This is a genomic window from Polaribacter huanghezhanensis, from assembly GCF_030444335.1.
Classification (GTDB): Bacteria; Bacteroidota; Bacteroidia; order Flavobacteriales; family Flavobacteriaceae; genus Polaribacter; species Polaribacter huanghezhanensis.
Genome location: NZ_CP128595.1, coordinates 748,651 through 1,210,023 on the forward strand (window position 1 = coordinate 748,651; position 461,373 = coordinate 1,210,023).

A 461,373-nucleotide genomic window follows, 5' to 3' on the forward strand; every position below is an offset into this window, starting at 1 on the left:
TTAAAGGCTATGAAACGCAAAATTTCCCGATTCACCTTGAAGAAAAAACAATTGATTTAGGTACTATTTTATTGTACGAAGATCTTTCTGTAGAGCAAGATTTAAGTACCATTACACTTACAGATGACGAGTTAAATGAAGACGGTAATACTGCAGATAATATTTCCGGACTACTACAATCTTCAAAAGATTTGTATCTACGAACTGCTGCTTTTGAATTTAGTTCCTCCTTTTTTAAAGTTAGGGGTTTAGATTCTGAAAATGCTTTATTGTTGATAAACGGAATTGAAATGAATAAAATTTATTCCGGAAGACCACAATGGAGTAATTGGGGCGGATTAAATGATGCAACTCGGAATCAAGAATTTAGTGCTGGTTTAGCTCCGTCAAACTTCTCTTTTGGTGGCGTTTTGGGAGCTACAAACATCAATGTCAGAGCTTCTGAAGCAAGACCTGGAGGAAGAATTTCCTACGCCTCTTCTAACAGAAGTTACCAACACAGAATTATGGTAACCTATTCTTCTGGGATTATAAAAAATGGTTGGTCTTATACCGTTTCTGCCAGTAGAAGAGCGGGAAACGAAGGTTTTAATGAGGGCACTTTTTATGACGCAAATTCATTTTTTATGTCTGTTGAGAAAAAAACAAATGCTGCTCATAGCATCAATTTTACAGCGATTTACACACCAAATAAAAGAGGAAAATCGTCTGCAAATACACAAGAAGTGTATGACTTAAAAGGCATTCAATACAATTCGTATTGGGGAAATCAAAACGGACGAATGCGGAATTATCGTCAAAAAAGAATTGTAGAACCCATTGTGATGTTGAATCATTATTGGACAATGAATAAATCCACAACGTTAAACACCAATGTTGCGTATCAATTTGGAGAAGTTGCAAATAGCAGAATAGATTATAACGGAAGTAAAATTGATGGTGCTATAAATGGTGTTCCAACAATTGTGAGTTTGGGTGGCGCTAATCCAGACCCAACCTATTATCAAAAATTACCTAGTTATGGGTTAAAAAAAGGCTATCCCAATGTCTACGGAATGGAAAAAACCTTCCTCAAAAATGGTCAGTTAGGTTGGAAAAACCTATATGAAGGGAACTCCAATCCGTTTAACCAAGGATTTTCTACTTACGTTTTATATGATGATAGAAATGATGACAAACAGCTTTCTGTAAATTCTATTTTTGAAACTGAAATAAATGAAAATAGCACGTTAAATGCTTCAATCCAATACAGACGTTTTAGTTCACATAACTTTGCTAAAGTACTTGATTTATTAGGCGGAAACAACTATTTAGATATTGATAATTTTGCTGCTACAAATGATTTAAAACAAAACGATGTACAACATCCGAATAGAGAAGTTACCGTTGGCGACACCTTTAAATACAACTATAATTTAACCTCCAATATTTTAAACGGATTTGTACAAACACAATTCAAATACAATAAAATAGATTTTTATGCTGCTGCAAGTATTTCTAAAACGACGCATCAAAGAGAAGGATATTATCAAAACGGAAAATTTGCCACAGCAAATGCTTCTTTAGGGAAATCTGAAAAACCTTCTTTTATAAATTACGGATTTAAAAGTGGCGCAACTTATAAAATAACAGGACGCCATTTAGTCGATATTAATGCCGGTTATGTAACAAAAGCACCAACATTAAGAAACACCTTTTCTAACTCAAGAGTTAACAACAATATTGTTACAAACTTAACAAGCGAACAAATCTTTTCTGCGGATGCAAGTTATATTTTAAGAAGTCCAATTGTACAAGCAAAAGCAACTGCTTATTATGCAAAAATAAAAGACGCAACAGAAGTTTCCTTTTATTATGCAGACGGAGTTGGAGGAAGCGGTTCTGAATACACTGCTTTTGTACAAGAAATTTTAACCGGAATTGATAAAAAATATGTTGGTACAGAATTAGGAATTGAAGCGCAAGTTACCGCAACATTCAAGTTAAAAGGAGCTGCAAATATTGGTCAATATACGTATGATAACAATCCAACATTAACGTTAAAATCTGAAATTGATGGATTTCAATTTGCACCAAGAGCGTCCAACTTAAAAAATTACAAATTAGCCGCTGGACCACAACAAGCATATTCGGTTGGATTTGAATATAGAGATCCAGATTATTGGTGGATTGGAGCAACGATGAATTTTTTTGCGAATGCTTGTGTAGATGTTGCACCATTAACAAGAACAAGCAATTTTAATGATAATGGCGGAATTCCGTTTAACGATTACAATCCTGAATTAGCAAAACAATTACTACAACAAGAAAAATTTGACAGCTATAATGTTGTCAATCTTGTTGGTGGAAAATCTTGGAAAATTAACAATTATTATGTGAGTCTTTTTGCAAGTATTAGCAATCTACAAAACACCAAATATAAAACGGGCGGATTTGAACAAGGCAGAAATGCAAACTACAGAGAATTAAGAGATGATAAAGCACTTTCCTCTCCAATTTTTGGAGCAAAATATTGGTACGGAAGAGGTGCGACTTACTTTTTAAACGTCAACTTTAGATTTTAAAAAAATTAAAAAAAAGAATTATGAAAACATTAAAACAATACAAAACAGCTATTCTATTTTCACTTTTTATTGTTATTTCTTGCGTGCAAGACAACGCGTTTGAAGTGCCAGATATTACGATTACAGATCCAACTATTACAGCAAATTCAGATTTAGGGAAAGTAAAAACGGCTTTACAACAAGCGTTTTTTTCTAACCAAAAGTTGGTGTTTACTTTTCCTGTAAACGAAAATAATCCAACATATATTGAAGCCTACGTAATTTCAACAGATGCTACTGGAAATTTTTATAACAAACTCATTGTGCAAGACAAAGCAGAAAATCCGACAGCAGGAATTGAAATTTTAATCAACAAATCTGCCCTAAGTGATTTGTTTTCTGTCGGACAAAAAATATTTATCAAATTAGATGGTTTGTCGGTTTCCTATGATGACGGACAAAGTACAGTGAACCCTATAAATTTAGCACCAGGAAAATATTCGTTAGGTTTTTTAGAGGGTGATAGAGCGGGTAAAATTCCTTCAACCGCAATAAAGAATCATCTTTTTAGAACGTCAACAATTGTTCCAATCATTCCTCAAAAAATTACGATAGAAAACATCACAGGTGCAACCATAAATACGTTTGTTCAGTTAGAAAAGGCTCAATTTGACATTTCAGAAAAAGGAAGAACTTTTGCAGGAGAAAGATATGATGAATACGACGGATTTCGATATGTATTTGAATGCGGATCAGAACACGAATTAAGATTACAAACCAGTACTTTTTCTAGTTTTAAATCGACCTTGATTCCTAATGGACAAGGAAAAATTGACTTTATTTTAAGCAAAGATTTCAAATCAGAATTTTTAGTTGCCATTGTAAATTCTCCTTCAACAATTGATTTTACAAACACTACAAGATGCGATCCTGTCTTTTTAAATTGCCCTGAAAACACAAGTGTTGGAAACGTTATTTTAATCGATGAAAATTTTGAAAACCTTAAAACAAATTCGCAATTACTCAACGCAGGTTGGTCGAATATCAATGCAAATGGTGGTAAAAATGTCTTTAAATCAAAAACAAAAAACGGAAATAGAGTGATAGAAATGTCTGCATATAACACCTCAGAAAATCCATTAGAAACCTGGCTAATTTCTCCAGCAATTAATTTAGACACTACCACAAATGAAACCTTAACTTTTGAAACCAATAACGGATATGACAATGGAAAAGCTTTAAAAGTTTTTATTTCCTCTGATTTTTCTGTAGATGTAAAAGCAGCAACTTGGACTCTAATTAATGCCACCGTATCTGTAGGTCCAAGTAGTGATTATTCAAACTTTTTTACCAAATCTGGCAACATCAGTTTGTCTTGTTTATCAGGAAACGTACACATTGCTTTTCAATATTTTGGTGGCGATGGAGGCGTTTCTACAACGGTACAAATAGACAATGTAAAAATTACTGGAAACTAATTTAGATTACAGGTCTTATAGAAAAACCTCTTCATTTATTTTACAAAATGATGAGGTTTTTATTAATTTAAATTTCGTTTTTCTATAAAAAAGCGTTTTAAAATTTGCGAACATTCGTTTTCTAAAATTCCGCCAACAACTTTTGTTTTGGGATGAATGGTTGTTTTTAGTTTTAAAAATCCACGTTCAAGTTCAGAAGCACCATAAACGATTTTTCCTAATTGCGCCCAATAACTTGCGCCAGCACACATTTGGCACGGTTCTAAAGTAACATACAAGCTGCACTCTTTTAAATATTTTCCTCCTAAATAATCTGCTGCTGCCGTAAATGCTTGCATTTCAGCATGCGCAGTTACATCATTTAAAGTTTCTGTTAAGTTGTGTGCTCTTGCAATAATTTGTTCTTTAAAAACGATGATTGCTCCCACAGGAACTTCGCCTTTATCAAAAGCAATTGCGGCTTCATCTAAAGCTTTTTTCATAAAATAAACATCGTCAAAAGGGTTCAACATCATAAAAAATATTTTTTCAATAATACAAAAAGCAAATCAGATGTAAAACTCGTACTTTTGTTGCATGTCAACAAAACTTTTAGATACAATTTACAATCCTAAAGATGTACGAAAACTAAAACCAGCACAATTACCGGTTTTAGCAAAAGAATTGCGTGATTTTATTATTGATATTGTGGCGACTAAAGAAGGGCATTTAGGCGCAAGTTTAGGTGTTGTAGAACTCACAATTGCTTTGCATTATTTGTTTGATACGCCAACTGATTTATTGATTTGGGATGTTGGGCATCAAGCCTATGGACACAAAATTCTTACCGAAAGAAAAAACGTTTTTGACACCAACAGAAGACTCAACGGAATATCAGGTTTTCCAAAAAGAAGCGAAAGTGTGTATGATGCTTTTGGTGTTGGACATTCTTCAACATCAATTTCTGCAATTTTAGGAATGGCAATTGCATCAAAATTAAAAGGAGATACCGAAAAACAACATATTGCGGTTATTGGAGATGCTTCTATTGCAAGCGGAATGGCCTTTGAAGCGTTGAATCACGCCGGAGTTACAGACGCAAATGTATTGGTTATTTTAAACGACAATGCCATCGGGATTGATCCGTCTGTTGGTGCGTTAAAAGAATATTTGACCAAAGTAAAAACGGACAAAAGACTTGCCGCTCAGAACAATATTATAAAAGCCTTAAACTTTAAGTATTCTGGTCCAATTGATGGTCATAATTTAGAAGAATTGCTAGCAGAATTAACTCGATTAAAAAAAGTAAAAGGGCCTAAATTCTTACACATAATAACTACCAAAGGAAAAGGTTTACGACAGGCAGAAGAAAATCAGGTGCAGTATCACGCACCAGGAAAGTTTGATAAAATTACCGGAGAAATCACTCCGACAGCACAAAAAATTGAGCCTCAAAAATACCAAGATATCTTTGGAAAAACCTTGGTTGAATTGGCTGATAAAAATGATAAAATTGCCGGCATCACTCCTGCAATGATTACCGGAAGTTCTTTAAAATTTTTATTAGAAAAATATCCTGAAAGAACATTTGATGTAGGAATTGCAGAGCAACACGCAGTAACTTTGGCTGCAGGAATGGCAACGCAAGGAATAGTTCCTTTTTGTAATATTTATTCTACTTTTTTACAACGCGCTTACGATCAAATTATACACGATGTTGCCTTGCAAAATTTACCGGTAATTTTCTGTTTAGACAGAGCAGGTTTGGTTGGCGAAGACGGCGCAACACATCACGGAGTTTTTGATTTGGCCTATTTACGATGTATTCCTAATCTAATTCTTTTTGCGCCAAGAAATGAAGTTGAACTTCGCAATATCATGTACACTGCTCAATTAGGTTTAAAGAATCCGATTGCAATTCGGTATCCAAGAGGAAAAGGGGTTTTGATTGATTGGAAACAACCTTTTTCCAACATAGAAATTGGTACAGGAATTTGTCTAAAAGAAGGAAAAGATATTGCCGTTTTATCAATTGGGAGCATTGCAAAAAATGTAACTCTTGCCATTGAAAAATTAGAAGAAAAGAGTTCTATTGCTCATTACGATATGCGTTTTGTAAAACCTGTGGATGAAAAATTACTGCATACAATTTTCAACTCTTTTGAAAATATAATTACTGTTGAAGACGGAACCATTTCTGGTGGATTTGGATCTGCAATCGCAGAGTTTGCAATAAAAAATAAGTATAAAAACAACATTACAGCACTTGGAGTTCCAGATACATTTATCCATCAAGGAACTGTTGAAGAACTACATAAAATTGCAAAAATAGATACTGAATCTATCTTTAACACACTAAAAAAGCAGCATTAATTACTTAATACTGCTTTTGTCTGTTCGAACGGAGTCGAGAACTCATGAAAAATAAACTTTTATTTATATCTCGACACCACTCAATATGAGTTTTAAAAATTTTATTATTTAATAATTACTTTTCCTGTTGCTTTTTTATTATTCGCATCTATCAAATGAACAATATAAACTCCCGAAGTTAAATTTACAGAAACGGGTTGTTTCTCGTTTTGTGTAAAATCTACTTGTTTAGAAAATACTTGTTTTCCGGTGATATCAAATAGTAATAAATTCGCTTTTCCTAAGGTGTTTTTTGCAAAAATGGTAAACTCACCATTAGAAACTGTTGGGTACATGGTAAATACTTTGTTGTTTTTTACAACATCTTCTATAGAAGCTGTTGCTGTAGAAAACTGACCTGAAAAAACACCTCTTCCGTATGTGGAAGCAAAAACGTTGTTGTCATCTCTTACATCTAAATCCGTAACTTTTACATTAGACATACCATTAAATGATTGAATCCATTTTGGTGAAGCATCTTTAAAGTTACCTGTTCTCCAAACCCCTAATTGTGTTCCAATAATTACTTCATTTGGATTTAAAGGATTCATTAAAACAGCTTTTACTGGAACATCTGGAAAATCACCCTCTTTATTTGCCCATGTTGTACCACCATCAGCTGTGTACCAAATGCTTACAACACCATAATTATGAAATGTTACTAAAATTTCATTTTCGTTTGTTCCGAATTCAATATCAGAAATACTACCAGTAAAATTTGCTCCTGTTATTTTAGTCCAAGTATTTGTGCCTAAATTTGCTTGAGTTACTCTTAATAATTCTCCATTTTTTAACCCAACATATAAATTAGATTGAGTAGTTATATACGGAGATATTTTCAAAGCACTTGGTGCTGCATTCATCAACGCATCTGTTAAGCTTGTTGTTGCAACAGCAGAACCTCCTGGTTTTATGTTATCATATCTTCTTATGCTATAATTACTTCCACTCGAATAATTTGAATATAAAAGATCTTTATTAGAATCTAACTCTTCTGTATTTATAAAATCACCATTACTTCCATCCTCTTTATTTATTGTTCTATAAGCCTTGGTAATAAAGTCATATAAAGTTATTTTGCCATTATAAGGTACATTTGTTATGAAGTATGCATCTGTACCATCTTGATCAAAAGCACTATAAGCTCCGTCTCCTCCAGTAACCTCTTGACTTGAATTAATAGTAGTGTTTGTATCGGTAAAATACTGTGTGCCATTATCTTGTGCTCCTGCTAAAAAAACATCAATATTCGAGCCAAATACAGTGGTAGGAGCTACGCCAACTGTATAAAACTGCGTTACATTATAATTTTTATTTCTAGCTTCTATTGCAGTAGTGGTTGCTTCTGCACCCAACAATGAAGTTGCATAAAAAACACCGCCATCATTACCAATAATTGCTTTATTTGCATCTGTTGGGTGAAATGCCCAGCCATGCTGATCTGAATGAGCATATGGAATATTTAATCCCGCTAAATTATTATTGTTAGACCATTTAGAAATTTGTTTCCATGCTCCTCCAGCATTAGTGCTTCTAAATAAATCGATACCGCCTGCATAAATAATATTGTCATCTGTAGGGTCTACTTCTAGTACTAAATTATAAGATCCTTGTCCTCTTGCAAAATCATTATTTGGAATTCCAGTATCTGCATCCGCTGGCGTTGTAATATTTGTTGTTGTTGTAAAACCATCTGTAGTTACTTCCATTTTAGGAACACCACTGATAAGGGACAAAGCATACATTTTATTTTTATCTTTTTTAGAAACTGCTATTTCTGTTCTTGCTCCACCTGTTAATGTATGAGCAACAGTAAAATTACTTCCATTTGTAGATTTTAAAATAGTTCCACCACTTTTATTATTTGAAAAAATTGTTGATTTCGTTGCTACCCAAAGTGTGTTGTCTGCTCCGATTTCAAAATCATTTGGTTCATATAGTGCATCGTATGTGTTTGGGGTAGACCCTGGAACGTCTGGCATTGTAACTCGATTCCAAACATCTTGATTATCTACTGATTTAAACAACCCTAATGAATACACAGAAGGAAATTCGTTTCCTGTAGATGCTCCTGCGGCAGCATAATAGGCACCCCCAAGCCCTATAAAAACCTCTGTTTTATTTGTAACTGGATTGTTCCATGCAATAATATCATTTATAAAAAAAGTACGATTTTGATAATCAGGGTCATTCGTATTATTAAACACATTCACCCAACTATTTCCTCCATCTGTAGATTTCCAAATACCATTTCCAGTAACTTTAGCGTTGGTATATACTTCTCCTGTACCCACATACATAATTTGTGAGTTGTTCGGGTCAACGGTCATACAACTTACCGATAAGTTTTCATCAATACCCACTCGTATCCAAGAAGAATTTGCGTCTGTAATATCATTATTTACCCACAAACCTCCAGAAACGCCACCCGCAAAAACACGTTTGTATGTTGCGTCATTTGGATCAAATAGCACAACTCTAGTTCTACCTCCAACATTATTTGGTCCTCTTTCTACCCATTTATTATCAGCAGCATCTCCAGGTACTCTTTGTAATTTTCTTTGAGATTTTAATTCTTGTTGAACTTTAAATACATTCTCAGGATATGTTCTCCCTGTATTTGGATTCATTTCTAATAAATATTCTTGTTCAAAATATTTATTTGGAGGTAATCCTTGTGCTTTTCTTTCTTTTTTTGTTAGCTGTAACGTTTTATTATATGGGTGATTCTTTATAAAATTTGCGTATTTTTCTCTTGCTTTTTCTTTATCTGTATCATTATTTAGAACTAAATACATAGCAAAAATTGCAATGAAAATTGTAAATGCGAATAGTATTTTTTTCCTCATAATTTATTTAATTTCAAGTTTAATTTTGCCAAAAACAACAAATTAGTTTTAGATAAGATTTCCGTTTAATTTTTTATGTAATCGAATTGCATAGCTATCAGACATTTTAGAAACATAACTACAAATTTTCATAATTCTATTGTATAAATTGTCTGTTGTGTTTTTGTATTCGTTTGGTAATAAATTTAAAACCAACCTATCATAATTAGACGCTGTTCCTAAAAAATTATTGTTTAATGCATTTACAAACACGTCTAGTACGTCAGCAATAATCTTATAACCAGCAACTTCTTTTTCTACAACATCGTTGCTTTTGTAAATTTTATCTACACTAATTTTTAATATGTCGTTTATTTGTGCCTCATACTTACATCTATCTAACAAACCTTTGTCAAATTCTCCTTTTAAAATAACTTCTTCATTTGCTAAAAAGATCTCCACTGTTTCATTTACCAATACGCCAATTGCCAATGCACGTAAATAACTAACTCTGTCTTTTTTATGTTGTAAAGAATGGTATTTCTTTGTGTCAATCGTATCTTTTACCAGCTTAATCATGAATTCTAACGCAAAATCTTCGTCGATTAAACCTAAGTTGATTCCGTCTTCAAAATCGATAATTGTATAACAAATATCATCAGCAGCTTCTACTAAATACGCTAACGGATGTCTGTAAAAAGAAACATCTTTTGTGGTAGATTTACGCAACAAACCCAATTCGTTTGCTACATCTAAAAAAGCCTCTTTTTCTGATTGAAAAAAGCCATATTTTTTATCTACAATATGTTTTGTAGGTTTTTTTGGCAACGACTCTTTCGGATATTTTAAAAACGTACCCAACGTTGCATACGACAAACGCAATCCGCCAGAAATTCCTTTTCTTGTTTCTGTTAATATTTTAAATCCATTTGCATTTCCTTCAAAATCTATTAAGTCTTGATATTCTTTTTCGGTAAGTTCCGCTTTATATTTTGCGCCATTTCCTGTTTTAAAATATTCGCCAATGGCTTTTTCTCCAGAATGTCCAAAAGGCGGATTTCCAATATCATGAGTAACAGAAGCGGCAGCTACAATGGCACCAAAATCATTAAAGGTATAACCTAATGTTGCTAAATTTGGATGACGTTCTAACAACACTTTTCCAACGCGTCTTCCAATACTTCTACCAACCACAGAAACTTCTAAACTGTGCGTTAAACGCGTGTGTACAAAATCGGTTTCTGACAACGGAATTACTTGTGTTTTGTCTTGTAAACTTCTAAATGCTGATGAAAATATAATTCTATCAAAATCTACATCAAAACCCAAACGTGTTTCGTCTTGTTGTGCTCTGTGGCGTTTTTCTGTGTCGCCAAATCGTTTTAGTGAAAGTAATTGTTCCCAGTTCATTGTTGAATTATTAATTGATTTGTAAATCTACAAAATAGATTTCTCGACTCCGCTCGAAATGACAAAAAAAAGAGAAGCATTGCTGCTTCTCTATTTCCCTTTTAATTTAGTATGAAAAACTATTTTCATAGTGTTTCACAAATTTTGGGTTCAGTTAAGAACCACACATTAAGCAATCGTCTGGTCCGGCATTTTTAGATGCATCTACCATTGCTTTAAATTCTTCTGGAGACATTGGTTTCTCCTCTTCTTTTTTCTCTTTTGATAACGTAAACTGAATAGCGTTTACTGCTGATTTTGTTCTTAAATAATACATTCCTGTTTTTAAACCAGATTTCCATCCGTAGAAATGCATCGATGTTAATTTTCCAAAATCTGGATCTTGCATAAACAAGTTTAACGATTGTGATTGGTCTATAAAGTACCCTCTGTGGCGCGCCATATCGATGATGTCTTTCATACTCATTTCCCAAACTGTTTTGTACAATTCTCTTAATTCTGCAGGAATTTTTTCGATATGTTGTATCGATCCGTTTGCACGCATAATATCTTCTTTCATATCATTGTCCCACAAGCCTAACTCAACTAAATCTTCTAATAAGTGTTTGTTTACAACAATAAACTCACCAGATAAAACTCTACGCGTATAAATGTTAGAAGTATATGGTTCAAATGCTTCGTTGTTTCCTAAGATTTGAGAAGTTGACGCTGTTGGCATCGGCGCAACTAATAACGAGTTTCTAACTCCGTGTTTCATTACTTGCTTGCGCAATTTTGCCCAATCCCAATTTCCGCTTAATTCGTCATCTTTAATTCCCCACATGTTAAATTGGAATTCTCCTTCAGACATTGGCGAACCTTTAAATGTTGAATACGGTTCTTTTGCTTTTGCCATTTCCATTGATGATGTAACTGCTGCAAAATACATGGTTTCAAAAATCTCTTGATTCAGTTTTTTTGCTTCTTCAGATGTAAATGGCATGCGTAAATTGATAAATGTATCTGCCAAACCTTGAATTCCTAATCCAACGGGTCTGTGACGGAAATTTGAATTCTCTGCTTCTTTAACCGGATAATAATTCATATCAATCACCGTATCTAAATTACGAGTTACCTTTTTGGTTACTTCAAATAATTTTTTATGATTGAAGAATTTTTCTCCGTTTTCTTTTTCTGTCACAAACATTGGCAATGCAATGGATGCTAAATTACACACAGCAACTTCATCATTTGCAGTATATTCCATAATTTCGGTACATAAGTTTGAAGAACGAATAGTTCCTAAATTCTTATGATTCGTTTTACGGTTTACAGCATCTTTATACAACATGTACGGCGTACCTGTTTCAATTTGAGATTCTAGAATTTTCTCCCAAAGTTCTCTCGCTTTAATTGTTTTTCTTCCTTTTTCTGCTGCTTCGTACCCTTCGTACAAACGCTCAAATTCATCACCATAAGAATCAAATAAATGCGGACATTCATTTGGACACATCAACGTCCAAGTTCCGTCTTCTTGCACACGTTTCATAAATAAATCTGGAATCCACATAGCATAGAATAAATCTCTTGCACGATTTTCTTCTTTCCCGTGATTTTTCTTCAAATCTAAAAAGTCGAAAATATCTGCATGCCAAGGTTCTAAATACATGGCGAAAGAACCTTTACGTTTTCCTCCTCCTTGATCTACATAACGAGCTGTATCATTAAATACTTTTAACATTGGTACAATTCCGTTACTTGTACCATTTGTTCCTCTAATATAAGAACCTGTTGCTCTTACATTGTGAATTGACAAACCAATTCCGCCAGCAGATTGAGAAATCTTTGCTGTTTGTTTTAACGTATCATAAATTCCGCCAATACTATCATCTTGCATTTGTAATAAAAAACAAGAAGACATCTGTGGTTTTGGAGTTCCTGCATTAAATAATGTTGGTGTTGCATGTGTAAAATATTTTTTACTCATCAACTCATAAGTAGCAATTGCTTCGTCAATATCATTTTTATGAATCCCAATAGAAACACGCATTAACATGTGTTGTGGACGTTCAGCAATTTGACCGTTTAATTTTAATAAATACGAACGCTCTAATGTTTTAAAACCAAAATAATCGTAATTAAAATCTCTGTTATAAATGATTGTAGAATCTAATTTTTCTGCATTGTCTTTGATGATTTGATACACATCATCTGCCAACAATGGCGCTTTTTTATCTGTACGTGGATTGACATAATAATACAAATCGTCCATGGTTTCTGAGAACGATTTTTTAGTGTTTTTATGTAAGTTAGAAACGGCGATTCTTGCAGCTAATTTTGCATAATCTGGATGTGCAGTTGTCATTGTAGCAGCAGTTTCTGCCGCTAAATTGTCTAATTCTGAAGTGGTAACTCCATCATATAAACCTTCAATAACACGCATCGCAACTTTTACAGGATCAACAATTTTGTTTAATCCATAGCACATTTTTTTTACTCTAGCAGTAATTTTATCAAACATTACTGGCTCTTTTTTGCCATCTCTTTTTAGTACGAACATATATATTTACGATTTAATGATTTATGATTTACGATTTTTGGCGAATCGTTCTTATTTTTAATTTTTTACTTAGTTCTCTTCGTTTTAATTGAAGCGACTAAAATTGACAATACTTGATTTATTTACGATATATGCAATTACAAATCGTGTATTGTTAAAAGTCTGAATCGAAACTAATACTTCCTGTTCCTCCAGATTTTACACCTGCTTTTTGATATTCTGATACTCTTTTTTCAAAGAAATTTGTTTTTCCTTCTAAAGAAATCATTTCCATAAAGTCAAACGGATTTGCTGCATTGTATTCTTTTTCACAATTAAATTCTTCAAGCAATCTGTCTGCAACAAATTCTAAATATTCTGTCATTAACTTGGCGTTCATTCCAATTAAACTTACAGGTAAAGATTCTGTGATAAATTCGCGCTCAATATTTAGTGCATCAACAATAATTTCTCTAATACGCTCTTTTGGAACTTTGTTTATAATATGATGATTGTGTAAGTGTACAGCAAAATCACAATGCATTCCTTCGTCTCTAGAAATTAGCTCGTTAGAAAAGGTTAATCCTGGCATTAACCCTCTTTTCTTTAACCAGAAAATTGAACAAAAAGCACCTGAGAAGAAAATTCCTTCAACTGCAGCAAATGCAATTAAACGTTCTGCAAAAGAATCAGATTCTATCCATTTTAACGCCCAATCTGCTTTCTTTTTTATGGCAGGAAAGTTTTCTATTGCATTAAATAACTTTCCTTTTTCTACTTCGTCTTTAACGTAGGTATCTATCAATAAAGAATAGGTTTCAGAATGGATATTTTCCATCATTATTTGAAATCCGTAGAAAAATTTTGCTTCAGAAAATTGTACCTCATTCACAAAATTTTCTGCTAAATTTTCGTTTACAATTCCGTCTGATGCAGCAAAAAAAGCTAAAATATGTTTGATAAAATAACGCTCGTCATCTGTTAATTTAGTATTCCAATCTACAGTATCTGCATGCAAATCAATTTCTTCTGCAGTCCAAAAACAAGCTTGTTGTTTTTTGTACCAATCCCATAAATCATCATGTTGAATTGGAAATATTACAAATCGGTTATCATTTGGTTGTAAAATTGGTTCTATAGCAGACATTCGTTGAGAGAAAGTTTAAATTGTTTAAAATCGTGTTATTTTGTCGAAAAAGACGTTAACAAAGATTGGAAAATTTGACTGAAATATGAAGTTATACTTATTCACAAAAAGTTGAAGTTTTTAACAAAACCTTCACATTTGTCTTTTTTTTGTTTTTAAAAAACACTTTGTAATTACTTGATAATCAAGAAATTATTTTTTTAATTTTTTACAACACCCTAATTTTATTGACTTTCTAAAAAAACACCCCTTTTAAATTTCAAAAATTTAACAACTCTTTTTTTGTTTTTTTGAGATCGCTTTTTTGCAAAAAAAATGACTCCTATCTATAGGAATCATTTTAATAAAAAAGTTGGTTTTTTTATTGTTTTATTGTTGCTGTTAAATTGATATGAACTTCAATTTTAAAATCCATTGGCCCTGCATCTGAAAGTCCATTTCCTGCTAAAGTAATTACCGTTGAACTATTATTTACAAACGCATCTTCTAATTGACTTATCACTGTACCATCTGAAATAGAAAAAACAGTTCCTGCACTTGCCGCTTGAGAAATATTTAAGTTTGTAATGGTGCCTATTTCAGTAGAATCAAATTTTAAGGTTCCAGATTGTATTACTCCATCTGTATTTCCTGTAAAATCTTTATATATATAAGTAAATGAATTTATTTTTACTGCAGTTATTTTATCTACATATTTGGCAAAATCTCCTGAACGAAGATCTAATGTTTTTGTCAAGTTAAATGCCCCTGAAGTTCCTACGGTTTTTGGGATACTAACAGCTACACTTTCAGTTAAATTATTATCTATTTTTAATTCTAAGAGTTCAAAGAAATTGCCACAAGAAATTATAAGTGTTGCTAAGAATACGAATGCTATTCTGTTTTTCATGATTCTTTATTTTACCTAAAACACAAATTATTTTTTTAAATTGGTTTCTGCTACTTTTTCTAATTCTGCATACCAATCTTCTCCAAATTTACGAATTAATGCTTGTTTAACAAACTTATATACGGGCACTTGCAGTTCTTTTCCTAAAGAACAAGCATCGTCACAAATTTCCCATTTGTGATAATTTACAGCAGAAAACTCAGCATAATCTCTAACTCTAATCGGGTATAAATGACAAGAAACTGGTTTTTTCCAATCGATAACACCTTGATTATACGCTTCTTCTATTGCACATAAAGCGGTTTTATTTTCATCAAAAATTACATACGCGCAATCTGCGTTATTAATTAATGGTGTTTCTAATTCTCCAAAATCGCTTGTAACCCAAGTTCCTTGACTCTCAATAACGTCAATTCCTTCTTGTCGTAAAAAAGGTTTTACCTTCGGATAAATTTCTTCTAAAATTTTGGTTTCTTCTTTTTCTAAAGGCGCGCCAGCATCACCATCAATACAACAAGCACCTTTACATGCTGATAAGTTACACACAAAATCTTTATGAATAACGTCTTCTGAAACGATTGTTTTTCCTAATTGAAACATATCGCAAAAATACATTTATTTTACAATTATTCACTTTAAATCAAACTAACTTACCTAATTTTGCCATTTATAAAATCAACCCAAATGAATTTTAATTTTACAGAAATAATTACCGCCTTTATGGTGTTATTTGCCGTTATTGACATTATTGGAAACATTCCTATTGTAATTGATTTACGTAAAAAATCAGGGCATATTCAATCTGGAAAAGCATCATTAATTGCAGGGTTTATTATGATAATTTTTCTTTTTTTAGGAAAAAGTTTATTAAATTTTATTGGAGTTGATGTCAACTCTTTTGCCGTTGCAGGTTCGTTTATTTTGTTTTTTATCGCCTTAGAAATGACCTTAGGAATTACGCTATACAAAGACGATGGCAGTGCGATGACTGCTACTGTTTTTCCTTTGGCTTTTCCTTTAATTGCTGGCCCAGGAAGTTTAACAACCTTGCTTTCGTTACGGGCAGAATTTAGTATAGAAAATATTATTGTTGCGGTTTTATGCAACGTGGTTGTCATTTATATTGTTTTAAAAACCTCGTCAAAAATTGAACGTTTAATAGGTCCAAACGGAATTACAATTATTCGAAAAATATTTGGTGTAATTTTATTAGCAATTGCCGTCAAATTATTTACACAAAATATTAAAGCTTTATTTATTTAAAATGATTTTTGATTCGCTTATTATTGGTGGTGGAGTGGCAGGAATGCAATGCGCTTTGGTATTGGGATCGGCTAAAGAAAAAGCCTTTGCTTCTGATAAAAAGATTGGCATTATCATCAATCAAAAAGCATCACATTTACAAAGTGCTTTATTTAATAATGTCTTAGGCTTGCATCCAAAAACATTAGGAAAAGATGTTTTAGAAAATGGTAAAAAGCAACTTTCTGAATTGTATTCTGATGTGCACCAAATAGAAAATGAAAAAGTAATTGCTGTTGAAGATTTTAAAGGCACGTATAAAGTGGTTACAAATAAAGGCGTTTACGAATCTAGAATAGTTGTAATTGCTTTAAATTATTCAAACCCTTTTTCAATAAAGGGGTTAGAAAATTATGTGATTCCGCATAAAAAAGCAACTCCAAAAAAAGATAGAATTCAGTTACAAAACAACGATTCTTTAATAAAAGATGGATTGTATGTTTGTGGTACCATTGCAGGAATTAGAAGTCAGTTTGCAATTGCTGCCGGAAGTGGCGCTTCTGTTGCCACAGATATTTTAACGCTGTGGAATGATGGAAATCACACCAAAATTCATGACAAAGCAGAATAAAACAGTTGCTCTGCAGTAATAAAATCGATAGAATTAGCGCTTTTTTTGACTATATATAAAAAATAAGAAAACTACCTATTAAATGGTTTTATGTTGTTGTATATATTTGTAATGTTAGGTTTAATACACAATAAAGCAACAAATCAATCGAACAGCAAATTATTACATATACTTCCCCCCTCCAAATAATTTATCCCCCAAGATTTTTAAAAAAAAAAGCTAAACCATAAACATAGTTTAGCTTTTTTTGTACTATAAAAATTAAAAAAGGGTAAAGGGGTGTTAAAAAGTTATCAATGCAGCAAATCTCTTTTTAGTAGGCTTTTTTTACAGCCTCAATTAATTTATCAAAATCTTTAGATTTATCAAAAAAGGTAGATGCTCCATATTTTAAGCAATTTTTTTTTAGCTCTATGCTAATAGAAAAAACAAAAACTTTTGTTTCTATTTGTTTTTCTTTAAAAAATTTTAATATTTCAATGCCATTTCCGTCTGGCAATTTTAAATCGAGTATTATTAATTTAAAATTCGTTTCATTCAAAAAAGAAATTGCTTCTTGTAAAGATTCTGCTAGACGAATGCTTCCTATACCGCTAATGTTTTTAACAGCATTAAAAAGGTTATTTCTAATAAAAGAGTTATCTTCTACTATTAATAAATTGCTTAATATGGATTTCAAAATATGGTTAGATACCTTAATTAAAGGCGGGTGTAATTTAGGCTAGTTTTATATATAATTATATAAGCAAAATGCTTATCCTTTTATTTTTTATTAAACAAAGCAACCATATAACAATTGTTAAATATTCTTGGCTGTTAATCCTTTTTTAAATCGCCTATTTTGTCAATTCAGAAACCATGTATAATTCTATTTTTTTCATAAGATTCCTTCTATAAACATCAACGAATCTTATTTTAATTTCATTTGTATAGGCTATTTAGATAAAGGTATAAATATATCTACAGATGTTCCTGCATTTATTTTTGATGTTATCAAAAATTCTCCTTGAATATTTCGAATACGCTCTTGCACAGCAAACAAACCAAAACCAGACCCTGTATGGTTTTTATAATTATTTAATTTAGAGGTATCAAACCCAACCCCGTTATCGGTGAAAAGTATATGAAAGCCATCTTCCTTTTTATCAAAATCTATCGCTAATAAAGTTGCATTGGCATATTTTAAAGCATTTTTAATCAATTCTTGTATAGACCTATACAGTAAAATCGCTTTTACATCACTCATTTTAAAACTACTTACATTACAAGTAACTCGACATTTAATTTTGTGAGTAGCTTCTATATTTTCAAATAACCAATTTAATGCATCAATAATACCTAATTGATATAATATTGGAGGTGAAAGTTCATAGGTAATTTTACGACTATTTTCTAAAGCTTCAGAAATATGTTTTTCAAGAAACCTCAAATCTTCATCAATCTCTTTTAACTGTGAGTTTCCTTTCAATTCATTAATTTTCATCTTAGAAATAACTAAAGATTGACTTAGATGATCATGTATGTTTGATGCGATTTCTTTTCTCTGTTTTTCTTCTATCAAGGTCATTTCAGTAGACATCTTTTGAAGAACGGTTTGATATTCTTGAATCTCTTCCTTTGCTTTCACCCATTGCGTAATATCTCTTGCAGAGGTCACAAAATAACTAACCTCTTTCTCTTTATAAACAGGTGATGATAAAAATTCTAACCAAACAAAATGCCCTTCTTTATGACGAATTCTAATAGAAAGAGCTTCGGAAACTGAGCTGCTAAAAACCTTTTGCCCCATTGCTCTTTTTAGAAGCGGAATGTCATCCCTATGAACCAAACTAAATACTTTTTTACCCATAAACTGTGATTGCTCATAACCCAATAAGTTTTTTATAGAAGGACTGATGTATTTAAATGTGCTATCTGGTTCTTGCAAACAAATTAAGTCATTAGAATTATCCGTCAATACACGATACATCTCATCTGCCTTTTTAATTTTGTGCATGGCTGTTTTTTGCTCAGTAATGTCTTGGATAGTCCCTGTTAAATTAACCACCTCTCCATCATCTCCAAAAATAGGTTTACAAATGGATCTGATCCATTTTTCACCTCCTTTAAACAGGGTAATTCTATGTTCAATGTCAAAAGGTTTCTCTAAACGAATAGCCTCAATAACAAGTTCTTTATCATCTGAATGGATTACTTTAAGCTGAGTTTCAAAATCTGGAACGCCTTTCTTTGGGTCGAAACCAAAGATATAAAACGTCTCTTCAGACCATTCTACTTCTTGCGTTGAAGGGGTTAATACCCAGCTTCCAATTTTTGCTAACTTTTGGGCTTCATTTAATTTATTTAAGGACTCTTTTTTTACGGATTCAGCCTCTTTTATACTTTGAATACTTTGACTACTAACCGGCACTGTTTTTTGTTCTATTGCTGTTTGAGGAATCGGAATTGAAAGTACTGCAGCAAACTCTTCTCCTTTAAGGGTTTTATAATTTATTTCTGACGTAAATGATTTTTCATTATTCCATATTGATTCTATAAACTTTGCAAATACCTTACTGGATCCAGATCCAAATGAATATTGAAGATTCTCAAAAAACTCTTGATGGCTACTTGCTTTAAATAGTTTTAAAGTAACATCATTTACTTTATTTACTTTTATTTTTTCAAGAAGTGAAAATAACACCTTAGGGTGCTGTTCTAGATAAACTCTAATATTTGGTATTTTAAGTTTTCTAAGTTCGTCTATTTGCGCTATTAGCATGCTTAAATCTTCATTCCAAATAGAAGCCGTAGAATTATCAAATAGTTTTCTATACTGCTCTGTTATCATTAAGTTTTCCTCTTCAATTTTTTTTTGCTCAGTAATGTCCTTCGTAACCCCGAAAATACTTTCTTCAGAATTTTTTTCAAGAGCCATAATATATACGTTTCTTATCTCGCCAGATGGCCGCCTTATTCTAAAATCAAAAGGAACAAACATTTTATCAACTAAGAGAGAACTAATACCTTGCTCTATCTTATACAGATCTTCGGGCAATACGGTTTTAGAAACATTCTCGTTTGAAGGATAAAAGTTCTCTTTAGAAACTCCGTAGATATTATACATTTCATCAGACCATTCGGCTTCATCTGTTGTTATATTCCATTTCCAACTACCAACGTGGCTTAGTTTCTGCGCCTCGTTTAAAGCATTGTGTAATTCAGATAATTTTTCATGCTGATAATCTAACGTTTGTTGTTTTATTTTTTTCTCTGTAATATCTTGAGATACGCCTCTTCTACCAATAATTTCATTTTTATCATTGTATATGGGCTCACCCATATTTCGTATCCAGCGTTTTTCGTTTTTAAAATTGGTCATTTCTAACTCAATATCAAAAGAGACGCCCTCACTAGCAAGAGTTACTGTTGCGTCTATCAGTTTTTTTCTAGATTCTTCAGTAAAAGCACCTAGAATTATTTCAATTCCTGGCACACCTTTCTCAATATCATTACCATATATTTGATGAATTGCCTCAGACCAAATAATTGTATCGTTTATTGTATCGTATTTCCAATAACCAATTTTTGCCATTCTACCGGCTTCTTTTAACGAGTACTCATTTTCTTTAACCGACTCTAAAATAGTTTCAAGATTTTGTTTTGAGAGTTCTAACTGTAATTGGGTGTTTTTAGATTCTGTAATGTTCTGTAAAAGACCTCTTCTTCCAATAATTTCATTTTGACTGTTATATACCGGTTGTACTACATTTCGTACCCAAAGTTCTTGTTTTTTTTGATTGATTAATCGCAACTCAATATCATAATTTTTTCCTGTTATAGCTAAATCTTCACTAGCTTTTTTTATCTTATTCCGAGAATTTTCATCAAAAAAAGCTGTAGATTTTTCTCGAGACGGAATTCCGTCTTTTGGATCTAATCCAAAAATATTATAAAGATAATCAGACCAAAGAACAGTAACAGCTTCATTTGTATATTCCCAATGCCCAATTTTACCAATCTTAGTGATGTCATACAAGTCTTTTCCCCTCTTTTCAAGCAACTCTAAAGTAGTTTGAAGTTTTTGTTTAGAAAACTCTAATTCTTCTATTCTCTTTTCTTTCTCTTTATTAGAAGTAATCAACTCAGCTTCCCGTTTTTCTTCTGCCTTTTTAATAACGTGTACTGCAGATTCAAATTTTTGTTTATAGCTTAGTGGTTTAAAGACGTCTTTTATTTTAATGTAAACCAGTTCTTTGTCTGTTAAATCAAAATATCTTAAATACACATAAAAAAGAACGCTGTAAAAAAGAGCAAAAACTCCTTTAGATATTAAGGCTGATATTACAATTGTATGAAGTTTCTCAGAACCCCAAAAAGCTACTATTGAAAAAAACAGTGTGTCAAAACTCAGAACAATCAACATTGTTATACAAATCTGCAAGAATAAAAAGCGTATTTTTCTGGATATAAATTCAAAGATGATGATGATGAGTAACGAATCTAAAAATAATGCTATTGTACCAACTAATAAAACCCTAGCACTAGTGTTAAAAACAATAGTTGAAGGCTTTAAAAAGTTAAATATTGGTGTTTGATGAAAAGGCAAGTCAAATATATTTAAAAAAAATGCCATTATTATGTTTACAATAAACAAAGCGTAGATTATTTTTTTTGTTTCACTTGCATCTTCTTTTATATATATAATTAGTAAGGTAAAAAGAGTTCCGGTAAAAAAAACAGAAGAACCAGGTGAAACAAGAAAATTATTAGTTATTTCAACATAAACAGTACTCGATAGAAATACCTGTATAAATTGAAATAACCCTAAGCAGGCTAATAAAGCTCCAAGACCTAACTTTTTTCGAAGACGAAATAATAAAAGTATTAAAAAGGCAACTAAAAACCCCTGTAAAAATAATATGGCTATTTGATTATAATTCATAATTTAAGAGTAGGTCTTAAAATTAGTTTCTAATGATAATTTTAAAGCCTAAGATAAGAATATTTTTTATTTGTATTTTCAAAACAAAATCTTCTGTTTTGATAATACCGAATAATAAAAAATCCAGCTAATAATTAGTTGGATTTTTTTATTGAAATTATATATGATTATTTTTCTTATTCTACGGTAACCGATTTTGCTAAGTTTCTAGGTTGATCAACGTTTCTTCCTAATAGTACCGCAATATGGTACGATAATAATTGTAACGGAATTGTTGTTAGCAAAGGTGTAAATGCCTCTTCAGTATCAGGAATTTCAATTACATGATCTGCAATTTCTTTTACCGTAGTATCTCCTTGAGTTACCACCGCAATAATTTTTCCTGCTCTAGCTTTTATTTCTTGAATATTACTGACAACTTTTTCGTAATGTGTTGTGTTTGTAGCAATGACAAAAATTGGCATGTTTTCATCAATCAATGCAATTGGTCCGTGTTTCATTTCTGCTGCCGGATATCCTTCTGCATGAATATAAGAGATTTCTTTTAGTTTTAAAGCACCTTCTAATGCAACAGGAAAGTTGAATCCTCTTCCTAAATACAAACAGTTTTTTGCATCTTTATAAACAGAAGCAATCTGTTTTACTTGATTATCAATTTTTAATAATTCTTCTATTTTACTAGGTATTAACTGTAGTTCTCTTAAATATGAATGAAATACAGGTTTTAAAATTGTTCCTTTTAGTTTTCCAAGTTTAAGAGCAATTAATGTTAACACTGTAATTTGTGTTGTAAATGCTTTTGTTGATGCCACACCAATTTCTGGACCTGCGTGTGTATAAGCTCCTGCATGCGTTTCTCTTGCAATTGATGAACCTACAACATTACAAACACCAAAAACAAAAGCTCCTTTTTCTTTTGCCAATTTAATAGCGGCTAAAGTATCTGCTGTTTCTCCAGATTGAGAAATTGCAATCACCACATCTTTTTCTGTAATAATCGGATTTCTGTATCTAAATTCAGAAGCATATTCTACCTCAACAGGTATTCTTGCTAAATCTTCAAACAAGTATTCTGCAACTAAACCTGCGTGCCAAGATGTACCACAGGCAACAATAATAATTCTATTTGCGTTTAAAAACTTTTCTAAATTATCATCAACGCCAGCCATTCTAATAATGCCTTCATCAGAAAGCATTCTACCACGATACGTATCTATTATGGCTTTTGGTTGCTCATGAATTTCTTTCAGCATAAAGTGTTCGTAACCTCCTTTTTCTATTTGCTCTAAACTCATTTGTAATTCATGAATTTTAGCAACTACTAAAGAATCATCATAAATTTTACGAACTTTAATTTTTTTATCAAGTTTTATAATTGCCATTTGTTCGTCTTCTAAATAAATGGCATCTTTTGTATATTCTAAAAAAGGTGAAGCATCTGATGCCACAAAAAATTCCGTATTGTCTTTTCCAACTCCAATTGCAATTGGACTTCCTAAGCGGGCTACAACAATTTCGTTGGTTTTTGATTTATCAAATACAGCTATTGCGTAGGCACCAATTACCTGAGTTAACGCTAATTGAACTGCTTTTCCTAATTTACAACCTTCTTGTTTTTTTACTTCTTCTATTAAATTTACTAAGACTTCTGTATCTGTATCACTTTTAAAAGTATACCCTCTTGTGATTAATTCTTTTTTTAAGGTATCATAATTTTCTATAATCCCGTTATGAACAATTACAAGTTCACCAGACATTGACGTGTGTGGGTGAGAATTTACATCGTTAGGAACACCGTGAGTTGCCCATCTGGTATGGCCAATTCCTATATTTCCTTTTTTGGTTTGTGGGTTTTGATTCGTAATCTCTTTTAAGTCAGAAACTTTTCCTTTTGTTTTAGAAACATGAATATTTTCTCCATCAAACATCATAATACCGGCACTATCGTAGCCACGGTATTCTAATCTTTGTAAACCATTTACAACAATTGGATAGGCTTCTCTATAGCCAATGTAACCTGTTATTCCACACATAGCCGTGTTTTTATTTTCTCTTTGAGTATGTTATTTTTAATCGCGCTTTTCTGGTGCCATTTGATGTTGAATGATTTAACAAAGTAACTACCTTTGGATTCCAACTATAATTTGCAACCAAAGTATCTGTAGCAGAATTTGGAAAATCTGATGAGTTTATTACTTTAAGCCCTAAAATTGGATTATAACTCGTTTTTCCACTAACTAAATCAGAGATATAATCTGTAATTTTAAACGTATAATAATCTGGTTTCTTGCTGGTTGTAACTAGGCTCCCTCCAAAAGATGTAGGCCCCTCAAAAACAACATCTTTTATTTGGGCTTTTGAATTTCCATCTTTATACAAAAACAACCTATGTGGCGTTGAAATTGTATCCGTTCCAACAACGTTTTGGTTTACATAAAAAGTTAAATCAGCATCATTCACCAACCAATTTTTACTTATTATTGATGCTAGTTCATTAGCTGCAAATAATTGTACTTGAGCCATATTTCCTGCCGTTCCTTGTAAAACAATGTTTCCATTATTTGGATATGCTTTTTCATCCATCTTATAAACACTTGTGCTAAAATTAGAAAGTAAAAATGAATTTGTTTTCTCAATTGTATCTAATACTGTTGTTCCTCCTTTTAAAACCGTTTTGGTGTATCTAATCTCAATTGATGGTCTTAAGGCTAAAGATAAATTATTAATGTTAAATGATATTAACGAGCCTTCATTCCCTGAAGCTTGCATATAAAGTCCTTTAAAATATTGTTCTATTGCGTCTTGCGATTCAAAATTAGAGGTCTCAAATTGATCTACAAAAATTTGTTTTATCTTGGTTTCATCTAAGGTAACTCTCGCAAAAGGATTGTTATTTGACAGCCTAATTGTATCTGTTTTATATACAGTTCCATTGCTTAGCCTTCTTTTAAACACCATCATTGTATCCGTTGCTTTTGGCATAAAAGGATAGTTTATTTGAGCATTTAATTCTCCTGGAAGAATTTGATAGGTTTTGTTTGATGGAAAATTACTTGCTTTTGATGGGTCTGCAGGGTTTAACCTACTCATATACGTATCTGTTCTGTACAAATTAAGCGTAAATGCTTTTGTCTGATCTCCAATAATTGAATCTAATGTATATCCTGAAGTGGTTCCTGTTTTTAAAGTTGCTTGGTATGGTAATTTTAAAAACACCGTGTCTATAGTTGTTACAACTGTCGTATCATTTCCATAAATTCTTTCCCCTTTATCTTTCGTCTTTAATGTTTGATCTAACACCAGTTGGGAAACGGTTGATGCTTCAACTTTTTCGTAATTAGTGTTATTATAAACCCCCAAAAGATATTGCCCTAGAGACCCTCCAATAGTTAAACCATCTGCTCTAACACTTGTAATTTGTTTGTTTGTTACTACAACATCTATAATTGTATCTTTTGTCTCAAACTTGGTGTTACTTACTACTGAAGTTGCAATATCTGTAAAGTCTTTTTCACAAGAAACTACCATTGTTATCAACAATATAAACACGCTAATGTATGCACTCTTTTTAATCATTCTTCCTTTAAAATAATTGGTTATTTTGCTAAAACTTCGTTAGCATAAAAATTTAAATAAGCTTCGGTTAGGTTTTCTTCTGTTTGATACTCTAAAACAGGTTTATTGTTACTTTCAATAAAGCTATTTAAGTCGTCAGAAATACTTTCGCTTCCTTTAATTACTGCATCAGAATTTTCTATTGCACTCTTAAGGATATTTGTGTGGTTAGGTGTTTTTAATACAGCTATTTTGTTTGCATCAATTTTATCAAATTTAATTTTATCTGCTAATGAAGTGTTTAACGTTCCTTCAAAATCATTATTGTAAATAGAGGTTACAATTTTACTTTCTGTAAACAGAGGTTCTTCTTTGTAAAATTCTTTTAAATACAAAGGCAATAAAGAAGCCATCCAGCCATGAATATGGATAATATCTGGTGCCCAATTTAATTTTTTTACCGTTTCTATAACGCCTTTTGCAAAAAAGATGGCTCTTTCGTCATTGTCCTCAAATAACTTGTCATCTTCATCTGTAAAAATCGCTTTACGCTTAAAATATTCTTCGTTATCAATAAAATAAACTTGCATTCTTTCTTTCGGAATTGATGCTACTTTAATAATTAACGGCATGTCCATGTCATTAATAATCAAATTCATTCCAGATAACCTAATTACTTCGTGTAATTGATGTCTTCTTTCGTTAATTACACCAAATCTTGGCATAAATATTCGTGTCTGAACTCCATTAGAATGTGCATTTCTAGCAGCATTAAATGCTGTTGATGCCATTTCTGTTTCTGGTAAATATGGTACTACTTCAGATGAAACGTATAATATTCTCTTATCTTTCATTAAATCTATCCCTTTTGTAAGAAGTGCAAAAATACACTTTTTTATGCTAATTTCATGTTAAAATGCTAAGTTTGCACACATTTTACAAGTACAGTTTATGCAAATTTTTAAAAAAAAGAACGCTTTAATTCATTGTTTGTCTTTACTTAAAGAAAAAAACAAGCTAATTGGATTTGTCCCAACAATGGGCGCATTGCATAAAGGGCATCAATCTTTGGTAAAAAACTCCATAGAAAATAACGATGTTACTGTGGTAAGTATTTTTGTAAATCCCACACAGTTTAACAATCCTGACGATTTAAAAAAATATCCAAAAACATTAAAAGAAGACTTAGAATTGCTTGAAAATATTGGTTGTGATTTTGTTTTTATTCCTACAGTAGAAGAAATTTATGCACAAGCTGTTGTTTCTAAATCCTATTCTTTTGACGGAATTGAAAATCAAATGGAAGGAAAGTTTAGAAAAGGTCATTTTGATGGTGTGGCAACGATTGTACAAGCGTTTTTTGAAATCATAAAACCCGATACTTCTTATTTTGGCGAAAAAGACTTTCAACAATTACAGGTTGTAAAAAAATTAACAGAAAAAGAAAACATCCCAGTAAAAGTTATTGGTTGTCCAATTTATAGAGAAAATGATGGTTTGGCAATGAGTTCTAGAAACATTCGCCTTTCTAAAGAACAAAGAAGTGAAGCTCCTTTTATCTATCAAACTTTAAAAAAGGTCGTCGGTTTTGCCAAAACCAAATCAGTAAAAGACATGTATGAGTTTGTAAAAAACGAATTCGCTACTACTTCGTTAGAGTTAGAATATTTTACAATTGCAGAAGAAAATACATTGGCAGAAGTATCAGAAATTAATTTTGATAAAAAAAACAGAGCTTTTATTGCTGTAAATATTGGCGGAATTCGATTAATAGATAATATCTCTTTATAAAAACTAGCTCCCTTTCCTTTTTATTTTTTTTACGTTACAAATACATTTAAAAGTTTTATTTTTGCCGCATGTTAGTACAAGTAGTAAAATCTAAGATTCACCGAGTTAAAGTAACGGGTGCAGATTTAAATTATATCGGAAGTATTACCATTGATTTAGACTTAATGGAAGCTGCCAATATAATTGAAGGAGAAAAAGTGCAAATTGTTAACAACAATAATGGCGAGCGGTTAGAAACTTACGTAATTCCTGGTAAAAGAGGAAGCGGAGAAATTACGCTAAACGGAGCTGCAGCGAGAAGAGTTGCCGTTGGCGATGTGCTTATTTTAATTGCATACGCATTTATGGATTTTGATGAAGCTAAAGAATTTAAACCTTCTTTGGTTTTTCCGAACGAAAAAACAAACACACTTAACTAAGTTTGAACATACAACTAAAGAACATACTAAAAATTATCTTACCTCTTGTTTTAGGAGGTTTTTTAGTGTGGTATTCTTTATCAAATATTTCTATTGCAACGCTAGTTTCTTATTTTAAAAACGCCAATTATTGGTGGATTGGTTTAGGATTGTTCTTCGGAATTCTAAGTCATTTATCTAGAGCATATCGTTGGAGATTTATGCTAGAACCAATTGGATACAGCCCTAAATTAGGAAATAGCATTTTGGCTGTTTTGGTTGGATATTTAGTGAATTTAGCAATTCCAAGAGCTGGCGAAGTTTCTAGAGCAGCTGTATTGGCAAATTACGAAAACGTTCCGTTTGAAAAAGGGTTTGGAACCATTGTAGCAGAACGAATTGCTGATTTAATTATGCTACTGATTATCATTTTAATCACCCTTTTTCTACAATTCGATTTTATTTACAATCTGCTTACCAAAAATTTTGACCCAACAAAAATCATCCTTTTAATTATTCTTTTAATTATTGGATTTTTCGTTTTTACATCCTTTGTAAAAAAAGCAAAAAAAGGATTTCTACTAAAGATTAAAACTTTTGTTTCTGGCTTAATTGAAGGTGTTACTAGCATCTTTAAAATGAAAAAGAAATGGGCTTTTATATTTCATACGATATTTATTTGGGCAATGTATGTTGCTATGTTTTGGGCAACAATTCCTGCAATTGAAAGTTTACACGTTCCTATTGGCGGCGTTTTAATTGGCTTTATCGCTGGTGCGTTTAGTATTGCTGCAACTAATGGCGGAGTTGGGTTATATCCTGTCGCGGTAGCTGGAGCTTTGGCTTTATTTGGAGTTTCAGAAGAACCTGCAACTGCTTTTGGTTGGATTATGTGGACTGCACAAACAGGAATGATTATCATTTTTGGTGGATTGTCTTTTTTAGTGCTTCCTATTTACAATAAGAACAAGTAATTTTTGGGCGTTCCTTTACCCTGAAAGCGTTCAGGACCAAGGTCGCGCTTTCATTACTCGCTTACCGCAAAAAAGCGATAGAGCTCAAACACACCATTCAATCGCTAACGCAACTTTTTATCAACTTTAAGAAAATCTTATTTTTAAAAGTTATCAGCTTATAAACTTTGTAACTTTGTTACTTTCAAACTTTGAAACTCATTTTAAATGGCTAAAGTAAAAACCTCTTTTTTTTGTCAAAACTGTGGAGCGCAAACTCCAAAATGGACAGGACAATGTGCTACTTGTAACGAATGGAATACTATTGTTGAAGAAGTCATTCAGAGAGAAGAAAAAAGAAGTTGGAAACAAACTACTTCTTTAAAACAGAAAGCGAAACCATTACGAATTGATGAAATTCAACTGAATCCAGAAGAGCGAATTAAAACCAACAACAACGAATTAGATACGGTTTTGGGCGGCGGTTTGGTAAAAGGCTCTGTGACGCTTTTAGGCGGTGAACCTGGAATTGGAAAATCAACCTTATTATTACAAGTTGCGCTATCCATTTCACAAAAAGTATTGTACGTTTCTGGCGAAGAAAGTCAATCTCAAATAAAAATGAGAGCAGAAAGAATTGACGCTTCAACATCTAACTGTTTAATCTTAACCGAAACAAATACACAACAAATTTTTAAAAATATAGAAGAAGTTCAGCCAGAGTTTTTAATCATAGATTCCATTCAAACATTACACACAGAATCTATTGATGCAACTCCTGGAAGCATTTCTCAGATTAGAGAAACCACAGCAGAATTGATCAAATTTGCCAAAGAAACGGCAACTCCGGTTTTGTTAATTGGTCATATCAACAAAGAAGGGCAAATTGCTGGACCAAAAATTTTAGAACATATGGTTGATGTTGTCTTGCAATTTGAAGGCGATAGAAACCATACGTACAGAATTTTAAGAGCACAAAAAAATCGCTTTGGATCTACAGCAGAATTAGGAATTTACGAAATGCTTTCTGATGGTTTACGCGAAATTTCAAATCCGTCTGAAATCTTAATTTCTAAAAAAGATGATGACTTAAGCGGAACAGCAATTGCATCAACTTTAGAGGGCATTCGCCCCTTAATGATAGAAATTCAAGCATTAGTTTCTACAGCCGTTTACGGAACTCCACAACGCTCAACAACGGGATATAATTTAAAAAGACTGCACATGATTTTGGCCGTTTTAGAAAAAAGAGCAGGATTTAAATTAGGTGCAAAAGATGTATTTTTAAATATTACTGGCGGAATACATGTGGATGATCCAGCAATAGATTTGGCAGTTGTTGCAGCAATTTTATCCTCTAATGAAGACATTGCAATTTCGCCACAAGTTTGTTTTGCCGCAGAAGTTGGTTTGGCAGGAGAAATTAGACCAGTTTCTAAAATAGATCAACGCATTAGCGAAGCAGAAAAATTGGGTTATACCAAATTTGTAGCATCAAAATACAATAAAATAACAACCAAAAACCGCAAGATTCAATTGATTCTTGTTGGAAAAGTTGAAGAAGCTTTCGCGACCTTGTTTGCATAAAAAAACCGAACATTGCTGCTCGGTTTTCATCAACTTAATAATATATGCTCTATCTAAATTTTGTCAGGTTTAGCGTAGTCGAAACCTATTTTTTATTTGCTTCTTTAATATATTTTTCTAACGCCATGGTCATTGATGGCGTTTCTGCTGCTGGCGCCATAATATTACAGACTAATCCTGCATCCGTTACAGCTTTAATTGTGGTGTTTCCAAAAGCGGCAATGCGTGTTTTATTTTGTTTAAAGTCTGGGAAATTTTGAAATAAAGAGTCAATTCCAGATGGACTGAAAAACACTAAGATGTCATAAAAAACATCTTCTAAATCAGACAAATCACTAACCACTGTTCTATACAAAGTAGCTGGTTTCCAATCAACACCCAAAGCATTTAATTCTTCAGGAATTAAATCTTTTAATTTATCAGAAGCGGGTAATAAGAATTTTTCGTCTTTGTGTTTTTTGATCAACTTACATAATTCCGGAAAAGTTCTGTTTCCTACATAAATTTTACGTTTTCTATACACAACGTATTTTTGCAAGTAATACGCAACAGCTTCAGACTGGCAGAAATACTTCATCGAGTCTGGCACTTTAAAACGCATTTCTTCTGCAACTCTAAAAAAATTATCTACTGCATTTCTACTTGTTAATATAATTGCAGTATGCTGATTTAAGTCGATTTTTTGAGCTCTAACATCTTTTACTTCAACACCTTCTACATGAATAAAAGATCTAAAATCAACCTTTACTTTCTGTTTTTCAGACAAGTCAAAATAAGGTGAAGTTTCCGTTTTTGGAGCTGGTTGCGACACCAATATTGTTTTCACTTTCATATATCTCCTTTTTTATTAAACAGTTATTTTATAAATAATTAATAACGGTGCTATTTCAAGTGCGCAAAGGTACAAAATAAAATAAAACAACTTGTTAATAATCAAGTTTTTGTTATTAATAAAGGTTAATACACCTCTTAAAGTAAACAACACAACAAAGACCGTTATTAACACGTAAATAGTTAAAAAACTATAGGCTTTAAGTATTAAAAAAGGGAAAAGAAGCAAAGCAATAGTATAAGAATATCCCAATTTTGCAGCAATAAAATGTGCTAATTCTGTTTTTATTTCTAATAAATGACACAACACTAAATCTAAAATTGAAAAAATTGAAAAATATCCTAAAACCAGGATTAAGATTTTTAAAAAAATTTGAAAATTTGATTCCGTTTCAGGTAAAAAAAACACTACTAAATTGGTAAAAAATAATGCATACACTAAAACAAAGAACAGAAATAAAACAACGTTAAAAGCATTAAAAAAGGCTGTTCTTTCTTCTACTTTTTTTTCAATAAACCCTTTTAAAAAGAATGCTCTAGAATACTCAAAAAGCTTCTGATGATTTAGCATTTTTAGAACAACAAGTAAAAGTAGGCCAACCATAAAAACAAGCGTTAACCAATTATTAGAGAATTCTATACGTTCTAAAGCCTGCATTTAATCGTTTTATGAAAAATATAACACAAAATTAGTGATAAAATAGCGTATATTTGTTACTCTTATTTTTTATTAGTAAAAAAATGTCAGACGCTTTAGTAATCATTCCTACATATAACGAAAAAGAAAATATCGAAGCGATAATTAGAGCTGTATTTAAACAAAAAAAAGCATTTGATATTTTAGTGGTTGATGACAATTCTCCTGACGGAACTTCAGCAATTGTTACGCATCTTATCAACGAATTTCCAGAAAAATTATTTATCGAAAACAGAACTGAAAAAAACGGAATAGGAACTGCATATATTCACGGATTTAAATGGGCAATCGAAAAAAAGTACGCCTATATTATAGAAATGGATGCCGATTTTTCTCACGATCCAAAAGATTTAATTAAACTCTATAATGCGTGCGCAAAAAACGATGCAGATTTGTCAATTGGTTCTCGATATTCTAAAGGAGTAAACGTGGTAAATTGGCCAATGAAACGCGTATTGCTTTCGTATTTTGCTTCTAAATATGTACGTTTTATCACCAGAATTCCTGTTCACGACACCACCGCAGGTTTTGTATGTTATAAACGAAAAGTGCTTGAAACTATAAAGCTCGACAAAATTAGATTTGTTGGTTATGCCTTTCAAATAGAAATGAAATTTAAAGCGTGGAAACACAAATTTAACATTCAAGAAGTTTCCGTTATTTTTACTGATAGAACATTAGGAGAATCTAAAATGAGTGGATCAATTGTGTATGAAGCCTTGTTTGGTGTATTAAAATTAAGACTCAAAGGAATTCCGAAATAACATGAATAGAACGGTAATAAAAAATGCGCAAATAGTAAACGAAAACATTGTTTTTAAAGGCGATTTGCTGATCGAAAACAACATTATAAAAGAAATTTCTAAACATATTTCTGCTTCAGAAAACACCAATATTATTGATGCAAATGGCAGTTTTTTATTGCCTGGTTTTATAGATGATCAAGTGCATTTTCGTGAACCAGGATTAACACATAAAGCAAACATCGCCACAGAAAGTAAAGCGGCAATTGCTGGCGGAATTACTTCTTTTATAGAAATGCCAAACACCGTTCCGCAGGCTACAACACAAGAATTGTTAGAGGATAAATTTAAAATTGCTGCAAAAGATTCGTACGCAAATTATTCATTTATGTTTGGCGGCACCAACGATAATTTAGAAGAATTGCTAAAAACAAATCCTAAAAAGGTCGCCGGAATAAAATTATTCTTAGGTTCATCAACAGGAAATATGTTGGTGGATAATGAAGAAGTGTTAGAAAAAATATTTTCATCTACAAAGATGTTAATTTCGGTTCATTGCGAAGACGAAGCTACCATCAGAAAAAATACCGAACACTATAAGGCTATTTATGGCGATGATATTCCGTTAAAATTTCATCCAATTATACGAAGCGAAGAAGCCTGTTATTTGTCATCATCAAGAGCAATTGAATTGGCTAAAAAAACCGGAGCAAGATTGCATATTTTTCATCTTTCAACAGAAAAGGAAACACATCTTTTTAGAAATGACATTCCGTTAGAAGAAAAACAAATTACCGCCGAAGTTTGTATACATCATTTATGGTTTTCTGATAAAGATTACGATGAAAAAGGAACTTTGATAAAATGGAATCCAGCAGTAAAAACGGCAAATGATAGAGCGGGTTTATGGAAAGCATTATTGGACGATAGAATTGATGTAATTGCAACCGATCATGCGCCACACACAATTGAAGAAAAAAACAATGTGTATACAAAAGCTCCGAGTGGTGGACCTTTAGTGCAACATGCATTAAATGCAATTTTAGAAAAAGTAAAAGAAGGAACAATTTCTATTGAAAAAGCGGTAGAAAAAATGAGTCATAATCCGGCTAAAATCTTTAAAATAGAAAAACGCGGTTTTATAAAAGAAGGGTTTTATGCCGATTTAGTGTTGGTAAATTCCTCTCTTTCAAACACCGTTTCTAAAGAAAATATTTTATACAAATGCGGTTGGTCTCCGTTTGAAGGCACCACCTTTTCATCAACAATTACACATACTTTTGTCAACGGAAATTTGATGTACGAAAACGGAAAATTTAACGAAGAAATAAAAGGAGAACGCTTAGTTTTTAATCGATAATTATGAAAAAAATACTGTTCTTTTTAATTGTAATTGTCTTGACTTCTTGTACAAGCAACACCATTTTAAAAAAACCAAAAGATTTAATTCCGAAGGATACAATGGTGCTTTTATTGACCGATTTATTTATTGCAAAAAGCGCTTTTCCTGAAAAAAACACACTAAATCAACGTAAAATAAACTACATCCCTTTGGTATATAATAAATACAAAATTGACAGTACACGCTTTAGTAAAAGCAATTTTTATTACACGTCTAAACTTGAAGAGTATGAGTTAATTTACACTGCTGTAAACACCAAGTTGCTTGCTAAAAAAGCTGAACTAGAAGAGCTTTTAAAAGACAAATCAGAATAAGCTTCTCTAAATGTTCTTTTCTTTTTTATAAATCGCGCAAACTTCTTCAATTACTTGTTTTGTTGATTCAAAAGTAAACCCAATTGTATCTGTAAATTTTTCTGAAGAATACTGTGTTTTTCCGTGTAAAGAGTTCACCGAATCCTTAGTAATCAATCGTTTTTTTCTAGTGATAAAAGTAACAACCGCATCCATTCTTCTTAAGATTTTTGAAAGCATTCTTGAAATCCGAATTGTTGGTGGTTTTTTACCAAATTGATTCGCGATGAATGTAAAAATTTCTCGAAAGGAATTGTTTTCTGAGACTAAAATAAATTGCTCATTTTTTACCGAACTTTCTGTCAATTGAATCATTGCTTTTGCAACATCTTCTACACCAACAAAACCGGTAACTCCTTCTGTAAAATACTTAAATCCTTTTGCAGCTTTAGAAAAAAATTGCCCAGTATTTATATCCCAAAATCCAGCGCCAAGAATGACACCAGGATTTACAATTACAACATCAATTCCTTCTTGACTTCCGCGCCAAACTTCCATTTCTGCACCGTGTTTCGTAATTGCATATCCGTTATTGTTTGCCTCTGTATTCCATTCGTTTTCTTCAGTAACAATTTCGTTATTTATAGCATCCCCAATAGCGGCAATAGAACTAACATAACAGAGTTTTTTTACAGAATTGGCAATACATTGGTTGACAATATTTGCGGTTCCTTCAATATTTATTTGACGCATTTTTCGATACTCTTTTTCATCAAAAGAAACCAAAGCAGCAGCATGGTACACAATTGTAATCTCTTTAAAAACTGCTGTTAACGAAGGAACATCTGTAATATCCGCTTGTACCCAATCAATTTTAGAAAAATGCGAATCTACATCATCCGTAAAATAAGAAAAGACTCTTTTTAAAGCTTCAAAACTTTTTTCGGTTCTGTAAATTGCTTTAATCTTTTCGTTTTTTGCCGTTAATTGATATAATAAATGCGAACCAACTAAACCTGTGCCTCCTGTTACTAAAATCATATAACGAAAATAGAATTTTTTAAACGATAAATGTATCTTTGCTCACTGATTAATTTATGACGATGAAAAATTTTATTGAAGAATTACAATGGAGAGGAATGTTACACGATAGCATGCCTGGAACAGAAGAACACTTATTAGAAGAAATGCGTAGCGCGTATGTTGGCTTTGATCCAACGGCAGATTCGCTACACATTGGTAATTTAGTTCCTATTATGTTATTGGCACATTATCAAAGATGTGGACATAGACCAATTGCTTTGGTTGGAGGTGCAACGGGTATGATTGGTGATCCTTCAGGAAAATCTTCTGAACGTAATCTATTGGATGAAAAAACCTTACGTCATAATCAAGAATGTGTAAAAGCGCAATTAGGACATTTTTTAGATTTTGATTCTGATGCAAAAAATGCAGCACTTTTGGTCAATAATTACGATTGGATGAAAGAAATTTCTTTCCTAGAATTTATCAGAGATGTTGGTAAACACATTACTGTAAATTATATGATGGCAAAAGATTCTGTAAAAAACAGAATTAGCTCAGAATCTAAAGAAGGAATGTCTTTTACGGAATTTACCTATCAAATGGTTCAAGGATATGATTTCTTGCATTTGTACAGAGAAAAATCAGCAACTTTACAAATGGGTGGTTCTGATCAATGGGGAAATATTACAACCGGAACAGAATTAATTAGAAGAATTGGTGGCGGAAAAGGATACGCAATTACCTGTCCGTTAATCACAAAATCTGATGGTTCTAAATTCGGAAAGTCTGAAGGGGGAAATGTTTGGCTAGATGCCAAGAGAACTTCTGCGTATAAATTTTACCAATATTGGTTAAATACTTCTGATGAGGATGCAGAAAAATATATAAAAATATTTACTTTTTTAGACAAAGAAACAATTGATTCTTTGGTTAAAGAACACAAAGAAGCTCCACACGTTAGAGTTTTACAAAAACGTTTAGGAGAAGAAGTTACCGTTTTAGTTCACGGAAAAGAGGAGTATCAAAATGCTATAAAAGCCTCTAATATTTTGTTTGGAAAATCTACTTCTGACGATATTAAATCGTTAGACGAACAAACCTTTTTAGATGTTTTTGAAGGTGTTCCGCAAGCTTCCGTTACAAAAGAAGAGATTGAAAACGGTTTAGATATGATTGGTGCTTTGGCAGCAAAAACGAACTTTTTAGCTTCAAATTCTGATGCACGTAGAGCATTAAAAGAAAATGCTGTTTCTGTAAATAAAGAAAAAGTAAAAGAAGAATATACCATTACTTCTGATGATTTAATTGCAAATAAATATGTGTTATTACAACGCGGAAAGAAAAGTTATTTTTTATTAAACGTTGAGTAAATTTATAGAAATTCTGTCATTCCTGCGCAGGCAGGAATCTAAAACAACATTTCGATGGATTCCTGTTTCCACAGGAATGACAAACGTTAATTCTTTTTTAATTTCTCCCAATTTTTATCTGCGGATGTTTTTAATTCTTCTGCGCCTTCTTTGGTCCAAAGTTTTAAGGTATTTGTTCCCCAAGAGTTGTAAAACAAATATAATTTTCCGTCTCTAATTTCAAATGTTTTTGGATTTATAGCAACTTTTTCTCCGTTTTTACCTATTGCGTAGGCGCAATATCCGCCGTATTGAGGCATGTATTTTTTTGGTACTTTTTTAAATGTTTCTAAATTTTCTTTATTAGAAAATAGAAATTTTACGCCATCAAAAGTGGTTTGAAATTTCTTATTTCCTTTTTCTGCGTTGTTGTTAAAATATTCAACAACATCATAGCCTTCGGCGATAAAATCTTTTTTTGTATTATAATCTTGTTGTGCAAAAAAAGTGGTTGAAATACTTATAAATAGAAGTGTAATGAATTGTTTCATCTAAAATAGTTTTAAGTATAGTCGATGAACAATTTAAAAAATTACAAAAAGAATTTATTGTGGTTTACTCTTTAGATTTAAAAATCAGAATGTCCAACTCTAAATACTTTTCTTTTAGAAGACTCAAAGCAAAAGCTCCGGCAGAAGCTGTAAAAACAGAAAAGTCAAAAGCTCCTTTTATTCCAGTAGAAAAAGTCATAGATACAGCAAAAATCAACAATAAAAATCCGCTTAATTTTGCGAAAAACTCTGTTTTAAATCCAATTATTAAGAAAATTGCAAAAAGAATTTCTGCTGCGGTTGCTATAATTCCAATTGTTGAAATAAACGAAATAGGAATCCAAGGGTTTATGAGTTGAGTGTAGTTTAAAAAGTTTTCCCAATTTCCCCATGCAGAAACATCTTTGTTCCATATTCCAAATCTGTCAGCTACGGCTGATAAAAACCCCAATGATATTGCAAATCGCAAAAAGAGTTTGATTATTTTATTGCTCATATTTTCTTTATTTTCCTTAAACCTACTACAACACCATTAAATTACAACCTCTAATATCAGAATTATCAAAGCGTCCAATAATTTCGAAACTTCCGTTTTGGTGTACTTTCCCTAAATCTTGCGTAGCAATAAACGAACACGAATTGTAATTGGCTAAATCGATGACGTTAATTCCGCCTGTTTTATTTGGTTGTTGAATTGTTAATGCGTCTTCTGTGTCGCGTGTTAAGATTTTCATCCAAGGCGGGCAATCAAAAACTCCATTTCCTTTAGAATACGCTTGACTTAACAATTCTGTCATTCCGTATTCTGAGTGAATTTGAGAAACGCCAAATCCGTTTTTAAGAATTGTGTGTAATTCTTCACGAATCAATTCTTTTCTGCGCCCTTTCATTCCGCCAGTTTCCATAACGATGGTGTTTTTTAAATCGAATTGATACTCGTCTATCAAATCTAATAAAGCAAAAGAAACACCAATTAGTAAGACTTTTTTGTCTGATTGATTTAATCGAATTAACGTCTCTGACAATTCCTTTAAATTGTTTAGATAAAATCCGCTTTCTGGTTGATTAGATTTTTCAATCAAATCATTGACCATATACACCAAAGACGAACCTTTTCGTTCTAAATAATTTGGCAACAAAGCTAAAACTGTATATTCTTTTATGTCGCCATAAAAATGATGAAATCCTTTTAAATAACTTTCTTCGTACAAAGAAATATCGATTACAAAATGTTTACTAGTTACGCTTCCTGTAGTTCCAGAACTCGAAAAAGTTTCTTGGATTTCATCCAAAGAAGAAAGGATTTTTCGAGATTTAAAAAACTGAATTGGTAAAAACGGAATGTCTTTAATTTTGGTAACATCAGAAGGATGAATGTATAATAAATCACAAAAAGAACGATATACTTTATTGTTTTTAAACTGATGTTTAAATATTGCTAAAGCAACTTCTTTAAAGTTTTGGTTAGATGTACTATTAAAAATGGCGTTCTTCATGTATTGCAAAAATAGTTGATAAAAATAGCTTTAAATATAAAATGTTAAGATTGTTTATTTTTAAACAATCATTTAGATTTTGTTTAATTTATTATCTGTTAAATTATTTGTAGTTTTGATGTTCAGTTTTAACAACTAAATAAGAACAACAAAATGAGCGAATTTGGCATAAAAGAAGCACTACTACAATTAGGTGTAAAAGATATAAATAACGGAAGTTCTACAGGTTCAAACAATTTTTCTAATGGAGAAATTATTGAAAGTTACTCTCCAGTTGACGGAAAGTTAATTGGCAAAGTAAAAACCACTACTAAAGAAGATTACGAAAAAGTAATGCAAACGGCAACTGAAGCATTTTTATCTTTTAGAAATATGCCAGCTCCTCAAAGAGGAGAAATTGTTCGTCAATTTGGAAATAAATTAAGAGATTTAAAAGAACCTTTAGGAAAATTGGTTTCCTATGAAATGGGAAAATCTTTGCAAGAAGGGTATGGTGAAGTTCAAGAAATGATTGACATCTGTGATTTTGCTGTTGGATTATCAAGACAATTAAACGGACAAACAATTCCGTCTGAAAGACCAGGACACGTAATGAGAGAGCAATGGCATCCAATTGGTGTTGTCGGAATTATCTCTGCATTTAATTTTCCTGTTGCTGTTTGGGCTTGGAACACAGCATTAGCTTGGATTTGTGGTGATGTTTGTGTATGGAAAGGTTCTGAAAAAGCGCCTTTATGTACCATTGCTTGTCAAAATATTATTGCTGCAATTTTAAAAGAAAATAATTTACCAGAAGGAATTTCTTCTATTATCAATGGAGATTATAAAGTTGGTGAAATGATGACAACAGATACTAGAGTTCCTTTAGTTTCTGCAACTGGATCAACAAGAATGGGAAGAATCGTTGGTGCAACCGTTGCGCAACGTTTCGGAAAATCTTTATTAGAATTAGGTGGAAACAATGCTATTATTATTACACCAACTGCAGATTTAAAAGTAGTGGTTCCTGGTGCTGTATTTGGTGCTGTTGGAACTTGTGGACAACGTTGTACGTCTACAAGAAGATTAATTATTCACGAATCTGTGTATGATAAAGTAAGAGATGCTATTGTTGGTGCTTACGGTCAAATAAAAATTGGAAACCCTTTAGATGAGACGAAACATGTTGGTCCGTTAATTGACAGAGATGCGGTAAACAACTATTTATCCGCAATTGAAAAAGCAAAAGCTGAAGGAGGAAATGTATTGGTTCAAGGAGGCGTTTTAGAAGGAGAAGGATACGAAAGTGGTTGTTATGTTAACCCTTGTATTATTGAAGCTGAAAATCATTTTGAAATTGTACAACACGAAACTTTTGCTCCAATTTTATATTTGATGAAATATGCTGGAGACATAGAAAATGCCATCGACAAACAAAATGGTGTTGTTCAAGGATTGTCATCAGCAATTATGACTAATGAATTAAAAGAAGCTGAAAAATTCTTGTCTTATGTGGGTTCTGATTGTGGAATTGCAAATGTAAACATCGGAACTTCTGGTGCGGAAATTGGTGGCGCTTTTGGTGGAGAAAAAGAAACTGGTGGCGGACGCGAATCTGGTTCTGACGCTTGGAAAGTATACATGAGAAGACAAACAAATACAATCAATTATTCTGACGAATTGCCGTTAGCGCAAGGAATTAAATTCGATTTATAGAGATCGAATATTAAATTTATATTTAAAACCCCAACTCAATTGAGTTGGGTTTTTTGTTTTGAGAATCTAATTAAACTATTATGTCTATTTTTATCTAAACAAAAAGAAAAAAATCATGAAAAAAATTATTTATTTCTGTATTGTTATTGGTATGATTTCATGCAAATCAGAAAAAACATACAATGTTGGACAAATTATAACCTCTAAAGGTGAAATCTTAATTTGGCTACATGAAGAAACACCAAAACACAAAGCAAGTTTTACACAATTAGCAAATGATGGTTATTGGGATACTTATACCTTTAATCGTGTAATACCAAATTTTGTTGCTCAAGCTGGTTGCCCAGATACACCAGAAGGTTTTAACGATCCAGAATATTTATTAGAACCCGAGTTTAATAAAAAGTTGCGTCATGTATATGGTGCTGTTGGTGCTGGTCGTGATGATAACCCAAAAATGCTTTCTGCTAGATGCCAATTTTATATTGTTCAAAATAAAAATGGTTTAAGTAGATTAGATGACAAATACACCATTTTTGGAAAAGTTATTAAAGGTATGGATGTTGTAAATACAATAACAAATATAGAACGCGATTCTACCAATAAACCACTTACAGATATTTCGCTAGATGTAAATATGATTAAAATAAAAGCATCTGAGTTAGAAAAAATATATCCAGAAGGCGTACAAATAAAATAATTATGAAGATTAAACCAAGTTAAAAAAAAATAGTCTAAGCGTAGATGTTCCAGGTAAAAAAATAATTTATTCGTATAACTGGTAGTCAAAAAAAAATTAAAAACTAAAAACAAGTATAAAATGAAAGCAAAACACTTCGTAATTACAATCCTATTTTTTATTGGAGCATTAACAACAGTTCAGGCTCAAAGAGGTGAGCGCCCAGATCCAAAAGTACAAGCAAAAACAAATGCAGATACTTGGCAAAAAGAATTTGGTTTGTCTGATGACCAAAGAACAAAAGTGTATGATCTTCTTATAAAGTCTGCAGAAGACAGAACTAAGAAAATGACTGAATTAAGATCGAGTGGGGATAGAGAAGGAATGCGTGAAGCTTTTACAAAACTTCAAGCAGAAACAGACAAAGGATTGAAAGCAATATTTACTGACGCTCAATGGATAAAGTATGAAAATTGGAAAAAAGAAAACCCTCCAAGAAGAAGAAGTAGAGGAGGAAATTAACAACCTCAGCAAATAGCAAAAAACCAACTCAAATGAGTTGGTTTTTTTATTTTGTTAAACTTGACTTTCTTAAAAAAACCGCTAACTTCGTTTAACGTCTGATAAAATGAATTAAAACTCACGTTATCATTATAGTTGTGCCTAATTAAACAAACACCTGAAATTTGGACGAAATAATTATAGATTGGAATTTGATTTTTGATGTTTTGCAAAATATAGCAATAATAATTGCTTCTTCTGTTGCTATATATGGAATCAACTCTTGGAGACGAGAAGCAAAATGGAAAAGAAAATATGAATTAGCAGAAGAAGTTTTGGCTAGCTTATATGAATCACATCACGCCATAAAAGTGATTAGAAGTCCTATTGGATTTGGAAATGAAGGTTCATCTAGAGAGAAAAACGAAAATGAAACACCACAAGAAACTGAGATATACAACCAGGCATATGTTTCCAGAGAGAGATTTGAAAGAAATAGAAAACCTTTAGAAAAGTTACATACTTTAAAATATAGATTCATAGCTCTTCACGGAAAGGAATTTGAAGAACATTTTGACAAATTTAGTCAGACAATGAATAAAATATTCTTTGCATCGGACCAAATTGCAATGGTAAAACTTGGTCAATACGGAGAGGATAAAAAATTAATTGGAGAAATTTTAAAAGAAAGCAGAGCTAATTTATATGCTCGAATTCAAGGAGACGATGAAATTGAAAAGGAATTACAAGAAGCAATGAAAGTTATAGAAAATAAATGTCGTTCAATCATAGGAAAAAATAACTAGGCACAACAATGTATAACTAAAATTGCTTAATTCAATAAAATATAATGTTACTTAATCAAAAAAATATTAATTTTAAACATCGAAAAATCTCCGATTTTTAAGTCGCACAAATCTTTTAAAATCCCGTTAAACGAACCTTACTAATTATACTTCACCTTTCTTAAAACACGCATCGCTTCTTTGTATTTAATATACGTAGTTTTATCTGCAATATTTTTAATGTATTCTTTTGCTTTTCGTAATTGAGTTGGCGCGTCTAAATATCCGTGTAAATAGCAAATTAAATAATTGGTTGGCAATCTAAAAACATCTTCGTGCTCGGTAACAGAAAGTGCTTGTTTTGCAATTATCTTTTTTACAATTGCATTGTTGTTTTGATAAATATGATTAATAATTGTTGTATCAAAAGCTGGTGGTTTAAACAATAGTTCGTTTACAAGATCGTGTTTGCCGTTCTCTTTAAAATGAATAATCGTTTTTTCTAACGGATAATGAATTTCTTTTTTATCGATTCCTAATAAAATATATTCTGTAATAATAAATGAGTGCGAATTGTAACTAATTTGAACTTCGTCTAAGGCAGAAAAAAACAACTGAACTTGTTCGTTTATCAATTCGATATCAACTCTAGAAAAAAATTCCTCTCCGTTTATAATCGATTTTTTTCCAGCCCAACACAACACAAACTGCTCGTTAAAAACTTTGTACTGCGGATTGTATTCCTTTTTATGATTATTGATGAAATCAAAAACTCCGTTTAGTGTTAACTCAATATTATTGCTGGCGTTTTTCTCAATTGCCTCAACAATTTCTTGATTGGTGTTTTTAAGTTCAAAACCTCCTTTTGATGACATCGAATTACTTCCGCGTCTAAAAAAAACGGAACCTTGTTTGTATTTCCAAGCATTTTTTGAGAGTGATGTAATGTTATTATTTGGCAAAACAGTAACCAATCCAATTACTTTATGACGCGGTAATGTTGGAAACGGAACATTTTCGTACTGTATTTTTGGCGGGTTTGTTAAATAGGCATTCGCAAGGTTTTGGATTTTGCTGTCATCAAAAAAATCAACACCAATAATTTTATTTTCTTCGTCTTCTATGCCAATAACAATATAAGAATTGTTTGTTGGATTTGAATTTGACAAGGCACAAATGTGTTTTATAAATTTTGCTTTTCCTTCTTTATTATGCAATGATAATTTTTGCTTTTTATCATAAAAACTATTCTCATCATTATGAGAAAGTAAGTTTTTAATTAAAAGGCGTTTGTTTATCATTTAAAAAATATAAAAACATGCATTAAAAAATCCCAATTCTAATAAGGTTTGGCATACAGTTTGACTAATTTATATCGAAACACTAAAAATGTAATTAATTATGAAAATTAAGAATTTTATTTTAAGTTTAGTAATAATAGTGGCTTTTAACTTTACAAGTTGCTCTAAAAGTGGTGAAAGTACCTCTACCGTTAAAATAAATTTAGTAGATGCTCCTGGAAAGTATGAAAAAGTATTAGTTAATATCATTGATCTACAGTATAACAGAAGTGATGATAATGCTGGTTGGATAAGTTTTAATGGATTTATTCCTCCCACAACAAATGATCCTTTTAACCGTATAGATCTTACCGAACTAATTGCTGGCACTTCTTTAGTGTTAACAAATGAAGATGTTGAGTCTGGAGCACTAAAACACATTAGATTGGTTTTAGGCGATAATAATGCTTTAGTGTTTGAAGGAGGAACTCAAGAAGTAGCTCTTTCAACACCTAGTGCGCAACAATCTGGTTTAAAAATTAATGTTAATACTAATTTAGAGCCTGGTTTTTCTTATAACTTTATTTTAGATTGGGATGTGCAAAAATCTATTGTAGAAGCAGGTGGTTCTGGAACATATAATCTAAAACCTGTAATTAGAATGATTGCTGAGGTCAATTCTGGAACAATTGAAGGTAGAATAGCAGATACAGACGAAACAACAACTAATCTTATGCCAATTGCAAATGCAGTTGTAACAGTATATAATGATTCTGACACTTCTTTTGTAACAGCAATAAGCTCTACGTATACAAATAAAGATGGGAACTTTAGTTTAAAAGGATTAGCTAAAGGAAGCTATAAATTAAAAGTTGAAAAAGACGGATATACTACATATACATCTACTAGTTCTATATCTGTGGTAGTGGGCGAAAAGACAAATTTAGAAACTATTTCAATGTCTAAATCATCTTAGATTTTTTGGCTTATTAACACTTACTAAAAGGAGGTTCTTATCGAACCTCTTTTTTTATTGTTGTTGCACTTGCTTGTGCTGTTGGATACACAATTAAATCTTCAATATTCACATGATAAGGTCTTGTAATTACAAAGTGAATTATGTCTGCAATATCTTCTGATTGTAACGCCTTATAGCCAGCATACACTGATTTTGCCTTCTCTGTATCGCCTTTAAAGCGAACTTCAGAAAATTCTGTTTCAACAGCTCCTGGGTGAATTGCACAAACACGAATGTTGTGTTTGTTTAAATCGATTCGCATTCCTTTATTTAACGCATTTACAGCGTGTTTAGAAGCGCAATACACATTTCCGTTTGGATAGACTTCTTTTCCTGCAATAGAGCCAATATTTACAATAAATCCGCTGTTTTTTGCAGTCATTTTAGGAATGATCGCTTTAGAAACATATAATAACCCTTTTACATTAATGTCTAACATGGCATCCCAATCATCCGTATCGCCATCTTGAATGCTACTTAATCCGTGAGCGTTACCAGCGTTATTGATTAAAATATCAACATCACTAAAGTTTTCTGGCAAAGAATTGATTGCCAAAAAAACGTCTTCTTTATTTCTAACATCAAATTGCAATGTTGTTACATCAGTTAGTATTCCTAATTCTTTTTGAAGTTCTTCTAATCGTTCTTTTCTTCTTCCACAAAGAATTAAACGGATTTGATTCTTAGCAAACAGTTCTGCGGTAGCTTTTCCGATTCCGGATGTTGCTCCTGTAATAAATGCAGTTAAACTCATTGATTTTATTTTTATTAAAGATATAAAGATACTTGAGTTGAATTGAAAATCAAAAATAAAAGACATGAAAAAACCGCTCTACCTCTAGAGCGGTTTCCTTTAGTTGGTTGTTTAACCAACCAACTAAAAATCAACTAACCAAACTTTATTTTAAATGTCTTCTAACTTTCGTTTCTCTTTGTATCTTAGTTCGTTTTCTACCGTTGTTCCTTACATTTGATTTTGCTTTTCCTCCTTTTAAGAATTGTATAAAACCTCTTCCCTTAAATTTATAAGTTGTTTGCGAACTTACATGGTATAAACGTATCTTATTATCATTAATAACGCTTAATTCGAATTCTTCATTATCTCCGCTGTCATAATTAAGTGTTAAAATCTTTAGGTCGTTATAATTCTGTACATCGTATATATTATAACTCCCTACAAAACTCCAATTAATAATATCAATATTTGTGCCAAAAGGATCTTTTGACGAATAGAATGTTGTGTTATTTTCTGGTGTAAATTGTAAGAATGTTTCTTCATCAAAAGGGTTTATTGCTCCTGAATTACTTGTGCTTGTTTTTTCCCAAGCAACATATTCTTGCAGAAAATATTCGATGTTTTCATAAAACAACCTATCATAATCAAAATTATTTCTTTGATAACCAACCAAATAATAGGAAACATTATTATATGTATCTTCTATTCTGATTTCATTTGCAGAAATTTGAAATACATCAAAATCGTACGCTCCGTCTAAAGAATGATCTATTTCTAAATATCCATTATAGGTGTTATAATTTCCAACTTTAATTCCCAAACCATCTCCTGTAAGTCCAATATCTACAATATTGTTGTTTGCATAAAATTGTCCGTTAAAAAACGAAACTGTAAATGCTTTTGATAAAAAAGGAACATCTCCAGTTCCTGTAGTTTTATGATAATCTACATACCATAAATCGTATTCTGACAATACTTCTTCTAGCGGAATTTCGTAGCTATATTCATCATTTAAAAATTTACATGATGTAAATACAAACCCAGTAATAAAAAATATCAAAAGTAGTTTTGCTGATTTCATAAGCATCAATTTTATGGTTATGTTATGGTAATTTCAAATTACGTGCCAAAAAGAAAAGGCAACCATTTTGGTTGCCTTTTCTTTTTAAATTGAGTCTTCTTATTGGTAAAAAGCGCTTTCTGTTTTTTTTATTTTTGACACTTTATAATAGTAGCTTTTTTTACCAACCATATATTTTATTACAGCTTCGTTTGGCTCTAATTTAAATGGAATTGTTGGTGATGTTATTCTTGGGGGTTTCATTCTAGGTGGTATTTCTCCTTCTCTAACAGATACAGTTCGGGTGACATATATTACCTTCCTAGAAGTACTTACATTTACAACTAAGTATTCTTTTCCGTTTCTGTTTTCTATCCTAGGATTGTTTTTTCTATTTCTAAAATATATGCTTCTAATGGTTATCGCTGAATTAGTTTCAATTCCAATAATCAAATTGGTTCCGCTAACATCTGGCTGGCCTCCAACCCAGTCGTGGTAATTTGCTCCCATTATTTTAAATGGTGCATTTTCTGTTAATTTTATTGTGCTACAATTAGAAAAACTAACAATTACACATATTAGAAAAAGTAATTTTATTGATTTCATATTATCTTTTTTATATCTTAATTCAATTGTTATGCCAATTTACACAAAAAAAGAGCTTATCAATTTTGATTAGCTCTTTATAGATACTAATATATATTTCTCTTAATTATTTAGAGCTTCAGCCCCTCCAACAATTTCAAGAATTTCGTTTGTAATTGCAGCTTGACGAGCTTTATTATATGTCAATAATAAATCATCACGTAAATCTGTAGCATTGTCTGTTGCTTTATGCATTGCGGTCATACGAGCGCCATGTTCTGCAGCAAAACTATCTCTAATAGATTTATACAATTGTGTTTTTAAAGATTTCGGAATCAATTCTAAAACAATTTCTTCTTTAGATGGTTCAAAAATGTAATCTAAATTAGCATTAACATTTTCTCCTTCTACAGGTTTTATTGGTAAAAATTGTTCTACTGTTGGAATTTGTGTTGCAGCATTTTTAAATCTATTGTAAACAACCTCTATTTTATCATAGCTCCCATCAACAAATAAACTCATTAACTTCTCTGCAATTACAGCAACATTATCAAAAGTTAAATCATCAAAAATATCGTTGTTATTTTCGATAACGTTATATGTTTTTGATAAAATTCCATGTCCTTTTTTACCAATAGTAAGTAAATCTACAGTACAATTATTATAATTCTGCTCAATCGTCTTAAGTGTTTCTTTAACTACGTAAGAATTAAATCCGCCACATAATCCTCTATTAGAGGTAATTACAACGATTAACACTTTAGAAACTTCTTTCTGATTAGAATATGCACCACCAGCATCACTCTCTAAAGTAGCGCTTAAGCTTTGTAATAATTCGGTTAACTTAGATGAATATGGACGCATTGCAGTAATTGCATCTTGCGCTTTTTTCAACTTAGCAGCAGATACCATTTTCATGGCACTAGTAATCTGCATGGTAGAACCAATCGATGTTATCCTATTACGTATTTCTTTTAAGTTTGCCATTCTATATTATTTGAATGATGAAGTTTTTACTTTCATAAAAACAACAACTATATTAAGCTTAATATTTGCTTGAAATCTCTTTTGCAGCGTTTTCTAACGTAGCAATAACTTCGTCAGTTAATTTTCCTGCTTTTATCGTATCTAAAACATCTCTATGCTTAGCGTTTAGATAAGAAATATAATCTGCTTCAAACTCTTTCACCTTATTTACAGGGACTTTACTTAACAAGTTTTTAGAACCTGCATAAATAATTGCAACCTGATCTTCTACTGAATAAGGATCATTTTGTGCTTGTTTTAAAATTTCAACATTACGTTGTCCTTTAGAAATCACACTCATTGTTGCTGCATCTAAATCAGAACCAAACTTTGCAAACGCTTCTAATTCACGATATGCTGCTTGATCTAATTTTAATGTTCCAGATACTTTTTTCATTGATTTAATCTGTGCGTTACCACCAACACGAGATACAGAAATACCTACGTTAATTGCTGGACGAACACCAGAGTTAAATAAGTCTCCATCTAAGAAAATTTGTCCATCTGTAATCGAAATTACGTTTGTTGGAATATATGCTGAAACGTCACCTGCTTGTGTTTCAATAATTGGCAATGCAGTTAAAGAACCTCCACCTTTTACAATTCCTTTTAAAGAATCTGGTAAATCGTTCATTTCACTTGCAATTTTGTCGTCATTAATCACTTTTGCAGCACGTTCTAATAATCTTGAGTGTAAGTAAAATACATCTCCAGGGTACGCCTCACGTCCCGGAGGTCTTCTTAATAATAAAGAAATCTCACGGTATGCAACAGCCTGTTTAGATAAATCATCATAAATAATTAAAGCTGGTCTTCCAGAATCTCTAAAATATTCTCCAATTGCTGCTCCAGCAAACGGTGCATACACTTGCATTGCTGCAGGATCTGATGCATTTGCTGCTACAATTGTTGTATAAGACATCGCCCCTTTTTCTTCTAACATATTTGCAATTGCTGCAACTGTAGAAGCTTTTTGACCGATAGCAACATAAATACAATATACTGGCTCTCCAGCATCAAAAAATTCTTTTTGATTTAAAATAGTATCTAAAGCAACAGTAGATTTTCCTGTTTGACGGTCTCCAATGATTAACTCACGTTGTCCACGTCCAACTGGAATCATTGCGTCAATAGATTTAATTCCTGTTTGTAATGGTTCAGTTACAGGTTCTCTATAAATAACTCCAGGAGCTCTACGCTCTAAAGGCATTTCATAGGTTTTACCTTCAATGGGTCCTTTACCATCAATAGGGTTTCCTAAAGTATCAACTACACGTCCAACAACGCCTTCTCCCGCTTTTAAAGAAGCAATTCTTTCTGTTCTTTTTACTACAGAACCTTCTACAACTGATGTTGGATCTCCTAATAATACAACTCCAACATTGTCTTCTTCAAGGTTTAATACAATTCCTTCTAATCCACTTTCGAATTCTACTAATTCTCCGTATTGAACATTAGATAATCCATAAACACGAGCAATACCATCACCTACTTGTAATACAGTACCTACTTCGTTTAACGAAGCTTTTGCTTCGAAATTTGTTAATTGTTGCTTTAATATTGCTGAAACTTCAGCTGGTTTAATTGTCGCCATCTTTTTTAATTTGATGTATAATTAAATTTTTGGAATATAATGACTGTTGTCAAATTCCTTTCTTAATTCACTAAAATTGTTTGAGAGACTTGCGTCATATTGCATATCTCCAACACGTAAAATAAATCCTCCAATAATTTTTGGATCTACTCTGTTTTCTATACTTGTTTTATTCCCAGTAAGTTCAATTACTTTCTTTAAAATTTGTGCTTCTAAATCGGTTGTTAAAGGAACAGCAGTTGTAACAATAGCTGTATCTTTCAATTTTAAGAAGTTATAAATAATGGTATATTGTTGTGCTATTTGCCCTAACATTACCATCCGTTTATTATCATCTAGTAAATGAAATAACCCTAAAGAAAGAGCATTTATTTTTCCAGTAAAAAGAGCTTCTAAAACGTTCCTTTTATTTGATGATTTGATAATAGGACTTTTTAACATTGTTTGTAAATCATCGCTATGATCAATGGTTTCGTAAATAAGTAACATGTCATTATTTACTTCACCTTCTAGGTTTGACTCCTTTGCTAAGTTTAAAATAGCTCTTGCGTAACGTAATGCTGCTCTTGCTCCTTTCATACTATTATTAGGTTAAGGTAACGTCTTTAAGCATTCCTTCTACCAATTTAATTTGATCCTCTTGAGAAGCTAATTCTTTTTTAAGTATAACTTCTGCAATAACCATTGATAAATCTCCTACTTCTTTTTTCAAATGTGCTAAAGCTGCTTGTTTTTCTTGTTCTATAGCAACTACCGCACTATCAATCATCTTAGCTGCTTGTTCTTTTGCATTTTCTTTCGCTTCTGAAATCATTTTTTCTCTAATTTCACGAGCTTCTTTTAACATTGCATCTCTTTCTGCTCTTGCTTCTTTAACAAGAACTTCATTATCTGCAGTTAAGTTTTGCATTTCTTTTTTTGCGTTTTCTGCAGACTCTAAGGCTTTTTTAATTCCTTCTTCTCTATCATTAACAGCATTTAAAATAGGTTTCCATGCAAACTTTTTTAACAAAAGAACCAATGCAACAAACAGTATTGTTTGCCAGAAGAATAACCCTAAAGAAAATTCACTTAATAACTTATCCATAATATATCTTAATTAAAAATTTTGTTTAATTATTAAAAGCAGCTACAACCAACCGTTGTAGCTGCTTTATTTAGTTTTAGCTTACTGCGAATAACGCAGCAAATCCAATACCTTCAATTAAAGCTGCAGCAATAAGCATTGCAGTCTGAATTTTACCTGTCGCTTCTGGTTGACGAGCAATAGCTTCCATTGCTTTTCCACCAATTTGACCGATACCAATACCAGCTCCAATAACTACTAATCCTGCACCTACGATGTTTGGAATTACCATAATATATTTATTTTAAAATTAAACATTCAAACTAAAAATTAACTTCTACTAATGCTCATCATGTTCTTCTACCGCTGAGCCAAAATACAAGGCCGATAACATTGTAAAAATATAGGCTTGTAAAGCTGCTACTAACAACTCTAAAATCCCTAATACAAATGCTAACATAAACGAAAGTGAACTTCCTAGCCAATTATTAAAAATAAACATCATTCCAATGATACTCATTAATACAATATGTCCTGCAGTTATATTTGCATACAAACGTATCATTAATGAAAAAGGTTTAATGATTGTTCCTAATAACTCAATAGGAGCTAATATTATTTTCATTGGAATTGGCACTCCTGGCATCCAGAAAATGTGCTTCCAATAATCTTTTTTGGCTGTAAAAGTTGTAATAATGTATGTAAATATCGCCAAACAAAAAGTTACAGCTATGTTATTTGTGATATTAACTCCAATTGGAGTTAGTCCAAATAAATTTACAATCCACACAAAGAAAAAGATGGTTAAAAGATAGCTCATGTATCTCTTATAATTCTTTTCTCCAATATTTGGTTTCGCAATATCATCACGAATATACAAAACAATAGGCTCTAATAATCTTCCCATTCCTGTTGGCATTCCGTTATTTTTTTGATATGATTTTGCCATTCTTTTAAACATGAAAAACATGATTAAAAACACCACAAAAATCATGACCACATTTTTAGTGATCGAAAAATCTAAGGGTTTTGTATTTGTTGGATGATGTTCTGCATCATAAGTGATGGTTCCTTCAGCATCCGTTTTATAAATTTTATTGTGCTCAATTTTGTAGTAATTTCCATCAACTTCAGCTAAAGTTTCTCCGTGATGAAATTTAGAAGATAAAAAGACTTTTAATCCATTGTCCCATAAAATAATAGGTAAAGGAGCTCCAATATGGACTTTTTCATTATGATCATTGGTGTAAGAATACAATCCAAAATCATATGAGTCTAAAATGTGGTGATTAATATATTCTTTAATCGTAGTTTTTAAATCCTTTTCTTGTTTAGGTGCATTTATTACGTCTGTGCTTTCATTGTGTTGAGCCACAGAAACAAACGAAACTAAAAAAAGCAAAAACGCAATCTTTTTTATTGAAAATTTTCTTCTCATATCACTCGGATAATAGTGTCTTTAAAATCGGTGCAAATGTAGGTTTTTCTGTTTGTATTTAAAAATTATTTACACTTTTATTTTTGTAGATAAAACAAGTGTGTTTTTAATCTTTTTTTTCAGAGGAATTTAAAAGATGAATGAGCGATTTAATTTCTAGAATTAAACATACTAAATAAGGAACAAAGAAAGTAATAAACTCTTGTTTTGAGCTTCCCGAATTTTTGTTGTAATTCGGGTAAAAAAAGATAAAAAAGACCGTAAATTTAAAAAGGCTTCCGTACATAAAAATATAGCCTAAATAAGCAATTGCTTTTTTACTAAAAAACAACATTGCTATAAAAATTAGTATTGCCAGCAAAAAATTAACACTGTATGTCAGTATTATTTGGTGCTCAAAAAGGGGTTTTTTTATAACAAGTAAAATAGTTAAGTGAATAGCAAGAACAAATGCTAAATACAGCATTGTTTTAGAAACAAAAGCAATAATTAGGTTGTTTGGTTTAAGAATCTTCTTCATTGATTTTTTTCAATTGAACCAAAAGGCTTACCAAAGAGCCTACAAATCCAATAATGATAAATAAAAAGGTGAAATATCTTTTTTCGAATTGATAATGAGCGTCTATTTTTTTTCCAAAATAAGCTGCAACATAAATGGTAATGCCCATTTGCAATCCAACTCCTGTAAGTCTAATAAACTTATTAAGCGGTTTTTTCTTCGGAAGTTGATTTTTGTTCATTTGCGTTTAGCTCTTTTAAAGCTCCTTTCATTGTACAAGATGCGTTAAACGCGGCTCCTGGCTCTACAGATAACTTTCCTAAAATTACTTCTCCTTTAATTGATGCCGTTCCTTTTATCGTTAGCATTTTATTTACTTTTAATTCTCCAGAAAATTTCCCTTCAATATCTGCGTTATCGCAAAAAACTTTTCCCGAAACCGATCCTTCTAAGCCAATAATTACTCGTCCTTTTGTTTCTAATGTTCCCTCTAAAATTCCATCTATTCTAAAATCTCCTTCAGAACTTAAATCGCCAACAATCTTCGTGTTTTTGGCTAAAATATTTCTTTCCATTGTATTTGGTTTCTTCTGGTTACTTTCTTTACTAAACATCGGGGAATGTTTTAATTTAACTGTTTAATGATTTCTTTTGCTCGTTGCCCTTCTTTGGTATTTCCGTAATTAAACGACACATATTCTAATGCTTTTTTATACGTTTCTTTTGATTGATATTTACCAATCGCCATAGCTTTAAGCAATTCAAATTTAGCAATTAAATTTGAATCTTTAATTTCTGGCGCTAATTCTATGATTTGAGAAACCACATCCGCAAATTTATCCTCCTTATAGATATAATACAATTCTTTATAAATTGCCTCTGTTTGATCTATCTTTTTGTCGTCTTGTTTTTGAGGTTTGTTCTGTAATATTTCAGCATATCTAGAAGTTGGATATTCCTTAATTATTAACGCTTTATACTCTTCTGCTTTGCTGCTTTTTACCCCTAAATATAATTGATACAAGTGATATTTTGTTGGCAATAACAACATTTTATCTGGTTTCTCTTTTAGCAACCTTTCTAGTCTAGAAATTGCTAAATCTATATTTTTAAATTGCTCTTTATAAATAATTCCGGTTTGATACAAGGCTTCGTTTCTATTATAAATTAAAGAATCAATGGCTGATTTTGTTTGAGGCAATGCGTCTAAATACGTCTTTAAATTATATTTTTCCAACGAAACTGTTGCTACTTTTTTTATTGAATCTTTTGTAACTTTTACTTGTTGTTGTTTGTCAGAAATTCTCCAATTATCTTCTAAGGGTCTGTTTCCCCAAATTTTTTCAAATTCGCTTTTACCAAAATTTAAAGATTGTGCATTGTAAAAATACCATTTGCCTTTTTTAGTTGATTTTATTGAAGAACCTCCACTAAACGAACTTCCAAAAGAAATGTTTTTCAATTGTTCTTTTGCTGCTTTTTCATCTGCTTTTTTAAGCTTTTCTATATGTTCTTTAAAAAAGGTAATTTGTTCTATTTTAGATAAATCAGCAATCTTTAAAATACTGTCATTGGTTTTTAATGTTGTTTCGAATGCCGTTAAAGCCGCCAAATTTTTATGCTTTCTTCTAATTTGTCTAATTCGTTTCTCTGTGCTGTTTTTTGAAATCTGAATTACACTATCATAATACGCACTTGCCTGCACAAACAAAGAATAATCAAACGAAATATTTCCTAACTTTTCGTAGGTGTAGGTTTTCTGTATAACATCTCCGTTTGGAATTCTAAGCGATGTTTTAAAGTCTTTTAACGCTATGTGTAAGCTGTCTCTTTTTTCTTCTAACAATCCTTTTTGGTAATACAATGCGTCTAAATAGTTTCTATTTTCTCTATCTTCTATAAGTGTTTTAAACTTTGTAATTAACGTAGAAACCAAAGAATCTTTTCTGGTTGCTTTTGCCAAATCTATATTGGCATAAATTTTAAATTTATACGGTGCTTTTTTAAAATTTATTAATTTCTGAAAAACAATTGCGGCAGAATCTTTTTTGTTTTCTGAACTGTAAATTTGCCCCAACACAAACATATTTCTTGCTGCTTGTTCTACATTTACTTGCGTTGCTGTTGCCAATGTTAATTGCATAATTGCACGCTGAATACTATCTGTTTTAACATAGGCCATCGCCAAAGCTGTGTGCGCTTCTTCTTTAATTCTTGGCTCTAATTCTTTGTTTTTTAAAACAATTTTTAATGTTTCTATTGCAAATTTATCATTGTCTAATCTGATATTTGTTTTTGCTCTCCAAATTCTAGTTTCATCAATTAAATCTGCATACGGATAGTTCATAATTACATAATTAAAGGCTTCTATTGCCGGGATAAATCGCTGTGTATAATACCTCGATTTTCCTAATAATAGATACGCATCATCTATTTGATTATTGCGTTCTCGTCCGCCAATATTCATAGAATGTAACTGAATTGCTTTTACCGCTTTTTCTTCTGCTTTATCAAACGTTGTGAGTTCTTTTTCTTCTTTAGTATTAGCATCTGCAAATCCAGGATTTCCACCAAAAGAAGCAATGGCCGTTGATTTTTCTTTAAAGGTAATTGGTTCTATAGAAAGTTGTTTCCAGAAATTATCTTTATGTTGTTGGTTAATTTGATCTAGTCCTTCTTGAAAAGCCAAATTTCCATTATATAAAATATTGTATTTGGTGGTAATAGAATTGTACTTTCTATTTGCAAAAGCATCTTTTTTTGTACTACAAGAAAAAAAAGCCACGCTGGCAATCAAAAAAAGTACTATTGCGTTTTTGTTACTCATAAAATAGATTCAAAATCAAAACTTAAAAAAGCTCCTATTCACAAACATATTTTCTGTAAAAATATTGTGAATAGAAGCTGTAAAAATAAGAATAATTATTGTCAATAAGATTAAATATAATTTCGTCTATTATTTTGAAAAACTAAATGCCTTCTTGTAACCAAATTGTATTGAAGAATAATTATTTTCTCCTTTTATAACTCTTTTAGTGTTTAACCTTAAGAAAAAGGCAGAGTTTTGATCTTTAGGATTATAAAAATATATTTCAGAATTAAACCCCAGCAAATGAAATGAACTTTCTTGTTTTAAAGAGTTAATAATGTGCTTGTTTTTTACTTCACTGTAAGACATTCCTAAATTTAAACCAAAACTTTTAGTTCTTCTTAAATTTAAATTTAATCCTGAGCCCATTTGATAAGTGTTTACTTTTATTTTTTCATTAACTAATCCTACTTCAGTCATGTTAAATTCGTATAAAAAGGGAATTGAAAAAGCAAATGGGAACTCTTTACTAGATTTTATTTGAAGTACATTTAATTCAAACCCAGCCTTTATAAAAGCGTTTCGTATTAAATGAAGTTTGTTCTTTATTTCAAAAGTAGTCGCTGTTATTGTATCTGTTAAAATAGCCCTATCTTGTTTATCAAACCGAGAATAATTAAAATACGGTTTTATCTCTTTAAAAAAGATCCATTCAAAACCAAAAGCAATTGGAGAAGGAGAAATTTTAATTGTTGAAGAAGCCTCAAAGTTTATAATTCCGTTAGATTCTTCATCTAGTAAACCTAATAAATCAGTATAAATTCTAAAATCTAAAATAGATTTTAGATTTCTTTTTAAAAATAATGACTTGGTAGTTTCAGTTTTTCCAATTTCTACCAAAGCGTTTTCGGGAAAATAATTTAATCCTGTTTTTGACGTATAATCTAACACATCTTTAACTCTAACAAAACTACCACTACCGTTTGTTTCAAATAGCTTATGTGATGTGAATTTTCTAAATCTCACAATCGAGATTGAAGTGTTATTTGTGAATTTTCTTACCTCGTTATTATTCTTGTGCTTAAGAGTAACAACTAAATCGATTATTAAACCCTCAAAAACATCTATCGTTATCTTTTCTATGTCCCAGGCATTTTTTTCTTTATCTAATAAAACTTTACTCTTTTTTCTTAATATGCCAAGTTTCTTATTATCAATACTTCCAAAGTCTTTCTTTAACTTCTTAACCTTTCTCTTTATAATTTTTTCCTTTTCTTTATAAAGTGAATCTGTTTTTGTTTGAAACTCTACTAGTGTTAATTTATTCTTATTATAAGTATCAATTATATTTTCAATTTCACCATCAATTTTTTTTATTTCTACTAAAGTTAATGCTTTTGCAACAAGTAAAACTTTTTTAGAATCGTAAACAAAATCTTTTTTTATACTATCAATTACAATCGAATTAAGCAAGATAACTTCTTTTCTAAGAGAATCTAAATGTTCTTTCTTTTTATACTTTTCTCCTTCTTTTTTAGTAAATATCCTAACTTTAGACTGAACCTTTGAAAAGAATCCGATTTCTATAGAATCTTCGTCATCTAAGTTTTTTTTAACCTCGTCTTTAATTAGTCCCTTTAAAGAATCTAGCTTGATGTTTGTCGTAATATTTTTGTTTTCTTGTGAATTGATGAAGTTAGGTAATAATAGAATTATTCCTAAAAGGTAAATTTGATTTTTCATAATAGCTTGTTTTCATCAAATTTAATAAAAAAAGCGCAAACCATTAAGTATGCGCCAATAATTTACTCATTACTAGGTGTTTATATACTCGTTTTACACCGAAAAATAGCTTTCTAATTCTTTTAGTGTTTCTGCAGATGTTTTTATGTCTTTTACCACGTTTCCTTTGTCTAAAACAACGATGCGCTCGCACACTTCTGTAACATGACTTAAATCGTGACTAGAAACCAACACCGTAACTTCATTGTTATCTGTTAGTTCTTTTAACTTCTTTTTTAATCTGATTTGTGTTGTTGGATCTAAATTTGCAAAAGGCTCGTCTAAAATTACCACTTGCGGGTTTCCTAAAAGTGCCGCAACAATTCCTGCTTTTTTCTGATTACCTTTACTTAAATCTCTTAAATATTTCTTTTTCCCTAGAATTTCCCCATTAAAAATTTCTTCAAACTGACTTAAAAAGCTTGCAATATCTGCTTTGTTCATTCCGCGTAAATCGCCAATAAAATCAAAATATTCTTCTGGTGTTAAATAACCAATTAAAAAAGTTTCATCAATAAAAGAACCTGTAAAAGATTTCCAAGCTTCGCTTTTATTTACCACCACTTCGTGATTTATAACTTGGCCTGTTGTTGGTCTAATTAAATCCAATAGAATGTTAAAAAACGTTGTTTTTCCTGCTCCATTATTTCCAACCAATCCAAAACTTTGTCCTTTTGGGATTTCTAATTCTTCTATATTTAATACTTGTTCTGAACCGTATTTTTTGGTGATGTTTTTTGAGTGTATCATAATTTTTTGTGTCTTAATTTTGTTGGTTATGCTTTTTGATCGAATGCGTGAATGGCTGCATATTTTTCTTTAATATACTTTTTGGCAATCAAATTCATAAAATAATTTTTTGTTACCAATCCTAAAATTCCGAATCCTGCGATTGCAGCAATTCCGGCATTAAAGCCAAATGGCAAACTAAATGCGTAAAACAATCCGATAGGAATTATCATTACAGGAATTACAACAATAAATTGTTTTGCACTTGTTCCTTGCGTATTTCCAAATCCGCTTGCGTTTAAATCTATTTGTTTTCTATTAAAAGCTCCTGCAAATATTAAAATCAACGTGTTAATACCCATATTATAAAGCGCTCCAACGGCAATCATTAAATAAATGTTTAAACCAAAATAAATATAAGGTGTTGCTAAAATGAATAATGCAGCAGTAACTACAACCATTAAATACCATTTAGATTCTAAATACTTTCTGTAAGATACGTTTTGAGTCATCAGCATTTTGTAGTATGCACTTTCCCAAGCTGGAATAAATTGTCCGTAGTTTAAAACAAATCCGCCAGTAACAAATAGCGATGCAAAAATTAACATTCCTTCCATCTTTTCTTTATACATTGGATTTGTAAAAAAGATCAATCCATATAAAACAAATAAGAACGACATTAAGAAAACAGTTTTTGTTCTTTTATTTCTCCAAATTAATCTGATTTCGTTTTTAATAAACGGCGCCATTTCTCCAAATCGGTTTGCCCAAGATAAATCTGCCGTGTTTGCTTCTTTTACTTTTACTTTTACGGCATCATCTAAATACAGTTGCTTTCTTAATATTTTTTGATTGACACTGTATAAAATTGCCACCAATGCAACCGGAATAAGCATGTAAATTGGATTTTCATAGATTCCGTTGAAAATTGCCTGACTATGAACAGTGACATCATAAATGTTAAAATACTGAAGCGCAATTGTACCAATTAATAAAGTTCCTAAAACCGTTAAAGCAATAGTGTTTTTATTAATGATAAAGTTTAAAAAATTTGCAGACTGTGTTATCAAAATCATGCTAAATAGCCAACCTAAAACTCCAGAGGTATTGTAATTTTCTTTTATTAATACTACAGAAAACGGAATGTAAAAGAACAACGAAAAAAGGTTAAATGCAGAAAACATAGATTTTCCTAATACATAATGTACCAATTTGTTCTTTTTAATAGGAAGAACGAGTAATGGTTTTACATTCATTACCGGAAGTTTTTGCATTAAATACCTAAAGATTAAATCGCCAATTACGGCAAATAATAAAAAAGAATTTACTACTTGAAATGGATCTTGACCTGGCATTGTTTTTCTAATAATAAAAAAACTACCAACACCTAATGCTAAAAAGGAAACCATCATATACAAGGCAAAAAAGCCCATAATAATTTTTAATGCTATTCCTTTTTGCCAATATGATGAACGGAAATATTGTTTCCATTCTAATTTTAAAAATCGTTTAAACATAATTACTTGGTTAGTTGTTCTTGTTATAAGTGTCTTAAATGTAGTTTTTGTTACAAAAAATTAAATCATAAAATATTCTGGGTAGGTTTCCTTTAATAATTCTTCTGCTTTTGAAGGTATTACAACTAAAGAAATATAACCAATAATAAAAATCGCCGTATAAAATAACGCCAATAATAAACCCCAAATGATAGTTACATTGTTTAAATTACTTGTATGAATAAAAATTTGAAAAGTATATAAAGGAAAAACTGCGGCATTTGCAACTCCTTGACTAAAAATTAAACGCTCTAACATCCATGTTTTTCCATCTACTTTTTTTCGTTTCTTAAACCTTGATTTTAGTTGAATTCTTTTTATCATTCCAAAGACAAAATAGCATAAAATTATGCCTACAAAAATAAATTCTGAAACATTGGATCTAAATAATTGAAAAAGCAAAGAAAAAATAGCGAATGTGGCAACAATTTTTGGAAGCTGAAACCAATCTTTTGCAAACTGTAAAATAATTTTCCAGTATTTTTTTCCCATTGATTTTTGTTTCTGTTCAACAACCTCCATAAAACCAAAAACACCAAACTTTTTAAACGATACATCTCTTGCTTGTTCAAAGGTTAAAAGTGGCTGTGCCTCCCAAATTTGTTCAATATCATTTGCTAAATGATCTACCAATTCGGTTTGTACATCATAATGATATACAAAATGCTCTCTTGTAAATTTATAGAGTTGTTTTATGTGGTTTTCTGTTAATTTCATTTCGCTAACATTTTATGATTCTTAGAAACTTCTGTAAAATGTTTTTTATAAAAATGATGACAAGTGTATGTTATTGCCAAACCAGCACAAGAAAGCCCGACTAAAAGACCATTAATTTTACCCAATTTATCAAAATAATCGGTAACAATCTGAGCGATAATTAAAAATGAAATTCCTAGATATTGTGTTTTTAAAATAAACCGATATGTAGTTTGTTCTTTAGAACGCATTATTTTAAAAATGATAAAAACCATATAAATTAACGCTAATAATGTTGTGATTCTAAAAAAGGTGTTTACAAAAGACATCATGTTATCCGTAAAATCTACAGATATATTTTTAAAAATAATAAACGGTAAAAAATAAGACACAATGTATAATAGATAAAACGGTCTAAACTCTTTCACTGCTTTTCTTAGTACAATTTTTGAAGTAGAATATTGCAATCCTAAAAAAATGCTTGAAGAATTTCTAAAATGTCTGTTCCATTTTTGCTTTGTAAGTTCTAAAGCGCTATCAAAAGAAAAACCTTTGTTTAGTAAACGTTCTACATCTAGAATTATGTGATCTAGCAATTCTATTTTTAAGTCGATATAATCTACCTTATTATCCTTAATGTAGTTTTCGATCTCTTGTAGTTGTTGTTTTGTTAATTCCATATTACTCCAAACTAAGTTTAGGATTTACCAAATGCTGCATGGTTTTTAAAAACTCTTGCATTTCTGCAAGTTTATTGGCGGTCTCTTTGGTTCCGTGTTCGGTAAGTTTGTAATATTTACGCAACCGATTTCCAATTTTTGCAACCTCAACATCTAACAAACCATCGGCTTCTAATTTGTGTAACGCTGGATACAATGCTCCTTCAGTAATTTTTAATTCGCCTTTGGTAAGTTCTTTTACTTTTTGTGTAATTTCATACCCATACATTTTATCGTTCTGTGCCAACAACTTTAAAATGATGGTTTGTAAAGAGCCTTTAAATAGTTTTTGATTTCCCATAACACAAATATACATAATTTTCTTATGTATAAATTTCTTAGGTATTAATTTATAGAAACTCTAACAAGTAAATCGTTTTTTGTTTGTTATTTTTGTACTCTTAAATTTTATACATGTCTACATTTCATAAACTAACAGTACAAAAAATCGTTAAAGAAACAACAAATGCGGTTTCTGTACTTTTTGAAGTTCCTGCAGCGTTAAAGGATGCTTTTTCTTTTGTTGCTGGACAATATATTACCATCAAAAAAACAATAGACGAAAAAGAAATTAGAAGAGCATATTCTATTTGTTCATCGCCAAAAAGTAACGAATTAAAAGTGGCAATAAAAGCAGTTGAACATGGGTTATTTTCTGTTTTTGCAACCTCAAAATTAAAAGAAGGCGATGTGTTAGAAGTTGCAGAACCAGAGGGGAAATTCTTACTAAATCCAACAGCAAATAAAAACTATATTGCATTTGCCGCCGGAAGCGGAATTACACCCGTTTTATCAATGGTGAAAGCAGTTTTAGAAACTGAAAAATCTTCAACTTTTACACTAATTTACGGAAATAAATCTACCGAAAGCACCATTTTTAAAAACGAATTAGAAACACTTCTTGAAAAATACAATCCACAGTTTAACTTACATTATGTGTTTAGCAAAACCTTAAGCGGCGACAGCATTTTTGGAAGAATCGACAAAGGGAATACCAATTATTTTATCAAAAATAAATATAAAAACACTGTTTTTGATGCGGCTTTTATATGTGGTCCAGAAAAAATGATCAACACTGTTTCTGAAACATTACAAGAAAATAATTTTGACAAAGAAAATATCCTTTTTGAATTGTTTACAACGTCTGATGAAGAAAACAATATCAAAATTCCTGATGGAAAATCAGAAATTACCGTGTTGTTAGATGATGAAGAGACAACCTTTACAATGAATAAAACCGATGATATTTTAGCGGCTTCTTTACGCAATAATTTAGATGCGCCGTATTCTTGTCAAGGTGGAGTTTGTAGCAGTTGTTTGTGTAAAGTTACTGAAGGGAAAGCAATAATGACCAAAAACAGTATTTTAACGGATGGTGAAGTTGAAGAAGGATTCGTTTTGGCTTGTCAAGCACATCCAACAACTTCAAAAATTACCATCGATTTTGATGATATTTAAGCAGAAATTGTATCTTTAAAAAATGGATATCTACAACATAAAAAATGCAATAATTCTTGGATTCTTTCTTTCATTTATGATTGGTCCTGTCTTTTTTATGTTGATACAAACTAGTGTTTTAAAAGGTGCAAGAGCTGCAATTATGTTTAACGTTGGTGTAATTTTGGGCGACGTTTCGTTTATAATTATTGCGTATTTAGGAAGCAGGCATTTATTAGAACGAATTAAAGATGATCCGCGTTTGTTTTTTATTGGCGGATTAATTTTAATAATTTATGGATTGATAACCTATTTTGATAAATCGAACAAAAAGGAAGTAGAAAATACGCCCATCATAGAAATTCCTGTTAGTAATAATTACTTAAAATTATTATTTAAAGGGTTCTTTTTAAACTTTATTAATATTGGTGTTTTAGGTTTTTGGCTAGGCTTAATTGTTGTTATTGGCCCAATATTAGACATGAATCCAAATCATATTTTTTGGTACTTTACAACCATTATAATTAGTTATTTTATTACTGATTTAGGAAAAATTTTCTTAGCTAAAAAATTAAAAAAGAGACTAACAGCTAATGTTATCTATAAGATTAAAAAATCTATGGGAATTCTATTAATTATTTTTGGTGTTGGTTTAATGCTCAAAGGATTTATCCCAAAAGAGAAACTAAATTTAGATACCTTTATAGAAAAAGTTGAAAAATAAAAAAGCGAGGTTTTCACCTCGCTTTTTTATACTTTTTTAATCTTTTCTTATTTTAATGCTTCATACACATTATTATCTCTATCAATATCTGCCATTAATTGAGAAGGATCTATCTCTACTTTTTTAATTTCTTTATCCACAGTAAAAGTGTAGGTTGGGTGTGCCCAGCCCCAATCTGTTAATACTGTTGCTGTTGTTGGTTTATGACCCCGCATCATTAATAAAGGAATATTAAAGTTTTGTACAGACCCATCTGTATAAGTAACGGTTACATCTGTTGGCATTGGCATTTTTCCAATTCTTTTTAATGTAATGGTTTTTCCATCAACATTGTCTACCGCATAATCTATTCTATGTGTTGTTTCTGTCCATTCATTTAAATACCAATCTAATTCCAAACCAGAAACACGTTCAACTGTTCTTTTAATATCGTTTGGCGTTGGATGTTTAAAACTAAAATCAACAAAGTATTTCTTTAATGTTTTTGCCGTATTTTCTTCTCCAATAATATAATTTAATTGCGTTAAAAACATACCTCCCATTGTGTAAGACGCAATACTATATGCCATATTTAAATTATAGCGATCAGAATGTGTTGTTAACGGCTCTTGAAAACCACTTTTTACCAAATAAAAATATCCTCGATATCCTCCAGCAGACGGTTTTCCATCACCTCCACGCAATATTTTGTTAGACGCTAATCCAGAAATATATGTCGTAAAACCTTCATCCATCCAAGGATGTTTACTCTCATTACTTGCTAATAATTGTTGAAACCACGTATGTGCCAATTCATGAAAAATAGTTCCAACTGGACTTCTTTTTTCTCCTCCAGCTACAAAAGTACACATCGCATATTCCATTCCTCCGTCACCAGCTTGAATAACAGAATATTGTTTCCATGGATATTTTCCAATATTTTCACTGAAATATTCCATTGCTTTTGCTGTAGGTTCTTCAGCGGCTCTCCAATTCTTTATCACGTCTTCATTATTTTTAAAAAAGAAGTGAATATCTGGTCCATTTTTAACTTTAACAATGTCGTGAATGTAATTATCATCTGCTGCCCAAGCAAAATCATGTACTTTCTTCGCTTTAAAATGCCACGCTAATTTTTTTCCTTTTTGAAGTTTTAATTTTTTAGCCTTGTTTTCATAACCATGTCCAATTTCTTGTGGATTTTCTAAATTACCCGTTCCTGCAACTGTATATTTTTTATCAATATGTAGCGTTACATCAAAATCTCCCCAAACTCCATGAAATTCTCTAGCAATATATGAATCTGCGTGCCAACCTTCAAAATCGTATTCTGCCATTTTAGGATACCATTGCGCCATAGACATCGCTACTCCATCAGGATTATTTCTTCCCGCTCTACGGATATGAACTGGTAATTGTCCTTTAAAAGTCATATCAAAAGTTACTTTAGACCCTGGTTTAATTGGTGTGTTTAATGTCACTTCCAAAATAGTTCCGGCTGTTTCAAAATGAACATTTTTGCCATTTTGTTTTAGAGTAAGTACTTTTAAATACCCTATTTCGTTTGGCTTTAGTTTAGAAATTCTACTTTCATAAATTGGTTTTTCTTTTGTACCACTTTTAGTGGTCATTCTACCGTCTGGGTCAGCTATATCTTGCAACCTTGCATTCATTTCGCTATCTGGCTGAAAGGCGTTGTAAAACAAGTGATAGTATACTTTTGTTAATGCGTCACTAGAATTATTCGTGTACACTAATTTTTGAGTTCCGTTATATTGAAAATTATTTACATCAACATCTACATTCATCGTGTAATTTACATGTTGTTGCCAATAACCTTTCTTTTGGGCATTTGCCGCTACCATTCCTATAAAAAATGATAAAATAATAATTCGTGTTTTTTTCATTGTTTGATTACTTTAAATTAAAATTCTCTTTTTTGAAATTCAAAATGAATTTATTTTCCATTGACCATTCTGTCTGCCATTTTTAAAGCATTGTATGCATTTACAATTCTTCCTGTTACAGATAAATCTGAAAAAGGAACTTTTACTCCTTTTGGATGCTCTTTAGAAAATGAACCTGGTTTTATAACTTCTAAACCTATTTTAGTCCCAGAATTCATAATGATATGTTTTACTTGTTTTGCCGTTAACTTTGGATAATATGAACGAATTAACGCTGCAACTCCAGCAGTTGATGGTGCTGCCATTGATGTTCCGCTAAAATACTCGTATTCATTTTCTGGAATTGTAGAATAAATTTGAACTCCAGGAGCAAAAATATCAACATTATTTTTTCCATAATTAGAAAAAGTTGCTGGTAAATTCTCATTATAATTAGAACTCATCGCTCCAATAGTAATTACATTATCTGCTATTTCTGTTTTTAAATCTTTCGAATCATTTGGATATGTTCTTTCAACATCAATGTTTTTTGCATCGTTCCCTGCTGCATTTACAATTAGCACATCTTTTTCTGCTGCATATTTTATAGCATCGTAAACCCATTCTTTGTTTGGCGAATATGCTTTTCCGAAACTTGTATTGATTACTTTTGCGCCATTATCAACTGCATACCGAATTGCCAACGCAACATCTTTGTCGTATTCATCTCCATCAGGAACTGTTCTAACAGCCATTATTTTTACATGATTTGCAACACCGTTCATTCCGATTCCGTTATTTCTTACTGCTCCGATAATCCCAGAAACATGCGTTCCGTGCGCTTCCTCATTTACGGTAGGATTTGTTTTATTATCACCATAATATTTTGTTGAAAAATCTTGCGCATTGTCTCCTAAAGCTTTTCTATAATCTGTTTTTAAATTAGCTTCACTAATTAAATCATCGGCTTTTTTAAGTTCTTTTTTGATTTCTGTAATTCCTTGTGTCAAAGAACTTAACCCAAAGCCATACATTTGTTTTGCAATATTTATACTTTGCTTTACTTCTGTATCTTCTGATTTTATAGTGTCTAAATCAGCTTCTGTATAGTCTTTCTTTTTTAAATGATCTGCAATTGTTTTATCAGCAAATTGAACTGCTTGTAACATCTGATTAAATCTAAACTTGTTTGTTGATGCCATTTTGATTTTTTTCTCTTGAGCATCTTTAATGATTTTATAGGTAGCTTCATCAACTAATTTTGGATTCTTAAGAATTCTTTCAACTTCAGCGTTTTCTTTATAAATCGGACCTAAAAAATTCCAGCCATTAATATCATCTACATATCCATTATTATCATCGTCTTTTCCGTTATTCGGAATTTCTTTTTTATTAACCCAAGCAACTGCGCTTAAATCTTCGTGTTTAAAATCTATCCCAGAATCTACAACTCCAACAACAACTTCAACTCCTTTTTTACCTTTTAAAAATATGTATGCTTTGTCAACACTCATTCCAGGAATTGTGTCTGTAGCTAAGTCTGCATGACCCCAAGTTTCTTTTTGAATTGTTGTAAGCGGTGCTTTTTTTGTTGATATAACAACAACATTATTTGTGCCTGTTGGAACCGCAATTGTACTTACGGATTTACATCCTACTAATAATGCTATAGCAATTACACTTGTTACATAAAGTTTTTTAAAAACTCTCATACTCTTCATCTCTTTTTATTAATTAAATATATCTGTAAACTTAAATGTTTCTTTTAATCTTACTCCCTTTTCTGTCTGTTTTAAAGTACAAAGTTCTGTTGCTGCATCGTGTTCTAAAAACAAAAAATAGTCCTTGTCTGCAGCTTCATTTAAAAATTGTGCTTTCTCTTTAATGGTTAATAAAGGTCTTGTATCGTAACCCATCACATATGGCAAAGGAATGTGTCCGGTTGTTGGTAATAAATCTGCCATAAAAACAACAGTTTTTCCTTGATATTCTATTTTAGGTAGCATTTGTTTGTCTGTATGGCCGTCCATAAATAAAACATCAAAACCAACATCTTTAATGCCGTTTTTTATAAAATTTAACTGTTCGTTTTCTTGAATAGGTTGAATGTTTTCTGTTAAAAAAGATGCTTTTTCTCTCGGGTTTGGAACTGTTGCCCATTTCCAATGATCTTCATTAGACCAAACTTTTGCGTTTTTAAAAGCAGGCATATATCCCGTTTTGTCTTTATTCCATTGAATAACGCCGCCGCAATGATCAAAATGTAAATGTGTTAAAAAAACGTCGGTAATATCATCTCTGTGAAAACCTAATTTTGCTAATGAAGCATCCAAAGAAAAATCTCCGTACAAGTAATAATATCCAAAAAACTTTTCTGTTTGTTTTGCGCCCAATCCTGTATCAACTAACGTTAATTTTTCTCCGTCTTCAATAAGCATACAGCGCATGCTCATCGAAATTAAGTTGTTAGCATCAGCCGGATTTGTTCTTTGCCAAATAGCTTTTGGAACCACGCCGAACATTGCGCCGCCATCAAGCTTAAAATTTCCGGTTTCTATTGGATAAATTTTCATAGAAACAAAGATGCAGAAAAAACAGGACTTTTTTGTTAAATAAAACAAAAAACGCACTAAAAATTAGTGCGTTTTTTTGAGGTGTCGAGCGGATTCGAACCGCTGTAGATGGTGTTGCAGACCACTGCCTAGCCACTCGGCCACGACACCTTTTGAGTTGGCAAATTTAAGTAAAATTCCCTTTTAGACAAGGTTTTTTTTTGCTTTCCTTTTTTGAGTTAGTATAATTTTTACATCTTCTGCATTACCGCCAATTGGTGGGTTTCTTTTTGCAACACTAATTGTTGCTTTTTTAACCATTGTTAGTTCTCTAAAAATTCTGCCCATAATTCTTTGAGCAGCATGTTCTAATAGTTTAGAGCGTATTGCCATTTCTTCTTTTACAATAAAATTTAAGTGTACATAATCTACCGTGTCAATTAATGCATCTGTTTTTGAAGATTTTTGTAAATTTGCTTTGATTTCAATATCAACTCTGTATTCAGAGCCTATTTTTGCCTCTTCATCTAAACAACCATGAAAGGCATAAATTTTGATATTGTTTACTTGAATAATTCCCATAGAACAAAAGTATTAAAAGTTAAGGAAGATTTTAAGATTAGATAATTAAAAAATGAAAGATAAAAAAAAGATAGCCAAATTAATACTTCTTACAATTGTCTTAGTAAATTTTACTTCTTGTATTATTAATGACGGCATCAAAGACACCTCTATTTTGATTGATTCAGGTACTGACCCTAATTTTAAAATTGTATCCAATACTGATCGTAAATTTAAAAATTTTAATAGAAAAATTGTGGTTTTTGATATCCCAATTTTTGCATTTAAAGACGTCGAAGACTCAAAATTGATTCATGTTGCTAATGTATTAGCACAATATTTAGATAATGATGAAGATGGTGTTGTCGATAATACTACTGTTCATGCTCAATTAAAAACAGGTAAATCTTTTATTTATTTATGGAAAACGACAGTTCAAAGAGATGCTGTTATTCCGCCAAGCGGATATAATGTGTTTGATATTGATGCAGATACTATAAATATTATTTGGCATTCGAATGGACACACAGTTCTTTTTGATGGCGCAATAGAGTCAGTTTGGACATTTATATCAAAAAACGGATATGAAGTTTCGTATCCTGCAATATTTAGTAGTCAGGCTAATTCTGAAATTAGCGATGCAATGAATACTGCTCGGGGCAGTGTTTTTCAAAGCCCACCAGCAACTTATCCTACAGGGGCTTGGTTTACAAATACTGAGACTACTTGTAACTTTTCTTGCCAGGTAACTAAATACAATTTCTGGGTACTTTCTTCTATCTTGGGTGCAAATGAAAATAGATTAACAGATATTCAAAATGAATGGACGCTTAACACAAAAACGAAAGTACAATCTAGTGACCTTAAAGCTTGGGCAATTTTTACAAATACAACCTATAAGTTGCCTTCTAATTTGCCAGATGGAACTTACAGACATTAATGTTATTTTTTTAATTAAAACCCTTTCAAGTAATATAAAAGGGTTTCTTTTTTAATAGAACCAACCTCAACTATTTTGCTTAATTTTGTGGCTTCAATCTTAAGAGAACATGTCAGAAGAAAAAGTATCGCTCAACTTTTTAGAGCAAATTATTGAAAAAGATTTAGCAAGCGGAATGCCAAAAGAAAACTTGCGCTTTCGTTTTCCACCAGAGCCAAATGGATATTTGCATATTGGTCATACCAAAGCTATCGGAATTAGTTTTGGTTTGGGATTAAAATACAAGGCGCCTGTAAATTTGCGTTTTGATGATACAAATCCTGTCAAAGAAGAACAAGAATATGTGGATGCAATCAAGGAAGATATTTCTTGGTTGGGATATCAATGGTCAAATGAGTTGTACTCTTCAGATTATTTTCAGCAATTATATGACTGGGCTGTTTTGTTGATAAAAGACGGAAAAGCATATGTAGATTCACAATCATCTGAAGAAATGCGCGTGCAAAAAGGAACGCCAACTGAAGCTGGAACAAACAGTCCTTTTAGAAGTCGTTCTGTTGAAGAAAACTTGGAGTTATTTCAAGGAATGAAAGACGGTAAGTTTAAAGAAGGAGAACACACATTGCGTGCAAAAATTGATATGGCGAGTCCAAACATGTTGCTTCGCGATCCAATGATGTACAGAATTATGTACAAAGAACATCACAGAACGGGCACAAATTGGTGCATTTATCCAATGTATGATTGGACGCATGGTGAAAGCGATTATATTGAACAAATATCACATTCTTTATGTTCTTTAGAGTTTAAGCCTCACAGAGAATTGTACGATTGGTTTCGTGACCATGTATACGAATACAGCAAATCTGATTATCCAAACCCACCAAAACAACGCGAATTTTCTCGTTTAAACTTAAGTTATACCATTATGAGTAAACGCAAGTTGTTAACTTTGGTAGAAAACGGAATCGTTAATGGCTGGGACGATCCAAGAATGCCAACAATTTCTGGTTTACGAAGACGTGGTTATACACCAAATTCTATCAAAAACTTTATAGAAACAGTAGGTGTTTCTAAACGTGAAAACGTTATTGATGTGGCGCTTTTAGAATTTAAAATTAGAGAAGATTTAAACAAAACAGCTGATAGAGTAATGGCGGTTTTAGATCCTGTAAAAGTAATTATTGATAATTATCCTGAAGGAAAAGAAGAAGTTTTAATTGCAGAAAACAATCAAGAAGACGAAAGTGCTGGCTTTAGAGAGGTTCCTTTCTCTAGAGAAATTTATATAGAACGAGAAGATTTTAGAGAAGAAGCAAATAAAAAATTCTTTAGACTTAAATTAGGAAAAGAAGTTCGTTTAAAGAATGCTTATTTTATCACTGCAACAAGTTGTGAAAAAGATGAAAATGGAGAAATTACTGTGATTCATTGTACCTATGATCCATTAACAAAATCGGGAAGCGGAACAGAAGAAAGCAAACGTAAAGTAAAAGGAACCTTGCATTGGGTCTCTGTAAAACACGCTGTGAAAGCAGAAGTAAGAGCTTATGATCGATTGTTTTTAGATGAAGCTCCAGATGCTCATAAAAACAAAGATTTTATGGAATTTATCAACCCAAATTCTTTAGAAATCATCAATGCTTTTGTAGAGCCAAGTCTGCAATCTGCTAAAATTGGAGAACGTTTTCAATTTCAACGTTTAGGATATTTTAATGTTGATACCGATTCAACTTCAGAAAAACTGGTTTTTAACAAAACCGTTGGTTTACGAGATAGTTGGGCAAATAAAAATTAGTTTAAAAATTTATTTTCAATAAAAAAAGACCGCAATGCTGCGGTCTTTTTTTTATATATATTTTGTTTTTAAAATGCTGTCTGACATAAAATCCCACCCATTAAAGCTATTGTTACTGTCCAATAGCCAGCATTTATCATCACGTATTTAAAGCTTTTTTTTTCAAACAATGCGTTTGTTCCCATAACAGGTAAAACAATTAGTAAACCAATCATTGCACCGTGTAAAGCGCCATGACCGAAAGTTCTAAAACGATCTCCATATTCTGCCATAAAATTTTGAAAATACGTAAATGCTTCTCCTGTTCCCTCTGTAAATCCAGGTTCTCCCATTAGTACAGATTGTGCTCCAAACTGATGAATTACTAAAGTTTGTAATACAAATGCCATTAAAAAACTTAGTACATAACTCAATCCAAAAATTAAAGCCATGTTTCCTCCTTGCATCGATTCTTTTGTAAAGCCCATCTCTTTCATCCAAGCATTTTGAAAGAGTATTGGTCCGTACCAAATAAAGCCCATAATCAAAGGGATTAAGGCTGAAACTGCCGTTGTTAAAAAGTTAAATTCCATAATATATTAGTTTATTGATTCTCTCAAATATAGGAATTAACTTTTTGATTTTTAAATAATTAAAACAAAAAAAAGGCTAAAAAAATTGCTTTAGCCTTTTTTAATTAGATGTTTTTTATTTAATTTTTAACGATTTTCCAATGGCTTCTAAATCAAAAATAAAATCTCTTTTATCAACTGAAGGTGCATACGTAAATCCTTCAAAAACAATTAATCTGTTGTTTTTTTTATCAACTACAGTGTAATTTAAAAAAGGTCCAGCCATAAAATCATTTTTCACTTCCCATTTTCCTCTTGTTTCAAATGCTTTTTTATTATCAATAACGGCATTTAGTGTTTGGGGAGTAAAAGCTGCTTCTGTTATCATGTACATTCCTTCTTTAGAGCCAGGAATGTATTCTTCTCCAATAGCATTTCTGTTTTTAATAATCTCATTATTAACATCAAAATCAAATTCTTCTGTTAAAGGAACTGAATATACTAAGATGTTGCTTGTTCCATCTCCTCTAGCAATTCCGCTCATTATACGTTGTCTTAGCCACAAAAAATCTCCTGTATCTTCTACTGTTCTAAAATCTGTAGGAATAATTAAAGACAACCCTAATTTTTCTAATGTTTTATATTTAGAAACATCCACTTTTTTCGAATAAAATCGTTGTTGAATGTGTTTAATCTCTGAATCTCTAAAAATTTTAACAATTTCTTTTTTATGTTTATCTAACTGTTCGTTTAATCCCTCTTTGTCTTTGGCGGTAACATACACTAAGGTTTGGGGTCTCGCATAAAAATCTTTTTGAACTCTAAAAGACTCATTTTCTGCTATCTGAACAAATAAAATGTTTCTGTATTTATTCATCATACTACCAAATCCTTTTGGAGCTATTTGAGTAACACTGAAAGTTGTTTCTGGTTGAGGTAAACCAACAACCAATTTTCCTAAAAATTCTCTAAGATTATCTCCAACTTTACCAGACCAATCGCTTGCATCTGTTACCACCAAAAGTTGATTAGATTGACCAACTGAACTACTTAATACAAAAGTGTCTTTTGGGTTTTTACATGAAGTAAAAAAAAGCAATAGTGCAATTATTGTGAAACCTTTTTTCATATGTATTTATTTACAGTTTTAGTTATGTTGATATCCCTCTCAAATACTATTCCACTTTTAGAAAAATCAAATTGTTTTTTATTTATAATCTTCTTGGGAAAATAGTTAATCGTTGTCCAATTTTTAAATTGGTGCTTCTAAGTCGGTTCCATTTTTTAATTTGACTCACTCGAACGCCAAATTTTTTAGCTATTTTTCCTAAGTAATCTCCGCTACGAACTTTATATCTTAATCGTTGATTTAACTCTAAATATTTTGGTAGTGGTTTTTCTCTTTTCGCATTATCTTCATCAACCAACGCATACAATTCCTTTTCTTTTTCTAAAAATTTAATCGTTGCATTTCTTGGAATTGTTACCGAATATTTTTTATTTTTTACAAACGGAATGATATCTAATTTGTATTCAGGATTTAAAAATTGCAACATTTCTGTTTCTATTCCGGTAACTTCTGTAATTTGATCAAATGAAACTGTTTTTTTAATCTGAATTGTATCGGTAGCAAAATGATAAATTGGCGGATTTTCTGGTGCTAAACCGTGTTCTTTTGCATATTTAAAAATATACAATGTTGCATAAAAAGCAGGAACATATCCAGCGGTTTCTCTTGGTAAATATTGACGAAGATTCCAGTAATTTTGATAACCTCCAGAACGTTTTATCGCTTTAGAAACATTTCCAGGCCCAGAATTATAAGCGGCCAACGCTAAATCCCAATCGCCAAAAATATCATACAAATCGCTTAAATATTTACACGCTGCAATGGTTGCTTTTATCGGATCTTGACGCTCATCAACATAAGAATTTACATTTAATTTATATTGTTTGCCTGTTAAATACATAAATTGCCACAACCCTTTTGCACCAACTCTAGATCGTGCTCTTGGGTTTAAAGCAGATTCTACAATTGCCAGATACTTCATTTCTAACGGAATATCAAACTGATCTAAATATTTTTCGAACATCGGAAAATAATACTCTGCTTTTGCCATTAAGGCCGGATAGTATTTTTTTCTATATTTTAAATACGAGTTGATTACATTTTCTAAAATTGGATTGTATTCTATAAAAAAAGGAGAAGAATTATCTAACTGTTTTAAGCGTTCTTTTAAAAGGCTTGTAGGGATTTTTTTTGTCGGTTTTTCTTTTGCCTCTAGTCCTTTAATTACGTAATTAATATTGGCTGTTAGAGGAGATTTGTATCGTGTTTCTATAACCAAACTATCTATTAAAGACAAATCTTTATCACTAAAGAATCCTTTTTTAGAAGTGTTTTTTAACGAATCATTTGCAGTACTGTCTTGTTTGATTTGTGCTGATAGAGAAAAAGATAAAAAAAGAAATAAAAATGTAATTTTTTGATAGTTCATATTTTAAAAATCTAATTCAACAACAATCGGGCAATGATCTGAGTGTTTTGCTTCTGGTAAAATATAGGCTCTAGAGATAGCTGATTTTAGGGGTTCTGAAACCATTGCGTAATCTAAGCGCCAACCTTTATTATTTGCTCTAGAATTTGCTCTATAACTCCACCAAGAAAATTCTTGTTTGTCTTTATGTAAATAACGGAAGCTATCTATAAATCCGCTTTTGATAAAACTCCCAATCCATTCTCTTTCTTCTGGCAAAAACCCAGAAACTCCTTTCATTTTCGGATTGTGAATGTCTATTTCTTCATGACAAATATTATAATCTCCACAAATCACCAAATTTGAAATTTCCTTTTTCAATTCATTCATATATTCTTGAATTTCCGCCATATAATTGAACTTAAAATCAAGTCGAGCATCGTTCGTTCCAGAAGGTAAATACATGCTCATTACAGAAACCTCATCAAAATCTACACGTAAATTTCTTCCTTCTAAATCCATCGTCTCAATTCCTGTTCCATATGCAATGTGGTTTGGTTTTTCTTTGCATAAAATCGCCACCGAAGAATAGCCTTTTTTTTCTGCCGAAAACCAATAATGATATGGATACCCAGCATCTTCAAACTCCGATACATCTAATTGTTCTTTATGCGCTTTGGTTTCTTGAATACAAATGACATCTGGACTTGCAGCTTGCAACCAATCTAAAAACCCTTTTTTTAAAGCAGCTCTAATTCCGTTTACGTTGTATGATATTATTTTCATATTCCCCTTTTAATTTCCCCAAAGGGGAAAAACTTGTTTTTTATTTTGCTGTAAAATTAATTTTAAATACTTTTTTTTGAGCGCTCAAAATCCTTTCCTTTCAAAAGAATTTAGGATAGGAATTTCATTTCTGAGATCTCTCCTTCAACAATTAAAGTTCCTTCGGTAGCATTTTTAATTTCTTCTACAGAAACTCCGGGAGCTCTTTCTAACAAATGAAATGCACCATTTTTAATTTCTAAAACAGCCAAATTGGTTACTACTTTTTTAACGCAACCAACTCCAGTAAGCGGAAGAGAACATTGTTTTAAGATTTTCGATTCTCCTTTTTTATTGGTGTGCATCATGGCAACAATAATGTTTTCTGCGGATGCAACTAAATCCATTGCGCCTCCCATTCCTTTTACCATTTTACCTGGAATTTTCCAATTAGCGATGTCTCCGTTTTGTGCAACTTCCATGGCGCCAAGAACTGTTAATTGCACGTGTTGTCCGCGGATCATTCCAAAACTCATTGCAGAGTCAAATAAAGAACCACCTTTTAAAATGGTAACCGTTTGTTTTCCTGCATTGATTAAATCAGCATCTTCTGTTCCTTCAACCGGAAATGGGCCCATTCCGAGCAATCCATTTTCTGATTGAAACTCAACTTCAATATCATTAGGAACATAGTTTGCAACTAAAGTTGGAATTCCAATCCCTAAGTTTACATACCATTTATCTTCTATTTCTTGGGCAATTCTTTGCGCTATTTGTTCTTTTGATAATGCCATTTTGTTACGATTTAAGAGTTACTGTTCGTTGTTCAATTCTTTTTTCGTAAGCTGTTCCTTGAAAAATACGTTGTACAAAAATCCCTGGTGTATGAATTTGATTTGGATCTAATTCTCCTGCTTCAACCAATTCTTCTACCTCAACAACCGTAATTTTTCCTGCCATTGCCATCATCGGATTAAAATTACGCGCTGTTCCTTTAAAAATTAAATTTCCGGCAGTATCTCCTTTCCAAGCCTTTACAAAAGCAAACTGCGGATAAAATGCGTGTTCTAAAACATACATTTTTCCGTTAAATTCTCTTGTTTCTTTTCCTTCGGCAACTTCGGTTCCATAACCTGCTGGCGTATAAAAAGCAGGAATTCCCGCGCCTGTTGCTCTACAGCGTTCGGCTAATGTTCCTTGTGGAATTAAATCTACTTCTAATTCTCCAGATAACATTTGACGCTCAAACTCGTCATTTTCTCCAACATAAGAAGAAATCATTTTTTTAATTTGACGCTTTTGCAATAACAATCCCAATCCAAAATCATCTACACCAGCATTGTTAGAAATGCATGTTAAATCTGTGGTTCCTAACCGTACCAATTCTGAAATGCAGTTTTCTGGAATTCCACACAAACCAAAACCTCCTAACATAAATGTCATTCCGTTTTCAACTCCATGCAAAGCTTCTGCTACATTTTTTACTACTTTATTTATCATCTTTATAAAATTAGAAATCTGTATCTCCTTTTTTAATTACTGGTATTTCTTTTTCATCAACCTTTTTAACATCACCACAATCTAAACGAATAGATATTGGGTTTTCTGGTTTCTCAAAATCTTCTTTGCTGATATTTAACGTTGGATCTTCATAACATTTTCTCATAAAGATTGCCCAAGTTGGTAACGACATTGATGCTCCTTGTCCTTTTCCAATTGTTTCAAAATGAATAGCATTGTCTTCTCCACCAGTCCAAACTCCTGTTGCTAAATTCGGAACAACTCCCATAAACCAACCATCTGTGTGATTTTGTGTAGTTCCTGTTTTTCCGGCAATCGGATTTTGAAATCCGTACGGATAACCTGTTACATAATCTGGTCTTGGGTATGTTGTTCTTAATCGAATTCCAGATCCTGAAATGGTAACTCCTTTTAATAAATCTAAGATTACATACGCAGATTCTTCACTTAAAACTTCTTGTGTTTTTGGAGTAAATTGCGTTAAAACTGTTCCGTTTTTATCTTCTATTCTGGTAATCATCATTGGTTCTACACGCAAACCTTTGTTTGCAAACATTGCATAAGCGCTTACCATTTCATACAAAGACAACTCAACAGTTCCTAATGCTATTGATGGCGTTTCTGGAATTGTTCTTGTAATTCCAAGTGATTGTTTTGCCAATCTTGCAACATTTTTTGGACCAACCATGTCTATTAATCTCGCAGACATTGTGTTTACAGAATTCGCCAATCCTTCTTTTAAACTTAATTCTCCTTTATATCTTAATGGATTTTCTCCAGAATTTCTTGGTGTCCAAGATTCTGGATTTCCATATTTTCCTGCTTTAATTGTATAAGGAGCAATCGGATATCTATCGCAAGGAGATAATTTTAATTGATTAATTGCAGTTGCGTACACAAATGGTTTAAATGTAGAACCAACTTGTCTTCTTCCTTGTTCTACATGATCGTATTTAAAATGTTTGTTGTTAATTCCGCCCACCCAAGCTTTTATATGCCCTGTTTGTGGTTCCATTGACATCAATCCTGAATGTAAAAAATACTTGTAATATTTTATTGAATCTGCTGGTGTCATTATGGTATCTCTATCTCCTTTCCAAGTAAAAATTTTCATTTTTCTCTTTCTAAGAAAAGAAGCTTCTATTTCTTTTTCTGGTGTTTTTAGTCTTTTCATTTCTCGCCAGCGGTCAGAATTTTTCTTTGCTCTGGTTAAAATCATTTCTATTTGCTCTGGTTCTAAATCGTAAAAAGGAGCTGTTTCATTACTTTTTTGCTCTGCATCAAAATAAGATTGTAGATTCGAAATATGTGTCTTTACGGCTTCTTCTGCGTATTTTTGCATGCGAGAATCTATGGTTACATACACTTTTAACCCATCGGCATAAATATTATATTTTTCTCCGTTTGGCTTTGGATTTGTCTTTACCCATTGTTTTAAATATTCTCTTAAATATTCTCTAAAATAAGTTGCATAACCATCACTATGACTTTCTGGAGTGTAATTTATTTCTAAAGGCAATTGTTGTAAAGAATCTTTTTCTTGAAGGGTCAAAAAACCATTCTTTTCCATTTGTTTTAATACTACATTTCTACGGTTATGTACTAATTCTTTTCTCCTTAAAGGGTTGAAATAAGAGGAGTTTTTAAGCATTCCCACCAACATTGCAGATTCTTCAATTTTTAATTCATTGGGTTCTTTCCCAAAATAAATTCTTGAAGCAGAACGAATTCCAACTGCCTGATTTAAAAAATCGTACTTGTTTAAGTACATTGTTAAAATTTCTTGTTTGGTATATTGACGCTCTAAACGAACAGCGATCACATATTCTTGAAATTTTTGAAGTACTCTTTGAACAATGTTTTTAGATCCTTCTCCGTGAACTAATATTTTTGCAAACTGTTGTGTTATTGTGCTTCCACCACCATCTTTTCCTAATTTAGCAATGGCACGTGCTGTGGCTTTAAAATCGACACCAGAATGTTCATAAAACCGTTCGTCTTCTGTAGCGGTTAATGCTTGTACTAAATTTTTCGGTAAATCTTTAAACTGTATTGGAGTTCTGTTTTCGTACGCATAAGTTCCCAGCGTTTTTCCATCAGAAGAAATAATTTCTGTTGCTAAATTATTTTCTGGATTTTCTAATTCTTCAAATGTTGGTAAAGTGCCAAAAACACCCCAAGAAGCCAATAAAAATAAGAGAAAAATAGATGTAAATCCACCAATAACAATCCCCCAGAACCACTTTATATATTTTTTAAAATCTGTTGCTTTTTTCTTAGTCATTTTTACTTCTTTTCAATTCTAAATCCAACTTCGGTAATTCCTTTTAAACTTTCTATTCCGTTTATTGCTCCATTTTTACGCATCGCTTGCGACACTGAAACAGCATATTCGCCAGACATTGGAAAAACGACGTTTTCTTTATAAAACAATTTGTTTTCTTTTATTCCTGTAAATCCTTTTCCTAAAAAATGACCAGAATTATCTGCCATTTCATACTCCAACGTATCTACAATTTTCTTGCCATTCGGAAAACGCAACGTGGTTATTAAAAACAAATTGCTATAACTGTATTTTTGATTGTTTCTAATCGTTAAAAACAAGTCTTTTTTATTGATCGTATCTTTCACTTCAAAATTAAAAGAAACTGCATTCTCACTTTTCCAAGAATTATCAGCAATAGAAGAAATAGCATCATATTCTCTTTTAGAATCACACGAAATGATGCTAAAAGCAACAAAAACAAATACAATAAATTTACTCTTGTTTGTTTTCATTAGAATTGGTTCTATTTTGGTTTTTGTTTCGATTGTTGTTCTTACGAAATGGTTTCTTCTTTTGTTTGTTTTCTACAACATTAGTTGTTGCAGCTGCTTTATTCTGATTTGGATTTCTCTTTGGTTTCGGTTTGTTTGGTTGATTTGTATTTTGAGCTTTTACTGCAGGCTTCTTTTTGTTTCTATTGTTTTTTCTACGGCCTTTTTTCTGTTTAGGAGCATCAAAACGCGTTAAACTATCTTGCCCAACAACATTTTCGAAATCTACTTTAACAATTTCTGCAATGTCTGATTCGTAATCTTCTAACGGAGCAGCTTCTTCGTTATTTTTGTTCAAGTCAATTATTTCATTTACTTGCTCTAAGGTTAACTGAAACCATTTAAAACTATTGTCTTTGTACGTGTACCACAACGCTTTTTTAAAGATGTCCATTTTTACAAAAACAGCATCGCCATTTTCTGTTTTCAATACTTTTTCTTGCTTCGGAAACGCTTTTAACGCATCTAAATACGTGTCTAATTCAAAGTTTAAACAACATTTTAATTTACCACATTGTCCCGCTAATTTTAACGGATTTAACGATAATTGTTGGTATCTCGCCGCCGCGGTATTTACTTTTCTAAAATCTGTTAACCAAGTAGAACAACACAATTCTCTACCACAAGATCCAACACCACCTAAACGCGCTGCTTCTTGACGTAAACCAACTTGTTTCATTTCTACTCTGATAGAAAATGCGCTTGCTAAATCTCTAATTAATTGTCTAAAATCTACACGTTCATCGGCTGTATAATAAAAAGTTGCTTTGTTTCCATCGCCTTGATATTCTACATCAGAAAGTTTCATTTTTAGCCCTAAGCGACCCAAAATTTCTCTTCCTCTGCGTTGTGTTTCTTGTTCTTTTTCTCTGTAAGACTGCCAAATATCAATGTCTTTTTGAGACGCTTTTCGGTAGATTTTTAAAATTTCTTCGCTATCTTCTTTTACATTTTTCTTTTTTAATTGCACCTTCACCAATTCTCCACCTAAAGAAATGGTTCCAATATCGTGTCCTGGAGAACTTTCTACTGCAACAACATCTCCCATAGAAAGTGTTAGGTTTTCTGTGTTTTTAAAGAAGTGTTTCCGTCCGTTTTTAAAACGCACTTCGTAAATATTAAAAGGAGCTTCGCCGTTTGGCAAAGTCATGTTTGATAACCAATCGAAAACGGCTAATTTACTTCCGCTTCCGCAAGACCCACCGGTTCCACAATTTCCGTTACTTTTACAGCCATTTGGAACGCCGCCGTCTTTTGTTGAGCAACTTGTACAGCTCATAGAATGTATATATTTTTTAAAAAACGAAAGTGCTTTTTGTGGCAACTCTTGTTTTTATTGGGTTCTTAAATAATTTGAAAATCAACTTAAAGTTGATGAATCTGTAAATATACGCATTCTCAAAGAATGAAAAAATGGTTTTTTAGCATAAAAAAAGACCTCAAATTTGAGGTCTTTTAAAAATTCTTTTTTATTGTTATTACTTCTTAAAAGTCAACACTTCTGATCTTCCTTTTTTGAAAATTTTATTGCTGTTTCCTTTTCCTTTTCTCAGTTCTTTTTGTTCTTCAAAAGGCAAAGCTGCTATTTCTTTACATTCATCAGAACAACAAGTATTCATTTTTTCTGAACACGATTTACATTGAATAAATAACAAATGACACGCTTCATTATCACAATTTACATGTTCATCGCAAGGTGCTCCACATTGATGACAATTAGAAACCACATCATCAGAAATTTTTTCTGCCCGTCGGTGATCAAACACAAAATTCTTTCCTAAAAATTTATTTTCAATGCCTTCGGATTGTACTTGACGTGTGTATTCTATAATTCCGCCTTCTAACTGGAAAACATTTTTAAACCCTTTGTGTTTATAATAAGCTGATGCTTTTTCACAACGAATTCCGCCCGTGCAATACATCAATAAATTTTTATCTTCTTTGTTGTCCTTTAAATCTTCTTCAATAATATCTAACGAATCTCTAAAGGTATCCACATCTGGAGTTACAGCACCATCAAAATGACCAATTTCACTTTCGTAATGATTTCGCATATCCACACAAACCGTGTTTGGATTTGCCAACATTTCGTTGAACTCCTTTGCGTTTAAATGAATTCCTTTATCAGTAACGTCAAAAGTTTCATCATTTAAACCATCTGCAACTATCTTGTCTCTAACTTTAACTTTTAGTTTTAAAAACGATTTATTATCGTGCTCAACAGCAACATTTAATCGGATGTCTTTTAAAAACGGAATGGCATCTAATTGCTGTTTCAGTGCTAACATTCTATCCGAAGGAACAGACAATTGTGCGTTAATTCCTTCGTAAGAAACGTAAATGCGTCCTAAAACATCCAATGCGTTCCATTCAAGAAATAATTGATCTCTAAAGGTTTGTGGGTCTTCTATCTTGTGATATTGATAGAATGAAATGGTTAAACGATCCTTACCGGCTTCGTCAATTAATGCAGCGCGTTCTTTTGCGCTTAACTTGTTGTACAGTTGCATGCTATACTTTTTTAGTTAGACAAAAAATTTTTGCAAATATAGTTAATAATAAAATTGTTTAATTAGGTTTTTAGCTACCTTTCAAAAAATTAACCAACCCAATTACTATGAAATACTTATTATTTACAATCGCTTTATTTTTATGCGCTAACATTACGGCTCAAGAATTACCAAAAAAATCTAAAATCTTTGTACGAGTGTACAATAACGAAGGTCAAAAAATTGCCAAAGGTAAAATGCTTAAAATTACTGATGATACTCTTTTTTTAAAAAAAGGAAGTAAATCCGTTACTGTTCCTTTGAGTGACATTATGTATATAAAAACCAAAAGAACAAATAAGCATAATGTATTAATAGGTGGACTATTTGGTGTTGGGTATGGTCTTTTTGGGCTAACTCAATCAAACGGGAGTAAATTTGATACAGTAGGTTTTGTTGTGCTCACTCCTCTGTTTGCTGCTTTTGGAAGTGGAATAGGATATCTTACAACACTCTTTAAAAAATCTACTCATTATTCTATTCAAAGTGATGCGATAAAATGGCAGGCATTTAAAGATGCAATGTACGCTCCACAATAAAGCGTTTAATACTTAACAATTTTATTTTTCTTGTAGCTTTTTAAACAACACTACAACTTATTGTCTTTTAAAAATACAAGTAATTGGTTTTTTCGTAATCTTTGCAGTATTAAAAATGATATAAAATGAAGATCGCAATTGTTGGCGCTACTGGAATGGTAGGAAATGTGATGTTAAAAGTATTAGCGGAGCGAAATTTTCCAATTACGGAATTGATTCCTGTTGCCTCAGAAAAATCTGTTGGAAAAATGATTTCATTTAACGGAAAAGAATTTGCTGTTGTAAACTTAGCAACTGCTGTTTCTATGAAACCAGATATTGCATTGTTTTCTGCTGGCGGAGAAACCTCTTTAGGATGGGCTCCAAAATTTGCTGAAGTTGGAACAACTGTTATTGATAATTCTTCTGCTTGGAGAATGGATCCTACAAAAAAGTTGGTAGTACCAGAAATTAATGGTGATGTGTTAACTGTTGATGATAAAATTATTGCAAATCCAAATTGTTCTACAATTCAATTGGTAATGGCATTGGCGCCTTTGCATAAAAAATATACAATGAAACGCGTGGTAATTTCTACGTATCAATCGGTTTCTGGAACGGGCGTAAAAGCAGTACAGCAATTAGATAATGAAGAAGCCGGAATTGATGGAGAAATGGCATATCCGCATAAAATTGGAAGAAATGCGTTGCCGCATTGTGATGTATTTTTAGAAAACGGATATACTAAAGAAGAAATGAAATTGGTAAAAGAACCAAAGAAAATTTTACGTGATAATTCTTTTTCTGTCACTGCAACTGCGGTTAGAATTCCGACTGCTGGCGGACATTCAGAAGCGGTAAATGTACAGTTTGAAAACGATTTTGATGTAAATGAAGTTCGTGAAATTTTAAGAAATACAGCCGGAATTATTGTGCAAGATGATGTAGCAAACAATGTGTATCCGATGCCAATTACCGCGCATGATAAAGACGAAGTTTTTGTGGGGAGAATCCGTAGAGATGAATCGCAAGAAAACACCTTAAACTTATGGATTGTTGCAGACAACTTACGTAAAGGGGCTGCTACAAATACAGTTCAGATTGCAGAATATTTAGTGGCTAATCATTTGGTTTAAACCATCTAGGTTTTGGTCATTGCGAGTAAAACGAAGCAGTCTTTTAATTTAGAGATTGCCACAGCAAATAAATTTGCTTCGCAATGACAGAATATCATAAAAAAACCTGAGTTAATAACTCGGGGTTTTTTTATTTCGTTACGTTTAAAACGTCTGCAATAATGCGTTCTAATTCTGGTTTTGGCAACGCTCCGTTTGCCATTTGTGGATCACCTTCTTTTGGGCAAAATAACATCGACGGAATGCTTCTTATTCCGAATGCCGCAGACAATTCTTGTTCTGCTTCTGTATCAACTTTATAAATGTTGATTTTTTCTCCGTATTCTTCACTTAATTGTTCTAAAATAGGTGCAATCATTTTACAGGGTCCGCACCAATCTGCATAAAAATCTATAATTGCCGGAACGTTTCCTTTAAACGTCCATTCTTTGTTTTCTTCAAAATTAAAAACCTTTTCTAAAAAGGCTGCTTTTGTTAAATTTTCTGTCATTTTTAATGTCTTAATTAGAGCAAATGTAGTCGTTTTTTATCAACATATATTACAGTTTATAAACCAAAACATTGTTGGTTTATTGTTTTTTTGTATCTTTTAAATTGAATAATTAATTATTAACTAACTTTTTTATTATGAAAACAGTGAATACAGTAGCTAGATACGTTTTAGGTCTAGCAATGTTAGTTTTTGGAGCTAACAAATTTTTTCGTTTTATGCCAAATATAGAATTATTTCGAACTGCTGAATCTTTTGTGGACTCATTAGATCGAAGTGGTTATATTTTCCCCCTTTTAGGGATTGCCTACATTATTGCAGGTTTATGCTTGGTGTTAAATAAAGCAGTGCCATTTGCCTTAATTGTTTTAGCCCCTGTATCTATAAATATCGTTGCATTTCATTTGGCTTATGACCCTAAAGGAATTTTAGTTGCAGCAGCGGTTGCAATATTAAACTTATTATTAATTTATACTAATTGGGATCGATTTAAACCTCTTTTTGAATAAGTAAGACTTTATTTTTTTTGCCTTATTTATCAAGTCAAAATCACTATTTTAGCCATAGTTTATCTTCAAATAATCTATGGCTTTTTTATGCTTTCAGTAAATAGTATTTTTTTTCAATATCAATCTAAAAAACCTGTTTTAAAAGACATCTCTTTTCTACTTAAAAAAGGAGAACATTTGTGTGTAATGGGAGAAAGCGGTTGCGGAAAATCAACTTTATTAAAAGCAGTTTACGGATTGTTAGATCTAAATAAAGGAACCATTTTTTGGGACGATACAGAAGTGTTGGGTCCAAAACACCATTTGGTTCCTGGAATGGATTTTATGAAACATGTTGCGCAAGATTTCGATTTGATGCCTTACACTTCTGTTTCAGAAAATATTAAGAAATTCTTGTCGCGTTTTTATCCTGAAGAAGCCCAAAAAAGAACACAAGAGTTATTAGAAGTGATTGAAATGACTGCTTTTGCCAATGTAAAAGTAAAAACCTTAAGCGGCGGACAACAACAACGTGTTGCTATTGCAAGAGCTTTGGCAAAAGAGCCAAAATTAATTTTATTAGACGAGCCTTTTAGTCAGATTGATAATTTTAAGAAAAACTCACTTCGAAGAAATCTTTTTGTGTATTTAAAAGAAAAAAATATTGCGTGTATTGTTGCAACACACGACAAAAATGATGCACTCTCTTTTGCAGATTCTTTATTGATTATCCGTGATCATAAAATATTGGTAAACGACACTCCAAAAGATATTTACAACAATCCAAAAGAAAACTATGTTGCAGCTTTGTTTGATGATGTGAGCGAAATTACCATCAATAACAAAAAACAATTATTCTATCCGCATCAAATAAAAATTGTTAAAAAATCTGAGCTAGAAGCAACCGTTTTACAAAGTTATTACAAAGGCTTTTATTGGTTGATAGCAGCTGATTTTAATGGGCAAAAAGTGTTTGTAAATCATAATTATAATTTAGCCTACAGAAAAATTATTTTTTTTGAGGTTAAAATAATTTAAAAAATTACCATCAAAAAGGTTTGCGTGTAATCTTTTAACGTATATTTGTTTTGTGGTTAAAATTTACACACTTATTAACATCAACTGTTTTTGTTGTTAATAATTTAACATCAAATACATGTATTATGAGTTTAAACATCGATAGAGCTATAAAATATCATTACGATAAATTTCCTCCAAATAATTTAAACTATAGTGCTTTTATTAATGAATTAATAAAAGCAACTGATGCAATTGCGAGATATGATCAAATGCTTAAAAACATGCATAATAGCGAAATATTACTTGCGCCTTTGAGAAATCAAGAAGCAGTAATTTCTTCAAGAATGGAAGGTACAATAAGTACCATGGATGAAATACTAAAATTTGAAGCTGACAACGAAGAAGGTAATTCTAATAAAGAAAATGCAAGATCAGAAGTTATTGAAACTATATTATATCAAAGGGCTTTGCTAAATGCTCAGCACTCGATGAAAGAAGGGTATCCTTTATCTAGTTCATTAATCAGAACTCTTCATCAACAATTACTTTTTTTAGGAAGAGGCGCCACAAAGTCACCAGGTGAATTTAAAAAAGAACAAAATTATTTAGCTGATAGATTAAAAAAAAATATTTTATTTATTCCTATTAGTCCTGAAAAATTAGCAGAAGGAATAGATAATTTATTTAAATACATTGAAGAAAGTAACCATCCTATTCTAATAAAAACAGCGTTAATGCATTTAGAGTTTGAAGCTTTACACCCTTTTCAAGACGGTAATGGTAGAATAGGGAGAATGTTGATTACATTACTTTTATGGTCTTCAGGAACAATTACTGAGCCTCATTTTTATATCAGTGGATATTTAGAAGAACATAAAGATGAATACATTGATTTAATGAGAGAAGTTTCAGAAAAAAATAACTGGGAAGATTGGTGTTTATTTTTTTTAAACGCTATAGAACAACAAGCAATTAAAAATTTAGAAATAGCCGAAAGTATTTATAAATTATATGAAGAAATGAAAGATGTTTTTGCAAATGCTTTATCCTCTAAATGGAGTGTTAATGCACTTGACTTTGTTTTTACAAATCCTATTTTTAGAAATAATAAGTTTACTTCAAAAAGTGGAATACCAACGGAATCTGCAAAAAGATTTACTAGAGTCCTTTCAGAAAAAGGATTAATAACAATAAGAGAGGAAGCTTCAGGGAGAAAACCTGCCTTATATTCATTTGAACCATTAATGGAACTTGTTAGAGTATAGTTTATAAAATTTTCTTTATAAGTGAAGTTTTTCCATTAAAAATTACAATTTCATTTTCTTGTTTACCCAACAATAAGTTACCAATCGGAGACGAAACCGAAACTGCAAAATAATTTTCGTTTTCAACAATAAGTTTTCCTGCGCTAATGCTTAAAAAATAGGTTGCTTCATTGGTTTTCACCAAACTTCCTAGATGTGAAATGGTTGAGTTTTTAGCAACATCCATTTTAGCCAAAGTTTCTTTCATTTGCAAAACACCTTGTAATTGTTGTCCTGCTTTTTCCATTTCCAATTGCAACATGGCGCGTCCGGTTTCGTGTTTGTCGCCAGCAGAACTTTTGGTTTCAGATTGCAATGCTTTTTGATTGGAAGAAATAATATCTTGAATGGTTTGTAGGCGGTTGTTTACAAATTTTTCACATTGATTGTATAATTCTTTCTTTATATTCATAAGATTTCTCGACTCGGATCGAAATGACATTAATCTATTAACTCTGCTAATTCTTTGCCTACCAAACTACCAATTGCAATGCCCATTCCGCCCAAACGAACTCCACAAAAAACATGTGTAGAAATTGATTTTACAATCGCTTTTTTCTGATTTCCAACTCCCATTATTCCGCTCCAAGAATGCTCAATTTCAAAAGCTGTATTTGGTAAAATAGTTTCTTGTAAAATAGTTTTTAACTGATTTTGAATGATTTCTGTTTGTCCAAATTCGGTGGTTTCTTCAGTTTTAAAATCAAGATTTCTTCCGCCGCCAAATAAAATTCGATCATCAATATTTCTAAAATAATAATAGCCTTTATCTAAATGAAATGTTCCTTTAATGTGTAAATTTTTGATTGGTTTTGTAATGATTACTTGCGCTCTTGCGGGTTGCACATTTTCTTGTAATAACTGTTTTGCAAATCCGTTGGTTGCGATAAATAGTTTGTTGGTTGTAAATTCAATTTGATTGGTTTTTACGGAAACGGTATCATTCTGTTCTGAAAAACTTTCAACTGAAATGTTATTTAGAATTTTAATTCCTGCTTTTTGTACTTTTAAAAGTAGTTGTGTCACCATTTTACCAGTATCGATTTGCCCTTCAAACTGATTGACACTATACGTTGGTTCAATATTTTTAAAGTTGAAACTGTTCTCTGATTCTGAAAACACATCTTGCTTAAAAATTGGAAAAATCAGTTTATTTATTTGCTTTTTTTGAGAAGCACATGCTTCAAATAAGTCTTTGTCTTGAAACAGTTCAAATCCTTTGTTTTGTTGAAAACCGATGTTTGTATCTCCTAAGTTTTCTCTTAAAAGTCGCAAACCTTCCCAGCGTTTTTTAACTAAATTAAAAACTTCTTCTTCGGTGTGTGTTTTTAAATCATCTACCAATTCCGACAAACTTCCAAAGCAAGCAAACCCGGCATTTTTAGAACTTGCTCCTTGTGGCAACATGCCTTTCTCTAACACCAAAATTTTTGCTTTTGGATGCTTCTTTTTTAATTCTAAAGCACAATTTAAACCGACAATTCCGCTGCCTACAATCGTAAAATCAACATTGCTAAACCATTCTTTAAGTTCCCAATAACTAAAATTCATTTGCTATATATTTTTCTCAAAACACAAACTTTTTACAACACCTTTGTATTGTCCATAGTTTGTATTCATCCGTTTGTAATTGCATTTTTGATATAATTTTACCGCTTCAACTTGTCGTTCTCCCGTTTCTAAAATACATTTTTTATAGCCTAATTCTTTTGCCCAATTTTCTAATTCGTTCAAAATTTTAGGTGCAATTCCTAAACCTCTCTGCTTAGCACCTACAAACATTCTTTTTACTTCAACCGTATCAGTATCAAAATGTTTGATGGCGCCACAACCAACAGGAATCTTAGCTTTTTCTGAACTTCTTTCAATATCTAAATAAACGACAACAACATATTTAATAACATCAATATGGTTATACTGATTGTAAAAATCATGATCTTCTCCGTCCGTGATTTTTAAATACGCATCTAAGTCTTTTATCAAATTGATAAAATCTGTGTTTTTCGAATTTGTTCTTGTAATTTTTATGTTCATGTTTTATGAATTACTGTTTTCACAGGAATGACATCCTGCTGATTATATTCAAAAGACGCTAAGCGTCTCAAAAATCAAATTTCAATTGCACGAATACTGGTGTGTTTTTTTCGGTGTTTAAATTACCGAAAGATAAACCTAATAATCGAACCGAGTTTTTTAACTTTTCTTGATACAACAACTCTTTTACAACTGGAAAAAACTCCTCTTTTGTTTGCATAAAAAAAGCAACTGTTTTGCTTCTTGTTTGCTGTGTAAAATCGCTGTATTTTATTTTTAAAGTGATGGTTTTTCCTTTGGTATTCGATTTCAACATTCGTCGTTCTAGTTCTTTTGCAATGTGTTCTAATCGCTCTACCATAAAGACTTCTGACGAAATGTTTTCATTAAATGTCCGTTCTGCTGCAATTGATTTTCTGATGCGATTTGCCTTTACTTCGCTGTTGTGAATTCCTCTAACAATATGATAATACTGTCCGCCAGATTTTCCAAACAATGTTATCAATTCTTCTTTGGTTTTTTGTTTTAAATCGCTGCCTTTAAAAATTCCGTGGTTGTGCATTTTTGCTGCAGTAACTTTTCCAATACCATAGAATTTATTGATAGATAATTCTTCTAAAAATAGAATTACCTCTTCTGGATTTACCGTTTTTTGCCCGTTTGGCTTGTTAATGTCCGAAGCTACTTTAGCAATAAATTTATTGATAGAAATTCCTGCGGATGCTCGTAATTCTACTTCGTCCCAAATGCGTTGTCTAATTTCTTTTGCAATTAAACTAGCAGACGGATTTCCTTTTTTGTTTTCGGTAACATCTAAATACGCTTCATCTAAGGAAAGCGGTTCAACCAAATCTGTATAGTCATAAAAAAGGGCTCTAATTTTTGCTGATATTTCTTTGTATCGAGCAAAACGAGGTGGAACAAATAATAAATGCGGACATTTTTGTTTTGCTAAAGCTCCGCTCATTGCAGATCTTACACCAAATTTTCTAGCTTCATAACTTGCCGCAGAAACCACTCCACGAATTTCATTTCCTCCAACCGCTAACGGTTTTCCTCTTAAATCAGGGTTATCTAATTGTTCTACCGACGCATAAAATGCATCCATATCAACATGAATAATCTTTCTAAAAGGTGGTTGCAATTCCATCTTTCGAAAGTACGGAAAAGTTATTATTTGTCATTCCTGCGAAAGCAGGAATCTATACTGAGAAAATTTAAATTCTTATGTTTTCAGAGTATTTTTAAAAAATTTAAAATAATGGATTCCATCAACGCGAAAATGACAAAGAACTGTCATTCCGAACGAAGCATGAGGAGGAATCTTACCATAAGATTTCTCGACTTCGTTACACTACGCTCGAAATGACAACTAGAGTTTTTTTGTCTTTTTTCTAACAACGAAGTGATCTTTAATCTCTACTCTAATTTTACAGATTACTTCAAAAAATCAATACAAAGTTGTGTTGCTTTCTTTAATTCTTTAGATAAAATTTCTTTTTCCCAAGGATGAGAAGTGTTAAAAACATGATTCGCATTTTCAATTATTTCTAATTGACTTTTTGGATTCCAAGAATGTAATTGTTTGGCTTCATCTATAAAAACAGACGTGTCATTATTGCCATGAATGATTAAATACGGGATTTTTAAATTAGCAACTGCCCGCTGAATTGTCAATCGGTTTTCATTTTGTTTAAAGTCTTCATAAAACTGATAAAAATGGGGCATTTGTTGTTTTGTTCTTCTATTTTCAACATATTTTACGCCGTCTTTTTTCCATTGTTCTAAGTCGCCAGAAGTGGCTGTTCTTTTTCCAAAATCACAAACTCCAGCCAAAGAAATTACCTTAGAAATTCTAACGTCTTCTTCAGCTTTTATCGTTACAATTCCACCAGCTCTGCTATGTCCGATTAATGAAATATTCTTTAAATCAACTTCGTTTTTAAAAGCGTTATTATTACAAACCCAATCAATAACCGTTTCTAAATCGTCTAATTCTTTGGTGTAATTATTATTTCCAAAAGCTTCTAAATCTGGAAAATCAATTGGTTGATTTACCGTTCCGCCATTGTGAGAAAAATTGAATTTTACAAAGAAAAAACCAGCTTCTGCAAATGTTTTTGCCATCAAATTCCAAGCTCCCCAATCTTTAAACCCTTTGTAACCATGACAAAAAATTAGTATTGGTTTTGGTTGATTTGACTCTTTGTAAAAAACATCAACCAAAATTGGTTTGTTGTGTTTTCCTTCAAGAATTGTGTTCATTTTTTATCCATTTAAAACAACATTTTTTATCAACATAAAAATAGCAACTAATCCAGTTATAACACTTAATATCAAACTAATATCTTTTGTAAATTTTCCCGTTTTCTTCTGAATCTTCTTTGCGTATTTTACATACAAAAACAGAATACAAAAAGTACCAATTGTAGAGCCAATACTAAAAAACACAATCGAAAAAGTATCAAAACTCATTAAATTAAGCATTTCTAAAGTTGTTGCGGTTCCACAGAAAAAAGGAATCGAAAACATGTTTAATAAAGACAATAAAATTCCTGATAAAAAAGAATTTCCTTTCCGGTCTTTACTTGCTTTGGCTTCTTGTTTTTTACTTTTAGATTGTTTGAAAAAATAAATTGACAATAAAAAGAAAATAACAATACCTCCTTTTTCTAAACTTTCTAAAATTGTTGGGTTTTGAGAAATATATTTTGTTAACAGAATGGCAATATAGGCTTGTATAAAAACAACCAAAGAAACACCTAAGGAATAGTAATTGGCTTCTTTTTTATTTTTCTCTAAACTAATTTTTAATGCCGTCATGTTTAACATACTTGGCGTTATGGAGCCGATAAATGAAAAAACAAACCCAAAAAGAAAGTGTAAAAGAAGACTCATAATTTATAAAGTATGATTGGTCGTTACTATTGCCAAAGATTACGTTTAATTTTGTAAAAACAAAAAACGCATCAAAATTTGATGCGTTTTTTATAAATATAGTGTTAGTTTTTAAACCACTCCTTGATCTAACATTGCATCGGCAACTTTTACGAAACCAGCAACATTTGCTCCTTTTACGTAATCTACATAACCATCTGCTTGGGATCCATATTCAACACAAGAAGCGTGAATATCATTCATAATTTGATGTAATTTTGCGTCAACTTCTTCTCTTGTCCAGTTAAAACGTAAAGAATTTTGACTCATTTCTAAACCAGATGTTGCAACTCCACCAGCATTTGATGCTTTTCCTGGCGCAAATAAAATTTTCTCTTTTTGAAAAACTTCAATCGCTTCTGGAGTAGAAGGCATGTTTGCACCTTCAGAAACACAGATAGATCCATTTGCTACCAATGTTTTTGCTTCATCACCATTTAACTCGTTTTGAGTTGCACAAGGTAAAGCAATATCACATTTTATTCCCCAAGGTCTTTCTCCTCCAAAGAATTTTGCATTTGGATATTTCGTTACATATTCGTTGATTCTTCCTCTACGAATATTTTTAATTTCCATCACAAAAGCTAATTTCTCAGCGTCAATTCCGTCTGCATCATAAATATATCCAGAAGAATCTGACATCGTTACTACTTTTGCGCCTAATTCTGTCGCTTTTTGTGTAGCGTATTGAGCAACATTTCCAGATCCAGAAACTACAACTGTTTTTCCATCAAAAGAATCTCCTTTTGTTTTTAACATGTTTTGTGCAAAATACACATTTCCATATCCTGTTGCTTCTGGTCTAATTAAAGAACCTCCCCAAGCAGAACCTTTTCCTGTTAAAACTCCAACAAATTCGTTGCGTAATTTTTTATATTGACCGAACATAAATCCGATTTCTCTTCCTCCAACACCAATATCTCCAGCAGGTACATCTGTATTTGCTCCAATATGACGGAATAATTCTGACATAAACGCTTGACAAAATGCCATTACTTCTCTGTCTGATTTTCCTTTTGGATTAAAATCTGAACCTCCTTTTCCTCCACCCATTGGTAAAGTTGTTAAAGAGTTTTTAAAGACTTGTTCGAATCCTAAGAATTTTAAAATGGATATATTTACTGATGGATGAAAACGCAAACCACCTTTGTAAGGTCCAATTGCTGAATTAAATTCAACTCTATAACCTCTGTTTACTTGTATTTCTCCGCTATCATCAACCCAAGGAACTCTAAATAAAATTGTCCTTTCTGGCTCAACCATTCTTTCTAACAATTTTTTTCCTTGATATTTAGAATTGTTTTCTATAAACGGAATTACAGTTTCTGCCACTTCGTGTACAGCTTGTAAAAATTCTGGTTCGTTAGAATTACGTTCCTTTACGTAATCCATAAAAGCATTTATTTTAGATTCCATAGGTTTTAAATCTATTTTTATTTGAAATTTGATTAATTTATAAGGGCAAATATAACTCTTTTTCAAATCTTTAAAATTAAAACTGAATTTTATTTTACTTCTAACGAACTCTTTTGCTTTGCTCTATTTTGTTTCGTTTAAAAATCATAAATTTGCAAACTACTTATTTTAAAAAATAAAATGTTAGATAGAGTAAAAGAACTGATTGGTGATGTAAAAGCTTTTAAAGCAACTTCTAAGGAAGAGGTTGAGGCTTTCAGGATAAAATATTTAGGAAGCAAAGGTTTATTAAAAAATTTGTTTGCCGAGTTTAAAAATGTAGATGCTGCCTTACGTAAAGATTTTGGACAAGCATTAAACACCTTGAAAAAATCTGCTGAAGAAAAAGTAGCTGAATTAAACGATAGCCTAGATAATTCTGCTGAAGAAAAAAACATTTATGGCGATTTATCTCGTCCTTCTGAACCAATAGAATTAGGTTCTCGTCATCCAATTTCGTTGGTGAAAAATCAAATTATTGACGTTTTTAACAGAATTGGTTTTACCGTCTCTGAAGGTCCAGAAATTGAAGACGATTGGCATAATTTTACTGCTTTAAACTTACCTGAATATCATCCGGCAAGAGACATGCAGGATACTTTTTTTATTGAACAAAACCCAGATATCTTATTAAGAACGCACACGTCTTCTGTGCAAGTTCGCTATATGGAAAATAATACACCACCAATAAGAACCATTTCTCCGGGAAGAGTTTTTAGAAATGAAGATATTTCTGCCAGAGCGCATTGTATTTTTCATCAAGTAGAGGGTTTGTATATAGATACTGATGTTTCATTTGCTGATTTAAAACAAACGCTTTTATACTTTACCAAAGAAATGTTTGGGAAGTCTAAAATTCGTTTACGTCCGTCTTATTTCCCGTTTACCGAGCCAAGTGCAGAAGTAGATATTTATTGGGGATTAGAAACTGAAACTGATTACAGAATTACCAAAGGAACTGGTTGGTTAGAAATTATGGGTTGCGGAATGGTTGATCCAAACGTGCTTAAAAATGCTAATATTGATCCAACAAAATATTCTGGATATGCATTCGGAATGGGAATTGAGCGTATTGCTATGTTGTTGTATCAAATTCCGGATATTAGAATGTTTTACGAAAACGACAAACGTTTCTTAGAACAGTTTAAGTCGGTAATATAAAAGGTAAAAGCTTAATGGTTAAAAGTACCTTAGCCTTTAACCTAAAACCCTTCGCCTCATAAAATGAAAAAAGACATTACAATTCCAGAAGTTACCGGTATAGAAATTGCTGTTGTTTATGAATACAACGATCTTTATAAAACAGATGATTGGAACATTTACATCATCAACAAAAAAGACATTGGTTTAGAAATGGTTGTCATTGTTTCTCAAGGATTTAACGAAACAAAAACCACGTCTTTATTGCGTAAAAAGATTGATAAACTACCTGCAAATTCTTTTGCAAAAGTGGAGTTTATTCAACCAGAATTATTCAAGTTAAACAATCGTTTTCAAGTTACTTTTTTTGAAGAAAATACTTTGCACGATAAAACTTTTGTCTTTGAAAAAGACACGGTTAAAGAAGGTGCTTTACGCATGATTCCTGAATTGAATAAACGGGGAATTTTAGCTGAGTAGATGATGTTCTCGATACATTTTTATTTCCACTTTGTTTCAATAAAAAACACTCGAACTGACAATACAATAACAATTCGTTTTGATGAACACGTTGTCACTTTAAGTGATTTCTACTTTTTTAAAAAACCTAAATGTCATTCCGAACGAAGAATGAGGAAAAATCTCATTGAAATTATACTTCTTTAGATTTCTCAATCGCTAAAAAAAGCTCGTTTAGAAATGATATTAGTCTGTAGAAATTACCCTAAAAACCCAATAATTAAATACAATAAGGTTGTAATTACACCGCCAATTAACGCATACGGCATTTGTGTTTTTACATGATCTATATGATCACTCGCAGAAGCCATGGATGATATTATGGACGTGTCTGAAATTGGTGAGCAATGGTCTCCAAAAATTCCACCTCCCAATGTTGCTGCAACAATAATTGTAACATCTGCTCCGTGAATGTTTGCCATCGGAATTGAAATTGCCATCATAATTGCAAAAGTTCCCCAAGAAGTTCCTGTAGAAAACGCAATAAACGAACTAATTACAAAAACAACTGCCGGTAATAATTCTGGCGACAGCCATTCTTTGGTTGCATTGGCAACATAAACGCCCGTTTCTAATTCTTTACACGCATCGCCAATTGCAAAAGCCAACAACATTAACAACGCTAATGGCATTAATTCGCTAATTCCTTTTAAAGTTAAATCTACCGCTTCTTTTGGTTTCATAATTCCTTGGATAAAATACATCACTATTGCTACCAACAAAGAAGTAATTACCGCGTACAAAACAGATGAAGAACCAGAACCATTTCCAATTGCTTGTGAAGCGTGATTTAAAAAAGATGTGGATGTTTTTACTGCGCCCCAACCTGTGTATATCAAATTAATTGGCATCATAAAAACCATTACCGCTAACGGAACAATCATATTATATGCTTTTGCTTCGATTCCTTCTTTTGGCGGAAAAGAAGTTACTGCTTCAGAAACCATCGGTGTTGAACCCTCGTTCATCAATAAACCAGTTTCTTTGGTTCTTATTTCGGCTTTTTTCATGGCACCCCAATCTTTCTTTGTAAGAATGACAACGAACACAGTAATAATTGCGATTAACGGATAAAAATTATATTTAATGGAGCTCATCATCAAAGAAAAAGGCTTGTCAATTCCTTGTGTTAATAATAATCCCATAATAAACGCTCCCCAAGCATTAAACGGAATTAAAATGGATGATGGCGCCGAACTAGAATCGGCAATATATGCGAGTTTTTCTCTTGGAATTTTTAATTTATCAAAAATGGGTCTGTATAATGTTCCGACTGTTAATGAGCTAATACTTGTTTCTACAAACAATAATAATCCGGTTACCATTGCTAAAACCTGAACCATAACTCTGCTGTAACCAGCTTGTTTTTTTTCAACTTTTACAATCAATTTATTTAAAATATTGATAAATCCTTCTACACCTCTCGAAAATTGAATAAAAATCAACAATGCGCCAACCAATGCACTAAACATGATGGTTCTTGTGTTTCCTTCGGATTTAAAAACATTGACCAATCCTTCTATCATTGCTAAGGTTCCATCCAAAGGATTCCAGCCTTTTATAATCAACCAAGAAAACCAAATTCCAAATATCAAAGCGATGTACACTTGTTTTGTTCTAAGAGCTAAAATAATTGCAACAATTGGTGGTACAACCGACAAGAAACCATAATCCATAAAAGAAAGTTTTTAATTTTTTTAAAGATACTAATTAAAACAAAATTTGAGTTCTTTTGAAGTTTATTCCTATTTTTATTCTCTAATTATAAACGAACATGTCCAAACTTTATACATCAATTACAAAAAGGCTTCAGCTTTTTATTGAAAAACAAAAAATGTTTTTTGTGGCAACAGCTCCAACAGATGGTAGAATAAATCTATCACCTAAAGGAATGGATTCTTTTAGAGTGGTAAATGAAAATAAAGTTTTGTGGTTAAGTGTTACTGGAAGCGGAAACGAAACTGCTGCGCATTTACTAGAAAACAATAGAATAACAATTGTATTTTGTGCTTTTGACGGCGCGCCAAATATTTTGCGCTTGTACGGAAAAGGGAAAGCAATTCATCCAAAAGATAAAGAGTGGAAAAACCTAGTTTCTTTATTTCCTAAAACTCCTGGAGCGCGTCAAATTTTTGAAATTGATGTTGAAAGCGCACAAACTTCTTGCGGAATGTCGATTCCGTTTTACGAATACAAAGGAGAACGAAACCAATTAAATGATTGGGCAGAAGAAATAGGTGAAGAAGGCATAGAAGACTATTGGAAAGAAAAAAATCAAATTAGTATTGATGGATTTCCTACAAAAATTTTAGATTAACTCTCTTCATTTTCATGCGCTTCTAAATCTTTAGTCAAGTCTAATTTTCTTAACGTAGGATTCACAAAACCTGTTGTTGCCACAGTAATTAAAGTCATTGTTCCCCCAAAAACAACAGCAGTAACGGTTCCCATAATTTTGGCTGTTAATCCACTTTCAAAAGCACCCAATTCATTAGAAGAACCAACAAACATTGAGTTTACAGAAGCCACTCTTCCTCTCATATTATCAGGCGTTTTTAATTGTAAAATTGTTTGACGAATGACCATTGAAATTCCGTCTGTTACACCACTAAAGAACAACGCGACGATTGAAACCCAAAAAATAGAAGACAATCCGAAGACAATAATACAAAGACCAAAACCAAAAATTGCTGCTAATAATTTCATTCCTGCATTTTTACTGATCGGAATATACGCAGTTACCAACATGGTTAAAAAAGCACCAATTGCTGGAGCTGCTCGCAAAGCGCCAAATCCTTCGGGGCCAACTTTTAAAATATCTTGTGCATACACTGGTAATAATGCAATAGCGCCGCCAAAAAGAACCGAAATCATGTCTAAAGTGATGGCTCCTAAAATTGCTTTTGTTTTATATACAAATTGAATTCCTTCTTTTAAACTTTGGAAAATAGGTTCGCCAATTTTTGGGTTTAAGATTGGTTTTCTTTTGATTAAAAACACCAAAAAAAACGAGAGTAAAACTAGCGAAAATACAATGCATAAAGACCAGTGTACACCAATCCAAGCAATTGTAAATCCAGCAAAAGCGGGTCCTAAAACCGACGCCATTTGCCAAGTAGAACTACTCCAAGTTGCAGCGTTTGGATACAATTTTTTAGGAACGATTAACGCGATTAAAGAAAAAATTGTTGGTCCGAAAAAAGAACGTAAAAATCCACCAAAAAACACCAAAGCATAAATGGAAAACAAAATGGTTTGTTGCGACCAACCTTCTACAAAACTTGGTAAGGTTAAGAAAAACAACCCTAAGCTAATCAACGAAAAAGCAGCAGTACAAATTGCTAGTAAATTTCGTTTTTCTTTTTGATCTACAATATGACCTGCAAAAAGTGCCATAGAAACTGCTGGAATTACTTCCATCAATCCAATAATTCCTAAAGACAAAGGGTTTTTTGTTATGCTATACACCTCCCATTCAATAATAATAAATTGCATAGACCACCCAAAGACTAAAGCAAATCGAACCAATAAAAAAATATTGAATTCTTTTATCCGCAAAGCAGCATAAGGATCTTTTTTTGTTTTTTGCACAGCTTTAGTTTAGCTTTAAATCCATTAAAATAGCAAAGGTTTCATTTACATCTTTTTCCTTAACAACAATCGTCATTTCGTGTGTTGTAGAAATAATTTCTTGTAACGGAATGTTTGCCCAAGCCAGTTGCTTTAATATAAAATAATAAACGCCAGATTGATCTAAATTATCTTTTGGTAACTTAATCGTTATAGAAGCTAAGTTTAACACATTATGAATTAAGGTTTCTTTATTAAAAATGTCTTCTACATATTTTTGTAAGTTTTTGCTTATTACAATATTGCTTTCGAAAATTCCTTGAGAAACCGTTAAAAAATAGTCGTTATTATCAGAAGCTTTGCTTAATAATTTTGCAATTTCTTTTAGTAAAGAAGGTGTGTTTTTAAAGGTAAAATCACACAAATCAGAACGAACAATAAAATCTCCTAAATTAGCAGCGAGCTTTTTTATATTCTTTCTAATTCGCAATTCATTTGCTGGAGATAAACGGTTTATCGCCATCATTACAGCGCCAATTTTTATTTCTTTTTTTAATAATTCTGAAACTTCTGGTAAAATAACTCTTGCTAAAGACGAAACATTGATTAATTTTTCGTTCAACGCTTCTTCTATAAAAGGTGTTTTTCGGATGGTGCTTTCTACAGCTTCTTGAATGGTTTTCATTTCTGTTTAATTTTAAACACAGTGTTGTAATATGTAAAAATATTAAATAAAATTGTTACTGATTGTGTTTCGTTGTTTTTTTGTGCAAAAATGAATAAAATGCTTGTTTTAAAATTTGGTGGAACTTCTGTTGGAAATGCAGAAAACATAAAAAAAGTTGTTGAAATTATTACAACGAGTGCGTCTCAAAAAATTGTTGTTTTGTCTGCAGTTTCTGGCACCACAAACTCTTTGTTAGCAATCTCAAAAACAATTCAAAAGAAGCAATTAAAACAAACTTTAGAATTGATACAACTCTTAGAAAACGAATATCAAATTTTAATAAATGAACTATTTGTTACGAATCAATACAAAGACAAAGCGCTTTCGTTTGTATTCGAAAAATTTAATTTTCTTAGAAGTTTAACAGGCACTGATTTAAATTTAGAAAACACAATCGTTGCGCAAGGAGAAATCTTATCTACCCATTTAGTTTCGTTATATTTAAAGGAATCTAACATTTCTTCGACGTTAATTTCTGCGCTCGATTTTATGGAAGTTAAGAAGAATAATGAACCAAACATTTCAAAAATAAAAGAACAATTAACAGCAATACTGAATCAAAAGTCAACAGAAAACCTTTGGATTACTCAAGGTTTTATCTGTAAAAATGACGCAGGAGAAATTTCAAATTTACAACGTGGTGGAAGTGATTATACAGCGTCGTTAATTGGCGCAGCTGTTTATGCGGATGAAATTCAGATTTGGACAGATATTGACGGAATGCACAATAACGATCCGCGATTTGTAGAAAACACCTTTTCTTTAGAAGAAATTTCTTTTGATGAAGCTGCTGAATTGGCTTATTTTGGTGCAAAAATTTTACATCCGCAGAGTTTAATTCCTGCAAAAGAGAACAATATTAATGTGTTGTTAAAAAACACGTTTAGTCCGCTTTCTAAAGGAACCATTATTAAAAATAAAACAGCAAATAACGGGTTTACAGCCATTGCTGCTAAAGACGGAATTACAGCAATTAAAATAAAATCGTACCGCATGTTAATGGCTTATGGTTTCTTAAAAAAAGTTTTTGAGGTTTTTGAAAATAACAAAACACCAATTGACATGATTACAACATCTGAAGTTGCAATTTCTTTAACTGTCGATGATATTTCTTATCTTTCAGGAATAATTTCAGAATTAGAGCCATTTGGTAAAATAAATGTAGATTCTGATTTAAGTATTATTTGTGTTGCTGGTGATTTTTCCCAGAAAAAAGAAGGAATTAGTACGTTGGTTTTTAATGCGTTAAAAAATATTCCTGTTAGAATGATTTCTTACGGAGGAAGTGATTATAACATTTCCCTTTTGGTAAAAACAACTGATAAAATAGCAGCATTAAATTCGTTAAATAACGAATTGTTTAAAGAAAAATATTTGTTGTCGGAAGCAATTGAGACGTTTGAATGCTAAATTAAAAAAGTAAATTTTTTATTCAGTTATTAAATGTAACAAACAACTAATTCAACTTATGCGTTAGTTTTTCAAACTGATCTTTTGCTTCTTTTCCGTTGTATAAAACATTATAAACGGCGTCAATAATTGGTGTTTTTGCGCCATTCTTTTGGTTGATTTCAAAAGCACTTTTTGTCGCGTAATATCCTTCAGCAACCATACTCATTTCCATTTGTGCAGATTTTACGGTATAGCCTTTTCCTATCATGTTTCCAAACATTCTGTTTCTACTAAAAGTAGAATACCCTGTTACTAATAAATCTCCTAAATAAGCAGAGTTATTAATGTTTCGCTTCATTTTATGAACCTTTTTAATAAAGCGTTTCATTTCTCTAATTGCATTGCTCATTAACACGGATTGAAAATTATCTCCATACCCTAAACCATGCGCAATTCCGGCAGCAATCGCATAAATATTTTTTAACATTGCCGCGTATTCAGTTCCGATAATATCATCAGAAATCTTTGTTTTTATATAACTGCTTTCTATAAACTTACTTAACATGATGGCTTTTTCTTGATCTAAACACGCCAATGTTAAGTACGATAAACGTTCCATTGCAACCTCTTCTGCATGACAAGGACCGGTAATTACTCCAATATTTTCTAAAGGAATGTTATAGGTTTTATGAAAGTGTTCACCAATAATTAATCCTGTTTCTGGTACAATTCCTTTAATTGCAGAAAATATCGTTTTCCCCTCTAAAGATGCGGTAATTTTTTCTAGTTCAGATTTTAAAAAAGCAGACGGAATTACAAATATTAAAACATCATAATTACTTACAAAATAATTTATATCGTTAGATATGTCTAATTTCTCTGGTATTAGTTCAGCAGAACTTAGATAATTTGGATTATTATGGAATTTCTTAATGTGTTCAATTGCAGAAACATTGCGCATATACCAACCAACATTTTCTAAATTTTCGGTTAGCATTTTAACAATTGCTGTTGCCCAACTTCCACCGCCAAAAACTGCTATTTTAGGATTTGAATTCATATTTACATTAATTATAGTGGTCAAATGTAATAAAACAAAGTTCTATCGCACAAACCTTGCGTTAATTATTATATTTGTACAAGACTTTTTCTTTTGAGTAATTTAAAACGATTTTTTAAAGACACCATAATTTATGGTATTGCGGCTGTTTTGCCAAGAGCTATAAATATCTTTTTGGTAAAACTACACACTTCAACTTTAGAAGCTGATAAATACGCAGTAAACACAGATTATTACGTCTATGCAGCTTATTTTAACGCGTTACTTACATACGGAATGGAAACGGCCTTTTTTCGTTTTTTTTCGAAAGAAAAAGAGAAAGGGAAAATCGTTTCTACTTCTTTTATTAGTTTATTGGTAACAAGTTTGTTGTTTTTGATTGCAATGTTGTTTTTTAGTGCTACAATTTCAGATTTCTTCGGATTTAAAAATCCGTTGTTTTTTAAATTATTAGTTTGGACCATTACCTTAGATACCTTTGTTGTAGTTCCGTACGCATATTTACGTGTTGCAAACAAACCGATGCGTTTTACCATTTATAAGATCTTAAATATTTTAATTTTTGCACTGTTAAATGTGTTCTTTTTATGGTTTGTTCCGTATGCGATAAAACATCAAATTAGTTTGCCAAGTTTTATCGTAGAATATTACCATTCGTACCCAAAAGTGATGCATATTTTTGTTGCAGGAACCGTTGCCAGTGCCACCACATTTTTACTCTTATTTCCGATTGTTTTTAAGTTTAAAATCGATTTTGATTTTCAGCTTTTAAAGAAAATGTTACGGTACAGTTTACCTATAATGGTAGGAAGTTTGGCTTTTGTGACCAATGAAAATTTAGACAAACTTTTACTGGGAGATTTGATAGGAAAAGAGCAAATGGGAATTTACGCTGCCTGTTATAAGTTAGGCGTTTTTATGACGCTTTATATTATGGCTTTTCGTTTGGGCGCAGAACCCTTTTTCTTTAATCACGCCGATAAAAATAATGCCAAAGAAACCTATGCTAAAATACTTACTTGGTTTACCATTTTAGGTGCATTATTTATGTTAATCGTTGTGGTTTTTATTGATATTTTTGCAGCTGTTTTATTAGGAAAACCAGAGTATTTTGAAGCTTTACAAATTGTACCAATCATCTTATTAGCAAATTTATTTTTAGGAATTTACAACAACTTATCTATTTGGTACAAACTAACTGATAAAACAAAATACGGAATGTATTTTTCGGTTTTAGGAGCAATGATTACCATTGTATTTAACATGTTGATGATTCCTAAAATTGGATTTATGGCTTCTGCTTGGGCAACCTTAATTACTTACGGATGTATGATGATTGTTTCTTATTTTATTGGAAAAAAACATTATCCCGTTCCTTATCAATTAAAAAAAGTTGGATGCTATGTGTTTTTTGCAACCGCATTATGCGGAGTTTCTTTTAGTTTATTTAGAGAAAATAGTTGGTTTTCAATTTCAGCAATTTTTAGTTACTTTGGACTTGTCTTTTTGATGGAAAAACCAACCATAAAACAATTTTTGAAACGCTAAATTATGAACGTACAAATTATCAATACATCAAAACACCAAACTCCAACTTACGAAACCGAAGGTTCTGCAGGAATGGATTTACGTGCAAATATTGAAGAAGCAATCACATTAAAACCGCTAGAAAGAACCATTGTAAAAACAGGGTTGTTTATTGCCTTGCCCATTGGTTTTGAAGCACAAGTAAGACCAAGAAGTGGTTTGGCTGCTAAAAAAGGAATTACAGTGTTAAACTCTCCTGGAACTGTTGATGCAGATTATCGTGGAGAGATTGGTGTCATTTTAGTGAATTTATCGAACAACGATTTTGTAATTAATGATGGCGAACGTATTGCTCAACTTGTCATTGCAAAACACGAACGTGTGAACTGGCAAGAAGTTGAGGTTTTAAACGAAACCGAACGCGGCGCTGGTGGTTTTGGAAGTACAGGAAAATAAAAAATTAGTATAAAGTAAAATAGGTAAAATTATGATTTTAGGAGTATCTGAGTGGTTAAGTGGTAAATTGGGATGGAAAGTACAAAATATTAGAATTGCTTTTGTTGTATGTGTTTTATTTGCTGGTTTTGGTATTGGTTTGTATTTAATTTTATGGGTTGTAAAAATGTTTTCTAAATAGAAAACTACACCTTTTTATATAATTGACTCATTTTACGAACTTCTTCTTGTAATAAATCAAAATTTAAAAACTCGTGAGAGTGATATTGAAATCCTAATTTTTTGTAAAAAGAAAAAGCTTGTGGTTGTTCATTCATCGCGTCTAACCAGATAATTTTATACTTCTTTTCTCTTGCTTTTTCTTCCAACCAAAAAAGTAATTTTTTTCCAATTCCGTTTCCCTGGGTTTTTGGATGGATATAGATACGATGTAATTTAACCTGTTTTTCCGCTGTTAAACCTTCTAGTTTTTGATCCCAAACAATGCGAAAATTTCCAACAACTTCATTCTTAAAAAGGATAAAATAATAATCGCTTTTTGCCTCTAACAAATCTTTTAAAACAGCAGGTTTTGAGTATTGAGAGGCCACATACCAACTTCCATTATCTTTCCAAAAATGCGAATATGCTGGCGGATAAATTTCTTTCATTAAAGAAAACAACAACTCACAATCTGTATTTTTTATGGGTTGTAAAGAAATGTGCTGTGTAACTTGTATCATTATGTAAAAGTAAAAAAGCTATTTCAAATATTGAAATAGCTTTTTAAATTAAGTAGAACTTTTAAAAATACTTAATCTTGATTATTTATTGCATCTTTAATTTTTGTTTCTAATTCTTCGGATAATTCAGGGTTGTCTTTTATCAATTCTTTAACCGCGTCTCTTCCTTGACCTAATTTTGTTTCTCCATAACTAAACCAAGATCCGCTTTTCTTAACAATCCCTAATTCTACTCCAATATCTAAAATCTCACCAACTTTAGAAATTCCTTGTCCGTACATAATATCAAATTCTGCAATTTGAAAAGGCGGAGCAACTTTGTTTTTTACCACCTTTACTTTTGTGCTATTTCCAATAACACGATCGCCATCTTTAATTTGTGTTCTTCTACGAATATCTAAACGAACAGAAGCGTAAAACTTTAATGCATTTCCACCAGTTGTGGTTTCTGGATTACCGAACATTACACCAATTTTTTCTCTTAATTGGTTGATAAAAATTACGGTACATTTTGTTTTAGAAATGGTTCCTGTTAATTTACGTAAAGCTTGCGACATTAAACGCGCGTGTAATCCCATTTTAGAATCACCCATTTCGCCTTCAATTTCTGATTTTGGAGTTAATGCAGCAACAGAATCAATTACAATAATATCAATTGCTCCAGAGCTAATTAAATTATCAGCAATTTCTAGAGCTTGCTCACCATAATCTGGCTGAGAAATAATTAAATTCTCTATATCTACACCTAAATTTTCTGCATAAAAACGATCAAATGCGTGTTCTGCATCAATAAAAGCTGCAATTCCGCCTGCTTTTTGTGCTTCTGCAATCGCATGAAGTGTTAACGTTGTTTTACCAGAAGATTCTGGTCCGTAAATTTCTATCACTCTTCCTCTTGGATAACCACCAACGCCTAGTGCCAAATCTAATCCTAAAGAACCAGAAGAAATAGCGTCTATATCTTCTACTTTACTATCGCCCATTTTCATTACCGCTCCTTTTCCATAGACTTTATCCATTTTGTCTAAAGTAAGTTGTAATGCTTTTAATTTCGCTGTTTTTTCTTTATCTGCTGACATATCTTTTTGCTATAAATTTTTTTAAAAAATAAGAACGACTAAGTTACAAAAAAAGACAATATATAGTTAACAACTATTTTGTATTTTTATAAAAAATAAAAAAACATGAAAAAAGAAATAATAAAAACTTTAGCTCATAATTTTGAAGATCACTCACAAACCACTGAAAACGGGATAGAGTTTTGGTTTGCAAGAGATTTACAACTTCTTTTAGGATATTCTAAATGGGAAAATTTTATAAAAGTAATTAATAAAGCAAAAATAGCTTGTGATGTTACTGGTAATGATATTTTAGACCATTTTCCTGATATCGGGAAAATGGTTGAAATAGGATCTGGAACCAAAAGAGAAATTCAAGATATAATGTTAACAAGATATGCTTGTTATTTAATTGCTCAAAATGGGGATTCAAAGAAAGAAAATATTGCGTTTGCTCAAAATTATTTTGCAATGCAAACAAGAAAGTTTGAGTTAATTGAACAAAGAATTAAAGATTGGGAGAGATTACAGGCTAGACAAAAATTAACGCTATCAGAAAAAGATTTATCAGAATTAATCTATGAAAAAACAGGAAATGATAGAAATTTTGGATTAATACGAAGTAAAGGATATCAAGCTTTGTTTGGTAAATCTACTCAACAAATGAAAACTAAATTAGGTATTCCTAATAATAGAGCTTTAGCGGATTATCTTCCAACTATTACAATAAAAGCAAAAGACTTTGCAACAGAAATTACCGTTTTTAATACAAAGGAAAAAGATTTAAGAAATGAAAGAAGTATTTCTGCAGAACATATAACAAATAATAGATCGGTTAGAAAAATTTTATTAGAAAGAGGTATTACACCTGAAAATTTACCTCCTGAAGAAGATATTAAAAAGCTAGAAAGAAGAGTTAATTCAGAAACAAAAAAGTTAGGTAAAAACCCTGATAAATTAAAATAGTTTTGAAATCTCACCATCATTTTATCCTTCACAAACCTTACGGAACTATTTCTCAGTTTGTAAATCCGCACAAACGGAAGAAAAAATTATTAGGAGAATTGTATAATTTCCCTGAAGGAACCATGGCAATTGGACGATTGGATGTAAACTCAGAAGGCTTGTTGTTATTAACAACAGACGGAAAAATAAGCGAACATATTAGAAGTAAAAAAGTAGAGAAAGAATATTATGTTCAGGTTGATGGAATAATTACTCAAAAAGAAATTGAAGCTTTAAAAATAGGTGTAGAAATTGGTTTTGATGGAAAAAAATACACCACAAAATCGTGTGAAGCTTCTTTGATTTCTCTACCAAATTTTCCAAACAGAACACAGAAAATTAGAGATGAACGTCATGGACCAACAAGTTGGATTTCAATTACAATAAACGAAGGTAAATTTAGACAGGTTCGTAAAATGACTGCGGCAGTTGGTTTTCCGACTTTACGATTAATTAGAGTTAGAATTGGCGATTTAAATCTAGGCGATTTAAAAGCTGGAGACGTTAAAGAAATAGACAATTTAATAAAAAAAGAGAAGTAAAATTACTTCTCTTTTTTATCTACTAGTTTTTAAAACTCAAATCCAATATACACTTGTAAAACTCTATTTTTAGGTTTGTCTTGATCATAAATATCACTTTGACCGATATGATATCTTGCTCCTAAACTTACACCTTCATCACTTTTAAAACCCGCTCCAAGATTAACTCCCCAATCAAAATTATTAGGGACAAACTCTTTTGAAGTATCGTATAAAACAAAACCAGAATCAAAAGTTTCTTTATGTGAAATAGAAAAACCTATTTGTGGCCCAGCTTCTATAAAGAAACTTTTTACAGGATATAACTTTAACATCAAAGGAATGTTTATGTAATCTAACTTTTGGGTATAAGTTCCATTGTTATCCATAATTTTATACCCTTGTTTTGAGTATAAAATTTCTGGTTGAATAGAGAGGTGTTTTCCGATATAAGATTCTACATAAATACCAAGATGATATCCGTGTAATTTTGCTGCTTCTGAAGTTCCGTCAAAACTTACTGACGATAAATTATATCCACCTTTAATTCCTGCTGTTGATGTATTTTTTCTGTCTTGTGCGTTTAATGATATAATACTTGTAATCATTAATACTATTGCTATATATGTTGTTTTCATTTTTATTGATTTTTTAAATTTATTATTTTCCTCCATTTGCTTTTAAATCTGCCAAACATTGTGCGTCTAACGTTGGCACTTGTCCGCCAGAAAACAGATTTCCTATTCCTTGACTAGATTCTGCAGCCCAGTACATTAAACATTTTTTTATATTACAATGTTTTGGGTGATCTGCATCTTCATGATCGCTTTGTAAATTGGTCCCTAAATTTGTTAACCCTAAAAGGTGTCCGAATTCGTGATTAATTACCGATGCTTCTAACAAACTTCTATCGGGTTCAAAAGTACTATCACTTAATCCGTGGATAGTTTCTTCATAAATTACAAAAGAAGTGTTCCAATAAGCAGTCCCTAAAATTGAACTCGAACTAGTATCTTTAGAAGATTTTCCATTGATAAACAATACCCAAACTGCAAGTGTAGTATTCGTATTGTATTTAGTTCTGTGAACTTTTTCTAGTGCTACAACTTCGTCTAAAGTATATACTGTTTTTCCGGTTGATGGAATTTCTTTCGTTACAAATGTTATTCCTTCAGGTTTATAAGTTCTTTTTTCAATAAAACTTTTAAAATTATTTAAAGCCGTTTCGGTAGGTTTAAAACCATTAATATATCCTATTTCAACAACCATCTTTTTAAATATAGTTTCAGAAAGTAAATCGTTCGCAGAAGACCCTGTTGCTTGTCTATTAGCTATAATTGCTGTGCTTCCGTTATTTACCCCTGTTTCTAATGTGCAAGAAAAAAGGATACTACAAATTAAAACTGTTCTTAAAAAAATATTTTTCATTTTGCTTTATTTAAAACTTTACAACAAATTCGTATTGTTGAATTCGTTGTAAAGTTGTCATCAACCAACTATAAACCAATTATTACTTATTTTTTATAGCTTCTTAAAAGTTATTGTTGTAGAAGCATCCGTTTTGCTTTTTAACGTTACCAATGTGTTTGAGTAAGTATCAACGACCCAATCATTAGCCAATGCACTAACCGCCGTATTACTTGCAAAGTTTATATTTAAAAAAACGGCTGTTTCAGAACTTACTGCATAGGTTCCTTCTACTTTTCCAAGTGTAGTATTTACAGTATTTTGAGCCACTAATTTTAAATCGTTTGTAAAATCGATTGACCAGTTTACATAATCACTTGCTTTATTTACGCCCGCTGTTATAAAGCTTTCTACTTTAAACTTTGATTTTGTTAAAATTGCTTCAACTGCTTTTGCTTGTTTTTTTGCTTCTTTTTCTTTTGCATCATACGTTAAACAATCAGAGATGGCATTTTTAAAGTCCGCATCGCTACCAACTTGTGCAGTTGTACCATTACTTAATGTAGCTGTAAAAGGATAATTTACAGCAAAAAGCTCATTGGCATCTAAACCATTCATAAAAGAATACATTTGTTGTTTAGATTGTATTACTACGCTTCCTGTTTGCTCTAAACTAACATTGTAGGTTAAAATAGTAATTGGAAAATCAATATCTACACAAGAAATAGCGTCTTTACCTGTAGCTTCTGTATTTTCACATTCTGCTTTTAAGGCGTTTAATTCTGTTTGATTGTTAATAACAACCTCTGTGTAATTACTTAATTTAGCAGAAATAGGGAAGTCAAAAGTTACCAAGTCGCTATCGTCATTAAATTTTCCCATAATATTTAAAACTGTAGAAAAATCTAAACTACTTAATAATGTGATTCTTTGTCCATTTACTGTTCCTGTTAAAGGGAATAACAACTCTACACATGAATTTCCATCTAAAAAATCGTCTTTAGAGCCGTCATTCATAGCGCTTCGTTTGTAATTTTCTGTTGTTTTAGAAGTAGATGAGTTTGTGTTAGGGTTTGTTCCTACTTGAGAGGTCTCTTCTGTTTGACATGCTGTAAATCCGAATAAGATTACGAAAGCAATTCCTGTAATTAGTTTTAATGTTTTCATTTTAATAAATTTTAATAATTAATGTTTCTTGTTTGTATGAGTAAGACAACTAAACATTAATTTACCCTACCTTTGTTATCAAAATTTTTTATTTTTATTTTTTCAAAACCTATTTATGCCTGATAAATCTCTTTGTGATGAAATTTATTTTAATGAGTTTTATTCTTCTCATATACAGTCTGCTACAAATTTTGCATACTATAAATCTGGCAATAAAAATACCTCTTTAGATTTAGCACAAGAAGCATTTATAAAAATTTGGGAGAACTGTGCAAAAATAGATTTTTCTAAAGCAAAATCATATTTATTTACGTTGGTAAATAACCTTTTTTTAAATAAAGTAAAACACGAAAAAGTAGTTTTTGAATACGCAAAAAGCAGTCCTTACTTAGATGTTAACAATCAAAATCCAGAATATTTACTTGAAGAAGAAGAGTTTAAAGAAAAATTAAAAACAGCTATAGAGGGTTTAACCGAAGCAGAACGAGAGGTTTTTTTAATGAATAGAATTGACGGAAAAAAATACAGAGAAATTGCAGAACTATTAGAAATCTCTCAAAAAGCAGTTGAAAAAAGAATGTCATCTGCTTTAAAAAAATTAAGAAATAAGGTTGATGGCATTTAAGGTAGGGTAAAAACCTTTTTAGTTGTTATATATATAGAGGTATAAAAAATGAAAAACACAAACGACACCCTAAAGTGGCTTAACAGAGACGTTTCTGAAGAGGAATTACTGCGTTTAAAAAAAGCGGAAGATTTTAAAACTTTGGAAAAAATAGCTTTTTATTCTTCTCAAATAAAAACACCAAAAATAAATATTGAAAAATCGCTTGATGATTTAAAAATAAAAACACAAAATAAAACTAAAAAAGGAAAAATTGTTCCTTTTAATTTTAAACACCTTTATAAATACGCTGCAGCGATTGTGATTTTATTTACATCTACTTATTTTTTGTTTTTTAATACTACGTCTACTTATAAAACAAAATTCGCACAAACAAAAAACGTTTATTTACCTGATGATTCTGAAGTAGTTTTAAACGCAAATTCTGAAATTTCTTACGCTAAAAAAAGCTGGGAAGAAAATAGAAATTTAACCTTAAGTGGTGAGGCTTTTTTTAAAGTTAAAAAAGGGGAAAAGTTTACTGTTAATACAGAAATTGGAGAAGTAACTGTGCTTGGAACTCAATTTAATGTTAAAGAAAGAGGTAATTATTTTGAGGTTAAAACATATGAAGGATTGGTTAGTGTTGCGTATAAAGACACGCTTGTAAAATTACCAAGAGGAACTATTTTTAAAGTAATAAATGGTGTTATTGATACAAAAAACACTTTTGATGTAAATGAGAAGTCTTGGTTGCAAAAAGAATCTAACTTTAAAAGTATTCCTTTGCGTTTTGTTTTAGAGGAAATTGAAAATCAGTTTGATTATAAAATAGAAACAAAAAATCTTGATTTAGATATATTATATTCTGGTGGGTTTACTCATACAGATGTAAACATAGCGTTACAATCTGTTACAATTCCGCTACAATTATCTTATAAAATTGACGGTAAAAAAATTACGCTATTTAAATATGCCCAATAAAAAACATGTTGCTTTACTCTTTTGTTTATTAACAATAAGTGTTGCTTTTAGTCAAACTTTAATAAAAAAAGTAGCTCTTTCTTCGTTAATACTAGATCTTGAAAAAGCGTATGCTATTAAATTTTCTTATTCTGATGCTGATGTAAAAAATGTTTTTGTGCAGCAGCCAGATAAAAAAATTTCAATAGACGAGCTTTTGTCTTTTTTAAACGAAAAAACATTTTTACAATTTAAAACTCTTGATAATAGATATATTACCATCTCTTTTTTAAACAAAACTATTGATATTTGTGGAACGGTTTTAGGCACAGCTTCTTTAGAGCCATTAGTGCTCGCATCTGTTAAAATTAATGGATATAAATTAGGTGCCACAACAAATAACGAAGGATACTTTTATTTAAAAAACATTCCTGTTAATTCAACTATAAGCATCTCTTTTATAAGTTATAAAACTAAAAGTATTTCAGCCAAAGAATTATTTTCTATTTCTAATTGTAAACAACTATTTTTAGAAGAAAAAACAGAAGAATTATCAGAAATTACAATTCCTCAGTTTTTAACTTCTGGTTTGCAAAAAAGCATCGATGGAAATACCGTCTTAAACACAGAAAAATTTGGAATTCTTCCTGGTTTGATAGCGCCCGATATTTTAAAAACAATTAAAATTCTTCCAGGAATAGAAAGTGTAAACGAAACGGTTTCTAATATCAATGTTAGAGGTGGAACAAATGATCAGAATTTAATGCTTTGGGATGGAATTAAAATGTATCATTCCGGTCATTTTTTTGGTTTGATTTCTGCTTACAATCCTTATTTAACAAAAAAAGTTACGGTTACTAAAAACGGAACAAGTAGTGCTTTTTCAGACGGAGTTTCATCAACTATTAACATGCAAACTTCAAATAAAATTACCAATCGTTTTTCTGGTGGTGGTGGTTTTAATTTATTAAGTGCCGATGCTTTTGTACAGATTCCAATAAAAGAAAATATAGAACTTCATGTTTCTGCAAGAAGATCGTTTACCGATCTTATACATACTCCAACATATACTAATTATTTTTCGAGAAGTTTTCAAGATAATTCTATCTCATCAAATACTGTAAATAACGGAGAATCAAATTTTTATTTTTATGATTATTCTTTTAAGTTTTTATATGATATCAATTACAAACATGCTATTAGAGCTAATTTTATTCACATCAAAAATAATTTAAAATATCAAGAAAAATACACTTCTAATACTACTACAATAAAAGAAAATAGTGCTTTAAAGCAAGAAAATTTAGGCGCAAAAATTAGTTGGGTTGCAGACTGGAATACTAATTTTTCTACTACTTTTTTTGCTTTTTTTTCTGATTATAAAATAAATTCTTCAGATTATAATAAAGATACAGATCAGTTTCAAACACAATTGAATAATGTGCTAGAAACAGAAATAAAACTAAATGCTAAATATAACTTTTCTGAAGCTTTGCATTTTTTAAATGGATTTGTTTTTAACGAAATTGGTGTTAGAAACAGCACAACTGTAAATGCACCAACGTTTTCTAAAACAGTTAAAAATGTATTGCTAAAAAGTGCTTATTTCTCTGAAATTGAATACAATAAAAAGAACACCTATGTTCGGTTTGGAATGCGTGTAAATTATTTTCATAAGTTTCAAAAATTTGTAATAGAGCCTAGAATTAACATCAGACAAAAATTAAATTCTGATTTCTTTTTAAAACTAGAAGGTGAGTTTAAAAACCAAACTACAGCTCAAAAAATAGATTTTGAAGATAATTTTTTAGGAATTGAAAAAAGAAGATGGATTCTCTCTGATGATAAAAACACACCTATTGTAAAAAGTAAACAAATTTCATTTGGTACTGAATATTCTAAAGATAAATTATATATAGATCTTACTGGGTTTTATAAAAAAGTAAACGGAATTACAACAGCAAATCAAGGATTTTATAACAATACACAAACTTTTAATGCTATTGGTAATTATACCACAAAAGGTGTGGAGTTTTTAATAAATAAAAAAACGAATACCATTAGTACTTGGTTAAGTTATACCTACTCAAAAAACGAGTATACTTTTACTGCTTTTCATCCTGCTACATTTTCTAATAGTTTAGATATAACACATTCTCTTAGTGCTGCTTTTAATTATAATTTTAATAAAAATTTAAACGTTTCTTTTGGTGGAGTTTTACGTTCTGGAAAACCATATACAAAACCGGTAGAAGGAAATGAAACCATACAAAATGGAAATAAAACAATAGTAAATTATGATAATCCTAATACAGAAAGATTAGATAACTTTTTTAGAATTGATGTTTCTGGAAGTTATAAATTTAAATTTTCTGAGGCTATAAAATCTACAATTCGTATTGGTTTTACAAATATAATTGATAGAAAAAACACCATAGATTCTTACTATGTGGTTGATAAAAATAGTGGTAATAATATAAGAAGAGTAAATAATTATTCTTTACCTTTTACTCCGAATTTAAGTTTTAGAGTAACTTTTTAAACTTAGATTCTCAGCATTTCTATATGCGGAATTCCATCTTCTAAATACTCGTCTCCTACTTTTTTAAATCCGTGAGATTCGTAGAATTTTTTTAAATATACTTGAGCGGATATTGTAATTTCTGTAGTGTTAAATTTATCTTGAACTGCTTTTATAGAAGCTTTCATTAAATTATGTCCGTAACTAAATTTGCGTTCTTTAGCATCAACAACAACTCTACCAATACTTGCTTCTTTAAAATAATCTCCAGGTTTAAAAATACGTGTGTATGCAATAATTGAATTCTTTTTCACACCAAAAACATGTAATGATTTTTGATCTTTAAAATCTAAATCTTGATACACACAGTCTTGTTCAACTACAAAAATTTCTGATCGTAATTGTAAAATACGATACAATTCATCTAAAGTTAGTTGATGAAATTCTTTAATAAAAAATTCCATTTTAAGAACAAGATATTTTAGTTACTCTAGTTGCATGACGACCACCTTCAAACTTTGTATTTAAAAATATATCTACAAAACCCAGCGCTTGTTGTAAAGAAACAAAACGAGCTGGAATGGTTAAAATATTTGCATTATTGTGTTGGCGGGTTAAAGTAACTAACTCATTATTCCAACAAAGCGCCGCTCTTATTCCTTGATGTTTATTTGCGGTCATTTGAGCACCATTTCCAGAACCACAAAGTATAATTCCAAATATTGCTTTACCAGTTTCAACTGCTTCTGCTGTTGGATGAATTGCATCAGGATAATCCATAGAATCATTTGTATTAGTTCCAAAATTTAAAACAGTATAACCTGCAGCTTCTAATTTTTTTATAATTTTGAATTTATAATCTGTTCCTGCGTGATCATTACCAATTGCAATTGTCATAATATGTTGTTTTTAATAGGATTAAGTACACAAAAATAAGTATAAAGATGGTTATCAACAGGTATAAATAAATAATTTTTTACAAATCTTAATAACCTTTTAAAAATAAGAGTTTTACGTATATTATCTAAATGTTAAGAAGTATTCTTATTTTTTTAAAACTTTTTTTGATGGTTTCAAAAATTATTACAATACAAGAATGTAAATGAAACTACCAACTTTTTTTTTGATTTTATAATAGCAATTTATCAACATAAAATTAACCTCTTCTTTACAATCTATATTTACTAAACAATTAAGAAAATCTATGTATAACTGTTTATATAAATTGTTAATAAACTAAAAAAAGAATTGATTTTTAAGCTTTTAAAAAATAGATACATTGTTTATTAAATTTAATAAGTGATATAAAAAAATAATTAAGAAAATACTTATTGTATCTGTTAACACTATATCATTAACATCATTTTTTTTAAAATTTAATTAAAGAATATGATTATAATTATATAAAGTGTTAATAACTCAAAAAAAGGAAAAAACAAATTAAATAGTTTTAGTATTTAATTGTTTAAAATGGATTGAGTCTTTTTGAATTTTTACAGATTCTGGAGAAGTGTGAGAATTTAAAGGAGCATTTATATGTATTACAGTAATAAAAATACCTGTGATAAATATAAATATAAATAATGCTATTATTTTATGAAATTGTTTCATTTTTATAAACTTCTTACACTATAAAGACGTGTATTATTAAAAAGTGTTACAAAAATTTTAAGATTTCTTTAACTTTTTTATACTAAACTCATTTCAGTATCTTTTTAAGGAATCACAAATTGAATCGCTGTTTCTATAATTGATACAGAAACAGCACCTGTGTTTATTAATTCTCCATCAGCTTGAATAAAAGGTTTTTCTGATTTTGAAATTGGTATAATTTTTAAAGAATTAGTTTTATAAGTTTCTACTTTTTTATGATATAAAATTTTTCCATTGTATAATTTTGGTAAATTAAAAATCATATCTAATAAAGTTAAATTTTTAGCAATGGTAACATCTAATAAACCATCCGAAGTATCTATATCTTTTGTAAATTGCATTCCGCCTCCAGAAAATTTACAGATTCCAAAAACAACCATTAAACATTTTTCTTGTATTTTTTTTTCGTTAATTTTTATTGTAAAATCAACAGGTTTATATAATAATAATCCATACAATCCACTTAATAAATAAGCAATTCCACCAAAACGTTTTAAGTTTTTTAATTTGTTTACAACATAACCATCATAACCGATTCCTGCTACATTAGTAAAGTATGTTATCATGTTATTTTCTGTTTCTAATTTACCAATATCTTGCAGTATTGTTTTTTCTTTACTGATTATTGCAATAGAATTCTCTATCTTTGCATTAATATTATAAGTTTTTACCCAATCATTTCCAGTACCAATTGGTATTACAGCAAGTTGTATAGTGTTAGTTTCTACTAATTTTTGCTTCATTATTCCGTTCACAACATGATGTAACGTTCCATCTCCACCAACAGAAATTATTTTAGTAAATCCATTTTTAATAGCAGTTTCTACTAATTCTTCTTCATGTTTAGAATAATCAGTAAAAGCAAATGAAAACGAAATGTGTTGTTTTTTTAATTCATCTGAAATTTCTCTCCAAATTTTTTTAGATTTTCCGTTTCCAGATGTAGGATTCATAATTAAAAACCAATCAGTTTTCATAAAAAAATAAATTAATTAAAAAGCAAAATACAAAAATTGAATTCATAATAATAAATTAATAAAGAATACAATTAAAATTGTGTAATTTGCTATCAATAAAAACAATAAAAGACATATGTCTAAAAAGAAGAAAATTTTTAAAAAGAAAGGAAAAATCATTAAAGATTTAACCAGAAATATATTTAAAATATTAAATGAAGATGCTAACTTATCTTATAACTATAAACAAATAGCATCTAAAATGGGTATTTCTGATACCGATGGAAAAACGCAAGTTTTAAAAAAATTAGCTGAACTTACAGCTACTAAAAAAATTAAAGAAACCGATAGAGGAAAATTTAAAATAAATAAAGATAGAAAGTACAGTATTGGAACTTTAGATGTAACATCTAACGGAAATGCATACTTTATTTCTGATGATTTTGAAGAAGATATTTTTATTCCGTCAATCAATTTAAACAAAGGTTTACATAAAGATACCGTTAAAGCATACACGTATAATAAACGTGGAAGTAAAAAACTAGAAGCCGATGTAGTAGAAGTGTTAGAAAGAGCAAAAACTGATTTTGTTGGTGTATTACAACTCAATAAAAATTTTGGTTTTGTTGTAGCTGATGATAATAAAATGTATGTTGATATTTTTATATCGCAAAACAAAATTAACGGTGCAGAAGATGGAGATAAAGTGGTTGCTACTTTAACAGATTGGCCATCAAACTCTAAAAATCCATTTGGAAAAATTACCACAGTTTTAGGTAAACCTGGAGATCATAATACAGAAATGCATTCTATTTTAGTAGAATATGGTTTACCGTACGAATTTCCAAAAGAAGTAGAAGACGAAGCAGATAATCTTCCAATAGAAATTACAAATGCAGAAATTGCAAAACGTAGAGATATGCGAAGCGATTTAACCTTTACTATTGATCCGAAAGATGCAAAAGATTTTGACGATGCTTTATCGTTTACAAAATTAGAAAACGGAAATTATGAAATCGGAATTCACATTGCAGATGTTTCGCATTATTTACAAGAAAAAACACTTTTAGATGATGAAGCTTATGAAAGAGCAACATCAGTGTATTTAGTTGATAGAGTTGTACCAATGTTGCCAGAAATGTTATCAAACGGAGTTTGTTCTTTACGACCAAATGAAGAAAAATTAACTTTTTCTGCTGTGTTTGAAATCAATGAAAAAGCACAAATTATTAATAAATGGTTTGGTAGAACTGTTACATATTCAGATCAACGCTTTGCATATGAAGAAGCACAAGCTGTAATAGAAAATTGTAGTTTATCAACAATAAAAGAATATATAATGCCGGCTGATATCTCTATTATAGATAAAGAATATACGGTAACAAAAGAAATTGTTGAAGCAACGTTAAAACTAGATGAACTTGCTAAAAAAATGCGTAAAAAACGTATGAAAGCTGGTGCAATTTCATTTGATAGAGTAGAAGTAAAATTTAATTTAGATGAAGAGGCAAATCCTACAGGAGTTTTCTTTAAAGAATCTAAAGATGCTAACAAACTAATTGAAGAATTTATGTTATTAGCAAATAGAAAAGTAGCAGAATTTATTGGTCAAGAAAACGGAAGACCAAGTAAAAAAACATTTATTTATCGTGTACACGACGAACCAAATATTGATAAATTAAACGCTTTACAAGGCATTGTAAGTAAGTTTGGTTATTCTTTAAAAACAGATTCAAAAGAAGTTATTTCGCAATCATTAAATAAACTACTTTCAGACGTTCATGGGAAAGCAGAATCGAATATGGTAGAAACCTTAGCGATTAGAACCATGAGTAAAGCAGAATATACAACTGAGAATATTGGTCACTACGGATTAGCTTTTGATTACTACAGTCATTTTACATCACCCATAAGACGTTATCCTGATGTAATGACACATCGATTACTACAACATTATTTAGATGGCGGAAAATCACCTAAAGCAGAAATTTATGAAGAAAAATGTAAACATTCTTCAGAAATGGAATATCTAGCTTCAAAAGCAGAACGCGATTCTATCAAATACATGCAAGTAAAATATATGCAAGAACATCAAGAGCAAGAGTTTGAAGGTGTTATTTCTGGAGTTACAGAATGGGGAATTTATGTAGAAATTAAAGAAAACAAATGCGAAGGAATGGTTCGGATTAGAGATATAAAAAGTGATTATTATATTTTTGATGAAAAACAATATGCAATCGTTGGTCAATCAACGAAACAAATTTATCAGTTAGGAGATGATGTGGTTGTAAAGGTTAAAAAGACCGATTTAGAACGCAAACATTTAGATTTTACTTTAATAGAAAAATAAAAAAGTTTTTAACGGAATAATAGAAGTAAAGAATTAATTAAAAGCTTTTTGTATCTTTGTTTTAAAATTAGAAATGATGAATTTATATAATATGATTTTGTTTATTGGAATGCCACAAGTAGTTATAATTATTGTGGTTGTTTTATTACTTTTTGGAGGTAGAAAAATTCCTGAATTAATGAAAGGTTTAGGTAGCGGAATTAAAGAATTTAAAAACGCAGCCAAAGAAGATGATAAAGATAAAATAGAAGATAAAAAATAAACTTTTATTTTAAGAAAAGATAAAAAAAGCTCAACTGTACAGTTGAGCTTTTTGTTTTTCATCAAATTAAAAACATCCCCCAATGTTTTTAATTTAAAAATTAATGTTGCAAATATATGTTTGAATAAGTTATAATTCTCTATGTTTTTAAATTTTGTTATAAAAAGGAATAAAAATTTTATTTTTGGGATAAAAAGGAAAAGAATTAACTTAATAAACTTTTTAAAGATTGTTTGCTAAAACTTCTAGAAACAGGAACATCAAAAGGAATAACGTCAGATTTTAATAAATAACCTCTAGCGTTTCCATGAATGTCATTAATAAAGTTAACATTTATGATGTATGACTTATGACAGCGTATAATAGAAGTATAATCTTGTAATTCTGTGTCAATTTTAGTTAAGGTAACTCTTAGTATCTTTTCTTTTAAATCGTTATTTTTATTTATAAAAAAATTTGCATAATTTCCTTGTGATGAGATGTATACCAAATCATCAGTTTTGAAAACAATTTTTTCTTTTTTATTATCAGAATAAAGTGTAACCTCTGTTTTAAATTTTTTTTCTACTAATTTTTCTTTGTTATAAGTATTAATTTCTTTTGCCCTCTTTTTCCTCTTTTCTCTTACACTTTTTTCATTTATAAAAACAAAAAAAAGTAACGGAATTATACCAACTAAAAAAACACAGGTTAAAAAAGGAAAATAATGCAAGTTTTTAATACCAAAAACATTTTTATATATACCCCCTAAACACCACAAAACAGATCCAATTAAAACAATCCCAATTAATATTAGAAAAATATTTCTTCCAATAGTCCATTTGTCTTCATCAAAATAACTTTTAAAGAGCAGTGCAGGAATATATAACATAAAAAATACACTAAAAACGGTAGCACCCCCTAGAAGAATAGTGTATTCTAAAACCAAATCGACTAAAGAGCTTAAGTTAAAAGGTTTAAAAAGGTATAAAAAAATAAACACAAAAAACCCAAAAGAAAAACTTATTTTTAATTTAAACTTTACTGATGGATTGAAATAATAAGGAGTAGAAAGCCAAGAAAAAAAGGATTTCATAATACATTTATTTTTAAATTTTTACTGCTGTTCCAGAAGCTGTTACCATTAACATTCCGCCAGAAGCACCCACAGTTTCATAATCTAAATCAACACCAATTACAGCATCTGCATCTAAACGCATTGCTTCATCTTGCATTTCTTTTAATGCAATATCTTTAGCTTCGCGCAGTACTTTTTCATAAGAACCAGATCTACCACCAACAATATCTCTAATTCCAGCAAAAATATCTTTAAATAAATTTGCTCCAATAATAGTTTCACCTGTAACAATACCTAAATATTGTTTTATTTTATGTGTTTCTAAGGTGTTTGTTGTAGATACAATCATTATTCTTCTTTTTTATTAGCTTTATTTTCTTTGATACTTTCTCCTATTTGATTTGTTGCTGCAAAACTAGCAACCATGTCATTTAACATAGAACTTGCTGCGTTTGGATTGTTTGGCAATAAAATTAAATTGCTATTTGTATCTGCGCCAATAGACTGTAATGTATCGTAATGTTGTGTAATTACAATTAAAGCTGATGCTTCTTGTGAGTTGATCCCTGCTCTGTTTAAAACTTCTACAGATTCTTCTAAACCGCGCGCAATTTCTCTTCGTTGATCTGCAATTCCTTTTCCCTGTAGGCGTTTGCTTTCTGCTTCTGCTTTTGCACGTTCTACAATTAAAATACGTTGTGCATCTCCTTCGTATTGCGCAGCAGTTTTTTCTCTATCTGCAGCATTAATTCTGTTCATCGCAGCTTTAACTTGTGCATCAGGATCTATATCTGTAACCAACGTTTTAATAATGTCATATCCGTAATTTGACATGGCATCGTTTAATTCTGTTTTTACAGCGATAGCAATATCGTCTTTCTTCACAAAAACATCGTCTAATTTCATTTTTGGAACTTCTGCTCTTACTACATCAAATACGTAAGATGTAATTTGATCGTGTGGATAATCTAACTTATAAAAAGCATCGTATACTTTTTCTTTTATGACCATAAATTGTACAGAAACTTTTAATTTTACAAAAACATCGTCTAAAGTTTTGGTTTCTATTATGACATCTAATTGTTGAATTTTTAAACTGATTCTTCCGGCAATTCTATCAAAAACAGGAATTTTTAATTGCAAACCAGAATGACGAATACTTTGAAACCTTCCAAAGCGCTCAATAATTGCTGATGTTTGTTGTTTCACAGTAAAAAATGAGGCAAATAATATTAAAAAGCCTAAAACGATAAGGATTATAAGAGTTGGATTCATGATTTTTATTTTACGATTAGAAATTTTTCTTAAAGGTACAAAATAATACCTCTTAATTACGAGACGCAATTTTTAAGAATTGTTACAACAAGATATCTTTTTTTAAAAACTAAAGGTAATTCCGTTTTCTAATTTGTATTGTTCATTAGGAATTCCAAAAACAGGAAAAGTATCAAATTGATAAGAAAAAGTTGTCGTTAAATCTACATTCTTAAAAAGTGATAGTATGAATGAGGTTTCACTAGAAATACGATAATCTTTAAAAACGTCTATTTTTGGTTGATAATAGGTTGTGCTTGTAATTGCAATCGTTTTTTTTGGACGCAAGCTAAACGAAAAATAAAAATCGCCTCGCATATTTTTTTCAATAACATCTCCACTTACACCAACAGAACTCTCTTGTTCATACATTATTAATGTACCCAAATAAAAAGTATTCTTTTTAGATTGATATATTTTATATCGTGTTCCTAAACCAAGTAAAGTTCTGTGGTTGATAAAAGAAACTTGGTCTTTTTGAAATTGGACAAAACTTTCAAAGGAAAATTTTTGATGAAAGCGATAATTATACCTTAAATGTTGTACATTTTTATTGGTTAATCTTTCTCCATTTAGTTCATTAAACTCAAATTTATTAAGAAAAAGAAAAGTGTTTTTTTTAAAAGAATATTGTAGTGTTAAATCACTACTTAAATTAAACTCTTTATTTACATTTTTTGTCAACTCAAGATCTAAACTTGCTTTACCAATAAAACGTATCGAATCAGCAGAATTTCTTACACCTTCTACATTAATTACTTGCGCATTAAGTAAAAAATTGCATCCTAAAAAACCTAAAAAAATTACTTTTTTAAACACGATTTCACTAATTATAATTTTTGAACAGCATTTTCAATTCTTTTTACTGTTTCTTCTTTGCCAATCATTTCTATAATATCAAATAAATGTGGACCTTTTAAAGCCCCAACTAAACTTAAACGTAGCGGTTGCATTACTTTTCCAAAACTAATTTCTTTAGCAGTAATCCATTCTTTAATTACAGTTTCTGTATTTGTTGATGAAAAATCTTGAATGTCTTTTATTATCGGTATAAATTCATTCATTAACGAGCCAGTTTCTGGCTTCCAGTTCTTTTTTGATGCTTTTGCATCATATTCTGTTGGAGATTGAAAAAAGAAATCTGATAGATTCCAAAAATCTGCAACAAAAACAGCGCGTTCTTTGATTAAAGAAACCACTTTTTGAACGTAACTTTTATCTTTAGAAATTCCTTTTTTTGATAAAATTGGTAAAAACAATTCTGTTAATGCTGCATCAGATTTTGTTTGCATGTATTGCTGATTGAACCAGTTTGTTTTTTCTGGACTAAATTTTGCTCCAGATTTACTCACTCTTTTTAAATCAAATGCTTCAACCAATTCTTCTAATGAAAAAATTTCTTGTTCTGTTCCAGGGTTCCAACCTAATAAAGCTAACATATTTATAAATGCATCCGCAAAATATCCATCTTCTTTATATCCACGAGAAACTTCACCAGTTTGTTCGTTGGTGTATGCTAAAGGAAACACCGGAAATCCTAATTTATCGCCATCACGTTTGCTTAATTTTCCTTTTCCGACTGGTTTTAAAATCAGCGGTAAATGCGCAAATTTTGGAGATTCCCAACCAAAAGCTTTGTATAATAAAACGTGTAATGGCATTGACGGCAACCATTCTTCACCACGAATTACGTGACTAATTTCCATCAAATGATCATCTACAATATTTGCCAAATGATAGGTTGGCATTCCGTCTGATTTAAACAATACTTTATCATCTAATGTATTCGTGTCAATTTTAATTGTTCCACGAATTTCATCATTCATAATTAATGATTCGTCTTGTGGTGTTTTAAAACGGATGACATATTTATCGCCAGCATTTAATTTTGCAAGAATTTCATCTTTAGACAAACTTAAAGAGTTGTTTAGTTTTAATCTGTTGTGCCAATTGTAGATAAAAGTTTTCCCTTTTTCTTCGTGATCTTTTCTATGAAAATCTAATTCTTCTGAAGAATCAAAAGCAAAATACGCCCAACCTTTTTCAATTAAAGTATCCGCATATTTTTTATACAAATCTTTACGTTCTGATTGGCGGTAAGGACCAAATTTTTCGTTTTTCTCTGGACCTTCATCAAAAGGAATGTTACACCAATTTAATGCATCAATAATATACTGTTCTGCGTTTGCAACATAACGAGTTTGATCTGTGTCTTCGATACGCAACACAAAAGTTCCGCCGTGTTTTTTAGCAAATAAATAATTAAATAAAGCGGTTCTTACACCACCAATATGTAAAGGTCCAGTTGGACTTGGTGCAAAACGAACGCGAATAGTAGATTCCATTTTTTCTTTTTTGTTGCCACAAAGATACTTTTTATTAGATGAGAAGAGAAAAAAGATAAAAGAAAAAAGAATGGTTTTTATTGAGATTTAACGGTTTCTTTCTAGCAAAACCTTTTAAAAACACTATTTTTATTGGTTAGAGAATGGATTCATATAAAAACATAGAAAAAAAACTACATCAGTTTGTACGTAAATTTTACACAAACGAACTTATAAAAGGAACTATTTTGTTTCTTTCGTTAGGTTTTTTGTACTTTTTTTTCACGCTTTTTATTGAGTATTTTTTATGGTTACAACCAACAGCTAGAACCTTTCTTTTTGTTCTGTTTATTTTGGTTGAATCATATTTACTTTTTCGATTTATTGTAACGCCAATTTTTAAGTTGATTGGTTTAAAAAAAGGAATTTCATTTACCCAATCTTCTAAAATTATTGGAAATCATTTCCCGAACGTTGCAGACAAGTTAATCAATGTTTTACAACTTAAAGAAGCGACTAATCAATCGGATTTATTATTGGCAAGTATCGAGCAAAAAGCAAAAGAATTACAGCCAATTCCGTTTGCAAAAGCAGTTAATTTTAAAACAAATACAACCTATTTAAAATACGCTGCAATTCCAGTTTTAATTTGGATAATCATTACCATTACAGGCAATTTTAATATTTTTGATTCTTCTTTTAAAAGAGTTGTTAATTACAGAACAGCATTTGTTCCGCCAGCGCCGTTTTCGTTTTATGTCGTAAATAAAAATTTAAAGGTAATTCAAGGAAAACCGTTTACTTTAGAAATTGAAACGAAAGGAAAAGTGACACCGTCAGATGTTACTATTTTTTACAACCATCAAAGTTATTTTTTACAACATCAAAACGGCATCTTTTCGTACACATTTACAGACACAAGAAAAAACATTTATTTTTATGTAGAAGCTAACGGAATTGTCTCAGAAAACTACGAACTGAATGTAATAAAAACACCTATAATTCAGCATATTTCTATTGATTTAAAGTATCCAAAATATATTGGTAAAAATAACGAAACCATTAACAATACAGGAACTATTTTAATTCCAGAAGGCACAAAAACCACGTGGAACGTTGCTACAAACCAAACAGATTCTGTTGCTTTTATTTCTTCGAAAAATAAAGTGTTTTTTAACGAATCTAAAAATAATTTTTTCACTTTTTCTAAACGGATCTTAAAACCACTTAGGTATCAAATTGCAACTTCAAATTCTGAATTAAAAGAGTTTGAAAAACTCTATTTTACAATTGATGTTGTAAAGGATGAGTTTCCAGAAATAGAAGTCTTATCAGAGATTGATAGTTTAAATAACACAGCTCAATTTGCTGGTAAAATTTCTGACGATTATGGAATTAAAAAACTAGAAGTTGTTTTTTATGATGAGGAAAATCCGACAGAAAAAAAGACACAAAAAATCGCATTTGATAAAGAACAAAATCAAACCTTCTATTATAACTTTCCAGGAGATTTAGAAATTAATAAAGGAATTAATTACGAAGTTTATTTTCAGGTTTTTGATAATGATGCTGTTAATGGAAGTAAAAAAAGCGAAAGTAAAAAGTTTCGTTTTAGAAATAAAACGGATAACGAAATTGAAGAAGAATCGGTTTTACAGCAACGCAAACAAATTAAATCGATAGAAAATACACTTCAAAAAAAGAAAGATCAAGAAAAAGAATTAGAAGAAATTAAGCAAGATTTACAGAACAATAAAAATGTAAATTGGAATGATAAAAAGAAGATTGACAATTATATAAAACGGCAGGAACAATACAAACAAATGATGCAGCGTCAAACAGACAAACTGCAAGAAAACATCAAAGATTTACCAAAAGATTCTAAAACAATTAAAGAAAAAAAAGAACAACTTAAAAAAAGAATCGAAGAACTAAAGAAGCTAGAAAAAGAGCAAAAACTGTTAGACGAATTAAAAAAGTTAGCAGAGAAATTAAATAAAGACGATTTACTTAAAAAAGTAAAGCAATTAGCAGAACAAAACAAACAGCAAGAACGCAGTTTAGAAAGAATACTAGAACTTACAAAACGGTTTTATGTAGAGCAAAAAACCATGCAAATTGCTACTAAATTAAACGAACTTTCTAAAAAACAAGACAGCCTTTCTAAGTCGCTAAAACCAGAGTTGAATCAACAAAAAGAGATAAAAAAAGAATTTAAAGAAATTGAAAAGGAACTTAAAACTTTAGATAAAGACAATAAAGCGTTGAAAGAACCAATGCAAATTCCTGACACAAAAGCAGCACAAAAAGAGGTTAATAATCAATTAAATAAAGCAGAAGAAAATAATCAGTCGGATAAAAATCAACAACAAAAAAGTCAGAAAAAAGTTTCTCAAAAAATGCAAGAAATGAGTCAGAAAATGCAACAAGCAATGTCTGACATGGAAGGAGAAATGAAAGAGGCAAACGAGAAATCGTTACGAATCATTTTAGAAAACTTATTAAACTTTTCTTTTCAACAAGAAAATTTGATGAATACGTTTTCAAAATTGAGTGTTTCTCATCCAGATTTTGGAAAAGAGTTAAAAAGTCAGAACACGTTAAAAACGTATTTTGAACATATAGATGATAGTTTGTATGTATTGTCTATGCGTTTGCCAGAAATATCGCCAATTGTGCAAAAAGATCTTGTGAGTGCGCATTATAACTTAGATCAATCCTTAGATAATTTTGCAGAAAACAGATTTAATAACGGATTGTCAAATCAACAATATGTAATGACTTCTGTTAATAATTTGGCTGATTTTTTAAGTGATATTCTAGACAATATGCAACAACCAAAAATGTCTAAATCTGGTAAAGGAAAAAAAGGAGGAAAGTCATTTAGTTTACCAGATATTATTCAGAAGCAAGAAGATATTGTTAAAAAAATGCAGGAAGGAAAGAAAAAAGGAGAACAGCAAAACGGACAAAAGAAAGGCAATCAAAAAGGAGAAAGTAAAGGAAATAGAAATAATGAGTTGGATGGAGAATTGTATAAAACCTATCAACAGCAATCTCAGCTTAGACAAGAATTGCAAGATGCGTTAAAAAAGAATGGATTGGGAAATAATCTAGAAGCCAAAAAAGTACTAAAATCGATGGAAGAATTGGAAAACGAAATTCTAGAAAAAGGGTTTAATACGACAACACTTCAAAAAATGCAGCAGCTTAAATACAACCTTTTAAAACTAGACAAAGCAGCTTTTGAACAAGACAAAGACACGAAAAGAAAATCCATTTCTAACCAAAAAAAGTACAACTCAAACAAGGCTAAACTATTGATTAAAAAACTGTTTTACAATCAAACAGAAATATTAAATAGACAATCATTACCTTTGCAAAAAATTTATAAAAAGAAAGTACAAGTGTATTTTAGTAATTTTAAAAGCAAAAAGAAAAGTGATTGAGTTTAATTATGAAGCTGATTTTAAATTAACAAATGAAATAAAAATTGCAAACTGGGTTGAAAGCTGTATTGAAAAGAACGACTTTAAAGTTGGAGAAATTAATTATATTTTCTGTGACGACGCCTATTTGCATAAATTAAATATTGAGTTTTTACAACACGACACGTATACTGATATTATCAGTTTTGATAATACGTTGGGTACAATTATTGGTGGAGATATTTTTATTTCTATAGAAAGAGTGGCTGATAATGCGGCTACTTATAATTCTTCTTTTGACGTTGAATTGCAGCGTGTTATGATTCATGGTGTTTTACACTACATGGGTTATAAGGATAAAACAACTGATGAAAAAATAATAATGAGGGGTAAGGAAGATCAGTGTTTGATGTGTTTAAATAACTGATAATCAAATAAATAAAATAAAAGTTTCACGTGAAACATGTAAAATGAGTCTTTTTTCAACAACATATGATGTAATTGTCGTTGGTGGTGGTCACGCAGGAAGCGAGGCGGCAGCAGCAAGTGCAAATATGGGCGCACACACATTGCTTATAACAATGAGTTTGCAAACGATTGCGCAAATGAGTTGTAATCCTGCTATGGGAGGAATAGCAAAAGGACAGATTGTTCGTGAAATTGATGCGCTTGGCGGATTTAGCGGAATTGTTACTGATAAAACAGCAATTCAGTTTAAAATGCTAAACAAATCTAAAGGTCCGGCGATGTGGAGTCCAAGAGCGCAATCAGATAGAATGCGTTTTTCTGAAGAATGGAGAAAGGTTTTAGAGCAAACTGATAATTTAGATTTTTATCAAGATTCTGTGAACGGATTGTTGTTTGAAGGCAATAAAATTGTTGGTGTAAAAACAGTTTTAGGTTTGGAAATAAAATCAAAAACGGTAATTATAACTGCAGGAACTTTTTTAAATGGATTGATTCATATTGGCGAAAAAACATTTGGCGGAGGAAGAGCGGGTGAAGGAGCTTCAACTGGAATAACAGAAGATTTAGTAAAAAAAGGGTTTGAATCAGGGAGAATGAAAACAGGAACACCGCCGAGAGTTGATGCGCGTTCTTTAGATTTTTCTAAAATGATAGAACAACCAGGGGATGAAAATCCAGAAAAATTCTCCTTTTTACCATCAACAAAACCGTTGACAAAACAACGCTCTTGTTACTTGACGTATACAAACCCAGAAGTACATGAATTGTTGAGAGAAGGTTTTGATCGATCGCCAATGTTTAATGGTAGAATACAATCTACCGGGCCAAGATATTGCCCCTCTGTTGAAGATAAAATTGATCGATTTGCATCAAAAGATAGACATCAAATGTTTATTGAACCAGAAGGTTGGGATACGGTTGAAATCTATGTAAATGGTTTCTCTACTTCTTTACCAGAAGATATTCAAGATAAAGCAATTCGTGCTGTTGCAGGATTTGAAAATGTAAAATTTTTACGTTATGGTTATGCAATTGAATACGATTATTTTCCACCAACACAATTAACTCATTCACTAGAAACAAAGTTGGTAGAAAACTTATTCTTTGCCGGGCAAATTAACGGAACAACTGGTTATGAAGAGGCCGCTTCTCAAGGATTAATGGCGGGAATAAACGCCGCTTTAAAAATACAGAATAAAGAACCTTTTATTCTAAAAAGAAACGAAGCTTATATTGGAGTTTTAATAGATGATTTAATTACTAAAGGAACAGAAGAGCCTTACAGAATGTTTACTTCAAGAGCAGAATATAGAACTTTATTAAGACAAGATAATGCCGATTTAAGGTTAACTCCGAGATCTTATGAGTTAGGTTTGGCTTCTGAGGAGCGTATGAAACGCGTGACAGAGAAGAGAGAAAAAACAGCTTTATTAATTGCTTTTTTAACCAACTTAAGTGTTAAAAAAGAAGAGCTAAATAGTATTTTAGAAAAGAATAATTTAGCCTTGGTTACTCAATCTATGAAGCTTTTTAAAGTTGCTGCTAGACCACAATTGGCGTTTTCAGATTTTGTGCACCTAGACGCATTAAGCAGCTTTATTTCTGAACACAATATTGATGCTGAAGTAATTGAGCAAGTAGAAATATATTTAAAATATTCTGGCTATATAGAAAAAGAAAAGAACAATGCAGATAAGTTAAATAGGTTAGAAAACGTTACAATTCCACAAACTTTTGATTATGCAAAAGTAAAATCTCTTTCTTTTGAAGCTAGAGAAAAGTTAGCTAAAGTTAAACCATCTTCTATTTCACAAGCAAGTAGAATTAGTGGAGTTTCGCCAAGTGATGTCTCTGTTTTATTGGTATACATGGGGAGATAAAAATGCAGGTTCCATGTGGAACATTATAATTATTGCTATATTATGAAAAGAGAAAAAGAACTTTATAAAGGATTAAAGCCTTTTATGAATTGTGTAGATCATACGGTTTCTAAAGAGTCGTATGAACTTTTGTTAAATAAAGATTTTGACATGATGGTTACTTTGCCTGTTCCGTCAGATTTAGAAAATTATTACAAAAGTGAAACGTATATTTCTCATACAAACGCCAACAAAAGTGTTCTTGATAAAATTTATCAAAAAGTAAGAAAACGCACTTTACAAAAAAAGGTAGCAATCCTAAATTCATTCAATTTTACAGAAAAGAAAGTGTTGGATATTGGATCTGGAACAGGTGACTTTTTAGCTACTTGTAAAAATGCGAACTGGAATGTTTTTGGAGTTGAACCCAACGAAGATGCAAGAACTATTTCTAAAAGTAAAGACATAAATGTACGCAGCGATATTTTATTTTTAAAAGAAACTAATTTTGATGTTATTACACTTTGGCATGTCTTAGAACATGTAGAAAATTTATTAGAATATATAGAGATATTAAAAGCTAAATTAAAACCAAATGGAGTTTTATTAATTGCGGTTCCAAACTACAAAAGTTTTGATGCAAATTATTATAAAGAATTTTGGGCAGCTTTTGATGTTCCAAGACATCTTTGGCATTTTTCTCAAACATCAATACAAAAATTATTTACCAACGTTTCTATGAAAGTAGAAAAAACAATTCCGATGAAATATGATTCGTATTATGTTTCTATGTTGAGTGAAAAATATAAATCTGGGAGCACTAATTTTATAAAAGCATTTTACATTGGTTTTCTATCAAATATGAAAGCCAAATCAACTTCTGAGTATTCTTCGCTTATTTATGTGATTAAAAACAGAGAAAACAGCAATTAAAAAGTGTTTAAGGAATCAATAATCGCCCAAGAACAAGTATTGTTATTAAAATCATAAAAACGCCTTAAAAGCAATCTTTTAAGGCGTTTTTAAATAGATTGTATTTATTTAAAATAGCGTTATCAATAAATAAAATTGATTTTATCTATTTACTCAATAAATAAACCCCAAAAATTGTCGTTGCAAAATAAACAGCTAATGTCATCGCTCCGGCATAATCTTTTGCTAATCTCTGACCAATTAATAATAAAATCAAAGTTAAGGCTGCTAATTCTGTTCCTAAAAGCGCGTACGTTTTAATTCCGTTTGTCGCCAATTGATAAATTCCGAAAATCATAAAAAGACTTGCTAAAACTTCTACAATTAAAATTACAGCCAATAATAAAGGAACCATATTTTTTAAAGGCGAATTAGAAAAGTGTCCTTTTATAAAAGATAAATTTCCGTTCCAATCTAAAACTTTATCCATTCCAGATTGTAAAAAAGTGACAATTAAAAAAAGTAGAATTAATATTTCTGTTGGGTAATTTTTTAGTAGTTCCATAAGTAAATTAGTTATTTAACAAAACTACTAAAAAGAAAGATGCGAGCAATACATTATTAACTCGCATCTTATCAAATAACCAAATCAAACCTTTTAATGACCTTAATCTATTTTCAGCAATTTTAAATTAATTATTTACCACACAAGGCATCTAATTCTTCTTGGCTATTGAGCACTATTGTAGTTCCGTCTTTAATTATTGATAAAGGAAATACATAAGTTGGTCTAACGCCTTTTGCTAAACTTTTATGATATGCTTTTAGTTCATCTTCATTCGCAATTTCTTTAGTGGTATTATCATCTAATGTTACAGAAATAGGAAACACAAATTCTGGTCTCTTTCCTTTTTTTGGTTTTTTAACCAAAGCATCAAATTCTTCTTGAGTATTCACCACAATGGTTTCTCCATTTTTTTCAACCGAAAAAGGAAACACAAATACAGGCTTTACTCCATCAGCCAATGTGTCTAAATATGCCTTAAACACCTCTTTATCAGCAATTTCTAGTATGCTTAAATCTTCTAGCACAACAGATAAAGGAAAAATCAAATGTGGTCTTCTCCCTTTTGCTGGTTTTCCCATAAAAACTTTCAATTCATTTTCATCAGAAACTTCAATTGTTTTTCCATTTACTGAAATTGATAAAGGAAAAACAAACACAGGTTTTACATCTTCATCTAAAGCATCTAAATAGGCTCTTAATGCTTCTTTATCAGCAATTTCTTGCGGACTTCCATCTGCTAATTTTACAGAAATAGGAAATATAAATTCAGGTTTTTTTCTCCCTTTAACTCTTTTGATTAGCATTTTTAATTGTCTCATATCATTTACTGTAATTACTTCTCCGTCAATAGTAATTTCAAAAGGAAATGTAAGTTTCGGTCTGTTTGTTTTAGCGGCATAATCCTCTAAATCAAAATCACTACTTATTGTAGTAGTTGTTTCGGTATTTGTGATTGCGCTTACGGGATATGTAATAATCATGGTTTCTACCATACTTAAAACTTCTTCTTTATTAAGTGATGTTTGCGCTTCAAAAATTTCAGCATCTTTTGTTGTTGAATCTTGACAAGCAACCATAGAACTGACGATTATTGTTAGAGCTATTAATTTTTTTACAAATACTTTCATAATTTTTATTTTTTAATGTTCACTAATAAAACAGTTACCTAAAAGAATACCCTACCGAAAAATCAAAAAAAATAAAAAAATCTCCTATTTTTGAGAAATAATAAGGGTTTCATGTCAAAAAAAAAATCGGTTTGTGAGTCTAAAGTGTTTGAAGAATTGTATTCTGAGCATTCGAAATCAATCTATAATTTTGCTTTTTATAAATGTGGAAATACAGCAAAATCAGAAGATTTGGTCCAAGAAGCGTTTATAAAAATGTGGAACAATTGTGCTAAAATCATTTTTGAAAAAGCAAAATCATATCTTTTAACAGTAGTCAATAATTTATTTTTAAATCAAGTTGCACATCAAAAAGTAGTATTAAGCTACAATTTAATTGGTGGGAAAGAAGCAACCAATGAAACTCCAGAGTTTTTAATGGAAGAAAAAGAGTTTATGGACAAGCTCCAAAAAGCCATTTCAGATTTAAAAGAAGGACAAAGAGAAGTGTTTTTATTAAGTAGAATTGATAAAAAAACCTATAAAGAAATTGCAGAAATGCTTTCTATTTCTGTAAAAGCTGTTGAAAAAAGAATGCATATGGCTTTAAAACAATTAAGAGAAAAGGTAGGAAATATTTAATGATCAAAAATAAAAAGTAGGGTGTTTGGTAATCAAACTGTTATACTTACAAAGGAACCTAAAATGAAAAACGAACATACAGACGATACATTTTTATCACGTTGGTTGCATAACGATTTAACGAATGATGAATTGGTTTCTTTTCAAAAAACTACTGAATATAAAGAATATCAAAAAATTATTGATGCAACAGAAAATTTTAATGCGCCTAATTTTGATAAACAGAAGGTATTCGAAAAAATTACTCAAAAAACTACGGATAAAAAAGTAAGAAAGTTAATTCCGAATTGGATATATACAGCTGCAGCTTCTGTTGTATTATTATTAAGTACGGTCTATTATTTAACAGGAAGTAACGAAACTTTTTCAACTTCTTTTGGAGAACAATTAGCGTTGGTTTTACCTGACGGATCAGAAGTTTTATTGAATTCAAAATCTTCAATTACCTATAAAAAAAGCGATTGGTTTGACGGAAAAAGAACTTTAGAATTAAATGGAGAAGGGTATTTTAAAGTCAAAAAAGGAGCTACTTTTAGTGTACATTCAATCAACGGAAGCGTAACTGTTTTAGGAACTCAGTTTAACGTAAAATCAAATCCTTCTTATTTTGAAGTGTTGTGTTATGAAGGAAAAGTGCAAGTTAAAAACAACGAAGAAACCGCTATTTTAACAAAAGGATTGTCCTTTAGGAAAATAGAAAAAAGGAATTCAGAAAAAGGAACTTTCTCAAATTCAAAACCAAATTGGATCGACGGAGAAAGTAGTTTTAACAACACGCCTTTACAATTTGTTTTAAAAGAGTTAGAGAAGCAATATCAAATAAAAATTACATCTACAAACATAGATGTAAATACATTATTTACAGGAGCCTTTACAAATAAAAACTTAAATTTAGCCTTACAAACAATTTGCGCTCCTTTAGCTATTCAATTTACAATCAATGATACTACAGTGGTGCTTTCCAAAAAATAAGGATGCTTAAAAAAACCTTTTTTTCTTGCTATTTTCTATTTGTAATCGGAGTTATTTTTGCGCAAAACCAGTCTCAGAAAATTTCTTTAGTAGAAATTTTATCTTCCATTGAAAAGCAACAGGATGTAAAGTTTTCATACAATTCTAACTTGATAAAAAACGTGTTGTGTTTTCCTTTTAAAAATGAAAAAACACTCACAGAAAAACTAGAAAATTTAAGCAAACAAACCTATTTAAACTTCAATCAAATTGATGCAAGATATATTGTGATTGCAGAAAAAGAAATCACAAAAAACCATACAATTAGCGGAACTTTAATCAATGCTAAAAACAAAGAAGTTGCCTCTTTTTCATCGGTAATAATTAAAGGAACTACACGTGGAACAACAGCAGATGAAAACGGTAAATTTATACTCGATACTGTTTCTTCAAATCAACAAATTGTCATTCAAAGTGTTGGTTTTAATTCGGTTACAATTCCGGCCTATCAATTTATAAATCAACCGAACTTAACGATTGAATTGGTAGAAGACAATATACATTTAGAAGAAGTATTAATAAGCGATTATATTACGCAAGGAATTTCTAAAAAGCAAGATGGCGCCATAGAAGTTTCACCAAAAAAACTAGGTATCTTACCCGGATTGATAGAACCTGATGTGTTACTTAGCTTGCAACTATTACCCGGAATTCAAAGTCCGTCAGAAACCGCTTCTGGTTTGCAAATTAGGGGAAGTTCTCCAGATCAAAACTTGGTGTTGTTCGATGGAATTAAAATGTATCAAAGCGGACACTTTTTTGGATTGATTTCTTCTTTTAATCCATACGTTACTAAAAAAATTACTTTGTATAGAAACGGAACCAATGCAAAATATGGCGATAGAATTGGCGGAGTTTTAGACATTTCTTCTGGCGATGATGTTCCTACTTTCGAAGCTGGTTTTGGTGTCAATTTAACGCACGCAGATGCTTTTGTAAAAACGCCATTGTTTAAGAATAAAGCGGGTTTGGTTTTTTCTGTGAGAAGATCCATTACAGATTTGGTTGAAACGATTACCTATAAAAATTTTTCTGAAAGCGTTTTTCAAAATACGCGGATTTTAGACGGGGCAGTAAACGATCCCAACAAACTATCTAATGTAAAAAACAATTTTTATTTTCAAGATTACAACCTAAAATTTATTGCAGATATTTCAGAAAAAAGCAAGCTCTCAATTAGTAATTTATTTAATAAAAATCAATTAGAATTTTCTTCAGAAAGCTTGCGATTTAGAGAAAAAATAGCAGATAATATTACCTATCAAAATAAAGGAACTAGAATTCTTTTGAGCCACAAATCATCAAATAAATTTTTGCAAAATATCGATTTTCATTCATCAGGATATAAGTTTGATTATTTTGGAAATAGAGAAGAAACGAGAAACAACGCAAACGATAATAGAAAAAGAAATTTTGAAATCGTAAATCATGTCAATGATAATGGAATTAATTACGATTTTACCTATAATTTGAATCCTGATTTTCAATTTAGCGGAGGGTATCAGTTTTCTAAAACCACCATTTTTTATATCTATAAAACCAATTTTAATACGCAAAATAATTTGTTGTTAAGTACCGAAAACAGCTCGAATATTACCAACGCATTATTTTCTGAAATAAAGTACGGAAACGGTTGTTCGTTTATCAGTTTTGGTATTAGAGCAAATCATTTTTCATCTGCAAAAGAGTGGTTTTTTGAACCGAGAATTTTTGCATCCACAAAACTTTCTGAAACGATTACACTTAAAACATCCGCCGAAATAAAAAACCAAGCGGTAAGTCAAATTATTGAATATAGAAACAACGGAATTGGTTTAGATAATGACATTTGGGCCGTGGCAAATAATGCAATTCCGATTTTAAGTAGCAGACAATTAGGGATTGGTTTTTTATATCAAAAAAATGGCTGGAATTTAGATGTAGATTTCTATAAGAAAAAGGTAAAAGGACAAACGTTAATGACCGATGATATTGCAAGTAATACAAAAAGAAGCCAAGTTCCTTTTTATATTTCTGGAGAAAGCGATATTACAGGAATTGAGGTATTATTAAAAAAGAGATTTGATAATTATCGTTCTTGGATTAGCTATTCGTACGCAAACACAAAACAGCAATTTATAGAGTTAAATAATGGAAATAGTTTTAATGGAATCAACGGAATTCCACATTCTTTTACCTGGTCTCATACCTATAAATTAAACCAGTTTGAGTTTTCTTTAGGATGGAAATTACGTTCTGGAATTCCATATACTGAAGCAACAGGAACCTACAAAGATCAAAACAATAATTTAAGAGTTTCTTACGGAAGCGTGAATGAAAAAAGATTGCCAAATTATCAGAAATTCGATTTTTCATCAACCTATAAATTCAATTTTTCTAAAAAGAAAAAAGTTGAAGGAAAAATAGGATTATCGCTAACAAACATTTTTAATAGAAAGAATATTTTAGACAGAAAATACGAGTTAAAAGTTGTGAATTCTCAAGGAAATGTAGAGAAACAAAAATTGGTAAAAACCGATAGATTATCATTAGGTTTTACGCCAAATTTGGTATTTAGGCTTACTTTTTAATTAGCTAATAACAGCTTCTTTTGTGTGTAATAAACGAGTTAGTTTTATAGATAAATCTAACAAAATAATTTTAGCATTTCCATTTCTTTCAATATGATAAATAGCTGAGCTTATTTCATTGCTTATTTCTAAAATATTTCCGCTGTGTACAAAAGGCGCAAACTTTTTTAAGTCAAATCCGGCTGTTTCGGTTTCTAAAAAAACGATTGCTTCAGAGTTGTAATTTAACAAAAGAGCTTGTCTAAAAAAATGTAAACAATACTGTAAAAAACGTTTCTGAGTTTCTCTTCCGCTTTTTGCAATTTCATCGCTCCAAGAAATTAATTGTTGTACAACTGTTGCATTTCCTTTGGCCCTAAAAGCCGTTCTTACCCAAGTAATAAACCATTGTTCAAAAAGAGTAGTACCAGAGTCATGCACTAATAAATGCAACGCTTTATTGTAGTTTCCTTCTGCTTGATGCGCAATTTTATACGCAGCATTTTCAGAAATAGTTTCATTAGTAATTAATGATTGTGCAATTTCTTCTTCTGATAATGCAGGAAAATGAATTGCTTGACAACGAGATTTTATGGTGTTTATAATTTGCTCTTCGTCTTCGGTACACAAAATAAAAAGAGTGTTTTCCGGTGGTTCTTCAATCAGTTTCAACAATTTATTTGCCGCTGACATATTCATTTTTTCTGCCATCCAAATAATCATGACTTTAAAACCACCTTCGTACGATTTTAATTGTAGCGATTTTACAATATTTTCTGCCTCATCAACTCCAATTAAACCTTGTTTGTTTTCTACGCCAATAAATTGCAACCAATTGTATAAACTTCCGTACGATTGTTCTTTTACAAACGTTCTCCAATCTTCTAAAAACAAGTCACTTACAGGATGTTTTTTTACTTTATCACTTGAAGTTACAGGAAACGCAAAATGCAAATCTGGATGCGTTAATTTTTCGCATTTAATTCTACAAGAATCTTTGTTGTTGCTTGTTGCACAAAGTAAATATTGTGCATAAGCAATTGCCATTGGTAACGTACCAAAACCTTCTTTTCCAACAAACAATTGCGCATGCGGAATTCTACCATTTTCTGTAGTAGATTTTAAGTGTTTTTTAATATGATTTTGACCAATTACATCTTTGAAAAACATAGCACAAAGATATAAATTTAAAGTCTCGAAAACAGCATTCGTCATTTTTGATGACTTATTTTTTGAAACCTTCTTAAATAAGTACATTTGTAAAAAAATAAAATAGCATGCCAACAGTAAACGATTTTAATTTCGAAAACAAAAAAGCGCTGATACGAGTTGATTTTAATGTGCCATTAAATGATGAACTTATGGTAACAGATGCAACAAGAATTCATGCTGCAAAATCAACCATAATTAAAGTTTTAGAAGATGGAGGTTCGGCAATATTAATGTCGCATTTAGGAAGACCAAAAGGAAAAGAAGATCAATTTTCTTTGCGTCATATTGTAGAAAAAGTAACTGATATAATAGGCGTACAAGTTACGTTTGTTGATGATTGTGTTGGCGATAAAGTAACACAAGCAGTTTTAGAACTAGAGCCTGGAGAAATTTTATTATTAGAAAATTTACGTTTTTACGATGAAGAAAAAGCAGGAGATAAAAAGTTTGCAGAACAGCTTTCTCAATTGGGAGACATTTATGTAAACGATGCTTTTGGTACAGCGCACAGAGCACATGCATCAACAGCAATTATTGCTGAATTTTTCCCAGAAAAAAAATGTTTTGGAAACTTGTTGGCAAGAGAAATAGAAAGCATCAACAAAGTTTTAAAGGATAATGAAAAACCGGTAACAGCCATTTTAGGAGGCGCAAAAGTGTCTTCAAAAATTGGAGTTATAGAAAATATTTTAGACAAAGTAGATCATATTATTATTGGTGGCGGAATGACTTTTACTTTTGTAAAAGCACTTGGCGGAAAAATAGGAAATTCTTTAGTAGAAGAAGATAAACAAGAATTGGCCTTGGCAATTTTAGAAAAAGCGAAAGCAAAAAATGTAGAAATTCACTTACCTGTTGATGCTATTATTGCCGATGGTTTTTCTAATGATGCAAATACACAAGTAGTTGATACTTTTAAAATACCTGATGGTTGGATGGGATTAGATGCTGGACCAAAAACTACAGAAAAATTTACCGAAGTTATTGCAAAGTCAAAAACCATATTATGGAATGGTCCGTTAGGCGTTTTTGAAATGGAAAAATTTGCGAAAGGAACTATTGAGTTGGGAAACGCTATTGCAGAAGCGACTAAAAACGGAGCATTTTCTTTAGTTGGTGGTGGCGATTCTGTTGCGGCAGTAAAACAATTTGGTTTTGAAGATAAAGTAAGTTATGTTTCAACTGGCGGAGGCGCAATGTTAGAAATGTTAGAAGGAAAAACACTACCAGGAATTGAAGCAATTTTAAATTAGGTTTTAATTAAAAATGTCATTTCGAGCGGAGTCGATAAATCTTCAAAAAAAATATTATTTAGAAAAAAAATGAAATACACAACACTACCAAATTCAGATATAAAGGTTTCTAAAATTTGCTTAGGAACCATGACTTGGGGTCAACAAAACACAGAACAAGAAGGTCACGAACAAATGGATTATGCTTTAGAAAAAGGAATTAATTTCTTTGATGTAGCAGAATTATATCCAATTCCGGCAAGAGCAGAAACGTACGGATCCACTGAAAAAATTATTGGTTCTTGGTTTCAAAAAACAGGCAATAGAGATAAAGTTGTGTTGGCGTCAAAAATTGCTGGTTGGGGTACTTATACTACACATATTAGAAAAGATGGTTTTAGTAAAAGAGGCATTAAAGAAGCGGTTGAAAACAGCTTAAAAAGATTGCAAACAGATTATATTGATTTGTATCAATTGCATTGGCCAGAAAGAGCCGCAAACTGTTTTGGCGTTAGAGATTATCCTTATAAAAATCATACTGAGCGATACGAAAATCATTTAGAAATTTTAGAAACATTACAAGGTCTTATCAAAGAAGGGAAAATTCTTAAAATCGGATTATCAAACGAAACTCCTTGGGGAACAATGCAGTATTTACAAACTGCAAAAGACAACAATTTACCAAGAATGTCTACCATTCAAAATTCATATTCGTTAATCCACAGAGCCTATGAATACGGAATGTCTGAAGTTTCTTTGAGAGAAAATATTGGTTTATTAGTCTATTCTCCACTTGCTTTTGGAGTGCTTTCGGGCAAATATGTTGGAGGAAAAAAACCATCAGACGCTCGTGTAACATTGTTTCCCAATTACAATAGATATTCTTCTCCGCAATCAGAAAAAGCGGTGTTAGAATATCAAAAAATTGCTAATAAAAATGGATTGTCTTTGGTAGAAATGTCGTTGGCTTTTGTAAATCAGTTGCCTTTTGTAACGAGCAATATTATTGGTGCTACAAAAATGAGTCAGTTAAAAGAAAATATCAACAGCATCAATATTGATTTGTCAGAAGAAATTATAAATGAAATAAACGAGGTTCATAAGATAATGCCAAATCCGGCACCATAACAAAAAAAGAGGTTGCTTTTGCAACCTCTTTTTTTTAGTACCCTATTTTAGAACGAACTCTTTTTAAAACTCCAGCGGCAACTTTCCGTGCCTTGTCTGCTCCAATTGCTAAAGCTTCGTCTAGTTCGTGTAAGTTGTTCATATAATGATTGTATTTTTCTCTTTCTGTAGCAAATTTTTCTACAATCAATTCGTACAAGGCTTGTTTCGCATGTCCATAACCATAATTTCCGCCTACATAATTTGCTCTCATTTTTGCAATTTCTTCTTCAGAAGCTAAGAGTTTGTAAAGCGCAAAAACGTTATCCGTTTCAGGGTTTTTAGGTTCTTCAAGCGGAGTGCTATCCGTTTGGATTGCCATAATTTGTTTGCGTAATTTTTTATCATTTAAAAAAATATTGATAAAATTATTGCGCGATTTACTCATTTTTTCTCCGTCTGTTCCGGGAATTAGTTTTGTGTCTTCGCTTATTTTTGCGTCTGGTAAAATCAGCGTTTCACCAACAATATTGTTAAACCTACTTGCAACATCTCTTGTCATTTCTATATGCTGTAACTGATCTTTTCCAACCGGAACTATTTCTGCATCATACAATAAAATATCTGCCGCCATCAACATTGGATAGGTAAATAAACCAGCATTTACATCTTCTAATCGATCTGCTTTATCTTTAAAGCTGTGTGCTAACGTTAACCGTTGAAAAGGGAAAAAACAACTCAAATACCAAGACAATTCTGTTACTTCTGGCACATCACTTTGTCTGTAAAAAACAGTAGAATTTACATCTAATCCGCAAGCAAGCCAAGTAGCCGCAACACTGTATGTATTTTCTTTTAAGGTTTTTGCATCTTTTATTTGTGTTAAAGAATGCATGTCTGCAATAAATAAAAAGGTTTCTTCTTTGGCTTCTTTAGCCATTTGTATTGCAGGTAAAATAGCCCCTAATAAATTTCCTAAATGTGGTGTTCCTGTACTTTGTACGCCAGTTAAAACTCTTGACATTAATTTGTGTTTAAATAATTTTTAAATCTAAAGCAAAAATACAGTTTTAATAAAGAAAACCCAATAAGAATATTAATTACTACATTTGGCGATTATGGAATTCTTTAAAAATAGTTTACGTGCAATTTGGCGCGTTTGGTTTTACGTTTTTTTTGGAGCATCGTTACTTTTAATGATGCCATTTTTATTTATACTAACCTTTAGTGAAAGCCAATATTCTTTTTTATATAAAATTATTAGAGCGTTTTCTAAAACATTAATTTTTGTAATGGGTTTTCGGTTACAAAAACAAATAGAAGAACCGTTAGACTTAACACAGAGTTATATGTTTTGTCCAAACCACACTTCAATGTTAGATCCATTTATTTTAATCAGTATGGTTAAAAAACCGATTGTTTTTGTAGGAAAAGCAGAGCTTAAAAAGATTCCTGTTTTTGGATATTTTTACAAACGTATTTGTATTTTGGTTGATAGAGGCAGTCAAAAAAGTAGAAAAGAAGTTTATTTTAGCGCAAAAAGACGGTTAAAAAACGGTGCAAGCGTTGCAATTTTTCCTGAAGGATTAGTACCAACAGAAGATGTTGTTTTAAGTCCGTTTAAAAACGGCGCGTTTAGCTTAGCAATTGAACATCAAATACCGATTGTACCTGCAACATATTTTGATTGTAAACGTTTATTTTCTTGGACGTATTTTAAAGGAAAACCAGGAACGATTAGAATTAAACAACACAAACCAATACATACGAAAGGTTTAGATAAAAAAAGTTTGAAAGAGATTAAAGAACAAACATTTACTGTTTTGTTTAACGAATTGTCTAATGATGTGGAATATATGAAAGATACAAAAGGATTTTAAAAAAATGATAAAAGAAGCACGGAGATATAGCGACAAAGAAGAAAAAATTAATATTGCTACGCATGCTTTTGGGTTGGTTTTAAGCATCATTGCATTTCCTTTTCTAGTTTTAAAATCATTGTATTTTGATGGTTTTTGGAAACCTTTTAGTGTGCTTATTTTCGGAATGAGTTTAATTATTTTGTACGCCGCATCTACATTATATCATTCAGCAAAAAAACAAAAACTTAGAAATCGGTTAAACATTTTTGATCATTCAGCAATCTATGTTTTAATTGCAGGAACTTATACGCCTTTTACACTAATTACTTTAGAAGGAAAAATAGGCTGGGTTATTTTTGGATTAACTTGGTTATTTGCCTTAATAGGAATTATTTTAAAGCTTTTTTTTATTGGAAGATTCGATAAATTATCAACGATAATGTATGTGTTGATGGGTTGGCAAATTGTTTTTGCTATTTCTCCTTTACTAGAAAAATTATCTTCAGAAGGATTATTTTGGTTGTTTGCTGGCGGTGTGTTTTATACAATTGGCGCACTATTATATTCTATAAAAAAGATTCCTTTTAACCACGCAATTTTCCATTTTTTTGTTCTTGGCGGAAGTTTATCTCATTTTATTTCAATTTATTTTTATATTTAATTCAGTTTTTAGAATATTTTTTTAGCAATAAATTAAAAAAGCTTATAAAAACTAAAAATAAATTCAAAAAAATAAGATTTTTTTTAAAATAAATGGAATAGTTTGTTATTCAGTAAAAAGCAAGTTATATTTGTCGTCTTAAATGACAAAACAATTTTTGTTGTTGTTGCGTTTAAGGTAAATAAATCTTATTTAGGGGGTAGGTTTATTAAATTTCCTCGAACTTTTGTTCGAGGTTTTTTATGCCCAAAAACAAAAAGGAGATTTACTAAGAGAAGAATTATAATACTTTAGTTCTCCTGTAACTTCTTTGCCTAACCAACTAGGTTTTGAAAAAGATTCATCTTCTGTAGTCAATTCAATTTCTGCAATTATTAAACCAGAATTAGCACCAAAAAATTCATCAACTTCAAAAACACGATTGCCTTCTTTGATATAATATCGACATTTTTCTATCGCTGTTTTTTCTGTTAAAAGCATTAACTTTTCTGCTTCTAAAAGCGGAATTTCTTTTTCCCATTCAAACCGAATTGTACCTGCATTATTTGATTTTCCTTTAATCGTTAAAAAGGCTTTGTCTTCTATAATTCTTACTCGAACGGTTCTTTCTTTATCAGAATTTAAAAACCCCTGTTTTATCTGCTTTTTTTGAAAAGCTTTTGATTTAAAAGAATCGTTTTTTACTAAAAATTTTCTTTCTATTTCTAGATTCATTTATTTGCCGTTAATAATTGTACTAATGTATTGTTTTTTATCGTTATTGTTACAATTATTGGATATCTTTGAAATATAAAAACACTTCTTTATGAAGAAATTTTTTTTCTTTTTTTTTCTTTTAATTCCTTTTTTTTCTTTTTCTCAAACAGATTATAGCAATCGTTGGGAGGATTTCTTTTCGTACAATACTGTAAAAGATTTTATTACTGTAAACGATAAAATTTATGCTCTTACAGACAATGCTGTTTTTGTGTATGATACAAACTCTAAAGCCATCGAAAAACGATCTTCAATCAATGGTTTTTCTGGAGAAACTACATCTGCAATTCACTTTAATACATCTAACAGAAGGCTTGTAATTGGTTATAAAAATGGATTGATTGAGATTTTAAACGAAGACGGAACCATTAAAATTTCTGCAGATATTGTTCATTTTAATCAGTCTGGAGAAAAACGAATTAATCATATTTCTGAACTCAATAACAAACTATTTTCTGAACTCAATAACAAACTATACATTTCTACTCCTTTTGCAATTGTGGTTTACGATATTGATAAACTAGAATTTGGAGACACCTATTTTATTGGTGCAAATTCTACTTCTGTAAATATTAATCAAACATTAATTACAAACAATCAAATTTATGCGGCAACAGAAAACGGAATTTACGTTGCCAATTTGTCGAACCCTAATTTGATAGATTTTAATAATTGGGAACTTTTATTTACTGGGAATTATACAAATATTATCCGGTTTAATGCCTTAATTTATGCATCAATTGGTACTGATTTAGTTCAAATAAATGGATCAAACTCAACCGTAGTAAAAACATTTCCGAATACTATTAAAAAACTGAAAAGTAACGGACAAAATTTAATTGTTACCTTTAATCAAGAAGCAACAGTTTTAAATATAAATATGAATGAAGTTTATAAAAGTACACCAACTGTTACTTATAACTTTACTCTTAATAACGCTTCATCACTGGGTACTAATTTATTGTTAGCAACCAACGAATATGGAATTTTACAAATTCCGATTTCTGGAAATCAAACTTTTACAGAAATTCATCCAAAAGGACCTCTTTCTAACAGTGTTTTTTCGATGGATGCTTTAAAAAATAATATTTGGTTTGTGTATGGCGGTTATACATCAGCATATGTGCCAACAGGAAATTTAAAAGGGTTTAGTCATTATAACGGATCAGAATGGAAAAACACCGCGTTTACAAATGCTTTTCCTGTTTTAGATTTAGTAAGTGTCACCATAGATCCGAATCATGATAACAGAGCCTTTTTAAGTTCTTTTGCAGAAACATCTTCAGGAAATATTTTATCTGGTGGCGGATTGTTAGAGGTTATAGATGATCAAATTGTTAATTTTTACAATTCACAAAACAGTCCTTTAGAAGACCTTTATCCAAACGATCCAAATAATATTACAACTAGAGTTAGCGGAACTGTTTTTGATGCTCAGGGAAATCTTTGGATTACAGACGTACTTGCTTCAAAAAAGCTTAAAAAACTTTCTTCTGGCGATACATGGAAAAGTTTTGATTTAAGAAACATACAAACCAATAGCGCCCAAGAATTAAACACGATTAAGATTGATAAATCGAATAGTTTATGGATGGGAACAAGAAGAAATGGAGCTTATGTTTTTAACGAAACGGGAAATAGAAAAAGAGCGTTAACTACGGAGTCGACAAAAGGAAGTTTACCACACGCTAATGTGAGAACAATTGCTGTTGATAGAAACAATAAAATTTGGATTGGAACACAATCTGGGTTGGCGGTTTTTTATAACGCAAACGGCATTTTTGATGCATCCATTTACGATGCAGAACCTGTAATTATTTTAGATGACGGAATTCCGAAAAAACTCTTAGGAAATCAGACAATCAATTCAATTGCTGTTGATGGCGCAGATAATAAATGGTTTGGAACAGACAATGGCGGTGTTTTATATACAAATCCGAGCGGACAAAAAACACTGGCTAGTTTTAACAAAGACAACTCTCCGTTGCCGTCTAATAGAATATTAAATATTAGCGTAGATGTTACTAACGGAAAAGTATATTTTGCTACAGATAAAGGTGTAGTTGCTTACAATAGTAATGTTGCACGTTTTGGAGAAACGTTAGAGCAAGTATATGCGTATCCTAATCCGGCGTTAAAAAAGCATCAAACAATTACCATTGATGGAAAAAATGGAAATCATTTACCAAAAGGAACCAATGTTAAGATTTTAGATGTTGCTGGTAATTTGGTGTATGAAACCAATGTGGTTGAAGGACAAGAAATTCAAGGCGGAAAAGTGGTTTGGAACAAAACCAATTTGGCAGGTAAAAAAGTAGCTTCTGGAATTTACATCGTGTTGCTTTCTAATGATGATGCTTCAGAAACGACTTCTACTAAAATTGCAATCATCAATTAATGACTTTAATAAAAACAAAAGCAATTGTATTCAGTTCGTTAAAATACGGAGATACCAGTTTAATTGTTCGTTGTTTTACTTTAGAAGACGGATTAAGATCTTATTTATTAAAAGGTGTTTTAAGTGCTAAAAAAGGAAAAGTAAAACCCGCCTATTTTCAGCCGTTAACACAATTAAATATTGAGGCAAATCACAACAAGAAAGGAAGCTTAAATAGCATTCGGGAAGTTCATATTATAAATCCGTATAAGAATATCTATACCAATATTTTTAAGCAAACAATTGTGTTGTTTTTGTCCGAAATTTTAAGCAGCACCATACAGGAAGAAGAAGCTAACGAAGCCTTATTTTCTTTTTTAGAAACCTCTTTAATTTGGTTAGATACCAATGATAAAACATCAAATTTTCATTTACTTTTTTTATTAAACCTTACTAAGTTTTTAGGTTTTTATCCAGACACAACGCATAATAATCACACCTATTTTAATCTAATTGATGGCGTTTTTACAGAAACAACAACAGAAAAAGAAGTGGTTTATGGAAGTGATTTAGTTCAGTTTAAAAAGTTGTTGGGAACAAATTTTGATGGTATAGAATCCATCAAATTTAATCAACAAGAAAGGCAACAAGTATTGCAAACAATACTACGTTATTTTGAATTACAGTTAGATGGTTTTAGACAACCAAAATCTTTAAAAATATTAGAAACAGTATTTAATTAACAAAGAAGCTTGTCTGTTATTTTTTAACCTTCAATCTTTTTCCATCAGCATCAAAGTTTTTCGCCAATATTTGTTCTGTTTTAATAACAGAAACGGCCAACGTTAGCAGTAAAAAAACCATTGGTTGCCATGTAATTTCTACAGAAAAGAGAAACACAAAAAGGACCGAAAGCGCAAAAGAAATTGCGGCGTATTTAAGCAATGTTTTGTTAAAAAAAGTATTGGTAAAATGCCAAATTTCTTCATTTTTCATTGATTTGTTTGTTCTATATCCATAAAAGTTATTTATTTTTTTTGGTGGGAAAAAATAAAACACAATGCTAAAGAAAAGCAATAAACCATTGACAGAAATTACATAAATATACGGATTCATAAGTATTATTTTTTGACGGGTCTAATTAAACCTTCTTGTGCAACAGAAGCAATTAAATCTCCTTTTCTAGAATAAATATTTCCTCTTGCAAAACCTCTTGCACCAAAAGCAGTTGGAGATTCTGTTTTGTACAACATCCAATCATCTAAATCAAACTCTCTAAAAAACCACATAGAATGATCTAAACTTGCTATTTGTGTATTCCCATAATTTGCTTTGCTAGCATTTGGGTATAGGGTTGCGTTTAAAATATTATAATCAGAAATGTACGTAAGTATTTGTTGTTTTAATGCAATACTTAAATCGGTTGTTTTTCCTTTTACCCTAAACCAAACATCCAAGAAAGGAGGCAGGTCTTTTAAATCTAAAGGATTTACAATAAAAGTGGGTTTAAATTCTATCGGACGCTCTATTTCTAAAAAAGATTTCATTTTTTTTGGTAAAAAATCACCAAATTGTTCAAGCATATCGCTCCAACTTAACAATTCTTCTGGATGTTTGATGTTGCTTTCTAATGCTTGTTGATGTTCGTATCCGTCTTCTTTTTTATGAAAAGAAGCAGACAGTATAAATATGGTTTTATCTTTTTGTTTAGCGGTAACTCTTCTGGTAGAAAAACTACCACCATTTCTCATGTTATTTACGATGTATGTAATCGGAATTTCTAAATTACCCGCTTCTAAAAAATAAGCGTGTAAAGAGTGTAATACACGGTGATTAGAAACACTGTTATTAGCAGCGCTTAATGCTTGTGCCAAAACCTGTCCGCCAAAAACATTTGGGCTTCCAATGGTTTCGCTAACACCAACATATTGGTTTTCTGCTTTTTTTTCTAGGGTAAGTACTGCAATTAAATCTTCGATAGAGTTCATAAAATGATTTCAATTTATCACAAAGATAAACAGATTTACTGGGTTAAAGTTTTAGATTTAAAAGGATTTTGCTGCTTAAACGGTTTGGTTTCTATATAGCTTAAAAAATGCTTTATAAATTTGTTTGTTATCGATTTTTTATGACGGACATAACAGGTTAAACCTTGCGGAACTGCCCCAATTGATGTTTTAATTTCGCTTGCTGTTCTTCCAAAATTAATTACTTTTAATTGTTGATGTATCGCTATTTGAACATAATCATACAACATGCGTTGGTAAATGGCCAACTCTTTATTTACAGCATAATCGATGCCAACAAAATGCGCATCTAAAGCATCGTTATTTATTAAACCAGACATAAAACCAACAAGTTTATTGTGATACCAATAGGTTTTTAAAATATAATTCTCCCCTAAGTTTTTTTTTAAAGACAGATAGGTTTCTAGATTAAATTCGCCCAAATTAAATTCGGCTTTATCAGAAACAGTTTTGTATAATTTGGTGATTTCTGGCAACAATGTTTTAATGTTTTCTATAGAACTATCTTTTACAACCAAATCGTTACTTAACTTTAACGCTCGTTTTGCTTTTACTCGAAATTTGGTTTTCATTGCGTCTAAATAAGCATCAAAAGTGCTCCAGTTTTTATCTAAATAGAGCGCCATATTTGGTTCTACATTAAACGAATAATAATTTAAATCGTGCAGTTCATCAGTAATAAATAACGATTCTTTTATAAAATCTTTGATTAAATAAATCGAAATATTTGTTGTTGTTATTTGTGAAGAAATGGCTTTTGCGATGTTTTTTATCACCTCTTGTTTGTTCTGATTTTCTTTGATAAAAATACCGTGCTCTCCACTTACAAAAACATTTCCGCAGACTAATAGTTTTATTGGTTTTAACTTCGGAAAAAGCCCCAACCGCCTTCCGAAACACTTTAATTGATAAAAATTTTTGTTTAAAGAACTTTCAATTCTATCTAAAGGAAAATCAATAATTTGAATGCTCGCAAAAGCAATTGATTGCTTCTCTTTATTAATTAATACTAAGTAAGAAAAAGTAACCTGAGGATTGTTTTCTTCTAAAGAAATTAAATAATCTGGATGAAAATACACATTGCTGGTACACTGTAATTCGCGCCAAATATATTGAGGAATCTCTGTTACTGAAGAGAAAAAAATGGCGGTATTCGTTTTTTTGTAAAAATTCAAATTGCTTAGGTAATTTAACATCCGAAAAATACGAAAAGAAAAGCAACCATATAAAACAACAGAACAATCTTTTGTTAATTAAAAAAAGACAGTAATTTAATCGTATTTTTATCCACCTAAATAAAAACAATGCAGTCAGATTTTAATTTTAATTACGGACATCTTTTTGAAGAAGAATTATCAAAAGAAATTCTTTCTGTTGGTGAATATAAAAAAGTAGCTGAAGGAACAGAATTGATTGATATCGGAAGTAAAATAGAATTTATGCCGCTTATTATAAATGGCGCAATTAAAATTTTAAGAGAAGATGAAAAAGGAGATGAATTAGTGTTGTATTTTATTGAACAAGGAGACACTTGCGCCATGACAATTACATGTTGTTTAGGACAATCAAAAAGTAAAATTAGAGCTGTTGCAGAAGTAGAAACGGAATTGATAATGATTCCTGTTCAGAAAATTAGCGAATGGATGAACACGTATCAAACTTGGCAAAATTTTATCTTACAAAGCTATCATGAACGAATGCAAGAATTACTAGAGGCAATTGATACGATTGCTTTTTTAAATATGGACAAACGTCTGCTAAAATATTTAAAAGACAAAGCGATGATAAATAGAAATGAAGTAATTCAGGTTACACATAAAGAAATCGCAAATGACTTGTACACCTCTAGAGTTGTGATTTCTCGTTTGTTAAAATCCTTAGAAATAAAAGGGAAAATACAATTAAACAGAAATCAAATAAAGGTTTTAAGCCTTTAAATTTTATATTAGAACTACACGGACGTTTTAAAAATGAGGAGTAATGAATTTCAATGAAATTTTTTGGGAAAATAAATATAAAGCAAACAAAATTGGTTGGGATTTAGGTGAAATTTCTCCGCCTTTAAAAGCTTATATAGATCAATTAACAAACAAGAATTTAAAAATATTAATTCCCGGTGGAGGAAACTCGCATGAAGCAGTTTACCTTTTTAAAAAAGGGTTTAAAAATGTTTTCGTGGTTGATCTCTCAAAAATTCCGTTAGAAAACATACAAAAAAGAATTCCTGATTTCCCACCAGAACAATTAATTCACGGTAATTTTTTTGATTTAAACAATCATTTTGATTTAATTTTAGAGCAAACATTTTTTTGTGCAATTGATCCGAATTTAAGATCAAACTACGCTGTAAAAATGAAAGAATTACTTCTCGAAAACGGAAAATTAGTAGGCCTGCTTTTTGATGCAAAATTAAATGATGACCATCCACCTTTTGGAGGCTCAAAAGAAGAATATCTTAATTATTTTAAGCCTCATTTCGATATTCTTACGACAGAAAACTGTTATAATTCTATTCAGAGTAGAGTTGGAATGGAACTTTTTTTTATTGTTCAAAAAAAAAATACTTAAAGCTTGTTCCTTTTTTTGTTTATTAATAGAACCGTTTTTTGAAAGTAACCTATGTTACCAAGAAATCTTTAAATAGCGTTTATTTTTGCGTCATCAAATAGAAATAACGATGCGTAAAAGGTTTTATATATTAATAATTGTTTTTGTAGCAGTTCAGTTTCAGATGAACGGACAAGAAACAGTTTCAATTACAAAAAAAGAAGTGCTAAATAGCATTTTAAAAAAGAATTTAACCCTAAAAATTTCTGAACAAAAATTTAACAAATCAAAAGCAGACTACCTTCAAACAAATGCTGTTTTTTTACCAACAATAACTGCAAGTTATACGGGTATTTCTACTACAAACCCTTTAATGGCTTTTGGGTCTAAATTAAATCAAGAAATTTTAACGGCAGCAGATTTTAACCCTGCTTTGTTAAACAATCCATCACAAACTCAAAATTTTGGGACAAAGATTGAAATTAAACAACCTTTAATTAATCTTGATGGATTTTATCAACGAAAAGCAGCAAAATCTAAAATGCAAGCAACTTCTTTACAAACAGAACGAACTGTAGAGTATTTGGCGCTAGAGGTAGAAAAAGCGTACATGCAATTACAGTTAGCATATAAAGCCGTTGAGGTTTTAGAAAAAGCCTTAGAAACTGCAAAAGAGAATGAAAAAATAGCAGAAAATAACTTTAAACAAGGCTATTTACAGCAAGCAGATATATTAACAATAAAAGTACGAGTAACTGAAATAAAAGGTCAGTTACAAACCGCTAAAAGTACTGTGTTAAACGCCTCTAATTACTTGTCTTTTTTAATGGATGACGACACTTCTGTAATTTACAAATCAACAGATGATTTAAGTGTTACTTCAATAAACAATACCAATATAAATGTATCGGAAAACAGAGCAGATATTAAAGCAATGCAACTAGCTTCGGATGCTTATATGGCGATGAATAAAGCAGATAAAATGACTTTTTTACCTCGCTTAAATGCTTTTGGAAGTTATGAGTTATACGACAATAAATTATTTCAAGGAAGTGCAAATGGGTATATGATTGGCGCACAATTAAGTTGGAATATTTTTGAAGGTTCTAAACGTTTTGGGAAAACACAAAAAAGCAAAGCAGCTTTTGAGCAATCTAAATTAGAATACAAACAATATGTTTCTAAAAGTAATTTAGAATTAAACAAAGCCAAGCGTCAGTTAATAGACGCAAAAAACCAATTAGAGTTAACCAATTTGTCTGTGAAACAATCCAAAGAATCTTTGAGAATTAGAAAAAACAGATTTAAAGAAGGTTTAGAAAAAACTACCGATTTATTAATGGCAGAAACGCTATATGCACAAAAACAATTAGCGTATTATCAAACAATATATCAATACAATTATACCCAAGCATATTTAGCATTTCTTACTAAAAAATAGTTTCAGAATTCAGCAATAAAAAAATAAACCAAAGAAAATGAAAAAACAGTTATACTTATTAATCTTTACTACAGCATCATTATTTTTAACAAGTTGTGGTAGTGATGATAAAAAAGAACCAGTAAATAACTCACCAAGCATACAGGTAAAAGTAGCGAAAGTAGCTACGAATGATACCAACCCGTTTTTAACTGTGAGTGGAAAAATTCAAGCAGTAAAAAGTGCAGATCTTGGTACAAGAATGATGGGGAATGTTGATAAGGTGTACGTTAATGTAGGTGATAAAGTTAGTAAAGGACAATTACTAATTTCTATAAACAATGCAGATTTAGAAGCTAAAAAAGCGCAGGTAACGGCCAGTATTACACAAGCAAAAGTTGCTTTTATAAATGCAGAAAAAAACTACAAACGTTTTCAGAATTTATATGAAAGTAAAAGTATCAGCCAAAAAGAAATGGATGATGTGACCGCGAATTATCAGGTTACAAAAGCTGGATTAGAAGCCGCAAATCAAATGAGAAATGAAGTGGATGCACAGTTTGCATACAGCAATATTACAGCTCCTTTTACCGGAGTTATTACTAGTAAAAATATTGAAAACGGTGATATGGCAACACCAGGAAAGCCTCTAATTAGTCTAGAAAATCCTAACGATTTTGAAGTAATGGCAATGGTTCCTGAGACAGAAATTTCTGAAATTAAAAAAGGAATTAAAGTGCGTGTCTTGGTAAAATCTATTAACAGAGCAATTGCAGGAAAAGTTTCAGAGGTTAGTTCTTCAGCAAAAAATACTGGTGGTCAATATTTAGTAAAAATCAATGTACAAAAAACCAATGCTCCTATTTTATCTGGAATGTTTGCTACGGTTGAGTTTCCAACAGAAAGAAAAGCAACTTCTAACATGGTATTGTTGCCTAAAGAAGCAATTATTACAAACGGACAATTATCGGGTGTTTACACAACAAGTCAAAGTAACACTGCTGTTTTACGTTGGTTGCGCTTGGGGAAAACCTATGGAAATCAAGTTGAGGTTTTATCTGGATTAAAACCTGGAGAAACCTATATCATTTCTGCGGAAGGAAGATTGTTTAACGGAGTTAAAATAATCCCATCCTCAATCCTTCCCAAAGGGAAGGAAGCTACTTCGAAAAAAAAATAAACGGAACAGCTTTTAAAAGATAGCAGGGATATAAAAATAATATTAACTAAAAAATAACCCATAACAATTCCCTTTCCTTTGGAAAGGGTTAGGGATAGGAAAATGAAAGAAGGTTTAGCCGGAAAAATAGCAAAAATCTTTATTGGATCAAAACTTACAGTGCTTTTAATGATTGTTTTTATGGTTGTTGGTGTATATGCTTCGTTTTTAATCCCAAGAGAAGAAGAACCACAAATTGATGTGCCCATGGCAGATATTTTTGTGGGTTATCCGGGTGCAAGTCCAAAAGAAGTGGAGTCTAGAGTTGTAAAACCTTTAGAAAAATTGATTTCGAATATTAAAGGAGTTGAGTACGTGTATTCTACTTCTATGGATGAAAAAGCAATGGTAATTGTGCAGTTTTATGTGGGCGAAGATATTGAGCGTTCGTTTGTAAAATTATACAACGAAATTAACAAACATATGGATCAAATGCCAAAAGGAGTTACGTTTCCTTTGGTAAAAACACGCGCTATTGATGATGTACCGATGTTGGGTTTAACGCTGTGGAGCAAAAACTACAGTGATTATCAGTTAAGTCAGATAGCACAAGAATTAGAAAACGAAATCAAAAAAGTAAATGATGTTTCTATCACACATAAAATTGGTGGAAGAAATCGTCAATTACGAGTGGTTTTAGACAAAGATAAATTGGCTGCAAGCGGATTAGATTTCTTGTCGGTTTCTGAAATGATAAAAGCCAATAATACGCAATTAAGTTCTGGGAGTTTTGATAAAAATGATACAGAATTTTTAGTAACAACTGGTACATTTTTGTCTTCTGCAACAGATGTTGAAAACTTAGTGGTAGGTGTACAACAAAAGCGTCCCATTTATTTAAAACAAATTGCCACGATTATTGATGGTCCAGAAATACCACAAAATTATGTGTCTTTAGGTTTTGGAAAAGCGAGTGAGAAATCGCAAACGTACAAATCTGAATATCCTGCGGTTACGATTTCTGTAGCCAAAAGAAAAGGAGCAGATGCTATGAAAATTGCGGAGTTAATTATTGATAAAGTAAATCATTTAAAAACCACTTTAATTCCAAATGATGTTCATGTAGAAATTACAAGAAATTATGGCGAAACAGCATCACATAAAGTGTCAGAATTATTGTGGCATTTAATCGGATCTATTTTTGCAGTTACACTTGTTGTCATGTTGGCAATGGGTTGGCGTGGTGGTTTGGTTGTGTTTTTATCGGTACCAATTACCTTTGCTTTGACCTTGTTGAGTTATTACATGTTAGATTACACATTGAACAGAATTACGCTTTTTGCGTTGGTTTTTGTAACCGGAATTGTGGTAGATGACTCAATTATTATTGCAGAAAATATGCACAGGCATTTTAAAATGAAACGCCTGCCTTTTAAACAAGCAGCTCTTTATGCCATAAACGAAGTTGGGAACCCAACAATTTTAGCAACATTTACCGTAATTGCTTCTGTTTTACCGATGGCCTTTGTTTCTGGATTAATGGGGCCTTATATGGCACCAATGCCAATTGGAGCATCTATTGCGATGATCTTATCATTATTCGTAGCTTTAACAATTACACCTTATTTAGGATATATTTTCTTAAGAGAAAAAGATAAAAAGGGCGCTGTTGAAAAACCAGAAAAACCTTTAGAAGAAACCTTTATTTACAAGTTATACAGTAAATTTGAAAGTCCGTTGTTAGAGAACAAAACAAAAAAATGGGTTTTTCTTGGAGGAACTTTTATGCTTTTAATGGCGACAATGATCTTGTTTTTCACAAAATCTGTAGCGGTAAAAATGTTGCCTTTTGATAATAAAAACGAGTTTCAAATTGTCATAGATATGCCAGAAGGCACAACGTTAGAACGTACTGCTGTTGTTACACAAGAGATTGGTCAGTTTTTATCGACAAGAGCAGAAGTGGTAAATTATCAAAACTATGTTGGTACTTCTGCGCCTATTACTTTTAACGGCTTGGTGCGTCATTACGATTTACGAGGCGGAAGTAATATGGCAGACATTCAAGTAAATTTAATTGATAAAGAAGAACGTAAAATTCAGAGTCACGGAATTGCAAAATTATTTAGACCCGAAATTCAGAAAATAGCAAAGAAATACAATGCCAATGTAAAGCTGGTGGAAGTTCCCCCAGGACCGCCAGTTTTATCAACCATTGTTGCCGAGGTTTATGGACCAGATTATAAAACACAAATTGATATTGCAAATCAAATTCAACATATTCTAAAAAACACGAACGATGTGGTTGATGTAGATTGGATGGTAGAAGGAGATCAAAAAGAGTATCAATTTAACATCAACAAAGAAAAAGCAATGTTGTATGGTATTGCTCCGCAACAAATTGCTTACACGATGAATATGGCGCTATCAAACAAAGCGATTACCACGCTGTATGATGAAAATGCTGTAAGTCAAGTAGGTTTGGTGTTGTCTTTAGACGAAAAAGAAAAATCGACGATTAGTGATATTTCTCAATTAAAAATAAAATCGAAACAAGGAACTCTGATTCCGATTGCAGATTTAGTTGAAATTAAAGAAACGACGGCAGCAAAAAGTATTTTTCGTAAAAATCAAAAACGTGTTGTATATGTTACGGCAGATATGGCAGGAGAATTAGAAAGTCCGGCATATGCAATTTTAGGAATGGGAGAGAAGTTAAAAGAAATTAAACTTCCAGAAGGCTATCAACTAAATGAAATGTATTTAGGTCAGCCAGATTTTGAAGATAATTACACGGTAAAGTGGGATGGAGAATGGCAAATTACTTTAGAAGTTTTTAGAGATTTAGGAATCGCTTTTTTAGGTGCTATTATCTTGATTTATATTTTGATTGTGGGCTGGTTTCAAAACTTTAAAGCACCCATTGTGATGATGGTTGCCATTCCGCTATCCTTAATCGGTATTATTTTAGGTCACTGGATAATGGGCGCATTTTTTACAGCAACATCTTTTATTGGAATGATTGCCTTGGCTGGAATTATGGTTCGAAACTCGGTTTTATTAATTGATTTTATCAACTTAAGATTGGCAGAAGGAATTCCGCTTAAACAAGCCGCATTAGAAGCAGGAGCAGTAAGAACAACGCCAATTTTATTAACAGCAGGAACGGTTGTAATAGGCGCATTTGTGATTTTATTTGATCCTATTTTTCAAGGATTGGCAATCTCTTTAATGGGTGGAACAATTGTTTCAACCGTATTAACATTGTTGGTTGTGCCTTTAGTGTATTACATGATAGAAAATAAAAATTATAAATAATGAAATTAGTAATCGTAACAGCAGTAGAAGAATTTCAAAAAGATGTTTTGAGGCTCTTTCAAAAAGCAAATATTGAAAATTTGAGTACTACTCAGATTAATGGCCTTAAGAATATTCCTACAGAAATAGCCTCTAATTGGTTTTCGGCAGGAAAAACAGCTAATGAGTCAACGTTGTTTTTCTCTTTTACAGATGATGAACAGATTGCTACTTTATTCAATTTAATTGAAGAATTTAATAAGAGTATGGAAACAGATAATCCGCTAAAAGCGGTTGTTGTCCCTATAGAAAAATTTATATAAACTTAAAAAAGAACAAAAATGTTAAACAAATATTTTAGAATTATTGTTGGTGTAATGGTATTGTTAAGCGTTGTGCTAACTGTTTACGTAAGTCAAAACTGGCTTTGGTTTACCGTATTTATTGGGGTTAATTTAATTCAGTCTGCTTTTACAAAATGGTGCTTATTAGAGACTATTCTTGTAAAATTAGGAGTAAAAAAAGAAAGCGAAAGCTGTAATATAGGTTAAGAACCATATTTAAAACAATAAAAAAAGTCGCTTAAAAGCGGCTTTTTTAGCGAATAAACAATTTCGTTTTTAACGAATCTTTAACTAAACACTAAAAAGTTGCAGCAGCAACTAACAGTATTTTTGCGAAAGGAAATCTAAAGAAACCAAAACAATTTTAGATTAACGTTACAGACATTATAACGAATTAGCATGAGAAAAATTATTCTTTCAGTACTGGGTTTATTACTAATTATTTCTGCCTTTTTATTGGCTAAAAACATTGTTGACAACAAACAAAAACCAAAACCTAAGTATAGCAAAACTAAAAAAACCGTTTTTGTAGAAAAAGTAATAAATAAAGAAATTCCAATTGTAATTAAAGCAAGTGGTAATCTAGTTGCTAAAAATAAAATCGAATTATTTTCTGAAGTTCAAGGGGTGTTACATACAACTCAAAAAGAATTTAAGCCTGGAGTTAACTTTTTAAAAGCCGAAACACTTTTAAACATAAATAGTGATGAGTTTTATGCAAGTTTGCAATCCCAAAAAAGCAATTTAATTAATAGCATAACAGCAATAATGCCAGATATTCGATTAGATTTCCCAAAAGAATTTAACAAATGGCAATCCTATTTAAACAAGTTCGATGTAAATAAAACAACGTCAGAACTTCCTGTTTTTTCTTCTGATAAAGAAAAATATTTTGTTTCTGGAAAAGGAATAAGAACCAACTACTTTAATGTAAAAAACTTAGAAGTAAAACTAAAAAAGTATAGTATTAAAGCTCCTTATAGCGGAATCTTAACAGAGGCTTTTGTAACAGACGGAACATTGGTTAGAGCAGGACAGAAATTAGGCGAATTTATAGATCCGTCAATCTTTGAAATGGAGGTTTCTATAAAGGCTGCTTTTGCTGATTTGCTTAAAATAGGCAATACAGTTTCTTTAACAAACTTAACAAGAACTAAGGCATATAAAGGAAGAGTTCTTCGTGTAAATGGAAAAGTTGATTTAGCCTCTCAAACAGTTAAAGTATTTATAGAAGTTGCACATAAAGATTTAAAAGACGGAATGTATTTAGAGGCAAACATTGTCGCAAAATCAGAAAAAAATGCGGTTGAAATTCCTAGAAAACTATTGGTAAATAACAATAGTGTTTACACGGTAAAAGACAGTGTTTTAATCCTTAAAATGGTGAATCCCGTATATTTTAATGCAGAAACGGTAGTGGTTAAAGGCTTACTAAATAACACCTCGGTTTTAATACAATCTGTTCCTGGGGCATTTGATGGAATGGTTGTTAAGGTTCAAAAAAAGCATTAAAAGATGAGAAAAATTATTACTTATTTTATAAAGTTTCCTGTCGCAGTAAACGTATTTATTCTTGCACTCGTTGCTTTTGGTATTATTGGTGTATTAGGAATGAAGTCTTCCTTTTTTCCCTTAGTAGATTCACAATTAATCAGTATTAACCTTACCTACCCAGGTGCTTCTCCTGAAGAAATTGAAGAAGGAGTGGTCTTAAAAATTGAAGATAATTTAAAAGGAATTGTTGGGGTAGAAAGAGTAACCTCTGTCTCTAGAGAGAACTCTGCAACAGTGAATGTAGAGGTTGAAAAAGGGAAAAATATTGATATTGTTTTATCGGATGTGAAAAATGCTGTAGATAGAGTACCGTCTTTTCCATCAGGAATGGAGCCGCCTGTAATTGCAAAAGTAGAAAGCATAAGACCCACCATAAGTTTTACAATTAGTGGAGAAGGGTTGTCTTTAAAATCCTTAAAGGACTATGCAAGAACAGTTGAAAACGACCTAAGAAGTTTAGATGGTATTTCACAAGTTTCATTATCTGGTTTTCCTGCAGAAGAAATAGAAATTTCTGTTAGAGAAAACGATTTAAGAGCGTATAAATTATCTATTGCAGAAGTAACAAATGCGGTTAGAAACACCAACCTTTTAATTACGGGAGGAAACATAAAAACACCTGAAGAGGATTATTTAATTAGAGCAAGAAACAGGTCATATTATGGTGTAGAATTGCAAAATTTAATAGTAAGAACAACCAAAACAGGAAATATTATTCGCTTAAAAGATATCGCAGAAGTTAAAGATTCTTGGTCAGAAAACCCCGATAGACTTTATTATAACGGAAGTGTTGCAATCAATGTGACTGTTAGCAATACCAATAACGAAGATTTATTATCGTCTGCAGAAAAAATCAAAGATTACATCCATAAATTTAATCAACAAAATAGCAATGTAACTTTAAATATATCTAGCGATGCTTCAATTACATTAAACCAAAGAACTCAATTGTTGGTAGAAAATGGAATTTTTGGAATTCTTTTAGTGCTGTTTTTCTTAGCACTATTTTTAAATGTAAGATTGGCCTTTTGGGTAGCATTTGGTTTGCCAATTTCCTTTTTAGGAATGTTTATTTTTGCGGCACAATTAGGAGTAACGATAAATGTATTATCGCTTTTCGGAATGATTATCGTTATCGGTATTTTAGTGGATGATGGAATTGTCATTGGAGAAAACATTTATCATCATTATTACGACAAAGGAAAATCTAAAATTCAAGCTGCAATTGATGGAACGATGGAAGTTATTCCTCCAATTGTATCGGCTATTTTAACAACCCTTATTGCATTTTCAACCTTTTATTTTGTGGATGGAAGAATTGGAAGCTTCTTCGGAGAAGTTTCTACAATTGTTTTATTAACCTTAACGGTATCATTAATTGAGGCTTTAATTATTTTACCTGCTCACGTTGCTCATTCAAAAGCGCTTTCTAGAAAAAACGAAGAATTAGGGATTGTAAAAAAACAAAATAAAATAGAAGCCTTTTTTAGAAATGCAAACAAAAAAGCAGACGGATTATTAGTACATGTTAGAGACAATTATTACTTGCCTTTTTTGCGCTTTTCTTTAAAGCATAAACTGTTTGCATTTGCCATTCCTATCGCATTGTTGATTTTTAGTTTTGGTGCAATTGGAGGAGGAGTCGTAAAAACATCTTTTTTCCCATCAGTTGCAAGTGATCGAATTCAGGTGACATTAAAAATGCCACAAGGAACGAACGATAAAATCACAGATTCTATTATTTCTGTTATAGAAAACAAAGTTTGGTTAGTAAGTGAAGAATTCACAAAAAAACAAACAGGAAATGTTAGCGTTGTAGAAAACGTAATTAAAAGAGTTGGTCCAGGAACAGCAAATGCAACATTAACAATTAATTTGTTGCCAGGAGAATCTAGAGAATTTTCATCTCCAGAAATTACAAATGCAATTAGAGAAAAAGTAGGAAAAGTTTACAGTGCAGAAAGTCTCACTTTTGGCTCAGGCGGAAATTTTGGAGGAAGTCCAGTTGCTGTTTCACTGCTTGGAAATAACATTTCTGAGTTAAAAGCAGCAAAAGAACTGTTAAAAGCTGAACTAGAAAAAAATGCTTTGTTAAAAGATATTTCTGATAATGACCCTGCGGGAATAAAAGAAGTTCGAATCAAACTAAAAGACAATGCATATTTGTTAGGATTAAATTTGCAATCGGTAATGAGTCAAATACGGTTTGCTTTTTTTGGATCGCAAGCACAGCGTTTTCAAAGAGGTCAAGATGAAATAAAAGTTTGGGTTCGTTACAACAAAAAAGATAGGTCTTCTATTAAGAATTTAGACGATATGCGAATAGTAACGCCCACAAACGAGCAAGTTCCTTTTTCTGAAATTGCAACCTATGAAATTGAACGTGGAGATATTGCAATTAATCACTTAAGCGGTAAAAGAGAAATTCAAATCACTGCAGATATGAAAACTCCTGGAGAAAGCGCAACGGATATTTTAGAAGATATTAAAGTGCGAATTATGCCAGAAATTATTTCTAAATATGCTACGGTAACACCATTATATGAAGGGCAAAATAGGGAAGCAAAAAAAACAATAGATTCTGTAAAAATTGTAGGACCAATTATTTTAATCTTAATTTATATTGTTATTGCTTTTACGTTTAGATCTTATAGCCAACCAATTTTATTAATTCTTTTGATTCCTTTTAGTATGATCGGAGTTGTTTGGGGACATTATTTTCACAACTTTTCTATTGGTATTTTATCTTGGTTAGGAATTATTGCTTTAATCGGAATTATGGTCAACGATGGTTTGGTTCTCATCGGTAAATTTAACACCTATCTAAAAGAAGGAATGAAATATGAAGAAGCATTAATTCAGGCAGGAAAATCTCGTTTTAGAGCCATTGTTTTAACTTCTTTAACAACCGTTGCTGGTTTAGCACCATTGTTATTAGAAAAAAGTAGACAAGCACAATTTTTAAAACCAATGGCAATTTCTATTTCTTATGGTATTGCTATTGCAACTATTTTAACACTGGTTTTATTGCCGTTATTATTATCTGTTTCTAACAAGGTAAAAGTATTTATAAAATGGTTAAAAACAGGAGAAAGAGTAACTTCTGAAGAAGTAGAAAGAGCCATTATCGAATCTAAATTTGAGCATGATGAAGAATAATATATATATAATCATTCTAGTTGCTTTGCTTTCTTTTCAAGCAAAAGCACAGCAAATTTTAACCAAAAAAGAAGCGTTAAAAATTACATTAGAAAATAACTACGGAATTAAAATTGCCAACAATAATGTTGCAATTGCCAACAATAATAAAAAGGTTTTAAATTCTAAGTATTTACCAACAGTTTCTGCTTCTTCTGGAGCAAATTATAGAAGAGACAATCAAAAGATTACAAGACAAGATAATACGGTAACAGAAGTTAATGGAGCTGTAACGAAGTCCTACAACGCTTCTTTAAATGTAAATTATACGATTTTTGATGGTTTGGGCAGAAAATACAACTATGACCAATTAAAAGAAACGTATAATTTATCAGAATTACAAGCACGAGAAACAATAGAAAACACTTATTTACACTTATTTACACTGTATTTTCAAATAGCCAGGTTATCAGAAAACAACAACAATCTAAAAGAAACTTTAAATATTTCGAAGCAACGTTTAAAAAGAGCAAAATACAAATATCAATTCGGTCAATCTACAAAGTTAGAATTGTTAAATGCTGAGGTTGATGTAAATAATGATAGCATTGCATTCATCAATTCTAAACAACAATATTTAAATGCAAAAAGAAGTTTAAATATTGTGTTGGGTCAACAAAAAGAAATCAATTATGATGTAGAAACGGAAGTTACTTTTAATCAAATCTTAAATTTTGACGCATTGTTAAACAAAGCAAAATCGAATAATGTTTTATTAAAAAAGACAGAGAAAAATCTTGCAATTAGTGAGTTTAATATCAAAATAAACAAAGCAAGTTATTTACCCAAAGTTGGGTTGTCAACTTCTTACGGATGGAATAACAGTAAGAACCCTGCAACATCTTTTTTAGCCGAATCTAACTCTAACGGATTAAATGCAGGACTAAATCTTACTTGGAATATTTTTGACGGTGGAAGTACAAAAACAAGAGTTGCCAATTCTAAAATTGCATTAGAAAATCAACAAATATTATTGCAACAACAAAACGAAACTTTAGAAAATAATTTAAAAAACACATGGTCTTTATACAACAACAAGCTGTTTGTTTTAAAAGCACAACAACAAAATGTAGTTTCGAGTCAAAATAACTTTGACAGAACTAAAGAACGTTACAACTTAGGACAAGTAACTTCCATCGAATTTAGACAAGCACAAATCAATTTAATTAATAGTAAAACAGCATACAACAACACAACATATGATGCTAAATTGATTGAATTAGAATTATTACAATTAACAGGAGATTTGCTAAATACAGAAATTTAGCAGCAAATTTAAAAGTAAAAAAAAGTAAACGATTAAAAGAATCTGAGACTCTTATTTAAAAGCATTTAACCCTGTAATGTCTAAACCAGTAATTAGTAAGTGAATATCGTGTGTTCCTTCGTAGGTAATAACACTTTCTAAATTCATAGAATGACGCATGATTGAGTATTCTCCGGTAATTCCCATTCCACCTAACATTTGTCTTGCTTCTCTAGCAATGTTAATAGCCATATCTACATTGTTTCGTTTTGCCATAGAAATTTGAGCAGAAGTTGCTTTATCTTCATTACGTAAAACTCCCAAACGCCAAGTTAACAATTGCGCTTTGGTAATTTCTGTAATCATTTCGGCTAATTTTTTTTGTTGCAATTGAAATTGTCCAATTGGTTTTCCGAACTGAATACGTTCCTTAGAGTATCGTAAAGCGGTATCGTAACAATCCATTGCCGCACCAATTGCGCCCCAAGCGATTCCATAACGAGCAGAATCTAAGCAACCTAACGGCGCTCCTAATCCAGATTTGTTTGGTAATAAGTTTTCTTTCGGAACCTTTACATTATCAAAAATCAATTCTCCAGTAGATGATGCTCTTAACGACCATTTATTATGTGTTTCAGGTGTAGAAAAACCGTCCATTCCACGTTCTACAATCAATCCATGAATTCTTCCATTTTCATCTTTTGCCCAAACCACAGCAACTTGTGCAAATGGTGCGTTCGAAATCCACATTTTTGCTCCGTTTAACAGATAATGATCTCCCATATCTTTAAACTTCGTTTCCATTCCACTTGGATTAGAACCGTGATTTGGCTCTGTCAATCCGAAACAACCAATCCATTCTCCAGAAGCTAATTTTGGTAAATATTTTTGACGATGTTCTTCGTTTCCATATTTCCAAATAGGATACATTACTAATGATGATTGAACAGAAGCAGTAGAACGAACACCAGAATCTCCACGTTCAATTTCTTGCATAATCAATCCGTAAGAAATTTGATCTAATCCTGCGCCGCCATATTCTTCTGGAATATAAGGACCAAAAGCACCAATTTCTGCCAAACCGTTGATGATTTGTTTTGGAAATTCTGCTTTTTGAGCGTATTCTTCAATAATTGGAGAAACTTCTCTTTTTACCCATTCTCTTGCTGCGTCTCTAACTAATTTATGCTCTTCGGTTAATAAATCATCTAATTGATAATAATCTGGAGCTTGAAATAAATCTGGTTTCATTATGTGAAATTTAAAAAGTGCCCCAAATTTAAAGAATAGAAGTTGAAAAAAAGACAAATTAATTAATTAAAATAAAGGTAAAATCTTTTTCTTTAAAAGCAACTCTTTTGTGTAAGTTTGTAATAATGAAGAAAACTTTAGGAAAACAAGAGCGCTTAAAAAGCAAAACGCTTATTGGAAAATTATATAAAGAAGGTAAATCTGTAAAGAAATTTCCTTTAAGATTGGTGTATATTCAAGCAGAACACACTTCAAAATATCCAGCGCAGGTTGGCGTTTCTGTTCCTAAGAGAAACTTTAAAAAAGCGGTTGATAGAAATCACTTAAAAAGATTGTTAAGAGAAACCTATCGCAAACAAAAACAACTTATTTACGACTCGATTGACAAACCGTATGTCTATATGATTTCTTATATTGGTAAAGAAAAATCTACATACGCTGAAATCGAAATCAAAATGGAACAGCTCTTAAAGTCGTTTACAGAACAAATTAAAAAGAACTAAAGATGAAAAAAAACATCAAAAATAAAACGATTGTAGGCGTCCTAATTGCAATTGTTTTTGTTTCGTTTTCATTTCAATCAAAATTTTTTGAGGTTGCAAAACAGATCGAAATTTACACCACATTATTCAAAGAATTGAACATGTATTATGTGAATGAAATAAATCCTGCAGAATTTACAACTCGCGCTTTAAAAAATACGTTAAAAGATTTAGATCCGTACACAAATTACTATAACGAACAAGATGTTGAAGCTGTCAAAATACGACGAGAAGGAGAGTATGGCGGCATTGGAGCAGCGATAAATTACGGCGATAAAAACCCTTTAATTGTTCGTGTTTACAAAGGGTATTCGGCAGATAAAGCAGGTTTAAAACCTGGAGATATTATTACAAAAATTGACAATCAGGTTTTAGCAGCATTAGAAAAAGAAGATGCCTCGAGTTTGTTGCTCGGAATTCCGGAGAGTAAAGTTTTTATGGAAATAAATCGACAAGGAAAAACAATTTCAATCCATTTAAAAAGAGAAAAAATAGAAATAAATCCGGTTCCATTTTACAAAAAAATTGATGATGAAACCGGTTATATTGTTTTGACAAGGTTCAATGAAAAAGCAGCATCCGAAGTAAAAAAAGCCTTTGAGAATTTAAAAAAAAAAGGCATCAAAAGCTTGATTTTAGATTTGCGTTCAAATCCTGGAGGATTGCTTGGTGAAGCCGTAAATATTTCTAACTTTTTTTTACCAAAAGGAACTACAATTACCACCACAAAAGCAAAAGTAAAAAAGTGGAGCAATATATACTTATCTAGAAACAATCCGTTAGATTTAGAAATTCCGATGGTGGTATTAATTAACGGAAGTTCTGCATCTGCATCAGAAATTGTAACTGGCGCCTTGCAAGATTACGATAGAGCAGTTGTGATAGGAAAGCGCTCTTTTGGAAAAGGTTTGGTGCAGCGTTTTAGAGCCTTGAGTTATGGAACGCAATTAAAAGTAACCGTTTCTAAATATTATACACCAAGCGGACGGTGTATTCAAGAATTAGATTATGCAAATAGAGATTTAAAAACAGGAAAAGTTCCGAAATTTTCAGATGCTGGAATCAATGAATTTAGAACTCAGAATGGCCGAAAAGTTTTTGATGGCGGCGGAATTCATCCAGATATTATCACCGAAAATGAAACAGTAACAGAAGAAACAAAAATACTGTTAAGTTCTAGAGCCTTATTTAATTTTGCAATCAATTTTAAAAATAAAAACAACACGATTACTTCTGCAAAAGATTTTAGATTTACAGATAATAATTTTAAACAATTTCAATCGTTTTTAAAAGTAGATACAACCTTTATTACAAAAGAAGAAGCATCCTTTAAAGAAGCTTATAGAACGTTGAATACTTCTCAAAACCAGAAAATAAAAACAGCATATTCGCGAATAATAAGCACGTTAAAATCAGAAAAAATAAAAGAGTTAATAAGTAATAAAGAACTTATAAAGAACGAATTAAAAAATATTATTTTAGATCAATATTACTATCAAGAAGGTATTTATCAAAATAAAATAGCATCCGATAAAACTGTTTTAGAAGCGGTAAAATTATTAAAAAATTCAACAAAATACAATCAGATACTATCGGGCAAAAAGTAAGCTATATAAATTAGTATCTTTGAATTACATTAAAAAGTAAAAATTTAAAATGAAAGAAAGAACAAGAGCGCAAGAATCTACAGGAGCAATAGAAAGATTATACATTTCGATGCGTCACTTATTTAGTAGAGGTTTTTACAAACCGATGGGAATTTCTGGTGAAGCATTAAGAAAATCATTATTGCAATTAAGGCCAGAAATTTATGGGTCTATTGCAGAAGAAAAAGTAGAATTAAACGGGTTAATTTATATTATTGAACGGTTACCAGAAGGAATTGAAGAATGTCAGTTTATCAATTTAACGGCTGATGAAGGCTATAAAAACTCACATTTTAAAGCAATTATTCCTCCAAAAAGAAGAAGAAATTGTTACAGAATAGACAAAGATCAAATGGATATTGAGATTACGCGTGGTCGATCTGAAATCTATGATATTTTAACGCATTTAACTTTTTTATTTATAGAATCTCATAAAATTAAAGACAAAGTTTTAATAAACGAAGGATCTGATTGTATTAGAGAATGGAAAACGTTGAGAGAAATTGTGTTGTATGATAAATCGATTACAAAAGACGAAAGAGAAGTTACCATTGCTCATTTAGGAACTATTTTAGGAAGAACCTATGAAGAAGTTTCAAAAATTTACACCACGTTTTCTACAGAGAAAAATCCAGACCGTTTTTTCCAATTAATTTATTGGTTAGGACAATTGGCAATCAACGAAACGGTTGATGATAAAAAACGTGTTGTAACATTTAGCTCGGTTTTAAACGAACAAATTGGGCAACATATTTATGGAGAAGTTTGGGCAGATAACATTAAAAAAATCCTTCAAGAAAAGAACTTATTGGAAAGACCAATTCATATTATTAGTGCAAACATGCACAGTGTTATGAATTCAATTTATGCAAAGGGAGCAATTCCTACAGAAGCTAAAAAGAACAAAGGTTTTAAATTGTTTGAATTATTAAGTAACGAAAACAGCAAAGAGTTTCAAGTAAAAGTTAAAAACTACGCTTCTAAAAACGGATTGATTTATGTAAAAGACACCTCAGGAACAAACATAAACGTTCAAATAATAGACACAGAAAAAATTGCTTTTGCAACTACAGATTACGTAAAAGGAAATTCTACGAATAAAAAACCTGTATTAATTGTGATGGATTACGCGTTTGGAGAACAAGCGTATGAAACTATGGACGAATTACTGAAACCGTATATTACAGAAAAGAATACTACACATTTAGATGTAGAATCTGTTTCAATCATGGGAAAAGCAGGAATTTTAGAAGGAGGAAAAGGAGATATTATGATTCCGTCTTCGCATGTCTTTGAAGGAACAGCAGACAATTATCCGTTTAAAAACGAGTTGTCTAAAGAAGATTTAGAAGGTTTTGGTGTACAATCTTTTGACGGAGCAATGATTTCTGTTTTAGGAACATCGCTTCAAAATAAAGACATTTTAAAATTCTTTCACGATTCTACTTGGAATGTCATTGGATTAGAAATGGAAGGGGCACATTATCAAAAAGCAATTCAAGCTGCATCAAAAATTAGAGGAAATATCTCAGAAAACGTAAAAGTACGTTACGCATATTATGCGTCAGATAACCCTTTAGAAACTGGAGCAACATTGGCTTCTGGCGGATTAGGAATGTCTGGTGTAACGCCAACATATGCAATTACACAAAAAATATTAGAACAAATATTTTAAAAAGGACAACTAACTAAACAAGCAAAAATGGCTAAAGAATCACAACCTAAAGAAGAAATAGAATTAGGGTCGTTATTTATAATTATTGGAAAAGGATTCTCTAATCTATTTAATTTTATAGCAACAATTTTTAGAGAGGTTTATCATTTATTAATTTTGTTATTATTATTTATAAGATCAAACCTAATTAAGCTTGTTTTTGCAGCAGTTGTTGGTGGAGTTATCGGAACGGTTTTTCAACTAAAAAAAGCGTCAACTTTTGGTGCAGATATGCAGGTTCAGCCCAACTTTAAAAGCACAAGACAATTGTATAATAATGTACATTATTATAACGATTTGGTAAAGCAAAAAGACACGGCAGTTTTAGCAGCAACGTTTCACCTTTCAAAAGAAAATGCTGCGACACTTAAAAAATTTGAAATTTATCCTATAAAAAACGGAAATGACCTTTTAACCTCTTATGATGAGTTGATTTTATCTGTAGATACATTAACCGCAAAAAGTTATTCGTTTGATGTGTTTAAAAATACGTTTACAGATTACGATTATAGAATTCATAATATTCACGTTGTTGCAACCAAAAACGATGTTTTTTCTAAGTTAGATGAAGTTATTATTTCATCAGTTGTAAATAATAAGTTTTTTAATAAAGTAAAAAGGCTAACAAACGAAAATCTTAACAGAACAGATTCGCTTTTAAGACAAAACTTAACACAGGTAGATTCTTTAAGAAGAGTTTATATGACTGTTTTAATAGAAAAATCTAAAAAAGAAAATTCTGGAACAACGATAGATTTAGGAGGCACAAAAACCACCAACAAAGAGTTAGAGTTGTTTGAAACTAACAGGAAAATAAACAAAGATTTAAAAGAAATTACCGAAGACAAATCTGAAAAATCCGAAGTTCTAAATGTCATTTCTAATTTTCAGCCAATAGGTTATGAAATTAAAGGAATTGACCATAATTATGGAATTCAAATAGCAGTTTTAGGTATTGTTTTAATGGTGTTATTCTTGCTATTGAAACAGTTAAACACGTATTTAAACAACTATAAAAATAGTTAATGAAAACAATATTAATAACAGGCGGAGCAGGGTTTATTGGCGCAAATTTTATTTCTTTTTTTTTAGATAAAAACAAAAATAGTAAGGTTGTAAATTTAGATGCATTAACCTATGCAGGAGATTTAGAAAACCTAAAAAAATTAAACGAACATTCAAGATATATTTTTGAAAAAGGAAATATTTGTGATCGTAATTTTATTGAAAAAATTTTAAAAAAACATACTATTTCTGGTGTAATACATTTTGCGGCAGAATCTCATGTAGATAATTCAATTAAAAATCCGGATGCGTTTATTCAGACAAATATTAACGGAACATTTAATTTGTTAGATGTTGCAAAAAATTATTGGATGGATGCACCAAATTTGTATAAAAAAGAATTCGAAAATGCTCGTTTTCATCACATTTCTACAGACGAGGTTTTTGGAACTTTAGGAGCAACAGGTTTGTTTACAGAAGAAACCCCGTACGCACCAAACAGTCCATACAGTGCATCAAAATCGGCCTCAGATTTTATCGTAAGAAGTTATTTTCATACGTACGGAATGAACGTAGTAACTACAAATTGTTCTAATAATTACGGACCAAAACAACACGACGAAAAGTTGATTCCGACGATTATTAGAAAAGCGATTTCTGGAGAAAATATTCCTATTTATGGCGATGGAAAAAACATAAGAGATTGGTTGTTTGTTTTAGATCATTGCAAAGGAATTGAGTTGGCTTATCAAAAAGGAAAAGCAGGAGAAACCTATAATATTGGAGGTAAAAACGAACGAAATAATTTGTATATCGCAGATAAAATATGTGAAATTTTAGACGTGATTTCTCCAAAAGGAATTTCTTATAAAGAACAAATTTCTTTTGTAAAAGATAGACCTGGACACGATTTTAGGTATGCAATTGATGCAACAAAAATTGAAACTGAATTGGGTTGGAAAGCAGAAGAAAATTTTGAAACAGGAATACAAAAAACCATTGAATGGTATTTAAACAAATACAATAAGTAATGAAAGGAATTATTTTAGCTGGCGGATCAGGAACACGGTTACATCCAACTACACTTGCAATTAGCAAGCAATTAATGCCTGTTTTTGATAAACCAATGATTTATTACCCATTATCAACATTAATATCCGCAGGAATTAATGAGATTTTAATTATTTCTACACCACAAGATTTACCGCTTTTTGAAAGATTGTTAGGCGATGGAAAAAAATACGGATGTATTTTTGAATATACGGTTCAAGAAAAGCCTAATGGATTAGCAGAAGCATTTATTTTAGGAGCAGATTTTATTGGTGATGATAAAGTAGCATTGATTTTAGGAGACAATATTTTTTACGGAACAGGTTTGGCAAAATTATTAAAAGCCAATAACAATCCAGATGGCGGAATTGTTTATGCATATCATGTTCATGATCCAGAAAGATATGGTGTTGTTGAGTTTGATGAAAACGGAAATGCAATTTCAATAGAAGAAAAACCAATAAAACCGAAATCTAATTATGCGGTTCCAGGAATTTATTTTTACGATAATGAAGTAGTAGAAATTGCAAAAAATATCCAACCAAGTCATAGAGGAGAATTAGAAATAACAGACATTAATAAATCGTATTTAGAAAGAGGAAAATTAAATGTTAGTATTTTAGATAGAGGAACCGCTTGGTTAGATACGGGTACTTTTGATTCTTTAATGCAAGCATCACAATTTGTGCAAGTAATAGAAGAAAGACAAGGGTTAAAGGTCGGATCTATTGAAGAAGCAGCCTATAGAAGTGGTTTTATCACTAAAAAACAATTACATAAATTAGCCGAGCCATTATTAAAAAGTGGTTATGGCAAACATTTAGAAGGAATTTAATGCAGGTTACAGAAACAAAATTAAAAGGCTGTTATATTATAGAACCAACCATTTTTGGAGACGAAAGAGGCTATTTCTTTGAAACTTTTAATAAGGAAAAGTTTAAGGAATTAACAGGTAAAGAAATTGAGTTTGTTCAAGATAACGAAGCATTTTCAAACCGAGGCATTTTAAGAGGATTGCACCTTCAGAAAGGAGAATTTGCACAAGCAAAACTGGTTCGTGTTGTAAAAGGGAAAGTATTAGATGTGGTTGTAGATGTAAGACCAAACTCAAAAACGTATGGAGAATTTTTTTCTTGTGTTTTATCAGAACAAAATAAAAAACAACTATTTGTTCCAAGAGGATTTGCCCATGGATATTCCGTTTTAGAAGATAATACCGTTTTTGTATATAAATGTGATAATTTTTATCAACCAAAATCAGAAGGAGGAATTATATTTAATGATGAAACATTAAATATAGATTGGATGCTTTCAGAGAATGAAATAGCTATTTCAGAAAAAGACAAGGTGCTACAAGCGTTTAATGAATTAGAAATTTAACAAGTGAAAAAAATTGCTTTAATAACAGGGATAACCGGACAAGACGGCTCGTATTTAACAGAACTTTTATTAGAAAAAGGATATGAAGTCCATGGAATAAAACGAAGAGCTTCTAGTTTTAATACACAACGAATTGATCATTTATATCAAGATCCTCACGCAGAAAAAAGAAATTTATTTTTGCATTATGGAGACATGACAGATAGCACAAATTTGATTCGTATTATTCAAGAAGTACAGCCTGATGAAATCTACAATTTAGCAGCAATGAGCCACGTGCATGTTTCGTTTGATACGCCAGAATATACGGCAAATGTAGACGGACTTGGAACCTTACGATTGTTAGAGGCAATTCGGATTTTAAATTTAGAAAAGAAGACTAAAATTTATCAAGCATCAACATCAGAATTATACGGAAAAGTACAAGAAGTTCCACAAACAGAAACCACACCATTTTATCCAAGAAGCCCGTATGGAGTTGCAAAGATATATGCCTATTGGATTACCGTAAATTATAGAGAAGCCTACAATATTTTTGCGTGTAACGGAATTTTATTCAACCATGAATCGCCTGTTAGAGGAGAAACCTTTGTAACTAGAAAAATTACAAGAGCAGTTTCTAAAATAGCCTTGGGATTACAAGACAAATTGTTTTTAGGAAATCTAGACGCAAAAAGAGATTGGGGGCATGCAAAAGATTATGTGCGGATGATGTGGATGATTTTACAAGCAAATGAACCAGAAGATTGGGTAATTGCAACAGGAAAAACCACTTCGGTTAGAGACATGGTAAAAATGGCTTTTTCTGAAGTCGGAATCGAATTAGAATTTGTTGGAAAAGGAAAAGAAGAAAAAGGAATTGTAAAAAATTGTAACAATGCTGATTTTAAAGTAGAAATTGGTAAAGAAATAATTTCAATTGATCCTCATTATTACAGACCAACAGAAGTAGATTTGTTAATTGGTGATGCTACCAAAGCAAAAGAAAAACTTGGTTGGACGCCAGAATGTTCTTTAGAAGAACTTGTAAAAGAAATGATGGAACACGATATAAAAATTATGCAAAGAGAATTGTTTTTAAAGAAAGGCGGACATCAAATAAATAACAACTATGAATAGAGAGGCAAAAATATATGTTGCTGGTCATAGAGGTTTGGTTGGCAGCGCCATTTTAAAAAACCTACAACTAAAAGGCTATACAAATATACTTACTAAAACACATCAAGAAGTAGACTTGACAAATCAGCAAGAAACGGCTGATTTTTTTGCAAAAGAAAAACCCGAATACGTGTTTTTAGCCGCTGCAAAAGTTGGCGGAATTGTAGCAAATAATACTTATAGAGCCGATTTTATTTATGAAAACTTGATGATTCAAAACAATGTAATTCATCAAAGTTATGTAAATGATGTAAAGAAATTATTGTTTTTAGGAAGCACTTGTATTTATCCTAAAAACGCCCATCAACCTATCAAAGAAACGGAGTTATTGACCAATGAATTGGAATATACAAACGAGCCTTATGCCATTGCAAAAACTGCAGGAATAAAAATGTGTGAAAGTTATAATTTGCAATACAACACCGATTTTTTATCGGTAATGCCAACCAATTTGTATGGTCCAAATGATAATTTTGATTTAGAAAAATCACATGTTTTACCTGCATTAATTCGTAAAATTCATTTGGCAAAATTGTTAGAAAATAACCATATAGAAGCCGTTTTAAAAGAGTTAAAAGTTGATCGTTTAGAGAAAGCTGAAGCGATTTTATCAAAATTTGGAGTGACATCAAAAAGTGTAGAAATTTGGGGTTCTGGAAAACCAAAAAGAGAATTTTTATGGTCTGAAGATATGGCAGATGCTTGTGTATATATTATGCAGAATGTGGATTTTAAAAATTTGATTTCTTCTCCCCTTTGGGGAGATGCCGAAGGCAGAGGGGAAGAAATTAGAAACACGCATATAAATATTGGAACAGGGGTTGATATTTCTATCAAAGAATTGGCAGAAAAGATTAAAAACATAGTCGGTTTTAAAGGTGAATTACTTTTCAATACTGAAAAACCAGACGGAACCATGCGGAAAGTTACCGATGTTAAAAAAATACATAGTTTGGGTTGGAAACATACTGTTGAGTTAGATGAAGGAATTAAGAGATTATACAATTGGTATATCTCTAACTAAACTACTTATTCTATGAAAAAACGAATTAAGTTGTTTTACAAAGATGCCTCTAAAGAAAATAAAGCATTTATTTCTAATACTTTTTTTAATATAATTTTTATTGGAATTAAAATAGGAATTGGACTTGTCACAATTTCTATTTTATTAAAATATTTAGGAGAAGAACGCTTTGGGGTTTGGCAAACAATCTTATCGATTTCCACTTTTTTTTCATTGCTAAGTTTTGGATATTCAAATGGTTTAAGAAATTTAATCACAAAGTTGATTATCAAAAATAAAGAGAAAGAAATCTCTAAAGCAATTGGTGCAACCTATCTATTAGTGAGTAAAATTGTTGCAATTTCGGCTCTTATTTTACTTCCAAGTTTGTATTTTTTTTTAAATCCGAATACTTTATTTCTAGGAACAACAATTGCTTCTAATGAAATTAGTATTAGTATACTTATTTTTCTTTCTTTCTTTTTGTTAAATATTATTTTGAGCTTGTCAGAATCTATCGCTTTTGGTATTCAAAAGAGTTATTTAACAAGTTTATTTCAAGCAATAAGCATTTTTTTTAGCTTGATATTGGTGTATGTAATTGGAAAAAACAATGAAATAAACTTAATACAAGTTGCGTTTATTTTTGGGGTAACACAAAGCGCTACATATGTGATTTTTATTCTTTTTCAGAAACTAAAATTAAATATTAATATCAATTTTAAATCTTCATATTCCTTAAAAGAAACCAACAAACTTTCTTTTCATTTTTTTATAGCACATCTTCTTGCTGTAGCCTTTTTATCAATAGATAATTTTATTATTTCTTCTTCTTTAGGCGCAGAAGAAACAGCAGGGTTTTCTATTGTAACAAAGATTTTTTTTACATTAATAACACTTTATTCAATCTTGTTAATTCATTTTTGGAATAGTGTTACTGAAGCATTTGAAAAAGCAAAGTTCTTATGGATACTTCATAAAGTAAAAATGTTAATTAAACTCTCTTTTCTGTTTTTCTTTGCGGGCTTATTGATTTCATTTTTTCAAGAGAATATCCTTTTATTATGGCTAGGAGAAAATAACCTTAATTTTGCATCATCTACATTTTACCTATACACAGTTTATTTATTACTTCATTGTATCAATGCCGTTTTTGTAAACATCCAAAATGGATTGGGCAAATTAAAAATCCAAATTGGAGCCACCATATTAGCATTAATAATATATGTTACAGCCTGTTATTTTATTGATATTGCTTATTATGGATACAATGTAATAATAATAATAAAAATTGCTGTAATGGGAATATCTTTAATGTTAAACTCTTTTATCTTAAAAAAATTACAAAGATGATTACACTCGTAAATTTTGCAGATAAAAGATTTAGAAATAAACAAAAATGGAACACATTTTCCGCAAAATTGTTTGGAAGATTTGACCAAGTTTTAGAGTATAGTTTCTCTAATTTAAATGAAGAAATATTATTGGTAAATAAAGAAAGCCTTAAATACAGAAATAAAGGAGCAGGGAACTATTTTTGGAAACCATATATTGTAGAGAAAGCGTTAAATAAAATTAATGAAGGCGATTATTTAATGTATGCAGATAGCGGTACTTTTTTTCTAAAAAGTGTTTTACCGATTGTAAAATATATGGGGGAAAAAAACAAAGACATACTTTGTTTTAGATTACCATTGATAGAAAAACAATGGACAAAAAGAGATGCTTTTTTATTAATGGATTGTGATTTAGAAAGATACACTGATTCATCACAGACTTTGGCTACCTTTTTTTTAGTAAAAAAAACTAAAAAAGCAATTGATTTTATTTCATCATATAAAAAATATTGTTTTGATAGTAGAATATTAAGTGATAATCTAAATGTATTAGGTAAAGAAAACTATCAAGGTTTTATTGAGCATAGACACGATCAATCAGTTTTAAGCTTGTTGTCTAAAAAAGACAGTAATGTCTTAATAGAAGGCGATATTAGCGACTATGGATATTTTCCAAATAAATATATTAAAGATAAAAATAGGTTATACAACCCAGAAACATTAAACATAAAAAACACTATATTTAAAGGAACTCTAATTTCTAACAGAAGCGAACACCCAATAATTTATTTAGTAAAATATAGTATTAAAAGAATATTGTTGATGATTGGTATTAAAAGTTAAAAATGAAAACAGAAACACCTTTGTTTTCTATTGTAACGGTTTCTTACAATAGTGAGAAAACCATAAGAGACACAATAAAATCTGTTTTAAATCAGGTATTTACGAATTTTGAATATATTCTTGTTGATGGAAAATCAACCGACAAAACTGTTGAAATAATTAAAAGTTTTGAAAATCAATTTAAAGAAAAAAAAATTCCGTATCAATGGATTTCAGAAAAAGATGCAGGAATTTATGACGCCATGAACAAAGGGCTAAAGTTAGCTTCTGGAGAAATTATAGGCATTTTAAATAGCGATGATTGGTATACAAAAACGGCTATTTCAACAGTAGTAGAAAAGAATCAAAACAATACAAATACAATAATATCAGGTAAAAAAAATAAAGTAAATTCTAAAAAAGAGATTTTAAAAACCATTCAAAATAAAAAAGACATTGCTGCTTATATACATAAAATAATGCCAATTAATCACCCAGCTACTTTTGTCCACAAAACAGTTTATGACAAAATAGGTTTGTTTGATACGCAATACAAATTATCTGCAGATTACGATCTAATTTATCGGGCTTTTAATGCAAATGCATCATTTTTATTTGTTGATGAGGTTTTGGTAAATATGCGAAATACTGGAGCAACACATCAATCAAAAAATTTATTTATTACAGCAAAAGAAGATTATCATATTAGAAAAAAAAATAAAGTTACACTTGCTTTTTTTTACTATTTAAAAAGAATAGGATTTAATTATTTAGTAATTATTAGAGGTTATCTTTTTAAAAACCGTTAACATAAAATGATAAAGAAGCTTTTTTACCTTTTTATTTTTTTCGCGCCATTTACTAGTTTTTTTGCGCTATCTGCTTGGTTAAGAGTTCCTGTGGTAATAAACCAATTATTGTTTATTGTATTGTTAGTTAGTATTTTTAAAACAGATAAAGTAAAGACAAAATGGATTGAAAAAGAAGATTTATTTTTACTTGCTTTTTTAGTTCTAGTTTGGGTTAGTTTTGTATTTGGGTTTCGAGAAAAACGAAGTTTAAACCATTCTTTAGCATATACCAATTGTATTTTGTTTTATTTTTTTATGATAAAGTATGTGGTTCAACTTCTTAAGATAAAATCACTACAAATAGCAAAAATTGCTTATTGGTCATTTTGTTTAAGTTCCATAATTATTATAACAGATTTTATAGGTAAAAATTACTTTAATGTAAGCATTAGAATTCTTTTTTCTGAAGCAGATGGCATTATTAGTAATATGGATTATTTTATTAGGTCTGGTTTTAAAAGAGTTGGTGGAGTTGCAGAAGAACCAGGAACGATGTCTGTTTTTTATAATATTTACTTTGGTATATCACTCTATTATCTATACATAAAAAAGAAGGTTAAGCATTATCTTTTTATAGCTGTACTTTTTATAGTATCACATTTTGCTATGCTTTCAAATGCAGGAATTGTATTGCCTATTATAGCTGCAGTTTTAATTTTTGCGATTAATAAATTAAAACAGTTAAAAATTTCTCAAAAACAACTCTTATTACTTTTAAGTATTACTACAATATTACTTATCTCCACAATTGTTATTTTATTATTTGATATTGGTAATACAGCTCAGTTTTTAAAACAATTTTTTAATAAAATATTCTTTAGCGAAACAACAGAATATTCGTCAAGTGGACAACGATTATTACAATGGAAAAGAGCGTTGTCTAATTTTATTAAAAACCCAATTTTTGGAAACGGACCAGGTTTTGGTGTTGATCAAGATGCCGAAGGATATTTAAGTGTCTATTTAACAATATTATCCGATTTAGGTATTTTAGCGCTCCTATTTTTCTTGTCTTTTCAAGAAACAATAATTAAAAAAACCCTAAAATTAAATGCTCCAATACGAAGCTTTTTATTGTTTTCTGTAATTACATCCTTTTTACACCTTATAATAGTTGCTGATTTTTATCATGCGCCTTTATGGATTTTATTTGGCTTTATTCAATTAGTTTATAAAGAACAAAAAGAATTACAGTTATGAAAATAATACATGTAATTACGGCTTTCGGAATTGGTGGAGCAGAAAAACTACTTAAAAATATTGTTAACAAACAAGTTAAAGAGCACGATGTTTATTTGGTGTACTTTAAAGATAAAAATGATTTAGTAGATGAACTTGATAAAAAAATTCATATAAAGCAAATTCCTTTTTCGAGACATATTGTTACAAATCTTAAAAAGTTTTATGAACAAGTACAACCAGATATTATTCATACGCATTTAGGTCATGCAGATTTATTAGGGATTTGGAGCGCAAGAAAAACAAAAGCAGCACTATTTTGTACAATGCATAATATTTATTTTAAGAAAAATTATTTAGATTTTTTCTTCTTTAAATTATATACATTTTTGTTCCTAAATGCAGCAAAAAACACACATGTAATTTCAATTTCAAAAGCTGTTGAAAAACACGTTGTCAAAAAGTTAAAAGTACCTAAAGAAAGATCTCATGTATTAAAAAATGCAATTTCACCAAAAGAGATTGAGAAAAAAAACAAATTAAAAGACACTATAAGATTGCTCTTTGTTGGGCGGTTGGAAAAACAAAAATCGGTAGAAACCTTACTAAAAGCAATAGCAATTTTAAAGAATAAACAACTTAAAAAAGAGTTTAAATTAACAATTGTTGGTGATGGTAGTTTAAGAAAAGAGTTAAAATTACTATCAAAAAAATTAAAAATAAATCACCTTGTAACCTTTAAAGGAGAACAAAAAGATGTAGATGCTTATTATAGCATATCAGATATTTTTATCTTACCATCTATTTTTGAGGGTTTTGGAATTGTAATTATTGAGGCAATTAGAGCAAAAGTAGCGGTAATTGCTTCAAATATTGAAGGGCCAGCTGAGCTAATAGATAATGGTAAAAACGGACTATTGTTTCCGGTAAAAAACGAAAAGATTCTTGCAAATAAAATAGAACTGCTAATTATCAATGATGCAAAAAGAGAAGAACTTATTGATAATGGTTATAAAACTTTTACAAAACACGACCATATTGACACTTCTGTAAAAAAACTAAATAATTTATACCTAAATGTTTACAATCAAAAAAACACTTAAAAACATTCCTTATAATAAGGCAACAATACTTCTTTTTTTGTTGGTATCATTTAGTTTTCCAGCATTAGTTAAAATTGTGGTTCCATTGTTTATTGTGGTTGCTTTTTTTCAGTTTTATCAAGTATTAAGAAACAAGATTACTATAGATTATTTATTAGAAACATATTTTTATCTTCTTGTATATTCACTTATTTTCTTTAGAAGCATTCACACACTTATTTTAGTATTTAATTTAATTTTTTACTTTTACTATACATTAAAATCTAAAGAGAGGTTTAAGATTAGTGCTCTAAAGAATGAGTTTTTAATATTCTTTTTCTTCTGCTTAATAGTAGTAAATCAGCTTACTTTTCAACCTTATTTAAAAACAATTGATACTTATTTATATTTATTGTTTTACCCTTTATTATTTTTCTTAATAAAAAAAAGTAAAATTCTTTTTACCATTGAGAATGCTTTAAAAACATTTATTGTAAGTGTTTTAACGGCAACTCTATTTTTGTTTTTTATTAATTTATTTCAAGATAATTTAACACTTAAAACCAATACTTTTTTTGCAGAACCACTTGGTTTAACACATGTATATTTTGGACTTTCTTTAGGTGTTGCCTTTGGTTTTGTTTTAATTTTGTTAGAAAAGGAAACGTATTTAATTAATAAGATTAGTACTTACTTTTTATTAGCTATTTTTTTAATATTGCTAATTTATATTGGTGCAAGAACATCTTTTGTTGCAACATTTATAATTTTAGGTGTTTTTTTATTTAAGAAAATTCCATTAGTTTTTTATAAAAAAATAACTCTTTTAACAATACTTTCTTTTGTATTTTTAACAATAAGTTTTAAAACGATACCTAGAGTAAAACAAGATTTGTTTTTTATTAAAAAGGTATATATCTCTGTTACAACTAATGACACACAGGATTTGGTTCAAAATTCATGGAGAAATATTTATCAACGTTTTTTAGTAACCAAATACTCAATTAATGAGATTAAAGAAAATCTACTTTTAGGCATTGGAAATCACAACACAAAAAGAATTTTAGGGGGAAAAATTCATAAAGAAGGATATTTATATTTTGAGGCTATAAACCCACACAATCAATATCTTCATGTTTTATTAGGAATGGGTCTTTTTTCTTTTTTATACTTTTTAGTAATGATGGGTAATTTTTTTAAAATGCCATCATCGCACATGTATTTCCTTTTCTTTTTTATATTGATAATGTTCACAGAATCTGTTTTAGTAAGAGTAAAAGGAATTTCTATATTTTTCCTTTTTGTATTAATTTTATCATTAAAAAAGAGCCCTTTACATGATTAAAATCCTACATATTGCAAGACCCGTTGCAGGTCTTGGTGTCTATATTTCTTTACTAACAAAGTATATAAATAAAAACAAGTTTAGCAACGCAATAATTTGTAATACAAATGATGAAATTATTGAACTTTTAGACACAAATAATCATAAAATAAGTACTTATCACGCAAATCTTATAAGAAAAATAAATCTAATAAACGATGTCAAAACTTTTTTTAAAATTGTAAAAATTTTAAAAAAAGAGCGCCCAGATATTATTCATTGTCATAGTGCTAAAGCTGGAATTTTAGGAAGATTAGCTGGAGCATATTTAAAAATAACAACATTTTATACTCCGCATGCTTATTCTTATTTAAGTGCAGAAGGTAAATTTAAAAAGTATTTTTTTAAAAAACTAGAAAAACTACTTGGGTTTTTACCTTCAAAAACAATAGCTTGTTCAGAATCTGAATATATAAGAGCTACAACAGATATTAATATTGCTAAAGATAAAGTTTTGCTTTGGTGCAACTCGGTAGAAGATGTTTTTGTTTCAGAAAAAGCGGCAATTTCTGAAGTGCTTCCAAAAGAATATATTTGTACTATTGGAAGAGTTTCGTATCAAAAAAATATTCAACTTTTAATCGAATCCATAAAAATTGTAAAAAAGAAAAATGCAGCTATTCATCTTGTAATTCTTGGAGCAGGATTATATTCTCCGATGTTAAATCAGGTAAATCAATTAATTAATAAACACTCTTTAAAGGATAACATTACAATAATCCCTTGGCTAAAAAGAACTAAAACGTTAGCTATTTTACAACAAAGTAAATTTTATGTATCTTCATCAAGATATGAAGGTTTGCCATATTCTTTGCTAGAAGCATTAGCACTAAAAAAACCATGTGTAGTAACAAATGTTGATGGAAATAAAGATGTTATAAAAGATAATTTTAATGGATTTGTAACATTGGAAAATCCAGAAGATATTGCATTAAAAATTAATATGCTTATAGAAAATAATGAATTGCTCCAACAATTTTCTATAAACGCAAGAAAAGAATATGAAACACGTTATGATATAGATAAAAATATAATTTTGCTAGAAAACTTATACAATCACTAAGTAAAAAAAATTTTGAAAAAGAGATACACCAAATTTATTATACCATTATACGTATTTATTGATTTAATAATTATTAATACGGTAATTCTTTATATTTCTGATAAAGAATATTTACAGCCTAGTTTTTTAATTTATATCAATCTTTTTTGGATAATTTCTTCTTTTTTTAATGGATTTTACAAAGTCTTTAGGCACACCAATTTTTTTAGAGTTTTAAGCTTATTGGCAATTCAGTTTTCATTTTTTTTCTTGGGCTTTTTCACTTATTTTTCTCTATTTAGAGAAGGAAATGTTGTAAACAATCAAACAGTAATTCTTATCACAATTTTTTTAGGAATTGCTATTGTGAAATACAGCTTTATATATGCCTTAAAAAAGCACAGAGCAAAGGGGAATAATTTCAGAAAAGTAATTGTTCTAGGTTCTGATGAAACAGCAAAAAAAATTACCTCGCTTTTTAAAGAAAAGAAAGAACTTGGATATGAAGTGTCAGGCGTTTTTTCAGATAAAATAACCTCAAATCAAAAACTATATAAAGGGTCAATTGAAAAAAGTTACTTGTTTCTTTTAGAAGAAAATATAGATGAAGTATACTGTTCTTTATCAGAACTACATAAAGAAGAAGTAAAAAAAATTACAACGTTTGCGAACGAAAACAATATTGTAATTAAATTAATTCCCAATGCAAATGAGTTGTATAGCAAAAGATATAAAACAGAATATTATGAAGACTCCCTTTTAGTTCTAAACGTAAATAAATTACCTTTTGAATCTATAGAAAGTAAAATTATTAAAAGAGTATTTGATGTCGTTTTTTCACTTTTCATTTTATTTTTTTTAATGATGTGGTTAACACCAATAATTTGGATTTTAATCAAATTAGAATCTAAAGGGCCTGCTTTTTTCAAACAAAAAAGAGAAGGGTTAAATGGAAAATTATTTGTTTGTTATAAGTTTAGATCAATGAAAGTTAATATAGATGCAAATTACAGACACACTATTAAAAATGATGTAAGAATTACTAAATTTGGTGCTTTTTTACGAAAAACAAGCTTAGATGAATTGCCACAAATTTTTAATGTTTTACAAGGAAACATGAGTGTTGTTGGACCAAGACCACATTTAAAAAGTTTATCTGTAGAATACCAAAAAAATGTCAATAATTATTTAGAAAGACATACGATGAAACCAGGAATTACTGGGCTTGCTCAAGTAAGGGGGTATAGAGGCGAAATTAAAAAAAAATCAGACATCAAAAACAGAATTCGGTTAGATGTTTTTTATATAGAAAATTGGTCCATCCTTTTAGATGTAAAAATTATCGTACAAACGATATTTAATGTGTATAAAGGGGAAGAAAAAGCTTATTAATTTTGAGTGATAACATTGAAATATCAGCAACAATTGTAGTCTATAATGAAGATGTAGAGACGCTTCAAAAAACAGTTGATTGTTTTCTAAAAACACCCCTTCCTAAAAAATTATACTTGGTTGATAATTCGCCAACAGATGTGTTAAAAGAGCACTTTAAACAAGAAGAGATAGTATATCTTTTTACTAGAAAAAATTTGGGTTTTGGAAAAGCACATAACTTGGTGATTTCAAAATTAAAATCAGAATTTCATTTAATTTTAAATCCAGATGTCACTTTTAGCCCGCAAGTTTTACCCAATTTAATACATGAATTGAATCACCAAGGAACGGTTGCTATGATTTCTCCTCAAGTTCTATATCCAAACGGAGAATTGCAATATACGTGTAGAAAAAAGCCAACATTTTTAGAACTTATTTGTCGTAGATTAAGAATTAAAAAAGAGTTTACACAACAGCAAGAATATAGAAACTTAGATTTGTCAAAACCCTTTTATCCAGAGTTTATTCATGGTTGTTTTATGGTTTTTAAAACTCAAGATTTTAAAAATATAAATGGATTTGATGAGCGGTATTTTCTGTATCTAGAAGATGCTGATATTTGTAGAAAAGTGATTTTGAATCAAAAGAAAATTTTATATTTTCCTTCAGAAAAAATTACACATCTCCATCAAAAAGCATCAGCAAAAAGGCTAAAATTATTTTATCATCATATAATTTCTGCAATAAAATATACTAAAAAATGGCAATTTTGATGTTTTCAGAATGTATCTTTGCAGCTTAAAACAACAATACAACGAATGAATATTTTAATATTAGGTTCTGGAGGTAGAGAACATGCTTTTGCATTAAAATTAGCAGAAAGCAACAAAGTAAATCAACTTTTTGTTGCTCCTGGAAATGCAGGAACTTCTCAAATTGCAAGTAACATTAATATCAATCCAACTGATTTTAAAGCGGTAAAAGAAACTGTATTAAAAAACAAAATTAACATGGTTGTTGTTGGGCCAGAAGCTCCTTTGGTTGATGGAGTTCATGATTTTTTCTTAGCGGATAATGAATTGAAAAATATTCCTGTTATCGGACCAAAAAAAGACGGAGCTTTGTTAGAAGGATCTAAAGATTTTTCTAAAATATTTATGGAAAAACACCACATTCCAACTGCACGTTATCAATCATTTACCAAAGAAAATTTATTAGAAGGATTTGCATTTTTAGAAACTTTAAATGCCCCGTATGTTTTAAAAGCGGACGGATTAGCGGCCGGAAAAGGAGTTTTGATTTTAGATTCTTTAGATGAAGCAAAATTAGAATTAGAAGAAATGGTTTCTCATCAAAAATTTGGAGAAGCTTCATCCACCGTTGTTATTGAAGAATTTTTAGACGGAATAGAATTGTCGGTTTTTGTGTTAACAGACGGAAAAAGCTATAAAATTTTACCATCAGCAAAAGATTATAAGCGTATTGGTGAAGGCGATAAAGGATTAAATACTGGCGGAATGGGGGCAATTTCTCCTGTGCCTTTTGCATCCGAAGAATTTTTACAAAAAGTTGAAGAACGCGTTGTAATTCCTACTGTAAAAGGGCTGCAAAAAGATGGAATTGATTATCGTGGATTTGTTTTTATTGGTTTGATGAACGTTGATGGAAATCCGCAAGTAATTGAATACAATGTGAGAATGGGCGACCCAGAAACGGAAGCTGTTTTACCAAGAATTGAGTCTGATTTATTTGATTTATTTGAAGGTGTTGCCAACCAAACATTACACGAAAAAGCGTTTTCTGTAACTTCAAAAGTTGCAACAACCGTAATGTTGGTTTCTGGTGGATATCCAGAAGCATATGAAAAAAACAAAGAAATTTTAGGCGTTGAAAATGTAGAAAATTCTATCGTTTTTCATGCCGGAACAACATCTAAAGATGGAAAAGTTTTCACAAACGGAGGAAGAGTGATGGCTATTACTTCTTTTGGAGAAACGATTGAAGAAGCATTAAGAAAATCGTACAATTCAATTGATAAAATTTCTTTTGAAAACATGAATTATAGAAAAGATATTGGTTTTGATTTAATCTAGAAACAAAGCCTCTCGACTCAGCTAGAGAAGTCAAACTTATTGTAAGGTTGAGCGGAGTCGAAACCTAAAATTAACTTTGTGAAAAAAATAATTGTAGCACCGCTAAATTGGGGATTAGGACATGCTTCTCGGTGTGTGCCAATTATTCATTTTTTATTAGAAAATGACTTTGTTCCGATACTTGCTTCAGACGGAAAAGCATTGACATTTTTACAAAAAGAATTTCCGAATTTAGAAAGTTTAGAATTGCCTTCTTACAACATTTCTTATACCAAAAATTTAAAATTGGGATTACTTTTTCAGCTTCCAAAATTTGTAAAAACGGTACAAAAAGAAGCCAATGTTATTGCCGATTTTATTGCTAAAAAAAAGGATGTTATTGGTATCATTTCAGACAATCGGTTTGGAGCTAGAAATGCGAAAATTCCGTCAGTGTATATCACACATCAATTGACTGTTTTGTCTGGGATTTTTACTTTTTTTTCAACGAGAATTCATCAGAAAATCATTCAAAAATTTGATGAATGTTGGGTGCCAGATTCTAAAGTAAATTCCTTATCGGGAAAGCTTTCTAAAGCAACAAAAACAACAACAACTTTAACATATATTGGTGCTTTAAGTCGCTTTAAAAAAGCAGATTTACCAATTAAAAATTCGATTTTAATTGTGCTATCGGGCATCGAATCGCAAAGAAAATCATTAGAAGAAAAATCATTAGAAGCTTTTAAGAATTATCCTAAAAATATCGTGTTGATTCAAGGAAAAATTGAAGAAAATCAAACAAAAAAAGTTGTAGGAAACTTAACAATTTACAACTATCTGCTTTCAAATGAACTAGAAAGAGAAATCAATCAGTCAGAAATGATTCTTTGTAGATCTGGGTATTCATCCATTATGGATTTGGCTGTTTTAGAAAAGAAAGCTTTTTTTATTCCGACGACAAATCAAACAGAGCAAGAGTATTTAGCAAACTATTTAGAAGCGAAAAAAGTGGCTCCTTTTTGTAAAGAAAAAGATTTTAAATGGAGTTGTTTGGAAGAAGTAAAAAACTACAACGGACTTTCTTATAGTCCAAATAAATTAAACAAAGACTTACTTCGCCTTTTCTAGGGAAAATGAAAATTCAGAACCTTCTTTAAAGGTACTTTTTAAAAGAATGGTTTGGTTGTGAGCTTCAATAATATGTTTTACAATTGCCAAACCTAAACCAGAACCACCTTGGTCTCTTGACCTACTTTGATCAACTCTGTAAAAACGCTCAAACAATCGAGAAATATGCTCTTGCTTCACTCCTTCTCCGTTATCTGAAACTTTTATAATAAATTTATTTTCGTTATAATCATCAACAGCAACTTTAGTTAGACCTCCAATTTTTCCGTATTTAATTGAGTTTACAACTAAGTTAATAAGCACTTGTTCAATTTTTTGAACATCGCCAATTACATAAATAGGGAATTCATAAACTCTATCAAAAACTAGAGAAATGTTCTTTTTTTTTGCTCTCATTTCAAACAAATCAAATACATTTTGAACGAGTTCTAGAATGTTAAATGGTTGTAAATCTATTTTTAACCCTTCGGTTTCTAATTTGGCAATCATGTCTAAATCTTTTACAATTGCCGCCAGTCTTTCTACACCTTTATTAGCTCTTTTTAAGTACTTTTCTAGAATTTCTTTATCTTTTGATGCGCCCTCAATTAAGGTTAATAAATACCCTTGAACAGTAAATAGCGGTGTTTTTAACTCGTGCGCAACATTTCCTAAAAAATCGCGCCTAAAAGAATCTCTTTCTGTTAAATTCTGTATTTCAATACGTTTTCCTTCGGCAAATCTTTGAAGACTTTTAGAAAGTGTTTCCATATCTGTTGTAACAGATTTTCTTTTTAAATCTTCAATTTCTAATAAGGAAACATCTTCATATATTTTACGAACTCGTCTATAAATAAAATATTCTACTCTGTACTGAATGATGAAAAAAGAAATAATTAATAGCGTTATAATAGAAGAAGGTAAAATCCAAAAGCCAAGTTTTTGATATAAAAAATAAGCTAAAACATTGATAACAATCACTAAAATAGCTAAATATACAGCAGTGATAATTGCAAAAGAATATGTTTTTTTTAACTTCACAAGAACGTGTTTTAGTTGTTGTTCTCTTCTAAAACAAATTTATAACCAACACCTTTAATGGTTTTAAAGAAATCGTCGCCAATTTTTTCTCTTAATTTTCTAATGTGTACATCAATGGTTCTTCCGCCAACAATAACTTCGTTACCCCAAACAGAATCTAAAATAATTTCGCGCTTAAAGACTTTGCCTGGTTTAGAAGTTAATAAAGAAAAAAGCTCAAACTCTTTCTTGGGTAATATAATTTTTCTGTCGCCTTTAAAAACGACGTATTCTTCTCTGTTGATTACAATATCGCCAATTCTGGTAGTAGTTTCTTGTTCTTCGTTTTTCTTTAATCGCCTAAGTAAAGATTTAATTTTGCTTACTAAAACTTTGGGCTTAATGGGTTTGGTAATATAATCATCTGCACCCGCATCAAAACCTGCAACTTGAGAATAATCTTCGCCTCTAGCAGTTAAAAAAGAAACAATTACATGCTCTAATTCTTTAATTTTTCTAATTTTTTCACAAGCTTCAATTCCATCCATTTCTGGCATCATAATGTCTAATAAAATTAAATGCGGAATCACTTTTCTTGCAGTTTTTACACCCTCAGCACCGTTTTTTGCGGTAAAAACTTGATATCCTTCATTTTTTAAATTGTATCCAACAATTTCTAAAATATCTGGCTCATCATCAACTAATAAAATCTTAATATCACTTTTTTTCATGATTGTGTATTGTCTTGTTTATTCAAAAGTATGGATAAATATTGTAAATCAAAGATTCCTTAACAATGATTTAATGACTTAACAATGACTTAACCTTGTGTTAATAGAAAAGTAATTTAGGTATAACATTGTCTTTACAAAAGGACAAGACATTTGCACTTAAGTAACAGATGATATATCTAGAATAAAAAAGAATGAAAAAATTAATTATAGTATTTGTATTTTTAAGTCAATTAATTTCTGCTCAGAGCAAAGGAACTGTAAAAGGAATTTTAACTGATGCAGAATCTAATAACGAACCTTTACCATTTGTAAATGTATTTATTAAAGGCTCTACTGTTGGGCAAACAACAGATTTTGACGGAAACTATTCATTAAATATTGCTGCAGGAAAATACACACTAGTTTTTAGTTTTGTTGGATATCAAACGATAGAAAAACAGATTGATGTAAAGGATAAAGAAACCTTGGTAGTCAATCAAAAATTGAGCGCGAAAGCTGGAGTAACTTTAAATGAAGTTAAGATTCAAGGAACTATTAATAGAGCAAAAGTTTCTGCAATTTTATTGGACCAAAAGAAAGCCATTGCTATTAAAACAACTATTGGCGCTCAAGAATTAGAAAGCAAAGGGGTTTCTGATTTGGCAACCGCTGTAACGAAAGCAACCGGAATTTCTAAACAAGAAGGGTCTAATAATATTTTTGTGAGAGGTTTAGGAGATAGGTACAACTCGACTACATTAAATGGCTTGCCAATTCCATCTAATAATCCATCAAGAAAAAATATTACGTTAGATTTATTTTCTACAGATATTGTTCAGAAAATAGACATTAATAAAATATATAATGGAACAATTTATGGGGATTTTGGAGGAGCAAATATAAATATTGTTTCTAAAGAACACGTTGGAAAACCATCTATGGAAATTGGAATTGGTTCTGGAACAAACTCTAATCTTTCGGGAAATTTTTATTTACAAGATGGACCTGGTTTTTCAGGTTTTTACAAGAATAATTATCCAGCAAATGCTTTAACTGGATATAATTTTACAACAAGTTTAGACAATGTTTCTAAAACTCCAATTGCAACACGCATTTCTGTAAAAGGAGGAAAAAAATATCAAATAGGAGAAGAAGGAAATCTTAATTTATTTGGAACAGCATCTTTTTCTAGCGGATATAAATTTAAAGAAGGAATTCAAAGAGGAAGTGTAAACGCACAAGGGTTAGCGTATACGGATTATACTTTTAAAGCATATGATTATAACACCAACACTACAGCGATGCTAAACGCTGCATATAAAGTAAATGCAAATAATACGTATAAATTTAGTTCATTGTTTATCAATTCTTCTAGTCAAAGTTTAGATGAATATAGTGGTGTAATTAATGTTTTTGATAACGCAAGTAATGGCGGAGGCTTTGTAAAAAGAGCAACTTTTGATAAAACAGCATTGTTTGTAAATCAGTTTTTAGGAAATCATAAAATTGGAGATAAAATTACTGTTGATTGGGGAATCTCATACAATCATATTAACAATGTAATTCCAGACAGAAGACAAAACATGTTGGTTCCTAAAGACAATAATGACCCAACAGGAGTAAAAGTAGTTTCTGATTTAACTTCTTCTGATAACCATCGTTTTTTCCAAGAATTGTTTGAAGATGAAGTTTCGGCAAATTTTTCAACGTCTTATCTTTTTGCAAAAGACAAAGAAGAAGTATACAAAGGAAAATTTACAGTAGGTTACAGCGGAAGATTTAAAAAAGTAGATTTTAAAGCAACTCAATTTAATTTTAGAATCAATAGAAACACTGTTCAACCAATTGTTGATCCTTCAAATTTAAACGCGTATTTTAATCAAGCTAATTTAACAAACAAATTTTTTAAAATAGAAACATTTAGAGGCGATGCTTCAACAGCAAACGCTTTAGACCCACAAACCTATTTTGGGAATCAATTTATAAATGGAGGATTTTTAGAAGCACAGTACAAGTTTACACCAAAATTTACAGCAGTTTTAGGAGTAAGGTTAGAGCATTTATATCAAGATATTAGCTGGAAAACTTCTTTAGATCCAGCAGGAAATAAAAGCACCTTTACAAAGTTTGAGTTTTTGCCAAACGCAACATTTAAATATGAAGTAAATGACAAAAATAATTTAAAATTAGCGGCAAGTAAATCGTACACATTACCTCAATATAAAGAAAGAGCTCCATTTCAATTCGAAGAAGTAACTCAAATTAAATTCGGAAATCCAGATTTAAACTTATCTACCAATTATAATGTAGACCTAAGATGGGAGTATTTTCCAAAAAGAGAAGAAGTTATTTCGATAACAGGTTTTGGGAAAATTATTAAAAACCCAATTAACGAAGTCATTGTTGCTTCTGCAACAAATGATATTTCTTATGTAAATACAGGAAAACAAGCAACTGTTTTTGGGGCAGAATTTGAAATCAGAAAGAATATTTTTTCTTTAGAAAATGATAAAGAAACAGCAGTGTTGAAAAACAAACTATCTGCTGGTTTTAATGCATCATACATGTATTCGAAGCAAGATTTTAACAGATTTAAAGTAATCAACGAAACCAACTTAAATGTAAACTTTACAAACAAAGAAGGAAGATTAACAGGGGCATCAGATTTAATTTTAAATGCAGATGTAACCTACAAAAAAGACTTTTCTAAAACAGCCAATTTATTAGCAACAATAAGCTATAATTATTTTTCAGATAGGGTGTATGCAATTGGTTCTGCAGGAAAAGGAGATCTTATCGATAAAGGAACTGGAAGTTTAGACATCATCTTAAAATCAGAACTTTCTAAAAAAATAAAGCTAGGGTTTTCTTTAAAAAACTTATTAAATCCATCAATTAAAAGAGTACAAGAAATTCAAAATGTAGAAGTACTTTCTTTTAAAAACGGAATAAAAGGAAGTTTATCACTTACTTATAAATTAGATTAAAAAAGCACTTAACATAAGCATAACAACAAAACCCTATGCTTAACACACTTTTAAACTTTAGATAAAACACACACTAAACAGAAGCCATTTCTTTGTGGTAGAAAATAACTAAAACACAAAATGAAAAAAACTTTTTTATCGATTTTAGCAATTGCAGCAATTGCTTTTTCAAACTGTACAACTTCTAGTATTGAACCAGTAATGGGTTTTCAAGTAGATGCAACAAACTTTAAAGGGACAATAACACAAGGAACTGTTTCTTTAGACGCAAGTGTAGAATATAATTTAACAGGAGCATTGATAATTGAAAACGGCGCTAAATTAATAATTCCAGCGGGAACTGTTATTAAAGCTTCTGGAGGAACAAGCGCCTATATTGCAGTAGCACAAGGAGGTAAGATTTACGTTGATGGGACTGCAACAAATCCAGTTGTAATGACTTCTTCTAAAGCCAACCCAGCTGCTGGTGATTGGGGAGGATTTGTAATCTGTGGAAAAGCGCCAACAAACAAAGGAGCAACAGCAACTGCAGAGGTTTCTGATTTAACCTATGGAGGAGCAGAACCAAACGACAGTTCTGGTTCAATAAGATATTTAAGAGTAGAATATACTGGAGCAACTTATAACGCTTCTAAAGAGTTTAACGGAGTTTCTTTATTTGCTGTTGGTTCTGGAACAACTTTCGAATATGTTCAATCATATAATGGAGGTGATGATGGTCTTGAGTTTTTTGGAGGATCAGTAAATGCAAAATATATTGTTTCAGTGAATTCTGGGGATGACTCAGTTGATTTTGCTGATGGGTTTACTGGATCCATAGAAAATGTTTACATAAAAGGTGTAAATAAAGCTGGATTTGAAGGGTCAAACAATGGAGATGATGGAAACGCAACCCCAGTTACAACAACTACAATAAAAAATGCTACAATTCTTCTTGGTGGTTTAACTGCAGCAGAAGGAGCTATTTATTACAAAGAAGGCGGAGGTAAAATTACGTATCAAAACATATATGTTGACGGGTTAAGCTTAGGAGTTAAAGTAAAAAGTACAGATACCGCTGCAAATGCAAGAATAAAAGCAGGGGATTTAATTGTAAACCCAATACAGTTTGTGAATAAGCCAGTTGGTTTTGATTATGGGGAAAAAAGTGTGATTACAGAATTAAATAATACAGGAGCAGGTTCTGGAGCAGCAGTGCCATCTTGGGCAGCTGGTTGGACAGTTGGATTGTAAAATATTTTGAATTAATTAGAGTAAAAAAGCAGGCGAAAGCCTGTTTTTTTACTTAAAACCAATAGGTTACATTGTAAAAAATTGTATGTAACGAAGAAAATAAATAATTATTTTATATATTTATAAGATTATTTAAAGATATGAGAAAACGTTACTTTTTAATCTTTGTTTTTTGTACTTGTTTTGTTTTATTGTCTAGAGGGCAATCTAACAACATAAAGACAACTAATATTGTTAAGTTTTCTGCCTTCCCAAACCCAGTAAATCAAGGAGTATTAACTATAAAAACGTTTAATACTAGAGAAAAAGAAGTAACCATTTATAATGTATTAGGGAAAAAAATATTTACTCAAAAGTTTTCTGGAACGATGAAACAATTAAATGTTTCTGAGATAAGTTCTGGAATTTATATAATGAAAGTTGTTGAAGGAGATAAAGTGGCTACTAAAAAACTAGTAATCAAATAACTTTTACAAGAAAATTACATAAAAAAAAGCCTCGAATTTTCGAGGTTTTTTTATTTTTAGTAACTTCACAGTAAAAATTTTCTGCTATGAATTTACATTTAAAACTAGAGAACATCTTATTTATAGACATAGAAACGGTTCCGCAAGAAGCTTCTTGGAACTCAGTTTCTGAAAACACAAAACAGCTTTTTGATCAAAAAACAAAATACCAACGCAAGGAAGAATTTACCGTTGAGGAATTTTACGAACGTGCCGGAATTTGGGCAGAATTTGGAAAAATTATTTGCATTTCGGCGGGTTTTTTTGTGAATCAAAAGAATGAAAAACAACTGCGGGTAAAATCATTTTTTGGTGATGATGAAAAAGAGCTGTTAGTTGACTTTAAAAAGCTGTTAGACACACATTTTAATAAGAATGAGCATGTTTTGTGCGCACATAATGGAAAAGAATTCGACTTTCCGTACATCGCCAGAAGAATGATTGTGCACAGAATTGAATTGCCAAAAAAACTCAATCTGTTTGGTAAAAAACCATGGGAAATTCCGCATTTAGACACCATGGAATTATGGAAGTTTGGAGATTACAAACATTATTCTTCCTTAAAATTATTAACATCTATTTTAGGAATTCCATCACCTAAAGATGATATTGACGGTAGCGAAGTTGCAAACGTGTATTACAAAGAGAAAAATGTAGACAGAATTGTAACCTATTGCGAAAAAGATACAGTTGCTGTTGCTCAATTAGTCTTGCGTTTTAACAATGAAGAATTGCTCGAAGAATATCAAATTGTAAGCGCGTAAGTTATCCTTCTAACTTCATAGAAAGCTCTAACCAACGTTCTTCTTTTTGCCCTAAATCAGCAATAATTTTTTGTAATTCTTGTGATTTTTCATTGATTTCTTCTGATGAAATTTCATTGTTAGCAAACTGATGTTCAATCTGAGTTTTCTTCTTTTCTAACTTAGCAATATCGGTTTCTAGCAAACCAAATTCTCTATTTTCATTAAAACTTAGTTTTCCTTTAGGGCTAGAAGTAGATTTTGTGACTTCTTTTTTTGATGAAAGGATATTCGGTTTTTCTTCTCTAGGTTTAGAATCTTCATAGGCTCTAAAATCTGAATAATTTCCAGGAAAATTTTCTATAACACCATCTCCTCTAAACACAAAAAGAGAATCCATTATTTTGTCCATAAAATACCTGTCGTGAGAAACTACCAATAAGTTTCCAGGAAAATCTAACAAGAAATCTTCTAAGACATTTAAGGTTATAACATCTAAATCGTTTGTGGGTTCATCTAAAATTAAAAAGTTTGGATTCTGAATTAAAACCGCACATAAATACAAGCGTTTTTGTTCCCCTCCACTTAATTTTTCTACAAAATCGTGTTGCTTTTTTCTGTCGAATAAAAAGCGTTCTAATAATTGACCAGCGGTAATTTTTCGTCCTTTGGTTAACGGAATAAATTCTCCAAATTCTCTAATTACCTCAATTACTTTTTGCCCTTCTTTTATAACGATTCCGCTTTGTGTATAATACCCAAATTTTACGGTTTCACCTAACACAACTTTACCGCCATCAACAGGAATTTTTTGTGTAATTAGATTTAAGAAAGTCGATTTTCCTGTTCCGTTTTTACCAATAATCCCGATGCGTTCTCCACGCTTAAAAACGTATTCAAATCCATCTAAAATCAAGGTGTCATCAAATGATTTTTTAATTTTATGAAGCTCTAAAATTTTACTTCCTAAGCGTTCCATATTAATCTCTAACTGAACCTGATGATCTTGTCTTCTCTTGTGTGCTTTTTCTTTGATTTCGTAAAAATCGTCAATTCTAGATTTCGATTTTGTGGTTCTTGCTTTTGGTTGACGACGCATCCAATCTAGTTCTTTATTGTAAAGGTTTTTTGCCTTTTCTACCGTAGTTTGCTCTAGCGCAATTCGCTCTTCTTTTTTCTCTAAATAATACGAATAATTCCCTTTATATCTGTATAATTTTCCGTGATCTAATTCTACAATTTCGTTACAAACACGTTCTAAAAAATAACGATCGTGCGTTACCATAAAAAGAGTTATTTTTTCTTTAGCAAAGTAACTTTCTAACCATTCAATCATTTCTAAATCTAAATGATTTGTTGGTTCGTCTAAAATTAATAAATCGGGTTTATTGATTAAAATAGTTGCTAAAGCCAAGCGTTTTTTTTGTCCACCAGAAAGCTCGGAAACCTTTTGCTGTAAATTCTCGAACTTTAATTTTGATAAAATTTGTTTGTATTGGGTGTCAAAATCCCAGGCGTTGTGTTGTTCCATCAACTCAAAAGCTTTTTGATACGCTTCTGCATTTTCTGGATCTTCTAAAGCTTTGTTGTATTGCTCAATAACTTGTAAGGTTTTGTTTTCTGAAGAAAAAACAACTTCTTTAATGGTAAGTGTTGGATCTAACTCATCATTTTGTGCTAAATACGAAATCTGAATTCCTTTTCTACTAATTACTTGTCCAGTATCTGGAACATCTAAACCAGCAATAATGTTTAAAATGGATGTTTTTCCACTTCCGTTTTTGGCAACAAAGGCAACTTTTTGATCTTTGTTTATGCCAAACGAAAGTTCTTCAAAAAGAATTCTTTCGCCGTAAGATTTTGAGATGTTTTCTACTGATAAGTAATTCACCATAAAAAGTTTTCACAAAGAACCTAAAAACAAATCAAACTATAAGAGGTTTTAGGCAATTTATCTTTTAAGAATTATTATAAATACTATCTTGCAACGTTATTAGTTATAATTCTAATGAAATTAAGCGTTACTTCTTTTTTTTTACTTCTTTTTTTGTGGAATCCAATTGCTGGATTTTCACAAAATAGCATTCCGATTTCATCAAATTTAAAAGAAGAAAACTTTTTAAAATTTCAAAATCATTTTTTTAAAGCTTTGGCGCAAAAAGCGATTTATAATTATAGAGTTGCCATAGAAAATCTAGAAAAATGTAACGAATTGAAGCCAAATGATGTTTCGGTATTGTTTGAACTTTCTAAAAATTACTTAATGATGAAACGCTTTTTAGAAGCAGAACAATACGCTGTTCAAGCTTTAAAAATTGCCTCTGATAATTATTGGGTTTTAGAACACTTAGGAAGAATATATTTAGCATCGAGCAATATTAATAGCGCGATTGTAATTCAAAAAAAAATTATAGAAATCAACCCAAAAGAAAAGGAAAAATTGGTGTTTTTGTATTTTCAAAACAATCAATTAGAACAAGCAAATACCCTTTTGGTTGCTTTAGAAAAAGAAAATCAGTTGACACCAAACTTGGTTCAGTTTAAAAAGCGATTTTTTAAAAAAATGATTCAAAAAACAGCAATTAAAAGCGAAAATTTGCAAGATTTAATCGCCAAATTTGAATCTGATAAAAGTTTTGAAACGCTTCGTAAAATAGTAACCTTGCCAACAATTACGAATAAGCAGTTGCTTTTTTACAGCAACAAAGGTTTAGAATTGTTTCCGGCGCAAGCATTTGTGTATTTAATGAATGCGAAAGCATTAAATAAAAACAATAATTTTGAAAAAGCCATTGAACAATTAACAAACGGAATTGATTTTGTAATTGACGATAATAATTTAGAAGCCTCTTTTTACGAAGAATTAGCCATAAGTTATGGTAAATTAGGCAAGGAAAAAGAAGCAATAAAAAACAAAAATAAAGCGTTAGCATTACGTAAAAAACAAGAATAGAAATGAAATTTTTTAGCGCTTTATTAATATTAATGCTAGCAATTACCTCGTGTAAATCTACCAAAACAGCTCTTGGAACTTCGGCTGAAATAAAATCAATGTCAGTAAGAAAAGTTTCTAAAAAATATCTTCAAAATACATTTCATAAAAACACCGTTGAAGCGAAACTTAAAGTTGCATATCAAGACAACAACAACAAACAAAAATTAAGCGTAAAATTACGAATAGAAAAAGACAGCGTTATTTGGCTAAACGCAACGTATATTGGCGTAATTGTGGCAAGAGTTAAGATAACACCCAATTCGGTTAGTTATTACGAAAAACTAAATAGAACGTATTTTAAAGGCGATTTTAATGCGTTAAAAAACATGTTAGGAACCGATATTAATTTTACACAATTACAAAACTTATTATTGGGTCAAACAATTTTTGATTTAAACGCTCAAAAATACAGAGCAGTTGTTGATACGAATGCACATTTATTAATGCCAGTACAACAAAAAGCATTGTTCGATGTTTTCTTTTGGATCAACCCCGTTCATTTTAAATTAGACAAACAAGAATTGCATAATTCGTTTAAAAATCAAACACTAAAAGTTGCTTATAAAAGATATACAAAAATCGATGGAGAAACTTTTCCGAAGAACATCGAAATTAGAGCAACAGGAAATGATACATTTACAAATATTGATATAGAATTTAGATCGGTTATTTTTGATAAAGTATTTTCAACTCCATTTAAAGTTCCTAGCGGATATAAACAAGTTGTTTTTTAATGAAAGCTTTTAAACTTTTTTTCTGTTTTTTTCTGATCGCATTATTTTCGAATAATGCTGTTTCTCAGGCGCAAACAAAAAAACAATTAGAAGAAAAAAGACAAAAATTAAAACAAGAAATTTCTAAAGTAAACAAGTTGTTGTTTACCGTACAAACGAAAGAAAAAAACGCATTAGATGCTTTAGAAGATCTCAATCAAAAAATTGTAACAAGAGCAGCATATATAGAATCTATCAATAAAGAAGCGGCATTTTTATCATCAGAAATAAAACAAAACGAAAGAAAAATTACCAAATTAACCAAACAACTTACGGCTTTAAAGAAAGATTATGCCGATATGATTTTTAAATCCTATAAAAGCAAATCTAAACAAAGTCAGTTGTTGTTTTTAATGTCTTCTCAGAGTTTTCAGCAAGCATATAAACGTGTGCAGTATATGAAACAATATACGAAATTTAGAAAAAAACAAGGACAAGAAATTGTTTTGCAAACTGATGTCATCAAAAAACTAAACGACTCACTGTTATTTAAAAAGCAAGAAAAAGACACGTTGATAAAAGTAGAAACAGAAGAGAAACAAAAGATAGAAATTGATAAAAAAAATAAAACAAAACTTGTTTCTCAAATCAAAAAGAAAGAAAAGCAGTACATCAAAGAAATAAAAGCGAAGCAAAAAGAAGACCGTAAAATTGCTGCTCAGATAGATAAAATTATTAAAGACGCCATTGCAAAATCAAACGCGAATAAAGCAAATAAAAAATCAACCAGTTTTGCATTAACGCCAGCCGCAAAAGCATTGGCAAAAAAGTTTGAAAGCAATAAAGGAAAATTACCTTGGCCTGTAAAAAGTGGTTTGGTTGTAAGAAAATTCGGAAAACAACCGCATCCAACATTACGTGGAATTACAATTACAAGTTCTGGTTTGCATATAGCTACAGAAAAAGGAGCAACAGCTCAAAGTGTTTTTAACGGAAAAGTTTTGGCAATACAAGTTTTATCTGGCGGAAGAAAAGCCGTTTTAATTCAGCATGGAAATTACATTACCACGTATAATAATTTAGAAACCTTAGCTGTAAATAAAGGCGATAATGTTGTAACTGGACAAGTTTTAGGGAAAATATTTACCAATAAGGTTACCGGAAAAACCACGTTAATATTTGTGTTACACAAAGAAACACAACGACAAAACCCAACAAATTGGTTGTTAAAAAGATAGTTTAGATAAACAAAGCTTTTAATTCAGTCGCTTTGTTTGGCTCCAGTTTTCCAGATAAAATCAAGCTCAATTGTTTTCTTCTTAATGCGCCATCAAAACGTTCTTTTTCTAGTGCTGTTTCTGGTGTAATTTGCGGAACAGGAACTGGACTTCCAGTTTCATCAACAGCAACAAAGGTATAAATTCCTTCGTTTACTCTTGCTCTTTCTCCAGATTCTCTATCTTCAATCCAAACATCTACATAGATTTCCATAGAAGATTTAAAAGCACGAGAAACTTTTGCTTCTACAGTAACCACGCTTCCAACCGGAACTGCCTTTGTAAACGCAACATGATTTACAGATGCAGTTACAACAATTCTTCTAGAATGACGACGAGCAGCAATGCTACAAGCACGATCCATTCTTGCAAGAATTTCTCCACCAAATAAATTATTTAAAGGATTTGTTTCGCCGGGTAAAACCATGTCTGTTAAAACAGTTAATGATTCTTTTGGAGTTTTTGAATGCATCAGAAATAGAATTTTAAATTCTCCGCAAAGATAAGTAATAAGAGATAAATGGTATTGCGGTATTCGTATTAAAAAAAAGTGTTTTTTAATGTAATTTCTTTATAAACATCCAAGCGTCTTCAGAATAATTATCTCTAATTTTTGCTAAGTTTTTATACGCTTGTGCTCTGGTTTCGAAACTAGCATACGTTACTTGCGTTAAGCCCCATTTATTTTTTCCAATAATTTCTGCGTTAAAACCTTTTGCTTTTAATTGGCGCAATTTTTTTTCTGCATTTTCTGGAAATTCAAAAGCTCCAGCAATAATATGGAAGTTTTTAGGCGATTCTTTTGCAACATTTAATTGAATTGTAGGCAACGGATCTCCAATAACAAAAGTTGCAGACTGAATTTTCTTTTCAACATCTAATTGCTGTTTTGCGTACTGTTCTTTTAGTTGATTGTTTTGAAAGCCATTCCAACCAATTGTGCCAACAGTTAAAAATATGGCAGCTGCTGCAGCATATTTTAAAAAGGGTGATGATTTTTTACGAGCAATAACAGGCGTTAATTTTGTTGCTTGTTGTTGATATTCTAAACGTTTTACCGCAGGAGAACTTAAAGCGCTCATCCCAAAAGTTTCAATCAAATAATTTGATTCAGAATTTGGCTCAAAAATTAGCTGATGCTCTTTATTTAAAGACAAACAACCAACTTTACCAATAACAACAGCTTCCGTTTTTAATTGAACATTCCAACTTTTTACAACTGCACTAATTTTTTCTGATGCTTTTTCAAAAGAAATATTTTCTGATGATGCAATATGATTTGCTAATAAACCATCATTATTTTTTAAATGCGAATTGAACGTAATTTGTTTTGTTGGCGGATAAAAGGTGTGTGAAAAATGATTCACTTTTGCCGAAATGGCGTTGGTTACAAATCCTCCAAAATTTGGTATAATTACGCAATCGTATCTGTATAATAAATCGTTGATGTAGCTAGTTAAAGTCATAAAAACAAAGTTAGTATTTTTTTGTAAAAAAAACGAATGCAATTAGAAACTTATCAACAAAAATTTGTTGTATCTTGACTGTCAAATTATTGCGGTTTGAAAAAAGAAAAATTACTAGCCATTTTGCGTCTGCAAAATACAAAATCTGTGGGCGATATTTCAGCAAAAAAGCTCATTGTCGCCACCGGAGATGTTCGTCAGATTTTTAAAGAAAAGCCAACTACTTTATTAAAAATCAACGGAATTGGAACACATGTCGTCAATCAATTATTTGATAATCAGCACAAAATTCTTGCCGAAGAAGAACTCGATTATATTCAGCAGAATAATATTGTAACTTCGTATTTTTTAGATGATGATTATCCAAAAAACCTACAACAATGTATTGATGCACCCATTTTATTTTTTAAAGACGGAAATATCAACCTACAAAACGAGCGAATCATTAGTATTGTTGGCACCAGAAATATGACGCCTTATGGAAGTAGTTTTTGTAAAGAATTGATTAAAGATTTAACAACATACAATCCAATTATTGTAAGTGGTTTTGCGTACGGAGTTGATATTTGTGCGCATAAAGAAGCAGTCAAAAACAAACTACAAACCATTGCCGTTTTAGCACATGGATTTGAACAAATTTACCCAAAAACACATAAAAAGTACATCAATCAAGTGAATGAAAATGGCGGATTTATCACAGAATTTTGGCATGATGAAGATCCGTTAAGAAAACATTTTTTACAGCGAAATAGAATTGTAGCGGGAATTTCTCAGGCAACAATTATCATAGAATCTGCAGAAAAAGGCGGCTCTTTGGTAACTGCGGATATCGCTAATTCATATGATAGAGACGTGTTTGCTGTTCCTGGAAGAACAACAGATTTGTATAGCAAAGGATGTAATCAATTGATAAAAAACCACAAAGCAGCGCTGTTAACATCCGCGGAAGATGTTGCAAAAATGTTGAATTGGGATCTTGATTCAAAACAGAAAAAAACAAAAACCATTCAAAAACAATTGTTTGTTGAGCTGAATACGAACGAACAAAAAGTGTACGATTATTTGCTTAAAAACGGCAAACAATTCTTAGATATTATTGCCATAGAATGCAATATTCCTATTTACAAATTAGCACCTTTATTATTACAATTAGAAATGAAAGGCGTTGTACAACCTTTGCCAGGAAAATTGTTTGAAGTGTAGTTTTTATCCCTATTTTTGATAAAAATCATACGAAATGGCATCCGAAGAAAAATTAATGTCGCAAAAAAAACCTGCTTTTCCAGTCAATCAGTTATTAAATGACTACTTGATTGAGAATAGTAGAAATATAAAAATCCCAATTTTTTATGATGACTTACTTCGCTTTCAAGGTTCTGTAGTTGTGTATGATAAAAATGACGAAGACACACTTTGGGTACGAACGTATTATTCTGAATTTGAACGACAAGAAATTGATTTAAGTTTAAAAAAAGTCTATACAATCTTGCATTCTAACGGAAATGAAGAAACCATTAAATACTTAAATATTGATGCTGTTGATTATTGTACGTTTGGAAACTCGAAACCTTTTCGTGTAAAAGTTCGGAATATTTTAAACGATAATTACACGTATTTTTATGTAAAAAAAACGGATGCTTCTCGTGTGTATGGATTAGAATTAGAACATATTTTATCGCCTTATAATTTAAATTTTTTGGTGTACAAAGACACGCTAATTGAAGAACATATTGCAGGAATTCCTGGAGACGATTTTATTAAAGATTTTTTACCAAAATGTACAGCATCAGAAAAATCACAAATTGCAAAGGAGTTTGTAAAGTTTAACGAACGCTGTATGATTCGACTTTTAGGAGACATGCGTTCTTATAATTATGTGATTGTGCCCACGCACGATTTTGATCATATTGTGTATAAAATTAGAGCCATAGATTTTGATCAGCAAAGCTTTGAAGGAAAGTTTAAAGTCTATTATCCGCAGTTTTTTAAAGAAAACAATAAAATGGTTTCTTTGGTAAGTGAAAAGTTACAAAATTCTTCTATTGAGCAATATAAAATTGAAGAACGATCTATCGTTGCAAAAAGAATTTTAAGTTCTGAAAATAGAATCAATCAGTTGATAAATGCCATGAAACACGACACCATTTCTACAGATAAAAATGTAACGCTGTTAAAAAATCAAATTTTTGATTTTACCTTAGATGTAAACTTTAAGAAAAGCAATAATATGGGAGAAATTATTGAAACGGCTTTAGAGTTTGTAAAACGGAATTATCAAGACGAAAATCCTAAATAAAATATTACTTTTTAGAGCGAATACTTTCAATCACAACGGTAGATAAAATCAACAAACCACCCAAAAAGGTGTTTAAAGTCGGAATTTCATTCAAGAATAAAAACGCTAAAAGAATTCCGAATATGGGTTGAATGCTGCTAATAATACTTGCAGTAGAAACTGAAAAATAAGAGAATTTTTTCACCATCATTGTATGCCCAATTGCTGTAGTTAATAAAGCTAATAATATTACATAAGGATATTGTGTTTCTATTACAGAAGTATCAAAAAAGAACAATAATGGTGCTAATAAAATAGTGATAAAAAGCACTTGGTAAAACATCAACATGGTTCCATTATAAACAGCAACATGTTGTTTTAAAATTAAGATTCTTAACGAATAACACAGGGCTGAAATCACCCCTAAAATAATTCCTTGTACATGATTGCTTTCTAAATCAAATTCGGGGGCTAAAATGTAAATTCCGAGCAATACAATCAATCCTAAAACAATATGAATTGGATTGAATTTTGTTTTGATAAACAAGGGTTCTAACAAAGCAGTAATCACCGGAAATGTATATAAAGACAACATTCCTAAAGCAACATTTGAGAGTTTTAAAGCGTAGAAATACGTGGTCCAATGTGCTGCCATAAAAATGGCTCCAAGTGTAAATGTGAAGAAATCTTTTTTAGAGTAAATTTTAAGATTTATTTTTTTAAATCGACAATACGCATACAAGAAAAGAACCGCTAAAGAAGAACGCCACCAAACCATAATTGAAGGCGGCATTTCTATATATTTTCCTAAAACACCAGAAGTACTTATAAATAAAGTAGCGAGTAAAAGTTCAGAAATGTGTTTTAGATGTTCGTTTTTCATATTGTTTGTCTCCTCGAGCGGAGTCGAGAGGTTAATATTAGTTTTTTAAAATTTAATAGTTCTCGACTCCGCTCGAACGGACATGTTTATTTAATTTTTTCAAGAATAGACAATGCTTTACCTACAGTATCTATATGAATAAAGGTAATTAATAAACGCAAACCATTTTTGGTTTCTTTTTCTTTCATCACACAACTTTTAGGGTTTTGCTGAACGTATTTTAACATGTTTGTAAAATCTTCTGTTTGATAAAAAGGACTTTGTTGATCAGAAACATAATAGCCAATCATGCGTTTTTTCTTCAAGATAATTTTTTCTAATCCCAATTTTTTTGCCAACCATTTGATGCGAACAGAATCTAATAAATCTACAACTTGAATCGGAACTTCTCCAAACCGATCCGTGATTTCTGTTTCAAAATTCACCAATTCTTCTTCTGTTTTTAAGTCGCCCAATTTGTTGTATAAATTCAAACGTTCTGTAATAGAATTTACATAATCATCCGGAAATAAAATTTCGAAATCGGTATCAATCGTTACTTCTTTTACAAACTCTTTTGGTTTCGATTCATCAGCCGGATACAATGCTGCAAACTCGTTTTCTTTCAATTCTTCAATTGCTTCAGACAATATTTTTTGATAGGTGTCAAAACCAATATCATTGATAAATCCACTTTGTTCTCCACCCAATAAATCTCCAGCTCCACGAATTTCCAAATCTTTCATGGCGATATTAATTCCGCTACCCAAATCAGAAAATAATTCTAATGCTGTAATCCGTTTTCTGGCATCATCTGTCATCATATGATAAGGCGGCGTGATAAAATAACAGAATGCTTTTTTGTTTGATCGACCAACTCTTCCACGCATTTGATGTAAATCAGACAGCCCAAAATTATTGGCGTTATTTACAAAAATGGTGTTTGCATTCGGAACATCCAATCCACTTTCTACAATGGTTGTAGAAACCAACACATCAAATTCATTATTCATAAATCGGAGCATCAAATCTTCCAACTTTTTTCCTTCCATTTGACCGTGACCAATTCCGATTTTTGCAGAAGGAATTAAACGCTGTAATAAACCTGCAACTTCTTTAATGTTTTCGATTCTATTATGGATAAAAAACACTTGTCCGCCTCGAGAAATCTCATACGAAACAGCATCTCTAATCGTTTCTTCAGAAAAGCGAATGACATTAGTTTCTATTGGATGACGATTTGGCGGCGGTGTATTTATGACCGATAAATCTCTTGCTGCCATCAAACTAAACTGCAAGGTTCTTGGAATTGGCGTTGCAGTTAATGTTAGCGTGTCAACATTTTCTTTGATGGTTTTTAATTTGTCTTTTACAGCAACACCAAATTTTTGTTCTTCATCAATAATTAACAATCCTAAATCTTTAAACTGAATACTCTTATTGGTTAATTGATGCGTTCCAATAACAATATCAACAGAACCATTTCCAATTCCTTCTATGACGCCACGTTTCTGATTTGCGGTTCTAAATCTGTTTAAATAATCTATGGTAACAGGGAAGTTCTTTAGCCGCTCCGTAAATGTTCTAAAATGTTGATAGGCTAAAATTGTAGTTGGAACTAAAATAGCGACTTGTTTTCCGTTGTCAACGGCTTTAAATGCGGCTCTAATTGCAATTTCTGTTTTTCCAAAACCAACATCACCACAAACCAAACGATCCATTGGTTGTTCGTTTTCCATATCGGCTTTTACATCTTGAGTTGCAGATAATTGATCTGGTGTGTCTTCGTAAATAAAACTCGCCTCCAACTCATGTTGCATAAAGGTATCTGGTCTGTATTGAAATCCTTTTTGCAGCTTTCTTTTTGCGTATAATTGAATTAAATTGAACGCAATATGTTTAACTCTTGCTTTGGTTTTTTGTTTGATTTTTTTCCAAGCACCAGAACCTAATTTGTAAATTTTTGGAGCTTTTCCGTCTTTTCCATTAAATTTTGAAATTTTATGCAACGAATGAATGCTGATGTATAAAATATCGCGATCGCCATAAAATAATTTAATTGCTTCTTGCTTGTTTCCTTCAACATCAATTTTTTGTAAACCACCAAACTTTCCAATTCCATGATCTATATGTGTAACATAATCGCCAATTTCTAAATTATTGATTTCCTTTAACGTAATGGATTGCTTTTTTGCGTATCCATTTTTTAATCTGAATTTATGATAACGTTCAAAGATTTGATGATCTGTATAACAAACTATTTTTTCATCAATATCTATAAATCCCTCATGCAGTGGAAAAACGATGGTTTCGTAACTTACATCTTCTTCTACATCGTTAAAAATATCATGAAAACGTTCAGCTTGTTTGTCGTTTGCACAAAAAATATAATTGGTGTACCCTTGCTTAGAATAGTTGTTTAAATTGGTGATTAACAAGTCGAATTGCTTGTTAAAAGAAGGTTGCGGCAACACATTAAACCGAACATTTGTAGTTGTTTGTGCTTTTTCTGGTTGATTGATTGCAACTGTAGAAAATTGATTGATTTGTTCTTTTATATACGCACCATTGCAAAACAATTCTTCGGGTTTTGCGTGTTTTATTTCTTTGGATAATTCTTTAAAAGCGTCAGTTGCTTTTGCATAAAAAGTGTCTAATTTTCCCGTTAATAAATCAATATTTTGATAAAAAATAATTGTTTTGGGTGAAATGTATTTTAGAAAACTTTCTCGTTTTTCTTGCAGCGTTTTGTTCTCAACATTTGGCATAATGCTGATTTTTTTCAGCTTGTCAATAGAGAGCTGCGTTTCAACATCAAAAGTCCGAATACTTTCTACTTCATCTCCAAAAAATTCAATCCTGTAAGGTTCGTCATTAGAAAAAGAAAAGACATCTATAATTCCGCCACGGACAGAAAATTCGCCGGGTTCGGTAACAAAATCAACTCGCTTAAAATGATATTCAAACAACACTTCGTTTACAAAATCAAGCGAAAGATTTTCTCCAATACTTAATTTTAAAGTGTTTTTTTCAAGTTCTCTTTTGGTAACAACTTTTTCAAACAATGCATCTGGATAGGTAACAATAACCGCTGGTTTTTTTTGCGAATTAATTCTGTTTAAAACTTCTGATCGCAGTAAAATATTTGCATTGTCTATTTCTTCAATTTGATAAGGTCTTCGGTAAGAACCAGGATAAAACAACACTTTTTTATCGCCCAATAATTGTTCAAAATCATTTAGATAATATGCCGCTTCTTCTTTATCATTAAAGATGATAAGAAAAGGTTTTTCTGTTTTTTTAAAAGTTTCGGAAATAACAAAAGACAACGACGAACCCACCAAATTCGTGATTTGAAAAAGGTTTTTTTCGTGTTGAAGTTCCGATAAAATCTGTGTTGTTTTTTCAGATTTCTTATATCGATTGATAATAATCTCTCTACTCAATTCAACTATTTTCAGCAAATGTACTATAACTATTTGTAATAATTTAATCTGTAAACTCGGTTTAAAAAAAATACAATAACTTTAGAAAAAATTAGTTCTTAAAAAGAAATGCAGAAAAAGACATGTTCAAATCTTTAAAAATATTTTTAGTAGTGCTATTTATTGGTTTTCAAACTGTTGCACAGAATAAAGAAAACAGATGGGTGGTTGGTGCAAGTGTTGGCGTTGCCAAATTTGCATCAGAAGATGTTAAGGCTGTTGGAGATCAATTTATTTTCCAAGTTCCATCACTAAATGTATCCAGGTATTTTTTTAACGGGCTAACCTTAGACGCTGGTCTTTCTTTTAGTGTTATTGATAGAATTCCTGGGTTTTATTCAAATAGCGTTTCGTATGTATCTATTGATGGTGCTGTTAAATACGATTTTGGGACTTTGAATGATAATTTAGTTCCCTATGTGATTCTTGGAGGAAGTCTTTTAAAAACAACCTATAAAATGACTACAACAACTAATATCGGTGCTGGCGGAACATTTTGGTTGAATCCTAACTATGGGATAAACACACAATTACAGTATAAATATTCACCAGAAACAGATGAAAGTATGCGTTCGCACACCTATTTTTCAGTTGGCGTAGTTTATAGTCTTCAACCACGAATATTAGTTCCTAGATTGTGGAGTAATAATTGACCGTTCTTTATTTTTTTTCTGAGTAGTAATATTCCAACTAAAACCAGTAGAAAAATAATTCATCTTATAATTTAAGCCTGTTCCGTAAGAAATATCTAATTGTAGATTGTTTTTTAGCAAATAAGTAAGTCCAATATCAAAATTAGCTAAATGATTTTCAAACTCTGCAAATTCGCCATAAGGTTCAATATAAACCCCAACTTTATCAGACAACGAAACACTTAATGCCATAGAATAGGTGAAATTACCAATTCCAGTTCCGAGATAATCATAACCAACATTGTATCCTAAACCAAAATTATTAGAAATAACATGCGAAATTGATAGTTTATTAATTATGCCTAACCTATCATTTGTCAGTTCTCTTTTTGCTGTCGGTAAAATGAAATGTGATAAAAAAGCAATTTCAGTATTCACATTTTTCTTTTTGAGTAATTGAATTTTTGTTCCTATTTGGAGATCGCTAATACCACTTTTTTTTAACGAGTTGCTAATTGTTTTGTTGGTTTCAAATTCTGTTAGTAAACGGAGTTCAAAGTTTTTTGAAATTCCATATCTCCATAAAACAGAAGGATGTGCATTTGCTTGTGCTCTAGCATCTCTTTGAAAGAACACGCCAGCTTCTATTTGTAAGCTTTTTAACGGAATTATTGATGAGCTTTCAGTTTGATCAGGTCTGTCTGTAATTATTTCTTGCGCAGAGATTGTTGTAATTGCAAAAAATAACAAAAGGGCGTGCTTTTTTTTAGATAGATTCATTTTTATTGTGAAGTTTATACAAATATAAAATATTTTTTAGACAAGGCTAAAAAATATTTTTTTATTTTGTAAATAATCATACCTTTGCATTATAAATAGAACCTATGTTTAGTCAGTCAGAAGAAAATTATTTAAAAACAATCTATCATTTAGGAATTACTTCACTCAAAGGAGTAAGTACAAATGCTATTGCAAAAAAATTAAGCACAAAAGCTTCTTCTGTAACAGATATGATTAAAAAACTAGCAGATAAAAAGCTGCTGATTTACAAGAAATATCAAGGAGTTTTATTAACTGAAGAAGGAAAAAAATCAGCAGCATTAATTGTTAGAAATCATCGCTTGTGGGAGGTTTTTTTGGTAGAAAAATTAAATTTTAATTGGGATGAAGTGCACGATGTTGCAGAACAATTAGAACATATAAAGTCGACTAAATTGATAAATGAAATTGATGCTTTGCTCGGTTTTCCAAAATACGATCCGCATGGAGATCCGATTCCAGATATCAACGGAAATCTTCATCAAATGGAAAAGAATTTGTTATCAACGTTAAAAATAAATGATACAGGAATTTGTGTTGGTGTAAAAGACTCTTCAGTTGCTTTTTTACAATTTTTAGACAAACAAAAAATTGCATTAGGACAAGAAGTTGAGGTGTTAGAAAAAGAAGATTTTGATGCTTCTATGACGATAAAAATCAACAATAAAAAGATGACCGTTTCAAATAAAATAGCTACTAATTTATACATTCAGAAGCAATGAATTCAATAGATCCAAAAGTATTGCTACTTGTTTTTTTTGGAACAATCGTTTTGTTGTATTATTTCTTTAGACCCACAAAAGGAATCTATTTTTTATTAAAAAAATCCTATAAATCAAATTCAAAAACGGTGGTTGAGGATATTTTAAAACTATTATACCACAATCAAATTTCTAATAAAAATTTAACCACACACGATTTAACCGACAAGTTAAATTACAACAATTCACTATTGATAGAAAGCATCAGTAAAATGATTGAAAATGAGTTGATTTACATGGATGGAGATTCATACAAATTGTCTGAATTAGGGAATGAACACGCGCTTCAAATTGTAAGAGCACATAGGTTATGGGAAAAATATTTATCAGAAAAAACAGGTTTTGACAAACAGGAGTGGCACGAAAGAGCAGAAAAAAAGGAACACGAATTAAGTATTGAAGAAACCAATAAGTTAGCAGAACTTTTGGGAAACCCTAAATACGATCCTCATGGCGATCCAATCCCAACAAAATCAGGGAAAATAGCTTTAAAGAAAGGAGTTTCATTATCAACTTTACCCGTGAAAAGTGTTGGTAAAATTATTCATATTGAAGACGAACCAGACATTATTTACCGACAAATATTAGCAGAAAAAATCCATTTAGATTCTCTAATTCGCGTTGTCGAAAACAACCCAAATCGCGTTGTATTTCATTCAGAAGGAGAAAAATTTATTTTAGCGCCTGTTGTTGCAGGAAATATTACGGTTCTCGTTTTAGAAAACACTTCAGAATCTGAAGAAAAAACAATGCGTCTTTCTAGTTTAAAACCATTAGAAAAAGCAATAATTATTGGACTTTCTAAAGAATGTAGAGGAGACAATAGACGTAGATTATTAGATCTGGGTTTTGTAAAAGGAGCTACCGTAGCAATCGATTTGTTAAATCCTTTAGGCGACCCAAAATCTTTTACAATAAAAGGGACAGCGATTGCTTTAAGAGAAGATCAAGCATCAAAAATTCTAATTAAAAAAGTATAACCATGGAAAATCATTTAAAAAGTGCCTGTGATTCTTGTGCTCATTTCAATGAAAATGGGTTGAAAAAATTAGGAGTTGATACCCGTGATTTTGATTTTGTTTTAGCGTTGGCCGGAAATCCAAATACAGGAAAAAGTACCGTTTTTAATGCGCTAACAGGATTAAGACAACACACCGGAAATTGGCCAGGAAAAACCGTAACAAGAGCAGAAGGAGCTTTTGAATATGATGCTCAAAAATTTAAATTGATAGATTTACCTGGCACGTATTCTTTACTTTCTACATCAGAAGATGAAGAAGTAGCACGTAATTTTATTCTTTTCGGGAAACCATCTGTAACCGTTATAGTTGCTGATGCTAGCAGATTAGAACGCAACTTAAATTTAGTATTACAAATATTAGAAATTACAGATAAAGCTGTTTTGTGTTTGAATCTAATGGATGAAGCAAAAAGAAATCATATAGAAATTGATACAAGAACGCTGTCAAGAGATTTAGGAATTCCAGTTGTTGCTACAAGCGCCAGATTTAAAGAAGGAATTCCAGATTTAATAAAAACAATTAGTGAAGTGGCAAATGGAAAAATTAAATGCAAGCCGCATAAAATTAAAAGTATTCCTAAAAACATTGAAAAAGCAGTACAAGAATTAAGTAAGTATATAGAAGAAGTGTACCCGAAAATTGAAAATAGTCGATGGTTGGCTTTTCGCCTTTTAGAAGGAGATTCGCAAGTGATAAAAGGACTTGAAGAAGGTAAATTTGTGTAAAATGAAGAATAAATCAATAGAAAATATAATTGCATTATCTAAAGAATTAAGATGGCAAATTGGCGATGATTTTCATGATAATTTAGCCGAAAGTATTTATGCAGATGCTTCTAAAATAGTGGAGAGTTCTGTAAAAAAAGACCAACAAAAGACGAACTTTAGATTAGATTCAAAAATAGATAAAATAGTAACGAGTAAAATTTGGGGGTTTCCAATTATGTTGCTTTTGCTTGCTTTGATTCTTTGGATTACCATAATTGGTGCTAATTATCCGTCTTCAATGTTGGCAAGTTTATTACTAGACACCGTACATCCATTTTTAAAAAATGGCGCAACAGAATTACAAATTCCTTGGTGGTTAACCGGTTTTTTAATTGATGGCGTGTATTTATCTGTGGCTTGGGTAATTGCTGTAATGTTGCCTCCAATGGCAATATTTTTTCCGCTTTTTACACTTTTAGAAGATTTTGGATATTTGCCAAGAGTGGCGTTTAATATGGATTATTTATTTAAAAAATCTGGAGCACACGGCAAACAAGCATTAACCATGAGCATGGGTTTTGGATGTAATGCAGCTGGAGTTGTAGCAACACGAATTATTGACAGTCCACGAGAACGATTAATTGCCATCATTACCAATAATTTTTCGCTTTGTAATGGTCGCTGGCCAACGCAAATTTTATTAGCAACTATTTTTGTTGGAGCAGTTGTGCCAGCATCCTATGCTAGTTTAGCGTCTTTATCAGCGGTGATTGGCATTGCGGTTTTGGGAATCTTTTTTATGTTTTTCTTTTCTTGGGCGTTGTCAAAAACCGTGTTAAAAGGAGAAGTTTCTACCTTTAATTTAGAATTACCACCTTACAGACCGCCCGTTTTTTGGAAAACGATTTATACTTCATTAATAGATAGAACGCTTATTGTTTTGTGGAGAGCAGTTGTATTTGCAGCTCCAGCTGGCGCAGTTATTTGGTTAATTTCTAATATTTTTATTGGTGATGAAAGCATTGCTGTTTGGTTGATACATCATTTAGATGGTTTTGGATTTTTATTAGGATTAAATGGCGTGATATTATTGGCATATATTGTTGCTATTCCTGCGAACGAAATTGTAATTCCAACAATATTAATGTTAACGGTTTTGGTTACAGGTGTTTCTGGTGGTGCAGGTGTTGGAGTATTGTTTGAATTAGATTCAGTTACCGCAACGGGAGATATTTTAAAAGCGGGCGGTTGGACGCTTTTAACAGCAACGAATGTGATGTTGTTTAGTTTGCTTCACAATCCCTGTAGTACAACAATTTATACCATTTATAAAGAAACTAAAAGTGTTAAATGGACAGTAGTAGCTTCTCTTTTACCAGTTGTTGCTGGTTTTATTGTTACTTTTTTAGTTGCTCAAATCTGGAGAATTGTAGCATAAAAAAATGAAATTAAATAGAAAAGCCATTTAAAACTTGAATGGCTTTTTGTATTTTGCACTAAAATAAAATTGTGCAACAACCTTCAAGTTTTCAAGTATATAATGCATCCGCCGGAAGCGGAAAAACGTTTACGCTTGTAAAAGAATATTTAAAAGTAGTGTTGCAATCTGATGATCGTTTTGTTTTTCAGAAAATCCTTGCCATTACGTTTACCAACAAAGCAGCTTCAGAAATGAAAGCACGTGTTTTAGATAATTTACAGTTTTTTTCTGAAGGAAAAGAAAACGATTTATTCTTTAAAATTGTAGAAGAAACAGCACTCGAAAAAAATACAATTCAGAAGCGAAGTTCTATAGTTTTAGAAGCAATATTGCAAAACTACAGTGCTTTTGCAATTACCACGATTGATAGTTTTACACACAAAATCATTAAAAGTTTTGCTTTTGATTTAGGACTGAATTTAAACTTTGAAGTAGAATTAGATTCCGACATATTATTGTCTTTAGCGGTTGATGTTTTGATTTCTAAAATTGGCGTAGAAAACGATATCACAAACACATTGATTGATTATTCTTTAGACAAAGCGAAAGAAGATAAATCTTGGGATATTTCTAGAGATTTAAATGAGTTTTCAAAGATTTTATTGAAAGATGAAGATGCAAAACATTTTAAAAAATTAAGCTCAAAAACGATTAGCGATTTTACTTCTTTAAAAAAGAAATTAACGGGTCATCAAAAAGAGCTTGAAAAACGTTTTGTAGAAATTGGTAAAAATTGCCTGCAATTAATTTCTGAAGCAGATTTAGACGCAAAAGATTTTACGCGTAGTACAGTTCCGAAGTTCTTTAATGATGTAGCAATAAAAAGCTTCTATTTTGATTTTGAAAAACGAAGTAAAACCATTCAAAAAGCAATTGACAATAATCAATATTATAATAAGTCTGCTAGCGATAATGTTGTTGCTGCAATAGAAAGTATTGTGCCAGAAATAATTACTTTTTTTCAACAACTAAAAGAAGTTCATCAGCAATTTACATTGAATTCTTTAGCTTTAAAAAGTATCATTCCGCTTGCCGTTTTAGCCAAAATAAATGCAGAATTAACAAGCATCAAAGAAGAAAATAACATTCGGTTGATTTCTGAATTTAATCAGTTAATTTCTAACAATATCAAAGAAGAACCAGCGCCTTTTATTTACGAAAGAATCGGTCAAAAATTTATGTATTATTTTATTGATGAAATGCAAGATACATCAACATTACAATGGCAAAATTTGATTCCGTTAATAGAAAATGCCTTAGCACAAGAAAAGAGTAATTTGATGTTGGTTGGCGACGGAAAACAAGCTATTTATCGTTGGCGTGGCGGAAAAGCAGAACAATTTATAAAATTGGGTTCTGATGTTCAAAACGAAAGAAACTCAAATCCATTTCAAGTACATAAAGAGGTAAAAGGGTTAGACACAAATTATAGAAGTTATAGCGAAATAATTGCTTTTAATAATTCTTTTTTTCAATATGTTTCTGGACATTTTAAAAACCCCATGTATCAACAACTTTTTGTAGATGGCAACAAGCAAAAGATCACTCAAAAACAAGGCGGATTCGTGTCGATCGATTTTTTAGAAAAATTAGAAGATAAAGAAAAAAACGATTTAAAATACGCCAAAAAAGTACATGAAATTATCATCAATTTAGATGCTGGTTTTTCGAGAAAAGATGTGTGTGTTTTAGTGAGAAGAAAAAAAGAAGGAGTTGCAGTTGCTAATTATTTGTCGGAAAAAGGAATCGAAATTATTTCTTCTGAAACCTTGTTGATTCAGAACAGTAAAAAAGTAAATTTTATTGTCGATTTATTACAAGGAATTCAGCAACCAAAAGATCAAGAAACGTGGTTAAATAGTGTTTATTTTTTATACGATCATCTAAATATCAAAACAGATAAACATCATTTTATTGCTTCTTTTGACATTAAAAATGGTGCCGATTTTTTCAAAACGATTACAGAATACAACATTCAGTTTGATCTAGAAAATTTCACAAAACTGCCATTTTATGAGAAAATTGAAGAAATCATCAGGACTTTTTATTTAGCGGAAGAATCTGATGCGTACATTCAATTCTTTTTGGATGTGGTCTTTGAACAACAGAAAAAAGGAACAGAAATTCAGCAATTTTTAGATTTCTGGAATTTGAAGAAAGACAAATTAAGTATTGTTGCACCAGAAGCAGAAAATGCGGTTCAAATAATGACCATTCATAAATCGAAAGGTTTGGAATTTCCTGTAGTGATTTTCCCGTATAATATTGAAATTTATCGACAAATTAATCCGAAAACATGGTTGACAGAATTACCATCAGAACAATTTGAAAGTTTTGATGAATTGTTGGTGAACTCTACTTCAAGTATTCAATATATTGGAGAAAATGGTGTAGAAATTTATGAACATCAACGACAAGAACTAGAGTTGGATAATTTTAATTTGTTGTATGTTGCTTTCACCAGATCTGTGGAGCAATTGTATATTGTAACAGAGAAAAATATCAGCAAAACAAATGGTGTAAATACAAATTTTACTTCCGGAATTGTAATTAATTTTCTAAAAGAAAACGGCTATTGGTCTGATGATAAATTGAATTACACTTTTGGCAATAAAAAGAAAGTAAGCAACTCTGAAAAAACAATTTCTACATCAATTATTCAAAAAGAATTTATTAGTAATTCTTGGCGTCAGCACCATATTTATATGGTGGCGAATTCGTCAAAACTTTGGGAAACAGCACAAGGAGAGGCAATTAAGTACGGAAACTTAGTGCATGAAATGCTTTCGAAAGTGTTGGTTAAAGAAGATGTAGAAAAAGTAATTCAGCACTATTTGCAGCAAGGTTTTTTGAATTCTGAAAACTCTGAAAAATTAAAGAAATTACTTTTGGAAGTGGTACATCATCCGAAGTTAGAAAACTATTATTCTGAAGAGGTTGTTGTTTTTAACGAGAGAGAAATTGTATCAAAAGAGAATCACATTTTTATTCCAGATAGATTGGTTTTTAATTCAGAAAATGAAGTCATCATCATTGATTATAAAACTGGAAAACCAGCGAAAGAATATCATCAACAACTAATAAGTTACGAAGATGTACTGTTATCCATGGATTTAAAAGTGACAAAAAAAATACTGATATATATAAACGAAGAAATTACAATCGAAGAATTTTAATTTATCTTTGTAAAACAAAAAAAGGAAACATGTACGGAAAAATAAAAGAGCAATTACAGCAAGAATTGAAAGAAATAAAAGACGCAGGATTGTATAAATCAGAACGCATCATTACATCATCACAAGATGCGGTAATTAAGATTTCAACAGGAGAAGAAGTCATTAATTTTTGCGCAAATAATTATTTAGGATTGTCTAATCATCCAGAGGTTATTCAGGCAGCAAAAGACACAATGGATACGCATGGATTTGGAATGTCATCCGTTCGTTTTATTTGCGGAACACAAGATATTCATAAAGAATTGGAAGCGAAAGTTGCAGAATTTTATCAAACTGAAGACACCATTTTATACGCAGCAGCTTTTGATGCAAACGGTGGAGTTTTTGAGCCTTTATTGTCAAAAGAAGATGCCATTATTTCTGATAGTTTAAATCACGCTTCAATTATAGATGGAGTTCGTTTGTGTAAAGCGGCTCGTTATCGTTATGACAATAATGACATGAATTCGTTGGAAGAGCAATTGATTGAAGCGAATAAACAAAATCATCGTTTTAAGATTATTGTAACAGATGGCGTTTTCTCCATGGACGGAATTGTTGCAAAACTTGATAAAATTTGCGATTTAGCAGACAAATATGATGCAATGGTGATGGTGGATGAATGTCATGCTGCTGGGTTTATTGGTAAAACAGGAAGAGGAACTGTTGAGTTAAAGAATGTAATGGGTCGAGTTGATATTGTAACTGGAACTTTTGGAAAAGCTTTAGGTGGTGCAATGGGAGGATATACAACAGGGAAAAAAGAAATTATAGAAATATTACGCCAACGCTCTAGACCTTATCTGTTTTCTAATTCTTTAGCGCCAGCAATTGTTGGAGCATCATTAAAGGTATTTGACTTAATTGAAAATGACACTTCCCTTCGTGATAAATTAGAGTGGAACACAACACACTTTAGAACAAAAATGGAAGAAGCTGGTTTTGATTTGGTTGGTGCAGATGCAGCAATTGTTCCAGTTATGTTGTATGACGCAAAATTATCTCAAACGATGGCAAACAAATTACTGCAAGAAGGGGTGTATGTGATAGGCTTCTTTTTCCCCGTTGTGCCAAAAGAAAAAGCAAGAATAAGAGTACAGCTTTCAGCCGCACACAGCAAAGAACATTTAGATCATGCAATTAATGCGTTTATTAAAGTAGGAAAAGCACTCAGTATTGTATAAACGGAAGTGTTAAGCGAGGTGAAATTTATAAATTTTTTTAAAAAATCTTTGTAAATACGTTTGAACAACTTACATTTGTAATATTAATAAAGAACTTTTAATTTAAAAATTTGATAATGAAACATTTAAAAATAGCTATGATAGCTTTATTTACATTTGTGATGGTCGCAAATGTAAACGCGCAGGATTCTGACAATCCATGGGCAATTACCTTAGGTTTTAACTCTGTAGATATACGAGGAGGGAAATCAATTTCAACTCTTGCAAAAGATTATTTAGGGACTAAAGATTGGAATACGCTTCCATCTGTTTCTAGAATTGCTGCAACGAAGTATTTGCAAGATGGTTTTTCTTTACAATTAGCAGGGTCTTTAAATAAGATTGATAATGTTAATGGAGTAGCCGCTAACATGATGTATTATGCTTTTGATGCTAATGTATTGTATGATGTAAATAAATTAGTTGAATTAACATTTGGTTCTACAACAAAATTATTTGACCCTTATGTTTACTTAGGAGGAGGGTATACTTCAATAGGTGGAAATGGAGAAGGAATGATGAATGCTGGAGCAGGATTTAATGTTTGGTTGAACGAAAATATTGGAATCAACTTACAATCTGGAGCAAAACGTAATTTTTCTGGAGAAGTTGCAGATCACTTTCAACATACTTTTGGTATAATCCTTAAGTTTGGTGGAAAAGATACAGATGGAGATGGAGTATATGATAAAAATGATTCTTGTCCAGATGTTGCAGGATTAGCTGCTTTCAACGGTTGTCCAGATGCTGATGGTGATGGTATTCAAGACTCAAAAGATTCTTGTCCAGATGTTGCAGGATTAGCTGCTTTAAATGGATGTCCAGATGCTGATGGTGATGGTATTGCAGATAAAGATGATATGTGTCCAAACGAAAAAGGATCTGCTGCAAACAGAGGTTGCCCAGACTCAGATGGTGACGGAGTTGTAAATAAAGATGATAAATGTCCAAATGTTGCAGGGCCTGCAGCTAACGGAGGTTGTCCTTGGCCAGACACTGATGGTGATGGTGTATTAGACAAAGATGATAACTGTGTGAATGAAGCAGGACCTGCTTCAAACAATGGGTGTCCAGAGCCGATAATTACTGATGCAGCTGTTCAAACAATTAACATGGGAGCTAAATTTATTTTGTTTAATACAGGAAAACATAGCTTTAAATCAGGAGTAACTAAAAAATTAGATGATATTATTGCTATCATGAACGAATTCCCTAAAGCTACTTTTGTGGTTGAAGGTCATACTGATAGTTCAGGAGGAGCAGCACTTAATTTAAGAATTTCTGAAAAAAGAGCAATGGCTGTTAGAGATTACTTTGTTAAGAAGGGGATTTCTACAGATAGATTAGAAGCCAAAGGATTTGGAGAAGGTTCTCCAATTGCTAATAATAAAACTAGAGCTGGTAGAGCAGAAAACAGAAGAGTAGAAATTAAAGTTGCTAACAATAACTAATAATTTCAAACTATACACTAAAAAGGCCTTATACATTGTATAAGGCCTTTTTAGTGTATTAAATAGTTCCCTTTTTTATTATTTAACAAGACTTTTACGAAGAAAATATCCCATTTCTTTTTCCTTGGAAAAAAACATAAAAACACTTTTAATTTAACGTTAATTAAATTATCTTTGCACCCTGAAAAAGAGGGGTAAAAACCACAAAATAAAATAACTAACATTAATTAGATACTATAATGTCTACAACAACAGGTAAAGTTTCACAGGTTATTGGTCCAGTAATCGATGTAGAGTTTAATACAGAAACTGCTGCACTTCCAAAGATTTACGATTCATTAGAAATTACTAAAACTGACGGTTCACTTTTGGTTTTAGAAGTTCAACAACATATCGGAGAAGATACAGTTCGTACAATCTCAATGGACGCAACAGATGGTTTGCGAAGAGGACAAGAAGTTAGAGCAACTGGAAGTCCAATTCAAATGCCTATTGGTAACGATATCTACGGAAGATTATTCAATGTAACTGGAGATGCTATTGATGGATTAGGAAACTTAGACAAAGAAGGAGCTAATGGTTTGCCAATTCACAGAGCAGCACCAAAATTTGAAGACTTATCTACATCTACTGAAGTTTTATTTACAGGAATAAAAGTAATCGACTTAATTGAGCCTTATGCAAAAGGAGGTAAAATTGGATTATTCGGTGGAGCTGGAGTAGGAAAAACAGTATTGATTCAAGAGTTGATTAACAACATTGCAAAAGGACACGGAGGATTATCTGTATTCGCAGGTGTTGGAGAAAGAACTCGTGAAGGAAATGATTTATTAAGAGAAATGTTAGAGTCAGGAATTATCAAATATGGTGATGACTTTATGCATTCTATGGAAGAAGGCGGATGGGATTTATCTAAAGTTGATAAACCAGGAATGAAAGACTCTAAAGCAACTTTTGTATTTGGACAAATGAATGAGCCACCTGGAGCACGTGCTAGAGTAGCATTATCAGGATTAACAATAGCAGAATATTTCCGTGATGGAGCAGGAGAATCTCAAGGAAAAGATGTTCTTTTCTTCGTAGATAATATTTTCCGTTTTACACAAGCAGGTTCTGAGGTTTCTGCCTTATTAGGACGTATGCCTTCTGCGGTAGGTTACCAACCAACATTGGCAACAGAAATGGGAGCAATGCAAGAGCGTATTACTTCTACAAAGAAAGGATCTATTACTTCTGTACAGGCAGTTTATGTACCTGCAGATGATTTAACAGATCCAGCACCAGCAACAACATTTGCGCATTTAGATGCAACTACAGTATTGTCTCGTAAAATTGCTGAGCTTGGTATTTATCCAGCAGTAGATCCTTTAGATTCTACTTCTAGAATTTTATCAGCAGATATTTTAGGTGATGAGCATTACGATTGTGCAACAAGAGTAAAAGAATTATTACAACGTTATAAAGAATTACAAGATATTATTGCAATTTTAGGTATGGAAGAATTATCTGAAGAAGATAAATTAGCTGTACACAGAGCAAGACGTGTCCAACGTTTCTTATCTCAACCTTTCCACGTAGCTGAACAATTTACTGGTATTCCAGGAGTTTTAGTTGATATTAAAGACACTATTAAAGGGTTTAATATGATTATGGATGGTGAGTTAGATAAATATCCTGAAGCAGCATTTAACTTAAGAGGATCAATTCAAGATGCAATTGATGCTGGAGAAAAAATGTTAGCAGAAGCGTAAAAATCAGCTTGAAGCCAAAAGCTTAAAGCCAAAAGCAGTAAAATTATGTTTTTAGAAATTGTAACACCAGAAGCCGTTTTATTTTCATCAGATGTAGATTCTATTTCTGTACCTGGTAAAGATGGTAATTTTCAAATGTTAAATAATCACGCGCCAATTGTTTCTGTTTTAAAAGAAGGAACGGTGCAAATACATGTACATACTCAAGAGCATTTAGAGATGGATATGTTAAGTGGTCATTTAGAGCCACATATAGATGATGATAAAATTTTAATTTTTAAAATTAACTCTGGAACTATTGAAATGAAAGACAATAAAGTCATTTTATTAGCCGATTAATTTTAATAAAAAAAAGAATACACTAAAAAGTCCTCATTTTAATGAGGACTTTTTTTATGCGTTTATGTTAAATATTAAATAAAAAACTATTTAAAGTTTGATATCTTGTTTGTTTTGAAGAACTTTAGCTTTTATATCTACTAACCAAACAATTAAATTATGAAAAAAAGTGCATTTATATTGCTCTTTGTATTTGTTTCTAGCATTTCATTTGCACAAGAAACACCAAAACCAAATTACAGGCAAGCAGCAAAATATTCTCCGAAAAACTTAGCAAAATTAGTACATTCAACCTCTGTTAGTCCTCATTGGCTAAAAAAAGGAAATCGTTTTTGGTATCAATACAAAACATCTGATGGAGCAAATTATTACTTGGTTGATGCAGACAGAAAAACCAGAACCACACTTTTTGACAATGTTAAAATGGCAAAATGGTTGACAGAAATCACAAAAGATCCTTATGATGGACAACATTTACCTCGTTTTAATTTTAAATTTAATACAGCTGAAACGGCAATTCGTTTTAGAGTAACTTCAACTGAAGAGGTTCCTGTAAAAGAAGAGGATAAAAAATCTGACAAAAAGAAAGATAAAAAAGCGAAAAGCAAAAAACCTAAAATGGAAAAGAAAGTGTATCACCTAGAATATAGATTAGGCGGTAACGGATTAACCATTATAGACAATGAAAAAGAAGAAAAAAAATGGAAAAATTGGGCAAATATTGCTCCTGATAGTTCTATCGTTTTATTCTCAAAAAATTTTAACATCCATTGGATGGATAAAGCCAACTTTTTAAAAGCAGTTAAAGATGAAAAAGATTCTACAATTGTTGAGCATCAATGGACAAAAGATGGTGTAGAAAATTATGGTTACGGCGGTGGATCTAGAGGTGAAAATAACGAAACTAAAATTAAAAATAAAGATAATCGTAAAGGGGTTTGGGGAACCTGGTCTTATGATTCTAAAAAATTCGTTTTTCAAAAGTCAGATTCAAGACACATCAAAGATTTATGGGTTATTAATTCGGTGTCAAGCAAAAGACCAGTTTTAGAAACATATAAATATCATATGCCAGGAGAGCAAGAATACTATAAATCTGAATTATTAATTTTTGATATTCCTTCTAAAAGCGTTATCAATGTAGAATTAGATACGATAAAACAACAAAGTTTATCGGTTTTTAGAGCACCATCAAAACAATCGAGTAGAGATGATGATTTTAGACCCTCTTTATTATTATCAAAAAAAGGAAAACTCTATTATAGTGTCATCAGTAGAGATCGTAAAAAATACGATGTTTGTGTGGCGGATTTAGAAACTGGAAAATCGAAAGTGCTAATTGAAGAGCGTTTTAATACCTATATAGAATCTAGACCCTTAATTTTATTTAACAATGAAACTGAAATGTTGCATTGGGCAGAACGTGATGGTTGGGCACATTTTTATTTATATGATGCGAACGGTAAACTTAAAAAACAGGTTACAAACGGAGATTATCATGTAGCAAATTTTGCAGGATTGGATGAGAAATCAAGAACCTTATATTTTACAGCAAATGGCGTACACAAAAATCAAGATCCTTATTACGCTCACTTATATAAAATAAATTTAAACGGATCAGGAATGCGCACGTTAAACGCCGGAGATTTTACTTCTAGCGCAAGTATGGCAGATTCTAACAAGTATTTTGTGAGTAATTTTTCTAAAGTAAATACCGTTCCAAAATCAGAATTACGTTCTTCGGATGGAAGAGTAGTAATGAAGCTAGAAGAAGCAGATTTATCTCAATTATTTGCCTCTGGTTATAAATTTCCAGAAACATTTAAAGTAAAAGCGGACGATGGAATCACTGATTTATACGGAGTGATGTACAAACCTTTCGATTTTGATTCTACAAAAGTATATCCATTATTAGAATATGTATATCCAGGACCACAAACAGAAGCGGTAAACAAATCGTTTTCTTATAGAATGGATCGTTTAGATAGAATGGCTCAAGTTGGTTTTGTGGTGATAACCTTAGGAAATCGTGGCGGACATCCAGATCGTTCTAAATGGTATCATAATTACGGTTACGGAAACTTAAGAGATTATGGTTTGGCGGATAAAAAATATGTAGCTGAACAATTGGCAAACAAACACAAATATATTGATATTACTAAAGTTGGAATTTACGGTCATTCTGGTGGTGGATTTATGTCAACTGCAGCAATGTTGGTATATCCAGATTTCTTTAAAGCAGCGGTTTCATCTGCAGGAAATCATGATAATAATGTGTATAATAGTTGGTGGAGCGAAACGCATCACGGAGTAAAAGAAGAAATAGATGAAAAAGGAAAGATTTCGTATAAGTATAAAATTGATACCAATCAATCTATAGCAAAAAACTTAAAAGGACACTTAATGTTGATTCACGGGGATGTTGATAATAACGTGCATCCAGCAGGAACCATTAGAATGGCAAACGAATTGATAAAAGCTCACAAGCGTTTTAAATTTATGACAATGCCAGGACAACGTCACGGATTTGGAAGTATGACAGAATATTCTTTTTGGTTACGTGCAGATCATTTTAGCAAATACTTTTTAGGTGTAGAAGCGACAAGTGTAGATATTACAGAAATGAATAGAGATAATCCTAAGAATAAATAGATTCTTTATAAAGTAAAAACGCCGAGCTTAGCTCGGCGTTTTTTATGTTATTTAATTAGAGGTTTTACTTTTTATCTAACCATTCTTTTCTGTTTTTTAACATTTCTGGCGTTACTTCTAATCCCGATTTTTCATACGTCATAATTGTATAGCTTGGATCTTTTATCAATTTTACTTTTACACTTCTTAATTGGTCATATCTGCTAAACTGAATCGTTGCGGTATCTCCAATTTTATAATTGCTTAAAATTGTATTTACAGAATTTCTATCACCAACAACATGATTGTCAATCGCAATAATTTTATCTCCAGAATTGATTCCTACTTTATATGCTGGACTTCCAATTTGAGCATTATTTCTAACAACACCATCAGAAGTTGAAACGCCTAAAAACACTTTTTCACTATTTCGTTTTAAAACAATACCAACTCTTTTAAAAAGAGGCTTGTAATTTGGCATGGCGCTTTTATATACGAAATGAGAAAAGTAATAATTTCCAAACAATTCACCTGCATATTTGTTTAATGCTTGATTTAAATCATCAACCGTGTATGGTTTTTCTTTTTTCCCGTAGGTTTTCCAAACAGATTTCATAAAATCATCTAAATTTAGATTTCCTTTTTCGTTACGTAAAGCCAAATCTAAAGCCAACCCTAAAGCGCTTCCGTAAGAATAATAAGAAATAAAGGTGTTTCCTCTATTTACAGGATCTACAGAAGTTGCAGCATCAACAAAAGGCGCTTGATAACTCATCTCTATTGGATTAAAAAATGATCTTCCCGGAGAATTCCATACATAATTAAAAGTTCCGTTTAAGCTATTGATATAGTTTTCTTGAGACATTAAACCAGCCCTTGTAAGAAACAAATTTGTGTAATAACTTGTAAATCCTTCGGCAAACCATAATTCGCCACTCATATTTGCTTCTTCAAAATTAAAAGGTTCTAAAGATTGTGGTCTAATTCGTTCTACATTCCAAGAATGAAAAAACTCATGAGAAACTGTTCCAAGGTTTCCTTTCATTCCACCATTTGCCAACGTTCTTGTGCTTGTAACAACAGTAGAATTTCTGTGTTCCATTCCGTCTCCGCTTGCATTTGGCACATAACACGCTAAGAAAACATATTCGCCGTAATCAAACTTTGGCAACTCGCCAAAAACAGCCATTTCTTGTAGTACAATTTTTTTAACGCTTTCAAAATATTCATCCGCTTCTGCTTCGGTTCCGATATTGTGCAAGGCTAATTTTACGTTTAATTTTTCTCCGTCAGATTCAACTTCAAAAGAACGAACCAAATGATTGCTCAGTTCTGTTGGACTATCCATAAAATACTGCATGTTTGGCGCATAATATGTATTGTCGAACATTGGTTTTAATTGGGTTGCAATTTTCCAATCTTTTCTTGGATTAAAAGTAACTTGAATCGGCGTTTCTTTTAAAGATGGCGCAAACATAAATGTTGCAGGAATATTTAAATGCGCATGCGTTTCATCAATTTGAGCATAGGTTCCTCCTCCTCTATTTGCAAATAATGTATAGGTAACAATTACGGTTCCGTCATGATTATCAACATCCCATTGATATGGATTTTGGCGTGTAATCTCTAAAGGTTCTCCTTTGCTATTTGTAGCTTTTACATTGTACACATTTTTAGCAAACTCATGTATAGCATATCTTCCTGGCGAAGATCTACTCATTCTAAAAGAAAATGCTCCTTTTTTAATTTTTGTAAATGATACTTTGATTTCTGCTTCGTGCTGTGCTGCATTATCAAAAGAAATATCATAATTAATATAACTTTGAGCGTAACTTATTGAGGTAAAACAAAGAGTTAATAATAAAATTTTGAATTTGTGTAAACGCATTGTTGTAAGATTTATAATAGTTTTTCAAAATTACACAAAATCTATCAATCATTTACATATTCTAAAATATCTGAAGGTTGGTATTTTAGGGATTTATAAATAGCTAGAAATTTTTGCAAGCTCAGTTTAAAATAAGTACAATCAACCAAAGAACTTTTATTTATAAATAGTACATTATTTAGAGCATACTTTCAGCTATTTTTATATTTTTGCTGGTGAAAAACCATAGGCATGAACATTAAAAAACACATTATAGTAGCGGTAGCTTTGTTGTTAACAAGTTATATTTTTTCTCAAGGAAAAACAGTTCAATTAGATACTGTCGTAATTTCTTCAAGTAGAATTGATTTACCATTTAAAGAAAATTCTAGAACAATAAGAATAATTACTTCTCAGCAAATAAAACAAAGTGCTGTTACAAATATTACAGATTTGTTACAACAAGTTGCCGGTGTAGATATGCGTAGAAGAGGTGTTAACGGAATGCAAGCAGATTTATATATTCGTGGTGGAAGTTTTGATCAAACCTTATTGTTAATAGACGGAATTAAAGTGGAAGATCCACAAACAGGACATCATACCATGAACATGGCCTTGCCGCTTGATGTGATTGAAAGAGTAGAAATTATTAAAGGAGCAGCAGCGCGTATTTTTGGTCAGAATGCATTTACTGGAGCGATTAATATTGTTACTAAAAAGGATGCAAGCAGTGTGAATTCTGCAGCAATTCAGGCAGGTTCTTTTGGTCAAAGAAACGCAGCAATTACAGTTGGAAAAAACCTTAAAAATAGTTCTATTATTGCGCATGCATCTTTAAATTCATCGGATGGTTACAGGTACAATACCGATTTTAAAAATCAGAATTATTTTATAAAAAACACGTTTAATAAAAATACTACGCCAATTGATTTTATAGGATATTTTACACAAAGAGATTTTGGTGCTAATGGGTTTTACGCTTCGCCATCAGCAATAAATCAATACGAGGAAACACAAGCTAGTTTGGTGGGTTTATCAACAACAATTACAAGCAATAAACTAACGTTAAAACCACGTTTGTATTGGAAAAGGAATCAAGATATGTATTTGTATACGCGTAGCAATCCGTCAGGGTATAGAAACCTGCATATTTCGAATAAAGTTGGAGCAGAATTAAATGCATCGTACAATTATTCTGCAGGGATTACAGGGTTCGGTATTGATATTGCAAAAGTGTTTTTAACGAGTAATAATTTAGGCTCTAGAGATCGATTTATGGTAAATTTATTTTTAGAACATCGCTTTAAATTATTTAATGATAAAATGGATATTACGCCAGGAATTGCCATTAATTATTTTTCAGATTTTAAGTTTCACGCATTTCCAGGAGTTGATGTTGGTTATACAATAAGCGATCATTTTAAAGTGTATGCAAATGCAGGATATACCTACAGAATTCCGACATACACAGATTTGTTTTATAGCGACCCAACAACTTTAGGAAACCCTAATTTAAATCCAGAAGAAGCAATTTCTGAAGAAGTAGGAATTAAATATACATCGTCAAAATTCGATTTTTCTGCGGCTGTTTTTAACAGAGATTCTAATAATTTAATAGATTATGTCAAAGCAAATGCGAACGATAAATGGCAAGCAACAAATATCCAAAATCTAAACTCATTTGGAGTTGAATTTAACGGATCGTTTCGTTATAAAGTAAAAGATTTCACTCAAAATATTCGTTTTGGGTACTCGTATTTAAATGAAAACTTAGCATCGGTAAACGCTGCATTTTCTAGATATTCTATCAATTCTTTAAAACATCATTTTACAACAACAGTTAGATCTCAATTTTTTAAAAATATAAGTCAGAGTGTTATTTATAAATTTGCAGAAAGATCAACCGGAGAAAGTTATAGCATTGTTGATCTTATGCTAACATTAAACTTAAATCGTTTTGATGTATCGCTTATTGGAAATAATATTTTTGATACTGTGTATACAGAAACTAATTTAGTGCCGATGCCAAAATCAAACTTTTTAATTGCGGTAAATTATAAATTTTAATTTTCTATTTAGACAGTTGGTTTTTTATTAATTGATACTAAAATGCGTATTACCTCGTATTTATATTAAAACAAATATTTGTAATTTTACTTAAAATAGTTGTTTCTCGATTATGAAATTTTGCCCAAACTGTAAGTCTTTTTCAAGACATAGATTAAAACGCTATGGTGTTTATAAATATTTGCCTAATGTAAAATGTTATGAGTGCGATAAATGTGGTCAATATTATATATGGCATTCACTTTTTAACAGACCTTTAAAGGTAAAAGCAAAAAAACGCTCTTGAGTTTTATATTAAGAGCGTTTTTTTGTTTATAATGAATAGGTTTCTATTTAAAAAGCCATCTATAAACATCGTTTCCGTTTGCAAATAATAGCAGTGTAATTAATAATACAAATCCTATAATTTGTGCGTATTCTAAAAACTTATCTCCAGGTTTTTTACCGGTAATCATTTCCCAAAGCGTAAATACCACATGACCACCATCTAAAGCCGGAATAGGCAATAAGTTCATAAATCCTAACATAATAGATAAGAACGCTGTAATGTTCCAAAATGTTTGCCAGCTAAATTCTGATGGAAAAATACTTCCAATAGAAATAAAACCTCCTAAACCTTTATACGCACCCGTATTTGGATTAAATATTTTCTTTAATTGTTTAATATAACCTGTTAAAGTACTCCAAGATTTATTTAACCCGGCAGGAATTGCTTCTGTAAAAGAATACTGAATGTTTTCTAAATTGTAATATCCTAATTTAGAAATATCTGAAACAGATAAATTAGCAAGTTGCACACCTAAAGCTCCTGATGCTGTTGTTTTTACAGAGAGGTTTTTTGTTTCGTTTCCTCTTTTTACTGATACCGTAATTTCTTGATTTTTATAATTTTTAAGAATAGCTTCAGCTTCATCATAATACGTAATTGGTGTTCCGTTTATGCCAACAACAATGTCTTTTACTTTTAATTTTCCGTTCACATTTGGAGAGTCTTTAGAGATTTTCCCAATCATAAAAGGGTACCTTGGTAATAAAAAAGAACCTTCGTTTTTTCCTCTTTCTATTAATTTAGAAATAAAATCAATCGGAATTTCTTTCTTAATAACCTCACCATCTCTTTCGATAGTGTAGTTGTTTCCGTTGATAAATTCTATGGGTAAATTGGTGAATTTTCTAATTTCATTTCCATCAATAGTCAATACTTTGTCACCTGTTTTTAATCCTAAAGAAGTTCCTAAAGAATCTTGTACCCAAACACCGCCTTTTACATTTTTATTTGGTAAAAAGTTTTCGCCGTACGAATACATTAACATGATGTAAATAAAAATACCTAAGATAAAGTTTACAATAACACCACCCAGCATAATTATTAAACGTTGCCAAGCTGGTTTAGATCTAAACTCCCACGGTTGTGGAGGTAAAGCCATTTGTTCAGTATCCATGCTTTCATCAATCATTCCAGATATTTTTACATATCCACCAAGTGGAATCCAACCAATTCCGTAAACAGTTTCTCCAATTTTCTTTTTAACAATTGAAAACTTATAATCAAAAAACAAGTAAAATTTTTCTACTCTTGTTTTAAATATTTTTGCGGGGATAAAGTGACCTAATTCGTGTAAAACTATTAATAACGATAAACTAAGTATAAATTGAGAGGCTTTAATTACTATTTCCATGTAGTATTTTTTCTTTTTTAATCGGACAAATGTACGTTTTTAATAAGAGTTGTAAAATAACAAAAGAGCTCAAATTATTTTTTTAACAAAGATTTAGTTCAAATACTTCTATTTTAAGCTGTTTTAAAAAGATTATCTCGTAATTTTGTTTCTTTAAATATTTCTTAGAATGAGTTTTTTTTCAACTAAAAAGTCGCTTTCATTTATAATTATTGCTTCCGTTTTTTGTGTTATTTCACTAACCGTTTTTTACAATTTATTATCCGTAGAAAAAAAATTGCCAATTTACAATCCGGCAGATGTAAATCCTAGATTGGTTGATGCTTCTATAAAACACATCAAAAAAAATCATAAAATTGCCGATTTTAGTTTGATAAATCAAAACGGAGACACCATTACAAACAACAACTATAAAGACAAAATTTATATTGCCGATTTCTTTTTTACGCGATGCAAAACAATCTGTATTGCCATGGCATATAATATGAGCGAATTGCAAGAGTATTATAAAAATGATGATGATATTATGTTTTTATCTCATTCTGTAACTCCTGTAATTGATAGCGTTTCTGTGTTAAAAGCCTATGCAATACAAAAAGGGGTTATCGACGGGAAATGGAATGTCACAACGGGTTCTAAAAAACATATTTATGAATTGGCTCGAAAAAGTTACTTTGCTGTGCTAGATGAAGGAAATGGAGACGAAGATGATTTTATTCATACAGAACAATTTGTGTTGGTTGATAAAGACAGAAGAATCCGTGGATATTACGACGGAACAGAGAAAAAAGACATGCAAAAAATTATTGCAGATATCGCTTTGTTAAAAGAAGAATATAATCATAAATAATAAACAAGTTTCTTCTTTAGAATGATTCTAAACTCCTATCTTTGTCGTCTTAAAAACAAGGATTCTTGAACACAATTGCAACTTTAGTTAAGGGCGAAAAAGGGATTATTTCTGAGGAATCATTAGATGTTATTCCTCTTAAATTATTGGAAATGGGTTGTTTACCTGGAGTTGAGGTGCAATTATTACAAGTTGCTCCCTTAAAAGATCCATTATATATCTGCGTAAACGGAAGTCATTTAGCAATCAGAAAAGAAATGGCTGCACAAATAAAAATCATTAAAAGTTAACTTAATGGAAAAAATAAAACCCATCAAAGTAGCTTTAATTGGTAATCCAAATACAGGAAAAACTTCGTTGTTCAATCAACTTACAGGATTAACACAAAAAGTAGGAAATTATCCAGGTGTTACCGTCGATAAAAAACTAGGAACCTGTAAATTATCAAACAATAGAACCGCAATAATTACAGATTTACCAGGAACGTATAGTATCAATCCGACTTCAGTCGACGAAAGTATTGTGCTTACTTCACTGTTAAATACAACAGATAAAGATTTTCCAGACATTATTGTTGTGGTTGCTGATATCGAAAATTTAAAGAGAAACCTCTTCTTATTCTCTCAAGTAAAAGACTTAGAAATTCCGATTATTTTGGCAATTAACATGTCAGATCAAATGGATAGAAAAGGGATTTCATTGGATGTTGAAACCTTAAAAAAAGAGCTTCAAACCGAAGTTGTTTTAATTAGTGCAAGAAAAAATATTGGAATTGATACCGTAAAGAAAGCAATTGAAAATTGCGTAAAAGTTTCTACTACACATCCTTTATGTTCTATCAATCACGAGATTGATGAGGATTACTTTATGAAATTAAAAGAGGTGAGTCCAAACCATACTTTGTACGAATTATGGTTGATGATTACTCAAAATAACTTTCCAGATTCAATTACAGACAAAGAAAAAACGACGCTTTTAGGATTTAAACAAGATGTTTCTAGAGTAAAAAGGTATCAACACAAGGAAACCATTCATAGATATAAACAAATCAATGAAATCTTAAAAAGAACGTACCTATTAGATCGTACAAAAGGCAAAGATTTAAGAGGAAGATTAGACAAGGTTTTTACACATAAAATATTTGGTTACGTCATTTTCTTCGGAATTTTATTGCTGATTTTTCAATCTATTTTTGATTGGTCTACCGTTCCGATGGATTTTATTGATGCGCAATTTGCAAACTTAAGCGAGTTTGTTTCTATTCAAATGAATGCGGGTGTTTTAAGAGATTTGATTACAGACGGAATTATCCCTGGAATTGGCGGAGTCATCATTTTTATTCCACAAATTGCTATTTTATTTTTATTTGTCGCCATTTTAGAAGAAACGGGCTATATGAGTCGTGTTGTTTTTCTAATGGATAAAATTATGCGTCGTTACGGAATGAGCGGTAAAAGTGTTATTCCGTTAATTTCAGGAACAGCATGTGCAATTCCGGCAGTTATGGCAACAAGAACAATTTCGGGTTGGAAAGAACGCTTAATTACAATTTTAGTAACACCATTTACAACCTGTTCTGCAAGATTACCTGTGTATGCAATATTAATTTCGTTGGTAATTCCAGATAAAAAACTCTTTGGGTATTTTAGTTTGCAAGGGTTTACTCTGTTGTGTATGTATATTTTAGGGTTTGCAATTGCAATTATTTCTGCCTTTTTGTTAAACAAATTACTAAAAGTAAAAAGCACTTCATTTTTTGTTGCAGAAATGCCGAATTATAAATTACCATCTATAAAAAATGTTGCTTTTGATGTGATTGAAAAAACAAAAGCATTTGTATTTGGAGCCGGAAAAATAATTTTAGCAATTTCTATTGTATTGTGGTTTTTGGCATCAAATGGGCCAGCTTCTTTTAACAATGTAGAAAAAGAAATTACCAATAATATTGAAAACAGCCATTTATCGCAAGTAGAAATCCAGCATAAAATTTCTGCAGAAAAATTAAAAATTTCTTATATCGGAATTATGGGTAAAGCCATAGAACCAGCAATTAAACCTTTAGGGTACGATTGGAAAATAGGAATTGCTTTGATAAGCTCATTTGCAGCAAGAGAAGTGTTTGTAGGAACCTTAGCAACTATTTATAGTGTAGAAAATGACGACGGAAACAACTCGACAATTAAACAGCGAATGCGTGCAGAAATAAACCCTGAAACAGGAGAAAAAAGATTCAATTTAGCGGTTGGTATGTCGTTGTTAATTTTCTATGCATTTGCCATGCAATGTATGGGAACTTTAGCCGTTGTAAAAAGAGAAACAAAATCTTGGAAATGGCCAATGGCACAATTAATTGGCATGGGAATTTTAGCGTATATAGCCTCATTTATAACATTTACAATCTTTAGTTAATGCAACAAATCATCGTATATATCATTCTTGCAGCAGCCATTTATTTTTTAGCTAAAAAATTTATTTTTAAGTCTAAGAAGAATGGTTCTTCTTGTGGTTCTGGTTGTGGAAAATGCTCTTAAAGAAGTAAACTTCATAAAAAAAGAATCTTTTTTTGTATTTAAAACGCCTTTTTTAAAATAAAGGGTGTAATATTCTTAACTTTAAACCACTAACCAATCAAAGAGAAGTTGAGTAACGATTTTTACACAAATTCAATTTTACCACATTCAGGAATAATTATTAAAATCTGTCGTGCTTATACAGACACGCAAGAAGATTTTGAAGATTATTACCAAGAAGTTTGTTTGCAAATTTGGAAAAGTAAAGATCGTTTTAGAGGAGAATCTAAGTGGTCTACTTGGGTGTATAGATTGGCATTGAATTGTTGTTTAACATTGATTAAAAAGAAGAAAAACAACAGACAAAATATAGCTTCAGATTTTGAACCAATAGAAATTGGGGAAGAAAATAAAGTGTTTGAAAATGAATCGTTAAATCTATTATATGCAGCAATTAGAAAGCTTTCAGAAATTGACAGAGCTATTATTTTACTGTATTTAGAAGAAAAACCGTACGAAATAATCGCAGACATTATTGGTACAAGCCACAACAATATTGCAGTGCGCATTATTCGAATTAAAGAACGATTAAAAAAACTATTGGATGGAAAAATCAATTGAATCAATCTGGAAAGAGGGTTTTTTAAAAAAAGACGAATTGGTTGCGCCAAAACTCAACGATTTGTACAATCAAAAATCCATAGACATTGTTGGTAAATTTAAAAGAATGTACAAAATCAATGTAATTGGTATTGTGCTGTTTTCGTTGATACTTTTGCCAATTTCATTTGCCGTAAAAATTCCATATATGGGAATTATGTTGTTTTTTTTATTCAATCTTGTGATAATTGTAAACAGGAAAGTCCGAAAAGCTTTAGATAAAATTGACAATAGTTTAAACAGTTATGAGTATTTAATCTCGTTTGATAAATGGACCAAAGACTTAATTGCTGTTAATATTAAGTTTTCTAGATTTTTATATCCCTATGTTTTTTTAGCAATGTTTGCAGGATTTTGGTTTGGTTCAATTGGCGGAGACGTTCCAGGAGATGCGCTTGTAAACCTCTTTGTTTCAGCATATCCAGAAACAATTTTAGTGTATGGTTTTCCTTTGATATTTATCTTGTTTATACTGATAATACTGCTGTTCTTAGTTTTGGTTGGAGCTAAAATTGGAAAATTGGATTTCAATTTAGGATATGGTCGAATTATGAAAAGATTGGCGACTTTAATTAAAGATATGGAAGAGCTAAAGCATTAATTTTCTGATGTTTTAGCGTTTGGATTTAATATTTTTAGAAACAAGAAACATCTAATTGATTCTTTTTGACTTTGAGATAAGAACAATTAACCTGTTTTCGATATTTTTTCTAAAAAGTGTAATATTTAAAAAGTTGAGCCACTAATTTAGAAAAGAACATTAAAAATGAAAATTACAGAAACCATTGCTTTTATTACACAAGCTGAAAAGAAAGCAGAAAAAAAGTCTCAAAAAAAACACTACACTACTTTTATTGCAATTTTGTCAGATTTGCAAACGAAGGATTTAGAGGAAACTCAATTTTTTTCTATAGAAAAAGAACTAGACAATTTTAAGTTGAACTCTAAGACCACATTTAAAGAGTTAAACCGTAGTTTTTCTAAATTCAAACAGTTTTTAAAAGTGAAATTTTCATTCACTACCGAAGGATATTATACCAGTTTAGGAATTGGTCTGGGTTTGTGTTTTGGAATTGCTTTTGGGAGTTTGATAGATCGGTTTATTGGCTCATCAATTGGAATGACATTTGGAATGCTACTAGGAATTGTTGTCGGGAAAAAATTAGATTCTGATGCCGAAATTCATGGAAGAGCATTAAAAACAAAACTTCAAAACTAGTCGATACCAAAAGGTAAAACAGCAATTATTTTTTATCATATTTCAACTGGCGAAAATATTTCGGCAAGGAAAATAACAACCTAAAATCAACAAAAAAATGAAAATAATTATTACCGTTATTTTAATAATATCAATTTTAATTACAAGGGTATTTTGTAAATATTTTGGATAGAGTAAAATAAAAACCCTTTAACAAAAAAATAATAGGTAACTTTTGAAAGTAATTGTATTTTTGGAGACATAGGTACTAACGAATCAATATAAAAGATTATGAAGAAAAACGTTTTAGTAACTGCATTATTTGCAGTAGCAGTATTATTTTCAAACGAAACCAATGCACAGAGATTTGCACCGTTAGATAAAAGTCCAATGGACGTAGCTTCTTTTCCAACAAGTTATAAAATTTCAGACAAAATTGTAAAAGTTACTTATAGCAGACCACAATTAAAAGATAGAAACATCACCAAATTAGCAATTCCAGAACAAATTTGGAGAACAGGAGCGAATGAAGCAACAGAAATTACTTTTTATAAAGATGTAAAATTTGGAGGAAAATCTGTTGACGCAGGAACCTATTCTTTATTTACAATTCCAGGAGAAAAAGAATGGATCATTATTTTAAGCACCGCAAAAAATGTTTGGGGTTCTTATTTTTATAAAGAAACCGAAGATGTTGTTAGAGTAAAAGCAAAGGTATCTTCAAGCATAGCACCAATCGAAGCTTTTTCTATGACATTTGATGACGATATGAACTTATATATGGGTTGGGGATATACCGTTGTTAAAGTAACTATTAAATAATAAAAAGATGAAAAAAAATATCGTAGTAATTGCATTTTTAGCAATCGCAGTATTGTTTTCTAACGAAACAACTGCACAAAAATTTAATGGATTAGACAAAAGTCCTGCGGATATTGCTTTGTACAAAACAAAAGCTGACGGAGTAATTGCAAAAGTGGTGTATAGCAGACCACAATTAAAAGGAAGAAGTCTTTCAAAATTAGCTCCACAAGGAAAAGTTTGGAGATTAGGCGCTAATGAGGCAACCGAGATTAGATTTTATAAAGATGTCACTTTTGGTGGACAATCTGTAAAAGCGGGAACCTATTCTATGTTTGCCATTCCTGGAGCATCAGCATGGACACTCATTTTAAACAAAGACACAAATGTTTGGGGTGCTTTTTCGTATAAAGAAAGTCAAGATGTTGTAAGAGTAACTGCACAGGTTTCAAAAAATAAAAATTCTGTTGAAGCGTTAGCGATTATGTTTTCTAAATCAGGAGACATGTATATTGGATGGGGAAATACAGTGGTAACTGTTCCTGTAAAATAAGTTATATCACATAAATTTAAGAATCCGTAAATTCCATTTTACGGATTTTTTTATGCTTTTTTATTTGGTTTTTTACTAATTAAATACACGCCAAAAATTACCAAAAAGCAACTTGCAATTTTTACAGAATTTATATCTTGTGCGTATTCTGTTTGTCCAAAAGCATACGCATACACACTTACCATTATAAAACTGATGGCAGGCTGTAAATACACATAGCTTCCGGTTACAGAAGGCGACACAGATTTTAAGGCGTAAATATTAAAAAGATAGGCTAAAAATGTAGTTCCGATAACTACAAATGCAATTGTTGCATAGGTTTCTACTGTAAATGCAGCAAAATTTGTTTGTAGAATATCTGGAATTCCAAACGGAAACATAAAAACAAACCCAAAAAGAAATACCCAACTAATAACGGTAATCGAATTGTACTTTTTCATTAAGGGCTTTACCAAAACCAGGTATAAACCATAAGAACACGCATTTAAAAAAATCAAAACATTACCCAATAATGAACTTGTTCCTGCAGCTTTGTTTCCGTACCAGACCAATAAGATCGCTCCAGTTGCGCCAATTGCAATTCCAATAATTTTATTTGGGGTTATTTTTTCTTTTAAAAGAAGTGCGCTAAAAACCAATACAACAATCGGAATTGCGGTAATAATAATAGAAGCATCAATAGGCGAAGTTAAATTGAGTCCATGAAAAAACAACAATTGATTGGTTGCAACACCCAACAATCCGCATAAAATTAAAAGCGGAAAATCTTTTTTTTCTACTTTTTCTTTGAGAAAAGATTTGATGATCCAAAATAAAATTCCTGCGCCAACAACTCGTAAAAAAATAAAAGCAGACGGCCCAATTTTATTAGGCATGATGCCTTTAGCAATAATATAATTTACTCCGTAGATAAGATTCGCTCCTAATAAAGCCAGATGGGCTTTTGCAATGTTGTTTTTCAAAATAGTAAAAATTTGCACTACAAATAACGAACATTTTAATCGATTTTATTTCACAAGTATTTTACTTTAATCTTTTAGTAATAAGCTGTAACTTTGGCGCTTCTAAAAAGCAGAAAATCACATGCAATACAATCATATTGAGATAGAAAAGAAATGGCAAGAATATTGGGATAAAAACCAAACTTTTAAAGCCAGTAATGAGTCGGAGAAACCTAAATATTATGTATTGGATATGTTTCCTTATCCAAGCGGAGCAGGTTTGCATGTTGGGCATCCGCTAGGATATATTGCAAGTGATATCTATGCACGTTACAAACGTCATAAAGGGTTTAATGTATTACATCCACAAGGATATGATTCTTTTGGTTTGCCAGCAGAACAATATGCAATTCAGACAGGTCAACATCCTGCAAAAACGACAGAGGAAAATATTAAAACATACAGAAGACAGCTAGATAGAATCGGTTTTTCTTTTGATTGGAGCAGAGAAGTAAGAACTTCAAATCCTGAATATTACAAATGGACACAATGGATTTTTATTCAATTGTTCAATTCCTGGTACAATAAAAGTTCAGACAAAGCAGAAGACGTTTCTACGCTGATTAAAATCTTTAAAAAAGATGGAAATGCAACTGTAAACGCAGTTTGTGATGAGGATATCAACATTTTTTCTGCGGATGAATGGAAAGCATTTACAAAAGCCGAACAAGAAGAAATCTTATTACAATATCGATTGACATTTTTGTCGGATACAGAAGTAAATTGGTGTCCAGCTTTGGGAACCGTTTTAGCAAATGATGAAATTGTAAACGGAGTTTCAGAACGTGGAGGTCATCCTGTTGTTAGAAAAAAAATGACGCAATGGTCGATGCGAATTTCTGCATACGCACAACGTTTGTTAGATGGATTAGAAACAATTGATTGGCCACAACCTTTAAAAGATTCTCAAACCAATTGGATTGGAAAATCTGTTGGAGCATTAGTCAACTTTGAAATCCTATCCCCAGCCCTTTCCGAAGGAAAGGGAGCAAAGGCTGACTCTAAAAAAGTACCTGGTTATATGACTGGTGGGAATAATTCTTATTTATTGCTTGAAAAAGCGAAAGAAATGAGAGCAAATCCAACGCCCGCAGAAGCAATTTTATGGAAATCTTTAAAAGGGAAAAAATTAAAATCTAAATTTAGACAGCAACATTTAATTAATGATTTTATTGTTGATTTTGTGTGCTTGTCAAAGAAATTAATTATTGAAGTTGATGGTAAAATCCATGAGTATCAACTAGAAAAAGATGAAGCTAGAACTTTAGAATTAGAACAAAAATCTGGTTTTAAAGTGATCAGATTTAAAAATGAAGAAGTAATTGGTGATATTGATGCAGTTTTATCTAAAATAGATTCAGAATTAAGTAATCAAGCATTTCTGCTTTCAAAACTTGAGCAAGATAATTCGAAAGAAACGGAATCAACTTCTCTTTCCTCTGGAAAGGGACAGAGGGATAGGATTAGTGTTTTTACAACACGTCCTGATACTATTTTCGGTGTTTCATTTATGACATTAGCTCCAGAACACGAGTTGGTGTCACGAATCGTGACAGATGAACAAAAAGAAGAAGTAAATGCTTACATTAAAGCCACAGCAAAACGGTCTGAACGCGATAGAATGGCAGATGTAAAAAGCATTTCTGGTGCGTTTACTGGCGCGTATGCTTTGCATCCGTTTACGGGAAAACAAATTCCGATTTGGATTGGAGATTACGTCTTAGCAAACTACGGAACAGGAGCAGTTATGGCGGTTCCTTGTGGAGATCAACGTGATTATGATTTTGCAAAACATTTTAATATTGCCATTCCGAATATTTTTGAAAACGTAGCTGTTTCTGAAGGGGCGCATACAGATAAAGACGGAACAAAAATTGCAAATTCTGATTTTTTAAATGGTTTATCGTACAAAAAAGCGATGAAATTAGCCATTTACGAACTAGAAAAACAAGGTTTTGGAGAAGGAAAAATAAATTACCGTTTGCGTGATGCTGTGTTTAGCAGACAACGGTATTGGGGAGAACCTTTTCCAGTATATTATAAAGACGGAATGCCGCAAATGATTGATACAAAACACTTGCCAATTGTTTTGCCAGAAGTAGAAAAATACTTGCCAACTGAAGACGGAAAACCGCCTTTAGGAAACGCAACTGAATGGGCTTGGGATTCTCGTGCTAAGAAAGTTGTAAGCAATGATAAGTTAAAAAATAAAACGGTGTATCCGTTAGAATTAAACACCATGCCGGGTTGGGCAGGAAGTTCTTGGTACTTTAACCGGTATATGGATTCGCAAAATTCTGAGGAATTTGCAAGCAAAGAATCGTTGGAGTATTGGAAAGAAGTTGATTTATATATTGGTGGTTCTGAACACGCAACCGGACATTTATTGTACGCGCGTTTTTGGCAAAAATTCTTGTTTGATAAAGGAATTGTTCCGGTAGATGAATTTGCAAAAAAACTAATCAACCAAGGAATGATTTTGGGAACTTCTGCTTTTGCATATAGAATAGATGGGAGGCCAAATGTTTTTGTTTCTAAAGATGTTTATGATATTCTAACGGAACCAATTCCTAAATCATCTAAAGGTAAAGGAGAAAAAATTATTAGAGATTTTTTAGGTTTAAAAGATGAAATATTTGGAATAGATAGAGGAATTCATGTAGATGTTTCTTTTGTTGATTCATCTGATGAATTAGATATAAAACGATTTAAAGAGTGGAGGCCAGAGTTTAAAAACGCAGAATTTATTACAAAAGAAAAAGGTGTTTTTAAAGTAAGAAGAGAGGTCGAAAAAATGTCAAAATCAAAATACAATGTTGTAAATCCTGATGCAATTTGTGAAGAATACGGAGCAGACAGTTTACGTTTGTTCGAAATGTTTTTAGGCCCTTTAGAACAAGCAAAACCTTGGAAAACTTCTGGTATTTCTGGAGTTTCATCGTTCTTAAAGAAATTATGGAGGTTGTATTTTAACGGAGAAACATTTGAAGTTTCTGACGCAGCACCAACAAAAGACGAATTAAAAGTTTTACATAAAACCATTAAAAAAGTAGAAGAAGATATTGAGAATTTCTCTTTCAACACATCAGTTTCTACATTTATGATTGCAGTAAACGAGTTAACAGCATTAAAATGTAACAAGCGTGCAATTTTAGAACCATTGGCAATTTTAGTGTCGCCTTATGCGCCACATATTGCAGAAGAATTGTGGAGTTTATTAGGAAATAAAGAAAGTATTTCTACGGCAGAATTTCCTGTTTTTGATGAAAAACATTTGGTAGAAAGTGCTAAAACATATCCGGTTTCATTCAATGGAAAAATGCGTTTTACTTTAGAGCTTTCTTTAGATTTATCAAAAGAAGAAATTGAAAAAATAGTAATGGCACACGAAAAAACAATCGCACAACTCGCAGGGCGAGAGCCAAAAAAGGTAATTATTGTTCCAGGTAAAATTATAAATATTGTTGGCTAGCACACGCAGTGTGCTTTTGGTATTTTACTTGTTTGTGGTTAAATAGTTGTCATTCCTGCGCAGGCAGAAATCCAAATTAACGTATTATAGATTCCTGTTTTACAGGAATGACAAATCTAATTAAAGGCATTATACAATTTGTAACGCCTTTTTATTTATCTATTTTGTACCTTTAAATCGTCTTATAAAAAAGCATTGATGTTTAAAAACTTATCATTACGGATTCGTATTTTCTTAGCCATGATTTTATTGGTGTTGTTGGCATCCGTTTTAATTTTAGGCGTTACCATTTATCAATATGACAAGCAAACGGAAGATTACAATATTGCGCGTTTTGAAAGAAAAGAAGAATCGGTTTTATCGAGTATAGAATTCGAGCTTAAAAGAGAAACAAGAGAGCCGCTTACCACAGAAAATTTAGCTAGAATATTTCAAAAAAGAATCTACGAAATTTCGAGCACGCATAAATTAAACATTTCTATTTTTGATTTAGAAGGAAATCTATTAATTACATCAAACACCATTAATTCTTTTGATATTACAAAAGAAGAACAAGCGTTATCAGGTCAAATTTTAGAAGATTTAGAATCGTTACCGTCTCAGAGAGTTTTTAGCAATGTGGTTATCAACAGTATCAGTAACGAAACTTCTTACACGTATATTACTGATTTAAAATTCAGACGAATTGGCGTCTTAGAATTAAAGTTTTCTCAAGACAATTCTGAAGAAGAAAAAGAGTTAAGAGAATTTATGATTCGGTTGGCATACGTGTATTTATTTATGTTGATAATAGCTGTTTCTTTGGCTTATTTTATATCGAGTTATATTACAAGATCTATCAAAACTATTTCTGATAAAATCCACGAAACACGGTTGAATAAACGCAACGAAAAAATTGAATTTAATTCTGGAAGCACAGAAATTAGCACTTTGGTAAATGCGTATAACCGAATGATTGATGAATTGCAAGAAAGTGCTGTAAAATTAGCACAAAGCGAACGAGAACAAGCATGGAGAGAAATGGCAAAACAAGTAGCGCACGAAATTAAAAACCCGTTAACTCCAATGCGATTATCGGTACAAAGTTTTGAGCGAAAATTTGATCCAACAGACCCAAATATTAAAGAAAAATTAAAAGAATTTAGCCAAACCTTAATTCAGCAAATCGATGTAATGACTTCTATTGCATCGGCCTTTTCTGATTTTGCTAAAATGCCAACTCAAAAAAGAGAAAAGATAGATGTAATTTCGGTTGTAAAACTAGCTTTAGACATTTTTAATGAAGAGTATATTTCGTATTCTTTCACAGAAAATTCTTTGATAGCAAATCTTGATAAATCGCAGTTAATTAGAGTGGTTACCAACTTAATTACAAATGCCACTCAAGCAGTTAATCAAACAGAAAACCCAAAAATTGAGGTTCATGTTTCATCAGAAAAAGACAACATTAAAATTGCTGTAACCGATAACGGAAAAGGAATAGATGAATCGGTAAAAGATTTGATATTTGAACCTAAATTTACAACCAAATCAAGCGGAATGGGATTGGGTTTAGCAATTATAAAAAAGATTATTGAAGCAAATAACGGAACTATAAATTTTGTTTCTTTTAAAGGAAAAGGAACAACATTTACCGTAACATTTCCAAAAAATTAAAAAGATGAATTTCGAAAACTTACAAATTACTATTGAAAACGGATGTGGAATTATCACCATCAATAGACCAAAAAAATTAAATGCGTTAAACATCGAAACGATAGAAGAATTGCACGATGCTTTTGAAACGTTGGATGCAAATAATGCTGTAAAAACAATTATTATTACCGGTAGCGGAGAAAAAGCTTTTGTTGCTGGCGCAGATATTTCTGAATTTGCTCATTTTTCTGTTGATGAAGGCGAAGATTTAGCTAGAAACGGACAAGAAATTTTGTTTGATTTTGTGGAAAATTTATCCACTCCAGTTATTGCCGCAGTAAATGGTTTTGCGCTTGGCGGCGGATTAGAATTAGCAATGGCAAGTCATTTTAGAATTGCTTCTGACAACGCAAAAATGGGATTGCCAGAAGTTTCTTTAGGTGTAATTCCTGGTTATGGAGGCACACAACGGTTGGCGCAATTAGTCGGAAAAGGAAGAGCGATGGAAATGGTGATGACTGCTGGAATGATTTCTGCTGAAGAAGCAAACAATTTTGGGTTGGTAAATCATGTAACAACTCAAGAAGAATTGTTGCCTTTGGCGCTAAAAATAGCGAGTAAAATTTCTAGAAATTCTACGGTTGCAATTAGTTCAGCAATTAAGGCAATTAACGCTAATTATAAAGATGGCGTAAACGGATTTGAAACAGAAATTTCTGAATTCGGAAACTGTTTTGGAACCGAAGACTTTAAAGAAGGAACTACCGCTTTTTTAGAAAAAAGAAGAGCAGATTTTCCTGGAAAATAGATTTTTAAAAAATTGAATTGGTGTCATTCCTTCGAAGGCAGGAACCTGTTTTTTTAGACAGAGAATGTTAAGTCGATTATTTTAAGAATAACAAATTACTTTCTATGGATTCCTGCCTTCGCAGGAATGACAAAGAATAATTTATTTTTCTCCATTCCATTCAGCATAAAATTGTTGAAGAAATGTTTCCATAAATAGATGACGTTCTTCAGCAATTTTTTTTGCAGTAGAAGTATTCATTTTATCTTTTAATAGCAATAATTTTTCATAAAAGTGATTGATTGTTGGCGAGTTAGAATTTTTATATTCCTCTTTGGTCATGTTTACATTTGGGGCAATTTCTGGATTGTATAAGGCCCTGTTTTTAAATCCACCATAATTAAAACAACGTGCAATTCCGACTGCTCCAATTGCATCTAATCTGTCTGCATCTTGAACGACATCCAGCTCTGGAGATGTAAATTTTTCGCCAGAAGACAATGAAGTTTTAAAAGAAATATAATTAATTATGTTTTCTACATGAACAATCACAATTTCATTTACCTTTTGATTTTCTAAAAACTCTCTTGCCATTTTTGGACCAATAGTTTCATCGCCATTATAAAATTTAGCATCGGCAATATCGTGTAACAAAGCGCCAAGCGCAATTATAAACTCATCAACATTTTCGTCTTTTCCAATCAACAAAGCATTTTTATACACACGTTCTATATGAAACCAATCGTGTCCGCCTTCAGCACCTTTCAAAGTTTCTTTTACAAAAGCAAAGGTGTTTTCTATAATTTGTGGTTTGTTCATCGGATAAAAATAAAAAAACCACGTTAATCAACGTGGTTTTTAGAAAACTTTTTATTTTAAAAAGTCCTTTCCTTTGGAAAGGATTTAGGATAGGAGTTTAACAAAACTCTTCGTACGCTTGTGCTAAATTTTGTGCAATCATTTGTGCAGATCTTCCTTCAATATGATGACGCTCTAACATGTGTACTAAATTACCATCTTTAAACAATGCAATTGCTGGAGAAGACGGAGGAAAAGGAATCATATATTCTCTTGCTTTTTGAGTAGATTCTTTTTCTACACCTGCAAAAACAGTTGTTAAGTTTGTAGGAACTTTATCTGCTCCTAAAGAAGCAATCGCTCCAGGTCTTGCTGTTCCAGCAGCACAACCACAAACTGAGTTTACCATTACTAAAGTGGTTCCTTCTTTTGCCAAAGCATTATCAACATCTTCAGCGGTATATAAAGCGTTAAAACCAGCGTTTACTAATTCATCGCGCATTGGTTTTACTAATTCTTCTGGGTACATATTCTATAAATTTTAAGGTACAAAGATACAGATATTTTGGAGAAAAGGAAAGGATAAAGCCGAAAGTCACAAGTCTAAAGTAAGAACAAACTCATACTTTTATTTTTAGCCACGAATTCACGGGTTTTTAGTTTTATTTGATTAATGAAAAACCGTTGGTTTTTCTATATCCGTAAAATATTTTACAAATAATTAACACAAAATTTGTGAATTCGTGGCTGAAGTTACTGACTGCTAGCTTTTAATAATTGCTACTTCTTGTCAATTGTGAGAAACAACTTGATGAAGCAACTTATTAAGAATAAAAAAATTGGCTATTCCTAAGTCTAATTTTATTATTTGTTCCTAATTCCAAGTAACGGTCTTTCTTTCCCCTTTCGACTTGTGGCTTTTGACTTTAAACTTTGTAAATTAGCAACTTTAAAAAAAGAATTAAATGGGAAATTTTACTAAATGGTTAGGAGCGGGATTAGGGTTTACGTTGGGCGGACCGATTGGAAGTATTATTGGGTTTGCAGTTGGAAGTTTTGTAGATGGATTTTCTAAAGACGATATTTTAAAAGAACTTAAAGAAAGTCAATCTGGAAAAACTTCTGGAAATACACAATCTGGAGATTTTGAAATTAGTTTATTGATTTTAGCTTCTGTGGTTATAAAAGCAGACGGAAAAGTTGATCAACGCGAATTGGATTTTGTAAGAACTCAATTTGTAGGAATGTACGGAAAAGAGCGGGCAAATGGTGCGTTTAAATTATTTAGCGGAATTATAAAAAAGGAAGTTTCTTCGCATCAAGTTTGTGTGCAAATTCGTCAGCATATGCCGCACGCTTCTAGATTACAATTGATTCATTTTTTATTCGGAATTGCAAAAGCTGATCAGTTTGTAACAGGTTCTGAAGTAGAGGAAATTAAAAAAATAGCTGGGTATTTAAACATCAATCAATATGATTATGAATCTATCAAAGCCATGTTTTATGACGAATCTGATAGCGCATATAAAATCTTAAATATGACAAAAGAATCTTCGGATGATGAGGTGAAAAAAGCCTATCGAATAATGGCGAAAAAGTATCACCCAGATAAATTACAAGATTTAGGTCCGGAACACATCAAAGGAGCAGAAGAAAAGTTTTTACAAATTCAGAATGCTTACGAAAAGATTAAAAAAGAACGTGGAATTAAATAAGTAACCATTTTCAGTTTTCAGTTATCAGTAACAGTTTTCAGTAGCAGTTTGCAGTTAGGATGCTTTTATTATTGGCTCAATCATTTTGTAACTTTTGAACCTTTGTAACTCTGCAGCTTTATCTCTTTGAGCCTTTGAAGCAATACAATTTTCAAACTTTCAGACAATCAAACCTATAACAAGTAACTTTTAGTCTTTTCAACTATTAAAAATTAGAGGAAAATCCTTAATTTCGCACTTCGATTAAAGAGCACGAAACAATGAGCGCAAAATTTGCTGAATATAAAGGACTTGACTTACCAAAAGTTGCAGACGAAATTTTAGAATCTTGGGAAAAGAATAACATCTTCGAAAAGAGTATTACATCACGTGAAGGAAACGAACCATTTGTGTTTTTTGAAGGACCACCTTCTGCAAACGGTTTACCAGGAGTTCATCACGTTTTAGCACGTGCTATTAAAGATATTTTTCCGCGTTACAAAACCATGAAAGGTTTTCAAGTAAAGCGTAAAGCTGGTTGGGATACGCACGGTTTACCGGTAGAATTAGGCGTAGAAAAAGAATTGGGAATTACCAAAGAAGATATTGGAACCAAAATTACCGTTGAAGAATACAACGAAGCGTGTAAAAAAGCTGTAATGCGATATACGGATATTTGGAATGATATGACTCGTAAAGTTGGTTATTGGGTAGATATGGAAGATCCATATATTACCTATAAATCAAAATACATGGAATCTGTTTGGTGGTTGTTAAAGGAAATTTACAGCAAGAAATTGATGTACAAAGGCTATACAATTCAGCCCTATTCTCCAAAAGCAGGAACCGGATTAAGTTCTCACGAATTAAATCAACCAGGGACCTATCAAGATGTTACAGATACAACCGTTGTTGCGCAATTTAAAACGATAAAAAACACGTTACCAGCATTTTTACAAGTTGATGGCGATGTACATTTTTTAGCATGGACAACAACTCCTTGGACGTTGCCAAGTAATACAGCACTAACTGTTGGGCCAAAAATTGAGTATGTGTTAGTTGATACTTTTAATCAATATACATTTGAGCCTACAAAAGTGGTGTTGGCTAAAAATTTAGTCGGAAAACAATTTGCAGGGAAAAAGTTTAATCAAGTTAAAGATGCAGCAGCATTAGCAAGTTATTCAAAAGAAGACAAACAAATTCCATATTTAGTTTTAAACGAATTCAAAGGAAAAGATTTAGTCGGAATTAAATACGAGCAATTATTAAAATATGCGTTGCCATACGAAAATCCAGAAAATGCTTTTAGAGTAATTTCAGGAGATTTTGTGACCACAGAAGACGGAACAGGAATTGTACATACAGCACCAACTTTTGGAGCAGATGATGCAATGGTTGCCAAACAAGCAACACCAGAAATTCCGCCTTTATTAGTGTTAGATGACAACGGGAATCCAGTTCCGTTAGTAGATTTACAAGGAAAATTTAGACCAGAGTTGGGTGAGTTTGCTGGTAAATATGTAAAAAACGAATATTACAATGATGGCGAAGCACCAGAGAAGTCTGTTGATGTAGAATTAGCCATCAAATTAAAAACAGAAAACAAAGCCTTTAAGGTTGAAAAATATGTGCACAGTTATCCAAATTGTTGGAGAACAGACAAACCTATTTTATATTATCCGTTAGATTCTTGGTTTATCAAGGTAACAGATGTAAAAGATAGAATGCACGAATTAAATGAAACGATCAACTGGAAACCAGAATCAACAGGAACTGGTCGTTTTGGAAATTGGTTGAAAAATGCGAATGATTGGAATTTATCTCGTTCTCGTTTTTGGGGAATTCCATTGCCAATCTGGAGAACAGAAGATGGTAAAGAAGAAATTATTATTGGTTCTGTAGAAGAATTGAAATCAGAGATGAAACGTGCCGTTGATGCAGGTGTGATGTCTGAGGATATTTTTGCTGAGTTTGAAGTTGGAAATATGTCTGAAGAAAACTATGATAAAATCGATTTGCATAAAAATGTAGTTGATAAAATTACCTTAGTTTCTGCATCAGGAAAACCAATGAACCGCGAAAGTGATCTGATTGATGTTTGGTTCGATTCAGGTTCTATGCCTTATGCACAATGGCATTATCCGTTTGAGAATAAAGAATTAATAGACAATAAAGAGTTTTATCCAGCAGATTTTATTGCAGAAGGAGTAGATCAAACAAGAGGTTGGTTTTACACATTGCATGCCATTGGAACAATGGTTTTTGATTCCGTTGCCTATAAAAATGTAGTTTCTAACGGTTTGGTTTTAGATAAAAACGGACAGAAAATGTCGAAGCGTTTAGGAAATGCAACGGATCCTTTTGAAACCTTGAAAACCTACGGCGCAGATGCAACGCGTTGGTACATGATTAGCAATGCAAATCCGTGGGATAATTTAAAATTTGACTTAGAAGGAATTGCAGAGGTGCGTCGTAAATTCTTCGGAACGCTGTACAACACATATTCGTTTTTTACTTTGTATGCAAATATTGATAAATTCACGTATGCAGAAGCAGATGTTCCGTTAAACGAACGACCAGAAATAGATCGTTGGATTTTATCAGAATTACATTCACTTATAAAAAGAGTTGATGCCTTTTATGCAGATTACGAGCCAACAAAAGCAACACGAGCAATTTCTGATTTTGTGCAAGAATATTTAAGTAATTGGTATGTAAGATTGTGTAGAAGACGTTTTTGGAAAGGCGACTATGAGCAAGATAAAATTTCTGCATATCAAACATTATATACGTGTATGTTAACTGTCGCAAAATTAAGTGCTCCAGTTGCACCATTTTTTATGGATAGATTGTACACAGATTTAATTAATGCAACCAAAAAAGAGACTTTTGAATCTGTACATTTAGCAGATTTTCCAACGTTTGATGCATCATTTATTGATGCTTCTTTAGAACGAAAAATGGAAAATGCGCAAACCATTTCGTCTTTAGTATTATCATTAAGAGCAAAAGAAAAAATAAAAGTGCGTCAGCCATTGCAAAAAATTATGATTCCGGTGTTAGATGCACAACAAAAAGCAGCAATTTTAGCCGTTTCTGATTTGATAAAACACGAAGTAAATGTAAAGGAAATAGAGTTGTTAGATGATGCTTCAGGGATTTTAGTGAAGCAAATTAAACCCAATTTTAAAACATTAGGGCCAAAATTTGGGCGCGATATGAAATTGATTTCTAACGCAATCCAAAATTTTAGTCAAGAAGATATTATCAACATCGAAAAAGATGGACATCTTTCTATCAAAATTGATGAAAAAAGTATACATTTGGAAATCTCAGATGTAGAAATTTCATCTAAAGATATTGAAGGTTGGTTGGTAGCAAATGCACACGGATTAACCGTTGCTTTAGACGTTACAATTTCTGAGGATTTACGCAAAGAAGGAATTGCCAGAGAATTGGTCAACAGAATTCAGAATTTACGTAAAGATTCTGGTTTTGAAGTTACAGATAAGATACAACTTACAGTGTTAAATTATCAAAGTTTACAAGAATCGGTATTGGAAAATAAAGCGTATATTATGAGTGAAACATTAACCAAAGAAATGGTTTTTGTTGATGTATTAAACGATGGAACAGAAATAGAATTCGACAACATCAAAAGTAGAATATTAATTAATAAAATGTAAGAGTTATGTCAGACAAAATCGTTAGATATTCAGATGAAGACTTACAAGAGTTTAAAGAAATTATTGAGAAAAAAATAGCAAGAGCGAAAGAAGATTTAGCCTTGTTAGAAAGTTCATATAAAAACAATGCAGATAATGGGACAAATGATACGTCACCGTCGTTTAAGTCTTTTGATGAAGGTTCAGACACCATGTCTAAAGAAGCAAATGTGCAGTTAGCCATTCGTCAAGAAAAATTTATTAGAGATTTAAAAAATGCATTACAACGTATCGAAAACAAAACATACGGAGTTTGTAGAGTAACTGGGAAATTAATTCAGAAAGAGCGCTTAAAACTAGTTCCGCATGCTACACTTAGCATAGAAGCGAAAAGAAAACAATAAAAAAAAGCTTCCAGATTTGGAGGCTTTTTTTAAGTATAAATTATTTTATCCATGTCCAAAAAAACCATTGCAATTACTACTGTTTTTTTAGCGTTACTTTTAGATCAAGTAAGTAAAATTTACGTAAAAACACATTTCGAAATTCAAGAAAGTGTTCACGTTTTCGATTGGTTTAGAATTCATTTTACAGAAAATAATGGAATGGCCTGGGGGTTTGAATTTGGAGGAAAAGCAGGGAAATTATTTTTAACATTATTTAGAGTAGTTGCCGTTTTTGGAATTATTTATTGGTTGCGAAAGACCATTAAAAGAAACGCTCCAACGATAGTTGTTATAGCAATTGCTTTAGTGCTTTCAGGAGCTTTTGGGAATATTATTGATTCTGTTTTTTACGGAGTTATTTTTGATGCGCCAGCGCACGGAACAGGAACGCTTTTCGCAAAAAACCCGTATGGAGAATTGTTTCATGGAAGAGTGGTAGACATGTTGTATTTTCCTATTTACGAGGGAGAAAGTTTTACATTTTTCAACGCTATTTTTAACGGTGCAGATTCTTTTATAACAATTGGAGTTGTATTATTATTCCTTTATAATAAACAAGCATTTCCGCCAGAAAAAAAGAAAAAGACCATCTTATAATTCTATTGAGAGTTCTATTAATTTCTTTTGAATTCCATAAATAACTAGACCAGCAACATTTTTAGATGCTGTTTTTAACAACAAGTTTTTACGATGTCCTTCGATTGTTCTTGGACTTAGAAATAATTTTTCGGCAATTTCGCCTGTAGTTAATTGTGCACAGATTAATTCTAAAATTTCGCGCTCTCTTTTAGAGAGTAAGTTTTCATCTAAGTCGTTTTTAATCTTTTTACCACTAGAAGAAAGTAAGTTTTCATGAATGGTTTTTAGTACTTTATCATCATAATAAAAACCTTTTTCAAAGACTTCATTTATGGTGTGAATTACAATTTTTGGACTTGTGTTTTTTAATAAATATGAGGATGCTCCTACGTTAATCATATTCGTAATAAACGATTTTCCACTGTAACTTGTAAGGGCAATAATTTTTATTGATGGATATTTTTCGTGAATTATTTTTGTGGTTTCTATACCATTAAGGACAGGCATTTTTAAATCCATTAAAATAATATCGGGAACATTTTTAGAATGAATAGCATCTATTAATTCTTGACCATTTTCGGCTTCAAAAAGGATATCGAAATTGTTTTCTCTTTGTAAGATAAATGAAATGCCTTTTCTAAAAAGCTGTTCATCATCTGCTAGGGCGATTTTTACTTTTTGTTTCATAATTTTAGGGGATTAAATGTGTATTATAAATGTTGCGCCACTTTTCTCTTTGCTGTTAATTTTTAATGTTCCGTTTAATAATTCAACTCTACTTTCTATGTTTTTTAGACCCAAGCCTTTTTTAAGTTGAGCTTGTTTTAAATCAAAACCAATTCCGTCGTCAGAATAGGTTAAAGACAATTTCTCGTTATTTATTTTAAGTACTAAGTTAATGTTTTTTGCTTTGCCGTGTCTAATTGAGTTGTTAATGAGTTCTTGTAAAATTCTAAAAAGATGTAATTCTTTGCTCTTTTTTAAATGGTTTTCGGGATATTTCAATTGATACGTAACTACTACTTTTTTACTTGTATTAAAATCATCAACCAATTCTTCAATGGCAGATTGTAAACCAAATTTATCGAGGATTGGAGGCAGTAAATCATGGGCAATTTTACGAGCACTTTGTAGCGTTCTGTTTGTGATATCTATATTGCTTTTAGTAACTGCTGAATATTCTTCAGCAGTTAAACCTCCATCTAATAACAAATTAGAATTAAGGTGTATGACATTTAATTTAGAGCTAATATCATCATGTAAATCTTGGGATATACGTTTTCTTTCGTTTTCTTGAGTAAGTATGGTTGCGTGAATCATTTCTTTTTGATGCTCAATTTCTGCAGATTTTTTTTCAAGCTCTTTTTCAACAATTTTTTTACGTGAAATGAAGAAAAAGAAAAATAGCGCAACCGCCATTAATAAAAGTAATAACACACCAATAAGGACAATAGAAATTATTTGATTTTTTTGAGAAAACAATTCCTCCATTTTTTAAATCTTTTAGGTTAAAGCAGGTTTTTTTCTAAAATGTTTATACCACTCTACAAAAATTAATATTTGATACAATATGTACAATAATGCATTTGTAATCCAGATTAACATCTTTGTTGAGCCTTTAATATTTCCAGCGGTAAAGAGTAAAAGACTACACAAAAAATATAAAAACATACCAGAAACAATAAAAATAAACCTACTTCCTGAACCTTCAATTTTTTGAATAAAAAATAAAAAACAAAAGATAATTAATGGAATTGAAGTTACAACAATTTCAAAAATATTAAATTTATCATAACTTGTGGTATCTACAATATAATAGACACAAAGAGCAACTAATACGATTATTATAACGACTGAAATTATTTTTTTAAGAATTATTTTCTTTAAAATTTCCCTAAAAAATAAACTTAACAAAATAAATTTTCCAATAAAAAAATAATGGGATAAAAAAAGGTTATTTATTCTATGATTACTAAGGTAACTTGAATATAATTGAAGAACTAAACTGCCAATTAGGTATAGTGTAAATATTTTTATAGGTGTTAACTCTAATCTATAATTCCTTAAGAATAAGACTGTATTTAATGCCAATAAAATATAACCAATATAAACTATTATAATTTGTATACTCATTAAAATGAATTAACCATTTAAAGGGCTATTTGGGTCGCAAAAATCAGGGCAAGGCTGTGTCATATCATAAATGTCATCACCACCTGCACCTAATTCATTTTGCTTAATGGCAGAAATCATGTCTTTATTATTTTTATCAACACCAACAATCATTAGTTTTTCTTCGTAAGTTATATCTTTTGTTTTTGGGTTTACAGTTTCTTTAACTCCTAAATAAGCTCTTACACTAACAACTCCGTCCTCAGCTAAAACTTCTTGTAAGTCAATTTTAGGAATATTAAAAGCTCTACACTCGTGGTATTTGTTATACGAAGATTCTAAATTTCTCCAGTTTTCAGCCCATTTTTTTGCAGTTTGTAAAGTAATTGTGTTCTTTTTTTTCATGATAATATGTATTGGGTTAGTATGAACCCTAAAAGTAGTAATTATTTTAACAATAGTTTAAAAAAGCAACAGTAAAAATGGTATTTTCGTAGTATGTCTAATGCATTAGAAATCCAAATAAAGTCGTTGCCAGATTCTCCCGGTGTGTATCAATATTTTGATATAAATGATATTATTATCTATGTAGGTAAGGCAAAAAACCTTAAAAAAAGAGTTGCTTCTTATTTTACTAAAAACCACGAAAATGGCAAAACTAGAGTTTTAGTAAAGAAGATTGCAAGTATAAAACACATTGTTGTAGATACAGAAACAGATGCGTTGTTGTTAGAAAACAATCTAATTAAAAAGTATCAACCAAAATATAATGTGATGCTTAAAGATGACAAAACTTATCCATGGATTTGCATTAAAAAAGAACGCTTTCCAAGAATCTTTTTAACTCGAAATGTTGTAAAAGACGGTTCGGAGTATTTTGGGCCGTACACCTCTGTAAGAACCGCAAAAGCATTGTTAGATTTAATAAAAGAATTGTATACATTAAGAACTTGCAAATACGATTTAAGCAAAGAAAAAATTGCAGCAAAAAAATATAGAGTGTGTTTAGAATATCACTTAGGAAACTGTAAAGCACCTTGCGAAAACTTGCAAACAGAAGAAAATTACTTGTTAGATATTGCTGCAATTAGAAATATTGTTAAAGGAAATTTTAAAGAATCCTTAGAAAAATTTTCTGAGTTGATGCAAGATTTCGCAGCTAAAATGGAGTTTGAAGAAGCGCAAAAAATAAAAGTAAAGCTAGAACAATTATCTAATTACCAAGCAAAATCTACCGTTGTAAATCCGTCTATTAATAATGTAGATGTATTTTCTGTTATTTCTGATGAAAGCTTCGGATATGTTAACTTTTTTAAAATAGCAAACGGCTCCATCATTCAGTCTCACACCTCAGAGATCAAGAAAAAATTAGACGAAACAGACAAAACATTATTAGAATTATCAATCATAGAAATTCGCCAACGGTTTAACTCTCAATCAAAGGAAATTTACGTTCCGTTTGTTGTTGATGTTGGTGATGATGTAAAAGTGACCGTTCCAAAAACAGGAGATAAAAAACGAATTGTAGAATTGTCAATTAGAAATGCGCGCTATTTTAGACAAGACAGGTTTAAGCAACTAAAAATTGTTGATCCAGACCGACATGCAAATCGAATTATGTCTCAAATGAAAATAGATTTACGCTTAAAAGCATTACCAAGACATATTGAGTGTTTTGACAATTCGAATATTCAAGGAACGCATCCAGTTGCAGCTTGTGTGGTTTTTAGAAACGGAAAACCAAGTAAAAAAGAATACAGACATTACAATATAAAAACAGTTGTTGGTCCAGATGATTTTGCGTCGATGGAAGAAGTAGTTTTTAGACGCTACAAAAGATTGTTGGCAGAGAACGAATCGTTGCCGCAACTTATTATTATTGATGGCGGAAAAGGACAATTATCATCTGCTTTAAAAAGTTTAGATATTTTAGGGCTAAGAGGTAAAATTGCCATTGTTGGAATTGCAAAAAGATTGGAAGAAATTTATTATCCAGGAGATTCTGTTCCATTATATTTAGATAAAAAATCGGAGAGTTTAAAAATCATTCAGTTTTTAAGAAACGAAGCGCATCGATTTGGAATTACCTTTCACAGAAATAAAAGAAGTAAAAGCGCCATTCAATCAGAGTTAGAGCAAATTCCTAGTATTGGTAAGCAAACGATTACAACATTATTGCGTAAATTTAAGTCGGCAAAAAGAGTAAAAGACGCAACATTAGAAGAGTTAACACCTGAAGTTGGTAATTCAAGAGCTAAAATTATATTCGAATATTTTAATAATAAATCAGAATGAAAAAATTGTTTTTTATATTTTTAATGACATCAATAGTTGTTTTTTCACAAAAAAAACAACCAAAAATTGGTTTGGTTTTGAGTGGTGGAGGAGCCAAAGGGTTTGCCCATATTGGTGTTTTAAAAGAAATAGAAAAAGCAGGAATTCAAATAGATTATATTGGCGGTACAAGTATGGGCGCAATTGTTGGCGGTTTGTACGCTGCAGGTTATAGTGCAAGTCAAATAGAAAAAATTGTTATTGATACAGATTTTTATACCCTACTTCGAGATAAAAACACACGAAAAGCAACTCCTTTTTTCGAAAAAGAACACGGAGAAAAATATTCAATTGTTTTGCCAATAAATAAAGGGAAAATAGGATTGCCTCAAGGAGTTTCTAAAGGTCAAAATGTCCTAAGTTTTTTAACACAGTTATTATCCCCTGTAGATTCTATTTCAGATTTTTCTAAATTGCCAATTCCGTTTTTCTGCATTGCAACAGATGTAGAAACCGGAAATCAAATAAAACTTACAAGTGGCTCATTACCATTGGCGTTAAGAGCAAGTGGTTCTTTTCCTACGTTGTTAAATCCGATAGAGGTTGATGATAAATTATTGGTTGACGGCGGAATTGCAAACAATTTTCCGGTTGATGAAATGAAAAAAACAGGCGTCGATATTATTATTGGTGTTGATGTACAATCGGAATTATTTAAAAAAGAAAAGATTAAAACAGTATTAGATGTATTAGGTCAAATTTCTAATTATCAGATTTATAAAAGAAACGCAGAACAGGTTGCTAAAACAGATGTGTATATTCATCCAGATATTTATGATTATTCTGTAGTTTCTTTTGATAAACCTGTAGAAATATTATCTAAAGGAGTACAAATAGGTAAAAAATTTGCTAAAACATTCGACAGCATTGCAAAACTTCAACCTCTAAAAATAAAACGAATTGATTTGGTTAATACAGATCCTGAATTTGTTGTTCATAAAGTAGAAATTAAAGGAAACAATAATTATACAAGAGCTTATATATTAGGAAAATTAAAACTGCAAGAAGGGGATAAAATAAACTATAAGGAGTTGGCAACTAAGATTAGTTATTTATCGGCAACAGATAATTTTAAGATGATCAAATTTCATGTTAAAAATACGCCTGAAGGAAAAAATATTCAATTAAAAATCAAAGAAAAGAAGCTAAATGCAAGTTTAAGGTTAGGAGTACATTACGATTTGGTATACAAATCGGGCGTTTTAATCAACTTAAATAAAAAGAATATTTTATCTAAAAACGATGCTGTTTCTTTAGATTTAGTCGTTGGGGACAAACCAAGGTTTAATTTGCACTACTTTGTAGACAACGGATTTTATTATAGTTATGGCTTTAGTTCTAGGTACAATAGTTTTCAAACCAATGTTATATCAAACTTACCAGGTATCAATTTAATTAATTTACAATACAGAGATTTTACAAATAGAGTTTATGTTCAAACCACCTTCGACAGAAAGTTTGCAATTGGTTTAGGGTTAGAGCAACAAGAGTTGGTGTCGCAAACAGAAACAATTTCTACAACGACAAACGAACCATTTGTTTTTGACGATAGTAATTATTTAAACCTGTATTCTTATCTAAAGCTAGATACGTATGATGATAAATATTATCCTAAAAAAGGGATTTTATTAGACGCCAGATTTAAGTGGTACATGGCTTCTTCAGATTATAATAAAGATTTTATTCAGTTTTCTCAAGTACGAGGAAAAATAGGTTTTGCAAAAACGTTTAAAAAGAACCTTACGTTGCTATTTGAATCTGAAGCAGGATTTACACTTGGAAATGTAAACTCAAAAACCTTCGATTTTTTATTAGGTGGATACAATCAAAACTTTATCAATAATTTTATTCCTTTTTACGGATATGACATCAACGCATTGTCAGAACAGTCGTTTTTAAAATCTACAATTAATGTACGAGTTGGCATTACAGAAAAACAGTTTGTTCATTTTTTAGCAAATTATGCTAGAGTAGAAAACAGCGTTTTAAACAACGGAAATTTATTTAATGACACAAAATCTGGCTACGCTATTGGGTATAGTGTAAACTCTATTATTGGCCCAATTGATTTAAAATATTCTTGGTCTCCAGATACAAATAAATATTCTTGGTATTTTAATTTGGGCTTTTGGTTTTGACCCAATGTTAATTTAATGTTATGTAAATGTTTGTTTATTGTTAAAAATAATGATACTTTTGTTAAAGTAGTTAACATTAAATACAGATACCATGAAAAAAATACTTACCCTAGCGTTCTTTTTTGCTTTTACAATTAGCAACGCTCAAGAAATTGAACCAACATATGAAAAATCTGAAGATATGGTTAAGGCAACTTACTACTATCAAGATGGTTCTATTAAAGAACAAGGTTTTTTTAAAGATAAAAAATTAACAGGTCAGTGGGTTTCTTATAATAAAAAAGGAGAAAAAATAGTAATTGCAAATTATATAGCGGGTAAAAAAGTAGGAAAATGGTTTGCTTGGAGTAACAATGCTTTAAAAGAGATTACCTACACTAACAATACAATTGTTAGTGTTAAAAGTTGGAATCATGATACCACCAAATTAGCATCAAATAAATAATTAAAATAAAAAGCATAAAAAAAACCGCATCATTTTAAAATGATGCGGTTTTTTTGTTGATAAAAGTTATGCCTTACTTACTTTTTTTATAAAATTTATATTGTAAGTACTGGTAAGCATCTCTAGGTAATATATCGATCCACTTTTTGTATTTAATAAACCATTTAAAACGGATAGAAAAAACACCTTGTGTAAGGTACGCGGCTACAAACGGATGCGCATTAAGCGTAATCTTTTTGTAGTTTTTTCCGCTAGATATAATTCTTTCTAACTCAATTTCGATTTTATCAATTAAAACAATTGGAGCTTCAACTTCTCCGTTTATATTCGGATTTGGCTCTCTTGTTTTAATTTCTAATTCTGGTCTTACTCTTTGACGAGTGATTTGTACCAAACCAAATTTACTTGGTGGTAAAATTTTGTGCTTTGTTCTATCAAAAGACATTTCATCTTTCATGTACTGATAGAGTTTTTGTCTATTTTCTGCACTTTGCATATCAATAAAATCAACCACAATAATTCCACCCATATCACGTAACTGTAATTGTCTTGCAATTTCTTTTGCAGCAATCATGTTTACTTCTAAAGCAGTATCTTCTTGAGAATTTGCTTTGTTAGATCTGTTTCCGCTATTTACATCTACAACGTGCAATGCTTCGGTATGTTCAATTACCAAATAGGCACCTTTGCTCATAGATACTGTTTTACCAAAAGAAGTTTTTATTTGACGCTCTACGCCATACTTCTCAAATATTGGAGTTTTTGATTTGTGTAGATTTACAATATTTACCTTTTCGGGATAAATTTCTTGTAAATAATCTTTAATTTCTACAACTAAAGTCTCGTCATTTGTAACAATGTTTGTAAAAGAATCATTCATTACATCTCTTAAAATAGAAGATGCTCTGTTTAACTCGCTCAAAATTTTTGTTGGGGTGTTTGTGTTTGCAATGCTTTTACACATGCCTTTCCAACGTTCTAAAGAGTTTTGTAAATCCCTGTCTAATTCTGCTACTTTTTTATCTTGAGCAACAGTTCTTAGTATCACACCAAACCCTTTTGGTTTTATGCTTTGGGCTAATCTTTTTAAACGTTCTTTTTCTTTTGGATCTGCAATTTTTTGCGATACAGAAACTCTATTAGAAAAAGGAACTAAAACTAAAAATCTACCAGCTATAGATAGCTCAGAACTAATTCGTGGTCCTTTGGTAGAAATAGGTTCTTTTACAATTTGCACTAATGTGTTTTGTCCTGTTTTAAGGACATCGTTAATGCTTCCGTCTTTGTGTATATCTTTCTCAAAGCCGAAATTTTTTAAAGTGTATTCTTTATAATTACCTGTGCTTACTTTCTTAAGGAATTTTGATAAAGAGTTTACTTGTGCGCCTAAATCATGATAATGTAAAAAGCCATCTTTTGGATAACCAACATTTACAAAAGCAGCATTTAAGCCCGATAAAACTTTTCCTATTTTGGCAATAAAAATATCGCCTACAGAAAACTTGTTATCGTTTGTCTCTTTATTTAACTCTATAAGTTTACCATCTCTTAGTAAGGCAAAATCAATATCAGATGAACTTGAACGAATAATTAATTCTGTTTTCATTCTGAATTTGGTTTTATACTACACTTAATTGTGTAGATGGATTAAAATAATGTTACAGGGTTTTTGCCTGTATGAAGTGTTTAAACTTCTTGTCAATGAACGTTGTTCAGCTTTTAATGCAAATGCAGAAAAAGTAAGCGATGCTTACTTTTTCTTATGTCTGTTTGCTCTAGCTCTTTTCTTACGTTTGTGTGTAGAGATTTTTGCTCTCTTTCTTTTTTTACCACTTGGCATAATTAGATTGTTTTTTTAAAACCTAAAAAAGGTTTAGATTAATACTTTTATTATTTTACTAATACGTTCGTTTTTACTCCTTCAGTAAAGGTCTTTGCTGGTTTAAAAGCCGGAATGTTGTGTGCAGGAATTTTAATGGTTGTGTTTTTAGAAATATTTCTTCCCGTTTTTTCTGCTCTAGTTTTAATAATAAAGCTTCCAAAACCTCTTAAATATACATTATCTCCTTGCTCTAATGCGCCTTTAACTTCTGTCATAAATGCTTCAACTGTTGCTAAAACATCTGCCTTTTCAATTCCAGATTTATCCGAAATTTTTGATACGATATCTGCTTTCGTCATGTTAATATATTTGTATGTTTGTTTTTAATTTTAAGGCTGCAAATATATGATAATTAATCTATTCCAAAAACTTAATCCATTAAAATTATGTGAATATTATGATGTAATTTTGCCGCAGCAATTTATAAAATGAAATTTTCTAACCAATTAATTTACTGGTATTTACAAAAAGATAGAGATTTGCCTTGGCGAAAAACCAAAAACTCATATTTTATTTGGTTATCAGAAATAATGCTACAGCAAACCAGAGTTCATCAAGGTTTGTCTTATTATAGTACGTTTACAAAAGAATTTCCTACGGTTTTTGATTTGGCAAATGCAAGCGAATCTAAAGTTTTAAAGCTTTGGCAGGGTTTAGGGTATTATTCTAGAGCCAGAAATTTACATTACTCAGCAAAATATATTGCCAATGAATTAAATGGCGAATTTCCATCAACCTACGAAGAAATAAAAAAACTAAAAGGTGTTGGAGATTATACGGCTTCGGCAATTTCTTCTATTTGTTTTGACGAATCGCAAGCTGTTGTAGACGGAAACGTCTATAGAGTTCTTGCTCGTTATTTCGGAATTAAAACACCCATCAATTCATCCGCAGGAATCAAAGAGTTTAAAGAAGTAGCGCAAACATTAATTGATATAAATCAACCAGGAACACACAATCAGGCAATTATGGATTTTGGCGCGTTGCATTGCAAACCTCAAAATCCGCTCTGCGAAACCTGTCCGTTTAACGATAGTTGTGTTGCTCTAGAAACCAAAACAATTAAAGAGTTACCTGTTAAAGAGAAGAAAATAAAAGTTAGAAAGCGGTATTTTAATTATTTGGTTTTTATTTCTGATGATAATAAGACGATGTTATCAGAAAGAAAAGGAAAAGGAATTTGGCAAGGTTTGTACCAGTTTCCTTTAATAGAATCAGAAAAAAGTATTTCAACAAAAGAATTGTTTGTAGAACTTGAATCAAAAGTAGTATCTTTTGAAGGTGTTGTATTATTTAATGAAAAAGAAATAGTTCACAAACTTTCGCATCAACATTTATACACCAAATTTTGGATTGTCAAGAAAGATAAACTATATGATAATCAAGTAGATTGGAATGCCATAGAAAAATACCCTGTACCAATATTAATCGCTAATTTTTTAGAAAACTTCAATCCTACAAACGGATATTTTTAGTACATTTGATTCTAAATTAGTTTGTTAATTCGAATGGTTTTTCTTGAATTGACAAAAGAAGAAAAAACAGTAAAAATATGGCAGGAACATTAAATAAGGTAATGCTTATTGGGCATTTAGGAGACGAAGTTAAAATGCATTATTTTGAAGGCGGAAACGCTATTGGACGTTTTCCTGTTGCAACAAACGAAACATATACAAATAAGCAAACTGGCGAAAAAGTTACCAATACAGAATGGCACAATATTATTGTTAGAAATAAATTGGCAGAAATTTGCGAAAAATATTTATCTAAAGGAGATAAAATTTATTGCGAAGGAAGGCTTAAAACCCGTCAGTGGGAACAAGATGGCCAAAAAAGATATGCTACAGAAGTTCATGTCGCAGAAATGACTTTTTTAACCACCAAAAAAGAAACGGTAAAACAAGAAACTCCAACAGAGAAAAATCCAGAGACGAATACTCAAGTTGAAGAAAACGACGATTTACCATTTTAGAAAACTAAACTTTTAAAATTTGGACGCAGAACCCACAAGTATCTTTTTATTTTTAGCATTAAAAATCAATGTATTAATTGCAGTTAATAGTTTAGTGCTGCTCTTTTTATTACTTTGCTCTGCATTAATTTCTGGATCAGAAATTGCCTTTTTTTCGCTTTCACAAACACAATTAAACAATCAAAACGAAAAAACGAAAGGAAATAGTCTGGTTGTTAAACTGCTAGAAAGACCCAAAAGATTACTCGCAACAATTTTAATTACGAACAATTTTATAAATATTCTTATTGTATTATTATTTTCCGGGTTGGGCGAATTGGTCTTTGAAAGCAAGGATTTTTCTGTCAACTGGGGAGTTATTTCTATTTCTAGTGATGTTATTAAGTTTACGATAGAGGTAGTTTTAGTTACCTTTTTAATTTTGTTGTTTGGCGAAGTATTGCCAAAAGTGTATGCCTCTAGAAATTCGTTAAAATTTTCTAATACGATGGCAAAACCAGTACATGTTTTAACCATCTTATTGTCTGTTTTTAGTCTGCCTTTAATTCGATTAACAGGCGTAGTAGAAAAACGATTAGGAGGTAAAAATTCTGATTTTTCTGTAGAAAAATTATCACAAGCATTAGAACTTACATCAGAAGGAACAACCACTAAAGAAGAAAAGAAAATTTTACAAGGAATTGTCACTTTTGGAAATACAGAAACGGTTCAGATTATGAAACCTCGAATAGATATTTTTGCTATTTCTGATGAAGAAAATTACAATGATGTCTTAGAGAAAATAGTAAAAAGAGGGTATTCTAGAAATCCGGTATATCATGAATCTATCGATAATATTGTAGGTATTTTATATGCAAAAGACTTGCTGGAACATTTAGATAAAACCAAGTTTAAATGGCAAGATTTATGGCGCGAGCCTTTTTTTGTACCAGAAAATAAAAAGTTAGACGATTTATTAAGTGAGTTTCAAGACAAGAAAAATCATTTGGCAATTGTAGTTGATGAATACGGCGGAACAAGCGGAATTGTAACCTTAGAAGATGTTATTGAAGAAATTGTTGGAGATATAAATGACGAATTTGATGATGAAGATTTAGCCTATTCTAAATTAGATGCTAACAATTATGTATTTGATGGAAAAACCACCATTAAAGACTTTTGTAAAGTTTTAAATGTTGATAATGAAGCTGTTTTTGAAGAAGAAAAAGGAGAGTCTGAAACTTTAGCAGGATTTATTTTAGAGATTTCTGGAAAATTTCCAAGAAAAGGAGAGAAAATAAACTTCCATAACTTTTCGTTTACAGTTGAGGCGCTTGATAAAAGGCGAATTAAACAAGTTAAAGTAACCAGATTACATGCGTAATTTTTATATCCTTTTTTTAATAGGAATTTTTTTTTCTTCTTGTAAAGAAGATGTTTTACCAAAACCAAAAGCCTATTTAAGGTTACAATATCCAACAACAACATATAAAAAAGTTGTGGTTGCAAAACCGTATAGTTTTGAGGTTTCTTCTAATGCAGAAATACTTGAACAACCAAACTTTTGGCGACAAATAAAATATCCGAAGTTAAAAGCAACTATAGATATTACGTACAGACCAGTTAAAAATAATTTAAGAGAATTGTTAACTGAATCTGAAAAACTGGTGTATGAACACGCTGTTAAAGCTGAAGAAATTATCACAACAAATTTTGAAAATTTTGACAGACGAGTTTTTAGCAGCATGCAAGAAATTTCTGGAAATGCAGCTTCGCAAATTCAGTTTCATGTAACTGATAGTACAGATAATTTTATAAGAGGAGCTCTGTATTTTTATGCAAAACCAAATTACGATTCTATTTTACCTGCTGTAGATTATATTAAAAAAGACATTATGCGTTTAATAGAAACGTTTGAGTGGGAGAAGTAAGCCTTTACTTACTTTTCAACTTCATCAAAATTTGCAACTTGTTTAGAGCTTTTTACTGAGTATAAATCTCCGCCTGCAATTCCGCTTATAAACGTATTGATGTCTTCTTCAGAAATGGTATTTGCATCATATTCTACCAAACCTAAACTGTCTTTAAAGATCACTTTTGCAGAGGTAATTCCTGCTTTTTTAGAAAGCTTAGATTGTATGGTTCTTGCACAACCAATTTCGCAAGTCATTCCAGAAATAGAAATTGCTACTTTTTGCAATTTTGGAGTTTTTGCGATGGTTACTTCAGGTGTTTTTTTTGTTTCTGTATTACACGCCGAAAGTGTAAAAACGGCTACCAATACTACTAATATAATTCGTTGAAGTTTCATTATAAATTTAGGTTATTTAATAATACTACAAATTTATTAATTAATTGTTTTATATCATCAGAATTAACCGATTTTTGTGAAAAATAAATGGTTGATACATGGATTCTAAGAATCAAAAATGGATATATTTAAGCATTCTCGCATTCGTTTGGGGAAGTTCTTTTATCCTAATGAAAAAAGCATTGATTGGATTAACACCAATTCAGTTAGGTGCTTTAAGAGTTTTAATTGCGAGTGTTTTTTTATTGCTGATTGGATTTAAAAGTATTAAAAAAATTCAAAGAAAACATTGGAAACACATTGTTTCTACAGCCATTTTAGGAACCTTTATTCCTGTGTTTTTATTTGCCTATGCTGTTAGTAGATTAGATAGTTCTATTGCTTCAATATTAAATTCTTTAACACCTTTTAATACTTTTATTGTTGGTGTTTTGGTATTTGGATTTACGTTTAAAAAGCAACAATTACTCGGAATTTTTATTGGATTAATAGGTACTGTAATCCTTATTTTAAAAGGTGCAGATTTAAATCCAAATCAAAATTATTGGTTTTCTATTTTAATAATTATTGCGTCAATTGGATATGCATTTAATGTAAATATTGTAAAAAAGCATTTAGATGATTTAAGTGCATTAAGTATTGTTGCAGGTAATTTTTTACTGTTGATTATTCCGTCGTTTTTGGTTTTATTAATGACTGATTTCTTTGCCACTTTTGAGTTAAATCAAACAAACATAAATTCTTTAGGATACACAACTATTTTAGCAGTTGTCGGCACCGGTTTTGCAAAAATTTTATACAATAAAATGGTGCATTTGGCAACGCCAATATTTGCATCATCAGTAACCTATTTAATTCCGATTGTCGCTGTTTTTTGGGGAATTTTAGATGGAGAAAAATTAAGTTTAATTCAACTGTTTGCAGCAATTATTATTTTATTTGGCGTGTATTTGGTAAACAAAAAGAAATAATTTAAAATTAACGCTCTGTAAACCTTAAAACTACCGCTAAAATTCGTTTAATTTTGTTGTTGTGCATTTAAGAAAAAAACGTATATTTGCACCCGCATTTTCACTAAGAAGATGTTTAATTTTACGCAAAACTAATAGTATGTACGCAATCGTAGAGATAGCAGGGCAGCAATTTAAAGTAGCAAAAGACCAAAAAGTTTACGTTCATCGTTTACAAGGAGAAGAAGGATCAAAAATTTCTTTTGATAATGTTCTTTTAGTAGAAGAGAAAGGAAATGTAACTATTGGCGCCCCAGCTATAGAAGGAGCCACAGTAACGGCAAAAATCTTAGGTCACTTAAAAGGTGATAAAGTAATCGTTTTCAAAAAGAAAAGAAGAAAAGGATACAAAAAGAAAAATGGACATCGTCAGTTTTTAAGCGAGATTCAAATTGAATCTATCGCTGCATCTGGTGCTAAAAAAACAGCTAAAAAAGAAGCTGCTCCTAAAAAGGAAGCTGCTCCTAAAAAAGCTGAGGTAAAAGAATCAACAGCAACTGTTGATTATAGTTCAATGACAGTAGCAGATTTAAAAGCAGCAGCTAAAGAAGCAGGAATTAAAGGATATACTTCTTTAAAGAAAGCTGAATTAATTGAAGCTTTAACTAAATAAATAACCAATTTTAAAACCATATAATCATGGCACATAAAAAAGGAGTAGGTAGTTCGAAGAATGGTAGAGAATCAGAATCGAAACGTTTAGGAGTTAAAATTTTTGGAGGACAAGCTGCAATTGCAGGAAACATTATCGTTCGTCAAAGAGGAACAACACACAACCCGGGAGAAAATGTATATATGGGAAAAGACCATACATTACATGCTAGAGTTGATGGAGTTGTACAATTCCAAAAGAAAAGAGACAATAAATCTTATGTTTCTGTTGAGCCTTTTGAGGTTTAAGAACATCAAGATAAAGATATAAGCTCCCAAACATACATTTGTTTGGGAGTTTTTTTATGCCTCATTTTTGTACATTTACTGCGTATGAGATTTATTTATAATTTTACTGTTATTCTAACAACTTTTTTGTTGTCGATTGTTGCCTTTTTTAATAAAAAAATAAGGCTTTTTGTCGATGGGAGAAAAGAAAGCTTTGATAAATTATCTATTTTAAAAAATACTGAAAAAGTAATTTGGATCCATGCTGCTTCTTTGGGTGAGTTTGAACAAGGAAGACCCATTATAGAAAAAGTAAAAGAACAATTTCCATCGCACAAAATTGTATTGACTTTTTTCTCTCCTTCGGGATATGAAATTCGTAAAGAGTATAAACATGCTGATGTTGTTTGTTATTTGCCAATGGATTCAAGAAAAAATGTTCGCAAATTTTTAGAAATTGTAAATCCGTCGATGGCAATTTTTATAAAGTATGAATTTTGGCCAAACTATTTATTCGGATTAAAAGAAAGAGATATTCCAACGATTTTAATTTCTGGAATCTTTAGAAAAAATCAAATTTTCTTTAAACCTTTTGGGGGTTTTATGAGAAAATCTTTGAAAGCATTTGATCACTTTTTTGTACAAGACGAAAGCTCACAAGAATTGTTAAAATCAATAAGCTTAAATAACGTAACGATAAGTGGCGATACACGTTTTGATAGAGTGTATGAAATTTTACAACAAGACAATGCTTTAGATTTTATTACGGAGTTTAAAAACAATCAATACACAGTTGTTGCAGGAAGTACTTGGAAAGAAGATGAAGAGTTATTGGTGAATTATATCAATCAATCAGAAGGCGAAAAATTTATCATCGCTCCACACAATATTAATGCAAAAGAAATTGAGTTGTTAAAAAAAACCATCAACAAGAAAGTTGTTTTATATTCAGAGTACATAAAAAATGTCGGGTCGAGCGGAGTCGAGAGGTTTTGTCTTTTAGAGGTCTCGACTCCGCTCGAGGAGACAAAATTATCATTAAAAGAGTATCATGTTTTTATTGTGGATACCATCGGAATTTTAACCAAAATATATGCAACTGCAGATGCTGCTTATGTTGGTGGCGGATTGACAAAAAACGGCGTTCATAATGTGTTAGAACCGGCAACTTTTGGCGTGCCAATTGTCATTGGCCCTACGTATAAAAAATACAAAGAAGTTGTAGATTTGGTTGCATTAAAAGGGTGCAAAGTAATTGCCAATCAAAACGAATTTTCAACTATTTTTACAAAGCTAAATTCTGATAAAGAGTTTAGAGAGAAATTAGGAAAAATAAATCAGAACTTCATAAAAAATAATATTGGAGCAACTGAAAAGGCGATAAAATATATCAATCAAAAAATAACGAATTAATGGAATTTATCACACAGCCTTGGCCTTGGTATGTTGCCGGCCCGATGATCGCAATTGTATTGTTGTTGATGAATTACTTCGGAAGAGGATTCGGAGTATCAACAAATTTAGAAACATTTTGTACTATTGGTGGCGCAGGAAAAGCATCAGATTATTTTAAAAAAGATTGGAAAGAGCAAAAGTGGGGTTTGGTTTTTATTTTGGGAATTATTCTCGGCGGATTTCTTTCTTCACATTATTTAGTAAACACAGAAAATATTGCAATCAATCCTAAAACAGTTTCAGAATTAACAGAATTAGGTTTTATAAATGCCGGACAATCCTATCTTCCTGCTGAAATTTTTAGTACAGAAAACATCTTTTCTTTAAAAGGATTTTCCATATTAATAGGCGCTGGATTTTTAGTAGGGTTTGGAGCACGTTATGCAGGTGGATGTACTTCTGGACATGCAATTACAGGATTAAGTAGTTTGCAATTGCCATCATTATTGGCAGTTATTGGCTTTTTTATTGGGGGTTTAATTATGACTTGGTTTTTAATTCCGTTACTATTTTAGCGAATACAAATGTCAGGTCGAGCGGAGTCGAGACCTAATTGAAAAAACAAATAGAATGAAAAATATCAGATTTTTAGCAATTGGAACACTTTTCGGAATTATCTTAAGTAAATCAGAAGTGGTTTCTTGGTACAGAATTTACGAAATGTTTAAGTTTCAATCGTTTCATATGTTCGGAATTATTGGAAGCGCCGTTGTCATATCAATGGTTTTAATGCAATTGTTTAAAAAGGAAAAAATTAAGAACTTTAAAGGTGAAAAAATCATCACTAAAGAAAAGAAAAAAGGATTGATTAGAACCTTAGTTGGCGGAACCATTTTTGGATTAGGTTGGGCGTTAGCTGGAGCGTGTCCAGGACCAATGTTTGTGTTAATTGGTCACGGAATAACAAGTATATTTATTGTTCTTTTAGGAACAACAATAGGTGCATTTGTGTATGGATTATTAAGTGAAAAGTTGCCAAATTAATTGATAAAATGAGCAAATTAATAGACAGTTTTGGAAGACAAATAAATTACGTTCGGTTAGCAGTAACCGACCGTTGTAATTTGCGGTGCCAATATTGTATGCCTGCTCACGGAATTGAAATTGTGCCAAGAGAAGAATTGTTAACGTACAAAGAAATGTATCGTGTAATTCGTGTGTTAACAGAACTCGGCGTCAATAAAATTCGATTAACAGGTGGAGAACCCTTTGTGCGTAAAGGTTTTGTTGATTTTTTAGAAATGTTATCGTTCAATGATTTGTTAGAAGATATCAATATCACTACAAATGGTGCGTTGATTTATAAGCATATTGAAACGTTGGAAAATCTTAAAAAAGTAAAAAACATCAATTTAAGTATTGATAGTTTACAGGCTGATAAATTCAACGAGATTACACGCAGAAATGCATTTGATGCCGTTTTTAGAACCATGGAAGCGTTAGAAAAAAGCAGCATGAATTTAAAACTAAATGTTGTTGTACAATCTGGGATGAATACCAATGAAATCACTGATTTTGTTCGGTTGACAAAAGACAAAGATATTGCTGTCAGATTTATAGAAGAAATGCCGTTTAACGGAAAAGGACAACGCGAAATGCAAGAAGCGTGGAATTACAACAAGATTTTAAACGAGATAAAATCTGAGTTTGATATTACAGAAATTCAGTCAGAGAAATCATCAACATCACGTAATTTCTCAATCGAAAATCATAAAGGTTCTGTGGGAATTATTCCTGCATTTACAAGAACAATTTGTGGTGATTGTAACCGAATTAGAATTACATCAATCGGAACATTTAAAAACTGTTTGTTTGATGATGGTGTTTTTAATTTAAGAGATTTTATTAGAAACGGTGCATCTAATGACGACTTAAAAGAACTTTTTTTATCGTTGGTGAAAGAAAAACCAGAAAACGGTTTTATCGCAGAAGCAAACCGAACAAAAGGAAATGTTTCTGAAAGTATGAGCACCATTGGAGGGTAATTCAATGTGAAAATGAATTAATAGAATAATGTAACAATGTCTCCTCGAGCGCAGTTGAGAGGTCTTAATTATTATTTCAATAGAGAAAGCTTAAGTAAATGTCATTCCTGCGAAGGCAGGAATCCATAAAAACTAAAAACAGATTCTCAATCAAGTTGGGAATGACAAAAAAAATGATTTCAGTACAAGAAGCTTTACAAACAGTTTTAAACACAGCCCAAGATTTTGGCGTTGAGGAAATTTCGTTTATCAAATCTGTTGGTAGAATTTTAAAAGAAGACATCAAAGCGGATAGAGATTTTCCGCCATTCAACAGAGTTTCTATGGACGGAATTGCGATTGATTTTAAAGAGTTTAGTTCTCGACTCCGCTCGAACAGACATTTGCAATTTAAAATTGAAGGAATTCAAGCTGCAGGAAGCGAACAAATTACATTGCAAAACTCAGAAAACTGTATCGAAGTTATGACCGGCGCTGTGTTGCCAAATAATTGCGATACGGTTATTCGATATGAAGATGTAGAAATAAAAAACGGAATTGCAACAATTATTATTAATGCAATTAATGATGGACAAAACATTCATATTAAAGGAAAAGACGGAAAAGTTGGCGATGTATTAATCAAACAAAACACTATGATTTCTGCTGCAGAAATTGGCGTTTTGGCAACCGTTGGAAAATCAACTGTAAAAGTTGCAAAACAACCCAAAGTGATGATTGTTTCAACGGGCGATGAACTGGTTGGCGTTGATGAAACTCCGTTAGCACATCAAATAAGAAGAAGCAATGTTTTTACGTTGGTTTCACTATTAGAAAGATTACACATTTCGTCAGAAATAGCAAATCTTACGGATGATAAGACGATTTTGAAAGAGAAGATAAAAGCGTTTTTATCAACCTATGATGTATTGTTGTTTAGTGGCGCAGTGAGTAAAGGGAAATTCGATTTTTTACCAGAAGTTTTTGAAGAATTGGGCGTTGAAAAATTATTTCATAAAGTGGCTCAAAGACCAGGAAAACCATTTTGGTTTGGTCGCGCAGCGTCTTTAAGTATTGAGCAAAATGCTGTTGATGGAAATGGGTTAAAACAGACAGATAAACGTACTGAGAATAAATACCAGAAAAAGACAATTGTCTTTGGTTTCCCGGGAAATCCAATTTCTACATTTGTCAATTGTTTGGCGTATTTTTATCCTTGGTATTATAAATCTGTTGGAGTTGATCAGCAAGAAGAAAATGCAATTTTATCAGAAGACGTTTCTTTTAAACCAAATCTAACCTGCTTTTTACAAGTAAAATTGAGCTATAGATTTGGCCATTTAATTGCAACCCCAATTAAAGGAAACGGTTCTGGAGATTTGGTAAGTTTGGTAAACGCAGATGCATTTATACAATTGCCAGCAGATCAAATTGAATTTAAAAAAGGGGAGGTTTTTCCGATAGTAAACTATCGGAGTTTTTAATTTTTAAATGTTTAGTTTTGAGTTAAAAACAAGTTATGAAAGAAAGTATCGTTCAAAAAAAGAGCTTTGAGTTTTCTTTAAAAATAATTACTCTTTATACAAAGCTACAAACAGAAAAAGAATTTATAATTTCAAGACAACTTTTAAGAAGTGGAACTTCAGTAGGAGCAAATGTTGAAGAAGCATTAGCGGGACAAAGCAAGAAAGATTTCACTGTAAAAATGTCAATTTCGTCAAAAGAAGCAAGAGAAACTAAATATTGGTTGTGATTATTAAAACAAAGTGAACTAACATCAATAGATGTAAATTCCTTAATTTTGGATATTGATGAATTGATACGATTATTAACATCCATTGTTAAAACGTCTCAACAGAATCTAACTAAAAACTAAACATTTAAAACTAAAAACTATTTAAATGGATTTTACACATTTAAATTCCAAAAACAATCCTAAAATGGTAAACGTTTCTGATAAGAAAATTACCAAAAGAGCAGCTACAGCAAAAGCAGCAATGTTTTTAGGAACAGCAATTATTTCTCATTTTACAAATGATGAATTGATTACCAAAAAAGGACCCGTTTTTCAAACGGCAATTATTGCGGGAATTCAGGCAGTAAAAAAAACCTCAGAATTGATTCCGATGTGTCACCCGTTATTAATTAATGGAGTAGATATTGATATTGAAATAGTAGATAATGAAAACATCGAAGTTTTTTGTACAGTGACTATTGAAGGAAAAACTGGAGTTGAAATGGAAGCTTTAACGGGCGCAAATATTGCTTGTTTAACCATTTATGATATGTGTAAAAGCATTTCACAAAAAATGATAATTAAAGAAGTGAAACTGCTAGAAAAAACTGGAGGAAAATCGGATATTAAGAATGGCTAAACACACAAAACATACAAGTTTAACACGAAGAGAAAACGGGAATTTTGCACCGAATGAAATTGCTATTTTAGGAACAGCATGTGGCGTAATTGCTGATTTGGTAAATCAAGTTTCTAACCAATTATCAAATTATAAATTGGCGTATTTTGATGCTTCTCATGAAAAAGGTATTGAAAAAAATCAGCTTTCAGAATTTGTTTTTCATCACGAAGGCAATTTACAAATTACAACTTCTGGAAACATCAATAAATTTGAACAACGCTTACAATTTGCACAATACGATTTTGTGTTTATCAACGGAAATCATTACGAAGGATCCAAACAAATTGTGTTTTTAGATCCAGCAAAAGAAGCATCGATTAACAAACGAATTGATCAGGTTTCTGATATTCAATTTTTTGTAAAATCGACAAAAGATATAGCAATTTTTCAATCAATAAAAGACAAGTTTCCGAATTGGGAAGAAATCCCACTATATGAAATCTCTGAGATTGAAAAAATCACAAATCATATTGCAAATATTGTTAAAAAAACAATTCCGAATATAAAAGGTTTGGTGTTGGTTGGCGGAAAAAGTACCCGAATGGGAAAAGACAAATCTCAATTAGATTACTTTGGGAAACCACAAAAGGAAGTTGCGAAAGAGTTGTTAGAAAACAATAAGTTGGAAACGTTTTTTTCGGTAAGACCTTTCGACGAAGTTTATCTTGAGCACAGTCAAAAGGCTCAAGGTGACAAAAAGAATGTCATTTCGAGCGGAGTCGAGAAATCTAAAGAAATTCATGACACATTTTTAAATTTAGGTCCGTTTGGCGGAATTTGTTCTGCGTTTCAAAAAGATCCAAATTCGGCCTGGCTGGTGTTGGCAACCGATCTTCCTTTCTTAAATAATGAGTTGATCCAGCTATTATTAGAAAAAAGAAATCCATCAAAAGTAGCCACAGCAATTAAAGGAAAAGGAAAGGAATTTGTAGAACCATTAATTACCATTTACGAACCAAAATCGTATCCAATTTTACTGCAATATTTAGCACAAGGATATTCGTGTCCGCGTAAAGTGTTGATCAATTCTGATGTAGAAATAGTGGAGGTTTCTGATGCTTTTATCAGAAATGTAAATACGCCAGAAGAGTTTGAAAACGCTAAAAGTGAAATAAAAAACTAAATGTCTCCTCGAGCGCAGTCGAGAGGTTATAAGTAGTTCTCGACTGCGCTCGAACTGACAGTGCGTGATGTCACTTCGAGTGATTTTCGATTTTATGAGAAAATTGTATCGAGAAGTTAACAGTATAAAAATGAACAAAGAAGAGCTTTTTAAACGTCAAATCACGTTGTCAGAAATTGGTAAAGTTGGACAACAAAAATTACAAAACACTTCTGTTTTGGTGGTTGGTTGTGGCGGCCTGGGAAGTCCGATTGCTGTACTTTTGGCAACAAGCGGAATTGGAAAACTTCATTTGGTGGATTTTGACACGATTGATGTTACCAATTTACACAGACAAGTTTTCTTTTCTTTGGATGATGTTGGTAAATCGAAAGCAGCAACCTTAGCAAAATTTATTGAGAAAAGAGCGCCGTTTACAGAAGTAATTTTTACTGAAAAGCCCATTACAAAATCGAATGTTTTTGAATTGATTTCTGAAATTGACATTGTTATTGATGGAACAGATTCTTTACCCACAAAATATTTGCTAAACGATGCTTGTGTCATTAAAAAGAAGCCGCTAGTTTATGGTTCTTTATACAAGTTTGATGGTTATGTTTCGAGTTTTAATGTAGCACAAGAAGACGGAAGTTATTCTGCAAATTTACGAGATGCTTTTCCGAAAATGGCAACAGATATTCCAAATTGTGAAGAAGCAGGAACGTTGAATTCTATTGTAAGTTTAATTGCTGTACAACAAGTAAACGAGGTTTTAAAATTGGTAACAGGAATTGGAAAACCGCTAACAAACGAGTTATTAATTTATAACTCTTTGCAAAATTCTCAATTGAAAATGAAGTTACAAAAGGCAGTTTCAAAACCAGATATTGAAACTATTTTTAAAAATGAAACGTATTTTGATGCCAGTTGTGAAATTCAACATCCAGATTGGTTGATTTCTGCTGAAGATTTAAAAAAGGAAATGTCAGGTCGAGCGGAGTCGAGACCTATTATTATATCGGTATTAGAAAATTTGCAAACACCTTTTAAGGTTGATAAGATACTTCCAATTCAACGATTAAATGCTGCAGAATTTCATCCGCAGGAAAACAAAAAATATGTATTGGTGTGTCAAAAAGGAATTTCGAGTTATGAAGCAACAAAACAATTGAAAGAAAGATTTCCAACGACAACTATTTTAAGTTTAGCTGGCGGTATAAATGGTTATTAAATCAGATATGATTTAAGTGTAGAGAATAATCAATTCCCAGTTTTGATGATTAGATTTATATCTATTTAAAATTTCAAAGCCAACAGCTTTATGTGCATTTAAAGAGCGTGTGTTTTTAACGTCAACTTCTGTAATAATTGCGTTGTATTTTTTAGAGAGAGTTTGTTTCATAAAAGTATAAAGACCTCTAAAAACTCCTTTTTTTCTATAATTTTTGTCAATACAAATTTGTCCCATAACTACATAGTTAATGTTTTTCTTTTGATGACAAATTGTATTTTCAATTTGGTTAAACATAGGAACCAAAATAGGGATATCACTTTTGAATTCTTGCAGCATACATAATGCATAACCAATTACCTTATTATTATAGGTGGCTATAATATGTGGATGAGAATTGTGCATCTTTTCTAAAAAATCAAAAGAATGTTGTACCGTAACAAACCCTTGTGCCTGTTGCTCATCTAAAGAAATATTTTGAGGAAGGTTTTTTTGTTGAAGAGCTATAATTTGTGCTAATTCCTCTTTTGTTGATGTAAGTTGATATTGAATCATAATAATAAATTAAGGATGCGCATTTACCCAAACTTCGCCGTCAGAAAAATGTTCTTTTTTCCAAATAGGAACCGTTTCTTTTAAGGTGTCAATAGCAAACTGACACGCATCAAAAGCCGCTTTTCTATGTTTTGCAGAAGCCGTAATAATCACCGGAATTTCACCAATTTGTAAGATTCCTTCTGCGTGATGAATGGCCATTTTTACAATATCAAATTTTTCTAAAGCCACATCTGCAATTTTTTGCATTTCTTTAACCGCCATTGGTTTGTATGTAGAGAAATCTAATTGCGTTACTTTTTTTCCTTTGGTGTCATTTCTAACAGTTCCAACAAAGACAGAAATTCCGCCACAAGAAGCATCAGTTACAAAATTGTAGCATTCTTGTAAGTCTAGTTTTTCTGAAGTAATTTTTATAGATGTTTTGCACATAACTGTTACAAAAATAGGAAATCAAAATGTATCTTTGCCTAGCTAATTTTAGAAGTTTATAAAATGAAAAATATATTTAGAATTGTTAGTTATTTAGAAGGGATTTCATACTTGCTTCTATTACTTATTGCCACACCAGTAAAATATTTTGGAGACGATGAAAGCTATGTAAAAATGCTTGGAATGCCTCACGGAATGCTTTTTATTGTATATATCATTTTAGCCTTTATGTTAAAAGCTGATGAAAAATGGCACGGAAAAACTTTTAGAATTGTGTTAGTAGCTTCTATTTTACCTTTCGGAACTTTTTATGTTGATAGAAAATATTTGCAGAAAAAATAATTCTTGTCATTTCAAAAGGAGTTTTCTCGATTGAGAAACCTGTCTATTTTTAGATAAGATTCTCTTCCCTTTGAGAAGGTTAGGATGGGATTTTAACCTCCACTAACCGGCGGAATAATTGCTACAACATCATTTTGATGTAAGGGTTTTTCATCAGAAGCATACGTTTCATTTACGGCAATTGCATACGAATTGATCTTTTCTAACTGCGGATATTTTGAAAGAATTTCTTTCTTAAAACCTGCAATTGTACAATTTTCTGAAACTTCAAATTCTAATGAAGAAGTTTGTAGCAAATCTGTGGCGATTCCGAAAAGTAAGACTTGTATTTTCATCATTCAAATCTAATCAAACAAACTCAAACTAAAAACAAAACCTTGTTGCTTTTGGTTGATGCCTCCTTTTGAGATTACATAATCAACGCGTAAAAAACGCCATTTACCAAAACCAATATTATCCAACCCAATGGATGCTTCTGTGTACGGTTTTCTATCGCCAGTAAACAATCCTTTTGCGCCAGCAACAACATGAAAGTTTAGTAAGTTTATCAATGGAATTTTTCCTAAAATAAATCCTTTAAAATTATGTTCGCCATGGAATTCTGCAAATTTATCATTGGTGCTATATGCGTAATAATCTAACAAATTAAAGTAATTTGTTGTACCACCACTTGGAGAAATCGCTAATTTATTTCCGTTAAAATGCGCGTAATCCATAAAGGCAATATTTTTTTGCTCTAGAAAAAATCCTGCTTTTATGCGATATTTTGTGTTTCCTAAATTCCCTAAAGAAAAATCTTGTCGCAACTGTGTAAAGATATAATCAGCATTTAATTGACTACTATCAGCACCAAAAGTTTTTCTGTAACCAACATAAATTGAAGGATAACTATTATTGTACACTGTAAATTTTCTATCTGGATATGATAAGTATTTTGCACCAAAATTAATGGTTGTTCCAAGATTTAATGTCCAAATTTTATGCGATGTAAAAGACGGAGAAAAATTAGCAGAATTCTGCGGATCATTAGAGGTATATTCTCTATTTGCAATATTTTTTGCACTGTAATTGGTGGTGTTTACCAACGGTTTTCTGTCCGCAAATTCTAGAGAACCATTAAATCGAAAACCATTTGTGATTTCTCTCGAAAAAGAAACATTCGCAAATGTTTTTTCGTAAATTTTTAGATAATTTCTTTCAAAATAAACCGAATTTATAGTGTTCCAAAAAGGTGAAATAGGATTTGCTCCATTAAATTGTTTCGTTGTAATTCCGCCAGAAAATCGCAAAACGGGTCGACTTATATTGTTCCATTTATAACCAAAAAATGCTGTTGGTCTTAGTTTTTTATCAGAAAAACCATAATTAAAATTTGCTCCAACATTCATCCATTTTCCAGTTTCATTTAAGGTTTTAAAATAGCTCATTCCTATGGTAGAATTCCAGCCTTGAACGGTGTTAAAATTAAGATCAGCTATAGGAGAATTTATGTTAAAGTCCCATTTTTCGTAGCTATTACTATAAGAATATCCAGACAAAGGAAACGTCCAAGAAAGTTTGTTATTTTTAGCATCAATAGAATCTAAATATTTTTTTGATTTTCGAATCACCTTTATGCTGTCTTTAACCACATAATCTGTTACTTCTTCATTGGTTAACGGAACAGGTCTAAGCGATTTCCAATAGACAGAATCTTTTTTTGTGGCTTCTTTTTCAAAAGATAAAATTTCTTTTCCAAACGTGTTTTCATCAAAAGTTGGATTGAAGTTATAATTGCTATAGGCAGAAGAAAATCGGCCATTTATGTTAATTCCGAACAAGCCAATTTTAAAATCGATGGTTTGAGAAATTACCACCCAAGCATTGTTTTTTACGGATTTATTAAAACTCTGTTTAAAGCGTAGCACATCTACCATTGGCAAATTTACTTGTGTTCCTGTTACAGAAATTTGTGTTCCGTACAACGCCCAATCATCTTCTACAACGTATAAAAATCCATTAAAGACACGATCGTTTTTACGTTTTGGTAAAATTTCAATTTTGTTAATTAATTGTCCATTTTTATCGTAAAATGATCCAACTAATTTATAATCGTAATAGCCAAAAGCATAATTAGAAATGGGCGAAATAATTTCATTTCCAATTTTAACGGTGTTTTCATACAAGTTAAAATTCACATCTTGGGCTCTGTTAAAACTCACGCCGTTATCACTTCCGCTAACCTTAGAAGCAACAATATGTTCTTTAAAATTATTTGGTTTTTGATGTGAAATTTTAGAAATGGTTTCAGATAAATAAATAATTCCGCTTCTTGTAGAATCTAACCCACCGCCTAAATCGCCTAGTTCTTGTCCGAGTATTTTCTTTGGCGCATTTTTAATTTTGTACAAACCTCTTGAGTAAAAAGCGGCAGTAAATTTCTGAATTTTGCTTTCGTTTTTCTTTTTATTAGCGATCACATTTCTAATAATTCTGTTTGCAGGGTTTTCTTTTGTGTCAATATAAACTTCATTTAAAGTTATTTGTTCTTCAGTCAATTTTGTGTTTAATTGAAAAGGAAAAGAAGTAATTTTTACAGCTTTTTTTACAGTTTTAAAGCCTAAAAACTGAAATACAACCGTATAGTTTCCTGGTTTTATTAGCGACAACTCATATTCGCCATCATTATTAGAAGTTGTTCCAGTAATTGTTCCGTCTAAATAAATACTTACAAAAGAAAGAGGGTTATTCTTATTGTCTACAACCTTTCCTGTTATTTGAGAAGAGGCTGAAAATGAGATAAATAAAACAAGTAGTATAAAAGTGTTTTTCATGTTTTTTTAAAGTTGATCTTTGCAAACGTATTAGTTGTAAAATTAAATTGCTCACTATTTTTTGTTAAAGTAGCTACAATTATTTCTTAAAAATAAGTTTTCTTTTTTAATAGACGCGTTCAGTTGCTTTTTTGTTACTGCACCTAGTTCTTTTTTAGTAAAACACGCTTAAAAAAGAGTATATTTGTTAGTTGATAGAAAGAACAAAATTATGAGTGAATCTAGGAAAAGACACGAGGCTTTATTATATCACGCAAAACCAAAGCCAGGAAAAATTGAAGTAATTCCGACTAAAAAGTATGCAACGCAACACGATTTATCGTTAGCATATTCTCCAGGAGTTGCAGAGCCGTGTTTAGAGATAGAAAAAGATCCAAATAACGCCTATAAATATACTGCAAAAGGAAATTTAGTTGCTGTAATAACAAATGGAACAGCAGTTTTAGGCCTTGGAAATATTGGTGCATTGGCTTCAAAACCAGTAATGGAAGGAAAAGCATTGTTGTTTAAAATTTTTGCTGATATTGATGTTTTTGACATCGAAGTTGATGCAACAGATGTAGATAAATTTGTAGAAACGGTAAAAGCAATTGCTCCAACTTTTGGAGGAATTAACTTAGAAGATATTAAAGCTCCAGAAGCTTTTGAAATAGAAAGAAGATTAAAAGAAGAGTTGGATATTCCTGTGATGCATGATGACCAACACGGAACCGCAATTATTTCTGCAGCCGCATTAAAAAATGCCGTAGAAATTTCTGAGAAAAAAATAGCAGAAGTTTATATTGTTGTAAATGGCGCAGGAGCAGCCGCAATTTCTTGTACTCGTTTGTATTTAAAATTGGGGGTGAAAAGAGAAAATGTTGTCATGTGTGATAGTAAAGGCGTCATTAGAAAAGACAGAAAAAATTTAACATCACAAAAAGAAGAATTTGCAACCTCTAAAGATATTCATACGTTAGAAGAAGCCATGCACAATGCAGATGTTTTTATTGGATTATCTAAAGGAAATGTGGTGACGCCAGAGATGTTATTATCGATGGCAAAAAATCCAATTGTGTTTGCAATGGCAAATCCAGTTCCAGAAATAGAGTACGATTTAGCGATAAAAACCAGAGAAGATATTATTATGGCAACAGGAAGATCAGATCATCCTAACCAAGTAAATAATGTTCTTGGATTTCCATTTATTTTTAGAGGAGCTTTAGATGTTAGAGCGACAAAAATTAATGAGGAAATGAAAATGGCAGCTGTTCTTGCGTTGGCAGATTTAGCAAAAAAAAACAGTTCCTGAGCAAGTTAATATAGTCTATGATGAAATAAGTTTGTCTTTTGGGAAAGAATACATCATTCCAAAACCTTTTGACCCACGTTTAATTTATGAGATTCCACCAGCAATTGCAAAAGCAGCAATAGATTCTGGAGTAGCATTAGAACCAATTACAGATTGGGAAAAATACCAAGGAGAATTGATGGAGCGTTCTGGTACAGGAAGTAAAGAAATTAGATTGTTGCACAACAGAGCAAAAAGCAATCCAAAAAGCATTGTTTTTGCAGAAGCAGATCATTTAGATGTTTTAAAAGCTGCGCAAAGAGTGTATGATGAAAAAATTGGAAAACCTATTTTACTAGGAAAAAAAGAAGTCATCTTAGAACTAAAAGAAGAGATCGGATTTACAGCAGAAGTACCAATTATAGATCCAAAAACAGATGAAGAAAGCGAGCGTAGAAATCGTTTTGGAGAAATTTATTGGAAAACGCGTCAACGGAAAGGAATTACCTTATTCCAAGCTCAAAAAATGATGCGAGAACGCAACTATTTTGCAGCAATGATGGTAAATGCTGGCGAAGCAGATTCGTTAATTACGGGATATTCTAGATCATATCCATCTGTTGTAAAACCGATGTTAGAATTGATAGAAAAAGATACCGGAATTACTAGAGTTGCAGCAGCAAATTTAATGTTAACCAAACAAGGACCAATGTTTTTGGCTGATACAACGATTAACATCAACCCAAATGCAAAAGAGTTGGCAAAAATATCGCAATTAACCTATTCTTTGGCTAGAATGTTTGGTATAAAACCGAATATTGCCATGTTGTCATTTTCTAACTTTGGCTCTTCAGAATCTGAAAGTGCGCTAAAAATTAGAGAAGCTGTTTCGTATATTCATCGCCATTTTCCGCAAGTTGTCATCGACGGAGAATTACAAGCAGACTTTGCGTTAAATAGAGAAATGTTGGCAAAAGAATTTCCGTTTTCTAAATTAAATGGAAAAAAAGTGAATGTATTAATTTTTCCTAATTTAGACGCCGCAAACATCACCTATAAATTAATGAAGCAAGTAGATGAAGTTGAATCTATTGGCCCAATAATGATGGGATTAAAAAAACCGGTTCATATTTTACAACTGGGAGCAAGTGTAGATGAAATGGTAAATATGGCTGCGGTTGCGGTTGTTGATGCACAACAAAAAGAAAAAAGAAATTCTTAAAAAACATTAAATGATTTCACAAATTAAAGGAAGATTAGTAGAGAAAAACCCAACGTATGTTGTTATAGATTGTTCTGGAGTTGGTTATTTATTGCACATTTCTTTAAATACATTTTCTTTAATTCCAGACAGCGAAGCAATTACTTTGTTTACACATTTGTCTGTTAAAGAAGATTCTCATACCTTATTTGGTTTTATTGATAAAACTGAACGAGAAATTTTTAGATTGTTAATTTCTGTTTCTGGTGTTGGTCCAAGCATTGCAAGAACCATGTTATCTTCCATGTCATCCGAAGAAATACAACAAGCAATAGCATCAGAAAACATCCCTTTAATTCAGTCTGTAAAAGGGATTGGAGCAAAAACAGCACAACGTGTAATTATAGATTTAAAAGATAAAATTTTAAAAACGTTTGATTTAGATACAATTTCTATCATTAAAAACAATACGAGTAAAGATGAAGCGTTATCTGCATTAGAAGTGTTGGGCTTCAATAGAAAACAATCAGATAAAGTCTTAAATACAATTTTAAAAGAACAACCAGAAGCTTCTGTAGAATTGTTGATTAAAGGTGCATTAAAAAGTTTATAATTACATTGAGGAATCCGTATTTTCATAAATTATTAGTATGTGTAGTTGCTTTATTAGCAACTACAACTGTTTTTTCTCAAACCGTAAAAACCAAGAACGATTCGATTAAAAAAGATTCGATCCCTGTTCTTAAATACAATTTTAAAGCGCATCAAAAAGGGAGTATTTTTTTAAACCCGCCAACGACCTATTCTGTTGTTTTTGATAAAAAATTAAACAAATACATTGTTGTAGAATTTTTAGAGGATTTTAAAGTTGGGAACCCAATTTTTATGTCTCCGGATGAGTATCAGAAATATCGCTTAAAAAAAGACATTAAAGAGTATTTTAAAGAAAAGAATGATGCCTTAAGTAAAAAGAAAGGAAGTAAAGCAGCACAAAAAAATTTACTGCCAACATATTATGTAAACTCTACGTTTTTTGAATCTGTTTTTGGCGGAAACACAGTTGAGGTAATTCCGAGTGGAAGCCTAAATATTAAACTGGGTGGAATTTACCAAAACGTAGAAAATCCGCAGTTATCAGCAAATAATAGAAGTAGTTTTACGTTTGATTTTGATCAGCAAATAAGCGCAAGTATTATTGCAAATGTTGGGAAAAGATTAAAAGTTACGGCAGATTACGACACACAAACTACGTTCGATTTTCAGAATTTAATCAAGCTAGAATATACGCCAACGGAAGACGATATTATCAGAAAAATTGAAGCAGGAAATGTTTCAATGCCAATAAAAAACTCGTTGATAAACGGAGCGCAAAGTTTATTTGGGTTAAAAACCGAATTGCAATTTGGTAAAACAACGGTAACTGCAGTTTTTTCTCAACAAAATTCTGAAAGTAAAATAGTAACCGCAGAAGCTGGAGCATCTATCAATCCTTTTGAATTAAGAGCTACAGATTACGACGATAACAGGCACTTTTTTTTAGCACAATATTTTAGAGAAAATTATAAAAATTCGCTTCAAAACTATCCACTAATTAGCAGTCCAATTAACATTACCAGAATAGAAGTTTGGATTACCAACAGAAACTCGAATACAGAAAACTTTAGAAGTATTGTTGCGCTGGCAGATATTGGAGAACCAAACAAACCAGATTATGTTGGTTCTGGAGTAAATCCAAGTTCGCCATCGCAAGTTCAAGGAAAAAACATTCCCTCCAATAAAGCAAATAATTTATCTGATTTATTAAATGAAACTAGCGGAATTAGAGATATTACTACGGTAGAAAGTACACTTTCTAATTATGGGTTAAGTCAAGGAACTGGGTATTCTACTTTGCAAAATGCTAGAAAATTAGAAGGAAATGAATATACGTTGAATCCACAATTAGGGTTTATTTCTTTAAACAGAAAACTTTCTGACGGAGAAGTTTTAGCAGTTGCTTACGAATATACTGTTGTTGGAAGCTCGGAAACTTCATACAAAGTTGGAGAATTGTCTAACGACGGAATTATAGCACCAAGTAATTTAGCCGTAAAATTATTACGCAGCGAAATTATTACAACAAAAAGAACAGTTGCTGGGAGCGAAGAACAATTTCCTACTTGGAAATTGATGATGAAAAATGTGTATCCTTTAGGCGTTTTTCCGTTAACACAAGATGGTTTTCGATTCGAAATTTTATATAGAGATGATCAAACTGGGATTCCGTCTAACACCTTACAAAATGCTTCAACACCAGGAATTTCAAATAAAACCTTGCTAAATGTTTTAAGTTTAGACAAATTAGATCAGAGTTCTTATGCGGTTCCAAACGGAGACGGTTTTTTTGATTACGTAGAAAATGTTACTGTAAATTCTAACAGAGGATTTATCATTTTTCCAGAAACAGAACCTTTTGGTTCAGATTTATCAAACTCATTAACATCGCCATCAGACAAAACCAATTATGTGTTTAATGAATTGTACATCAACACAAAATCTCAAGCAAAAAACAGCTATCAGAATAAAGATAAATTTATTTTAAAAGGATACGCAAAATCAGAAAATAGCGGTGGAATTCCGTTGAACGCATTTAATGTTCCAAGGGGTTCTGTAAAAGTTACAGCTGGCGGAAGACAACTGGTGGAAGGTGTCGATTTTGTTGTAGATTATCAGTTTGGAAGAGTACAAATTATAGATCCAGGATTGCAATCATCTGGCGTTCCAATAAACGTTTCTACAGAAAATAATTCGGTTTTCAATCAACAGCGAAAAACCTTTATGGGTTTAGAAGTTGAACATCGATTTTCTGATAAATTTATTTTAGGCGGAACACTTTTAAACGTAAACGAAAAACCAATTACTCAAAAAGTGAATTTTGGAAGCGATCCAATAAACAACACCATGTTTGGTTTAAATGTAGATTATACTACAGAAATGCCCATTTTTACAAAATGGGTAAATAAAATTCCGTTTGTAGATACAGATGTTCCATCCAATATTTCTATTAGAGCAGATTTAGCGTATTTACTTCCTGGAACTCCAGGCGGAGTTGATGTTAACGGAGCAGCAACAACATATGTAGATGATTTTGAAGCATCACAAATTCCGATTGATTTATTATTATCATTAAATTGGTTTACAGCAAGCACGCCACAAAGTCAAAATTTAAACGGAACCGCAAACGATTTAAGTTATAATGATAAAAGAGCAAAATTAGCGTGGTATTCTATTGATCAATTGTTCTACGGAAACGGTGCAAAGCCGGCAAATATTGATAATATAGAATTGTCTAGAACAGAAGTTCGTCAAATAGGGTATTCAGAATTATTTCCAAATACACAATTAGATTTAACGCAAAACACTTTAGTTAGAACCTTAGATTTAGCGTATTTTCCATCAGAAAGAGGAACCTATAATTTTGATACAGGCGTTGACGTAAATGTTGATGGAACGTTTTCGAATCCGCAAGATCGTTGGGGTGGAATTATGCGACCATTGATAACGAATAATTTTGATCAGGCAAATGTAGAATACATTCAGTTTTGGATTAAAGATCCGTATCAAGATTATTCAATTACAAATGCAGAAGGTTTGCCAACGGGAATTGATCCAAACAGTACTGCAAATCAAGTTGGAGAGTTGTATTTTAACTTAGGAAATATTTCTGAAGACATCTTAAAAGACAATAGAAAGATGTACGAAAACGGAATGCCGGCTGATGGAACAAATTTAAATACGACGCCATCAACTTGGGGAAATGTTCCTACAAATCAATCTATTTTATACGCTTTTGATGTTGATGATGCCGCCAGAAAAAATCAAGATATTGGTTTAGATGGATTGAAAAATGAAGACGAATTGAGTTTTTATCAACCAAAAGTTTTTGACATCAGTAAGTTAAATTCGAATGATATTTCATCAGACAATTTTCAATATTTTAGAAGCACCAATTTTGATAACACCAACGCATCCGTTATCACCAGGTATAAAAATTTTAACAATACAGAAGGAAATTCGCCAACGGCAAACCAATCTACAGAATCGTATCCAACTTCATCAACTTCATACCCAGATGTAGAAGATATTAATAAAGATCAGACCATGAATACGGTTGAAAGTTACTTTGAATACAAAGTGTCTTTAAACAGAAATGATTTGGTAAAAGGAAGCAATAATATTGTTGATGAAAAAGAAACTTCGGTAACTTTAGCAGACGGAACTTCTAAAAAAACAAAATGGTTTCAATTTAGAATTCCGGTTAGAAGTGGAACGCCCGTAAACGGAATTACAGATTTTAATAGCATCCGATTTATTAGAATGTTTGTGACCAAATTTAAAATGCCCGTTGTGTTGCGTTTTGGCCAGTTAGAATTGGTAAGAGGAGATTACAGACGTTATACAAAAACATTGAATCCAGCCGTAACACCGCCACAAGATTTAACAAATCAAGAATTATCTAACTTTGAAGTTGGTGTTGTTAATATAGAGCAAAATGAAGGAAGATATGTGTTGCCTCCGGGAATTGTTAGAGAACAGTTACAAGGAAGCTCTAGCATACAACAACAAAACGAGCAATCGGTTTCTTTAAAAGTAACAGATTTAATGCAAAACGAAACCAGAGCAATTTATAAAAACTTAAGTGTAGATTTAAGAATGTATAAAAATTTAAAAATGTTTATACATGCAGAACCTATTGTTACCGGAAGTGTTGCTGATAATGATTTGGTTGCTATCATTAGATTAGGAACAGATTTAGACGATAATTTTTATCAAATAGAAGTGCCTTTAAAAATTTCTACAAGTGGAAGTTTAGAACCAACAAATGTGTGGCCAGAGGCAAATAACTTAGATGTAATTTTAGAAGAATTAGGAAGGATAAAATTAAAAAGAGATGGAGAAATTCCAAATTCTGGAGGAACATTATCAATCAATAAAATGTATCCTTTTCCAACAAATTCACCGGTACACGCAATGGTGTTAAGAGTAAAAGGGAATCCGACTTTAGGCGCGATAAGAACCTTAATGCTAGGAATAAAAAACACAAGAGCTACACAAAAAAGTGCAGAAATTTGGTTTAACGAATTGCGGTCATCAGGATTTGATAACAAAGGTGGTTGGGCAGCAGTTGTAAATGCGGATGCAAATTTTGCTGACTTAGCAGATGTTTCTGTGACTGGAAGAATGCAAACCATTGGTTTTGGAAATGTAGAAGATAGAGTAAATCAAAGAAGTATAGAAGAAACGAAACAATACAATATTTCTACAAACATTAATTTAGGGAAAATGATGCCTAAAAACTGGAGCGTTCAGTTGCCAATGAGCTATAGTATTGGTGAAGAATTTAGAGATCCAAAATACGATCCACAATACCAAGATGTAAAATTTGCTGAAGCAAAACAAGTAAATCCAAATAGTGCTAATTCTCAAGATTATACGTTGCGAAAAAGCATCAGTTTTAATAATGTTAAGAAAAATAGAAATCCAGCTTCTACAAAAAAGCCAAAACCCTACGATGTAGAAAATTTTTCTGTAACCTATGCTTTTTCAGAAGAATATCATAAAGATTACAATATAGAAAAGTATTTAAATCAGAATTTAAGAGCAGGAGCGAGTTATAATTTTACATTTCAACCAAAGTTTATTGAACCCTTTAAAAAATCAGAATTTTTTGGGAAAAGTAAACATTGGCAAATCATTAGAGACATCAATATTAATTTATTACCAAAATCTATCGGAGTAAATTCTAGAATTACAAGAAATTTTGTGCAACAAAAATCTAGAAATTTAATAGCAGGATTAAGTCCGCAACCAACATTAACACAGCGTAGATTTATGTTTGATTGGGATTATACAATAGGGTTTGATATTACAAAATCGTTGAGTGTAAACTTTAACGCAAACAATAGTTATTTGTATGATAATTTTGGCAACGGAGAAGAAATCAAAATTTTTGATCAGTTCTTTACAATGGGAAGACCAGATCATTACAATCAAAAGTTGACTGCCAATTATAAATTGCCAATTAATAAAATTCCATATTTAGGTTTTATTACTGCAGATTACGGATATACTGCAAATTTTGATTGGAAAGCAGCGTCTAAAAGTTATGTACATAAAATTGGAAATTTATTACAAAATTCTAACACACATAGTTTAAATACAACATTTAGTTTTTCTAAGTTATATGAAGATTCAAGATTTAAAAAGTTGTTTGTTAAAAATAAAAGAGCATCAAATTTAAAGTCATTTAAAGCACCAGAATTACCAACAGTAAAGAATGTAAAAAGAACAAAGGCAACACTAAAAGATGAAATTTTATTAGGTGTTTATGATTTTGTAACAGCAATAAAAACAGTAAAAATTAGTAATGCCTCAAACAACGGAACATTGTTGCCAGGTTATACAGGTAGTTCTGGTTTTTTAGGAAGAGATCAGGTTAATGGAGGTTTTGCGCCAACGTTAGGTTTTGTTTTTGGAAGTCAGATTGACATCAGAAATAAAGCATTCGAAAGAGGTTGGTTGGTAGATAGAGCTGTAGGTTCAGAATATTATAACAAAACATATAGCAGAACACATTACAATAAGTTAGATTATACCGTTTCTTTAAAACCATTTAAAGATTTTATTATAGAGCTAACGGGAAATAAAATTGAAACAAACAATATTTCACAACAATTAGATGTAGAAGGCGGCGTTTTAAATACAACATCTCCGATTACAGAAACAGGAAACTTTAGTGCAAGTTATTCTATGCTGTCTACAGTATTTAAAAATTCTAACGAATTGTTTACTTCGTTTTTAGCAAACAGAACAGTTCTTTCTCAAAGGTTATCTTCGGAAACAGGATTGCCAAACACAGCAAGTGCAGCTTTTAAAGAAGCGGGACAACAAGTTCTATTACCAGCCTTTATTGCCGCTTATTCTGGTGATAATGCAAATTCTGTTGGATTAGGGTTGTTTAAAAATATTCCAATTCCGAATTGGACATTGCGTTATAACGGATTAATGAAAATAGGGTGGTTTAAAGAAAATTTCACCAGTTTTACATTAACAAACGGATATAAATCTTCGTACACAATTTCTAATTATACAAACAACTTACAGTACGATGAAACTGATGTAACGAAAGTAAATGCAACAGGAAATTATCAGCCAAAATTATTAATAGCTTCGGCGAGTTTAATTGATGAGTTTTCTCCGCTAATTAAGATTGATGTAAAAATGAAAAACTCCTTTTCATTTAAAGGAGAAATTAGAAAAGATAGAACACTTACATTAAACTTTAATAATAGTACGCTAACAGATATTAAAGGAACAGAATATATCTTTGGGGTTGGTTACAGATTAAAAAACGTAGCGTTTAATACTCGTTTTGCAGGCAAGAGTCAAAAACTGAAAGGAGATATTAATATGAGAGCAGACATCTCTTTAAGAGATAATTTAACAATGATTAGATCTGTAGATGTAGAAAATAATCAAATAAGTGGCGGTCAAAAACTTTTATCTATTAAATTTGCAGCAGATTATAAATTAAGTAGAAATATAACAACCTCATTTTATTACAATCATACCATGTCTAAATATGCAATTTCAACCACATTTCCAAGACAGGCTATTAATGCAGGTTTCAATTTAATTTATAATTTAGGCAACTAAAAATTAATCAACAATAAAAAATTAATTACAATGAACATTCCATCAGAATTAAAGTACACAAAAGACCACGAATGGGTTAAAATAGAAGGCGATACAGCTACAATTGGAATCACAGATTTTGCCCAAGGAGAATTGGGTGATATTGTTTACGTAGATGTAGATACTATTGACGATACAGTAGGAAGAGATGAGGTATTTGGATCTGTAGAAGCTGTAAAAACAGTTTCAGATTTATTTATGCCATTAACAGGAGAAGTTACAGCATTTAATGAAAGTTTAGAAGACGAACCAGAATTGGTAAACAAAGATCCTTACGGCAAAGGTTGGATGATTAAAGTAGCAATAGCAGACGTTTCTCAAATAAATGATTTATTAGATGCGCAAGCTTATCAAGATCTTATTAAAGGATAAAATTATTTTTATTGCAATAAGTGTTGTACTAATAATTGGTGTTTTGAGCTTAATAAAAATACCAGAAGCTCCAATTAAATTTTCTTCTTTAGATAAGGTATATCATACAATTGCATATTTTACTTTAGCGCTAACGTGGTTGCTTAGTTTTCCTGTTTCGATGAAAAAAAATACGGTAAAATATGCAATTGCTTTAGGTTGTGTTTTTTATGGCATAATTATTGAAGTTTTGCAAACAACTCTTACAACTTATAGAACAGCAAGTTTACTTGATGTTGTTGCAAATAGTGTTGGAGTTTTTATAGCATTGTTAATTTTTAATTCAATTTATAAAAAAATTGATGCTATTTAACTTTAATACTTGCATAAGTCATAAGAAATTAATTAAATTAGCGAACTATTAAAAAAACATTAGGATGGAAATTAAGAAAAATCCAAAATCAAATTTAGAGAATTACTCAAAGTTGTTTATTCAACTAGGTTTGGTTTTAGCACTTTTTGTTACTTATGTAGCAATGGAAAACAAAACCTACGACAGAAAAATAGATGGATTTGGTGATGCAAACATGCAAAACGTAATGGAAGAAGACATTCCAATTACAGAGCGTATTGAGGAAGTGAAGCCAAAATCACCACCACCACCAGCACCAGAAAAAATCGAAATCGTAGAAGACGAAAAACAAGTTGAAGAAACAGTAATTGAATCTACAGAAACTGATGAAAAGGAAGCTATTGTATTGGATGATATTGTAGAGGTAGATGAAGCTGAAACGATTGTAGAAGATGTTCCTTTTGCGGTTATTGAAGAAGTACCTGTTTTCCCAGGATGTACTGGTACTAGAAAACAAAAAAGTGATTGCTTAAATGATAAAATAAGAAAACAAGTAATTAGAAAGTTTAATGGTGATTTAGCAGGTGAATTAAATTTATCGCCAGGGAAAAAGAAAATTTGGGTTGGATTTAGAATTGATAAAACAGGAACTGTTACAGATATTAAAGTAATTAGATCTCCACACCCAAGATTGTCAAAAGAAGCAGAAAGAGTTGTTAAGACGTTACCTAAAATGATTCCTGGTAGACAAAGAGGAATTGCTGTTGGGATGAAATATACGCTTCCGATTTCATTTAATGTTGAATAACAGATAAATTCATAGAACATAAAAAAGAGCAACCAGATTTGGTTGCTCTTTTTTAATGCGCTTAATATTTACTATTTTTGTTAGATAAATCATGTTAAATGAAGCTAGCACAATATTTAGATTCTACCTATTTAAAAACCCCAACACAAGCGGGCATTTCTGAAGAAGAAACAACAGCAAATGTGATTCAGCTAGTTGAAGAAGCAATCGCTTTTAATTTTAAATTAGTAATGCTAAGAGCGAACTATATTTCTTTAGCAAAAGAAATGATCAACAAAGCTTCATCAGGTATTTTGGTGGGAACAGTAATTGGTTTTCATGAAGGAACGTATTCTGTTGAAAAAAAATTAATTGAAGCGCAAAAAGCAATAGATTTAGGTGCTGATGATTTAGATTTTGTTGTAAACTATGAAGCGTTTAAAAAGGGAGAAATATCTTTGATTAAAGAAGAAGTAGCAAAAGGAACGGCTTTGGGATTGCAAAACAACAAAGTAGTAAAATGGATTATTGAAGTAGCTGCTTTAAATAATAAAGAAATTGCTACTATTTCTATGCTGATAAAGAATGTTGTTATTGATAATTTTGGTAAAGAGAATGCAAAAAACGTATTTGTAAAATCATCAACGGGGTTTTATAAAACAGAAAATGATAAGCCAAACGGAGCAACATTTGAGAGCATAAAAATAATGTCAGAGAATGCAAAACCTTTAAAAATAAAAGCAGCAGGCGGAGTAAAAACAAAGAACGATGCTTTAAAAATGATTACTTTAGGAGTTGAAAGAATTGGAACATCATCAGCAAAAGAAATTATTGAAGAAACAACTATTAATTCAGAGTATTAAAAATGGGTAATTATAAAGCACACGAAACGGCTGTTGTAGATGATGGTTGTGAAATTGGAGAAGGAACAAGCATTTGGCACTTTAGCCATATTATGCCAAATTGTAAGATTGGAAACAATTGTAATATTGGTCAAAATGTTGTGATTTCGCCAGAAGTAATTTTGGGCAACAATGTTAAAGTACAAAATAACGTTTCTATTTATACTGGTGTTATTTGTGAAGAGGATGTTTTTTTAGGGCCATCAATGGTTTTTACAAATGTGATCAATCCAAGAAGCGCTGTAAACAGAAAAAAGCAATATTTAAAAACGGTTGTTAAAAAAGGGGCAAGTATTGGCGCCAACGCAACCATAGTTTGCGGAAATGATATCGGCGAATTTTCCTTTATTGGTGCTGGAGCAGTTGTTGTAAAAGAAATTTTACCGTATGCTTTGGTTGTTGGAAATCCATCAAAACAAATTGGTTGGATTAGCGAGTTTGGGCATCGATTACGTTTTAATGAAGAAGGAATTGCAGAATGTTCAGAAAGTAAAGAAAAATATCAATTAAAAAACAATAGAGTTACTAAACTGTAAGCATCAATAATGAAAAAACATCTTCTTTTATATTTTTTATTCATTCCGTTATTTTTATCTGCTCAAGCCGAAAAATTCCCTGTATTTAAAAGCTGTGAAAATCAACACATAGATAAAATAGAATCTTGCTTTTATAAAACAACAAAAGAATTGTTTTATAAAGAATTTAAATCGCCAATTATATTAGCCCGAGAAAAATTTAAAGGAACTGTAAGTGCTGTTTTTATGGTTACCAATACAGGGAGTTTTGAACTGATTTATATCAATTCCCCTTATCCAGAATTAGAAGAAGAAGTAAAAAGAGTTTTTAAAATATTGCCAAAAATAACGCCAGCAAAATACAATAATAATAATGTAGAAATGCGTTTTGCGTTGCCGATAAACTTTCCGTTACAAATAGAAAATGATACCGCAGAAGAAATTGTTGAGGTAAAACCAAAGGAAATAAAAGTAATTCCTCTTAAAAAGGAGCCTAAAAAAGAGTTATTTATAGAGCATAAAAGTCAGTTAAATATTCCATTTACACATCAACGATACATCAATTACGATTATGCTTTAAATAAAAATAAAAACGCACATACAGCTGTAAAACCGTATGTGTACAGTAGTGTAAATGCAGTTTATGATTTAGATGCAGAAAAAAGTCAGTTTTTAAAGCCTGAGGAAACCACTTGGTTGGGAAGAAAACTTTGGAACGAACATTTGTTAGAAGTGAGAGGCGATGGATATTGGTTTAATCTAGATTTTTTATTAGACGTACAATTAGGTAAAGACAATTCAGATGTGCCTTATACCTTTAATAACTCTAGAACTTTAAGCGTAAACGGAGGATTAGGAAATGATTTTTCGTTCTCTGCTACAGTTTATGAAAGTCAAGGACGATTTGCAGGGTATATAAACGATTTTATTTCAAACCCATCAGACACTTTTAAGCCAGCATTTTCTGAAGGATTGGTTCCGGGAAGAGGAAAAGCAAAAGGGTTTAAAGCCGATGCTTATGATTATCCTGTAGCAGAAGGTTATTTGGCATATACACCAAATAAATTTTTGCAATTTCAGTTCGGAAACGGAAAGAATTTTATTGGAGACGGATATAGATCTCTTTTACTTTCTGATGTTTCTTCTCCAATGCCGTATTTAAAGATGAGTGTAATTTTTTGGAAATTAAATTACACAAATATTTGGCTTTGGGGCACGGATGTTAGACATCCAGTAGTTGTAAATAATGAACACCCAAGAAAGTATGTTGCCATTCATTATTTGAGTCTTAATCTTACAGAAAAATTGAATATTGGTTTTTTTGAAACAGCAATTTCTAAAGGAGATCAAGGTTTTGATATTGGGTTTATGAATCCGTTAATGTTTTATAGGTCTGTAGAGTTTGGTAGAGGAGAAGATGCAGGGAACGCAATGTTAGGGTTAACAGCAAAATATAAATTAAAAGAAAATTTAATTGTATACTCCCAATTAATTGTAGATGAATTTTCTTTCGGAAAAATTGGCAATTTAGGATATTGGGGAAACAAATTTGGAATTCAGTTAGGAGCAAAATATTTTGATGCATTTAATGTGAAAAATTTGTATGTGCAAGGAGAATTAAACATCGTTAGACCTTATACGTTTGCACATAAAGACCCAATGTTAAACTACGGGAACTATAGTCAGCCATTAGGTCATGCTTGGGGAGCAAATTTTTGGGAAGCAGTTTTTATTGCAAATTATAAATTTAATAGATGGACAACAAGCGCAAAATTAGTTTTAGGGCAAAAAGGGTTTGATGAGTTTGCTTCTGTGAGTAATGGTGGAGATATTTATAAATCGTATAATATTAGAAAAGGAGACTATAATAATGAAATAGGTCAAGGAAACAAGGCGGCAATTTTTATTGCAGACCTTCAAGGAAGATATTTATTAAATGCATCAAACAATCTGAGCCTTTTCAGTGGATTGACATTTAGAAATTTTTCTCCAGAAAAAAACCCCACGAATTCTCCAAGTGGATCTTTGTGGTTTTCTGTTGGAATAAAAGCAGATTTATTTAATTGGTATTTTGATTTTTAAAAAAAGAGATATTTTTTTTAAAAAAACTATTGGTGTTTGCTAAAAACTTGTATATTTGTGTAGTGGTGTAAAAACCACTTTCTTTTTCATAGCAATTTTCCCACTCTAATTTAGAGTGGGTTTTTTTATTTCTAATAGTTTTATAAATTTTTTTCATAAAAAAAAGCCTTAACAAATTAATGTTAAGACTTTCTTGTACTCAAGATGGGACTTGAACCCATACGGGCATTACTGCCCACTGGATTTTAAGTCCAGCGTGTCTACCAATTCCACCACTTGAGCATTGGTATTATATTAAAAGAATAGAGCGAAAGACGGGATTTGAACCCGCGACCCCCACCTTGGCAAGGTGATGCTCTACCCCTGAGCTACTTTCGCGCAGTATATTTTAAAGAACTTACATATCTTTCATATGCGGGTGCAAAGTTAAAACAAAAAAGGAATTACCAAAGATTTTTTTAAACTATTTTAAATAGAAATTTAATTCGTTTTTTATAGTGTAAAAAGCAAGAAATTAGTGGAGAATAAAATACCTTTGCAAAAGATTTGAAAATAGGTAAATGAACTCAATTTCTAGAATAGAAAATAAATCAACAATTAAAAATTTTGTGACAGATTTTTTACAACTTACAAAAGTTGGTCTGTCATTAAGTGTGGTTTTTTCTTCTATTGCAGGTTATCTATTAGCCGCAGAAATTGTAGATGTTTTTATCATTTTTCAATTAGCTATTGGAGGTTACTTTATGGTTGGTGCATCAAACGCATTTAATCAAGTTATAGAAAGAGACACAGACTCTTTGATGAAAAGAACGATGAACAGACCTTTGCCAACTGGCAGAATGACTGTTTCTACTGCGTTAACAATAGCGTTTTTATTTACAATTTTAGGAATTGCAATTTTATACAATATCAATGCAAAGTCTGCATTATTCGGAGCAATATCCATTTTTTTATACACCAGTCTATATACTCCATTAAAATCTGTAACTCCATTGACCGTTTTTGTAGGAGCAATTCCAGGTGCAATTCCTTTTATGTTGGGTTGGGTTGCAGCAACAAATCAATTTGGGATCGAAGCAGGATTTTTATTTTTAATTCAATTTTTTTGGCAATTTCCACATTTTTGGGCAATTGGTTGGTTGCAATTTGAAGAATATCAGAAAGCAGGATTTAATATGCTGCCAATGAATAAAAAGGACAAAGGCGCTATTAAGCAAATTATCTTTTATACTTTTATAATGATTTTGGTTTCTGTTGCTCCAGTATTAAAAGTAACAGGGGCTTTTTATATATATCCTGCAACAGCAGTAATTATTGCTTTAGCTGGCTGCTCTATGCTGTATTACGGCATCCAATTATACAAAACAGAATCGAATATTGAAGCAAGAAAATTAATGTTATCAAGTGTTATTTATATAACACTCGTTCAAATAATATACGTAATAGATAAATTTTTACATTAAATAAAATGAGTCAAGAAAGTTTAAATACAGAATTAAGTGTAGCAAAGAAGAAGTCTCTAAAACCGATGTTATGGATTTCTATGATAAGTATGACCATGTTTTTTGCAGGATTAACAAGTGCTTATGTGGTAAGTAGAAAAAGAGAAGATTGGGTTTCATTTGATTTGCCCAAAGCATTTTATATAAGTACAGCATTAATAATCTTTAGTAGTTTAACATTTTTATTAGCTCAGAGATTGCTTAAAAAAGACAATATAAAAGGGAGTTTTTTACTACTTCTTATCACCTTAGTTTTAGGCGTTGGATTTATTTATTATCAATATGAAGGATTTATTCAATTAAGAAATGTAGGGTTGTTTTTTACTGGACCAAATAGTACAGTATCAACTTCTTTTATTATTGGAATAACATTTATGCACGTTTTACACCTAATTGCAGGATTAATTGTGTTATTAGTTGTAATTTATAATCATTTTAAATCTAAGTATAATTCGGCAGAAATGCTTGGTTTTGAGCTTGGTGCAATTTTTTGGCACTTTGTTGGAGTACTTTGGATTTATCTATTTTTCTTTTTCTATTTTATTAGATGATGAAAATTATGTAATTTTGACAAACTATTTTAAAAAATAATTAACATAGCTATTTATGGGAGCAACTATTGCTGTAAATTCTGAAGACAAAACTGCCTGGAACGGTGGCGGGAAAAAACCTTTTGGAGCGAGTTACGGAAAAATGATGATGTGGTTTTTTATCGTATCAGATGCATTAACTTTTTCTGGATTTTTAGCCGCTTACGGTTTAACAAGATTTAAATTTATAGACTCTTGGCCAATTGCCGATGAAGTTTTTACTCACTTTCCGTTTTTACACGGAGTACATGCACCAATGTACTATGTAGCATTAATGACATTTATCTTAATTTTTTCTTCTGTAACAATGGTGTTAGCTGTTGATGCTGGTCATCAAATGAAGAAAAAGAAAGTAGCTTGGTACATGTTGTTTACCATTATTGGTGGTGTAATCTTTTTAGGCTCTCAAGCTTGGGAATGGAAAAACTTTATTGGAGGTACTTACGGCGCAGTTCAAACAACAGATGGTAAAATCTTACAGTTTGTTAAAGATGGGCATCAAGTTGAGTTAGCTACTTTTGTGGTTGAAGGCAAAAGAGAAGAAGTTAATCACACGCGTAAAAATGGGTTATGGTTTGAGCAAGGAGATCCAATATCAACATATTCTTTAAAAGATGTTGTAAGTTCTTATGAAAACAATCCAGATGTATTCATAAGAATTGAAAAAATAGATCTTGCAACCAAACAAAAAACAATTCTTTCTAAAGAAGAAGGATCTCGTTATTTATTAAATGCAAAGCAAGTTGTTGAGGGTGCAAACCTTGAAGCAAATGAATATGGACATCCACTTTTTGCAGATTTCTTTTTCTTTATTACTGGTTTTCACGGTTTCCACGTATTTACAGGAGTACTTATAAATATAATCATATTTTTTAATGTTCTTATTGGTACTTACGAGCGCAGAGGACATTACGAAATGGTAGAAAAAGTAGGATTATATTGGCACTTTGTAGATTTAGTTTGGGTATTTGTATTCACTTTCTTCTACTTAGTTTAATTATATAAAGATTATAAAAGATGGCACACGCACACGAATCTAATACAAAAAGAATATGGATGGTTTTCGGAATACTTTCTGTAATAACAATTGTAGAAGTTATTTTCGGTATTATAAAACCAGCTAGTTTACATTTAACTCATTTTTTAGGCACAAGTCCATTAAACTGGTTATTCATTATATTAACCTTAGTTAAAGCGTATGGAATTACTTGGGTCTTTATGCACATGGAAGGTGAAAAAAAAGGATTAAGGAGAGCTGTCGTTTGGACAGCTGTATTTTTAATTTGTTATTTAGTGACTTTATTGTTAATAGAAGGAGGACATATATTTGATGTATTGTCTCCTTTGACAAAATGGGACTACTAATTGTATTAAAATAAATTAAGGTGGTTTTTACCACCTTTTTTTTTGCAACATGAAGAAAAATAAAATTAAAAAAGGACTTGTATTATCGGTATTATTTTTAGGACCGTTAATTTTTTATATTTTCCTTTCATTAGGGATTTATCATCATGCAAACTTACCAATACTTACAAAAAAGGTAGAAGATGTAAAAGGAGAGGTTACATTTAAAAAACATTTTTCTATAGTTAGTTTTTTAGGAACAGATATTGACAAAAATAAAGGAGGCCTTTTTAATTTAAACGAAGTTATTTATAAAAGATACCATAAAAGCCTTTATTTTCAGTCTGTTTTAATTGCTCCAAAAGGAACAGAAACACAAGTAGAATCTTTAAAAAAGAAACTAAGCTCTTATTCAAATATTGAAAATTGGAAGTTTGTTTTTTTGGACGAAAATGAGATAAAGGCAATTTTTAAAAGTTTTGATTCTCCCTATTCTTTAAACGATCAGTTAGGTTCTGAGTATGTGTTTATTGTTGATAGAGAATTGCGTTTGCGAGGAAGAAAAGATGATGAAGATACCGATAACGGAAGGTTGTACGGTTACGATATGAATTCTGTAAGCGATCTTAAAAATAAAATGAAGAAAGACATAGAAATTATTTATTATCAGCTTAAAAAATCATTAGAAAAAGAGAAACGCTTTAAACGAAAAATATAATTAAAATGAAAAAAAAGTATTCTTATATCGGTATTTCATTTATCATATTAATTTTTGGAATTTACGTTGTTCCTAAAGTGGTAAAGAAATTTCAAAAATCAGATTTGGTTACTTTTAACAAAGTGCCAGATTTTGAGTTTATCAATCAAAAAGGAAATACAATTACCAATAAAAATTTTGAAGGAAAAGTATATGTTGTAGAATTTTTCTTTACAACGTGCCCGTCTATTTGCCCAATTATGAATCAAAAAATGATTGCTGTGCAAAAAGAATTTTATGGAAATCCAAACTTCGGAATTGCTTCTTTTTCTATCACTCCAGATATTGATACTCCAGAAGTTCTAAATCAGTATAGAAAAGAACACAACATTACAAGCAGTAACTGGCAAATGTTAACTGGTAAAAGCCAAGATTCTGTCTTTGATTTATCTAATAAAGGATTTAAATTATACGCAGGTGACGGAGATGAAAAAGATGGCGGATTTGAACATTCTGGGTTGTTTGCTTTAATTGACAAAGAAGGTAATATTCGCTCTAGAAGAGATGCACACGGAAATCCAATTATGTATTATAGAGCCTTAGAAGAAAGTGGTTTTCCAGACCAAATAACAGCATTAAAAGAAGATATTAAAATCTTGTTAAATGAGTAAAGAGATTTCTAATCAAGAAAAAAAATACAATAGAATAATTGTTTTTTTATCAATAATTATTCCTTTAGTTGTTGCTATTTTATTTAGTGTAAATTTAAAAAAATTAGGTTTTAATGTAATGCCTTTGTCTTTTTTACCTCCAATTTATGCAACTATCAACGGAATTACAGCAATGCTTTTAATTTTTGCAGTTATTGCCATTAAAAAAGGAAATAGAAAATTACACGAGCAATTAAATACAACTGCAATATTTTGTTCGGTATTATTTTTGTTGATGTATATTGCATATCACATGACATCAGAATCTACTAGATTTGGTGGAGAAGGTGCAATTAAATATGTGTATTATTTTATTTTGATTACACATATTTTGTTATCAATAGCTGTTATTCCTTTTGTGTTAATTACTTTTGTTAGAGCAAGGTTAGGGAAATTTTCTGAACATAAAAAAATTGCAAAAATTACATTTCCGTTATGGTTGTATGTAGCAATTACTGGTGTTGTAGTTTATTTAATGATTTCTCCATATTATCTGTAATTATGAAAAAAAGTATCGTTTTAATAGTTCTCTTTTTTGCAGTTGATGCAAATGCACAATGTGCAATGTGTAAAGCTGTTGTAGAAAATGGCGGACAAGAAATGGCAGAAGGAATTAACTCTGGTATTACCTATTTAATGGCATTTCCATACCTTTTAGTTGCGCTTTTAGCCTATGTTTTATTCAGGTATAAAAAAAGGATAAAAAATTAACACTTCAATAAGATAAAAAATCTGTAACAAATTCTACTTTCGCTCGTCATATAAGCAGCATAAAAATTGCAGAATAAATCTCCATTGTTACCAATCTTAAAATAAATCTTACATAGTTAAAATATATGAAAACAAAATTTTTAGTAATTATAGCATTAATTGCTTTTTCTTTCTCAGGATTATCGCAAAAAAAATGGGATTTAAAAGAAGCTGTTGAACATGCATTAAAAAATAATATCACTATTAAAAAAGGCGAGTTAACTATAGAAAAATCAAAGCAAAATGTCGTTGGATCAAAAGGTAATTTTTTGCCAAATTTAAATGCTTCGTCTGGAGCTAATTTAAATTTTGGATCTACTATAGACCCTGTTAGTAATGGTAGAATTTCTTCTACAAACTTTAGCTCTTCTTATCGTTTAAGCAGTGGTATTACTGTTTTTAATGGATTTAGATTATTAAATACTTATAAAAGGAACCAATTAACGGTTATTGGAAACCAATTAGATTTACAAAAAATTAAAGATGATATTTCTTTAAATGTTGTAAACTCCTATTTAAACATACTGTTTGCCAAAGAAAATTTAGCAGTAGCAAAAGTACAAGCAAAAATAAGTAAAAAGCAAATTGAAGTAGCAAAAGATCAAGTAGAAGCAGGTTCTAAACCCAAAGGTGAACTGTTAAATGCGCAGTCTGCGTATGCAAATGATTTACAGACAGTTGTTTCTTTAGAAAATACGTTAGATATTGCATTATTAGGTCTTGCTCAATTATTACAAGTAGACCCAAATAATTTTGATGTAGCCAACATAGATGTAGGAGCTCCTTCTGCTTCGTTATTATTTAAAAGCCCTGATGTTGTTTATAAAAAAGCAGTTATAACAAGACCAGAAATATTGAGTGCAAAATTACAAGGAGAATATGGAGAGTTACAAATTGCAATTGCTAAAAGTGGATTTTTACCAACGGTAACTGCTTCTGCAGATGCAGGAACGAATTACAGTCACCGATTTACTATTTTTCAAGGGCAACGAAATGATTATTTTTTTAAACAGTTAAATGACAACTTTGGATATGGAGTTGGAGTATCATTAAGTATTCCAATTTTTAATAGATTTCAAAATAAAGTAAACCTTAACAGAGCGATCATTGATAAAGAAGACTCTGAGTTAAATCTTCAGAGTGCAAAGTTAGGTTTACAACAAGAAATTCAAAGAGCCTTTTTAGACGCAAAAGCAGCATTAAAAAGTTATGAAGCTGCGAAATTATCTTTAGACGCACAGCAAGAAGCATTTAAAAATGCACAACAAAGATATACGTATGAAGCAATTACATCTTTTGAATTTGATCAAGTAAGAAATAGATTGGTAAATGCAGAATCAACTTTAATTAGAGCAAAATTCGATTATGTATTTAAAACAAAAGTGTTAAAGTTTTACTACGGAGAATCGGTAATAGATTAAATTGATTATAAAAAACATAAAAAAATCCCTGAGAATTTTCTCAGGGATTTTTTTATGAAATTATTTTTGTAAAGCTAAGACTCAAAATTTTTCTCAACAATATTTCGAATCTTTTTATTTAAATAATCCATTGATCGATAGCTTGTATGCTCTAAAATAATAACCACCAAATCTTCTTCTAAATACTGAGTAATTCCTGTGCTAAATCCATTCCATTTTCCATAATGATATATTATTTTAGCATCATTTTTGGTGTTAATTCTAAACCCAAAACCATAAGGAAATTTTCGTCCATATTTGGTTTTTCCTTTGGTGTACATAAGATCTAAAGACTCTTTAGAAATAAGTTTTCCACTGTTCAATCCGTTTACCCATTTTAATAAATCTTGAGTTGTGGCATAAATATTTTTATCGCCAACAATTGCATCATTAACGGTGCTTGGTATTGTTCGATGTCTCCATCCTCTATACAATCTATATCCTATCAATTGATTTGATTTAACGGTATCTTTTTCAAAACTAAAAGCAAAAGAGTGGCTCATTTTTAGGGGTTTAAAAATAGCACTTTCTACAAAGTTAGAATAACTCATTTTTGATATTTTCTCAATAATAGAAGCTAAAACAAAGTAACCAGTATTTGAATAATCAAACTTTCTGCCTGGGCTAAAAAATGTAGAAACTTTACTTGTTTCTAAAAATTTCATCATCTCTTTATTGCTTGGCGCTTTTTCTTTTTCCCATTTGTTTTCTGCTACCCAAAAATAATTTGGCAACCCAGAAGTATGGTGTAGTAATTGTAGAATAGTAATATTTTTAAAAGGGAATTTTGGAAAATATTTGGTAACAGTATCTGTTAATTTTAATTGATTTCTTTCTTTTAAGATCATAATTGATGCCGCTGTAAATTGTTTACTTACAGAAGCTAACTGATATACAGATTTTTCGTTTAAACTGCTTTTTTTTCTAAAATCTGCGTATCCAATATGATTTTGATATACTATTTTTCCTTTTTTTGCAATTAGAATTGAGCCGTTAAAGTCATGTCTTTTGTGTATTTTTTTTAGTAGAGAATCTAATTTATGACTTACTTTTTCAGTTTTATTTTTAGAATATCGTTCTAAAATAATAGTTGGTTCTTTAACAATAATAGAATCTATTATTGTTTTTTTAAGCGCAACTTTTGGTGTTGCTTTTACAGTATTTGTACTAAGAAGAAAACTGCTTACTACTATAATAAAGAGACCAATGAAATATTTTAACTTAATTTTCAAACAGATGTTTTATTGTATTTCAGCATAAAAGTAACAATGCTAGACGTACTTTCAAAATTTTATTTCGTTTTAAGGAATAATTAGAAACTCTATGCGTTTTTTTGAAGCTTAATGTATCTTTGTAAAAAACTATTCTATTGGCTTATATTTTAAATTTAGAAACCTCAACAAAAAACTGTTCGGTTAGTGTTTCTAATAACGGAGAATTGGTTGCAATTAAAGAATTAAACAACGGTAATTATTCGCATGCAGAAGTTTTACATCCGTTTATAAATGAGGTATTAAAAGAAGCGAAAATTTCTTTTGAAAAACTTGATGCAATTGCAGTAAGCAAAGGTCCAGGTTCTTATACTGGATTGCGAATTGGCGTTTCTGCGGCAAAAGGATTGAGTTTTGCACTGAACATTCCACTAATTTCTGTGAACACTTTAAAATCGCTTGCTTTAGCTATTTCTATTGATGAAGGCGTTATTGTACCGATGTTAGATGCTCGCAGAATGGAAGTATATTCTGCTATTTTTGATTCAGATTACAATCAAATCAGAGAAATTAAAGCAGAAATTATCAGCGAAAGATCTTTTTTAAATAATTTAGAAGAAGGCAAGGTTTATTTTTTGGGTGATGGAGCAGAGAAATGTAAAACTTTAATCACGCATCCGAATGCCCTATTTGTAGATTCTAAATTTCCATCAGCAAAAGAAATGAGTATTTTGTCGTATGATAAATACAAAAAAAACGACATCGAAGATGTCGCTTATTTTGAACCTTTTTACTTAAAAGACTTTATTGTTGTTCCTCAAAAAAAGAAGATATAATTAGTTTAAGGATGTGTAAAAATTAAATATTTTAATTAGATCTTTTTCTTTTTTAAAATTTAATTTTTCTTTTTTAATAAAATGTTTTACAACATTAGATTTAGAAGCAAATACTTTTAAAAATTTGCTTTTTCTAGTAGGCAATTCAACAATTATATCTTGATTACTTAATTTTATATAATAAGTGTCTTTTTTTCTTTGAAACCTAGCTGGTTTTAAAAGGTCAAAATTGTTTTTTGGTTTTACTTTGGGGTAAAATTTTATAAATTGCTTACCTAATAAAAATGTTTTCTCTTTTTTTGCTAAAATTTTAAAGAAGCCAAACTTTAAGTTCTCATATTCAAATGCTCTGTAGGTAGCGTTGTCATCTGTAAAAACAACATCGTATCGGTGCTCGACAGAAGGGATAAAGAGAATAATTTCTCCATTGTTATCGACTTTAATATAATCTAGGTTGGCATTGTACTTTCCTTTCATTTTAACGCCTTTAATTTTAATATTTTGGTATGTTAAATGAATAAAAGGAGAGCCTTTAACACTGGGGTCATTTTGATTATTATATTTTGCATCTATATCATTTTTTAACGTATAAACATCTCGTAAGTTATTTATTTGATTTACTTGCGAAAAAGCAATCGAAGTAATAAAAAGTAATGTAATTAGAATAGATTTCATCATTTTTAGTTTTAATATTAGTAACAAATTTTTGATTTCAACTTTTTTATCATGATTATATGATTTTTTTGATTTCTACTCGATGTGGATATGGAATTTCGATACCAGCTTTGTCTAATGCTTCTTTTGTTTGCTCTAAAACCTCTGCATAAACCGTCCAATAATCACCTGATTTTACCCAAGATTTTACTGCAAAATTAATAGAACTATCTGCCAATTCTACTAATAAAATTGCTGGAGCAGGATCTTTTAAAATGAGCGGATGCTTGTTTACAATTGATGCAAGAACTTGTTTTGTTTCTTTAATATCAGCATCATAAGAAACCCCAAATTTTAAATCTACTCTACGTTTTTCTTCGGTAGAAAAATTAACAATATTGTTGTTAGATAAAGCTCCATTTGGAATAATAACCTCTTTATTGTCTACCGTGTTTAATTTGGTGGTAAATATTTCAATACTTTTTACAGTACCAGATTCTCCTTGAGCAGAAATAAAATCCCCAATTTTAAAGGGTTTAAAAATCATAATTAATGCACCGCCAGCAAAATTAGCTAAAGAACCTTGCAAAGCTAAACCAACAGCTAAACCAGCTGCACCAATAATTGCCACAAAAGAACTGGTTTCTACTCCAAGTTTAGAAACTACTGTAATAACTAATAATGCCTTTAAAATCCAGCTTAATAAATCGCTTAAAAATTTTTGTAATGTAAGATCTACGTTGCTTTTTGTCATTATTTTTTTAGAGAGCTTTACAAACAGATTTATTACAATTAAACCAATGATTAAAATCAATAATGCAGATAAAATACTTGTTCCGTATTTTAATAAAAAGGTCTCTGCTATTTCTAAGTATTTTTCCATATTAAATTTTTAATTAAATAAGATGATTAAAAGTGTAAAAATAGCAGGAATAGATTGAATATAAAAGAGTCTTACCTTCTTTGTTGAATACGCTCCATAAATACCAGCGATTATTACACAACTTAGAAAAAAGAGGCTCACATGTAGATTTTTTGTTAGTAAAGACCAAATTAAACCCGCACTTAGAAACCCGTTGTATAATCCTTGATTTGCTGCCAATACTTTTGTTTCTTTTGCAAATTCTTTAGATTTTAATCCAAAGGTTTTTATGCCTTTTGGTGTTGTCCACAAAAACATTTCTAAGACTAAAAAACAGAAATGTTCAAAAGCTACAAATGCTATTAGAAATGTAATTAGTGTTGTCATTGTAGTTGTTTTTTAATTTGACGTATTGCTTCGTTGGTATTTTCTGTAGGCAAGTTACAGGTTTTATGTACACAAACATAAATAAGAGTTTTATCTTCTATATATCTGTTTGTTAACAACGGTAAATTACTTTTAATTTCGCTTCCACAAATTAATTTATTCGGAATGTATTCTTGATTTATCTCTAGTGCTTTTTCTTTTGCGTTTATTCCGCTAATCGCTATTTCAAAATACTCATCTGTAAAATTACTATACACATCCAACCAATTAGAATATGCTGAGCCATAGTTCTGAATGGCGTCTGTCATATTACTCAACATTTGTTTGCTCGTTTTTAAATAGTAATCATTTTCGAAATAATGACTCAATTTAAATAAGTTTTTAGCCATCATTGAATTTGAAGACGGCATTACATTGTCTTCTGTTTCGGTTTTTCTGTCTATTAATTCTACATCTTTATTGGATGTAAAGTAAAACATGCTTGTTGCTGTATTAAAGAAATGATCAAAACAAGCATCCGTTAAATTTTTAGAAAGCAGCAACCATTTTTCATCCAAAGTGACTTCGTATAACGAAATAAAAGCATCAATAACAGTTCCATAATCTTCAAGATAACCATTTATCGTTGCTTTTCCATTTTTATAATTTCGAAATAAAGTTCCGTCTTCTTTTAGCATTTTTGCTTCTAAAAAGTGTGCATTTTTTAATGCAATTTCTAAGAAATGTGCATCATTAAAAACGCGATACGCATCAACATAACCTTTTAACATAATGCCATTCCAAGAAGTTAGTATTTTATCATCTAAACGCGGCTCTTTTCTTTTGGACCTTTCTTTTAATAAAATCGATTTCCATGTAGCAACTTTATTTTTGAATGCTGAAATTTCTAGTGTGTGTTTTTTTGCAAAATCTTCATCAGAATGCGTTCTAATTAAATGATAATTCTTGTGCTCCCAAAATCCGTAGGAATTAATATTGTAATAATCAGAAAACAACTCAAAATCTTCTTTTAAAAGATCTTGCAGTTCTGTTTTTGTCCAAACATAATACGCGCCTTCTTCTAATTGATTTTTATCATTTAAACTATCAGCGTCTAAAGCAGCATAAAATCCGCCAGATGCATCTAACAAATCTCTTTCTATAAACTGTAAGGTGTTATAAACCGTTTCTTTATATAATTTGTTTTTTGATATTAAATACGCATCAGCATATAAACTTACCAATTGACCGTTATCATAAAGCATTTTCTCGAAATGCGGAATATGCCATTTTGTATCAACAGAATATCTAGAAAATCCACCACCAATTTGATCAAAAATTCCGCCATACGCCATTTTTGTAAGTGTAGTATTTACATATTTTAATAAATATTTATCGTTGTTTTGATTCGCATGTCTTAGTAAAAAATGATAGTTATTTGGCATCGGAAATTTTGGGGCTTTATTTAACCCGCCTAACTCATCATCAAAATAAATGCTCCATTTCTTTACGGTTTCATTCAAATAATCTTTTGTAAAAAGAGTCTTTTCTTTATTTAAGGTAATCAATCCAGATTGTTGAATTCCTTCTGTCAATTTTTGGGCATATTCAACTACTTTTTCAGGGTCTTTTTGATACAAATTTCCAATCTGACCTAATACGTTCATCCATTCTTCTTTTCTGAAATAGGTTCCGCCCCAAACAGGTCTTCCGTCAGGCAAAGCAATACAATTCAAAGGCCACCCGCCAGCGCCAGTCATTAATTGAACGGCATTCATATATACTTGATCTACATCTGGACGCTCTTCTCTATCGACTTTTACATTGATAAAATGAGCATTCATGATCGCAGCAACTTCTTCTTTTTCAAAACTTTCTTCTTCCATTACATGACACCAATGACACGAAGAATATCCGATAGAAATTAATAATAATTTATTTTCTTTTTTTGCCAATGCTACTGTTTCATCGTTCCAAGCATACCAATTTACAGGATTATGAGCATGTTGTAATAAATAAGGACTGGTTTCTGTAATTAAGTTATTGGTAAATTTATGTGTGGTCATTTGTGGTTGTTTTTTTTCTTTTTTACAGCTTGATAAAGCCAAAGAAAGAATCAGTAAAATTGCAAAACGATGGGTCACTGGTGTTTTTTATCAAAGATAAAAAAAGCAATTTGATAAAAACCAAATCGCTAGCTATTAAAATTATATGATTTTTGATTAAAAATCGATTTGAAAACGGAATTGAAAAATGTTTACTTTTCCTTTATTTTTTACATCAGCAAAAACATTGTTTAGCATAAATCGTGTAGAAGGATTTAAATACCAGTTTAAGCCAAGGACAATATCGGTCTGTTCTCCGCCAAAAATATCTCCATCATTTAAATCAGAATTAGAATATCTTAAAGCTATTTCCCATGCGCCAGAACCGTTTTTTCCGTAGTTGTTTTTTGGATTTACCCGACCAAATCCTTCATAAGAATTTTTAAACCTTCTACTTTCTCCAGTTAAAAAATAACTTACTTCTCCATAATAAGTAGAAAAAGTGTAAGAATCTATTGGAATTAAAATCCCTGTATTAATTTTTGCGGTTAAATATTCTGACTGAAAAGAAAAAGAATTTTTCACAAAAGCAGTTTCAAAATTTAGCATGTTTATATTTTTAACACTACTAATTGGTCCTGTAGAAATATATTTAAGTCTGCTTAAATGACCTTCTGGCCTTGATTCTATTCTATATTCTTTTGATGTAGACTTTCTATTTGTATATGCAAATCCAATATGTAATAATTCTTTTTGTTCTATATTATTGATTAACAAACTTGTTATTCTACCAGTAATTGCATAGCCTTTATTTGCTGCTTTATCGTCAGAAGAATTATCTTCGTTTAAAAAATACCCAGCTTGTATAGATACTTTATGATCAAAATAATCATTAAAAAAAACAATTCCGTTATTTCTTGTTTGCATAAAATCATCTATAAAAGAACGCTCCATAAATGTCATGTATTTGCTACTTGTTAATACATCTAATCTAAAAGGTTCTTTTACATGGCCAATTCTTACATTACCAAAAAAGGAAATGTTTTTTAAGCCGATATAGGCATCTTTTATTGTTGTTTGATTGCCCGCAAAATCTACAGAAAATTTATAATCTACATTGCCATATAAAGTTCCTGAAGTAAATATTCTTGCACGTCTAAGTTCTGTTCCAGAAGTTGTTGTTAATGGATTAAAAGCAATATCTAGATTGTTGTCTTGAGAAAAAAACGCATAATCTATCATCATTCTTCCTCCAAATTTCAGTTTGAATTGTTTGTCTGCACTTTCAATTTTAAAGCCTTTATCCCATTTAAATCCGAATGAATTTTTGCTCTTTTCTTGTGAAAACACAACAAAATGTATTAACAAAAAAATAAAGAAAAGATAATTTTTAGATAACATTAATTTTGATTTTTTATTAAAAATGTAAAGAATATGAATTTAAAGTTAAATTAATATAAATAAATTCATTTAATAACACATTCATAACATTAAAATAACATTATGTAAGAAATCGGTCTCTAATTTTGCCAAATATTAATTAAAGAAAGTAACATGGAGAACCCATATATTTTAATGCTTATTGCATTAACTCTTTTAGCAGTTATTGACCTTGTTGTTGGTGTAAGTAATGACGCAGTAAATTTTTTAAATTCGGCAATTGGCTCTAAGGCTATTTCGGTTAAGAAAATTTTAATTATTGCCAGTTTAGGAGTTTTTGTAGGTTCAGTTACCTCAAGTGGAATGATGGAAGTTGCCCGAAAAGGGATTTTTGTTCCGAGTGAATTTTACTTTAACGAAATTATGTACATCTTTATGGCTGTAATGATTACAGACATTTTATTACTAGATGTTTTTAACTCGTTAGGAATGCCCACTTCTACAACAGTTTCTATTGTTTTTGAATTGTTAGGAGCAGCAGTTGCAATGGCGTTGATAAAAATTTATACTTCGGATAGTGGAGAAACCGCTGCAAATTTGGGTAAATATATCAATACAGAAACAGCAATGTTTATCATATTTGGTATTCTCCTTTCTGTTGTCGTCGCTTTTACTGTCGGAGCAATTGTTCAATTTTTTTCGAGATTGATTTATTCTTTTCATATAGAAAGCAGACCAACTTATATAAGTGCATTATTTGGTGGATTTGCAATTACAGCAATTACCTATTTTATCATTATTAAAGGATTAAAAGGAACACCATTTTACAAAGATATTAAGCCTTTAATAGAAGGAAATTTGATGTGGATATTGACTATTGGATTTGTGTTTTGGTCTTTGATTTCTCAACTATTAATTAAGCTATTTAAAGTAAATGTTTTAAAATTAATTATTGGAATTGGTACGTTTTCATTAGCCTTAGCGTTTTCTGGAAATGATTTAGTTAACTTTATTGGTGTGCCAATTGCTGCTTGGAATTCTTATGAGGCTTGGCAAGCATCTGGAGTAGCAGCAGATGCTTTTTCTATGGGAGTTTTAGCTAAAAAAGTTCCTTCAAATATTTGGATGTTGTTAATTGCTGGAGCAATAATGGTTGTAACAATTTGGACTTCTAAAAAAGCAAAAACAGTAATAGAAACAGGGGTTAATTTATCTCGTCAAGGAGAAGGTCATGAAAAATTTCAGCCAAATTCTATGTCTAGAATTGTTGTTAGAGGAGCGATGGGATTGAACACAGGAATTAGTTATCTTTTTCCAAAGAAAATGCTAACTTTTATTGATTCTAAATTTCAAAAACCTGTAATCGAATTATCAAAAAATAAATCGTACGAAATGCCAGCTTTTGATTTAATTAGAGCTTCAGTTAACTTAATTGTTGCAGGAATATTAATTTCTATAGGTACTTCTTTAAAACTACCATTATCTACAACATATGTAACTTTTATGGTTGCAATGGGAGCTTCTTTAGCGGATAGAGCATGGGGAAGAGAAAGCGCTGTGTACAGAGTTGCTGGTGTATTAAATGTAATTGGTGGTTGGTTTATGACCGCGATAGTTGCTTTTGTTGCTTCGGCTACTGTAGCATATTTAATCAATTTAGGCGGTATTGTAATGGTTGGTGTATTGCTATTATTGGTTTTCGGAATTATTGCAAGAAGCTATATTAAACTTGCAAAGAAATCTCAAGAAGAAAAGAAACAGGTATACATAGAAAGAGCTGAGTTAATTACTATTAATGGCGTAATTGAAGAAAGCTCAGATCATATTTCAGAAGTTGCTTCTCGTGTAAACAAATTATACACCAATGTTGTTGATGATTTGGCAAAACACGATTTGAATAAATTGCGTAAAACCGATAAACATGTTGGTAAATTAAACGATGAAATAGATGACTTAAAAGACGGAGTATTTTATTTTATTAAATCGTTAGATGAAACATCTGTACAAGCAAGTAGGTTTTATATTTTAGTATTAGGATATTTGCAAGATGTTGCACAATCTATTAGTTATATTTCTAGAGCAAGTTTTAAACATGTAAATAACAACCATAAAAATCTTAAAAAAGGACAGTTAAAGGATTTAAAAGAAATTGACAATCAATTAACAGACTTATTAGATAAAGTAAGTGATGTTTTTGAAAACAGAACTTTTGATCGTTTAGATGGTATTTTAATTGAAAAACAAGAATTATTAAACGATGTTTCTGAATCCATTGAAAAACAAGTAGCTAGAATTAGAACAGATGAAACAAGTCCTAAAAATACTACATTGTATTTTAGTATTTTATTAGAAACTAAAGATTTGGTTGGTGCATTATTAAACTTATTGCAAACCTATCAAGAGTTTCATTTATCTACAAAAGAGATAGAAGAGCTTTAAGAAAGGCTAAATTAGTTAAAAAAACCGAGTAGATACTCGGTTTTTTTATGCGATAAACTTAAGATTCTAAAGACAACAAAACCATTCTCAACTCCATAAAAGTAAAACTTTTATGTACTTTTTCTTTAAGCTCTGTTAAGTTTTTAAACTCAGTTTCTTCAATAGCTTTTATAATTTTTTTATAGCGTTTTAGTGCAATCAATTCTAAAATATCAATTTCTCCAGACGGAATATAACTTGCCAAATGACTTTCAACGGTTCCAGAAGTTAAACTACGTTCTTTGGCAATTTCTTTTACAGACAATCCGCTTTTAAACAATTCAAAAGAAATTTGCTTTGTTGGTTTTTTATCTTCTCTTTTTTGTTGATTTAAATGATTGATTCCGTTTTCTTTACAATAGTTTGTAATTAATTCTAAAATTTCTTCGCCATATTTTTGAACACGAATTTTCCCCATTCCGTTTATTTTCAACAATTCTTTTTCAGTTCTAGGAAGTTCATCACAGAGCAAGTATAAGGTTTCTTGGGTGAAAATCTGAAAATGCGGAATGTTTTCTGCTTTGGCAATAGCATCTCTCAATTCTCGTAATTTTAACGCAATAATTGGGTCTCTTTTAGAAGCAACTTTTTTCTTTTTTGGTTTTTCAACATTTTGTAAAACTGCGTTTGCTCTAACTTGTAAATACGCTTTCGTTTTAAAACCCTCTGTCATTTTTTTAAGAGCGAATACTTTTTCGGTGAGTACTTCTTGTAGCGAATCAAACTGTTTTTCAAAATCTTTTTTTACTGCTTTGTTATCAGAAGAAAAAGAAATTTTTGACAACGGTTGCACAATATTTTTAATGGTTTGTGTTAAAAAGTAATCAACTGCTTTTGTAAATCGTTCTTGAATTAAAGAACTGTTTTCTGGTAAAATTGCTTCTTCTGAAACGGTTTTTAACTGAATTTTAAACCCGTTTGCAATTTTCATCAACGATACAATTCCATTGTCTTTTATCATTTGTAGATGCTCAATTACTTCACCTTTTATGCTGGTTCTATTTTTATAAAAAATGTCAATCAATCGAGTAGTTGGATATAAAAATCGTTGATAATCAAAAAGTTCTGAAATCAAATTGAGCTGAAATTGTTTTTCAGAGGCGATTAATATTTTTTCATCAGGATGATTTTCTTCCACGCTTTTATTAAACGAACCTACTTTTTCATCATTGATAATTGCGTTGCTGCTAATTTTTGTTTTCAGCACAATTCCTTCCAACGAAGTACATCTACTTAGCGCAACATAGGTTTGTCCGTGTGCAAAAGAGGCTTCAGCGTCAATAATTGCTTTTTCAAATGTTAAACCTTGACTTTTATGGATGGTTATTGCCCAAGCCAAACGCAACGGAATTTGAGAAAACGAACCTGTAATGTCTTCTTTTATTTCTTTGGTTTCTTCGTTGATGGCATAATTGATGTTTTCCCAAGTTTCTTTTTCGGTAACAATTTCATCTGTTTCGTTGGCGCATTGCACCGTAACGGTTTCTTTAGAAATGTCTGTAACAATTCCAATTTTTCCGTTGTAATATCTTTTTTCTTGCGAGGAATCGTTTTTGATAAACATTACTTGTGCACCAACTTTTAATGCTAGTTTTTCATCATTCGGAAAAGAATTTTCGTTGAATTTTCCAGAAACATCGGCTTTAAAAAAAAAAGTTTTTGTTTTCAACTTTTCAAGTTCTAAATTGTTGATGGCATTTGCTCTGTTATTATGCGTTGTTAAGGTGATAAATCCAGCGTCTTTTTTCGGAGAAAAAGTTGGATTGTAACGTTCGTTTAATGTCTGTGCTGATTCATCAGACAATACATCATTTCTGATTTCATTTAAAATTTTGATGAAATCTTCGTTTTTTTGACGGTAAATATGTTTCAATTCTATAGAAACCACATTGGCTTCTTGATAGGCTTTTGAGCTAAAAAAATAAACTGTTTTATAATGCTGTTGTAGCAAACTCCATTCGTTTGGTTTTACAACTGGCGCCAATTGTTGTAAGTCTCCAATCATTAAAACTTGCGCGCCACCAAACACTTTATTTCGGTTTTTATAGCGACGCATTACTTGGTCAATTCCGTCTAACAAATCGGCTCTAACCATACTTATTTCATCAATAATTATTAAATCTAACGATTTGATAATATCAATTTTTGTTCTAGAAAATTTACGCTGTTGATTAGACGTATTTGCAATTTGATTTGGTAAAATTGGACCAAAAGGCATTTGAAAAAACGAATGAATAGTAACGCCTTTTGCATTGATTGCTGCAACACCCGTTGGTGCAACCACCACCATTCTTTTTAAAGATTCGTTTTTAATTTGATGTAAAAAAGTAGTTTTCCCTGTTCCTGCTTTTCCAGTGATAAATAAATTTCGATCTGTCTTTTCTATAAAATCTAAAGCAAGTTCTAATTCTTGATTTTTTGACATGATAGCGTTTTTGTTGCAAGATAAACAATCAAAAAAAGAGTTTATAAAAAACTCAAGAGTTTTTTATAAACTTATACTCTTATTTTGTGAGATTTTCAGCAATAAGTTTAGGTGTTATTGTGTACCGTTTTTTTCTGGATATATTTTCTTTTGGTCTTTATTAGTTTGTATCTAAGATCATCATAAAATAAACTGATTAGTAAAATAAAAGCACCAAAAATTAAGGTGTTTAATTTAAAATCTAGTTTAGAATATAAAAAACCACCAAATAATCCACCGGCAAAAAAGAAAGAAATAATATAAATCCGTAGCTTGATGTTTGCTTTAAGTTTCTCTCTATTTGGATGCAATTTCGGAAAAAACAATTGAGAAAGATCAATCCCTAAATCAGTAAATAGTCCAGTTAAATGTGTTGTTCTTACAACAGCATTTGAAATTTTGGTAACAAAAGAGTTTTGAATTCCCATTGCAAAAAGCAGGAAGCAGATGATTAAATTTGGATATTTTACCTGGGTGATATTGCTTAAGATACCAATTGAAATTAAAATTAGACTTTCAATTATTGTTGGTAAAAGAAAAATATTAAATCGTTTGTTTTTTCTAAATTTTTCAATTAGAAAACTAGATGAAAATGAACCAAAAAGAAATGAAAAAATATAAAGGAAATAGATAGTTCCTTTCCAAAAATTAAAATCGGCAACATCATATATAAATAAAGCGAAATGACCTGTTACATTTGTAGTTAATTGACTAAAAGCTAAAAACCCTGTGACATTTACAATTCCAGCCACAAAAGACAGCACAACAGCAATTTGCAAATTTTGTTTTAAAGTTCTGTTTTTGCCTTGATGTCTAAACATGCTTTTTCCATTTAAGTTGGTTGTTTAAATTGTACATGATGTAATTCCTACTAAATGTAGCTATAAATAGATTTAGAAGCAAACAAAACCAAACAAGAATTCATAAAAAATCCCAAGCAATTTGCTCAGGATTATTTATATCTAAAAAATATAAATTTCTAACAATCTATTATTACATTTCCAGTGCTTTCTTAATATCATTATCCATCAATAATTCTACCGGGTTTTCTAATGCTTCTTTTACAGCGACTAAAAATCCAACAGATTCACGTCCGTCAATAATTCTGTGATCGTAAGACAACGCCACATACATTATTGGCTGAATCACCACTTGTCCATTAACAGCCATTGGTCTGTTTACAATGTTGTGCATTCCTAAAATTCCACTTTGTGGAGGATTGATAATTGGTGTAGATAACATAGAACCAAAAATTCCACCATTTGTAACGGTAAACGTTCCGCCTGTCATTTCATCAATCGTTATTTGTCCGTCTCTAGCTCTTAAAGCCAAGCGTTTTACTTCAGATTCTACACCTCTAAAAGATAAGTTTTCTGCATTTCTAATCACAGGAACCATCAATCCTTTTGGTCCAGAAACAGCAATAGAAATATCTTGAAAATCGTGTTTGATTTGAAAATCTCCATCAATCATAGAATTGACATCAGGATACATTTTTAACGCTCTTACAATCGCTAAGGTAAAGAAAGACATAAAACCTAAGCCAACGCCGTGTTTTGCTTTAAAATCTTCTTTGTACTGAGAACGTAAATCAAAAATTGGTTGCATGTTTACTTCGTTAAACGTAGTTAACATTGCAGTTTCACTTTTTACAGCAACCAAACGTTCAGCAACTTTTCTACGTAACATAGACATTTTTTTACGTTCTGTTCCTCTAGAGCCGTTTGAAGGTTGAGTTCCCATTGAGGGTACTGCATTTACAGCATCATCTTTGGTAATTCTACCCGCTTTTCCAGTTCCGCTTACAGAAGCTGCATCGATTCCTTTTTCGGCCAATACTTTTTTAGCCGCAGGAGAAGCTGTTCCGGTTGCATACGTTGTTGCTTTTGGTACTTCTTTTACTTCAGCTTTCTTTTCTACTTTTGGCGCTTCGCTGCTTACTGAAGATTGCTCACTGCCAACTGGTTTCTCTGCACTTGTATCGATTAAGCAAACCACTTCGCCAACAGCAACGGCATCGCCTTCTTCTGCTTTTAACGTAATAATTCCGCTTTCTTCCGCAGGCAATTCTAAAGTTGCTTTGTCAGAATCTACTTCTGCAATTGGTTGGTCTTTTTCAACATAATCACCATCTTCAACTAACCAAGTTGCTATTTCTACTTCTGTAATTGATTCTCCCGGAGAAGGAACTTTCATTTCTAAAATCATGTCTATAATTTTATTTTTTATCTAAATTTCTTTATTTTTTAATCAAAAACTTTGTCTAAAACTTTTTGCTGTCTCTTTTTAAAACGTGCGCTAGAACCAGCGGCAGGAACTGCATGGTATTCTCTAGAAGCAACTTCTAATTGTAACTTCGGAAAACGCTCTAGCATATAACTCCAAGCGCCCATATTCTTTGGTTCTTCTTGCGCCCAAACAAAACGTTCTGCGGTTGGATAAGTTGCGATTACATTTCCTAATTGTTCTTCATGCAACGGAAATAATTGTTCTATTCTTACCAGTGCAATGTCGTTTCTTTCTAATTTTTCTCTTTCTGCAAGTAAATCATAATAAAATTTACCCATACAAAATACTACTTTTTTTATTTTTGATTTATCAACCAAATGATCGTCAATAACTTCTTGAAAAGTTCCGTTTGCAAAATCCTCAAGAGGATTCATGGCTTTTGGGTGACGCAATAAACTTTTTGGTGTAAAAACAATTAATGGTTTTCTGTAATTCCGTTTCATTTGTCTGCGTAAAATATGATACATATTTGCAGGCGTTGTGCAATTTGCAACAGTCATATTATCAATTGCGCATAATTGTAAATAACGTTCTATTCTTGCAGATGAATGTTCAGAACCTTGCCCCTCATATCCGTGAGGTAATAAAATAACGATTCCGTTTTGTAATTTCCATTTGTCTTCAGAAGCAGAAATATATTGATCAAAAATAATTTGTGCTCCGTTAGAGAAATCTCCAAACTGTGCTTCCCAAATTGTTAAACAATTTGGAAATGCCATTGAGTAACCATAATCAAATCCCAACACACCGTATTCTGATAAGTGAGAATTGTAAATGGTCATATTTCCTTTATTTTCAGGATTGGTATTTAGTAGATTGATTCTTTCTTCAGTAACTTCATCACGTAAAATGGCGTGTCTGTGCGAAAAAGTTCCACGTTCTACATCTTGACCAGAAATACGGACGTTAAATCCTTCTTCTAGCAAAGAGCCATAGGCTAGCGTTTCTGCCATTCCCCAATCTAATTCATTAGATTCGAAAACCATTTTCTCTCTTCCTTTTAAAATACGTTCAGCTTTTCTAACAAATTTTACGTTTTCTGGAACTGTAGAAACAATTTTAGCAATGTTTTTTAATTTTTCTGTAGCATAAGTAGTATCAACAGAGGCTAACATTGCTTCTTTTCCATGACGTAGAAAACCTTTCCACGTAGTTTTCATAAACTCTCTTACTTTAGAGGTTGTGTCTTGTTTTGCTTTGTCAAACTCAACTTCTAACATTGATTTAAACTCGTCTGTAATTTGAGTTAAATATTCATTTGTGATAGTTCCTTCTGTTAACAATTGATTTGCATAAAGATCTTTTAAATTTTTATGTTTTGCAATTGCTTTGTATAATTTTGGTTGTGTAAAACGAGGTTCGTCACCTTCGTTATGACCGTATTTTCTATATCCTAAAAGGTCAATAAAAACATCCTTATTGAATTTCATTCTATATTCAATAGCAATTTCCATTGCATGACAAACTGCTTCTACATCATCTGCATTTACATGTAAAACTGGAGATAATGTTACTTTTGCAACATCGGTACAATAGGTGCTTGATCTTGCATCTAAATAATTTGTTGTAAAACCAACTTGATTGTTGACTACCACATGAACAGTTCCGCCAGTTTTATAACCGTTTAACTGTGCCATTTGTGTTACTTCGTATACAATTCCTTGTCCAGCAATCGCAGCATCACCGTGAATAATGATTGGTAATATTTTAGAATTATCTCCTTTATATTTTTTATCAATTTTAGCGCGGGTAATTCCTTCAGCAACAGCACCAACAGTCTCTAAATGCGATGGATTTGGTACTAAGTTCATTTTAATACTTTGTCCGTTTTTATATGTTTTACTTAGGGTTAATCCTAAATGATACTTGACATCGCCATCTAAATCCTCATCTTCAAAATCTTTTCCTTCAAACTCGTTAAATAATTCTCTAACTGGTTTTTTAAAAATATTTACCAAGGTGTTTAAACGGCCACGATGTGCCATTCCAAGAACACATTCTTTAACACCGTAGTTTTCTGCTGCAGATCTAAGTAGTACACTTAATCCTGGAATCAAAGCTTCTCCTCCTTCTAAAGAAAAACGTTTTTGCCCTACATATTTGGTTTGTAAAAAGGTTTCGAAACCAACAGCTTGATTTACTTTTTGTAAAATGTATTTTTTAGAATCGACAGAATACGTTGGTAAATTACTGTTTTTGTTTAATCGGTCTTGCCACCATTTTAACTCTTCGGGGTTTCTTAAATACATAAATTCAACACCAATAGAATTGCAGTACACATTTTCTAAGTGTTCAATAATTTCAGTTAGAGTTCTAGGACCAATACCTAAAACATCACTTGCATTAAAAACAGTGTTTAAGTCGTTTTGTGATAAACCAAAATTTTCAAGCGCTAAAGTAGGAGTGTATTTTCTTCTTTCTCTAACCGGATTTGTTTTTGTAAACAAGTGCCCACGCGTTCTATACCCATTTATTAAATCGATGACTAAAAACTCTTTTCGAACTTCTTCAGGGATTTCTGAAGAAATCTCTACTTTATCTGTAAAAGAGTACTTCTCATTTGCTAAATCATAACCTTGAAAAAAACTTCTCCAACTCGGTTCAACTACATCTGGATTTTTTAAATACTGTTCATATAAATCTCCAATAAAACCTGTATGTGCCGCATTTAAGAACGAAAACTTGTCCATATATTTATTTAATACTTTGGGTATAATAATATAACTAATACAAAAATACAACTTTTGCTAAAAATGAGCTTTCTTTTTTTAATTTATTGAATGAATATTTCTTTGTTTTTTCTTGAAAAAAATTTGGCGGTTTTTTAAAAAGATTTATATTTGCACTCGCAAAACTTTTAGTCTTGCAAACTCCTCCTTAGCTCAGTTGGTTAGAGCATCTGACTGTTAATCAGAGGGTCCTAGGTTCGAGCCCTAGAGGAGGAGCAAAAAAGCCTTAACATATAGTTAAGGCTTTTTTATTTTTGTACGCTAAAAATCAAATAGTTATCTGTCTATCTATTTGTTGATCTAATGAAATAAAGGTTTCTGTTCTTGCAACACCCTTTATTTTTTGAATATCTTGATTTAATAAATGCATTAAATCCTCATTATTTTTACACAATATTTTAATAAAAATGGCGTAATTACCAGTAGTATAATGGCTTTCTACTATTTCAGGTATTTCCTCCAGTTTTTTAATTGCTGAAGTATACATACTGGCGGAATCTAAAAACACCCCCACAAAGGCTGTTGTTGAGTAGCCCAACGCTTTTGGGTTTAAGATCATTTTTGAACCAACTATCAGCTTAGATGCTTCAAGTTTTTTTAATCTTTGATGGATTGCGGCCCCAGAAATACCAACTTCTTTTGCAATGGTTAGAATGGGTGTACGAGCATCTTTAACTAAATTTTTGATAATGATTTTATCAATACCATCAATTTTGATTTTTGTTGACATTAATTAGTTGTTTTAAATGAGTTTGGTGGGGAAATGTAAATATAAAAAAATTAGGATATATAACTTATATCCTAATTTTTATTTAATTATTAAACTGTATGTGTTGTTTATGGTTTCATTTCAAAATCTTCCATAAATTTTGTTGTGTAGTTGCCCGAAAGATAATCAGGGTGTTCCATTAATTGTCTGTGAAACGGAATGGTTGTTTTTACACCTTCAATTACAAACTCATCTAAGGCTCTTTTCATTTTGTTAATTGCTTCTTCTCTAGTTTGAGCAGTTACAATTAATTTGGCAATCATAGAATCGTAGTTTGGCGGAATAGAATATCCAGCATATACATGTGTATCTATTCTAACTCCGTGCCCACCTGGCGCATGAAAGGTTGTTATTTTACCCGGCGCAGGTCTAAAGTTGTTGTAAGGATCTTCAGCATTTATTCTACATTCAATTGAGTGCATTTTTGGTAAATAGTTTTTACCTGAAACTGGAACACCAGCAGCAACCAAAATTTGTTCACGAATTAAATCGAAATCAATAACCTGTTCTGTGATTGGGTGCTCTACTTGAATCCGCGTATTCATTTCCATAAAATAGAAATTACGATGCTTATCAACCAAAAACTCAACGGTACCAGCGCCTTCATATTTTATATATTCAGCAGCTTTTACTGCAGCATCTCCCATTGCTAAACGCAATTCATCCGTCATAAAAGGAGAAGGAGTTTCTTCAGTTAATTTTTGATGACGACGTTGTACAGAACAATCTCTTTCTGATAAATGACACGCTTTACCAAACGAATCTCCAACAATTTGGATTTCGATATGTCTTGGCTCTTCAATTAATTTTTCTAAATACATTCCGTCATTTCCAAAAGCAGCTTTTGCTTCTTGTCTTGCAGAATCCCAAGCATCTTGTAAATCTTCTTCTTTCCAAACAGCACGCATTCCTTTTCCACCACCTCCAGCGGTAGCTTTTAGCATTACCGGAATACCAAACTCAAGCGCTAATTTTTTACACTCTTCAAAATCTTTTATGATTCCCTTTGATCCAGGAATACATGGAACACCAGCTGCAAGCATGGTTGCTTTTGCAGAGGCTTTATCTCCCATTTTATCAATCATATCACCAGTTGCGCCAATGAATTTAATTCCATGTTCTGCGCATAAGTTTGAAAACTTAGCATTTTCAGCTAAAAAACCATATCCAGGATGAATGGCATCTGCATTTGTAATTTCTGCAGCTGCAATTATATTTGACATTTTTAAGTAAGATTCATTACTTGGTGGAGGGCCAATACAAACTGCTTCGTCTGCAAATTTAACATGTAAACTTTCTGCGTCTGCAGTAGAATAAACCGCTACAGTTTTGATGCCCATCTCTTTACAAGTTCTAATTACACGTAATGCAATTTCACCTCTATTTGCTATTAATACTTTTTTAAACATACCTTTTGTATTAGTAATGTTCAATTGAACAGAATTGCTGAAACAAAACCTTCAATCGATATTAAATTATGATGGATCTACTAAAAATAATGGTTGATCAAATTCTACCGGCGTAGAATCATCAACTAATACTTTAACTATTTTTCCTGAAATTTCAGATTCAATTTCGTTAAATAATTTCATGGCTTCAATTACACAAACGGTGTCGCCAGAATGAATAGAATCTCCAACTTCTGCAAAATTTGGTTTGTCTGGAGAGGGTTTTCTGTAAAAAGTTCCGATAATTGGAGACTTAATTGTTACATAATTAGAATTTTCATCTGCACTTGCAGCGGGTGTAGCTTGCGCAGTAGCTTCAGTAATTACTGGAGCAGTAGCCTGCATTGGCATTTGTCCAACAGGATTCGCTTGCACAATCGTTGTTTCTGTTTTTTCAGAACCAGTTTTTATGGTGATTTTTATATCTTCCATTTCTAACTTTACTTCACTTGCACCAGATTTTGCTACAAATTTAATAAGATTTTGAATCTCTTTAATATCCATAATTCTTAAATTTTTAGTTGTTTGATTTTTATGAGTTATAAGCCCATTTTAAGTAGATAGCTCCCCATGTGAAACCACCACCAAATGCGGCAAAAATTATATTATCTCCTTTTTTTAATTGCTTTTCGTAATCGGCTAGTAATAATGGTAGAGTTCCAGAAGTTGTGTTTCCGTATTTATGAATATTCACCATTACTTTATCACTTTCTAAGCCAACTCTATTTGCAGTAGCTTCAATAATTCTATTGTTTGCTTGATGCGGTGCTAGCCACTGAATGTCGTCTTTTACTAAATTATTTCTAGTCAACATTTTTTCTGCAACATCTGCCATGTTAGAAACTGCAAATTTAAACACAGTTCTTCCTTCTTGATGTACCGTGTGTTGTTTGTTTTTTAAAGTTTCTTCTGATGCTGGTAATAGTGAGCCACCTGCATCAATTTTTAAAAATTCTCTACCATTTCCATCGCTTCTAAGATATTCATCTTGCAAACCAAGTCCTTCGTTATTTGGTTCAAATAAAACAGCTCCGGCACCATCACCAAAAATGATACATGTTGCTCTGTCTGTATAATCTATAATTGAAGACATTTTATCACCACCAATAAGCAAAACATTTTTATATCGACCAGATTCTATATAGCTAGAAGCGGTAGACATACCATATAAAAAACTTGAACAAGCGGCTTGCAAATCAAAAGAAAAGGCATTCGTTGCGCCAATTTTTGTTGCTACAAAAGCAGCTGTTGATGCTACTGGTAAATCTGGAGTAGCTGTTGCTACAATAACCAAATCTATGTCTAAAGGATTTTTATTGGATTTTTTTAGTAGGTTTTCTGCGGCTTTAATAGCCATATAAGAGGTTCCTTTTCCTTCTCCTTTTAGTATTCTTCTTTCTTTAATACCAGTTCTTGATGTTATCCATTCATCGTTGGTATCTACCATTGTTTCTAACTCTTTATTGGTTAGAATATAGTCAGGAACATATTTTCCTACTGCTGTAATCGCTGCAGTTATTTTTGTCATATTTTACCTTAATTATTAGAAGGAAACTTTAAAAGTATTATTCAAAGGAATGAAAATTATTTTACATTTTTGAGTAAAAAAGCTCAAAAAGCATTTGAATTTAGTTAAAAAACAAAAAAAACTCTCAAAAATAGAGAGTTTTGTGTGTTTTATAATAAGTCTATTATGCTTCTGCAGCTGCAGATTCTAATACAACTTGACCTCTGTAGTATAATTTACCTTCGTGCCAATGTGCTCTGTGATATAAATGAGACTCACCAGTTGTAGAATCTACGGCAATTTGAGGAACGCTAGCTTTGTAATGAGTTCTTCTCTTATCTCTTCTAGTTTTCGATATTTTTCTCTTTGGATGTGCCATTTTATGTCTTTTTTTCTGTTATTAAACTTTTTAATTTATCCCATCTTGGGTCTACATTTTCTGTAGTTTTTACTTCTTTTACTCTTAATTTCTCTAACTTCTTTAATGCTTCTGATTCCATTGAGCCATCTAAAACTTTTGGATGAACTCTTTTTGTTGGCACTGATAATACAATCATTTCATAAATGTATTGCGCAACATTTAATTGAAATTCTGAATACGGAAGAATTAATATTTCTTCATTATCATCATTGAATTCTTCTCCAAATTTTACAATTAACTGTAACTCAGTTTCTATTTCTTGATCAAAAGGTTCTCCACTAACATCACACAGTACATTAATTGTGCCTTGTGCATTAAAAGATAAGTTTAACAAGGTGTTTTTCTTCTCTAATGTTAAAGCTACATTTATGTTAGCGTCAAAAAATTCATCAAAATTATAAGCGTCAAAGAACGTTTTTCCAATTTGATATTCAAACAAATGACTTTCTTCTTTTAATCCTACGTATTGGATATTAAATTGTTTCAAGTCTTTCATCTACAAAATCAATTTGAGCGTGCAAAGATATAAAAAAATGTTTTATTAAATAAAGAATCTTTAAAAAAGAAATTTATCTTATTTATTTCAATTCAAGCACATTAACAGTTAAGTTATTGTACTCTTTTCTTTTTCTGTAAATTTCGATTGCTGTAAAAAGAGCTTCTTTAAATGATGTGTGATTTGCTTCGTTTTTTCCAGCGATTTCAAATGCTGTTCCGTGATCTGGCGACGTTCTTATTTTTGATAAACCAGCCGTGTAATTTACTCCGTTGCCAAAAGACAATGCTTTAAAAGGCGCTAAACCTTGATCGTGATACATGGCTAAAACGCCATCGAACTGCTTGTATGTGTTGGATCCGAAAAAACCATCTGCAGCATAAGGGCCAAAAACAATTTTACCAGATTCTTTTATTTCGTTAATGGTTGGTCTAATAATTTCATCATCTTCTTTGCCAATTACACCTTTATCTCCGCAATGTGGATTTAACCCAAGAATTGCAATCTTAGGCTTATTAATCCCAAAATCTTTTACCAAAGTAGCATGCATAATTTCTACTTTCTTTTTTATCAATTCTGGAGTAATTGTTTCAGAAATTTTAGAAATAGGAATATGACCTGTAACCAAGCCAACTCTTAAATTATCAGAAATTAAAATCATTAAACTTTCGCCTTCCAATTCATTTTCTAAATACTCTGTATGGCCCGGAAATTTAAAGTATTCTGATTGAATGTTTTCTTTGTTGATAGGAGCAGTTAATAAAACATCAATTGTGTTCTCTTTTAAGTGCTTTACTGCAGCTTCTAAAGATTTAAAAGCATATTCACCAGAAATCTTGGTAGCATTTCCTATTTCAAAAGTTACTTCTTCTTTCCATACATTTAATACATTAACTTTATTTTCAACTAGTTGTTTTATAGATGTAATGCTGTGTATTTGCGTTTCAGAATTTAATAGTTTTTTGTGGTATGAAAGACTTTTTGTTGATCCAAAAATTACTGGAGTACAAAAATCTAGCATTCTTTTATCTTCAAAAGTTTTTAAAATGATTTCAATTCCAATGCCATTTAAATCTCCAATTGATATTCCAATAACTATTTTTTCTAATTTATCCATCATTTATGATTCAATATTATTAGTTTTGATTCGTGCAAAAATAACGAAATAAAATTTAGAATCTATGTTTACTGGAATTATTGAAAGTCTAGGAGAAGTAAAACAAATCGTCAAAGAAAAAGACAATTTACATATAACGGTTAAGAGTAGTTTTACAAATGAATTAAAAGTAGATCAAAGCGTTGCACACAACGGTGTTTGTTTAACAGTTGTTGCTATAGATAATGATGAATATACAGTAACCGCAATTAAAGAAACAATTGATAAAACTGCAATTGGAGGTCTAGTTATTGGTGAAAAAGTAAATTTAGAAAGAGCTATGAAACTTGGTGATCGATTAGATGGTCATATTGTGCAGGGTCATGTAGATGAAACTGGAGTTTGCTCAACTATTTTAGAACAAAATGGAAGCACCGTTTTTACTTTTAAATACAACTCAAAAAGCAATAACTTAACCATTGAAAAAGGATCAATAACTATAAACGGAGTTAGTTTAACGGTTGTAAACTCTAAAGATTATGAGTTTAGTGTTGCTATAATTCCTTTTACAAAAGAACACACAACTTTTAATCAATTAAAAATAAGTGATAAGGTAAACTTAGAATTTGATGTACTTGGAAAATATGTTGTGAAACTAAATAGGTTAAAAAACTAATTCTTCTTTAGTTTTTTAACACCTAAAATTATTCCAGAAATAAATAAAAATAAAACACCTCCGTCAATTGGTAATCCAGGTGGTGGTGGTGGTGGGACTGGAGGTGGAGCCGCCTGTCCATATGTGAATGCTGTACAAAGGACAGCGACAAAAAGCAATATTTTAATTTGGTTCTTCACCTTGAATGGATTAAGATTATAAATTTTGATAAAACAACAATATTTATATCTTAAATATAGGGATTAAATTTGAATAAAATAGTGGACCCACCAGGGCTCGAACCTGGGACCCTCTGATTATGAGTCAGATGCTCTAACCAACTGAGCTATGGGTCCTACTAAAGTTTGGCAAAACTACTATCTTTTTTGAATTACACCAAACTAAAAATATAATTTCTTTACACGTTACGCGTCATTAATGCTTTTCCAAAGGCTAACAATCCGGTTTTTGCTTTATCAGATATATTTATATCATCTAAAAGAGCAAAAGCTTTTTTGCTATAGTTGATTATTTGGGCCTTCATATAAGTTGGTACTTGGTATTTGTCAAACACTTTTTTAACCAATGTTATTTTTTCATCACTATCTTCTAATTTAGATTGATAGAATTTGTTTAACAATTCTGCATCTTCTTTTGAAGCTAATTCTAATGCTTTTAAATACAAATAGGTCTTTTTATTTTCAATAATATCTCCGCCAACTTGTTTTCCAAAAGTTTCAGGATTTCCGTAAGTATCTAAATAATCATCTTGTAACTGAAAAGCGATCCCTAAGTTCAATCCAAAATCATATAAAATATCGGCATCTTTTTCGGTAGATTCACAAACAATTGCACCCATTTTTAAAGCGGCACCAATTAAAACCGATGTTTTTAAAGAAATCATTTGAATGTACTCTTCAATAGAAACATCATTTCTAGTTTCAAAATCGACATCTAATTGTTGTCCGTCACAAACTTCAATGGCCGTTTTACTAAACAATTTCGCTAGTTTTTGAAAAATGACTGGTGGATAATTTTCAAAATATTGATATGCTAAAATCAACATCGCGTCGCCAGATAATATTCCAGTATTGATATCCCATTTTTCATGCACAGTTTCTTTTCCTCTTCGCAATGGAGCATCATCCATAATATCGTCATGAACTAAAGTGAAATTATGAAACATTTCTACAGCATAAGCCGCAGGAAGTGCTTTTTTATACTCATCAGAAAACAAACTCGCCGCCATTAATGTTAAAACAGGACGAATCTTTTTACCGCCTAAACTTAAAATATAACGGATGGGTTCGTAGAGGTTTTTTGGCTCTTTAGTTAGGTTCTGAGCTTCTTTATATGCTAGAAATTCTTGCTGAAATTTTGATAAATCCAAAGTAATTATTTTAAAGAACAAATGTAGCAAAGATTTTACATTGTGAACTCCATTGTTAAATAATTATAAAAACTTTGGAAACTTTTATTGTTCTTAAAGTTTCCTGTTGTATATTTGCAACCAATTATGAAGGATAAAATATTACATAAAGCGGCTGAAATGTTTTTAAATCTAGGGTTTAAGAGTGTTACGATGGATGATATTGCACATGAATTGGGTGTTTCTAAAAAAACAATTTATACTCATTTTAGCAATAAAACAGCGTTGATAAAAGAAGTAACCGACGCTGTTTTTGAAATTGTATGTACTGGAATTAATGTTATTTGTAGTAAAGAAAATAACCCGATAGATGAATTGTTTGAAATAAAACAGTTTTCTATGGAGTATTTAAAGAACGAAAAAACATCTCCACAATATCAATTACAAAAATACTATCCAAAAATTTACGCAACATTAAAAAGCAAACAATTTGATATAATGCAAGACTGTGTTGTAGAAAATTTAAAACGAGGTGTAAAATTAGGTTTTTATCGAGACACAATTGATGTTGATTTTATTTCAAGAATTTATTTTCATGGAATAATTGGACTAAAAGACATTGAGCTGTTTCCGTTAACGCAATTTTCTATGAATAATATAATGGGCTTCTATTTAGAATATCATTTAAGAGGAATTTGTACAGAAAAAGGAATTCATAAATTAAACGAAGTTATAACAAACAATCAACCTGAAAAAAATGCAAAATAAAGTATTATTATTTTTTAGTTTATGTTTTATAGGCTTAGGTTTCTCGCAAGAAAAAACGAAAGGATTTTCTTTAAAAGAAGCTGTATATTTTGCCATAAAAAACAACTACAATGTAAAAACAGCACAGAATGACGTGTTGGCGGCAAAAGAAAAAAAATGGGAAACCACTACAATTGGTTTGCCGAAAATTAGCGCAAAAGTAGATTACCAAAACTTTTTAAAACAAGTAACAACGCTATTACCAGCCGAAATAACTGGAGGAACTCCAGGGACATTTGTGCCTGTAACTTTTGGTACAAAGCAAAACGTAAATGCAGCAATTACCTTAAATCAATTAATTTTTGATGGCTCGTATATTGTTGGATTGCAATCTGCAAAAACCTATTTAAATATCTCTAAACAAGCAAAAGAGAAAACAGAATTAAGCGTTAGAGAAGCCGTAATTAATGCTTATGGAAATGTGTTAATTGCAGAAAAAAGCATCGAAATTTTGAAGAGAAATTTAGTGACATTAGAAAAAACACTTTCTGATACTCAAAAAATTTACAAAAACGGACTGACAGAAGAAGAAGATGTAGAGCAATTACAAATTACGTTAACTACGGTAAAAAATCAGTTAAATAAAACCATCAGATTAAGAGATATTGGCTATAAAATGCTAAATATTTCTATGGGAAATTTAATTGATGAAAAGATTGTATTAACAGATAATTTAGATTCTTTAATCTTAGGAAGTATCGATTTAAGCTTATTGGCTAAAAACTTTAATGTAGCAAATCATATCGATTATAAAATTGCAGAAAACAACAAGGAAGGAAATAGATTACTGGTGCTTTTAGAAAAATCAAAAGTATTACCCTCTTTAAGTGCATTTGTGAATTACGGGTATGCAGGAAATGCAGATTCTTTCGATTTTTTTCAAAGCAATCAGCAATGGTATAACTCATCATTACTTGGCGTTAGTTTAAAAATTCCAATTTTTAGTAGTTTTGAAAGAAGATCAAAAACAAGACAGGCTCAATTTGAATACGATAATTCAGACATTCAATTATTTGAAATGAAAGAGCAATTAAATTTACAATCTGCAGCAGCAAAAAGTGATTATAAGTTTAGTATTGAACAATATCAATCAGCAAAACAAAATTTAGAGTTGGCGCAAAGAATAGAGAAAAAACAACAAGTAAAATTCTTTGAAGGCGTTTCTACAAGTTTCGAATTGTCGCAAGCTCAAAATCAATTATACACACAACAACAAAATTATGTGCAATCTATGCTAGAAGTAATTGCTAAAAAAGCAGCATTAGAAAATGCATTAAACATTCCATTAAACAAGTAATCAACTATTATGAAAAATATATATTTAATCTTAGCAAGCACTATTGTTTTAGCATCGTGTGGTAGTAAAAAAGAAAAATCGGTAGAAGCTGTTATTTCTAAAGGAAACTTAGAAGAAATTAGAGTTAAGAAAACAGAAGTAGAGCTAAAACAGCAATTGATTTCAGATCAATTAGATTCTTTAAATGTTGCGATTTCTAAACTAGATACCATTAAAAAATTACCTTTAGTAACTACATTTATTACTAAAACTGTAGAATTTAATCACTATTTAGAATTGCAAGGAAATGTGAGTACAAAGCAAAATATTTTGGTGTATCCAGAAATGCCTGGAATTTTAGAAAACGTTTTAGTAAAAGAAGGAACTTCTGTTAAAAAAGGAGACGTTTTAGCGAAGATAAATGATGGCGGGTTAAGTCAACAATTAGCACAAGCAGAAACACAATTGCAATTAGCAAAAACAACGTTTGATAGACAAGAGCGTTTGTGGAATCAAAAAATTGGTTCTGAAATGCAGTATTTACAAGCAAAAGCTTCATATCAGTCGCAAACTAATGTGGTAAAACAATTAAAAGATCAATTAGAAAAAACAGTAATTGTTGCGCCTTTTGATGGAGTAATTGATGAAGTTTTTAAAGAAAAAGGAAGCGTTGTTTCTCCTGGGCCAGGATCAGAAATTTTTAGAATCATCAACCTTTCTAATATGTATATTGAAGCCGAAGTGCCAGAAAGTTATATTCCTTTTATTAAAAAAGGAAAATCGGTTGAAGTGTATTTTCCTGTTTTAGGAGAAACATTACACACCAAAGTTAGACAAGTGGGTAATTATATCAACCCAAATAACAGATCGTTTAAAGTAGAAATTGATGTTCCAAATGTAGGAAATCATATCAAACCAAATTTAACAGCCAAGTTAAAGATTAACGATTATACAAATAAAGAGTCTTTTTTAATTCCGCAAAGCATCATTTCAGAAAATGCAAACGGAGATCAATATGTATATGTTGTGGAAAATAGTAACGCAAATAATGAAGGAGTTGCAAAACGTCGAATAATTAAGACAGGAAGAACTCAGGGCGATATTATTGAAGTTGTTAAAGGAATTAAAAGCAACGTGCAAATTATTAAAGAAGGAGCAAGGAGTGTAAAAGAAGGACAAACAGTTAAGGTAATTAAATACTAAGCAAATCGATGTCAGAAAAAAACAAAAAAATAGATAAAGAATTTGGTTTTTCGTCTTGGGCAATTTCCAATAAAACAACCATGTATGTGGTAATGTTGGTTATTTTTTACTTAGGTATTTCAGCATTTTTTGATATGCCAAGAGAAAGTTTCCCAGAAATTAAAGAAACCAAAATATATGTCAGTTCTGTATATCCAGGAAATACCGCAGAAGATATCGAAAAATTAATTACAGATCCGTTAGAAGACAAACTAAAAACGGTAAGTAACGTAATAAAAATTACATCAACATCTCAAGAAGATTACTCTATGGTTATTGTAGAGTTTGATGAAAATATTACAGTAGATCAAGCAAAACAAAAGATAAAAGACGAAATAGATTCTGAAACTTCAGGAGAAGATTGGCCAACATTTAACGGTGCAAAAGTAGAACCAAATGTGTTTGCGCTAAGTATGAGTGAAGAAATGCCCATCTTAAATATTAATATTTCTGGTGATTACCCTGTAGGTAAACTAAAAGAGTTTGGTGAATATTTACAAGACGAAATAGAAAACTTGCAAGAAATTAAACAAGTAGATATTCGTGGAGTTCAAGATAAAGAGGTAGAAATTGCTGTTGATATTTACAAAATGATGGCGGCAAAAGTAAGCTTTAACGATATTATAAATACGATAAAAGGAGGAAATGTAACCATGTCTGCGGGGAACTTAATTACAAGTGGACAAAGGCGTACTATTAGAATTTTAGGAGAAATTGAAAGTCCAAAAGAGTTAGAAAATTTTGTAGTAAAATCAGAAAACAACAATCCTATTTATTTAAAAGATGTTGCCACGGTTTCTTTTAAAGAAAAAGACAGAACCACCTACGCAAGAGATTCTGGAAATCGTGTGGTGATGTTAGATGTTAAAAAACGTGCAGGAACAAATATGGTTGCCGCTACAGAACAAATAAAAGTAATTGTAGCCAATACTATAAAAAATGTCTTTCCACAAGATTTAAAAGTAACCATTGCAAATGACCAATCAGCTACTACAATTTCAGCGGTAGATGATTTGGTAAACAATATTATTTTCGGTGTTATTTTAGTAGTAACCGTTTTAATGTTTTTCTTAGGATTTAAAAATGCTGTTTTTGTTGGTTTTGCAATACCGATGTCCATGTTTATGTCCTTATTAATCTTGAACTCTCTTGGCTATACATTAAACACCATGATTCTTTTCGGATTAATTATGGGACTCGGAATGTTGGTTGATAACGGAATTGTAGTGGTAGAAAACGTATATCGTTTAATGGATGAAGAAGGCATGAGTAGAACCGAAGCCGCTAAAAAAGGAATTGGAGAAATTGCATTTCCTATTATCATTTCTACAGCAACAACGGTAGCGGCGTTTATTCCTTTAGGTTTATGGCCAGGAGTTATGGGAGAATTTATGAAATTGTTACCAATAACGTTATCTACTGTTTTGGGTTCATCATTATTTGTGGCAATCTTTTTCAACTCTGTTTTGGTCTCAGACTTTATGAGTGTAGAAGATAAAAACATGCCGTTAAAACAGATTATTAAAACCACAAGTATTATTGCATGTATTGGGATATTAATTTTAATTTTTGGAGGAACTTATAGAGCTTTAGGAAGTCTTATGATTTTTACTGCAATTATGTTGTGGGTTTATCGATTGTTCTTAAGAAAATGGGCAAATTCGTTTCAAACAAAGACGTTACCACGTTTAGAAAATTGGTATGAAAGGAGTTTACGTAAAGCATTAAAAGGAAGCGCACCGTATTGGTTGATTGGAGGAACGTTTTTGTTATTAATTGTAGCTTTTGTGGCGTTTGGTGCTTCTTTAGGAATGCAAAGAACCAAAGTAGAATTTTTCCCAGATAATAAGCCAAATCAAATTATAGTGTATATCGAATATCCGCAAGGAACCGATATTGAAAAAACAAATGTAATTACAAAAGAGATTGAAGCAAAAGTATATGCTGTTTTAAATGATAAACAATATATGGATGGCGACTACAATTTTCTGGTAGAAAGTGCTGTTTCTCAAGTTGGTGAAGGAGCTGGGAATCCGCAAGCAGATGGCGGCTCTTCGGCAGAAATGCCACACAAAGGTAAAATTACCGCTTCTATGCGTCAATTTAAATATAGAAGAGGTGCAGACAGCGAGTTGTTAAGACAAAAAGTACAAAAAGCATTGGTTGGCATTTATCCTGGAGTTTTAATTTCTGTAGAAAAAGATGCAAATGGGCCACCAGCTGGATCTCCAATTAATATTGAAATTGAAGGAAGTGATTACAATGAATTAATTGCAACTGCAGAAAGAATGCGTGATTTTATCAATACAAAAAGTATTGCGGGAATTGACGAATTAAAAATCGATGTAAACAAAGACAAACCAGGAATGCAAGTGCTTGTTGATAGAAAAAAAGCAGGAGAATTAGGAGTAAGCACATCACAAGTTGGTCAACAAATTCGTACTTCTATTTTTGGATCAAAAGCTGGGGTTTATAAAGAGGCTGGCGATGATTTTGATATCTATGTTCGTTTTAACAAAGAAAATAGATACAATACAAGTGCTATTTTTAATCAGAAAATAACATTTAGAGATAATTCTGGTAAAGTAAAAGAAATTCCGGTTTCTACATTGGCAAAACACACCAATAACTCTGGTTTTAGCGCTATCAAACACAACGACACAAAACGTGTGGTTACGGTCTATTCAGCATTATCTCCAGGATATACAGATGCAGCAGCAATTGTAAGTCAAGTTCAAAAAGAAATGAAATCTTTTCATAATTTACCAAAAGGAATTAAGATCGATTATACAGGGCAAATTGAAGAGCAAAACAAACAAATGTCTTTCTTAATGGGAGCATTAATTACAGGTCTAGGATTAATTTTCTTCATCTTAATTTTCCAATTTAACTCTGTCTCAAGACCAACAATTATTATGTTGGCAATCTTTTTAAGCTTTATTGGAGTTTTTGGAGGATTAGTTATTACTGGAGCATCTTTTGTAATTATGATGACCATGATGGGAATTATATCGCTCGCCGGAATTGTCGTAAACAATGGTGTTGTATTGTTAGATTATGCACAGCTATTGATCGATAGGAAAAAGGCAGAGTTAGGATTGGATGAAAAAGAATTTTTAGAAGAGAATGATTTGTTTGAAAGTATTGTAAGAGCTGGTAAAGCACGTTTGCGTCCGGTATTATTAACAGCGATTACAACTATCTTGGGACTGGTACCTTTAGCAATCGGATTTAACATTAACTTCTTTACATTATTTAGCGATTTTAATCCCAATATATATATGGGAGGAGACAATGTTGTGTTCTGGGGACCATTAGCATGGACAGTTATTTACGGTCTTTTAATAGCAACATTTTTAACATTAATAGTAGTGCCAATTCTATTTTACTTAGTCACAAAATTTAAAATGTGGTTGCGTTTAAAAATGGCATAACAGTTCGTTTTAATAGTTGAGAAAGGCTGAGGAGAATAACCTCAGCCTTTTTTATTTCTGGTAATTATTAATTATTTATTTTTGAATAGCAAAAGCACTATTTTTTATGAATGAACAAAAATATTTTTCAATTGAAGAAATCAAAAGGAAATTAGAAAGATACTGTGTCTATCAAGATCGTTGTCATAAAGAAATTGAAACAAAACTAAGAGAGTTCATCCTAATTGAAGAAGCAAAAAATCAAATAATTTTGCATTTGATGGAACATGATTTTTTAAATGAAGAACGCTTTTCTAAAAGTTTTGCAAGAGGAAAATTTAAGATTAAAAATTGGGGAAAACAAAGAATCATAAGAGAATTAAAATCTAGAGATATTTCTGAATACAATATAAAAACGGCACTTAAAGAAATAGATGAAGAAGAATATTTGGCAACAATCAATAAAATTGCAGTGAAACGAAATTCAATATTAAACGAGTCAGATTTTTATAAAAGAAAAAAGAAATTAACAGATTACCTAATCAGAAAAGGATACGAATTTGATCTTATTTTTTCAACGATTAAAAGAGTATTAGAAAAAAATAATTTTTAATTGATGTTGTCTATATCTTGCTCAACTTTTAATTGAGAATAGATCGTATTTATTTTAGAGTTTGTTGCAGAAAAAGCAGCAATTATTTTGTTGACTTCTACATGAACTTCTTTTGCTGTAATTGCAGGAATAAATGTCATGTCTTTTAAACGCAAAGTTTCATTTTCTAACACATTTACTCGTGTTCTAAAAGGTAAATTTAACAACTCTTTTGGTCTAATACTATCTTTTAAAAACTTAACTACTTCAGCTAACTTCAAAGCATTATTTAACGCTTCGCTCGCAGAAATAGACGAAAACTGCTTTAAGTTGTTTGCAACCGATTGATATTCTTTCCAATCGGCAACTTTTTCTTTTGAGTTTTTTTCTAATTCCAACACAGAACTATGTTTCTGAACGATGTTCATTTCAGATTTTTGAATCTTAGATTCTTGTACAGCAGTTCTGTTTTTACAAGAACATAAAATCAATAAAAAAACAAGATAAAAATTACGCATAGCTATTAATATAATTGTAAAAATACATATTTTTAAAGTTGTTTTTTTGACTTTAACATTTAATTTTAAATCAATAAAAACATATTTATTGTTCTTGCATTTAAGAATACATAAATTATGTACTTTTGCTTCACATATTTTTGAATTATAACGAATGAGTGACACCATTTTAATTATTGGAGCTTGCGGGCAAATAGGTTCTGAACTTACCCAGAAACTTAGAGAAATTTACGGAAATGATAGCGTTATCGCTACAGATATTAGAGAAGGAAAAGAAGATTTAATGAATTCTGGACCGTTCGAAATTTTAGACGCTACCAATAAAGAAGGTATTTTAAAAATTGTTCAAAAATACAAGGTTACTCAAGTTTATTTAATGGCAGCAATGCTTTCTGCAACCGCTGAAAAATATCCACAAAAAGCGTGGGAATTAAATATGAACTCTTTACTCGGAGTTTTAGAATTGGCAAAAGATAAACACATTAAACAAGTGTATTGGCCAAGTTCTATTGCTTCTTTCGGACCAACATCACCAAAAATAAATACGCCACAACAAACCATCATGGAACCAACCACCGTTTACGGAATTAGTAAATTGGCTGGCGAACATTGGTGTAATTATTATCATAATAGATATGGAGTTGATGTTAGGAGCATTCGCTATCCTGGAATTATAAGTTGGAAAACAAAACCGGGCGGAGGAACTACAGATTATGCTGTTGATATCTATTTTAAAGCAGTAGAAAATCAATCGTATGAATGTTTTTTAAGTGAAAATACACGTTTGCCAATGATGTATATGCAAGACGCTATTGATGCAACTATAAAAATTATGCAAGCTGATGCCGCTACAATTAAAACCAGAACTTCTTATAATTTAGCCGCAATTAGTTTTACTCCAGAAGAAATGGCGGCTGAAATAAAAAAACACATTCCTGAGTTTAAAATTTCGTATAAAACCGATTTTAGACAACAAATTGCAGATAGTTGGCCGCAAGTAATTGATGATTTAAATGCCAGAAAAGATTGGGGTTGGAAGCATCAATTTGATTTGGAGTTGATGACCAAAGAAATGCTTAAAAACTTACAGTAGTTTCTTGATAATTATCATGTTTTAAACACTGCTTCAATTGTACTTTTACATTCTAAAAACGAACTGTAAGTTCTTGTTTTTAGAACGTCTAAAAAGTAAATTTAAGAATATATGAACACAATTATTAAAGAGAGTTTGGCAAAAAGTTTGTCGTACAAAACTTATAGAAAAATAGTTAGTGATTTGTTAGATGAAGGCAAATCTACTGGGCCAGAACAATCAGCAGATTTATTAAATTACAGTATCTTAAACGATGCAAGAATGAATCGTTTAGACAAAAAAACAAAGCTTACGGATGCTACTATTGAAGCTTTAAAAAGTACAAAAAATAAACAAACTTGGTTGTTAATTACAGAAAGTTGGTGTGGCGACGCAGCTCAAATTATGCCTGTAATTAACAAGATGAGTTTGCAAAGTGATAATGTAAATTTAAAAGTTGTGTTACGCGATGAAAATGAAGCATTGATGAATCAATTTTTAACAAACGGAAGCAAATCTATTCCGAAATTAGTTGTTTTGAATGAAAATGAAGAAGTGATTTCTTCTTGGGGACCAAGACCTTCAATTGCTACTAAAATGGTAAATGATTACAAAGAAAAACACGGAGGATTAGATGCTGATTTTAAAAGAGATTTACAAGTCTGGTACAATAAAAATAAAGGTGAAAACATTCAAGAAGATGTTGTTGCTTTTTTAGAAAAATAAAATGTTGTACTGTCAATTCGAGTGAATTTTTCGATTTAAATGAGAAAAATTTGTATCGAGAATTAGTAATTAGTTCTCTATACATTTTTTGTTTTGACTGTGCTCAATTTGACAAAAAAATACTCAAACTGACATCGTAAATATTCATAATAAAAGTCCTTTTTGCATTTTGTGAAAGGACTTTTCTTTTGTGCTATCTTTGCAGTATCAAAACTAAAAAATGCTAGTAGAATATACATCGCTTCCAGAAACAGCCAAAGTTTGGATTTATCCATCAAACAGAAAATTTTACGATTCAGAAATTGACGGAATTCATCAAAAAATAAAAGCTTTTTTAGAAAGCTGGAAAGCAGATGATGCAACTTTTCAGGTTTCTTACCAATTGTTGTATAATCGGTTTATTGTATTGTTTGCAGATGGTTCTAATACTGCATTATCAAATACTGATATTGATACTTCTGTTCAGTTTATTTTACAATTGCAACAAGAACATGAAGTTGAATTGTTAGACAGAATGAATGTGTGTTTTAAGCAAGGCGAATTTGTGCAATACAAAGAACTAAAAGATTTTAAAAAATTACTAAAGAACAGAGCGGTTACAGGAAAATCTATTGTGTTTGATAATTTAGTAACCACTAAAGAAGAATTTGAAAATTATTGGGAAGTACCCATTTCTGAAAGTTGGTATGGACGTTTTTTAAAATAATTTTCTCTAAATCTGCGTTTTCAAAAATTAAGTAAAAAGAAACTTTTCTTTTTTTGCTCAAAAAACACTTTTTTATTCTTTTAAAAAATAGTGTCATTAAAAATCGGATAATCAATTAGTTATATTTTTTCTCTCACGGTTTTCAGGGATGTAACTCACGGTTTTCCGTGAGAAGGAAATACCCCATTTTCCGTGATTGACACACATAGATTTATAGTTTAGGTTTACTGAAATTAATAATCAATAAATTTAAATATTATGAAAAAACAAAAAATTGCTAATTATTTAAAAACTGGAATCCTCTTTCTTGGAATGATTTTAGTACTTAATAGTTGTCAAAAAGAAGAGTTATCTTTGGTAGACACCACAGTTAACAATCTAGAAAAAGTAAAAAAAATGTATGCAGCTCAATTTAATAAGAGTGCCTTTACAAGAATTACAAGTGAACCTTTATGGGAAAAAGCAAATGTTCATTTTAGTGAAGACGGTCAATATATTGAAATACCATACAGAGAGGTTAAACAAAAAGACTTAGAAAAAAGCACTTCAATGTCTTTAGATCATTTGGTAGCTTCTGTTAACTCAAGTGGTGAAGTTGAACTAAACATTGTGCATTATTTTGCCCAAGACATTAAAAACACAAACCCAAATTTTGAGCAATTAAATTATTATGACACCGATACTTTTCATGGATTTATTACCAAATACGATTTAAATAAAAATGTAATTGCTGTTAATAGATTTATTAACGGAATAAAGACTCAAGGAAATTTCACAATTAAAGATAAAAAGAAAAATGATTTGTTAAGTAGGGCAAACGAAGATTGTCTATTAGTATCAGAAAGTATAACAACAGAATATTGTATGTTTTGGTACAACCCAGATAATTTTGATGAAGTTGAAATAATAATTTGCAATACCGATACTCAAACAATAACTTATGAAGATTGCAGTGGCTCATCAGGTGGTGGTGGCGGTGGTGGTACAACTACTATTAGCATTGAAGATCGTTATCAAATAAATGACTCAAATTTAAAACCCTGTATGTCAAAAATTTTGGACTCCATTAAAAAACTTAGTACAGGTGTAAGTAGTATTATTCAAAAATTTTCTGGAAATACTAATATAGGGTTTAACTGGGTATTAAAAGATGGTACTACAATAAATGGTGGCCCTGGTCAAACTACAGGATATGATAAAAGTACTAATCTTGTAACTAGCACTTTTAATACACAAGCATATAGCAATGCAAGTGAGTTGTCATGGGCAAGAACTATTATGCATGAATCTGTACATGCATATATTATGGCATCATTTGGAGTTGACTACATTTCTTCTAAAAATAGCTTTGCTGATTTTTTTAGTGATTATCGAAAAGAAAAATATCCAAATTTAAATGATGCTCAACATGCAGAGTTTGTTCGTAATTATGTTAATGACATAAAAGCATCACTTAAAGAATATGGTAATAAAAAAGGGTATAATTTAACTGATGAGTTTTACACTGATATGGCATGGGGTGGATTAACCCATTGGAGTAAAAGAGATAGTTCAGGAAATGTTCTAACAGATTCAAGTGGTAACCCTATTATGGAAATGACTCCTTGGTTTCAAACAACATTTTCGAACACAAATGATAGAAATAGAGTTTTAAATACAAACGCAATAGAATTAACTAAAAAAGACATGAATGGAACTACTAAAACACCAAAAGGACAAGATGCAGGTTGTTAAAAAATTATTGTTATTTGTTTTAATAATAACATTAAATAGCTGTAATGCACAGAAAAATAATAATAACAAAAAGAATTATATAATCACTAAATATAAATCTAAAGATAAAAGTTCTTGTTATATAAATTTAGAAGCTTTTGAATTTGAAAATAAGAAGAACAGGTTTTATTCTGTTTATCATATTAATAATTTAATTTTCAGTGATCATGACCTTAAAGCATTAAATGAAAATGTTTTAAAAGGAGAATTTAAAATTAATGCAGGAGCTGTTGGTAAAGAATGGATTAGGGTCCCAAAATTTATTTTAAAAAAGGGAGATTCTATTAATATACGATTTTATCTTAAGGATTCAGATGAAGTCTATGATCAACTTGTTATGCCTAAAAATTAAAAAATAATGGAAGAGTTATTTTATAAAAGAATAATTGTACAACCTCTAAATTTTAAATTTAGAGGTTGTTTTTTTAAAACAAATTAATTCCAAACCCTAAAGAAACACTGTCTAAATTACCATCTTTAAAATTAGCAATTCGTTTGCGATGAAAATCTAATCGAAAAGTCAAATTTGTTTTTGATTCACTGTCATTTCCTTGAAAACCAATTCCGAAGGCATGGTATTTACCTTTTTCGAAATTAGAAGAAGGTTTCCATAAATTTCCATAACTACCATTTACAAAGAACTTAAAATCTTCGTTGGCAATTAAATTGTACTGTACATTTAGATAAGACGGAATTGCTTGTATTCTAAAACGCAAGTGAAAATCCAATCCAAAATTAATACTAGATTCTATTCGTTTGTTAAAACGATATCCAAAACCAGTTCTAATAAAAACGGCAGAAAAATCTAACATATTTTCGCCATCATCAGGTTCAAACAATACATAGTTTTCATTTAAAGCAAATGTTAAATGTAAATTAGTGTTGAAAAACGGTCCTTTGTCTTTGGTTTGAGAAGTTGCTAAAAATGTTGAAAATAATAGAATTAGCAGCAGTAACTTTTTCATTGTAATTTTTTTGTTCTGTTTGGAGAAACAAAAACTATTCCATTTCTAAATGTTGGATAAAAGCATCAATAGAAACTGCTTTCTCTACCGAATAATCGCCAATTTTTGTGCGTCTTAAAGCAGATAAATGTGCGCCAGAATTTAATGCGCTACCAAAATCAAAAGCTAAAGATCTAATGTAAGTCCCTTTGCTACAAACCACTCTAAAATCAATTTTAGGTAAATCAATATTGGTAATTTCAAACTCATTGATGGTAATTTCTCTGGTAGCAATTTCTGTAGTTTCACCTTTTCTAGCCAATTCATACAAACGCTTTCCGTCTTTTTTGATTGCAGAAAAAATAGGTGGTCTTTGTTGAATTGTCCCAATAAATTGTTTTGTTGCATTGTGAATCAATTCATCAGTAATATGTGCTGTAGAAAATGTTTCGTTTACTTCGGTTTCTAAATCGTAACTCGGCGTTGTTCCGCCAACAGTAAATGTACCGGTATATTCTTTAACTTGACCTTGATATTCGGTTATGTTTTTGGTTTGTTTTCCTGTGCAAATAATTAGTAAACCAGTTGCTAACGGATCTAAAGTACCCGCATGACCCACTTTTATTTTTTTGATATGAAATCGTTGTCTAATGTGCCAACGAATTTTATTTACTGCTTGAAAAGAAGTCCATTCTAGTGGTTTATCAATCAATAAAACCTGTCCGTTTTTGTAGTCTTCTCCAGTTAACATTTGCAAATTAAATCGTTAATCTGTAGATAAAAAAATGAATTATTAAAAGGCTAACTCCTAATACAATTCTGTAATAACCGAAGATTTTAAATCCTTTTTTACTTAAATAATCAATAAAAGATTTAATGGCAATTAAGGCAACAATAAAAGCAATAATATTTCCAAGAATTAAATAATTAATTTGATCAGAATTTAACTCGAAACCAGCTTTGTAATAATCGTATCCTTTTTTAAGTGTTGCACCAAACATGGTTGGTACAGCTAAGAAAAATGAAAATTCTGCGGCAGTTTTTCGGTTGATTTTTTGCGTCATTCCACCAACAATTGATGCGCCACTTCTTGAAGTTCCAGGAATCATTGCCAAACATTGAAAAAAGCCAATTTTTAAAGCCGTTAAATAACTTATTTCTGTGTGTGCAGTCGGATTTTCTGCATCGAATTTTTCGTTTGCTTTAAACCAATCATCCACTTTTAATAAAATAAATCCGCCAATAATTAAAGAAACTGCAACGGTAACCGGACTTTCTAATAATTCATCAATTACATCATTTAAAAGCAATCCTAAGATTACTGCAGGAATAAAAGCGACCAAGAGTTTAAAGTAAAAAGCGAAACTTTGAAAAAAGCGTTTCCAGTACAAAATCACCACAGACATAATTGCACCTAATTGAATAACTATGGTAAACAATTTGGTAAAATCATCGGTTGCAATTTTCATAAAAGAAGAAGCAATAATCATGTGTCCTGTAGATGAAACAGGTAAATATTCTGTAATTCCTTCTATAACTGCCAGAATAATTGCGTCGAGTAAATTCATGCTTATTTTTTAGGTTTTGCTAAAATTGCATAAATTTCTATTCCCAACCCGATAATGACCAAAGTTGGTGCTAATCGAATACGTCTCCAATTGTAAATTTCTGGATTAAAAACATTCGGATCGTCGCTTCCGCCGCCAGCCATTAAGATAAATCCTAAGGCAATAAAAGCAGCGCCAATTAGCATAATGATATAATTTCTTTTACCAAAAAGAAATTCTGGTTTTGTGTTGTTTTCTTTTTTGCTCATATTAATAGTATAATTCGTCAGTTTGTAAATTTAAAAAACGTTGTGTTGCAAAATAAGTACTTAGCCAAGTAATTAAAAATGCCACCACTAAAACGCCGCCAAATAAATAGCTTAACAATGCATAATCGTTTAGCAATTGCAAGGCTGGGATGTATTTATTTGTGTAATAAATAACGGTTCCTAAACCAATTAATGAAATGATAGAACCAATTAAACCTAATTTCATTCCTTGTAAAATAAAGGGTTTTCTAATAAAGCTTTTTGTAGCGCCAACCATTTGCATGGTTTTGATATTAAATCGTTTAGAATAGACCGATAAACGCAAAGCACTGTTGATTAATAAAATAGAAATCAATGCGAAAAATGCGCTCACAACTAACAACCAAAAACTAATTTTTTGAATGTTTTTTGTTAAAAACTCAATCAAAGGTTTGTCGTAAGAAACTTCTAAAACAAAGGCGTTTTTTTGAAACTTTTTTTCGATTTCCGCCATTTTTTCTGGCGTAACAAATTCGGCTTTTACGTAGATGTCAATTCCGTTTTTTAATGGATTTGTTCCCAAAAATTGCACAAAATCTTCACCCAAATCTTTGCTGTGAAATTTTGCAGCCTCCTCTTTAGAAATGTATACAATTTGTTTGGTAAATTTTTCTTTTAACAAAGAAGTTCTTAAATCTTCGATGTTTTTTTTAGTAACATTGTCTTTTAAAAACAAGGTCATTGCCGTTTTTTCTTTCACGTGATTGGCAACACTTGTAGATTTTAATAAAATCAATCCTAAAACGCCAACCATAAATAATACCAACGAAATACTTACAATTACAGAAAAGTAAGAAGAGCGCAATCTTCGTTTTTGATATTTGTCAAAAGATGTAGACATAGATACTATTGAATTCTAGTTCGCAAGATAATAATTAGTAAACAGTATGCAGTAACAGTTGGCAGTATTTTAACTATTCAATTTCTTGACACAATTCTATTAAAACTCCGTTGGTAGTTTTTGGATGTAAAAAAGCAACCAATTTGTTATCTGCTCCAGGCTTTGGTACTTCATTTAAAACGGTGAATCCTTCAGTTTTTAAACGCGCTATTTCTGCTTTGATATCTGAAACTGCAAATGCTATATGATGAACTCCTTCACCTTTTTTATCGATAAATTTAGCAATTGGACTCTCAGAATTTGTTGCTTCTAACAATTCAATTTTATTAGGGCCAACATCAAAAAAAGAAGTTTTTACGCCTTCGCTTTTCACTTCTTCAGTTTTGTAATGTGGTTTTCCAAAAAGCGCAGCAAATAAGGCATTCGATTTTTCTAAACTTTTTACGGCAATTCCAATATGTTCAATTTTGTCCATTAGATCGTTTTCTATCCATCAAAAATAAACATTCTTTTGGGAATTATGCGTAAATTTGCAGCATGGAACAAACAAATAGACAGAAAAAAATTGCTGGAGTAATTCAAAAAGACTTGGTTGATGTGCTTCAGAAAGCGGCACAAGACGGCATGAAAGGAACTATTATTTCGGTTTCTAAAGTAACTGTTACTACAGATTTAAGTATCGCAAAAGTGTATTTGAGTATTTTTCCATCAGAAAAAAGAGACGAATTGGTCAAAGGAATTCAGTCTAATACTTCTTTAATTAGACACGAAATGGCAAAACGCACCAAAAATCAGTTGCGTAAAATGCCAGAATTATCATTTTTTGGAGATGATTCTTTAGATTATATCGAAGAAATTGATAAGTCTTTAAAAGGCGAAGATGTAAATCCGATTAAAAACCCAGAAGTGTTGCCAAGACGTCAAAAACGTTAATTTGTTTGCTTCACAACTTTTTTTGCCCTTAGTTTGTATTGATTTGATACAAAAATTGTGAATTTTCCTTTTTACATAGCCAAGAGGTATTTATTCGCCAAAAGCGGAAACAATACCATTAATATTATTACCATTATTGCATCATTCGGTGTAATCGTGGGTTCGTTGGCCTTGTTTATTATTCTTTCAGGATTTTCTGGGTTTAATTCTTTTACCAATAATATGTTGGATTATTCTGATCCTGATATAAAAATTACAGCGACAAAAGGAAAATCGTTTGTGGTTTCAGATTCTATTACATCACTTTTAACAGTATCCAAAGAAATTAAAGCATTTGCAAATGTGGTTGAAGAACGGGCATTTTTACAATACAAACAAAGAGATCAAATTGCCTATGTAAAAGGTGTGAGCGATAATTATATGTCGATTACAAGAATAGATTCTACGTTAAATGTGGGTCAGTGGTTAGATCCAAAATTTATCAATACCGCAGTAATTGGTTTTGGAATTTCTGATAAATTATCGTTGAGCATTTTAAATTTTGGCGAACCCTTACAAATTAAAGTTCCGAAAGCCGAAAAAGGATTAATTCTAAGCGCATCTTCTGCATTTAATTCTGCCGATGTTCAAGTTTCTGGTGTGTATACCGGAATGGAAGAATTTGCAAATAAATATGTATTTGTAAATTTAAAATTGGCGCAAAAATTATTGAATTACCAAGAAAATCAAGTCACTTCAATTGAGTTGCGTTTAAACGAAAATATAAATGCGGATGATTTTGCTGCCAACTTACAAAAAACATTAGGAAACCATTTTAAAGTAGCAACAAAAAGACAGTTTAACGCCATAACCTATAAGGTTTTAAATACAGAAAGATTGATTTCGTATTTGATTTTTACGCTCATTATTATTATTGCATTGTTTAATGTAATTGGCGCAATCATCATGATGATTATTGATAAAAAGCAAAACTTAAAAACGCTTTTTAACTTGGGTGTTACCATAAAAGAGATTAAAAGAATCTTTGTGCTACAAGGATTTTTATTAACGCTTTTTGGATTGTTTATCGGATTGTTAATCGGAACAATTTTGATTTTATTACAAAAACAATTTGCTTTTTTTATGATCACACAATCGATTCCGTATCCGGTAGAATTTCGATTTATGAACTTATTTATTGTAGCAATTACTATTAGTATTTTAGGATTTCTAGCTTCAAAAATTGCAAGTAGCAGAATTTCTGCTAACTTTATTGAAAAGTAATTAACTAAAATCTGGAATTACAGCATCACCAAATTTTTCAAAAACTTCGTCAAAAGCAGCAAAGACATCATTTGCATGGTCAGAAGTAACCATTTTCATTCTATATTCTTTAAAGTGCGGAATTCCCTTAAAATAATTGGTGTAATGTCTTCTCGTTTCTAAAACGCCTAAAGTTTCACCTTTCCAATCAATCGCCATTTTTAAATGCCTGCGCGCAAGTTCTACACGTTCTGCAATTGTTGGAGAAGCCAAATGTTCGCCCGTTTTAAAATAATGTTTTACTTGATTAAAAAACCAAGGAGAACCGATTGAAGCTCTGCCAATCATGGCGCCGTCTAATCCGTACACATCACGCATTTCCATGGCTTTTTCTGGGGATGTAATGTCGCCATTTCCAAAAACAGGAATGTGCATTCTTTGGTTGTTTTTTACTTCTGCAATTGGTTTCCAATTGGCGTTTCCCTTATACATTTGTGCGCGCGTTCTTCCGTGGATAGAAATTGCTTTACAACCAACATCTTGCAAACGTTCTGCAACTTCTACAATTTTGATTGAGTCTTCGTCCCAGCCCAAACGAGTTTTTACGGTAATTGGTAAATTGGTGTGTTTTACCATCGCTTCGGTTAAGGAAACCATTAGGTCGATGTCTTTTAAAATCCCTGCTCCAGCGCCTTTTGAAACTACTTTTTTTACAGGACAACCAAAATTGATATCAATAATATCTGGATTCGATTTTTCAACAATCTCAACCGTTTTTAACATCGATTCTAAATTGGCACCAAAAATCTGAATTCCAACTGGACGTTCTTTTTCGTAGATATCTAATTTCATGACGCTTTTTGCTGCATCACGAATCAATCCTTCAGAAGAAATAAATTCTGTGTACACAACATCTGCACCGTTTTCTTTACACAAAGCTCTAAATGGTGGATCACTTACATCTTCCATTGGCGCTAACAACAACGGAAAATCTGGCAATTCTATGTTTCCAATTTTAACCATGGCGCAAAAATACTTATTTTATCTCAAAAAAAATACCTGTTGGGGTTTAATCTAACAGGTATTATCATTCTATTTTTTTATGGTTAAAACTGAATATCAGCTTTTACTTCTTTGCCATTTCTAGTTACAACAACAGTTGTTTTATCTCCTTTTTTAAAGACAGATAAAGCCTTCATATAACTCATCATATCTGTAATTTTATTGCCGCCTAATTCAATAACAACATCCCCTTTTTGAATTCCTGCTTTTTGAGCTGGTTTGTCTTCAGAAATTCCGTCAACACGCATTCCTTTTCCGTCGTACATATAATCTGGAATCACACCCAAACCAACTTTAAAACGCGGTGTTTCTTCACTTTCGTTTTTTGTTTTTGTAAACGCTAATTTACCGTTGTCATCTAAATCAAAAATCAGCGTATATATGTAATTAGAGATGCTTGTCATTCCTTTGTAATTCAACGTTTCAGTGTCGTCACTTGGTTTGTGATAATCTGAGTGTTGTCCTGTAAAAAAGTGCAACACAGGAATGTCTGCTAAGTAAAAACTTGTATGATCGCTTGGTCCAACTCCAGATTCTTTTAAAATCAATTTAAAATCGGTGTTATCAGATTTTAATATTTGATTAAAAACAGGAGAAGTTCCTGTTCCGTAAACTGCCAAAGTACTGTCTTTTAATCTGCCAACCATATCCATATTGATCATATAAGAAACAGCTTTTGTGTTGATTGTTGGATTTTTTACAAAATAATTAGAACCTAACAACCCCATTTCTTCACCAGAAAAAGCGATAAATAAATAGTTGTTTTTTGTATTGGTTTTTTTTAATTTACTCGCTAAGTTTAACATAACCGCAACGCCACTAGCGTTGTCGTCTGCTCCGTTATGAATTGCTTTGATAGAATCTCTGTATAAAGAACCGTCGCCACCATACCCTAAATGATCAAAATGCGCTCCAATAATTACAGTGTTTTTTGCTTTATTATCTATAAATCCAACCACATTTCTTCCGGTAATTGTCCCATCTGCGTTTTCTGTAAATTTTACTTCTTCGTGTGGATGTGTTTTTGGTTTAAAGGTAAAAGATTGAAAAAATCCATCCGTTCCCTTTGGTGTTAAACCTAATTTTTCAAATCTGCTTTTAATGTACTCAGAAGCTTTCATTTCACCCGGAGTTCCTGTTTGTCTTCCCTCTAATTTATCATCAGCTAAAAAAGAAACATCTTCTTTAATTTTATGTTCAGGTTTGTATTCTTTATTACAAGAAACTAGTAGTGATAAAAAGATTAAAATTAGTAAGTTTTTCATGGGATATGTATTATTTTTGTCAAAAATAACTAATAATTATTAGTTGTAAAATTAAATTAGTAGAGAATGAAATTGAGAGGTATTTATTTGGTGATTTTTGCACTTATAATCGTTTCGTGTAAAACAGCTAAAAAAGATAAAACCGATGCAGAATCTGGGGCAACAAAAATTGTAAACGTAAAACATTATCCCAAAGAAATACATTTAAAAAATGTAACACAATTAACTTTTGGAGGAGATAATGCGGAAGCTTATTGGAGTTTTGATGGAACAAAAATCACGTTTCAATCAAACACAAAAGAATGGGGTTTGGCATGTGATCAAATTTTTATGATGAATGCTGATGAGGTACTTTCTGACGGAAAAAGACCACAATTAATTAGCACAGGAAAAGGAAGAACAACCTGTAGTTATTTTTTACCTGGTGATACATCAATTGTTTATTCCTCTACGCATTTATCAGGCGAAGCTTGTCCGCCAGCACCAAAAAAAGAAGATCACGGAGGCAAATATATTTGGCCAGTTTATAGTTCGTTCGATATTTTTGTAGCAGATTTAAAAGGAAATATTACAAAGCAATTAACCAACGAACCTGGATATGATGCAGAGCCAACGGTTTCTCCAAAAGGAGATAAAATTGTGTTTACTTCTACGCGTTCTGGCGATTTAGAATTGTTTACCATGAATATTGACGGATCAGATGTAAAACAAATAACGCACGAATTAGGGTATGATGGAGGCGCTTTTTTCTCGCCTGATGGAACAAAATTAATTTTCCGTTCGTCACGACCAAAAACTCCAGAAGCAATTAAAGAATATAAAGATTTATTAGCGCAAGGATTGGTGATGCCAACAGAGATGGAGTTATACACATGTAATGTTGATGGAACTGATTTGAAAAAAATCACTGATTTAGGAAGTGCAAATTGGGCGCCATTTTTTTATCCAAACGGAAAAAAAGTAATTTTTTCAAGCAATCATCACAAAGCAAAACACGATGGATTTAACTTGTTTATGATTAATTTGGATGGAACCGGATTAGAGCAGATCACTTTTGATGGTGTTTTTGATGCTTTTCCAATGTTTTCGCCAGATGGTAAAAAACTAATATTTTCTTCCAATCGAAATAATAATGGGACACACGACACCAATTTATTTGTAGCTGATTGGGTAGAATAAAAGCATATATTTACACACATAAGAAATCAATCATTAATGAAGAATATTAGAAACTTTTGCATCATCGCGCATATTGATCACGGTAAAAGTACGTTGGCAGATAGATTGTTAGATTTTACAGGTTCTGTAACAGCTCGTGAAAAGAAAGATCAGTTATTAGATACGATGGATTTGGAGCGCGAACGCGGAATTACCATAAAGTCGCACGCCATCCAAATGGATTATACGCATAATGGAGAACAATATATTTTAAACTTAATTGACACTCCAGGACACGTAGATTTTTCGTACGAAGTTTCTCGTTCTATTGCTGCTTGTGAAGGCGCATTGTTAATTGTTGATGCTGCACAAAGCATACAGGCGCAAACAATTTCTAATTTATATTTGGCGTTAGACAACGATTTAGAGATTATTCCGATTTTAAATAAAGTAGATTTACCGAGTGCAAATCCAGAAGAAGTTACAGACGATATTGTAGATTTATTAGGTTGTGATCCAGAAGAAGTAATCCATGCAAGTGGAAAAACGGGTTTTGGGGTTGATAATATTATTGCAGCAATTATTGATAGAATTCCGGCCCCAAAAGGAGATCCAAATGCACCATTACAAGCCTTGATTTTTGATTCAGTTTACAATTCTTACAGAGGAATTGAAACTTATTTTAGAGTTTTAAACGGAGAAATTAAAAAAGGGCAACGCATCAAATTCATGGCAACAAATAATGAGTATTTTGCGGATGAAGTTGGAACGTTAAAATTAAGTCAGGTTGTAAAACAATCTGTAAAAACGGGTGATGTTGGGTATTTAATTACAGGAATTAAAACAGCGAAAGAAGTAAAAGTAGGAGATACAATTACAGATGCTGCAAATCCGACTACAGAAAGAATTGACGGGTTTGAAGATGTAAAACCAATGGTTTTCGCAGGGATTTATCCTGTTGATACAGAAGATTACGAAGAGTTGCGTTTTTCTATGGAAAAATTGCAACTAAACGATGCTTCTTTGGTTTTTGTGCCAGAAAGTTCTGCCGCTTTAGGTTTTGGATTTCGTTGTGGATTCTTAGGAATGTTACACATGGAAATCATTCAAGAACGTTTAGAGCGTGAGTTTAACATGACGGTTATTACAACGGTTCCCAATGTTTCGTATCATGCTTTTACAAGAAAAAATCCAGATGAGGTGATCATTTTAAATAATCCGACAGATTTACCAGATCCATCAAGTTTAGATAGAGTAGAAGAACCCTATATCAAAGCATCCATCATTACAAAATCTGATTTTGTTGGACAGGTAATGGGTTTGTGTATCGAAAAGCGTGGAGAAATCACCAATCAAACGTATTTGACAACGCAAAGAGTTGAGTTGACTTTTGACATGCCGTTGGCAGAAATTGTGTTTGATTTTTACGATCGATTAAAAACCGTTTCTAAAGGATATGCCTCTTTTGATTATTCGCCAATCGGAATGAGAGAATCAAAATTAGTACGTGTAGATATTTTATTAAATGCACAACCTGTTGATGCGCTTTCGGCACTTTTACATGCTGATAACGCCTATTCTATTGGAAAGAAAATAGTTGAAAAATTAAAAGAGTTAATTCCAAGACAACAGTTTGATATTCCTATTCAGGCAGCAATTGGAGCAAAAATTATTGCTAGAGAAACTACAAAAGCATTGCGTAAAGATGTAACTGCAAAATGTTACGGTGGAGATATTTCTCGGAAACGTAAGTTATTAGAAAAACAGAAAAAAGGAAAGAAAAGAATGCGTCAAGTTGGAAATGTAGAGATTCCGCAAGAAGCATTTATGGCGGTTTTAAAGTTGAATGATTAATCCTATCTGTCACTTTGTGACATCTTTCTAAAGGAAAGAAAAAAGATGTTTGGATTTTTAGAAGTTTAGATTTAAAGAGATAAAAAGCAAGATATAAGAATAAAGACAAAACTCCTTTTTGAGACATCAGAAAGGAGTTTTTGTTTGAAATCAAATTATTAATGATAAATTTACCCGACTATTACAGACATCAAAAATGACAAAACCAAAAATTTTACTTATTTATACTGGAGGAACGATTGGAATGGTAAAAGATTACGAAACCAATGCGTTAAAAGCATTTAATTTTGAGCAACTTTTAGATAGAGTTCCAGAATTAGTTCAGTTAAATTGTACCATTGATACCTATTCCTTTAAAGAGCCAATCGATTCTTCTAATATGAACACAGAATATTATGTAACTATCGCAGAAGTGATAGAAGATAAGTATTCTAAATTTGATGGATTTGTTGTGTTAACGGGTTCGGATACGATGGCTTATACATCATCAGCAATAAGTTTTATGTTAGAAAATTTAGCTAAACCAATAATTTTTACAGGATCACAATTGCCGATTGGTCATTTAAGAACCGATGCAAAAGAGAATTTAATTACATCCATAGAAATTGCTTGTGCCAGAAAAGATGATCAACCAGTAATTTCTGAAGTTTGTTTGTATTTTGAATATAAATTGTACAGAGCAAACAGAACCACAAAAGTAAATGCAGAACAATTTGAAGCGTTTGCGTCTTTAAATTATCCGCCTTTGGCGGAAAGTGGTGTGCATTTACATTTTAATTATGAGCTGCTTTTAAAACCTACAACAAAAGGTGCACATCTTATTGTTCGTAAAGCGTTAAATAATCATATTGTTGTATTAAAATTATTTCCAGGTATTAGAGAGGAAGTGGTAAAAAGTATTACAGAAATTAAAAACCTAAAAGGCATTGTGTTAGAATCTTATGGCTCTGGAAATGCGCCAACATACCCGTGGTTTATCAAGTTGTTAGAAGAAGCTATAAAAAATGGCATACAAATTGTTAATGTTACACAATGTATTGGAGGAAGTGTTATTTTAGGACATTATGAAACGAGTGTGGAACTGAAAAGAATTCAGGTAATAGACGGAAAAGATATTACGACTGAATCTGCCATTGCAAAATTAATGTATTTATTAGGTGAAAAAATATCGAATAAAGAGTTTAAAAAAGTATTTGAAAAACCATTAAGAGGGGAATTAAGTTTTTAAGAAAAAACAAAATTTCATGTAAAATTAATGGTGTAAAACACTCTTCAATATCAAATTAGTATAGAATTGAGTTAAATTTCACTTTTTAAGCATAAAATTTGCTGTTTTTTTTTAGCGAATCAACATTTTTTTGTTAATTGGCACTCTCAAAACGATAAAATTTGAATTTCAATAATTTGAATTTAAGAAATTGTAAAGACATTTTTTGTTGATTTGAAATTAAAATCAATATCTTTAAACCCGTTAACTATTAAAAATTAATTATAACAAAGATGAAAAAAGTATCAAACATCCTAACAGTAGCAGGATTCATGTTTTTTGGAGCTATTCAATCAACTTTTGCACAAGAAGCAGCTCAATCAGAAACTTTCCACCAAGAATTAAAGAAACGTTTTATTGAAGGAGATCCTCAATTTATGGGAATTGTATTAGTAGCCTTAATCTTAGGTTTAGCAATTGCCATCGAAAGAATTATTTATTTAAACATGGCAACAACCAATACAAAGAAATTAGTTGCTAGTGTTGATGAAGCATTAAGTTCTGGTGGTGTAGAAGCTGCTAAAGAAGTTTGTAGAAACTCTAAAGGACCAGTTGCTTCTATTTTCTATCAAGGATTAGACAGAATGGACGAAGGTGTTGAAGCTGCAGAAAAAGCTGTTGTTGGATACGGAGGAGTTCAAATGGGATTATTAGAGAAAAATGTTTCATGGTTGTCTTTATTTATTGCTTTAGCACCAATGTTAGGTTTCATGGGAACTGTGATTGGGATGATTGAAGCATTTGATAGAATTGCAATTGCAAACGATATTTCTCCAGGAGTTGTAGCAGGGGGTATTAAAATAGCCCTATTAACAACGGTATTTGGATTAGTAGTAGCAATTATTTTACAAATATTTTATAATTATATTGTATCTAAAATAGATAGTATTGTAAATAATATGGAAGATGCATCTATTTCTTTAATTGATTTATTAGTGAGATATAAAAAATAATTAGAGTTATGAAAAATAATCTATCAAAAATTTTAAACATCTTTATTGCTTTAGTGGCATTAGTTGGTGCTATTCTATTTATTAGAATCTTTATGGAAGATTCTACTGCTATAGAAACTAATATGGAAGTGCAGAACAGTGTAATATCTCCTATTATTTGGTTTTCTACAAGTTTATTGTACTTAGCAATAGGAATTGCAGTTATAATGTCTATAGGTAATTTAATTAAAAATCCAGAAAGCTTAAAAAAGACTTTATTTGGTTTAGTTGCTTTAGGCGTAATTTTAGTTTTAGCTTATTTTACTGGAGATAGTTTGGCTGTTACAGATCCACAAGGGAAAATTCTTCCTGGCGGAGAAGCTGGTTCTTCTGTAAACCAATGGGTGAGTACTGGAATATGGTATAGTATCTTCTTAGGAATTATTGCTGGAGGATTCTTTGTATTTGATTTAGTAAAAGGATTAATTAAATCTTAATTTATGGCAAGAAGAGAAACCCCAGAAATTAATGCAGGTTCTATGGCGGATATCGCCTTCTTGTTATTAATCTTTTTCCTAGTAACTACTACTATGGATGTGGATTCAGGTATTTCAAAAAAATTATCTGAAAAACCACCAAAAGATTACGTACCTCCTGTAATTAAACAGAAAAATATCTTTGAAGTTAATATCAATAGAAATAATGAGTTGCTTGTTGAAGGTGAAACTATGAAGATAGGTGAACTAAAAGAAGCTGCAAAGAATTTTATTGATAATGGAGGAGGAGAAGGAAAAGAAGTAGACGGTGTGTCTACGGGTCTTTGTAACTATTGTAAAGGAGCAAAAAGCCCGACATCTTCTGATCATCCAAATAAAGCTATTATCTCTGTTCAAAGTGATAGAGGTACAGAATATGGAATGTATATTAAAGTGCAAAACGAGTTGTTAAAAGCATATACAGAGCTAAGAAATAGATTGGCTTTAGATAAGTATAATGTTTCTTTTAATCAACTTGAAGATGACTTTAAGAAGGACCCAAAAAATGAAGATTTGAAGAAAAAGGTTGAGTTTATAAAAGCTAGCTATCCTCAAATATTATCTGATGCAGAACCAACATCTTAATTATTAAAAAACAATAAATATGTCTAAATTCGGAAAGAAGAAAAAAGAAATGCCAGCAGTAAATACGGCATCTTTACCTGACATTGTTTTTATGTTATTGTTCTTTTTTATGGTTACAACAACTATGAGAGAGACTAATTTAAAAATTGAAAACCCAGTACTTCCTAATGCTACAGAAGTAAAAAAATTGGAGCATAAAAGTTTGGTTAGTACTATTTATGTTGGTAAAGCAAAAAAAGATCAACGTGAAAAACTAGGAAGCGGAGATAAAATTCAATTGAATGATAAGATTGCAACCGCAGATGATGTAACTGCATTTATTTTAAACGAAAGATCTCAAAGATCTGATGCAGAAGTTCCATTTATGACAACTTCTATTAAAGCAGATATTAAATCTAGCGTTGGTACGATTACAGACATTAAACTTAAACTTAGAGACGTAGGTGCTTTAAAACTGAGTTTATCTAGTCGTAAATCAGAAGCAATTCAAGAATAAATTATTTCTAAAAAATACTTCAAAAGGGCAATCAAACGATTGCCCTTTTTTTATACAAAAACTGTATATTTAACGTTCTAAGTTTATCAATACTTATTATGAAAAAACTATTTTCTATTGCATTTACAATGTTGTCTTTTTGTCTTTACGCACAAAAGGATTCGTTGAATTTAGGGGATAAATATTTAGAAGATCAATTGTATGTTGGTATCAGTTACAATCAATTATTTAATCAACCAAATACTGTAATTGGAAGCGGTTTTTCGTACGGATTAAATGCAGGTTATATTAAAGACATTTCTTTGGTTAAGAGCGGAAGACTCGCTTTAGGAGTTGGAGTAGGTTACGCATTCGATTCTTTTAACCATGGATATAAAATCACCAAACCAAACAATACAGTAATTGTTGATGTAGATCCTAATCTTGTTAGCACAAACGGACTTAAATTACATTCTTTAGAATTTCCTTTTGAATTTAGATGGAGAACATCCTCCGCAAATAAGTACAAGTTTTGGAGAATTTACACTGGTTTTAAAATTAGTTATAACTTAAAAAACACTTTAGAATATACTACAAATAATGTGTTAACTAAATACAATAATCTAGAACGATTTAATAAACTTCAATACGGCTTAACCTTAGCCGCTGGCTATTCTACTTTTAATTTTAGTTTGTATTATGGGCTAACTCCGTTGTTAAAATCAGCTACTTTAGGTACAAGTCCGATCAATACAAAAGTTTTAAAATTAGGATTAATTTTCTATATTTTATAATAAACTATAAGCAATAAATTGTCCTGCTAAACCAATAAAAAATCCAAGATAAATTTCTTTTTGATTGTGCGCTTTTAAATACAATCTTGAGCTAGCTAAAACTCCTGTTAAAATAATTAAGATAATTGCAATTGGTAAAATATTGATGGAATATAAGCTTCCATAAAGTAGAAAAAAACCTAAAGTACTACTTAAAGAAAGGATGTGTAAGCTAGATTTTATTTGAAAAGTGAATAATAAATAGACGAGCGCAAGAGAAACATTTGTTCCGTAAAATAAAATTCCTAATTCCTTAAAATCTGGAATGTTAATCAGCATTTTTCCTAAAATATAAAAAATCAGCAGCATTATAAAAAGTGGCGTTTTACGCTCCTTAATACTTTCTAATTGAAAACTGTTGATTACGCCAAGAGTTTTTAAAATGACTAATGAAATTAACGGAACAATATAGGTCGAAAAAAAGACAATACTAATCAATAAATATTGACGCTCTTTTTTGATTTCATTTGGGCTAACAGATAGAAATAATAAAATTCCAATAGTTGGTATTACCATTGGATGTAAAATTACGGATATGAATTTATGAAACTTCAAAAACTAAATTTCTTTTCGTAATCTAGCAACAGGAATATCTAATTGCTCTCTATATTTGGCAATGGTTCTTCTGGCAATTGGGTATCCTTTTTCTTTTAAAACCAAAGATAATTTGTCATCTGTTAAAGGTTTTCTTTTGTCCTCATCTCCAATAACATTTTGTAATATTTTTTTAATTTCTCTCGTCGATACATCTTCTCCTTGATCGTTTTTCATCGATTCTGAGAAGAATTCCTTAATCAATTTTGTTCCGTAAGGTGTAGAAACATATTTGCTATTTGCAACTCTAGAAACAGTAGAAATATCCATTTTAATTTGATCGGCAATATCTTTTAAAATCATCGGTTTTAGCTTTCGCTCATCACCCGTTAAAAAATAATCATATTGATAATGCATAATGCTGTTCATGGTAACCAACAAGGTTTGTTGTCGTTGTCTAATGGCATCAATAAACCATTTTGCAGCATCTAATTTTTGTTTGATAAATTGCACAGCATCTTTCTGAGATTTTGATTTCTCCTTAGACTCTTGATATCCTTTAAGCATATTATTATACTCTTTCGATACATGCAATTCTGGGGCATTTCTAGAATTTAGCGTCAAATCTAATTCACCATCTATAATTTTGATAGAGAAATCTGGAATAATTTGTTCTGCAAATTTATTATTACCTGCATAAGAACTGCCAGGTTTCGGATTTAACCTGCTAATTTCTTGAATAACTTCTTTAAGTTCTTCCTCAGAAATGGTAAACTTTTCCATTAATTTATTGTAATGTTTCTTTACAAAATGATCAAAAGAAGTTTCTAAAATAGCAATCGCCAAGGTTCTTACTTTTTGTGCTGATTTAGTTTTTAGTTGAATGATTAAACATTCTTTTAAATCTCTTGCACCAACACCAATTGGATCTAATTTCTGAACAACATTTACTAATAATTCAAGTACTTTTTCTTCGGTTGTAAATACATTTTGAGTAAAAGCTAAATCATCTACTAAATCCAAGAGATCTCTTCTGATATACCCGCTGTCATCAATACTACCGACTAAAAATTCTGCAATACTTCTTTCTTCATCATTAAGACGAAACGTGTTTAGTTGGTTTTGCAATGATTGATGAAAAGAGGTGCCAGATGCATACGGCATTTCTCTATCTTCATCATCTGCAGCATAATTATTTGCTTGTGTTTTATAATTAGGAATTTCATCATCACTCAAATATTCATCAATATTGATGTCTTCGGTGTCAATTTTTTCGTTCCCATCATCTTCGTATTCGTTTTCTAAAGAATCTTCAAAATCTTCGGGTTCTTCTTTGCCTGTATCTAATGCCGGATTTTCTTCTATTTCTTGTTTTAAACGCTCTTCAAAGGCTTGTGTAGGCAACTGAATTAACTTCATCAGCTGTATTTGCTGTGGAGATAATTTTTGTAGTAGCTTAAAATTTAAACTTTGTTTGAGCATTTATTTTTTTATAAAATAATATTAAAATTCTGCGTTTTGTGGCGTTCTTGGAAATGGAATTACATCTCTAATGTTTCCCATTCCGGTTGTAAACTGGACCAATCTTTCAAATCCTAAACCAAACCCAGAATGTACTGCTGTTCCATATTTACGAAGATCTAAATACCACCATAATTCTTTTTCATCAATATCTAAAGCAGCCATTTTTTCTTTCAAAACATCTAAGCGTTCTTCTCTTTGAGAACCACCAACAATTTCCCCAATTCCAGGAAACAATACATCCATGGCTCTTACCGTTTTTCCATCTTCATTTAAACGCATGTAAAATGCTTTTATAGTTGCAGGATAATCAAATAAAATTACCGGACATTTAAAGTGTTTTTCTACTAAGAAACGTTCGTGTTCAGATTGTAAATCTGCACCCCATTCGTTAATTGGATATTGAAATTTCTTCTTTTTATTTGGTTTGCTATTGCGTAAAATATCAATCGCTTCTGTATAACTAACTCGTTTAAAATTATTTTCAGTAATAAAACGAAGTTTTTCTAATAAAGACATTTCACTTCGTTCGGCTTGTGGTTTTGTTTTCTCTTCTTGTGTTAAACGTTCGTCCAAAAACGTTAAATCATCTTTGCAAGTTTCTAATACATCCGCTAAAACCGATTTGATAAAATCTTCTGCTAAATCCATATTGCCGTCTAAATCCATAAAAGCAACTTCTGGTTCTATCATCCAAAATTCTGCTAAATGACGTGTTGTATTTGAGTTTTCTGCTCTAAAAGTTGGGCCAAAAGTATATACTTTTCCGAGTGCCATTGCAAAGGTTTCTGCTTCTAACTGACCAGAAACGGTTAAGTTGGTTTCTTTCCCAAAAAAATCTTGTTTGTAATCGATGTTTCCGTCTTTATCAACTGGAGCTTTGTTGGTTTCAAAAGCAGAAACGCCAAACATTTCTCCGGCTCCTTCTGCATCAGATCCTGTAATTATCGGCGTGTTTACATAATTAAATCCGTTTTTTTGAAAGTATGTATGCACGGCAAAAGAAAGTGCAGAACGAACCCTCATTACTGCACTAAATGTATTTGTTCTTATACGTAAATGTGCATTTTCTCTTAAAAATTCTAAGCTGTGTTTTTTAGGTTGAATTGGAAATTCATCCGCATTAGAATCTCCTAAAATTTGGATTTCAGAAACTTGAATTTCTACACTTTGCCCTTTTCCTTGGCTTTCAACTAAAGTTCCTTTTACACTTACTGCCGCACCTGTTGTAATTCTTTTAATTGTGGCTTCATCTGTCTTTTCAAAATCTATTACACATTGAATATTATGAATCGTAGAGCCATCATTTAAAGCAATAAAACGATTGCTTCTAAAAGTTCTAACCCAACCGTTTACGGTTACTTCTTGTAAAATTTTCTTTGCTTGTAATAATTCTAATACGCTACTTCTAATCATCTTCTTAAAATAAAAAATTAACACGATTACTAAGGTAATAATGAAAGACAAAGATACCTTTTTAGCGTAAAATTAACAACGAAACGCTTGTTAATAAAATTTGAATTTATTCTGCTTCCTCTTCCTTGTTTTCCTTGGGTGGAAAAATTTTCATAGAAGGTTCTTTAAATACTTTCTTGTTGGTAATTTTCTTTTCAAAAGAAAGCAATAAAGAGGGCAATAATAACAGGTTAGAAACCATTGCAAAAAGTAAAGTTACAGAAACTAAACCACCTAATGCAATTGTACCTCCAAAGCTAGAAACGGTAAAGACTAAAAATCCAAAAAACAAGACAATTGATGTGTAAAACATGCTCACTCCGGTTTCTCTTAACGCGCTATAAACAGATTTTTTAATTCGCCAATTGTTGGCTTGTAATTCTTGTCTGTATTTTGCTAAAAAGTGAATGGTATCATCCACAGAAATACCAAAAGCAATACTAAATACTAATATGGTTGATGGTTTTATTGGAATGCCAATAAAGCCCATTAATCCGGCAGTAATTAATAAAGGCAACATGTTTGGAATCAAAGAAATTAAAATCATTTGATAGGATCTAAACATCCAAGCCATAAAAAGGGCAATTAATAAAATGGCGAGTGATAAAGAAAGAATTAAATTGTTGATTAAATAATTGGTTCCTTTTAAAAATACCAATGCTTTTCCAGTTAAGTGCACATCAAATTTATCTGAAGGAAATTCTTTTGCAATTACAGCATTTAATCGATCTTGAATAATCGTCATTTTATCGGTTCCAACATCTTTCATAAAAGTGGTAATTCTAGCGTATCTGCCAGTAGAATCAACAAAATTAGTTAGCATTTTAGAGTTGTTGTTAGAGTTTTTTGTGTACGCAAAAATATAACTTTGCTCTTGTGATGTTGGCAATTGATAATATTTTGGATTGCCTAAATAATACGCTTGCTTAGAGTATTTCACCAAATTTGTAATAGAAATTGGTTTAGATAGTTCAGGAAAAGATTCAATAATTTCGTTAATTTCTTCCATCTTTTTTAGCGTAGAAAGTTTCATAACCCCTTTTTCTTTTTTGGTGTCAATAAAAATTTCTAAAGGCATAATTCCGCCAAATTCCTTCTCAAAAAACTTAATGTCTTTATAAAATTGCGTGCCTTTAGGCATGTCTTCAATCAAGCTTCCAGAAACTCTAATTTGATAAATTCCTATAATTCCAAAAATGATAAAAATAACTGCTGTAATATAAATTGCAATTCGGTTATGACGAACCATTTTTTCCATCCATTTTACAATAGTGTCTATCCATTTTTTTTCTAAATGATTTAGATGCTTTTTCTTTGGTAAAGGCATAAAGCTGTAGATAATCGGAATGATTAACAAGGCTAAAACAAAAATGCTGATGATATTTATAGAGGCTAAAACTCCAAATTGTTGCAGCAATTCACTCTTTACAAAAATAAAAGTTGCAAATCCAGAAGCTGTTGTAATATTGGTCATTAAAGTGGCATTTCCAACTTTAGAAATAACGCGTTGTAATGATTTTGCTTGATTACCGTGTTTCTTAACTTCTTGCTGATATTTATTGATTAGAAAAATAGCATTAGGAACTCCGATTACAATAATTAAAGGCGGAATTAAAGCGGTTAAAACGGTAATTTCATATCCAAATAAACCAATAAATCCAAATGCCCAAGTAACGCCAATCATTACGACTAAAAGTGTAATAAAAGTTGCTCGATACGAACGGAAAAAGAAAAAGAAAATAACTGCTGTAATCAATAAAGCACCAACAACAAACCATAAAATTTCATCTTGTATGTTTTGAGAATTTAAGGTTCGTATGTAAGGCATTCCAGAAACATGAACTTGTAAATTGTGCTCTTTTTCAAATTTTTTGATAGTTGGAATTAAAGTATTAAAGACAAAATCTCTACGAACTGGCGTATTTACTATTTTTTTATTGATATAAATTGCAGTTTGAACCGTTCCCGTTTTTTTATTATATAATAAATTGTCATAAAAAGGAAGATTCTCAAACAACTGTTTCTTTATTGCTGAAACTTCTTTTTGGGTGGTTGGAGTTTTATTTAATAAGGGCTCTAAAACAAATTTCCTATTCTTTCTGTCAGCTTTTAATTCTTGAACATCCGCAATAGAAACAGAAAAGGCTACTTCATTAGAAGCATCAATTTCTTTGGTAAGATCATTCCAAGCATTAAACTTTTCTGGAGTAAATAAAGTAGTATCTTTTACGGCAAGGATGATTAAATTTCCTTCTTCACCAAAAATTTTTAAAAACTGATTGTATTCTATATTGGCTTCATGATTTTCTGGCAGTAAGTTTGCTTCTGTATATGAAAATTTCATATACTTCATTTGTGTAGCCAAGAAAGCTGTAAAAGCAGCAACTAATACTAAAACAAGATACCTGTTTCTCAATATCAATCCGGCAACTTTGGTCCAAAAATTCATGCGTAAAAATTTATGCAAATGTAGGAAATGTTTAAGAACCTAACACATAAAAAAAGGAGCGTTCTAAAACGCTCCTTTTTTTAATAATATTGAATATTTGTTTATTAAACGGTCATAATTTCTTTTTCTTTCACCTCAAGAATAGTGTCCGTTTCTTTTACAAATTTATCTGTTAAAGTTTGCACTTCTGTTTCAGAAACTTTCTTTAAATCATCAGAAACGTCTAATTTCTTAATTTCGTTATTTGCATCTTTACGCGCATTTCTAATTCCAATTTTTGCATGTTCTCCCTCCGCTTTTGCTTGTTTAGATAAATTGATTCGGCGTTCTTCTGTTAAAGGCGGAACGTTAATCATAATAATGTCACCATTATTCATCGGATTAAAACCCAAGTTTGCTGCCTGAATGGCTTTTTCAATTTCTTGCAACATGTTTTTTTCCCAAGGTTGAACACTAATGGTTCTTGGGTCTGGAGTATTTACATTTGCAACTTGACTTAACGGTGTTTGAGAACCGTAATAATCTACCATAACATTTGCTAACATTGCAGGTGTTGCTTTTCCTGCTCTAATAGCTCTTAATTCTTTTATTAAATGCTCAATTGCATTTTGCATTTGTTCTTTTGTGCTGTCTAAAATAAACTCAATTTCTTCGTTCATTACTTAAAATTTTATAAAATATTTGCTAATTAATTATCAACAATTGTTCCTATTTTTTCTCCAGAAACTAGTTTTAATAAGTTTCCTTTTGTATTCATATCAAAAACAATAATAGGCAATTTATTTTCTTCACTTAATGTAAAAGCAGTCATGTCCATTACTTTTAACCCTTTCTCTATAACTTCTTTAAAAGTAATAGTATCAAATTTTATGGCATCTATATTTTTTTCTGGATCTGAAGTGTAGATTCCATCAACACGAGTTCCTTTTAAAATTGCGTCAGCATTGATTTCGATAGCTCTTAAAACGGCAGCAGTATCTGTCGTAAAATATGGATTTCCTGTTCCAGCTCCAAAAATAACAACGCGTCCTTTTTCTAAATGACGAACTGCTCGTCTCTTAATAAAAGGCTCTGCGACTTGTTCCATTTTTATAGCGGTTAGCAATCTTGTTTTAACACCAGCAGATTCAATAGCGCTTTGTAATGCCAATCCATTTATACACGTGGCAAGCATTCCCATATAATCTCCCTGAACACGATCCATTCCGTTACTCGCTCCTGCAACTCCTCTGAAAATATTTCCACCGCCAATTACAATGGCAACTTCAATACCTTTTTCGACAACTTGTTTAATTTCTTTTGCATATTCTGATAAACGTTGCGGATCAATTCCATAACTTCTATCGCCCATTAATGCTTCTCCGCTTAATTTTAAAAGAATTCTTTTGTATTGCATTTGTTGCTTTTGAATTTAAAAAGTTTCCACTTTCGTGAGAACAAAGGTTTGACAAATATAAGAATTTCCTAGAAAGCTTTTTGTATTGATGATTATGATTTTGTAAATAAAAAAACCATCCTAAAAAGGATGGTTTTAAATATAGTTCTTGAGAATTTTTAAGATTACCCTAAAGTAACTCTTTTGAATCCACTAATAGAAACATCTCCATACGTTTTAACGTATTCTGCAACATTTTTCTTTTCGTCTTTAATAAAGACTTGATCCAATAAACATTGTTCTTGATCTAATGTTGTGTTATCAGAAATGAATCTTTCCATTTTACCTGGTAAAATTCTATCCCAAATTTGTTCTGGCTTTCCTTCAGCTTTTAATTCTGCTTTTGCAGCTTCTTCAGCTTTAGCTAAAACAGCTTCAGTTAACTGAGCCATAGAAATATATTGAGGAACATTTTTCAATGTTTTCCCTAATCTACCTAGTTCAATATTATCTTTTTCGATAACTGCAATTCTTGCTTCAGTTTCTGCAGCAATAAAAGCAGGATCAAAATCTTTATAAGATAAAGTTGTAGCTCCCATTGATGCAATTTGCATTGCAACATCTTTTGTTAAAACATCCGCATTATCAACAACGCTAGTTAAACCAACTATTGCAGCAATTTTACCAATGTGAGTATAAGAACCTACATAAGCAGCTTCAATTCTTTCAAAAGCAGTAATGTCTAATTTTTCACCAATAACTCCAGTTTGCTCAACTAGTTTTTCTGCAACGGTCATTCCACCAAAATCAGCAGTTAAAAACTCTTCTTTGCTATTGTAATTTAAAGCGATGTCTGCAAATTGACCAGCTAATGTTACGAAAGATTCATTTTTACCCACAAAATCAGTTTCACAAGCTAAAACGATAGCAACACCAGCAGTGTTGTCTGCGTTAATTTTTGTTACTGCAGCACCTTCTGTAGATTCTCTATCAGCTCTTTTTGCAGCAATTTTCTGACCTTTTTTACGTAAAACATCAATTGCTTTATCAAAGTTTCCTTCTGCCTCTACTAATGCCTTTTTACAGTCCATCATTCCAGCTCCAGTTGCTTCTCTTAATTTTTTAACATCAGCAGCACTAATCTTTACTGTTTCCATGTTATGTATATTTTTTAATTATAATTATTTTGTTTCTTCAGTTGAAGTTTCAGCTTTCGTAGTTTTTTTAGCTTTTGGAGTTTCAGTTGTTTCAGCAACAACCTCTTCTTTAACCGCCTTTACTTTTTTAGCTTTTGGAGCTTCAGTTGTTTCAGTAACAACTTCTTCCTTAACTTCTTTCGTCTTTTCTTTTCCCGCTTTTCTTTCAGATAAACCGTTTGCAATAGCATCCGTAATAAAACTCAATACTTTTTCAATAGATTTAGATGCATCATCGTTTGATGGAATCACAAAATCAATTGGTCTAGGATCAGAATTGGTATCAACCATAGCAAAAATTGGAATGTTTAAGTTTTGAGCTTCTGCAACTGCAATGTGCTCTTTCTTAACATCAACTACAAAAATTGCGCCTGGTAAACGAGTCATATCAGTAATAGAACCTAAATTCTTTTCTAATTTTTCTCTTTGACGGTTGATTTGTAATTTTTCTCTTTTTGACAATGCATCAAAAGATCCATCTAACTTCATTCTATCAATAGTCGCCATTTTCTTAACAGCTTTTCTAATAGTTACAAAGTTGGTTAACATTCCACCAGGCCATCTTTCAGTAATGAAAGGCATGCTGATGCTTTTTGCTTTTTCTGCAACGATGTCTTTTGCTTGTTTTTTAGTTGCAACAAATAAAATTTTTCTACCTGAATTAGCGATTTTCTCTAATGCAGCAGCAGTTTCTTCTATTTTTGCAGCTGTTTTATACAAATCGATGATGTGTACACCATTACGTTCTGTATAAATGTAAGGAGCCATGTTTGGATCCCATTTTCTAGTTAAGTGACCAAAATGCACTCCACTATCTAGTAATTCTTTAATGTTTACTTTTGCCATTGTTTACTTTCTTTTAATTGTAGCAATAAGTAAGTAGCCTTATAAAAAGAGTCTTACCTATTTAGATGCTAAACTGTTTATTTAAATTATAAATGAACAATTCACTGCCACGTTTGAATAGAAATATCGAAATAAATTCGAGTATGCTATTAACGTTTCGAGAATTGGAACTTTTTTCTTGCTTTTTTCTGACCAAATTTCTTTCTTTCTACCATTCTTGGATCTCTTGTTAATAATCCATGAGGTTTTAAAAGCGCTTTGTCTTCTTCGTTTATAGAAACTAATGCTCTAGTAATTGCTAAACGAATTGCTTCTGCTTGACCAGTTACACCACCACCAAAAACATTTACTTTAATGTCATAAGACGTTAAGTTATCTGTTAATTGTAAAGGTTGTTGAACTTTATATTGTAAAGTTGAAGTGGTAAAGTAATTTGTAAACTCTCTTTTGTTGATCGTAATATTACCTTTCCCTTTTGTAAGATAAATACGAGCAACAGCTGTTTTTCTTCTCCCTATTTTGTGTACAGTTTCCATTATCTAAGATCGTTAAGGTTAATAGCTTTTGGTTCTTGAGCAGTGTGAAGGTGCTCAGTCCCAGCATATACATATAAATTTCTAAAAAGAGCTGCTCCTAATTTGTTTTTAGGTAACATTCCTTTTACTGCTTTTTCGATCAATCTTGTAGGATCTTTCTCAAACATTTCTGTTGCAGTTAGCGATCTTTGCCCACCAGGATATCCTGTGTGACGGATGTACGATTTATCAGCCCATTTGTTTCCAGAAAGGGTGATTTTTTCTGCGTTAATTACGACAACATTATCACCACAATCTACGTGAGGTGTAAAGTTGGTTTTGTATTTACCTCTAATTAGCATTGCTATTTTAGAAGCAAGACGACCTAATGTTTGCCCGTCCGCATCAACAACCAACCACTCTTTATTGGCAGTTTCTTTGTTTGCTGATACTGTTTTGTAACTTAATGTGTTCATTACACTTTAGTTTTTGTCAATTAATAAATAAAAATTTCCCTTAAAAAAGGTCTGCAAAGGTACAACTAAATATTAAATTGACAAATACTGTTTGTGTTTATTTTAGATGCTGAAAATTAAGAATATACAGAGAATATTTAACAAATAATTATGAGATTAAACCTCTATTTTCGTTTTGTTAATGTAACAATCTTAAATATTTGAAGTCTTTTTTACATAAAAAAGCTTTTCCTGTTTAAATCAACGAATTAGAATGATAAAAAAACTTTCAATTTTTCTCGCGTTTTGCGTTGTGCAAATTACTTATAGTCAAGAAACTATAGATGAAAAAGTAACAAAAAGAATTTACACTACAAAAAAAATTAAAACGGCACCAATTATCGATGGCAATATTACTGATGAAATTTGGAATGCTGTTTCTTGGGATACTAATTTTACGCAATTATCACCTATAGAAGGGAATCCACCAACTCAAAAAACAAAATTTAAAATTATTTATGATGATAAGAATTTGTACCTAGCTGTTCGGTGTTACGATTCTGAGCCAGATAAAATTGTAAAACGTTTGTCTCGTAGAGATGGAAATGACGGAGATTGGATTGAAATTAATTTAGATAGTTATCATGATTTAAGAACCGCTTTTGCATTTACAGTGACTGCTGCAGGAGTAAAAGGAGAAGAATTTGCTTCTTTAAATGGTAAAAGTTGGGATAAAAGCTGGAACCCAATATGGTTTGTAAAAACTAAGATTGACGAAGAAGGTTGGACAGCAGAATTTAAAATTCCGCTTTCTCAAATTCGATTTACAGATGATGTAGAACAAGTTTGGGGAATGCAAATACAACGAATGGATTTTAGATTAAATGAACGTACGCTGTGGCAAAGAATGCCAAGAACTGTTTCTGGCTGGATTAGTAATATGGGAGAATTACACGGAATTAAAAATATCAAACCACAAAAACAATTAGAAATTCAACCTTATGCAGTTGGGCAAACAGAAACTTTTGAAAAAGTATTAGGAAATCCGTTTGCAACAGGAAAAAGAAGTAGCACCAATTTTGGACTAGATGGTAAAGTTGGAATTACAAATAACTTAACGTTAGATTTTACTGTAAATCCAGATTTTGGTCAAGTAGAAGCCGATCCATCATCAATTTCATTAGACGGTTTTCAAATTTTTCAAGAAGAACAACGTCCGTTTTTTGTAGAAAATAAAAACATATTCGATTATCAAGTTACCAAAGCAGAAGCTGGTGGTCCATTTACAAGAGACAATGTTTTTTATTCTCGAAGAATTGGTAGAAGTCCGCACGGCGAAACAACAGCTAGTTCAGGAGAATTTGTACAAAGACCAGGGAATACAACTATTTTAGGAGCAGCAAAATTTTCTGGGAAAACAAAATCTGGGTTATCCATCGGAATTTTAGAAGCAGTTACTCAAGAAGAATTTGCAGAAATAGACAATAACGGAACACGAAGACAAGAGGTAATTGAACCATTAACAAACTACTTTTTAACAAGGTTGCAAAAAGAATACAACAATAGTAATACGCTTATTGGCGGAATCTTTACCGCATCAAATAGAAATTTAACTGATACAAATATCACGGATATTCATAATGCCGCTTATACTGGCGGAATTGATTTTAAACATCAGTGGAATGAAAGAACTTGGTACGCATCAGGAAATTTAGTAATGAGTAAAGTTTTAGGAAGTAAACAGGCAATTTATAATACGCAAACAAGTCTTAGACATAATTTTCAAAGAGTTGATGCAACGCATGTTAATGTAGATCCAAACAGAACATCTTTAACAGGAGCAGGAGGAAATATCAAAGTAGGAAAAGGTGGCGGAGAAAAATTCCTTTTTGAAAGTGGTGTAACTTGGCGTTCACCAGAATTAGAAATGAATGATATAGGTTTTCAACGAAATGCTGATGACATCACACATTATAATTGGATGGCATATAAATCATTAAAACCATTTTCTGTTTTTAGATCTTTACAAATAAATTATAATCATTATGCTTCTTGGAATTTTGAAGGAAAACACACCTATTTAGGCTTTAATAACAATTCTCATGCAACCTTTAATAACAATTGGGGAACTGGATACGGAATGCATTATGCAGTGGTAAATTATTCAGATTCGGCTTTGCGTGGCGGACCCATGTTGCGTTTGCCAAAATCATTTGAAACGAATTGGTATTTACAAAGTGATCAGCGTAAAAAAATGCAATTCAAAATAGAGTTGTCACAAGTAAATGGAGAAAGCAATTCTTTTACAAATAAAAATGCATCAATCAACTTAAAATACGTGCCAATTAATTCGTTTAATATTTCTTTATCAGCAGGAATTAGTGCTAACAAACAAAAATTGCAATATGTAACCACAAAATCTTTTGGAAGTGGAAATAATAGCGTTGCTAGATATGTAAATGCAAGTTTAGACCAAGATACATTTAATTTATCTTTGCGATTAAATTATACAATTACCCCAGAATTAACCATTCAATATTATGGTTCTCCGTTTATTTCTAGAGGAAGATATAACAACTTTAAATACATTGCCAATTCGTTGGCGAGCAATTTTACAGACAGATTTCAACAATACAATAGCAATCAAATTATGTACGATTCTAATTCTGATAGTTATTTGGTTGATGAAAATACGGATGCAACAACAGATTATTCTATTGGGAATCCAGATTTTTCTTTCATTCAGTTTCAATCTAATTTGGTTGCTCGTTGGGAATATATTCCGGGTTCTGAAGTCTTCTTAGTTTGGTCTCAGGGATTAACAAAAAACGGAAACCCGATGGATAAATTATTGCCAAGTTTAAACGATAATATTTTTGGGCAAACAGCACACAATATCTTTTTGATAAAAGCAACGTATCGATTTATGTTGTAGTTGATTATAAATAGATACCAAAAAGCCGAGTTTTAAAACTCGGCTTTTTTATGAAAACACATTTTTTCTTTTGTTGTTGGATGCGTAAATTCTAAAAAAGCTGCGTGTAAATGCAATCGATTTGCCTTTTTACCATACAAATCATCACCAATTATAGGAATATTTAATCCTAAAGAATGCGAGGCATGCACACGTAATTGATGTGTTCTTCCCGTAATGGGATATAAATAAACTCTAGTTGTATTGTTTTTTCGCTCGACAACTTCCCAACTAGTTTCTGCTTTTTTTCCGTGTTCAAAACACACCAATTGTCTTGGTCTGTCATCTAAATCGACACGTAATGGTAAATTAATTGTCCCAGAATTTTCTTTAAGGTTTCCATCCAATAAAGCCACATATTTTTTAGAAACAGTTTTATTGATAAACTGACGTTGTAAGTTTTTGTGTGCTTTTTTGTTTTTTGCTAAAACTAATAATCCAGAAGTAGACATGTCTAATCGATGCACAATAATTGGTCCTGAAATTGTTGGATATTGTTGCTTGATTCTTGTAAAAACAGAATCTTGAATGTGAATCCCTGGAACCGATAAAAACTCGGCAGGTTTGTGAACAACGATGACATCTTCATCTTCAAAAATGAGTTCGAGTTCTTTTCCGATTGCAGGATTTTGCAACATCGGATTTGTATCCATTTCAATTCCGGCTAACATATGCGCTAAAATAGGTTTGCATTTTCCTTGGCACGCCGGATAAAAATATTGGTGTTTTCTGACTTCTGTATTTGGCGATTTCCCCCACCAAAACTCTGCCATTGCAATGGGTTTTAAATTGTGTAAAAAAGCATATTGCAATAACTTTGGAGCAGCACATTCACCTGAGCCAGCTGGCGGATTTTGTTCTGTTATTTTTACAAACAATTCAGACAAGTTTTTAGTTTTTTTTGCGGAATTTAAAAACTGATATTGTTCAAATAAATACTGTTGTAGAGCAGCCGATTTTAGTTTCCGTTCTTCTTTTAAAGCATCAATCTGAGTTGCGAAAACAGCAAGTTTTTCTTTGATGGCGTTTAAGGTATGTTCCCAAAAGCGAGTAACATTGTTTAAAAAATATTTTGCTTCTAAACTTTCTTTGCTTAACCGTTCTTCAAAAGCGGCATATGCTTCGAGTTGTAATTCTGACTGCGCTTTTATTCTTCTAATATTTCGTTCTTTTTTAGCAACTTTTAATGCTTCTTTTTTCTCACGAATATCAATCGCAGCTTTTTTCTTTTCTGATTTTAATTGAGAAATCACCTCTAAATACTCTGTGTTTTTTTCTAAATCTTCAAGTTTAGAATTGATGTCATTTAAAACAGCTTCTTCTTGTAAAAAATAAGAGTCTTTGGTAAGCATATCAAAAACTGGCGGGACAAATTTTTTGTGAGTATTAGTGTTTGCCAATTTCCCTGAAACCGAAGTAATATATCCAATTTCTTTTTGTTTATTTTGCACCACCAAAACACCAAACATTTTACCAATAATCAATCCTTCTTTAGAGGAATCTAATCCGAAATTATGTTCAAAATCAGTTTGAGTTTTTAAATAATCTTGTACTTCTTTTGCGGCGATTTCACATAACATATGTGGTTCGTAATAAAAGGGAAAAGTAAACTTTGTTGGAAGTTTAATTTCTGTAATTGGAGTAGAGAAATGTTGAAAATGTTTAGACACAAAGGTGGAATAAAATTCTGGACAAAGATACTTTATAAAAATAGGTTTAAATAAAAATATATGGCGTTGTCACTGATTTTTTATTTAAAAGTAAAGGAATTAAATAACACATAGTTTTTCTTAGAAGGTAAATGTTCTCCCATAAACGATAAATTCTCTAGACTGTTATGAACGGTAAACTTGTGTTTTGTTTTTATTTTAGTTTGCAATGTTTTTACCAAAACATCATTAATATACCATTTTATAACATATAGATTCTTTATTTTAGTCAATTCTAGTTTAAAAGTATGCCATTGCTCGGCAGTTACTTTAAAAGTTCCCGATGAGTTTGGACTGTATTGTGATGTGCAATGTACAATGGCTTCATTAGGTTTTGCAGCTACTTCTTCTCGGTCTTCTTTGTTTCCTGATCCTATTTCAAAATCTATTTCGTAAGGTATTTTTCCAGAATGATAAATAAAAGCGCCAATGCTAGATTGATCGTATAAATCAAATTTTGGAACGTAAATGCTCCATTCATAAGTGCCAAGGTTAAAATTTTTACGTTTGGTTTTTACTTTTATTCTATCCTTACTGTTTGGTCGTGTGGTAATTTTTAAACTATTTTTTTCTAAGTGATACGATTTAGGGTGACCAAAAGAGTTGTCTATCCAATTTGTATTAAAAGCCTCTTGACTGTCAAAATTTTCTATAAAAGGAACGTTTCTTACAGGAATATTTTTAAAGAGTACATAATTGGTACAACTGCTCATGGAAACGATTATGAGTATCAGAAATATTTTAGAAGAATGGTTCATTTAAAATAGGTTGCTGTGTTGAATTTTAAAGATAACATTATTTGCACTACAATTCTTAAAACCAACGACAAAGTACAGTAAGAATTGTAGTGACAAACAAAAGAATTCCGCTAATACTTTTTGTTTTTACAAACGATTAAAAATTAGCTCTTAACGAAAAAATAAGATTTCTGCCTGGAGCAGAAATACCAGAACTATAGGGGCGATAACGTGTATCTAAAAGGTTTTCAATTCCAGAGCTAACTGTAAAATTTTTAGAAATATTGTAATTTGCTTTTATATTAAACGTTTGCCATGCAGGCGCATAATTATTACCATTGCCGTCTTTAGCATACAATTCTACTTTACTTTTTTCTCCAAAAGGTAAATCTTCAAACTTGCGTTCTGCCATATAGGTTGCATAAAGTTGTAAATGCAATTTGTTGGCATTAAAATTTAAACGAGAAATACCATAAAACGGAGCAGCATGTCTAGATGGACTTGTGCTTCCGTCGTCTAATTCTTCTTCTCCAACTTGGTAATTCAAATCTGTAGAAAAACTAAATCCGGCAGGAAATTTAATTTCTAAACCAGCCTGAACTCCATACACATTTGCGACAGCGGCATTTTGAATTGCTTGTACCTGACTTAATTGTCCGTCGTACATAATCTGACTTAAACCATTTAGTTTAAAATCTCTTTTTACCATTGCGTTTTGTAATTTGGTGTAATAACCAGTTACATCAACTTTTACAACATCGTTAAAAACTTTCGCAATTCCTACATCAATATTATAAGCATATTCAGCTTCAAGATCTGGATTAGGAACGGTTACACCACCAGCTTCTGAGTCAAAAACTTTACCAATATCATCAATATTTGGAGAACGAAAAGCAGTACCAAAGTTTGCGCTTAAAACGAAGCTTTTTGAAGGACGATATACGCCGCCAATACTTCCTGTAAAAGATTCTTTGTTTAATTTTGCCTTAGAAAAAGGGAAAGGATAAAAAGCTAGATTGTTGGTAAAATCGGCATCAATTGCAAATTGATTGTATCTTAATCCTGCCGATGCTGTAAACTTCTCTGAAACTTTAAATTCATCATTTACATAGACAGCAAACGAACTCCAAGTAGCATTTGGATATCTTGAAGGTCCAGTAGTTTCAGTGTCGGTTGAAAGATCGCTTACTACCCCAACAGATTTCACATCATCAAAAATATATTCGGTACCGTAAAAAAACGTGTGTTTTTCACTGAATACTTTGGTGAAATCTAAATTTACAGAATACGCTTCAACATTTTCTGTATTGATAGAGCGATTATTTTTATTTAAAGAGCGATCCATTCTGCTTTCTTCAAAAAATTGTTGTGCCAAACGTAAGCTCATTTCATCATATAAAGTAGTCGGTACTTTATAATTGATAGATAAATTATTCATGATCCATTTTTGTGGTCCATAAGACCATTCGGCATAACGCAAAGTTCCGTTTTTAAAACGATTATTACGATCGTATCTTCCGTAAGGTGATGTTTCTGAATAATGAAACCCAAATTGTAAATCCCATTTTTCATTAGGTGTAAATCTAATTTTTTGCATCATGTTTATTTGAGAATACGCAGTTGGAATTTGAAGTAACGGATCTTGTTGTGTAATAATTACATCTGTATTTCCTTGTCTTTCAACATAAATATCTTTAATATAGTCTTTTGGACCATGACTTCCTTGCCGTAAATGACCGTAATTCCAAGAACTTAAACTGGTAACTATTGCCCATTTTTTCCATCCAACATTTACATCAAAATGCTGAGTTTGTTCGTTGTTTGCGCTCGAAAAACGAGTAATGGCTTTTCCTGTTATTAAGGTTTTATCTGACAGTGATTCTTGTGGAGTTAAGGTTTGAAAACTCATAACACCACCAATTGCATCACTACCATAAATTACCGAACCTGGACCAAATAAAACTTCTGTTTTTTCTGTAGCAAACGGATCAATATTAATTACATTTTGTAGGTTCCCGCCTCTAAAAATTGCGGTATTCATTCGCACTCCATCAACAGTATATAAAAGACGGTTTGTAGCAAAACCTCTAATCATTGGGCTTCCGCCTCCTTGTTGACTTTTTTGAACATACACTTTCCCGGAAACACTTAATAAATCTGCAGCAGTTTGCGGATTTTGAAAAGCAATATCTTTCGCAGAAATTGTCGCTATTTTTATGGGGATGTTGCTAGACGATTGTCGCCATCTTGAGGCAGAAATCACCACTTGATCTAGACTTATATTTGTTGCTTCTAATTGAATTTTAAAATTAGATTGTTGGATTTGATCATAACTTTTTACAAGTGTTTTATAACCGAGCAAACGTATTTCTATGTTTTCTAATCCGTTTAGTTCTGAAATAGCTGCTTGTCCTTTTGCATTTGTTGTTGCAAATGTATGAGTTGATATATGAGATAAAGTAACAAATTCTAACGGGCTTCCATCTTCAGCATCTGTTATGGTTACTATTTGAGCATTGGCAATAGCAATTATACCAATAAATAACCAATATGATAATATCATTTTTTTCATTATAAAATTTTCTTCAGAAGTTAATTGATTTTTTTATTTTCAAAAGGATTAATGCGCTTCCAACCAATTTTTGCCAATTCCGATTTCAACATCTAACGGAACAGCCATTTTAAAAGCATTTTCCATTTCTTCTTTGATAATTGGTTTGATGATTTTTAACTCGTCTTTATGTGCGTCAAAAACCAATTCATCATGCACTTGTAACAACATTTTAGACTTGAAATTTTCTTTTTCAAAACGTCTGTAGATGTTTATCATTGCGAGTTTAATAATATCTGCAGCAGAACCTTGAATGGGCGCATTTACTGCATTTCGTTCCGCCGCATTTCGTACCACCGCGTTTCTAGAATTGATGTCTTTTAAATAACGACGTCTTTTTAAAACTGTTTCTACATAACCATTATCTCTAGCAAAATCGACCAAAGAAGACATGTAACTTCTTAACTTTGGATAAGTTTCGTAATAGGTGTCAATCAATTCTTTTGCTTCACTTCTAGACAAATCTGTTTGATTGCTCAAACCAAAAGCTGAAACCCCATAAATAATTCCGAAATTTACTGTTTTTGCATTACTACGTTGTTCGCGAGTAACTTCATCCAAAGGAACATTAAATACTTTTGCAGCCGTTGAAGCGTGAATATCTTCGCCGTTTTTAAAAGCTTGAATCATCGTTTCTTCTTCACTTAAAGAAGCGATAATTCGCAATTCAATTTGAGAATAATCTGCCGCTAATAATACATGATTTTTATCACGCGGAATAAATGCTTTCCTGACTTCTCGTCCACGTTCTGTCCGAATCGGAATGTTCTGTAAATTAGGATTGTTAGAACTCAATCGGCCAGTTGCAGCAACTGCTTGTGCATAGACTGTATGAATTCTTCCTGTTTTTGGATTTACTTCATTTGGCAGCGCATCAACATAGGTGCTTTGCAGTTTTTTATACTGACGAAATTCTAAAATATCTCTAATAATTTGATGCTCTTTTGCCAAGTAACTTAAAATATCTTCTGAAGTTGCATACTGACCCGTTTTGGTTTTTTTAGGTTTATCAACCAATTTTAGTTTTTCAAACAACACAATTCCCAATTGCTTTGGCGATGCTAAATTAAATTCTTCTCCAGCTTGTTCGTACACACTTTTTTCTAAACGATTAATATCTTTTGTCAACTCAGCAGACAATCCATTTAAAAATTCAGAATTGATATTGATTCCTTCAATTTCCATTGCAGTAAGTACAGAAACCAATGGAGTTTCAATTTCGTTAAACAATTTGGTGACATTTCCGCTTTCTAATTCTTTGGTAAAATGTTCTTTTAATTGCAAAGTGATATCTGCATCTTCTACCGCATATTCTGTTTGTTCTGCAATAGGAACAACACGCATTGTAAGTTGATTTTTTCCTTTTTTACCAATCAATTCTGTAATCGAAACGGGTTGATAATTCAAGTACGTTTCTGCCAACATATCCATATTATGGCGCATGTCTGGGTTGATTAAATAATGCGCAATCATCGTGTCAAACAATTTCCCTTTTACAGGCATTTGATAATTCGATAATACTTTAATATCATATTTTAAATTATGACCAATTTTTTCAATTTCTTCAGATTCAAAAAACGGGCGGAATTCTTCTAAAATAGTTGCTGTTTCCTCTTGGTTTTCTGGAAACGATACATAATATCCTTTTCCGATTTCGTATGAAAATGCGATTCCGATAAGCTCAACTTCCAAGGCTTTTAAACCTGTAGTTTCGGTATCAAAACAAACCGATGTTTGTTGCATTAATTTTTTTAGCAACATTTTTCTAGCCAAAGGCGAATCGATATGTTGGTAAAAATGATTGGTTGTTGCGATGGTTTTAAATCCTGATGCAACTTCGGCTTCAGAAACACTTCCAGTTCCTGGAGCAGCAAACAAATCGAATTGTCCATCTGCATTTGCATTCGAAGATTTTTTCACAACTTTTGGTTGTTCTTCAGTTTCTGATTCAGTAGTTTTTGTCGATTTTTCTACAGAATTTACTTTTTCTGCATTTTCAACAGCAAACGTTCTAGTAAAGTTGACCAATAAATTTCTAAACTCTAATTCGTTAAAAAGCGCTGTAACTTTTTCAATATCTGGTTGGTCGAGTTCAAAATCTTTCGCATTAAAAGTTACAGGAACATCCAACATAATTGTGGCTAACTTTTTAGAGAGCAAACCTAATTCTTTAGCACCTTCTACTTTCTCTTTCATTTTTCCTTTTAGCTCGTGTGTGTTTGCTAGCAAGTTTTCCATAGAACCGTATGCTGCTAAAAACTTTTTTGCCGTTTTTTCTCCAACGCCAGGTAAACCTGGAATGTTATCAGAAGAATCACCCATCATTCCTAAAAAATCAATGACTTGTAATGGATCTGTAACTTCAAATTTTTCTTGTACTTCCGGAACACCCCAAATATCATAACCACCACCAAAACGCGGTTTGTACATAAAAATATTTTCTGAAACCAACTGTGCAAAATCTTTATCAGGAGTTACCATAAAAGTTTGATATCCTTCTTTTTCTGCTTGTTTAGAAAGTGTTCCGATGACATCATCAGCTTCAAAACCTTCTTTTACCATAATTGGTATGTGCATGGCTTTTAAGATTTCTTGAATATACGGAACCGCAATTTTTATGGCCTCTGGAGTTTCGTCTCTATTGGCTTTGTAGGCTTCAAACATCTCTACTCTGTCTGCACTTCCGCCTTTGTCAAAACAAACAGCTAAATGATCTGGTCTTTCGCGTTTTATGACATCCAATAACGAATTCATAAAACCCATAATTGCAGAGGTATCCATTCCTTTGCTATTAATTCTTGGGTTTTTAATTAAGGCGTAATAACCACGAAAAATTAATGCAAAAGCATCTACTAAAAAAACTCTTTTTTGATCTGACATTGTAAAAATATTGAAGTGATAAATCTACAAAAACTTATGCGTTTAACGCCAATTATTTAAAATGCAATTTGTAAAAAAATGATGGATTAAAATCTTTTTGAAAGCTCTATGTAATCTAGCGGTAACAAGCATTAAAAAAAACGAAGTACATAAACCGAAAGAGAAATTTGTTTTTTAGTGGTTCATTAAAAAACAATTGATAATTGTAATTCTGATTTAAATATAAGAGAAATTTTAACACGACGTTAAAATTCATTCAGCAACTATCCGTTATATTTGTGAGATTTTTTTAAACAAGTATATATGTCGCGTTGGTTTATTCGAGTACTCATTATTTTACTCATAATTTTTGTTATAGAATTTTATGCTTTCCAAGCGATAAAAACCATTACAAAGAATAAAACCATTCGCTATTCTTGGTTGGTTGTTAGTTTGGCTGTGTACATAAATTTCTTTTACGTTTTTTTAACGTATGATAGAACTGAAGGTCAAACGTCGCAATTTCAATGGGCAGTTGGTTTTATGTTGACTGTTTTAATTCCGAAATTGGTCATCATTTTGGTGCTTTTTGGGGAAGACATTTATAGATGGATTTTAAAATTGTTTTCTGCAATTTCAAGCAATGAAACGCGTCCATTAGCGAGTAGAAGAAAATTTATTTCTCAACTCGCTTTAGGCTTGGCGGCAATTCCATTTGCTTCCTTTATTTACGGGATGATTCAAGGAAAATACAATTACAAAGTCTTAAAATACCAATTGCGTTTTAAAGATTTACCTGAAGCATTTGACGGATACACGATTACTCAAATTTCAGACATTCATTCTGGGAGTTTTACCAACAAAGAAAAAATACAATATGGTGTAGATTTAATCAATCAACAAAAATCGGATTTGATGTTGTTTACAGGTGATATAATAAATAATAAAGCACATGAAATGGACAATTGGATTGACGTTTTTGATAAATTAGAAGCCAAAGAAGGAAAGTTTTCAATTTTAGGAAACCATGATTATGGAGATTATAACGATTGGGAAAGTTCAGCAGCGAAAGCAGCAAATTTTGAAGCAGTAAAAGATGTTCATCAAAAAATTGGTTTCGATTTGTTGTGCAATGAAAACAGGTATTTAGAAAAAAATGGACAAAAAATTGCGTTGATTGGTGTAGAAAATTGGGGAAAAGGATTTAATCAAGCTGGAGATTTGCAGCGAGCGGCTACTGGCATCCAAAAAGAAGATTTTAAAATATTAATGTCGCACGATCCAAGTCATTGGGAATATAAAGTAAAAAACGATGATTTTAATTATCAACTCACGTTAAGTGGACACACACATGGTTTGCAAATGGGAATTGAAATTCCGGGTTGGATAAAATGGAGTCCATCAAAATATGTGTATAAACAATGGGCTGGTTTGTATCAAGAATTTGGAAGATATATCAATGTAAATCGCGGATTTGGATATCATGCTTTTCCGGGTAGAGTTGGAATTTGGCCAGAAATTACTGTTATTGAATTGAAAAAAGCTTGATAATCAGTAGATTTAATCAAAAATGTTATATTTGTAATATAACAAATAGTTGACTAATATGTTTTTCCCCCTAAAACTTATGGATTATGACAAAATTTGGAGAGTTAATTAATGTAAAAAAACCAGTTTTAATAGACTTTTATTTTGATTGGAACGATGAAGAAAACAACCTTGATACGTTGAAGGATGTAGCTGCTGCGTTAGGAGATAAAGCGAAAGTGATTAAAATAGATATTAAAAAGAACGAAATTCTTGCAGATACGTTGCGTGTAAAAGGAAATCCAACTTTTATGATTTATAAAAATGGCGAAATGAAATGGCGCCAAACGGGTGAGCAAGATGCCAATACTTTGATTGGTTTGGTGCAACAATACGTTTAAGCAATTGTTTTAAAAACAAATCCTTTCTCAGAAAAATAGTCCAACACTTTTGGCAATACGTATATTAGTTTTTCTACTGCTTTTTTGCTGTCATGAAAAACAATAATGCTTCCGTTTGTAGTGTTTTTTAATACGTTTTCTAAGCATTTCTCTTTAGAAATAGAAGTATCAAAATCTGCACTCAACACATCCCACATAATAATTGTATAGCCTTTTTTTAGGATTTCTTTTGCCTGTGATTTTTTTATTTTTCCGTACGGCGGACGAAAAAGCTTTGAGCCTGGAGTTTTAGAGTTTGCAGATTTCTCAACAGAGCCTGTGCTGAGCGAAGTCGAAGTACTCGAAATGACATTCTCACACGAAACAACATTTTCTAAATAGTTAATTTTTTTATGCTTTAAACCATTTAAATGATTTTGCGTGTGGTTGCCAACAACATGTTTTTCTGCTATAATTTTGTTAAAAATTTCAGGATGATTTTGTATGTTTTTACCAATACAAAAAAAGGTAGCTTTTGCATTGTGCTTTTTTAATTTTGACAAAACAAATTCGGTGATTTCTGGTGTTGGACCATCATCAAAAGTGAGAAAAATTTCTTTTTTATCCGAAGAAAAACACCACGTATAATTCTTAAAAATTTGTTGAATTATGCGTGGCGTTTTTGTAAGATAAAATTTCATAAACTTACTCTTCCATTAAATGGTCAAATAACTTCATAGAACTCATAAAATCTTGCTGTAGTTTTTTAACATAGACAGTGTCTTTATCACTTGTAGCAACTTGTTCTAAAACACCTCTTTTATACATTAATAAAACGTTTTGTAATTCATCTATAATTACACTATTAAACTTGTTATCAAAAGTACTGTACCAAAGTAATTTTTGTTGCAGTATTTTAATAAGTGTTTCAGCAGTTTTTCTTGCTTTTTCTTGCTTGCCAATTTGATAGTAAATTTCTGGATATCCTAAAGCAATGCTATAATGATCAAATTTTTCAATTGGCATTTTTTCTAAAGATAAATCTAGAATTTCTTCTGCTTTTTCAAAGTTTTTTTCATCAGCAAAAGTTTCTGCCAAACGCAACATATTATTACGTAACGAGATGGCATTTTTACGTGTCTGCTCATCAATATAAATTTTACCACTATTGATGTTTCTCCATTCTAATTTCTGAATATTGTTGTACATTTTTTCAGAATCGATTCTTCCCATATCAAACATATTTCGCTCTCTAATCTTATTTCCAGCAGCATCAACTTCAATCATTGGTGTTTTTATTGGAACCAATTTAAATGCCATTCCGTCTAATTGTAAAAAATCTTTTAACCAAATATATTCTCCATCATCATTTGCGCCACCTGTAAAATAAATAGGTTGTTTCCAATCAAAATTTGCTAGAATGTCTAACATTAAAATTCGATTTTTCGTCAAGCCTCTTGCATCAACAGTAATGTCAATATAATCAACCATTTTATCAGCATCTTTTGCATCAACAATTCCGCTTTTTAATGCATTTTCTTTGTTGACAGGAATTCTAATTTTGTTGGTTGGGTATGTTTTTAGCTTTTCTTCTCCTGTATCATAATAAGTAACAGGATTGTCGCTTGCTATCCATCTCATAAAATTTTTAATTCCGATAATTGAATCTTTAAATTGAGGATGAGGTACATGATAGGCAACATCTAAAGAACCCGTTTTGTATTTATCATGCGTTAATTGCGATGGAATTGGCGGAGCTTCATACGTTGCTCTTTTCATTTGATCGATGTACCAATCTGTAGCAAATAAACTGGTGTTTACTAATTTAATATCTCTTCGAATTCCTTCTACTTCTTGCATATACCAAAGCGGAAAAGTATCGTTATCGCCAATAGTAAACATAATAGCATTGGGATCACAAGATTCTAAATAGGCTTGTGCGTTTAAACGAGTTGTATACCGATTAGATCTATCGTGATCATCCCAGTTTTCTGTTGCCATTAAAGTAGGAACAGCTAATAATGAAATTAGAAAAACTGAAGTTGCAATCATTTTTTTGTTTCCTAAATGTTTTAAATATTGATACAAGGCAAATACGCCAAAACCAATCCAAATAGCAAAAATGTAAAAGGAACCAACGACGGCATAATCTCGTTCTCTAACTTCAAAAGATTTTGGATTTGTGTAAAAGATAACAGCAAAACCGGTAAATGCAAAGAATAAAAAGAGGGCATAGAAATTTTTCTTATCAAATTTTATTTGATATAACAAGCCGATAATTCCTAGGATTAGTGGTAAAAAATAATATTTATTTCTTCCTTTATTTTCTTTAACATCGTCTGGTAAATTTTTTTGAGAACCCAATCTGGCTTCGTCAATAAAATTAATTCCGCTAATCCAGTTTCCGTTAAATATATCTAACTGTCCTTGTTTGTCGTTTTGTTTCCCCACAAAATTCCACATAAAATAACGCCCATACATATAACCAAATTGAAAACTGAACATAAAATGCAAGTTTTCTCCAAAAGTTGGTCTTCGTTTAGATTTTGCAGGAATGCCAACAATGGTTTTGTAATTTGCCTCTCTTTCCGGATCTACCATTCTTGGGATAAATCCTTTGTGTTTTGACGAATAATTAGGCACGGTGTTTTTGTAGTTGTTTACAATAACATATTTTTCGTTTTTTAAATCCTTTTCATATTTAGGTTTCCCATCTACATAAGGTTTGGTTTTATCTAAATCGTCTGTATTGTATTTGATAGAGTAATAGGTGTCGTAAAAAACATTGGCATCGCCATATTGTTCTCTATTATAATATGCTAGTAACTCTCTTGCGCTTGACGGATTATTTTCGTTGATAGTCGTATCCGCATTTGCTCTAATTGGCAACATTAACCACGATGAAAAGCCCATCATGATAAATAAAATAGATAAAATAAGTGTGTTTAAATGTACTTTATTGTTTTTGCGCGTATATTTTATTCCAAAGTAAAAAGCTGCAAGGAGTATAATTGCTGCAATAATACTTCCAGAATTAAATGGTAACCCTATTGAGTTTACAAAAAATATTTCTGTTGAACTGAAAAATTGTAAGGTGTACGGAAATAAAAATTTAAAGACAAAAGCTAAAATTATTACAGAAATAACGGTTGCAATTGCGGTGGTTTTTATGGTTATTGTATGATATGTTTTAAAGAAATACAATAGTACAATTGCAGGAATCACCAATAATGATAAGATGTGCACTCCAAATGATAAACCTACGACAAAACTAATAAGAAGTAACCATTTATTTCCTCTTGGTAAATGCATTTCGTTTTCCCACTTTAAACCCAGCCAAAACAAAACTGCCATTAAGAAGGAAGACATTGCGTAGACTTCCCCTTCTACAGCACTAAACCAGAAACTATCAGAAAAAGTATAGGCTAAAGCACCAACAACTCCAGAACCAAGAATAGCAATAGTGTTAGATAAAGATGATTCATCCTCTTTAGAGGTCATTTTTTTAGCCAAATTGGTAATGGTCCAAAACATAAATAAAATGGTAAATGCACTTGCTAAAGCAGACATAAAGTTCACCATTTTAGCAATTCCACTTAATTCGCTAGTAAACATTGCAAAAAAGGCTCCTAACATTTGAAATAATGGTGCCCCTGGCGGATGACCAACTTCTAATTTTACTGCGGTAGAGATATATTCCCCACAATCCCAAGCACTCACTGTTGGCTCTCTTGTTAAGGTGTATGTTGTTAATGCAATAGCAAAAATAACCCAACCAGTAATTGTGTTCCATTTTTTGTATGTAGAATCTGTCATCATTAAATTTAAAGATATGTGGCGAATTTAGTAATTTATAAGTAATTTTAAGTTTCTAGAAGATGGTAACTAGCAATTTAGTGTAATAAAAATTTGTTAAAAATAAAAAAACAAAGAAAATATTTGTAGTATTAAAAGTTTGAATTAAATTTGCAGCCGAAATTGGCCTATGGTGTAATTGGTAACACACCGGTTTTTGGTACCGACATTCAAGGTTCGAGTCCTTGTAGGCCAACAAAAAACCTCACTATCTATAGTGAGGTTTTTCATTTTATGTTTTTTATCTTTTAAATTAAGAAAGTAATAACTGGTTTTAAAGAGCTTTTAGAAAGACTTTTGCTAATGCTTTTGTTGAATAATCTAAAAAGTCCACTTCTTTCATGAGTAGAAAGCGCAATTAAATCGGCATTTATTTCTTTAGAAAAATTTAAGATACCATTTTCTACAGAATCATCATTGTATACATTAATAGAATGTTTAGGGTCTTGATAGGCGCTTAAAAAACTTTCCATTTTTTGTCTCGCCTTTTTTGTGCTTTTAAATCGATTCATTGTATTTACATTCAATAAATGTATTTTACTTTCAAATTTTTGTGAAAAATTTAATAAAACTTCGAAAGATTTTCTGTCTTCTTCATTAAAGTTAGATGCAAAAACCAATTCTTTAATATTAAAGTCTTGAGGGTCGTTTTTAACAACTAAAATGGGCGCTTTAGATTCGCGAACCACCCTTTTAATATTCGAGCTAATTAATAATTCGTCAAAAATTGTTCTCTCTTTAGAGCCCATTAGAATTAAATCAGCGTTTATTTTTTTGCTAAATTTTAAAATACCTTCAGCTGGTTTCTCAAAACGTATTGCATACTTCACTTTTGTGTCGGTGCTAAAAAACTCTTTTTTAAGCTTGCTGATTTTTTCTTTTATTTTTTGAATATAGAACATACTTTGTGGTATGCCAAAATTACTACCAGAACCCATGTCTACATGACCCTTTGGGAGTTCTAATAAATGTAAAAGATGTACTTCGATTTCGGTTTCATTTGTTATTTTTGAAACTAACTTCATTGCATACTCAGACTGTACAGAAAAATCTATAGGAACTAGAATTTTTTTCATCTTGAAAAATTTTAAAAAACACTACAAGAGGTTCATAAATATACAAAAAAAATATTTAACCCTAAGCTATTTGGGTATTTATTAATAAGTTAGTATATTTGCACCGAAAATAACGTAAAAGAAGAATGAAGGGGGCTATAAGCCCCTCTTTTTATATCAAAAATGAATAAAAAAAAAGTACAAGATTTATTAGAGGAAGCATTGGCAGAAAACCAATCTTTATATTTAATTGAATTGTCTTTTTTACCAGGAAACAAAATTCAGGTTGTCGTTGATGGTGATGAAGGAATTTCTTTAAGCGAATGTATTAGAATCAATAAAAGTATTGAGAGTAGCTTTGATAGAGAAGAAGAAGATTTTGCGTTAGAAGTTACTTCTCCAGATATTGCAGAGCCATTAAAAGTTAAAAGACAGTATCTTAAAAACCTTAATAGAATAATAACTGTTAAGTTAAATGATAAAAAAATTGAAGGAACTTTAATAGAAGTAAATAAAGAAGATATAGTATTGTCTTGGAAAGCAAGAGAACCAAAGCCTGTTGGTAAAGGAAAAGTGACTGTTGATAAAACAGAAAAAATAGCTTATCAAGATATAATTGAAGCAAAAGTGAAGATAATTTTTTAATAAAAGAGTTGAATGGAAAATATAGATTTAATTGATTCATTTTCAGAGTTTAAAGACAATAAAAGTATAGACAGAGTAACATTAATGTCTATTTTAGAAGAAGTTTTTAGAGCTGCACTGAAACGTAAATTTGGATCAGATGATAATTTTGATATCATTATCAATCCAGATAAAGGAGATTTAGAGATTTGGAGAAATAGAGTTGTGGTTGCAGATGAAATGTCAGAAGACGATAATGAAGAAATAGAACTAACTGAAGCTAGAAAAATTGAACCAGATTTTGAGATTGGTGAAGATGTATCTGAAGAAGTAAAATTAATTGATTTAGGTAGAAGAGCTATTTTAGCATTGCGTCAGAATTTGATTTCAAAAATTCAAGAGCACGATAGCACAAACATCTTTAAACAATTTAAAGATTTAGAAGGAGAAATTTATAGTGCAGAAGTGCATCATATTCGTCATAATGCAGTAATTTTACTTGATGATGAAGGAAACGAATTGGTATTGCCTAAAAGTGAACAAATTCGTTCAGACTTTTTTAGAAAAGGAGATTCTGTTAGAGGTGTTATTAAAACGGTAGAATTAAGAGGAACAAAACCGGCGATCATTTTATCAAGAACATCTCCAGAGTTTTTAGTGAAATTATTTGAACAAGAAATTCCAGAAGTTTTTGACGGATTGATTACCATTGAAGGTGTTGCAAGAATTCCTGGCGAAAAAGCAAAAGTAGCTGTAGATTCTTATGACGATAGAATAGATCCTGTTGGAGCTTGTGTTGGAATGAAAGGATCTCGTATTCATGGAATTGTTCGTGAATTAGGAAATGAAAACATTGATGTCATAAATTATACAAAAAACGAACAATTATATATAGCTAGAGCATTAAGTCCAGCAAAAATTGTTTCAATGGAAATCAAACCAGCAGAAGAGGTTATAGATGGTAAAAAAGGACGTGTAAATGTATTCTTAAAACCAGAAGAAGTTTCTAAAGCAATTGGTAAAGGCGGTGTAAACATTCGTTTAGCTAGTCAATTGACTGGTTATGAAATTGATGTGCAACGAGAAGGGATAGAAGATGAAGATGTTGAATTAACAGAATTTGGTGATGAAATCGAAGGATGGGTAATTGACGAATTGAAAAAAATAGGTTTAGATACTGCAAGAAGCGTCTTAGAAAAAGATGTAGCAGAATTACTGAAAAGAACAGATTTGGAAGAGGAAACAATTCTAGAAGTTCAAAGAATATTAAAAGACGAATTTGAAGATTAATAGATCAATCTGAAAAGCATAAATTATTCTGAGAATATAACTATACAGTGTATAAAGTGTGTTTTCTTTAAAAGCAAAATAGTAAAAATATATGGCTGAAGGCAAAACAATGAGGCTTAATAAAGTTTTAAGAGAATTAAACATCTCTCTAGATAGAGCAGTAGAACATTTATCAAAAAATGGGCACGAAATAGACGCGCGTCCAACTACTAAAATATCTGGTGATGTGTATCAAGTTTTACTGGATGGTTTTCAAACAGACAAAACTAAAAAAGCAGCTTCAAAAGAGGTAGGAGAAGAAAAGAGAAAAGAAAAAGAAGCCATAAGATTAGAGTTAGAAGCTAAACTTGAGAAAAAACGTTTAGAAGAAGAAGCTAAAAGAGAAGTCTTAAAAGCGAAAGCTGAAAAAGTGGAGGTTAAAACTGTTGGTAAGATTGATATCAATCCGCCTGCTACTAAAAAGCAACCAAAACCAGAAGCCGAAAAACCTGTTGAGAAGCCAGCTGTAAAAGAAGAGAAACCTGTTGAAAAGAAAACAGAAGAGAAAGAACAACCAAAGGCAGAAGAAAAAGTAAAAGAAGAAAAACCTGTTGTAAAAGAAGTAAAAGAAATTAAGGAGGTTAAAAAAGTAGTAAAAGAAGAAGTTGCTCCTGTTGTAGAAGAAGAAATTACCGCAGAAAATGCCGAAAAACTTACGACGCAATATAAAAAATTAGACGGGCCAAGAATTACGGGTCAAAAAATTGACTTAAAGCAATTCGAAAAGCCTAAAAAGAAGAAGCCAGAAACAAAACCGGCGGCTAAAAATGCTGCTGCTGATAAAAAGAAAAGAAAAAGAATTGTTAAGCCAGCAAATAACGCTAGAAACAATCCTGGAAGATCTGCTGGCGGAAATAATAGAGGAGGGTTTAAGGGAAGAGGTCCTGCAAGACCAGCTGTAAAGAAAGAAGAACCAACAGAGGCAGAAGTTCAAAAGCAAGTACGTGAAACGTTAGAAAGGCTTCAAGGAAAATCTAGTAAAGGAAAAGGAGCAAAATATAGAAGAGATAAAAGAGATCAACACAGACATCAGTCAGAAGTAGATCAAGAACTAGCTGCTGCAGAAAGTAAAATCTTAAAAGCAACAGAATTTGTTACCGTAAGTGAAGTTGCAACTATGATGGATGTTCCTGTTACTGATATCATTTCGGCATGTATGTCTTTAGGGATGATGGTAACAATGAATCAGCGTTTAGATGCTGAAACATTGGTAATTGTTGCAGAAGAATTTAACTACAAGGTAGAATTTGTTGGAGCAGAAGTTGAAGAAGCTGTAGTTGAAGTTGAAGATAAACCAGAAGATTTAGAAACGCGTGCGCCAATTATTACGGTGATGGGTCACGTAGATCACGGTAAAACATCTTTATTAGATTATATTAGAAAAGCAAATGTTATTGAAGGAGAATCTGGAGGAATTACACAACATATTGGTGCGTATTCTGTAAAGGTTGGAGATCAAAAAATAGCATTTTTAGATACTCCTGGTCACGAAGCCTTTACGGCAATGCGTGCTCGTGGAGCTCAAGTTACAGATTTAGTAATTATTGTAGTTGCAGCAGACGATGATGTGATGCCGCAAACTAAAGAGGCAATTTCTCATGCGCAAGCAGCAGGAGTTCCAATCATATTTGCAATCAATAAGATTGATAAACCAAATGCAAATCCAGATAATGTAAAAACACAATTGTCTGCGATGAATTTATTAATAGAAGAATGGGGAGGAAATATTCAATCGCAAGATATTTCTGCTAAAACCGGAGAAGGAATTCCAGAGTTATTAGAAAAAGTTTTATTAGAAGCAGAGGTTTTAGAATTAAAAGCAAATCCAAATAAATTAGCAACTGGTGCAGTTGTTGAAGCTTTATTAGATAAAGGTAGAGGGTATGTTACTACAATTTTAGTACAAGCCGGAACTTTAAAAATAGGCGATTACATGCTAGCTGGTAAAAACAGTGGTAAAGTAAAAGCCATGTTCGATGATAAAGGAACCAACTTAACAGAAGCAAAACCATCAACACCAGTATCTATATTAGGTTTAGATGGCGCGCCACAAGCTGGAGATAAATTCAATGTGTTTGAAGACGAAAGAGAAGCAAAACAAATTGCATCTAAACGTTCTCAATTACAAAGAGAGCAATCTGTAAGAACTCAGAAAACATTAACGTTAGACGAAATTGGAAGAAGAATTGCTTTAGGAGACTTTAAGGAATTAAACATCATCTTAAAAGGAGATGTAGATGGTTCTGTAGAAGCATTAACAGATTCTTTCCAGAAATTATCTACAGATGAAATTCAAGTAAATATCATTCATAAAGGAGTTGGAGCCATTACAGAATCTGATGTGTTATTAGCATCAGCATCTGATGCAATTGTAATTGGATTTAACGTTCGCCCACAAGTAAATGCAAGAGTTATAGCAGATAAAGAAGAGGTAGATATTAGAAACTACTCAATTATTTACGATGCAATTAACGATCTTAAAGATGCGATGGAAGGAATGCTTTCTCCAGACATGAAAGAAGAAATTACCGGAAATGTTGAAATTAGAGAAGTGTATAAAATTTCTAAAGTTGGTAATATTGCAGGTTGTATGGTGATGTCTGGTAAAATCTTAAGAAGCTCTTTAATTAGAATTATTAGAGATGGAATTGTTGTTCATTCAGGAACTTTAGAAGCATTAAAGCGATTTAAGGATGATGTGAAAGAAGTTGCTAAAGGATATGATTGTGGTATTCAAATAAAAGGATACAATGATATCAAACAAGGTGATGTTATTGAAGCATACCACGAAGTGGCTGTGAAGAAAAAATTGAAATAACAATCAATTATAAGCATAAAAAAAGGAGCGAATATTCGCTCCTTTTTTTGTTTGTACTTTTATCTTTTATCTAGGAACAATAATTGCCGATGGAAATTTCTTTTTAATTTCATTTAAAATCTTATCAGCTTCCAATCTAGTTTTGTAATCCCCAACTTGCACTTTCCATTCTGGAGATTCAAATAAAATATAGGTTTTAATTGTTGGACGCTCTATTCTAAATTTACTTTGCGTAGTTTTAATTGCAGTTTCATGTCCGCTTTCTAACTGAATTCTAAACCCATAGCCATTTTTTTTGTTGTACTCTATCTTCTTTTTAATAAGAGATTTTACCTCGTTACTCGTGTTTGTTTGCCCATTTACATTCGTTATTCCAATAATAATTGTAAATAAAAAATACACAAAAATTGATTTCATATTCATCATTTAAAAACTTTTTTACAAAAGTAACAACTTGTTTCATACAAGTTTAGTATTCACCTTTATTTAGAATCGATATAAATTATGAATTAACATTATATTAGCATTTCAAAATTTGGAGATAAATGCTACTTTTGTGGAGCTGTTCAAACATCTGTTTATTTAGATTTTGAATTTAATATAAGCATCAAACTAGATAGAAAATTTATATTTTATAATATGAAAAGTGTGGAAAAACACAGTAAATTAACCAGATTACTACTAAAAAGTTTTACTTTCCTTTTAATTTTTTCAATGAGTCTTTCTATGCATGCGCAAGCAACTGTAGATGCGGCAAGACAATCAGAAGGTAGAAAATTGTTTAAATCATTATGTTCTTCGTGTCATAAACTTGATAAAAAGTTTATTGGGCCGGCTTTAGGTAAGATTGAAGAACAAAAAGATGCAGCTTGGTTAAAATCTTGGATTAAAGATAACAATGCTTTTAGAGCTTCTGGGAATGCAGATGCTATTGCAATTTTTGAGGAGTTCAATGGTGCAGCAATGACAACCTTTCCTCAGTTAACAGATAAAAATATCGAAGACATTCTTTATTATACTACTGTTGGCGAGCCTAAAAAAGCGGCACCTGCAGGAGGTAATGCTACTGTTGTCGTAGAAAAAGAAGCTTCTCCGTGGTTAACTAGAATTCTAATTGCAATTATTGTAATTGGTCTTTTAATTATTGCTAACTTATTAAAAGTGATTAGCCTATTAAAAGGAGCGCCAAAAACGCCAGGGTTACTAGCAAATGTACAAGAGTTGTGGGTTGGGTTTAAAAGAAATACATTTTTACATGTGTTACTTACCATCTTTTTAGCCTTAACAACTGCTTATGTGTTATTTGGAACATTATTTCAAATTGGTGTTGATGAAGGATATCAACCAATTCAGCCAATTGCTTTTTCGCATGCTATTCATGCAGGTGATAATAAAATAGATTGTCAATATTGTCACTCATCAGCAAAGCATAGTAAAACTTCAGGGATTCCATCAGCAAATGTTTGTATGAATTGTCATAAAAATATTTCAGAAGTTGCAGATGATACTAAGATTGAATCTATGAATATGGGTAAAAAAGAATTAGACAAAGAAATTCAAAAATTATATACAGCTGCTGGTTGGGATGCAGATAATTTAACATATACAGGAAAAACACAGCCTATTAAATGGGTTAGAGTTCATAATTTACCAGATTTTGCATATTTTAATCACTCACAACACGTAACAGCAGGTAATCAAAAATGCCAAACATGTCATGGTCCGGTTGAGACGATGGATGAAGTATATCAGTTTTCTCCATTAACAATGGGTTGGTGTATCAATTGTCATAAACAAACAAAGGTAGATTTAAAAGGAAATGCATATTACACTAAAATCCACGAAGAGTTGTCTAAAAAATATGGTGTTGAGTCTGTAACAGTTGCTCAATTAGGTGGAAAAGAATGTGGTAAATGTCACTATTAATAATTAGAAAGTAAAAAACAAGTATATACATGGCTTCAAACAAAAAATACTGGCAAAGTGTTGAGGAACTTAAAGAAGGTTCTATTGTTGAAACGCTAAGTAAAAATGAATTTGTAGAAGAAATTCCAACAGATGAATTTTTAGGAGATAAAGAAACTTTAGAAGCATCATCTACAACAAGAAGAGATTTCTTAAAATATGTAGGATTTACAACTGCAGCTGCATCTTTAGCTGCTTGTGAGGGCCCTGTTAGAAAATCTATTCCGTATGTGATAAAACCAGATGATATTACAGTTGGTCTTGCAGATTGGTATGCAACAACAATTGCAGATGGTTATGACTTCGCAAATATTTTGGTAAAGACGAGAGAAGGTCGTCCTATTTTAGTAATGCCAAATAAAGAAGCTAACGGAAAAACAAATGCGCGTGTTCAAGCTTCGGTTTTATCTTTATATGATAATCAATTACGTTTAAAAGAACCTCAAAACAGAGAATCTTTTTTAACTTGGGAGGACGCAAATACTCAAATAGCTAAAAAATTAAATGATTTAAAAACTGCAAATGAAGCTGTTGTTTTATTAACAGGAACATTGGCAAGTCCATCTACAGAAAAAATTATCTCAGAATTTACAACTGCATTTCCAAATGTAAAACATGTTGTATATGATGCAGTATCAGAATCTGGAGCTTTAGATGCATTTGAAGCTTTTTACGGAACACGTTCTTTACCAACATATCATTTTGATATAGCAAAAGTGATTGTTTCTGTTGGAGCAGATTTCTTAGGAGATTGGCAAGGTGGTTATGATAAAAGTTATACAGAAGGTAGAAAACCTGCAGAAGGTAAAATGTCTCGTCATATTCAGTTTGAATCTAACATGACATTAACTGGAGCAAATGCAGATAAAAGAGTTCTTTTAAAACCCTCTGAACAAGTTTTTGCTTTAATCAATTTATACAATCACGTAACTAGTTCTAGTTTATCTTCTAAAGCAACACCTGTTGATGCAGAAATAAAGAAAGCAGCTGATCAGTTAAAGAAAGCTGGTGCAAACGGAGTTGTAGTTACTGGTTTAAATGATAAAAATGCTCAAATAATTGCAATGGCAATTAACATTGCATTGCAAAGTAGGGTAATGGATGCGGCTACAACGAATACTATCAGAGAAGGAAACGATGCTGATGTTGCTGAATTCGTTGCTGATATGAAATCAGGAAAAGTAAAAGGGTTAATTACACACAATGTAAATCCGGTGTACTCTTTACCAAACGGAAGTGATTTTGCGAAACAAATCGGTAAATTAAAATTATCGGTTGCGTTATCTGAACAATTTGATGAAACAGCAAGTGCAACAGAATTTGCATTACCAATGTCTCATTTCTTAGAATCTTGGGGCGATGTTAGTTTAACTTCAGGTGTTCATAGTTTGGTGCAACCAACAATTCAGACTTTATTTAATTCTCGTCAATTACAAGATGTATTGTTAAATTGGTCTGGAAACTCAACTTCTTATTACGATTATTTAAAAGCTTTTTGGGCTTCAAATATATTAAAAGGAAAATCATGGAGTCAAGCATTGCATGATGGAACATTTAAAAAAGCTGCTTCTAATTCAGTTGCTGCAAAATCTGTAGATATTTCAGCAGCAGTTTCTAGCTTAAATAAAAAAACAACCTCTTCTAGTATGGAGTTAAACTTGTTTACGTCAATCGCTTTAGGTGATGGTAAACAAGCAAACAATCCATGGTTACAAGAATTGCCAGATCCATTAACAAGAGCAGCTTGGGATAATTATATTACCATGTCTATGCCAGATGCTAGAGAATTAGGTTTTTCTAATCCGGTGCAAGATAATGGAGCAATCGACGGGCAATATGCAAATATTACTGTAAATGGAGTGACAGTTTCTAATATTCCAGTGATGGTTCAACCAGGACAAGCAAATGGTTCTATTGGTTTAGCTTTAGGATATGGAAGAACTCAAAACTTAAAAGATGCAATGGTTGTTGGAGTAAATGCATTTCCATTATACTTCAATTCAAATTATATACAAACAGGTGTTTCTATAGAAAAAGCGAGCGGAACACATAAGTTTGCATGTACACAAGTACAAAAAACAATTGCAGGAAGACACGACATTTTAAAACAAGCTACTTTAGCGCAATTAAATGATCATTCTTTAGATCCAAAAGAGACTTGGAATAAACCAGCAATGGCATCATTAAATCACAAAGAAGTAGAAGCAAATTCTGTAGATCTTTGGGATGCACAAGATCGTAGCATTGGTCATCATTTTAATTTATCAATCGATTTAACATCTTGTACAGGATGTGGAGCTTGTGTAGTTGCATGTCATGCAGAAAATAATGTTCCGGTTGTTGGGAAACACGAAGTAAGAGTTGGTAGAGATATGCACTGGTTGCGTATTGACAGATATTATTCTTCTGAAGCTAGTGAAGTGGGTTCAAAAGAAGGAAAAATAACAATAGCGGAGTTTTCTAAAAAATATCCAAATATTGCAGACAAAGATTTAGAAAGAAAATATGCTGAAAAAGTTCTTGAATTAAGTGGTGGAGATTTATTTGCTACTATAGAAACTACAGCAGAAAATCCTACGGTTGCTTTTCAACCAATGATGTGTCAACACTGTAATCACGCACCGTGTGAAACGGTTTGTCCTGTTGCAGCAACATCTCACGGTCGTCAAGGTCAAAATCAAATGGCATATAACCGTTGTGTAGGAACAAGATATTGTGCAAACAACTGTCCATATAGAGTTCGTCGTTTCAACTGGTTTCAATACAGTAATAATAACGAGTTTGACTTTAACATGAATGATGAATACGGTAAAATGGTGTTAAATCCAGATGTTGTAGTTCGTTCTAGAGGAGTTATGGAAAAATGTTCTATGTGTATTCAAATGACTCAAGCTACCATCTTAAAAGCAAAAAATGAAGGTAGAAAAATTGATAAAAATGAATTTTCTACAGCATGTTCAGCAGCTTGTACAACAGGAGCAATGGTATTTGGAGATATCAATAATCCGGAGGATACAGTTGCACAATTAAAAGATGATAAAAGAGCTTTCCACGTGTTAGATTATATTGGTACAAAACCAAATGTAGTGTATCAAGTAAAGGTTAATAATACAAACGAAGCGTAATTAAAAATTAAGATATAGCAGATGTCTCATTACGAAGCACCCATTAGGGAACCATTAATATTAGGTGATAAAAGTTACCACGATATTACTGAAGATATTGCAAGACCTATTGAAGGAAAGGCAAATAAAAATTGGTATATAGCATTTTATATTTCTTTAGCAGCAATGTTATGGGGATTTGGATGTATTTTCTATACTGTAGGAACAGGAATTGGAGTTTGGGGATTGAACAAGAACATAGGATGGGCTTGGGATATTACAAACTTTGTATGGTGGGTTGGTATTGGTCATGCCGGTACGTTAATTTCTGCTGTACTTTTATTATTCCGCCAAAAATGGAGAATGGCAATTAACCGTTCTGCTGAAGCAATGACAATCTTTGCTGTTTTTCAAGCAGGATTATTTCCAATTATCCACATGGGAAGACCATGGAACGGATATTGGGTGTTGCCAATTCCAAATCAATTTGGATCATTATGGGTAAACTTTAACTCACCATTACTTTGGGATGTATTTGCAATTTCAACCTATTTATCAGTATCATTGGTTTTCTGGTGGACAGGTTTATTACCGGATTTTGCAATGATTAGAGATAGAGCAGTAAAGCCTTTTCAAAAGAAAATCTATTCGTTATTATCTTTTGGATGGTCTGGAAGAGCAAAAGACTGGCAACGTTTTGAAGAAGTATCTTTAGTATTGGCAGGTTTAGCAACTCCATTAGTACTTTCTGTACACACAATTGTATCGATGGATTTTGCAACATCAATCAATCCAGGATGGCACTCAACAATTTTTCCACCATATTTCGTAGCTGGTGCAATCTTTTCTGGATTTGCAATGGTACAAACCTTGTTGGGAATTATGCGTAAAGTAACCAACTTAGAAAACTACATTACTCGTTTACATATAGAATATATGAATATGGTAATCATCTTAACAGGTGGTATTGTAGCTGTTGCATATGCGTCAGAATTCTTTATTGCTTGGTACACAGGTTCTCCTTACGAGAATTACACATATATGTCTGTTGGAGCAGCAACGGGTCCTTATGCTTGGGCATTTTGGTCTTTGATATTATTTAATATTGCAATTCCACAGTTATTATGGATTAAGAAGTTTAGAAGAAGTTTTATTATTTCTTTTATCATTTCTATTGCCATTAATATTGGAATGTGGTTTGAGCGTTTTGATATTATCGCAATTGTATTAAGTAAAGGTCATTTACCATCAACTTGGTGGCGTTTTGAACCAACATTTGTAGATATAGGAATCTTTATTGGAACTATTGGATTCTTCTTTGTATTGTTTCTACTGTATGCAAGAACTTTCCCAGTAATTGCACAAGCAGAGGTAAAAACGATTTTGAAATCTTCAGGAGAAAATTATAAAAAATTAAGAGACGGAAATCATGAGTAATAAAGTTATACACGCATTTTATAATGATGATGAAGTTGTTCTTGACGCTGTTAAGAAAGTAAAAGCAGCACATCATCATATTGAAGAAGTATTTTGTCCTTTTCCGGTTCATGGATTAGACAAAGCCATGGGTTTAGCACCAACACGTATTGCTATTGCATCATTTATGTATGGAGTATTAGGTTTGGGTACTGCAATTTGGATGACTAATTATATGATGATTCAAGATTGGCCACAAGATATTGGAGGGAAACCAAACTTTTCTTGGTGGTTAAATATGCCAGCATTTGTGCCAATTTTATTTGAATTAACAGTTTTCTTTGCAGCTCATTTAATGGTAATTACTTTTTACATGAGAAGTAGAATTTGGCCATTTAAAGAAGCTGAAAACCCAGATCCAAGAACTACAGATGATCATTTTTTAATGGAAATTCCTGTTCATAATAATGAAGAAGAATTAATAGCATTATTAAAAGAAACGGGCGCTGTAGAAATAAACGTAGTAGAAAAGCACTAATAAAGAGACGATGAAGAATTTTACAAAAATAATTTTCGCTTTAATAGCACTAGTAACAATTGTTTCTTGTGGAGACAAACGTACGCGAAGTGTACAATACATGCCAGATATGTATGTAGCTGTTCCTTATGAACCAAATGGAGCTAATGGATTAAATGACAATCCAAATGGTTCTAATTTAAAACCAGTTGAAGGAACAATCGCTAGAGGACAAGTGCCTTATGATTACCCAAATACTACTGAAGGATATAATGCTGCATTAAAAGAATTAAAATCTCCATTAGAAGATACTGAGGCAAATATGACAAACGGGAAAAAAATGTTTGGAATTTACTGTGCAACTTGTCATGGAGTTAAAGGAGATGGAAATGGTGTTTTAGTTCAAAGAGATAAGTTTAGTGGAGTTCCAAATTATAAAGATAGAGCTATTACAGAAGGAAGTATTTATCACGTAATTATGTATGGTAGAGGAATTATGGGTTCTCATGCATCTCAATTAACCGTAAAAGAACGTTGGCAAGTTGTTCACTATGTAGAAAAACTAAGAAACGATTTATTAAAATAAGTCTTTAAAAGATAGAATTAAAAGATATGTATCAATTCTCAGGTAAATTAAAAACATTCTCAATTGCTTTAATGATTATTGGAGCATTGGGTGTTGGATATAGCTTTTTAACTGCACCAAAAACAGTTGAAGATGCTAAAGAAATTATAGCAAGTCAACATGATGGTCATGAAACAGAAGTAACTACTCATAAAGCTCCAGTAGATTCACACGCAAAAACAGATGAGCATGAAACAACAGAGGTTCATGCAGATGAGGAACATGCAGATGAGGAACATGCAGAACATGTATTTCACGCCTTGCAAAACAGACCTTGGGCTGCGAGTTATGTAGCTTTATTTTTCTTTTTAGGAATTTCATTATTAGTATTGGCATTTTATGCAATACAAAGAGTAGCACAAGCAGGTTGGTCTATTGTTCTTTTTAGAGTGATGGAAGCAATTTCAGCAAACTTAGTTCCTGCAAGTATTTTAATGTTTGTTCTTATTATGACTTCTGTAGGTCATATAAATCATTTATTTCCTTGGATGGCAGAAGGAACTGTAGATCCTACAAGTCCAAATTATGATGCAATTATTGATGCGAAGTCTTGGTGGTTAAATATCCCAGGATGGGCAATTAGAAGTATTGTATACTTATTAGGATGGAACGTGTATCGTTTCTTTACAAGAAAATTATCGATAGCAGAAGACACTGCAAATGATGAAAATAAAACATATAAGAAAAACTACCACGCGTCTGTTATCTTTTTAGTATTCTTTATGATTACTGAATCTATGATGTCTTGGGATTGGATTATGGGATTAGACCCACACTGGTTCTCAACTTTATTTGGATGGTATGTGTTAGCTACTTTATTAGTAAGTGCTTTAACAGTTATCGCATTTGTAACGATTTACTTACGCTCTAAAGGACATCTACCATTTGTAAATGATAGCCATTTACACGATTTAGCTAAATATATATTTGGATTTAGTGTATTCTGGACGTACTTATGGTTTGCACAATTTATGCTAATTTGGTATGCAGACATGTCAGAAGAAACCGTTTATTTCATTGCAAGGTTTAATGAATATAAATTGCCATTTTTAGGAATGCTTGTGATGAACTTTGTATTTCCAATACTGATATTAATGAATAGTGACTTTAAAAGTAAAGCATGGTTTGTTGTCATTGGCGGATTGGTAGTTTTAACAGGGCATTACATAGATGTATTTGTAATGATTATGCCAGCAACAGTTGGCGATCAATGGTTTATTGGAATACCAGAATTAAGTGCATTAGCATTTTTTATTGGACTCTTTATATTTGTTACTTTCAGAGCATTTGCTAATGCAGCACCTTTAGCAAAAGGCAATCCATTTTTGCACGAAAGTGAACATTACCACTATTACAATATTGAACACGAAGGAGAAGAAAATCATCATTAATAATTAAATAATTAAGACAAAATAATATGCTAGCTTTATTTTATATTTTTATAGCTGTTGCAATCGGTGTAAGCTTTTGGCAAATCACAAGAATTTTAGATTTAAGATCAGTAATTGCTTCAGACAAAGATAATGATACACAAGGAAAAATATTTCTTTGGTTCACAGCATTCTTTTATGCAATGATGATTTATTGCTTAATTTTTATGAATGTATTAATGTTGCCAGAATCTGCTTCTTTTGAAGGAGAACATGATGATAATTTATTCGATATTACATTTATTTTAATCGGAGTCGTTCAGTTTATAATGCAATTTTTATTATTCTATTTTGCATATAAATACAGAGGGAAAAAAGATAAGAAAGCGTTATTTTATGCTGATAGCCATAAGTTAGAAGCAATTTGGACCATTACACCAGCAGTCGTTTTAGTTGTTTTAATTGGTTACGGATTATGGCAATGGAATAACGTAATGGATTTATCTAATGAAGAAGATCCATTAATTATAGAAGTTTACGGAAGACAATTTAACTGGCAAGCACGTTATGCAGGAGATGACAATGCACTTGGTAGAGGAAACGTAAATTATATCAAAGGAATTAACACAATGGGTGTTGATATGTCTGATTTAAATGCGCAAGACGATAAGCAGGTTACAGAAATTCATTTGCCAAAAGGGCGTAAAGTGATTTTTAAATTCCGTTCTCAAGATGTTTTACACTCAGCTTATATGCCACACTTTAGAGCACAAATGAACTGTGTTCCAGGAATGGTTACCCAATTTGGTTTTACACCAAAGTTTACCACCGAAGAAATGCGTCAGCAATCAGAAGTAATTGCTAAAACAGCAGATATTAATAAAATACGTGCTGCAAAAGGCGAGGACCACTACGAATTTGATTTTATACTATTGTGTAATAAAATTTGTGGAGCTTCGCATTTTAATATGCAAATGAAAATAGTTGTTCAAGAAGAAGACGCTTTTAATAAGTGGATTGCAGAACAACCAACATTAGCAGAAGTTATTAAATAAGATATTTTAAAGTAGATAATAAAAAAGAAGATATGTCAGAACATCATCATAAAGAAACATTTGTAACAAAATACATCTTTAGCCAAGATCACAAAATGATTTCTAAACAGTTTTTAATAACTGGTATGTTTATGGGAGTTATTGGAGTGTTTATGTCAATGTTATTTCGTTTGCAAATTGCATGGCCAGAAAAATCATTTTCAATTATTGAAGCTTTTCTAGGAACTCATCAAACAGATGGAGTTATGAGCCCAGATATATACTTAGCCATAGTTACAATTCACGGTACAATCATGGTGTTTTTTGTACTTACTGCTGGTTTAAGTGGTACATTTTCTAACTTATTAATTCCTTTACAGATTGGTGCTAGAGATATGGCGTCAGGATTTTTAAATATGATTTCTTACTGGTTATTCTTTATTTCTAGTATAATAATGCTAGTTTCTTTATTTGTAGAAGCTGGACCTGCATCAGCGGGATGGACCATCTACCCACCATTAAGTGCATTGCCACAAGCAATTCCAGGATCTGGATTAGGAATGACTTTATGGCTTACATCTATGGCGATATTTATTGCTTCTTCTTTAATAGGATCTTTAAATTATATCGTTACTGTTTTTAACTTAAGAACAAAAGGAATGAAAATGACAAGATTGCCTTTAACAATGTGGGCTTTCTTTGTTACTGCTATAATTGGAGTTGTATCTTTTCCTGTATTATTATCTGCAGCACTTTTATTGATTATGGACAGAAGTTTTGGTACTTCATTCTTCTTGTCAGATATTTTTATCAGTGGAGAAGTTTTACATTATCAAGGAGGTTCACCAGTTTTATTTGAACATTTATTCTGGTTCTTAGGACATCCAGAAGTATATATCGTTATTCTACCTGCAATGGGAATTGTTTCCGAAATTATTGCGGTAAACTCACGAAAACCAATATTTGGTTACAGAGCAATGATTGGTTCAATTTTAGCAATTGCATTTTTATCAACTATTGTTTGGGGTCACCACATGTTTATTTCCGGGATGAATCCTTTCTTAGGATCCGTATTTACATTTACAACCTTATTAATTGCAATTCCATCAGCAGTAAAAGCTTTTAACTGGATAACAACGCTGTGGAAAGGAAATTTACAGATGAATACGGGGATGTTATTCTCTATCGGATTTGTTTCTACTTTCGTTACTGGAGGTTTAACTGGTTTGGTTTTGGGAGATTCGGCATTAGATATTAATGTTCATGATACGTATTTTGTAGTTGCTCACTTTCATTTAGTAATGGGAGTATCTGCAATCTTTGGAATGTTTGCTGGTGTGTATCACTGGTTTCCAAAAATGTATGGCAGAATGATGAATAAAGTATTAGGATATTGGCATTTCTGGTTGACAATTACTGCTGCGTACGGGGTATTTTTCCCAATGCACTTTATTGGTTTAGCAGGATTACCAAGAAGATATTATACCAATACAAATTTTCCAATGTTTGATGATGTAGCAGATGTAAATGTTGTCATTACATTATTTGCAATCTTAGGAGGTTTGGCACAGCTAATTTTCTTAGCAAATTTCTTTATCTCTATTTATAGAGGTAAAAAAGCAACACAAAACCCTTGGAAAGCAAATACATTAGAGTGGACAACGCCAATTGAAGCTATTCACGGAAACTGGCCAGGTAAAATTCCAGAAGTACACCGTTGGCCTTACGATTACAGTAAAGTTGATGAGAATGGAGAGTATACTCATGGCGAAGACTTTGTATTACAAACAACACCATTAAAAGATGGAGAAGATCCATCTTAAGAATTATAAAAATTAAAAAAGCCTTTCCAATTTGGAAAGGCTTTTTTGTATCTTAGAGTTTTTGTAATATGTGTTTAGTGTAACATTTATTACCTAATGAAAATTTAAATTCAGTTATCTTTGTAAGTATGAATGAACACTTAAATCCTGAAAACACAAATCTTTCAAATGAAGAATTGGATGTAGAAAAAAAACTACGCCCTCTTTCGTTTGATGATTTTACAGGTCAAGATCAAGCAATAGAAAATCTTAAAATATTTGTGGAAGCAGCAAATCAAAGAGATGAAGCTTTAGATCACACCTTGTTTCACGGACCTCCAGGTTTAGGGAAAACCACCTTAGCACACATTTTAGCAAATGAATTAAATGTCGGAATTAAAGTTACTTCCGGGCCTGTTTTAGACAAACCAGGAGACTTAGCAGGTTTGCTAACCAATCTTGATGAAAGAGATGTATTGTTTATTGATGAAATTCATCGTTTAAGTCCGATTGTAGAAGAATATTTGTATTCTGCAATGGAAGATTATAAAATTGATATTATGATTGAATCTGGCCCAAATGCCAGAACAGTACAAATCAATTTAGAACCATTTACATTAATTGGCGCAACAACTCGTTCTGGATTATTAACGTCTCCAATGAGAGCACGTTTCGGAATTAGTAGTCGATTAAATTATTATAAAAAAGAATTATTAACAACCATTGTTCAACGTAGTGCAGAAATATTAAAAGTTCCTATTTCCATGGAAGCAGCAATAGAAATTGCTGGTAGAAGCAGAGGAACTCCAAGAATTGCAAATGCGCTGTTACGAAGAGTAAGAGATTTTGCTCAAATCAAAGGAGATGGAACCATTACCATAGAAATTGCACAATATGCATTAAAAGCACTTCGTGTAGATGCTTTTGGGTTGGATGAAATGGATACTAAAATATTAACTACTTTAATTGATAAATTTAAAGGCGGACCTGTAGGAATTTCTACACTAGCAACAGCAGTTGGAGAAAATGCAGAAACGATTGAAGAAGTATACGAGCCTTTTTTAATACAAGAAGGATTTATTATGAGAACGCCAAGAGGAAGAGAAGTTACAGAAGCGGCTTACAATCATCTTGGGAAAGAAAAAGGAATCAATCAAGGAGAATTGTTTTAGCTTTTAGAGACAAGAGACAAGAGACAAGAGACAAGAGACAAGAGACAAGAGACAAGAGACATGATTTTTAGTTGTGTTTCGAGGGTGAAAAAAGGATAAATAAACTCAAGAGTTAGAAAAATTATAGAATACTATTTTTTATACTAATTTCTCTTTTCTTGATTTGGGAAAAATGAATATTAAAAAAATAATACCCATATTAGAATGGTTACCAAACTATACAACTTCTAGGTTTAAAGGAGATTTTATAGCAGGAATTACTGTGGGAATTATTTTAATTCCGCAAGGAATTGCCTACGCGTTAATTGCTGGTTTACCGCCAATTTATGGGTTGTATGCCGCCTTGGTTCCGCAAACAATGTATGCTGTTTTTGGCTCGTCTAGACAAGTGGCAATCGGCCCAGTTGCAATGGATTCGTTGATTGTTGCTGCTGGAGTTTCAACATTGGCTTTAACAGGTTCTGATAGTTATATTGCAATCGCTATTTTATTAGCATTGGTCGTTGGCGCAATTCAATTTTTAATGGGCGTTTTTCGTTTAGGTTTTATTGTTAATTTTTTATCGAAACCCGTTATTACCGGATTTACATCTGCCGCCGCGCTAATTATTGGATTCAATCAATTTAGAAACTTATTTGGAGTCGATTTTGTACGCAGCAATCAAATACAATATGTGATAAAAGATGTGTGGAATAATATTTCCACCTTAAACACACATACTACAATTTTAGGTTTTGTTGCCATCATCATTATACTATCACTTCGAAAAATAAACAAAAAAATTCCGAATGCGCTAATTGTTGTCATCTTCGGAATACTTTCAATTAAATATTTAGGAAAAAGTTTGTTTGATGTAGCAATTATCAAAGAAGTTCCATCTGGTTTGCCATCATTTAGTATTCCTGAAATTGATTTTCAACAAATTAGAGAATTATTACCAATTGCTTTAACCTTAGTTTTAGTTGGGTTTTTAGAAACCATTTCTATCGGAAAATCTTTAGAAGCAAAACAAGACGAATATAGAATACGACCAAATCAAGAATTAATTGCTTTAGGATTAGGAAATATGGCAGGTTCGTTATTTAAAGCATATCCAACAGCATCAAGTTTTTCGCGTTCGGCAATTAATCAAGAGTCTGGTGGAACAACCGGAATGGCAGCCTTAGTTTCCGTTGCAATGGTTGTAATTACCTTATTGTTTTTAACACCCATTTTTTATTTTTTACCTAAAACAGTGTTGGCAGCTATTATAATTGTTGCTGTTTTTGGTTTGGTAAAAGTAAAAGAAGGGATTCATTTATGGAAAGCAAATAAATTAGACTTCTCTTTATTACTAACAACGTTTTTAGCAACACTATTTTTAGGAATAGAATACGGAATTTTTGTCGGAGTTGGAATGTCAATAATCATTTTAATTTTTAGAACTTCTAAACCTTATATTGCAGTTTTAGGTGCCGTTCCAGACTCAGATTTTTATAAAAATAGTGAACGATTTAAGAATGTAATTATCGAAGAAGATGTTTTAGTCATTCGATTTGACGCACAATTATTCTTTGCAAATGCGAGTTATTTTAGAGACAATTTAGACGATTTGGCAGAGAAAAAAGGCAAGGCATTAAAGTTGATTGTTATAGATGCTGAAAGTATCAATAGAATTGATAGCACTGGAGTAGAAATGCTAATTGAACGCATTAATTTTTACAAGAAAAAAGGAATTACGGTTTATTTTGCAGGAGTAAAAGGCCCCGTTAGAGATACCTTGTTTAGAGCAGGAATCTTAAATAGTATAGACATCAATCACTTTTTTATGAACATTTTTACAGCAGTAAAGTTTTATAAAACGGGCGATAGAGAACATCAAATAAAATATGCTGAATATATTCATCATACCTATAAATAAAGAAGAAAGTAAATTATGAGAGTTGAACAAATTTACACAGGTTGTTTAGCGCAAGGTGCGTATTATGTAGAAAGTAACGGAGAAGTTGCAATTATAGATCCCTTAAGAGAAGTATCTCCATATATGGAGAGAGCAGCAAAAGACAATGCAAAAATTAAATATATTTTTGAAACACATTTTCATGCAGACTTTGTAAGCGGACATGTAACGCTTGCAAAAAATACAGGTGCAAAAATTGTATTTGGACCAAATGCAGAAACGAATTACGAAGCTTATATAGCTAAAGATAATGAAGAATTTAAAATTGGTGATATCACCATTATCGCGCTTCATACTCCAGGGCACACTATGGAAAGTACGTCGTATTTGTTAAGAGATAAAAACGGAAAAGATTATGCGTTGTTTAGTGGCGATACCTTATTTCTAGGGGATGTTGGAAGACCAGATTTAGCACAAAAAACAGGAACTTTAACAGAAGAAGATTTAGCAGGATTTCTGTTTGATAGTTTGCGTACTAAAATTATGCCTTTAGCAGATGAAGTGATTGTCTATCCAGCGCATGGAGCAGGTTCTGCTTGTGGTAAAAACTTGAGTAAAGAAACTGTTGGTACTATTGGCAATCAAAAAGAAACCAATTATGCGTTACGAGCTGATATGACCAAAGAAGAATTTGTAAAAGAAGTTACGGATGGATTATTGCCTCCGCCAGCGTATTTTCCTTTAAACGTAAAATTAAACAAAGAAGGGTATCAACATATTGATGAAATTATTACCAAAGGAACAACCGCACTTTCTGTTGAGGATTTTGAAAAAATTGCCAACGAAACGGATGCATTAATTTTAGATGTGCGTCATCAATCAGAATTTATGAAAGGGTTTATTCCGCGTTCAATTTTTATCGGAATTGATGGTGGATTTGCACCTTGGGTTGGCGCCTTGATTAAAGATATTGAGCAACCTATTTTAATCGTTGCTCCAAAAGGAAGAGAAGAAGAAGTAATTATTCGTCTTTCTCGTGTTGGTTTTGACAATACATTAGGGTATTTAGACGGAAGTTTTTCTGCTTGGAAAAATGCAGGAAAAGAAGTTGATACATTAAAATCTGTTTCTGCCGAAATTTTAGAAAAAGAAATAAACGAAAATAATGTTTCGGTTTTTGATGTCCGTAAACCTGGAGAACATGCAAATGAACATATTTTAGACGTACCAAGTACGCCGTTAGATTACTTAAATAGTCATATTAATGAGTTTCCAACAGACAAAAATTTTTATGTACATTGTGCAGGCGGTTATCGTTCTGTGATTGCTTCATCAATTTTAAAAGCGAGAGGAATGCATAATGTTATTGATGTCGCTGGCGGATATAAAGCGATTAAAAAAACTGGAATTATACGGGCAGAAACTGTTTGTCCATCAACTTTAAAATAAAAAAAATGAAAAAAATTATCGTAGTTTGTTTGTTCTTAGGATTTCTTTCTTGCAAAAGTCAAGAAAAAAAAGAAGCAATAGTTGTAGATGTAAACGTAGAAAAATTTCAACAACTTATTTCTGAAAAAGGAGTACAATTAATTGATGTTAGAACTCCGGCAGAGTTTAATGATGGACATATAAAAAATGCCAAGTTGATTAATTATATGGCGGCAGATTTTAAAGAAAAAGCTTTTGAAGGATTAGATAAATCAAAACCAGTTTTAGTGTATTGTGCGTCTGGTGGTAGAAGTGCTAAATCCGCAAAAATATATAAAGAAGCAGGATTTACCAAAGTGTATAATCTTTTAGGAGGTTTTAGAGCTTGGTCTGCTAAAAAATTAGAAATAGAAAAATAAATGCACACTAAATATTAACTTAAATTAAAAGATATGACTAAAAATGTTGGAACTCTTGACAAGGTAATTAGAGTTGTTTTAGCTTTAATTGCTGCTTACTTTGCGTATAGCCAAGAATTTGAAATAGCTTGGGTTGCTTATGTTCTTTGGGCAGTTGCTATCGTTTTGTTGATTACTGCTTTAACAAGTAGATGTCCTTTATTTTCTATATTCGGAATTAATTCCTGTAAAGTTAAAAAGTAAAAGAAACCCGATGCTTTGCATCGGGTTTTTTGTTTCTTTTTCAATATAAATTCCCTCTAAAATTTTAATGTAACTCCAACTAAAAAATTGCGTGTTGCTTGCGGGTAATACCCTGCGCCATCTAAAGTTGTGGTTTTATTTGGCACAGACCAAGTATCATCATAGGTATAATAATAACCTCTATCTACATATTCTTTATTAAAGATATTGTTGATCAATCCCGTAAAAACAACTTCACTAAAAACACTTTTTGGTTTTAAAACATAAGTAAAGTTAATGTCTGAAGTAAAATAACTTTTTAAGACGTCATTAGCTGAAACAGCGCTGTTTAAATTGCTCATAAATTGTTTGCCAACATATTTAGACAAGAACGAAAATTGTAGATTTTCTGTTGGAGAATACACCAATGCATTTCCAGCAATAATAGCAGGAGAAAACGAAATAGTTGTATTTCCTAAAGCGGTTAAATTGCCGTTTATTGAAGAAACAAAAGCAGCATTTTTATTATCGCTAAAAGCAATATTTGGTCTGATATTAAACTGATTAGATACTTTAATATCGGCATCAATTTCTAAACCTAAACGATAACTTTTTCCGCTTGTTGCTCTAACCGGAGCGCCAACGCCATCAATTGCTCCAGTTAATACCAATTGATTTTTATACAACATATAATACACGTTGGTATTTAAGGTAATCGATTCGTCTTTTAAGCGCCAACCCAACTCGTAATCGTTTAAATTTTCTGGAGTTGTAATTCCATTTTCAAAATCGTTTCTATTGGGTTCTTTATTGGCAACTGCAAAAGAAAAATACAGATGTTGATTTTCATTTAATTGATACGTCGCTCCAAATTTTGGATTGAAAAAACCAAAATTTTCATTTATTGCAATCGGATTTCTATCCGATGTTAATCCATTGGTTTTAAAAGTGACATTTCTGTATTGTACATCGGCATAAAAACTGATGTGCTCACCAACTTTAAAAGTAGCCTTAGAAAACATGCTAAAATCATTTTTCTTAGAATTACTTTCGTAGTATTTATCTCTAATAGTTGCTGTTGCTGCAAATTGTTTTGCCCAAATTACTTCTCCGAAATGCTTGTTTGAATAGTTGCTATAAGAAAATCCAGAGATAATTTCTAATCCTTCTTTTTTATAAGTAGCATTAAAATTAGCCACATAAAAGGTATTGTCTAACCAACGACGAACAATCAAATCTGTTTTACCATTGTTTGTAGCAACCACTATATTTGCATAATCAGAAGGTTTTTTATCAGCTTTGTATTGCTCAAAATAACCTTGACCTTTGGTAAAGTTCAATCCAATATTTGTAGACCAATTTTCAGTCAATTTCTCGTTCCAATGCAATTGATAATGATCTTGTTGGTAGTTGTCAATCTCATTTTCGTACGTATACGGATTTTGTCTTCTGTTAGCGGCTAATTGTGCAGCATCAATTCCTGCCCAAGCTTGATAGGTTTTTTCTTTTCCGCCAAAAGTGATTGCTTTAATCAAGGTGTTTTCATCAATATAAGAAGCTTGTAAAAAGTACGATTTTAAATCTGTAAAAGCCCTATCAATATAACCATCAGAATAAATTTTTGACAAACGACCAGCAATTTCTATATGCTCATTTATTTTTCCTGTGCTAAATTTTACCGTATGTTTTTTAGTGTTGAAAGAACCAAAAGAATTTGAAATTTCTGCAAACGGTTTTTCTGATATCGCATCGGTTAAAATATTTAAACTTGCACCAAATGCCGCCGTTCCGTTTGTTGATGTTCCAACGCCACGCTGCAATTGCAAACTTTGTGTAGAAGAAGCGAAATCGCCCATATTTACCCAAAAAGTTCCTTGACTTTCAGCATCGTTATACGGAATTCCGTTAATGGTAACATTGACGCGTTCTGCGTTAGAACCACGCACATTAATGTAGGTATAACCAATTCCTGCGCCAGCATCCGAAGAGGTAACAACAGAAGGTAAATAGTTCAATAAAATAGGAATGTCTTGTCCTAAATTACGTTTCTCGATTTCCTTTTTTGATAAATTGGAATGTGTTACGGGCGAGTTTGCTTTTACACGAACTGCAGCAACCAACACCTCATCTAATACATTTTCTTCTGGTTGTAAATCAAAGTTTACAACCACATTTTGATTGCTAATTGTCACCGTTTTTGATGTTGATTTGTAGCCAATAAAACGGACTTCAATCTTGTAAGTTCCTTCAGGAATCTTCAATTGATACTTTCCATCAAAATCAGAGGAAGTTCCTTTATTTGCATTTTTGATAAAAACAGTAGCGCTAACTAATGGCTCTTTGTTTTCATCGACAATTTTTCCAGAGATTATAAAACTCTGGGAGTTTACAAGCATGCTTGTAAACAAGAATAAAAAAAAGATGTTTTTTTTCATTTTAAAAAAATTTAAAACGAATAAAAAGAGGTAATTATTCTTGTGATTAATAGTGAATAATTAATTTAGAACTTTCTAAAAACATAGTTTTTAAATGTCTCCTCGAGCGGAGTCGAGAGGTAATTAGGTTCTCGACTCCGCTCGAACTGACAACTATCGTTTGTTAGTGAAGTTCGATTTTCCTAAACAGCATTACCTGTTCTAGGTTCAATGGGTATGATCTCAGCCTTGCAGCACCCCTTTATGAGAACATTGCAAAAGTAGATTAGATTTTTGAAATGTGAAACAAAAAAAAGCAATTAATTTAAAGTTCTTTTACCTCAGGTTTTTTATAAAATTTAGAAAAGGTATAAATTTTTTCAGGACCATTAACTAATTCAATAAACTCCACTTCTAAAGCCTTACAAATGTCAATAAATTTATGAAGAGACATTCTACAATGTCCATTTTCTAATTTATGATAAGCATTTTGGCTTACGTTTAACATGCTTGCCATGTTATCTTGGGTCAACCCTTTTTTAAACCTGATGCTTTTTATTCTTTGTCTAATGTTTTTTAATTCTTCAGTAGTGCTGCTAGTATTATCCATAGCTGATAGTAAGTTACTTTACTTTTTCAGAGCAAAAGTACTTTTTTTTTTTTTGAAAACAACTCACTGTTTTCCGTGATATTTATAGCAAAATAGACTAACGGAAAACAGTGAGACATATTTGCTATAAACTATAGCTTATAGCTATAGTTTCAAGAAAGATATGTTTGTAGCTTTGGTTAGATATCATACCTAAACAAAAAACCCAACATAAAAATGTTGGGAAAGAACAAATTCTCTCGCGAAGAATAGACAATGAATGTCATTTTTGTTCGCAGCAAAAATAGTAAATTATACCTAAAATAAATGGAAAAAGAATTAAAACAAATCATTGAATCTTTTCTTGGTTTTAATAAAATTATTTTTAACAAAGAAGAATTGCATTTGCAATTATTAACCCATCCATATTTTCCAAGTATCAACGCCATAACTGATTTATTTGATCATTTTAAAATTGAAAATATTGCAGCAGAATTGCCTCAAGAAATTTCTATAATTGCTGAATTACCAGATACTTTTTTGGCTCATATAAAAGAAGAAAATATTAAAAAAATTGTTTTAGTAGTAAAAAAAAACAATGATTTAAAATTAATTTACAGTGCTAAAACAACGAAGAATTTATCACACAAAGAATTTGTTGGTTTGTGGACAGGCGTTGTTGTGGCGATAGAAAAAAATGAAAACGTTGTTAGAAATAATTCTAATAGTAAATCTATATTAAAACCACTGGCTCTTGGAGTTTTTGTTTTGGTAGTTGCTGGAGTTTTAATTATAAAGACTTTAAGTGTAGTTGGTTATGGTTATTTGTCGATTTCGATAATAGGTTTTTATATAAGTATATTGCTTGTGCAAAAAGAGTTAGGGTTGCACTCTAAAAGTTTAGATAGGTTTTGTGAAGCATCAGAAAATAATAGCTGTGATGATGTGCTAAACTCAAAAGGCGCAACAATTTTTGGTGTTTTTAAATTAAGTGATGTTGGTCTTGTCTATTTTTCAAGCATCATTCTATCAATATTTCTATTTAGTTTAACAAAATCAGAAACAAGTAATCAATTCTTTTATAATTTGAGTGTTTTGTCTTTGCTGTTTATTCCATATTCAATTTATTATCAATGGCGCGTAATAAAAAAATGGTGTCCATTATGTTTAATTGTTTTAGGAGTGTTGTTTATACAAGGATTAATAGTGTTGTTTTTTGCAAATATATCTTTCGCATTTAATAGTACAGAAATAATAGTATCTTTATTTAGTTTCTTGGCATTAAGTATTTTTTGGACTGAATTAAAAACAGGATTTAAAAAGAAACAAGAGTTTAACGTTTTACAGTTAGAACATTATAAATTTAAGAGAAACTCTAGTTTGTTTATTACTGCTTTAAAATCTTCTGATAAAAAAGAAATGACCATTGCAGGAATTCATGAAATTGTTTTAGGAAATAAAAATGCAAAATTAAAGATTGTTTTGGTAACAAATCCTACATGTTTCTTTTGTAAAGAAGCACATCAAATTTTCCATGAGATTCTTAAAAACAGAAAAGAGGACATTCAATTAATGATACGGTTTAATGTCAACACTTCAAATCCAGAAACAAATGTAGGATTGGAAATCTCAAATCAATTGTTAGAGATTTATGCCAATCAGAATGAAGAAAAAACACTAGAAGTATTAGATGAAATATATTCAGATACAGAACCAGAAGTTTGGTTGCAAAAATGGAAATCTACAACATTTTTAAATTATGTTTCTGAATTAGAAAAAGCAAAAGAATGGTGTACAAATAATGCGGTTAACTTTACACCAGCAGTATTTATAAATGGGTATTTATTCCCAAAAGAATACAACAAAAAAGACATTTCTTTTTTTATTGATGACATCATAGAAGAAGAAATATAATATTCTCTCGCGAGGAATAGACATAAACCTTGAGTGTCTTAAAATGATCAAGGCTATAAATAAACAGTTAAAATTTTTTAATTATGAAAAAACAAATTTTAAATTTAGGAAAAAGCTTAAGTAAAGCAGAGCAAAAATCAATTAATGGTGGCGGTTTTATTACAAAGTGTACTGAAGTAGGAGCGTTTTGTGATTGGATAAGTGGATCTGGCTATGGTACGGGTACTTGTCAGTATAATAGTAGTACAAACGAGCTCATGTGCGAACCAAATTAACTTTTTTATGATTGATTCTATTGTTTATGAAAGAGACCAATTATAAAAATGAACAGAACATAGTAAGATTACTATGTTCTGTTTTTTTAGCCAATCAAAATGTAACTGAATAAACTTTTGTGACAAAATAGGGTATATAAGAAAAATAAAATATAGAAACACTTAGTTAGGCTTATAAACCAATGTAATTAAAATATAATTTTGAAAAAATTCCCTCATTACAAACAAACCGAAGCCAAAGATTGTGGCCCTACGTGTATTAAAATGATTGCCAAATACTATGGTAAAATTATTAATACACAGCAGTTGCGCACGTTAAGTGAAACCACTAGAGAGGGAAGTAGTTTAATGGGTTTAAGTGATGCCGTAGAATCTTTAGGGCTTAAATCTTTAGGTGTAAAACTCACTTATGAAAAATTACTAGAAGCTCCATTACCATGTATTGTTCATTGGAATAAAAACCACTTTGTAGTAGTTTATAAAATCAAGAAAAACACGGTTTATGTTTCTGACCCAGCACATGGATTAATTACTTACACAAAACAAGAGTTTATAACGCGATGGATAGGAAATAACGCTACAGATACAACCGAAGAAGGAATTGTGTTGTTAGTTGAGCCAACGCCACTATTTTATCAATCAGAATATGATAAGGACGAGAAATTTGGATTCAGCTTTATTTTTAAATACCTATTTAAATATAAAAAATTTATTGTTCAACTTATTATCGGCTTATTAGCAGGTAGTTTATTGCAATTAATTCTTCCTTTTTTAACACAAAGTATTGTTGATGTTGGTATAAAAAATCAAGATTTAAACTTTGTCTATTTAGTGCTTTTTGCTCAGTTATTTTTATTTGTAGGAAAAGCTTCTTTAGAGATTATAAGAAGTTGGATTTTATTGCATTTAAGTACACGAATAAATATTTCATTGATTTCAGATTTCTTTATCAAGCTAATGAAATTACCAATTTCATTTTTTGATGTTCGTATGACTGGCGATTTATTACAGCGAATAAATGACCACAAACGAATAGAGAGGATTTTAACCACTTCTTCACTTACCATATTATTTTCTTTCTTTAATTTGATTGTCTTCAGTTTTGTTTTAGGCTATTATAGTTTACAGATTTTAGGAGTTTTTGCAATAGGAAGTGTGCTGTATTTTGGTTGGGTGTTGTTTTTCTTTAAGAAACGAAAGGAACTAGATTATAAACGCTTTTCTCAAGTCAGTCAAGAGCAAAGTAAAGTGATTGAATTGATCAACGGAATGCAAGAAATAAAACTGCACAATGCAGAAAGAAGGATGCGTTGGAATTGGGAATATGTGCAAGCTCGGTTGTTTAAAATCGCCACCAAAAGTTTAGCATTAGAACAAACACAAAGCGTGGGTTCAAACTTTATCAATGAACTTAAAAATATGTTCATTACTATATTATCAGCCAAGTTAGTTATTGATGGAGAAATTACCTTGGGGATGATGATGGCAATCAGTTATATCGTTGGGCAATTAAACGGACCAATAACTCAGCTAATCAACTTTATGAGAGAAGTACAAGACGCTAAAATATCTTTAGACCGGTTGGGTGAAATTCATAACAAAGAAGATGAAGAGAAACCAGGAGATGAAAAAATAACCACGATTCCAGAAAATGCAGCGATCAATTTAAATAATATTTCTTTTAGATATGTTGGCGGACTTGAACCTGTTTTAAAAGACTTGACTCTAGAAATACCAGCGAATAAAATTACTGCAATTGTTGGTGTAAGTGGAAGTGGAAAAACAACGTTGATGAAATTATTGTTGCGCTTTTATGAGATTGATAAAGGAGAAATTATGGTCAATAAATTCAACTTGAAAAATATTTCTCAAAAAGTATGGAGAGCCAATTGTGGGGTTGTAATGCAAGAAGGATATATTTTTAATGATACCATTGCTAAAAACATTGCAGTTGGAGAAGATTATGTAGATTCAAAAAAGCTAGCTCATGCAATTGATGTTGCTAATATTTCTGATTACATAGAAGGACTTCCTTTAGGATACAATACAAAAATTGGTAGTGAAGGTTCTGGTTTAAGCACAGGACAAAAACAAAGATTATTAATTGCAAGATCTGTATATAAAAACCCAAAATATTTGTTTTTTGATGAAGCAACGTCTGCTTTAGATGCTAATAACGAAAAAGTAATTATGGGAAAATTAAATACTTTTTTTGCGGATAAAACAGCAGTAGTTATTGCACACAGATTAAGTACAGTAAAAAATGCACACCAAATAGTTGTATTAGATAAAGGAAGAATTGTTGAAACAGGAAACCATAAAGAATTGATTGCCTTAAAAGGAAATTATTATCATTTGGTAAAGAACCAATTAGATTTAGGAAAATAAAATGCCAGAAAATAATCAAGATATAGAAGTACGTAGTGAAGAAGTACAAGAGATTTTAACTCAAGTGCCCAATTGGATGATACGTTGGGGTAATACGTTGTTTTTTTTATTGATTGTAATGGTTTTATTTATTTCTTGGTTTGTAAAATATCCAGATGTAATTTCTACACAGGTTATGATTACAACTACCATTCCACCAGAAAAAATTTATGCAAAAACAAGTGGGCAAATTGAAGTTTTATTAAAGAATGATGGAGATAAAATAGAAAAGAATGAAACCATTGCAATTATAGAGAATAGTGCTAATTATAAAGATGTTTTTTTATTAAAAAGTATTTTAGATACTTTATCAATTAATACAAATAATTTTTCGTTTCCAATAAACAGTATTCCATATTTAGTGTTGGGTGATATTACAACTAGCTATGCAACTTTCGAAAATAATTATTCAGAGTATTATTTAAATAATAAATTAAATCCTTATAAGAATCAATCTTTTGCAAATCAATTTTCATTAGTTGAAGCGAAAGGCAGGTTTCAGGTTTTAAAATCACAAAAAGAATTAAATTTAAGAGAGTTACAATTTAAACAGAAAGATTTAGCTAGACAAAAACAACTGTTTGAAAAAGGAGTGATTTCTGCAAAAGATTATGAACAGAAACAAATTGAAATTTTACAAGCGGAGAAATCCTATAAAAGTTTAGAATCTTCAATTTCACAAACCAGAGAGTTGATTAATAATTCTCAGAAAGATTTAAAGAGTACATCTATAGAAAAAACATTGAACGATACTCGATTGCTAAAAAAAACAATACAATCTTATTATCAGCTAAAAAAATCAATTAAAGATTGGGAAAAACAATTTGTATTAAAATCATCTATAAAAGGAAAAGTAACTTTTTTATCATTTTGGAGTGAAAATCAAACAGTACAAACAGGGAATTTAGTTTTTACAATTATCCCAATTAAAAATTCAAGTTATGTTGGTAAGATAAATGCACCAGCAGCAAATTCAGGAAAAATAAAGAAAGGACAAAGAGTACAGATTAAATTAGCAAACTTCCCTTCAGATGAATTTGGAGAAATTAATGGTCGTGTTAAAACTATTTCTATAGTTCCTGATGAAAAAGGCAATTATTTAATAGATGTAGCTTTGCCAAAAAAATTAATAACAACCTATGGTAGAACAATAGAATTTAAACAAGAAATGAAAGGAACAGCAGAAATAGTTACAGAAGATTTACGATTGATAGAGCGGTTCTTTTATCAACTAAAAAATATATTGAAATAAAAATATTCTCTCGCGAAGAATAGACACAAACCTTGAGTGTCTTAAAACGATCAAGGCTATATAATAAATATTTAAATTTTTTAATTATGAAAAAACAAATTTTAAATTTAGGAAAAGCTTTAAGTAAATTAGAGCAGAAGAAAATTAATGGTGGTGGTGGCCCTGGTTGCACTGCTGATGTACACTATTCTCAATGTAATGATGCAGATTCAGGAACTGTTTTTTACCCATATTATATTAATGGTGTTCCAACAGATTATGGTGATTGTTGTATATATCAAATATAATTTTTTTAAGAAAGGAGAGGTAAAAATCTCCTTTTTTATTCCAAACCAGGTTTCTTACGCAATGCTTTTTTTACAGAAACCTTCTTTTTGTTTTCTGCTTTTTTTTTGATAGAAGCTTTGCTTGGTTTTGTCGGTTTTCGTTTTTTTGGTATGATTAATCCTTGGGTAGTAATGGCTAAAAAACGTTGAATTGCCAACTCTTTGTTTTTATGTTGACTTCTACTTTCATAACAAGTAAGGATTAATATATTTTCTTTTGTAAGTCGAGTTGCTAAGTTTTTAAAAAGTAAATTTTTTTCTTCTTCAGAAAATTGGAGTGAGTTTTCTACATCAAAAAACAATTCGATTTTAGACGACACTTTATTTACATGTTGTCCGCCAGCGCCACTACTTCTTGTTGCTTTAAAATTGAGTTCTTTTATGAGTTTTTCTGTGTTCATTTTATTGTCTCCTTGAGCCTTTCGTCTACGCTCAAGACAAACTAAAGTTGAAAGGTCTCGACTGCGCTCGACCTGACATTTATTGTTTTTCTAGACTTTTAGAAAAAGAAGTTAGGTTTTTTCTATTTGCAATGAGTTGATCAATTGCTTTAACAGCATTTTTTAATCGAGTTTCTTTATTACCTTCTAACAAAATATAAGGTCGATTGTGTTTTTTTAAGGCGTTTTCAAAAGCATCAAACATTTCTCTTCGCAAACCTGGCCGGTCTCGTAAATCATCTTCTTCCCAAGGTGTATCTATAAAGGTTAATAAATACAAATCATACGTGTTATTTTTTGCTGCTTTGTCTAACAATGGATCTACAAATCCACCATAATATTCTTCAGAATATACTTTGGTTTCTAATAAATCGGTATCGCAAATTAAAACACGATCGGCTTTTTTAGCCAGTTTATTTTCTAATTTCATTTGCCCGATTGCAATCGGAATTATATCGTTGGCTTCACATGTTTTACGTTCGTTATTCCATTTTTTTTGCAAATATTCTCTTGCAAATTCTGGTGCCCAAACCGTATTGTAGTGTCGAGCAAGTTGTTTAGAAAGAGTTGTTTTTCCTGTTGATTCTGGGCCGAATAAAACAATTTTTATGATGTTTGCTGGTTGTTGTCTAAGCTTATCTTCCATGCGTTATACCCTTGAAATGCTAAAATTAAAAAAATAGTGTATTGTATTCCTGTAAAACCATATCCTTTTACAAAATACAAAGGAACAGAAACAATATTAGTTACGATCCAAAAAGTCCAATTTTCTATTTTTTTATTTGCCATTAACCACATGGCAACAAAAGCAGAAGCGGTTGTAAAAGTATCTATATAAGGAGTTACACTTCTAAAATTCTCTAAAGAATTTAAATGTAAAAACACATGTTTTATGCTTTCAAGAATGCCTAGCTGAGTATCAATAACATCATATTTTCCATAAATAAACAATACAAAAGCTGCTGTAAAAACAAAAATACCGAAGGCTTTCAATTTATCTTTGTTATTAGTTCTCGAAATAGGAATATGATGATTTTTATCATCTGTTATTTTGTTCCACAGATACCAACCATACAAACTCATAATAGTGTAATAAATATTGATGATTAAATCACCATACAAATTCCATTGAGATAATAAGTACACATAAATTCCAGTGCTGATAATTCCAGTTGGAAACACCAAAATATTTTCTTTTTTTGCGTAAAAAACACTAATGATTCCAAATGAAGCTGCTACAATTTCTAGAAATATATTTAGAAAAGTTGCTGTTTGATAAGGCTCTAAAAAAAAGTCAAAAATTTCTGACATTGATGTGTTTTGAAACGTAAAAATAATACAATTTGTCAGTTCGAGTGGTTTTTTCAATAGAAATGAGAAAAAAATTGCACCTGCCTGCCGGTAGGTAAATCGAGAACTATTTTAAGGATTTGTTATTTCTTAGAAAGTATGAATTTAAATGGAGTTATTCTGGATTCCTGCCAGAGTTTATCTTGAGCGAAGCCGAAAGGCAGGAATGACAAGCAAGTTATTTTTTCAAATCGTTAAAAAAAGTAATATCTTTTTCAAAAGCAGTTCCAATCACAACCAAATCAGCCCCAGCATTAAAGGCTATTTCAAGTTGCTTTTTTGATTTAATTCCACCGCCAACGATTAAAGGAATATTTAATTGAGATTTACATTTCTTAATAATATTTGCGTCCACAAGCACTGCGGCACCACTTCCAGCTTCAAGATAAATTAGTTTTTTGCCAGAAAATTCTCCAGCCAATGCTGTATTTAAAATTAAATCAATATTATCCTGAGAAATCGGTTTTGTATTGCTTACTTTTTGAACAGCAGTTTCTTTTTTGCCATCAATTAAAATGTAACCAGTCGGAATAATTTCTAAATTTGATGCTTGTAAAATGGGAGCCGCTTTGATATGTTGTTCAATTAAATATTCAGGGTTTCGCCCAGAGAGTAAACTTAAAAACAAGATTCCGTCTGCCAAATTTGTAATCTGATTTACATCGCCAGGAAAAAGAACGATTGGCAATTTGGTTATTTTTTTAATCTCTGAAACAACTTTTTCCGTTTGTCTATTTTTATCTGTGCTTCCACCAACAAAAATATGTGTAGCAACAGATTGATGTACTTTTTCAAAAAAAGAAGAAAGATTATTAATCTCTATTTTCTCAGGATCAATTAAAACAGCGAGTAGCTTTTTGCCTTCTTTTTTTGCTGATACAATGTTTTTGTAAATGTTCATTTAGAAATATCAATTAGTTCTCGACTGCGCTCGAACTGACAGCACTTTGCGGTTCTTTGACTTTGCAACTCTGCCACTTTGAGCCTTTGCAACTTTTTTAAAAAGCATACACACAGGTAAAACCTTCAAACTCTAAAAAGTAAACCTGATAGGTATTTGTTTCATCATTATAATCAATTGTTCCACTTGTAGTTTCATCTTCAAACTTAAAATCTTCAATATAAATATGTTCAAGAAAACGGAGTTTTTTCTTTCCGTAAATTTTATACAAACTTTCCTTTGCGCCCCAAACAATGGTTAATTTACTAATTAATGCATCTGCATTTGCAATAGTTTTGTATTCTTGAAAAGGTGTGAATTTATGTGCGATTTTTAAAATTTTATCACGCTGCATTTCAATGTCGATTCCGACAGGAATATCAGAAACAATAATTCCAGTAAAAGTAAACGAATGAGTTATTGAAATGAATTTTCCGTTTTTTAAATGCGGTTTTCCAAATTCATCATAGATTAAATCTGCATCGACCAAACCAACTTCTTTGAGTAAATGCCGAATGCTTAAAAACCCTCTTTGATGCAATTCAGATTTCATAGAATCTAAACGTTCTTGGTTTTTGTCTGTTAAATGAATGCCAAAGGATAATTCTTTAAAAGATTCTTCGATCTTCCAAATCAATACTTTAGTAGCATTATTAACAATTATCGTTTTGTAAAGAGGCATAAATTTTAAAAGTTATTATGTAACTTTGCAGTTCTAAATTATGATATAAAACAAATATACTAATATGAGTACAAAAACAGCTTACATACCAAACAAAGTTAAGGATATTTCTTTAGCCGCTTGGGGAAGAAAAGAAATGGACTTGGCAGAGGCAGAAATGCCAGGATTAATGTCGTTAAGAGAAGAGTATAAAAACTCTCAACCTTTAAAAGGAGCAAGAATTGCAGGATGTTTACACATGACAATTCAGACTGCTGTTTTAATTGAAACTTTACAAGCTTTAGGAGCAGAAGTAACGTGGAGTTCTTGTAATATTTTTTCTACACAAGATCAGGCTGCTGCTGCAATTGCTGCTGCAGGAACTGCTGTGTACGCATGGAAAGATATGACAGAAGAAGAATTTGACTGGTGTATAGAGCAAACGTTATTCTTTGGAGAAGATAAAAAACCATTAAACTTAATTTTAGATGATGGTGGAGATTTAACAAACATGGTGTTGGATCGTTACCCAGAATTAGCTGCAGGAATCAATGGTTTATCAGAAGAAACTACAACAGGAGTTCACCGTTTATACGATAGAGTAAAAGCAGGAACGTTACCAATGCCAGCAATTAATGTAAACGATTCTGTTACCAAATCTAAGTTTGATAACAAATACGGATGTAAAGAATCTGCAGTGGATGCAATCAGAAGAGCAACCGATATTATGTTGGCAGGAAAACGTGTAACTGTTTGTGGTTATGGTGATGTTGGAAAAGGAACGGCTGCATCTTTTAAAGGAGCAGGTTCTATTGTAACGGTTACAGAAATTGATCCTATTTGTGCTTTACAAGCTGCAATGGACGGATTTGAAGTAAAGAAATTAGAAACTGTTGTTGCAAATTCTGATATCATTATTACAACTACAGGAAACAAAGATATTATTCAAGGGCGTCATTTTGAAGCAATGAAAGACAAAGTTATTGTTTGTAACATTGGACATTTCGATAACGAAATTGACATGGCTTGGTTAAATGGAAATCACGGAAAAACAAAAGACACCATCAAACCACAAGTTGATAAATACAATATCAACGGAAAAGATATTATCATTTTAGCAGAAGGACGTTTGGTAAATTTAGGTTGTGCAACTGGACATCCAAGTTTTGTAATGTCTAATTCATTTACAAACCAAACGTTGGCTCAAATTGAATTGTGGACAAACAGAGATGCTTACGAAAACGAAGTGTATATGTTACCAAAACATTTAGATGAAAAAGTAGCAAAATTACACTTGGCAAAAATCGGAGTTGAGTTAACAGAATTACGTTCTGATCAAGCTTCTTATATTGGTGTAACTGTTGATGGTCCTTACAAATCAGAACATTATAGATACTAATTTTTGTCATTCCTGCGAAGGCAGGAATCTCATTATAAAGATTCGAAAAACCCTTACATTTATTTGTGAGGGTTTTTTTGTTTTCTGTCATTCCGAAATGAGAGAAGAATAAACGATGGAGGAATCTCACAATAATAAAGAGAATTTCTTTTTGGGCGTTTTAACAGGCTATCCACTTTATCTTTTTATAACTGTCATTGCGCATCACGCTTTTTCTGCGTGATGCGGCAATCTCATTTTGAGGAAGAGATTACTTCGTTCCTCTCGTAATGACGATTTTTAAAAAAAGTTATAAAAAGGATGCCGTTTCTATCCTTAACGCATGGGTTATATAATTTTTAAAAAGTAGTGTCACATCGAGTGAATTTGATTTTTCATCAAATTTGTATCGAGATGTTTCTCAATGATTACTTTTCAGTACCTTTCAAAAAAATAAACGCTGAATGAAAGCAGTAAACACTAAAATCTTAGAAAACAGATTAGCACTTTTAGAAAGTTATATTCCAAGTTTTGAAGACACAAATACGAAAGTTTCAAAAGTACCTGTTGCGTGGCATTTAGACCATAGTTTAAAAGTGATAAATACGGTCATCATAAACATGCAAAAATCAGACCCTGCTTTGTATGAAAACAATTTTAAGTTTCTAGGAAAAGTGTTTTTAAAACTTGGCTTTTTCCCAAGAGGAAAAGCAAGAGCACCAAAATATGTAAAACCACCAGAAGTTATTTTAAAATCAGCTATTAGTACACAGTTAGCAGAAGCAAAACAACACATAAAAGCAATTCAAGATTTGGATGAAAACGCTTATTTTAAACATCCTTTGTTTGGAAACACAAATAAGTTTAGAGTGGCTCGTTTTTTAGATACACATACAAATCATCATTTAAAAATTGTAAAAAGCATGTTGAAGTAGGTTTCTTTACTTACTGATTTCACAATAGTTCTATTACCTTCTCATTTTTTGTATATTTATAACATCAATAAAATCAACGAATTATGAAACGTATCTTTCTTTTACTATTTCTAATTAGCTATTCAATTGCACAAGCACAAACCAATACCGTAGTTTTTGAGCTTACAGACAATCTAAAAACGTACAATTCTCAAAATTGTTTAACCAACAAAACAGATTATAGCAAAGTGTTTTTAGGTTTTGTAAAAGGAGATGAATCAGATATAAAAAATTTCAAACTTGTTATTTCATTAAGTAACGAAATTAGATATACTTTTAATAGTTATAGCGAATTAAGAAATACAGATCCGCTAAGTTGGTTAGAAGGAAATAAAGCGTTTCAACAATTTAAATATATCAATTTTGCTATACAAATTGTATTGCCAAACAATAAAAAAGAAACTCAAAATTTTAGTGTTTGTTTAAGAGAAATTTCTACAAACACCATTGTAACAAGATCGCTTACCAATACAACAAAAAACAAAGATTATATAGAAATTCCTATTTCGTTTGCAACCGATAGAAACGATACAAAAGATACTGATTTAAACGAACGATTTGGTGGTAAAAGAGGAGAACTTCAATATGGAAGAACCATTGTTAGTATTCCGTACACACATAAATTGGGTGAAATAGAAAGACCGTCTTATTGGAGATTAGAATTTTCTGAAGATCCAAAAAAACACATCATGATGCAGTCTTTGCAAAAGCAACATAAAGACGCTTTTTTCAATCAAATGAAAACAAGAATTGCCAAAAACGGGAAAAGCACTTTTTTATTTGTACATGGTTATAATGTCTCGTTTGCTGATGCCGCAATGAGAACTGCACAAATTACGTTCGATTTGCGTTTTAGCGGAGAACCTGTTTTTTACAGTTGGCCATCGCAAGGTTCAACAGCTGGTTATATGGTTGATGAAGCAAATATTGAGTGGGCAAGATTGAATATGAAAAACTTCTTAAAAGATTATTTAACCCGAACAGAAGCCGACGATATTTACTTGGTTGCACACAGTATGGGAAATCGTGGATTGACAAAAGCATTGATTGAATTGATGAATGAAAACCCAGAATTAAAAGATAAAATTACAGAAGTTATTTTAGCGGCTCCAGATATTGATGCAGATGTTTTTAGGAGAGATATTGCGCCACAAATGGTAAAGAAAATTGCAAAACCAATTACTTTATATGTTTCTTCTGATGATTTAGCTTTATTAGCATCAAGAAAAGTACACGGAAGTAAACGCGCTGGCGATGCAGGAAAAGGAGTTGTAATTGTAAAAGGAGTAGAAACCATTGATGCTTCTGGAGTGGACACTAGTTTTATGAGACATTCTTATTTTGCAACAACAAGCTCCATCATTGCTGATATTTTAGATTTGATGAAATCAGGAAAACGTGCTCCGTTTAGAGAAACTTTAGAAAAAGTAAGTAGAGAAAATGTGATTTATTGGAAAGTAAAACAAGGGAAAAATTAACCCAACCAACCATCTCTATCTAAACTTCTATATTGAATGGCTTCTGCAATATGAGTTGGAGAAATATTTTTTGCAGCGTCTAAATCTGCAATCGTTCTTGCCACTTTTAAAATCCGATCATAAGCTCTGGCAGATAAATTTAATTTTTCCATCGCCGTTTTTAATAAAGACATGCTTTCATCAGACAATTCACAGAATTTTCTGATTTGTTTTACATTCATTTGTGCATTGTAATGCAAGTTCTCAAAAGTTGTAAAACGCTCAGACTGAATTTCTCTTGCCGCCGTAACACGTTTTCTTATTTCAACAGAAGATTCTCCTTTTCGTTCTTCTGTCAACTTTTCAAACGGAACAGGAGTTACTTCTATATGAATATCAATTCGGTCTAATAAAGGTCCAGAAATTTTACTTAAATACCGCTGCATTTCTTGTGGAGAAGAGGTCATTGGAGAGTTTGGATCGTTAAAATATCCTGACGGACTTGGATTCATGCTCGCAACCAACATAAAACTACTCGGATAGGTAACTGTAAATTTTGCTCTAGAAATGGTAACTTCTCTATCTTCTAACGGTTGTCGCATAACTTCTAAAACGGTTCGTTTAAATTCTGGTAATTCATCTAAAAACAAAACTCCGTTATGAGATAAAGAAATTTCTCCAGGTTGAGGATATTGTCCGCCGCCAACCAAAGCAACATCAGAAATGGTGTGATGTGGACTTCTAAACGGACGTTGATATAACAATCCGTTGTTCTTTGTTTTTCCAACTACAGAATGAATTTTGGTGGTCTCCAACGCTTCGTGTAAGGTCATTGGTGGTAAAATGGAAGGCAATCGTTTTGCCAACATTGTTTTTCCTGATCCAGGCGGACCAATGAGAATAATATTATGTCCGCCAGCAGCGGCAATTTCCATACAACGCTTTATAGATTCTTGTCCTTTTACATCAGAAAAATCAAACTCTGGGAAATCGATATTTTTATAAAATTCGGCTCTTGTATCTACAATTGTTGGCTGAATTTTTTCATCACCATTAAAATGATTGATAACTTCCATAATGTTATCAACCCCTAAAACTTCTAAATCATCTACAATTGCAGCTTCTTTAGCGTTTGCTTTCGGTAAAATAAAATATTTAAAACCTTCTTCTTTGGCTTTTATCGCAATTGGTAAAGCGCCTTTTATAGGTTGTAAACTTCCGTCTAAAGACAATTCGCCCATAATAACATACTCGTCAATCGTTGTCGATTTTATTTGATCGGAAGCTGCTAAAATTCCGAGAGCCAAAGTTAAATCGTACGCTGCGCCTTCTTTTCTAATATCGGCGGGTGCCATGTTGATAATGATTTTTTTCCCAGGAAGCTTGTAATTATTGTTTTTCAGTGCAGCAGAAATCCTAAAAGAGCTTTCTCTAACAGCGTTATCTGGCAATCCAACCAAATGATACCCAATTCCTTTATCAATATTTACTTCAACGGTAATGGTGGTAGCTTCTATGCCGAAGACGGCGCTACCATAAACTTTAACTAGCATTTTTTTCTTTTTATTAAAAGTAAGAAAAATTTTCAACTTTTTAAGCATATTAACATCTTGTTAAATAATGTTAAAAATAAGTTGATATGTGTGTAAGCATCATACATTTACGATTTTCAACTTTTTAAAGTTTGTTCTTTGTAAATGTTAAAGAAATATTAAAATAAAAATTGCAGTTAAACCTTTACAAGTAATCAAAGTCTTAGCAACAGCTATTTACAAATAGCTTGTAAAAACAAAAATCAATCAATTAAAAAATAATGATTAAATCACTTACAACAAAACTAGTAGTATTCGCTTTATTATTAGTTTCAACAAGTACTATTGCACAAAGTATTTCTGGGAAAATAGTAGATGAAGAAAAAAATCCTTTAGAGTTTGCTTCTGTAGCAGTGCTTAATGCTGCCGATTCAACTTTAGTTAGTTATGCAAGCACAGACATTAAAGGGAATTTTAAAGTAGTTCAGATTTCTAACGGAAAAAGAATTTTTCAAATTAATTTATTAGGATATCAAGTATATCAGAAGAAAATTGATTTTGCTGGTAAATCTTTAGATTTTGGAACCATCACGTTAAAGGAATTAGACAATACGTTAGATGAAGTAGTTATTTCAGCAGTAATTCCAATTACCATTAAAAAAGATACAATGGCATTTAATGCAAAAGCATTTAAAGTTAGAGTAGATGATACTGTAGAAGATTTATTAAAGAAATTACCTGGTGTAGAAGTTGATGCAGACGGAAAAGTAAAAGCACAGGGAGAAGATGTTTCTAAAGTGTATGTTGATGGAAAGGAGTTTTTTAGCGGAGATCCTTCTGTTGCATTAAAAAACTTATCTGCAGATGCAATTAAGAAAATTGAGTTAATTGATGAAAAGAGTGATAAAGCTAGAGTTACTGGAGTCGATGATTCTAGCCGTTCTAAAGTAATTAATTTAACCTTAAAAGATGATAGAAAAGTAAATGCTTTTGGTAAATTTCAAGGGGGTTATGGTTCAGACGATCGGTATTTAACAAGTTTAAATTATAACCGTTTTTCTCCAAAAATGCAAGTTTCAATTATCGCTAGAGCAAACAATGTAAACAGTTCAGGTTCAGATATTTCTGAAATTATGTCTTTTGGTGGAGGTAACGGAGGTTTTAGAATTAGTAGAGGCGGTGGCGGAGGAAGTTCTTCGGGATTTATTACTACCGGAATTGCTGGCTTTAATTTAGGGTATGAGCTAAAAAAGAAACAAAACTTAAATGCAGATTATTTTTATAATTATGTAAACTCAGAATCTGGAAATGTGTTTTCTAAAAGAACAGAATTTGTTGGAACAGATAAATTGTATTCTGAAAGTAAATCTAATAGTACTAGTGAAACAAAATCAAACAAAGCAAATTTTAGTTATATAGATAGATCTAGTGAATTAAAAACGGTTACGCTTAGAGGAAGATTAAATTCTAGTAATACAGCAGGAAACAGTTTAAGTACTTTTGATGCTTTTGAAGCAAATGACCCAAATTCTAAGAAACTAGAAAATAAAGGAATTTCGAATAGTGATAACAAAAGTAGTAGTGCAAACCTTGACCTTAAATATATTAAACGGTTTAACAAAATAAGCAAACGAAATATAGAATTTGAATTCGGTTTTTCTTCTGATAAAAGCGATAATGTGAGTGCAAATAAAAACACAAAGGATTATACAGATCCTTCAAAAACAGATGAAGTTTCTTTAAGTACTCAAAAAAGCAATAACACTGGAAGAGATATTGACTTTGGAGTACAATATACAGAGCCGTTAAACGATAAGCATTTTATTGAACTTGGTGCTGGATTAAAGGTTAAAAATAAAGATGAATACACCGATCAATCTCAGACGTTAAATGGTTCTAATAATGCTGGTTCTACATTTACTGCAGATTTATTTGAAGAAAAAAAAGCTACCTATGGTAATGTAGATTATAAATATAACAACGAAAAAACATCGGTAACAATTGGAACAGAATTTGAAGAACAAACACAAAATTTTGGATTGACAAATGTTTCTAATTTTGATAAAAGATACTCAAGTGTAAACCCATCATTTAGATTTAGATACCGTCCTAAACAAGGAAGTTGGGTGTTTTTTAGATATAGAAAATCATTAGACTTACCTAGTTTAAGTAAAGTTTCTCCAGTAATCAATAACTTTAATCCTTTGTATATTAGAAAAGGAAATCAAAACCTAACTCCAGAAACAAGTCATTCTCTATTTGGTATGTATGGCAATTACAACTTTGCAACCGGATTTAGTTTCTTTGCACATTTAAGTTATAATAGTACAAGTGATGCAATTGTAAATAAAGAAGATACAGATATTGCAACTCGAGTTAAAACAAGTAGTTATGTAAACCTAGGAAATCGAGATAATTTTAGCGGAGATATTAGTTTTGGAAATCGTTTAAAGAAATTAGGAGTCCGTTATAATTTAGGATTAAATTATTCAACAAGTAATTATCAATCTGTAATTAATAATATTAACAATAAAACCAATTCTAAAAATACTTCGGTAAGAATTTCATTAGAAAATAATAAGAAAGACTTTTTAGATATGTCTGTTGGAGCAAACATCAGCAAAAACAATACAACGTTTTCTGGTACAACTTCTAATAGAGAATATGTACAACAATCGTATTATGTAAAATCTGATTGGAACATCACAAAATCATTCAATTTTAACACACAATTTAAATACGATATTTATACAGATAGTAATTTTGGAACTGATCAATCTGTGCCAATTTGGAACGCTTCAGTTTCGTACAATTTCTTAAAATCTAAAGCGATGAATATAAAGTTAACTGCCTTAGATTTATTAAACAAAAACGTTGGATTCTCTAGAAGTAGTTCTGATAACTATTTTGAAGAAACAACTAAAGATGTGTTAGGAACTTATTATATGGTTAGTTTAACGTATACACTCGGAACTCAACAAAAAAACACTAGAGGAAGAGGCGGAAGAAGAATGAGACATTAAACCATAAAATTTTATATAAAAAAAAAGCAGTTACTTTTGTAACTGCTTTTTTTATGGTTTAAATTTAATTAATATTTTGCTGGTTTTCCGTTAGAAGCACTTGCTTTTATAAAGTCTCTAATATCGTCATTTGCAGCTTTTAAATCTGGTTTACGCAAGTACATCATATGTCCACTTCTATATCCTTTAAATTGTATTCTGTTTTTTAATTTCCCGCTAGGATCAACTTGCCACATGGTGTATTTTGTATTAAAATATGTGGTCGCTCCATCGTAATAACCAGCCTGAAATAAAACGTGTAAATACGGATTTGTTGCCATTGCTTTTCGCAATTCTTCGCGCGTATTGTTATTTCTAAAATCCCAAGGATGAACGGGACCAAACATGTTGTATTTTACATCTGTTTTAAAATTTAGGTTCTCTTTAATATACAAATTGATGGCTGGCGTAAAAGAATGCAACCAAGAAGTTAATTCTGCATTGTAATCAGGAGAATCTCCAGCTTCTTTTTTGTCAATTCCCAAATATCTAGAATCTAATCTTCCAATAGTTTTACCATTTTTGTTTCTTAACAATTCTTTCCAAAAAAAACTATTCGGGATTTCTAAATTGTGCTGTAAAATTATTTTTTTAGACAGGCCTGTATAGTAAGCCATTTTTTCTGCAACCTGATTTTTTTCAGTTGCACTGATAAAACCACTTTTTGCAATTGCAGGCATTAAAGTATTGATTGCAAAGTCTTCAGATTCCGGTAAAATGGCTAATAAATCTTTATTTTGTAATGCTGGTGATAACATTTTATGATACCAAGCTGCAGCAGTGAAATAGGGAAAATCAATTGAAGAAGACACTGCGTTATCGGAGTTTTTTGCTCCATAATCTGCTGGAGAAACTAAAATAACTCCGTTTAAATACATCCATTCGTTACTTTGTAATGCATTTGCCAAACCAGAAACTCTAGTTCCTCCGTAGCTTTCTCCAATAATATATTTGGGTGATGACCATCGATTGTTTCTAGAAACAAAAGTGGTAATCCATTCTGCTAAGTATTTTACATCAGCGTTTACACCAAAAAAATCTGCTTTATTTACTTTTTTACCTTTGCGTTCTACAATTCTAGAATACCCAGTGTTTACAGGATTTACAAAAACAATATCAGCAACATCTAAAACAGAATATGGATTGCTTTTATATCCGTAAGGTTGTACGGGATATCCTTCGTCATCAATAGTTAAAATATTTGGACCAGTATAAGCTAAATGCATCCAAACGGATGCGGAACCTGGCCCGCCATTAAACGAAATTAGCAAAGGTCTACTTGCTGTATTTACATTGTTAGTTCGTTTGTAATAGGTGTAAAACAAGGTTGCTTTTGGAATTCCTTCTTCGTCCCAAACAGGTTGAGTTCCTGTATACGCAGTGTAATTAATTTTTTGTCCTTTAATTGTTGTTGTATGATTTGTTACAACGGTTGTGTCTGTAGGAATTGTTCTTTTTTGTGCATAAGAAGTAGTTGTAAAACACAAAAAAATTAAAATTGAGGCAAGTTTTATTTTCATTATTTGGTTACTTTTTGATAAAAGTAACCAAATAATCTGAATATAATTTTTAACTAAATATTATTTGGGTGATTTTTTAAATCTTTCTACACCTTCTTTTAGCCAATTGTAATAGGTATCTCTGTCTGTATATTGTTGTGCTTTATGCAAAATCTTTAAATCAGGGCTCATTAAAACGTAATAAGGTTGCGAAGCTGTTTTAAAATTGACAGTTTGAAAAGTTGCCCATTTATCACCAACCGTTTCTATTTTTTTTAGGTTTCCGTTTTTCTTTATAAAGTTAAATTGCGCACCTTTTGGCAATTCTTTTCTATCATCAACATATAAAGAAATAAGCACATAATCTTCGTTGATAATCGTAAAGATGTCGTTTTCTACCCAAACATTTTCTTCCATCTTTCTGCAATTCACACAAGCCCAACCTGTAAAATCTAATAAGATTGGTTTGTTGTTTTCTTTTGCATATTGCAATCCTTCATCAAAATCTTTAAAACAATTTAACCCTAACGGGCAATCGGTGTCTTTTTCGTAAACACTATAAAATTGTGGAGGCGGAAAGCCACTTAACAAACGCAAATCCCATGTAGGGTTTTTCATAGTGCCTGGAATTAAATACACCACAAAAGCAATTATTAAAACTCCAAAAGAAACTCTAGAAAAACTTATTTTTTTTATTTTAGCATCGTGCGGAAATTTAATTTTAGCAAATAAATACAAGGCTAATCCAACAAAAATTATAATCCAAATTCCGATAAATATTTCTCGTTTTAAAAGCCCCCAATGCTCAACCAAATCAGCATTTGATAAGAATTTAAAAGCAAAAGCCAATTCTAGAAATCCTAAAACAACTTTTGTAGTATTTAGCCATCCGCCAGATTTTGGCAACGAATTTAACCAACCTGGAAATAATGCAAATAATGCAAAAGGCAAGGCTAAAGCCAATCCAAATCCGCTCATTCCTGCGGTTAATTGCATGGCACCGCCATCCGAAGTTAACGATCCTGCTAATAAAGAACCTAAAATGGGGCCGGTACAAGAAAAGGAAACAATTGCTAATGTAAGTGCCATAAAAAAGATTCCAATAATTCCGCCAATTCCAGAAGCAGAGTCTAATTTATTTCCCCAAGAAGAAGGTAATGTTAGTTCGTAATAGCCAAAAAACGAAAATGCAAAAAAGGTTAAAATGGCAAAAAAGAAAATATTCAGCCAAACATTGGTTGAGATATTATTTAAAATTTCTGGATCTAAACTGTCTAAGAAATGAAAAGGAATACTTAGTAAAATGTAAATAATTACAATAAAGAATCCATATAAAATGGCATTGCTAATTCCTTTTTTCTTGTTTTTTGATTGCTTGGTAAAAAATGAAACGGTTAATGGAATCATAGGGAAAACACAAGGTGTTAAAAGTGCTAATAATCCGCCAGCAAAGCCTAATAAGAAAATATTTAGCAAGCTTGAGTTTTCATCAGAATTTGATTCGTTTTCATTTTTTAAAATCTCTGTATTTTTTAAGTCTAATTGTAATTTAGCACTCAATAATTTGCTTTTTTTGTCTAAAACAACCTTCTCTTTTATGGAGGCTTTCCCTTTCAATGTAAATGTAAAATCTTCGTCTATTTGAATACAAACGCCATTAATTTCTTTACAAACCTGTCCGGTTAAATTTAAACTTATTTCATTAGTTGTTGTGTTGTTTAAAAAAATGCGTTGCTTTAAAACAGCAGTGTTTTCAAAGTAAGATTCGTGTACTTCAAAAATGTCACTAAACTTTTTTATGGTGTCACTTTCTACTGCTTTACCAACCAGTTTAAAATCAGCAATTTCATTGCCTTTTGTAATAATTATTGGTAAAGACCCACCTTCTTCTGTAAATTGAGAATACAAATGCCATCCAGGAATAATGTCGGCAGATAAAATTAAATTGTATTCTGTTTCACTAATTTTTTCAAACGAAGAAGACCACGTTACAGGTGTTTCTGTTTGCGCATTTACAATGCTAGAAAAACTAAAAAAAAGGGCGAATAATAGCAGTAATTTCTTCATTTATTAGTTGGGTAAATTTTTATTTTTTAGGCTTAATTACAATTTCATATTGATCTGCTTTGTGTAAAACTTTTTTAGCAAATCGTTGTATGTCTTTTTTAGTGATTGATGTAACAATGTTTTCAAAGTTTTTAGGATCATTCATATTGTACCCTTCATTTTCATAATTCATTAACAAACTCATTTCAAAACGATTGTAGTTTTTTTGTTCTTTTCTATCTTTCAAGTAATTTGTGAGTGCTTTATCTAAATCTACTTGTTGGATGTTTCCTTTTGCTATTTTTTTAATTTCTTTGTGTACAATAGCCACCAAAGCTTCTACTTTTTCCGGATTACAATCAAAGCCAACGGTAATTGTTGCTTGTTGTTTTGGTCTTTTAGTTACGCTTGCAAAAGCACTTGCTCCATAAGTACCTCCTTCTTGTTCTCTTAATGTTTCTGTAAAACGAAGTTGTAAAATATCTCCAACTGCTTTAGCAATTAAAGAATTTTTTAAACTGTATTTGTAGTCGTTTTTATAAGAAACTCTAACGGTGCTTTTAGCATCTTCCATTTTTAAGTAAATATCTTTGTCAATATTTTTACTTATCCATGGAGTAGAATTGTCATTCCATTCTTCTCTTGCTTCATTTTTAGTTGGAATGCTAGCAATGTATTTTTCTAATAATGGTTTTAAAATAGCTGGTTGAACATCACCAATAATAAAAAAAGTAAAGTCTGCTGCATTATTAAATCGTGCTTTGTAAATAGATTGTACTTTCTCAAAAGAGATCTCTTTAACAAGCGATTTGTTAAACAATCTATGTTTAGGATTGTTTTTTCCGTACAAAGTAACTGTAATACTATCGCTAATTTTTTGAGAGATATTTTTACTTCTACTCACAATAAAATTATCTAAATTATTCATCAAAACTTTAAATCCATTTTCATCAAAACGGGGCTTTACAAAACGTAAGTAGACCATTTGCAATAAAGTTTCTACATCTTTTGTAGATGATGAACCGCTTACACTTTCAGATAAATTTGACAAACGAATAAATGTATTTGCATTTTTACCAGCAAGTACTTTTTGTAAATCTGTTGCAGAATAATCTCCTAATCCAGAAAATTGTACTACACTACTCATTAACGTTGCCGAAGGTAAATCTTTGTCTTTAACTAAAGATAATCCTCCATAACTAGTTGCATTTAATTGTACTTTGTTTTTGTTTTTATCAACAAATTTGTAATGTACATTAATACCGTTACTTAGTGTAAAAGTTGTAGAACCAATAGCATTGTTTTTTTCTTCTTTTACAATACTTCCTTTTTGAATATTTAACCCTGAGATAAGAGTTTTCCCACTAAACCCATCAGCATATGGCGTTAAAGTTGCATCGTTTTCTGAAGCATTTATAGTTGCTTCTACTTGAGGTTTTGTTAAATTATTTTCAGTCTCAACACCAGTAACTGTTATGTATCTGTTGTTTTTTGTATATAGTTCTAGAAGCGCTTGATGTACTTCTTTTGGGTTTAAATTTTTTAGAATATCTTTTACAAGATCAAATTCTTTTTCGACGTCTATGATGGTTTTATTCTCTAAATAATCTTGCTGAATAGTTCTTGCAATTTGTCCATGAGAAACATCTTTTTTTCTTTTGATTTGATTTTCATAAGAATTTACGATTTGTTTTAAATTTCTTGAAATTTCTTCATTTGTAAAACCAAATTTTACTGCTCTATTAATCTCGTCAAACACCGTTTTTAAAGCCTCGTTTTGTTTATTTGGTTTTGGAGTAATATTGGCAGAAAATGCATTTGATGATTTAGAAAAACTACCATAACTAATTCCAGCACCTAAAAAAGGAGCATCTGGTTTTTGAGAAATTTCTCTAATCCTTGCTGATAACATAGATGTTACCATGTTATTTAATGTCGCTTCTTTTAAACCTTCAACAGTTTCCTCTTTTAAAGATTTTGGATGTCTTATACCAAAACTAATTCTAGAAGTAGTAACTTCTTTGTCTGTTGCTAAAGAATATCCTAATTCTGTGTTTTCTGGGATGTTAACAATAAATCGTTTTTTAGGATTCTTAACTGCAGGAATTTTTGAAAATAATTTAATAATCTTTTTCTCTATTTCTGCAACATCAACATCACCAACTACAGCAATAGCTTGTAAATCTGTTCTGTACCAGTCATGATAAAAATCACGTAAAGCTTTGTATTTAAAATGATCAACAACATCCATTGAACCAATAGGTAAACGATGAGCGTATATAGTATTGTTAAACATGGCTCCAAGATTTTGCTTCAAAACTCTCATTCCTCCACTTTGGCGTGTTCTCCATTCTTCTTTGATAACACCTCTTTCTGCATCAATTTCTGTATCTGTAAGCAGTAAATAATTAGACCAATCGTTTAAGATTAACAAACCAGTATCTATAAGTTCTGGAGTTGTCGGTACGTTGTTAATGTTATAAACTGTTTCGTCAAAAGAGGTGTATGCATTGATGTCTCTACCAAAAATTAGTCCTTTTTTTTCTAAGGTGTTTAAAATTCCTTTTCCTTTAAAATGTTTTGTTCCGTTAAACGCCATGTGTTCCAGAAAATGGGCTAATCCTTGTTGATTGTCGTTCTCTAAAATTGAGCCTACATTTTGTATGATATAAAAACTAGCTACATTCTTGGTAACACTTGTTTTTTTAATATAGTAAGTCATTCCGTTTGCCAAAACTCCTTTTTTATAAGAAGCATCTTTTGGTAATGGATTGTTTAAATGGATTTCTTGAGCAACTGTAATAGCGCTAATAAATAGTAGTGTTACGAGTGTAAATTGATTGAGTATCTGTTTCATAGCTTTTGTTTTTTTAAGCAATTTTTATAATTTAATTATATTTTTAATTCGTTAAGTAAATCAACTAATTTATCATCAGAAGGTCTTGGTGCATTTGGAACCACAATATTACCTTTTGGGTCTAATAAGATGAATTTAGGAATTCCTTTTACATAATAATCTGCTACAAATTTTGATTTCCAAACGTTATCTGCAAATAACTGAATTCCCCCTAATTTTTTATCTTTAATCATGTCTTTCCATTTTTGATGATCTTTTTTGTCATCAATAGAAATGCTTAAAAATTGAATATTTTTTCCATGATATTTCTTTTCAATCTTTTTTAAAGAAGGAATTTCTGCCAAACAAGGTCCACACCAAGTAGCCCAAATATCTATGTACGTGTATTTCCCTTTTAAATCATCTAAAGAAGTTGTGCCTCCAGCATTATTTTCATAATCAATAAACTTAGGAGAAGCTGCACCTTTTACTAGATTTTTTAAAACGCTGTATTTTTTTTCAATATCTGCGTTGTTCTTTTCGTTGGTAGTTCCAACAGCTTTATACGCTTTGTAAAACCCTTCAACATTATTGGTGTATGTAATAGGGTACTGTACAGCATTAAATGCTAAGTTGTTTTTTATAGCTTGACTTTTTATGTCTTTACAAATTTTTAACATTGCCAAACTATTGTATTCATCATCTCCTTCAATTTTTAAGTCTTTTGCTTTGTTTTTATAATGAGCAGTAACTAATGACTTATAATTTGCTGAAAAGATAAAATCTTCTTCATTATCATAGGCAATATCATTTAAATCGGTTAAAAATTCTTCTGACGGAATATAATCAGGTTTTTTTGCATAATAAGAATGATACGATTTAAATCTATTCAATTTTTCTAAATAAGAATAGTTGATATTTCTTTTTTCTTTCGTTTTAAAATTAGCCGAAACCTCTTTTGACTTTGCTAACAAGTTTTCTTGACGAGCTTTAATTTCTTTCATTACTTTTTTGTAATCAGCTTCGTCTTTTGTGTAAATTTCTGTTCCTTTTCCCATTAAATTTGATGAGATGTCTTCTTTTGCAAGAAGATAATTGCTAATTCCAGAACCTTTACCACTAATAATTAAAGAGTTTTTGTGCTCTTTCGCATTGTAATTAACTTTAATATTATTGCCTTTGTTTAGATAGAGTGTTGTTCTGTTTCTAGCTTCAGAAAGTAGAAATTCGCCAGTTTTTTTAATAGTGTCATTAAAAGAGCCATCATCTGCCAAAGTAATTGTTTGCCTAGTAGACCTGTCTGTTATTCCGAAAAGAGTTATTTCTTTTACAGTTGAATTAGATATTTTACCTGAAATAATTGCGTAATCTGCTGTTTCTTTTTTACAAGAAGTTATTGCAAGTATTGCAATAAGAAATCCTATTTTTTTCATGAAGTGTACTTGTTTAAATGTAGATACATAATAAGTTTATAAATGTACAAAAATTCACTAATACTTAGTTTTTTGAAGTACATAAAAACAAATTATTTTTTAACTTTAACTTTTTAGATTTTTGCTATTTCAACAAAATTTTTAAGATTTTCTTAGTGTTATTATTTGTGATAAACCTGTTGTCTTGTCGTTTTTCTACAATCCAAATAATATCATTGTTAGAGCATAACAGCCAAGTGTTTTCTTTGTCGATTAACGAGAGTTTCTCATCTTTAAAGTATTTAGAAATTTTCTTTTTTCCTTGCATTCCTTTCGGATAAAAAAAGTCTCCATGTTGCCATCTTCTGAGAACTAATGGGAAAATAATTTTTTCTAAATCCACAAAAATTGCAGTCTTACTTTCTGAAGTTTTTTTTACAATTTTTTCAAAGGTTAAGTGTATCGGGACTGTAATTTCTAAAGTGTTTTCTGCAATTTGATATGCTGTATTTTTGTCTGTCTTTTTTATTTCTGATAATAATAAAAAACCCCTGTCCTTTAACAAGCGATGTGTTTTAGAAACCACTTCTTTACCAGATTGTGCAGTAAGTAAATGAGTTACATCGTTCCATTCGGTAAACCCAAATTCTTTTAACAATTGATAAGCATATGCTTTCGAATTTGTAGTTTCTAGAAGTTGTGCAATATCAAATTTTAGATTTCCAGTTTCAGTTTTTTTAACTACTTTTTTTTTAAAATCAGCAATTGAAGCATCAATAATTTGTTGACTTTCTTGTAAATGTTCAGTTGTTTTTTGAAAACTTTCTAATAAGGTTGGATTGATTTCTTTTAAAATCGGAACAATTTGATGTCGAATTTTATTCCGAAGATATTTATTAGAAGCATTGCTTTTATCTTCTCTCCAATTGATACTATTTTCTGTTGCGTACGTTTCAATTTCATCACGAGAAAAAATTAAAAACGGACGTACAATAGTATTATTTATTTCTGGAATTCCAGTGAACCCTTCTAAACCAGTTCCGCGTGTTAAATTGATGAGAAAAGTTTCTAAATTATCATCTGCATGATGCGCAGTAATCACAAAATCAAAAAGATGCGTTTTGGTTAATTCTTGAAACCAATCATACCGTAAATTCCGTGCAGCAACTTGTGTTGAGAGCTGATTTTTTGTTGCGTATTTTTCCGTTTCAAAACTTATAGAAAAGGTTTTTAAGTCTAATCTTTTTCCTAATTCTTTTACAAATTCTTCGTCTTTGCCACTTTCTTCTCCTCGTAAATGAAAGTTGCAATGTGCTAAAGAAATATCAAAATTTAATTGGTAAAATAGGTGTGTTAATACAACACTATCAACTCCGCCAGAAATGGCAATCAATAGTTTTTTTCCTTTTAAAAAAGAAAATTTTTGATGGATATGTTGTTGTAATTTTCCTACCATTTGTTTGTAAAACTACTCTATTTTGTTGACTTTTTAATAGCTTGATAAAAAACTTGTTGCACTTTTGGTCTGATATTTAAATTATAAATATTTCTATGATTTCTGTTTGGATACACTCTGTTTGATAAAAAAATAAAAACCAAATCGTTGGTTGGATCAGCCCAAACAAAAGTCCCAGTAAATCCAGAATGCCCAAAACTTTCTGCACTAACTTCTGGCGCTGGATACGCTTCACTAATCGACAAGGTATCATTGCCAATTAACGGTTTGTCAAAACCCAATCCACGGCGATTGTCATTTTCTGGAAACTGTATTTTTGTAAATTCTTGTAAGGTGCTTTTAGAAATGTATTGTTTGTAATTATAATGTCCGTAATTGGAATACATTTGCATCATTTTTGCCAAATCTAATGCGCTTCCAAATAAACCCGCGTTTCCAGAAATTCCGCCCATTAAAGCTGCATTTTCATCATGAACCCAATTTTTTGTTAAGTCGTGTCTAAACAGCGAGTCTATTTCAGTCGGAATGATATTGTTTGTAAAATTCTTTGTTTTTGGCGTGAATCCCAAAGTAGTTGCACCCAGTGGTTTATAAAAATTTTCTTGTAAATAATCTGTGTAATTCTCGCCAGTGATGTTAGAAATAATTTTTGGAAATAATAAAAAAGCCAATCCAGAATACTTGTATTTTTTGACGTTAGAAACTTTAGATCTGTTGATTTGGCGATACATTTTGTTTTTAAATCGATCTTTTACAAAAATGTTGTCATACGCCTGACTTGTAAACCTCTTTTTAGAAGTTGATTTTACAAATCGAGATTTGAATGATTTGTTTTTCTTTAAAACATCCTTCAAAAAAACGATGTACGGATTTAATCCTGCTTGATGCGCTAATACCTCTCTAACAGTTAAGTTTTTTTTGTCGCTTCTTCCTTTCCAAGGTTTCCAGTAGTTGCTAAACGGAACATCTAAATCTATTTTCCCTTCGTCGTACAATTTCATAATTGCGGGCAACGGGCCTAAAATTTTAGTTACAGAAGCAATGTCGTACAAATCATTTAATGCTACTTTTTGAACGCTGTCGTATGTTTGAAATCCGTAGGCTTTATGAAAAATGATTTTATGATTTTTTGCAACCAAAATTTGTGCTCCAGGAAAGGCTTGTTTTTGGATGGCATCTGTAATAATTGAATCTACTTTTTGATATATAAAAACCGAATCCATACCAACTTCAGACGGATTTCCATAGGTTAGTTTTTGAGCATTCAAAGAAAAACTCAACACAAAGAAACTTAAAAGAAGAATTTTTCTGATCAACATTATTTCGACGCTTTTTTATTTTTTAACATCCAAACGTGAATCATTTTTTTTAAAGAAACTTCTGGCTTTGGCAACGGAATTGTTCTGCCAAATTGCTTGCTTCGATTAAATTTAGAATAGGCAATTTTATGATACTTCCAATCATCTGGAAACAGTTCTATAAACTTATTAAAAACATCTTGAACTTGGTATGTTTCTTCAAAAGTTGCAATTGTTTTGCTGAATTTTTCGTCTTGGTTGATAATCATTATTTATATCTATTTAAAATCTCAATTTCTGTTCTTGTTTTGTTTTTTCTTATTAAAGAATAAGTTGCAATTCCAATTATTAAAATATATAAAAGAACAACTTTTACAACTCCAAGTAGTCCAATAGAGAAAATCAATAACAAAAGTCCAGCTTGCCCAATTAATTCAAATTCAACACCGTTTTCAATTAGGATGGCATAATATAAAGACCATAAAAAGATAGCAGTTGTAAACAGAATAGCAAATATTTGAGGTTTTGCATATTGAAATATTGATGGTGTTCTTTTGGAGTAGTTCATATTAGGAACGACTTCTTTTAAATAATTAAAGACTTCATTTTTTACTTCAAGCTTTTTTAAAACGAATTCTTCTTCAGAAGCGTCACCAAAATATATTTTAATAAAATTTTTAACCTCTTGATTTTCAATTCTTTTTATGTAGGAGAAAGGTATGCTAAATAGCTCGTTTGGAATTTTATCGTTATCTATTTGTTTTGAAAAATGACTTAACTCATTGTTTTTAATTTTTCCTTTATAAATAGTGTTATCATTTATTACTATAACATCAATATTCTTGTGGTTGGTAATTTTCCAAAACTTAATCATAATTATTTAGAATTAGTTAGCGCATATTTCATGGCTTTGGCTTTTAATAAACATTCTTCGTATTCTTTTTCTGGAGTAGATTTTGCTGTAATTGCGCCACCAACAGAAAAGGAAATATACTTGTTTTCTTCGTTGTATAAAATGCTTCTAATCACTACATTAAAATCAAAATCACCATTCGGAGTAAAATAACCAACAGCACCAGAATACAATCCGCGTTTGGTTTCTTCTTGCGTTTCAATAATTTTCATTGCAGAAACTTTTGGCGCACCAGTCATGCTTCCCATCGGAAACGTTTCTCTAATAATATCAACAGAATGCGTTGTGTTTTCTACTTCAGAAACTACTGTAGAAACTAATTGATGTACTTGCTTAAAAGAATAAACTTTACACAATTCTTCAACTTTTACAGAACCTTTTATCGCCGTTTTTGATAAGTCATTTCTTACCAAATCTACAATCATAATATTTTCTGAACGTTCTTTTTCGTCTCTTGCCAATTCAAAAGCAATTTGATCATCATCCACTTTGCTAATCAATCTTTTTGCGGTTCCTTTTATCGGTTGAGAAATTACTTTTGATCCTTCTCTTTTAAGATATCTTTCTGGCGATGCCGACAATAAAAACTGATGGTCGCACTTTAAAAAAGTAGCAAAAGGTGGTTCAGAAATTGCATTTAAATGATGGTACACTTCTAAAGGATGTATCGTTGCGTTTTCTGCATAAAACTCTTGGCAAAAATTGGCTTCGTAAATGTCTCCTCTGTTGATATGATTTAAAATAGTAGTAACTTTTTGATAATATTCGTCTTTAGAAATTCTCAACTTGACTTTTATTTCTTTGGATGATTTGTCAGGTTGAGCGGAGTCGAAACCTAAAGAAACTTTGTTTATCTCTTCAAAATCGGTATCAATTTCATCATCAATCATTTTTAAATAAGAGAATTTGATGGTGTTTCCTTTGATAAAAATAATCCGTTGAGGCTGAAAAAAATACAAGTCGGCAAAATGCAATCCATCAAAATTCTTAGAAGAAAGTCTTTCTACATCGTTTTTTAAATCGTAACTCAAATATCCAAACAAATAATCGTTTGTAATAGACTGATATTCTTTCAATTTATCAAAAGAATTGGTGTAATCTGTTTTGATGGAGGTAAATTCATCCACAGCCAACACGGCATCAAAAGAAGAGTACTTCTGATTGTATTGATTAGAATCTAACCAAGTAATGGCATCATATTGTTGCGCCCAAATCAAGATTTTTGATTTAAATTCATCAATAGATTCAACAGTAAACGTTTTTTGTACTCTTTGCATGCAACTGCAAAAATACAAATCTTCCCATTGAGTGCTTCAATTTATTTTGCAATTATATTCTTAAAAAGTAGTACTTTACGACTTTCAAAAATTATACAATGGTTTCATTAAGTACTCTTGATTATATTTTAATTATTTCCTTTTTTGTAATTACTTTATTTATTGGAATTTATGTTTCAAAAAAATCCGGTAAAAACTCCACCGAATATTTTTTATCAGGAAGAACAATGCCTTGGTGGTTATTGGGTTTGTCGATGGTTGCAACAACATTTTCTACTGATACACCAAACTTTGTAACCAATGTTGTTCGTGTAAACGGAGTTTCTGGAAACTGGTCTTGGTGGGCATTTTTAATTACGGGTTTATTAACTGTTTTTGTCTATGCAAAATTATGGCGTAAGTCGAATGTGAAAACAGATTTAGAGTTTTATGAAATTCGTTATGGAGGAAAACCAGCAAAGTTTTTAAGAAAGTTTAGAGCCATTTATTTAGGTGTAATTTTTAATGTGATTACAATGTCTGCGGTAACATTAGCAGCCATAAAAATAGGCGGAATTATGTTGGGTTTAGAGCCTTGGCAAACGGTTATTAGCGCCGGATTAATAACTGCTATTTTTAGCGTTGTTGGCGGATTTAAAGGCGTTGTTTATACGGATTTTATTTTATTTTTTGTTGCAATGGCAGGTGCTATCGGAGCAGCCTATTACTTGGTAAATATTCCTGAAGTTGGTGGTATTGAAGCATTGTTAGCAAATGAGAATGTTGCTGATAAATTATCCATTCTACCGGATTTTAATAATACAGAAGCACTCATTACACTATTAATAATTCCGTTAGCTGTGCAATGGTGGAGTTCTTGGTATCCAGGGGCAGAGCCTGGGGGTGGCGGATATATAGCACAACGAATGTTGGCGGCGAAAGACGAAAATCATGCAATTGGAGCAACCTTCTTTTTTAATATTATGCATTATGCATTACGTCCTTGGCCGTGGATTCTTGTTGCGTTGGCTTCTCTTGTAGTTTTTCCAGATTTGGCAAGTATTCATCAAGCTTTTCCTAATATTCCTGCAGATAAATTAGGACATGATTTAGCATACTCTGCCATGTTGACAAAATTACCAAGCGGGTTATTAGGTGTTGTTTTAGCGTCTTTAATTGCTGCGTATATGAGTACCATTTCAACGCAGTTAAATTGGGGTTCGTCTTATATTGTATTTGATTTTTATAAACAACAAATCAATCCAAATGCATCAGAAAAAAAACTAGTTGCAGTGGGTAGAATATCTACAGTATTGTTAATGGTTATAAGTGCAATAATGGCATTATTGATGCAAGATGCATTGCAACTTTTTAACCTATTATTAGTTTTTGGTGCTGGTACAGGGTTAATTTTTATTCTTCGATGGTTTTGGTGGCGTATCAATGCGTGGAGCGAAATATCAGCAATGTTTGCTTCTGGTATTGTTTCATTAATCTTAACAATTCCTACGATAGATTCTTATTTGTTTGATGCTGAAAGCGGAATACTCCCAGCTTGGGCAAAGTTTTTAATTGTTGTTGGAGTTACTAGTGCTGTTTGGCTAATCTCAATGTTGTTAACCAAACCTGAAAGCGATGAAGTTCTACAAAATTTTTACAAGAAAACACAACCGGGAGGGCCAGGATGGAAATCTGTTATTGCAACTGCAAAAGAAAATAATATCACATTGGTAGATGAAAATGAAAAAGGATGGAGTGTTCCATCTGGTATAATTGCGATGCTATTAGGTTGTGTGCTTATTTATAGCATTATGTTCAGTACAGGATATTGGATTTATGGAGAAACTACCTTGGCAATTAGTACTACTATTTCTGCAATTGTTTCTGGATATTTATTAACCAAGACTTGGAAAAAAATAAAAGCGACCGTTCTTTAATATTCAAACCCTATCAAGGTATAAAAACAAAAAAAGCAACTCAATTGAGTTGCTTTTTATATGTTTAAAATGCTAACTAAGCATTTAATGGTTTTCCGTCCCAAGCAGTTTTTGCAGCTTCTTTTATTGCTTCAGAATAGGTTGGATGACCATGACAAATTCTAGCTAAATCTTCTGCGGATGCTCTAAATTCCATTGCAACCGCAGCTTCCATAATTAAATCTGCAGCTCTTGCTCCAACAATATGAACTCCTAAAATTTCATCCGTAGTTTTATCAGCTAATATTTTTACAAACCCATCCAAGTCTCCACTTGCTCTAGATCTTCCTAAAGCGCGCATTGAGAATTTTCCTACTTTGTAATCTACACCAGCAGTTTTTAATTCGTCTTCTGTTTTACCAACTGCGGCAACTTCTGGCCAAGTATACACAACACCAGGAATTAAATTATAATCGATATGTGGTTTTTGTCCCGCTAAATATTCAGCAACAACAACGCCTTCTTCTTCTGCTTTATGCGCTAACATAGCACCTTGAACAACATCGCCAATGGCATAAATGTTTGAAATATTTGTTTGTAGATGATCGTTTACTTCAACTTGATTTCTCTTATTTAATTGTACGCCAGCATTTTCTAAACCTAAACCTTCAGTATATGGTTTTCGTCCAACAGCAACTAAACAATAATCGCCTTTAAACTCAATTTCTCTGTCTTTTTTATCTGTAGCTTTTACAAGTACTTCATTGCCATTTCTCTCAACAGAAGTCACTCCGTGACTCACAGCAAATTTGATTCCTTGTTTTTTTAGCACCTTTTGCAACTCTTTAGAAACATCAGCATCCATGGTTGGTGTGATCTTATCTGCATATTCAACTACGGTAACTTCTGCTCCTAGACGTTTATAAACTGATCCTAATTCCAAACCAATAACACCACCGCCAATTACAACTAGGTGCTCAGGAATTTCATTTAATTTTAAGGCTTCCGTAGAAGTAATAATTCGCTCTTTATCTAAAGTGATAAAAGGTAATGTAGTAGGTTTTGAACCAGTTGCAATAATAATATTTGTTCCTTCAATCGTTGCTGAAGAACCATCATTTTTTGCGATTTTCACATGAGTTGCATCCACAAAAGAACCCAATCCTTCAAAAACATCCACATTGTTTTTATCCATTAAATATTTGATTCCACCAGTAGTTGTTTCAACAATTCCGGCTTTACGATCAATCATTTTTTTAAAGTTGATTTTTGGTGGACTAATAACAATTCCGTGATCATCAAAATGCTTAGATGCATCATAAAAATGATGCGAAGAATCTAACAGCGCTTTTGAAGGAATACATCCAACATTTGTACAAGTACCTCCTAAGGTTGAATATTTTTCAATAATTGCAACTTTTTTACCTAATTGAGAAGCTCTGATTGCAGCGATATATCCTCCAGGACCAGAACCAATAACGATGATGTCGTATTTCATTTTTAATGTAATTTTGGAGTACAAAAGTAAACATTATTGTTTAAAAACGATAGATTTCAGAAGAATTACTATCTTTAAATCCTTAAATATTTTAGAGATGAAAATTTTAAAAAAAATAGGCAGGACATTGTTATTCATTTTGATAGTTGTTCAGTTTTTTAGCCCAGAAAAAAACGAAGGAGATGTAACTTCTTTAACAACTTTTGTAGAGGAGACAAATCCGCCAGATGAAGTGCATAAAATAATGAAAACATCTTGCTTTGATTGTCATTCAAATTCTACTCGGTATCCTTGGTATAGCAATATAACTCCAGTTAATTACTGGATGGCAGATCATGTTAAAGAAGGTAAAAAGGAACTCAATTTTTCTAAATGGGGCAATTATTCTTTGAAGCGTAAAGAGCATAAAATGAAAGAGTTTTATGAACAAGTTGAAAAGAAAGAAATGCCATTAGATTCTTATACTTGGACACATTCTGACGCAAATTTAACGGATGCTCAAATCAAAATAATTGTAGATTGGGCAAAAGGAGTTCAGTCTAATTATGCAGCACAACTAAAAGCAAACTAATTGATTCATCAATCTGTTTTAATCATTGGGGCTGTTTGGGTTGAGCCAAATTCTTCGGCAGCAGGAAGTAGAATGCTACAATTAATTGAGTTGTTTTTAAAGCAAAACTTTACCATTACATTTGCAACAACGACACAAAAAACAGCCAAAGCATTTGATTTAAAATCGATTGATGTAAATGAAGTTTCTATTGAATTAAATTCATCGACTTTTGATGATTTCGTGAAAGAGTTAAATCCAACAATTGTTGTTTTTGATCGCTTTATGATAGAGGAGCAATTTGGTTGGCGAGTAGCAGAAAATTGCCCAAATGCAATCAGAATTTTAGACACAGAAGATTTACATTGTTTGCGAAAAGTTAGAGAGGAGTCCATAAAAAAACAAGAGAATTTTACAATTGAAAAATTAGTAACTTCTGATATTGCTAAACGAGAAATCGCAGCAATTTTACGGTGTGATTTGTCTTTAATCATTTCTACTTTTGAAATGGAATTGCTAGAAACTATTTTTAAAATTGAGAAGCAAATTTTACATCACATCCCTTTTTTGTTACATAGAATTGAGGAAAATGATGTGGAAAAATGGAAGCCTTTTCAAGAGAGAAGTCATTTTACAATTATCGGTAATTTTTTACACGCCCCAAATGTTGATGCCGTTTTATTGCTAAAAAACACGATTTGGAAACAGATAAGAAAACAACTCCCAAAAGCAGAATTACATATTTATGGAGCTTATGCAACGCAGCAAATTTTGCAATTACACAATGTGCAAGAAGGATTTTTAGTAAAAGGCTACACAACAAATCCGAAAGAAATTGTAAACAACTGTAAAGTCGTTTTAGCACCGTTGCGTTTTGGCGCAGGAATAAAAGGTAAACTAACAGAAGCAATGTTGTGTGGTCCGCCAAGTGTAACAACAAGTATTGGCGCAGAAGGAATGCACGATGATTTACCTTGGAATGGTTTTGTAGAAGATGATTTTATCCTTTTTGCAGAAAAAGCGGTTGCATTATATACTGATGAAAACTTGTGGAACCGATCTCAGAAAAATGGAATTCAAATCATTAATCAATTGTATGATAAAGAAAAAATTAGTGGGCAATTTATAAATCGGTTAGTATTGCTTCAAAAAAATATTGTACATCATAGAATTCAAAATTTCATGGGAAGTTTAGTACAACATCAAACATTACAAAGCACAAAGTACATGAGTAAATGGATTGAAGAAAAAAACAAAAATTAATTTACAAAGCAAATTTCACACCTATAAAGAGACTTCTTTTAATATTAAGGGAGGTGCTAAATCTTGTGGTTAAATCTTTTCTGTCAATGGCTTGATACAGAAGAGAGAGTCGTATTTTATCAGTGATAGGGTAGGTAGTTTCAAAATCCATGCTTAACCCCATAAAAGAAGATTCCTCTATTGAATAGTTAATCCCAATAAAACTGCCCTTTCCTCTTAAAATGATACCATGATTTATATATGCTCCAAAATTAAATTTTTTTAAAAAGGGAAATCGTGTAACATAACCAAATCCAATAAAAAAACGATGAAATGTAGAGCTATTTAAATCTGAATATTCAATCCCAATATAAAAAGGAAAGCTACTTTTTTTAGTTTCAAAAGCTTTTAATTCAAGTCGGATTAATAGATCTGGGGTAAAAGAGTCATTACCTATATTGTCACCAAACAACAATAATCTTATGTCTTGATGAACAGATAAGCTCATTGAGGATTCTTGACTAGTACTCGGGAGAAAATAAAATAAACAAAAAAAGAGTACTAACACTTTCACTTAATAAATAGTTTTTTAATATTCAGGTTAATAGTTAGAGAGATAAAAACTTGAAAGTTATTTTTATTACAAGGTACTATTTTATTTTGTAAAAGCGCAAAATCGTAAAAGTAATATTATGAGTGATTTAAGCCTCGTTTTTAAAAAATATATTAAAAAAGTAATAGCATATGGGCGGATAATTTCGCGATACTTTTTTAGTAAAAGCTCAATAACCTTGAATAAGGACAGTATTTGGGTTTACTAAATCACCAATTGGATCAATAATATCTTTCGGATAATTTTGTTCTCCCTATTTTTTTTAAAAATAGAGATAAATTATATTTTCAGCCATTATTATATTTAGTTTTTCGAAGAGCAACCTCATTTAAAATACGTGATTCTGATGTTAATTTGAAATGCAGAAAAAGGACTTTTAAATTTATGTAAACATTATTTATTGACGTTGTATACTCAGTAAGAAATATTACTAAAATTGCCTTTATTTACTTTTAATCTAAACTTAAAGTTGAGACAAGTAAAATTTTAATTATTAATTAAACCTGCACGTTTTAGTAATGCGTCTGGTTTTGGTTCTTGCCCTCGAAAGCGTTTGTACAATTCCATGGGTTTTTCTGTTCCGCCTTTTGATAAGACATTTTCTTTAAATTTTGTCGCAACCTCTTTGTTAAAAATTCCTTTTTCTAAGAAATATTCAAAAGCATCTGCATCCAATACTTCAGCCCATTTGTAGGAATAATATCCTGCAGAATATCCGCCTTGAAAAATATGAGAAAACGCGGTGCTCATACAGTTTTCTGCAATATCAGGATATAATTTTGTGTCAGAAAAAGCGTCTGTTTCAAATTCTTTTATACTTTTTATTTCTGATGGATTTTCAGAATGCCATTTCATATCTAATATCCCAAAACTTAATTGACGAAGTGTTTGCATTCCTTCATGAAAACTTGCCGATTCTTTAATTTTTGTTATATATTCCATCGGAATTACTTCTCCAGTTTCATAATGTTTGGCAAAAATTTCCAAGGCTTCCTTTTCGTAACACCAATTCTCTAAAACTTGACTAGGTAATTCCACAAAATCCCAAGAAACTGAAGTTCCAGACAAGCTATTATACGTTGTGTTTGCCAGTATTCCGTGCAAAGCGTGACCAAATTCGTGAAACAAGGTTGTCACTTCGTTAAAAGTTAATAATGACGGTTTTGTTGCGGTAGGTTTGGTAAAATTACACACGATTGAAACGTGTGGTCTTTCATTAATTCCGTTTTTAATTTGTTGCGGTTTGTAAGAAGTCATCCATGCGCCATTTCGTTTTCCTTTTCTCGGATGAAAATCTGCATAAAAAACAGCGATAAAATTTCCTTTAGTGTCTGTTACATTGTATGTTTTAACATCGTCGTGATAGATGTCAATATTAAAAACTTCTTCAAAATGTAAATCGTACAAACGATTTGCAACTTCAAAAACACCATTAATTACATTTTCTAATTTAAAATACGGTTTTAAGATTTCTTGATCTAAATTGAAGCGTTCTTTCTTTAGTTTTTCTGCATAATAAGCGCCGTCCCATTTTTGTAATTGATCAATTCCGGCTAGTTTTTTTGCATATGCTTCTAATTCTTCAAATTCTTTTTGAGCAGCAGGTTTTGCTTTGGCTAATAAATCATTTGAAAAAGAAATTACTTTTTCTGGAGTTTCAGCCATGCGTTCTTCCAATACAAAATGTGCATGCGTTTTATAACCGAGTAAATTTGCTCGTTGATGACGCAATTTTACAATGTTTAAAACAATCTCTTCATTATTAAATTTGTTATCTTGAAAGGCTTTTTTACCAGCAGCAATTGTTATTTTTTTTCGTAATTCGCGATTGTCTGCATAGGTCATAAAAGGAATATAACTCGGGTAATCCAAGGTGAAAATCCAGCCCTTCTTTTCGTTTTCTTTTGCAAGTTGATGTGCTGCTTCTTTTACGCTTTCTGGCAAACCAGCAACTTCATATTCTTTTGTTAAATGCATTTGAAAAGCATTGGTTTCTGCTAAGACATTTTCTCCAAACTGCAACGATAATTTTGATAGTTCAGTATCAATTTTACGCAGTTCAGATTTTTTTTCTTCTGATAAATTTGCGCCATTTCTAGCAAAACCTTTGTATTGTTTTTCTAACAACATGTGTTGTTCTACAGATAAATTTAAGTTTTCTTTTTGATCAAAAACAAATTTTACTCGTTCAAATAATTCCTTGTTTAGCTTGATGTCATTAGAGAAATCACTTAGCCAAGGAGATATTTCTTGTGCTATTTTCTGAATTTCATCATTGGTTTCAGCCGAATTTAAATTGAAGAAAATACTGGTAATTCTTCCTAGTTTTTCACCAGTAAAATCCAACGCAACTGTAGTGTTTTCAAAAGTTGGTTCGTTTTGATTCTGAACAATTTCATCGATTTCTTTTTTTGCAATTTCAATGGCTTTTTTAATTGCAGGTTTGTAATCTTTGTTTGAAATTTTTGAAAAAGGTGCAGTATTAAAATGGTGTAAAAGTGGATTCATTTTGTAATTTGTTGGAGTTAATGTCACCTCGAGCGGAGTCGAGAGGTTTAAGATCTCGACTCCGCTCGACCAGACAAAAAAAGGAGTGTTTTATTTTTTTACTCTTTTAGAAGCTTGTTCAACTTTTAGTTTTAAACCTTCTTTGTAAGCAATAACCTTATCTAACACGCATTTATCAGAAACACCAATAATTTGTGCAGCTAAAATTCCTGCATTTTTTGCGCCGTCTAAGGCAACAGTGGCAACTGGAACTCCGCCAGGCATTTGTAAGATGGATAAAATAGAGTCCCAACCGTCAATAGAATTTCTGCTTTTTACAGGAACGCCAATTACAGGTAACGGGCTCATAGAAGCAACCATTCCTGGTAAATGTGCAGCGCCGCCAGCACCAGCAATGATCACTTTTATTCCGCGTAAATGTGCATTTTTAGAATAGTCAACTAATTTTTCTGGAGTTCTGTGCGCAGATACAATATCTACTTCAATTTGAATGTTAAAACTTTCTAAAATATCGATTGCTTCTTGCATGATTGGAAGATCTGAATCGCTTCCCATTATAATTCCTACCATAATCTTATCAATTATCAATAATCAGTTATCAATGACATCTGATTATTGTTTACTGTTAATTGTTTTTGCTAATTACTCTAATTGTTTCTTTTACTTTTTGAGCCGTTTTTCTTGCGTTGTCAATATTGGTGTCAACAATAGTTACGTGTCCCATTTTACGAAAAGGCTTTGTTGTTTTTTTTCCGTAAATATGCGGAGTAACGCCATTAATTTGTAACACTTTTTCAATGTTTTCGTAAATAACATCACCAGAAAAACCTTCTTCACCCACCAAATTTACCATAATTCCGGCAACTTTGCTATCGGTATTTCCTAAAGGAAGATTTAAAACCGTTCTAAGGTGTTGTTCAAACTGATTTGTATAAGAAGCTTCAATCGAATAATGCCCAGAATTATGTGTTCTTGGCGCCACTTCATTGATTAAAATTTCATCATTTTCTGTTTGAAACATTTCCACAGCCAATAAGCCAACATGTTTAAAAGATGCTGCAACTTTTAAAGCGATTTCTCTTGCTTTTTTTGCGACTTTTTCATCAATTCTTGCAGGACAAATTACATATTCAACTTGATTGGCTTCTGGATGAAATTCCATTTCTACCACAGGATATGTTTTTACGTCTCCATCAGCATTTCTTGCAACAATTACTGCCAATTCATTTTTAAACGGAATCAATTGTTCAATAATACAATCGGTATCTGCTAAATTCTGAATATCGTTTTTTGTACGAACTACTTTTACGCCAGTTCCGTCGTATCCAAATTGTGCAGATTTCCATACAAAAGGAATTTGAAATTTGTTGCCTTCAAAAGCAGCAATTAATTCGTTTTTTGTTGCAAATCGTTGATGAGGTGAAGTTGGAATCTTATTTTCAACAAAAAAATCTTTTTGTTTTCCTTTGTGCTGAATAATTTCTATCACAGAAGGTTGCGGATAAATTTTCAATCCTTCTTTTTCCAATTGATACAAAGCATCAATATTTACATGTTCAATTTCTATGGTTAAAACATCCACCAGTTTTCCGAAGTTATAAACAGCATCAAAATCTAATAAATTTCCTACATGAAATTCGTTGCAAATTTGTGCACAAGGCGCTTCTGGTGAAGCGTCTAAAATTGCGGTGTAAATATCGTATTTTTGAGTTTCGGCAAGTAACATTCTCCCTAATTGCCCGCCGCCTAAAACGCCTAATTTAAAATCGGAAGAAAAATAATTTTTCACTATATAAATGTGTTGTGTATTGTTCCTGCAAAAATAACAATCTATTTGATTTAGAACTACTAAAAGTTCGTGATTCGTAAAACAGTCCCATTTAAATTGGTTACTAAATATTCTCTGGCAGAATACGTGATTCCAGCCGTTAATGGAGCACCGTTTAAGATGTTAAACTCACTGTCATCACATAGGCATTTCATTCTTAATCCATTTTCTACAACCATTTGAGAACAAGCACTTGGCTGAATATGCGGAGCAGTACGTTCAAAAGCTTTGAATTGTGTTCCGTTGATATTATATATAATGATGCCTTTAATTCCGCCACTTCCATAAGCCCAATTTCCAGGAACATTTAAGTCTATAAATTCTGGCAAACTTAAATCTATCGTTTCATTAATTTGAACGTACGGTAATATGTCGTTGTTTTGAAAACTTGATGAACAATGACTAAAAACTAGAATGGCTATGAAAGCAAAAAAGATTTTTTTCATTGATAAATGTTTGTGTGATATTAAAACGATGGCAAGTTACAAATATTTTGTACATTTGTAACTGAATCTCATTCTGATAAAACGGTAATGAGATTTTGTATTTTAAAACTATACGATTATGAGTGAAGTATCATATTATACGCCAGAAGGACTTAAAAAGTTAAAAGAAGAATTAGAGCATTTAGAACATGTAGAGCGTCCAAGAGTTACGCAAGAAATTGCTGATGCACGCGATAAAGGAGATTTAAGTGAAAATGCAGAATATCATGCAGCAAAAGAAGAGCAATCTCATTTAGAATTTAAGATTGCGAAATTAAAGAATGTGGTTTCTAATGCAAGAATTATTGATGAATCTCAATTAGACACGTCAAAAATATTGATACATTCTGTAGTGAAAATCAAAAATACTGCCAATAAAATGGAATTTACCTATACCTTGGTTGCAGATTCTGAATCTGATGTTAGAAACGGAAAACTATCTGTGAATTCTCCCATCGGAAAAGGTTTGTTAGGAAAAGTAGTTGGTGAAATTGCAGAAATTCAAGTTCCAAACGGAATCATGAAGTTTGAAATTATAGAGATTTCTAGATAATATTTATCAAAATAATTTTAAAAACCTTGTCAATTTGATGAGGTTTTTTTTACTAAAAAACAATAGAGGATATGTTTGTCCTTTATAAAAAAATGAATATCTTTGTAACATAAAAAAGAATAAATGTTTTCAAAATCTTGCGAATATGGTTTAAGAGCAGTGCTATTTATAGCACAAAGTTCTCTTTCTAACACAAAAGTTAGCTTGGTAGAAATTGCGCAAGAAATAGATTCTCCTTCTGCATTTACAGCAAAAATATTACAACAATTATCAAAAGCAAACATTATAGCATCTACCAAAGGTCCAACTGGCGGATTTCTAATTGCCAAAGAAAATTTAAAAAAGCAAACCTTGGCAGGTGTTGTTGCCGTTTTAGATGGCGATAAAGTGTATACCGGTTGTGGTTTGGGTTTAAAACAATGTGATGATCAGTTTCCTTGTCCTGTTCATGATCAGTTTGTAAAAGTGCGAACAGAATTAAAAACAATGTTAGAAAACACTAATTTATACGATTTAGCTATTGGAATTGACAATGGAATTACGTGGTTAAAAAGAGCTTAAAAAAAAATTAAAATAATAAAGGATAAAAATGTCTTAAATAATAAATTATGAAATTACAAGCAGACACATTAGTAAGCGATATTGTTGCAGAGAATTACAATGCCGCAGCCGTTTTTAGCAAATATAAAATAGATTTTTGCTGCAATGGTAACAGAAGTTTAGCAACTGTTACAGAAAAAAAAGGAATCAGTTTAGACGAAGTTTTAGAAGATTTAGAAAATCAATTAAAAACCAAAGAAGATCAATCTAGTTTATATCAAAATTGGGGAATCGATTTTTTATCTGATTATGTTGTAGAAACGCATCATGCGTATGTAGAAAAAAGCATTCCGGCGATTAAACAATATGTAGCTAAAATTAGCAAGGTTCATGGCGAGAGACATCCAGAATTATTTGAAATCAGAGATTTGTTTTTTGGTTCTGCCGATGAGTTGACAAAGCACATGAAAAAAGAGGAATTAATTTTATTTCCGTTTTTTAAGAAATTAGCAAAACTAAAAAAAGAAGGAGGAGTTTATCAAAAACCAAATTTTGGAACGGTAGAAAACCCAATTGCAATGATGCATCACGAACACGATGTAGAAGGAGAACGGTTTAGAAGAATTGCAGAATTAACAAATAATTATACGCCACCTTCGGATGGATGTACCACGTATAAAGTTGCATTTTCTATGTTAAAAGAATTTGAGGAAGATTTACATAAACACATTCATTTAGAAAATAATATCTTGTTTAAAAGAGGAATTAAATTAGAACAAGAATTATCGAATTAAAAAAACACCTCTAAATATTTGAGAAAGCAGTAACAATCCCTAATTGTGTTACTGCTTTTTTTTATCTTTGAGATTCATTGACCAATTGCTGAATTATGAGTAGTATTTTCACAAAGATTATCAACCAAGAAATTCCGTCGTATAAAATAGCAGAAGACGATTATTTTTATGCGTTTTTAGATATCAATCCAAATGCAAAAGGGCACACATTGGTAATTCCTAAAAAAGAAGTGGACAAACTTTTTGATTTAGATGCTGAAACGTATTTAGGTTTAATGCAGTTTGCACAAAAAGTTGCCAAAGCCTTAGAAAAAACAATTCCTTGTAATAGAATTGGAATGTCTGTAGTTGGGTTGGAAGTTCCGCACGCACACGTACATTTAATTCCGATTAATAGAGTTTCAGATATTAATTTTACGAGTAAAAAATTAAAGATGCAGCACGAAGATTTTGTAAAACTTGCTGATGAAATTGCTAAAAACATTTAAGATGAAAAAATGGATGAAAGTAGGACTGCTTTGGGGATTATTTATGTTTGTAATTATGACATTTGTATGGCCGGCAATAGTTGGTGATGAAATTTCTTTAAAAAGAATTTTAATTGCAATTCCGATTTGGATACTTGGAGGAATTATTTTTGGATATACGATGCGAAAAAATTATAAAGAAGAAAAAAAATAATTTACTTTTTTAATAAAATCTGAATACTTGTTCCTTTATTAATTTCAGATTTTTTTACGAATATTTTTCCGTGGTGATATTCGTCAACAATACGTTTAGAAAGTGATAAACCTAAACCCCAACCACGTTTTTTTGTCGTAAAACCAGGTTTAAATATTTGTTTAAACTGCGATTTCGGAATTCCTTTTCCGGTGTCAGAAACGGTAATTTGAATCCATTTGTCTTTTTCTGAAATAGAAATGGTAATTTTTCCTTTTCCTTTCATTGCGTCAATAGCATTTTTAATCAAATTTTCAATTACCCAACCAAAAAGTTCAATATTAATAGTAGAAAAGAGGTGTTCAAATTTAGGATTGAAATCAAAAAGGACTTGTTTTGAACTTCTGCTTTTTAAATAATCAACAGCAGTTTTGGTAACCATTACAATATTATGTTGTTGTAGTTCTGGTTTAGATCCAATTTTAGAAAAACGGTTTGCAATCGTATTTAACCGATCAATATCTTTTTCCATTTCTGAAATATGCTTTTGGTTTATGTTTTCTAACTTTAAGAGTTCTATCCAACCCAATAAAGAAGATAATGGCGTGCCAATTTGATGCGCAGTTTCTTTTGCCATTCCTGTCCAAAGTCTATTTTGTTCTGCAATTTTATTAGAAGAAAACAACATGTAAATCACCGTTAAAAACAATAGCAAAATTAAAATTAATGCAATCGGATAATAAGTAAGCTTGTCTAATAAATCAGAATCTCGATAATACACATACTCGGTGATGTCCAAATATTTTATTTCTATCGGTTTATTTTGACTTTTCATAATCTCTAATTGAGATTGTAAATATTTAGGGTTACTTGTTTTTGTAGAATCTAAATTTCGCCAAGAATTAATAGTCCCATCTTTATTTACTTGAATTGATGGAATATTTGTGATGTTTTCAAAAATCTTTGTTTCTAAATTAACACTTGCATCTAAATCGGTATTCGTTGCTAATTCTTTAATTGCAGAAGCTAAAATTTCCATTTTAGCACGTTCTTCTTGCTTAAATTTTTGAAAGAAAATATACGTGTTCCAAAGAATTAAAGAAACAATAACAAATAAGACAAATATGACTATTCGTTTGGTTAGCACAGTATTTTTAAAAAAGCTCATCTATTACAAATATAATCTATATTATAACATAACCCATTTTATAAAATGATAGTATATTTACAGTATTAAAAAAGATAAAAATGATTTCTATAGATCCAAAAGAAATAGCAACAGGTAAATTACACGGATATTTATTAGGTGCAATTGCACCAAGACCCATTGCCTTTGCAAGTACAATTGATGCAGATGGAAATCCGAATTTATCGCCGTTTAGTTTTTTTAATGTGTTTAGTGCAAATCCGCCAATTTTAATTTTTTCTCCAGCTCGTAGAGTCCGAGGGAATACGACAAAGCATACTTTAGAGAATGCGATGGAAACAAAAGAAGTTGTTATAAATGTAGTAAATTATGATATTGTTCAACAAATGTCATTGAGTAGTACAGAATATGCAAAAGGCGTAAACGAATTTGAAAAAGCAGGTTTTACGATGTTAAAATCGGATGTTGTAAAGCCATTTCGAGTTGCAGAATCTCCAGTGCAGTTTGAATGTAAAATAAATGAAATTATCCATTTAGGAAAAGAAGGTGGCGCTGGAAATTTAATTATTTGCGAAGTGGTAAAATTACATATTGATGAAGCTATTTTGGATGAAAACGGAGCCATTGATCAACATAAAATTGATTTGGTTGCAAGAGCTGGCGGAAGTTATTATTCGAGAGCCAAAGAAGGTTTTTTCGAAATTCCAAAACCAATTTCTACGTTGGGAATTGGAGTAGATGCAATTCCGATAGAAATTAGAGAAAGTACCATTTTAACAGGAAATAATTTTGGTGTTTTAGGAAACGTAGAACAAATGCCAACTCAAGAAAATGTTGATAACTTTGCAAAAGTCAATCCACAATTTATTGGGTTAGAAACCACAAAAAAACATACATTTGCCAAAGCCTTTTTAGAAAAAAACGATGTAGAAAGTGCATGGAAAGTACTTTTAATAAAATAAAATAAGACATGGAAGTAATTGGAAAAATCAAATTAATTAACGAAGAACAAACTTTTGGAACTAGCGGATTTAGAAAACGCGAACTAGTTGTAACAACAGATGAGCAATATCCACAGATGATAATGATTGAGTTTGTACAAGATAAATGTGATTTATTAAACAGCTATAAAGTTGGACAAGATGTAAAAGTTTCTATCAACTTACGTGGTAGAGAATGGATCAATCCAGAAGGAGTTGCAAAATATTTTAACGCGATACAAGGTTGGAGAATCGAGGCAATGCAAGCTGCAGCGCCACAAGATTTACCTCCAGTAGATCAATTTCAACCAGCTGATAATACAACTTCTGCAGAGCCAGACGATTTACCTTTTTAGGAAAACCATTACAATTTTTAAAAGCAACCAAATTTGGTTGCTTTTTTATTTTTAATACTTTTGAAAAATGATTTGGCTTACAGATAAAATTGAATTTCCAAAACCCGAAACTGCTTCTGAAGAAGGTGTAATTGCTTTGGGTGGAGATTTGTCTGAAGAACGATTGGTATTAGCGTACAAAAACGGAATTTTCCCTTGGTATTCTGATGACGACCCAATTGTTTGGTATTGTCCGCCAAAAAGAATGGTCTTATATCCAGGGGAATTAAAAATTTCTAAATCGATGCAAAAAATCATCAAAAAAGGAAATTTTACAATTACAGAAAATACTGCTTTTAACGAAGTCATTTTCAATTGCAAACACATTCTTAGAAACGATGATTTTGGAACTTGGATTACTGATGAAATGGAACAAGCCTACATCAATCTACATAAAAAAGGAATCGCAAAATCGGTAGAAGTTTGGTTTTACGATACTGCTGCAAAAAAACAAGTTTTGGTTGGAGGTTTATACGGAATTGATTTAGAAAATGGAGTTTTTTGTGGAGAAAGCATGTTTAGTTTGGTAAGCAATGCATCAAAATTAGCGTTTATACATTTAGTCCAATCTTTCGACTCCGCTCAAGACAAGCATAATTACAAATTGATAGATTGCCAAGTGTATAATGATCATTTGGCAAGTTTAGGCGCTGTAGAAATTTCTAGGAAAGCCTTTTTAAAACAGCTTTAAATTTTAATTCTTTAGCGGCAACTTTTCAGCAGGTCTAAATTCTGTAATTCCTTTTTCTTTCATTGTTTTCTCTATTTCTTTAATGGTTGTTGGCACAAAAGCACTCATGTTTTCTACGCCAGTTGCAGTTACCAAAGCAACATCTTCAATTCTAACATACAAGCGTTCTTCTGGAATCCAAATCATAGGATCAATTGTAAAAACCATTCCTTCTTTTAAAAGTTTTCCACGAACGCGCCCAACATCATGAACCCCCATTCCTACTGGATGTTGAAAATGCCCTCTAAATTTGACACCCTTTTGCACTGCTTTTAAATGATTCGGATTTGCAAAGGTTTTTCCCTTTAAATACTCTTTCATATCTGCTGCTGCATTGTCTAAAACTTCGTTAGAAGTTACGCCAGGTTTTATGTATTTAAATAAAGCATCTTTATATGCAATGATGTATTCGTATAAAGCAGTTTGTGCTTTGTCAAATTTTCCGTTTACAGGCCAAATTCTAGTAACATCACTTGTATAATATTTATAATCTGGAGCGTAATCCATCAACACCAAATCACCATTTTTTAACACATCCGTTTTATGAAAATAATGCCCCATAAAAGCATTTGTTCCTCCACCAATAATTGCTGGATATGCATCTCCTTGTGCATCGTGTTGATAAAAAATATATTTTGCTGCCGCTGCTAATTGATATTCATACACTCCAGCTTTGGTAGATTTCATCGCTTCTATAATTGCCAAACCTGCAATTTGTGTAGCTTTTCTAATAATTTCAATTTCTTTTTTGCTTTTTATCAAGCGCATGTCATCTAAAGTTGGTGATAAATCTTTGATTACAAACTGAGGAAAACGTTCGTTTAATAATTTTTTAAAATGCGATTCTCTTGAAGCTTGTCCGTCCCAAGGATCTGAAGCTGCTCTTGCATGCCCGTGAACCAATTCGTCTCTACTGTCTGTTCCTGTTTCTGCAGGACTTAATGGTGTGTATAAAATGGAAACTCCATCTTTTATCAACCCGGATCCAGCTAAATCAGACGATAAAAACTCAATCGCTTTTACTTGATTTACTCCTGTTAGTTTGATGATTATTTCTGTATCTTCTGCGGATAATATTTTTCCTTGACTGCGTTCTCTTCCAATATCTCTGTGAGGTAAATACAACGTTGTGGTTTTTCTTTTTCCACTGAATAATACATACGCATGACCAGTTTCAATTCCTGTTAAATAATAAAAAGTATTTGTTTGTCTAAGCGCTTCAAACCCATCTACACTTCTTGCTCCTTGAATTAAAGCAATTCCGTTTGTACCAATTGCGTCAAATATTTTAGCTCTTCTTTCGTTAAAATCTTGAATAGAAAAATCTGTTTGATAATAGTGTCTTTCTTGGGCTTGAATACTTATTAGTGTTAAGAAAGAAAATAAAAAAAATGCTTTAAAGAAGTAGTTCGTTTTCATACTTATTAAATTAGGTTAGCGTTTTTATGCTGTTACATAATAAGAAGCAATTTAAGATATTTTTAATATTTATTTCTCTTTTTATTTTTTTGAGCTGATTTTATTAGTTTTCCAAGGTTTTTATCTTTCTTTTTCTTGTCTTGTGTCGTGGATTCGAAGAATTGTTTTTCGCGTTCCATTTTTAAATAGTTGTCATAACTATCTTTATCAATTTTACTATTTTCAATGGCGTCTAAAATCGCACAACCATTCTCGTGAACATGGGAGCAATCAGAAAAACGACATTCATCAGACACTGCAAGGATACTTTCAAAAGTTAATTCTAACCCGCTAGAATTTTCAGTAATTCCAATTTCTCGCATTCCGGGATTGTCAATAATAATTCCACCGCTTTCTAAAACGATTAGTTCTCTGTGTGTTGTAACATGTTTTCCTCTATCAACACTTTCGCTAATTGCGCCAGTTTTCATCAGTCCCTCTCCAGAAATACTATTTAGTAATGTTGATTTACCTACGCCAGATGAACCCAATAAACAATACGTTTTTCCTTTTTCTATTTTTGATTTTAGTACCTCTATTCCAATATTGGTTTCGTTGCTAATCGGAATAATTTCTGTGTTTTGTATTCGGTTAGAAACCTCTTTTAAGATGGATTCTAATTCAGTTTCAGAAATCAAATCAATCTTCGTTAAAATAATAATTGGAGCAACATTAGAAGCGTTACAAATGGTTAAGTAACGTTCTAATCTGTTGATATTAAAATCTCTGTTTACCGCTTGTACAATAAAGCCAACATCAATATTTGTTGCGATTAGTTGTTTCTGGCCATGTCTGCCAACAGCTTGTCTTTCTACTTTAGAGTTTCTTTTAAAAACATGATGAATTAATGCTTTGTTGGTGTCGTATTCAGATATTGCAACCCAATCGCCAACAGCAGGAAAATCACTTCGATCTTGAGAATTAAAACGCAAATTACCTATCAACTCGGCTTCGAAAGCTCCAGTTTCATTTTTCACAACATAACGTTCTTTATGTTCTGTGATTACCCGAGCAACCTTAAAATTTGACAAGTCATTTTTAATTCGATAATTTTCTAATTCGGTTGTGTATCCTAAATTTTCTAACGTCATTTTCGCATTCTTAAAACATTCTGATTGGTTTCTTTCATCACATATTCTTTAATGACTTTAAAACCGTGTTTTTCGTAAAAAGGTTTTCCGATTTTGTTTTCTTCAAAAACTTCTACTTCTAAGGTGTCATGGAATTGATTCATGTGATTTACAAGTGCAGTTCCAATTCCTTTTGATTGTTGATTTGGATCAACAAATAAACCGCCAATTTCGTTATTCAACATCGCAATAAAACCAAGAATGTTTCCAGATTCTTCATAAACCCACGTATTAGAATTTGGTAAATACATTTCTTTCATAGCTTTTTTTACCATTTGATGAAACTCATCACTTAAAAAAGGATGCGCTATTAAAGCTGCGTTTTCCCAAATCTCTAATAACCTTGGAATTTCAGTTTCGTTATATTTTCTAATCATTTTTTAAATTTAAATCGAGCTAAGTTATCATATTCAATAGTATGAAACAAAAGATATAGAAAGAATTGTATCTTTGAATATTTAAAAGGAAAACTACAATTCATGGGAATAAAAACCACACAAAAGCAAGTTGACGATTGGATTAAAAACCACGGAGTTCGTTATTTTAACGAGTTAACAAACATGGCGCAATTGACAGAAGAAGTTGGAGAAGTAGCAAGAATTATTGCGAGACGTTATGGTGAGCAAAGCGAAAAAGAATCGGATAAATCAAAAGATTTAGGAGAAGAATTGGCAGATGTTTTGTTTGTGACTTTGTGTTTGGCAAATCAAACCGGAGTAGACTTACAAGCAGCTTTTGATAAAAAACTAGCGGTTAAAACAACACGAGATCACGATAGACATCACAATAATAAAAAACTACAATAATGACCATATTAGAAAAACTAAAATCTCCAGGGTTCTGGATAAATTTTTTAAAAATTGCGCTTCCGTTTTTGCTATTTGTAACACTCATTTCGTTATTTATGACGAGTTGGAGAGCTATTTTTGCTGGCGATTTTGCAGAAGTAAATGAAGTGAATTTTACTGAAGGGAAATGGCAACGCTTTTGGGGCTTTAAAATTGGAATTAGCTTTTTGTATGCGTTGTATATGACAATTAGAAAAACAAAATAAATCATAAAAAAAAAGAGGCTTTTTTAAAGCCTCTTTTTTGTTTTAAAATGTCTCATCGAGCGGACATTGAAATTATTTTTATTTATCTAATTGAATTAAATCTATTTGATTGTCTTTTACCTTTTGGTTGAGCTGTTTTACATCGTTGTTAAATAATACATATAATTTTGACAATTCCTTATCAATATCTCTAACAATCTCATTTTTAAAAGCAATAGCTGGGTCGGTTGGTTTATATGTGCCCATTCTTGTTAGCGAATTTAAATGGGCTAACTTATTGTTCAATCTGATTGGGAAATTCAACGGATCTTGTCCGCTTTTACTTTTTGTTTGATACAAAGTAGTCTCAATTTTTGTGATTTTTTTAGCCAACTCGTCAGCAAAAGACAACAATTCTTTATTTTTTTGCTTGTCTTTAATAGCGCTTTTTAATGTTTTAATTTGCGCTTTTACTTTTCCAACGTTAATCAGTGCTTTATGTATTTCTGATATTTTTTTATTGATGTCATTGATAAAATCGAATTGCAATTTCATGTCTGCTAAAGAATTTTCAGAAACAGGATTTTTTAAAATGGTAAATGGTTTTTCGATAATAGATTTATTTACAGATAAACTAACGGTATAGTTTCCAGGCAATGCCATTGGTCCGTTTAAAGAAGCCCACCACAAAATCATTCCTTTCACTTTCGTCGCATCAGGATACATCATATTCCAATAAAACACATTGCTTCCTTTTTTAACAGCTAATTTTTTTTCGTTTTCTTTTGTATTTGGATGATTGCTAAATTTTTGAATTACTTTTTTAGAAGCATCATAAAAGGATACTGAAACAGTGTCTTTTTTAGTAAACTCGTTTACATTAAAATATACCGCAACCCCACCAGGATGATTGATTCCTTGTGTTTTAGAAGTTTTACCATTTCCTCCACTTAGTTGATAACTGGCTTTTGGAGTAAACAACGTAACCTTTTCTTTATTTGTGTTGGTTGTAAGTTGATGGATTGGCGTTAAATCATCAATAATCCAAAAAGCTCTCCCTTGTGTAGCCGCAATTAAATTATCGTCTTTAATAGCCAAATCTGTAATAGGAACAATCGGCAAATTCAATTGAAATTTCTCCCAATTCTTTCCATCATCAAATGAAATATACATTCCTCTTTCTGTACCTGCATACAATAGCCCTTTGCGTTTTGGGTCAGCTCTTAATGTCCTTGTAAAGTCTTCGTCTCCAATTCCGTTAACCAATAATTTCCATGATTTTCCGTAGTTTTCTGTTTTGTAGATATATGGTTTGTAGTCTCCAGACTTGTATTTTGTTCCTACAATATAAACGCTCCCTTTTTCAAACGGATTTATCTCGATTGAATTAATCATCATCCATTCGGGCATTTTTTTAGGAGTCACATTTTTCCAGCTTTTTCCGCCATCTCTAGTTACGTGAACTAATCCATCATCTGAACCTGTCCAAATAAGATTTTTTTCTGATGGAGATTCTGCAATAGCAAAAATAGTTCCGTAATATTCTACACCTGTATTGTCTTTGGTGATTGGTCCGCCTGAAGGACCTAATGTTTTAGGGTCATTTCTCGTTAAATCTGGACTGATTAATTCCCAAGATTGACCTTCATTATAGGTTACATGTAAATGATTTGAAGCAGCGTATAATTTGTTCTTTTGATTTGGAGAAAATAGAATTGGAAAATTCCATTGAAAGCGATATTTAAAATCTTCAGCTCCGTGTCCCATTGGATCATCTGGCCAAACATTAATTGCTCTAGCTTCACCCGTTTTATGATTTTTTCGTGTTAAAAAACCACTATAACTTCCACCATACACAATATCGTTATTATTTGGGTCTATAGCAATATGTGCGCTTTCTCCACCAGCTGTAGATTCCCAATCTCTATCGGTAATAAACCGTCCTCCAGTTCTATGAGAAATACGTACCGTAGAGTTGTCTTGTTGTGCTCCATAAATCCGATAGGGAAAATGATTATCGGTTACAACTCTGTAAAATTGCGCTGTAGGTTGATTGTTCATTGTAGACCAGTTGATGCCTGCATCAAAAGAAATTTGTGCGCCACCATCATCGCCAATAATCATTCGTTGATTGTCTTCTGGAGCAATCCATAAATCGTGATGATCTCCATGTGGAGCATTAAATGTTTTGTATGTTTTACCGCCATCTGTAGATTTATGATAGTTTACGTTTAAAATATAAATGATATTTTCGTCTTTTGTATCAGCATAAATACGTGTATAATACCAAGCTCTTTGTCTTAGTTTTCGTTCGCTATTAATTAGTTTCCAAGTTTTTCCGGCATCTTCAGATTTATAAACTCCACCATCTTTATTTTCTACTAATAACCAAACAAAATCAGAATTTACTGGAGAAACAGCAACACCGCTAATTCCCCAAATCCCTTTTGGCAATCCTTTGTTTTCAGAAATATTGTTCCAGGTTTCTCCACCATCTGTACTTTTCCATAAAGCAGAACCATCTCCACCACTAGATAAACTGTATGGTGTTCTTCTAATATTCCAGGTTGTTGCGTATAAAATACGAGCATTGTTTGGATCGATGATTAAATCAACTACACCAGCATCTTTGTTTGCAAATAACACTTTTCTCCATGTTTCTCCACCATTCATAGATTTATAGACACCCCGTTCTTCAGAAGATTTGTATAGATCTCCCATGACACCTGCATAGACAATATCTGAGTTTTTAGGATGAATTCGAATTCTTGGAATATGTCTAGAGTTTGGCAACCCCATGTGTTTCCATGTTTTTCCTGCATCAACAGTTTTCCAAATTCCGTCTCCTGAAGAAACATTTCCTCTTACGGTAACTTCACCAGTACCAATATAAATGACATTGTTATCCCAGTCGCTAACCGCAACAGATCCAACTGATCCGCCAAAAAAACCATCAGAAATATTAGCCCAAGAATTCCCTGCATCCGTAGTTTTCCAGACTCCACCACCGGTAGAACCCATATAAAATAAATTTGATTTTCCAGAAACGCCAGTAACAGCAGCACTTCTTCCACCTCTAAATGGGCCAATATTTCGCCATTTTATTGCACTATAATTTTCCTCAGAAAATTTGGTGGTATTCTTTTGTGCATTAACTTTGTGGCTAGTAGCAATTAGAAGTATCGCCACAGATAAAATTAAGTTTTTCATAAATGTTAGTTTGGTTATTGTTTCTAAAATTACAAATTTTTAATGAATAGAACTTTGATTTTTCATCTATTAACAAATAAAACAAAACTAAACGCAGAAATTGCTATTTCTGGTTCTAAAAGTGAATCAAACAGATTGTTAATTTTACAACAGCTAATTGATGGTTTAGAAATAGAAAATGTATCAGATTCTGATGATTCTAAATATTTAGAAAAAGCATTAAATTCTTCGGATGAAACCATTGATATTGGTCATGCCGGAACAGCAATGCGCTTTTTAACCTCTTATTTTTCGATCAAAGAAGGAAGAGAAGTTGTATTAACGGGCTCTAAAAGAATGCAAAACAGACCTATTGAAATTTTGGTAAACGCATTACAGGATTTGGGTGCAAATATTTCTTATGAAAGTAAAATTGGCTATCCACCAATTCGCATAAAAGGAACGAAGCTGGTTAAAGATAAAGTTCAAATTAACGGAGATGTAAGTAGTCAATATATTTCTTCATTAATGCTGATTGCTGCTAGTTTACCAAAAGGTTTAGAAATTGAATTGTTAGGTAAAATTACTTCGGTTCCGTATATAAATATGACGTTGAGTTTATTGCAAGAACTTGGAATTGAAGCCCGTTTTATAGAAAATAAAATCACTGTAAAACCTTTTCATTCATCAATAACAAAAAGGATAATCGTAGAATCTGATTGGAGTTCGGCTTCGTATTTCTACAGCCTTATTGCTCTGAGTGCTGTTGGTTCAGAAATCACATTATCATCTTACAAAGAAAATAGTTTACAGGGCGATTCTTGTTTGGCAGAAATCTATCAACATTTCGGTGTTTCAACTACTTTTAAAGAAGATTCAATTGTATTAACTAAAAAGAAAACTCATGTTTCAAAAGGCATAATTCAAAACTTGAGTAACGCGCCAGACATTGCGCAAACTATTGCTGTTACTTGTTTTGGATTGGGAATTTCTTGTGAGTTAACGGGTTTGCACACGTTAAAAATCAAAGAAACTGATAGATTGGTTGCTTTAGAAAATGAATTGACAAAATTAGGTGCAATAATCTCTGTGACAAATGATAGTTTAACGTTAAAAGAATCTACAAAAATCAACCCAAATATTGCCATAGAAACCTATAAAGATCACAGAATGGCAATGGCTTTTGCTCCTTTAGCAATCAAAGTTCCAATAACAATTTTAGACGCCAGTGTGGTCACAAAATCGTATCGAAATTTTTGGAAAGATCTGCAACAAATTGGTTTTCAAATAGACCCAAATTAAATTAAACCGCAAAACACTTGACAACGCCTATTTCGATGTCGTATATTTGCCAGCATTCTTAGAAAAATAACTACATGAAATTATCGCATTTTAATATTGATTTGCCAGATGAATTATTGGCAAAATTTCCAGCAGAACACAGAGATGAATCTCGTTTAATGGTGTTAAATAGAAAAGAAAAAACTATAGAACACAAAAGATTTAAAGATCTTATTGATTATTTTGATGAAGGTGATGTGATGGTTTTGAATAACACAAAAGTATTTCCTGCAAGAATGTTTGGAAATAAAGAAAAAACCGGAGCACGTATCGAAGTGTTTTTGTTGAGAGAATTAAATCAAGAAAACAGATTGTGGGATGTTTTGGTAGATCCAGCAAGAAAAATTAGAATTGGAAACAAATTGTTTTTTGGAGAAGATGACAGTTTAGTTGCAGAAGTAATTGATAATACAACTTCTAGAGGTAGAACGTTACGATTTTTATTTGATGGTTCTTATGAAGAATTTAGAGCAAAATTATTGGAATTGGGACAAACTCCGTTGCCTAAAGAAATTGACAGACCTGTAGAAGAATCAGATACAGAGCGGTACCAAACAATTTATGCAAAACATGAAGGAGCAGTTGCTGCACCATCAGCAGGATTGCACTTTTCTAAACATTTAATGAAACGTTTAGAGATTAAAGGTATCGATTTTTCTGAAGTTACCTTGCATGTTGGTTTGGGAACTTTTGCTCCAGTTGAAGTAGAAGATTTATCGAAACATAAAATGGATTCTGAGCAAATCGTTATTTCTAATGAAACATCAAAAAGAATTAACGACGCTTTAACCAATAAGAAAAGAGTTTGTGCTGTTGGTACAACAGTAATGCGTACAATTGAATCGTCTGTGTCATCAAACGGAAGATTGAATGCTTTTGAAGGTTGGACAAATAAATTTATTTTCCCTCCGTACGAATTTAGCATTGCAAACTGTATGATTACAAATTTTCATAAGTCTAAATCGACGTTATTAATGCAAGCTGCCGCTTTTGGTGGTTACGATTTTGTAATGGAAGCATACGAAGTAGCAATTAAAGAAAAATACAACTTCTCTTCTTACGGAGACGCAATGTTGATTATATAATTTGAAGATTAAAAAATTCAAGAATTGAAAAACTGGTACTTTTTAAGCTACCAGTTTTTTATTTTAACTTTACAACTTAATTTTTAAGGGTGAAAAAAAAGAAAGACATACGCGCATTAACCAAAGATCAATTACGAGCTTTTTTTGTAGAAAACGGAGATAAAGCGTTTCGTGGCAATCAAGTGTACGAATGGTTGTGGGGAAAAGTGGTGCATTCTTTTGAAGACATGACAAATATTTCTTTGGAAACCAGAGAAATGTTACAAGAAAACTTTGTCATCAATCATATTGAAGTTGATAATATTCAGCGTAGTAAAGACGGTACTGTAAAAAACGCCGTTCGTTTACACGATGGTTTGGTGGTAGAGTCTGTGTTGATTCCTACGGATACTAGAACAACAGCTTGTGTTTCTAGTCAAGTTGGTTGTAGTTTAGATTGCAAGTTTTGTGCAACATCGCGTTTAAAAAGAATGCGAAACTTAAATCCTGATGAAATTTACGATCAAGTTGCCGCAATCAACAAAGAAAGTTTATTGTATTACAATCATAAATTATCAAATATTGTGTTTATGGGAATGGGAGAACCCCTAATGAATTACAATAATGTGATCAAATCGATTGAAAAAATTACATCTCCAGAAGGATTGGGAATGTCGCCAAAAAGAATTACAGTTTCTACTTCTGGCGTTCCAAAAATCATCAAAAAAATGGCAGATGACGATGTGAAATTTAACTTAGCAGTTTCTTTACATTCTGCAATTGATGAAGTGAGAACTTCCATTATGCCGTTTAATGCAACGTTTCCGTTGAAAGATTTAAAAGAATCCTTAGAATATTGGTACGAAAAAACACAACGAAGAATCACCTACGAATATGTTGTTTGGGGAGGAATTAACGACAGAAAAGAAGATATTGAAGCATTGATTCAGTTTTGTAGTTACGTGCCATGTAAAGTCAATTTGATAGAATACAATCCAATTGATGATGGAGAGTTTCAACAAGCAAGTCCGCAAGCAATCAACAATTATATTTCTAATTTAGAAATGCACGGAATTGTAGTAAATGTGCGTCGTTCTAGAGGAAAAGACATCGATGCAGCTTGTGGTCAATTGGCGAATAAATCATAGAGAAACTAGATGTCTGTTTGAGCGCAGTCGAGAACTTTTTATAAGGGAAAATTTCCTTACTTTTGATTTTAAATTACTGACCTTTCGACTGCGCTCAAGGTGACAAGTAAAAACATTATGAAACCAGTAGAGCAAATAAAACTTCCTATTAAAAACGAAATGGAACTCTTTGAAGAGAAATTCAAAGAATCGATGCTTACCAAAGTTCCGTTACTAAACAGAATTACCTATTATATTGTTCGACGAAAAGGAAAACAAATGCGTCCGATGTTTGTTTTTTTAGTTGCAAAAATGGTTTCTGATGGCGGTTTTGACGAACGAACATATCGTGGAGCTTCTGTTGTAGAACTGATTCATACTGCTACTTTGGTACATGATGATGTGGTTGACGACAGCAATAGAAGAAGAGGTTTTTTCTCTGTAAACGCACTTTGGAAAAATAAAATTGCCGTTTTAGTGGGCGATTTTTTATTGTCTAAAGGATTGTTGCTTTCTATTGATAACGAAGATTTTGATTTGTTAAAATTGATTTCTATTGCCGTTCGCGAAATGAGTGAAGGCGAATTACTACAAATAGAAAAAGCACGAAAATTAGATATTACCGAAGAGGTGTATTTTGAAATTATCCGTAAGAAAACAGCAACTTTAATTGCTGCTTGTTGTGGAATCGGAGCTGCTTCTGTTGGTGCAAACCAAGAAACGGTTCAACAAATGAGAAAGTTTGGAGAATATATCGGAATTGCATTTCAAATTAAAGACGATTTGTTTGATTATACCGATGACAAAATTGGCAAACCAACCGGAATCGACATTAAGGAGCAAAAAATGACCTTGCCTTTAATTTACACCTTAAACACGTGTTCAGAAAAAGATAAAAACTGGATCATCAATTCGGTAAAAAAACACAATAAAGACCAAAAAAGAGTAAAAGAAGTCATCACTTTTGTAAAAGAAAATGGGGGAATTGAATACACCATTTCTAAAATGAACGATTACAAAAATAGAGCGTTGACTATTTTAGAAAACTATCCAAAATCAGCGTATAAAGATTCACTTTTACAAATGATTGATTATGTTGTGGAGCGTAAAGTGTAATTGCTGATTGTTACAAATTTAAAGCTTACTCGTTTAATTAACAAGTAAACTAATAAAACAAAGTGTACCTTAGAATAGTAGTTGCCAAGAACAAAATTCGTTTATAAATGTGCACTTTGTTGGTTTACAGAGATT

General features: G+C 31.3%; 409 protein-coding genes, 6 tRNA genes and 2 pseudogenes (2 of these 417 cut by a window edge). 228 read left to right on the forward strand and 189 right to left on the reverse strand.

Translation table 11 applies throughout. From position 1 onward, the window contains the following. Together KCTC32516_RS03640 and KCTC32516_RS03645 are read left to right on the forward strand one after the other, a co-directional pair. Positions 1-2,564: the 3' portion of a TonB-dependent receptor gene (locus KCTC32516_RS03640; protein ID WP_301402022.1), read on the forward strand. It extends 217 nt beyond the left edge of the window; the window shows 2,564 of its 2,781 coding nt (coding positions 218-2,781); its start codon lies off the left edge, out of view; it ends in the stop codon at positions 2,562-2,564. Positions 2,565-2,584: 20 nt separating this feature from the next. Then, a complete protein-coding gene (locus KCTC32516_RS03645) occupies positions 2,585-4,021 on the forward strand; it encodes a DUF5689 domain-containing protein (RefSeq protein ID WP_301402024.1) in 1,437 nt (478 codons plus the stop codon). Between the two features lie 62 nt (positions 4,022-4,083). Here KCTC32516_RS03645 and KCTC32516_RS03650 read toward each other — a convergent pair whose 3' ends face one another. Continuing rightward, on the reverse strand, positions 4,084-4,533 hold the full coding sequence (locus tag KCTC32516_RS03650) for a nucleoside deaminase (protein ID WP_301402722.1): 450 nt from the start codon (positions 4,531-4,533) through the stop codon (positions 4,084-4,086). Positions 4,534-4,597: 64 nt separating this feature from the next. Between KCTC32516_RS03650 and dxs the strand changes: the two genes are divergently transcribed. Next, positions 4,598-6,373 (forward strand): 1-deoxy-D-xylulose-5-phosphate synthase, encoded by a 1,776-nt coding sequence (gene dxs / locus KCTC32516_RS03655; RefSeq protein WP_301402026.1) that lies wholly within the window; start codon positions 4,598-4,600, stop codon positions 6,371-6,373. A gap of 104 nt (positions 6,374-6,477) precedes the next feature. Here dxs and KCTC32516_RS03660 read toward each other — a convergent pair whose 3' ends face one another. The 6 genes from KCTC32516_RS03660 to KCTC32516_RS03685 form a co-directional block, all read right to left on the reverse strand. Then, complete coding sequence (locus KCTC32516_RS03660) at positions 6,478-9,210, reverse strand: WD40/YVTN/BNR-like repeat-containing protein (RefSeq protein ID WP_301402028.1); 2,733 nt, start codon at positions 9,208-9,210, stop codon at positions 6,478-6,480. Positions 9,211-9,309: 99 nt separating this feature from the next. Further along, on the reverse strand, positions 9,310-10,650 hold the full coding sequence (locus tag KCTC32516_RS03665; RefSeq protein WP_301402030.1) for a deoxyguanosinetriphosphate triphosphohydrolase: 1,341 nt from the start codon (positions 10,648-10,650) through the stop codon (positions 9,310-9,312). A gap of 154 nt (positions 10,651-10,804) precedes the next feature. Then, positions 10,805-13,189 (reverse strand): ribonucleoside-diphosphate reductase subunit alpha, encoded by a 2,385-nt coding sequence (locus KCTC32516_RS03670; RefSeq protein ID WP_301402031.1) that lies wholly within the window; start codon positions 13,187-13,189, stop codon positions 10,805-10,807. Positions 13,190-13,343: 154 nt separating this feature from the next. After that, complete coding sequence (locus tag KCTC32516_RS03675; RefSeq protein WP_301402033.1) at positions 13,344-14,315, reverse strand: ribonucleotide-diphosphate reductase subunit beta; 972 nt, start codon at positions 14,313-14,315, stop codon at positions 13,344-13,346. 361 nt (positions 14,316-14,676) lie between these two features. Next, positions 14,677-15,204: a hypothetical protein gene (locus KCTC32516_RS03680; protein WP_301402035.1), complete on the reverse strand. Its 528-nt coding sequence runs from the start codon at positions 15,202-15,204 to the stop codon at positions 14,677-14,679. A 27-nt stretch (positions 15,205-15,231) separates the two neighbouring features. Beyond that, positions 15,232-15,804, reverse strand: a complete 573-nt coding sequence (locus tag KCTC32516_RS03685; protein ID WP_301402036.1) for a DUF3109 family protein — start codon at positions 15,802-15,804, stop codon at positions 15,232-15,234. A gap of 84 nt (positions 15,805-15,888) precedes the next feature. On the opposite strand from KCTC32516_RS03685, the gene KCTC32516_RS03690 reads away from it, so the two are divergent. Together KCTC32516_RS03690 and KCTC32516_RS03695 are read left to right on the forward strand one after the other, a co-directional pair. Continuing rightward, positions 15,889-16,467 (forward strand): MarC family protein, encoded by a 579-nt coding sequence (locus tag KCTC32516_RS03690; RefSeq protein ID WP_301402038.1) that lies wholly within the window; start codon positions 15,889-15,891, stop codon positions 16,465-16,467. A gap of 1 nt (position 16,468) precedes the next feature. After that, positions 16,469-17,077 (forward strand): FAD-dependent oxidoreductase, encoded by a 609-nt coding sequence (locus tag KCTC32516_RS03695; RefSeq protein ID WP_301402039.1) that lies wholly within the window; start codon positions 16,469-16,471, stop codon positions 17,075-17,077. Between the two features lie 313 nt (positions 17,078-17,390). Here the strand turns inward: KCTC32516_RS03695 and KCTC32516_RS03700 are convergent, their stop codons facing one another. From KCTC32516_RS03700 to KCTC32516_RS03720, 5 genes are all read right to left on the reverse strand, one after another. Beyond that, on the reverse strand, positions 17,391-17,756 hold the full coding sequence (locus tag KCTC32516_RS03700) for a response regulator (protein WP_301402041.1): 366 nt from the start codon (positions 17,754-17,756) through the stop codon (positions 17,391-17,393). Positions 17,757-18,011: 255 nt separating this feature from the next. Next, complete coding sequence (locus tag KCTC32516_RS03705) at positions 18,012-22,001, reverse strand: PAS domain-containing protein (RefSeq protein WP_301402043.1); 3,990 nt, start codon at positions 21,999-22,001, stop codon at positions 18,012-18,014. Between the two features lie 176 nt (positions 22,002-22,177). After that, positions 22,178-24,034 carry a glutamine--fructose-6-phosphate transaminase (isomerizing) gene (glmS, locus tag KCTC32516_RS03710; RefSeq protein ID WP_301402046.1) on the reverse strand — a complete coding sequence of 619 codons (1,857 nt, stop codon included), beginning with the start codon at positions 24,032-24,034 and terminating at the stop codon, positions 22,178-22,180. 10 nt (positions 24,035-24,044) lie between these two features. Beyond that, the gene (locus KCTC32516_RS03715; RefSeq protein ID WP_301402048.1) at positions 24,045-25,577 is read right to left on the reverse strand and encodes a DUF4270 family protein; all 1,533 of its coding nucleotides are present in this window, start codon (positions 25,575-25,577) and stop codon (positions 24,045-24,047) included. A 20-nt stretch (positions 25,578-25,597) separates the two neighbouring features. Continuing rightward, positions 25,598-26,410, reverse strand: coding sequence for a glycogen/starch synthase (locus KCTC32516_RS03720; protein WP_301402051.1), 813 nt, complete (start codon positions 26,408-26,410; stop codon positions 25,598-25,600). Positions 26,411-26,507: 97 nt separating this feature from the next. Between KCTC32516_RS03720 and panC the strand changes: the two genes are divergently transcribed. The 4 genes from panC to radA all read left to right on the forward strand — a co-directional run bounded on the left by panC (position 26,508) and on the right by radA (position 30,285). Continuing rightward, positions 26,508-27,347 carry a pantoate--beta-alanine ligase gene (gene panC / locus KCTC32516_RS03725; RefSeq protein WP_301402053.1) on the forward strand — a complete coding sequence of 280 codons (840 nt, stop codon included), beginning with the start codon at positions 26,508-26,510 and terminating at the stop codon, positions 27,345-27,347. 68 nt (positions 27,348-27,415) lie between these two features. Then, on the forward strand, positions 27,416-27,766 hold the full coding sequence (gene panD, locus KCTC32516_RS03730) for an aspartate 1-decarboxylase (RefSeq protein ID WP_301402055.1): 351 nt from the start codon (positions 27,416-27,418) through the stop codon (positions 27,764-27,766). Positions 27,767-27,768: 2 nt separating this feature from the next. Further along, the gene (locus tag KCTC32516_RS03735) at positions 27,769-28,719 is read left to right on the forward strand and encodes a lysylphosphatidylglycerol synthase transmembrane domain-containing protein (protein WP_301402057.1); all 951 of its coding nucleotides are present in this window, start codon (positions 27,769-27,771) and stop codon (positions 28,717-28,719) included. A 207-nt stretch (positions 28,720-28,926) separates the two neighbouring features. Then, the gene (radA, locus tag KCTC32516_RS03740; RefSeq protein WP_301402060.1) at positions 28,927-30,285 is read left to right on the forward strand and encodes a DNA repair protein RadA; all 1,359 of its coding nucleotides are present in this window, start codon (positions 28,927-28,929) and stop codon (positions 30,283-30,285) included. A gap of 85 nt (positions 30,286-30,370) precedes the next feature. On the opposite strand, the gene KCTC32516_RS03745 is transcribed toward radA, so the two are convergent. Beyond that, positions 30,371-31,117, reverse strand: a complete 747-nt coding sequence (locus KCTC32516_RS03745) for a uroporphyrinogen-III synthase (protein WP_301402063.1) — start codon at positions 31,115-31,117, stop codon at positions 30,371-30,373. Positions 31,118-31,132: 15 nt separating this feature from the next. Continuing rightward, on the reverse strand, positions 31,133-31,774 hold the full coding sequence (locus tag KCTC32516_RS03750; RefSeq protein WP_301402065.1) for a DUF4271 domain-containing protein: 642 nt from the start codon (positions 31,772-31,774) through the stop codon (positions 31,133-31,135). 83 nt (positions 31,775-31,857) lie between these two features. On the opposite strand from KCTC32516_RS03750, the gene KCTC32516_RS03755 reads away from it, so the two are divergent. The 3 genes from KCTC32516_RS03755 to KCTC32516_RS03765 are packed head-to-tail and all read left to right on the forward strand — an operon-like array spanning position 31,858 to position 34,272. Next, entirely contained in the window at positions 31,858-32,577 is a 720-nt protein-coding gene (locus KCTC32516_RS03755; protein ID WP_301402067.1) for a polyprenol monophosphomannose synthase, read from the forward strand. A 1-nt stretch (position 32,578) separates the two neighbouring features. Further along, the gene (locus tag KCTC32516_RS03760; RefSeq protein WP_301402069.1) at positions 32,579-33,916 is read left to right on the forward strand and encodes a dihydroorotase; all 1,338 of its coding nucleotides are present in this window, start codon (positions 32,579-32,581) and stop codon (positions 33,914-33,916) included. Positions 33,917-33,918: 2 nt separating this feature from the next. Further along, positions 33,919-34,272: a DUF4296 domain-containing protein gene (locus tag KCTC32516_RS03765; protein WP_301402071.1), complete on the forward strand. Its 354-nt coding sequence runs from the start codon at positions 33,919-33,921 to the stop codon at positions 34,270-34,272. Between the two features lie 6 nt (positions 34,273-34,278). Here KCTC32516_RS03765 and KCTC32516_RS03770 read toward each other — a convergent pair whose 3' ends face one another. Further along, positions 34,279-35,292, reverse strand: coding sequence for an NAD-dependent epimerase/dehydratase family protein (locus KCTC32516_RS03770; protein ID WP_301402073.1), 1,014 nt, complete (start codon positions 35,290-35,292; stop codon positions 34,279-34,281). Positions 35,293-35,354: 62 nt separating this feature from the next. On the opposite strand from KCTC32516_RS03770, the gene tyrS reads away from it, so the two are divergent. After that, a complete protein-coding gene (gene tyrS / locus KCTC32516_RS03775) occupies positions 35,355-36,647 on the forward strand; it encodes a tyrosine--tRNA ligase (RefSeq protein ID WP_301402075.1) in 1,293 nt (430 codons plus the stop codon). 86 nt (positions 36,648-36,733) lie between these two features. Here tyrS and KCTC32516_RS03780 read toward each other — a convergent pair whose 3' ends face one another. The 3 genes from KCTC32516_RS03780 to KCTC32516_RS03790 all read right to left on the reverse strand — a co-directional run bounded on the left by KCTC32516_RS03780 (position 36,734) and on the right by KCTC32516_RS03790 (position 38,673). Continuing rightward, the gene (locus KCTC32516_RS03780) at positions 36,734-37,177 is read right to left on the reverse strand and encodes a YHS domain-containing (seleno)protein (RefSeq protein WP_301402077.1); all 444 of its coding nucleotides are present in this window, start codon (positions 37,175-37,177) and stop codon (positions 36,734-36,736) included. Positions 37,178-37,241: 64 nt separating this feature from the next. After that, complete coding sequence (locus KCTC32516_RS03785) at positions 37,242-37,673, reverse strand: DoxX family protein (protein WP_301402079.1); 432 nt, start codon at positions 37,671-37,673, stop codon at positions 37,242-37,244. 25 nt (positions 37,674-37,698) lie between these two features. Further along, a complete protein-coding gene (locus KCTC32516_RS03790; RefSeq protein ID WP_301402081.1) occupies positions 37,699-38,673 on the reverse strand; it encodes a LuxE/PaaK family acyltransferase in 975 nt (324 codons plus the stop codon). A gap of 153 nt (positions 38,674-38,826) precedes the next feature. Between KCTC32516_RS03790 and amaB the strand changes: the two genes are divergently transcribed. The 4 genes from amaB (at position 38,827) to KCTC32516_RS03810 (ending at position 42,354) form a co-directional block, all read left to right on the forward strand. Continuing rightward, positions 38,827-40,368 (forward strand): L-piperidine-6-carboxylate dehydrogenase, encoded by a 1,542-nt coding sequence (gene amaB, locus KCTC32516_RS03795; protein ID WP_301402083.1) that lies wholly within the window; start codon positions 38,827-38,829, stop codon positions 40,366-40,368. Positions 40,369-40,483: 115 nt separating this feature from the next. Continuing rightward, positions 40,484-41,068, forward strand: a complete 585-nt coding sequence (locus KCTC32516_RS03800; protein ID WP_301402085.1) for a peptidylprolyl isomerase — start codon at positions 40,484-40,486, stop codon at positions 41,066-41,068. A gap of 120 nt (positions 41,069-41,188) precedes the next feature. Further along, the gene (locus tag KCTC32516_RS03805; protein WP_301402087.1) at positions 41,189-41,569 is read left to right on the forward strand and encodes a DUF4890 domain-containing protein; all 381 of its coding nucleotides are present in this window, start codon (positions 41,189-41,191) and stop codon (positions 41,567-41,569) included. A gap of 164 nt (positions 41,570-41,733) precedes the next feature. After that, a complete protein-coding gene (locus KCTC32516_RS03810) occupies positions 41,734-42,354 on the forward strand; it encodes a hypothetical protein (RefSeq protein WP_301402089.1) in 621 nt (206 codons plus the stop codon). A 140-nt stretch (positions 42,355-42,494) separates the two neighbouring features. Here the strand turns inward: KCTC32516_RS03810 and KCTC32516_RS03815 are convergent, their stop codons facing one another. After that, positions 42,495-43,634 (reverse strand): ATP-binding protein, encoded by a 1,140-nt coding sequence (locus KCTC32516_RS03815; RefSeq protein WP_301402091.1) that lies wholly within the window; start codon positions 43,632-43,634, stop codon positions 42,495-42,497. Positions 43,635-43,734: 100 nt separating this feature from the next. Between KCTC32516_RS03815 and KCTC32516_RS03820 the strand changes: the two genes are divergently transcribed. Continuing rightward, positions 43,735-44,589 (forward strand): DUF4382 domain-containing protein, encoded by an 855-nt coding sequence (locus tag KCTC32516_RS03820; protein ID WP_301402093.1) that lies wholly within the window; start codon positions 43,735-43,737, stop codon positions 44,587-44,589. Positions 44,590-44,626: 37 nt separating this feature from the next. On the opposite strand, the gene KCTC32516_RS03825 is transcribed toward KCTC32516_RS03820, so the two are convergent. The 18 genes from KCTC32516_RS03825 to KCTC32516_RS03910 form a co-directional block, all read right to left on the reverse strand. After that, positions 44,627-45,385: an SDR family NAD(P)-dependent oxidoreductase gene (locus KCTC32516_RS03825; protein ID WP_301402095.1), complete on the reverse strand. Its 759-nt coding sequence runs from the start codon at positions 45,383-45,385 to the stop codon at positions 44,627-44,629. Between the two features lie 145 nt (positions 45,386-45,530). Next, entirely contained in the window at positions 45,531-46,448 is a 918-nt protein-coding gene (locus KCTC32516_RS03830) for a hypothetical protein (RefSeq protein ID WP_301402097.1), read from the reverse strand. A 99-nt stretch (positions 46,449-46,547) separates the two neighbouring features. Then, positions 46,548-47,033, reverse strand: a complete 486-nt coding sequence (locus KCTC32516_RS03835; protein WP_301402099.1) for a hypothetical protein — start codon at positions 47,031-47,033, stop codon at positions 46,548-46,550. Between the two features lie 102 nt (positions 47,034-47,135). Beyond that, on the reverse strand, positions 47,136-47,999 hold the full coding sequence (atpG, locus tag KCTC32516_RS03840) for an ATP synthase F1 subunit gamma (protein ID WP_301402101.1): 864 nt from the start codon (positions 47,997-47,999) through the stop codon (positions 47,136-47,138). A gap of 58 nt (positions 48,000-48,057) precedes the next feature. Then, the gene (gene atpA, locus KCTC32516_RS03845; RefSeq protein WP_301402103.1) at positions 48,058-49,632 is read right to left on the reverse strand and encodes a F0F1 ATP synthase subunit alpha; all 1,575 of its coding nucleotides are present in this window, start codon (positions 49,630-49,632) and stop codon (positions 48,058-48,060) included. Positions 49,633-49,653: 21 nt separating this feature from the next. Continuing rightward, positions 49,654-50,211 carry an ATP synthase F1 subunit delta gene (gene atpH, locus KCTC32516_RS03850; RefSeq protein ID WP_301402105.1) on the reverse strand — a complete coding sequence of 186 codons (558 nt, stop codon included), beginning with the start codon at positions 50,209-50,211 and terminating at the stop codon, positions 49,654-49,656. Positions 50,212-50,218: 7 nt separating this feature from the next. Then, positions 50,219-50,719 (reverse strand): F0F1 ATP synthase subunit B, encoded by a 501-nt coding sequence (locus KCTC32516_RS03855; RefSeq protein WP_301402107.1) that lies wholly within the window; start codon positions 50,717-50,719, stop codon positions 50,219-50,221. 76 nt (positions 50,720-50,795) lie between these two features. Then, complete coding sequence (atpE, locus tag KCTC32516_RS03860) at positions 50,796-50,990, reverse strand: ATP synthase F0 subunit C (RefSeq protein ID WP_301402109.1); 195 nt, start codon at positions 50,988-50,990, stop codon at positions 50,796-50,798. Positions 50,991-51,038: 48 nt separating this feature from the next. Then, positions 51,039-52,136 carry a F0F1 ATP synthase subunit A gene (gene atpB, locus KCTC32516_RS03865; protein ID WP_301402110.1) on the reverse strand — a complete coding sequence of 366 codons (1,098 nt, stop codon included), beginning with the start codon at positions 52,134-52,136 and terminating at the stop codon, positions 51,039-51,041. 503 nt (positions 52,137-52,639) lie between these two features. Then, the gene (locus tag KCTC32516_RS03870; RefSeq protein WP_301402112.1) at positions 52,640-52,876 is read right to left on the reverse strand and encodes an AtpZ/AtpI family protein; all 237 of its coding nucleotides are present in this window, start codon (positions 52,874-52,876) and stop codon (positions 52,640-52,642) included. Next, positions 52,839-53,249 carry a bactofilin family protein gene (locus KCTC32516_RS03875; RefSeq protein WP_301402114.1) on the reverse strand — a complete coding sequence of 137 codons (411 nt, stop codon included), beginning with the start codon at positions 53,247-53,249 and terminating at the stop codon, positions 52,839-52,841. Before KCTC32516_RS03875 ends, KCTC32516_RS03870 begins: the two co-directional genes overlap by 38 nt. Positions 53,250-53,260: 11 nt before the next feature. After that, positions 53,261-55,462, reverse strand: coding sequence for a type IX secretion system periplasmic lipoprotein PorW/SprE (gene porW / locus KCTC32516_RS03880; protein WP_301402115.1), 2,202 nt, complete (start codon positions 55,460-55,462; stop codon positions 53,261-53,263). A 129-nt stretch (positions 55,463-55,591) separates the two neighbouring features. Then, positions 55,592-57,187, reverse strand: a complete 1,596-nt coding sequence (locus tag KCTC32516_RS03885; protein ID WP_301402116.1) for a hypothetical protein — start codon at positions 57,185-57,187, stop codon at positions 55,592-55,594. 93 nt (positions 57,188-57,280) lie between these two features. Next, positions 57,281-57,976: an ABC transporter ATP-binding protein gene (locus KCTC32516_RS03890; RefSeq protein WP_301402117.1), complete on the reverse strand. Its 696-nt coding sequence runs from the start codon at positions 57,974-57,976 to the stop codon at positions 57,281-57,283. A 26-nt stretch (positions 57,977-58,002) separates the two neighbouring features. Then, positions 58,003-59,472 (reverse strand): DUF5687 family protein, encoded by a 1,470-nt coding sequence (locus KCTC32516_RS03895; protein WP_301402119.1) that lies wholly within the window; start codon positions 59,470-59,472, stop codon positions 58,003-58,005. 60 nt (positions 59,473-59,532) lie between these two features. Further along, positions 59,533-60,228 carry a hypothetical protein gene (locus KCTC32516_RS03900; RefSeq protein WP_301402120.1) on the reverse strand — a complete coding sequence of 232 codons (696 nt, stop codon included), beginning with the start codon at positions 60,226-60,228 and terminating at the stop codon, positions 59,533-59,535. Further along, positions 60,225-60,887 (reverse strand): hypothetical protein, encoded by a 663-nt coding sequence (locus KCTC32516_RS03905; RefSeq protein ID WP_301402122.1) that lies wholly within the window; start codon positions 60,885-60,887, stop codon positions 60,225-60,227. Before KCTC32516_RS03905 ends, KCTC32516_RS03900 begins: the two co-directional genes overlap by 4 nt. Before the next feature lies 1 nt (position 60,888). Next, complete coding sequence (locus KCTC32516_RS03910) at positions 60,889-61,227, reverse strand: PadR family transcriptional regulator (protein ID WP_301402123.1); 339 nt, start codon at positions 61,225-61,227, stop codon at positions 60,889-60,891. A 113-nt stretch (positions 61,228-61,340) separates the two neighbouring features. On the opposite strand from KCTC32516_RS03910, the gene KCTC32516_RS03915 reads away from it, so the two are divergent. Together KCTC32516_RS03915 and KCTC32516_RS03920 are read left to right on the forward strand one after the other, a co-directional pair. Then, entirely contained in the window at positions 61,341-62,384 is a 1,044-nt protein-coding gene (locus KCTC32516_RS03915; RefSeq protein ID WP_301402124.1) for a ferredoxin--NADP reductase, read from the forward strand. A gap of 22 nt (positions 62,385-62,406) precedes the next feature. Further along, on the forward strand, positions 62,407-63,087 hold the full coding sequence (locus KCTC32516_RS03920; protein WP_301402125.1) for a LysE family translocator: 681 nt from the start codon (positions 62,407-62,409) through the stop codon (positions 63,085-63,087). A 47-nt stretch (positions 63,088-63,134) separates the two neighbouring features. Here the strand turns inward: KCTC32516_RS03920 and KCTC32516_RS03925 are convergent, their stop codons facing one another. The 5 genes from KCTC32516_RS03925 to folB form a co-directional block, all read right to left on the reverse strand. After that, the gene (locus KCTC32516_RS03925; protein ID WP_301402126.1) at positions 63,135-64,973 is read right to left on the reverse strand and encodes a M1 family metallopeptidase; all 1,839 of its coding nucleotides are present in this window, start codon (positions 64,971-64,973) and stop codon (positions 63,135-63,137) included. Positions 64,974-65,023: 50 nt separating this feature from the next. Then, positions 65,024-66,664 carry a S8 family peptidase gene (locus KCTC32516_RS03930; protein WP_301402127.1) on the reverse strand — a complete coding sequence of 547 codons (1,641 nt, stop codon included), beginning with the start codon at positions 66,662-66,664 and terminating at the stop codon, positions 65,024-65,026. Positions 66,665-66,682: 18 nt separating this feature from the next. Further along, entirely contained in the window at positions 66,683-67,525 is an 843-nt protein-coding gene (locus KCTC32516_RS03935) for an MBL fold metallo-hydrolase (RefSeq protein ID WP_301402128.1), read from the reverse strand. Positions 67,526-67,604: 79 nt separating this feature from the next. Next, positions 67,605-67,675 (reverse strand) — tRNA-Cys (locus tag KCTC32516_RS03940). A 33-nt stretch (positions 67,676-67,708) separates the two neighbouring features. After that, a complete protein-coding gene (gene folB / locus KCTC32516_RS03945; RefSeq protein ID WP_301402129.1) occupies positions 67,709-68,086 on the reverse strand; it encodes a dihydroneopterin aldolase in 378 nt (125 codons plus the stop codon). A gap of 52 nt (positions 68,087-68,138) precedes the next feature. On the opposite strand from folB, the gene KCTC32516_RS03950 reads away from it, so the two are divergent. Then, positions 68,139-69,005, forward strand: a complete 867-nt coding sequence (locus KCTC32516_RS03950; protein ID WP_301402130.1) for a hypothetical protein — start codon at positions 68,139-68,141, stop codon at positions 69,003-69,005. Between the two features lie 109 nt (positions 69,006-69,114). After that, entirely contained in the window at positions 69,115-70,803 is a 1,689-nt protein-coding gene (locus KCTC32516_RS03955) for a glutamine--tRNA ligase/YqeY domain fusion protein (RefSeq protein WP_301402131.1), read from the forward strand. A gap of 68 nt (positions 70,804-70,871) precedes the next feature. Here KCTC32516_RS03955 and KCTC32516_RS03960 read toward each other — a convergent pair whose 3' ends face one another. The 10 genes from KCTC32516_RS03960 to trhO all read right to left on the reverse strand — a co-directional run bounded on the left by KCTC32516_RS03960 (position 70,872) and on the right by trhO (position 81,444). Further along, positions 70,872-71,375 carry a DUF1761 domain-containing protein gene (locus KCTC32516_RS03960; RefSeq protein WP_301402132.1) on the reverse strand — a complete coding sequence of 168 codons (504 nt, stop codon included), beginning with the start codon at positions 71,373-71,375 and terminating at the stop codon, positions 70,872-70,874. A gap of 115 nt (positions 71,376-71,490) precedes the next feature. Further along, positions 71,491-72,483 (reverse strand): DUF4837 family protein, encoded by a 993-nt coding sequence (locus KCTC32516_RS03965; protein ID WP_301402133.1) that lies wholly within the window; start codon positions 72,481-72,483, stop codon positions 71,491-71,493. An 82-nt stretch (positions 72,484-72,565) separates the two neighbouring features. Continuing rightward, entirely contained in the window at positions 72,566-73,852 is a 1,287-nt protein-coding gene (locus KCTC32516_RS03970) for a lytic transglycosylase domain-containing protein (RefSeq protein WP_301402134.1), read from the reverse strand. Positions 73,853-73,855: 3 nt separating this feature from the next. Further along, a complete protein-coding gene (locus KCTC32516_RS03975; RefSeq protein ID WP_301402135.1) occupies positions 73,856-74,617 on the reverse strand; it encodes an exodeoxyribonuclease III in 762 nt (253 codons plus the stop codon). A gap of 110 nt (positions 74,618-74,727) precedes the next feature. Next, positions 74,728-75,390, reverse strand: coding sequence for a 3-oxoacid CoA-transferase subunit B (locus KCTC32516_RS03980; RefSeq protein ID WP_301402136.1), 663 nt, complete (start codon positions 75,388-75,390; stop codon positions 74,728-74,730). A gap of 4 nt (positions 75,391-75,394) precedes the next feature. Further along, complete coding sequence (locus KCTC32516_RS03985; protein ID WP_301402137.1) at positions 75,395-76,096, reverse strand: CoA transferase subunit A; 702 nt, start codon at positions 76,094-76,096, stop codon at positions 75,395-75,397. Between the two features lie 10 nt (positions 76,097-76,106). Beyond that, a complete protein-coding gene (locus KCTC32516_RS03990; RefSeq protein ID WP_301402138.1) occupies positions 76,107-78,401 on the reverse strand; it encodes a penicillin-binding protein 1A in 2,295 nt (764 codons plus the stop codon). Between the two features lie 2 nt (positions 78,402-78,403). Beyond that, positions 78,404-78,895: a gliding motility lipoprotein GldH gene (locus tag KCTC32516_RS03995; protein WP_301402139.1), complete on the reverse strand. Its 492-nt coding sequence runs from the start codon at positions 78,893-78,895 to the stop codon at positions 78,404-78,406. Then, a complete protein-coding gene (locus KCTC32516_RS04000; RefSeq protein WP_301402140.1) occupies positions 78,876-80,213 on the reverse strand; it encodes a PSP1 domain-containing protein in 1,338 nt (445 codons plus the stop codon). The genes KCTC32516_RS03995 and KCTC32516_RS04000 overlap by 20 nt, the downstream gene beginning before the upstream one ends. 199 nt (positions 80,214-80,412) lie before the next feature. Next, positions 80,413-81,444: an oxygen-dependent tRNA uridine(34) hydroxylase TrhO gene (gene trhO / locus KCTC32516_RS04005; RefSeq protein ID WP_301402141.1), complete on the reverse strand. Its 1,032-nt coding sequence runs from the start codon at positions 81,442-81,444 to the stop codon at positions 80,413-80,415. A gap of 107 nt (positions 81,445-81,551) precedes the next feature. Here trhO and KCTC32516_RS04010 point away from each other — a divergent pair, with 107 nt between their 5' ends. Continuing rightward, a complete protein-coding gene (locus KCTC32516_RS04010) occupies positions 81,552-82,022 on the forward strand; it encodes a hypothetical protein (RefSeq protein WP_301402142.1) in 471 nt (156 codons plus the stop codon). Positions 82,023-82,147: 125 nt separating this feature from the next. After that, on the forward strand, positions 82,148-83,137 hold the full coding sequence (locus KCTC32516_RS04015) for an aspartate-semialdehyde dehydrogenase (RefSeq protein WP_301402143.1): 990 nt from the start codon (positions 82,148-82,150) through the stop codon (positions 83,135-83,137). A gap of 130 nt (positions 83,138-83,267) precedes the next feature. On the opposite strand, the gene trxA is transcribed toward KCTC32516_RS04015, so the two are convergent. Beyond that, on the reverse strand, positions 83,268-83,627 hold the full coding sequence (gene trxA / locus KCTC32516_RS04020; protein WP_301402144.1) for a thioredoxin: 360 nt from the start codon (positions 83,625-83,627) through the stop codon (positions 83,268-83,270). A gap of 137 nt (positions 83,628-83,764) precedes the next feature. Between trxA and KCTC32516_RS04025 the strand changes: the two genes are divergently transcribed. The 3 genes from KCTC32516_RS04025 (at position 83,765) to KCTC32516_RS04035 (ending at position 86,400) form a co-directional block, all read left to right on the forward strand. Further along, positions 83,765-84,136 (forward strand): DoxX family membrane protein, encoded by a 372-nt coding sequence (locus KCTC32516_RS04025; RefSeq protein WP_301402145.1) that lies wholly within the window; start codon positions 83,765-83,767, stop codon positions 84,134-84,136. 87 nt (positions 84,137-84,223) lie between these two features. Beyond that, complete coding sequence (locus KCTC32516_RS04030) at positions 84,224-85,153, forward strand: ABC transporter ATP-binding protein (RefSeq protein ID WP_301402146.1); 930 nt, start codon at positions 84,224-84,226, stop codon at positions 85,151-85,153. Positions 85,154-85,278: 125 nt separating this feature from the next. After that, positions 85,279-86,400, forward strand: coding sequence for a Fic family protein (locus tag KCTC32516_RS04035; RefSeq protein WP_301402147.1), 1,122 nt, complete (start codon positions 85,279-85,281; stop codon positions 86,398-86,400). 1 nt (position 86,401) lies between these two features. Here the strand turns inward: KCTC32516_RS04035 and KCTC32516_RS04040 are convergent, their stop codons facing one another. The 7 genes from KCTC32516_RS04040 to gdhA form a co-directional block, all read right to left on the reverse strand. After that, positions 86,402-86,851 (reverse strand): 3-oxoacyl-ACP synthase, encoded by a 450-nt coding sequence (locus tag KCTC32516_RS04040; RefSeq protein WP_301402148.1) that lies wholly within the window; start codon positions 86,849-86,851, stop codon positions 86,402-86,404. 29 nt (positions 86,852-86,880) lie between these two features. Next, positions 86,881-87,990, reverse strand: coding sequence for an NAD(P)/FAD-dependent oxidoreductase (locus KCTC32516_RS04045; RefSeq protein ID WP_301402149.1), 1,110 nt, complete (start codon positions 87,988-87,990; stop codon positions 86,881-86,883). Positions 87,991-87,993: 3 nt separating this feature from the next. After that, positions 87,994-88,473 carry a GNAT family N-acetyltransferase gene (locus tag KCTC32516_RS04050; protein ID WP_301402150.1) on the reverse strand — a complete coding sequence of 160 codons (480 nt, stop codon included), beginning with the start codon at positions 88,471-88,473 and terminating at the stop codon, positions 87,994-87,996. Between the two features lie 67 nt (positions 88,474-88,540). Further along, complete coding sequence (gene dinB / locus KCTC32516_RS04055; RefSeq protein WP_301402151.1) at positions 88,541-89,623, reverse strand: DNA polymerase IV; 1,083 nt, start codon at positions 89,621-89,623, stop codon at positions 88,541-88,543. A 287-nt stretch (positions 89,624-89,910) separates the two neighbouring features. Continuing rightward, positions 89,911-90,738: an alpha/beta hydrolase family protein gene (locus KCTC32516_RS04060; protein WP_301402152.1), complete on the reverse strand. Its 828-nt coding sequence runs from the start codon at positions 90,736-90,738 to the stop codon at positions 89,911-89,913. A gap of 3 nt (positions 90,739-90,741) precedes the next feature. After that, the gene (locus KCTC32516_RS04065; RefSeq protein WP_301402153.1) at positions 90,742-91,371 is read right to left on the reverse strand and encodes a LysE family translocator; all 630 of its coding nucleotides are present in this window, start codon (positions 91,369-91,371) and stop codon (positions 90,742-90,744) included. A 111-nt stretch (positions 91,372-91,482) separates the two neighbouring features. Then, positions 91,483-92,826 carry an NADP-specific glutamate dehydrogenase gene (gene gdhA, locus KCTC32516_RS04070; protein ID WP_301402154.1) on the reverse strand — a complete coding sequence of 448 codons (1,344 nt, stop codon included), beginning with the start codon at positions 92,824-92,826 and terminating at the stop codon, positions 91,483-91,485. 180 nt (positions 92,827-93,006) lie between these two features. Here gdhA and pheS point away from each other — a divergent pair, with 180 nt between their 5' ends. Beyond that, a complete protein-coding gene (gene pheS / locus KCTC32516_RS04075) occupies positions 93,007-94,026 on the forward strand; it encodes a phenylalanine--tRNA ligase subunit alpha (protein WP_301402155.1) in 1,020 nt (339 codons plus the stop codon). A 63-nt stretch (positions 94,027-94,089) separates the two neighbouring features. Further along, positions 94,090-94,485, forward strand: a complete 396-nt coding sequence (locus KCTC32516_RS04080) for a hypothetical protein (protein ID WP_301402156.1) — start codon at positions 94,090-94,092, stop codon at positions 94,483-94,485. 239 nt (positions 94,486-94,724) lie between these two features. Here KCTC32516_RS04080 and KCTC32516_RS04085 read toward each other — a convergent pair whose 3' ends face one another. Then, entirely contained in the window at positions 94,725-96,200 is a 1,476-nt protein-coding gene (locus KCTC32516_RS04085) for a Na+/H+ antiporter NhaC family protein (protein WP_301402157.1), read from the reverse strand. Between the two features lie 98 nt (positions 96,201-96,298). On the opposite strand from KCTC32516_RS04085, the gene KCTC32516_RS04090 reads away from it, so the two are divergent. Continuing rightward, on the forward strand, positions 96,299-96,841 hold the full coding sequence (locus KCTC32516_RS04090; RefSeq protein WP_301402158.1) for a pyridoxamine 5'-phosphate oxidase family protein: 543 nt from the start codon (positions 96,299-96,301) through the stop codon (positions 96,839-96,841). Here KCTC32516_RS04090 and KCTC32516_RS04095 read toward each other — a convergent pair. Beyond that, a complete protein-coding gene (locus KCTC32516_RS04095; protein ID WP_301402159.1) occupies positions 96,838-98,115 on the reverse strand; it encodes an MFS transporter in 1,278 nt (425 codons plus the stop codon). The genes KCTC32516_RS04090 and KCTC32516_RS04095 overlap by 4 nt on opposite strands. Positions 98,116-98,119: 4 nt before the next feature. Next, entirely contained in the window at positions 98,120-98,779 is a 660-nt protein-coding gene (locus tag KCTC32516_RS04100) for a hypothetical protein (RefSeq protein ID WP_301402161.1), read from the reverse strand. A 99-nt stretch (positions 98,780-98,878) separates the two neighbouring features. On the opposite strand from KCTC32516_RS04100, the gene KCTC32516_RS04105 reads away from it, so the two are divergent. After that, positions 98,879-100,231, forward strand: a complete 1,353-nt coding sequence (locus KCTC32516_RS04105) for an aspartate kinase (protein ID WP_301402162.1) — start codon at positions 98,879-98,881, stop codon at positions 100,229-100,231. Between the two features lie 46 nt (positions 100,232-100,277). On the opposite strand, the gene KCTC32516_RS04110 is transcribed toward KCTC32516_RS04105, so the two are convergent. Continuing rightward, positions 100,278-101,273 (reverse strand): NAD(P)H-dependent glycerol-3-phosphate dehydrogenase, encoded by a 996-nt coding sequence (locus KCTC32516_RS04110; RefSeq protein WP_301402163.1) that lies wholly within the window; start codon positions 101,271-101,273, stop codon positions 100,278-100,280. Positions 101,274-101,366: 93 nt separating this feature from the next. On the opposite strand from KCTC32516_RS04110, the gene KCTC32516_RS04115 reads away from it, so the two are divergent. The 3 genes from KCTC32516_RS04115 to KCTC32516_RS04125 are packed head-to-tail and all read left to right on the forward strand — an operon-like array spanning position 101,367 to position 103,437. Further along, complete coding sequence (locus tag KCTC32516_RS04115) at positions 101,367-102,821, forward strand: oligosaccharide flippase family protein (protein WP_301402164.1); 1,455 nt, start codon at positions 101,367-101,369, stop codon at positions 102,819-102,821. A 3-nt stretch (positions 102,822-102,824) separates the two neighbouring features. Then, positions 102,825-103,256, forward strand: coding sequence for a dUTP diphosphatase (gene dut / locus KCTC32516_RS04120; protein ID WP_301402166.1), 432 nt, complete (start codon positions 102,825-102,827; stop codon positions 103,254-103,256). Positions 103,257-103,287: 31 nt separating this feature from the next. Then, positions 103,288-103,437 carry a PspC domain-containing protein gene (locus KCTC32516_RS04125; protein ID WP_301402168.1) on the forward strand — a complete coding sequence of 50 codons (150 nt, stop codon included), beginning with the start codon at positions 103,288-103,290 and terminating at the stop codon, positions 103,435-103,437. Between the two features lie 4 nt (positions 103,438-103,441). Here the strand turns inward: KCTC32516_RS04125 and KCTC32516_RS04130 are convergent, their stop codons facing one another. Further along, entirely contained in the window at positions 103,442-103,978 is a 537-nt protein-coding gene (locus tag KCTC32516_RS04130) for a GNAT family N-acetyltransferase (RefSeq protein ID WP_301402169.1), read from the reverse strand. A gap of 71 nt (positions 103,979-104,049) precedes the next feature. After that, the gene (gene recA / locus KCTC32516_RS04135; RefSeq protein ID WP_301402172.1) at positions 104,050-105,057 is read right to left on the reverse strand and encodes a recombinase RecA; all 1,008 of its coding nucleotides are present in this window, start codon (positions 105,055-105,057) and stop codon (positions 104,050-104,052) included. A 105-nt stretch (positions 105,058-105,162) separates the two neighbouring features. Here recA and dinD point away from each other — a divergent pair, with 105 nt between their 5' ends. Then, positions 105,163-106,002: a DNA damage-inducible protein D gene (gene dinD, locus KCTC32516_RS04140; protein ID WP_301402173.1), complete on the forward strand. Its 840-nt coding sequence runs from the start codon at positions 105,163-105,165 to the stop codon at positions 106,000-106,002. A 2-nt stretch (positions 106,003-106,004) separates the two neighbouring features. Next, positions 106,005-106,583, forward strand: a complete 579-nt coding sequence (locus KCTC32516_RS04145; RefSeq protein ID WP_301402175.1) for a pseudouridine synthase — start codon at positions 106,005-106,007, stop codon at positions 106,581-106,583. 29 nt (positions 106,584-106,612) lie between these two features. On the opposite strand, the gene KCTC32516_RS04150 is transcribed toward KCTC32516_RS04145, so the two are convergent. From KCTC32516_RS04150 to KCTC32516_RS04160, 3 genes are all read right to left on the reverse strand, one after another. Continuing rightward, complete coding sequence (locus KCTC32516_RS04150) at positions 106,613-107,200, reverse strand: porin family protein (protein WP_301402176.1); 588 nt, start codon at positions 107,198-107,200, stop codon at positions 106,613-106,615. Positions 107,201-107,222: 22 nt separating this feature from the next. Further along, positions 107,223-107,990: a membrane metalloprotease gene (locus KCTC32516_RS04155; RefSeq protein ID WP_301402178.1), complete on the reverse strand. Its 768-nt coding sequence runs from the start codon at positions 107,988-107,990 to the stop codon at positions 107,223-107,225. A 93-nt stretch (positions 107,991-108,083) separates the two neighbouring features. Further along, on the reverse strand, positions 108,084-109,136 hold the full coding sequence (locus KCTC32516_RS04160) for a hypothetical protein (protein ID WP_301402180.1): 1,053 nt from the start codon (positions 109,134-109,136) through the stop codon (positions 108,084-108,086). A gap of 115 nt (positions 109,137-109,251) precedes the next feature. Between KCTC32516_RS04160 and KCTC32516_RS04165 the strand changes: the two genes are divergently transcribed. The 3 genes from KCTC32516_RS04165 to KCTC32516_RS04175 are packed head-to-tail and all read left to right on the forward strand — an operon-like array spanning position 109,252 to position 113,245. Then, the gene (locus KCTC32516_RS04165; protein ID WP_301402182.1) at positions 109,252-109,761 is read left to right on the forward strand and encodes an RNA polymerase sigma factor; all 510 of its coding nucleotides are present in this window, start codon (positions 109,252-109,254) and stop codon (positions 109,759-109,761) included. A gap of 48 nt (positions 109,762-109,809) precedes the next feature. After that, entirely contained in the window at positions 109,810-110,724 is a 915-nt protein-coding gene (locus tag KCTC32516_RS04170; protein WP_301402184.1) for a FecR family protein, read from the forward strand. Then, a complete protein-coding gene (locus tag KCTC32516_RS04175; protein ID WP_301402185.1) occupies positions 110,714-113,245 on the forward strand; it encodes a TonB-dependent receptor in 2,532 nt (843 codons plus the stop codon). The genes KCTC32516_RS04170 and KCTC32516_RS04175 overlap by 11 nt, the downstream gene beginning before the upstream one ends. Before the next feature lie 2 nt (positions 113,246-113,247). On the opposite strand, the gene KCTC32516_RS04180 is transcribed toward KCTC32516_RS04175, so the two are convergent. From KCTC32516_RS04180 to KCTC32516_RS04195, 4 genes are all read right to left on the reverse strand, one after another. After that, positions 113,248-113,688, reverse strand: coding sequence for a GNAT family N-acetyltransferase (locus KCTC32516_RS04180; protein ID WP_301402186.1), 441 nt, complete (start codon positions 113,686-113,688; stop codon positions 113,248-113,250). A gap of 1 nt (position 113,689) precedes the next feature. Beyond that, on the reverse strand, positions 113,690-114,121 hold the full coding sequence (locus KCTC32516_RS04185; RefSeq protein WP_301402188.1) for an RpiB/LacA/LacB family sugar-phosphate isomerase: 432 nt from the start codon (positions 114,119-114,121) through the stop codon (positions 113,690-113,692). 543 nt (positions 114,122-114,664) lie between these two features. Further along, the gene (locus tag KCTC32516_RS04190) at positions 114,665-114,835 is read right to left on the reverse strand and encodes a hypothetical protein (protein ID WP_301402189.1); all 171 of its coding nucleotides are present in this window, start codon (positions 114,833-114,835) and stop codon (positions 114,665-114,667) included. Positions 114,836-114,939: 104 nt separating this feature from the next. Further along, positions 114,940-115,854, reverse strand: a complete 915-nt coding sequence (locus KCTC32516_RS04195; protein WP_301402190.1) for a diacylglycerol/lipid kinase family protein — start codon at positions 115,852-115,854, stop codon at positions 114,940-114,942. 115 nt (positions 115,855-115,969) lie between these two features. Between KCTC32516_RS04195 and rnr the strand changes: the two genes are divergently transcribed. Then, positions 115,970-118,183 carry a ribonuclease R gene (gene rnr, locus KCTC32516_RS04200; RefSeq protein WP_301402192.1) on the forward strand — a complete coding sequence of 738 codons (2,214 nt, stop codon included), beginning with the start codon at positions 115,970-115,972 and terminating at the stop codon, positions 118,181-118,183. A 76-nt stretch (positions 118,184-118,259) separates the two neighbouring features. Then, a complete protein-coding gene (gene tatA / locus KCTC32516_RS04205; protein ID WP_301402723.1) occupies positions 118,260-118,445 on the forward strand; it encodes a twin-arginine translocase TatA/TatE family subunit in 186 nt (61 codons plus the stop codon). A gap of 205 nt (positions 118,446-118,650) precedes the next feature. On the opposite strand, the gene KCTC32516_RS04210 is transcribed toward tatA, so the two are convergent. The 5 genes from KCTC32516_RS04210 to gltX form a co-directional block, all read right to left on the reverse strand. Further along, positions 118,651-119,520 (reverse strand): LytTR family DNA-binding domain-containing protein, encoded by an 870-nt coding sequence (locus KCTC32516_RS04210; protein WP_301402194.1) that lies wholly within the window; start codon positions 119,518-119,520, stop codon positions 118,651-118,653. Between the two features lie 13 nt (positions 119,521-119,533). Continuing rightward, a complete protein-coding gene (locus KCTC32516_RS04215; RefSeq protein ID WP_301402196.1) occupies positions 119,534-119,851 on the reverse strand; it encodes a heavy metal-binding domain-containing protein in 318 nt (105 codons plus the stop codon). Next, complete coding sequence (locus KCTC32516_RS04220; protein ID WP_301402197.1) at positions 119,851-120,777, reverse strand: SPFH domain-containing protein; 927 nt, start codon at positions 120,775-120,777, stop codon at positions 119,851-119,853. The genes KCTC32516_RS04215 and KCTC32516_RS04220 overlap by 1 nt, the downstream gene beginning before the upstream one ends. 102 nt (positions 120,778-120,879) lie before the next feature. Beyond that, positions 120,880-121,635, reverse strand: coding sequence for a DUF481 domain-containing protein (locus tag KCTC32516_RS04225; RefSeq protein WP_301402198.1), 756 nt, complete (start codon positions 121,633-121,635; stop codon positions 120,880-120,882). 11 nt (positions 121,636-121,646) lie between these two features. Continuing rightward, complete coding sequence (gene gltX, locus KCTC32516_RS04230; protein ID WP_301402200.1) at positions 121,647-123,161, reverse strand: glutamate--tRNA ligase; 1,515 nt, start codon at positions 123,159-123,161, stop codon at positions 121,647-121,649. 143 nt (positions 123,162-123,304) lie between these two features. Between gltX and KCTC32516_RS04235 the strand changes: the two genes are divergently transcribed. From KCTC32516_RS04235 to KCTC32516_RS04250, 4 genes are read left to right on the forward strand one after another with little or no spacing between them, the layout of a single operon-like run. Beyond that, the gene (locus KCTC32516_RS04235) at positions 123,305-126,589 is read left to right on the forward strand and encodes a coiled-coil domain-containing protein (RefSeq protein WP_301402201.1); all 3,285 of its coding nucleotides are present in this window, start codon (positions 123,305-123,307) and stop codon (positions 126,587-126,589) included. After that, positions 126,582-126,995, forward strand: a complete 414-nt coding sequence (ybeY, locus tag KCTC32516_RS04240) for an rRNA maturation RNase YbeY (protein ID WP_301402202.1) — start codon at positions 126,582-126,584, stop codon at positions 126,993-126,995. Before KCTC32516_RS04235 ends, ybeY begins: the two co-directional genes overlap by 8 nt. Before the next feature lie 43 nt (positions 126,996-127,038). Further along, complete coding sequence (gene mnmG, locus KCTC32516_RS04245; RefSeq protein WP_301402204.1) at positions 127,039-128,916, forward strand: tRNA uridine-5-carboxymethylaminomethyl(34) synthesis enzyme MnmG; 1,878 nt, start codon at positions 127,039-127,041, stop codon at positions 128,914-128,916. A 42-nt stretch (positions 128,917-128,958) separates the two neighbouring features. Then, positions 128,959-129,828 carry a class I SAM-dependent methyltransferase gene (locus tag KCTC32516_RS04250; RefSeq protein ID WP_301402206.1) on the forward strand — a complete coding sequence of 290 codons (870 nt, stop codon included), beginning with the start codon at positions 128,959-128,961 and terminating at the stop codon, positions 129,826-129,828. 145 nt (positions 129,829-129,973) lie between these two features. On the opposite strand, the gene KCTC32516_RS04255 is transcribed toward KCTC32516_RS04250, so the two are convergent. Beyond that, positions 129,974-130,372, reverse strand: a complete 399-nt coding sequence (locus KCTC32516_RS04255) for a DoxX family membrane protein (protein WP_301402208.1) — start codon at positions 130,370-130,372, stop codon at positions 129,974-129,976. A gap of 131 nt (positions 130,373-130,503) precedes the next feature. Next, positions 130,504-131,502, reverse strand: a complete 999-nt coding sequence (locus tag KCTC32516_RS04260; RefSeq protein WP_301402209.1) for a hypothetical protein — start codon at positions 131,500-131,502, stop codon at positions 130,504-130,506. Between the two features lie 111 nt (positions 131,503-131,613). On the opposite strand from KCTC32516_RS04260, the gene KCTC32516_RS04265 reads away from it, so the two are divergent. The 3 genes from KCTC32516_RS04265 to KCTC32516_RS04275 all read left to right on the forward strand — a co-directional run bounded on the left by KCTC32516_RS04265 (position 131,614) and on the right by KCTC32516_RS04275 (position 135,704). Then, positions 131,614-132,123 (forward strand): RNA polymerase sigma factor, encoded by a 510-nt coding sequence (locus KCTC32516_RS04265; RefSeq protein ID WP_301402211.1) that lies wholly within the window; start codon positions 131,614-131,616, stop codon positions 132,121-132,123. 63 nt (positions 132,124-132,186) lie between these two features. Then, the gene (locus KCTC32516_RS04270; RefSeq protein WP_301402212.1) at positions 132,187-133,095 is read left to right on the forward strand and encodes a FecR family protein; all 909 of its coding nucleotides are present in this window, start codon (positions 132,187-132,189) and stop codon (positions 133,093-133,095) included. Positions 133,096-133,097: 2 nt separating this feature from the next. After that, positions 133,098-135,704, forward strand: coding sequence for a TonB-dependent receptor (locus KCTC32516_RS04275; RefSeq protein WP_301402214.1), 2,607 nt, complete (start codon positions 133,098-133,100; stop codon positions 135,702-135,704). On the opposite strand, the gene KCTC32516_RS04280 is transcribed toward KCTC32516_RS04275, so the two are convergent. Next, the gene (locus KCTC32516_RS04280) at positions 135,705-136,853 is read right to left on the reverse strand and encodes a DNA polymerase III subunit (protein ID WP_301402216.1); all 1,149 of its coding nucleotides are present in this window, start codon (positions 136,851-136,853) and stop codon (positions 135,705-135,707) included. It abuts the gene before it with no gap. 107 nt (positions 136,854-136,960) lie between these two features. Here KCTC32516_RS04280 and KCTC32516_RS04285 point away from each other — a divergent pair, with 107 nt between their 5' ends. Continuing rightward, positions 136,961-138,148, forward strand: a complete 1,188-nt coding sequence (locus KCTC32516_RS04285) for a phosphoglycerate kinase (RefSeq protein WP_301402217.1) — start codon at positions 136,961-136,963, stop codon at positions 138,146-138,148. A gap of 69 nt (positions 138,149-138,217) precedes the next feature. Beyond that, positions 138,218-139,255, forward strand: coding sequence for an aldo/keto reductase (locus KCTC32516_RS04290; RefSeq protein WP_301402219.1), 1,038 nt, complete (start codon positions 138,218-138,220; stop codon positions 139,253-139,255). A 34-nt stretch (positions 139,256-139,289) separates the two neighbouring features. Here KCTC32516_RS04290 and trpS read toward each other — a convergent pair whose 3' ends face one another. Then, complete coding sequence (gene trpS, locus KCTC32516_RS04295; RefSeq protein ID WP_301402220.1) at positions 139,290-140,258, reverse strand: tryptophan--tRNA ligase; 969 nt, start codon at positions 140,256-140,258, stop codon at positions 139,290-139,292. Between the two features lie 94 nt (positions 140,259-140,352). Between trpS and KCTC32516_RS04300 the strand changes: the two genes are divergently transcribed. Both KCTC32516_RS04300 and trhA read left to right on the forward strand, forming a co-directional pair. After that, complete coding sequence (locus KCTC32516_RS04300; RefSeq protein ID WP_301402221.1) at positions 140,353-141,114, forward strand: lysophospholipid acyltransferase family protein; 762 nt, start codon at positions 140,353-140,355, stop codon at positions 141,112-141,114. 4 nt (positions 141,115-141,118) lie between these two features. Beyond that, a complete protein-coding gene (gene trhA, locus KCTC32516_RS04305) occupies positions 141,119-141,757 on the forward strand; it encodes a PAQR family membrane homeostasis protein TrhA (protein WP_301402222.1) in 639 nt (212 codons plus the stop codon). A 240-nt stretch (positions 141,758-141,997) separates the two neighbouring features. Here trhA and KCTC32516_RS04310 read toward each other — a convergent pair whose 3' ends face one another. After that, positions 141,998-142,471: a CYTH domain-containing protein gene (locus KCTC32516_RS04310; RefSeq protein WP_301402223.1), complete on the reverse strand. Its 474-nt coding sequence runs from the start codon at positions 142,469-142,471 to the stop codon at positions 141,998-142,000. A gap of 91 nt (positions 142,472-142,562) precedes the next feature. Here KCTC32516_RS04310 and porZ point away from each other — a divergent pair, with 91 nt between their 5' ends. Continuing rightward, positions 142,563-144,911 (forward strand): type IX secretion system anionic LPS delivery protein PorZ, encoded by a 2,349-nt coding sequence (gene porZ / locus KCTC32516_RS04315; RefSeq protein WP_301402225.1) that lies wholly within the window; start codon positions 142,563-142,565, stop codon positions 144,909-144,911. Continuing rightward, a complete protein-coding gene (gene recO / locus KCTC32516_RS04320) occupies positions 144,911-145,633 on the forward strand; it encodes a DNA repair protein RecO (protein ID WP_301402226.1) in 723 nt (240 codons plus the stop codon). Before porZ ends, recO begins: the two co-directional genes overlap by 1 nt. Positions 145,634-145,649: 16 nt before the next feature. On the opposite strand, the gene KCTC32516_RS04325 is transcribed toward recO, so the two are convergent. Genes KCTC32516_RS04325 through KCTC32516_RS04335 form a run of 3 tightly spaced genes read right to left on the reverse strand, consistent with a single transcriptional unit; the run spans position 145,650 to position 148,092 of the window. Continuing rightward, complete coding sequence (locus KCTC32516_RS04325) at positions 145,650-146,006, reverse strand: SdpI family protein (protein WP_301402227.1); 357 nt, start codon at positions 146,004-146,006, stop codon at positions 145,650-145,652. Positions 146,007-146,011: 5 nt separating this feature from the next. Next, complete coding sequence (locus tag KCTC32516_RS04330) at positions 146,012-146,878, reverse strand: acyl-CoA thioesterase (RefSeq protein ID WP_301402229.1); 867 nt, start codon at positions 146,876-146,878, stop codon at positions 146,012-146,014. Positions 146,879-146,913: 35 nt separating this feature from the next. Beyond that, a complete protein-coding gene (locus KCTC32516_RS04335) occupies positions 146,914-148,092 on the reverse strand; it encodes a peptidogalycan biosysnthesis protein (protein WP_301402231.1) in 1,179 nt (392 codons plus the stop codon). Positions 148,093-148,221: 129 nt separating this feature from the next. Between KCTC32516_RS04335 and KCTC32516_RS04340 the strand changes: the two genes are divergently transcribed. From KCTC32516_RS04340 to KCTC32516_RS04385, 10 genes are all read left to right on the forward strand, one after another. Next, positions 148,222-148,854 (forward strand): Crp/Fnr family transcriptional regulator, encoded by a 633-nt coding sequence (locus KCTC32516_RS04340; RefSeq protein WP_301402232.1) that lies wholly within the window; start codon positions 148,222-148,224, stop codon positions 148,852-148,854. 43 nt (positions 148,855-148,897) lie between these two features. Beyond that, entirely contained in the window at positions 148,898-149,485 is a 588-nt protein-coding gene (locus KCTC32516_RS04345; RefSeq protein WP_301402234.1) for a class I SAM-dependent methyltransferase, read from the forward strand. A gap of 109 nt (positions 149,486-149,594) precedes the next feature. Beyond that, positions 149,595-150,905, forward strand: coding sequence for a TolC family protein (locus tag KCTC32516_RS04350; protein WP_301402236.1), 1,311 nt, complete (start codon positions 149,595-149,597; stop codon positions 150,903-150,905). 37 nt (positions 150,906-150,942) lie between these two features. Beyond that, positions 150,943-152,064: an efflux RND transporter periplasmic adaptor subunit gene (locus tag KCTC32516_RS04355; protein WP_301402237.1), complete on the forward strand. Its 1,122-nt coding sequence runs from the start codon at positions 150,943-150,945 to the stop codon at positions 152,062-152,064. Positions 152,065-152,166: 102 nt separating this feature from the next. Continuing rightward, complete coding sequence (locus KCTC32516_RS04360; RefSeq protein WP_301402238.1) at positions 152,167-155,361, forward strand: efflux RND transporter permease subunit; 3,195 nt, start codon at positions 152,167-152,169, stop codon at positions 155,359-155,361. Continuing rightward, positions 155,361-155,663 carry a hypothetical protein gene (locus KCTC32516_RS04365; protein WP_301402240.1) on the forward strand — a complete coding sequence of 101 codons (303 nt, stop codon included), beginning with the start codon at positions 155,361-155,363 and terminating at the stop codon, positions 155,661-155,663. The genes KCTC32516_RS04360 and KCTC32516_RS04365 overlap by 1 nt, the downstream gene beginning before the upstream one ends. Before the next feature lie 18 nt (positions 155,664-155,681). After that, positions 155,682-155,891, forward strand: a complete 210-nt coding sequence (locus tag KCTC32516_RS04370) for a YgaP family membrane protein (protein WP_301402242.1) — start codon at positions 155,682-155,684, stop codon at positions 155,889-155,891. A gap of 192 nt (positions 155,892-156,083) precedes the next feature. After that, positions 156,084-157,196 carry an efflux RND transporter periplasmic adaptor subunit gene (locus KCTC32516_RS04375; protein ID WP_301402243.1) on the forward strand — a complete coding sequence of 371 codons (1,113 nt, stop codon included), beginning with the start codon at positions 156,084-156,086 and terminating at the stop codon, positions 157,194-157,196. A gap of 3 nt (positions 157,197-157,199) precedes the next feature. Beyond that, the gene (locus tag KCTC32516_RS04380) at positions 157,200-160,397 is read left to right on the forward strand and encodes an efflux RND transporter permease subunit (protein WP_301402244.1); all 3,198 of its coding nucleotides are present in this window, start codon (positions 157,200-157,202) and stop codon (positions 160,395-160,397) included. Continuing rightward, positions 160,387-161,703, forward strand: a complete 1,317-nt coding sequence (locus KCTC32516_RS04385; protein ID WP_301402245.1) for a TolC family protein — start codon at positions 160,387-160,389, stop codon at positions 161,701-161,703. The genes KCTC32516_RS04380 and KCTC32516_RS04385 overlap by 11 nt, the downstream gene beginning before the upstream one ends. A 51-nt stretch (positions 161,704-161,754) precedes the next feature. Here KCTC32516_RS04385 and KCTC32516_RS04390 read toward each other — a convergent pair whose 3' ends face one another. After that, positions 161,755-162,933 (reverse strand): acyl-CoA dehydrogenase family protein, encoded by a 1,179-nt coding sequence (locus KCTC32516_RS04390; protein WP_301402247.1) that lies wholly within the window; start codon positions 162,931-162,933, stop codon positions 161,755-161,757. Positions 162,934-163,058: 125 nt separating this feature from the next. Between KCTC32516_RS04390 and rnpA the strand changes: the two genes are divergently transcribed. The 20 genes from rnpA to KCTC32516_RS04490 all read left to right on the forward strand — a co-directional run bounded on the left by rnpA (position 163,059) and on the right by KCTC32516_RS04490 (position 184,705). Next, the gene (gene rnpA / locus KCTC32516_RS04395; RefSeq protein WP_301402249.1) at positions 163,059-163,436 is read left to right on the forward strand and encodes a ribonuclease P protein component; all 378 of its coding nucleotides are present in this window, start codon (positions 163,059-163,061) and stop codon (positions 163,434-163,436) included. A 2-nt stretch (positions 163,437-163,438) separates the two neighbouring features. Next, positions 163,439-165,082, forward strand: coding sequence for a S41 family peptidase (locus tag KCTC32516_RS04400; RefSeq protein WP_301402250.1), 1,644 nt, complete (start codon positions 163,439-163,441; stop codon positions 165,080-165,082). A gap of 49 nt (positions 165,083-165,131) precedes the next feature. Further along, a complete protein-coding gene (locus KCTC32516_RS04405) occupies positions 165,132-166,796 on the forward strand; it encodes a DUF6909 family protein (RefSeq protein ID WP_301402251.1) in 1,665 nt (554 codons plus the stop codon). Between the two features lie 27 nt (positions 166,797-166,823). Next, the gene (locus KCTC32516_RS04410; RefSeq protein ID WP_301402253.1) at positions 166,824-167,861 is read left to right on the forward strand and encodes a hypothetical protein; all 1,038 of its coding nucleotides are present in this window, start codon (positions 166,824-166,826) and stop codon (positions 167,859-167,861) included. Beyond that, positions 167,861-168,871 (forward strand): dTDP-glucose 4,6-dehydratase, encoded by a 1,011-nt coding sequence (gene rfbB / locus KCTC32516_RS04415; protein WP_301402255.1) that lies wholly within the window; start codon positions 167,861-167,863, stop codon positions 168,869-168,871. Before KCTC32516_RS04410 ends, rfbB begins: the two co-directional genes overlap by 1 nt. Next, a complete protein-coding gene (gene rfbA / locus KCTC32516_RS04420; protein WP_301402257.1) occupies positions 168,871-169,725 on the forward strand; it encodes a glucose-1-phosphate thymidylyltransferase RfbA in 855 nt (284 codons plus the stop codon). Before rfbB ends, rfbA begins: the two co-directional genes overlap by 1 nt. Further along, positions 169,725-170,270, forward strand: a complete 546-nt coding sequence (gene rfbC, locus KCTC32516_RS04425; RefSeq protein WP_301402258.1) for a dTDP-4-dehydrorhamnose 3,5-epimerase — start codon at positions 169,725-169,727, stop codon at positions 170,268-170,270. The genes rfbA and rfbC overlap by 1 nt, the downstream gene beginning before the upstream one ends. 3 nt (positions 170,271-170,273) lie before the next feature. Continuing rightward, the gene (gmd, locus tag KCTC32516_RS04430; RefSeq protein ID WP_301402259.1) at positions 170,274-171,389 is read left to right on the forward strand and encodes a GDP-mannose 4,6-dehydratase; all 1,116 of its coding nucleotides are present in this window, start codon (positions 170,274-170,276) and stop codon (positions 171,387-171,389) included. Continuing rightward, positions 171,382-172,452, forward strand: a complete 1,071-nt coding sequence (locus tag KCTC32516_RS04435) for a GDP-L-fucose synthase family protein (RefSeq protein WP_301402260.1) — start codon at positions 171,382-171,384, stop codon at positions 172,450-172,452. Before gmd ends, KCTC32516_RS04435 begins: the two co-directional genes overlap by 8 nt. A gap of 12 nt (positions 172,453-172,464) precedes the next feature. Then, positions 172,465-173,784, forward strand: a complete 1,320-nt coding sequence (locus KCTC32516_RS04440; protein WP_301402261.1) for an oligosaccharide flippase family protein — start codon at positions 172,465-172,467, stop codon at positions 173,782-173,784. After that, a complete protein-coding gene (locus KCTC32516_RS04445; RefSeq protein ID WP_301402263.1) occupies positions 173,781-174,611 on the forward strand; it encodes a hypothetical protein in 831 nt (276 codons plus the stop codon). The genes KCTC32516_RS04440 and KCTC32516_RS04445 overlap by 4 nt, the downstream gene beginning before the upstream one ends. Positions 174,612-174,613: 2 nt before the next feature. Then, positions 174,614-175,399, forward strand: a complete 786-nt coding sequence (locus tag KCTC32516_RS04450) for a glycosyltransferase family 2 protein (protein WP_301402264.1) — start codon at positions 174,614-174,616, stop codon at positions 175,397-175,399. Positions 175,400-175,405: 6 nt separating this feature from the next. Further along, on the forward strand, positions 175,406-176,641 hold the full coding sequence (locus tag KCTC32516_RS04455; RefSeq protein ID WP_301402265.1) for an O-antigen ligase family protein: 1,236 nt from the start codon (positions 175,406-175,408) through the stop codon (positions 176,639-176,641). Further along, the gene (locus tag KCTC32516_RS04460) at positions 176,638-177,723 is read left to right on the forward strand and encodes a glycosyltransferase family 4 protein (protein ID WP_301402266.1); all 1,086 of its coding nucleotides are present in this window, start codon (positions 176,638-176,640) and stop codon (positions 177,721-177,723) included. The genes KCTC32516_RS04455 and KCTC32516_RS04460 overlap by 4 nt, the downstream gene beginning before the upstream one ends. Next, entirely contained in the window at positions 177,698-179,047 is a 1,350-nt protein-coding gene (locus tag KCTC32516_RS04465; RefSeq protein ID WP_301402268.1) for an O-antigen ligase family protein, read from the forward strand. Before KCTC32516_RS04460 ends, KCTC32516_RS04465 begins: the two co-directional genes overlap by 26 nt. Continuing rightward, positions 179,040-180,149 carry a glycosyltransferase gene (locus tag KCTC32516_RS04470; protein WP_301402269.1) on the forward strand — a complete coding sequence of 370 codons (1,110 nt, stop codon included), beginning with the start codon at positions 179,040-179,042 and terminating at the stop codon, positions 180,147-180,149. The genes KCTC32516_RS04465 and KCTC32516_RS04470 overlap by 8 nt, the downstream gene beginning before the upstream one ends. 12 nt (positions 180,150-180,161) lie before the next feature. After that, positions 180,162-181,520, forward strand: coding sequence for an exopolysaccharide biosynthesis polyprenyl glycosylphosphotransferase (locus KCTC32516_RS04475; RefSeq protein ID WP_301402271.1), 1,359 nt, complete (start codon positions 180,162-180,164; stop codon positions 181,518-181,520). Positions 181,521-181,522: 2 nt separating this feature from the next. After that, on the forward strand, positions 181,523-182,275 hold the full coding sequence (locus KCTC32516_RS04480; RefSeq protein ID WP_301402272.1) for a glycosyltransferase family 2 protein: 753 nt from the start codon (positions 181,523-181,525) through the stop codon (positions 182,273-182,275). A 45-nt stretch (positions 182,276-182,320) separates the two neighbouring features. After that, positions 182,321-183,595, forward strand: coding sequence for a phosphoribosylamine--glycine ligase (purD, locus tag KCTC32516_RS04485; protein ID WP_301402273.1), 1,275 nt, complete (start codon positions 182,321-182,323; stop codon positions 183,593-183,595). A gap of 78 nt (positions 183,596-183,673) precedes the next feature. Continuing rightward, the gene (locus KCTC32516_RS04490) at positions 183,674-184,705 is read left to right on the forward strand and encodes a glycosyltransferase (RefSeq protein ID WP_301402274.1); all 1,032 of its coding nucleotides are present in this window, start codon (positions 183,674-183,676) and stop codon (positions 184,703-184,705) included. Here the strand turns inward: KCTC32516_RS04490 and KCTC32516_RS04495 are convergent. Next, entirely contained in the window at positions 184,688-185,725 is a 1,038-nt protein-coding gene (locus tag KCTC32516_RS04495) for a sensor histidine kinase (protein ID WP_301402275.1), read from the reverse strand. The two genes, KCTC32516_RS04490 and KCTC32516_RS04495, sit on opposite strands and share 18 nt — an antisense overlap. An 11-nt stretch (positions 185,726-185,736) precedes the next feature. Continuing rightward, on the reverse strand, positions 185,737-186,435 hold the full coding sequence (locus KCTC32516_RS04500) for a response regulator transcription factor (protein ID WP_301402276.1): 699 nt from the start codon (positions 186,433-186,435) through the stop codon (positions 185,737-185,739). A gap of 194 nt (positions 186,436-186,629) precedes the next feature. On the opposite strand from KCTC32516_RS04500, the gene KCTC32516_RS04505 reads away from it, so the two are divergent. From KCTC32516_RS04505 to KCTC32516_RS04520, 4 genes are all read left to right on the forward strand, one after another. Next, complete coding sequence (locus KCTC32516_RS04505; protein WP_301402278.1) at positions 186,630-189,404, forward strand: TonB-dependent receptor; 2,775 nt, start codon at positions 186,630-186,632, stop codon at positions 189,402-189,404. Positions 189,405-189,524: 120 nt separating this feature from the next. Beyond that, positions 189,525-190,637, forward strand: coding sequence for a beta-helix domain-containing protein (locus tag KCTC32516_RS04510; protein ID WP_301402280.1), 1,113 nt, complete (start codon positions 189,525-189,527; stop codon positions 190,635-190,637). Between the two features lie 140 nt (positions 190,638-190,777). Continuing rightward, on the forward strand, positions 190,778-191,104 hold the full coding sequence (locus KCTC32516_RS04515; RefSeq protein WP_301402281.1) for a T9SS type A sorting domain-containing protein: 327 nt from the start codon (positions 190,778-190,780) through the stop codon (positions 191,102-191,104). 86 nt (positions 191,105-191,190) lie between these two features. Then, positions 191,191-191,907 carry a 3'-5' exonuclease gene (locus KCTC32516_RS04520; RefSeq protein ID WP_301402283.1) on the forward strand — a complete coding sequence of 239 codons (717 nt, stop codon included), beginning with the start codon at positions 191,191-191,193 and terminating at the stop codon, positions 191,905-191,907. A gap of 1 nt (position 191,908) precedes the next feature. Here KCTC32516_RS04520 and KCTC32516_RS04525 read toward each other — a convergent pair whose 3' ends face one another. Then, positions 191,909-193,777 carry an ABC-F family ATP-binding cassette domain-containing protein gene (locus KCTC32516_RS04525; protein ID WP_301402724.1) on the reverse strand — a complete coding sequence of 623 codons (1,869 nt, stop codon included), beginning with the start codon at positions 193,775-193,777 and terminating at the stop codon, positions 191,909-191,911. A 117-nt stretch (positions 193,778-193,894) separates the two neighbouring features. Here KCTC32516_RS04525 and KCTC32516_RS04530 point away from each other — a divergent pair, with 117 nt between their 5' ends. The 3 genes from KCTC32516_RS04530 to KCTC32516_RS04540 are packed head-to-tail and all read left to right on the forward strand — an operon-like array spanning position 193,895 to position 196,832. Further along, entirely contained in the window at positions 193,895-194,839 is a 945-nt protein-coding gene (locus KCTC32516_RS04530) for a tetratricopeptide repeat protein (protein WP_301402285.1), read from the forward strand. 2 nt (positions 194,840-194,841) lie between these two features. Further along, entirely contained in the window at positions 194,842-195,615 is a 774-nt protein-coding gene (gene lolB1, locus KCTC32516_RS04535) for a lipoprotein insertase outer membrane protein LolB1 (RefSeq protein ID WP_301402287.1), read from the forward strand. Then, positions 195,615-196,832, forward strand: coding sequence for a murein hydrolase activator EnvC family protein (locus KCTC32516_RS04540; protein WP_301402289.1), 1,218 nt, complete (start codon positions 195,615-195,617; stop codon positions 196,830-196,832). Before lolB1 ends, KCTC32516_RS04540 begins: the two co-directional genes overlap by 1 nt. 1 nt (position 196,833) lies before the next feature. Here the strand turns inward: KCTC32516_RS04540 and KCTC32516_RS04545 are convergent, their stop codons facing one another. Then, on the reverse strand, positions 196,834-197,343 hold the full coding sequence (locus tag KCTC32516_RS04545) for an acyl-CoA thioesterase (RefSeq protein WP_301402291.1): 510 nt from the start codon (positions 197,341-197,343) through the stop codon (positions 196,834-196,836). Positions 197,344-197,428: 85 nt separating this feature from the next. Beyond that, positions 197,429-198,337: an HU domain-containing protein gene (locus KCTC32516_RS04550; protein WP_301402293.1), complete on the reverse strand. Its 909-nt coding sequence runs from the start codon at positions 198,335-198,337 to the stop codon at positions 197,429-197,431. A gap of 96 nt (positions 198,338-198,433) precedes the next feature. On the opposite strand from KCTC32516_RS04550, the gene dprA reads away from it, so the two are divergent. Both dprA and KCTC32516_RS04560 read left to right on the forward strand, forming a co-directional pair. Beyond that, on the forward strand, positions 198,434-199,540 hold the full coding sequence (dprA, locus tag KCTC32516_RS04555; protein WP_301402294.1) for a DNA-processing protein DprA: 1,107 nt from the start codon (positions 198,434-198,436) through the stop codon (positions 199,538-199,540). A 34-nt stretch (positions 199,541-199,574) separates the two neighbouring features. After that, the gene (locus KCTC32516_RS04560) at positions 199,575-200,633 is read left to right on the forward strand and encodes a hypothetical protein (protein WP_301402296.1); all 1,059 of its coding nucleotides are present in this window, start codon (positions 199,575-199,577) and stop codon (positions 200,631-200,633) included. Between the two features lie 4 nt (positions 200,634-200,637). On the opposite strand, the gene KCTC32516_RS04565 is transcribed toward KCTC32516_RS04560, so the two are convergent. Both KCTC32516_RS04565 and mfd read right to left on the reverse strand, forming a co-directional pair. After that, positions 200,638-201,495 (reverse strand): DMT family transporter, encoded by an 858-nt coding sequence (locus KCTC32516_RS04565; protein ID WP_301402298.1) that lies wholly within the window; start codon positions 201,493-201,495, stop codon positions 200,638-200,640. An 86-nt stretch (positions 201,496-201,581) separates the two neighbouring features. After that, complete coding sequence (gene mfd, locus KCTC32516_RS04570) at positions 201,582-204,866, reverse strand: transcription-repair coupling factor (protein WP_436410110.1); 3,285 nt, start codon at positions 204,864-204,866, stop codon at positions 201,582-201,584. 176 nt (positions 204,867-205,042) lie between these two features. Between mfd and KCTC32516_RS04575 the strand changes: the two genes are divergently transcribed. Continuing rightward, positions 205,043-205,612: a putative outer membrane beta-barrel protein gene (locus tag KCTC32516_RS04575; RefSeq protein WP_301402301.1), complete on the forward strand. Its 570-nt coding sequence runs from the start codon at positions 205,043-205,045 to the stop codon at positions 205,610-205,612. Here KCTC32516_RS04575 and KCTC32516_RS04580 read toward each other — a convergent pair. Further along, complete coding sequence (locus KCTC32516_RS04580) at positions 205,583-206,371, reverse strand: transporter (RefSeq protein ID WP_301402303.1); 789 nt, start codon at positions 206,369-206,371, stop codon at positions 205,583-205,585. The two genes, KCTC32516_RS04575 and KCTC32516_RS04580, sit on opposite strands and share 30 nt — an antisense overlap. Positions 206,372-206,475: 104 nt before the next feature. Between KCTC32516_RS04580 and KCTC32516_RS04585 the strand changes: the two genes are divergently transcribed. From KCTC32516_RS04585 to KCTC32516_RS04625, 9 genes and pseudogenes are all read left to right on the forward strand, one after another. After that, positions 206,476-207,132, forward strand: coding sequence for a metal-dependent transcriptional regulator (locus tag KCTC32516_RS04585; protein WP_301402304.1), 657 nt, complete (start codon positions 206,476-206,478; stop codon positions 207,130-207,132). Then, complete coding sequence (locus KCTC32516_RS04590) at positions 207,129-208,151, forward strand: metal-dependent transcriptional regulator (RefSeq protein ID WP_301402305.1); 1,023 nt, start codon at positions 207,129-207,131, stop codon at positions 208,149-208,151. The genes KCTC32516_RS04585 and KCTC32516_RS04590 overlap by 4 nt, the downstream gene beginning before the upstream one ends. A 2-nt stretch (positions 208,152-208,153) precedes the next feature. Beyond that, positions 208,154-210,338 (forward strand): annotated as a pseudogene (feoB, locus tag KCTC32516_RS04595) (ferrous iron transport protein B). 71 nt (positions 210,339-210,409) lie between these two features. Next, positions 210,410-213,556 (forward strand): UvrD-helicase domain-containing protein, encoded by a 3,147-nt coding sequence (locus KCTC32516_RS04600; protein ID WP_301402306.1) that lies wholly within the window; start codon positions 210,410-210,412, stop codon positions 213,554-213,556. Positions 213,557-213,585: 29 nt separating this feature from the next. Then, on the forward strand, positions 213,586-214,779 hold the full coding sequence (gene kbl / locus KCTC32516_RS04605) for a glycine C-acetyltransferase (RefSeq protein ID WP_301402308.1): 1,194 nt from the start codon (positions 213,586-213,588) through the stop codon (positions 214,777-214,779). 116 nt (positions 214,780-214,895) lie between these two features. Beyond that, on the forward strand, positions 214,896-216,269 hold the full coding sequence (locus KCTC32516_RS04610) for an OmpA family protein (protein WP_301402310.1): 1,374 nt from the start codon (positions 214,896-214,898) through the stop codon (positions 216,267-216,269). A gap of 239 nt (positions 216,270-216,508) precedes the next feature. Then, entirely contained in the window at positions 216,509-218,020 is a 1,512-nt protein-coding gene (atpD, locus tag KCTC32516_RS04615) for a F0F1 ATP synthase subunit beta (RefSeq protein WP_301402311.1), read from the forward strand. A gap of 45 nt (positions 218,021-218,065) precedes the next feature. Beyond that, on the forward strand, positions 218,066-218,359 hold the full coding sequence (locus KCTC32516_RS04620) for a FoF1 ATP synthase subunit delta/epsilon (RefSeq protein ID WP_301402312.1): 294 nt from the start codon (positions 218,066-218,068) through the stop codon (positions 218,357-218,359). A 159-nt stretch (positions 218,360-218,518) separates the two neighbouring features. Next, a complete protein-coding gene (locus KCTC32516_RS04625; protein WP_301402313.1) occupies positions 218,519-221,011 on the forward strand; it encodes a S9 family peptidase in 2,493 nt (830 codons plus the stop codon). 64 nt (positions 221,012-221,075) lie between these two features. Here the strand turns inward: KCTC32516_RS04625 and KCTC32516_RS04630 are convergent, their stop codons facing one another. After that, positions 221,076-222,878 carry a M61 family metallopeptidase gene (locus tag KCTC32516_RS04630; RefSeq protein ID WP_301402314.1) on the reverse strand — a complete coding sequence of 601 codons (1,803 nt, stop codon included), beginning with the start codon at positions 222,876-222,878 and terminating at the stop codon, positions 221,076-221,078. A gap of 231 nt (positions 222,879-223,109) precedes the next feature. Here KCTC32516_RS04630 and KCTC32516_RS04635 point away from each other — a divergent pair, with 231 nt between their 5' ends. Further along, a complete protein-coding gene (locus tag KCTC32516_RS04635) occupies positions 223,110-224,924 on the forward strand; it encodes a TonB-dependent receptor plug domain-containing protein (protein ID WP_301402315.1) in 1,815 nt (604 codons plus the stop codon). Between the two features lie 329 nt (positions 224,925-225,253). Here the strand turns inward: KCTC32516_RS04635 and rseP are convergent, their stop codons facing one another. After that, positions 225,254-226,603, reverse strand: coding sequence for an RIP metalloprotease RseP (rseP, locus tag KCTC32516_RS04640; RefSeq protein ID WP_301402316.1), 1,350 nt, complete (start codon positions 226,601-226,603; stop codon positions 225,254-225,256). Between the two features lie 169 nt (positions 226,604-226,772). Here rseP and KCTC32516_RS04645 point away from each other — a divergent pair, with 169 nt between their 5' ends. The 9 genes from KCTC32516_RS04645 to KCTC32516_RS04685 all read left to right on the forward strand — a co-directional run bounded on the left by KCTC32516_RS04645 (position 226,773) and on the right by KCTC32516_RS04685 (position 233,175). Beyond that, the gene (locus tag KCTC32516_RS04645) at positions 226,773-227,453 is read left to right on the forward strand and encodes an SCO family protein (RefSeq protein WP_301402318.1); all 681 of its coding nucleotides are present in this window, start codon (positions 226,773-226,775) and stop codon (positions 227,451-227,453) included. 65 nt (positions 227,454-227,518) lie between these two features. After that, the gene (locus tag KCTC32516_RS04650) at positions 227,519-227,743 is read left to right on the forward strand and encodes a FeoA family protein (protein WP_301402319.1); all 225 of its coding nucleotides are present in this window, start codon (positions 227,519-227,521) and stop codon (positions 227,741-227,743) included. Between the two features lie 4 nt (positions 227,744-227,747). Next, complete coding sequence (gene feoB, locus KCTC32516_RS04655; protein ID WP_301402320.1) at positions 227,748-229,862, forward strand: ferrous iron transport protein B; 2,115 nt, start codon at positions 227,748-227,750, stop codon at positions 229,860-229,862. Then, entirely contained in the window at positions 229,862-229,984 is a 123-nt protein-coding gene (locus KCTC32516_RS04660) for a FeoB-associated Cys-rich membrane protein (protein ID WP_301402322.1), read from the forward strand. The genes feoB (KCTC32516_RS04655) and KCTC32516_RS04660 overlap by 1 nt, the downstream gene beginning before the upstream one ends. A gap of 108 nt (positions 229,985-230,092) precedes the next feature. Next, positions 230,093-230,584: an RNA polymerase sigma factor gene (locus KCTC32516_RS04665; protein ID WP_301402323.1), complete on the forward strand. Its 492-nt coding sequence runs from the start codon at positions 230,093-230,095 to the stop codon at positions 230,582-230,584. Beyond that, a complete protein-coding gene (locus KCTC32516_RS04670; protein ID WP_301402325.1) occupies positions 230,568-231,224 on the forward strand; it encodes a hypothetical protein in 657 nt (218 codons plus the stop codon). Before KCTC32516_RS04665 ends, KCTC32516_RS04670 begins: the two co-directional genes overlap by 17 nt. A gap of 165 nt (positions 231,225-231,389) precedes the next feature. Beyond that, positions 231,390-231,842 carry a hypothetical protein gene (locus tag KCTC32516_RS04675; protein ID WP_301402327.1) on the forward strand — a complete coding sequence of 151 codons (453 nt, stop codon included), beginning with the start codon at positions 231,390-231,392 and terminating at the stop codon, positions 231,840-231,842. A 270-nt stretch (positions 231,843-232,112) separates the two neighbouring features. Beyond that, positions 232,113-232,643, forward strand: a complete 531-nt coding sequence (locus KCTC32516_RS04680) for a DUF2911 domain-containing protein (protein WP_301402329.1) — start codon at positions 232,113-232,115, stop codon at positions 232,641-232,643. 7 nt (positions 232,644-232,650) lie between these two features. Continuing rightward, a complete protein-coding gene (locus KCTC32516_RS04685; RefSeq protein ID WP_301402330.1) occupies positions 232,651-233,175 on the forward strand; it encodes a DUF2911 domain-containing protein in 525 nt (174 codons plus the stop codon). A gap of 50 nt (positions 233,176-233,225) precedes the next feature. Here the strand turns inward: KCTC32516_RS04685 and KCTC32516_RS04690 are convergent, their stop codons facing one another. After that, positions 233,226-234,137: a DMT family transporter gene (locus KCTC32516_RS04690; protein WP_301402332.1), complete on the reverse strand. Its 912-nt coding sequence runs from the start codon at positions 234,135-234,137 to the stop codon at positions 233,226-233,228. A 121-nt stretch (positions 234,138-234,258) separates the two neighbouring features. Here KCTC32516_RS04690 and KCTC32516_RS04695 point away from each other — a divergent pair, with 121 nt between their 5' ends. From KCTC32516_RS04695 to KCTC32516_RS04705, 3 genes are all read left to right on the forward strand, one after another. Further along, positions 234,259-237,648, forward strand: coding sequence for a leucine--tRNA ligase (locus tag KCTC32516_RS04695; RefSeq protein WP_301402334.1), 3,390 nt, complete (start codon positions 234,259-234,261; stop codon positions 237,646-237,648). A gap of 240 nt (positions 237,649-237,888) precedes the next feature. Continuing rightward, positions 237,889-239,304, forward strand: a complete 1,416-nt coding sequence (locus KCTC32516_RS04700) for a sensor histidine kinase (RefSeq protein ID WP_301402725.1) — start codon at positions 237,889-237,891, stop codon at positions 239,302-239,304. A gap of 4 nt (positions 239,305-239,308) precedes the next feature. Continuing rightward, on the forward strand, positions 239,309-240,091 hold the full coding sequence (locus KCTC32516_RS04705; protein WP_301402336.1) for an enoyl-CoA hydratase/isomerase family protein: 783 nt from the start codon (positions 239,309-239,311) through the stop codon (positions 240,089-240,091). Between the two features lie 141 nt (positions 240,092-240,232). Here the strand turns inward: KCTC32516_RS04705 and KCTC32516_RS04710 are convergent, their stop codons facing one another. Together KCTC32516_RS04710 and KCTC32516_RS04715 are read right to left on the reverse strand one after the other, a co-directional pair. Next, the gene (locus KCTC32516_RS04710) at positions 240,233-240,889 is read right to left on the reverse strand and encodes an HD domain-containing protein (RefSeq protein WP_301402338.1); all 657 of its coding nucleotides are present in this window, start codon (positions 240,887-240,889) and stop codon (positions 240,233-240,235) included. A 97-nt stretch (positions 240,890-240,986) separates the two neighbouring features. Further along, complete coding sequence (locus KCTC32516_RS04715) at positions 240,987-241,397, reverse strand: BrxA/BrxB family bacilliredoxin (RefSeq protein WP_301402340.1); 411 nt, start codon at positions 241,395-241,397, stop codon at positions 240,987-240,989. A 436-nt stretch (positions 241,398-241,833) separates the two neighbouring features. Between KCTC32516_RS04715 and KCTC32516_RS04720 the strand changes: the two genes are divergently transcribed. The 4 genes from KCTC32516_RS04720 (at position 241,834) to KCTC32516_RS04735 (ending at position 247,273) form a co-directional block, all read left to right on the forward strand. Next, complete coding sequence (locus KCTC32516_RS04720) at positions 241,834-242,583, forward strand: TerB family tellurite resistance protein (RefSeq protein WP_301402342.1); 750 nt, start codon at positions 241,834-241,836, stop codon at positions 242,581-242,583. 260 nt (positions 242,584-242,843) lie between these two features. Further along, positions 242,844-246,251 (forward strand): isoleucine--tRNA ligase, encoded by a 3,408-nt coding sequence (gene ileS, locus KCTC32516_RS04725; protein WP_301402345.1) that lies wholly within the window; start codon positions 242,844-242,846, stop codon positions 246,249-246,251. 5 nt (positions 246,252-246,256) lie between these two features. Next, on the forward strand, positions 246,257-246,634 hold the full coding sequence (locus KCTC32516_RS04730) for a TraR/DksA family transcriptional regulator (RefSeq protein ID WP_301402347.1): 378 nt from the start codon (positions 246,257-246,259) through the stop codon (positions 246,632-246,634). Positions 246,635-246,685: 51 nt separating this feature from the next. After that, positions 246,686-247,273: a lipoprotein signal peptidase gene (locus tag KCTC32516_RS04735; protein WP_301402349.1), complete on the forward strand. Its 588-nt coding sequence runs from the start codon at positions 246,686-246,688 to the stop codon at positions 247,271-247,273. On the opposite strand, the gene KCTC32516_RS04740 is transcribed toward KCTC32516_RS04735, so the two are convergent. From KCTC32516_RS04740 to KCTC32516_RS04755, 4 genes are read right to left on the reverse strand one after another with little or no spacing between them, the layout of a single operon-like run. Then, the gene (locus KCTC32516_RS04740; protein ID WP_301402351.1) at positions 247,268-247,942 is read right to left on the reverse strand and encodes a response regulator transcription factor; all 675 of its coding nucleotides are present in this window, start codon (positions 247,940-247,942) and stop codon (positions 247,268-247,270) included. The genes KCTC32516_RS04735 and KCTC32516_RS04740 overlap by 6 nt on opposite strands. A 12-nt stretch (positions 247,943-247,954) precedes the next feature. Next, positions 247,955-248,746: a sensor histidine kinase gene (locus tag KCTC32516_RS04745; protein ID WP_301402353.1), complete on the reverse strand. Its 792-nt coding sequence runs from the start codon at positions 248,744-248,746 to the stop codon at positions 247,955-247,957. Positions 248,747-248,758: 12 nt separating this feature from the next. After that, on the reverse strand, positions 248,759-249,388 hold the full coding sequence (locus KCTC32516_RS04750; protein ID WP_301402355.1) for a hypothetical protein: 630 nt from the start codon (positions 249,386-249,388) through the stop codon (positions 248,759-248,761). 9 nt (positions 249,389-249,397) lie between these two features. Next, the gene (locus KCTC32516_RS04755; protein ID WP_301402356.1) at positions 249,398-249,772 is read right to left on the reverse strand and encodes a hypothetical protein; all 375 of its coding nucleotides are present in this window, start codon (positions 249,770-249,772) and stop codon (positions 249,398-249,400) included. 93 nt (positions 249,773-249,865) lie between these two features. On the opposite strand from KCTC32516_RS04755, the gene uvrC reads away from it, so the two are divergent. The 3 genes from uvrC to KCTC32516_RS04770 all read left to right on the forward strand — a co-directional run bounded on the left by uvrC (position 249,866) and on the right by KCTC32516_RS04770 (position 254,284). Then, entirely contained in the window at positions 249,866-251,662 is a 1,797-nt protein-coding gene (uvrC, locus tag KCTC32516_RS04760) for an excinuclease ABC subunit UvrC (RefSeq protein WP_301402358.1), read from the forward strand. Beyond that, complete coding sequence (locus KCTC32516_RS04765) at positions 251,659-253,839, forward strand: patatin-like phospholipase family protein (protein WP_301402359.1); 2,181 nt, start codon at positions 251,659-251,661, stop codon at positions 253,837-253,839. The genes uvrC and KCTC32516_RS04765 overlap by 4 nt, the downstream gene beginning before the upstream one ends. A 91-nt stretch (positions 253,840-253,930) precedes the next feature. Beyond that, entirely contained in the window at positions 253,931-254,284 is a 354-nt protein-coding gene (locus KCTC32516_RS04770; protein ID WP_301402360.1) for a toxin-antitoxin system YwqK family antitoxin, read from the forward strand. 73 nt (positions 254,285-254,357) lie between these two features. Here the strand turns inward: KCTC32516_RS04770 and KCTC32516_RS04775 are convergent, their stop codons facing one another. Further along, positions 254,358-255,890 (reverse strand): Rne/Rng family ribonuclease, encoded by a 1,533-nt coding sequence (locus tag KCTC32516_RS04775; RefSeq protein ID WP_301402361.1) that lies wholly within the window; start codon positions 255,888-255,890, stop codon positions 254,358-254,360. 284 nt (positions 255,891-256,174) lie between these two features. Beyond that, positions 256,175-256,465: an HU family DNA-binding protein gene (locus KCTC32516_RS04780; RefSeq protein WP_301402363.1), complete on the reverse strand. Its 291-nt coding sequence runs from the start codon at positions 256,463-256,465 to the stop codon at positions 256,175-256,177. A gap of 129 nt (positions 256,466-256,594) precedes the next feature. Here KCTC32516_RS04780 and mutY point away from each other — a divergent pair, with 129 nt between their 5' ends. The 4 genes from mutY to gldD all read left to right on the forward strand — a co-directional run bounded on the left by mutY (position 256,595) and on the right by gldD (position 260,048). Beyond that, complete coding sequence (mutY, locus tag KCTC32516_RS04785; protein WP_301402365.1) at positions 256,595-257,641, forward strand: A/G-specific adenine glycosylase; 1,047 nt, start codon at positions 256,595-256,597, stop codon at positions 257,639-257,641. 77 nt (positions 257,642-257,718) lie between these two features. Then, complete coding sequence (locus tag KCTC32516_RS04790) at positions 257,719-258,138, forward strand: single-stranded DNA-binding protein (RefSeq protein WP_301402367.1); 420 nt, start codon at positions 257,719-257,721, stop codon at positions 258,136-258,138. 19 nt (positions 258,139-258,157) lie between these two features. Next, a complete protein-coding gene (locus tag KCTC32516_RS04795; protein WP_301402368.1) occupies positions 258,158-259,501 on the forward strand; it encodes a gliding motility-associated protein GldE in 1,344 nt (447 codons plus the stop codon). Next, a complete protein-coding gene (gene gldD, locus KCTC32516_RS04800; RefSeq protein ID WP_301402370.1) occupies positions 259,494-260,048 on the forward strand; it encodes a gliding motility lipoprotein GldD in 555 nt (184 codons plus the stop codon). Before KCTC32516_RS04795 ends, gldD begins: the two co-directional genes overlap by 8 nt. An 8-nt stretch (positions 260,049-260,056) precedes the next feature. Here gldD and KCTC32516_RS04805 read toward each other — a convergent pair whose 3' ends face one another. Then, on the reverse strand, positions 260,057-260,428 hold the full coding sequence (locus KCTC32516_RS04805; protein ID WP_301402372.1) for a heavy-metal-associated domain-containing protein: 372 nt from the start codon (positions 260,426-260,428) through the stop codon (positions 260,057-260,059). A 98-nt stretch (positions 260,429-260,526) separates the two neighbouring features. Between KCTC32516_RS04805 and KCTC32516_RS04810 the strand changes: the two genes are divergently transcribed. The 12 genes from KCTC32516_RS04810 to KCTC32516_RS04865 all read left to right on the forward strand — a co-directional run bounded on the left by KCTC32516_RS04810 (position 260,527) and on the right by KCTC32516_RS04865 (position 270,486). Further along, complete coding sequence (locus tag KCTC32516_RS04810) at positions 260,527-261,399, forward strand: DMT family transporter (protein WP_301402373.1); 873 nt, start codon at positions 260,527-260,529, stop codon at positions 261,397-261,399. Positions 261,400-261,538: 139 nt separating this feature from the next. Further along, the gene (rplU, locus tag KCTC32516_RS04815) at positions 261,539-262,051 is read left to right on the forward strand and encodes a 50S ribosomal protein L21 (RefSeq protein WP_301402374.1); all 513 of its coding nucleotides are present in this window, start codon (positions 261,539-261,541) and stop codon (positions 262,049-262,051) included. A gap of 26 nt (positions 262,052-262,077) precedes the next feature. Beyond that, positions 262,078-262,338, forward strand: coding sequence for a 50S ribosomal protein L27 (gene rpmA, locus KCTC32516_RS04820; RefSeq protein ID WP_301402375.1), 261 nt, complete (start codon positions 262,078-262,080; stop codon positions 262,336-262,338). Between the two features lie 84 nt (positions 262,339-262,422). Further along, entirely contained in the window at positions 262,423-263,730 is a 1,308-nt protein-coding gene (locus KCTC32516_RS04825; protein WP_301402377.1) for a 3-deoxy-D-manno-octulosonic acid transferase, read from the forward strand. Continuing rightward, entirely contained in the window at positions 263,730-264,287 is a 558-nt protein-coding gene (locus KCTC32516_RS04830; protein ID WP_301402378.1) for a YeeE/YedE family protein, read from the forward strand. Before KCTC32516_RS04825 ends, KCTC32516_RS04830 begins: the two co-directional genes overlap by 1 nt. Before the next feature lie 55 nt (positions 264,288-264,342). Continuing rightward, positions 264,343-264,756, forward strand: coding sequence for a DUF6691 family protein (locus tag KCTC32516_RS04835; RefSeq protein ID WP_301402379.1), 414 nt, complete (start codon positions 264,343-264,345; stop codon positions 264,754-264,756). Between the two features lie 8 nt (positions 264,757-264,764). After that, entirely contained in the window at positions 264,765-265,757 is a 993-nt protein-coding gene (gene moaA / locus KCTC32516_RS04840; protein ID WP_301402381.1) for a GTP 3',8-cyclase MoaA, read from the forward strand. 173 nt (positions 265,758-265,930) lie between these two features. Beyond that, positions 265,931-267,220 (forward strand): molybdopterin molybdotransferase MoeA, encoded by a 1,290-nt coding sequence (locus KCTC32516_RS04845; RefSeq protein WP_301402382.1) that lies wholly within the window; start codon positions 265,931-265,933, stop codon positions 267,218-267,220. Positions 267,221-267,255: 35 nt separating this feature from the next. Next, positions 267,256-267,489, forward strand: coding sequence for a four helix bundle protein (locus KCTC32516_RS04850; RefSeq protein ID WP_366911486.1), 234 nt, complete (start codon positions 267,256-267,258; stop codon positions 267,487-267,489). A 148-nt stretch (positions 267,490-267,637) separates the two neighbouring features. Continuing rightward, complete coding sequence (moaC, locus tag KCTC32516_RS04855; RefSeq protein WP_301402383.1) at positions 267,638-268,111, forward strand: cyclic pyranopterin monophosphate synthase MoaC; 474 nt, start codon at positions 267,638-267,640, stop codon at positions 268,109-268,111. After that, positions 268,104-269,276, forward strand: a complete 1,173-nt coding sequence (locus KCTC32516_RS04860; protein ID WP_301402384.1) for a molybdenum cofactor guanylyltransferase — start codon at positions 268,104-268,106, stop codon at positions 269,274-269,276. The genes moaC and KCTC32516_RS04860 overlap by 8 nt, the downstream gene beginning before the upstream one ends. 130 nt (positions 269,277-269,406) lie before the next feature. Continuing rightward, on the forward strand, positions 269,407-270,486 hold the full coding sequence (locus KCTC32516_RS04865) for a HesA/MoeB/ThiF family protein (RefSeq protein WP_301402385.1): 1,080 nt from the start codon (positions 269,407-269,409) through the stop codon (positions 270,484-270,486). Between the two features lie 12 nt (positions 270,487-270,498). On the opposite strand, the gene KCTC32516_RS04870 is transcribed toward KCTC32516_RS04865, so the two are convergent. Together KCTC32516_RS04870 and KCTC32516_RS04875 are read right to left on the reverse strand one after the other, a co-directional pair. Then, complete coding sequence (locus tag KCTC32516_RS04870) at positions 270,499-271,041, reverse strand: GNAT family N-acetyltransferase (protein ID WP_301402387.1); 543 nt, start codon at positions 271,039-271,041, stop codon at positions 270,499-270,501. Positions 271,042-271,050: 9 nt separating this feature from the next. Then, positions 271,051-271,473, reverse strand: coding sequence for a molybdenum cofactor biosynthesis protein MoaE (locus tag KCTC32516_RS04875; RefSeq protein ID WP_301402388.1), 423 nt, complete (start codon positions 271,471-271,473; stop codon positions 271,051-271,053). Positions 271,474-271,536: 63 nt separating this feature from the next. Between KCTC32516_RS04875 and KCTC32516_RS04880 the strand changes: the two genes are divergently transcribed. Beyond that, positions 271,537-271,815: a DUF3817 domain-containing protein gene (locus KCTC32516_RS04880; RefSeq protein WP_301402390.1), complete on the forward strand. Its 279-nt coding sequence runs from the start codon at positions 271,537-271,539 to the stop codon at positions 271,813-271,815. A 92-nt stretch (positions 271,816-271,907) separates the two neighbouring features. Here the strand turns inward: KCTC32516_RS04880 and KCTC32516_RS04885 are convergent, their stop codons facing one another. Continuing rightward, positions 271,908-272,153, reverse strand: coding sequence for a MoaD/ThiS family protein (locus tag KCTC32516_RS04885; protein ID WP_301402391.1), 246 nt, complete (start codon positions 272,151-272,153; stop codon positions 271,908-271,910). 6 nt (positions 272,154-272,159) lie between these two features. After that, the gene (locus KCTC32516_RS04890; RefSeq protein ID WP_301402392.1) at positions 272,160-274,628 is read right to left on the reverse strand and encodes a DUF5686 and carboxypeptidase regulatory-like domain-containing protein; all 2,469 of its coding nucleotides are present in this window, start codon (positions 274,626-274,628) and stop codon (positions 272,160-272,162) included. Positions 274,629-274,839: 211 nt separating this feature from the next. Between KCTC32516_RS04890 and KCTC32516_RS04895 the strand changes: the two are divergent. The 9 genes and pseudogenes from KCTC32516_RS04895 to KCTC32516_RS04935 all read left to right on the forward strand — a co-directional run bounded on the left by KCTC32516_RS04895 (position 274,840) and on the right by KCTC32516_RS04935 (position 289,822). Next, a pseudogene (locus KCTC32516_RS04895) lies at positions 274,840-277,120 on the forward strand (NADP-dependent malic enzyme). A 10-nt stretch (positions 277,121-277,130) separates the two neighbouring features. Continuing rightward, positions 277,131-277,712: a Holliday junction branch migration protein RuvA gene (gene ruvA, locus KCTC32516_RS04900; protein ID WP_301402395.1), complete on the forward strand. Its 582-nt coding sequence runs from the start codon at positions 277,131-277,133 to the stop codon at positions 277,710-277,712. Between the two features lie 5 nt (positions 277,713-277,717). After that, positions 277,718-284,794, forward strand: a complete 7,077-nt coding sequence (gene sov, locus KCTC32516_RS04905; protein WP_301402396.1) for a T9SS outer membrane translocon Sov/SprA — start codon at positions 277,718-277,720, stop codon at positions 284,792-284,794. Positions 284,795-284,824: 30 nt separating this feature from the next. Further along, entirely contained in the window at positions 284,825-285,205 is a 381-nt protein-coding gene (gene gcvH / locus KCTC32516_RS04910) for a glycine cleavage system protein GcvH (RefSeq protein WP_301402397.1), read from the forward strand. 43 nt (positions 285,206-285,248) lie between these two features. Next, the gene (locus tag KCTC32516_RS04915; RefSeq protein WP_301402398.1) at positions 285,249-285,557 is read left to right on the forward strand and encodes a VanZ family protein; all 309 of its coding nucleotides are present in this window, start codon (positions 285,249-285,251) and stop codon (positions 285,555-285,557) included. Between the two features lie 64 nt (positions 285,558-285,621). Next, complete coding sequence (locus KCTC32516_RS04920) at positions 285,622-286,344, forward strand: TonB family protein (RefSeq protein ID WP_301402400.1); 723 nt, start codon at positions 285,622-285,624, stop codon at positions 286,342-286,344. A gap of 98 nt (positions 286,345-286,442) precedes the next feature. Beyond that, positions 286,443-287,186, forward strand: coding sequence for a deoxyribose-phosphate aldolase (gene deoC / locus KCTC32516_RS04925; RefSeq protein ID WP_301402402.1), 744 nt, complete (start codon positions 286,443-286,445; stop codon positions 287,184-287,186). A gap of 2 nt (positions 287,187-287,188) precedes the next feature. Further along, positions 287,189-287,761 carry an acyltransferase gene (locus tag KCTC32516_RS04930; protein WP_301402403.1) on the forward strand — a complete coding sequence of 191 codons (573 nt, stop codon included), beginning with the start codon at positions 287,189-287,191 and terminating at the stop codon, positions 287,759-287,761. Between the two features lie 9 nt (positions 287,762-287,770). After that, positions 287,771-289,822, forward strand: coding sequence for an energy transducer TonB (locus tag KCTC32516_RS04935; RefSeq protein ID WP_301402405.1), 2,052 nt, complete (start codon positions 287,771-287,773; stop codon positions 289,820-289,822). A 196-nt stretch (positions 289,823-290,018) separates the two neighbouring features. On the opposite strand, the gene KCTC32516_RS04940 is transcribed toward KCTC32516_RS04935, so the two are convergent. Next, positions 290,019-290,104: transfer RNA gene (locus KCTC32516_RS04940), tRNA-Leu, on the reverse strand. 24 nt (positions 290,105-290,128) lie between these two features. Next, positions 290,129-290,200: transfer RNA gene (locus tag KCTC32516_RS04945), tRNA-Gly, on the reverse strand. A 182-nt stretch (positions 290,201-290,382) separates the two neighbouring features. Between KCTC32516_RS04945 and cyoE the strand changes: the two genes are divergently transcribed. From cyoE to KCTC32516_RS04990, 9 genes are all read left to right on the forward strand, one after another. Further along, positions 290,383-291,285 (forward strand): heme o synthase, encoded by a 903-nt coding sequence (cyoE, locus tag KCTC32516_RS04950; RefSeq protein ID WP_301402407.1) that lies wholly within the window; start codon positions 290,383-290,385, stop codon positions 291,283-291,285. 5 nt (positions 291,286-291,290) lie between these two features. Next, positions 291,291-291,875: a cytochrome c oxidase subunit 3 gene (locus tag KCTC32516_RS04955; protein WP_301402408.1), complete on the forward strand. Its 585-nt coding sequence runs from the start codon at positions 291,291-291,293 to the stop codon at positions 291,873-291,875. A gap of 55 nt (positions 291,876-291,930) precedes the next feature. Continuing rightward, positions 291,931-292,911: a cytochrome c oxidase subunit 3 gene (locus KCTC32516_RS04960; RefSeq protein WP_301402409.1), complete on the forward strand. Its 981-nt coding sequence runs from the start codon at positions 291,931-291,933 to the stop codon at positions 292,909-292,911. A 20-nt stretch (positions 292,912-292,931) separates the two neighbouring features. Continuing rightward, positions 292,932-293,279, forward strand: a complete 348-nt coding sequence (locus KCTC32516_RS04965) for a cytochrome C oxidase subunit IV family protein (protein WP_301402411.1) — start codon at positions 292,932-292,934, stop codon at positions 293,277-293,279. A gap of 49 nt (positions 293,280-293,328) precedes the next feature. Then, positions 293,329-293,976 (forward strand): hypothetical protein, encoded by a 648-nt coding sequence (locus tag KCTC32516_RS04970; protein WP_301402413.1) that lies wholly within the window; start codon positions 293,329-293,331, stop codon positions 293,974-293,976. Positions 293,977-293,981: 5 nt separating this feature from the next. Then, positions 293,982-294,626 (forward strand): SCO family protein, encoded by a 645-nt coding sequence (locus tag KCTC32516_RS04975; RefSeq protein WP_301402414.1) that lies wholly within the window; start codon positions 293,982-293,984, stop codon positions 294,624-294,626. Then, positions 294,619-295,164: a DUF420 domain-containing protein gene (locus KCTC32516_RS04980; RefSeq protein ID WP_301402416.1), complete on the forward strand. Its 546-nt coding sequence runs from the start codon at positions 294,619-294,621 to the stop codon at positions 295,162-295,164. The genes KCTC32516_RS04975 and KCTC32516_RS04980 overlap by 8 nt, the downstream gene beginning before the upstream one ends. 2 nt (positions 295,165-295,166) lie before the next feature. Then, a complete protein-coding gene (locus KCTC32516_RS04985) occupies positions 295,167-295,376 on the forward strand; it encodes a hypothetical protein (protein WP_301402417.1) in 210 nt (69 codons plus the stop codon). Between the two features lie 125 nt (positions 295,377-295,501). Beyond that, positions 295,502-296,836, forward strand: coding sequence for a TolC family protein (locus KCTC32516_RS04990; protein WP_301402419.1), 1,335 nt, complete (start codon positions 295,502-295,504; stop codon positions 296,834-296,836). 74 nt (positions 296,837-296,910) lie between these two features. On the opposite strand, the gene KCTC32516_RS04995 is transcribed toward KCTC32516_RS04990, so the two are convergent. Beyond that, positions 296,911-298,107 (reverse strand): serine hydrolase domain-containing protein, encoded by a 1,197-nt coding sequence (locus tag KCTC32516_RS04995; protein WP_301402420.1) that lies wholly within the window; start codon positions 298,105-298,107, stop codon positions 296,911-296,913. Positions 298,108-298,244: 137 nt separating this feature from the next. On the opposite strand from KCTC32516_RS04995, the gene tsaB reads away from it, so the two are divergent. After that, positions 298,245-298,922, forward strand: a complete 678-nt coding sequence (gene tsaB, locus KCTC32516_RS05000; protein ID WP_301402421.1) for a tRNA (adenosine(37)-N6)-threonylcarbamoyltransferase complex dimerization subunit type 1 TsaB — start codon at positions 298,245-298,247, stop codon at positions 298,920-298,922. Here the strand turns inward: tsaB and KCTC32516_RS05005 are convergent, their stop codons facing one another. The 5 genes from KCTC32516_RS05005 to KCTC32516_RS05025 all read right to left on the reverse strand — a co-directional run bounded on the left by KCTC32516_RS05005 (position 298,923) and on the right by KCTC32516_RS05025 (position 304,250). After that, the gene (locus tag KCTC32516_RS05005) at positions 298,923-299,600 is read right to left on the reverse strand and encodes a hypothetical protein (RefSeq protein WP_301402423.1); all 678 of its coding nucleotides are present in this window, start codon (positions 299,598-299,600) and stop codon (positions 298,923-298,925) included. Between the two features lie 52 nt (positions 299,601-299,652). Further along, positions 299,653-300,459: a mechanosensitive ion channel family protein gene (locus KCTC32516_RS05010; RefSeq protein ID WP_301402425.1), complete on the reverse strand. Its 807-nt coding sequence runs from the start codon at positions 300,457-300,459 to the stop codon at positions 299,653-299,655. 9 nt (positions 300,460-300,468) lie between these two features. Then, positions 300,469-300,825, reverse strand: a complete 357-nt coding sequence (locus tag KCTC32516_RS05015) for a DUF1304 domain-containing protein (protein WP_301402427.1) — start codon at positions 300,823-300,825, stop codon at positions 300,469-300,471. Continuing rightward, a complete protein-coding gene (locus KCTC32516_RS05020) occupies positions 300,822-302,870 on the reverse strand; it encodes a thioredoxin domain-containing protein (RefSeq protein WP_301402429.1) in 2,049 nt (682 codons plus the stop codon). Before KCTC32516_RS05020 ends, KCTC32516_RS05015 begins: the two co-directional genes overlap by 4 nt. A 156-nt stretch (positions 302,871-303,026) precedes the next feature. Then, the gene (locus KCTC32516_RS05025; RefSeq protein ID WP_301402431.1) at positions 303,027-304,250 is read right to left on the reverse strand and encodes an OprO/OprP family phosphate-selective porin; all 1,224 of its coding nucleotides are present in this window, start codon (positions 304,248-304,250) and stop codon (positions 303,027-303,029) included. A 153-nt stretch (positions 304,251-304,403) separates the two neighbouring features. On the opposite strand from KCTC32516_RS05025, the gene KCTC32516_RS05030 reads away from it, so the two are divergent. Further along, entirely contained in the window at positions 304,404-306,668 is a 2,265-nt protein-coding gene (locus KCTC32516_RS05030; protein ID WP_301402433.1) for an inorganic phosphate transporter, read from the forward strand. A 58-nt stretch (positions 306,669-306,726) separates the two neighbouring features. Here the strand turns inward: KCTC32516_RS05030 and KCTC32516_RS05035 are convergent, their stop codons facing one another. From KCTC32516_RS05035 to KCTC32516_RS05050, 4 genes are all read right to left on the reverse strand, one after another. Continuing rightward, positions 306,727-309,132 (reverse strand): helix-turn-helix domain-containing protein, encoded by a 2,406-nt coding sequence (locus tag KCTC32516_RS05035; RefSeq protein ID WP_301402435.1) that lies wholly within the window; start codon positions 309,130-309,132, stop codon positions 306,727-306,729. Between the two features lie 107 nt (positions 309,133-309,239). Continuing rightward, positions 309,240-309,992, reverse strand: coding sequence for a YoaK family protein (locus KCTC32516_RS05040; protein WP_301402437.1), 753 nt, complete (start codon positions 309,990-309,992; stop codon positions 309,240-309,242). Positions 309,993-310,164: 172 nt separating this feature from the next. Then, positions 310,165-311,379, reverse strand: a complete 1,215-nt coding sequence (odhB, locus tag KCTC32516_RS05045; RefSeq protein WP_301402438.1) for a 2-oxoglutarate dehydrogenase complex dihydrolipoyllysine-residue succinyltransferase — start codon at positions 311,377-311,379, stop codon at positions 310,165-310,167. 38 nt (positions 311,380-311,417) lie between these two features. Continuing rightward, positions 311,418-314,150 (reverse strand): 2-oxoglutarate dehydrogenase E1 component, encoded by a 2,733-nt coding sequence (locus KCTC32516_RS05050; RefSeq protein ID WP_301402440.1) that lies wholly within the window; start codon positions 314,148-314,150, stop codon positions 311,418-311,420. 181 nt (positions 314,151-314,331) lie between these two features. Here KCTC32516_RS05050 and KCTC32516_RS05055 point away from each other — a divergent pair. Then, positions 314,332-314,405 (forward strand) — tRNA-Asn (locus KCTC32516_RS05055). Positions 314,406-314,457: 52 nt separating this feature from the next. Here KCTC32516_RS05055 and KCTC32516_RS05060 read toward each other — a convergent pair. The 7 genes from KCTC32516_RS05060 to pdxA form a co-directional block, all read right to left on the reverse strand. Beyond that, positions 314,458-314,919 (reverse strand): Lrp/AsnC ligand binding domain-containing protein, encoded by a 462-nt coding sequence (locus tag KCTC32516_RS05060; protein WP_301402442.1) that lies wholly within the window; start codon positions 314,917-314,919, stop codon positions 314,458-314,460. 107 nt (positions 314,920-315,026) lie between these two features. Further along, positions 315,027-316,367, reverse strand: coding sequence for an acetyl-CoA carboxylase biotin carboxylase subunit (gene accC, locus KCTC32516_RS05065; protein WP_301402443.1), 1,341 nt, complete (start codon positions 316,365-316,367; stop codon positions 315,027-315,029). Positions 316,368-316,433: 66 nt separating this feature from the next. Next, complete coding sequence (accB, locus tag KCTC32516_RS05070; protein ID WP_301402445.1) at positions 316,434-316,910, reverse strand: acetyl-CoA carboxylase biotin carboxyl carrier protein; 477 nt, start codon at positions 316,908-316,910, stop codon at positions 316,434-316,436. A gap of 28 nt (positions 316,911-316,938) precedes the next feature. Further along, complete coding sequence (locus KCTC32516_RS05075) at positions 316,939-317,934, reverse strand: beta-ketoacyl-ACP synthase III (RefSeq protein WP_301402446.1); 996 nt, start codon at positions 317,932-317,934, stop codon at positions 316,939-316,941. A 163-nt stretch (positions 317,935-318,097) separates the two neighbouring features. Beyond that, positions 318,098-318,292 carry a 50S ribosomal protein L32 gene (gene rpmF, locus KCTC32516_RS05080; protein ID WP_301402448.1) on the reverse strand — a complete coding sequence of 65 codons (195 nt, stop codon included), beginning with the start codon at positions 318,290-318,292 and terminating at the stop codon, positions 318,098-318,100. Between the two features lies 1 nt (position 318,293). Next, entirely contained in the window at positions 318,294-318,830 is a 537-nt protein-coding gene (locus tag KCTC32516_RS05085) for a YceD family protein (protein ID WP_301402450.1), read from the reverse strand. A gap of 82 nt (positions 318,831-318,912) precedes the next feature. Then, positions 318,913-319,947, reverse strand: a complete 1,035-nt coding sequence (pdxA, locus tag KCTC32516_RS05090; protein ID WP_301402452.1) for a 4-hydroxythreonine-4-phosphate dehydrogenase PdxA — start codon at positions 319,945-319,947, stop codon at positions 318,913-318,915. Positions 319,948-320,011: 64 nt separating this feature from the next. On the opposite strand from pdxA, the gene KCTC32516_RS05095 reads away from it, so the two are divergent. Next, positions 320,012-320,602, forward strand: a complete 591-nt coding sequence (locus KCTC32516_RS05095; protein ID WP_301402454.1) for a riboflavin synthase — start codon at positions 320,012-320,014, stop codon at positions 320,600-320,602. Here KCTC32516_RS05095 and KCTC32516_RS12140 read toward each other — a convergent pair. The 3 genes from KCTC32516_RS12140 to KCTC32516_RS05105 all read right to left on the reverse strand — a co-directional run bounded on the left by KCTC32516_RS12140 (position 320,599) and on the right by KCTC32516_RS05105 (position 321,971). After that, on the reverse strand, positions 320,599-320,781 hold the full coding sequence (locus tag KCTC32516_RS12140) for a PID-CTERM protein-sorting domain-containing protein (protein ID WP_366911496.1): 183 nt from the start codon (positions 320,779-320,781) through the stop codon (positions 320,599-320,601). The genes KCTC32516_RS05095 and KCTC32516_RS12140 overlap by 4 nt on opposite strands. Before the next feature lie 82 nt (positions 320,782-320,863). Continuing rightward, positions 320,864-320,937: transfer RNA gene (locus KCTC32516_RS05100), tRNA-Ile, on the reverse strand. Positions 320,938-320,999: 62 nt separating this feature from the next. Then, on the reverse strand, positions 321,000-321,971 hold the full coding sequence (locus tag KCTC32516_RS05105) for a polyprenyl synthetase family protein (protein WP_301402456.1): 972 nt from the start codon (positions 321,969-321,971) through the stop codon (positions 321,000-321,002). A gap of 126 nt (positions 321,972-322,097) precedes the next feature. Here KCTC32516_RS05105 and KCTC32516_RS05110 point away from each other — a divergent pair, with 126 nt between their 5' ends. The 5 genes from KCTC32516_RS05110 to KCTC32516_RS05130 all read left to right on the forward strand — a co-directional run bounded on the left by KCTC32516_RS05110 (position 322,098) and on the right by KCTC32516_RS05130 (position 329,301). Continuing rightward, positions 322,098-322,718, forward strand: a complete 621-nt coding sequence (locus KCTC32516_RS05110) for a TetR/AcrR family transcriptional regulator (protein ID WP_301402458.1) — start codon at positions 322,098-322,100, stop codon at positions 322,716-322,718. Continuing rightward, the gene (locus tag KCTC32516_RS05115; protein ID WP_301402460.1) at positions 322,708-324,054 is read left to right on the forward strand and encodes a TolC family protein; all 1,347 of its coding nucleotides are present in this window, start codon (positions 322,708-322,710) and stop codon (positions 324,052-324,054) included. Before KCTC32516_RS05110 ends, KCTC32516_RS05115 begins: the two co-directional genes overlap by 11 nt. 9 nt (positions 324,055-324,063) lie before the next feature. Beyond that, positions 324,064-325,236: an efflux RND transporter periplasmic adaptor subunit gene (locus KCTC32516_RS05120; protein WP_301402462.1), complete on the forward strand. Its 1,173-nt coding sequence runs from the start codon at positions 324,064-324,066 to the stop codon at positions 325,234-325,236. 8 nt (positions 325,237-325,244) lie between these two features. Continuing rightward, positions 325,245-328,709: an efflux RND transporter permease subunit gene (locus tag KCTC32516_RS05125; RefSeq protein WP_301402464.1), complete on the forward strand. Its 3,465-nt coding sequence runs from the start codon at positions 325,245-325,247 to the stop codon at positions 328,707-328,709. Positions 328,710-328,815: 106 nt separating this feature from the next. Further along, complete coding sequence (locus KCTC32516_RS05130; protein WP_301402466.1) at positions 328,816-329,301, forward strand: regulatory protein RecX; 486 nt, start codon at positions 328,816-328,818, stop codon at positions 329,299-329,301. Here KCTC32516_RS05130 and KCTC32516_RS05135 read toward each other — a convergent pair. Continuing rightward, a complete protein-coding gene (locus KCTC32516_RS05135) occupies positions 329,298-329,798 on the reverse strand; it encodes a hypothetical protein (protein WP_301402468.1) in 501 nt (166 codons plus the stop codon). The two genes, KCTC32516_RS05130 and KCTC32516_RS05135, sit on opposite strands and share 4 nt — an antisense overlap. Before the next feature lie 154 nt (positions 329,799-329,952). On the opposite strand from KCTC32516_RS05135, the gene KCTC32516_RS05140 reads away from it, so the two are divergent. From KCTC32516_RS05140 to KCTC32516_RS05160, 5 genes are all read left to right on the forward strand, one after another. After that, positions 329,953-330,891, forward strand: coding sequence for an NAD-dependent epimerase/dehydratase family protein (locus KCTC32516_RS05140; protein WP_301402470.1), 939 nt, complete (start codon positions 329,953-329,955; stop codon positions 330,889-330,891). Between the two features lie 111 nt (positions 330,892-331,002). Continuing rightward, complete coding sequence (locus KCTC32516_RS05145) at positions 331,003-331,596, forward strand: thioredoxin family protein (protein WP_301402472.1); 594 nt, start codon at positions 331,003-331,005, stop codon at positions 331,594-331,596. 220 nt (positions 331,597-331,816) lie between these two features. Then, a complete protein-coding gene (locus KCTC32516_RS05150; protein WP_301402474.1) occupies positions 331,817-332,302 on the forward strand; it encodes an ABC transporter ATPase in 486 nt (161 codons plus the stop codon). Positions 332,303-332,560: 258 nt separating this feature from the next. Beyond that, positions 332,561-334,036, forward strand: a complete 1,476-nt coding sequence (locus KCTC32516_RS05155) for a hypothetical protein (protein WP_301402476.1) — start codon at positions 332,561-332,563, stop codon at positions 334,034-334,036. Next, positions 333,993-334,427, forward strand: a complete 435-nt coding sequence (locus KCTC32516_RS05160; protein ID WP_301402478.1) for a hypothetical protein — start codon at positions 333,993-333,995, stop codon at positions 334,425-334,427. Before KCTC32516_RS05155 ends, KCTC32516_RS05160 begins: the two co-directional genes overlap by 44 nt. Before the next feature lie 73 nt (positions 334,428-334,500). Here the strand turns inward: KCTC32516_RS05160 and KCTC32516_RS05165 are convergent, their stop codons facing one another. The 6 genes from KCTC32516_RS05165 to mce all read right to left on the reverse strand — a co-directional run bounded on the left by KCTC32516_RS05165 (position 334,501) and on the right by mce (position 338,190). Beyond that, on the reverse strand, positions 334,501-335,040 hold the full coding sequence (locus KCTC32516_RS05165; protein ID WP_301402480.1) for a hypothetical protein: 540 nt from the start codon (positions 335,038-335,040) through the stop codon (positions 334,501-334,503). Positions 335,041-335,074: 34 nt separating this feature from the next. Continuing rightward, positions 335,075-335,770 carry a tRNA pseudouridine(55) synthase TruB gene (gene truB / locus KCTC32516_RS05170; RefSeq protein ID WP_301402482.1) on the reverse strand — a complete coding sequence of 232 codons (696 nt, stop codon included), beginning with the start codon at positions 335,768-335,770 and terminating at the stop codon, positions 335,075-335,077. Positions 335,771-335,777: 7 nt separating this feature from the next. After that, entirely contained in the window at positions 335,778-336,587 is an 810-nt protein-coding gene (locus KCTC32516_RS05175) for an undecaprenyl-diphosphate phosphatase (RefSeq protein ID WP_301402484.1), read from the reverse strand. A gap of 2 nt (positions 336,588-336,589) precedes the next feature. After that, positions 336,590-336,835 (reverse strand): DUF3098 domain-containing protein, encoded by a 246-nt coding sequence (locus tag KCTC32516_RS05180; RefSeq protein WP_301402486.1) that lies wholly within the window; start codon positions 336,833-336,835, stop codon positions 336,590-336,592. A 1-nt stretch (position 336,836) separates the two neighbouring features. After that, the gene (locus KCTC32516_RS05185) at positions 336,837-337,715 is read right to left on the reverse strand and encodes a cell division protein FtsX (RefSeq protein WP_301402488.1); all 879 of its coding nucleotides are present in this window, start codon (positions 337,713-337,715) and stop codon (positions 336,837-336,839) included. 73 nt (positions 337,716-337,788) lie between these two features. Next, positions 337,789-338,190, reverse strand: coding sequence for a methylmalonyl-CoA epimerase (gene mce / locus KCTC32516_RS05190; protein ID WP_301402490.1), 402 nt, complete (start codon positions 338,188-338,190; stop codon positions 337,789-337,791). A 62-nt stretch (positions 338,191-338,252) separates the two neighbouring features. Between mce and rbfA the strand changes: the two genes are divergently transcribed. Continuing rightward, positions 338,253-338,648, forward strand: coding sequence for a 30S ribosome-binding factor RbfA (gene rbfA, locus KCTC32516_RS05195; protein ID WP_301402492.1), 396 nt, complete (start codon positions 338,253-338,255; stop codon positions 338,646-338,648). 57 nt (positions 338,649-338,705) lie between these two features. Further along, positions 338,706-339,911, forward strand: coding sequence for an ABC transporter permease (locus KCTC32516_RS05200; protein ID WP_301402493.1), 1,206 nt, complete (start codon positions 338,706-338,708; stop codon positions 339,909-339,911). On the opposite strand, the gene dusB is transcribed toward KCTC32516_RS05200, so the two are convergent. Both dusB and KCTC32516_RS05210 read right to left on the reverse strand, forming a co-directional pair. Next, entirely contained in the window at positions 339,912-340,913 is a 1,002-nt protein-coding gene (gene dusB, locus KCTC32516_RS05205) for a tRNA dihydrouridine synthase DusB (protein WP_301402494.1), read from the reverse strand. It lies immediately after the preceding gene. A gap of 83 nt (positions 340,914-340,996) precedes the next feature. After that, positions 340,997-342,217 carry a M28 family peptidase gene (locus tag KCTC32516_RS05210; RefSeq protein ID WP_301402496.1) on the reverse strand — a complete coding sequence of 407 codons (1,221 nt, stop codon included), beginning with the start codon at positions 342,215-342,217 and terminating at the stop codon, positions 340,997-340,999. Positions 342,218-342,283: 66 nt separating this feature from the next. Here KCTC32516_RS05210 and KCTC32516_RS05215 point away from each other — a divergent pair, with 66 nt between their 5' ends. The 8 genes from KCTC32516_RS05215 (at position 342,284) to KCTC32516_RS05250 (ending at position 349,818) form a co-directional block, all read left to right on the forward strand. Further along, on the forward strand, positions 342,284-343,396 hold the full coding sequence (locus KCTC32516_RS05215; protein ID WP_301402497.1) for a TolB family protein: 1,113 nt from the start codon (positions 342,284-342,286) through the stop codon (positions 343,394-343,396). 36 nt (positions 343,397-343,432) lie between these two features. Next, positions 343,433-345,229: a translation elongation factor 4 gene (gene lepA, locus KCTC32516_RS05220; protein ID WP_301402499.1), complete on the forward strand. Its 1,797-nt coding sequence runs from the start codon at positions 343,433-343,435 to the stop codon at positions 345,227-345,229. 196 nt (positions 345,230-345,425) lie between these two features. Then, positions 345,426-346,457, forward strand: a complete 1,032-nt coding sequence (locus KCTC32516_RS05225) for an asparaginase (RefSeq protein WP_301402500.1) — start codon at positions 345,426-345,428, stop codon at positions 346,455-346,457. Positions 346,458-346,729: 272 nt separating this feature from the next. Next, positions 346,730-347,449, forward strand: a complete 720-nt coding sequence (locus tag KCTC32516_RS05230) for a MotA/TolQ/ExbB proton channel family protein (RefSeq protein WP_301402501.1) — start codon at positions 346,730-346,732, stop codon at positions 347,447-347,449. 8 nt (positions 347,450-347,457) lie between these two features. After that, positions 347,458-347,925: a hypothetical protein gene (locus KCTC32516_RS05235; RefSeq protein ID WP_301402502.1), complete on the forward strand. Its 468-nt coding sequence runs from the start codon at positions 347,458-347,460 to the stop codon at positions 347,923-347,925. A 3-nt stretch (positions 347,926-347,928) separates the two neighbouring features. Continuing rightward, positions 347,929-348,549 carry an ExbD/TolR family protein gene (locus KCTC32516_RS05240; protein WP_301402504.1) on the forward strand — a complete coding sequence of 207 codons (621 nt, stop codon included), beginning with the start codon at positions 347,929-347,931 and terminating at the stop codon, positions 348,547-348,549. 19 nt (positions 348,550-348,568) lie between these two features. Then, positions 348,569-349,045 (forward strand): ExbD/TolR family protein, encoded by a 477-nt coding sequence (locus tag KCTC32516_RS05245; protein ID WP_301402505.1) that lies wholly within the window; start codon positions 348,569-348,571, stop codon positions 349,043-349,045. A gap of 98 nt (positions 349,046-349,143) precedes the next feature. Beyond that, the gene (locus KCTC32516_RS05250) at positions 349,144-349,818 is read left to right on the forward strand and encodes a porin family protein (RefSeq protein WP_301402507.1); all 675 of its coding nucleotides are present in this window, start codon (positions 349,144-349,146) and stop codon (positions 349,816-349,818) included. Here the strand turns inward: KCTC32516_RS05250 and KCTC32516_RS05255 are convergent. The 10 genes from KCTC32516_RS05255 to rplM form a co-directional block, all read right to left on the reverse strand. Continuing rightward, positions 349,813-350,412: a hypothetical protein gene (locus KCTC32516_RS05255; RefSeq protein ID WP_301402508.1), complete on the reverse strand. Its 600-nt coding sequence runs from the start codon at positions 350,410-350,412 to the stop codon at positions 349,813-349,815. The two genes, KCTC32516_RS05250 and KCTC32516_RS05255, sit on opposite strands and share 6 nt — an antisense overlap. A 3-nt stretch (positions 350,413-350,415) precedes the next feature. Beyond that, positions 350,416-351,873: an RNA polymerase factor sigma-54 gene (gene rpoN, locus KCTC32516_RS05260; RefSeq protein ID WP_301402509.1), complete on the reverse strand. Its 1,458-nt coding sequence runs from the start codon at positions 351,871-351,873 to the stop codon at positions 350,416-350,418. Positions 351,874-351,894: 21 nt separating this feature from the next. Next, a complete protein-coding gene (gene asnS, locus KCTC32516_RS05265; RefSeq protein ID WP_301402510.1) occupies positions 351,895-353,328 on the reverse strand; it encodes an asparagine--tRNA ligase in 1,434 nt (477 codons plus the stop codon). A 106-nt stretch (positions 353,329-353,434) separates the two neighbouring features. After that, positions 353,435-355,816, reverse strand: a complete 2,382-nt coding sequence (locus tag KCTC32516_RS05270) for an efflux RND transporter permease subunit (protein WP_301402511.1) — start codon at positions 355,814-355,816, stop codon at positions 353,435-353,437. Positions 355,817-355,920: 104 nt separating this feature from the next. Continuing rightward, a complete protein-coding gene (frr, locus tag KCTC32516_RS05275) occupies positions 355,921-356,475 on the reverse strand; it encodes a ribosome recycling factor (protein WP_301402512.1) in 555 nt (184 codons plus the stop codon). A 29-nt stretch (positions 356,476-356,504) separates the two neighbouring features. Further along, positions 356,505-357,212 carry a UMP kinase gene (gene pyrH / locus KCTC32516_RS05280; RefSeq protein ID WP_301402514.1) on the reverse strand — a complete coding sequence of 236 codons (708 nt, stop codon included), beginning with the start codon at positions 357,210-357,212 and terminating at the stop codon, positions 356,505-356,507. A 164-nt stretch (positions 357,213-357,376) separates the two neighbouring features. Beyond that, positions 357,377-358,348 (reverse strand): translation elongation factor Ts, encoded by a 972-nt coding sequence (tsf, locus tag KCTC32516_RS05285; RefSeq protein WP_301402515.1) that lies wholly within the window; start codon positions 358,346-358,348, stop codon positions 357,377-357,379. A 24-nt stretch (positions 358,349-358,372) separates the two neighbouring features. Then, positions 358,373-359,233: a 30S ribosomal protein S2 gene (rpsB, locus tag KCTC32516_RS05290; protein ID WP_301402516.1), complete on the reverse strand. Its 861-nt coding sequence runs from the start codon at positions 359,231-359,233 to the stop codon at positions 358,373-358,375. Positions 359,234-359,382: 149 nt separating this feature from the next. Next, positions 359,383-359,769 (reverse strand): 30S ribosomal protein S9, encoded by a 387-nt coding sequence (gene rpsI / locus KCTC32516_RS05295; protein WP_301402517.1) that lies wholly within the window; start codon positions 359,767-359,769, stop codon positions 359,383-359,385. Then, positions 359,769-360,224 carry a 50S ribosomal protein L13 gene (gene rplM, locus KCTC32516_RS05300; protein WP_301402519.1) on the reverse strand — a complete coding sequence of 152 codons (456 nt, stop codon included), beginning with the start codon at positions 360,222-360,224 and terminating at the stop codon, positions 359,769-359,771. The genes rpsI and rplM overlap by 1 nt, the downstream gene beginning before the upstream one ends. A 253-nt stretch (positions 360,225-360,477) precedes the next feature. On the opposite strand from rplM, the gene KCTC32516_RS05305 reads away from it, so the two are divergent. Further along, entirely contained in the window at positions 360,478-363,138 is a 2,661-nt protein-coding gene (locus KCTC32516_RS05305; protein ID WP_301402520.1) for a DUF5916 domain-containing protein, read from the forward strand. Between the two features lie 32 nt (positions 363,139-363,170). Here KCTC32516_RS05305 and KCTC32516_RS05310 read toward each other — a convergent pair whose 3' ends face one another. From KCTC32516_RS05310 to polA, 4 genes are all read right to left on the reverse strand, one after another. Beyond that, positions 363,171-364,847, reverse strand: a complete 1,677-nt coding sequence (locus tag KCTC32516_RS05310; RefSeq protein WP_301402521.1) for an RluA family pseudouridine synthase — start codon at positions 364,845-364,847, stop codon at positions 363,171-363,173. A gap of 80 nt (positions 364,848-364,927) precedes the next feature. Beyond that, positions 364,928-365,599 (reverse strand): LamG domain-containing protein, encoded by a 672-nt coding sequence (locus tag KCTC32516_RS05315; RefSeq protein WP_301402522.1) that lies wholly within the window; start codon positions 365,597-365,599, stop codon positions 364,928-364,930. 181 nt (positions 365,600-365,780) lie between these two features. Continuing rightward, positions 365,781-368,195 carry a TonB-dependent receptor gene (locus tag KCTC32516_RS05320; RefSeq protein ID WP_301402524.1) on the reverse strand — a complete coding sequence of 805 codons (2,415 nt, stop codon included), beginning with the start codon at positions 368,193-368,195 and terminating at the stop codon, positions 365,781-365,783. 48 nt (positions 368,196-368,243) lie between these two features. Next, complete coding sequence (gene polA, locus KCTC32516_RS05325) at positions 368,244-371,114, reverse strand: DNA polymerase I (protein WP_301402525.1); 2,871 nt, start codon at positions 371,112-371,114, stop codon at positions 368,244-368,246. 303 nt (positions 371,115-371,417) lie between these two features. Between polA and KCTC32516_RS05330 the strand changes: the two genes are divergently transcribed. Together KCTC32516_RS05330 and KCTC32516_RS05335 are read left to right on the forward strand one after the other, a co-directional pair. After that, complete coding sequence (locus KCTC32516_RS05330; protein ID WP_301402526.1) at positions 371,418-372,641, forward strand: metallophosphoesterase; 1,224 nt, start codon at positions 371,418-371,420, stop codon at positions 372,639-372,641. 86 nt (positions 372,642-372,727) lie between these two features. Then, entirely contained in the window at positions 372,728-373,021 is a 294-nt protein-coding gene (locus tag KCTC32516_RS05335) for a thioredoxin family protein (RefSeq protein WP_301402527.1), read from the forward strand. Here the strand turns inward: KCTC32516_RS05335 and KCTC32516_RS05340 are convergent. Both KCTC32516_RS05340 and KCTC32516_RS05345 read right to left on the reverse strand, forming a co-directional pair. Beyond that, positions 373,018-373,701 carry a polysaccharide deacetylase family protein gene (locus KCTC32516_RS05340; RefSeq protein ID WP_301402528.1) on the reverse strand — a complete coding sequence of 228 codons (684 nt, stop codon included), beginning with the start codon at positions 373,699-373,701 and terminating at the stop codon, positions 373,018-373,020. The genes KCTC32516_RS05335 and KCTC32516_RS05340 overlap by 4 nt on opposite strands. Positions 373,702-373,705: 4 nt before the next feature. Further along, positions 373,706-376,819, reverse strand: coding sequence for a DUF2723 domain-containing protein (locus KCTC32516_RS05345; protein WP_301402529.1), 3,114 nt, complete (start codon positions 376,817-376,819; stop codon positions 373,706-373,708). 160 nt (positions 376,820-376,979) lie between these two features. On the opposite strand from KCTC32516_RS05345, the gene KCTC32516_RS05350 reads away from it, so the two are divergent. Beyond that, positions 376,980-377,051: transfer RNA gene (locus KCTC32516_RS05350), tRNA-Gln, on the forward strand. 52 nt (positions 377,052-377,103) lie between these two features. On the opposite strand, the gene KCTC32516_RS05355 is transcribed toward KCTC32516_RS05350, so the two are convergent. After that, positions 377,104-377,931, reverse strand: a complete 828-nt coding sequence (locus tag KCTC32516_RS05355; RefSeq protein ID WP_301402531.1) for a universal stress protein — start codon at positions 377,929-377,931, stop codon at positions 377,104-377,106. Between the two features lie 162 nt (positions 377,932-378,093). On the opposite strand from KCTC32516_RS05355, the gene rimP reads away from it, so the two are divergent. From rimP to infB, 3 genes are all read left to right on the forward strand, one after another. Further along, positions 378,094-378,555: a ribosome assembly cofactor RimP gene (gene rimP / locus KCTC32516_RS05360; RefSeq protein WP_301402532.1), complete on the forward strand. Its 462-nt coding sequence runs from the start codon at positions 378,094-378,096 to the stop codon at positions 378,553-378,555. A gap of 12 nt (positions 378,556-378,567) precedes the next feature. After that, the gene (gene nusA, locus KCTC32516_RS05365; RefSeq protein WP_301402533.1) at positions 378,568-379,824 is read left to right on the forward strand and encodes a transcription termination factor NusA; all 1,257 of its coding nucleotides are present in this window, start codon (positions 378,568-378,570) and stop codon (positions 379,822-379,824) included. 91 nt (positions 379,825-379,915) lie between these two features. After that, the gene (gene infB, locus KCTC32516_RS05370) at positions 379,916-382,681 is read left to right on the forward strand and encodes a translation initiation factor IF-2 (RefSeq protein WP_301402535.1); all 2,766 of its coding nucleotides are present in this window, start codon (positions 379,916-379,918) and stop codon (positions 382,679-382,681) included. Between the two features lie 66 nt (positions 382,682-382,747). Here the strand turns inward: infB and KCTC32516_RS05375 are convergent, their stop codons facing one another. After that, on the reverse strand, positions 382,748-383,098 hold the full coding sequence (locus tag KCTC32516_RS05375) for an SPOR domain-containing protein (RefSeq protein ID WP_301402536.1): 351 nt from the start codon (positions 383,096-383,098) through the stop codon (positions 382,748-382,750). Positions 383,099-383,320: 222 nt separating this feature from the next. On the opposite strand from KCTC32516_RS05375, the gene KCTC32516_RS05380 reads away from it, so the two are divergent. From KCTC32516_RS05380 to KCTC32516_RS05440, 13 genes are all read left to right on the forward strand, one after another. Further along, complete coding sequence (locus KCTC32516_RS05380; RefSeq protein ID WP_301402537.1) at positions 383,321-384,607, forward strand: cytochrome c3 family protein; 1,287 nt, start codon at positions 383,321-383,323, stop codon at positions 384,605-384,607. A gap of 29 nt (positions 384,608-384,636) precedes the next feature. After that, positions 384,637-387,771, forward strand: a complete 3,135-nt coding sequence (locus tag KCTC32516_RS05385) for a TAT-variant-translocated molybdopterin oxidoreductase (protein ID WP_301402538.1) — start codon at positions 384,637-384,639, stop codon at positions 387,769-387,771. Positions 387,772-387,792: 21 nt separating this feature from the next. Further along, entirely contained in the window at positions 387,793-389,187 is a 1,395-nt protein-coding gene (gene nrfD / locus KCTC32516_RS05390; RefSeq protein ID WP_301402539.1) for an NrfD/PsrC family molybdoenzyme membrane anchor subunit, read from the forward strand. After that, positions 389,180-389,704: a DUF3341 domain-containing protein gene (locus KCTC32516_RS05395; RefSeq protein WP_301402541.1), complete on the forward strand. Its 525-nt coding sequence runs from the start codon at positions 389,180-389,182 to the stop codon at positions 389,702-389,704. Before nrfD ends, KCTC32516_RS05395 begins: the two co-directional genes overlap by 8 nt. 10 nt (positions 389,705-389,714) lie before the next feature. Continuing rightward, on the forward strand, positions 389,715-390,269 hold the full coding sequence (locus KCTC32516_RS05400) for a c-type cytochrome (RefSeq protein ID WP_301402542.1): 555 nt from the start codon (positions 389,715-389,717) through the stop codon (positions 390,267-390,269). Between the two features lie 26 nt (positions 390,270-390,295). After that, positions 390,296-391,699 carry a quinol:cytochrome C oxidoreductase gene (locus KCTC32516_RS05405; RefSeq protein ID WP_301402543.1) on the forward strand — a complete coding sequence of 468 codons (1,404 nt, stop codon included), beginning with the start codon at positions 390,296-390,298 and terminating at the stop codon, positions 391,697-391,699. Between the two features lie 26 nt (positions 391,700-391,725). Continuing rightward, on the forward strand, positions 391,726-392,733 hold the full coding sequence (locus KCTC32516_RS05410; RefSeq protein ID WP_301402544.1) for a cytochrome c oxidase subunit II: 1,008 nt from the start codon (positions 391,726-391,728) through the stop codon (positions 392,731-392,733). Positions 392,734-392,765: 32 nt separating this feature from the next. After that, positions 392,766-394,535 (forward strand): cytochrome c oxidase subunit I, encoded by a 1,770-nt coding sequence (locus KCTC32516_RS05415; RefSeq protein WP_301402545.1) that lies wholly within the window; start codon positions 392,766-392,768, stop codon positions 394,533-394,535. Positions 394,536-394,663: 128 nt separating this feature from the next. Continuing rightward, a complete protein-coding gene (gene ruvB, locus KCTC32516_RS05420) occupies positions 394,664-395,686 on the forward strand; it encodes a Holliday junction branch migration DNA helicase RuvB (RefSeq protein ID WP_301402546.1) in 1,023 nt (340 codons plus the stop codon). A 172-nt stretch (positions 395,687-395,858) separates the two neighbouring features. Beyond that, entirely contained in the window at positions 395,859-397,586 is a 1,728-nt protein-coding gene (locus KCTC32516_RS05425) for a SulP family inorganic anion transporter (protein WP_301402547.1), read from the forward strand. Positions 397,587-397,601: 15 nt separating this feature from the next. Next, a complete protein-coding gene (locus tag KCTC32516_RS05430) occupies positions 397,602-399,014 on the forward strand; it encodes an MBL fold metallo-hydrolase (RefSeq protein ID WP_301402548.1) in 1,413 nt (470 codons plus the stop codon). A 5-nt stretch (positions 399,015-399,019) separates the two neighbouring features. Next, positions 399,020-399,412: a rhodanese-like domain-containing protein gene (locus tag KCTC32516_RS05435; RefSeq protein WP_301402549.1), complete on the forward strand. Its 393-nt coding sequence runs from the start codon at positions 399,020-399,022 to the stop codon at positions 399,410-399,412. A gap of 33 nt (positions 399,413-399,445) precedes the next feature. Continuing rightward, positions 399,446-399,655 (forward strand): YgaP family membrane protein, encoded by a 210-nt coding sequence (locus KCTC32516_RS05440; protein ID WP_301402550.1) that lies wholly within the window; start codon positions 399,446-399,448, stop codon positions 399,653-399,655. 56 nt (positions 399,656-399,711) lie between these two features. On the opposite strand, the gene KCTC32516_RS05445 is transcribed toward KCTC32516_RS05440, so the two are convergent. Both KCTC32516_RS05445 and KCTC32516_RS05450 read right to left on the reverse strand, forming a co-directional pair. Beyond that, entirely contained in the window at positions 399,712-402,069 is a 2,358-nt protein-coding gene (locus KCTC32516_RS05445; protein WP_301402551.1) for a TonB-dependent receptor, read from the reverse strand. Between the two features lie 304 nt (positions 402,070-402,373). Further along, positions 402,374-402,658, reverse strand: coding sequence for a helix-turn-helix domain-containing protein (locus KCTC32516_RS05450; RefSeq protein ID WP_301402552.1), 285 nt, complete (start codon positions 402,656-402,658; stop codon positions 402,374-402,376). Positions 402,659-402,964: 306 nt separating this feature from the next. Here KCTC32516_RS05450 and KCTC32516_RS05455 point away from each other — a divergent pair, with 306 nt between their 5' ends. The 5 genes from KCTC32516_RS05455 to KCTC32516_RS05475 all read left to right on the forward strand — a co-directional run bounded on the left by KCTC32516_RS05455 (position 402,965) and on the right by KCTC32516_RS05475 (position 408,792). Next, positions 402,965-404,551, forward strand: coding sequence for a vitamin K epoxide reductase family protein (locus tag KCTC32516_RS05455; RefSeq protein WP_301402553.1), 1,587 nt, complete (start codon positions 402,965-402,967; stop codon positions 404,549-404,551). 83 nt (positions 404,552-404,634) lie between these two features. Further along, on the forward strand, positions 404,635-404,826 hold the full coding sequence (locus KCTC32516_RS05460; RefSeq protein ID WP_301402555.1) for a hypothetical protein: 192 nt from the start codon (positions 404,635-404,637) through the stop codon (positions 404,824-404,826). 201 nt (positions 404,827-405,027) lie between these two features. Next, positions 405,028-407,214: a peptidase domain-containing ABC transporter gene (locus KCTC32516_RS05465; protein ID WP_301402556.1), complete on the forward strand. Its 2,187-nt coding sequence runs from the start codon at positions 405,028-405,030 to the stop codon at positions 407,212-407,214. A gap of 1 nt (position 407,215) precedes the next feature. Beyond that, a complete protein-coding gene (locus tag KCTC32516_RS05470; RefSeq protein ID WP_301402557.1) occupies positions 407,216-408,505 on the forward strand; it encodes an HlyD family secretion protein in 1,290 nt (429 codons plus the stop codon). Between the two features lie 86 nt (positions 408,506-408,591). Next, positions 408,592-408,792, forward strand: a complete 201-nt coding sequence (locus tag KCTC32516_RS05475; protein ID WP_301402558.1) for a hypothetical protein — start codon at positions 408,592-408,594, stop codon at positions 408,790-408,792. A 35-nt stretch (positions 408,793-408,827) separates the two neighbouring features. On the opposite strand, the gene arfB is transcribed toward KCTC32516_RS05475, so the two are convergent. The 5 genes from arfB to KCTC32516_RS05500 form a co-directional block, all read right to left on the reverse strand. Beyond that, positions 408,828-409,232 carry an alternative ribosome rescue aminoacyl-tRNA hydrolase ArfB gene (gene arfB, locus KCTC32516_RS05480; protein WP_301402560.1) on the reverse strand — a complete coding sequence of 135 codons (405 nt, stop codon included), beginning with the start codon at positions 409,230-409,232 and terminating at the stop codon, positions 408,828-408,830. Between the two features lie 79 nt (positions 409,233-409,311). Then, a complete protein-coding gene (locus KCTC32516_RS05485; RefSeq protein WP_301402561.1) occupies positions 409,312-409,917 on the reverse strand; it encodes an AAA family ATPase in 606 nt (201 codons plus the stop codon). After that, positions 409,878-410,582: a nicotinamide riboside transporter PnuC gene (gene pnuC, locus KCTC32516_RS05490; RefSeq protein ID WP_301402563.1), complete on the reverse strand. Its 705-nt coding sequence runs from the start codon at positions 410,580-410,582 to the stop codon at positions 409,878-409,880. The genes KCTC32516_RS05485 and pnuC overlap by 40 nt, the downstream gene beginning before the upstream one ends. A 217-nt stretch (positions 410,583-410,799) precedes the next feature. Further along, positions 410,800-411,522: a phosphoglycerol geranylgeranyltransferase gene (locus KCTC32516_RS05495; protein ID WP_301402564.1), complete on the reverse strand. Its 723-nt coding sequence runs from the start codon at positions 411,520-411,522 to the stop codon at positions 410,800-410,802. A 97-nt stretch (positions 411,523-411,619) separates the two neighbouring features. Beyond that, complete coding sequence (locus KCTC32516_RS05500) at positions 411,620-412,243, reverse strand: 4'-phosphopantetheinyl transferase family protein (RefSeq protein ID WP_301402565.1); 624 nt, start codon at positions 412,241-412,243, stop codon at positions 411,620-411,622. Between the two features lie 64 nt (positions 412,244-412,307). On the opposite strand from KCTC32516_RS05500, the gene ahcY reads away from it, so the two are divergent. From ahcY to KCTC32516_RS05515, 3 genes are all read left to right on the forward strand, one after another. Continuing rightward, positions 412,308-413,621, forward strand: coding sequence for an adenosylhomocysteinase (ahcY, locus tag KCTC32516_RS05505; protein WP_301402566.1), 1,314 nt, complete (start codon positions 412,308-412,310; stop codon positions 413,619-413,621). Between the two features lie 443 nt (positions 413,622-414,064). Continuing rightward, positions 414,065-414,535, forward strand: coding sequence for a DUF1569 domain-containing protein (locus KCTC32516_RS05510; protein ID WP_301402567.1), 471 nt, complete (start codon positions 414,065-414,067; stop codon positions 414,533-414,535). A gap of 83 nt (positions 414,536-414,618) precedes the next feature. Further along, a complete protein-coding gene (locus KCTC32516_RS05515; RefSeq protein ID WP_301402569.1) occupies positions 414,619-416,052 on the forward strand; it encodes an alpha/beta hydrolase in 1,434 nt (477 codons plus the stop codon). On the opposite strand, the gene KCTC32516_RS05520 is transcribed toward KCTC32516_RS05515, so the two are convergent. Continuing rightward, positions 416,049-417,584: a YifB family Mg chelatase-like AAA ATPase gene (locus tag KCTC32516_RS05520; protein ID WP_301402570.1), complete on the reverse strand. Its 1,536-nt coding sequence runs from the start codon at positions 417,582-417,584 to the stop codon at positions 416,049-416,051. The genes KCTC32516_RS05515 and KCTC32516_RS05520 overlap by 4 nt on opposite strands. A gap of 260 nt (positions 417,585-417,844) precedes the next feature. On the opposite strand from KCTC32516_RS05520, the gene KCTC32516_RS05525 reads away from it, so the two are divergent. Beyond that, the gene (locus KCTC32516_RS05525; protein WP_301402571.1) at positions 417,845-420,586 is read left to right on the forward strand and encodes an outer membrane beta-barrel protein; all 2,742 of its coding nucleotides are present in this window, start codon (positions 417,845-417,847) and stop codon (positions 420,584-420,586) included. A 68-nt stretch (positions 420,587-420,654) separates the two neighbouring features. On the opposite strand, the gene KCTC32516_RS05530 is transcribed toward KCTC32516_RS05525, so the two are convergent. The 9 genes from KCTC32516_RS05530 to KCTC32516_RS05570 all read right to left on the reverse strand — a co-directional run bounded on the left by KCTC32516_RS05530 (position 420,655) and on the right by KCTC32516_RS05570 (position 433,362). Further along, positions 420,655-422,145: a S10 family peptidase gene (locus KCTC32516_RS05530; RefSeq protein WP_301402572.1), complete on the reverse strand. Its 1,491-nt coding sequence runs from the start codon at positions 422,143-422,145 to the stop codon at positions 420,655-420,657. Between the two features lie 60 nt (positions 422,146-422,205). After that, positions 422,206-424,191, reverse strand: a complete 1,986-nt coding sequence (locus KCTC32516_RS05535) for a protein-disulfide reductase DsbD family protein (protein WP_301402573.1) — start codon at positions 424,189-424,191, stop codon at positions 422,206-422,208. Positions 424,192-424,210: 19 nt separating this feature from the next. Further along, positions 424,211-427,027, reverse strand: a complete 2,817-nt coding sequence (locus tag KCTC32516_RS05540; protein WP_301402575.1) for a M16 family metallopeptidase — start codon at positions 427,025-427,027, stop codon at positions 424,211-424,213. 35 nt (positions 427,028-427,062) lie between these two features. Continuing rightward, on the reverse strand, positions 427,063-428,439 hold the full coding sequence (locus KCTC32516_RS05545; RefSeq protein WP_301402577.1) for a TlpA family protein disulfide reductase: 1,377 nt from the start codon (positions 428,437-428,439) through the stop codon (positions 427,063-427,065). A gap of 124 nt (positions 428,440-428,563) precedes the next feature. Beyond that, complete coding sequence (gene tilS / locus KCTC32516_RS05550) at positions 428,564-429,874, reverse strand: tRNA lysidine(34) synthetase TilS (protein WP_301402578.1); 1,311 nt, start codon at positions 429,872-429,874, stop codon at positions 428,564-428,566. Between the two features lie 17 nt (positions 429,875-429,891). Further along, positions 429,892-431,193 (reverse strand): serine hydrolase domain-containing protein, encoded by a 1,302-nt coding sequence (locus KCTC32516_RS05555; RefSeq protein WP_301402580.1) that lies wholly within the window; start codon positions 431,191-431,193, stop codon positions 429,892-429,894. Continuing rightward, positions 431,193-431,441, reverse strand: coding sequence for a hypothetical protein (locus KCTC32516_RS05560; RefSeq protein ID WP_301402581.1), 249 nt, complete (start codon positions 431,439-431,441; stop codon positions 431,193-431,195). The genes KCTC32516_RS05555 and KCTC32516_RS05560 overlap by 1 nt, the downstream gene beginning before the upstream one ends. After that, entirely contained in the window at positions 431,441-432,046 is a 606-nt protein-coding gene (locus KCTC32516_RS05565; RefSeq protein WP_301402582.1) for a hypothetical protein, read from the reverse strand. The genes KCTC32516_RS05560 and KCTC32516_RS05565 overlap by 1 nt, the downstream gene beginning before the upstream one ends. Positions 432,047-432,048: 2 nt before the next feature. Further along, a complete protein-coding gene (locus tag KCTC32516_RS05570; protein ID WP_301402583.1) occupies positions 432,049-433,362 on the reverse strand; it encodes an anthranilate synthase component I family protein in 1,314 nt (437 codons plus the stop codon). 98 nt (positions 433,363-433,460) lie between these two features. Between KCTC32516_RS05570 and KCTC32516_RS05575 the strand changes: the two genes are divergently transcribed. Next, on the forward strand, positions 433,461-435,278 hold the full coding sequence (locus KCTC32516_RS05575; protein ID WP_301402584.1) for a sodium:solute symporter family protein: 1,818 nt from the start codon (positions 433,461-433,463) through the stop codon (positions 435,276-435,278). Between the two features lie 76 nt (positions 435,279-435,354). On the opposite strand, the gene lpdA is transcribed toward KCTC32516_RS05575, so the two are convergent. Beyond that, positions 435,355-436,755 carry a dihydrolipoyl dehydrogenase gene (gene lpdA / locus KCTC32516_RS05580; RefSeq protein WP_301402585.1) on the reverse strand — a complete coding sequence of 467 codons (1,401 nt, stop codon included), beginning with the start codon at positions 436,753-436,755 and terminating at the stop codon, positions 435,355-435,357. Between the two features lie 97 nt (positions 436,756-436,852). Between lpdA and KCTC32516_RS05585 the strand changes: the two genes are divergently transcribed. Further along, entirely contained in the window at positions 436,853-437,326 is a 474-nt protein-coding gene (locus KCTC32516_RS05585) for a heme-binding domain-containing protein (protein ID WP_301402586.1), read from the forward strand. Then, positions 437,327-438,568, forward strand: a complete 1,242-nt coding sequence (locus KCTC32516_RS05590) for a glycosyltransferase family 4 protein (RefSeq protein WP_436410107.1) — start codon at positions 437,327-437,329, stop codon at positions 438,566-438,568. It abuts the gene before it with no gap. A gap of 1 nt (position 438,569) precedes the next feature. Here KCTC32516_RS05590 and KCTC32516_RS05595 read toward each other — a convergent pair whose 3' ends face one another. The 5 genes from KCTC32516_RS05595 to KCTC32516_RS05615 all read right to left on the reverse strand — a co-directional run bounded on the left by KCTC32516_RS05595 (position 438,570) and on the right by KCTC32516_RS05615 (position 443,942). Beyond that, the gene (locus KCTC32516_RS05595) at positions 438,570-439,055 is read right to left on the reverse strand and encodes a hypothetical protein (protein WP_301402587.1); all 486 of its coding nucleotides are present in this window, start codon (positions 439,053-439,055) and stop codon (positions 438,570-438,572) included. Positions 439,056-439,646: 591 nt separating this feature from the next. Then, positions 439,647-441,668, reverse strand: a complete 2,022-nt coding sequence (locus KCTC32516_RS05600; RefSeq protein ID WP_301402588.1) for a M3 family metallopeptidase — start codon at positions 441,666-441,668, stop codon at positions 439,647-439,649. A 90-nt stretch (positions 441,669-441,758) separates the two neighbouring features. Beyond that, positions 441,759-442,238 (reverse strand): 5-(carboxyamino)imidazole ribonucleotide mutase, encoded by a 480-nt coding sequence (purE, locus tag KCTC32516_RS05605; protein WP_301402589.1) that lies wholly within the window; start codon positions 442,236-442,238, stop codon positions 441,759-441,761. 55 nt (positions 442,239-442,293) lie between these two features. After that, positions 442,294-443,457, reverse strand: a complete 1,164-nt coding sequence (locus KCTC32516_RS05610) for a 5-(carboxyamino)imidazole ribonucleotide synthase (RefSeq protein WP_301402591.1) — start codon at positions 443,455-443,457, stop codon at positions 442,294-442,296. A gap of 59 nt (positions 443,458-443,516) precedes the next feature. Then, on the reverse strand, positions 443,517-443,942 hold the full coding sequence (locus KCTC32516_RS05615; RefSeq protein ID WP_301402592.1) for a hypothetical protein: 426 nt from the start codon (positions 443,940-443,942) through the stop codon (positions 443,517-443,519). A gap of 118 nt (positions 443,943-444,060) precedes the next feature. Between KCTC32516_RS05615 and greA the strand changes: the two genes are divergently transcribed. The 5 genes from greA to KCTC32516_RS05640 all read left to right on the forward strand — a co-directional run bounded on the left by greA (position 444,061) and on the right by KCTC32516_RS05640 (position 446,549). Then, the gene (gene greA, locus KCTC32516_RS05620) at positions 444,061-444,534 is read left to right on the forward strand and encodes a transcription elongation factor GreA (protein WP_301402594.1); all 474 of its coding nucleotides are present in this window, start codon (positions 444,061-444,063) and stop codon (positions 444,532-444,534) included. Positions 444,535-444,657: 123 nt separating this feature from the next. Then, positions 444,658-445,095 carry an RrF2 family transcriptional regulator gene (locus tag KCTC32516_RS05625; protein WP_301402595.1) on the forward strand — a complete coding sequence of 146 codons (438 nt, stop codon included), beginning with the start codon at positions 444,658-444,660 and terminating at the stop codon, positions 445,093-445,095. Between the two features lie 47 nt (positions 445,096-445,142). Then, complete coding sequence (ric, locus tag KCTC32516_RS05630) at positions 445,143-445,868, forward strand: iron-sulfur cluster repair di-iron protein (RefSeq protein ID WP_301402596.1); 726 nt, start codon at positions 445,143-445,145, stop codon at positions 445,866-445,868. 95 nt (positions 445,869-445,963) lie between these two features. Beyond that, positions 445,964-446,356: an HIT family protein gene (locus KCTC32516_RS05635; RefSeq protein WP_301402598.1), complete on the forward strand. Its 393-nt coding sequence runs from the start codon at positions 445,964-445,966 to the stop codon at positions 446,354-446,356. Between the two features lies 1 nt (position 446,357). After that, complete coding sequence (locus tag KCTC32516_RS05640) at positions 446,358-446,549, forward strand: hypothetical protein (RefSeq protein WP_301402599.1); 192 nt, start codon at positions 446,358-446,360, stop codon at positions 446,547-446,549. Position 446,550: 1 nt separating this feature from the next. Here KCTC32516_RS05640 and KCTC32516_RS05645 read toward each other — a convergent pair whose 3' ends face one another. Continuing rightward, entirely contained in the window at positions 446,551-447,696 is a 1,146-nt protein-coding gene (locus KCTC32516_RS05645) for a sensor histidine kinase (RefSeq protein WP_301402601.1), read from the reverse strand. Between the two features lie 80 nt (positions 447,697-447,776). Between KCTC32516_RS05645 and KCTC32516_RS05650 the strand changes: the two genes are divergently transcribed. The 3 genes from KCTC32516_RS05650 (at position 447,777) to aat (ending at position 449,741) form a co-directional block, all read left to right on the forward strand. Next, complete coding sequence (locus KCTC32516_RS05650) at positions 447,777-448,637, forward strand: flavin reductase family protein (protein WP_301402602.1); 861 nt, start codon at positions 447,777-447,779, stop codon at positions 448,635-448,637. Between the two features lie 8 nt (positions 448,638-448,645). After that, on the forward strand, positions 448,646-449,011 hold the full coding sequence (locus KCTC32516_RS05655) for a DUF3127 domain-containing protein (RefSeq protein WP_301402603.1): 366 nt from the start codon (positions 448,646-448,648) through the stop codon (positions 449,009-449,011). A gap of 67 nt (positions 449,012-449,078) precedes the next feature. Next, entirely contained in the window at positions 449,079-449,741 is a 663-nt protein-coding gene (gene aat / locus KCTC32516_RS05660) for a leucyl/phenylalanyl-tRNA--protein transferase (RefSeq protein ID WP_301402604.1), read from the forward strand. Positions 449,742-449,744: 3 nt separating this feature from the next. Here the strand turns inward: aat and KCTC32516_RS05665 are convergent, their stop codons facing one another. The 3 genes from KCTC32516_RS05665 to KCTC32516_RS05675 form a co-directional block, all read right to left on the reverse strand. After that, positions 449,745-451,199, reverse strand: a complete 1,455-nt coding sequence (locus tag KCTC32516_RS05665; RefSeq protein ID WP_301402606.1) for a M24 family metallopeptidase — start codon at positions 451,197-451,199, stop codon at positions 449,745-449,747. Between the two features lie 62 nt (positions 451,200-451,261). Continuing rightward, complete coding sequence (gene rsgA / locus KCTC32516_RS05670) at positions 451,262-452,329, reverse strand: ribosome small subunit-dependent GTPase A (protein WP_301402607.1); 1,068 nt, start codon at positions 452,327-452,329, stop codon at positions 451,262-451,264. Beyond that, positions 452,326-452,745 carry an N-acetyltransferase gene (locus KCTC32516_RS05675; RefSeq protein ID WP_301402608.1) on the reverse strand — a complete coding sequence of 140 codons (420 nt, stop codon included), beginning with the start codon at positions 452,743-452,745 and terminating at the stop codon, positions 452,326-452,328. The genes rsgA and KCTC32516_RS05675 overlap by 4 nt, the downstream gene beginning before the upstream one ends. A 102-nt stretch (positions 452,746-452,847) precedes the next feature. On the opposite strand from KCTC32516_RS05675, the gene KCTC32516_RS05680 reads away from it, so the two are divergent. Both KCTC32516_RS05680 and KCTC32516_RS05685 read left to right on the forward strand, forming a co-directional pair. Next, the gene (locus tag KCTC32516_RS05680; protein WP_301402609.1) at positions 452,848-453,174 is read left to right on the forward strand and encodes a nucleotide pyrophosphohydrolase; all 327 of its coding nucleotides are present in this window, start codon (positions 452,848-452,850) and stop codon (positions 453,172-453,174) included. Then, positions 453,174-453,422 (forward strand): hypothetical protein, encoded by a 249-nt coding sequence (locus KCTC32516_RS05685; RefSeq protein ID WP_301402610.1) that lies wholly within the window; start codon positions 453,174-453,176, stop codon positions 453,420-453,422. Before KCTC32516_RS05680 ends, KCTC32516_RS05685 begins: the two co-directional genes overlap by 1 nt. Positions 453,423-453,500: 78 nt before the next feature. Here the strand turns inward: KCTC32516_RS05685 and KCTC32516_RS05690 are convergent, their stop codons facing one another. Then, positions 453,501-456,611 carry a WD40/YVTN/BNR-like repeat-containing protein gene (locus KCTC32516_RS05690; protein WP_301402611.1) on the reverse strand — a complete coding sequence of 1,037 codons (3,111 nt, stop codon included), beginning with the start codon at positions 456,609-456,611 and terminating at the stop codon, positions 453,501-453,503. A gap of 42 nt (positions 456,612-456,653) precedes the next feature. Between KCTC32516_RS05690 and KCTC32516_RS05695 the strand changes: the two genes are divergently transcribed. The 4 genes from KCTC32516_RS05695 to KCTC32516_RS05710 all read left to right on the forward strand — a co-directional run bounded on the left by KCTC32516_RS05695 (position 456,654) and on the right by KCTC32516_RS05710 (position 461,238). Next, positions 456,654-457,892 (forward strand): 3-phosphoshikimate 1-carboxyvinyltransferase, encoded by a 1,239-nt coding sequence (locus KCTC32516_RS05695; protein WP_301402613.1) that lies wholly within the window; start codon positions 456,654-456,656, stop codon positions 457,890-457,892. A 74-nt stretch (positions 457,893-457,966) separates the two neighbouring features. Next, positions 457,967-459,016, forward strand: a complete 1,050-nt coding sequence (gene queA, locus KCTC32516_RS05700; RefSeq protein WP_301402614.1) for a tRNA preQ1(34) S-adenosylmethionine ribosyltransferase-isomerase QueA — start codon at positions 457,967-457,969, stop codon at positions 459,014-459,016. Between the two features lie 89 nt (positions 459,017-459,105). After that, positions 459,106-460,143 carry a dual-specificity RNA methyltransferase RlmN gene (gene rlmN / locus KCTC32516_RS05705; RefSeq protein WP_301402616.1) on the forward strand — a complete coding sequence of 346 codons (1,038 nt, stop codon included), beginning with the start codon at positions 459,106-459,108 and terminating at the stop codon, positions 460,141-460,143. Between the two features lie 117 nt (positions 460,144-460,260). After that, positions 460,261-461,238, forward strand: coding sequence for a polyprenyl synthetase family protein (locus tag KCTC32516_RS05710; RefSeq protein WP_301402618.1), 978 nt, complete (start codon positions 460,261-460,263; stop codon positions 461,236-461,238). 101 nt (positions 461,239-461,339) lie between these two features. On the opposite strand, the gene KCTC32516_RS05715 is transcribed toward KCTC32516_RS05710, so the two are convergent. Then, positions 461,340-461,373, reverse strand: partial view of a GH3 auxin-responsive promoter family protein gene (locus tag KCTC32516_RS05715; protein ID WP_301402620.1) — the 3' end only. It continues 1,502 nt past the right edge of the window; 34 of the gene's 1,536 nt are visible here — the last part of the coding sequence; its start codon lies off the right edge, out of view — the gene reads right to left on this strand; the stop codon is at positions 461,340-461,342.

Coding starts and splice junctions, on each gene's coding strand:
- asnS (WP_301402510.1), bottom strand. CDS start 353,328: ATGATTAGAAGTAGCGTATTAGAATTATTACAAGCAAAGAAAATTTTA.
- recA (WP_301402172.1), bottom strand. CDS start 105,057: ATGTCAGCAGATAAAGAAAAAACAGCGAAATTAAAAGCATTACAACTT.
- tilS (WP_301402578.1), bottom strand. CDS start 429,874: ATGGTAGGAAAATTACAACAACATATCCATCAAAAATTTTCTTTTTTA.
- KCTC32516_RS04700 (WP_301402725.1), top strand. CDS start 237,889: ATGATTTTATTGGTGTTGTTGGCATCCGTTTTAATTTTAGGCGTTACC.
- KCTC32516_RS05175 (WP_301402484.1), bottom strand. CDS start 336,587: ATGAATTTACTCGACGCAATTATTCTGGCAGTTATAGAAGGAATTACA.
- KCTC32516_RS03685 (WP_301402036.1), bottom strand. CDS start 15,804: ATGTTTCAATTAGGAAAAACAATCGTTTCAGAAGACGTTATTCATAAA.
- KCTC32516_RS05695 (WP_301402613.1), top strand. CDS start 456,654: ATGAATAGAACTTTGATTTTTCATCTATTAACAAATAAAACAAAACTA.
- KCTC32516_RS03750 (WP_301402065.1), bottom strand. CDS start 31,774: ATGCAGGCTTTAGAACGTATAGAATTCTCTAATAATTGGTTAACGCTT.
- KCTC32516_RS05555 (WP_301402580.1), bottom strand. CDS start 431,193: ATGTTGATCAGAAAAATTCTTCTTTTAAGTTTCTTTGTGTTGAGTTTT.
- aat (WP_301402604.1), top strand. CDS start 449,079: ATGATTTGGCTTACAGATAAAATTGAATTTCCAAAACCCGAAACTGCT.
- KCTC32516_RS05180 (WP_301402486.1), bottom strand. CDS start 336,835: ATGAGCAAAAAAGAAAACAACACAAAACCAGAATTTCTTTTTGGTAAA.
- KCTC32516_RS03915 (WP_301402124.1), top strand. CDS start 61,341: ATGTCTACATTTCATAAACTAACAGTACAAAAAATCGTTAAAGAAACA.
- panC (WP_301402053.1), top strand. CDS start 26,508: ATGCAAATTTTTAAAAAAAAGAACGCTTTAATTCATTGTTTGTCTTTA.
- recO (WP_301402226.1), top strand. CDS start 144,911: ATGACTTTAATAAAAACAAAAGCAATTGTATTCAGTTCGTTAAAATAC.
- KCTC32516_RS05460 (WP_301402555.1), top strand. CDS start 404,635: ATGAAAAAACAAATTTTAAATTTAGGAAAAAGCTTAAGTAAAGCAGAG.
- KCTC32516_RS03975 (WP_301402135.1), bottom strand. CDS start 74,617: ATGAAAATAATATCATACAACGTAAACGGAATTAGAGCTGCTTTAAAA.
- KCTC32516_RS03835 (WP_301402099.1), bottom strand. CDS start 47,033: ATGAAATCAATAAAATTACTTTTTCTAATATGTGTAATTGTTAGTTTT.
- KCTC32516_RS05405 (WP_301402543.1), top strand. CDS start 390,296: ATGTATCAATTCTCAGGTAAATTAAAAACATTCTCAATTGCTTTAATG.
- KCTC32516_RS04190 (WP_301402189.1), bottom strand. CDS start 114,835: ATGAAACAATTTCATAAAATAATAGCATTATTTATATTTATATTTATC.
- KCTC32516_RS04735 (WP_301402349.1), top strand. CDS start 246,686: ATGTCCAAAAAAACCATTGCAATTACTACTGTTTTTTTAGCGTTACTT.
- KCTC32516_RS05645 (WP_301402601.1), bottom strand. CDS start 447,696: ATGAGCTTTTTTAAAAATACTGTGCTAACCAAACGAATAGTCATATTT.
- pheS (WP_301402155.1), top strand. CDS start 93,007: ATGTTAGATAGAGTAAAAGAACTGATTGGTGATGTAAAAGCTTTTAAA.
- KCTC32516_RS05270 (WP_301402511.1), bottom strand. CDS start 355,816: ATGAATTTTTGGACCAAAGTTGCCGGATTGATATTGAGAAACAGGTAT.
- KCTC32516_RS03705 (WP_301402043.1), bottom strand. CDS start 22,001: ATGAATTATAATCAAATAGCCATATTATTTTTACAGGGGTTTTTAGTT.
- KCTC32516_RS05415 (WP_301402545.1), top strand. CDS start 392,766: ATGTCAGAACATCATCATAAAGAAACATTTGTAACAAAATACATCTTT.
- KCTC32516_RS04645 (WP_301402318.1), top strand. CDS start 226,773: ATGAGTTTTTTTTCAACTAAAAAGTCGCTTTCATTTATAATTATTGCT.
- KCTC32516_RS03690 (WP_301402038.1), top strand. CDS start 15,889: ATGAATTTTAATTTTACAGAAATAATTACCGCCTTTATGGTGTTATTT.
- KCTC32516_RS03875 (WP_301402114.1), bottom strand. CDS start 53,249: ATGTTTAGTAAAGAAAGTAACCAGAAGAAACCAAATACAATGGAAAGA.
- KCTC32516_RS03960 (WP_301402132.1), bottom strand. CDS start 71,375: ATGGAATTTAACTTTTTAACAACGGCAGTTTCAGCCTTAATCCCTTTG.
- rbfA (WP_301402492.1), top strand. CDS start 338,253: ATGGAACAAACAAATAGACAGAAAAAAATTGCTGGAGTAATTCAAAAA.
- KCTC32516_RS03910 (WP_301402123.1), bottom strand. CDS start 61,227: ATGGGAAATCAAAAACTATTTAAAGGCTCTTTACAAACCATCATTTTA.
- lolB1 (WP_301402287.1), top strand. CDS start 194,842: ATGAAATTTTTTAGCGCTTTATTAATATTAATGCTAGCAATTACCTCG.
- KCTC32516_RS04470 (WP_301402269.1), top strand. CDS start 179,040: ATGATTAAAATCCTACATATTGCAAGACCCGTTGCAGGTCTTGGTGTC.
- KCTC32516_RS05495 (WP_301402564.1), bottom strand. CDS start 411,522: ATGAACATTTACAAAAACATTGTATCAGCAAAAAAAGAAGGCAAAAAG.
- rpmF (WP_301402448.1), bottom strand. CDS start 318,292: ATGGCACATCCAAAGAGAAAAATATCGAAAACTAGAAGAGATAAGAGA.
- KCTC32516_RS03675 (WP_301402033.1), bottom strand. CDS start 14,315: ATGTCTGCTATAGAACCAATTTTACAACCAAATGATAACCGATTTGTA.
- KCTC32516_RS04445 (WP_301402263.1), top strand. CDS start 173,781: ATGATTACACTCGTAAATTTTGCAGATAAAAGATTTAGAAATAAACAA.
- KCTC32516_RS04885 (WP_301402391.1), bottom strand. CDS start 272,153: ATGATGAAAATACAAGTCTTACTTTTCGGAATCGCCACAGATTTGCTA.
- KCTC32516_RS04830 (WP_301402378.1), top strand. CDS start 263,730: ATGGAATTTATCACACAGCCTTGGCCTTGGTATGTTGCCGGCCCGATG.
- KCTC32516_RS04625 (WP_301402313.1), top strand. CDS start 218,519: ATGAAAAAAAGTGCATTTATATTGCTCTTTGTATTTGTTTCTAGCATT.
- dinB (WP_301402151.1), bottom strand. CDS start 89,623: ATGGAATTGCAACCACCTTTTAGAAAGATTATTCATGTTGATATGGAT.
- KCTC32516_RS03965 (WP_301402133.1), bottom strand. CDS start 72,483: ATGAAAAAAGGTTTCACAATAATTGCACTATTGCTTTTTTTTACTTCA.
- KCTC32516_RS04255 (WP_301402208.1), bottom strand. CDS start 130,372: ATGGAACTACTAAAAAATTACCCAACAGAAATATTAATTCTACTTTTT.
- KCTC32516_RS03935 (WP_301402128.1), bottom strand. CDS start 67,525: ATGAAAATTTATCCAATAGAAACCGGAAATTTTAAGCTTGATGGCGGC.
- KCTC32516_RS04730 (WP_301402347.1), top strand. CDS start 246,257: ATGTCAGACAAAATCGTTAGATATTCAGATGAAGACTTACAAGAGTTT.
- KCTC32516_RS04400 (WP_301402250.1), top strand. CDS start 163,439: ATGAAAAAAAACATCAAAAATAAAACGATTGTAGGCGTCCTAATTGCA.
- KCTC32516_RS03985 (WP_301402137.1), bottom strand. CDS start 76,096: ATGATAAATAAAGTAGTAAAAAATGTAGCAGAAGCTTTGCATGGAGTT.
- KCTC32516_RS04035 (WP_301402147.1), top strand. CDS start 85,279: ATGAGTTTAAACATCGATAGAGCTATAAAATATCATTACGATAAATTT.
- KCTC32516_RS04810 (WP_301402373.1), top strand. CDS start 260,527: ATGGATTCTAAGAATCAAAAATGGATATATTTAAGCATTCTCGCATTC.
- KCTC32516_RS04740 (WP_301402351.1), bottom strand. CDS start 247,942: ATGAAACAAAAAGTAAAAATCGCCCTAGCAGATGATGAACAGCTTTTT.
- KCTC32516_RS04175 (WP_301402185.1), top strand. CDS start 110,714: ATGCCCAATAAAAAACATGTTGCTTTACTCTTTTGTTTATTAACAATA.
- KCTC32516_RS05145 (WP_301402472.1), top strand. CDS start 331,003: ATGAACACAATTATTAAAGAGAGTTTGGCAAAAAGTTTGTCGTACAAA.
- arfB (WP_301402560.1), bottom strand. CDS start 409,232: ATGAACACAGAAAAACTCATAAAAGAACTCAATTTTAAAGCAACAAGA.
- KCTC32516_RS03660 (WP_301402028.1), bottom strand. CDS start 9,210: ATGTATTTAGTTCTAAATAATGATACAGATAAAGAAAAAGCAAGAGAA.
- atpD (WP_301402311.1), top strand. CDS start 216,509: ATGTCTACAACAACAGGTAAAGTTTCACAGGTTATTGGTCCAGTAATC.
- KCTC32516_RS04985 (WP_301402417.1), top strand. CDS start 295,167: ATGAAAAAAAGTATCGTTTTAATAGTTCTCTTTTTTGCAGTTGATGCA.
- KCTC32516_RS04195 (WP_301402190.1), bottom strand. CDS start 115,854: ATGAAAACTGATTGGTTTTTAATTATGAATCCTACATCTGGAAACGGA.
- KCTC32516_RS05430 (WP_301402548.1), top strand. CDS start 397,602: ATGAGAGTTGAACAAATTTACACAGGTTGTTTAGCGCAAGGTGCGTAT.
- KCTC32516_RS04765 (WP_301402359.1), top strand. CDS start 251,659: ATGAAAAAATTGTTTTTTATATTTTTAATGACATCAATAGTTGTTTTT.
- KCTC32516_RS03995 (WP_301402139.1), bottom strand. CDS start 78,895: ATGAAAACAAACAAGAGTAAATTTATTGTATTTGTTTTTGTTGCTTTT.
- KCTC32516_RS03885 (WP_301402116.1), bottom strand. CDS start 57,187: ATGAAAAATCAAATTTACCTTTTAGGAATAATTCTATTATTACCTAAC.
- KCTC32516_RS05020 (WP_301402429.1), bottom strand. CDS start 302,870: ATGACCACACATAAATTTACCAATAACTTAATTACAGAAACCAGTCCT.
- dinD (WP_301402173.1), top strand. CDS start 105,163: ATGAAAAAAGAAATAATAAAAACTTTAGCTCATAATTTTGAAGATCAC.
- dxs (WP_301402026.1), top strand. CDS start 4,598: ATGTCAACAAAACTTTTAGATACAATTTACAATCCTAAAGATGTACGA.
- KCTC32516_RS05625 (WP_301402595.1), top strand. CDS start 444,658: ATGTTTTCAAAATCTTGCGAATATGGTTTAAGAGCAGTGCTATTTATA.
- KCTC32516_RS03665 (WP_301402030.1), bottom strand. CDS start 10,650: ATGAACTGGGAACAATTACTTTCACTAAAACGATTTGGCGACACAGAA.
- KCTC32516_RS04010 (WP_301402142.1), top strand. CDS start 81,552: ATGAAATACTTATTATTTACAATCGCTTTATTTTTATGCGCTAACATT.
- KCTC32516_RS04530 (WP_301402285.1), top strand. CDS start 193,895: ATGAAATTAAGCGTTACTTCTTTTTTTTTACTTCTTTTTTTGTGGAAT.
- tyrS (WP_301402075.1), top strand. CDS start 35,355: ATGAAAAATTTTATTGAAGAATTACAATGGAGAGGAATGTTACACGAT.
- purE (WP_301402589.1), bottom strand. CDS start 442,238: ATGGTAGGAATTATAATGGGAAGCGATTCAGATCTTCCAATCATGCAA.
- KCTC32516_RS04720 (WP_301402342.1), top strand. CDS start 241,834: ATGGGAAATTTTACTAAATGGTTAGGAGCGGGATTAGGGTTTACGTTG.
- ruvA (WP_301402395.1), top strand. CDS start 277,131: ATGATTTCACAAATTAAAGGAAGATTAGTAGAGAAAAACCCAACGTAT.
- KCTC32516_RS04100 (WP_301402161.1), bottom strand. CDS start 98,779: ATGAAAACCATTCAAGAAGCTGTAGAAAGCACCATCCGAAAAACACCT.
- KCTC32516_RS05585 (WP_301402586.1), top strand. CDS start 436,853: ATGAAAATTTTAAAAAAAATAGGCAGGACATTGTTATTCATTTTGATA.
- rplU (WP_301402374.1), top strand. CDS start 261,539: ATGTACGCAATCGTAGAGATAGCAGGGCAGCAATTTAAAGTAGCAAAA.
- greA (WP_301402594.1), top strand. CDS start 444,061: ATGAGTGAAGTATCATATTATACGCCAGAAGGACTTAAAAAGTTAAAA.
- porW (WP_301402115.1), bottom strand. CDS start 55,462: ATGAGTAACAAAAACGCAATAGTACTTTTTTTGATTGCCAGCGTGGCT.
- KCTC32516_RS05245 (WP_301402505.1), top strand. CDS start 348,569: ATGTCTAAATTCGGAAAGAAGAAAAAAGAAATGCCAGCAGTAAATACG.
- KCTC32516_RS04575 (WP_301402301.1), top strand. CDS start 205,043: ATGTTCAAATCTTTAAAAATATTTTTAGTAGTGCTATTTATTGGTTTT.
- KCTC32516_RS05475 (WP_301402558.1), top strand. CDS start 408,592: ATGAAAAAACAAATTTTAAATTTAGGAAAAGCTTTAAGTAAATTAGAG.
- KCTC32516_RS05025 (WP_301402431.1), bottom strand. CDS start 304,250: ATGTTATCTAAAAATTATCTTTTCTTTATTTTTTTGTTAATACATTTT.
- KCTC32516_RS04560 (WP_301402296.1), top strand. CDS start 199,575: ATGGCATCCGAAGAAAAATTAATGTCGCAAAAAAAACCTGCTTTTCCA.
- KCTC32516_RS04930 (WP_301402403.1), top strand. CDS start 287,189: ATGGGTAATTATAAAGCACACGAAACGGCTGTTGTAGATGATGGTTGT.
- KCTC32516_RS04880 (WP_301402390.1), top strand. CDS start 271,537: ATGAAAAATATATTTAGAATTGTTAGTTATTTAGAAGGGATTTCATAC.
- KCTC32516_RS05635 (WP_301402598.1), top strand. CDS start 445,964: ATGAGTAGTATTTTCACAAAGATTATCAACCAAGAAATTCCGTCGTAT.
- lpdA (WP_301402585.1), bottom strand. CDS start 436,755: ATGAAATACGACATCATCGTTATTGGTTCTGGTCCTGGAGGATATATC.
- KCTC32516_RS04130 (WP_301402169.1), bottom strand. CDS start 103,978: ATGATACAAGTTACACAGCACATTTCTTTACAACCCATAAAAAATACA.
- KCTC32516_RS04060 (WP_301402152.1), bottom strand. CDS start 90,738: ATGAACACAATTCTTGAAGGAAAACACAACAAACCAATTTTGGTTGAT.
- KCTC32516_RS05320 (WP_301402524.1), bottom strand. CDS start 368,195: ATGAAAAAAATGATATTATCATATTGGTTATTTATTGGTATAATTGCT.
- KCTC32516_RS04365 (WP_301402240.1), top strand. CDS start 155,361: ATGAAATTAGTAATCGTAACAGCAGTAGAAGAATTTCAAAAAGATGTT.
- KCTC32516_RS05355 (WP_301402531.1), bottom strand. CDS start 377,931: ATGAAAAAAATTCTAGTTCCTATAGATTTTTCTGTACAGTCTGAGTAT.
- KCTC32516_RS04920 (WP_301402400.1), top strand. CDS start 285,622: ATGGAAATTAAGAAAAATCCAAAATCAAATTTAGAGAATTACTCAAAG.
- KCTC32516_RS04090 (WP_301402158.1), top strand. CDS start 96,299: ATGTCCAAACTTTATACATCAATTACAAAAAGGCTTCAGCTTTTTATT.
- KCTC32516_RS04970 (WP_301402413.1), top strand. CDS start 293,329: ATGAAGAAAAATAAAATTAAAAAAGGACTTGTATTATCGGTATTATTT.
- KCTC32516_RS05470 (WP_301402557.1), top strand. CDS start 407,216: ATGCCAGAAAATAATCAAGATATAGAAGTACGTAGTGAAGAAGTACAA.
- KCTC32516_RS04545 (WP_301402291.1), bottom strand. CDS start 197,343: ATGCATTCAAAAACTCCAAAAGAATCATTAACTGTTTTAACAGACATG.
- atpA (WP_301402103.1), bottom strand. CDS start 49,632: ATGGCGACAATTAAACCAGCTGAAGTTTCAGCAATATTAAAGCAACAA.
- tsf (WP_301402515.1), bottom strand. CDS start 358,348: ATGGAAACAGTAAAGATTAGTGCTGCTGATGTTAAAAAATTAAGAGAA.
- KCTC32516_RS03920 (WP_301402125.1), top strand. CDS start 62,407: ATGGATATCTACAACATAAAAAATGCAATAATTCTTGGATTCTTTCTT.
- rfbA (WP_301402257.1), top strand. CDS start 168,871: ATGAAAGGAATTATTTTAGCTGGCGGATCAGGAACACGGTTACATCCA.
- atpG (WP_301402101.1), bottom strand. CDS start 47,999: ATGGCAAACTTAAAAGAAATACGTAATAGGATAACATCGATTGGTTCT.
- KCTC32516_RS05185 (WP_301402488.1), bottom strand. CDS start 337,715: ATGTCTACATCTTTTGACAAATATCAAAAACGAAGATTGCGCTCTTCT.
- ahcY (WP_301402566.1), top strand. CDS start 412,308: ATGAGTACAAAAACAGCTTACATACCAAACAAAGTTAAGGATATTTCT.
- rfbC (WP_301402258.1), top strand. CDS start 169,725: ATGCAGGTTACAGAAACAAAATTAAAAGGCTGTTATATTATAGAACCA.
- KCTC32516_RS05060 (WP_301402442.1), bottom strand. CDS start 314,919: ATGTCAACAAAAATCAAAATTGATGGTATTGATAAAATCATTATCAAA.
- KCTC32516_RS04980 (WP_301402416.1), top strand. CDS start 294,619: ATGAGTAAAGAGATTTCTAATCAAGAAAAAAAATACAATAGAATAATT.
- KCTC32516_RS04210 (WP_301402194.1), bottom strand. CDS start 119,520: ATGAAATCCTTTTTTTCTTGGCTTTCTACTCCTTATTATTTCAATCCA.
- KCTC32516_RS04770 (WP_301402360.1), top strand. CDS start 253,931: ATGAAAAAAATACTTACCCTAGCGTTCTTTTTTGCTTTTACAATTAGC.
- KCTC32516_RS04585 (WP_301402304.1), top strand. CDS start 206,476: ATGTTTAGTCAGTCAGAAGAAAATTATTTAAAAACAATCTATCATTTA.
- KCTC32516_RS05210 (WP_301402496.1), bottom strand. CDS start 342,217: ATGAAAAACTTACTAATTTTAATCTTTTTATCACTACTAGTTTCTTGT.
- KCTC32516_RS04670 (WP_301402325.1), top strand. CDS start 230,568: ATGGAAAAATCAATTGAATCAATCTGGAAAGAGGGTTTTTTAAAAAAA.
- KCTC32516_RS04990 (WP_301402419.1), top strand. CDS start 295,502: ATGAAAACAAAATTTTTAGTAATTATAGCATTAATTGCTTTTTCTTTC.
- KCTC32516_RS05085 (WP_301402450.1), bottom strand. CDS start 318,830: ATGAAAGACTTGAAACAATTTAATATCCAATACGTAGGATTAAAAGAA.
- KCTC32516_RS05545 (WP_301402577.1), bottom strand. CDS start 428,439: ATGAAAAAAATAGGATTTCTTATTGCAATACTTGCAATAACTTCTTGT.
- KCTC32516_RS05570 (WP_301402583.1), bottom strand. CDS start 433,362: ATGCAAAGAGTACAAAAAACGTTTACTGTTGAATCTATTGATGAATTT.
- KCTC32516_RS05445 (WP_301402551.1), bottom strand. CDS start 402,069: ATGAAAAAAAACATCTTTTTTTTATTCTTGTTTACAAGCATGCTTGTA.
- KCTC32516_RS03800 (WP_301402085.1), top strand. CDS start 40,484: ATGAAAAAAATTATTTATTTCTGTATTGTTATTGGTATGATTTCATGC.
- KCTC32516_RS03870 (WP_301402112.1), bottom strand. CDS start 52,876: ATGAACAAAAATCAACTTCCGAAGAAAAAACCGCTTAATAAGTTTATT.
- KCTC32516_RS03825 (WP_301402095.1), bottom strand. CDS start 45,385: ATGAGTTTAACTGCATTTATTACAGGAGCAACATCCGGAATCGGAAAA.
- KCTC32516_RS04370 (WP_301402242.1), top strand. CDS start 155,682: ATGTTAAACAAATATTTTAGAATTATTGTTGGTGTAATGGTATTGTTA.
- rnpA (WP_301402249.1), top strand. CDS start 163,059: ATGAAGAAAACTTTAGGAAAACAAGAGCGCTTAAAAAGCAAAACGCTT.
- KCTC32516_RS05030 (WP_301402433.1), top strand. CDS start 304,404: ATGGAGAACCCATATATTTTAATGCTTATTGCATTAACTCTTTTAGCA.
- KCTC32516_RS04375 (WP_301402243.1), top strand. CDS start 156,084: ATGAGAAAAATTATTCTTTCAGTACTGGGTTTATTACTAATTATTTCT.
- KCTC32516_RS05010 (WP_301402425.1), bottom strand. CDS start 300,459: ATGGAAAAATACTTAGAAATAGCAGAGACCTTTTTATTAAAATACGGA.
- KCTC32516_RS05240 (WP_301402504.1), top strand. CDS start 347,929: ATGGCAAGAAGAGAAACCCCAGAAATTAATGCAGGTTCTATGGCGGAT.
- KCTC32516_RS04460 (WP_301402266.1), top strand. CDS start 176,638: ATGAAAATAATACATGTAATTACGGCTTTCGGAATTGGTGGAGCAGAA.
- KCTC32516_RS04110 (WP_301402163.1), bottom strand. CDS start 101,273: ATGAATTCAAATCCTAAAATAGCAGTTTTTGGCGGTGGAAGTTGGGCA.
- KCTC32516_RS04870 (WP_301402387.1), bottom strand. CDS start 271,041: ATGATTCAATATCAACTTACATCAACAAAAGAGGAATTAGCACAAATT.
- KCTC32516_RS05510 (WP_301402567.1), top strand. CDS start 414,065: ATGAAAGCAGTAAACACTAAAATCTTAGAAAACAGATTAGCACTTTTA.
- KCTC32516_RS04710 (WP_301402338.1), bottom strand. CDS start 240,889: ATGAACAAACCACAAATTATAGAAAACACCTTTGCTTTTGTAAAAGAA.
- KCTC32516_RS04590 (WP_301402305.1), top strand. CDS start 207,129: ATGAATTCAATAGATCCAAAAGTATTGCTACTTGTTTTTTTTGGAACA.
- KCTC32516_RS04805 (WP_301402372.1), bottom strand. CDS start 260,428: ATGAAACTTCAACGAATTATATTAGTAGTATTGGTAGCCGTTTTTACA.
- KCTC32516_RS04185 (WP_301402188.1), bottom strand. CDS start 114,121: ATGACAATTGCAATTGGTAATGATCACGCAGGAACAGATTATAAATTC.
- trhO (WP_301402141.1), bottom strand. CDS start 81,444: ATGCAACTGTACAACAAGTTAAGCGCAAAAGAACGCGCTGCATTAATT.
- KCTC32516_RS05595 (WP_301402587.1), bottom strand. CDS start 439,055: ATGAGCTTATCTGTTCATCAAGACATAAGATTATTGTTGTTTGGTGAC.
- KCTC32516_RS04150 (WP_301402176.1), bottom strand. CDS start 107,200: ATGAAAACAACATATATAGCAATAGTATTAATGATTACAAGTATTATA.
- KCTC32516_RS05535 (WP_301402573.1), bottom strand. CDS start 424,191: ATGAAGAAATTACTGCTATTATTCGCCCTTTTTTTTAGTTTTTCTAGC.
- gdhA (WP_301402154.1), bottom strand. CDS start 92,826: ATGGAATCTAAAATAAATGCTTTTATGGATTACGTAAAGGAACGTAAT.
- moaA (WP_301402381.1), top strand. CDS start 264,765: ATGAGCAAATTAATAGACAGTTTTGGAAGACAAATAAATTACGTTCGG.
- KCTC32516_RS05525 (WP_301402571.1), top strand. CDS start 417,845: ATGATTAAATCACTTACAACAAAACTAGTAGTATTCGCTTTATTATTA.
- ruvB (WP_301402546.1), top strand. CDS start 394,664: ATGAATGAACACTTAAATCCTGAAAACACAAATCTTTCAAATGAAGAA.
- KCTC32516_RS03790 (WP_301402081.1), bottom strand. CDS start 38,673: ATGAAGAACGCCATTTTTAATAGTACATCTAACCAAAACTTTAAAGAA.
- KCTC32516_RS05440 (WP_301402550.1), top strand. CDS start 399,446: ATGACTAAAAATGTTGGAACTCTTGACAAGGTAATTAGAGTTGTTTTA.
- KCTC32516_RS04455 (WP_301402265.1), top strand. CDS start 175,406: ATGATAAAGAAGCTTTTTTACCTTTTTATTTTTTTCGCGCCATTTACT.
- KCTC32516_RS04685 (WP_301402330.1), top strand. CDS start 232,651: ATGAAAAAAAATATCGTAGTAATTGCATTTTTAGCAATCGCAGTATTG.
- KCTC32516_RS04825 (WP_301402377.1), top strand. CDS start 262,423: ATGAGATTTATTTATAATTTTACTGTTATTCTAACAACTTTTTTGTTG.
- tatA (WP_301402723.1), top strand. CDS start 118,260: ATGAATTTATATAATATGATTTTGTTTATTGGAATGCCACAAGTAGTT.
- trxA (WP_301402144.1), bottom strand. CDS start 83,627: ATGACAGAAAATTTAACAAAAGCAGCCTTTTTAGAAAAGGTTTTTAAT.
- KCTC32516_RS04630 (WP_301402314.1), bottom strand. CDS start 222,878: ATGCGTTTACACAAATTCAAAATTTTATTATTAACTCTTTGTTTTACC.
- KCTC32516_RS05225 (WP_301402500.1), top strand. CDS start 345,426: ATGACAAAACCAAAAATTTTACTTATTTATACTGGAGGAACGATTGGA.
- KCTC32516_RS04290 (WP_301402219.1), top strand. CDS start 138,218: ATGAAATACACAACACTACCAAATTCAGATATAAAGGTTTCTAAAATT.
- KCTC32516_RS05655 (WP_301402603.1), top strand. CDS start 448,646: ATGGAAGTAATTGGAAAAATCAAATTAATTAACGAAGAACAAACTTTT.
- KCTC32516_RS05340 (WP_301402528.1), bottom strand. CDS start 373,701: ATGAAATTTTATCTTACAAAAACGCCACGCATAATTCAACAAATTTTT.
- purD (WP_301402273.1), top strand. CDS start 182,321: ATGAATATTTTAATATTAGGTTCTGGAGGTAGAGAACATGCTTTTGCA.
- KCTC32516_RS04500 (WP_301402276.1), bottom strand. CDS start 186,435: ATGAAAAAAAGTGATATTAAGATTTTATTAGTTGATGATGAGCCAGAT.
- infB (WP_301402535.1), top strand. CDS start 379,916: ATGGCTGAAGGCAAAACAATGAGGCTTAATAAAGTTTTAAGAGAATTA.
- gldD (WP_301402370.1), top strand. CDS start 259,494: ATGCGTAATTTTTATATCCTTTTTTTAATAGGAATTTTTTTTTCTTCT.
- KCTC32516_RS04890 (WP_301402392.1), bottom strand. CDS start 274,628: ATGAAAAACACTTTTATACTACTTGTTTTATTTATCTCATTTTCAGCC.
- KCTC32516_RS04435 (WP_301402260.1), top strand. CDS start 171,382: ATGAATAGAGAGGCAAAAATATATGTTGCTGGTCATAGAGGTTTGGTT.
- KCTC32516_RS03670 (WP_301402031.1), bottom strand. CDS start 13,189: ATGTTCGTACTAAAAAGAGATGGCAAAAAAGAGCCAGTAATGTTTGAT.
- atpE (WP_301402109.1), bottom strand. CDS start 50,990: ATGGTAATTCCAAACATCGTAGGTGCAGGATTAGTAGTTATTGGAGCT.
- pyrH (WP_301402514.1), bottom strand. CDS start 357,212: ATGCAATACAAAAGAATTCTTTTAAAATTAAGCGGAGAAGCATTAATG.
- KCTC32516_RS04340 (WP_301402232.1), top strand. CDS start 148,222: ATGCAGTCAGATTTTAATTTTAATTACGGACATCTTTTTGAAGAAGAA.
- KCTC32516_RS04220 (WP_301402197.1), bottom strand. CDS start 120,777: ATGAATCCAACTCTTATAATCCTTATCGTTTTAGGCTTTTTAATATTA.
- KCTC32516_RS05450 (WP_301402552.1), bottom strand. CDS start 402,658: ATGGATAATACTAGCAGCACTACTGAAGAATTAAAAAACATTAGACAA.
- accC (WP_301402443.1), bottom strand. CDS start 316,367: ATGTTTAAAAAAGTATTAATAGCAAATAGAGGTGAAATTGCATTACGT.
- KCTC32516_RS04050 (WP_301402150.1), bottom strand. CDS start 88,473: ATGAACATAAAAATTACAAGAACAAATTCGAAAAACACAGATTTTATC.
- trhA (WP_301402222.1), top strand. CDS start 141,119: ATGATAAAAGAAGCACGGAGATATAGCGACAAAGAAGAAAAAATTAAT.
- KCTC32516_RS05690 (WP_301402611.1), bottom strand. CDS start 456,611: ATGAAAAACTTAATTTTATCTGTGGCGATACTTCTAATTGCTACTAGC.
- KCTC32516_RS04520 (WP_301402283.1), top strand. CDS start 191,191: ATGAATTTACATTTAAAACTAGAGAACATCTTATTTATAGACATAGAA.
- KCTC32516_RS05110 (WP_301402458.1), top strand. CDS start 322,098: ATGAAGGATAAAATATTACATAAAGCGGCTGAAATGTTTTTAAATCTA.
- KCTC32516_RS04360 (WP_301402238.1), top strand. CDS start 152,167: ATGAAAGAAGGTTTAGCCGGAAAAATAGCAAAAATCTTTATTGGATCA.
- KCTC32516_RS04405 (WP_301402251.1), top strand. CDS start 165,132: ATGAAAGAAAGAACAAGAGCGCAAGAATCTACAGGAGCAATAGAAAGA.
- feoB (WP_301402320.1), top strand. CDS start 227,748: ATGGAAAAAATAAAACCCATCAAAGTAGCTTTAATTGGTAATCCAAAT.
- KCTC32516_RS05050 (WP_301402440.1), bottom strand. CDS start 314,150: ATGGACAAGTTTTCGTTCTTAAATGCGGCACATACAGGTTTTATTGGA.
- dut (WP_301402166.1), top strand. CDS start 102,825: ATGAACGTACAAATTATCAATACATCAAAACACCAAACTCCAACTTAC.
- KCTC32516_RS04270 (WP_301402212.1), top strand. CDS start 132,187: ATGAAAAACGAACATACAGACGATACATTTTTATCACGTTGGTTGCAT.
- KCTC32516_RS04550 (WP_301402293.1), bottom strand. CDS start 198,337: ATGACTTTAACTAGCTACATCAACGATTTATTATACAGATACGATTGC.
- KCTC32516_RS04065 (WP_301402153.1), bottom strand. CDS start 91,371: ATGAGTCTTCTTTTACACTTTCTTTTTGGGTTTGTTTTTTCATTTATC.
- KCTC32516_RS05600 (WP_301402588.1), bottom strand. CDS start 441,668: ATGAATCCACTTTTACACCATTTTAATACTGCACCTTTTTCAAAAATT.
- KCTC32516_RS04300 (WP_301402221.1), top strand. CDS start 140,353: ATGGAATTCTTTAAAAATAGTTTACGTGCAATTTGGCGCGTTTGGTTT.
- KCTC32516_RS05425 (WP_301402547.1), top strand. CDS start 395,859: ATGAATATTAAAAAAATAATACCCATATTAGAATGGTTACCAAACTAT.
- KCTC32516_RS05140 (WP_301402470.1), top strand. CDS start 329,953: ATGAGTGACACCATTTTAATTATTGGAGCTTGCGGGCAAATAGGTTCT.
- KCTC32516_RS04260 (WP_301402209.1), bottom strand. CDS start 131,502: ATGAAAGTATTTGTAAAAAAATTAATAGCTCTAACAATAATCGTCAGT.
- KCTC32516_RS03905 (WP_301402122.1), bottom strand. CDS start 60,887: ATGGAATTAACAAAACAACAACTACAAGAGATCGAAAACTACATTAAG.
- KCTC32516_RS04580 (WP_301402303.1), bottom strand. CDS start 206,371: ATGAATCTATCTAAAAAAAAGCACGCCCTTTTGTTATTTTTTGCAATT.
- KCTC32516_RS03760 (WP_301402069.1), top strand. CDS start 32,579: ATGAATAGAACGGTAATAAAAAATGCGCAAATAGTAAACGAAAACATT.
- KCTC32516_RS04440 (WP_301402261.1), top strand. CDS start 172,465: ATGAAAAAACGAATTAAGTTGTTTTACAAAGATGCCTCTAAAGAAAAT.
- rpsI (WP_301402517.1), bottom strand. CDS start 359,769: ATGGAAACTGTACACAAAATAGGGAGAAGAAAAACAGCTGTTGCTCGT.
- KCTC32516_RS03650 (WP_301402722.1), bottom strand. CDS start 4,533: ATGTTGAACCCTTTTGACGATGTTTATTTTATGAAAAAAGCTTTAGAT.
- KCTC32516_RS05675 (WP_301402608.1), bottom strand. CDS start 452,745: ATGATTAGAAAATATAACGAAACTGAAATTCCAAGGTTATTAGAGATT.
- porZ (WP_301402225.1), top strand. CDS start 142,563: ATGAAGAAATTTTTTTTCTTTTTTTTTCTTTTAATTCCTTTTTTTTCT.
- KCTC32516_RS03900 (WP_301402120.1), bottom strand. CDS start 60,228: ATGAAATTAACAGAAAACCACATAAAACAACTCTATAAATTTACAAGA.
- KCTC32516_RS03925 (WP_301402126.1), bottom strand. CDS start 64,973: ATGAAAAAAACACGAATTATTATTTTATCATTTTTTATAGGAATGGTA.
- KCTC32516_RS05500 (WP_301402565.1), bottom strand. CDS start 412,243: ATGCCTCTTTACAAAACGATAATTGTTAATAATGCTACTAAAGTATTG.
- mutY (WP_301402365.1), top strand. CDS start 256,595: ATGAAATTTTCTAACCAATTAATTTACTGGTATTTACAAAAAGATAGA.
- KCTC32516_RS05615 (WP_301402592.1), bottom strand. CDS start 443,942: ATGAAAAAAATCTTTTTTGCTTTCATAGCCATTCTAGTTTTTAGTCAT.
- KCTC32516_RS05685 (WP_301402610.1), top strand. CDS start 453,174: ATGACCATATTAGAAAAACTAAAATCTCCAGGGTTCTGGATAAATTTT.
- KCTC32516_RS05380 (WP_301402537.1), top strand. CDS start 383,321: ATGAAAAGTGTGGAAAAACACAGTAAATTAACCAGATTACTACTAAAA.
- KCTC32516_RS04235 (WP_301402201.1), top strand. CDS start 123,305: ATGGATTCATATAAAAACATAGAAAAAAAACTACATCAGTTTGTACGT.
- KCTC32516_RS04450 (WP_301402264.1), top strand. CDS start 174,614: ATGAAAACAGAAACACCTTTGTTTTCTATTGTAACGGTTTCTTACAAT.
- KCTC32516_RS05130 (WP_301402466.1), top strand. CDS start 328,816: ATGAATGAACAAAAATATTTTTCAATTGAAGAAATCAAAAGGAAATTA.
- KCTC32516_RS04715 (WP_301402340.1), bottom strand. CDS start 241,397: ATGTACCCAGAAGAATTAGTAAAACCAATGCGCGATGAATTAGTAAAC.
- pdxA (WP_301402452.1), bottom strand. CDS start 319,947: ATGGATAAATTAGAAAAAATAGTTATTGGAATATCAATTGGAGATTTA.
- deoC (WP_301402402.1), top strand. CDS start 286,443: ATGAAGCTAGCACAATATTTAGATTCTACCTATTTAAAAACCCCAACA.
- KCTC32516_RS04780 (WP_301402363.1), bottom strand. CDS start 256,465: ATGACGAAAGCAGATATCGTATCAAAAATTTCGGATAAATCTGGAATT.
- KCTC32516_RS04040 (WP_301402148.1), bottom strand. CDS start 86,851: ATGAATATAAAGAAAGAATTATACAATCAATGTGAAAAATTTGTAAAC.
- rpsB (WP_301402516.1), bottom strand. CDS start 359,233: ATGGCAAAAGTAAACATTAAAGAATTACTAGATAGTGGAGTGCATTTT.
- KCTC32516_RS05330 (WP_301402526.1), top strand. CDS start 371,418: ATGTCGCGTTGGTTTATTCGAGTACTCATTATTTTACTCATAATTTTT.
- KCTC32516_RS05455 (WP_301402553.1), top strand. CDS start 402,965: ATGGAAAAAGAATTAAAACAAATCATTGAATCTTTTCTTGGTTTTAAT.
- trpS (WP_301402220.1), bottom strand. CDS start 140,258: ATGTCAAGAGTTTTAACTGGCGTACAAAGTACAGGAACACCACATTTA.
- KCTC32516_RS03645 (WP_301402024.1), top strand. CDS start 2,585: ATGAAAACATTAAAACAATACAAAACAGCTATTCTATTTTCACTTTTT.
- KCTC32516_RS03950 (WP_301402130.1), top strand. CDS start 68,139: ATGAAAGATAAAAAAAAGATAGCCAAATTAATACTTCTTACAATTGTC.
- moaC (WP_301402383.1), top strand. CDS start 267,638: ATGGATTTTACACATTTAAATTCCAAAAACAATCCTAAAATGGTAAAC.
- KCTC32516_RS05575 (WP_301402584.1), top strand. CDS start 433,461: ATGGTTTCATTAAGTACTCTTGATTATATTTTAATTATTTCCTTTTTT.
- frr (WP_301402512.1), bottom strand. CDS start 356,475: ATGAACGAAGAAATTGAGTTTATTTTAGACAGCACAAAAGAACAAATG.
- KCTC32516_RS05015 (WP_301402427.1), bottom strand. CDS start 300,825: ATGACAACACTAATTACATTTCTAATAGCATTTGTAGCTTTTGAACAT.
- KCTC32516_RS04160 (WP_301402180.1), bottom strand. CDS start 109,136: ATGAAAACATTAAAACTAATTACAGGAATTGCTTTCGTAATCTTATTC.
- KCTC32516_RS03990 (WP_301402138.1), bottom strand. CDS start 78,401: ATGACTAAGAAAAAAGCAACAGATTTTAAAAAATATATAAAGTGGTTC.
- KCTC32516_RS04165 (WP_301402182.1), top strand. CDS start 109,252: ATGCCTGATAAATCTCTTTGTGATGAAATTTATTTTAATGAGTTTTAT.
- KCTC32516_RS04705 (WP_301402336.1), top strand. CDS start 239,309: ATGAATTTCGAAAACTTACAAATTACTATTGAAAACGGATGTGGAATT.
- KCTC32516_RS05115 (WP_301402460.1), top strand. CDS start 322,708: ATGCAAAATAAAGTATTATTATTTTTTAGTTTATGTTTTATAGGCTTA.
- glmS (WP_301402046.1), bottom strand. CDS start 24,034: ATGTGTGGAATAACAGGTTACATTGGCTATAGAGAAGCCTATCCAATT.
- KCTC32516_RS04345 (WP_301402234.1), top strand. CDS start 148,898: ATGAATTTCAATGAAATTTTTTGGGAAAATAAATATAAAGCAAACAAA.
- KCTC32516_RS05125 (WP_301402464.1), top strand. CDS start 325,245: ATGTCAGAAAAAAACAAAAAAATAGATAAAGAATTTGGTTTTTCGTCT.
- radA (WP_301402060.1), top strand. CDS start 28,927: ATGGCTAAAGTAAAAACCTCTTTTTTTTGTCAAAACTGTGGAGCGCAA.
- KCTC32516_RS03680 (WP_301402035.1), bottom strand. CDS start 15,204: ATGAAAAACAGAATAGCATTCGTATTCTTAGCAACACTTATAATTTCT.
- mce (WP_301402490.1), bottom strand. CDS start 338,190: ATGGACAAAATTGAACATATTGGAATTGCCGTAAAAAGTTTAGAAAAA.
- KCTC32516_RS04355 (WP_301402237.1), top strand. CDS start 150,943: ATGAAAAAACAGTTATACTTATTAATCTTTACTACAGCATCATTATTT.
- KCTC32516_RS04610 (WP_301402310.1), top strand. CDS start 214,896: ATGAAACATTTAAAAATAGCTATGATAGCTTTATTTACATTTGTGATG.
- gltX (WP_301402200.1), bottom strand. CDS start 123,161: ATGGAATCTACTATTCGCGTTCGTTTTGCACCAAGTCCAACTGGACCT.
- KCTC32516_RS04325 (WP_301402227.1), bottom strand. CDS start 146,006: ATGAATCCGTATATTTATGTAATTTCTGTCAATGGTTTATTGCTTTTC.
- KCTC32516_RS05305 (WP_301402520.1), top strand. CDS start 360,478: ATGATAAAAAAACTTTCAATTTTTCTCGCGTTTTGCGTTGTGCAAATT.
- KCTC32516_RS04660 (WP_301402322.1), top strand. CDS start 229,862: ATGCAACAAATCATCGTATATATCATTCTTGCAGCAGCCATTTATTTT.
- KCTC32516_RS04380 (WP_301402244.1), top strand. CDS start 157,200: ATGAGAAAAATTATTACTTATTTTATAAAGTTTCCTGTCGCAGTAAAC.
- KCTC32516_RS03770 (WP_301402073.1), bottom strand. CDS start 35,292: ATGATTTTAGTAACAGGAGGCACAGGTTTAGTTGGTTCGCATTTATTA.
- KCTC32516_RS05035 (WP_301402435.1), bottom strand. CDS start 309,132: ATGTCAAAAAATCAAGAATTAGAACTTGCTTTAGATTTTATAGAAAAG.
- panD (WP_301402055.1), top strand. CDS start 27,416: ATGTTAGTACAAGTAGTAAAATCTAAGATTCACCGAGTTAAAGTAACG.
- KCTC32516_RS03980 (WP_301402136.1), bottom strand. CDS start 75,390: ATGGCATTATCAAAAGAACAAATAGCGCAAAGAATTGCCCAAGAAATA.
- KCTC32516_RS04680 (WP_301402329.1), top strand. CDS start 232,113: ATGAAGAAAAACGTTTTAGTAACTGCATTATTTGCAGTAGCAGTATTA.
- KCTC32516_RS03785 (WP_301402079.1), bottom strand. CDS start 37,673: ATGAGCAATAAAATAATCAAACTCTTTTTGCGATTTGCAATATCATTG.
- amaB (WP_301402083.1), top strand. CDS start 38,827: ATGAGCGAATTTGGCATAAAAGAAGCACTACTACAATTAGGTGTAAAA.
- KCTC32516_RS05120 (WP_301402462.1), top strand. CDS start 324,064: ATGAAAAATATATATTTAATCTTAGCAAGCACTATTGTTTTAGCATCG.
- KCTC32516_RS04025 (WP_301402145.1), top strand. CDS start 83,765: ATGAAAACAGTGAATACAGTAGCTAGATACGTTTTAGGTCTAGCAATG.
- KCTC32516_RS03805 (WP_301402087.1), top strand. CDS start 41,189: ATGAAAGCAAAACACTTCGTAATTACAATCCTATTTTTTATTGGAGCA.
- KCTC32516_RS04180 (WP_301402186.1), bottom strand. CDS start 113,688: ATGGAATTTTTTATTAAAGAATTTCATCAACTAACTTTAGATGAATTG.
- KCTC32516_RS05075 (WP_301402446.1), bottom strand. CDS start 317,934: ATGACAAAAATAACTGCAGCGATTACAGCAGTAGGAAAATATGTTCCT.
- KCTC32516_RS05565 (WP_301402582.1), bottom strand. CDS start 432,046: ATGATTAAGTTTTGGAAAATTACCAACCACAAGAATATTGATGTTATA.
- KCTC32516_RS05235 (WP_301402502.1), top strand. CDS start 347,458: ATGAAAAATAATCTATCAAAAATTTTAAACATCTTTATTGCTTTAGTG.
- KCTC32516_RS04015 (WP_301402143.1), top strand. CDS start 82,148: ATGAAGATCGCAATTGTTGGCGCTACTGGAATGGTAGGAAATGTGATG.
- KCTC32516_RS05540 (WP_301402575.1), bottom strand. CDS start 427,027: ATGAAACAGATACTCAATCAATTTACACTCGTAACACTACTATTTATT.
- KCTC32516_RS04865 (WP_301402385.1), top strand. CDS start 269,407: ATGAACAAAGAAGAGCTTTTTAAACGTCAAATCACGTTGTCAGAAATT.
- rplM (WP_301402519.1), bottom strand. CDS start 360,224: ATGAACACATTAAGTTACAAAACAGTATCAGCAAACAAAGAAACTGCC.
- KCTC32516_RS03955 (WP_301402131.1), top strand. CDS start 69,115: ATGTCAGAAGAAAAAGTATCGCTCAACTTTTTAGAGCAAATTATTGAA.
- KCTC32516_RS05640 (WP_301402599.1), top strand. CDS start 446,358: ATGAAAAAATGGATGAAAGTAGGACTGCTTTGGGGATTATTTATGTTT.
- KCTC32516_RS04540 (WP_301402289.1), top strand. CDS start 195,615: ATGAAAGCTTTTAAACTTTTTTTCTGTTTTTTTCTGATCGCATTATTT.
- lepA (WP_301402499.1), top strand. CDS start 343,433: ATGAAGAATATTAGAAACTTTTGCATCATCGCGCATATTGATCACGGT.
- KCTC32516_RS04860 (WP_301402384.1), top strand. CDS start 268,104: ATGGCTAAACACACAAAACATACAAGTTTAACACGAAGAGAAAACGGG.
- KCTC32516_RS05515 (WP_301402569.1), top strand. CDS start 414,619: ATGAAACGTATCTTTCTTTTACTATTTCTAATTAGCTATTCAATTGCA.
- KCTC32516_RS05165 (WP_301402480.1), bottom strand. CDS start 335,040: ATGAAAAAGTTACTGCTGCTAATTCTATTATTTTCAACATTTTTAGCA.
- KCTC32516_RS05650 (WP_301402602.1), top strand. CDS start 447,777: ATGATTTCTATAGATCCAAAAGAAATAGCAACAGGTAAATTACACGGA.
- odhB (WP_301402438.1), bottom strand. CDS start 311,379: ATGATTTTAGAAATGAAAGTTCCTTCTCCGGGAGAATCAATTACAGAA.
- KCTC32516_RS03890 (WP_301402117.1), bottom strand. CDS start 57,976: ATGATACACTCAAAAAACATCACCAAAAAATACGGTTCAGAACAAGTA.
- nrfD (WP_301402539.1), top strand. CDS start 387,793: ATGTCTCATTACGAAGCACCCATTAGGGAACCATTAATATTAGGTGAT.
- accB (WP_301402445.1), bottom strand. CDS start 316,910: ATGGATATTAAAGAGATTCAAAATCTTATTAAATTTGTAGCAAAATCT.
- KCTC32516_RS04850 (WP_366911486.1), top strand. CDS start 267,256: ATGAAAGAAAGTATCGTTCAAAAAAAGAGCTTTGAGTTTTCTTTAAAA.
- KCTC32516_RS04775 (WP_301402361.1), bottom strand. CDS start 255,890: ATGAAAACAGAATTAATTATTCGTTCAAGTTCATCTGATATTGATTTT.
- KCTC32516_RS05215 (WP_301402497.1), top strand. CDS start 342,284: ATGAAATTGAGAGGTATTTATTTGGTGATTTTTGCACTTATAATCGTT.
- ileS (WP_301402345.1), top strand. CDS start 242,844: ATGAGCGCAAAATTTGCTGAATATAAAGGACTTGACTTACCAAAAGTT.
- KCTC32516_RS03765 (WP_301402071.1), top strand. CDS start 33,919: ATGAAAAAAATACTGTTCTTTTTAATTGTAATTGTCTTGACTTCTTGT.
- folB (WP_301402129.1), bottom strand. CDS start 68,086: ATGGGAATTATTCAAGTAAACAATATCAAAATTTATGCCTTTCATGGT.
- KCTC32516_RS05530 (WP_301402572.1), bottom strand. CDS start 422,145: ATGAAAATAAAACTTGCCTCAATTTTAATTTTTTTGTGTTTTACAACT.
- KCTC32516_RS04275 (WP_301402214.1), top strand. CDS start 133,098: ATGCTTAAAAAAACCTTTTTTTCTTGCTATTTTCTATTTGTAATCGGA.
- ric (WP_301402596.1), top strand. CDS start 445,143: ATGAAATTACAAGCAGACACATTAGTAAGCGATATTGTTGCAGAGAAT.
- KCTC32516_RS03820 (WP_301402093.1), top strand. CDS start 43,735: ATGAAAATTAAGAATTTTATTTTAAGTTTAGTAATAATAGTGGCTTTT.
- KCTC32516_RS05135 (WP_301402468.1), bottom strand. CDS start 329,798: ATGCGTAATTTTTATCTTGTTTTTTTATTGATTTTATGTTCTTGTAAA.
- KCTC32516_RS04675 (WP_301402327.1), top strand. CDS start 231,390: ATGAAAATTACAGAAACCATTGCTTTTATTACACAAGCTGAAAAGAAA.
- KCTC32516_RS05375 (WP_301402536.1), bottom strand. CDS start 383,098: ATGAAATCAATTTTTGTGTATTTTTTATTTACAATTATTATTGGAATA.
- KCTC32516_RS04410 (WP_301402253.1), top strand. CDS start 166,824: ATGGCTAAAGAATCACAACCTAAAGAAGAAATAGAATTAGGGTCGTTA.
- KCTC32516_RS04835 (WP_301402379.1), top strand. CDS start 264,343: ATGAAAAATATCAGATTTTTAGCAATTGGAACACTTTTCGGAATTATC.
- KCTC32516_RS05400 (WP_301402542.1), top strand. CDS start 389,715: ATGAAGAATTTTACAAAAATAATTTTCGCTTTAATAGCACTAGTAACA.
- KCTC32516_RS03695 (WP_301402039.1), top strand. CDS start 16,469: ATGATTTTTGATTCGCTTATTATTGGTGGTGGAGTGGCAGGAATGCAA.
- rsgA (WP_301402607.1), bottom strand. CDS start 452,329: ATGACGTTAGAAAATTTAGGATACACAACCGAATTAGAAAATTATCGA.
- KCTC32516_RS05335 (WP_301402527.1), top strand. CDS start 372,728: ATGACAAAATTTGGAGAGTTAATTAATGTAAAAAAACCAGTTTTAATA.
- KCTC32516_RS05395 (WP_301402541.1), top strand. CDS start 389,180: ATGAGTAATAAAGTTATACACGCATTTTATAATGATGATGAAGTTGTT.
- dusB (WP_301402494.1), bottom strand. CDS start 340,913: ATGGTTAAAATTGGAAACATAGAATTGCCAGATTTTCCGTTGTTGTTA.
- rpoN (WP_301402509.1), bottom strand. CDS start 351,873: ATGCTCAAACAAAGTTTAAATTTTAAGCTACTACAAAAATTATCTCCA.
- KCTC32516_RS04385 (WP_301402245.1), top strand. CDS start 160,387: ATGAAGAATAATATATATATAATCATTCTAGTTGCTTTGCTTTCTTTT.
- KCTC32516_RS04390 (WP_301402247.1), bottom strand. CDS start 162,933: ATGAAACCAGATTTATTTCAAGCTCCAGATTATTATCAATTAGATGAT.
- KCTC32516_RS04030 (WP_301402146.1), top strand. CDS start 84,224: ATGCTTTCAGTAAATAGTATTTTTTTTCAATATCAATCTAAAAAACCT.
- KCTC32516_RS03930 (WP_301402127.1), bottom strand. CDS start 66,664: ATGAGAGTTTTTAAAAAACTTTATGTAACAAGTGTAATTGCTATAGCA.
- KCTC32516_RS04955 (WP_301402408.1), top strand. CDS start 291,291: ATGAGTCAAGAAAGTTTAAATACAGAATTAAGTGTAGCAAAGAAGAAG.
- KCTC32516_RS04285 (WP_301402217.1), top strand. CDS start 136,961: ATGCCAACAGTAAACGATTTTAATTTCGAAAACAAAAAAGCGCTGATA.
- KCTC32516_RS04045 (WP_301402149.1), bottom strand. CDS start 87,990: ATGAATTTTAGTTATTGGGAACTTAAAGAATGGTTTAGCAATGTTGAT.
- KCTC32516_RS05150 (WP_301402474.1), top strand. CDS start 331,817: ATGCTAGTAGAATATACATCGCTTCCAGAAACAGCCAAAGTTTGGATT.
- KCTC32516_RS03855 (WP_301402107.1), bottom strand. CDS start 50,719: ATGGATAAGTTATTAAGTGAATTTTCTTTAGGGTTATTCTTCTGGCAA.
- KCTC32516_RS04790 (WP_301402367.1), top strand. CDS start 257,719: ATGGCAGGAACATTAAATAAGGTAATGCTTATTGGGCATTTAGGAGAC.
- KCTC32516_RS04755 (WP_301402356.1), bottom strand. CDS start 249,772: ATGAAAAAAAAGAACACAATTACTTTACAAACTGCAAAAAAATGGGCT.
- KCTC32516_RS05095 (WP_301402454.1), top strand. CDS start 320,012: ATGTTTACTGGAATTATTGAAAGTCTAGGAGAAGTAAAACAAATCGTC.
- KCTC32516_RS04965 (WP_301402411.1), top strand. CDS start 292,932: ATGGCACACGCACACGAATCTAATACAAAAAGAATATGGATGGTTTTC.
- KCTC32516_RS04170 (WP_301402184.1), top strand. CDS start 109,810: ATGAAAAACACAAACGACACCCTAAAGTGGCTTAACAGAGACGTTTCT.
- KCTC32516_RS04280 (WP_301402216.1), bottom strand. CDS start 136,853: ATGTTTTTCAAAGATGTAATTGGTCAAAATCATATTAAAAAACACTTA.
- KCTC32516_RS04635 (WP_301402315.1), top strand. CDS start 223,110: ATGAACATTAAAAAACACATTATAGTAGCGGTAGCTTTGTTGTTAACA.
- KCTC32516_RS04975 (WP_301402414.1), top strand. CDS start 293,982: ATGAAAAAAAAGTATTCTTATATCGGTATTTCATTTATCATATTAATT.
- KCTC32516_RS03895 (WP_301402119.1), bottom strand. CDS start 59,472: ATGTTTAAACGATTTTTAAAATTAGAATGGAAACAATATTTCCGTTCA.
- KCTC32516_RS04350 (WP_301402236.1), top strand. CDS start 149,595: ATGCGTAAAAGGTTTTATATATTAATAATTGTTTTTGTAGCAGTTCAG.
- truB (WP_301402482.1), bottom strand. CDS start 335,770: ATGTTAACTGGAGAAGACTACAAAAACGGACAGGTTTTATTGATTGAT.
- KCTC32516_RS04505 (WP_301402278.1), top strand. CDS start 186,630: ATGAAAAAATTAATTATAGTATTTGTATTTTTAAGTCAATTAATTTCT.
- KCTC32516_RS03830 (WP_301402097.1), bottom strand. CDS start 46,448: ATGAAATCAGCAAAACTACTTTTGATATTTTTTATTACTGGGTTTGTA.
- KCTC32516_RS05005 (WP_301402423.1), bottom strand. CDS start 299,600: ATGATGAAATCTATTCTAATTACATTACTTTTTATTACTTCGATTGCT.
- KCTC32516_RS04215 (WP_301402196.1), bottom strand. CDS start 119,851: ATGATTGTATCTACAACAAACACCTTAGAAACACATAAAATAAAACAA.
- KCTC32516_RS05520 (WP_301402570.1), bottom strand. CDS start 417,584: ATGCTAGTTAAAGTTTATGGTAGCGCCGTCTTCGGCATAGAAGCTACC.
- KCTC32516_RS04845 (WP_301402382.1), top strand. CDS start 265,931: ATGATTTCAGTACAAGAAGCTTTACAAACAGTTTTAAACACAGCCCAA.
- KCTC32516_RS05680 (WP_301402609.1), top strand. CDS start 452,848: ATGGGAATAAAAACCACACAAAAGCAAGTTGACGATTGGATTAAAAAC.
- KCTC32516_RS05410 (WP_301402544.1), top strand. CDS start 391,726: ATGCTAGCTTTATTTTATATTTTTATAGCTGTTGCAATCGGTGTAAGC.
- KCTC32516_RS04330 (WP_301402229.1), bottom strand. CDS start 146,878: ATGAACTCTATCGAAGATTTAATTGCAGTACTTACCCTAGAAAAAAAA.
- KCTC32516_RS03715 (WP_301402048.1), bottom strand. CDS start 25,577: ATGATTAAAAAGAGTGCATACATTAGCGTGTTTATATTGTTGATAACA.
- KCTC32516_RS04125 (WP_301402168.1), top strand. CDS start 103,288: ATGATTTTAGGAGTATCTGAGTGGTTAAGTGGTAAATTGGGATGGAAA.
- KCTC32516_RS04510 (WP_301402280.1), top strand. CDS start 189,525: ATGAAAAAAACTTTTTTATCGATTTTAGCAATTGCAGCAATTGCTTTT.
- KCTC32516_RS04750 (WP_301402355.1), bottom strand. CDS start 249,388: ATGAGTATACAAATTATAATAGTTTATATTGGTTATATTTTATTGGCA.
- KCTC32516_RS05485 (WP_301402561.1), bottom strand. CDS start 409,917: ATGGAAGATAAGCTTAGACAACAACCAGCAAACATCATAAAAATTGTT.
- KCTC32516_RS04935 (WP_301402405.1), top strand. CDS start 287,771: ATGAAAAAACATCTTCTTTTATATTTTTTATTCATTCCGTTATTTTTA.
- KCTC32516_RS05230 (WP_301402501.1), top strand. CDS start 346,730: ATGAAAAAAGTATCAAACATCCTAACAGTAGCAGGATTCATGTTTTTT.
- KCTC32516_RS03970 (WP_301402134.1), bottom strand. CDS start 73,852: ATGAACTATCAAAAAATTACATTTTTATTTCTTTTTTTATCTTTTTCT.
- KCTC32516_RS05435 (WP_301402549.1), top strand. CDS start 399,020: ATGAAAAAAATTATCGTAGTTTGTTTGTTCTTAGGATTTCTTTCTTGC.
- pnuC (WP_301402563.1), bottom strand. CDS start 410,582: ATGTCAGAAATTTTTGACTTTTTTTTAGAGCCTTATCAAACAGCAACT.
- KCTC32516_RS04000 (WP_301402140.1), bottom strand. CDS start 80,213: ATGAGCTGTACAAGTTGCTCAACAAAAGACGGCGGCGTTCCAAATGGC.
- KCTC32516_RS05560 (WP_301402581.1), bottom strand. CDS start 431,441: ATGATTATCAACCAAGACGAAAAATTCAGCAAAACAATTGCAACTTTT.
- KCTC32516_RS05385 (WP_301402538.1), top strand. CDS start 384,637: ATGGCTTCAAACAAAAAATACTGGCAAAGTGTTGAGGAACTTAAAGAA.
- KCTC32516_RS05155 (WP_301402476.1), top strand. CDS start 332,561: ATGAAAAAACAAAAAATTGCTAATTATTTAAAAACTGGAATCCTCTTT.
- polA (WP_301402525.1), bottom strand. CDS start 371,114: ATGTCAGATCAAAAAAGAGTTTTTTTAGTAGATGCTTTTGCATTAATT.
- KCTC32516_RS04105 (WP_301402162.1), top strand. CDS start 98,879: ATGCTTGTTTTAAAATTTGGTGGAACTTCTGTTGGAAATGCAGAAAAC.
- queA (WP_301402614.1), top strand. CDS start 457,967: ATGAAATTATCGCATTTTAATATTGATTTGCCAGATGAATTATTGGCA.
- kbl (WP_301402308.1), top strand. CDS start 213,586: ATGTACGGAAAAATAAAAGAGCAATTACAGCAAGAATTGAAAGAAATA.
- KCTC32516_RS05040 (WP_301402437.1), bottom strand. CDS start 309,992: ATGTTTAGACATCAAGGCAAAAACAGAACTTTAAAACAAAATTTGCAA.
- KCTC32516_RS04695 (WP_301402334.1), top strand. CDS start 234,259: ATGCAATACAATCATATTGAGATAGAAAAGAAATGGCAAGAATATTGG.
- KCTC32516_RS03755 (WP_301402067.1), top strand. CDS start 31,858: ATGTCAGACGCTTTAGTAATCATTCCTACATATAACGAAAAAGAAAAT.
- cyoE (WP_301402407.1), top strand. CDS start 290,383: ATGAACTCAATTTCTAGAATAGAAAATAAATCAACAATTAAAAATTTT.
- KCTC32516_RS04155 (WP_301402178.1), bottom strand. CDS start 107,990: ATGAAAAATATTTTTTTAAGAACAGTTTTAATTTGTAGTATCCTTTTT.
- KCTC32516_RS03720 (WP_301402051.1), bottom strand. CDS start 26,410: ATGAAAGATAAGAGAATATTATACGTTTCATCTGAAGTAGTACCATAT.
- KCTC32516_RS04250 (WP_301402206.1), top strand. CDS start 128,959: ATGAAAAGAGAAAAAGAACTTTATAAAGGATTAAAGCCTTTTATGAAT.
- uvrC (WP_301402358.1), top strand. CDS start 249,866: ATGTCTAATGCATTAGAAATCCAAATAAAGTCGTTGCCAGATTCTCCC.
- KCTC32516_RS04565 (WP_301402298.1), bottom strand. CDS start 201,495: ATGAAAAACGAACATCTAAAACACATTTCTGAACTTTTACTCGCTACT.
- rimP (WP_301402532.1), top strand. CDS start 378,094: ATGAATAAAAAAAAAGTACAAGATTTATTAGAGGAAGCATTGGCAGAA.
- KCTC32516_RS04310 (WP_301402223.1), bottom strand. CDS start 142,471: ATGAATCTAGAAATAGAAAGAAAATTTTTAGTAAAAAACGATTCTTTT.
- KCTC32516_RS05345 (WP_301402529.1), bottom strand. CDS start 376,819: ATGATGACAGATTCTACATACAAAAAATGGAACACAATTACTGGTTGG.
- KCTC32516_RS03745 (WP_301402063.1), bottom strand. CDS start 31,117: ATGAAAGTGAAAACAATATTGGTGTCGCAACCAGCTCCAAAAACGGAA.
- rseP (WP_301402316.1), bottom strand. CDS start 226,603: ATGGAAATAGTAATTAAAGCCTCTCAATTTATACTTAGTTTATCGTTA.
- rnr (WP_301402192.1), top strand. CDS start 115,970: ATGTCTAAAAAGAAGAAAATTTTTAAAAAGAAAGGAAAAATCATTAAA.
- atpB (WP_301402110.1), bottom strand. CDS start 52,136: ATGAGAAGAAAATTTTCAATAAAAAAGATTGCGTTTTTGCTTTTTTTA.
- KCTC32516_RS05665 (WP_301402606.1), bottom strand. CDS start 451,199: ATGAAAACGAACTACTTCTTTAAAGCATTTTTTTTATTTTCTTTCTTA.
- rfbB (WP_301402255.1), top strand. CDS start 167,861: ATGAAAACAATATTAATAACAGGCGGAGCAGGGTTTATTGGCGCAAAT.
- nusA (WP_301402533.1), top strand. CDS start 378,568: ATGGAAAATATAGATTTAATTGATTCATTTTCAGAGTTTAAAGACAAT.
- KCTC32516_RS04620 (WP_301402312.1), top strand. CDS start 218,066: ATGTTTTTAGAAATTGTAACACCAGAAGCCGTTTTATTTTCATCAGAT.
- KCTC32516_RS03780 (WP_301402077.1), bottom strand. CDS start 37,177: ATGAAACAATTCATTACACTTCTATTTATAAGTATTTCAACCACTTTT.
- atpH (WP_301402105.1), bottom strand. CDS start 50,211: ATGAAAGGAGCAAGAGCAGCATTACGTTACGCAAGAGCTATTTTAAAC.
- KCTC32516_RS03815 (WP_301402091.1), bottom strand. CDS start 43,634: ATGATAAACAAACGCCTTTTAATTAAAAACTTACTTTCTCATAATGAT.
- rpmA (WP_301402375.1), top strand. CDS start 262,078: ATGGCACATAAAAAAGGAGTAGGTAGTTCGAAGAATGGTAGAGAATCA.
- KCTC32516_RS04265 (WP_301402211.1), top strand. CDS start 131,614: ATGTCAAAAAAAAAATCGGTTTGTGAGTCTAAAGTGTTTGAAGAATTG.
- KCTC32516_RS04960 (WP_301402409.1), top strand. CDS start 291,931: ATGGGAGCAACTATTGCTGTAAATTCTGAAGACAAAACTGCCTGGAAC.
- KCTC32516_RS04465 (WP_301402268.1), top strand. CDS start 177,698: ATGTTTACAATCAAAAAAACACTTAAAAACATTCCTTATAATAAGGCA.
- KCTC32516_RS04515 (WP_301402281.1), top strand. CDS start 190,778: ATGAGAAAACGTTACTTTTTAATCTTTGTTTTTTGTACTTGTTTTGTT.
- KCTC32516_RS05315 (WP_301402522.1), bottom strand. CDS start 365,599: ATGAGCAGTTGTACCAATTATGTACTCTTTAAAAATATTCCTGTAAGA.
- KCTC32516_RS04085 (WP_301402157.1), bottom strand. CDS start 96,200: ATGGATTATGGTTTCTTGTCGGTTGTACCACCAATTGTTGCAATTATT.
- KCTC32516_RS05160 (WP_301402478.1), top strand. CDS start 333,993: ATGGAACTACTAAAACACCAAAAGGACAAGATGCAGGTTGTTAAAAAA.
- KCTC32516_RS05710 (WP_301402618.1), top strand. CDS start 460,261: ATGAAACCAGTAGAGCAAATAAAACTTCCTATTAAAAACGAAATGGAA.
- KCTC32516_RS04080 (WP_301402156.1), top strand. CDS start 94,090: ATGAAAAAAGACATTACAATTCCAGAAGTTACCGGTATAGAAATTGCT.
- KCTC32516_RS05250 (WP_301402507.1), top strand. CDS start 349,144: ATGAAAAAACTATTTTCTATTGCATTTACAATGTTGTCTTTTTGTCTT.
- KCTC32516_RS04745 (WP_301402353.1), bottom strand. CDS start 248,746: ATGGAGGAATTGTTTTCTCAAAAAAATCAAATAATTTCTATTGTCCTT.
- gcvH (WP_301402397.1), top strand. CDS start 284,825: ATGAACATTCCATCAGAATTAAAGTACACAAAAGACCACGAATGGGTT.
- mnmG (WP_301402204.1), top strand. CDS start 127,039: ATGAGTCTTTTTTCAACAACATATGATGTAATTGTCGTTGGTGGTGGT.
- KCTC32516_RS04875 (WP_301402388.1), bottom strand. CDS start 271,473: ATGTGCAAAACATCTATAAAAATTACTTCAGAAAAACTAGACTTACAA.